The sequence below is a fragment of the Oerskovia jenensis genome, from assembly GCF_016907235.1.
In the GTDB taxonomy this organism is placed as follows: Bacteria; Actinomycetota; Actinomycetes; order Actinomycetales; family Cellulomonadaceae; genus Oerskovia; species Oerskovia jenensis.
In genome coordinates this window covers 632920-1092783 of sequence record NZ_JAFBBO010000001.1, presented here as the reverse complement: position 1 = coordinate 1092783, position 459864 = coordinate 632920, and the positions used below count along the sequence as shown (strand labels likewise).

The following is a 459864-nucleotide window of genomic DNA, read 5'->3' as shown; positions in this document are numbered from 1 at the left end:
GCGCCTTGCCCAGCAGCTCCTCGCTCAGACCGGGCTGCGCACCGTAGACGTCCGCGACGTCGAAGAACGTGATGCCCGCGTCGAGCGCGGCGTCGATCAGGGCGCGGGAACCGTCGAGGGACTCGGTCGCGGTGCGCGGGCGCCCCAGGTTGTTGCAGCCCAGGCCGATCGCGGACACCGCGAGGCCGGACGAACCCAGGCGACGGACCTCTGGGCGGACGGGGGCGGAGGGTGAAGACGTCGTCATGCGCCCGACTGTACGTCCCCGCCCGGGGTGGGCTGCGCCGTCGGGGCGGCGTCTCGCCTCGCGGGCGACGCGCCGTCCGGCGCCGCGACGCCCGAGGAGACCGACGCCGCACGCCCTGCGACCCAGCCCACGAACCGTTCGAGCGGGCCGCGCCCGAGACACCACCGCCACACGGTCGCGAACACCAGGCTCGCCACGACGAGCAGCAGCAGCTCCCCGTTGCCCGTGCCCGTCATGAGCGGGTCCTCCCAGGCCCAGATCGCGACGATCTGCAGGCAGTAGACGGTCAGCGCCATGGACCCCACGGCCGCGAGCGGGGCCAGCACCCGCAGGACGGGGCGCCGGGCTCCGAGCAGCAGGCACAGGCCCAGGACGGCGAGCGCGAAACCACCCGAGCCCAGCACCTCGAGCGTCGTGTCGGTGTGCGGGCCCGCGAGCCACAGGTAGTCCGACGTCGGCAGCGGGGCCGTCCACGGCAACGTCTCGAGCTGGTAGAGGCCCGACGCGTCCATGGCCCGCTCCTGGATCAGCGCGGCCCGACCGGACCCGGCGAGGACCTGGGTCAGCGTCGTGCCCGTGAACAGCGCGGAGAGCAGGTACGCGCCCAGGGCCAGCCCCGCGCCGAGCCCGACGAGCCGCTCCTGGAGCCGTCGGGACGTCAGGTCGAGCCGCCCCACCCCGAGCCCCACGAGCACGTACGCCATCCACACGAGCGCCGGGTAGTGCCCCGTGAGCAGGAAGTCCGTGAGCGCCCCCGAACCGTCGAAGGGGATCGAGAGCTCGGCCCGCAGCAGGATCTCGGGCAACCAGTGCACGAGGACCGGCCCCACGACCGCGACCACGAGCGCCAGCCCGAACAGCCGCCGCGGCGCCCACCGCAGGAACGGCAGCGCGAGCACGAAGTACGCCGCGTAGAAGCCCAGGATCAGCGCGACCGGGGTGCCGAGCAGGTCCAGCAGACCCGCGAGCGCGAGCAGCAGCACGGCCCGCACCAGGATGCGCGTGCGCGCCTGGAGCGCCGGGACACCCGACAGGGGGGTGCGCCGGCCCGAGACGAGCGCGAGCGAGACGCCAGCGATCACCGCGAACAGGATCGACGAGCGACCGTGGACCAGCGAGAGCCAGCCGTCGCCCGTCGAGAAGTCGTCCGACGTCACGCCCACGTGCGCCGCGAACATGCCCAGGATCGCGAGCCCCCGGGCCAGGTCGACGCCGGGCACGCGGTCTCCCGCGGGCAGCAGGAGGGCGGCATGGCGCCGCCAGAACCCGCCCGACGACGTCGCGGGGGCAGGGCGGGCAGGGGCGGCCGGGGCGGTGGTCACGCAGGTGATTGTCCCGGGTGATCGCCGCAGGCACGGCACGCCGCGCGCGAGGCGCGACGAACCGCACCCCGACCCTTTGCCGCCCATGATGTGAGAACGGGGCTGTGGGAAGGGTGGAAGCGTTCTACCGTGCAAGCATGACCCACACCCCCACGCCGGACCAGGACGTCACCGCCGACGCCACGCCCGACGCCCATGCGCCCGACGCCCCCACCGGGGCCCTGGGCAGCACGCCCAGCATGGAGTCCGAGTCGTACACCCACGGCCACCACGAGTCCGTCCTGCGCTCGCACCGCTGGCGCACCGCGGAGAACTCCGCAGGCTTCCTCCTGCCGCACCTTCGCAGCGACCACCAGGTCCTCGACGTCGGCTGCGGGCCCGCGACCCTCACGGTCGACCTGGCCCGCCACGTGCCGGGAGGCACCGTGATCGGCGTCGACGCCTCGGCCGCAGTCCTCGAGAGCGCGCGCGAGCTCGCCGCCGGCTCCGGGCTGAGCAACGTCTCGTTCCAGCAGGCCAACGCCTACGAGCTGCCCTTCGCCGACGACACGTTCGACGTCGTGTTCGCGCACCAGCTCCTCCAGCACCTGTCCGACCCGCTGGCCGCGCTGCGCGAGATGAAGCGCGTCGCCAAGCCCGGCGGCATCGTCGCGGTGCGCGACGCCGACTACGCCGCCATGACCTGGTACCCCGAGTCCGCGGGCCTCACCGAGTGGAACGAGCTCTACCACGAGGTCACGCACGCCTACGGCTACCAGGCCGACGCGGGCCGACGCCTCCTCGCCTGGGTCCAGGAGGCAGGCTTCGACCCCGCCCAGATCGTGCCGTCGGCAGGGGTCTGGTGCTACTCGACCCCCGCCGACCGCGCCTGGTGGGGCGGGCTGTGGGCCGAGCGCTGCATCGCGTCCAACTTCGCCGTCCAGGCCAAGGAGTCGGCGCTCGCGGACGACGTCGCGCTCGAACAGCTCGCGCAGGAGTGGCTGCGCTGGGCCGAGGAGCCCGCCGGATGGTTCGCCGTCCTCAACGGCGAGGTGCTCGCCCGGGCCTAGCGCCGCCGTCGGGCACCCGTGGTGCAACCGGTCACGCACCGGACGGCACGGCTCGTGAGGAGGCCGCGGACCCCAGCCCGGGGGCCGCGGCCTCTCGCGTCGGTAGGCTGGGTCCGTGCGCATCGCCAGATTCACCACCGGAGAAGACCCCCGCTACGCCCTCGTGCAGGAGGAGGCGGGCAAGACCTACCTCGCCGTCCTCAACGGCGACCCCCTCTACATGCCCGTCCTGCCGACGGGTGAGCGGATCGAGCTCGGGGACGGCGTGCGCCTCCTCGCGCCCGTCATCCCGCGCTCCAAGGTCGTCGGGGTCGGCCGCAACTACGCGGCCCACGCGGCCGAGCTGGGCAACGACGTCCCGACGACGCCGCTCATCTTCTTCAAGCCCAACACCTCGGTCGTGGGCCCGGACGACCCCATCGTGCTGCCCGACTTCACCGAGGAGGCCAGCTACGAGGCCGAGCTCGCGGTCGTGATCGGCCGCATCGCCAAGGACGTGCGCCCCGAGGACGCGGCGTCCTACATCCTCGGGTACACCGTGGCCAACGACGTGACCGCGCGCGACGCGCAGCGCACCGACGGCCAGTGGGCTCGCGCGAAGGGCTTCGACTCGGCGTGCCCGCTGGGTCCGTGGATCGACACCGACCTCGACGTCGAGGACCTCGCGGTGACCTCGCGCGTCAACGGCGAGACCCGCCAGGACGGTCGTACGCGCGACCTGATCTTCGACATCCCCTACCTCGTGTCGTACATCTCCGAGGCGTTCACCCTCCTGCCCGGCGACGTCATCCTCACGGGGACGCCCGCGGGCGTGGGCCGCATCGACGCGGGCGACCGTGTCGAGTGCGAGGTCGAGGGCCTGGGCGTGCTCGCGAACCCGGTCGTCCGCCGCTGACCTCGCTCGAGCCGTCGTGGGGGGAGCCGGCGCCGCCGTTCCTGGCGGGACGTGGCCCACGGCTCCACCCCCGCGGTCGGGGCTCCTCAGACGGCTCGGGCCGCCTCCAGGAGGCGGTCCTCGCACCAGCGCTGTGCGTGCTCGAAGGACGTGAACTCGTGGTCCACGCCCGCGAGCAGGCGACGCTCGAACGGGTCCACCACGACCACGTGCACCCCTTGGCCCTGCAGCCGGGACACGAGACCGCGCAGGAGCTGGGCCCCGAGCGTGACCACTCGCGACGTGCGGTGCAGGTCGAGGATCAGCCATCGCTCGCCGCTCGGCAACGGTGACGGCAGGTCGTCGACCGAGCGCAGGATCGTCTCCGCGGCCGCGAACTCGACCGTGCCCTGGACCGCGCGCACCGAGATCGCCGACCCCACCTCCCGCAGCCGCAGGATCTGGGCGGGCGTCCGGTGCGCGAGGTGGCGCAGGCGGTCGGCGCGCGTCGAGCGGTAGAGCGTGGGCACGTCGCGGTCGGGGCGGTGCATGAGGTGCAGGTCGAACTGCCGCGAGATCTCCTGCGCGGCCGCGACCGAGCGCACGCTGTTGCCGCGCGCGTCGAGCGGCGGGCTGAACAGACCCAGGCCGAACTGGCCCACGCCCACCGAGACGAGCCCGCCCGAGACGCCGCTCTTCGCGGGCAGCCCGGCTCGCAGGAGCCACTCGCCCGCGTAGTCGTACATGCCGCTCGTCGCCATGACCGAGAGCACCCACTCCGTCACGACCTCGTCGACCACGTGCTCGCCCGTGACCGGGTTGACGCCCCCGTTGGCGAGCGTCGCGGACATGACCGCGAGGTCGCGGGCCGTGACCAGGACCGAGCACTGGCGGAAGTACGTGTCGAGCGTGGCCTCGACGTCCGAGGCCAGTGCGCCCGTGCTGTGCATGAGGTAGGCGATCGCACGGTTGCGGTCTCCCGTCTCCGACTCGCTGACGTACACGCGGCCGTCGACCTCGAGCGGGTGCCCGGCGAACGCGCCGAGGACGTGCAGGATGCGGGCGAACCGCTCCTCCTCGGTGGCACCGTGCACGAGCGACGTCGTGACGATCGCCCCCGCGTTGACCATGGGGTTCGGTGGGCGTCCCGTGACCGGGTCGAGGCGGATCGAGCTGAAGCCCTCGCCGCTGGGCTCGGCGCCGACGTGCGCGAGCACCTCGGCCAGCCCCCGGTCCATGAGCGCCAGGGCGAACACGAAGGGCTTCGACAGGGACTGGATCGTGAACGGGACGTCGGCGTCGCCTGCGGTGTAGATGCTGCCCGTGACGCCCGCGAGGGCCACGCCGAACAGCGCGCGGTCGGCCGTGGCGAGCTCGGGGATGTACGTCGCGACCGTGCCCTCGTCGAGGTCGCGGAACGCCTCGTGCACCGCCGCGAGCGCGTCCGCGATGAGGTCGCTCGCGCCCGTGCTGCCCGGGTGGGCGGGGCGCCCCGGGGCGCCGGGGTCGCGCGGGGCTGCGGACGGGGACTGCGGAGAACCTGCCATGTACGCGATTGTGCGCCCCGCGCGCTCCCCGTGCCCGGTGGGCCGTGGGCCCGCGCACGGCCCGCCCGACCGAGCGGCGATAGGCTGTCGGACGTGATCCCTGCACCTGGTTCCTCGCCCGTCCGCGTCCGCTTCTGCCCCTCGCCCACCGGCACGCCGCACGTCGGCCTCATCCGCACGGCGCTGTTCAACTGGGCCTACGCCCGGCACGTCGGCGGCACGTTCGTCTTCCGCATCGAGGACACGGACGCCGCGCGCGACTCCGAGGAGAGCTACCAGCAGCTCCTCGAGGCGCTGCGCTGGCTCGGCATGGACTGGGACGAGGGCGTCGAGGTCGGCGGCCCGCACGAGCCCTACCGCCAGTCGCAGCGCGGTGACCTCTACCAGGACGTCATCCGCCGCCTCGTCGAGGGCGGGTACGCGTACGAGTCGTTCTCGACGCCCGAGGAGATCGAGGCGCGCAACGTCGCGGCCGGTCGCCCCAAGGCCATGGGCTACGACGGGTTCGACCGCACCCTGACGGACGAGCAGAAGGCCGCGTTCCGCGCCGAGGGCCGCGAGCCCGTGCTGCGCATGCGCATGCCCGACACCGACGTGTCGTTCACGGACCTGGTGCGCGGCGAGATCTCGTTCGGTGCGGGCTCGGTCCCGGACTACGTGATCGTGCGCGGCAACGGCCAGCCCCTGTACACGCTGGTCAACCCGGTCGACGACGCGCTCATGGGCATCACGCACGTGCTGCGCGGCGAGGACCTGCTGTCCTCGACGCCGCGCCAGGTCGTGCTGTACCGCGCGCTGCTCGAGCTGGGCGTCGCGCAGGTCATGCCCGAGTTCGGCCACCTGCCGTACGTCATGGGCGAGGGCAACAAGAAGCTGTCCAAGCGCGACCCCGAGTCCAACCTGTTCCTGCACAAGGAGCGCGGCTTCACGCCCGAGGGCCTGCTGAACTACCTCGCGCTGCTGGGCTGGAGCATCTCTGCGGACAACGACATCTTCACGGTCGAGGAGATGGTCGCGGCGTTCGACGTCGCCGACGTCAACCCGAACCCGGCCCGTTTCGACCTGAAGAAGGCCGAGGCGATCAACGCGACGCACCTGCGCATGCTGGCCCCCGAGGACTTCCGCGACCGCCTGGTCCCGTACCTGCACCAGGGTGGGTTCGTCCCGGCGGACTCGTTCGCGGACCTCTCGGCCGAGCACCAGGCGCTCGTCACGGCGGGAGCCCCGCTCGTGCAGGAGCGCATGGTCCTGCTCGGTGAGGCCAAGGGCATGCTGGGCTTCCTGTTCGTGGCCGACGACGCCGTGCCCGTCGAGGACGAGGCGCGCGCCGCGCTGCGCGAGGAGGCCCCGGCCGTGCTCGACGCCGCGATCCGTGTGCTCGACGCCCTCGACGACTTCTCGACCGACCCGATCCAGGAGGCCCTCAAGGCCGTCCTGGTCGAGGAGATGGGCATCAAGCCGCGCTTCGCGTTCACGCCGCTGCGCGTGGCCGTGACGGGCCGTCGCGTGTCGCCGCCGCTGTTCGAGTCGATGGAGATCCTCGGCAAGGAGTCGACCCTGGCACGCCTGCGCGCGCTGCGCGCGTCGCTGTGAGCGCCCCTGAGCCCACGCTGCCCGCACTGCCCGACGGCGTCGCTCCCCTCGCGGGGGACGTGGCACCCGGTGCGGTCGACGGTGTCGACGGGGTCCTGTTCGACGTCGACGACACGCTCGTCGACACCCGCGGCGCCTTCGCGCTCGCGATCGACGCGGTGTGCGCGGTGCACCTGCCGCACCTGCCGGTCGAGCGGTACGGCGAGGTCCTCGCGCTCTGGCGCAGCGACCCGCACGGCTGGTACCGGGCGTACACGCGCGGCGAGCTGACGTTCGACGGTCAGCGCATGCTGCGCGCGAACGAGCTGCAGGAGACGTTCGGCGGCGCGGTCCTCGACGAGGACGGGTACGCGGCGTGGAAGACGGTCTTCTGGGGCACGTTCGAGGAGAGCTGGCGCGCGCACGACGACGCCGCTCCCGTCCTGAAGCGGCTCGCCGCCGCAGGGGTCAAGGTGGGCGCCCTGTCGAACGCGGCCGTCGCGCTCCAGACGGACAAGCTGTCACGGTCGGGGCTGTCCGAGGTGCCGATGCTCGTGGGCGTCGACACCCTGGGGTTCGGCAAGCCGGACCCGCGGGTCTTCGTCGAGGCGTGCGCGCGCCTGGGTACCGACCCCGCCCGCACGGTCTACGTGGGCGACGAGCTCGACGTCGACGCCCGAGCGGCTGCCGCCGCAGGCCTGACGGGCGTGTGGATCGACCGGCCGGGGACCCGGCGCGGCGGCCCGGCCGAGGAGGACCCGGACGCGGCTCGCGCCGCGGGGGTGCACGTCGTGGCGACGCTCGACGAGGTCGGCGACCTGGTGCTCGCCGTCCGCTGACCGGTCGCAGGCCCGTGCCGACGTAGAGGGTTCTGGTCGAGGTAGAGGGCAACAGCCCTCTACCTCGACCAGAACCCTCTATCTCGTGGTGACCGGTGACCGGTGGCCTGCCGTCGCGACCGCCGCGATGCGGCTGGCCGCCGCCGAGAGCTCGGTGCCGTCCTTCCAGACCATGCGCAGCCGCCGCGAGAGGTCGAGGCCGGGCACCTGGATCTCGGCGAGCGTGCCGCGAGCCAGGTCGTCGGCCACCGTCAGCCGGGACAGCACCGCGACGGCCCCGCCGTACTGCACGGCCGTCTTGAGCGACGCGGTCGAGCCCAGGTAGGGCAGGTGCTCGGGGAGCCGGGTGCCTGCCGCCACCAGGGCCTTCTCGAGCGTCTCGCGCGTGCCTGAGCCGCGCTCGCGCACGACCAGGCCGCCGCCCAGCAGCTCGTCGACCGTCGCCGTGCGTCGCCTCCGGGACGCCCACGGGTGCGTCGGTGCGACGACGACGAGCAGCTCGTCGCGCGCGAGGGTGCGGCTGCGCAGGCCCCGCTGCAGGGTCGAGCTCTCGATGAAACCGAGGTCGGCCTGGTCCGCGAGCACGAGCTCCATGACGTTGCGCGAGTTGCGCACGAGCAGCTCGACGTCGGGGGCGAGGGCGTCGGCGGCGGCCGGGCCGCCCGCCGTGCCCGGCCATCCTGGTGGAGCCGCCGCGCCCGGCGCGGTTCCCGCCACCGTCGACGCTGCCGCCGATGTCGCTGCCGATGTCGATGCCGATGCCGATGCCGCCAGCGTCGCGAGCCACCGAGGAGCGAGGTACTCGGCGATCGTGAGGCTCGCCGCGAGCCGGATGCGGGCCGAGGGGGCCTCGCGCAGCGCTGCGGCCGAGGTCTCGAACCGGTCCGAGGCCTCGACGACCTCGCGGGCCCAGGTGGCGGCCGCGCGCCCGGTCTCGGTCAGGCGGGCGCCGCGCGTCGAGCGGGTCACGAGCTCGAGGTCCAGGTGCCTCTCGAGGCGCCGCATGCCGGCCGAGGCGCTGGGTTGCGAGACCCCCAGCGCACGGGCGGCGGCACTGATGGACCCGTGACGGTCGGTCGCGACGAGCAGCTCGAGCAGCGCGAGCGACGTGCGCTCGCGACGTGGGGGAGCAGGGCTCGCGGGCGTCCGCCTCTCGGGCTCGGTCATAGCCTCATCCTATGGCTCGGTCGTGAAGTGGGCCTTCTGGCGCGAGGCCGGTCGCGCGACAGTGGAAGCATGACCCCCACGAACGACCCCGCAGCCCACATCCCGGGCGCGACACGGACGCCGGACCGACCCGCCCCGAGCACGGGCCCCACGTCGTGGCTCCACCGCGCGGCCCCCGGGCTCGTGCTCTGTGCCCTCGCGACCGTCCTGGCCTACCTGCTCGCGCAGGTGGTCCCGCTCTCACCGCTCGTGCTCTCGCTCCTGGTGGGCGCCGTCGTCGGCTCGGTGCTCGGGAGCCTGCGGCGCGCGGGCGGGGCGAGCGACGCCGTCGGGCGGCGGCCAGGGGCTGCGCGGTGGGCCACCGCTCTCACGTCCCGCACCCAGGACGGCACGCGGTGGACCGCGACGCGCGTCCTGCGGGCCGGGGTCGTGCTGCTCGGGCTCCAGCTCTCGCTGCCCGAGGTCCTCGCGCTCGGGTGGCGAGGGCTCGCGGTCGTCGGGATCACCGTCGCCGTGACCTTCAGTGCGACGCTCGCCCTGGGGCGCGTCCTGCGCGTCCCACGCGTCACGTCGCTGCTCGTCGCGACCGGGTTCTCGATCTGCGGCGCGGCCGCGATCTCGGCCATGCAGGGCGTGGTCGGGGGCGGCGACGACGACGAGTCGCGCCGCGAGGCCGACGACGCCGTCGCGACCGCGCTGGCCCTCGTGACGATCTTCGGGTCGCTCGCGATCTTCGTGCTGCCGTGGCTCGCCGGTCTGCTGGGCCTCGCTGACGACCGCGCCGGGCTGTGGATCGGGGCGAGCGTCCAGGAGGTCGCGCAGGTCGTGACCGCGGGCGGCGCCGTCTCTGCCGCCGCGCTCGCGACCGCGACCGTGAGCAAGCTGGCCCGTGTCGTCCTGCTCGCGCCGCTCGTGGCGGGCGCCGGGGTGCTGACGGCGCGGCGCGCGCGGGTCGCGCGCCCCGCGGACGTCGAGACCGCCGCGGGGGCCACCGGGGCATCGGCCGCCCGCCGGACGCCGCCCGTGCCGCTCTTCGTCGTCGGGTTCCTCGTGGCCGTGCTGGTGCGGAGCACGGGGATCCTGCCCGCGTCGGTCGTCGAGGTCACGACCATGGTGACCACGCTGCTGTTCACCGCCGCGATGTTCGCGATGGGGCTCGGCGTCGATGCCGCACACCTGGTCCGCACGGGGCGTCGCGCCCTCGTGCTCGGCACCGCGTCGGCCGCGGTCGTGACCGGGACCTCGCTCGTCGCCGTGCTGCTGCTGACCTGAGGCGAGCGGAGCGGAGCCGAGCCGACCAGACCCGAGCCGACCCGGACTCGACGGCTACCGCACCGTCGCGTCCCAGCGCCACCGGGTCCGCCGCGGCAGGCCCGGCAGGTCGCAGCGACCCGTTGCCCACACGAGGGCGTCGTCGGCGGGGAGGTCGAGCGCGGCCGCCGGCAGGTCGGGGAAGAGGCGCGCGAGCACCCGGGCGCTGAGTCCCTGCGGCAGCGTCGGGACCGTGCCCGTGAGCCCCAGGAAGACGTCCCGGCCGTGCACGAGGATCTCCACGACCCCCATGGCCGCGAACCCCGCCGGGTCCGAGAGCCCGTACGGGTGGTACGCGCGGGCCGTGGGCGGTCTGGCCGACACCTGGGCGGCGAGCAGCTCGCCGCCCGCGACGATGACCTCGGCCAGACCCGCGGGCCCCGCCTCGCGCTTGACGTGCGCGATCTCGTCCTCACCCTTGGGGCCCGTCAGCGGCAGGTAGTCGAGCAGCGGGAGGCCCGCGACCTGGAGCGCGTAGGCCAGGAGGTCGTCGACGACGTGCTCGGCGGTCGCCCAGCACGACCACCGCACGGGGCCCGCCTGCGCGTCGAAGGCCGCGTCAGGGTGCCGTGCGACGCCGTCGGCGAGCCAGCGGGACGCGGTCCGCACGTCGTCGGGAGTGACGGGCCCCGGAGTCAGCGTGGTCGCGACGTCCTCCGGCTGGGCGCTCATGCGTCGACCGAGCCGTCGTCGGTGCCGCGGACGCGGTCGGCACGCCAGCACTCGGCGCGGTACGGGAGGTCGATCTCGGACCGGCCGGCGAGGGCCGGGTGCGTGGCCACGAGCTCGTCGACGTCGTCGAGCAGCTCGTCGCGCTCGTCCGCCGGCAGGGTCAGGAGATGGCTGCGTGTGGACGCGAGCGTCCGCAACGCCCCGGCCGGCAGGCGGTCCAGCCACGAGAAGGTCTCGTGCTCGAGCGGGGCGAAGGATCCGCCTGCGACGTCGGTCCCGACGACCTCGACGCTCCGACGGACAGGCTCGAGCGTGTCGCCCCGATGGATGATCTCCGTGAAGCGCTCGACCCAGTCGACCGTGTCGTCACGGACGTTCCACACGATGCCCAGGCGTCCACCCGGGCGCAGGACGCGCGCGATCTCGGGGACCGCCGCCGCGAGGTCGAACCAGTGCCACGCCTGGGCGACCAGGACCGCGTCGACGCTCCCGTCCTCGAGCGGGATGCGCTCGGCCGTCCCCGGCAGGACGTGGGCGCCTGGGACGGCGTCCTGCAGCTCGGCGCGCATGCCCTCGGAGGGCTCGACGGCGGTCACGTGGAGCCCGCGCGCCACGAGGCGTTCGGTGAGCTTGCCGGTACCCGCCGCGAGGTCGAGGACGTGCCGGGCGCCCGCAGGGAGCAGCCAGTCGATCGCCGCGTCCGGGTAGGACGGCCGGACGGCGCGGTACTCGCCCGCTCCGGCGCCGAACGAGGACGCGCGCTGGGCGTGCGAGGCGTGCGGGGAGTCGGGGGTCGAGGTGTCGTCGGTGCTCACGTCCTCGACGGTGCCACGTCCGGGCGGCGAGGTCCACAGGGTGCTCACGATGCGTCGTCGGGCGGGTGCGTGCCCAGCGGTGACGGGACGGGCCCCGCATCCGGGGCGTGGGGGACCGGGGCCTGGGGACAGGTTCGTGCACGACCGGGTCGTACGCCGCCCGGCCGTGCGCCGGGCACCTCGGTCCCCCCGATCCGGAGGGGCGATTTGGTGGGGCCGGAAGTGTCCGGTAATGTTTTCTCTCGGTGAGGCGCTCACCCGCGGCCCGGGAACGGGACGAGGGCGCGGCGCTGATACCTCCTTGGGGTATGGTGTAATTGGCAACACAACGGTTTCTGGTACCGTCATTCTAGGTTCGAGTCCTGGTACCCCAGCGCAGAGCATGCAGCGCATCGAGTCGGTCAAACCGACACGAAACGTGCAGTAGAGTTCTCAACGGCACGGCGCCCCTCGGGGTGACGAGCTTAGGCCCCCATCGTCTAGCGGCCTAGGACGCCGCCCTCTCACGGCGGTAACACGGGTTCAAATCCCGTTGGGGGTACGTACGAGGCCTGGCCATCGTCAGATGACCGGGCCTCGATGACGCTCACTCACTCCTCGGAGTGGGGGAGCGGTCCTGGCCCCCATCGTCTAGCGGCCTAGGACGCCGCCCTCTCACGGCGGTAACACGGGTTCAAATCCCGTTGGGGGTACCAACGCAGAGCTCGATCATCGGAAGATGATCGAGCTTTCGTCGTCTCTGGAGCGGGTGCTCACGTGCTGGTGCTCACGGCAGGGACGTACGTGCCGGCGCGCACGGTCCGGGAGCCGGTCGACCGCTCGCCGGGCACCGGCAAGATGCTAGGTTCCTGCGATGCTCATCGACGAGACGTGCAGGGTGTGCGGCTGGTACGACCCGGCCGCCCCCGAGGAATACTGGCACGGGGGAATCCCTCTCTACGCCATCTGCGACTGCTGCGGGTCCGAGAGCGGCGTGGAGGACGTCTCCTGGCGCACCGCCCTGCGCGCCCGCAAGGCCTGGGTCGACGCGGGCGCACGCTGGTCCGCCCCCGAGGCGCGCCCGGCGGACTGGGACCTCGTGGCGCAGCTCCAGCGCGTCAGGTCCCGCCGTGACCCGGACGCGGGCTGAGGCGGGCGCCCCGGCTGGACGTCAGGCCCGTCGTGCCGACCCCTCCTCGTCGAGGAGCCAGTCGAGCACGTCGCCGGCCGACCAGGCGCCGTCGTGCCGCTCCGCGAGGCGCGCCGCACCCGCGACGTCCGCCCCGAGCGTGACCAGCGGCAGCTCGACGTACCCGTCCGCGCGCGTCTGCCCGAGCCCGACGTCGGCCGCGAGCGAGTTGCACAAGCACTGTCGGCCGTCCGTGTCGGCCGCCTGACCGCCCTTGCGCTCGAACATGTGGGCCGGCTCGGCGGGGCAACGATAGGTGACCTTGCCGTCGTCCTTCTCGACCGGGGTGCGGAGGTAGCCCAGGTCGCACAGCCGCGGACGCGCCGCCGCGACGCCCGCGTCCGAGAGCGTCCCCGGAAGCTGGGCGACCTTGAACGGGAAGCCGGTCGGCGAGGTCAGCGCCTCGGTGCGCACGTCGAGCGTCCCGGCCCGCAGCCGCGCGAGCACGTCCTCGCGCACGGACGCCTCGAGCCCCGAGTCGGTCGAGAGGGCGAAGAGCGTCCCGACCTGGATCCCTGTCGCCCCGGCCTCGCGCGCGGCCGCCAACGCCTCCGGGGTGCCCTGGGCCCCCGCCAGCCAGAACGGCAACCCGATCGCCGCGACCTTCGTCAGGTCGGCCTGGTCGCGGGGACCGAACACCGGCTGCCCGACGTCGTCGAGGGTCAGGCGCCCGCGAGGAGGGGCGTTGTGCCCACCTGCGGGTGGTCCTTCGACCACGAACCCGTCGGGCCGGGTCCGGTCCTCGCGCACCAGGTGCTCGGCCAGGGCGTGCGCCGAGACGACGGCGAGGAACGTCGGTCGGGCCACGGGTGGCGGCGTCCGGCCGAGGAGCGTGTCGGGGTCGAGGTCGACCGTGTGCCGACCGCCACCGACGACCGTGACGGGGAACTGCACGGCTTCGTGCCCCGCGAGCTGGTCCAGGAGGTGGGGGATGTCGCGCGGGATGCCCGCGCCCGTCACGACGTAGTCGGCCCCGGCGAGCATCGAGCCGTAGGCGGCCGCGGGGGCCGCCATCTGGATCTTCTCGAGGAAGTTGATCCCCACCGGCCCGTCGTGCCCCTCCTTGGCGAGCCACACCTCGACGAAGCTGCCCAGGATCATGAGCTCCTGCGCCAGACGGGTCTGTCGCAGGGCGAGCCGCGGGACGGGCGTGTAGGGCTGACCCTCGCCGCGTCCTTCGGGACGGAAGTAGCGCGAGAGCACCCGCTGGGCGAAGCGGGGCACGGGGAAGGCGTCGAGCGCCCTGCGCACGGCACCGTCGCGGTCGCCGTTCTGCAGCCTGCGTGCGAGGACCAGGTCCAGCGCGGTGCCGGAGACCAGGCCGAGCTGACCGGTGCGCGCGACGGCCGAGGCGAGGCGCCAGGAAGAGACCGCCATGCCCATCCCGCCCTGGATGACACGAGGCAGGGGCGGGAAGGACGAGGGGACGGGCAGGGACAGCGTGGTCACAGGTGGACCCTTCTCAGGCCTGGTGGCGGGTGGTTACTGCACCGTAGGTTGGCGAGCGCACCCGCGAACAGGGTCGAAGGACCCGAACGTGGTGGAGGCGTCGTGGGCTGCGGGCCCCCGTCAGCCCGGTGGCTGCGGGACGGGTGGCCCCGTCGTCGTGGACGGACCCGTGGGGTTCTCGGGCCGGGCCCAGGGGTCCGTGGCCTGCCACCCGGTCCGCGGGTCCCACGCCGTCACGGGGACGAACGTGCCGCGGTCGTCGTCGGAGACCTCCCACGCCGGACCGTCCGACTCGCCGTCGGTCTCGCCGTCGTGCACGTCCAGCCTCGCGGGGACGGGCGTGGACGTCTCCTTTGCCGGAGGCGGCGGAGGCGCCATGACCGGCCGGTCCGCCCCCGACAGCCGGGGCGAGCTGCCGCGAGGAGCGACGAACAGGTGTCCCTGGCCCCCCTGCACCGGTCGCACGGCGATGGGCTGGGTCGCGGCGGCCGAGAGGTCGCCCTCCGGACCGTCGCTCGTCGGCGCCCAGCTCAACCGACCGGGGACGGGGGTCGGCGCCTGAGGGGGTGCCCCGAAGGAGGGGGGCGTGGGCCGCGCAGGGGGCGGGGGAGTCGGGCCTCCGTGAGGGGTGGACCCCTGCGGCTGCTGGCCCCACGGCCCGCCACGCCCGCCGGGGATGAAGATCGTGTCGCACAGCCTGCGGTACGTGACGTCCGGGTTGGCGACCCAGTTGATCCGGCTCATGGCCTGGTCCTGCCCGGCCGACTCGAGGATGAACTGGCCGTAGCCGAGGATCCGCCCGAGGATCGAGCGGCTGTAGCTCATGTCGGTGACCTTGCCGAGGGGCATCATCGCGACCTTGTGGGTCACGAGCCCGAACATCAGGAGCATGCGCTTGTCGGTCGCGACGAACCACTCGTTGCGCCAGTCGAGCACCTTCCACAGCAGGCGGAGCGCGACCAGCACCCACGCCCACCAGAGCAGCAGCGAGCCCTCGCCTACGGCCGGAGCCAGGACGCTGACGAGCCAGGCCGCGAGCAGGAAGGCGGCGAACGTCGTGGCGACGGGCTCGGCGAGCTTGCCCCAGTGGGCGCGCGTGGCCAGGACCACGCGCTCGCCGGGCAGGATGTAGCGCCGCAGGTGGCGCGCGCTCAGGCGCGGCGCGGTCTCGTACGCCTGCGAGGGGAGGTCCTGCGCCACCGTGCGCCTACTTCATGAGCGACTGGACGAACTGCCCGAAGCTCTCGAAGGCGCCCAGGATGACGTCCCAGATCGCCTGGACGATGTCCGCCGCGCGGTCGGGGCTCTGGACGACCGCGTACAGCAGGAAGACGATGACGACCCACATCAGGATGGTCTTGGCCTTGCCGGGCATCGTGTGGTCCTCACGTCGTCGATCGGGGGCGGTTGTCGGCTCTGCTCGCCATGGTGACCAGAGCGGACGGAGCACCGTCGGAGGCGCGCCGACGACGAGTCTAGCGTTTCGCCCGAATCGGTCGTGGGTCCCGTGTCATGACAAGGCGGGTGCCCGGTGGTGGGACGCAGCGAGGGGCGGGTGCCTCGCGGCACCCGCCCCTCACGGGCTCCAGGTCTCGGGGACTCAGGGTCGTCGGTGGGTGATCACTCTCCCGCGCGGCGCAGGACCTCGGTCAGCCGGTTGGCCGCGGCGACGACCGAGCCCGAGTGCAGGCGGCCGGGCTGGCGCGTGAGGCGCTCGACCGGTCCCGAGATCGAGACGGCGGCGACGATGCGCCCCGACGGGCCGCGCACGGGGGCCGACACCGAGGCGACCCCGAGCTCGCGCTCCGAGACGGACTGGGCCCAGCCGCGCCGTCGGACACCCGAGAGGATCGTGGCCGTGAAGACTGCCTCGCGCAGGCCGCGGTGCAGGCGGTCCGGCTCCTCCCACGCGAGCAGCACCTGGGCCGCGGAGCCCGCGCCCATGGTGAGCGTCGCCCCCACGGGGATCGAGTCTCGCAGGCCGACGGGACGCTCGGCCGCGGCGACGCAGATGCGATGATCACCCTGGCGTCGGTAGAGCTGGGCGCTCTCGCCCGTGTGGTCGCGCAGCGCCGTCAGAACGGGGTTCGCGGCGGCGAGCAGGCGGTCCTCGCCGGCTGCCGTCGCGAGCTCGTTCAGGCGCGGCCCGAGGACGAAACGGCCCTGCATGTCGCGGGCCACCATGCGGTGGTGCTCGAGGGCGACCGCGAGGCGATGGGCCGTCGGACGAGCGAGTCCGGTGGCGGTGACGAGCTGGGCCAAAGTGGCTGGTCCGGACTCCAGAGCGCCCAGAACGGACGCCGCCTTGTCCAGCACGCCGACTCCGCTAGAATTGTCCATAGGTCGATATTGACGTCTCGCACAGTGAGATGCAAGTCAGCGGGTGTCGTGTCGACGAAGGACCGGGAGATTCGCCCCGGCCCAGGACCGAGATGTACCCCCCGATCGTCGCCCACGGCCCCCGCGTGAGCGACCACCGCAGGACACAGGTAGGAGAGAACCAACATGGCCGGCACGCTGGCGGAGAAGGTCTGGGACGCGCACCTGGTGCGACGTGGCACCGACGGGTCGCCCGACCTCCTCTACATCGATCTGCACCTCATCCACGAGGTCACCAGTCCTCAGGCCTTCGAGGGCCTGCGGCTCGCCGGCCGACAGGTGCGCCGCACCGACCTGACGATCGCGACCGAGGACCACAACACCCCCACGCTCGACATCGACCTGCCGATCGCGGACCTCACGAGCCGCACCCAGATCGACACGCTGCGCAACAACGCCAAGGAGTTCGGCGTGCGCATCCACTCGCTCGGGGACGCGGACCAGGGCATCGTCCACCAGGTCGGCCCCCAGCTCGGGCTGACAATGCCCGGCCTCACCGTCGTGTGCGGCGACTCCCACACCTCCACGCACGGTGCGTTCGGGGCCCTCGCATTCGGTATCGGGACCTCCGAGGTCGAGCACGTGCTCGCGACCCAGACCCTCCCGCTCGCGCCCTTCAAGACCATGGCCATCACGGTCAACGGCGAGCTGCCCCCGGGAGCGACGTCCAAGGACATCATCCTCGCGATCATCGCGAAGATCGGCACGGGCGGCGGACAGGGCTACGTCCTGGAGTACCGCGGCGACGCCATCCGCAAGCTGACCATGGAAGCCCGCATGACGGTCTGCAACATGTCGATCGAGGCCGGTGCGCGCGCCGGCATGATCGCCCCCGACGAGACCACGTTCGAGTACCTCAAGGGCCGTCCGCACGCGCCCGAGGGCGCCGACTGGGACGCCGCGGTCGAGTACTGGAAGACCCTCAAGACCGACGACGACGCCACGTTCGACGAGGAGGTCGTGCTCGAGGCCGCCGACCTCGAACCGTTCATCACGTGGGGCACCAACCCCGGCCAGGGGCTGCCGCTGTCCGCGAACGTCCCGATCCCCGCCGAGATCGCCGACGAGAACGAGCGCGTGGCCGCCGAGCGCGCGATCGAGTACATGGGCCTGACCCCGGGCGCGCCGCTGCGCGAGCTCGCGATCGACACGGTCTTCATCGGCTCGTGCACCAACGGCCGCATCGAGGACCTGCGCTCGGTCGCCAAGGTCGTCCAGGGCAAGAAGAAGGCCGACTCGCTGCGCGTGCTCGTCGTGCCCGCCTCGGCTCGCGTGCGCCTCCAGGCCGAGGCCGAGGGCCTCGACCAAATCTTCCTCGACTTCGGTGCCGAGTGGCGCAACGCCGGCTGCTCCATGTGCCTCGGCATGAACCCGGACCAGCTCGCCCCGGGGGAGCGCTCGGCCTCCACGTCCAACCGCAACTTCGAGGGTCGCCAGGGCAAGGGTGGACGCACGCACCTCGTGTCGCCGCTCGTCGCGGCCGCGACCGCCATCCGCGGGACCCTGTCCTCGCTGGCGGACCTGGACCTGCCCGCCGACGTCGACATCACGTCGTTCGACGGCACCCCGCTCGCGCCGCTCGACCCGCGCGTCCCGCTGCAGGTCTGACACCGGCCCCCTGACGACACTCATCGAGGAAGCAGAAGCATCATGGAGAAGTTCACCACCCACACCGGTGTCGGTGTCCCGCTGCGCCGCAGCAACGTCGACACGGACCAGATCATCCCCGCCGTCTACCTCAAGCGCGTGACGCGCACGGGCTTCGAGGACGCGCTGTTCGCGGCGTGGCGCGGGGACCCCGCGTTCGTCCTGAACCAGCCCGCGTACACGTCCGGCTCGGTGCTGGTCGCAGGCCCCGACTTCGGCACCGGCTCGTCGCGCGAGCACGCCGTGTGGGCCCTGAAGGACTACGGCTTCAAGGTGGTCCTGGCCTCGCGCTTCGCGGACATCTTCCGCGGCAACTCGGGCAAGCAGGGCCTCGTCGCGGGCATCGTCGCGCAGGAGGACATCGAGCTGCTGTGGAAGGTCCTCGAGACCAAGCCCGGCACCGAGGTCACGGTCGACCTGGTCGAGCGCACCGCCACGGCCGACGACGTCGTGGTCCGGTTCCAGATCGACGACTACACGCGCTGGCGCCTCATGGAGGGCCTCGACGACATCGGCCTGACCCTTCAGCACGAGGCCGACATCACGGCGTTCGAGCAGACGCGTGCGTCATGGCGTCCCAGGACGCTGCCGGCCAAGCACCTGCCGACGGTCGAGATCGAGGCGGCGCGCCCGTCCGCGTGACGCGCGACTGAACCGGCCCGACGGCGCCGCTCCCCTGGGTGGGGAGCGGCGCCGTCGGCGTTCGGGGGCGTGGGGACGTGCGCGCCGGGGCCTCGGCGGGCGCGCCGCTCAGGGGCGCGGTGGGCCCTGGCGGATCCTGGCGAGCTGCGACTCCGCAGTGACCTTCGTCGGGTCCCAGCCGGCCTCGATCCACCAGGTCGCGCCCGCCGCCTCGAGAGCCCGCGCGTCCTCGGCGGCGGCGTCGAGGTCCGTCGCGAAGTCGCGCTGCACGACGAGCTCGAACGGCCCGGCGCCCGGGTCGCGGTGCTCGGCGACCCAGCTCGCGACCTCGCGTACCTCGACGGGAGTGAGCGGGTCCATGCCGCGGTCCCCGCGGAGCTGGACGGTCACGCCGTCCCAGCGCACCGCGCGGCTCATCGACCTCTCGCTCGGGAAGACCCCCACGGGCCACACCGGGATGCGTCCGTTGACGGGCTGGGGTGAGATCGTCATCTCGCCGGTTGAGATGTGCTTCCCGTCGAACGAGAACGCCTCACCCGACCAGGAACGCTCCAGGAAGGCGAGGACGTCGTCGAGCAGCTCGGCCCGCTCACGCAGCGACGTGAGCTGACCGGGGACGGCGCTGAAGGCGGCGTCGTCGAGCACCCCGACCCCTGCGGGCAGGACCAGCCGGCCGCCCGAGAGGTGGTCGATCGTCAGCGCCTGGCGCGCGAGCTCCCACGGGCGCCTGCGCGGCAGGGCGAACACGAGAGCTCCGAGCGTCACACGCTGCGTCTGGACGGCCGCCGCGGCGAGGATGCCCCACGGGTCGTACCCCTCCATGCCGGGCAGGCTGATGCCGTCCCACGTGAAGTACCCGTCCCAGCCGTGCTCCTCGGCCTCGCGGGCCATCGTGACAAGCTCTGACGCGGAACCGAAGCTCCCGACGAAACCGAACTGCAAGCCCATGACATCCTCCTGCGACTCGTTGGCGGTCCTCCCACGGTAGGGGCGGCCACCCACGCGCGCCCCGAGAACGAGGACGGGCGGGCTCCCGGAGGACCGGGAACCCGCCCGCAGCGCCCTGCGAGGGCGTGGATCAGTGCTTGGTCTTGCGCGGGATGAAGTGCACGACCGTCACGACGACCGCCCCCGCCACGACGCCGACGATCGCCGACCCCAGGGTGTCGACGAGCCACACCAGGAACCCGCCGACCGCCGGGACGCCGTGGACGGCGTCCTCGAGGACGTGCAGGAGGTCGTAGGGCGCGTGCCAGCCCAGGTCGTACGTGCCCTGCAGCAGGATGTGGCCACCGACCCACAGCATCGCGACGGTGCCCACGATCGAGATGACGGCCATGACGCGCGGCATCGCCGTGACCAGGCCGTGGCCGAACGACTTGACCCAGCCGGTCTCGCGCCCTGCGAGGTGCAGGCCGATGTCGTCCATCTTCACGATGAGCCCGACGATCCCGTAGACGACCGCCGTGATGAGCAGCGCGACGACGACCAGGATGATCGCGCGGGCCCAGAAGCCCTCCGTCGCGACCTCGTTGAGCGCGATGACCATGATCTCGGCGCTGAGGATGAAGTCGGTGCGCACCGCGCTCGACACGACGTGGTCCTCGTCGACGGCCTTCTTCGCGGCGGCCTCGTCGACGGCCTCGGCGTGCTTGCCCGAGACCATCTCCCAGAGCTTCTCGGCGCCCTCGAACGCGAGATAGGCGCCGCCGACCATGAGCAGCGGGGTGAGCAGCCACGGCAGGAACTGGCTCAGCAGCAGGGCCGCGGGGAGGATGAACAGGAGCTTGTTGCGCAGCGAGCCCATCGCGATGCGCTTGATGACGGGCAGCTCGCGCTTCGCGGCCAGCCCGGCGACGTACTGGGGAGTGACCGCGGTGTCGTCGATCACGACGCCGGTCGCCTTGACGCTCGCCCGCCCCGCAGCGGCGCCGATGTCGTCGACGGACGCGGCCGCCAGCTTGGCGAACGCTGCGATGTCGTCCAGGAGGGCTACGAGTCCAACGGCCATGAGGTCTCCACGAGGCCCGTGTCGCCGCCCACGAGCCCTGAGGTCGGGAATCGACGCGGCTGTCACGCATCGTAACGACTCGGGCGCCCCGCCGTCGCGGCCCGTCCGTGCGGGCATGCCCGCCGAGGGGCACGCTGCTTCCCGACGGCGTCGCCCGGGCCGTTCTGGACGTCACCCTCGGCGCTCCTCCGGTGACGTGTGACGCGATCGGTCGCACCGCCGTCGGGCAGACGTCCTAGGCTGGTCCCCATGGCTAACCACTACGACGTCGTCGTCCTCGGCGCGGGCCCCGGCGGCTACGTCGCCGCCATCCGCGCGGCCCAGCTCGGCCAGTCCGTCGCGATCATCGAGGAGAAGTACTGGGGCGGTGTGTGCCTCAACGTCGGGTGCATCCCCTCCAAGGCGCTCCTGCGCAACGCGGAGCTCGCCCACCTGTTCACGCACCAGGCCGACTTCTTCGGCATGTCGGGGGACGTGTCGTTCGACTTCGGCAAGGCGTTCGACCGCAGCCGCGACGTCGCCGACGGCCGCGTCAAGGGCGTGCACTTCCTCATGAAGAAGAACAAGATCACCGAGTACGACGGGCGCGGCACGTTCCGCGACGCGAACTCGATCGACGTCGCGCTGTCCTCGGGCCAGACCGAGACCGTGACGTTCGCGAACGTCATCATCGCGACCGGTTCGAAGGTCCGCCTGCTGCCGGGCGTCGAGCTGAGCGAGAACGTCGTCACGTACGAGAAGCAGATCCTGACGCGCGAGCTGCCGCGCTCGATCGCGATCGTCGGGGCCGGCGCGATCGGCATGGAGTTCGCGTACGTCCTCAAGAACTACGGCGTCGACGTGACGATCATCGAGTTCCTCGACCGTGCGCTGCCGAACGAGGACATCGAGGTCTCCAAGGAGATCGCCAAGCAGTACAAGAAGCTCGGCGTGAACATCCTGACGTCGACCGCGGTGCAGACCGTCGTTGATGGCGGCTCGTCCGTGACCGTCTCCTACAAGGGTGTCAAGGACGACAAGCCCGGCTCGATCGAGGTCGACAAGGTCCTCATGGCCGTGGGCTTCGCGCCCAACGTCGAGGGCTTCGGCCTCGAGAACACGGGTGTTGCGTTGACCGACCGCGGCGCGATCGCGATCGACGACGTCATGCGCACCAACGTCCCCCACATCTACGCGATCGGTGACGTCACCGCGAAGCTCATGCTCGCGCACGTCGCCGAGGCGCAGGGCGTCGTCGCGTCCGAGACCATCGGCGGCGCCGAGACCATGACGCTGGGCGACTACCGCATGATGCCGCGCGCGACGTTCTGCCAGCCGCAGATCGCGAGCTTCGGCCTCACCGAGCAGCAGGCCCGCGACGAGGGCTACGACGTCAAGGTCTCCAAGTTCCCCTTCACCGCCAACGGCAAGGCGCACGGCCTGGGCGAGCCCACGGGCTTCGTCAAGCTCGTCGCCGACGCCCGCTACGGCGAGCTCCTCGGTGGCCACCTGATCGGCCCCGACGCGTCCGAGCTGCTGCCCGAGCTCACGCTCGCGCAGAAGTGGGACCTCACGGCGTCCGAGCTGGGGCGCAACGTGCACACGCACCCGACGCTGTCGGAGGCCGTGCAGGAAGCGATTCACGGGCTCGCGGGGCACATGATCAACTTCTGACCTGGCTGTTTGGTCGGTCGGGCGATCGGTAGGAAGGGCCCGGGCCTGCGACGTCGTCGTGGGTCCGGGCCTCGCTCTGCTGGGCGGGGAGCCACCGCGTCTCGCGAACGCGGCCATGCGGGTCTACAGCAACCTGGCGCCGCGCAGACTCTAGCCTCCATACAGCAATGCGTATACGATAATCGCTATGGCTGAGAAGAAGGTGCACGGAGGGGCCGTCGACGACGACCAGGTCCAGGCGTGGGCCGACGAGGCCGAGGCCGGCTACGACGTCGGCGCGCTGCGGCGTCGCGGACGCCCCACTACGGGTGACGGCCCGGGGATCGTGGTGCCGGTGCGGCTGGATGCGCGAACGCTCGAGGCGCTCACCGAGCGTGCCCGGGCCGAGGGGCTGGCGAACCGTTCCGAGGCGATCCGTGCTGCGGTGCGCGCCTGGACCCACGTGGCGTGAAGCTGCATGCCTCGGCCCGAAAGCACTTTCGACGCGACAGGCTGACCGAGTCCGGCATCCTGTGCGCTGCCCAGGGCCCGGTGTTCCGAGCCCCGCTCGATGACGAGGACGACCCGCGACGCTGGCTCCTTCTGGGCTTCGACGACGGCGGGAGGATCCTGGAGATCGTGATCCTGGTGTTCGACTCCGGTGAGGAGATGGTCATTCACGCCATGAAGGCGCGTGCGCAGTACCTCGACCTGTTGTTGCGCTGATCGCGGCTCACGCTGGCCGCACAGGTGCGAGCTAGCCCGGGCCTCGCGCCATGCGCACCTCGCTCACTCGGTCATCCGCCTTCGCCACCCGGTCGGTTCGAAGCCCTGCTTCGAGTAGAAGGGCAGGGCAATGGCAGGGCCTGCGACCTCGGCGAGCGCACGGGCTTGGCCGATCTTGTAGCCTGCGCCCGCCACGGTGAGCTCCTGCCTGAGGTCTCCCTCGCGAAGAAGCCGGGAACGTTCTGCCTGTGTCAGTGCCCGCGGATACCTTGTCTCGGACGGTCACAGGGGGAGAAGGGTTGGGTTCTTGCTTAAAGGGCAATTGAACGATGGCGGGCGTGAAAATCGACTCGAAGCGGGGTCGTTCGAGCCAAGGCGCGAAGATCTCGGCGCGTATAGGCGCTTATATTCGGGCCGCTCATGGCCGGTGTGCGCTGATGCGGACGAGTTGCTGGCTGCGCAGGGGTTTGCGTGCGCGATGTGTGGAACGAATCTTCGGGAACCGAGTTCGCGAATAGTTCTCGATCACTGCCACTTCTGCGGGCTTGTTCGAGGTTGGCTTTGCAATCGATGCAACGTTCTTGAATCTAGAGCGGTGGATGATAGGTTTTCTGACTATCGAACAGAGTCCCCTGCGGTCTTGGCTCGCCTTAGCCAGCGGTATCAAGGGAGGGGGCGTTTGGAGGGCTTCAATCGATACTCTCGAAACGTCTCCTCCGGATATCCTTCCGGAGCGTTGCCGGGTGACTGTGAACCAGATCTCCTGTCAATCATTAACCTCTGTCGGGAGGAGAATGCAAGGTTGCGCAGAGAAGTGGCCGTTTTTGGTGCGCAGCGAGACGACTGGAAAGCCTATGTGAAGGCCCGAGATGACGAATGGCGAGCCCATGTGAAAGTCCTAGACGTCTCGTGGGGGAACCGGCTTGCTAACGCGGCAATGCAGTCGACCGCCGCCGAGTTCCGCTCCGCCCAGGCCGTGGACGAGGCGCGCTTCGGGCGGCGAGCTGCAAAATCTGGCATTGCCGTAGGTTTGGCACTATGGCTTGCAAATATGCTTGCATGGATGATTGTGAGCGACCCTGCAACGATCATTCCGCGAGCCGTCATGCTGTTGCTTTGCCTCATGGTGTGCCATGCGGTGACGGTCGTGTGGGCGGTGTACCGTGGAGCGTTCAATCTCCGCGCAAATCACGTACTTAGATATGTCATTCTCGGCGCGGTCCTACTGATCCTCTTTGGCTTCGGCATGGTGGGAATGCTTGTCGGCAGCGAGGTCCTCAGTAGTAGCATTTTCGGCACTGCCATGGGGTGGGTCCTGCTTTTAGGAATATTCTCTCAGATTGCATTCATGGTCGGTGCCTCTATTTCCCTCAGGCGGTCGAATCGCGAGAAGGTGGCTTAGTGCACAGTTTTGGTGCGAACTGCTCCGTCACCCGACCCCGAACTCCCGCCGCAGCATCTCCCCGACCATCGCCGGGACGTCGACCTCCCCAGGGTGGAGCGCGTCGAAGACCTGGAGCCCTTCCCAGGTGGAGATGACGAGCGCGGCGCGGGCTTCGGGCGAGGCCCCGGCGTCGTCCAGCACGCTACGTGAACGCTGCGTCCGGATCATCCCGCCGATGACCCCGACGAGGACCTGGTGCCGCTCCTGCAGCACCGGCCGAGCGGGATGGCCTGGCGTCCCGGCCTCGGCCGAGAGGGTCGAGAGGAGCTGCACCAACCCGGGCGCCTCCCGGTTGCGTTCCGCGGTGCTGACGAACCCGTCGACGAGGTCCTCGGCGGTGAACTCCGAGGGCATCGAGGGCGGTGCGTGCTGCGCGTCGTGCCACTCGATGACGGCCAGGAGGAGCGCGGTCTTGTTGCCGAAGTGGTGCAGGAGGGTCGAGTGGTCGACCCCGGCCTCGCGCGCGATGCCGCGCAGGGACGCCCCGTAGAACCCCTTCTGGGCGAACGCTTCGGCCGCGCGGGCGACGATCGACTGCTTGGTCGCCCGGCCGGTGGCGTACCCGTCGGGCCGCCCGGTCGTGGCTGCTTGCTGCGTGGTCACGGTGCATCCCCTCCGAGGTCAGAGGCTACCCCCTCCCAGAATTCCACCAACTGGTGGAGGTTGGGCTATCCTGGCGCCGTGCTCACTCCTGACGCCCGACGACGTGCCCGTAGCGAGATGACCCTCACCGAGAAGGCCTCGCTCACCTCAGGCGCGAACTTCTGGAACACCAAGCCGGTCGACCGGCTCGGCGTTCCCTCGATCATGCTCACCGACGGCCCGCACGGTCTGCGCAAGCAGGGCGGGGCGGCGGACCACCTCGGTCTCAACGCGAGCATCCCCGCCACGTGCTTCCCGACGGCCGCCACGCTCGCCAACAGCTGGGACCCGGGCCTGGTGGAGCGGGTCGGCGAGGCGCTCGGCGCCGAGGCTGCCGCCGAGAACGTGAGCGTCCTGCTGGGCCCCGGCCTCAACATCAAGCGCAACCCGCTCGCGGGCCGCAACTTCGAGTACTTCTCCGAGGACCCGCTGCTCGCGGGCCGGCTCGCCGCGGCGCAGATCCGCGGCATCCAGTCCCGCGGCGTGGCCGCGAGCGCCAAGCACTTCGCGGTGAACAGCCAGGAGACGCACCGCATGACGATGGACGAGGTCGTCGACGAGCGCGCGCTCCACGAGACCTACCTCGAGGCGTTCCGCATCGCGGTGACCGAGGGCCGGCCCTGGACCGTCATGAGCTCGTACAACAAGGTCAACGGCACCTACGCGAACGAGCACCGCGAGCTCCTCGACGAGATCCTGCGCAAGCGCTGGGGCTTCGACGGCCTGGTCGTCACCGACTGGGGCGGCAATAACGACCGCGTCGCGGGCCTGGTCGCGGGCAACGCGCTCGAGATGCCGTCGACCGACGGGGCGACCGACGCCGAGGTCGTGCGCGCGGTCGAGGAGGGGAGCCTCGACGAGGCGGTCCTCGACGCCCGTGTCGACGAGCTGCTGACGCTGATCGAGCGCACGGAGCGCGCCCGTGCCCACACGGCCGCGACCACGCCCGACGGCGCCACGCTCGCCGGGTCCGCCCGCACGCCCGACGGCGCCGCGCCGGTCGATCTCGACGCGCACCACGAGCTCGCGGTCGAGGCGGCACGCCGCTCGGTCGTCCTGCTGCGCAACGCGCGCGGGACCCTGCCGCTCGGGCCGCACTCCGGACGGGTCGCCGTGATCGGCGACTTCGCGGCCGACCCTCGGTTCCAGGGGGCGGGCAGCTCGCTCGTCAACCCGACCCGGGTGGACGTGCCGCTCGACGCGCTGCGGGCCAGCGGCCTGGACGTCGTGGGCTACGAGCAGGGCTTCGCCCGCCGGGACGCGGGCCGGGGCGCCTGGGACTCCGCGTCGTCGGCCCGCCGTCGCCGGCGCGCCGTGCACCTCGCGGAGCGCGCCGACGTCGTGCTGCTCTTCCTCGGCCTGGACGAGTCCGCCGAGGCCGAGGGCGTCGACCGGACGCACCTGCGGATCGCCCGCAACCAGCTCGCCCTCACGAGGGAGCTCACGGCGCTCGGGGTGCCGGTCGTGGTCGTGCTGGCCGGCGGCGCGCCCGTCGAGCTGCCGTTCGCCGAGCACGTCGACGCGATCGTGCACGGCTACCTCGGTGGCCAGGGCGGCGGGCAGGCGATCGCCGACGTGCTGACCGGCCGGGCGGACCCCGCAGGACGCCTCGCCGAGACGTACCCGCTGCGCTACACGGACGTGCCGTCGTCGGCGACGTTCGGGCGGACCGAGGCGACGTCCGAGCACCGCGAGAGCATCTACGTCGGCTACCGCTACGCCGACAAGGTCGGGCTGCCGGTCCGCTACCCGTTCGGGCACGGGCTGAGCTACACGACGTTCGAGCACAGCGATCTCGTGGCGGACCGCGAGAGCGTCCAGGTCACGGTCACCAACACCGGCGACCGTGCCGGGACCGAGACCGTGCAGGTCTACGTCGAGGCGCCCGGCGCGGCCGAGGGCGAGTTCCGTGCGCCCCGCGAGCTGGCCGGGTTCGCGAAGGTCACCCTGGAACCGGGGGAGAGCGCGACCGTGACGGTCGACCTGGCCGAGCACGCGTTCGCCGCCTACGACACGGGCGCACACGAGTGGCGCACCGTGCCCGGCACCTACACCGTGCAGGTCGGCGCGTCGTCGCGCGACCTGCGGCTGTCCGCGCCCGTCGTGGTCGACGGCGAGCCCTGGGCGCCCGACACCACGGGCCTCCCGCACTACGTCAGCGGCCAGGTGGACCGCGTCCCCGCCGCCGAGTTCGCCGCGCTGCTGGGGCGCACGCCCCCGCCCGCCGACTGGCCCGCCGGGAGCCCGCTCACGCGCGCCGACATCATCGCCCAGGCGCGCGGTCGTGGCGGCGTCGGGGGTCTGCTCGTCCGGCTCATCGACACGGCCGGACGGCTGCTCATGCTGCTGGGGCGCCCCCACGCGGCGAACAACACCCGTTTCGTCCTCGACCTGCCGTTCCGGTCGGTGTCGCGGATGAGCGCGGGCACGGTCGACGAGGCGATGCTCGACGGCCTGCTGCTGATGGTCAACGGCCGGTTCTGGCGCGGCGTACGCCGCCTGGTCCCGGCATGGCGTGCCCACGCGATGGCCGCGCGGGCTCGGAAGAAGGACTGAGAAGGAATGGCGACACGCACAGAGATCAAGCGGGACGCCGTCGCGCGCGCACAGGAGCTGCGCGCGACCAGGCGGGCCCGACGCGCCGAGCTGAAGGCGATGGAGCCGCAGGAGCGCAGGGCGGCCAAGGCCGCCGACAAGCGTGCGGCCCGTCAGACGCGCAAGGCCGCCACGGCGGAGCGCAAGGAGGCCCGCGCCGGGATGACCCGGGCCGAGCGTCGCGAGGACAGGCGCCGCGCGCGCATCGACCGCAAGGTCGAGCACCGCCCGCGCCGCGCGGTCGGCTGGGGGATCACGGCCGTGGCCGTGATCGCGATCGGGGGACTGGTCGCGCCGTTCGCGAGCGCGTTCGGCCGCCTCATGACGATCGAGTACGACTCGTCCTCACCGGCGGGCGTGGCCGCCCGCGAGAACGCCGCCCAGGTCTCGGAGGACATCTCCGACGAGGGGATCGTCCTGCTGAAGAACCAGGACGACCTCCTGCCGCTGGCGGAGGACGACCTCAACGTGTTCAGCTTCGCGTCCTTCAACCTCATCCTCGGGGGCGGCGGGTCGGGCGGCAGCAACCAGTCGCAGGCCGTGACCTTCTACGACGCCCTCGCCGAGCAGGGCGTCACGGTCAACCCCGAGCTCAAGGCGACCATGGAGGAGGCCGGGGCCGAGACCAGCACGGGCGGCGGCAACGGCCTCCTGCAGATCGCGAGCTCGATGCTGAGCCCGGCCGAGGGCGAGCCCGCTCCCGACTACCTCACCGACGACGTCATGGCCCAGGCCGCGGAGTTCTCCGGCACCGCCGTGGTGGTCATCGGGAACGACGGCGTCGAGGGGTCGGACATGAGCGCCGAGCAGCTGCGCCTGACCGACGAGCAGCGTGCCCTGTTCGACCGTGTCACGGCCTCGTTCGACGACGTCGTGGTGGTCGTGAACTCGGGCAACCAGATGGAGCTCGGCTTCCTCGACGAGTGCCCGCAGATCAAGTCCGCGGTGTGGATCGGCACGCCGGGTCCGCGCGGCGCGGTCTCGCTCGCGAAGGTGCTGACGGGCGACGTGAACCCGTCCGGCCGCCTGACCGACACCTACGCCTACGACGTGACGAGCGCCCCGGCGATCGCCAACGTCGGCGACTTCGACTACGCCAACACCAAGCGCGCCTACATGGACTACGAGGAGAGCATCTACGTCGGCTACCGCTACTACGAGACCCGCTACGCGGGGGACGAGGCGGGCTACGCGCAGGCCGTCCAGTTCCCGTTCGGTCACGGCCTGAGCTACACGACGTTCGCGCACGAGGCCACGGCGCCGCGCGTCGAGGGCGACACGATCAGCATCGACGTCACGGTGACCAACACGGGCGACGTCGCGGGCAAGGACGTCGTGCAGGTGTACTTCTCCGCTCCGTACACGCCGGGCGGCATCGAGAAGTCGGCGATCGAGCTCGCGGGCTACGACAAGACGGCGATGCTCCAGCCGGGGGAGTCCGAGACCGTGACCGTCACGTTCGACGTGCGCGACATGGCCTCGTGGGACACCGAGGGGCACGGCGCCTACCTGCTCGAGGCCGGGACCTACCAGGTCTCGGTGCGCACCGACGTCCACACGCCGGTCGCGCAATTCGACCACGTGGTGGCCGAGGACGTCGTCTACGCGACGGACGCCGACACAGGGGCCGAGCTCACGAACCGCTTCGACTACGTCGAGGGTGACCTGACGTACCTCTCGCGCGCCGACTGGGAGGGCACGTACCCGCAGGCACCCGAGGCAGGTGCCATGGCCTCCGACGAGCTGCTCGCACGCATGGACCCGCAGATCGAGCCCGCCGAGGGCCAGACGCCGACGTACGGCGCCGACAACGGTCTCGTCCTGGCCGACCTCGCCGGTCTCGACCACGACGACCCGCAGTGGGAGGAGTTCCTCGACCAGCTCACGCTCGACGAGCAGGTCGACCTCTTCGCCAAGGGTGCGTACCGCACGCATGCCGTCGACCGCCTGGGCATCCCCGCCATGGACCTGCTCGACGGGCCCGCCGGGCTGAACTCCCTGTTCAGCCCGCTCGAGGCGGCCGCCTACCCGACCCAGATCGTCGTGGCCTCGACCTGGAACGACGACCTGGCCCGCGCGCTGGGCGAGTCCGTGGGGACCGAGGCGAACGCCTACGGCATCGAGGGCTGGTACGCCCCCGGCATGAACCTGCACCGCACGGCCCTGGGCGGGCGTGACTTCGAGTACTTCTCGGAGGACCCGCACCTGTCGGGCAAGATGTCGGCCGCGATGGTCTCGGGGGCCGAGAGCAAGGGCGTGCTGACCTTCATGAAGCACTTCGCGCTCAACGAGCAGGAGGTCAACGCCCGCAGCGGCGTGAACGTGTTCGTCGACGAGCAGGCGCTGCGCGAGCTGTACCTCAAGCCGTTCGAGATCACGGTCAAGGAGGCCGGCCCGACCGGCGCCATGAGCTCGTTCATCAACATGGGCGGCGTGTGGGCAGGTGCCAACGAGCAGCTCCTGCAGGACGTGCTCCGCGGCGAGTGGGGCTTCGAGGGCGTCGTCTCGACCGACGCGGTGCTCGGGGCCTGGATGGACCCCGGCCTCGCGGCCCGCTACGGCAACGACCTCATGCTCGCGATGCTCCCGGGCTCCGACAAGGCCACGAAGGCTGCGGTGGACGAGGACCCGGTGGGGGTCGGGAACGCCCTGCGCGACCGCGTCCACACGGTCCTGTACACCGTGCTGCAGACGAACCTCTTCGACTGACCCGGAGAGCTCCCTCCAGGCGCCCGACGCCGGAGCGCACCTTCCCCGCGAAGGCGCGCTCTGGCGTCGGGCGCCTGTGGCGTACCGGTCGTCCCACGGACAATTCGCTCGCCGCGGCCCCCCGCGCCCGCTAGCCTCCGGCCATGACACTCACCCCTCGTCGAGGACCCCGACCGACCACGTCCGACGAGGGCCCGCACCGGCAGGTCGACCAGCTCTCGTCCGCCGCGCTGTGGGGTGAGCTGGTGCTCGCGGCGACCACGATCGACGGGGTCCAGGAGGGCCACAGCTCGGTGTCCCCGGCGACGTCCCGCGCGCTGTTCCTCGACGGCCTCGACCGCACGACGCGCCCCGAGACGTCGCTCGCGACGCCCGACCAGCGCCTCGAACCGGTCCACCTGCACGGCGTGGGGGACACGAGCCTGCACCTGTGCCTGCCGCGCGAGCGGGCCGAGGAGGTCTGCGCGGCGGGCTGGGGCGAGCCGCACCAGTACGCGGACCACGCGACCGAGATCATGGTCTACGGACCGCGCGACGCGGACGAGCTCGCTGTCGTCCTGGGCCTGGTGCGCGAGAGCCTGGACGCGGCACGGGACGCCGCGTCGAGGCCGAGGACGCCGGCCCTCTAGCTCGTCGGGCCGTCGGGAGCCAGCACCTCGACCGACACGAGCGCCACGTCGTCCTCGCGGGTCCGTGGGACGAGCCGGGCCAGCAGGGCGTCGAGGAGGTCGTCGGGGGAGGACCGCACGACCTCCTCGACGATCCCCGGCAGGTGGTCCAGCCCTGCGCGCAACGGCACGTCACGCCTCTCGACGAGGCCGTCGGTGTAGAGGAGCAACGTGTCGCCGGGGCGCAGGAGCGTCGTGTGGTCCGCTCGCACGTCCCCCGCACCGAGCCCGAGCAGCCGGTCGTTGCGTGCCCACAGCAGGTCGACCGAACCGTCGGACCGCACGAGGGCGGGCGGCGGGTGCCCTGCGGAGACCCACGTGAGGGTGCGCTCCGCGGTGGGGCCGGGCAGGCCGATCCGCGCGGCGGCGACGGTCGCGACGGCCTCGACGCCGAGCCCCCCGGCCGCGCGCTCGGTCCGGTCGAGGATCGCGGCGGGGGACTCGACCGAGTCGTAGGCGAGCCCCCGCATGACGCCGCGGAGCTGGCCCATGGCCGCGGCCGCGCGGATGTCGTGCCCCACGACGTCCCCGACGACGACGAACGTGCACCCGCACGACTGCTCGAACGCGTCGTACCAGTCGCCGCCGACGTGCATGTCGCGCGACGCGGGACGGTAGCGGACGTCGATGCGCAGGCCGGCGGGCTGAGCGGGGGGCGTGAGGATCGAGTCCTGGAGCTGGAGGGCGGCTCGCCGTTCGCGGTCGAGGCTCTCCTGGAACCTCCCGACCGACGAACCCATGTGCATCGCGTGGTCGACCACGGCGGCATCGAGCCCGATCCGCTTGTCGACCGCCGCCCGCTGCGAGGTCTGCACGATGTCGGTGACGTCCTCGGCGCGGTGCAGGAGGGCCGTGACCCGGCCGCTCGCGTCGAAGACGGGGATGTTGGTCATGAGCCAGTGGTGCTCGACCCACTCGCCGGGCCGACGCCCCGGTACGTCGATCCGCAGCGGTTCGAGCAGCTCGATGCGTCCCGTCTGCAGGACGCGGCGCAGCGAGGCGACGACGCGGTCCACACGTTCCCGGTCCTCGGGCGAGAAGTCGAAGCCGTCGTTGAGCGGGCGCCCGACCAGCGCCCGCGCGGGCACCTCCAGCATGTCGAGGTAGGCGTCGTTGACGTCGAGCACGGTGAGGTCGGTCGCGAGGAGGACCTTGGGGGCCGAGAGTGCGGCGAACACCGCGCGGTAGTCGGGTGCGGCGCCGTGCGGTCGCGTCGGGTCCGAGTCCGGCGTCGCGACCGCGCGCCGGGCCGCCGGCTCGTGCGTGACGCTCGCCGGGCCTTCCGCGTCGTCCGTCATCGGATCGCCTCTTCCCCCGCGTGTCTCCTCAGCATGGCCGAGTCGTCACGATCCCGCAGCAGGACTGCCGTCGCGCGGGAGCCGCGCGGCCCGGACGACCGACGGCGGAGCGCACCTCCGCGGGGAAGGTGCGCTCCGCCGTCGGGCGTGAGCGGGCACGGCGCTCGTGGCGCGGCGCGACCCGGAGCGTCAGGCCACGTTGTCCGTGTACTCCACGTCCTTGGTCTCCTTGCTCACGAGCAGCGCGACGAGCGTCAGGACCGACATGGCCGACAGGTAGACCCCGACGAGCACGGGCGAGCCGTCGGCCTGCTCCCACAGCGCGACCGCGATGAACGGCGCGACGGCCGCCCCGAGGATCGACGACAGGTTGTAGGCGATCGCCGAGCCCGTGTAGCGGACGTTGGCGGGGAAGAGCTCGGGCAGGATCGCGGCCATGGGGCCGAACGTCAGGCCCATGAGCGTGAAGCCCACGATCAGGAGCGTCATGACGCCCACGGTCCCGCCCGTGAACAGCGGCACGAACAGGGCGCCGAACGCGATGATCGCGACGGTCGTCCAGATCAGGTGCTTGCGCCGCCCGAACCTCTCGGCCATCGGCCCGGAGACGAGCGTGAAGATCCCGAAGAACACGACGCCGACGATGAGCATCACGAGGAAGTCGGTGCGCTCGTAGCCGAGTCCCGGCGCGCCGCCGCTCCCCGCGGGGACCTCGGCGGGCGCGGTGCCGAACGTCAGCGTGAACGTCGTCATGAGGTAGAACAGCACGTAGGTCGCGAGCATGATGAACGTGCCGAGCACGATCTGGCGCCACGAGGAGCGGAACACCTGCGCCACGGGCAGCTTGGCGACCGCGCCGGTCTCGACGACCTTCTGGAACGAGGGGCTCTCGACCAGGCGCAGCCGGACCCACAGGCCCACGATCACCAGGAGCGCACTGGCCAGGAACGGCACGCGCCAGCCCCACGAGGAGAACTGCTCGTCGGTCAGCGTCTCGGCCAGGACCAGGAACGTGGTGTTCGCGAGGATGAAGCCGATGGGCGCGCCGAGCTGGGGGAACGTGCCCCAGATCGCGCGCTTGCCCGCGGGGGCGTTCTCGGTCGCGAGCAGCGCCGCGCCGCTCCACTCGCCGCCGAGGCCCAGGCCCTGGCAGAAGCGCATGAGGACGAGCAGCGCGGGCGCGAGCACGGACCAGCCCGGGGTCGACGACGGGGGCAGCAGGCCGATGAGGAACGTCGCGACGCCCATGGTCAGGAGCGAGGCGACGAGCGTGCCCTTGCGGCCGATCCGGTCGCCGTAGTGGCCGAACACGATCGACCCGAGGGGCCGCGCGACGAACGCGACGCCGAACACCGCGAACGAGGCGAGGAGCTGGGACGTGCTGCCGTCGAGGGCCGAGAAGAACACGGCCGGGAAGACGAGGACCGCGGCGGTCGCGTAGGCGTAGAAGTCGTAGAACTCGATGGACGTGCCGATGAGGCTCGCGAAGATCACGCGCCCCTTGCTGTTGGTCGGGGCGTCGGACGCGCCGGGCGCATCCGGTGCGCCCGCGGCGTCGCCGGTCGGGTGTGCTGCCGTCGTGGTCACGGGGAGGGCTCCTGTGCAGGGGTTCGGGGAAGCGTCGGGGAGGTCCCTGGGCATCGAGGGGGACCGTACTACCCGGTAACTTCGCGCCCCACGGTAAGGACCGGGGCCACAGGGCGAGCAGACCGTCTCGCGATGTGGGCACCCGTCCCGAGGTCGGCCCGAGGTCACCCAGGACCACCACGACCCGCAGGGCATGATGGGAGGACGACCCCCACACGAAGGAGAACCATGCCCCTGCCCCTCCAGCCCACCCTGGACTTCGTCACCGGGCTGCCCAAGGCCGAGCTCCACCTGCACCTCGAGGGCACCCTCGAGCCGGACCTCAAGCTCCGCCTCGCCGGGCGCAACGGCATCGACATCGGTCAGACCACGGTCGAGGAGGTCCAGGCGACGTACAAGTTCACCGACCTCACGAGCTTCCTCGCGGTGTACTACCCGGCCATGGACGTGCTGCAGACCGAGGACGACTTCTTCGAGCTCGCCCACGCCTATCTCCTGCGCGCGGCCGCGAACGGCGTCAAGCGCGCCGAGATGTTCTTCGACCCGCAGGCGCACACCGCGCGCGGCGTCCCGTTCGAGGCCGTCGTCAAGGGCTACCACCGGGCCGCGGCCGCCGCGGCCGACTTCGGCGTCGACGCCGACCTCATCCTGTGCTTCCTGCGTGACCTCTCCGCCGAGAGCGCCGCCGAGACGCTCGAGGCCTCGGTGCCGTTCAAGGACCTGATCCTGGGCGTCGGCCTGGACTCCGACGAGCGCGGCAACCCGCCCGAGAAGTTCACCGCGGTCTTCGCCCGGGCACGTGAGCTCGGCTACCGCCTGACGATGCACTGCGACATCGACCAGGTCGGCAGCATCGACAACATCCGCACGGTGCTGGAGACCATCGAGGTCGACCGCATCGACCACGGCACCAACATCGTCGAGGACCCCGCGCTCGTGGCCGAGGTCAAGGCCCGCGGCATCGGCCTGACGAGCTGCCCCGTGTCGAACAGCTTCGTGACCGACGACATGAAGGCCGTCGAGGTCGCCCAGCTCCTGCGCGACGGCGTCAAGATCACGATCAACTCCGACGACCCGGCGTACTTCGGCGGGTACGTGGCCGACAACTACGCCGCGGTCGCGGCCAAGGCCGGCCTCACGTCCGAGGAGGTCGTGACGCTCGCGAGGAACTCGTTCGAGGCCTCCTGGATCGACGCGGAGGCTCGTGCGGCGTACCTCGAGGAGATCGACCGCTACGTCGAGCAGTACGAGCCCACCCGGCCGTAGCAGGAGCCAGGTGCCCGACGGCGGAGCGCGCCTCGCGCGTGAGGTGCGCTCCGCCGTCGGGCATGTCAGGCCCGTCCGGCATGTCCGGCAGCGAGCGCCCCGCGCGGGCCGACCACGTCTGCACCGGTCAGCGGCGTCCCGGGGCGAGCGGCGTCGTCGGGCGGTCCCCGGTGGGTGAATAATCTTCGGATGCCCTGCGTTGGGGGACGGGGGAGTGCGGCACCGCGAGCGGCGCCGCACTAGTCGACGCGGGGCGGCCCGTCAGGCCGCCGCACGGCGGCCGGACGCACAGTCCGTCGAACGTCCATCGAACCGACCACGAGAGCTAGGCGACCACGACCACATGAACGATCTGCTGTACGTCAACGGCGGCACTCCGCTCAACGGGACCATCACCGTGCGGGGGGCGAAGAACTTCGTCTCCAAGGCGATGGTGGCCTCCCTGCTCGGCGAGGGGCCGAGCGTGCTGCGGAACGTGCCGCAGATCCGCGACGTCGGCGTCGTGACGGGACTGCTCGAGCTGCACGGCGTCAAGGTCGTCGCGGACGAGGCGGGCGGCGTCCTGCACCTCGACCCGACCGACGTCGAGTCCGCGCACGTCGCGGACATCGACGCGCACGCCGGGTCGAGCCGCATCCCGATCCTGTTCTGCGGCCCGCTGCTGCACCGTCTGGGCGAGGCGTTCATCCCGGACCTGGGCGGCTGCCGCATCGGCGACCGGCCCATCAACTACCACCTGGACATCCTGCGTCAGTTCGGCGCCGTGGTGGACAAGCGTGAGCAGGGCATCCACATCCGTGCCCCGCGCCGCCTCCAGGGCACCAAGATCTCCCTGCCGTACCCGAGCGTGGGCGCGACCGAGCAGCTCCTGCTCACGGCCGTGCGCGCCGAGGGCATCACCGAGCTGTCGGGCGCCGCGATCGAGCCCGAGATCATGGACCTCATCGCCGTCCTGCAGAAGATGGGCGCGATCATCTCGGTCGACACCGACCGCGTGATCCGCATCGAGGGCGTCGACAAGCTCATGGGCTACCAGCACACGGCCCTCGGCGACCGCATCGAGGCGGCGTCCTGGGGCTCGGCGGCGCTCGCGACCGGCGGCGACATCACGGTCAAGGGTGCGACGCAGCCCGAGATGATGACGTTCCTCAACACGTTCCGCAAGGTCGGCGGCGAGTTCGAGGTCGAGGAGGACGGCATCCGGTTCTACCACCCGGGCGGCGACCTCAACGCGATCGTGCTCGAGACCGCGGTGCACCCCGGCTTCATGACGGACTGGCAGCAGCCGCTCGTCGTGGCGCTCACGCAGGCCAAGGGCCTGTCGATCGTCCACGAGACGGTCTACGAGAACCGCTTCGGCTTCACCGACGCCCTGCGGGGCATGGGCGCGACCATCCAGGTCTACAAGGAGTGCCTGGGTGGGCTGCCGTGCCGGTTCGGGCAGCGCAACTTCCACCACTCGGCCGTCATCTCCGGCCCGACGCCCCTGTCCGCGGCCGACATCGAGGTCCCGGACCTGCGCGGCGGGTTCAGCCACCTCATCGCGGCGCTCGCGGCCAAGGGCACCTCGACCGTGCGGGGGATCGGTCTGATCGACCGCGGGTACGAGTACTTCCAGGACAAGCTCGAGGCGCTGGGCGCGGACGTCAGCCGCGGCTGACCCGGCTCCTCCGGCGGCCGCAGGGCCGATCGGAGGGTCCCGACACCCGACGGGCGCGGTACGTGCGACGGCACGCACCGCGCCCGTCGTCGTCCTCCCAGGCGTTCCACAGGCTCACGTCATCCTCCGCGCAGGTCCGGGGACCACAGTGGGGGCACGGGCGAACGGCTCGCCCGGGCTGGAGGAGCGACATGTCGAGCGAGCGGCCGTCCGAGACGTCCCCCGAGAACACCCCCGAACCGCGCGCGCCCCGTCGGCGGGCGCTGACCTGGGGAGCGGGAGCGCTCACCTTCAGCGTCCTGACCCTGGGCGGGCTCGCGCTGAGCGCACCCGCGGGGACCGGCGGGAGCACGCCCGCGACGGACGCCGGCCCGGGGGCCTCGGTCGCACCGGCGGCCTCGGTCACCAGCGCGGACACCGGCGCGGACGACATGACAAACGTCACCGAGCACCGGTGACGAACCCGACGGAACGGGTGACGGGGCGCACTGCCTGACCTCTCCTGTCGGCGCCAGGCTGGAGGCATGGACAACGACACCTTCGGCAGCGGCGCCCCGGGCCGCGCTGCCTCCCGGGACGACCTCGTCATCGACGTGCGCGGCCTACGCCGCCGCTACGCGAGCAGCTCTCGCGGCGCCACGGGCTTCGAGGCCGTCGCGGGCGTGGACCTCCAGGTCCGGCGCGGCGAGCTCTTCGCACTCCTCGGGACCAACGGCGCGGGCAAGACCTCGCTCCTCGAGGTCGTCGAGGGGCTGGCTCGCCCCACGGGCGGCACGGTCCAGGTCTTCGGCAAGGACCCCTACCGCCAGCGCGCCCAGGTCCGCCCTCGCATCGGGATCATGCTGCAGGAGGCGGGCTTCCCGTCCGACCTGACGGCGATCGAGACCGCGCGCATGTGGGCCGGGACGCTCGCCGCGCCCCGCCGCGTCGAGGAGGCCCTCGACCTCGTCGCGCTGCGCGGCCGCGCCGACGTCACGGTGAGCTCGCTCTCGGGTGGTGAGCGACGCCGTCTGGACCTCGCCCTGGCGCTCCTCGGTCGCCCCGAGGTCCTGTTCCTCGACGAGCCGACCACGGGGCTCGACCCCGAGAGCCGCCGCTCGGCCTGGGACCTGGTCCGGGGACTGCTCGACGACGGCACGACCGTCGTCCTGACGACCCACTACCTGGAGGAGGCCGAGCGCCTCGCCGACCGCCTCGCGATCATGCACGGTGGCCGGATCGTGCAGGAGGGGACGGTCGCGGAGATCGTCGAGGCCGAGCCCGCGCACGTGTACGTCGACGAGGCGAGCGTGCGCCCCCACCTGGCCGACCTTCCGTTGCTGCCCGGGGAGACGCTCACGCGTGTCGAGGGCGGCACCGTGGCGATCGCGACCCGCGACCTCCAGCGCAGCCTCGCGGTGCTGCTCGCCTGGGCGACCGACCGCGACGTGACCTTCGGACGCATCGAGGCGCGCCCCGCGTCGCTCGAGCAGGCGTTCCTCGCCATCGCGGACGGGCCGGGCGCCGCCCGCACCGCGTCCGCGTCCACCACCGACCCGACGGAGCGTGCCGCATGACCACCCTCGCCCCCACCTCGACCCGCGCCCCGGGCGCCCGGTCGACGCCGCGAGCAGCGAGCGGCCTCACCGGCTCGCTGCGCCGCGTCTCCGCGCTCGTCCGCGCCGAGACCACCCTCCTCCTGCGCAACCGGACGGCCCTGTTCAACGGGGTGCTGCTCGCCCCGGCCATGGTGGCCTTCCTGCACTTCTCGGGCGCGTTCGGGGCCTTCGTGGGCGACGACGCGGGAGACTCGATCATCGGCGCGTTCGCGCTCACGAGCCTCGTCTGCTTCGCCCTCATGTTCGTCGTCTACTACAACCTGGCCAGCGCCTACGTGGCCCGGCGCGAGGAGCTCGTGCTCAAGCGGCTGCGGACCGGGCAGTGCTCCGACGCGGAGATCCTGGCGGGAGCCGCGACGCCCGCGGTCGTGACCATGCTGGGACAGCTCGTCCTGGGTGGGGTCGCGATCGCGCTCTGGATCGGGCTCGACGCCCCGGCGAACGTCCTGCTGCTGCTCGTCGCGGTCCTCGGGGGGACGTTCGTCTTCACGGCGCTCGCGGCCGCGAGCACCGCGTTCACTCGCACGCTCGAGTCCGCGCAGCTCTCGACGCTGCCGATCATGGCGCTCGCGCTGCTCCTGTCCGGGACGACGCTCCCGCTCACGTTGCTCCCCGAGCGCGTCCAGACCCTCGCCGAGCTCACGCCCCTGCACCCGGTCGCCGAGCTCCTGACGATCGGCCTCACGGGTCTCGGTCCCGACGGCGTCGCGGTGGGCTTCGGGGAGACGTTCGCCCTGGCGGCGGAGCCCCTCGCGGTCCTGGCCGCCTGGTGCGTGCTCGGCGCGTGGCTCGCGACCCGGTACATGCGGTGGGAGCCGCGTCGTTGAGTCCTGCCGGCGGCTCCCTCGAGGGGGCCGCCGAGGACGAGGTCGTGGTCGTTCCCCTGCCGAGGACGACCGCGACCTCGTCCTCGGCACCGTGGGCGCCGCCCGCGCGCATGAAAGGGTGGTGCCCGTGAGCCGGAACCCCTTCGTCGGCGCGTGGTCGCGCCGCTCCAACCCCGAACGGTTCGACACCTACACGCGCTGGTCGCTGTACGTGGTGGCGACGTTCGAGCTCTTCGTGGTGCTCTGGGTCGTCGGTGAGGTACCCACGGGGCACCCGGCCCTGCTCGCCCCCCTGATCGGGCTGTGCCTCGCGCACACCGCGTCGTGCGTCGTCGTGATCCGGTACGGGGTCACCCGGTTCCTCGGCGGCCCGGTGCCTCCCCGGTGGGCCCTGGGCGCCATGTGGGGGCTCGCGCTCGCGACCTGCGTGGTCGGCCTCGCGGCGTACCCCACGGGTGAGGGGTCCATGTTCCAGGGCAACACCCCGGTCCTGGTCGTGACCGCGGCGACCGCGTTCTCGGTCGCGGCCTGCGCGCCGCTCCTGGCCTTCCGGTGGTTGGCGCTCGGGGCGGTCGGTGTCGCGGCGGTCTCGGGGCTCGTCTCGTGGGTCGTCGCCCCGGTCCGCGACGAGACGGCGGCGGGCATCGCGGTGGGCCAGGGCATCGGCGTCGTCCTCATGTGCGTCGGCATCTTCGCGTCCTACCGCGTGTCCGTCTGGATGCTGGGGATCGTGTGGGAGCAGGAGCGCAACCGTGTCCTGCACGCGCGCCTGGCCGTCGCCGAGGAGCGGCTGCGGTTCTCGCGCGACCTGCACGACGTGTTCGGCCGCACGCTCTCGGTCGTGGCCGTCAAGAGCGAGCTGGCCGCCGAGCTCGCCGCACGCGGTCGCCCGGGAGCGGCCGAGCAGATGCTCGAGGTGCGCCAGATCGCGCAGGACTCGCTGCGCGAGGTGCGGGCCGTGGTCGCCGGGTACCGGGCCACGGACCTGCCGGCGGAGCTCAGCGGAGCCCGCTCGGTCCTGCGGTCGGCCGACATCGAGACCACGATCGAGTCCTGCGGCGACGAGCAGGAGACAGCGCTGCCCCTGGCCACGCAGGAGGCGCTCGCCTGGGTCGTGCGCGAGGCCGTGACCAACGTGGTGCGGCACTCGGACGCCGCCCGGTGCGAGATCACGCTGCGCGTCGACCGCGGCGAGGCGGTGCTGACCGTCACGAACGACGGCGTCCCCGACCTCGACCGCACCACCACCAGCCCGGGGAGCCCCAGCGGGTCCGGCCTGATCGGCCTGGGCGAACGGCTCGCCGAGACCGGTGGGCGCCTCGAGACCCATCTCCTGCCGCCCGTCTTCCGCCTCACGGCCAGCGTCCCGCTGCCGAGCCCCGGCATGGGTAGCCTCGTCCCGCGCCTGCCGCGCGGCTCCCGGGGCCGTAGCACAGGAACCCCCAGCCCCACCGAGGAAGGCCCCACCGCGTGATCCGCATCCTGCTCGCCGACGACGAGAACCTCATCCGCGACGCCCTGGCCACCCTGCTCTCGCTCGAGGACGACCTCGAGGTCGTCGTCCAGGCCGCGTCCGGGCCGGAGGCGCTCGCGGCCGCGCGCAAGCACACCCCGGACGTCGCGGTGCTCGACCTCCAGATGCCCGGCCTCGACGGCATCGAGGTCGCCCGGGCACTGGCCGTCGAGGTGCCGGGGTGCAGGGTCGTCATGGTCACGAGCCACGGTCGCCCCGGGTATCTCAAGCGCGCGCTCGAGGCGGGTGTCGGGGCCTTCCTGCCCAAGACGGTCTCCTCGCGCGTCCTCGCGGACGTGGTGCGCCAGGTCCAGGCCGGCGGACGCTACGTCGACCCCGAGCTCGCGGCCGAGGCCATCGCGGCGGGCTCGAGCCCGCTGACGCCTCGCGAGGCCGACGTCCTGGAGCTCGCGGCCGGGGGAGCCCCCGTCGAGGAGATCGCGACCCGCGCGTCGCTCGCCCCGGGCACGGTGCGCAACTACCTGTCCTCGGCCGCCGCGAAGCTCGGGGCGACCAACCGGCACGAGGCCGTGCACCTCGCGCGGCGGCACGGCTGGATCTGACCTGCCGGGCTCGCCGCGTGGGCTCGGGGTCACGGGCGTGACCGTCCGTCGAGATGCGGCCAACGGGGGTCGAGAGCCCGCCAGAACCCCAGATGGCCGCATCTCGATCCTGCGCACCCGGGGCGCGCGGCGTCGTCGGGCCCGACGACGCCACGTCGCCCGGTAGGCTCGGTGACCGTGCCGAAAGCTCATCCTGACAGCCGCGCGTACCGCATCGTCGCGCTCATCGTGCGACCCCTCATGTTCGCCATCACCCGCCGCGACTGGCAGGGTGCGGAGAACATCCCTGCCTCGGGCGGATTCATCGCTGCCGGCAACCACATGTCGAACATCGACCCGTTGACGTTCGCCCACTTCCTGTACGACCACGGCCGGGCGCCCAAGATCCTCGCCAAGGCGTCGCTCTGGAAGATCCCCGGCCTGCGTCTGCTCCTGGACCGCACCGGGATGATCCCGGTGCAGCGCAACACGGCAGGGGCTGCGTCCTCGGTGAGCGCGGCGGTCGACCAGCTCGCGCTGGGCGAGTGCGTCGCGGTCTTCCCCGAGGGCACCCTGACCCGTGACCCGGACCTGTGGCCCATGGTCGGCAAGACGGGCGCAGCACGCCTGGCCCTGGCGAGCCGCATGCCCGTGGTGCCGATCGCGCAGTGGGGCATGCAGGACATCCTGCCGCGCTACAGCAAGCGGTTCCGGCCGATCCCGCCCAAGAACGTCGCGGTGCACGCGGGCCCGCCCGTCGACCTGTCGGACCTCTACGAGCGTCCCGTCGACACCGTGACCCTGCGAGAGGCCACCAACCGCATCATGGACGCCATCACGGCGCTGCTCGAGGAGATCCGCGGCGAGAAGGCCCCGGCCGAGCGGTTCGACGTCCGCAAGAACCCCGGCTCGGAGGAACGCAAGTGAGCGCCCAGCAGATCACCGCGACCGTCCTGGGGTCCGGGGCGTGGGGCACGACCTTCGCCGCGGTCCTGGCCGACGCGGGGTGCGAGGTCCGTCTGTGGGGTCGCAACGCCGACGTCGCCGCGGACATCAACGCGACCCGGCGCAACTCCGCGTACCTGCCCGACATCGACCTGCCCGCGGGGCTCACAGCCACGACCGACGCCGCGCAGGCTCTCGCCGGTGCGCAGCTCGTCGTGGTCGCGATCCCGTCGCAGAGTGCCCGTGCGACGCTCGCGCCGCTGCGAGAGCACCTCGCCGAGGGGGTCGTCGCGGTCTCGCTCATGAAGGGCGTCGAGCTCAGCACCGACCGTCGCATGAGCGAGGTCGTCGCCGAGGTCTGGGACCTGCCGCTCGACCGGGTCGCGGTCGTGTCCGGACCGAACCTCGCCCGCGAGATCGCCGAGCACCAGCCGACCGCGACCGTCGTCTCGGCGACGAACGAGGAGACCGCGCGCTTCGTCGCGGCGGCCTGCTCGTCGTCGTACTTCCGCCCGTACACCAACTCCGACGTCGTGGGCGTGGAGCTGTGCGGAGCCGTGAAGAACGTCATCGCGCTCGCCGTGGGCATCGCCCAGGGGCGAGGGTTCGGGTACAACACGACCGCGACGGTCATCACGCGCGGCCTGGTGGAGATCACCCGGCTCGGGCTCGCGCTCGGTGCCGACGCCGAGACGTTCTCGGGCCTCGCGGGCATGGGGGACCTGGTCGCGACGTGCACGTCCCCCTTGTCGCGCAACCACACGCTGGGCAAGCACATCGGCCGTGGCATGAGCCTCGACGAGGCCGTCGCGGCCACGGGCGGCACGGCAGAGGGAGTCAAGTCCTGCCGGTCGGTGCTCGAGCTCGCGCAGAAGGTGGGCGTCGACATGCCCATCACGGCCGGTGTGGTCGCCGTCCTGCACCAGGGCATGCCGGTCGACGACATGGCCCGCGGACTGCTCGCGCGGCCGCAGAAGTCCGAGGGCGTGACGTCGGGGCGCTGAGGCGACCGCGCCGCTCCGCCGGCTCGGCGCCCTGACGGGCGCCGAGCCGGCAGCCGTCACACGTCGTCGTTGCGCACCTCGACCACGACCCGCGTCGGGTCGGTCAGGGCGTAGACCCGGAACGGGCTGACCTCGTCCGTCCCGACGAACGCCTGGGTGGACCCCTCGAAGACGCTGCCGAGCAGGACCTCCTCGACCTCGTCGGTCTCGGCGACCCGCACGGGGTTGGGCCCCGAGTACTCGGCCACGCCCGTGTCCGTGGGGTAGCCCGAGCCGGAGATCATGACCTGCAGGGTGCCGTCGCCGTCGAGGTGGACCACGTTCCCGCTCCCGTCCTCGACCGCTTCCGGCACGTACTCGACCCGCCAGCCGGGTGTGCCCGTCCCGCCGAGCTCGAAGACCACGCGGTCGAACCCGTCGTGCCGCCCGACGCGCACGTCGGTCACGGTCAGGGCCGCGCCCGCGGAGGGCTCCGACGTGTCGGGCTCGGTGTCCGCGGGGAACGGGGCAGCGGAGGTCGAGCCGTCGTCGTCCGTGGACCCGGTCGGGGTGTCCGTCGCGCCCGCCGACGCGGACGGGTCGAGGGGCGACGAGGCGGCCGGGGACGGGGTGCTCGGTCCCTCGTCGTCCCGGTCGTCCCCGCCCGAGCACGCCGTGAGCACAAGGACCGCGGTCACGCTCCCAGCGGTGAGTGCTGCGGTTCGCCGACGTCGGGTCGTGCCCTTCATGGGTTTCGCCTCCGAGAGAGTCCGTCCGGGACCTCTTCCCGGGTGACCTTCGAGCCTAGGCGTGCACAGGCGCGGCCGCACGGGCTCCCACGAGGAAGACCGGTCCCGGCCGTCGTCGCCGCCCGTCGACACTCCCTCGCACGTGGGATGACTGGGGCTCCAGCCCGCCCTACCGTGGCCTCATGGAGTGGATCAGCAGCGCGGGCGCACCCCTGTTCGTCGTCGTCGTGGTCGTGATCGTCGCCGTCGTCGCGATCGAGCGCATGGTCGGCGGACGAGCCGAGGAGCGGCGGCAGGGCGACGGGCGCGGGTCGGGCGAGAGCGCCGGAGCGGGCGCGTTCGGCGAGCTCGTCGACGTGTTCCAGCCCAGCCGGGTCCACCTCACCGAGGAGAAGGAGCGGCAGCGGCTCGACATCGCGCAGGCGCCGTCCACGGCTCCGCCGATCGACGTGGACCTCGAGTCTGGCGTCGTCGTCTTCAGCGCGGACGTCCACGAGGCACCGACCACCGGTTCGCCGGACGCCGAGCCGCAGGACGCCGCAGGCCCGGCGCCCGCGCGTCCCTGATCTCGGCAGGAGCCGACTCCCGCGCCGTGTCGTCGCGGACCTGACCAGCACGCGACCCGGTGCCGGGTGGCCGGGGCGAGTGGCGCCGTCGGGCCCCCTAGGCGCGGGCCGCCGCCCGCAGCGCCCGGTCGAGGTCCGCCCACAGGTCCTCGACGTCCTCGATGCCGACGCTCAGACGCAGCAGGTCGTCGGGGACCGTGTGCGACTCGGTCGCGAACCGACGCCGCCGCTCGAGGCTCGACTCGACCCCTCCGAGGCTCGTCGCGGGAACCCACAGCTCGACGGCCTCGACGAGCGCGTCCGCGGCCTCGCGCCCCCCACGGGGGCGCAGGCCGAGGATCGCCCCGAAGCCCGTCATGGTGCGGGCCGCGCGCTCGTGTCCTGGGTCGGTCGGCAGGCTCGGGTGCCGGACCTCCTCGACGAGCGGGTGCTCCGCGAGGCGCCGCGCGATCTCCGCGGCGTTGGCCTGCGAGCGCTCGACGCGCAGCGCGAGCGTGCGCAGCCCGCGCAGCGCGAGCCACACCTCCCACGGCCCGGCGATCGCGCCGTGCAGCGTCCGGTAGGCACGCACCTTCGCGGCCAGCTCCGCGTCGTTCGTGACGACGGCCCCGAGCACGACGTCGGAGTGTCCCGCGAGGTACTTCGTGACCGAGTGCACGACGAGGTCCGCGCCCAGGGCGAGCGGCTGCTGGCCGAGCGGCGTCGCGAACGTGTTGTCGACCGCCGTGAGCACCCCGCGCTCGCGGGCGGCGGCGAGGAGCACGGGCAGGTCCGCGACCTCGAGCATGGGGTTGGTCGGCGACTCGACGAGCAACAGGTCCGCGCCGTCGATCGCGGCGAGCACCTGGTCGGTGTCAGCGACGTCGACCCGGACGACCTCGACCCCGTGCCGGGCCGCGAGGTCGTCCGCGAAGCCCAGCGTCACCTGGTAGGCGTGCCGCGGCAGCACGACCTTGCCGCCCGCGGGGACGAACGCGAAGACCGCCGCGATCGCGGCCATGCCGCTGCTGAACACGATGCCGGGCTCGGCCGCGCCCTCCAGGGTCGCGAGCGCCTCCTCGAACGGGTGCCACGTCTCGGTGTCCATGCGTGTGTAGAGGAGCTCGCCCGGCTGCTGCACCCCGCGCGACACGTACGTCGAGGACAGGACCACGGGCGGGTTGACCGGCCCGCCCTGCTCGCGGGGCGGGCGCCCCGCCGCGACCGCGATCGTGGCGGGGGACAGCGGTGAGCGGTGGACGGTGGGCTCGGTCGGCTCGGTCGGCTCGGTCGTCATGGAGGTGAGATTACGCCTGGCGGCCGGGTGGGTGCCGCGGGCAACCGCAGGTGAAGACGGGGGCGTCGAGGATGCGGCGCGGACCGTCTGCCGCGGCAGGACGGTCCGCGCCGCACGCCCGACGCCCGCGCCGGTCAGTCCTCGCTCACTCCTCGACCGGGCCCAGGAGCGCGCTCGCGAACGTCGAGTGCGCCGACTCGTCGTCGGAGGGGTGGAAGATGCCTGCGAGCACGTCGCGGTACAGCCGCCCGAGCTCGGAGGACGCGAAGTACGACGACCCGCCGGACACCCGGATCGCCTGGTCGACGACGACGCGCGCCGTCTCGGTGGCCCGCACCTTGAGCCCCGCGACGGCCGTGAACCAGCCCGCGCCCCGGTCCACGAGGGCGTCGATCTCGCCCGCGAGCTGGTCGATCTGCGGGTAGATGCCGTCCATCGCGATGCCCGCGTCGGCGACCCGCCAACGGATGTCGGGGTCCTGGGAGAGCGGCCTGCCACCGTTCTTCATCGAGGTGCGCCGGCGAGCGTTCTCGACCGCGAGCTCCAGGGCGCGCCTGCCGATGCCCGTGTACACCGACGCCAGGAGGACCTCGAACGTCGTGAAGATCGCGAGCACGAGCGGGTCGGTCGAGGGCCCGGGGGCGAGGCGCCGGACCACCCGGTCCGCCGGGGCGTGCGCGCCCACGAGCAGGGTCGTGCGGCTCTGGCTCGCGCGCATGCCCACGGTGTCCCAGTCGTCGAGGACGTCGACGCCGCCACCCTCGCGCGTCACGAACGCGTGCACGAGGCGCGGGTCGCCCGCCGGCCCGGGGCCGTCCTCGGTGGCCGTCTCGATCCCGAGCACCCCGAGCCGGGTCCACGCGGGCGACAGCGACGTGAAGATCTTCCGGCCGTGGAAGGAGTAGCCGCCCTCACCGTCGGGGCGGGCCTGCGTCCGCGAGCCGAACAGCACCAGGTCGTTGCCCGGCTCGGAGTAGCCGAACGCGAAGACCTCGCCGCGCGCGGCCTCCTCCAGGACGAAGTCGAGCGAGTGGTCGCCCCGCTCGTACAGGTAGCGCGCGACGCCGGTCCACACGTGGTGCATGTTCACGGCGAGCGCGGTCGCCGGTGCCGCTCCCGCGAGGCGGATCTGCTCGTGCGCCACGTCGCGCAGGCCCAGGCCCGGGCCGCCCATCGCCGCGGGCACGAACGCCTGCAGGTAGCCGGCCGCGGTCAGCTCCTCGAAGTCCTCGGTGAAGAACGTGTTCTCCCGGTCGTAGGTCGCGGCGCGTGAGCGGATGCGGTCGAGCAGGTCGTCGGTCAGCAGCGGAGAGGTCATGCCTTCGTTCTATCACTGCTTCTCCACCTCCCGGGCACCTCCGCGGCCCGCTCCTGTTCACGGTGTCGAGCGCGGTTCCGGTAGGGTCGTCGGCGATGTCCAGCCAGCCAGAACCCAGTGCTCCCGCGCGCAAGACGCGCGTCCTCCTCCTCTTCGGCGGACGCTCCGGCGAGCACGTGATCTCGTGCGCCACCGCGGGTGGCGTGATGCGCGCGATCGACCGCGAGCGCTACGAGGTCATCCCCGTCGGGATCACCAAGGCGGGGCAGTGGGTCCTCGCGGCCGACGAGCCCGAGCGCTGGGAGATCACGCCCGGCAACCTGCCGGAGGTCACGGCGACGGGTGGTGAGGTGCTGCTGCCGCTCGCGGTGGGTCAGCGCGCGCTGCGCGTCCTGGAGCCGGGCCAGTTCCCGCGCGAGCTGGGCGAGGTCGACGTCGTCTTCCCGCTGCTCCACGGGCCGTTCGGCGAGGACGGCACGCTCCAGGGCCTGCTCGAGCTCGCCGACGTCCCCTACGTGGGCGCGGGCGTGCTCGCGTCGGCCGTGGGGATGGACAAGCAGTTCATGAAACTCGTGCTCGCGGGTCAGGGCCTGCCCATCGCTCCGTACACGGTCATCCGCCCGGGGGAGTGGGACCGCAACCCGGCCGCCTGGACCGAGACCGTCGCCGGCCTGGGCCTGCCCGTGTTCGTCAAGCCCGCCCGTGCCGGGTCGAGCCTCGGGATCACCAAGGTCGACGACCTCGCGGACCTGCCCGCGGCGATCGCCGAGGCGCGCCGGCACGACCCGAAGGTCGTGGTCGAGGCCGGGGTCGTGGGACGCGAGATCGAGTGCGCGGTCCTCGGCGGGCGCGAGGGCGAGCGGCCGCGCGCCTCCCTGCCCGGCGAGATCGTCGTGACCGACGCGCACCACGCCTTCTACGACTTCGAGGCCAAGTACCTCGACGAGGCGGGCGTCGAGCTGAGCTGCCCGGCCGACCTGCCCCCGCACCTCGTCGACGAGGTCCGTGACATCGCGGTCCGCACGTTCGAGGCCGTGGGCGCGGAGGGTCTCTCGCGCGTCGATGTCTTCGTGACGACGGACGGTCAGGTCATCGTCAACGAGATCAACACGATGCCGGGCTTCACGCCGTTCTCGATGTACCCGCGCATGTGGGAGAAGTCGGGGATCACGTACCCGGAGCTGATCGACGAACTCATCCAGCTCGCGTTGCAGCGCCCCACGGGCCTGCGCTGACGGTCCCGGCCGCCTGACCCGGTCGACGCGAGGAGCGCGCCACCCCTCACGGGGCGGCGCGCTCCTCGCGTCGTCGCGTCCTGGCGGCGCTTGCCCAGGTGCTGCGCCGACCTACATGCAGTAGCGCGTCTGCCCGACCTTGGACACCGCGCGGTTGAGGTCGGAGACGAAGTCCGTGGACCGGGAGTTCTTCACGGCAGGGGAGATCTGGACCTCGACCGCGGGGTCGCGTCCGTAGGTGACGAACGTCCAGGTGTCCTTGCCGTCGTCGGTCACGATCCAGTCGACGCTGCCCGCAGTGCTGGACACGCTCTGGCAGAGGTCCGTGGTGGGCTCGGGCGGCGTCACGCCGCACCGCAGCGTCACGGCCGCGCCGGGCTCGCCCCACGCGGCGGTGGCCTGGCTGTCGGTCTTGACCTTCGGCATCTCGCCGAGCTCGTCGGGCAGCGCGAGGACGACCTCGGCGCACTTCGGGTTCGCGGCGTCGTCCGCGACCGGGACGCCGATCGTGGGGGTGCAGGCACTGAGGCCCGCGGCCACGGCGACCAGCAGGATCCCGGTGAGCGTCCGGCGTCGGGCAGGGGTACGGGGGGCGTTCAGCACCCTCCAACGGTAGCCGCTCCGGCAGGTGCGCCGGTCCCGCGTAAGGTGGCGCCGTGACCGATCCGAACGTGAACCCGACCCTGGTGCGCGAGACCTCGGAGGAGGAGCTGCTCGCGGCGATCTTCCCGCTCCTGCCGACGGGGGCGGCGACCCTCGTGGGCCCGGGCGACGACTCCGCCGTGGTGAGAGCGCCGGACGGGCGTTTCGTCGTCTCGACGGACGTCCTGGTCGAGCGCCGTCACTTCCGGCCGGAGTGGTCCACGGGGTACGACGTCGGGTGGCGCGCCGCGATGCAGAACCTCGCGGACATCGCGGCCATGGGCGCGCGTCCGACGTCGCTCGTGGTCTCGCTCGTGATCCCCGGGCACCTGCCCGTCGAGTGGGTCACGGGACTGGCTCGCGGCCTCGCCGCGGCCTGTGCGCCGAGCGGTGCCGCCGTCGTCGGGGGAGACCTGTCGAGTGGCGACGACGTGGTCGTCGCCGTCACGGTCCACGGGGACCTGGGCGGGCGGGCGCCGGTCCTGCGCTCGGGTGCCCAGGTGTCCGACGTCGTCGCGCACGCCGGGCGCAGGGGGTGGTCCGCCGCGGGGCTCGCCCTGCTCGACCACGACCTGGGGGACGTGGACCGGGAGCTGGTCGACGCGTACCTGCGGCCCGAGCCGCCGCTCGAGGCCGGGCCTGCCGCCGCCGACGCCGGGGCGACCGCGATGCTCGACCTGTCCGACGGCCTGCTGCGGGACGCAGGGCGTGTGGCACGCGCGAGCGGCGTCGGCATCGACCTGGATCTCGGCGCGTTCGCGGCCGACCTGACGCGGTTGGCCGGTGCGGCGTCCGCGGTGAGCGCGTCGGCCGGCACGCGGCCGGCCGGGGAGTGGCCGTCTGCGGGACCCGGCGTCGGAGGCGCCGGGGAGGCGTCCGCGCTGGCGCGCGACTGGGTCCTGACAGGTGGCGAGGACCACGGGCTGCTCGCGACCTTCCCCGTCGGAACAGCGCTCCCCGGGCCGTTCCGTGCGGTGGGGCGTGTGGTGGCCGCGGGATCGTCCGTCACCGTCGACGGGGCCGCGCCGCGCGCGCACGGCGTGGGGTGGGACCACTTCCGAGGCTGAGCGCAGGGCTTGCGGACGACCGAGGGGGTCGCCCCTCGCGGGACGACCCCCTCGACGGGAGACCGAGTCCGGGCGATCGCGCCCTCTCAGGACCTGCGGCGGTACCGGACCTGGGTGAGGTCACGACCACCGATGTCGTCGCGGCGCTCGACCCCGTCCGGGGCGAAACCGTGGCGTCGGTAGAAGTGCTGGGCGCGGTCGTTGTCCTTGAGCACCCACAGGGAGACCGGGACCCGCGGAGGAACCTTGCCGAGCATGGTGCGCATGAGGTCGCGTGCCACGCCGCGGCCCCAGGCCTCGGGATCGAGGTAGATCGCGTAGATCTCGAGGTCCCCGTCCTCGGCGTCCTCGTCGCGCGCCGGCCCGATGCTGGCGAAGCCGAGCGCTCGCCCGTCGGCCTCGGCGAGCAGGATGTCCGCCCCGGAGTTCGTGAGGTTCGTGGTCCAGGCGGCCTCGCGCTGGTCGTGGTCGAGAGAGGCCAGGTAGTCGTCGGGGACGATCCCGGCATAGGCCCCACGCCAGGAGGCGATGTGGACCTGGGCGATCGACGCCGCGTCCTGCGGTGTCGCCGTGCGGATCGTTACCTCGTTGAGTTCCGTCACCATGACCAAATCCTGCCACTTCCGTGGAGATCCGCCAAGACTTTTGTCCGGATCTTCAGCAAATCTCCCCAACGGGACCTGTTGTCGGCGAGGAGACGGGCCGGGCGCGTTCTTCGGAGCCGGAGTCCGGCTCGCCGTCCACCGATCCTCTCAGCCTTTGGCGACCACCGCCTGCCGGGTGGGACGCCCGGCGACGGCCCGCTGGACCTCGTCGGCGATCAGGTCGCCGTTGATCGCCGCCGCGGCCTGGACCCCTGCCGCAGCGGCGGCGACGACCTGCGCCATGATGTTCGTGACGTTGCCCGCGACGCGGACGCCGGGCAGCGTGGTCGCGCCCGTCGGGTCGGAGGGCACGTACGTCCCGACCACGGTGCCGTCGACGACCTGCTCCGCGGTCTCGATGCCGAGGGACTCCAGGACCGCGGACCGGGCCGTGAAGCGGGGAGCGACCACGAGGGCCGCGCAGGGCACGGTCTCCCCGGACTCGAGCCGGACCCCGCTCAGCGTGTCGCCCGCGATCTCCAGCGCCTCGACCCGGCCCTCGACCACCCGGACGCCACGAGCGTCGAGCGCGGCCAGGGACGCCGGGTCCGGGGTGGGCGACCCGTGCAGGAAGAGCGTCACGTCCTCGGTCCACTGCCGCCACATCTGGGCCTGGTGGAGCGCCATGGGGCTCGTCGCGAGGATGCCCACTGCCTGGTCGCGCACCTCCCACCCGTGGCAGTACGGGCAGTGCAGGACGTCCTGGCCCCAGCGCTCGGCGACCCCGGGGACCTCGGGCAGCTCGTCGACCAGACCTGTCGTCACGAGCAGGTGACGGGCGTGGACGTCCCGGCCGTCGGTGAGCCGGACCACGAACCCGCCGTCCGGCAACGGGGCCGCCGCCTCGACCGTGCCCTGCGTGATCCGGCCGCCGTACGCCGCGACCTCGCCCCGGCCCCCCGCCAGCAGCGCGGACGGGTCCTCGCCGTCGCGGGACAGGTAGCCGTGCAGGTGCGCGGCGGGGGCGTTGCGGGGGCGACCCGCGTCGACGACCAGGACGGTACGGCGCGCGCGGGCGAGCGTCAGCGCTCCGCTCAGTCCGGCTGCTCCGCCTCCGACGACGACCACGTCGTAGGTGACCTGCGCCTCGTCGGTCGCGGGGTTCGCACCCGTCGTGGGTGCCGTGCTCTCTCGGGTCATGGGGACCACCTCCGTTCCGAGCATCTGCGCTGGGGAGGATCGTTGGCAATTCTGCTTGCCGGAGTGGCAAACTCGCAGGCATGGATGCACCCGTGGACGACCCCTTCGCCGCAGCACTCGAGGCCGTCGGGCCACGACTGCGCGCGCTGAGGCAGCGGCGTCACCTCACCCTCGCCGAGCTCTCGGACCGCACGGGCATCTCGGTGAGCACCCTGTCCCGCCTGGAGTCGGGCGGGCGGCGCCCCACGCTCGAGCTGCTGCTGCCGCTCGCCCGCGAGCACGAGGTACCGCTCGACGAGCTCGTCGGCGCCCCGCCCACGGGCGACCCGCGCATCCACGCACGGCCCGTGAAACGGGGCGACTCGACGATCCTGCCGCTGTCCCGCCGGCCCGGCGGGGTGCAGGCCTACAAGCAGGTCCTGCACGGGCGCGCCTCGGACGTGCTGCCGGAGACCAAGGTGCACGAGGGGTACGAGTGGTTGTACGTCCTGGGCGGGCGGTTGCGGCTCCTGCTCGGCGAGCACGACCTCGTCCTGGGCGAGGGGGAGGCCGCCGAGTTCGACACGCGCACCCCGCACGCGGTCCTCAACGCCGACGAGCACCCGGTCGAGCTGCTCGTGCTGCACGGACCCCAGGGGGAGCGGGCCCACTTCCGGGCGCGGCCCAAGCGGCGACGCGACTGAACCGGCCGGACCTCGCTCGCCGCGGCGACCCGGCCGTGCCCTGACCCGGTGCCGGGGCCGCCACCGTGGGGCGGGCCTGTGGTCGAGGAACGGGGCAGGACCGTGGTCGAGGAACGCGAAAGCCCGCCAGGACGAGTCCTGGCGGGCTTTCGGCGAACGAGCGGTGAGGCTCAGACGTGACGGACGACCTTGCCGGCCTTCAGGCACGAGGTGCACACGTAGAGACGCTTCGGGGTACCCGAGACGATCGCACGGACGCGCTGGATGTTCGGGTTCCAGCGACGCTTCGTACGGATGTGCGAGTGCGAGATGCTGTGCCCGAAGCTCGGGCCCTTGCCGCAGACTTCGCAGTTGGCAGCCACGATTTCTCCTGATCGTCGTGCACGCCTCCGCGAAAGGACAGCGGCGACGTAGTGAATGGTCTGTGGGGTGAACGTTCCGAACCGGCACAGGGCCAGGGAACGTCCGTGGTCGCCCGGATCTGTCCGGGCAACCTCCATAGGGTAGCCGATGGCCGCCCTCCACCCCAAACCGACCCGAGCGCGTGCGGTGAGCAGCGAGCGGGGCGGACTACGGTGGTCCGGTAAGTATCGCAGGCTCTGCGGGGGTTCGGCACCCTCGCGTGCCCCGACCTCGATCAAGGAGCCCCACGAGCGTGACGGACGGCACGGAACACATCGAGCCCGCGGTGGTGCGGGCATGGGTGGCGGAGACGGTCCGGACGCTGGGAGAGGCCAGGGGGCGCATCGACAGCGCGAACGTGTTCCCCGTCGCGGACGCGGACACGGGCACCAACCTGTTCCTGACCGTCACCGAGGGGGCGCGCGCTGTGCGTGAGGTGCCCGACGGCGCGCCCGTGGACACGTTGCTGCTCGCGTTCGCGCGGGGCGCCCTGATCGGGGCCCGCGGCAACTCGGGCGTGATCCTGAGCGAGTTCCTGCGGGGGTTCGCGGGGGCGACCACGGTCGCCGACGAACCCGTGGGCTCGCTACGGGTCGCGACCCGGCTCGAGGCCGCGGCCCGCTCGTCCTACGCGGCCGTCGCCGTCCCCGTCCCCGGCACGATCCTCACCGCGGCCGACGGGGCCGCCGTCGCGGCCCGCACGGCGGCGGGCGCCGGGGCGGACCTGGGCGGCGTCGTGCTCGCGGCGCGCACGGGGGCCCGCGAGGCCATGCTGCGCAGCCCCCGCGAGCTCGACGTCCTCTCGCGTGCGGGAGTGCTCGACGCCGGGGCGTGCGGGCTCGTCCTCGTCCTCGACGCGCTGTGCCGGGCGCTGGGGGTCGTCGTCGACCCGGCCGACGCCGTCGACGCCGTCGACGTGCTCGGCCCCGGCCCCGGTGACGTGTCGGTGGCGGGCGGCACCATGACCCCCATGGTGAGCAGGGTGACCGACGTCGGCGACGTGAGGTACCTCACGACAGGAGGCGCCGCTCCGGCGGGGGCGACCGTGGACGGGAGCGACGGGGTCGGGCCGGGGGCCGGTCCGACGCTCCCCGAGCACGCCCCCGTGGGGATCGACGGCGAGTTCGAGGTCATGCTCGTGGTCGACGGCACGAGCTCCCCGGGCCTCGCGACGCGGCCCCTGGCCGACGCGCTGCGCGCAGCCCTCACGCAGGTCGGGGACTCGGTCGTGGTCGTGGGCGAGGGCGTCTGGCAGGCGCACGTGCACACCGACGACCCGGCGCGTGCCGTGCACGCCGCCCGGACCGTGGCCGGTGACGCCCGGGTGCGCCAGGTGTGCGTGCGCCACCTCGCGACCCAGGTCGCGGCGCGCGGCCTGCACGAGCACGCGGTCCCGGTGCCGGGGGAGGCCCCTGAGCAGGGCGTCGTGGCCATCACGTCGGCCCCCGGCCTCGTGCCGGACCTGGCGCGCAGCGGCGCGGTCGTCCTCCTGGCGACCGACCACGCGCCGACGCCGGGGGAGGTGCTGCGTGTCTCGGTGGACACCGGAGCGCGACAGGTCGTGGTCCTGCCCGGGAGCGTGCTCGCGGCCGACGCGGCCCGTGCGGCCGGGGGGCTCGTCGGCCCGGGAGCCGGAGACCTGCGCGGCATCGAGGTGCTCGACGCCCCCACCGACCTGCACGTCGTGGCCGCGCTCGCCACGGCGACCCTGGGCGGCGACGACGTCGTCTCCCTCATGCGATCGACCCTCGAGGACGTCCGCGCGGTCCAGGTCCCTGCCGACGGGACGCTCGTCCGGCCCGCGCTCGAAGGGCTCCTGCGCAGCGACGACGAGGTGCTGACCGTCCTGCCGGGGCGGCACGTCGACCCGGTCGTGATCGAGGTCGTCGCCGGCATCGCCCGCCAGTGCGTCCCGGGCATCGAGGTCGTCGTCCTCGACTCGGGTCGCGACCACGCCGACCTGGAGCTGGGTGCCGAATGAGCAAGGACCTCACGTCCGAGAGTCCGGACCACGTGACCGCACCTGGGGTGCTGGCCGGTGACCTCGTCACGGGATCCGTGGACCGCTTCGCCGAACCCCTGACCAAGGTGCTCGGCCCGCGCTCGGCGGGTGCCCTCGCCAAGCTGGGTCTCGAGACCACGGGCGACCTGCTGGGCCACTACCCGCGCCGCTACGGCGACCCGGGCAGGCTCACCGACCTCGGCGGCCTGGTGCTGGGCGAGCACGTCACGATCATGGCGCGCGTCGTCCAGGCGACCGTGCGGGCCATGCGCTCGCGCGGCGGGGCCATGCTCCAGGCCGAGGTCACCGACGGCGTCCACCGCCTCTCGCTGACGTTCTTCGCCAAGGGCACGGGCGCGCTCCGGACCCACGAGAGCCGTCTCCAGCCCGGCCGCACGGGCCTGTTCACCGGCGTGGTGAGCGCCTACCGGGGGGCCCGCCAGCTCACGCACCCGGACTACCTGATCATCGGGGTCGACGCCGACGACGAGGAGGCCGCCCTCATCGAGGCGCGCCGCCCCATCCCGCTCTACCCGGCGAGCGCCTCGATCCCGAGCTGGCGCATCCAGAAGGCCGTCCGGCAGGTCCTCGACCCGCTGACCGAGGACGAGGTGCCGGACCCGCTGCCACCCCACGTGCGCGAGGCCCGAGGGTTCGGGTCGCGACACGGTGCGCTCAAGGACGTCCACGAGCCCTTCGACACCCGCCAGTGGCAGCACGGCCGCGACCGGCTGCGCTACGAGGAGGCGTTCGTGCTCCAGGCCGCGCTGGCCCAGCGGCGCGCACGGGCCGAGGCCGAGGAGGCGACGGCGCGGCCGCTGCGCGCACCGGGCGAGCCCAGCGCGCTCACGGACTTCGACGCGTCCCTGCCGTTCACGCTCACGGCCGGCCAGCGCGAGATCGGCGAGGAGATCTCCGGCGAGCTCGCTCGCTCGCGGCCCATGCAGCGTCTGCTCCAGGGCGAGGTGGGCTCGGGCAAGACGGTCGTCGCGCTGCGCGCGATGCTCCAGGTGGTCGACGCCGGAGGGCAGGCCGCGCTCCTGGCGCCCACCGAGGTGCTCGCCTCCCAGCACGCCCGCACGCTGCGGACCCTGCTGGGGCCGCTCGCGGAAGAAGGGATGCTGGGCGGGGCCGACCACGGCACGCGCGTCGCGCTCCTCACGGGGTCGATGAGTGCCGCGGCCAAGAAGGGCGCGCTGCTCGACGCGGCGAGCGGCCGGGCGGGGATCGTCGTCGGGACCCACGCGCTGCTGAGCGAGAACGTGCAGTTCGCGGATCTCGGCCTCGTCGTGGTCGACGAGCAGCACCGGTTCGGCGTCGAGCAGCGCGACGCGCTGCGCGCCAAGGCCCGCACCAGCCCGCACCTGCTCGTCATGACCGCGACCCCCATCCCACGCACGGTCGCGATGACGGTGTTCGGCGACCTCGAGACGTCCTCGCTCACCGAGATCCCGGCCGGACGAGCGGGCATCACGACGCACGTCGTCCCCGCGGACAACGAGGCCTGGATGAACCGGACGTGGCAGCGTGTGCGGGAGGAGGTCGACGCAGGCCACCGCGCCTATGTGGTGTGCGCGCGGATCCACCCCGACGAGCCCGCGGCGGGCCCGGGAGCCGTCGACGGACCGGGCGCCACCGCGAAGAGGAAGACCCGGACCGACGACTTCGACGAGGTGCCCGACTTCCTCGACCTCGACGAGAGCGCCACCGGCTCCGACCGCCCACCGCTGCGCGCGGTGCTCGAGGTCGCCGAGGAGCTCGCGAGCGTGCCGGCCCTGCGGGGGCTCGCCGTCGGGGTCCTGCACGGGCAGATGCCCCCCGCGGACAAGGAGAAGGTCATGGCCGACTTCGCGTCCGGGGTCGTCCAGGTGCTGGTCTCCACGACCGTGGTCGAGGTCGGCGTGGACGTCCCCGAGGCCACCGTCATGGTCGTGTTCGACGCCGACCGCTTCGGCCTCTCGCAGCTCCACCAGCTCCGCGGGCGCGTGGGCCGTGGGTCCGCGCCGGGGCTGTGCCTGCTCGTCTCGACCGTCGAGCCCGGGACGCCCGCGGCCGTGCGCGTCGAGACCATGGCCGAGACGACCGACGGCTTCCGCCTCGCGACCGTGGACCTCGAGCTGCGCAGCGAGGGCGACGTGCTCGGCGCGGCGCAGTCCGGCAGAGCGAGCTCGCTGCGGCTGCTGCGCGTCGTCAAGGACGTCGCGGTGATCGAGCAGGCGCGCGCCGACGCGGCCGAGGTCGTCGCCGCCGACCCGGACCTCGAGCAGCACCCCGAGCTGCGCGCCGCGATCGCGAGCGGGCTCGACCCCGAGCGCGAGGAGTTCCTGGAACGCGCGTGACGGTTCTGCCTGCCGAGGGTGACCGGCTCGCCCGCCGAGGGTGACCGTGCCGCCCGTCTAGGCTGTCCGCATGACGAGGATCGTGGCCGGGACGGTCGGTGGACGCAGCCTGCAGGTGCCCCCCAGGGGGACGCGACCCACGAGCGACCGGGTGCGCGAGGCGATCTTCTCGCGGCTCGAGCACTACGGGGTGCTCGACGGCGCCTACGTCCTGGACCTGTACGCGGGATCGGGCGCGCTCGGGCTCGAGGCGGCCTCGCGAGGGGCTCAGCGGGTCGTGCTCGTGGACGCGGCGCGCGTCGCGGCCGAGGTCTGCCGGGCCAACGTCAGGACGCTGGGCCTGACGAACGTGCAGGTCGTCCAGGACAAGGCCGAGAAGTTCGTCCAGTCCCGCCCGTCGACCACGTGGGACGTCGTCTTCATCGACCCGCCCTACGACGTCTCCGAGGACGTCGTCGCCGAGCTCCTGCGCCAGCTCGCGCACACCTCGGCGCTCGTCGAGGACGCGGTCGTCGTGGTCGAGCGGTCGACGCGCAGCCCCGAGCCGACCTGGCCGACCGGGTGGGAGCTGCTCGCCCGCAAGGACTACGGCGAGACCGCGGTGTACTACGCGGGCCCCGCGCCGGCCGAGGAGTCGCAGACCGACGCCTCCTGAGGCCGGTTCGCCTCCTGCCGGCGACGGACGGGTGCTGAGGTCCGAGACGGTCCTCCCGTCACGGGCCGCGGCGCCCGTCCCGGACCGGACCACCCGTCTCACGGGCGGTCGGGCTCAGCCCGCAGCAGGCGCCCGCAGCGACGACCCGTCGAGCAGCCCCACGGGCACCCGGTCGAGCTCGTCCACCCCGAGCAGCTCGACCCGGTCGCCCGACACCGCGTCGAGCAGGGCGCGCGTGGGCGCGTCGTCCGCGAGGGATCCCTCGCTGCCCTCGAAGTACTCCCGCAGGAACGTGCGCAGCGGCGCGGCGGGGACGCTCGTCGCGTCCGGGTCCTCGGTCGCGAGCGTCATGAGCAGCAGCGCGGGGACCCGCTCGGCCCCGGGCTCGTTGCCCGGCTGGAAGTACGGCACCGCGAGCACGCGCCCACCGTGGCGCGCGTAGAACCGCAGCCGCGCCTCGGGATCGCCGTGCGCCTCGCTCGCGGCGTGGAACCGCGGGTGCTCGACCTCGCCGAGCACCATGACCGGGCGCAGGTTCGTGAGCCACGCGGAGACCGCGGCCCCGAGCAGCGCGGCACCGATGCCGCCCCCGCGGCGCCCCGGGGCGATCGCCAGGTACTGCACCAGCAGGACGCGCGCCTCGGCCGACCACGACCCGACGACGCCCGCCACCACACGGGTGCTCGATCCCGGACCGGTCTCGTCCGACGCGGTGCTCGCCCCGCCGGACCCGCCCGAGCCGGTGCCTGCCCCGCCCGGCCCGGTGCCTGCCCCGCCCGGCCCCGAGCCCGCCGTGGCCGGACCGGCCGGGGGAGCGGCGCCGTCGGGCACCTCGACGACGCCCAACGACTCCAGGTGCCCCGCCGCGTGGTCCGCGAGGAACGAGTCGAGCGAGACGAGCTCGGCGGGCGGGAAGGACGGGCTGAGCACGTCCCGGTAGAGCTGCGTGAGCTGCTCGACGGAACGCAGGGGGACGACGACGGGACCGGACTCGGGAGGCATGGCCCCCATCCTGCCGCTCCCCGGACCGGCCCGCAGCGCGGCTGCCAGGGCCTCGTCCGCCCACCTCGGCCGGTCCGCACGGCGCCCGACCCCCCTGACCTGCCCGGAATCCTGCGGGGCGTGTACTACCGTGGCGAGGTGACCATCGCCGTCTGCCCGGGGTCGTTCGACCCCCTCACCCTCGGCCACCTCGACATCGTCCGCCGAGCGCGGTCCCTGTTCGACGAGGTCGTCCTGGGGGTCGCCCGCAACTCGTCCAAGTCCGCCCTGCTGACCGCCGAGCAGCGTGTCGAGATCGCCCGCGCGGCGCTCGCCGTGAGCCCGGGGCTCGAGGACGTCCGCGTCGAGATCGTGCCCGGTCTGCTCGTGGACTTCTGCCGCGAGGTCGGGGCGGCGGCCGTCGTCAAGGGGCTGCGCGGCGGCGCGGACTTCGACGCCGAGCTGCCCATGGCCCTCATGAACCGCCACCTCGTGGGCGTCGAGACCGTGTTCGTGCCCGGCGACCCCGCGCTCGCCCACGTCGCGTCCTCGCTCGTCAAGGACGTGGCCCGCTTCGGCGGTCCCGTCGACGACCTGGTGCCCGCGGGCGTCGGTGACCTCGTCCGCCAGGCGCTCGCGGACCGCGCGGCAGGCGCGTCGCCGGCCGGCGAGCAGTCGCAGCAGGGCACCCCCACCACGGAAGGAACAGGCCGATGAACGACCACCCGCTCGGGCAGACCGAGGACGAGGCGCAGACCGAGGCGGGTCTCCACGTGATCCTCGACGACCTCGCGCTGCTCGTCGAGAACGCCCGGGCCATGCCCATGTCGTCCTCGGTCCTCGTGCACAAGGCCGACGCCCTGGCGCTCGTCGACGAGATGCGTCAGGCGTTGCCCGAGCAGCTCGCGCACGCGGACGAGGTCCTGGCCGAGGCCAACACGGTCCTGGAGGACGCCAACCGGCAGGCCGAGGACATCCTCACCACGGCGCGGGCACGGGCGATCGAGCTGGTCCAGAAGGAGCAGGTCACGGTCCAGGCCGAGGCGCAGGCGCGGTCCATCGTCGCGGAGGCCGAACGCACCGCGGCCGAGCTGCGTGTCGACGCCGACGACTACTGCGACCGTCGCCTCGCGGAGTTCGAGGTGGACCTGGGCAAGATCATGGCGCAGGTCCACGCGGGGCGTGCCAAGCTCGCCCAGCGCATCGGGGACTACCAGGGGTCGGGGGAGTAGCCCGGGCCTCCCGGGGGCGGGTCGTCGCGGGGTGCGGTGCGCCGCACGTCGGGCAGTTCGCGAGGTTCGACGGTGGTTCGGGGATGCCGTAAGATAGTCCGTTGGTCCTGCCTGTCATCGGCTGGGACCGAGGACACCTGTCCATCCCCCGACTTCTCGCGGGGACGGCTCGTGTGCTGTGACCTTGAACACCGATGGCCCGCTCGGGTCGTCGAAACCCTGTGGAGGAACCCATCACTCTCGACTCGCGCTCGCCTCTTGTGCTCGACACGTACGAGCTCGGTCGGCGTCCCGGATCGATGCGTGAGGTGACTCGCTCGGTCAAGGCCCCGGCCGACCTCGGAACCGTCGTGATCGGCATCCCTGAAGGCACCGACCTCGAGCTGGACGTCCGGCTCGAATCGGTGATGGACGGTGTGCTGGTGACGGGGACTGCTCAGGCCCAGGCGGTCGGGGAATGCGTGCGGTGCTTGGAACCGGTGACGGCTGACGTCGTCGCGGACATCCAGGAGCTGTTCGTGTATCCCGAGCGTGCGAAGGCCGCGGCAGAGTCCGGTGACGACGAGGACGAGGTGTACGAGCTCGAGGGCGACCTGATCGATCTCGAGCCCGCGCTTCGGGATTCCGTCGTCACTGCACTACCATTCAGACCGTTGTGTCAGCCCGATTGCCAGGGCCTGTGCTCCGAGTGCGGAGCACGTCTGGCTGAGGATCCTGATCACTCGCACGACATTGTCGATCCCCGGTGGTCGGCACTACAGAGCATGCTCGAGGATCCGAGCGTGTCCGACGAGACGAAAGAGAGCTAGCCGTGGCTGTTCCGAAGCGCAAGATGTCGCGCAGCAACACCCGTGCGCGTCGTTCGCAGTGGAAGACCACCGCCGCGAACCTCACGACCTGCCCGCAGTGCAAGGGCGACAAGCTGTCGCACGCTGCGTGCCCGACCTGCGGCACCTACAAGAGCCGTCAGTACGTCGAGGCGCTGCGCACCGAGCACGCAGGCTGAATAGCGTGACGCCGGACGCCCCCGCGGCCGCCGGTCTTCTCGAGAGGCTCGGGATCCACCTGGATCCCGAGCTTCTCGTGCTTGCACTGACGCACCGTTCCTTCGCGCACGAGCACGGCGGGATCCCCACCAACGAGCGCCTCGAGTTCCTCGGCGACGCGGTCCTGGGCCTGGTCGTGACCGAGGCCCTGTACCGCCGACACCCGGACCTCCCCGAGGGTGAGCTCGCCAAGATGCGTGCCGCCACGGTCTCGCAGAAGTCCCTCGCCGCGATCGCGCGCACCCTGGGGCTCGGCGGGTACATCCTGCTCGGCAAGGGCGAGGTGCGCACGCGCGGGAACGACAAGGACTCGATCCTGTCGGACACCGTCGAGGCCCTCATCGGCGCGACCTACCTGAGCCACGGCCTCGAGGTCACGCGCGAGCTGGTGCACCGGCTCGTGGACCCGACGCTCGCCGTCGCCGCAGACCTGGGTGCGGGCCTCGACTGGAAGACGTCGCTCCAGGAGGCCGCGGCCGCACGGAACCTCGGTGCGCCCGCCTACACGAGCCAGGGTGACGGACCCGACCACGCCCGCACCTTCATGTCCGAGGTCTCGCTCGACGGCGTCGTCTACGGCACGGGCAACGGCTCGGCCAAGAAGTACGCCGAGCAGGACGCCGCCGAGATGGCCTACCGGGCGATCGTCGAGCTGCCGCTGCCCGCCTCGCGGGCACCCGACCAGGACCAGGACGAGCCCGACGAGCCGGGCACCACCGTTGCCTGAGCTCCCCGAGGTCGAGACCGTCCGGGACGGCCTCGCCCGGCACGTCACGGGCCGGGTCGTCACGGGCGTCGAGGTCCTGCGCGACTACTCGGTCCGTCGCCACGAGGGCGGCCCCGAGAGCTTCCGCGGCCAGCTCGTCGGCCAGCACGTGGGCGCGGCGGTGCGCCGCGGCAAGTACCTGTGGCTGCTTCTGTCGCAGGCGCCCGCCGACGCCTCGGGTCGCATCCCCCTGCCCGACGGCGCGGCGCCCGCGGGCGCGCACGTCACCGCGCTCATGGCGCACCTGGGCATGAGCGGCCAGCTGCTGGTCCGCTCGGGTACGGCTGCGGTGGACAAGGTGCCGCACCTGCGCGTCCGGCTCGAGCTGTCCGCGCTCCCCGGGGAGCCCGGGACGCCGCGAACCCTCGACTTCGTGGACCAGCGGACCTTCGGGCACCTGTCCGTGACAGACCTCGCGCCGACCGCCGACGGTGGTCCCGGAGGCTGGGGCTCCGCGCTCGCGGAGATCCCCGAGCCCGCCGCCCACATCGCGCGCGACCTGCTCGACCCCGCGCTGCGGCGTGACGACCTCGCGAGGGCGATCCGCCGTCGTCGGACCGGCATCAAGCGAGCCCTCCTCGACCAGCGCCTCGTGTCCGGGGTGGGGAACATCTACGCCGACGAAGCGCTGTGGCGCGCCGGCCTGCACTACGCGCGCCCCACCGACACCCTCCGGCTCGCCGAGGCGCACCGCGTGCTCGACGCCGCCGAGGAGGTCATGCGTGAGGCCCTCGCCCAGGGCGGGACCAGCTTCGACGAGCTCTACGTCAACGTCAACGGGCAGTCCGGGTACTTCTCGCGCTCGCTCGCGGTGTACGGGCGCGAGGGCGAGGAGTGCACGCGCTGCGGGGCGCTCGTGCGGCGGGACGAGTTCATGAACCGGTCGTCGTACACGTGCCCCGTGTGCCAGAAGGTGCCGCGGAACGCTCGCTGGTAGGCGCCCGGACGAGCCGGCCGAGCCGGACGAGCCGGTCGACCCGGGCGCGGCCGAGGTGGGTCGGGCGCGGCCGGACCGTTCTCAGCCGCGCGGGACCACGTTGCGCAGCGGTCGGCCCGCACGCAGGTTCGCCAGGTTCTCCCGGACCAGGGCCGCCGCGCCCTGCGGACGCCCGCCCGCGACGTGCGGCGTGATGATCGTGCGCGGGGCGTCCCAGAGCGGGGAGTCTGCGGGCAGAGGCTCGGTCTCCGTCACGTCCAGGGCCGCGCCGCCGAGCCGGCCCTCGCGCAGCGCGGCGACCAGGGCACCCTCGTCGACCGTGGCCCCCCGCCCGACGTTGACGAACCACGCGTGCGCGGGGAGCTGACCGATGCGCGTCGCGTCGAACGCGTGCCGCGTGGCGGGGACCGCGGGCAGCAACGAGACCAGGACGTCGGTCGTGGCGAGGACCCACGGCAGGTCCTCGTCCGTCACGACCGGGAAGCCGTGCCGGTCGCCCGCCGTGCTCGCGACCCCGGTGACGTGCGCTCCCAGTGCCGCGTAGAGGGGCGCGAGGGCCGACGCGATCGACCCGAACCCCCAGATCGTCACGCGCGCGCCGTGCAGTGTGAATCGTCCGCTCGTCGCCGGGTCTGCCTGCTCGTCGACCATCGCGGAGTCCCACCGGTGCTCGCGCTGTGCCACGCCGGTCCGGTCGAGGCGTCGGACGGCCGCGAGCGTGAGCGCCAGGGCGTGCTCGGCCACCGGGCCGTCGTGCAGCGACCGGCCGTTCGTCACGACCACCTCGTGGGCGAAGCCGGCCGCCAGGACCGCGTCCGGACCGGCCGCGAGCGTCTGGACCCAGCGGAGCCGAGGGAGGTGGGCCGCTGCGTCGGAGAGGTTCTCGGGGGTGTTGGCCCAGGCGACCAGGACGTCCGCGTCGCGGTGCTCGACGGGGAGGGGAGCGGCGGCGTCGTACTCGACGACCTCGTCCGTGGCGGCCGTCAGGTCCGGGGGAGTCGAGCCGGCCCCCGTCGGGCCGTCCTCGGGTCCCGGGACGAGATCGAGCGAGATCGTGTCGGGGACGAGGATCTTCACGGGGCTCCAGACGGGGGCAGGTGCGGCGGGCGGTCGTGGTGCGGACGTCGGGCGCCGAGCGGCTCGCGGCCCGCGGTGCGACGGACACGCCGACGCTACCAGCGCCGACGCCGTCCGATCCGACCAGGCGGACCACCGTGCGGGGCTCCTCGCGTTCCAGGGGCGCAAACCGGTCCCTGGCGATATGTTCGCAACGTCTGGCACATCCCAGCGGTTCACGGCGACCCGCCCGTCCCGGGGGTCTTGGCGGCACGGAGGAACGATGGCCTCATCCACTGCGGAGTCGGGCGAGACGGGGGCGACCTCGACGGCCGCGACAGGCACCCGCGGGACCCCGCCCACCCGTGAGGAGATGCGCGCGGCGATCACGGCGAGGACCCCCAAGAACTACATCACGTGGCTGATGCTCGCCTTCATGATCACGTCGTCGGTCGCGAGCCTGCGTGCCGCGCCGACCATGGCGGTCTACGGGCTGGCGGCGGTGTTCCTCTACATCGTGCCCGCGCTCGTGTTCCTGCTGCCGACGTCGCTCGTCTCGGCCGAGCTCGCGTCCGGCTGGTCCGGAGGTGTCTACCGCTGGGTCGCGGACGGCATCTCGAAGCCCGCGGGCTTCCTCGCGATCTGGTGCCAGTTCGCGATGACGATCTTCTACTACCCGAGCCTGCTCGGGTACGTGGCGAGCACCTTCGCGTACGTCATCAACCCGTCGCTCGCGAGCAACGGGGTCTACGTCGCGATCGTCATCGTGGTGCTGTTCTGGACGGGGGTCTGGGTCTCGTCGCAGGGCACCAAGGCCGTCGCAGGGCTGTCGAGCTTCGGGCTCGTCATCGGGACGCTGGTGCCCGGCGCACTGCTCGTCGTCCTGGGGCTCGTGTTCCTCGGGCAGGGCAACACCTCGGCCGCCCCGATGGACGCCTCCCACCTGCTGCCGCAGTGGACCGGGATCGCGTCCCTCGTGCTCATCGTCAACAACTTCCTGTCGTACGCGGGCATGGAGATGAACGCGGTGCACGTGACGAGCCTGCGCAAGCCGGCCAAGGAGTTCCCGCGCTCGATGTTCCTCGCGATCGGCCTGGTCCTGGTGATCTTCATCCTCCCGGCGCTCGCGATCAGCTGGGTCATCCCGGCCGACCAGCTCAGCCTCACGGCGGGCGTCATGCAGGCCTTCGACGCGTTCTTCGCCAACTTCGGTGTGAGCTGGCTGACCCCGATCCTGGGCCTCATGCTCATCGCGGCCTCGCTCGGTGGCATGCTCACGTGGCTCGCCGGACCGTCCAAGGGCCTGCTGACCGTGGCGCGCGAGGAGGGCTACCTGCCGCCCTTCCTGCAGAAGCTCAACAAGCACGGCGTCCAGCAGAACATCCTGGTCTCGCAGGGCCTCGTGACGACGGTGATCGCCCTGCTGTACGCGTTCATCCCCGACGTGTCGAGCTCGTACTGGATCCTGTCGGTCATCACGACGCAGGTCTACCTGATCATGTACCTGCTGCTGTTCGTCGCGGCCGTCCGGCTGCGACGCAACCAGCCCGACCACCCGCGCGGTATCGCGCACCGGCGCTCACGCTGCTGTGCACGGTCGGCTTCCTCGCGTCGGTCGCGGCCATGATCATCGGCTTCGTGCCGCCTGCGCAGTTCTCGAGCGGCAGCGGCGGGGCCTACCTGCTGATCGTGGGCGGCGGTCTCGGGGTCGTCGGGATCCTGGTGCCCGCGCTCTTCTACTTCCTGCGCAAGCCGGGGTGGAAGAACCCGGCCAACGTCGGGAGGCCGGAGGAACCGCTCGTCGACGCCCCCGCCGACGGACCGCAGGAGGGCTGACATGACCACGACGTCGACGACGGACGGCCCGGGTGGCCTGCCACAGCACGAGGACGAGCCGGGCGACTCCCGACGGTGGATCCTCTACACCGCCGCAGCGCTGCTCGCGGTCGCGGTGGGACTCCTCATGGCGGTGCTCTACACCAACTACCACGCCGCGCAGGACCGTGAGCTCGCGGAGCAGCGGGCCGCCGAGCTGCACGCCGAGTTCGAGGCGATCGGCATCACGGCCTTCGACGAGGACCAGATCGTCGCGGTCCTCGGCGCCGACGGTGGCGGGTTCTGCACCGACCCGGCCGCCCTGGTGAAGGCGACGGCCAACCTCGGGTCCACGAACGGGGCCACGGGGCCGGGCAGCAGGCCGTCGCTCGTCGACGAGCGACGACTCGCCGGGGACCGCCTCGTGATCGAGGTGTACTGCCCCGAGCAGCTCGACGACTTCGACGCCTACGTCGACTCCCTCAACCTCGACGAGAACACGACCACCCCGGAGGACTCGTGACCAGCACACCGGTAGACCTGACCCCTGTCCAGCAGCAGGTGGCGTCGCTGCTGCCTCGAGCGCTCGACGACCTGCGGACGCTCGTCGCGATCCCGTCGGTCGCCGACGAACGGCTGTTCCCGAAGGAGAACTGCGAGCGGGCGGCCCACTGGGTCGCCGACGCGTTCCGGGCCGAGGGGATCGACGACGCGCACCTCGAGGAGACCCCCGACGGGTCGCACGTGGTCCTGGGGTACCGCCCCGGGCCTCCCGGGGCGCCGACCGTCCTGCTGTACTCGCACTACGACGTGCAGCCGCCGCTCGACGACGCGGCGTGGCGCACACCCCCGTTCGAGCTGACCGAGCGGGACGGGCGCCTCTACGGCCGGGGCTCCGCGGACTGCAAGGGCAACATCGTCACGCACCTCACGGCGCTGCGGGCCCTGCGAGCGCTCGGCGGCGACGACTACCCGGTCGGCATCCGTATCGTCATCGAGGGCTCCGAGGAGCAGGGCACCGCAGGGCTCGACCAGTACGTCGAGGCCCACCCGGGCGACCTCTCCGCGGACGCGATCCTCGTCGCGGACACGGGCAACGCGACGCTGGGCCTGCCGACGCTCACCGTGTCGCTGCGCGGCGCGGCCAACGTGGTCGTGACGGTCGAGGCCCTCGAGGGGGAGATCCACTCGGGCATGTTCGGGGGCGCGGCCCCCGACGCGCTCGCGGCCCTCGTCCACCTCCTGTCCTCGTTGCGCGACGAGGTCGGCAACACCACGATCGACGGCATCCCGGCGGAGATCGCCGACGCGACGTGGCCCGGGGTCGACTACGACCCGGACCAGTTCCGCAGCGACGCCGGGATGCTTCCCGGCACGCGCCTCCTCGGGTCGGGGCGCGTCTCCGACCAGCTCTGGGCACGTCCGGCCGTGACGATCCTGGGCATCGACGCACCGAGCGTCGTGGGCTCGGCCGCCGCGATCCAGCCGCGCGCGGCCGCCCGCCTCAACCTGCGCATCCCGCCGGGCGCGGACGCGCGCGACCTCCAGGACAAGCTCGTGGCCCACCTGGAGGCGCACGCGCCTTGGGGGGTCAAGGTCACGACGGTGCGCGACGCCGTCGGACAGCCGTTCCAGGCACGGACCGACGGGCCCGTGTTCGACACGCTCTCGCGAGCCCTGGCCGACGCGTTCGGCAAGGAGACCGTGACGGCCGGGCAGGGCGGCTCGATCCCGCTGTGCAACGTGCTCGCGTCCGGGTATCCCGACGCGCAGATCGTGCTGCTCGGCGTCGAGGAGCCCGCGTGCCTCATCCACGCGCCCAACGAGTCGGTCGCACCGAGCGAGATCGAGCAGCTCGCGGTCGGCGAGGCACTGTTCCTGTCTCGCCTGGGGGCGTCCGGAGCCTGAGGCCCAGGAGCACGGCTGCCGGGGGTCAGACGGCCTCTTGCGCCAGCGCCCAGCGGTAGCCCTCGTCGTGTGCCAGCAGCTCCGCGTGGGTGCCCCGGGCCAGCACGGTCGCCGGTGCGTCGGGTGACGCGTCGGCCGCCCGCCCCAGGAGCAGCACCTCGTCGACCGCGGCGAGCGCCGACAACCGGTGCGTCGCGATCACGATCCCGCGCTCGCCGGTGCGGGTGGTCTGCACGAGGTGGGTGAGCAGCTCGTCGGCGGTCGCCGGGTCGAGGTGCTCGGCGGGCTCGTCGACGAGCAGCAGGGGAGCGGGAGCCAGCAGTGCCCGTGCGACGAGGAGCCGGCGGCGTTCCCCGCCGGAGATCGTCGTCGCGTCCGGCCCGAGGGTCGTGTCGACGCCCTCGGGCAGCCCCGCGAGCCACTCGCCGAGGCCCACGTCGACCAGCGCGGCCGACGCCTCGTCCGGGGTCACGTCGCCCCGGGCGACCCGCAGGTTCTCGAGCACCGTGGTGTCGAAGACGTGCCCGTCCTCGGCGACGAAGACGACCTGGTGCGCGACGTCGTCGGGCGGGAAGGTCGCGATCGGTGCGTCGTCGAGGGACACGCTCCCCGCGACCTGCGGGATGAGCCCCGCGGTCGTCATGAGCAGGGTCGTCTTGCCCACACCGGACGGGCCGACGACCGCGACCGCACGGCCCGGGCGCACCACGAGGTCGACCCCGGCCACGGCCGCTCGACCGTCCCAGCCGCACGCCGCGCTGCGGAGGCTGACTGCCGGCTTGTCAGAACGAGCGTGACCTCTGGCGCTCGCTGGTTCTGACACGTCTCCCGGTCCGGGGGCGGCCGCGGCGTCCAGCAGCTCCATGATGCGGCGGGCGGCCTGGCGCGAGCGGTGCATCTGTACGGCCGCGCCGGGCAGCACACCCGCAGCCTCGAACACCGCGAGCGGCGTGAGCACGACGACGGCGAGCTCGACCGGGGTCAGCGTCCCTGCCGCGACGGCGGGGATGCCGAGCAGCAGCGCGGCCAGGACCGCGAGCCCGATCGCCGCGTTGTTGATCGCGGCAGCCGTGCCCGAGGTCCGCGCGCCCGAGTTCGTGACGGCCGCCAGCTCGTGGTCGGTGCGCCGCAGCGCGTCCATCCGCTGGGCGAGGCGCCCCGAGACGGTCAGGGGACCCGCTCCTTCGAGCGTCTCGAGCACGGTCGAGGTCATCTCGGCGCGCGCCGTGGCCCCGCGCTCCTCGGTCCGGCGGGCGGCCAGCGCGGAGAGCCACGGCCCCAGGACCCCGGCGAGGAGCAGGCACGCGAGCAGGGCCAGGCCGGCCGAGGGCAGGAACGCCCCGACCAGGACCACCGACCCGACCGACACCACGAGCGCGACCCCGGCGGGGATCATGGCCTTGACGACGACGTCGCCCACGGAGTCGACGTCGGCCCCCACGCGGGCGAGCAGGTCGCCGCGTCGTACACCTGCCACGGCTGCTGTACGCCCCGAGGCCAACGAGGTGTACACGTTCGCGCGCAGCGAGGCCATGCCGCGCAGCGCCACGTCGTGCGAGGCCAGGCGTTCGAGGTAGCGGAACACGCCGCGCGAGATGCCGAACGCGCGCACGGCCACGGTCGCCATGGACAGCTGGAGCACGGGGGGCATCTGCGAGGCGCGCGCGATGAGCCAGGCGGCCACGGCCGCGAGGCCCACCGAGCTCGCCAGGGCCAGCGACCCGAGGCCGACGGCCTTGGCGGCCCGGCCCCAGCTCACGTCGAGGAGCCGGACCGCGCGCCACAGCGGGTCGGTGCCGGACGTGGTCGACGTGCCGCCGCGGTTCGCGCGGCCGGTGGCGGTGGCGCCGGGGGACTGGTCGAGGTCGCTCATGCGACGGCTCCTGACGACGGGGCGGACGACGCGGGTGCGACGGGATCGCCGTCGGGAGCCCCGTCCGGGGAGGAGGGCGGGAGCGCGGCCGAGGCCACCGTCACGACCTGGTCGGCGAGCTCGACGAGGCTCGTGCGGTGCGCGACGACGACGACCGTGCGTCCCTGGTCGCGCCAGGCACGGACCGCGTCGAGCACGGCCTGCTCCCCGCGCGCGTCGAGGTGGGCCGTGGGCTCGTCGAGCACCACGAGGGGGACGCGGGAGGGGTCCCCCAGCAGCGCGGACGTGAGGGCCACGCGCTGGCGCTGGCCCACGCTCAGGCCCACCCCGCCTTGGCCGATCCTGGTCGCCCAGCCGTCGGGCAGGGTCTCGAGCACGGCGTCGAGCCCGGACAGGCGGGCTGCGTCGGCGAGCTCGTGCTCGGAGACGTCGCGACCGTCGAGGACCACGTCGCGCACGGTGCCCGGGGTGAGCGTGGGGCGCTGCGGCACCCAGGCGACCTGCGGCCACCACGTGCTGGGGTCGACGTCCGCGAGGTCGACGGGCTCGCCGTCCGCGGGGGTCACCAGGACGCGTCCCGCGTCGGGCGCGAGCAGGCCGAGGAGCACCAGGGCCGTGGTCGTCTTGCCGGAGCCGCTGGGCCCGGTCAGCGCCACCACGGTGCCCGACGGCGCCGCGCCGGTTCCGGAGGCCCCGTCACCCCCCGGCGTCGGCGGGGTCCCGAACGACGCCGTCAGCGCGGCCGGGGCCAGCACGTCGCGGTCTCCCGCACGCACGCTCACCCCGTCGAACGTGATCCGGGCCCCGGCCAGGGCGGGGGCCGGGGTGGTCCCGACGGGCCGCAGCGGCTCGTCGAGCACCTCGAACACCTGGTTGGCCGCGGCGATCCCGTCGGTCGAGGCGTGGAAGTGCAGGCCGACCTGCCGCAGCGGCAGGTAGACCTCGGGCGCCAGGACCAGGACGGCGATCGCGGGTTCGAGCCCGACCTCGCCGTACACCAGGCGCAGCCCGATCCCGACCGCGACGAGCGCGACCGACAGCGTCGTGAGCAGCTCGAGGACCATGCCGGACAGGAAGGCGACGCGCAGGGTCCCCATGGTCGCGCGGCGGTTGGCGTCGCCGAGCGCGCGCACGCGCTTCTCGGGGCCGTGCTCGCGCCCGAACGCGCGCAGGGTCGGGAGACCGGCCAGCAGGTCCAGGACCTGGGAGCCGAGCCGCTGCATGACCTGGAGGCGTCGCTCGGAGGTCCCGGCCGTGAGCTGCCCGACGAGGATCATGAAGAGCGGGACGAGGGGGATCGTGACCGCGATGATGATCGCGGAGATCCAGTCGAGGCCCAGCACGACGGCGAGCGTCGCGGGGGTGACGGTCGCGGCCAGCAGGAGCTGGGGCAGGTACCGGACCATGTAGGGCTCGAGGTCGTCGAGCCCGCGCGTGGCGAGCGTCGCGACGGCCGGCCCGCGGCCGGTCGCCAGCCAGCGGGGCCCGAGGGCCACCGCGTGGCTGACGACCTGCTCGCGGAGCTCCGCGACGGTCGTGATCGCGGCCTTGAGCGCGAACCGTTCCTGCGCCCACGCGACCACGGCGCGCGCCACCACGACCGCGGCGAGCCACGTGAGGGGGGTGGCGACGTCGGGCAGCGAGAGGCTGCCCTGGATCGCGGGGGCGAGGACGCTCGCGATGAGCAGCGCCTGGGCCACGACGAGCCCGGCCGTGAAGAGGCCGAGCACCGCCGTGAGCACGACGTACCCGCGGGCCGCCCGCGCCTGACGCAGGAGCCGTGGATCGAGGGGCTTCACGCGGAGGTGCTGCCGGGGTCGTCGTTCGTCCGGCCCGACGCCGCCGCGTCCGTCCCCGGGTCCCGCTCACCCGTGGCGGGGGTCAGGTCCAGGTTCTTGGCGCTGCCCGAGGACGGCCCGCCGAACGCCGAGTCCTTGAGCTTCTTGAGCGAGAGCCCGATGGGCGGCGGGATGTCCTTGGTCGACAGGCGACGGCGGAACACCCAGTACGTCCACGACTGGTAGACCAGCACGAGCGGTACCAGGAACACGGCGACCCACGTCATGACGGTCAACGTGTACTGCGTCGAGGACGCGTTGTCGATGTTCAGCGAGTTCGCGGGGTCGAGCGCCGGCATCACGTCGGGGTACATCGACCCGAAGATCAGCACGGTCGCGGAGAGGATCGCGAGCGCGGAGAACAGGAACGCCCAGCCCTCGCGGGCCTTGGCGTTGGCGAGCACCACGCCGATGAGCGAGAGGGCCGCCACGGCGACCGCTGCCCAGGTCCACGGCACCGAGTAGGCGACCTGCGCCCACACGGCCCAACCACCGGCCACGACGACCGAGGCGATCGAGAAGTACCCGGCCAGGCGGCGGGCCTTGACGCGGATCTCGCCGTCGGTCTTGAGCGCGATGAACACGGCACCGTGCATGAGGAACAGGAGCGTCGTGGTCAGGCCGCCCAGCAGCGCGAACGGGTTGAGCAGGGCCCAGAAGCCGCCCACGTACTGGTGCGCGGCGTCGAGCTCGACGCCCCGGACGAGGTTGGCGAACGCGACGCCCCACAGGATCGCGGGGATCCACGACCCGAAGACGATCGCCTGGTCGCACCGGGCACGCCACCGGTCGTCGTTGATCTTGCCGCGGTACTCGAACGCGACGCCGCGCACGATGAGCGCGAGCAGGATCAGGAAGAGCGGGATGTAGAACCCGGAGAAGAGCGTGGCGTACCACTCGGGGAAGGCCGCGAACGTCGCACCACCGGCGGTGATGAGCCAGACCTCGTTGCCGTCCCAGACCGGGCCGATCGTGTTGATGACGAGCCGACGCTCGGTGTCCTTCTTCGCCTTGTCCTTGCTGCGGGACAGGATCGGCAGGAGCATGCCCACGCCGAAGTCGAAGCCTTCGAGGACCAGGTAGCCGATCCACAGGATCGCGATGAGCACGAACCAGAGAATGGTGAGTTCCATGAGTACTGGGTCTCCTTGAGCCGTCAGAGCGCGTCAGTACGCGAAGGACAGGGGGCGGTCGGACTCGTCGGCCGAGTCCGGGTCGTCGGGGTCGCCCTTGGCGCGCGCCTCGGGGGAGTCGTCGTGCACGATCTCGGGCACGCCCTCGACCGAGTAGCGGTGGATGAGCTTGAACCACACGACCGCGAGGGCTCCGTAGACCAGCGTGAAGACGATCATCGAGGTCAGCACCATGCCGGGACTGACGACCGTCGACACGCCACGCTCGGTCAGCAGGCGGATCGAGTCGATGCCCGACGGGTTGGGCGCGACGACCCACGGCTGGCGCCCTGTCTCGGTGAAGATCCAGCCGAAGGACGACGCGATGAACGGCATGGGGATGGCCCAGATGCCGACGCGGGCGAACCACTTGTTGTCCGTGACCCGGCCCTTGCGGGTCAGCCACAGCGCCATGGCGGACAGGACGATCGACCCGATCGCGAAGCCGATCATGAGCCGGAAGCTCCAGTAGGTCAGGGCCAGGTTGGGGGAGTAGTTGACGGGCTCGCCGTCCGCGGTGACGTCGCCGTACCGCTCGGTCATGGACTGCTGGACCTCGTCGACGCCCGGGAGGGGAGCGTTGAAGCTGCCCTCGGCGAGGTAGGACGTCAGGCCCGGGATCTCGAGGATGTGGTTGACGCCCTCGCACGAGTCGGACAGGTCGCCGATCGCGAGGATCGAGAAGGGGGCGCCGTCGGGCGAGCTCTCGCACAGGGCCTCGGCGGCGGCCATCTTCATGGGCTGCTGCTGGAACATGAGCTTGGCCTGGAAGTCGCCGCTGACCGCGACCCCGAGCCCGCCGACGATCATCGCGATGACGCCGAGTGTGATGGCCGGGCGGTAGACGTTGCGCGCGAGCTCGATGTTCTCGGCCTTCTTGGTGCGCACGAGGCGCACCATCCACCAGGCGGCGATGCCGGCGACGAAGGTGCCCGCGGTGAGGAACGCCGCGGTGATGGTGTGCGGGAACGCGGCCCACAGCGTGTTGTTGGACAGCACGGCCCAGATGTCGTTCATCTCGGCGCGCCCGGTCTCGGGGTTGTAGATGGTCCCGACGGGGTGCTGCATCCAGGAGTTGGCCGCGAGGATGAAGAACGCGGAGAGGTTCACGGCGATCGCCACGGCCCAGATGCACGCGAGGTGCACCTTCTTGGACAGGCGGTCCCAGCCGAAGATCCACAGGCCCAGGAACGTGGACTCGATGAAGAACGCGGCGAGCGCCTCCATGGCGAGCGGGGCACCGAAGACGTCTCCGACGAAGCGCGAGTACTCGCTCCAGTTCATGCCGAACTGGAACTCCTGCACGATCCCGGTCACGACGCCGATCGCGAAGTTGATCAGGAGGAGCTTGCCGAAGAACTTGGTGAGCTTGAGCCACCGCTCGTTCCCCGTGCGCACCCATGCGGTCTGCATGATGGCGACGAGAGGAGCGAGCCCGATCGTCAACGGCACGAAGATGAAGTGGTAGACGGTCGTGATGGCGAACTGCCACCTCGCGAGATCGAGGACGTCCACAAACGCTCCTGGGGGGTTCCTGGGGGCTACCGGGGGATCCTGAGGGGGGTCTCAGGGCAGGGTCAGCGTTCCTACTGCCGACGCTATGACCAATCTGCACCATCGGCGAGGGGAGCAGGCGCCAAAACTCTCGGGAAACGACAGTTTGTGAGAACCTTCACAAGGTCCGAGTCGGGACCTTGGTCCTCTGGACGACACGGACGACGGACCGGTAGATGCCCATCTGATCGACGTCGGCTGTGCGATACTTGACCCAGCAAGGGGGACCACATCTCCTCCGCGCCCAGTACGTGCTCGACGCAACCGCAGTCCGCGGCTCGCGGAGCGCCGCCGGACGGGATGAATGGCCCGGACGGCGAGGCGCCCCCCGCCGCCCGCCCTTGCCCGAGCCGCCACCGCCGACTTCCGTCGCGGGGACGACAGCGCTGCGATGCGCACGTCCCGAGCGACGACAACCGCCCGAACGGGCCGCACGATGTGGGACGGACCTTCGGGGTACCAGGAGCGCATCGCGTGACCCTCGACAACACCCCTGACTCGACGAGCTCGACCGCCGGCCAGGACGCAGCACCCACCAAGAAGCCGGCCCGACGACGGGTCACCCGGACCGCGGCAGCGCCCGGTTCTGCCGAGGTCGCCGCCCAGGCGCCCGCGGTCCAGCTCTCCCTCCCCGCCGCGAAGGCCCCCGCGCAGGCCGCGGCCGTCAACCCCGTCAACCCCGAGGCCCCCACGGGCTCGCTCGGGATCGAGCTCCCCTCCGCCGAGGCCGCGCCGCGCCGCTCGCGTCGTGTCGTGCGCCCGACGACGACCCCCGCCTCGGCGCCCACCGCCGACGACGCCGCGCCCGTCACGAGCGCTCGGACGAGCACGCCGGTCGACGCGCCCGCCGAGAAGGCCCCGACCGCCTCGGCGCAGGCGTCCGCCCCGTCCACGACGGCCGACGCTCCCCGCCGTGGCGGCAAGCGCGGTGCCGCGGCCCGCGCCGCCGCTGACGCGCCGGTCCTCGACGTGCTCTCCGAGCTCGGGCTCAAGCCCGCCGCCGAGCAGGAGCCGGCCGAGAAGCCCGCCCGCGCCCGTCGTACCCGCAAGCCCGCAGCGGAGCCCGCGGTCGAGGTGCCCGCAGCTGCCCCTGCCGCCGAGGCGACCCCTGCCGTGGACGAGCCGGCCGCCCCGGCGACGACGCGCCGTCGGGCCACGCGCTCCTCCGCGGCGCAGACCCTCGCACCGTCGGTCGAGGAGACCACCACGCAGGCGCCCGTCGACGCTCCCGCCGAGAAGGCGCCCGCCAAGCGTCGCCGTGCGACGTCCAAGGCCCCCGTCGAGGAGACCGCGCCCGTGGTCGAGGTTCCCGCCGAGCCCGTCGCGCCCAAGGTGCGTTCGCGCCGCGTCAACAAGGTCTCGGCAGCGGCCAAGGCCGAGGCAGAGGCCGAGGTGCCCGCCACCGACGAGACCCCGGCGCCGACGGCGTCCACCGCCTCGACCGGCGGCGGCTCGGCCACGCCGCGTCTCGCGACGACCGCGCTCCTGTTCCAGGCGCCGGACCCGGCGGCCGCGCCGCGCCGTTCGCGCCGTGTCGTGCGCCCCACGACGTCGCCCACCGACGCCATGCCGAGCTTCGCCACGCCGGGCACGCGCTCGGTCGAGGAGGCACCCGCCCGCGAGGAGACGCCGGCCCCCGAGGCTCCCGCCGCGCAGGCCACGCAGGCGCCCGCCGAGCCGGCCCAGGTCGAGCAGCGTGAGGCCCCCGCACGCACGCGCGGCGGACGTGGCCGGTCGGCCCGCCGTGGCGCGGGCGCACCGTCGACCAGCGGGTCGACGACGCCCTCCGCCCAGGGCCCCGCGGCTCCCGTCGCGGAGCCCGCAGCCGACCCGTCGCCCGCCGTGGAGGTCGAGCTCGCCGGGGCGGACCTCGCCGCGGTCGAGGAGATCGAGCTGATCGAGGCCGAGCTCGTCGCCGAGGGCGTCGAGATCCCCGCCGACGCGTTCGAGGCCGACGACCTCGAGATCGTCGTCGAGACCGACGAGCAGCCGGCGTCCGACGAGGACGACGAGCAGGGCGCGCCGCGCCGTCGCCGTCGACGCGGTGGCCGCGGCCGCCGCTCGCGCGGCGGTGACCTGCGCACGGACGGCGACGACGACGGGGACGACGAGCCCTCCGACGACAGCTCCGAGCAGCCGTCGGACACGGCCGCAGGAGGAGCAGGAGACAGGGACGAGCACGCCGACGAGCCGACCTCCGAGGAGCACGACGAGCACGACGGCGAGGAGGGCTCGGGATCGAGCCGTCGCCGCCGCCGTCGTCGTCGTGGGGGCCGTGCCGAGGGCGGCGACGGTGCGAGCGTCTCCACGACGGTCTCGACGTCCTCGTCGACCCGCACCCGCACCCGCGAGCGCAGCGGCAGCACGTCCTCGGACGAGGTGACCGCGCTCAAGGGCTCGACGCGCCTCGAGGCCAAGCGTCAGCGCCGCCGTGAGGGCCGCGACGCCGGCCGTCGCCGTCAGATCATCACCGAGGCCGAGTTCCTGGCCCGCCGCGAGTCGGTCGAGCGCTCGATGATCGTGCGCGAGAAGAACGGCCGTACCCAGATCGCGGTGCTCGAGGACGGTGTGCTCGTCGAGCACTACGTCTCGCAGCAGTCGCAGGTCTCGATGGCCGGCAACGTCTACCTGGGCCGCGTCCAGAACGTCCTGCCGTCCATGGAGGCCGCGTTCATCGACGTCGGCAAGGGCCGCAACGCGGTCCTGTACGCGGGCGAGGTCAACTGGGACGCCGTGGGCCTCGACGGGCAGCCGCGTCGTATCGAGCAGGCGCTCAAGTCGGGCGACTCCGTGCTGGTCCAGGTCACCAAGGACCCGATCGGTCACAAGGGCGCTCGCCTGACGTCGCAGATCACGCTCGCGGGCCGCTACCTCGTGTTCGTGCCGGGCGGCGGCATGACCGGCATCTCGCGCAAGCTCCCGGACACCGAGCGTGCCCGGCTCAAGAAGATCCTGCGCGAGGTCGTCCCCGAGGGCTCGGGCGTGATCGTGCGCACGGCCGCCGAGGGCGCGAGCGAGGACGAGCTGCGCGCCGACGTCGAGCGCCTGCAGAGCCAGTGGGAGGCGATCGAGAAGAAGGCCAAGTCGGTCTCCGCCCCGGCGCTGCTCCAGGGTGAGCCGGACCTCGCGATCCGCGTCGTCCGCGACATCTTCAACGACGACTTCAGCTCGCTCGTCGTCTCGGGCGACAACGCCTGGAACGAGATCTCGAGCTACGTCGCCGAGCTCGCACCGGACCTCAAGGAGCGCGTCTCGCGCTGGACGTCCGAGAAGGACGCTTTCTCGGCGCACCGCGTCGACGAGCAGCTCGCCAAGGGCATGGACCGCAAGGTCTGGCTGCCCTCGGGCGGTTCGCTCGTGATCGACCGCACCGAGGCCATGACGGTCGTCGACGTCAACACGGGCAAGTTCACCGGTTCCGGTGGCACGCTCGAGGAGACCGTGACGCGCAACAACCTCGAAGCGGCCGAGGAGATCGTCCGTCAGCTCCGCCTGCGCGACATCGGCGGCATCATCGTCATCGACTTCATCGACATGGTGCTCGAGTCCAACCGTGACCTGGTGCTGCGTCGCCTCGTCGAGTGCCTGGGCCGCGACCGCACCAAGCACCAGGTCGCCGAGGTCACCTCGCTCGGCCTGGTCCAGATGACCCGCAAGCGCGTGGGCCAGGGCCTGGTCGAGGCGTTCAGCGAGACGTGCGACCACTGCAACGGTCGCGGGTTCATCGTGCACACCGACCCGATCGAGAAGTCGGGCGGCTCGAACAACGGCGGCGGTCACCAGCACGTCGCCGCGCCCGTCGCCGAGCAGGAGGAGCCGGCCGAGTCGGAGGGCTCGCGCTCCCGGTCGCGCCGCAAGCGTGCGACCAAGGAGACGGCGCCGGCTGCCGCCCCCGTGGTCCCGGTGCTGCCCGAGGTCACCTCGGAGGCGCGCGAGGCCGTCAAGGCCACGCTCGCCACGATCGCGGCCGCGGCGGCGCACGCCCACGAGCACGACCACGAGCACGACGGCGTCGCGCCGGCCGAGCAGGTCACGGTCGCCGAGGCCTCGGTCACCGAGGTCACCGAGGTCACCGAGGTCGGGACCGAGTCGGCCGAGGCCGAGGCGGTCGGGATCGAGACCGCGCTGACGGACGCCGAGTCCACGGAGGGTGCCCCGGAGGTCGCCGACGACCAGGACTCGTTTCCGGTCGAGCAGGCCGCCGCTGACGAGACGCCTGCTGGGGAGGCTGCGTCGGCGGCTGACGTGACCGACGAGGCGCCCGACGAGGGCGCCGCGCCGCAGGGCGACGCCGACTGACGCACGCGCTGTACCACCGATGACGGCGAGGGATCCGCAGGTGCCGGTCTACGGCGTCGGGCATGCTGCCCGGCTCCGAGGCTGGCGGCCCGCGGACCTCGCCGTCTTCCGTGAGTGGCTGCGTCCCCACCACGAGTGGCACGAGTGGGACGGGCCGTACTACCCCGTGCCCGACGACGCGCAGGCCGACGCGCGCGTCGCCGCCATCGCGCAGACACCGCACGGGGTGGTGGACGGTCTGCCACCCCGCTCGGCCGTGATCGCGGACGCCGACGACCACCTCGTCGGCACCGTCTCCTGGTACTGGGAGTCGCAGGAGACCGCGTGGGCGCGCATGGGCATCGGTGTCTACGACCCGGCCGTGCGCGGGCGAGGGATCGGTCGCGAGGCGCTCGCGCTGTGGACGACCTACCTGTTCTCGGCGACCGACTGGGCGCGGCTGGACTTCGCGACGTGGTCCGGCAACGCGCCGATGCTGGGCGTCGGCCGACGCCTCGGATTCGTCGAGGAGGGCCGCTTCCGGGACGCGCGGATCGTGCGTGGGCGGCGGTACGACTCGGTCGTCATGGGTGTGCTGCGCTCCGAGTGGGACGCGCGGGGCTGAGCCTCGTGGGGCGCTGGACCGACCCGCTCCCGGGGCCGCGACATGGTCTACTGGCTGCGTGGACGACGTGCGGCGGGGACGGGTCGAGGTCATCAGCGGGCCCATGTTCGCGGGCAAGACCGAGGAGCTGCTGCGGCGCGTGCGCCGGGCGCAGATCGCTGGTCGCCGCGTCGAGGTCGTGCACCACGCGCTCGACGACCGGCGTGGCGAGGGCGTCGTGAGCTCGCACTCGGGCCTCGACCTCCCCTCGCGCGCGGCGACGTCCGCCGCGGAGATCCTCGACCTGATCGACCCCGCGGTCGAGCTCGTCGCGGTCGACGAGGCGCAGTTCTTCGGTCCCGACCTCCTCGACGTCGTCCAGCGCGCCGCGGACAGCGGCCTCGTGATGATCGTCGCGGGGCTCGACGTGACGTTCGACGGACGACCCTTCGAGCCGATCCCGGCGCTCGGCGCGCTGGCCGAGCGGTCCGACCGCCTCACGGCCGTCTGCACGGTCTGCGGCGAGGACGCCCCCTTCCACGAGCGCGTCGTGGTCGGACGTGGCGACGACGGACGTGGCGACGCCCTCACGGCGGGGGCCGAGCACGTCGGGGGCGTCGAGTCCTACCAGGCGCGGTGCCGGGTCCACTTCTCGGCCGCACGCTGGCGCGAGGGTGCGTCGACGTCCTGACCCGTGGCGACCGCATGGGGTGCCGGCCGCGTCACGACCCGACGAGCGGCACGAAGCTGTAGGTCCCGTGCCTGCTCGTGACGGTGCCCGTGAGGTGCTGCTCCACGAGGACCAGGACGTGCTGGACCGGGATGACGAGGCGCCCACCGATCGCGAGCTGGTCGACCAGGGTCTGCGGGAGCACCTGCGCCGCCGCGGAGACGAGGATGCGGTCGTAGCCGCCCATGGTCGGGCGCCCGAGCACTCCCGGCTCGGCGACCTCGATCCGCGCCCACGACAGGGGGTAGGTCGCGAGGTTCGCCGCCCCCCACTCCGCGAGGTCCGGGTCGATCTCGACCCCCACGACGCTCCCGCTCGACCCGACCAGGTGGGCGAGCAGCGCCGTCGTCCAGCCCGAGCCGGACCCCACGTCCAGGACGCGCGCGCCCCGTGGCACCTGGAGCAGGCGCAGCGTGTCGGCGACCGTCCGGGGCTGGGAGTTCGTCTGGCCGTGACCGATCGGCAGCGGCCGGTCGTCACGGGCGTACGGGCGCTGGTTGCGCGGCAGGAAGCGCCGCCGGTCGATCGCCGACATCGCCGCCGAGACCTCGTGCGCGTAGATGGCCTGGGTTCTCCGACCGTTCGGCACTGGGGATCGCCTCCTCGGGACCACTTTCCAGGGTAACCGGGGAGCCGCGTGGCCGAACGTCGGACGCGGCCACGGCAGGACGCCTCAGGCGCCGAGGGGCGCGACCTGCGCGGGCGCGGCGGGAAAGACGACCACGGAGCCGTCCTTCTCCCGGGCGATCTCGATCGCCACGTCGGTCGTCCGGCCGCCGACATCGACGCCGTCCCCCAGTGCACGTATCCGGTGCGCGGCACGCAACAGTCGATCGACCTCAGGGGCGGTGAAGACGGGAGCCCGGAGGCCGTGCGGTCGCGCCAGCTCGAGCGCCGAGAGACGAACCAGGACGCCCGCGATCCCCGATTCGAGCCGTTCGAGCCGCTGCCCGTCGCCCTTCAGAGCTCGTGCGAAGTTCTCGAACAGGTTCCCCTGGTCCAGCTGGGCGTGCTCCACGGCCTGCAGGACGATCACCCGCTGCTTCAGCGCGATGGCTAGTGCGGCGAGCTCGAGGTGGGCACGGAAGGTGCCTCCGTCCTCGGAGATGCCGGGGAACGACTTGGACAGTGTGCCGACGTCGATGCCCTTGCCTTCCGGCAGCGCGTCGAGTGCGCCCCGCCACCGGTCGAGTCGTCGGTCGGCCGCGGCGAGCGCCTTGCCGATCGCGTGCACCGCCGAGTCGAGCCCGAGCGAGACGCCGAGCGTGCCCTGGTCCAGCAGGATGGCGGTCGCCTTGTCGATGGCGTCGCGGCACCCGTCGAGCTCGTTGCGCTCGTCGTCGAGCGTCTGCTCGTGCAGGCTCTCCAGCAGCTTGGTGATGTGCTCGATGGACTCCTGGCGCTTGTGGTCGGCGTACGCGCTGAACCCCACCGCGACGGCCATGAGTACGAGCGGTGCGGCCACGGTGAGCGCGGCGCTACCACCGACCGCCACGCCGGCTGTCGCGCCGGCCCCACCCACGGCGCCCGCGGTGGCCGCACCGCCGACAGGGATGAACGACGCGTTGGCCTTGATCCCCGACGCGCCCAAGAGGGCGCTGTGGATGCCACCCGTGGCGGCCTTCATCGGGCGAACGAGACCTTGACCGAACTGGGCGGCGACCTTCGCGGGCACCACCATGCGGTACAGGGCCTCGCCGGTGGCCGGTGCCGTGGTCACCGTCGACGAGGTGCGGGCTGTCTGTGTGACGAGCTGCGACAGGTGCTGAGCCAGGGGGCTCGCCGCGTCCAGGGCGAGGCCCCGGCTCCGGTCGAGCTGGTGCGGCAGCGGGTGCTGTTCGAGGGTGGTGATCGGCTGGTCGGCCAAGGTCGCCAGAACGCCCCGCAGCTCCGCAAGTCGCTCTGCCGTCATCGCCCCTTCGAGGGGCACCGAGGGCAGACGTGCCTCGCCGGTCGTCAGGGTCCACACCGGCACGACGGACTCATGATCGTGCATCATCGTCTCCCCTTGCGTACGAAGCCCGGTCCGGGGTCGAGCGACACCAGCCCGTTTCAGGCGGCTCGCCGAGGGTTCCGCAGCACACCGACCGTGGTGCGCGAGGCGGGACTCGAACCCGCACGTCCGAAGACACCAGGACCTAAACCTGGCGCGGCTGCCAATTACGCCACTCGCGCGCCCGCACAGTCTACGGGCGCGCGAGGCGTGGGTCGGTCGTCGGCTCGCAGGCCGGGCGACCTACTTCGTGGGGTCGATCCCGAGGTCACGGCGGAGCTTGGCCACGTGACCGGTCGCCTTGACGTTGTACTGCGCGAGCGCGACCTTGCCGTCGGGGTCGACGACGACGGTCGAGCGGATCACGCCCGTCACGGTCTTGCCGTAGAGCTTCTTCTCGCCCCACGCCCCGTACGCCTCGAGCGTCTCCTTGGACTCGTCGGACGCGAGCGGGAACGTCAGCGCCTCCTCCTCGGCGAACTTCACGAGCTTGGGCAGCGCGTCGGGCGAGATCCCGACGACCTTGTAGCCCGCGCCCTGGAGCGACGCGAGAGAGTCGCGGAAGTCGCACGCCTCCTTGGTGCAGCCGGGGGTCGAGGCCGCCGGGTAGAAGTAGACGATGACCGAGCTGCCACGCAGCTCGGACAGGGTCACGGAGCCGCCGTCGGCGGTCGGGAGGGTGAAGTCGGGGGCGTCGTCTCCGACGGCAAGGCGCGTGGTCATGGGACTCCTCGTGGTGCGTTCGCGGTTCACACCGAGCCTAGAGGACACCGGTAGCGTGGGACCGTGAGCATGACGACCCCCACTCCGAACGACGCCCCCGCACCCGAGCCGGACGCACGGCCCGAGCAGGCCGCCACCCCGGCCACGACCTCCCGGAAGAAGACCTCCGCGACGCGTGCGACGTCGTCGGGCAGCGAGCCCGAGCGGCTGCCGCTGCGCATGCTGCACGACCGCCTCCTGGTCCTTCCCGAGGTCGACTCGTCCGAGCGGCAGTCGTCGGCGGGGCTCGTGATCCCCGCGACGGCCGTCGGGCCCAAGCGGCTCGCGTGGGCCCAGGTCGTGGCGACGGGCGAGAACGTGCGGCACGTGAGCCGGGGCGACCGCGTGCTGTTCGACCCCGAGGAGCGGGCCGAGGTCGAGCTGAACGGCAAGAGCTTCGTGCTGCTGCGCGAGAAGGACGTCAGCGCGGTGTCCCAGCCCGAGGAGACGAGCGGCAAGACCGGGCTGTACCTGTAGCGGGCGCGGGCACCCGGGCGGGGGCCCGCGCAGCCGGTTGTCGTGCAGGTCACAGCCTCGCGAGGCCCCCTGATTTGTCTCCAGGGGGCCGGTTCAGTAGTGTTTCTTCTCGCGCGCCATTAGCTCAATTGGCAGAGCAGCTGACTCTTAATCAGCGGGTTCATGGTTCGAGTCCATGATGGCGCACCACGATCACGGCCCCGGGGACGGGGCCGTCGTGACGTCCGCAGCGGCGGGCACGCAGCACCGCACGACCAGCACCACCACGCGCCATTAGCTCAATTGGCAGAGCAGCTGACTCTTAATCAGCGGGTTCATGGTTCGAGTCCATGATGGCGCACCACCACGAAGGCCCCTCACCTGCGGAGACGCGGGGGAGGGGCCTTCGTCGTCCCCGGTGCACGGCCTCTCCGTGAGACGCGCTTCACAACTCGGCGCCCCGCGGGCTATGGTCTGCCCGTGAACCTGCTCACCGCACACACCTGGTGGCCCGACCGCTGACGGTCGGACGCTGTGGCGTGCTGACCGAGCCCGACGACGGGCGGTCCAGCAGGTCTCCCGGAGTGGATCGCCCGGAACGTGCCCCCGCACGTGCCCATCCACGAAGGAGAGAGTTCCTTGTCGACGTCCCCCCTCCCCACCTCGGCGCCCTCGGCGCCGGCCGCCCCGACCGCTCGCTCGCTCGAGCCGCTCGGCGTCGAGGTCCCCTCCACCGTCCCGACGCACTGGTACAACCTCAACGCGGACCTGCCCGAGCCCGTGCCGCCGCACCTGCACCCGGGCACGCTCGAGCCGCTCGTGCCCGCGGACCTGGCGCCGCTGTTCCCCCTGGCGCTGATCGAGCAGGAGGTCAGCACCGAGCGCTACATCGAGATCCCGCAGACGATCCGTGAGATCTACGCGATGTGGAGGCCCGCGCCGCTCATCCGCGCGCACCGCCTCGAGCGCGCGCTCGGCACGCCCGCCCGGATCTACTACAAGTACGAGGGCGTGAGCCCGGTCGGGTCGCACAAGCCCAACACGGCGATCGCGCAGGCGTACTACAACGCGATGGAGGGCACGACGCGGCTCACGACCGAGACCGGCGCGGGGCAGTGGGGGGCCTCGCTGTCGATGGCCGCAGCCCTGCTGGGGCTCACGTGCGAGGTGTGGCAGGTGCGGGCGTCGTACGACTCGAAGCCGTACCGCCGCTTCCAGATGGAGGCCTACGGGGGCGTGTGCCACTCGTCGCCCTCGGAGCTGACGGCGTCGGGCCGTGCGATCCTCGCGAGCGACCCGGACACCACGGGCTCGCTCGGCATGGCGATCAGCGAGGCCGTCGAGGTCGCGGCGCAGGACCCGCAGGCGCACTACTCGCTGGGCAGCGTGCTCAACCACGTGATGCTGCACCAGACGGTCATCGGTCAGGAGGCACTGGTCCAGCTCGAGGAGGCGGGGGAGCCGGTCGCCGACGTCGTGTTCGGGTGCGCGGGCGGAGGGTCCAACCTCGCGGGGCTCACGTTCCCGTTCCTGGGGCGCAACCTGCGCGAGGGCACGACGACGCGGCTCGTCGCGTGCGAGCCCTCGGCGTGCCCGTCGCTCACGCGGGGCGAGTACCGCTACGACCACGGCGACGTCGCGGGGCTCACGCCGCTGCTCAAGATGCACACGCTGGGCAAGGACTTCGTGCCGCCGGCCATCCACGCGGGCGGTCTGCGCTACCACGGCATGTCGCCCATGGTCTCGCACGCCGTGAACCTGGGGCTCATGGACGCGATCGCGATCGACCAGGACGAGGCGTTCCGGGCGGGGCTCGAGTTCGCCCGCTCGGAGGGCATCCTCCCGGCGCCCGAGTCGACGCACGCGGTGGCTGCCGCCATCGCGTACGCGCGCACGCTCACCGAGCCCGAGGTCGTCGTCATCGGCCTGTCGGGCAACGGTCAGCTCGACCTGCCGGCGTACGCGCAGTACGTGTGACGGTCCGGCCGTCGGGGCGGACCCGGGACGCGGCGAGTCGCCGCGCGCCCCGGGGACACCCCGACGGCCCGCCTAGACTGGTCGCGTGCCCGAGACCCTCTCCGAGGCCCGCGAGCAGGGCTTCCGTACCGACATCGTGTCCTTCGTCCGCCGCAGCGGCCGCCTCAACACCCGCCAGCAGCGCGCGTGGGACGACCACGCCGACCGGTTCGTCCTGGACGTCCCCCGGTCGATCGCGCGCACGTCCGTCGACCCGTCCTTCGTGCTCGACGTCGCAGCGACGTTCGGGCGGACGGCTCCGGTCGTGGTGGAGGTCGGGTCGGGCCTGGGGGAGGCCGTGGTCCACGCCGCCGAGACCACCCCGGAGCGCGACTTCCTGGCCGTCGAGGTCTACACGCCGGGCCTCGCGCAGACGGTGCTGCGGGCGACGCAGCGGGGGTTGACGAATCTGCGCCTGCTGCAGGCGAACGCGGCCGAGGTGCTCACGACGACCCTGCCCGCGGGCTCGGTCGACGAGCTCTGGGTCTTCTTCCCCGACCCGTGGCACAAGGCCCGCCACCACAAGCGTCGCCTCGTGACGCCCGAGCTCGCGGGGCTCGCGGCGCGCGCGATCCGCCCCGGGGGGACGTGGCGGCTCGCGACCGACTGGGCCGAGTACGCGGACCGGATGCTGGAGGTCGTCGGCGCGAACCCGTCGTTCGAGAACGTCCACGGGGTCGGTGCGGTCGCGCCGCGCTTCGAGGGACGCGTGCTCACGAGCTTCGAGAACAAGGGCCACGCGGCCGGCCGGGTCATCACCGACCTGGAGTTCCGCCGGGTCTGAGCGGGGACGCCCGGAGCCTCCGTCGCCGACACGCCCGGATCGGGTGTTTGGCGACAAGAGTGATGTACGGCACATTGGCGGAGCGGGTGAAAAAGCCGCCCGAGGCACGCAACGCCGCGTGCCGCACGCATGAGCCAACGGAGGCATCATGACCGACATCTCGACGGACGATCCCGTCGCGGAGACCGACTACCAGCGGGTCCAACGTTCTCCCGAGTTCCAGGACCTGCGCCGCAGGTTCCGTCTGTTCGTCTTCCCCGTCACGGCCCTGTTCCTGGTCTGGTACCTGGTGTACGTCCTGCTCGCGGACTACGCGCACGACTTCATGAGCATCAGGGTGTCGGGCAACATCACGGTCGGGCTGCTGTTCGGGCTGGGCCAGTTCGTCTCGACGTTCGCGATCACCATGATCTACGCACGCTGGGCGAACAAGCGGTTCGACCCGGTCGCCGACGACATGCGCCGCCAGATCGAGGGGGAGGACCAGTGAGCGGGGCCGTGGGGGCGGAGCCGCCCGTCGCGATCCTGGCCGCGGAGGCGTCCGACGTCGGCAACCCGTGGATCAACATCGGGATCTTCGCGGCCTTCGTCGCGGTGACCTTGGTGATCGTGCTGCGGGCCTCGAAGCAGAACCGGTCCGCCGCGGACTTCTACGCGGGCGGGCGTAACTTCACGGGCCCGCAGAACGGGACGGCGATCGCGGGCGACTACCTGTCGGCCGCGAGCTTCCTGGGCATCTGCGGGGCCATCGCGATCAACGGCTACGACGGGTTCCTGTACTCGATCGGCTTCCTCGTGGCGTGGCTCGTGGCGCTGCTGCTCGTGGCCGAGCTGTTGCGCAACACGGGCAAGTTCACCATGGCCGACGTCCTGAGCTTCCGCCTGCGTCAGCGCCCGGTGCGCATGGCGGCGGCGCTCGCGACGCTCATGGTCGTGTTCTTCTACCTGCTGGCCCAGATGGCGGGGGCGGGCGGCCTGGTCGCGCTGCTGCTCGGCATCTCGTCGACCGCGGGGCAGTCCGTCGTCATCGCGATCGTGGGGATCCTGATGATCGCGTACGTGATGATCGGCGGCATGAAGGGCACCACGTGGGTGCAGATCATCAAGGCGGTCCTGCTCATCGCGGGCGCCGGGATCATGACGTTCTGGGTGCTCGCGAAGTTCGGCTTCAACCTGTCGGACCTGTTCCAGGGTGCGATCGACAAGGCAGGCCCGGGCGGGGAGGCGCTCATCGAGCCGGGCAAGCAGTACGGGGCGACGCCCATGTCGCAGCTCAACTTCCTGTCGCTCGCGCTGGCCCTGGTCCTCGGCACCGCGGGCCTGCCGCACGTCCTGACCCGCTTCTACACGGTGCCGACGGGCAAGGAGGCCCGTCGCAGCGTGGTGTGGGCGATCTGGCTCATCGGCATCTTCTACCTGTTCACGCTCGTGCTGGGCTACGGCGCGGGCGCGCTCGTGGGTCCCGAGGCGATCTCGTCGGCCCCCGGCGGCGTGAACTCCGCGGCACTCCTGCTCGCCTACGAGCTGGGCGGCGAGATCCTGCTGGGCATCATCTCGGCGGTCGCGTTCGCGACGATCCTCGCGGTCGTCGCGGGTCTGACGATCACGGCCGCGACGAGCTTCGCACACGACATCTACGCCAACGTCATCAAGAAGGGCGAGGTCAAGCCCGACGGCGAGGTCAAGGTCGCGCGCCTCACGGTGCTCGTGATCGGCGTCCTCGCGATCGTGGGAGGCATCTTCGCGCAGGGCCAGAACATCGCGTTCCTCGTGGCGCTGGCCTTCGCGGTCGCGGCGAGCGCGAACCTGCCGACCATCATCTACTCCCTGTTCTGGAAGCGGTTCAACACGTCGGGCGCGCTGTGGAGCATGTACGGGGGCCTGGTCTCGTGCCTGGTGCTCATCGCGTTCTCGCCCGTCGTCTCGGGCAAGGTGGACCCGGTCACGGGCGCGAGCCTGTCGATGATCAAGGACACGAGCATCGACTTCGCGATCATCCCGCTCGAGAACCCGGGCCTGATCTCGATCCCGCTCGCGTTCCTCCTGGGAGTCCTGGGGACGTTCCTGAGCAAGGAGACGTCGCACCCGGAGAAGTTCGCCGAGATGGAGGTTCGGTCCTTGACGGGAGCGGGCTCCGAGAAGGCGGTCGTCCACTAGATCGCGCGTGCCGAGGGTGTGGCTCGGGTCGTCGTGGGCGTCCACGACGGCCCGAGCCGCGCACCCGGCGAGTACCCACAATTCGCTCGCGTCCGGTCCGCCCTCCGTCCTAGGGTCCGGGCATGCCTCCTGAGACCTCCCTGCCCGACGGCGGCGCTCGCGTCGGCGAGCCGGCTCCCGTCCTCGTCGTCACCGGGGCCATGGCCTCCGGCAAGTCGACGGTCGCCGAGGCCCTGGCCCGGTCCTTCCCCCTCGCGGCCCACGTGCGGGGTGACATGTTCCGCCGCTTCGTCGTGAGCGGGCAGGCGTCGATGGACCCGCCGCTCTCGGTGCCGGCCCGCGCCCAGCTCGACCTGCGGCACTCGCTCGCCGCCCAGGTCGCCGACACCTACGCGGCCGCGGGGATCACGGCCGTGGTCCAGGACATCCTGCTGGGGCCCGACCTGGCCCGCTTCACGGCGAGCCTGCGCACCCGCCCACGCTACGCCGTCGTGCTGGTGCCCGACGCCGCGGCCCTCGCGGCGCGTGACGCCGCCCGGCACAAGCGGGCCTACGGCGCGTGGACCCCGGACGAGTTCGCCGCGTACGCGCGCGAGACCCCGGGCGGGCTGCACCTCGACACGACCGGGTGGACCGTCGCGGAGACGGTCGCCCAGATCCTCGACCGTCTCGACGAGGCCCGCGTCGACGACGCGACCTGAGGCGGGCGCCACCCCGCGGCGGGCGACCGCGCGAGGTCCCGCTAGGCCGACCCGACGCGCGTGACGGGTGTGGTCGAGGTCCAGATCGGGTCCGTCGTGATGTGCGTCAGTCGCCAACCGGTGCCGGTCCTGCGCGCCCTGAGCCGGTAGACCGCTCCGAGGGTGACGGGCCTGTCCGCCTGCGGCTCGCGCCGGGCGAACGTGGCGACCACGTTCGCCCGGACGTCTGCGTGGTCGTGCGCGAGATCGACCAGGACGTTGCCGACGAGGTGCTGGACGCCGTCCTCCGGCCGATGGTTGCGCGCGGCCTGGGCGACGACGGCGTCGATCCCCTGCGCGGTGCCACCGGGGGTGCTGGCTCGTCCGTCCGCGGTGAGCAGGTCGCGGAGCCGTTCGGTGTCGCCCTCGTCGAGGGCGGCCGTGAGCCGGGAGACGAGGCGGGTGATCTCCTCCCGGTCGAGCAGGTCGCGCAGGGCGTCCTGGTGCGTGGCAGGAAGGTGGGCGTGGTCGTGGTCGGGCATGACGGCCTCCGAGGGTCGGGTACCACGGCGAATCGTTGGAGACGCCCACGTTACCCATCGTTGGTCGTGCCCACAATGGGTAACGCCAACGAAGCGTAGGATCGGGGGATGCAGACCCAGACCGCCCCCGAACGCCTCCGTGCACTGCCCAGCTGGCTGCTCGCCCAGGCGGCGCTCGAGGCGTCCCGCGTCGTCTCGGAGCACCTCGCGGCCGTGGGGGCGCACCGGTCCCACTACGCCGTGCTCGCCGCCCTGGAGGAGTTCGGCCCGGCGAGCCAGGCCGCGCTCGGGCGCCGGTGCGGGATCGACCGGAGCGACCTGGTCGCCCTGCTCGACAGGCTGGTGGCCGACGGCGACGTCGAGCGCCGACCCGACCCGTCCGACCGGCGTCGCAACATCGTCACGCTGACCCCCCGGGGGGTGCGACGGCTCGACGAGCTCAGCGCCGTGCTCGGCGACGCGCAGGACGTGCTCCTCTCGGCGCTGCCGGACGAGGACCGCGACGCGCTGGTCGCTCTGCTGCGTGCGCTGGTCACCGGGAGCGACGCGCGCCGCTAGGAGGGCGCGCTCCTACCGGGGCACCCGCCCGTGCGCCCCGGCAGGCAGCCGCGCCGTCCCCGGGTCACGATGGGAGGCATGAGCGCCGACCCGCAGACCAAGACCCCGGACGAGACCTACGACGTGATCGTGATCGGTGGTGGGCCCGTCGGCGAGAACGCCGCCGACCGCGCGAGCCGCACCGGGCTGAGCGTCGCCGTGGTCGAGGCCGAGCTCGTCGGCGGCGAGTGCTCCTACTGGGCGTGCATGCCGTCCAAGGCGCTGCTGCGCCCCGGCGCGGCCCTCGCGGCCGCGCGCGCGGTCCCCGGGGTCGAGGCGAGCCCCGTGCTCGACCCCGCACCGATCCTGGCGCGGCGCGACGAGATGGTCTCGCACTGGGACGACGCGGGGCAGGTCCAGTGGCTCGACGGCGCCGGGATCTCGCTCGTGCGCGGGCTCGGCCGGCTGGTCGGGCCACGGCTCGTCGAGGTCAGCCCCGAGGACCCCGACGCCGACGTCGACGACCTCCCCGAGACCCGCCTGCTCGCCGCCCGGCACGCCGTGATCGTCGCGACGGGCAGCGTGCCCGTCCTGCCCGACACCCCGGGCCTGGCCGAGATCGACCCGTGGAGCAGCCGCGAGGCCACGAGCGTCCAGGACGTCCCGACCTCGATCGTGATCCTGGGCGGGGGAGTCGTGGGCGTCGAGATGGCGACGGCGTTCCGCGACCTGGGCTCGCAGGTCACGCTGCTCTCGCGCGGACGACTGCTCGGTCGCTCGGAGCCCTTCGCGAGCGAGGCCGTCGCGGCGGGCCTGAAGACGATCGGCGTGGACGTGCGTCTGGGCGTGAGCGTCACGGGAGCGACGTCCCTGCCCGACGGCGGCGCGCGCCTCGCGTACGACGGCCCCCAGGGCAAGGGGTCGGTCGCGGCCGCGCAGGTGCTCGTCGCGACCGGGCGGGTGCCGCGTACCGCGGACCTGGGGGTCGACGCCGTCGGGCTCGAACCCGGGAAGGCGCTCGCGGTCGACGACCAGCTCGAGGTCGAGGGTGTCGACGGCGGCTGGCTGTTCGCGTGCGGTGACGTGACGGGCCGCGTGGCGACCACGCACCAGGGCAAGTACCAGGGGCGCGTCGTGGGCGACGTGGTCGCGGCGAGGTTCGGGAGGGCGAAGCCGGGGGAGGCTGCGGCTGCCGGGGCGGACGGTGAGACCCCCGAGCCCTGGAGCCGCTACGCCGCGACCGCCGACCACGCCGCGAAGACCCAGGTCGTGTTCTCCCGCCCCGAGGTCGCCTCGGTGGGACTGACCGAGGCCGAGGCCAGGAAGGCCGGGCTCGCGGTCAAGGCGGTCTCGTACAAGCTCGGCTCGGTGTCGGGGGCCGTCCTCGTCGCCGAAGGCTACGAGGGGACCGCGCAGATCGTGGTCGACACCGACCGGCAGGTGATCGTGGGCGCGACGTTCGTCGGGCCGGACGCGGCGGAGATGCTGCACGCCGCGACCATCGCGATCGTCGGGCAGGTGCCGCTTGCACGCTTGTGGCACGCTGTGCCCGCCTACCCGACGATCAGCGAGGTCTGGCTACGGCTGCTCGAGACCTACGGCCTGTAGCCGCAGGGTCCCGAGCAGCCGCCTGCTCGGTCAGCCGAGCTGGCCGTCCGAGGAGAACACGAGCCCGAGCACGATCTCGCCCTGGAGGAGCGCCGACTTGGTCAGCGGTCCGCCCACGTCGAGGTTCACGAAGTTGGTGATGTTGAGGCCGTAGGTCTCCTCGAGCCCCGGCTGGCAGAACGCGCGCTCGGGGCACTCCGGTCCGGCGCCCAGCGTGATGCCGCCGGGGCAGGCCTCGGCCAGCTCGCTGAGGGTCGAGACGTCGTGCTCCTCGGCGAAGGCCGTGGTGACGGCGAACGCGTTCTGGTCCTGGGCCGCCGACGGTTCGCCGAAGGTCAGGCCCTTCTGGGTGCCCAGGTCACGCAGCGCGGTCACCGTGGTGTCGAGGTCCCCGCTCGCGAGGGGCTCGGCGTCGGGGCCGTTGATCTCCTTGTTGAGGAACTCGGTCAGCGTCCCCACGTACTCGGGGAACACGCTGAGCTGGCCCGACTCGAGCGCGGGCAGGTACGTCTCGCGCGCGTCGACGGTCTGCACCGTGACGTCGTAGCCGCCCGAGCGCAGGACCGCCGCGTAGATCTCGGCGAGCGTCGTGCTCTCGGAGAAGTTGGCCGCGCCCACGACGAGCGACGTGCCGGCCCCCGGGGTCGAGGTCGCCGCGAGGCCCTCGTCCTCGACGAACTTCTGCGCGGCCTGCGAGGACGTCTGCCGGTCCACGTCGACGGCCTTGTTGAGCGCGATGAGCTTGTCGGTGGTGAGAGCCGCCGACACCGTGTCGAGCAGCTCCAGGACGGCCGGCTGGTTCGCGACGGCCGCGGCATTGGCGGCCGGGATGATGTTGTCGACGGTCTGCAGGTGCTTGTCGTCCTCGAGGACGACGAGCTCCTTGCCCGCGACGGGCTCGCACACGGTCCCGCTCGCGGTCGACGTGGATCCGCCGGACGCCTCGGTGCCGGAGGAGCCGGCGTCGCCGCACGCCGCGAGAGCGACGACTAGGAGGGCGGAAACGGTCAGGGTGCGGAAGGTGGTGGATCGCCGTGACATGGGTGTCAGGTGCCTCTCGGGTCGTCGGCTCGCACGGACAACCCATTCCACCCCCCGGGGAGGGCACCGGCAACCCGAGGCCGCCTCAGCGCACGGTGCCCGCCTTCACGCGCAGCGGCGCGGGCGTCACCGCGCGCTGGACGAGGGCCAGCACCGCGTCCACCACGAGGCAGAGCACCGCGATCACGACGCCGACCGCGAGGACCTGCCCGTAACGCTGGTTCGAGAACCCGACCCGCAGGGGGACGCCGAGCCCCCCGCCGCCGACGAACGCCGCGAGCGTGAGCACCGCGATGACCTGCACGATCGCGGTCCGCAGCCCGGCGGCGATCAACGGCACCGCGAGCGGCACCTCGACGAGCCACAGCGAGCGCTGCGAGCTCATGCCCATGCCACGGGCAGCGTCCTTGACGTCGGGGTCGACCTCGGCGACGCCCGTGTAGGCGTTGGCGAGGATGAGCGGGATGGCGAAGATCACGGCCGAGATGACCGCGGCGCGATCCCCGAACAGCCCGCCTGCCGCGAGGATCAGCAGGATCCCGAACGTCGGCAGGGCGCGCGAGGTGTTCACGACCACGATCGTCGGACCCGCGCCCTTGCCCGAGTGGCCGAGCCAGATCCCCGCGGGCAGCGCGATGAGCGCCGCCAGCAGGACCGCGATCGCGGTCATCTCCAGGTGCTCGCCCGTGCGCACGAGCAGCCCGTCGGGTCCCGTCCAGTTGAGCGGGTCGTTGAGCCAGATCAGGGCTTCCTGGACGACGTTCATGCGGTCCGCTCGCTCGCCGCTTCGGCCGCGTGGGCGACGGCCGCCTCGCGCGCGCCCCGCCCCGTCGAGCGGTCCGTCGAGCCCGGCGCACGGGTCCGTGACCACGGGGTCAGGGCCCGGCCCAGCAGCAGGAGGAGCAGGTCGAGCACGACCGCCAGCAGCAGGCACAGCAGCGTCGCCGTCATGATCTGGGCGTTGTAGCTCGACCGGAAGCCGCGGAACATCAGGGTGCCCAGCCCGCCGTACCCCGCGACGAACCCGACCGTGACGAGCGCCACGGTCGAGACCGTCGCGAGCCGTACCCCGGTCATGATGCTCGGCAGCGCGTTGGGGATCTCGACCGAGGTCAGCAGCCGCGTGGGACCGTAGCCCAGACCCTTGGCCGCGTCGCGCACGTCGGGGTCGACGCCCTGCAGGCCCACCAGGATGTTGCGCACCAGGATGAGCAGGGCGTACATCACGAGACCGATGAGCACGGGCGTCCGACCGATGCCCGTGAACGGGACGAGGATCGAGAACAGTGCGAGCGAGGGGATCGTGTACATGACGCCCGTCGTGCCGAGCACGGGGACCGCGAGCCAGCGCACGCGGTGCGCGAGTGCCGCGAGCGGCAGGGCGATGACGAGCGCGATGAGCACGGCCTGGATGGTGATCGTCGTGTGCTCGACGAGCGCCTGGGAGATCTCTCCCCAGTTGTTCTGGACGTAGCTCCACGAGAACCACGGGTTGGGCGGCATGCCGTCGAACCTATCCCGAGCCACCCACCGCTCGCGCGACGGGGTGGCGCGCCAGGTAGCGTCGAGGCATGGCGAGCACCCCGACCGGCACCACCGAGGCCACCAGAGCGTTCCCGACGATCACCGACGAGACGGCCATCGTGTTCGACGGCGTCCGCAAGGAGTACCCCAACGGGACCGTCGCCGTGGGCGACCTGTCCCTGAGCGTGCGCGAGCACGAGATGCTCGCGCTCGTCGGGCCCTCCGGCTGCGGGAAGTCCACGACGCTGCGCATGACCAACCGTCTCGTCGAACCCTCTGCCGGGCGCATCCTGCTGAGCGGCGAGGACATCACGCAGGGCGATCCCGTGGCACTGCGGCGGCGGATCGGCTACGTGATCCAGAACGTGGGCCTGTTCCCGCACCGCACGGTCGCCCAGAACGTCGCGACCGTCCCCGGGCTGCTCGGCTGGGACAAGGCGCGCACGCGCTCCCGGGTCGGTGAGCTGCTCGAGCTCGTCGGCCTGGCCCCCGACACCTACGCCAAGCGCTACCCGCACGAGCTGTCGGGCGGCGAGCGCCAGCGCGTCGGCGTGGCCCGGGCGCTCGCGACCGACCCGCCGGTCCTGCTCATGGACGAGCCCTTCGGTGCCGTCGACCCCGCAGGGCGGCGCCGGCTCCAGACCGAGTTCCGGCGCATCCAGCGCGAGCTCGGGACCACCGTCCTGTTCGTGACCCACGACATCGACGAGGCCGTCCACCTCGCCGACCGCATCGCGGTCTTCAGCTTCGGCGGCCACCTCGAACAGCTCGCCGAGCCCCTGACGGTCCTGGCGCACCCCGCGAGCGACGCCGTCCGGGAGTTCATCGGGGAGGGCGCGCCGGTCCGCATGCTCGGGCTGGCCATGGTGCAGCGCGCGGACCTCGAGGGTGCGGACCTCATCTCCGCGCCCGCCCCCGACGCGATCCGCCTGGGCGCGCCGCTGTCCGTCGCCTTCGAGGCGATCGCGGCGCTGCCCGGCTCCGCGATGGGCCGGGTGCCCGTCGCGGACGAGGCGGGCGACGTCGTCGGGTCCCTGACCGCGGACGGGATCCTCGCCGCGCTGCGGCGCACCGCGGACGCCGCCGCGGTCTAGCGGGCGCGACGGAGATCTCACCGCCCGCGCGTGTACGGCGCGCGCGGGGCGTCTAGGCTCGTACGCGTGACCACCACAGCGCGCATCGCCCTCGCCACCTGCTCCGTCCTGCCCCGCCTCGATCCCGACGACGCCCCCCTCGTGGGAGCGCTCGCCGCCCGGGGGATCGAAGCCGTGCCGTCGGTCTGGGACGACGAGTCGGTCGACTGGGCCTCGTTCGACGCGGTCGTCGTGCGCTCGGCCTGGGACTACGCCCCGCGCCGCGACGAGTTCGTCGCCTGGGCCGAGCGTGCGGGCCGCGTGCTCAACCCCGCCGCGGTCATCAGCTGGAACACCGACAAGCGCTACCTCAAGGAGCTCGAGGAGCAGGGCGTCCCGGTCATCCCGACGCTCTGGCTCGACCCGAGCCAGAACCTGTCCTCGCGTGCCATCCACACGCGCCTGCCGGCCCAGGGGGACTTCGTCATCAAGCCCGTCGTGAGCGCCGGCGCCAAGGACACCGGGCGCTACCAGTCGGGCGAGGCGCACTCGCGCGGCCTCGCGATCCAGCACGCCAAGAACCTCCTCGCCTCCGGCCGTCAGGTCATGGTCCAGCCGTACGTCCGCAGCGTCGACACCGCGGGCGAGACCGGCCTGATCTTCATCGACGGCGAGTTCTCGCACGCGGTCCGCAAGAACGCGCTGCTCACGGGCCCGCACCGTCCCACCCAGGGCCTGTACAAGCAGGAGGAGATGAGCCGCTTCGAGGCGACTCCCGAGCAGCTCGCGGTCGCCCAGCAGGCGCTCGCGGTCGCGGCGCAGGCCGTCCCCGGGCAGGAGCCGAACCTCTACGCACGCGTCGACCTCGTGAACGGGGACGACGGCGCGCCCATGGTCATCGAGGCCGAGCTCACCGAGCCCTCGCTCTTCTTCTCGCTCGGCAAGGGGTCGCTCGACCGCTTCGTCGACGCGGTGGCGGGGCGGCTCGGGTCGACCCCCGAGGTCTGACCGACCGGTCCTCGACCGGTGGGCGCACGTCACGGCGTCCGACCCTGGACGTGATGAAGGCCCGGCGAGCGGTTGCTCGTCGGGCCTTCACCATGCCGGGAGATTCTTGCCGGGTGATCTGCCGAGCTGGTCGTGCTGGTGCGGTGCGTCAGGCGTTGACGACCTCAGGGGTGGGCTTCGCGGTGCCGGTGCTCAGTGCGGGGGATGCTCCGATGCGACGCAGGGCGTAGCCGAGGAGGCCGAACAGGACACCGAGACCCATGACCAGTGCGCTGACGCCGTAGGAGACGACCGAGGTGAAGAGCGAGGCGCGGAGGAACGAGCCGTTCATGACCGTCGCGCGGGTCGGGTCTTCCTTGTCGAGCTCGGCGTAGGTCTTGCCCTCGCTCATCTTGAGCGCGTGCTCGTTGATGATCTCGGCCTGGGCGTAGGCGCTGAAGGGGCCGCGGACCGGCGAGCCGGCGAGCATCGAGGCGTCCTCGGAGACCGTGATCTTCTCGGCGGCCAGCTGCGAGGTGATGGTGGCCCAGGTGGCTGCGCCGGCGAGCAGCAGCACGAGGCCTGCGATCATCGTGACGAGGCCGATGAGGCGGACGGACCGGGCGGTACCAGCGGTGCTGGTGCTCATGGTGTGACTCCCAGAAGAAGAGGTCGAGGCGACCTGAGATGAGGTGCAGAAGGGGTCTGACTTCGTTGCGATCCCTATGCTGGGAGCGCTTCGATAAGTCGACCCTACAGACCTTGTGAATGCCTTCACAAGCGAGAAACTGTGGCCTCCGTCACGCGGAGATGACAGAGTGTCAACGGCGGGAACCGTGATCGAGCGAGGCCCCGCGGAGCGTAGGGTCCAACGGTTCCGAGCCTCGGGACGAAGGTCCCGAGCAGCCCGTCAGGGCAGCTCCGTCAGCACCAGGAGGGTGGCATGGGACACGGCACCGAGGACGACCTCCGGAACGCGCTGGACGCGGTCGAGGCGGCGTGGGGACGGGCCATCGTCGCCAACGACGCCGACGCGATCGGCCGATTCATGACCGACGACTGGCAGATCGTGGGCGAGGACGGCATCACGTCCCGGGAGGACTTCCTGGCGCTCGTGCGCTCGGGCGACCTCACGCACGAGTCGATGAGCAAGATCACCGGCAGCGTGCGCGCGCTCGGGGACGCCGCGGTCCTCGTCGGACGAGGTGCCAACACCGGGCACTACCAGGGGCAGGCGTTCGCCTCCGACGAGTGGATCACCGACGTCTTCGTCCGTGGCCCCGACGGGTGGCGGTGCGTGCGCACGCACCTCACGGCGGCCCGCGACGCGTCCTGAGCCGCGACGAGTGGACCCGTAGGCTCGGGCGAGCTCCGCCGTCGGGCCGCGGCCGACGAGTCGCCCGCCGATACCCTGCTGGGCGGGGCAGGGGCCGACATGCTCGCGCCCGCACGAACGACGACCAGGAAGGCCCGATGAGCGACACGATAACCTGGCTGGAGACCGCTGTCGGTCGCATCCAGGCAGGACAGGTGCCCCACCACTTCGACACGAGGCATCTCGACGAGCTGGGCTGGGGCTGGGACGGGCTCGCGGACGTCCCCCGCGTCCTCGAGACCCTCGTGACGGCGACCCGCGGCCAGTCGGCTGCCTGTCGGGTAGCCCTGGCCATACCGCTGGTCGAGTCCGAGGACCCGCCTCGGCGCAGGCCCGAGCTCCACGACCTGGTGCTCGACGTGGACGAACCGCCGTCGATCTACGTGCTCGGCGAGAAGCATCTCCTCCTGGGACCTGACACCAGCGACCGCCTCCACCTCCCGTACCCGACCACGCCCTGGGGACCGCCGGACGACCTCCACGTCGAGCTCGTCGCCCGCCGGGACCGCGAAGCAGCCGAGCGAGGGTGGGGCTGGGCGAACACCCTGTGGTTCCACGTGCGTCCAGCGGTGCGGGCCTGACTCTCGCCCGGCGTGGGCGAGCAGGCCACTGTGCGGGACGCCGTCGGGCCTACGGGGTCCAGTCCGGGCGCAGCGGGAAGCCCGACGCCCCGCCGGGTTCGGGGCGCACCGCGAGCACCTGGTGGAGCTGGATCTCGTTGCGCTCGAACGCGAGCCGCGACCCCGCCATGTACAGGCCCCACACGCGGGCCGTACCGATCCCGACGTCGGCCACGCACTCGTCCCAGTGGCGCGTGAGGTTCGCACCCCACTCGCGCAAGGTCATCGCGTAGTGCTCGCGCAGGTTCTCCTCGTGCCGCACCTCGAGGCCCACGTCCTGCATGGTCGAGATGATCCGACCCGAGCCCGTGAGCTCGCCGTCAGGGAAGACGTACCGGTCGATGAAGCCGCCCGCGCGGGGACGGGCCGTGTTCGTCGGGCGCGTGATCGAGTGGTTGAGCAACCGGCCGCCGTCACGCAGGCGCCCCTGGAGGAACGTGAAGTACGCACGGTAGTTCGCGACCCCGATGTGCTCGGTCAGCCCGATCGAGCTCACGGCGTCGAAGCCGCCGTCGGTCACGTCGCGATAGTCGCCGTACCGGACCTCCGCGAGGTCGGACAGCCCCTCGGCCTCGATCCGGGCCTGCGCCCACCCGGCCTGCTGCCGGGACAGCGTGACCCCCAGAGCCCGGACCCCGGAGCGGGCCGCGTGCCGGACCATCCCGCCCCAGCCGCACCCGACGTCGAGCAGCCGCATGCCCGGGTGCAGCCCCAGCTTGCCCGCGACGAGTGCGTACTTGTGCTCCTGCGCCTCCTCGAGCGTCGACTGCGGCGTGGGGAAGCACGCGCACGTGTACGTCATGGACGGGCCCAGGACGTGCTCGTAGAACGTGTTCGAGACGTCGTAGTGGTGGCTGATCGCCTCGGCGTCCCGCTGCCGCGAGTGCCGCAGCCCTTCGGTCAGCCGACGCAGGCGCGACAGGTGCTCCTCGGGCGGCGGTGCGGGGGGCCGCAGGACGCCCAGACCCAGACCGCGTGCCCACCGCGCGACCTCGGCGGGAGTCGGGCGGCGCAACCGCAGCCCGTCGGCAGCAGCCTTGAGCAACGGGTACGGGTCCCCGCCCGGCACGCCGTCCACCTGCAGGTCGCCCGCGACGTACGCACGACCGAGGCCCAGCCCACCGGGCGACGTCGCGACGTACCGCAGGCCCCGCTCGTTCGCCAGGTGCACGTGGACCGGGGCGTCGGCCGGACCGGCGCTCGAACCGTCGTACGCGCTGAAGCCGAACGGCAGCGGTCCCTCCGTCAGCCGGTCGAGGATCTCGGCCACCGCGATCTGCGTCATGCTCCCAGCACCGCCTTCTCGTAGAGCGTCGGCGTGCGTCCCGCCGGGTCGTACCGCTCCTTGACCGCCGCGTAGTCGAGGCCGCCGTAGAGGGTGTCGAACGTCTCGCGGCCGTACGTCGACGTGGAGTAGAGCGACTTGTGACCGTGGCGGACCGCGACCGCCATCTCGATCTGACGGTTCACGTCGCCGTCGCGGGCCCCCGGTGCGATCGGGACGCCGCCCCAGAAACCCACGTTCACGTACACCCGCCGTGGCTCGAGCGGGTACAGCGGCCACGGCTCGGGCGAGGTGAGCCGCAGGGGGCACAACCACACGGGCGTCATGGGGACGTGGCCCGTGAACCACGCCATGAAGCTCTCGAGCTGGTCGAGCGGCACCTCGACGTCCTGGACCACGCGCTCGGCACGGGGCCGACGCCGCAGGTCCGCGAGCCGGCCCGTCAGGTCCAGGCGCTCGTCGAGGCCCACGAGCCGGCGGTAGACGTCCGAACGTCGCCACCGACGCGGCCAGAGCCTGCGCACCACCGGGTTCTGGACCCCGAGAGCGCGCGAGCACCAGAACCAGTCGGTGTCCCAGCGCCACAGGTAGTCGATCGTGCGCAGGACGTCGATCGACCGCTCGCGCACCGAGCGGTAGTAGATCCGCTGCCCCGTGTAGTCGCTCGGCGCAGGGGCGAGCCGCTGCGCCTGCTCGCGCGACGCGAAGCGGCCCAGGCACAGGTACGCCTCGCCCGGGCCGAACAGGACGCCGTCGCAGAAGTCGACCCGTTCCCCCTCCCACGACCCGTCCGCCGCGATCTTGCCCACCGCAGCGGCAACCTCCGCGACCGACCCGAAGCGCACGTTGCGGACCACGACGAACGGCTCGGCCCGGTCCAGGCGCAGCCGCACGCGCGTCGCGTACCCGAGGGTCCCGTACGAGTTGGGGAACGCGTGGAAGAGGTCGGCGTGCTCGCCCGTCGGCCCGGCCGTGACGAGCTCGCCGGACGGCGTCAGGACGTCGAGCTCCACGACCGCCTCGTGCGGCAGGCCGTTGCGCAGCGAGCTCGACTCGATGCCGAGCCCCGCGAGGGCGCCACCCACCGTGATCGTGCGGAGCTGAGGCACGACCGTCGGGACCAGGCCGTGGGGGAGGGTCGCGGCGACGAGGTCCTCGTACGTGCACATGCCCTGCACGTCGGCCGTGCCCGTCACGGGGTCGATCCAGACGACGCCCGTGAGCCCCGACGCGTCCAGACCCGGACCCGGCGACGGGCGTCGAGGGCGGAACAGGTTCGTCGTCCGCTTCGACAGGCGCAGAGGACTGCCTGGGTCGACGGCAGCGGCGGAGCGCACCAACGTGTCCACGGCTCGCGTGTGCTGGTGCTCACCACGGACGGCAGTGTTCGCGGGGGCTGACACCCCACCCACTGTAGGGAAGGCTGACGGAGCCGCCACCGGTGAGCGGGATCACAGTCGCTGCGCGGGCGTCCTGCGGGGTGGTGCGGGGGTGCTGGAAGCAGAAGAGGCCCCTCGCGCGAACGCGAGGAGCCTCTTCCCGTGGGGTGAGTAACGGGACTTGAACCCGCGACCCCCTGGACCACAACCAGGTGCTCTACCAGCTGAGCTATACCCACCACGGCCTGCTCGGGTTCCGAGGAACCGTTCTAGCAGCCGTCGAAAAGTGTACCTGGTTTCTGAGGGGTCTCAGGACAGGTTTTCGGCGTCGGCCCCGGTGGGCGCCGAACCAGGGGTCGCGGCGGCTCCTGGCAGGGGAGCGACGATCGTCCCGAGCGTCGTCCCGACGCTCGTCGCCTTGACGCGCTCGGCGATCGCCTTCGCGGTCCGCGAGTCCGTGCCGGGCTGGGGCACGAACAGCGCCTCGCGGTAGTAGCGCAGCTCGTCGATGCTGTCGAGGATGTCGCCCAGCGCGCGGTGGCCGCCCGTCTTGGCGGGGGATGCGAAGTAGACGCGCGGGTACCAGCGGCGCGCGAGCTCCTTGATCGAGGAGACGTCGACGATCCGGTAGTGCAGGTGCCCGACGAGCTCCGGCATGTCCCGCTCGAGGAACGTCTTGTCCGTGCCGACCGAGTTCCCCGCGAGCGGGGCCTTGCCGGGCTCGGGCACCCAGGTGCGGATGTACTCCAGCACGCGGGCCTGGGCGTCGGCCATGGTCGTGCCGCCCGGCAGCTCCTCGAGCAGCCCCGAGGTCGTGTGCATCTCGCGGACGAAGTCACCCATCTGCTCGATCGCCTCGTCCGGCGGGGTGATGAGGACGTCGATCCCTTCGCCCAGGACGTTCAGCTCGGAGTCGGTGACGACGGCGGCGACCTCGATGAGCGCGTCGGCGCCCAGGTCGAGGCCGGTCATCTCGCAGTCGATCCACACGATGCGGTCGTTGGTGTTCACAGGGCTCACGCCCACAGCCTAGGCCGTGGGGGCCGGGGCCGAGGCCCGGGACGCCCGTGCTGCGAGCCGGACGGGCCCGACCTACGGTCGAGGAGGACCTGGATGCGACCGCACCCGGGTGCTCCCACGACGACGAGAAGGAGACAACCATGGCTGACCCGGACCTGGCGGGCCGTCGCGTCCTGGCGATCGTGACGAACTACGGCGTCGAGCAGGACGAGCTGGTGGTGCCGCTCGAGCACCTGCGCTCGGCAGGGGCGGACGTGGACGTCGCCGCCGTGACGATCGACCCCGTCGAGACCCTCGTGGGGGACAAGGACCCGGGGACCACCGTCCCGCCGACGCTCCGGCTGCAGGACGTCGACCCCGCGGGCTACGACCTGCTGCTCGTCCCCGGCGGCACGCTCAACGCCGACTCCCTGCGGCTCGAGGACGCGGCGATCGCCGCCGTGACGTCGTTCACGACGTCCGGCCGACCGGTCGCGGCCATCTGCCACGGTCCGTGGGTGCTCGTCGAGGCGGGCGTGCTCGCGGGCAAGACCTTGACGACCTACCCGTCGTTGCGTACCGACGTGCGCAACGCGGGCGGCACCTGGGAGGACCGGTCCGTCGTCCGGGACGACGCCGGCGGGTGGACGCTCGTGACGTCCCGCACCCCGGGGGACCTCCCCGACTTCCTGCGTGAGATCGACGCCGTGCTGGCCGAGCGTGCCTGACGGGCGTCCGCGGACAGCACGAAGGCCCTGGCTCCCGTGAGGGGGTCAGGGCCTTCGGTGTGCGGGGACCCGGTCGGCGGGCTGCGCCGGTGGGTCGAGCCGCGTCATGCGGTGTGACGGGGTCGGCGGGATCGCCGGGTGTGCTCCGGGAGGCGCGTCGTCGTCCGGCGCAGGGAGCTGCGGCGACGGGTCTGCTCCTGGAGCTGTTCGCGCCGGCCGAGGTCGGCGACGTCGTACATGAGCTGCGGATGCATGGTGGTGTGTCTTTCGTGACGTCGGATTCGTGGACCTGGCCGGGTCCTCCACCGCCCGGTTCTGACCGGACGGACGCCACCGCGGTGATGGGTGCCACACTTCCACCTCCTCACCGAGCGGCGCACCCCTTTTTCTCCCTAGGCTCTCGGGATGAACCCTGACGACGAGGCGCGCGGCGCCCGAGGTGACCTGAGTGCGCGGGAGGCGGCGCCGTCGGGCGGGCGGGACGTGTGGCGCTCGCGGCTCGTCGCCGCGCTGCCCGGCCTGGTCCTGATCGTGATCGGCGTCCTGGGCTTCCTGGTCGTCTACGACTCGGTGCGCGAGCGCGACGACCTCTGGTTCACCGACGACGTCGTGCTGGAGTGGATGGTCGCGCACCGGACGGCGACCGCGACGACCGTGCTGACGTTCATCACCAACATGTTCGGGCCCGTGGTGCTCCCGATCCTCGTGGCCGTGGGCTGTCTGTGGTGGGGGCTCGCGACCAAGCGCTGGTGGGAGCCAGGTCTGCTCGTGGGGGCCATGATCACCTCGACGCTCACCTCGACGCTTCTCAAGGCGCTCGTCGCCAGGCCGCGACCCGACGAGGCCTCGATGGTCGTGGCAGGAGTCGAGCGCAGCTTCTCGTTCCCGTCGGGGCACACGATCGGTGCCGCGACCCTCGTGCTCGTCGGGGGATACCTCGTGTGGCGGCAGTGGCAGGAAGGGCGGCAGCGCCGGATCGTGTTCGCGGTGTGGGTCGTGGTGAGCGTCGTCGTGATCGTCGTGGTCGGCGGGAGCAGGCTCTACCTCGGCTACCACTTCGTGACCGACGTCCTGGCCGGTGCGAGCCTGGCCGTGGCGGTGCTCGGGGGCGTGGTCGTGATCGACCGGCTGCACGACCTGCGGGACGACCAGCCGCGTGCCCGGAGCGCCGCCTGAGGCCCCCTCGCGGGTGAATTCTGTGGGCCGCGACGCCTGTGGACCGGCTCGTTTCCTTGTGCCGCCTCGGTCCCGAGCCGAGCGGCGCTGAAGGGCCCGTGCGTCGTCCACTACCTTGAGCGCGCACCCCCCGACCCCGCGCGCCGGTTTCACCGCACCGCTCGGCACGAACAGAAGGACTGAGCGATGGCGAAGAAGACTGCCGGTGGAGCCCCGGGCATGATCGCCCTGATCGTCGGGGTCGCGGTCGCGTACCACGCGCTGGCCTGGCCCTACCTGCTGGGCACGTGGCTCGCCGTCGAGATGGGGGCCGGGCTCCCCTCGACGCAGCGGTCCGTCCTGGGGTGGGTCTTCGAGGTGCTGTACCTCGGGGTGCTCGCGGTCGTCGGGGTCCGCTGGCTCACGACGCGCCGCTCCCCGGCCGGCGCCCGGACCAGGCCGGTGCCGGGACGCGTCCTCGGGATCGGCGTCGCCGTCGTCGCCGCGACGGCCCTCGTGTCCACGGGCGCCGTCGCGGTCGGGATCAAGGTCGCGCCCTCCGCGGCGCCCGCGCTCGTGGCGGAGGAGGACGCGCCCGTCGACCTGCTCGACGCCCCTGAGACGGCACTCGTCGAGGCCGATCCCGAGGTGGTCGCCGCGGGGGACGCCGCGACGGCCGACCCGGCCGAGCTCGTCCGCTTCGACGACGCCGTGACCACCGCGGGTGCCGAGACCGCGCTCGCCGCGCTCGGGACGCTCGAGGTCAAGGGGCGTGCCCCCAAGACCGGGTACGACCGCGACCAGTTCGGCCCGGCCTGGGCGGACGTCGACCGCAACGGCTGCGACACCCGCAACGACATGCTGGCGCGGGACCTCGTCGACGAGACCTTCAAGCCCGGGACCAAGGACTGCGTCGTGCTCACCGGCACTCTCGCCGACCCGTACACGGCCACGACCATCGCCTTCCAGCGTGGCAACGCCACGTCGAGCGCCGTGCAGATCGACCACGTCGTCGCCCTGTCCGACGCCTGGCAGAAGGGCGCCCAGCAGCTCGACGCCGACACGCGCAAGAGGTTCGCGAACGACCCGCTCAACCTGCTCGCCGTCGACGGACCGTCCAACCAGGTCAAGGGTGCGGGCGATGCCGCGACCTGGCTGCCGTCGAACACTGCCTACCGGTGCGAGTACGTCGCCCGGCAGGTCGCGGTCAAGGCCGGCTACGGCCTGTGGGTCACGCAGGCCGAGCGCGACGCGATCGCCCGCGTCCTGTCGTCGTGCCCCGGGCAGCTCCTGCCGACCGGGGACAGTGCGTACGCCGCGCAGGCGACCGTCGAGACCGTGGTCGAGCCTGCACCGGTCGTGCCGGTCCCCGCTCCCGCGCCGGTGGTCCCGGCCCCGGCCCCCGCCCCGGCCCCGGCCCCCGCTCCGGCCCCAGCACCTGCTCCCGCTCCGGCGCCTGCTCCGGCCCCCGCCCCGGTGCCCGCGCCCGCACCGGCCGACGTCTTCTACCAGAACTGCGACGCCGTGCGGGCCGCGGGTGCGGCCCCGATCCGTCCCGGCGACCCGGGGTTCCAGGGCAAGTTCGACCGCGACAACGACGGGGTGGGCTGCGAGTAGCCCCGCAGGGAGATCGGCGATCCCTCCACGGCCGGTGCACCTGCGGGCGGGGATCTCGACGGGCGGGCGCTACGACGCGCCGGCCCTGCCGGATCCCGAGGCGACCTGTGTCGGGCGCCCGCTTGCCGGCAGCAACCGTGCGAGGGTCTCGAAGTAGGGGGCGGTGCTCCAGCGTCCGTGGTCGCCGATCACGTACAACCGGTCCTTGGCCCGGCTGGCGGCGACGTTGACGAGGTTCGGTGCGCTCGCGGCCCACCGGACCGCACCCGGTCGCTGCGGGTCGCCGCCCAGGACGAGGAAGACCACCGACGCCTCGCGCCCCTGAGCGGTGTGGATGGTGCCGCCCCTCAGACCCGGGAAGTCCTCGGCGACGCGCCGGAGCTGGTCGGCGACCGCACGGAACGGCGAGATCGCGATGATCGAGCTCGACGGGATGCCCAGGGCGTTCAGGTGGCCGAGCCTGCTGCGCAGCGCGTCGATCTCGGCGACCTGCAGGTGGCTGCCCGGTCGGGGGTCGGGGGTGTCGATCCACTGGCTCGGTGGCGCGTCGAGGGCCTTGCGGCCGACGACGCCGTCGATCATGAGGCCCTCGTACGCGATCTCGTTGGAGATCTCGAACATGGGCGCTCCGCACCGGCGGTGCACGCGCAGCGGCGCACTGACCCAGACGGGCTCGCGACCTGACGCGATCGTCGTCCCGAAACGTCCCACGCGGTCGGCGAGCACCTGGACGGACGTGCTGGAGGGCACCCACGTCGACGAGACCCGGAAGTGCTTGGCGAGGTCGTGCTGGGCCCGGTTCGGGATGCTCACGATCGGGGTCAGCTGGAGGGGGTCGCCCACGGCGATCACGCGCCGCGAACGCCAGATCGCGCCGACGGCGGACTGAGGCGTCGCCTGCCCTGCCTCGTCGACGAGGAGCCAGCCCAGTGCCTCCGCGTCGAGTCCCCGCAGCATCGTGCCCACCGACGCGAAGGTCGTGGAGACGAGGGGGACGACCAGGAAGAACGTCTGCCAGGCCGCTCGCCGGACGTCCGCGCCGAGCGCCCGCGGGGCGGCTCCCGTGACGACGTCGAGGGCCGCCTGGAGCCCTTGGCGCGCGCCCGAGGCATGGGCCAGGAACGCCCGGTGCAGGTCCAGCGCGGCGAGGAAGAGCCGGGACCGTGCGGCGTTCAGGTCGGGGTCGAGCCACGCACCGTGCAGCTCACGCGCGGTGTCGTCCGCGAGCCAGCTCGGACCGGGGTAGGTCGGTCCGTACCTGGCGGCGTCGGCGGTCGTCGTAGTCACGAGGCGGTCGTGCTCCGTCGTGAGGCGCGCCAGGGCGTCCGCCCGGGCGGCGAGGTCGATCGCGATCCGGGTGGCGCGCTCGTCGACCGCGCCGAGGTCTGCGGTGGCCGCGTGCTCCCGGGACTCTGCACCGCGCAGCTCGTCGTCGATCGGCCGCAGAGCGGCTCGCCACTCTCGTGACACGCGTCCCCAGGTGAAGACGATCTCCAGGAGGCTGGGCCGGGTCTCGAGGTGCCGCTGGCGTCGGGTCAGGTGGTCGGCGGTCGCCTGACGGAGCCAGACCAGCTGCCCGGACAGGACGGCCCGGTCGTTCGCTGCCTCGTCGGCCGCGGTCCGCAGGTCACCGACCTCCCGCTCGGTCCGTGCGATCTCGCTGCTGACCTCCACCCGACGGGTGATCCGACGTGCTGCGGCCGTCCGTTCGGAGACCAGCTCGTCGACCGTGGTGCGCGCTCGTTCGAACGCGGCGCGAGCGCCCGACCAGGAGGGTCGGGTGCTCGGCTCCTTCTCCCAGTTCTTGAGGCGCTGCTGCATCCCGTGGACGACGCCGACGGACGGGTCGTGCGGTTGGTCCTGCGCGCCCGTGCCGAACCAGAAGGCGGAGTTGAACGCCGACCGGTTGCGGGAGTTGCCCAGCCGAGCGGCCAGGAGGCCCCACGCCTGCGGTGGGCCCGAGTCCGACGTCGTGCTGCGCCGAGAGATCTCGGTCGCGAGGTCGCCGAAGTAGTCGGCGGTGCTGAAGCAGGAGTCGATGGCCTTCCGTTGCGGGAGCTCGTCGGAGACGTTCTCGACGGCAGCGTTGTTCGAGGAGGCGATCAGCATCTCGAAGCCCGTGAGCTCGTCCTTGAGCTGCTTGATGCGTCGCGGGTAGTCGCCGGACTTCCAGGTGTGGACCGTCGAGGTGTACGCGCTGTCGGGGTGGCTCAGCGAGGCCAGTGCCTCGGCTCGCCGGACGACGTTCCCCGCGACCAGGTCGCGCAGCATCGTGGTCTTGCCGGTTCCGGGCGGGCCGTTGACCCCGATGAGCCCGGAGGGCTCGTCGGTGGCTCCGAGCGCCAGGTTCACGGCGAACTGCTGGCTGCTGGCCAGGGGGTGCGAGGGGTCGGACGGCCAGCGTCCCAGGGGGAGGTGCTCGATCCTCGTCCCGTCGACGACGGCGCCGGGCTGTCGGCGGACGTCGACCCGGTGGTCGGTGGCGAGGTCTCGGTCGTGCGTGAGGTAGGTCGCGAGGGCGGGGGAGAAGGGGGAGCCGGCGACGGTCCCGAGGTCCTTCAGCACGAAGCTGTTGAGGAAGTCGAAGTCCGGCAGGTCCTGGGCGCGGTCGGCGCGCACCTGGACGCTGGCGACGGTGATGTCGGCGTTCCAGACCTGGTTCAGGCCCACGACCCCGGCTGCAGCGTGCGCGAGAGAGCGGAGCGCGGTCAGCATGGGCTCGTCGACGCGGGGGCTCTCGTCGGCCCCGAGCGCGGCCCGTACGTCTGCGACGTGCTCGACGACGGAGCTCGCGAAGAGCTCCTGTGCGTCGCCGAAGCCGGTCAGCGCCGAGGGATCGGCGTCAGGGACGCGCAGTCGGCCCAGCCCCCAGAGCGCGGAGGACAGCGTGGGGGAGGTGGGCACGAGAGCACCGCGGTCGTCCACGACCAGGGCGGCGCAGGCGCTGTGGCCGCCTACGCGCTCGTCGAAGGCGTCGAGGTCCTGAGGGAAGACCGTGTGCAGGTGCTCGTAGACCCCGTCGATCGGGTAGACGCCCAGGAAGACGGTGTGCTGCCACACCAGTCTGTTCCGCCCGCTCGGACGAGGGGCGGGGAGCGTGTCCCACGGAAGGGGGCGACCCGGGCTCCAGGAGACGACCTGGCGCCTCTCGTCGCCGCGTCCGGGCGACGCGACGCGTTGGGGGCTGAAGAGCTCGACGAGCCGCCAGAACGCCAGTACGTCGCGCTGCGCAGAGGTCTCGGTGGGCATCCGGTCGTCGATGGGCACGAGCAGGACCCTAGCGGGACTCGGGGCCTGGGGTGCCGCCGGTTCGAGGGGCGACGGTCGCCGGGTGCCGTCCGGGGGTTCGCCGGAGTGCCACGAGGCGGCGCGGAAGCCTCAGGAATCATTCTAAAGAAGTCTTGCGCAAGACTTCTTTAGAGTTGTACGGTGGCTGCCATGCCGCAGACCACCCCGCCCGACGACGCCGCTCACCAGCCCACGCAGCCGCCGCGTCCGGCGCAGCGCGACGAGGCCGTCACGACCTCCGACCCGGAGCGCATCCGCGCCCTGGCGCACCCGCTGCGCCTCGCGATCCTCGACCTGCTCGACGACGAGGGCCAGGCCACCGCCACGCGCTGCGCGCAGGTCACGGGGGAGTCGGTCGCGAGCTGCTCGTTCCACCTGCGCATGCTCGCCAAGTACGGGTTCGTCGAGCCCGCCGAGCGGGTCGGGCGCGAGAAGCCGTGGAAGCCCGTGGGCACGGGGCGCACCAGCCGCTACGACCCCGAGCAGCCCGAGTCGCTGCGCGCCGCGGGCGAGCTCGCACGGATCGTCGTCGACCAGGAGGCCGCGCGGATCGCGCACTGGATCGACGGCGCGCCTCGCCAGCCCCACGAGTGGTTGCTCGCGTCCGTCATGACCAAGAGCTCGTTCTGGGCGACCCCCGCCGAGCTCACCGAGCTCTCGCGCGAGCTCCAGGCGATCACCGACCGCTTCGAGGGCCGCTGGGCACACCCCGAGCTGCGCCCCGAGGGGGCACGGCCCGCCCGGCTCTTCGGCGTCGTCAACGCGGACCCCTTCGACCCGGACGCTCCCGCACCCGCGGCAGCCCCGGCCGCTCCCGGCGCGGGCACGTCCACCCCCGGCTCGGTCACGATCGAGCTGCCGACCGGCGAGGAGGCCGGCGCATGAGCACGGACACCGACACCGCGGCACTGGTCAAGCAGGCGCTGCGCACGCGCCCCTTCCGCCTCCTGACGGTCGCGTGGGGCTTCACGAACTTCGCGGACTCGGTCCTCGCGGTCATCTTCGCGGTGTGGGTCAAGGACCTCACGGGATCGAACGGCACCGCGGGCCTCGTGTTCGCGGCGCTGGGCCTCCCGGCGCTCGTCTCGCCGCTGCTCGGCCAGGTCGCGGACCGCGTCTCGCGCCGCCGCATGATGACCGTCGCCTACCTCGTCGGCGCGCTCTCGCTGCTCTCGCTCTTCGCGGTCCGCGGCCCGGACCAGGTGTGGCTCATCTTCGTCGTCACGGTGCTCTACTCCGGGATCGGGTTCGCGACGGCCGCGGCCCAGTCCGGCCTGATCCGCGACCTCGTGCCCGACGAGGCGCTCGGGTCCGCGAACGGCCGGCTCACGACGATCGACCAGACGTTCCGTCTCGTCATGCCGGTCATCGGTGCGGGCGTGTACGTCGCCGTCGGCCCGCTGCCGCTCGTCGTCTCGGCCGTCGTCGCGTTCGTGGTCGCGGCGTTCGTCGTGTCCCGGATCGTGCTCGTCGAGACCCCGCCGACGCCGCAGGACGAGCGCGAGCCGTTCCTCGCCGAGATCACCGCGGGCTTCCGGCACCTGATCCGCACGGCGCCGCTCGGGGTCCTGACCGTCGCGCTCGCGGTCGCGTTCGGGGCCGTGGGCGTCCTCAACGCGGTGAGCTTCGCGGTCATCGAGAACGGCCTGGGGCTGGGCCCGGAGATGCTCGGTCCGATCTCGAGCGTCCAGGGCGTCACAGCGATCGTCGCGGGCCTCACGGCCGCGCGCATGATCAAGCGGATCGGGTCGCAGCGCCTGGTCGCGCTCGCGCTCGGGATCGTGACTCTCGGGATCCTGCCCGCCCTGGGGACGAACCTCGTCGCGATCATCGTGGGGATGGGCGCGATCGGGCTGGGCGTCACGTGGGCGATCGTGGGCTTCGTGACCGAGCGCCAGCTCAAGACCCCGCCGACGCTCCAGGGCCGCACCTCGGCCGCCACGAACATGCTGCTCAACGTGCCGCAGCTCGCCATGACCGTCGTCGCGGCGGCCGTCGTCGGTGCGGTCGACTACCGCCTGCTCGTCGGGGTCACCGCGGCGGGGCTCGCGGTCTCGATGCTGCTCTCGCTCAAGGGCTCGCGCGCACCGGCGGCCGAGGAGGCCGCGGAGCCCGCGCAGGCCGACGGCCGGTGAGTGCGTGGTTCGGCCGCGACACGCCCGGCTGGTCGCCGCCGAACCACGCACTCAGCGGGCCGCGAGCGCCGCGTCGACCGCGGCCTCGAAGCGCACGCGTGCCCGACGGCGCAGCGCCCGCAGGCCCAGCACCGCACCCACCAGCAGGGTCGCCAGGGCGAACGCGGACCACGGGACCGCCCACAGGTGACCCTGGCCCGTGGCGAGATCGAGGGAGGGGGAGGCGGCGCCGTCGGGCAGGGTGGTGCTCGCCGTCGTGGCGACGACGGGCGCGAGGGTCACCGACGCGCTGAGCCGCCCGAGCGGCGCGACGCCGCTCACCGTCCCGGTGAGGGTGAGCGGGTCGCCCGGCAGGAGCTCGGGCAGGTCGCCCAGCGGGACCACCACGCTGCCGACTCCCGCCGGGCCCGCGACCGTCGCCGAGAGCGGACCCGCCAGGCGCACGTTGCCCGTGTTGGTCACCGTGAAGGTGAGCTCCGCGTCCCCGGTGCCCACGGGGTTCCACGACCCGGCGTAGTCGGCGTCGACCTCCGTGACGGTCGCCGACGGGGCGAGGTCTCCCGCGACCCGGACCAGGACGCGCGTGCCGAGACGTCGGTCGACCGCGACCCCGCCCTCGCCCGCGCCCGTCACGAGCGAGGTCACGATCGCGGCCGTGTGGTCGCCGGGCGTCGCGTCGGCCGGGACGGTCAGCGTGAAGGGGACCGTGCCCCGTCCGCCGGGGTCCACCACGACGCGCGGGACGTCGGCGGTGATCCAGGCGCCCAGGTCCTCGGACGGCGTGCCCGTCGGCAGGACGTCGAGCGCACCCGTGGGGGAGGTGAAGGCGTCGGCGGCGTAGACCGCGAGGTCGAGCGGCACGTCGCCGTGGTTGGTCACGACGAGCTCGTCCGTGACCGTGTCCCCGGGGTCCAGGGTGAAGTCGAAGGTCGGGGCAGCGGCGGGGGCCACGCCCCAGGTCACCGGGTGGGCATCAGGCCGGGTCGTGGTCGTCTCGACGGCGGACGACGCCGCAGACGTCGACGGCGAGGAGCCCTCGTCCTGGAGCCCGGCCCCGGCCGGGGCGGCGGACAGCAGCGCTGTCGCCGCCCCGACCAGGATCGCCGTCGCGACGCGGGAGGGGGTGGAGACGGTGCCACCGTTCACGAGGCGACGGGTCATGTCGGTCAGCCGATCGCGGTCAGCGTGAGCGTCGCGGTGTAGGTGCCCGCGGCGGCGTCGACCGGAAGACGCAGGTCGAGGTCGGCGCCGAGGACCGCGCTGCCCGGCTCGTGCCCGGCCGCGGCCGAGCCCAGGAGGGCCGAGTCGGCGAGGCCGTTGCCGCTCACGAGGCCCGAGGCCACGGGGGCGCCCGCGAGCGTCCCGCCGCCCGCCGTGACCAGGGCAGGCGTCCACCCGAGGTGCTTGCCGGGCAGCGTGCGGGCCCCGGCGGTCGTGGTGAAGTCCCCGACCTGCGCCGAGACGGACCACGCAGGGGCCGTCGCGCGGGTGTCGGTGACGGTCACCGCGCCCAGGCGCCCGGTCGCCGCGAGGTGGTCGCCCGCGAGCCCGGCCGTGCCGAGATCCACGACGCGGCTGCCGCCGTCGACCGTCCACACGAACTCGCCCGGCTCGACGGGCGCGGCCGGGATGGTGACCGTGAGGTCGATCCGCCCGTCGTCGGGCTCGGCCCCGCGGACGTCGACGCCGTAGAACGTCGTCGTGCCCGAGACCTCGTTCCCGACCACGAGCAGCGGGGCGCCCGTGGGCGAGTCGTTCGCGGGGACGAACGTGAGGCCCTCGGGACCCAGGTCGCCCGCCTCGGCGAGCTTCTCGGGCGTCGCCTCGGCGCTCACCGAGAAGTCGCGGTGGTTGACGTAGGAGACGTAGGTCGCGCGCGCGGGGTCGGTGACGTCGAAGACCGCGATCCCGCCCACGCGCTCGAAGCCGATGAACGCGTACGTACGTCCGCCGACCTCGCCCAGCGTCAGGCCCTCGGGCTCGGGGCCCTTGTCGTCGCTGCGCCCGTCGAACCCGGACGCGGTGTGGTTCGAGTTGAAGAAGTCGGGGTTGACCGAGGCCACGAGCTGCTCGAACGCGTCGCCCGAGTCGAAGATCTGCCGGCCGTCGGTCGACCAGATCGAGAACGAGCGCGACCCGTACGAGGAGAGCTCCTCGTAGCACGAGCCGTCGGCGCGCAGCCCGCTCGCGGTGCTGACGTTGAGGCGTCCCAGGTGGGCGTCCGCGGTGAGCTCGGCGAGCGTCGCGGGGTTGCCGGGCGTGCCGAGGAACGACGAGAACGCGTCGGAGCACAGGCCGGGCACGCCCTTCTTGCCGAGGTCCTTGACGCGACTGACCTCGGAGTACCCGGCCCAGTCGCGCGAGTCGCCCTCGTTGGCCGTGACGAGGTACGTCGCGCCGCCCGCCTGGTAGGAGGCGATCGTGTCGGGCTGGTAGAGGCCCTTGACGGGCCAGGAGCGGATGTCGATCTTCCCGTCCTTGTCGGACGCGTCGAGGCCCTTGCCCGCGGCGAGGTGGTCCTGCGTCCCGAGCGGCAGCAGGTCGGTCACGGTCGCGCTCGCGACGTCGACGACCGCGAGCGCGTTCGCCTCCTGGACGCTCGCGTAGGCGACCGTGCCGGTCGCGTCCCACGCGATGTACTCGGGCTCGAGGTTCTCGGACACCGGGCGCGCGGGTGTGCCGGTCCCCGCCGCCTCCCGGCCGCCGAACACGCGGACCCCCGCCGGGAGGGGCGCAGTGCCGCCCGCCTCGAACGCGTGGAACGTCGCCGTGCGGACGTCGCCCTGGGCGGCGCTCGTGAGGCCGGCGGGCGCCGTGACGATCGAGATCGAGCCCTCGGGGTCGACGCTGTGGTCGTCCGCGGGCTCGCCCTCGTTCGCGACCGCGATGCGCGTGCCGTCGGGCGAGAACGTCACCATGTCGGGCAGCGCGCCCACGCGCACGGCACCGAGGATCGCGTCCACCGGGGCCGTGCCCGGGGTGGTCACCGGAGCGGCGGCGTCGAAGAGGACGAGCCAGCCGTCGTCGGTCTTGGGGCTCGACTCGACCGCGGCCACCGCGAGCCCGTCGGGACGGATCGCGACCGAGTTCACGACGGCGTCCGCCGCGACGACCGAGCCGTCCGCGGAGGCCGTGCCGCCGACCGCGAGCTCGAACAGCCGGGTCGGGGCCGAGGGGTCCCGGGCGTCGAGGACGTCGACCCTCCCGGACTGGGCGTTGACGACGAACAGGCGCTGGGAGGCCGCGTGGAACGCGACGATCTCCGCCGCGGACTCGTCGAGCTGGCCCGTCGAGTACGTGCCGAGCGGCGAGAGCGTGACGGGCGGGGGGACGGACGGGTCGGGGGCCGCGACGGCCGTGCCGACGCCCCCGAACGTCCCGGCGGCGACCGCGACCGCGAGGCCGGCGGCCGCGACCCCGATCGCCCTCGGGTGCGGCAGGCGGGACTGGTGAACCACGCGCATTCCGTGCTCCTCGTTCCGATGGCCCCGCAGGGTGCAGGGCAGACGCTCGGAACCTAGGCCCGGGCGGTGACCGGCCGGTGAACGGCGGCCGACGGGACGAGGGCCGCCCGATGGCCGATGGGGCGTACGTGACGAATCCGACACGGCGCCGGGTGGGGGATGACCCTGGGACGCCGGTGCTCGGCGTGCGACGAGAGGTGGAGACCGGGGGCGGCGAGGTACCGCGAGGGGTGCAGATGCCCGTCCGCAGGACCCGCCCAGGACCCGACGCGACGCACGGGGCGGCGTCCGTAGCGTCGATGCCATGACCACGAACACCACGTCCCCGTCCCTCGCCCGCCGCTCCCGCACGCTCGCCGTCGTCGCCCTCGGCGGCCTCGCTGCCCTCACGCTCAGCGCGTGCGGGGGCCTCTCCGAGAGCCTCGCGGAGCGCAACGACGGCCACACCAAGACCTACGCTTTCGACACCGGCAAGGAGGGCAAGGCCGAGGAGGTCGTCCCGACCTGGGTGCCCGACGACGCCGCGAAGGTCCAGGGGATCTTCCGCACCACGGGCACGGAGCGCCTGCTCACGTTCCAGGGGAGCCTCGACGGTCTGCCGGCCGACTGCACGACCGTCTCGGCCGAGAACCCCCTCACCCCGCAGCCCGAGCGCGAAGGGTTCACGGCCGAGGACTACCGGACGGACGCCACGCTGCTGGCCACGTGGTGGCCCGACGGGCAGGAGACGTCGAGCACCGTGATGTGCGGCAAGTGGTGGATCTCCGCCGACGGTGAGGACGTGTACGCGTTCACGCCCGAGCTCACGCGGGTCGAGATCGAGAAGCAGCCGACCCCCAGGGCGCCGTAGGGCCCGGGAGCAGGCAGCGCATGCCGGGTGCGCGTCAGGTGCCCGTCGGGTGGGGGTGCGGGTGAGATGCGGTGACCAGCGAGAACAGGACAGGACTCGCTGGCGCGCGCTCTGCGGTCCCGCCCCGCGCGCCGACTACTGTCACCCGGATGGACTCGACACGACGCACCGTCTCGACGCGGCGCACGCCCTGGCAGGAGCTCGCACCGCACGTGCGCGCGGACGTCGAGAAGATCCTGGGCGGCGAGGTGGTCCTGGCCGAGAGCCAGGCCCAGGGGTACTCCCCGGGCAGCGCCGACCGCGTGCGCACGGCCGCGGGGGAGCGGGCCTTCGTCAAGGCCGTGAGCCGCACCCGCAGCGCCGACGCCTACGACCTCCACCGTCGCGAGCTCGACGTGCTGCGCCGCCTGCCCGGCGCTGCGCCGGCCCCCCGGCTCCTGGGCGCGCACGAGTCCGACGAGTGGGTCGCGCTCGTGATCGAGGACGTCGACGGGCGGCACCCCGGCCTGCCGCCCGAGCGCCGCGAGCTCATCGCGCTCCTCGGTGCGCTCCTCGAGCAGCCCGTGGTCCGGGACCCCTCGGGCTCCTCGCCGTTCCCCGACGCGACGGCCGAGCTCGCCCCGTCGTTCGACGGCTGGACGCGGCTGCGCTCCGACGGTGACCTGTCGGCGCTCCCGGCCTGGGCCGCCGGCCACCTCGACGAGCTCGAGGCGCTCGCGGCCGGGGCGGCCCGCGCCGCGCACGGCGACCGGCTCGTCCACCTCGACCTGCGGTTCGACAACCTGCTGGTCGACACCTCCGCGCGCGTGTGGGTCGTGGACTGGCCGTGGGCCGGGACGGGCGCGCGCTGGATCGACGGCGTGACCCTGCTGCTCGACGCACGGGTCAACGGCAGCACGGTCGACCTCGACCGGATCGCGGCGACCCACCCGCTGTTCCGGGAGGCCACGCGCGAGGACGTCGACGCCTTCCTCGCGGGCCTCGCCGGGTACTTCTTCGACGCGGTGCGCCACCCCGCCCCGCTGAACATGCCGACCCTGCGCGCGTTCCAGCGACGGCAGGGCGTCGTCGCGATCGAGTGGCTCGAGCAGCGGCGGTCCTGACGGTCAGTCGTCGAAGCCGCGCGCCCGCAGGGCCTCGCCGAGCGCGTCGGCCTGCCGCATCGCGCCCACGACGAGCGGCACCGCGAAGGCCCGCACGTCGCGCTCGTGTCCTCGGGCTCGTTGCGCGTCGCGAACCCGTCCCGCCAGGTCCGCGATCACGGGCACGCTGCGCAGCGCGAGGGCCAGCACGAGCGCGATGCGCTCGACGTCCACACCGACGCGACCGAGCGGCCAGAGCCCGCGCTCGATGGCCGCGAGCAGGTCGGCGACCCGCGTCGTGCAGGTCACGAGGCCCGCGAGCGCCACGAGCACCAGGAGGCGCGTGCTGAGGACGGCGGCGGACGTGAGGTCCATGAGCCACCACTGGAGCGCGAACACGACGGGCAGGAACAGGCGCAGGGGCCGCACCTGGCCCCACGCGGCGCGCCACCCGAGGCCCGCGAGCGCGTAGAGCCCCGCGACGGCGAGGGCCGCGAGGCCCACGCCCACGGCGTCGCGCACGAGCAGCAGGGCGAGCGAGCACACCATGAGCGCGGCGAGCTTGGGGCCGGCGGGTGCGCGGTGCAGCAGCGAGCGCCCGACGACGTAGGCGCCGGCCGTGGGGTGTGTCGCGCCACGTGGGGGGCTCGGGTCGGTCACGGCCGGTCGTCCAGGAGCCGCCGGTAGTACGCGACGGCCGGTACGGGCTCGTCGTCGGCCACGACCCGGCCCTCGTCGACCACGAGCACGCGGTCGTAGCCCGTCATGAGGTCGAGGTCGTGCGAGACGAGCACGACCTGCTGCGGGATCTCGGCCAGCAGCGCCGCGACGCGTCGCGTGTTGCGCAGGTCGAGCAGGGTCGTGGGCTCGTCGGCGACGACGAGGCGCGGCGAGGTCACGAGGACCGACGTGAGCGCGAGGAGCTGCTTCTGGCCGCCCGAGAGCAGGTGCGCGGGGTGGTCGGCGTGGCCGTCGAGCCCGTGGCGTGCGAGCCAGTCCGCGACGAGCCGGTCGCGGGCGGCGCGGTCGGGCTCGCTGCGTCGCAGCGAGTAGGCGACGTCCTCGGCGACGGTCGGCATGACGATCTGCGCGTCGGGGTCGGAGAACACGAAGCCGACGCGTCGCCTGACCTGGGCCCCCGAGCGTCGCGTGTCGAGGCCGTCGACCCGCACGGTGCCGCGCGTGGGCAGGACGAGCCCGTTGAGCAGCCGCGCGAGGGTGCTCTTCCCCGAGCCGTTCGCGCCGACGATCCCGATGCGCCGCTCGCGCAGCTCCGTGGTGACCCCGCGCAGGACCTCGCGCTCGCCCAGGCGCACGTGCACGTCCTCGAGCCCGACGACGCAGCCCACCTCGGGTGGGGCGGCCGCCGGATCCCGGGCCGGGTTCTCGATGGTCGACCTGTGCATGCGTGCCCCTCTCATCGGACCACCTCGAACAACCCGGCCACACCCAGGCCGCCGCCCACGGCTGCGGCCGTGAGACCGAGCGAGCCCGCCGGGGCACCCGCGCGCACGAGCCTGCTGAACAGCCGCACGACCGACACGGCTCCGCTCGCCGCCCACGGGTGCCCCAGCGCCAGGGCGCCGCCGTCCGCGCACAGGCGAGCGTCGTCGTCGGGCAGGGAGAACGCTCCCGTGAATGCCAGGACCTGCGCCGCGAAGGCCTCGACGAGCTCGATCGCGGCGAGGTCGTCGATGCTCCGGCCCGTGCGGGCCAGGAGCTCGCGCACGGCCGGGACCGGACCCCAGCCCGGCAGGCGCGGGTCGCAGCCGCGCGTCACGCCGCCCACGAGCCGCAGGCCGGGCACCCCGAGGCGCGCACGCAGGCGCTCCGGGACGATCGCGACGACCGCGGCCCCGTCGCTGATCGGGCTCGCGTTGCCCGCCGTCACCGTGCCGCCCGGCGTGAACGCCGACGGGAGGCGCGCGAGCAGCGCGCGGTCGAGCGGGCGAGCGCGCTCGTCGCGGGCGAGCCTCCCGACAGGGACGGTCTCCTCGGCGAAGCGGCCCGCCGCGTGGGCGGCGAGGGCGAGCGCGTGCGAGCGTGCGGCGTAGGCGTCCTGGCGCTCGCGGCCGATGCCCCGCTCGCGCGCCAGGGCGTCGGCGGCGGCGCCCATGTCCGGGTCGCCGAGCTCGGCCGGGGTGAAGGGGGCGCGGTCGTACGGGACCGGCTCGGCCCTCGATCCGCGGGGTGGTCGGTGGGCACGCAGCGGAGAGGTCGAGGCGCTCTCCACCCCTCCGGCGAGCACCAGGTCGCCGTCCCCGGCGCGGACGCCCTGGGCCGCGAGCAGGATCGCGGCCAGGCCGCTGCCGCACTGCCGGTCGACCGTGACGCCGGGGACGTGCTCGGTCAACGGCCCGTCCGGGTCGCGCAGCGAGGCCGCGAGCACCGCGACGCGTGCGAGGTTCCCGCCCGGCCCCGTGCAGTTCCCGAGCACGACGTCGCTCACGTCGAGGCCGTGGGCCGCGGGGAGGTCGGCGAGCGCCGCGCTCAGGACGGGGGCGGCGAGGTCGGTCACCGAGAGGTCCGCATGCCCGTGGCCCGCCGTACCGGTCCAGGTCCGCCGCGCGGCGACGATGACGGGGGAGTCGGGCGACGCGCTCACCGCAGCGCCTCGTACGCCGCCTCGCCGGACAGCAGCGCCTCGCTGATCGCACCGCGCGCGGCCTTGCCCGACGGCGTCCGCGGCAGCTCGCGCACGCCGTACCAGTGGCGCGGGCGCTGGGCCGAGGACAGCGAGGCCCGGGCCACGCGTTCGAGGTGCGCGCGCAGCCCCGGCCGGTCCGCGCACTGCACCACGGCCGTCACGACCGCGCCCAACCGGCGGTGCGGGGTCCCGACGACCACGACGTCCTCGACGCCCGGGATCGCGCGCAGCACGACCTCGACGTCCTCCGGGACGACCGTCGCACCGCCCGTGAGGATCGCGCCGTCTCCGCGGCCACGCAGGACGAGCGGGGTGCCCTCGCTCCCCGAGGTGGGGACCTGCGCGAGGTCACCGACGGTGCACCATTCGCCCTCGCGGCGGAACGGGCCGGTCGCCCGGGCGAGGTACCCCTGCGCGACCCACGGCGACCGCACCCAGACCTCGCCGAGCGTCGCTCCCGGCAGCTCGCGCACCTCGACCTCGACCCCGGGGAAGGGACGCAGGCCCGTGCCGTCGGTGTCGATCGCGACGAACGACAGCTCGACGGCCCCGTAGTACGTCACGACGCCCACCTCCGCGCGGGCCGCGCGCCCGCGCACGTCCGCGGGGAGCGAGGCGCCGCCGACCACGGCGGTCCGCAGGCGGCTCGGGGCGCCCGCCTCGATCGCGTCGAGGATCGGTTCGAGCGCCGAGGGGACGAGATGCACGACGTCGGAGGTCGCCAGGGCAGTCGTGATCGCGGCGTCGCCCTTGGCGAGCTGGACGCACGCTCCCGTCGCGAGCGCGTGCACGGCCGCGAAGCAGTACAGCGACGACGCGAGCGGACCCGGCACCAGCACGGTGTCCTCGGGCCTTGTGCCCGTGAGGCGCGCGGCAGCCGGGAACGAGCCCGTCCAGGAACCACGCGTGCGGACGACCGCGCGCGGGCGACCCGTGCTCCCCGACGAGAACCCGGCCCACGCGAGGGCCGATGCCGAGGGCTCGGGGGGAGCGACGTCGTCGGGCAGGCTGCTCGCGACCGGGCCGCTGAGCGGGGCGAGCGCGTCCCCGGCGCTGCCGCGCGGGAGCGGGACCTCGACGAAGCCCGCCGGGGCGATGGTCCGCAGGACCTCGGCGCGCTGGGCGCGCGACCACGTGTGGTCGCAGACGAGAGGCGTCGCGCCCGCGAGGTCGACCGCGAGGAGAGCGGTGAGGAGGTCGACCGGGTCGGGCAGGGAGATCGCGACGACGTCGCCCACGACCGTCCCGGTCGCCCGCAAGAACTCCGCTCCTGCCGCGACGTCCGCGGCGAGGGCTCGGTAGGTGCGAGAGCGATCGGGGGAGCGCAGCGCGCAGCGCGCCCCTGCGGAGCTGCGGGCGTGCGCGATGACGGCGTGGGCGACGGGCATGAGGGGATCGTAGGTCGATCAGGCCGCGGGGCTCGTGGCGGGCGGCGTCTTCGGCGTCTTCGCACCGTGGCGCAGCGGGGAGGCCGCGGGGTAGGCGCGGACCACGCCGACCGTGACCGAGGCCGCGATCACGGCCTTGACGAGGTCGCCCGGGAGGTACATGAGCGAGCCGGTCGCGACCGTCTGGAGCGAGAAGCCCGTGACGAGGGACTGCAACGGGATGCCCAGGGCGTACATGACGAGCATGCCGCCCACGACGCTGGCAGCCAGGACCCGCCAGAACGTCAGGGTGCGGAAGCGCTCGACGATCAGACCGATCACCGCGGCGCCCACCACGAACCCGATCAGGTAGCCGGCCGACGGGCCCACGAAGACACCGGGACCGCCGCGGCCGCCCGACAGGAGCGGGAGGCCCGTCGCGACCAGGGCCAGGAACGTGAGCATCGCGAGCGCGCCGCGCCACGCGCCGAGGAGCGCACCGGCGAGCATGACGCCGAGGGTCTGGAGCGTGATCGGGACGGCGTTGCCGAACAGGGCCAGGCTCCCCGGCATGCCGAGGACCGCGGTGAGCGCGGCGAAGGTCGCGATGCGGGCCGCGTCGGCTGCGGAGATGTGCCAGCGGGAAGGCGCGGGGGCCGGGGCCGCGGCCGACTGGTGCGGCGCGGTCGGCACGTCGGGCGCGTCAGGGGGGACGTCTGCGGGCGGGGCGGTGCGCACTGGGCGGGCCACGGGTTCTCCTCGGGAAAGGCGTGAGGTGCCGGGTGGCACGAGTCCACTCTTGTCGGAGACGGGATGCCGGCGCGTCGGCGCCACGAATCAGGGAGAGCAGGGTGCGTTGGCGGAAGTCGACAACCGGTTGGAGGAAACCTCCAGGCGCCGCCACCAGATTCGGGGGATCGGCGCATACACGATGGCATCGCGCGAGGACGGTGCAGGCGCTTCCCCTGAGGGTGGTTGTCGCATGGGCATCCCCCACGCCGCGGGGACGTTGGCGAGGATCGACGAGTACTACAGCGACCGAGCCCATGACGAGAGCCCCGTAGCGACCCAGGTCGCGATCCAGCTCGCGGCTCCGAACCCGAAGGACGTCTCGGTCACTCGACGCCTGTCGACCTACAAGGGGCTGGACTCTCGCTGGTGGCAGTGGCAGAGCGTCGTCGACGTCTGTCAGCAGGTTGCGCGCGCGATGGTCGAGGAAGGGAGCTGAGATGGCGCTGCGATTCCGGAACATCGACGCTACTCCGGAGGATCCCGTCTCCGAGTGGGGAGTGGAGGGGATCTCCACCGCGATCGAACGCGGCTACCTGCCGCACTGGCGTCGTATCACGCGAGCCGTCCAGGCCGTCCAGGCCGACCCGGACGGTCCGGTGGCCGTCGACCTGGAGGAGGCATTGAGCATCGTCGACGCCGACAGCGGGGCCGCGATGCTGCTCGCTCAGGTGCTGGCGGATGCTCGCAGAGGGCCGGAGGCCCGGGTGGCGCGCCTGGTGCGTCAGGCCCTCCTGCGATCCGGTCTGAGCGCCAAGGAGTTCGCCGCGCACGTCGGCACGTCGCCCTCGCGACTCTCGACGTACATGACGGGCAAGGTCGTCCCCTCGGCCGCGATGCTCCTGTAGATCCAGGCCGCGGGGGAGCGGATGTCGGTGAACACGCGCCTGGCCGCAGGTGCACAGGCCGTGCCCGCGTAGCACCACGTGGGGAGGACGCACCCCCGGCCTCAGCCGCTATGTGGTGTTCGTGGATCACCCACAATTGTGGGTGATCCACGAACACACCACACCCCGCCCCAGCGGAGCTGAACCACGGCGGCCTTCGTCGCCATCGTCCGTCACACCACGAGGCTCAGACCTCCCCAGGCAGCGCCTTGCGGATCACGAGCCGCGTCCAGCCGCCGAGGTAGATGCGGTCGCCGTCGGCGACCTCGCGGCGCTGACCGGCCGGGATCGGGTCGATCGGCAGCTCGCCGCCCGCGGGGCTCAGGTAGGTCCCGTTGGACGACTGGAGGTCCTCGACCCACCAGCGCTGCCCGTCGGTGTTGAGCTGGCAGTGCCGCCGCGAGACACCGGTGTCGGCGCCGCAGTCGATCTGCGGGTGGATGTTGCGCGACACCGACGGGCGTCCCACGAGCACGCTGCGCTCGCGCAGCACCACGAGACCGGGCAGCCCGGCCGACGGCAGCGGGTCCTCGGCCTTCTGCGCCTGGTACCAGTCGGGGTCGATCCACACCTCGACGACCCACTGGTCCTCGCCCGGCACGGGCGGGGTCGGCAGGTGCGTCCCCGTGCCCGACGGCGTTGCGCCCGTCCCAGACGTCGCCTCGCCCGCGGTCGGGTCGGCAGGAGCGCCCGGAGCGACGAGAGGTCCGGTTCCCGGGCCGCCACCAGCGACCGGGGCCGACGACGGGTCACCTGCCTCCGGGCCGCCGACGGGCGGCGTGAGCGCGGCAGGCGCCGACAGCGGGTCCGCCGACGGCGCGGCCGCGGGCGACCCCGCGGGAGGTGCGACCGGGTCGAGGTCGAGCGACGACGGCGGGGGATCGAGCGGCCCCGGCGACCCGGCGGGCGCACCGGCTGGCACCGGGGTCGCGGCCGACGGTGCCCCGGCGGGCTCGGGCAGCGAGCCCGTCGTGAAGTCGTAGCCGCAGTTCTCGCAGAACAGCGCACCGGCCGCAGCCGGGAACGAGCAGTGCGGGCACGTGATGGGCTCGCCACCCGCAGCCGCGCCACCACTGCCGGCAGCACCGGCCGCGGCCCCGACGGACCCGGAGGCCACGGCCGCCGACGCGCCGTTCGACGCGGCCCCCATGGGCTCGCCGCACACGTCGCAGTAGTCGGTCGACTCGGAGGCGTGCCCGTTGGGGCAGATCGCGCTCATCGCTTGACCCGCGTGGTCTTGGTCGAGGCGGTGTCGAGGGCCATCTCGTCGAGCTTGTCGGTGTTGCGCTTGAGGCGCACGGTGCCCTGCTCCTCGCTCTCGATCTCGACGACCTTGCGCAGGCGCGAGGTCGCCTCGTCGTTGCCGGTCTCGGCCGCGAGCTGGACGGCGCGCCCGAGCTTGACGGTCGCCGTGGCCTCGTCACCTGCCGCCTTGGCCGCGAGGCCCTCCTGGATCGCGGACGCGAGCTCGGCCTGACCCGTGTAGTGCGCGACTTCCGGGTTGATGCGCGTGGTGAGCGCGCCGTCGTCGGACCACTTGGCCTTGACCAGACCCGACGAGACCACCTCGCCGTTCACGGCGAGCTGGACGCGCGCCGCGAGCTGCTCGGAGCCCACGGGCTTCGAGGCCACGCGCACGGCCACGTGGTAGTCGCGCGTCTCGTCGCCCCACGACCCCGTGGGGTACGAGCCGGTCAACGGGTTGACCACGGCGCGGCGCGTCGTGAGGTCCTCGACCGTCGGGGCGACCTGGCGCACGAACAGCACCTGGGCGCCCTGCGGGGCCCACACGCGCAGGTCCGCGGAGGCGACGCCACGCGACATGGACTTCTGGACGAGCGAGGAGAAGTCGGCCGCGATCTCGCTCGGGTCGGCGATGAGGTCGACCGTCCCGAGCAGGGCCGTCGAGATCTCGCGCAGCTCGTCGACCTGCCAGCGCGAACCGACGCCGCGCGCGTCGCACTGGAACTTCCCGGTCACGGCGCGCACGACCTGCGACAGGTTCTCGCGCGGCTCGGACTCGTTCTTGCCGTCCGTCAGCAGGATCGCGTGGCGCTGGGCGGCCTGGGGCACGGTGTCGAAGAGCTGGGCCGCGAGCTGGAGCCACGTGCTCATCGCGGTGCCGCCCGAGGGGCTCATCATGGCGATGGCGCGCTTGGCCTCCTCGCGCGCCGCGGGCTCCATCTGGACCATCGCGACGCGTGCGTTGGGGTAGGGGAACGCGCGCTGCGCGACGTGGCTCCCGCCGACGATCGCGAACCAGGTCCCGTCGAGGATCTGGTCGACCGCGACCTGCGCGGCGTACTTGGCGGACTCCATGTTGCGCCCGGACATCGAACCGGACGTGTCGACCATGATGATCTCGGCGACGCCGCCGCCCGAGGTCGCGGCCCCCGCCTGACCTGCCCCTCGGGCGGTCACCGTCACGATGGCGTGCACATCCGTGGCGCCCTCGGACAGGAACTCGTTCTGGAAGACCTCGGCGGAGAACTCGGCCATGGGTTCTGGGCTCCTTCGTGGATCAGAGGGCGCGCGTCGCGGGCTCGTCGCCCGATACAGCGTCTGTGTGCAGGTTATCGGAGCTGGTCGAGGCGGGGAGCGCCTCGAAACGCGCGAGGGTCGCGGTGATGTTGTCCCGGCCGCCCTGGGCGTTGGCCCAGCGGACGAGCTCGGCGGCCAGCGCGCGGGGCTCGCGTCCCGTCGTGGCCTCGGTCGAGCGCACGAGGTCCGCGAGGTCGTCGGCCGCCGAGCAGTAGTTCCACAGCCCGTCCGAGCAGACCAGCAGCCAGCCCGAGGAGTCGGGGACGGTCGGGGCGCAGCGGGCCGCCGGGTCGGTCGAGTCGGGCCCGAGCCAGCGCGTGATCGCGTGCGCCTGGGGCGCGTTCTCGGCGACGTGGCGCGGGGTGCCCATGGCCATGAGCTCGTGGGCCCACGAGTCGTCGACGCTGAGCTGGCGGGCCGTCCCGGCGTCGGGGATCCAGTAGGCGCGCGAGTCGCCCACCCACCCGGCCACGATCAGCGGGCCGTCGGCGACGGCCGCGACGAACGTGCACGACGGCGGCTCGGCGCGCTCGGCCTTGTCGCCCACCGCGACCAGGACCGCGTCGTTCGCGGTCGTCGACGCGGCGACCATGAGGGCCTGCCACGCCCGGATGCGCTCGGTGACGTCCCCCGTGACGGGGGCGGCGCCGTCGGGCCCGCCGGACGCGAGCACGTCGCGGGCCGCACGCGCGGCCGCGAGGCTCGCGACGTCCGAGTCCGGCGCGGCCGAGACACCGTCGCACACCACGAGGGCCGCGAACCGCCCGGCCGTGGCCGGGTCACCGGACGCGGCGAGCGCCATGGCGTCCTCGTTGCGCGCGTGGCGGATGCCGCGGTCGCACACGCCCGCGACCCAGGGCGCGGGCTGCTCGGCCCAGTGGTCGCGCTCGACCTGGGCCTTCTCGCCGCACTGCTCGCAGTAGCCGTCGTCCGCGACGGTCCCGCCGCAGCTCGTGCAGGGGCGTCGGGCAGCGGGGGGCGGCGGCGGAGGAGGGGGCGGCGGCACCGCGCCCGAGTCGGGGTCCGTGGGCTTGAGGTCCGGCGGGGGTGGCGGCAGGGTCAGGGGAGGCAGCGCGGGCACGGGCGGGCGCGCCAGGATGGGCGGCCCGTCACCGGCTGCCACCGCAGGCCCGACGTCGGAGCCGCACCTCTCGCAGAACCTCGCGCCGGGCGCGGGCACCTCACCGCACGTGGCGCACGGCGCGAGCAGGCCCGGCGAGCTCTCCTGCGCGCTCACGTCGTCGTCCAGCGGCGCACGGCGTTCGCCTGGTCGACCAGGTCGATCTTCGCGACCCGGTCCTCGGTGAGCGTCGCCATCTCGCGGTACGCGCCCTCGAGGGCGTCGCGCAGCGGTGGCTCCTTGGGCTCGACCCCGCCGAGGCGCGCCGTGCCGACCTGCTTCTTGACCGTGACCTCCTCGAGCGCGGAGCGCAGCACGTCGATCGAGAGGGCCACGCGGTCGCGCTGGGGGATCGCGACCGACTCGACGCTCGCGAGGGCCTCGGCCAGGGCCGTGAGCCCGCGGTCGGAACCGGCGAGGAGACGCGCGCGCCGCATGCGCGCATCGGTGTACGAGCTGCGGGTCGGGGTCACGAGGTCCAGGGCGTGCAGCGCCCCGTCGAGGTCGCCGCGCGCCTGCCGGATGCGGGCGAGCCCGAACGCCGCGGGCGCGGTGTAGTTGGCGTCCGACCGGGCGCAGATCACGTACAGCGACTCGGCGATGTCCGGCTCGCCGCTGACCTCGCACGCGACCGCGAGGGCGAGCTTGGGCGCGAGCTCGCCGGGCACCTGGCCGTAGACCGCGTTGAACGAGGCGCGGGCGTCCGCGGCCTCGCCGCGCGCGAGCTCGGCCAGCCCGCCGATCCAGGCGGCACGCCACTCCCACGGGTCGTCCGCGAGGATCTCGACGATCGTCTTGTCGACCTCGGCGAACCGGCGGTGCTCGATCGCGGCCTTGGCGTACGCGAGCCGCACCTCGACCGTGGCCTCGGGGGCCGCCGCCAGGGCGGCCATGCGCGCGGCCGGGTCGGCGATGTTGACGCCCGCGAGCCAGCTCGCCATGGGGTCGGACTCGTCGATCTTGAGCGTCGGCAGCGCGTCCCACGTCAGCGGGTGGTCGGCGTCGTCGGACACGGGCGCCTCGAAGAGCACGGAGGCCGCCGAGTGCAGCGCGCCGCTGCCCGGGCCGCGGTCGGTCGCGACGACCTCGCGCAGCACGCCGATGAGCTGGGCGCGCATCTCGTCGACCGTCGCGAAGCGGTCCGACGGGTCGAGCGCGCACGCCTTGGCGAGCAGGCGGTAGAACGAGTCGTACTGCTGGAAGACCGGGGTCTCGGCGACCGGCGGCAGGGAGGCGACGTACGTCGTCTGGTTCCCCCGGAAGTCCAGCACGAGCGTGGCGAGCGTGCGCCCGATCGTGTAGATGTCGGACGCGACGGACGTCCCGATCTCCGCGACCTCGGGAGCCTGGTAGCCGACCGTGCCGAAGATGGCGGAGGTCAGGTCGTCCAGGCGCCGCACGCCGCCCAGGTCGATGAGCTTGACGCCGTCGCCCTGCTGGATCATGTTGTCGGGCTTGAAGTCGCAGAAGATCAGGCCCAGGTCGTGCAGGTACGCGAACGCCGGGAGGATCTCCAGGACGAACGCGAGCGCCTGGTCCACGGGCAGCGGGTTCACCACGCCGCTGTTGTCGTCGCGGCGGTCCTTGAGGATCTCCTTGAGCGACTTGCCGCCCACGTACTCCATGACGGTGTAGCCCGCGCCGTCGTGCATCACGAAGTTGTAGATCTCGACGATCAGCGGGTGCTCGACCTCGGCCAGGAACTGGCGCTCGGAGATCGCGGCCGCGAACGCGTCGGGGTCGCCCGAGTTGAGCAGACCCTTGAGCACGACCCACCGGCCCGACACGTTCTGGTCGCGGGCCAGGTAGATCCAGCCGAGGCCACCGTGCGCGAGGCAGCCCACGACCTCGTACTGGCCGCCCACGACGTCGCCCGGCGAGAGCTGCGGGTCGAACGAGAACGCGGTGCGGCACTGCGGGCAGAAGCCCGAGGTGCGGCCCGGGACGCCGTCGCGCGACCTGCCGACCTTGGCGCCGCACGTGGGGCAGAAGCGCTTGGACTCCGCGAGCTCGGGCACGGCCATGATGGCCTGGAGCGGGTCGCGGACCGGCGCGCTGGGCACGGTCGTCAGGCCTGCGCCCAGGCGGTGGCCGCGCAGGCGGGTCGAGGACGTCCCCACGCGCCGCGTGGACTTGGTGCCCGTCACGGCCGAGCGGGCCGAGCCGAGCGCGGCGCTCGCGAGCTGGGTCGAGCTCGTGCGCCCGGTGCGGGTCGAGACGGCCTCGCCCTCGGGGCCGGGGCCGGCCGCGTAGTTCGGCGCGGCCTGCGCGATGCCCGTGCCGAGCATGGCCGACGGCGACGCGGCGGCAGCGGTCGCCGTCGTCGACGACCCTGCCGGGCCGGGAGCACCGGCCGCGCCCGACGGCGCGGCGGGCGAGCCGCAGACGTTGCAGTAGCCGTCCTCGATGAAGCCGGGGCAGCCCGGCTGGGAGCAGGGCTCCTGAGCGGTCGTGGTCATCGGGACGATCCTTCCTGGCCCGGGGCGGGCGACGGTCCGGGCGACGAGAGGTGTGCGGGCAGGTCACGGGACAGGAACTGGTACTGCTCGACGAGGAAGCGCAGGAGGACCACGTCGCAGGGCACGGCCTCTCCCGCCTCGCGGGCCTCGGCCAGCCCGGAGCGGACCGTGGGGGAGGCGCTGCGGCCGTTGGCGTCGGCCTTCACGCGGTAGGCGTCGAGCCGGTAGCGGAGCTCGGCCCGTTCGCGCAGCGGCGCGGTGTACGCGGACTCGACCGTGTCGAACGCGCGCGCGACGGTCGCGAGCCGGGTCAGGAACCCGTCGAGCCCCGAACGGTCGTGCGGGACCTCACCGAGGCGTGACACGTCGGGCACCGCGAGGCGCGGGGGAGCGGCGATCTCGCGGCGGGCACGGGCCGCGAGCTCGCGCAGCGAGGGTTCGCGCGCCTCCAGGGCCGCGTAGCGCTCGACGGCCTGCTTGCGGTCGCGGGCCAGCTCGCGACGCTCGGACGCGCCCACGATGAGGTCCCGCTCGGTGCGCGCGACCTCGGCCTCGAGCTCGGTCAGGGGGCCGGTCACGTCGGCGCCGTGCGACGCCTTGTCCCGCAGGCGCGTCCAGCGCTCACGGAGCTTTTCCACCCGGCCACGCGCCGAGGTGTCGGAGCCGGCGAGCTCGTCGCACCGGGCCAGCTCGGCGCGCAGCCCGCGGAACCGGGCGACCTCGTCGGCGGCGTTCGGGTCGAACGACAGGCGCGTGCGCAGCGCGGCCACGATCGCGTCGCACAGCCGCGTCGCCTCGACCAAGGACACGAGCGACGAGCCGTCGGGCGAGCTGAGCCGACCCCAGACCAGCTGTGAGATCTTCTCGCGCGCGACCGTGTCCGCGCGCCCCGAGTCCCAGACCACGGCCATCTCGTCGGCGCGCGTGCGGGCCGCCTGCCACAGGGTCATGGCGAGCAGCAGGTCCGCGGTGTACGTCTCGGGGGACGCCGCGGCCTGGGCTGCGGCGTCGAGGCGGTCGAGCTCGGTGCGGCGAGCCCGCAGCCACTCCTCGAGCGCCGCGAGGTACGTGAAGAGCTCGGCGGCGGGGCTCGCCTCGCCCAGGCGTCCGGGCGCGGTCGGGGCCTGCTGCGTGCGCGGGGCCACGGGCGGCCCGGCAGCAGCAGGTGAGGACGAGGAGCCTGGCGTCACGGCGTGCGGCCGTACACGGCGACCGGCGGGGTCGGGGCCGGGCCGAGGACGCCGAGCCACTCGTCGTACAGCGCCGTCCAGGTGCCGTCGGTGCGCATCTGCTCCAGGACGCCGTTGACGAACTTGACCATGTCGACGTTCGCGGCCGGGATGCCCAGACCGTACGGCTCGTCGGAGATCGCCTGCCCGACGACCTTGGCGTACGGGTCCTGCGCGGCGAAGCCCGCGAGGATCGTGTCGTCGCCCGTGATCGCGTCGACCTTGCCCTGCTGGAAGAGTGCGAGGCAGCCCGTGTGGGTCGTCGCGGGCACGGCCTCGATGTCCGGGTACTCCTGGAGGCGTTCGAGCGTCGTGGTGCCGTCCGGGGCGCAGACCCGCTGGCCCGCGAGGTCCGCGATGCCCTGCGCCTCGGAGTCACGCGTCACGAGGACCTTCTGGCCCGCGTGGTAGTACTCCGAGGAGAACGCGATGGTCTCCCAGCGCTCGCAGTTGATCGTGAACGCGCGGGCGACGATGTCCACCTCGCCCTTCTCCAGGGCCTCGAGGCGCTGCCCCGACGTGATGACGCGGAACTGCAGCCGGTCCGGGTCGCCGAAGATCGCGGTCGACACCTCGTGGAGCACGTCGATGTCGAAGCCCTCGATCTGCCCCGACAAGGGGTTGCGCGCACCGAGCTGCAGGGTGTCGGCCGAGACGCCCACGATCAACGAGCCGCGGTCGCGGATCGCGGCCATGGTGCTGCCGGCCGGCAGGGCCCCCGGTCCGGGCAACGGCCCGTCGGGCGCGTAGGACGCGACGGGGTTCTCGCACGCCGCGGCCGAGGCGAGGGTCCCGGACGAGACCGGGCCGGCACTGCCCGCGGTGCCGACGACCGAGGCCACGGGCGCGCCCGCGGACGATCCGGCGTCGGGCGTGGCGCAGCCCGCCAGGACCAGGACGCCCGAGACGCCCAGCGCCACCAGGGCGCCCAGGCGCCCGCTCTTGCGGAAGGTCGTGGTGATCACCGGTACTCCTCCAGTCGGACGTTCAGGCCGCGCCAGGCGAGGACCGCCGCGACGAGGCCCGCGGCCAGCAGGAGCCAGCCCGCGAGGGCGGACTTCGTGCCCGCCGAGGCGAGGTCGGCCTGCGTGGCCCGGATGTTGTCGGTGATGTCGTTCGTGACGGACTGGGAGAAGGCCGCGAACGCGGCGTTCGGGCTGCCCTCGGCCGAGCCCGTCGCGAGCGCGACCGCCCCGTCCCAGTCGCCCGCGTCGTCGAGCGCACGGATCGCCTGGTGCTGCGTGACCCAGTCGGCCAGGTACCCGGCCGCGGTCCCGTCGAGGACCCCGGCCGCGCCCGCGTCGTCGAGGCGCTGCGTCGCGTCGGCCGTGAGCTCGACGAAGGACTCCTCGTACGCCTGGCCGGAGCCGCGCTTGATGAGCGTGAAGCTCTCCATGGCCTTGGCGTCGTTGGCCTCGGAGTACGCGGTCGAGGCCGCGAGCGTCGCCGCGTACGGGCCGTCCCGGACCGCGGCGGCCGCGCCGTTGGTCTGGCTCAGCAGGACCGCGCCCACGACCCCCACGACCAGCACGACCGCGCTCGCCGCGAGCAGGCCCACGTTGAGCAAGCGGTGCGTGCGCTTCGCGAGCCACACCTGGGTGCCGATCAGCAGAGCCAGGCACAGCACGCCCGCAGCGAGGATCCACAGCGCGTTGCGCACCATCGACAGGTCGGACGCCACACGGTCGGCGTTGTCGTCCACGAGCGTCGTGAGCGTCGGCAGGATCTCCTCGCGCAGCAGCGTCGAGGCCTGGTCCAGGTAGGCCGAGCCGACCGGGAAGCCCTGGCGGTTGTTCGCGCGTGCCTGCTCGATCAGGCCCGTGTACACCGCGACCTGCGAGGCGACCTGTCCGAGCTCGGTCGCGTCGGCGCTGTTGGAGCCCGCGAGCTCCGCGATGCGGATCGAGGCGTTCGCGATCGCGTCGTCGTAGCGGGTGCGCTGGTCCGCGGGCTCGAGGCCGCCGACGAGGAACGCGTTGGTCGCCGCGGCGTCCGCGACGACCAGGTTGTTGCGCACGTCCTGGATGCCGAGGAGCTGGCTCGTGTCCGCACGGGCGTCGTCGAGCGCGATCCCCTGGACGCGTGCGGCCTGAAAACCGAGCGCACCGAAGAGCACCGAGGCGAGCACGCACAGCGCGAGCGCGATCCGCAGCTTGCCGGGGGAGCGGCGCAGCGCGCTGCGCACCCCCGCGCGGCGGGCGGCCCGCTCCTCGGCCTGCGTGGCGGCAGGTGCGCCCTGCTGGCCCGGCTGCCCGGCGGTGGCGGGCTGGACGGCCCGACCGGTCGCCGGGGCGGACCCGGGCGGCGGTGTCAGGGTCTGGCTCATGCGGGCTCCTCCTGAGGGGAGACGGGCGGGTTCTCGGGCAGGTGATCGGGTGCGTCGCCCCGCGCGGGCGGGGCGGTCTCGTCGGCGGGCTCGTCGGTCGTCTCGTTGGTCGGCTCGTCGGGCACGGCCAGGACGCCCTCGACGTCCTCGGTGCTCTCGGGGAGCAGGTCCGCGGGCACGAGCCGGCGCAGCTCGTCGAGCGAGGGTTCCGCGGTGTCCTTGAGCCGCCAGGCGTGGCGGGCTATCGCGCCGTCCAGGACGTTGCGCGCGTGGCGCCCGTTGCCGAACCCCTCGGTGCGGGGCACGAGCGAGACCATCTCCTCGAACCGGTCGAGGGTCTCGGGCAGCGCCTCGAAGTCCGCCGAGGTCGCCATGCGCTCGAAGATGCCGCGCAGCTCGGCGTCCGAGTAGTCGTCGAACGTGATGGTCGTGGAGAAGCGGGACTCGAGGCCCGGGTTCGTCGCGATGAACCCGGCCATGGGGCCGGGATACCCGGCGACGATCACCACGAGGTCGTCGCGGTGGTCCTCCATGTCCTTGACGAGCGTGTTGATGGCCTCGGCGCCGTACTGATCTTCCGCGAGGCCGTACGCCTCGTCGATGAACAGCACGCCGCCGATCGCGGTCGCCACGACCTCGGACGTCTTGACGGCGGTCTGTCCCAGGTATCCGGCGACGAGCTCGGAGCGGTCGACCTCGACCAGGTGCCCCTTGCTGAGCAGCCCGAGCGCGCGGTAGATCCCGGCGACCAGGCGCGCGACGGTCGTCTTGCCCGTCCCGGGGTTGCCGAGGAACACGAGGTGGCGCGTGAGCGTGGGCGTGGTCAGGCCCGCGGCCGTGCGGAGCTTCTCGATGCGCAGGAGCTCGGTCTGCTGGCGGATCTCGTGCTTGACCCGGTCGAGCCCGATGAGCGCGTCGAGCTCGGCGAGCAGGACCTCGAGCGAGCGGGGCGGCTCGGCCTCGGTCTCCTCCTCGGCGGGGGAGTCGCCCGTGGTCGCGCTCTGCGCGCCGCCGGAGGCCGGGTCGACAGGGGTGCCCGACGGCGCCGCGTGCGTCGCGGAGGTCGGCCCACCACCGGGTTCGCCCGGCGTCCGGGCACCCAGCGCGTCGAGGATCGCGTCCACGGTCGGGACGACGTCCTGCGCCGGTGGACGCAGGCCCCCGGCGCCCAGGAGCGCGCCGAGGTCGAACGGGTTCGTGGTGCTCGGGAGCGTGGGGTCGAACGTGGGCGAGGGGAAGCGCGTCGCGCCGCCCGGTACGCCGGGCACGTGCCCGCCGGTGCCCGTCGCCACGGGGTCCTGCGGGACGGGTGCGCTCGGTCCGGCCGCAGGGCGCGGCGTCGCGGTGTGCGGCTGGGCCGCGGCTCGTTGGACGGCCGTCGTGGACGCCGCGTTGGCCGAGGACGAGAGCCCGGGGGAGCCCAGCGCGCCGGCCGCGGAGATCACGGCCGCGAGGGCCTCCGCATACGCGGCCGCGTGCTCCGAGCCCGCGACCACGAGGGCCGTGAGCTGGTCCGTCGGGGCCGAACGCCACCGCCGGCCCCGCTGCGCGGCCTCGAAGAACGCCGTGAAGTCGCTCGGGTCGCGCCCCACGGCCTCGAGCCACGCCGGGGCCGCACCCGTGGACGACTCGGCCACCGCGGCGGCGAGCCGCTCGCCCTCGTGCGTGACGTCGTCGGGCACCAGGCCCGCGCCACGGCCCACCGCCACGAGCGCCTCGATGCTCCGTGCGAGCGCCCCCTGGCGCGCGGCGCTCACGGCCGTTCCAACCCGCCCGGGGTACCCGGCGCCTGGGGTTGGGCCGTACCCACCCCGGCGTCCGGGGCGAGCGCGATCGAGGAGGACTGGAACTTCTCCGCGAGGAACTGCCCGTGCGCCACGAGCGCCGCGGCGTCCGCACGCGAGACCGCGTCCGAGATCTTGTCGAGCGTCACGCCCAGCAGGTCGAGCTGGTCGCACAGGATCATGAGCGACGTCTTGCCACGGTTGACCGCGCGCGTGTCCGCGAAGTCGCGCGGCAGGCGCAGGTACCCGCCCACGGCCTCCGGCAGGTAGCTCGTGGCCGTCGCGACGACCGTGTGAGCCTGCGCGCTGCCGCCGCCCAGGCGGTCCAGGCGCGGAGCCATGTCGTCGACCGTCTTCGCGATGCGGTTCACGCGCGCCGTGACCGCGGGCGGGACCCGGCCCTCGATCTGCGCCTGCACGGCGTCGACCGAGGCCAGGATGTCCGCGCTCGTGGGTGCCGGGGGCAGCACGGGGACCTCCGGCGGGCGACTGCGCCCGCCGCCGAACAGGTTCTGGAACCAGCCCATGGCGTCCGGGTCAGACCTTCCCGAGGTCGAGCGCGCCCGAGGCCGCACCCGACTGGTCGCCCTGGGCCACGCGGTCCAGGTACTCGCGGGCCTTGGTCGTCTCGGTCTCCAGGACACCGATGGTCTGCGCCATCGAGTCCAGCGCCTGGACCTTGAACGTGGAGATCGAGTCCATGGTCGCGTAGATGTTCTGGAACGCGGCCTGAAGCTGGGGCAGACCGACCGTGGCGCTCGCCGCCTGCGCCTGGATGGTCGCCGACTGGTCCGCGAGCATCTTGGACGTCGAGGCGATCATGTTCGACGTCGTCGTGTTGAGCGCCGTGATCTGGTCCAGGACGAGCTTCTGGTTCGCGAGGGCCTGCGCCACGATCACGGCCGTGCGCAGCGCCGAGACGGTCGTGGTGGTCGCGCGGTCGACGCCCTTGATGAGCTCGACGTTGTTCTTGATGACGATGTCGATCGCGAGGTAGCCCTGGATCGACACCGCGAGCTGCGTCAGGAGGTCCTGGTGCTTCTGGCGCACGTAGAACAGCACGTCCTCGCGCAGCGCCTTGGCCTTCTCCGGGTCCGTCGCGTCGAGCTCGGCGGTCTTCGCGGAGAGCTGCGCGTCGAGGCGCTCGGCCACGTAGATGTACTGGTTGAGGCGCGCCATGGTGTCCCACAGGTGCTGCTTCTCGAGGTTGAGAGCGGCGTTGTCCTTGCGGAGCTCGTCCTGGCCGTCGTAGAGCGCGCGGATGATCGCGTTGAGGTGCCCCTGTGCGCTCTCGTACCGGCGGAAGTAGTCGGTCAGCTTGTCGCCGAACGGGATGAAGCCGAGGATCTTGCGGCCCATGCTCGCCTCGGACGGGTCCAGGTTCTCGACCGTGCGGCGCAGTTCCAGGAGCGTGCTGCCGACCTTGGAGCCCTCCGACAAGCCGCCCTCCTTGAGCGCGCGCACGGGAGTGGCCAGCAGGCGGTTCGACGCGTCGGCGGCGGTACGGATGTCCTGGTCGCCCATGGTGCGCACGTCGTTGGCCTTGGCCGCGAACTCGGGGGAGCGGGCGTCGGAGGCCATGAGCGCGTCCAGGTACGACGTGACCTTCTGGTCCAGTCCCGGGATCGCGGCCTCGTCGACGCGCGGAGCCATCGCGGGAGCCTGCGTGGTCGCGACGGGCTTCACGGGCTCGGGCGCGGAGAGCACCAGGTGCTCGGTCGCGGCGGGGGGCTGGAGCGGTGCTGCCTCGGTCATCGTGATCCTTCGCTCGTCTCTGACGGAGGTCGGTGCGGGACCCACCCCTGGAACCCGGCGAACCGGGCAAGCCGGTCGACCGGCCGGTCCGGGGAGTATATCCGCGACGGGTGGCCGGTTCTTTACTCTTTCACGGCCTGGGAAGGGAGAGAACTCCCCATGTCAGGATTCTCGGCATGAGCTCCCCGATCACGGTCCACGTCCGCGGCAGCAACCAGGCGGGCCGCCCCCTCCTCCTCCTGCTCCACGGGTTCGGCTCGCACGAGCACGACCTGCCCGCGATCGCCGGTCATCTTCACCCGGTCTGGGACTGGGCGTCGCTGCGCGCGCCTCTCGACGCGGGCATCGGCGGGTTCTCGTGGTTCCCGCTGGGCGTGCCGGGACGTCCCGACCCCGCACCCGTCGCGGAGTCCACCGACGCGGTGCTCGCGTGGCTCGACGCGAACGTGACCCCCGGGACGGTCGTCGTGCCCGTGGGCTTCTCGCAGGGCGGCCTGATGGTGACCCAGCTCCTGCGCACGGCCCCCGAGCGCTTCGCGGCGGGGGTCGTGCTCTCGGGCTTCGTGCTCGACGCGGCGCTGCCCGGTGACGACGCGCTCGCGGAGCGCCGGCCGGCCGTCTTCTTCGGGCACGGCGACGCGGACCCGGTCATCTCGCGTGACGCGACCGAGCGGACCTCGGCCTGGCTCCCGCGGTTCACCGACGTGACCGACGTCGAGTACGCGGGGCTGCCGCACTCGATCAGCGCCGAGGAGCTCGCCGACGTGTCGGTGTTCCTGGACGGGGTGCTCGAAGGCGCCGGGCTCGGGGGCTGACGCCTCCTTCCGCTGGACGGCGCACCTTCTCCTGGGGCTTCACCAGTGGCTGGGGGGCGGGGTGGTGTTGCCGCAGAGCGCCAACAATTGTTGTCGCTTCGTGGGCACGACCCCCGACCCGAGCGTGCCGCGCTCAGCCGACCACGGGCACGGTGCCCGTCACCGGACCGTCACGACGGGCCGGGCGGCCGCCCACAGGGGAGCCGTCAGCACGGTCGCCCCGACGGCGGAGATCGCCTGGGCGGCGAGGCGACGACTGCTAGCGGTACCACTCCTCGTCGATCGACGAGAGCCTCGACGGCAGCACCCGGTCGCCCAGCCCGTAGAACTGCTGGAAGCTCATGATGAGCGGGCGCCACCGGTCGGGGTCGATCCGGTGGGTCGAGCCCGCGAGCCGGATCGACTCGTGCACGTGCACCCGCGTGACCGCGATCTCGACCGCGAGGATGCTCCCCGCGGCGACCGGGTCGTCGCCGCGCAACGGATGGACGTCCACCACGTGACCCTCGAGCTGCACGGGGCACTCGCCCGCCCTCGGCGCCGACACCGTGTCCGACGCGACGGGCATCAGGCCAGCGCGCCCGAACTTGTCCGGCTCGTACCGGTACCCCACGGACGACTTGCGTGCCGAGACCGGGTCGCGGCCCGTCGTGAGCGCGATCCGGTCGACCGCCGAGACCTGCTCGACCGACGGGAGGTTGAGCACGACCTCGCCCGTCTCCCGAAGGTTGATCGCCGTCTGCGACCTGGCCCCCACCCCGATCACCGCGGTGTGGCCCAACCAGAAGATCGACGACAACGGGGCGAGGTTGGGCCGTCCGTCGGCGCCGACGGTGCTGACGAGGACGACCGGGGTCCCGAAGTAGAGGATGGACGGGTCGATCGTGACGTGGGTGGAGTTCTGGACGGCCAGCATGGGAGTACCTCCGCGACGGGTGGACGGGCTCGTCCTGAAGACGCGGTGAGGGCGCGGGACGTGAGATCTCGCGTCAGGCGTAGGGGTGCCCCGAGCAGGACTCGAACCTGCAACCTACGGATTAGAAGGCCGTTGCTCTATCCATTGAGCTATCGGGGCGCGGGGACCATCGTAGTGGGATCCGGCCGTGACCTGCGCGCACGCGCGCGAGGCGGACGTGTCGCACGCCACCTCGTACCTGCCGCACGTCCCCGGCCAGCCATCTCACCCGGGTCGGCCGCACTCCGTCACCCGGTCATCGGCGCGCGCGTTTGGCATCGCCTCGGTAACCACAGAAGATGAACGGGTGACGACCCGACATGCTGCCGACCGTGCCCCGCGGGCTTTTTCCGCCTCGGGCAGGACGCCCGGCAACACGCCTGGAAACGCCCCCGAGGAGCTCGGGACGACGGTCTACGACGTGGGCCGGGACCTGCGCCGGGACGTCGCCGACGTCCGGCTCCCTCTCGACCTGGCGGGTGCCGCCGACGTCGAGGAGGCCCGCAAGCGCCTCCTGAACCAGCTCGACGAGCACCTGCTGCCGCGCCTCAAGGAGCTGTCCTCGCCCGCGGTCGTCGTGGTCGCGGGGTCCACGGGCGCGGGCAAGTCGACGTTGTACAACTCGTTGCTGGGCGAGGAGGTCTCGCAGGCCGGGGTCCTGCGCCCGACGACGCGCGAGCCCGTCTTCGCGTACAACCCGCTCGACGTGGACGTCCTGGTGCACAGCCCCACGACCGCGATGTCACGCGTCGTCGAGCACGACGGCGTGCCGCGCGGCACCGCGCTGCTCGACGCCCCGGACCTGGACTCGCTCCTCGCGGAGAACCGGTCGACCGCGGCCCAGCTGCTCGAGGCCGCGGACCTGTGGCTCTTCGTGACCACGGCCGCGCGCTACGGGGACGCCCTGCCCTGGGTCGCGCTCGGGCAGGCCATGGAGCGTGGCGCGAGCGTCGCGATGGTCCTCAACCGCGTCCCGCAGCACAACCTCACGACGATCCGTGGTGACCTCCTGGCGCGTCTGCGCGAGCACGGCATGGAGGGGGTCCCGCTCTTCGTGATCCCCGATGTCGGCCCGCACGAGGGCATGCTCGACCGCGCGACGGTCGCGCCCATCGCGCGCTGGCTGACCATGCTCGCGGGCCCGGACCGCTCGCGCGCCGTGATCGTGCGCACGCTCAAGGGCTCGCTCGCCGCGCTGCCCGCCTGGGTCACGGGGATCGCGGACGCGGTGCAGGAGCAGGTCGAGGCCGCGGAGGTCCTGCGCGAGACCGTCGAGCGCGCCCTGCCGGACGCGGAGTCCGCGGCACGTGGGGCCGTCGTCGCGGGCGTCGTGGCGGAGGGCTCGGTCGCCTCGCGCTGGGCCCAGCTCGCGGGCGCCGAGAAGATCGACCGTGTCAAGGTCCGGCACGGCCTGGCGCGCTCGACCCGGCGCAGGGGTCGTTCGCGGGAGGCCGCGCTCGAACCGCTGCTCGACGAGGTGCGCGCCGCGGCGACCCGGACGCTCGTCGCGGCGGGGGCGATCGCCGACGATGCCCTGCGCACCGCGCTGTCCGGCCCGGGAGCACCCCCCGGTGGACCGGCGTTCGCCCCCGAGCACGGCGACCCGGTCCGTGAGGCCGCGCGTGAGAAGGCTGCGGCGACGCAGGTCCACGAGTGGGTCGCCGTCGCCGACCGCGCCGTCGAGGCCCTGCGGGGCATCGACGAGCCCGGTATCGCACCGCAGGAGACCGCCGAGACGCGCCGGGCCGAGGCCGCCGTCAAGGCGTTCGGACCCACGGGCGTCGCGGCGCTCCTGCTCACGGCCGCCGCGGGGTCCGACGACGCCGCTCGCCTCGTGCGCAGCCTGCTCGGCGACGCCGGGGACGCGTCGGTCGCGACCCTGTCCTCGGACCTCGCGGACCGTGCTGCCGTCCTGGTGGCCCGAGAGGCCGTCGACCTGCACGAACGTCTCGACGTCCCCGCCCTCGCACCGGATGCCGCCGTCGGGCTGCGCCTACGCCTCGCCGAGCTCAGGAGGCTCTCATGACGTCCCACGACACCCAGCTCCGTGCCCGTGCCGACGACCTCGCGAGGGCTCTGGACCTTGCCGGGGACCGGCTCGACCCGGAGGTCGCGGCCCGCATCCGGACCGCGATCGGTGGGGTGCGCGAGCGCCTCGCGCTCGGCGTGGACCACACGGTCGTGGCGCTCGCGGGCGGCACGGGTTCCGGCAAGTCGAGCCTGTTCAACCGCGTCTCGCGCCTCAACTTCGCGGACGTCGGTGCCAAGCGGCCCACGACGGCCCGCATCACGGCGTGCTCGTGGAGCGACCGGGCGACGGCCCTGCTCGACTGGCTGGACGTCGACCCCGAGCGCCGGATCACGCGCGGCAGCGAGCTCGACGGTGACGCCGAGCAGGGCCTGGAGGGCCTGGTCCTGCTGGACCTGCCCGACCACGACTCGATCCAGCCTGCGCACCAGGAGGTCGTGAACCGCGTCCTGCCGCTCGTGGACCTGCTCGTGTGGGTCGTGGACCCGCAGAAGTACGCGGACGACGCCCTGCACTCGGGCTACCTGCAGAAGTCGGTCGGGCTCGAGGCGTCGATGGTCGTGGCGCTCAACCAGATCGACACGGTGCCCACGACGCAGCGCGGGAACCTGGTCGCGGACATGGGGCGCCTCCTGGAGGAGGACGGGCTCTCGGGCGTGTACGTGACCATGGTCTCGGCGCGCACGGGCGAGGGGCTGGGGCAGGTGCGCGAGCTCCTGGAGCAGGCCGTGGCGCGCCGGAGCGTGGCGGCGAGCCGGGTCGCGGGCGAGCTCGACCGGGCGGGCGCGCTGCTGCTCGAGCAGACGCCGGGCGAGGTGCCGTGGACCATGAGCACCGCGGTCGAGGAGGAGGTCGTCGCGATCGGCGAGGCCACGGGACTGGCGGCCGTCGCGGGACAGGTCGCGGCAGCGGTCCGCAACGGCTACGGCCGTCCCGAGTTCGCCCCGCCGCAGACCGACGCGGTCGCGCTGTCCCGCAGCCGGTGGCTTGCCCGGGCGGGCAAGGCGTTGCGTCCGGGCTGGAAGCGCGCGCTCGACGAGGCAGTGGCCCCCGCGGACCGGCTGGTCGAGGAGACGCAGCGCGCGTTGTCGAAGGTCTCGCTCGACACCCGCGGGCCGTCCTCGGCCCGCGTGACGCGCACCACGGCGCTCGTGGCGATCGGCGTCGCCGTGCTCACGGGGGCGCTCGCGATCCTCAGCTCGGCGGGGGTGCTGGACCTGGACCGGGCGCTCGTCGCGACGTCCGCGATCGTGGCGGGGGCAGCGGTCCTGGTCGCGCTGGGCTTCTTCCTGGCCGGGATCCAGATCCGCCGCACGCTGGCGCGTCGCCGGGAGGCGACGGTGCTGGCGTCGGGCCGTGGCGCCGTCGAGCGGGTGGTGCAGGAGACCATGGGCAGGCCCACGCAGAAGCTCCTCGACGAGCACCGCCGGGTCCGCGAGCTGGCGCAGTCGGCGCGTGACACGGGCAAGGCGTCACCGCTCACCGGGCCTCTGACGTTGCCCACAGCCAGGGATCTGAGCGACGTGTCCACAGCCGGGCCCTCGGCCCAGGACGCCGCGACGCGCGAACCGTCAGCCTGAGCGCGCGGTCGGCACCAGGCCGACCCCGCACCCAGGAGGAACGATGGGCAACGACGTCACGGTGACGCTCGCAGGCTTCATGGGCACGACCCCCAAGCTCTTCACGTCCCCGACCGGCAACGACTTCACGAGCTTCCGCATCGCGAGCACCACGCGCTACCTCGACCGCTCGCGCGGCGAGTGGGTCGACGGGCGGACCATCTGGTTCACCGTCAAGGCGTGGCGCGCCATGGCCCAGAACGTCGCGGCGTCGCTGCGCAAGGGCGACGCGGTCGTGGTCACGGGCCGCCTCGCGGTCGACGAGTGGACGAGCCCCGAGGGCCCGCGCACCAACCTCGTGATCGAGGCGAGCGCGCTCGGGCCGGACCTGACGCGCGGTCGCGCGCAGTTCACCAACACGGTCGTCCGCCCCGCCCAGCCCGACGGTGCCCAGGACGCCCCGGCATCCGGGTCGCTCGGGGCCGTCCCGGGCTCGGGGACCTCGGGGTCCGGCGAGCCGACGGGCAGCCTGCGACCGGGCCCTGGCGACGGCAGCATGTGGGACCTGGGCGGGGTGGGGGACGATCCCTTCCCGGAGGACGACGACGCCGAGCACGGTCTCGTGGACGACGTCGCCGCACCGTCGGGCGCCGGGGACGTCGGGGGCTCGTCGGACGACGGCGCGGACCTCACCGACGGCGTGGACGCAGACAACCCCGCGGACACCTCGACGGGCCGGCTCCTGGCGACGCGCTGAGGCCCGACCGCGTAGGCTGGGGGGTCGAAGACGCCCGCCCCGACCGGGGCACCCCCGGGTCCGGGGCGGGCGCACAGCATCCCGCGAGCGATCGAACGGTGGAACAGAGCCAGTGGCTGAGTTCATCTACTCCATGTACAAGGCGCGCAAGGCGCACGGTGACAAGGTCATCCTCGACGACGTCACCCTGAACTTCCTTCCCGGGGCCAAGATCGGTGTGGTCGGCCCCAACGGTGCCGGCAAGTCCACGATCCTGAAGATCATGGCCGGCCTCGAGCAGCCCTCGAACGGTGACGCCCGCCTCTCCCCGGGCTACTCGGTCGGCATCCTGCTGCAGGAGCCGCCGCTGAACGAGGAGAAGACGGTCCTCGGCAACGTCGAGGAGGGCGTGGCCGAGATCAAGGGCAAGCTCGACCGGTTCAACGAGATCTCGGCGCTCATGGCCGAGCCGGACGCGGACTTCGACGCCCTGCTCGCCGAGATGGGCACCCTGCAGGAGGCCATCGACGCGGCCGACGCCTGGGACCTCGACTCCCAGCTCGAGCAGGCCATGGACGCTCTGCGCTGCCCGCCGCCGGACGCCGACGTGTCGGTGCTCTCGGGTGGTGAGCGCCGCCGTGTCGCCCTGTGCAAGCTCCTCCTCGAGAAGCCCGACCTGCTGCTCCTCGACGAGCCCACCAACCACCTGGACGCCGAGTCCGTCCTGTGGCTCGAGCAGCACCTCGCGTCGTACCCCGGCGCGATCCTCGCCGTGACCCACGACCGCTACTTCCTCGACCACGTCGCGGAGTGGATCTGCGAGGTCGACCGCGGTCGCCTGTACCCCTACGAGGGCAACTACTCCACGTACCTGGAGAAGAAGCAGGAGCGCCTGGCGATCCAGGGCAAGAAGGACCAGAAGCTCGCGAAGCGTCTCAAGGACGAGCTCGAGTGGGTCCGCTCCAACGCGAAGGGCCGCCAGACCAAGTCGAAGGCGCGTCTGGCGCGCTACGAGGAGATGGCTGCCGAGGCGGACCGCACCAGGAAGCTGGACTTCGAGGAGATCCAGATCCCGCCGGGCCCGCGTCTGGGCTCGGTCGTGCTGGAGGCCGAGAACCTGCAGAAGGGCTTCGACGGCCGCCGGCTCATCGACGGGCTGAGCTTCACGCTGCCGCGCAACGGCATCGTGGGGGTCATCGGCCCCAACGGTGTCGGCAAGACGACCCTCTTCAAGACCATCGTGGGCCTCGAGCCCCTCGACGGCGGCGACCTCAAGGTCGGAGAGACCGTGTCGATCTCCTACGTCGACCAGTCGCGCGGCGGGATCGACCCCAAGAAGACGCTGTTCGAGGTCGTCTCGGACGGGCTCGACTTCATCAAGGTCGGCAACGTCGAGATGCCCTCGCGCGCGTACGTCGCGGCGTTCGGCTTCAAGGGCCCGGACCAGCAGAAGCCGGCCGGCGTGCTCTCGGGTGGTGAGCGCAACCGTCTGAACCTCGCGCTGACCCTCAAGCAGGGTGGAAACCTCCTGCTGCTCGACGAGCCCACCAACGACCTCGACGTCGAGACCCTGGGCTCGCTCGAGAACGCCCTGCTCGAGTTCCCGGGCTGCGCCGTCGTGGTCTCGCACGACCGGTGGTTCCTCGACCGCGTCGCGACGCACATCCTCGCGTACGAGGGCACCGAGGAGGACCCGGCGAACTGGTACTGGTTCGAGGGCAACTTCGCCTCGTACGAGGAGAACAAGATCAGCCGCCTCGGTGCCGACGCGGCGCGCCCGCACCGCGTCACGTACCGCAAGCTGACGCGCGACTGACCAGCGCACGACCGGTGCTCGTCCCCTGACGGGCGGCACCACGACCGAAGGGCCCCGGCGATCCGCCGGGGCCCTTCGGCGTCCCGGCGCGCTCACCGGTCGCCCGGGCGCCGCGTCGGGCAGACTGAGGCCCATGACCCACCCGACCGACGACGCCGGCCCGCCCGCAGGTGGTGCCCCCGACGGCGAAGACGGCGTCTCCCGCGCGTCCAGCACCGGCGGTGAGCGGCCCGACGACGCCGGTCACGGCCGCCACGTCGCGGCGGATCCCGGCTCGGAGCACGCGCCCGCGCGGACGGCGCAGGGCACCGACGATCTCGTCGCGGCCCTCGACGTCCTGCGCGGCGAGCTCGCCGCGCAGCGCCTGCCGCTGGTCACGCCGGGTGTCGAGGAGGACCGTCGGACCCTCGCGCTCGCGGTCGACCAGCTCGACGACTACCTGCTGCCGCGCCTGCGGTCGCGCAGCGCACCGCTGCTCGTGGTGGTGGGAGGTTCGACGGGGGCGGGCAAGTCGACGCTCGTGAACTCGGTCCTGGGGGAGAAGGTCACGGTGCCGGGGGTCCTGCGACCCACGACCCGTTCCCCGGTGCTGGTGCACCACCCGCTCGACGCGCGCTGGTTCAGCACCGACCGCATCCTGCCCGGGCTCGCGCGCGCACTGGGCCCGGTCGACCACGGGGCGGGGGACGGGGCGCACCGTTCGGTGCGGCTGGTCGCGTCCGAGGTCCTGCCGCAGGGCCTCGCGCTCCTCGACGCCCCCGACGTCGACTCGGTCGTCGTCGAGAACCGTGAGCTCGCGGCGCAGCTCCTGGGGGCCGCGGACCTGTGGCTCTTCGTGACGACGGCCGCGCGCTACGCCGACGCCGTGCCGTGGGACCTGCTCCACGAGGCCGCGACCCGGCGAGCGCAGGTCGCGCTCGTGCTGGACCGCGTCGACCCCGGCGCGGAGGCCGTCGGTGCCGACCTTCGGCGTCTGGCCTCGGAGAACGGCCTGGGCGACGCGCCGATCTTCCTCGTCCCCGAGGCGCGGCTCGTCGACGGCTTCCTTCCCGAGCCGGCGGTGAGCGAGATCTCGCGCTGGTTGACCGCGCTCGGTGGTGACGCGGGCGCGCGCTCGGCCGTGATCGACGCGACGCGCGACGGGGTGGTCGACGACCTGGTCCGTCGCGCGAGCGAGCTCGCGACGGCGGTAGACGCCCAGCACGAGGCCGACGTCCACCTCCGGGCGATCGTGGACGCGGCGTACGAGGACGCCCGGCGCACGGTCCTGGCCGCGACGAGCGACGGCGCCATGCTGCGCGGCGAGGTCCTCGCGCGCTGGCAGGACTTCGTGGGTACGGGCGAGTTCTTCCGGGCGGTCGAGCAGAAGGTCGGGTCGGTCCGCGACGCGATCAGCGGATTCTTCCGCGGCCGGGGCCGCAAGGTCCCGGAGGTCGAGGAGGCGATCACGCACGGCCTCGAGTCCGTGGTGCTCGACGCGGCCGAGGAGGCTGCCGAGCGGACCTACCGCGCGTGGCGCGCCGACCCGGCCGGAGCCGTGCTGCTCGAAGGTCTCGACCTGTCCCGCGCCTCGGCCTCGCTGCGGACGCGGGTCGCGGAGGAGATCCGGGGCTGGCAGTCCGACGTCCTGGCCCTGGTGAGCGAGCAGGCCGCCGCCAGGCGGGGCACGGCCCGCGCGCTCTCGTTCGGTCTCAACGGTCTGGGCGTCGCGCTCATGATCCTCGTGTTCGCCTCGACGGGTGGGATCACGGGGGCGGAGATCGGGATCGCGGGCGGGACCGCGGTGCTCGCGCAGAAGCTCCTCGAGGCCGTGTTCGGCGACGACGCGGTCCGTCGCCTGACCCGCACCGCGCAGGACCGGCTCGCGGACCGCGTCGGTGCGGTCCTCGGCTCCGAGGCCCAGCGCTACACCGTCCAGCTCGACGCGCTCGGCACGGGGAGCGCGACGGGAGACCCGCTGCGCGCCGCGGCGCACGAGGTGCGCAGGGCCGCGCGGAGCGAACGGAGGGCCCGCGACCGGGTGGCGGACGCGACGGGGGACGCGAGCGTCGTCGTCGGGCCGGCGGGGGCCCTGCGCGGCGCGCACGCCTCTCCGTCGCCCGCGCCCCAGGACGCGCCGGGCGAGGCCCCGGCCGCCGGGCGCCCCGGCTTCTGGCGCAGGCTCTTCGGTGCCCGCGACGACGGGCCCGGCGAGACCCTACCCACCGAGGACGAGAGCTGATGGCCCGCCTCGACCTCACGGCGCGCGTCGCCGCGCTCGAGACCGCGGTCTCGGCCGGCACGGGGCGCGTGCCCGACGACCTGCTCGACGACGCGCGCGCCGTCCTCGCGCGGACCGCGACGCGCAGCGCGCTCTCGGCCGAGCACACGGTCGTGGCGCTCGCGGGGTCCACGGGTTCGGGCAAGTCGTCGTTGTTCAACGCGGTCGCGCGCGCGCCGCTCGCCCGCGCGGGCGTCACGCGCCCGACGACGTCACGGCCCCTGGCGGTCGTCTGGGGACCGGGTGCGGACCCTCTTCTGAACTGGCTCGAGGTCGGTGAACGGCACCACGCCGCGGACCGTGCGGCCGTGGCCACCGACGGGCTCGTGCTGCTCGACCTGCCCGACCACGACTCGGTCGTGACCGAGCACCGGGCGGTCGCGGAGCGGCTGGTCGAGCGCGTCGACCTGCTGGTGTGGGTCGTCGACCCGCAGAAGTACGCGGACGCGGCGCTCCACGAGCGCTACCTGCGCCCGCTCGCGGGGCACGGGGACGTCGTCGTGGTCGTGCTCAACCAGATCGACCGCCTGACCCCCGAGGAGGCGACCGCGTGCCTCGCGGACCTGCGCCGGCTCGTGGCCGAGGACGGCCTCGCCGCGGCGCGCGTGCTGGGCGTCTCGGCGCTCACGGGGCAGGGGGTCGACGAGCTCGACGCGCTCCTGGACCAGGCCGCTGCGCGGCGTGAGGCCGCGGTCGCCCGCCTGGTCGCGGACGTGCGCGGTGTCGCGCGACGGGTCGCGGACGCGTGCGGCGACAAGGTGTCCGAGCGGTCGCAGGACGTGGCCCGGGCCCGCCTCGTGGACGCCCTCGAGGCGGCGGCCGGGGTGCCCACGGTGGTCGACGCCGTCCGGGGCTCGGCGAACCGGCGCGCCCGCGCCGCGACCGGTTGGCCTCCCACGCGCTGGATCGGGAGGCTCCGGGTCGACCCGCTGCGTCGCCTCGGGCTCACGCGCGGCTCGGACCGACCGGACCTTGCACGCACGTCGATCCCGCGGGCCTCGCCCACGGTCGCGGCCCGTGCGCAGGTCGCGGTCCGGGAGTACGTCGCGACCATGACGGCCGGTGCTCCGCAGGACTGGGCGCTCGCGGCGCGGGCGCGCGTGACGGACAGCACCGGGGGACTGGCCGACGCGCTGGACCAGGCCGTGGCGAGCACCGAGCTCGAGGCGGCTCGACGGCCGCGCTGGTGGGGCGTCGCGGGCTTCCTCCAGTGGGTCGTGCTGGCCCTCCTGCTCGCCGGGCTGGTGTGGCTGGGGGTGCTCGCGGTGCTCGCGTACCTTCAGCTCCCGGCCCCCGAGACCCCGGTGTGGCGAGGCTTCCCGTGGCCGACGGTGATGGTCGTGGGCGGGGTGGTGGTCGGCCTGGCGCTGGCGCTGGTCGCGCGCGCGGCGAGCGCGCTCGGTGCCCGACGGCGAGCCGCACGTGCCCGGCGCAGGCTGCGGGAGAGCATCGGGAAGGTCGCCGGGCGCCTCGTCTGGCTTCCCGTCGCGGAGGAGCTCTCGGCGCTCACGACGTGCCGCGTGGCCGCCCAGGTCGCGGCGACCTGAGGCGGGCGTAAGGTGACCCGGGTGCCTCGCCGCCGATCACCGGCGGACGAGAGGCGCGAGCCCACGCGAAGAAAGGACTTCCATGACCCGCCTGCACGTCCCCGTAGCCCTGCGCTGGTCCGACCTCGACGCCTACCAGCACGTCAACAACGTCGAGATGCTGCGGCTCCTGGAGGATGCCCGCATCACCGCGTTCTGGCGTCACCCCGAGGCCTCGATCGAGGAGAGCTGGCCGACGGCGGTCCTCGACACGGGGCCGCACGCGACGTCGCACACCCTGGTCGCTCGGCAGGAGATCGAGTACCTGCGGCCCCTGGGGTTCACGCGGAGCCCGGTGCGCGTCGAGATGTGGCTCGGGCACCTGGGCGGGGCGAGCCTCGAGGTCTGCTACGAGGTGCACACCGAGTGGCCCGACGGCGCGGAGCGCACGGGGCCGTCGATCGGCAGCAGGCCGTACGCCAAGGCCGCGACGACGATCGTGGTCGTGGACGCGGCGAGCGGAGCGCCCCGACGGATCACCGACGCCGAGCGCGCGGCCTGGCAGCCGTTCGTCGAGGAGCCGCTCGAGTTCCGTCGCCGGGGGCGTTGAGCACCACCGCTCGGTCGACGTCGGGGACGCTCTCGCCCCCCGAGGTGGGACGTCCGCAGGTCCGGTGACGAACACGACCGTGACGGATGCCCCCGGTAGATGTCATGATGCGCGCGTGGACACCGTAGAGGTTGTGGGCGCCGACGTGGCCGTCGACGCCGGACCCGAAGACGTTCTGCCCGTTCTGCCCCATCCTGAGCCGACCGTCTCGGACGTCGAGATCGAGCTCGGCGCCGTGGACTGGGCCGCCTACCAGGGGGCGTTCGGCGCGGCCGACGTGATCCCTGCCCTGGTGCGTGCCGTGGTGGGGCCGGCGGGTGCCGAGCAGGACGAGGCCCTGGACCTGCTGTGGCAGGTCGTGAACCACGAGGGTGCGCTCTACGAGGTGTCGGTACCCGCGCTGCGCGTGCTCGCGGCCGTCGTCCGGGACGACCGCCAGCCCGAGGACGTGCGCAGCGGGGTCGCGCTGCTCCTGCTGACCATGGGCGCGGCGCACCTCCCCGGCGAGCCTGCCGACCAGGTGGACCTCCAGCTCGAGGTGCTGCTCGCCGCGCAGGAGGTCCTGCCGGGCCTCGACGCGTCCTTCCTGCACGGTCCCGCGACGCTCCAGGTCGCGCTGCTCGCGTTCCAGGCCGTCACGGGGGAGGCCACCTCCGCCGCGGGCCGCGCGGCGATCGCGCGGCTCGTCGCGGCCGACGAGCCCCTGCTCGCCGCGATCGCGTCCCTGACGTTCGACCTCGTCTCGGGCGCGGTCCCGGCGCGCGGGGCGGTGCACCGGCCCGGCGTGCTCGACGAGGACATCCGCGAGCTCATCGAGGACTACGCGGACCTGACCGACGTCACGCTCGCCGGGATGGTCGTCAGCGAGACAGCGTTCGCCCTCGTCGACCGGATGCTCACCGCGCTCGAGGAGTAGCGGCGGTCCGCCCGGCCTGTTCCTGGGGCTGCCTCCCGGCCTGCTGCTGCGCAGCCCGCTCCGCGGCCTCGGCGATGTTCTTCTGCATGCCCCCGAACACGACCCCGTGGAACGGCTTGACCGACCACCAGTACGCCTGCCCGGCGAGCCCGTGCGGGTGGAACAGCGCCCGTTGCGCGAAGTAGGACCGGCCCGGCCCGGACGCGTCCTCGGGAGCGGGACCGACGTCGTCGGGCCCGGTGATCTCCTCGGCCGACTCGTCGACGCGCAGCTCGAGCCACGCGAGGCCCGGCAGCCGCATCTCGGCGCGCAGCAGCAGGCGCCGGCCGGGTTCGATCGCCTCGACCCGCCAGAAGTCCAGGACGTCGTCGACCACGAGCGTGCGCTCGTCGCGGCGTCCGCGTCGTAGGCCCGGCCCGCCCGAGAGCCGGTCGAGCAGTCCGCGCACCCGCCACGCGAGCGACCACGAGTACCAGCCGCGCTGCCCGCCGATCGACTCGATCACGGACCACAGGACGTCGGCCGGGGCGTCGACGACCCGACGGCGCTCGTCGACGTAGAGCGAGCCGCCCGCCCAGTCGGGGTCCGAGGGCAGGGGGTCGCTCGGCGCCCCCTCGACCGCGGCCGACGACCAGCGCGTGGTCACCTCGCCGTCGTGGACGCGCTGGAGCGCGAGCTCGACCGCGCGGCGGAAGCCGATCAGCCCGCCGGGCGGGTCGGGGACGTACTGCGCGATGTCGTGCTCGTCGCACACGACCTCGTGGACGAGCGACTCGACGAGCGGGCGAGCGATGCTCGCGGGCACGGGGGTCACGAGGCCCACCCAGTGGCTCGACAGGCGCGGCGTCAGGACCGGCACGCTCACGATGACCCGTCGCGGGAGCCCGGCGACCTGGGCGTAGCCCTGCATCATCTGTCGGTACGTCAGGACGTCGGGCCCGCCGATGTCGAACGCGCGCGAGACGTCCGGGGGCATCGTCGCGCTGCCGACCAGGTAGCGCAGCACGTCACGGATCGCGATCGGCTGGATGCGGTTGTCGACCCAGCGCGGTGTCGTCATCGCGGGCAGGCGCTCGGTGAGGTAGCGCATCATCTCGAAAGACGCCGAGCCCGAGCCGAGGATGACCGCGGCCTGCAGGACCGTCGTCGGGACGCCCGAGGCGAGCAGGATCTCGCCCACCTCCTTGCGCGAGGCCAGGTGCGGGGACAGGTCTGCGTCGTCGACGTCGGGGAAGAGCCCCCCCAGGTAGACGATCCGCCCGACCCCCGCCTCGCGGGCCGCCCGGGCGAACGTCAGGGCCGTACGCCGGTCCCGGGCCGCGAACGAGCGGCCCGTGCCGAGCGAGTGGATCAGGTAGTACGCGACGTCCGCACCCCGCAGGGCGTCGCGGATCTGGTCGAGGTCCGCCGCGTCGGCCCGGACCAGGTCCACGTGCTGCGCCCAGTCGCGCCCGGCCAGGCGTTCGGGGCGGCGGGCGATCGCGCGGACGTGGTGCCCGGCGTCCAGGAGCTCGGGGACGAGGCGGCCGCCGACGTAGCCCGTCACCCCCGTGACGGCGACGGTCAGGGGTCGGGCCCCCGCGACGGGTACGGCGGGCCCGCCGGCAGGGGTGGTGGCGGTGGACTGGGGAGCGGCGTCATCGGTGGGAGTCATGGTGCTCCCCATGGTGACCCGGGGGGCGGCCGCTCGCGACCGGCCGCCCCCTGGGGCCTGCGAGCGTCAGGCGGGCAGGGCGAGCGCCAGGACGAAGATCGCGAAGAACGGCACGCCGATGATCGCGAGCCCCCACTTCCACCACCAGTGGATCGAGAGCTCGCCCCGGGCGCTGGTCGTCTCGTCCGCGGTCAGGGGGCGCTGGGCCCAGCCCGACGGCGTGAGCGTCGCGAGGCTGTACTCCCGCGGCACCGTGATGCGGAAGAGCCAGAAGATGTGGACGTAGGTGTAGGCGAGGACCAGCGCCTGCTCTGGAGAGATGTGCTGAGACTTGGCCTTGCGGCCCCAGCCGAAGAAGATCATCGTCGATGCTCCGTGCTTGAACGTGAAGAGATGGCGGCAGAACGTAGCACGTCCAGGAGACTCTCAGGAAGGGCCGTTCGTCCCGTGAGGCACGTGCGGCCCCGAGGCGCCCGGACCGGGTGCGCGCCTAGGCCAGCAGGTCCAGCACCGCGCGCTCGGCCGCGGCCTGGCCGCGGCGCCCGCCCAGGAGCGGTGCGATGGTCTGCCCACGCTCCCAGAGGTCGACCAGGCGAGGGTCGATGTACGACGAGCGCGCGACGGCCGGGGTGTTGCCGAGCTCGTCGGCGACGTCCCGGACCACGCCCGCGACCACCGCACGCCGGGCGCGATCGGACCGGGGCGGGGGACCGGCGTCGGCCAGTGCACGCGCCGCGAGGACCGTGGCGTGCCAGGTGCGGAAGTCCTTCGCGGTCGCGTCCTCGCCCAGGCGCTCCTTGAGGTAGGCGGTCACGTCCGAGCTCGTCACGTCGTGCCAGACGACGCCGTCCGGTGTCTCCTCGCGCCACGCGAGCAGGTCGCCCGCGTCCCGACGCCGCACGAGCGTCGTGACGACCTCGCGGACCCGTTCGTCCTCGACGACGACGTCACGCACCTGCCCCGACTTCGCGGGGTAGTGGAAGTGGACGGAGCCGTCGCGCCGCACGCGCACGTGCTCGGTGCGCAGCGTCGCGAGCCCGTAGCTGCCGTTGCGCTTCGCGTACGCCTCGCTGCCGGCCCGGAAGTACGCGAGGTCCAGGAGCCGGAACGCGAGCGCAAGGACCTTGGCCCGTGGCATCCCGTCCGCCGCGAGGTCCTTGGCGACCCGGCGGCGCGCGGCCGGGAGCCGGGCACCGACCGCCAGGACGTGGTCGAACTTGCGACGGGCCCTGCGCTCGCGCCACTGGTCGTGGTACAGGTACTGGCCGCGCCCTGCGTCGTCGTACCCGAACGCCTGGATGTGACCGTCCGGGTACCGGCAGATCCACACCTGGGACCAGGCGGGCGGGACGACCAGGCGCGTGCACCGCGCGAGCTCGTCCGGGTCGGTCAGGCGCGAGCCGTCCACGTCGAGGTACGAGAACCCCTTGCCACGGCGGCGTCGGCCGTACCCGGGAGAGGAGACCGAGACACGGCGCAGGCGGACCATCCGGTCATCCTGCCCCGCGCCCCGGCGACTCGCTCGTCAGGGGTTCGATCAGACCGGCAGCCGCAGCATGCCCTCCTGCGCGATGCTCGCCACGAGGCGACCGTCGCGCGTGAAGACGCGCGCGGCGCCGAGGCCCCGCCCGCCCTGCGCGCTCGGGGAGGACTGGACGTAGAGGAGCCACTCGTCGACGCGTGCGTCGCGGTGCCACCACATGGCGTGGTCGAGGCTCGCGATCGACGCACCGGGCGTGACCCAGCTGGACCCGGTCTTGCGCAGCACGGGCTCGAGCATGATCTGGTCGCACGCGTACGCCATGAGGGCGCGGTGCAGGAGCTGGTCGCCCTCGACCGGGCCGCGGGCCTTCATCCAGACCATCTGCTGGTCGGTGCGCTCGGCACCGGGGCCCAGGTAGAGCGAGCCGCCCACGTGGCGCAGGTCGAACGCGGCCTCGTGCGAGCGCGAGCGCGCGGCGGGGTGCGGGATCTTGCCGAGCTCGTCGAACGCCGACGGCAGGGTCTCGGGATCCGGGGCCTCGGGCATGGGCGAGGTGTGCTCGACGCCGTCCTGCTCCTCCTGGAACGACGCGATCATCGACAGGATCGGCTTGCCGTGCTGGACGGCGTGCGTGCGGCGTGCGCTGAACGAGCGGCCGTCGCGCAGTTTCTCGACCGCGAACTCGATGGGGGCGTCGAGGTCGCCCGCGCGCAGGAAGTAGCCGTGCATCGAGTGGGGCCGGCGGTCGCCCTCGACCGTCAGGCCCGCGGCCATGAGCGCCTGGGCGAGCACCTGACCGCCGTAGATGCGGGCGTTGGGCTGGTCGACGCTCAGGCCGCCGAAGCGCACGTCGGCCCCGTCGGAGCGCGAGTCGTCGGCGGGCTTCTGCTCGAGCCGGAGCGCACGCAGCAGGTTGCCGAGCGGGTCGCGCGCGAGCTCGTCGGCCGTGACCTTGGTACGCAGGGGCTGAGGCTGGGTGGCCTGGGCATCGCGGGCGGTCTCGTCGGGCTGGTCGGGCTGCTGGGTCTGGGGGGCCGTCACGTCGGTCACGTCACTCCTCGAAGGTGTTGATCAGCGAGTGGGCGGCCCGCTCCAGGTAGTCCCAGAGCGTGGCCTCGTGCAGCGGGGCGAGGTCGAGCGAGTCGACCCCGGCGCGCATGTGGGCGAGCCAGCGGTCCCTCGCGTCGGGGTTGACCTTGAACGGGGCGTGGCGCATGCGCAGGCGGGGGTGGCCGCGCTGCTCCGAGTAGGTCGTGGGTCCGCCCCAGTACTGCTCGAGGAACATCGTCAGCCGGACCTTGGCGGGGCCGAGGTCCTCCTCGGGGTACATGGGCTTGAGCACGGGGTCCGCAGCCACGCCCTCGTAGAACACGTCGACGAGCCGCACGAAGGTCTCGTGCCCCCCGATCGCGTCGTAGAAGCTGTCCGAGGACGCGACGGACTCGCGCAGGCGCGGGGTCGTGGCGCTCACCGGGAGGGCAGCGGGGGAGCCGCCAGGAGCCGGCGCGGGCGAGCCACCGGGGTGGGGGACGGGATCGCTGGTCACGCGGCCATCATCCCATCCGGCCCGACGGGTCGTGGCGCCCGGGCGACGTGACGCTCGCCGCTGTCGCGCTGCTCACAGCCCCAGGTCGTCGAGCTGCGGGAGGGCCGCCCGCACCGCGGCACGCGCGTCGGCCGCGCTCTCGGCCGCGAGCGCGAGCTGTGCGACCTCGCGGCACTCGGCGATCGTGACCGCACCGAGCAGCGCGGCGACGTCGGGGATCGCGCGCGCCGTCATCGACAGCGAGGACACGCCCAGCCCGACGAGCACGGCCGCGAGCACGGGGTTCGACGCCGCCTCGCCGCACACGCCCACGGGCCGCCCCTGGAGGTCCCCGCCGCGGCAGGTCGCTGCGACGAGCTGGAGGACCGCGGGCTGCCAGGGGTCGCTGAGCTCGGCGAGCGAGCCGAGGAGGCGGTCGGCCGCCATGGTGTACTGCGTGAGGTCGTTGGTGCCGATCGAGGCGAAGTGCGCGCGGGCGAGCACGGGACCGGCGAGCAGGGCCGCGCTGGGCACCTCGATCATGACGCCCGCGGTGTCGAGCCCGTGGGCCGCGCACCGGGCGACGAACCACTCGGCCTCGGCGACGGTCGAGACCATGGGGGCCATGACCCACACCACGGCCTCCTCGGCCGCGGCCGCGAGCGAGACTGCCTCGAGCTGCTGCTCCAGGAGGTCGGGCCACTTCTCGGCCGTGCGCAGCCCGCGCACCCCCAGGGCAGGGTTCTCCTCGTCGTCGACCGACAGGAAGTGCAGGGGCTTGTCGGCGCCCGAGTCGAGCGTGCGGATCACGACCTTGCGGCCGGGGAAGGCGTGGAAGACCGTGCGGTAGGCCGCGACCTGCTCGGCGATCGTGGGCGGCTCCTCGCGGTCGAGGAACGCGAACTCGGACCGGAAGAGCCCCACACCCTCGGCCCCGGCAGCGGCGGCGGGCGCGGCCCCCGCCGGGTCGCCGATGTTGGCCAGGAGCTGGACCCGGTGACCGTCCGCGGTGCGTCCCTCGCCCGAGAAGGTCCGCACCGTCGCGGCCAGCGCGCGGGCGGCCGCGACCTGCTCGTCGGTCGGTCGGACCAGGACGGTCCCGGCCGACCCGTCCACGAGGACGGTGTCCCCGGCGCTGAGCGCCGCGCTCGCCCCGGCCGCGGCGACGACCGCGGGGATGCCCATGGCGTTGGCGACGATCGCGGTGTGCGAGGTCGGTCCGGCGCCGTCCGTGACGATCGCGAGCACGCGCGCCGGGTCGAGGCTCGCCGTGACCGACGGGGCCAGGTCGAGCGCGACGAGGACGAAGGGCTCGGAGTGGTCGGGGACGCCGGGGGCGGGGCGTCCCGAGAGCGCCGCGACGATCCGGTCGCGCACGTCCGCGATGTCGTGCGCGCGCTCGGCGAAGTACCCGCCGAGGGCCTCGAACTGCTGGGCGACCGACTCGGCGGCCTCCCACACGGCGCGCTCGGCGATGAGGTGCTCCTCGACGACCCGCCGTTCGGCGTCGGCCGCGAGCGTGGGGTCGGTGGCCATGGCGGCCGTGGCCTCCAGGACGTCTCGCGTGTCCCCGGTCGCGGAGGCCGCGGCGCGGTCGAGGTCGGCCTGCACCTGGGCGGCCGCGACCGGGATGCGGTCGGCCTCGGCGCGCAGGTCGGCCGTGGGCGCCAGCCGGAGTCCGGGGGAGGGCTCGGCGAGCGGTTCGGGCAGGAAGACGACCGGCCCGACGACCTTCCCGGGGCACACCCCGATACCGGTGATCGTCCGCTGTTCCTCGCTGGCCACGACGTCCTCCTGAGCTCGTCCGGTCCCGACGGTCGGCCGGGTTCCCCTACCTCGCAGTGTTCCCCAGCCGCGAGCGGAGCGCCAAGCGGGCCACGGGTCGTGCGGGCCGCCCGGCGGAGGACGCGATACGGCCCGACGGCGTCGCCCGGCCCGGGCGTGCGGGTCGCCCGCGGCGGCGGTGCGGCCGGGCGGGACGGGCCGCGTGTGGCGGGACCAGCCTGCACCGTGCGTGGCTCGCGCAGGGTGCGTGGCGCCGTCTGGCGACGGAAATCGCCCGCAGTTGTCCCTCGTCACCACGCTTCGTGAGACTAGGGTGAGAGAAAGAGGCCTGTTCGCAGGCTTTCGCCCCGGCAACGGCGCCCCGCAGCACAGGAGTCAGGAGTTCGTAGATGAGCAAGGCACAGCAGATCCTCGAGGCGCTCGGCGGACAGTCGAACGTGATCGACCTCGAACCCTGCATCACCAGGCTGCGCGTCGAGGTGACCAACCCGGCCCTCGTCGACGAGGTCGGGCTCAAGGCCACGGGGGCCTTCGGCGTGGTCCGCTCGGGCCGGGTCATCCAGGTGATCGTGGGCCCCGAGGCCGACAACCTCGCGGCCGAGCTCGACGCCCTGCGCTGACCCGGCTGATGCCACCGACCGATCCCTCCGCGCGGACCGGCCCGTCCACGGACAGGCCGGTCCTGGGCGTCGGTGCCCCGTTGAGCGGCACGGTCGTGGCACTGGCCGACGTCCCCGACCCGGTGTTCGCCCAGTCGTTCGCGGGGCCCGGCCTCGCGATCGAACCTGCGCTCGACGGGGACGGGATCTCGACCGTCGTGGCCCCTGCGACGGGCACGGTCGGCTCCCTCTTCCCGCACGCCTTCGCGCTCGAGGTCGACGGTGGCCGCACGGTCCTGGTCCACCTGGGCGTCGACACGGTCCGGCTCGGAGGAGAGGGGCTCCAGCTCCACGTCGAGCCGGGGGACCGTGTCGAGGCCGGTGCGACCCTGCTCTCCTGGGAGCCGCTGCGGGTGGCTGCCCTGGGGCTGGCGACCGTGTGCTCGGTCATCGCGCTCCAGGGGGACCCGTCGCTCCTGACGCTGCTCGTCGAGCCGGGCCGGAGGGTCGAGGCCGGGGAGCCCCTCCTGTCCTGGACCTGAGCGCGTAGCCGCTACCGGTCGGACTGCGACGGGTCGTCGCGCAGGGCGTCGCGGGTCTGGACGGAGTCCTTGACCTGCACCTCGTCCTTCGGCTGCACCGTGTCGCGCGCCTGCAGGGCGTCCCGGTTCTGCGCGGTGTCGCGGTTGTGCACCGCGTCCCGGGCAGGGACCGCGGCGGGCGCGGGGGCCGTGCCGTGGGCGGGCACCGGGGCCGGGCCGCCGACCTGCGCTGCTCCGTCCTCGGGAGCCTCGGCGACGGCTCCCGGACGCTCGGCCCCGGCCAGCGGCACGTCGGCGGCGGCGAGGCGCTCGCGGACCGTCGTGCGCAGTGCGCGGGAGATCTCGCCCTGCATCGACGCCTGGGTCTTGACCGAGACCTTGAGGACCATCTCCTCGGGTGTCATGGACTCGATGCCGGACACGGCCGGCGGCTCCAGGAGGTAGGTGCCCAGCACGGGGTCCGCGGCGACCGCCTCGCCCGCTTCCCGCAGGACGCGCTCCACCTGGTCGAGGTCGGCGAAGTACGCGACGTGCACCTCGGCCGAGGCCCGTCCCCACTCCTGCGACTTGTTGCCCGTGCGCAGGATCTCGCCGTTGCGGATGTACCAGAGCGTGCCGTCGGCGTCGCGGACCTTCGTCACACGCAGCGCGACCTCCTCGACCGTCCCGGCCACGACCCCGAAGTCGACCGAGTCCCCGACCCCGTACTGGTCCTCGAGCAGCATGAACGTGCCCGACAGGAAGTCCTTGACGAGGCTCTGCGCGCCGAAGCCCAGGGCGACGCCCACGATCCCGGCCGACGCGAGGAACGGGGCGATGTTCATGCCCAGCTCGGTCAGGACCATGAGGACGAGGATCGACCCGATGAGGATGTTCGCGGTCGAGCGCAGCACGGAGCCGATCGTGCGGGCCCGCTGTGCGCGCCGCGCGTTCGCGAGGGGGTTGGCGCGCAGCAGGACGGTGCCGACCGCGGACTGGCTGAGGCCCTTGAGCCCCTTCATGCCGCGGCGCTCGGTCAAGGGCGTGCCGTCGGCGATGTGCTCCGTGACGCGGTTGATGAGACGGCGCAGGACCGCGAGCAGGATCGAGCCGATGACGACGATGAGGATGATCCGCAGCGGCGTGCCGAGGAACCACTCGAGCCAGACGTTGGCCTGCCCGGCGATCTGGTCGCCGAGGTCGGTGGGGGACGGGGTCGGAGAAGCCATCTGGGCAGGTTACCTGCCTCGACCCGGCCCCCGACGGCGTCTCCCGCCGCACGTGACGAGCCTCACCGGGAGCCGGCGGGCGGGTCCTGCGGAGGGCCGGTGTGGAGGGTGGGCGGGGGGTGTGCGCGGGCGCTCGGGGGGCTGAACCTGGCGACCACGCGCGCCACACCGCGCCCAAGGTCTGCCGTGGCCCCCGCGCTCTGGCAGGATCACCCTCGTGAGCGTTCCACAACATGTCACGGCCGACGTGCCCGAACCGCTGGTCCAGCTGGCCGCGGCCCATGGTGTCGCGCCCGACTTCTGGGGCTTCGACGGCACACGGCGCCAGGTGAGCGCGCAGACGCTGGTCGCGGTGCTCGAGGCGCTGGGCGTGCCGGCGTCGTCCCCCGAGAAGGTCGCCGTGAGCCTCGAGCACTCGGTCGACGACGAGTGGCGGCAGATGCTGCCCCCGACGGTCGTGGTGCGCCAGGGCGACGAGGTGCGGTTCCCCGTGCACGTCGCGGACGGTGCGCCGGTCGAGGTGTGGGCAGAGCTCGAACCCGTCGAGGAGCCCGGCTTCCGGTCGACCGCACCGGCGGTGCGCGAACGCCGCGCGCTGGTGCAGGTCGACGCCTACGTCGAACCACGCACGGTCGACGGGCGCGCGATCGGGCGTGCGACGTTCGCCGTCCCGGCAGACTTCCCGTTGGGCTGGCACGAGCTCCACGCCACGAGCGAGGGCACGGGCGCGCGGGCGACCCTGGTCGTGACCCCGCAGCGGCTCGAGCTGCCCCCGGCCGTGCGCGAGGGGCGGGCCTGGGGGCTCATGGCCCAGCTCTACTCGGTGCGGTCCAGGGCGTCGTGGGGCGTGGGCGACCTCGCGGACCTCGCGGACCTCGCCTGGCTCGGCGCGCACCGCGCCGGGGCCGACTTCGTGCTCGTCAACCCGCTGGCCGCGGCCGAGCCACGCACGCCCATGACCCCGTCGCCGTACCTGCCCACGAGCAGGCGCTTCGTGAACCCGTTGTACATCCGCGTCGAGGACGTGCGCGAGACGGCCTACCTCTCGGCGGCGGACCGCTCGCTCGTCGAGTGGGCGTTCGACCCGGTCCGTGACCTGAGCTCCGACGCCGGGCCGATCGACCGCGACGCGGCGTGGGAGGCCAAGAAAGCCGCGCTCGAGGTCGTCTTCGCGGCTCCCCGGTCCACCGCGCGCCAGGCCGCGTTCGACGCCTTCCGTGCCGAGCAGGGCAAGGGGCTCGAGGACTTCGCGACGTGGTGCGCGCTGGCCGACCACTTCGGTGACCGCGACTGGCCACCCCTGGCCCTCGACCCGGCGTCGCCCGCGGTCGCGGCGCTGCGCGAGCAGCTCGACGACCAGGTCGAGTTCTACTGCTGGCTCCAGTGGGTCGCCGACGAGCAGCTCGAGGTCGCGCAGCGCACGGCCCTGGACGCCGGGATGTCGATCGGGATCATGCACGACCTCGCGGTGGGCGTGCACCCCCACGGCGCCGACGCCTGGGCGCACCGCGGCGTCCTCGCGGGCGGCGTGACGGTCGGTGCGCCGCCCGACATGTACAACCAGCAGGGTCAGAACTGGTCGCAGCCGCCGTGGGACCCGCGCGCGCTGGCGCGTGCCGGGTACGCCCCCTTCCGTGACCTGCTGCGCACTGTGCTGCGTCACGCGGGCGCGATCCGGGTCGACCACGTCATCGGCCTCTTCCGCCTCTGGTGGATCCCGGGCGCGGCGCGGGCCGATGCGGGAGCCTACGTCCGCTACGACCACGAGGCGCTCGTGGGCATCCTGTGCCTCGAGGCCCAGCGCGCCGGTGCGATGGTCATCGGTGAGGACCTCGGGGTGTATGAGCCCTGGGTGCGCGACTACCTTGCGGAGCGGGGCATCCTCGGGACCTCGGTGCTGTGGTTCGAGAAGGGCGAGGGCGGCGGCCCGTTGGCCCCCGAGGCGTTCCGCCGGCTCGCGCTCGCGACGGTCACGACCCACGACCTGCCGCCGACCGCGGGGTACCTCGCGGGCGAGCACGTCGACCTGCGCGAACGCCTCGGCCTGCTCACGGAGCCGGCCGCCCAGGTCCGCCAGGCGGCGCGTGCGGAACGGGACGGCATGGTCGCGTTCCTCGCCGAGCGCGGTCTGATCGGTGACGACCCGTCCGAGCGCGAGCTCGTCGAGGCGTTGCACGTCCTGATCGCCCAGACGCCCGCGGTGCTGGTCGGCGTCTCGCTCGCCGACGCGGTGGGGGAGCGTCGCACGCAGAACCAGCCCGGGACGGACCAGGAGTACCCCAACTGGAAGGTGCCGCTGGGGGACCCTTCGGGCAACGTGGTGCTGCTCGAGGACCTGTTCGACAACGCCCGCCTGCTCTCGCTCGCGAAGGTCATGCGGGAGTCGTTGTCCTGACGCGCGCCCCGAGGTAGAGGCCTGTCGTCGAGGTAGAGGGTTCCAGCCCTCTACCTCGACGTGACCCCTCTACCTCGCGCTCCGGGCTACGGCCGGGGTGGAGGGAAGCGTCCCCCCACCCCGGCCGTGGGCCGTTCGTCAGGCCGTCAGGCGTCCGCGCCCTGGGCCGTGAGCGCCCGCTCGACGCCCGCGAGGTTCTCGACGACCAGACGGCGCAGCGCCGGGGCCGCGTCGGTGTGGGCGTCGAGCCAGGCCTGCGTCGCGTCGCGCAGCGCGGCGTTCGCGAGCGGCGCGGGGTACAGGCCCACGACCAGCGTCTCGGCGATGTGGTAGCTCCGCTCGGCCCACAGCGTGGTCAGCGAGGAGAAGTACTTCTCGACCAGGGGCGCCAGGACCGCGGGGTCGTTGACGTGCTGGAAGCCCTGCGTCGTGGCGCGCACGATCGCGTTGGGGGCCTCGTCCGAGTCGACGAGCGAGGCGAACGCAGCGAGCTTGGACTCGGTCGAGGGGGCCGTCGCGGTCGCACGGGCAGCGGACTGCTGGCCCGTGGCCGTGTGGTCCTGCGCGAGCGCGGCGTCGACCTCGGCCTGGTCCGCGCGGCCCAGGAGGACGAGGCCCTCGAGGATCTCCCAGCGCAGGTCCGTGTCGATCTCGAGGCCCTCCAGGGCGACCGTGCCGTCGAGCAGGCCGCGCAGCGCGTCGGCGTGCGCGGGCGTCGAGGCCAGGTGCGCGAAGAACTTCACGAACTGGAACTGGGAGTCCGTGCCGGCCTGCGCCGACTGGGCCAGGCGCCACAGCTCGTCCCCGACGACCGCGAGCGTCGCGGCCTGCTTGCCCGGCGTCACGTAGGACTTCGCGGCCAGCGCGAGCTGGTTGAGCGTCGTGCGGATCGTCGTGGACTCGGTCTCGCGGGCGATGTTGCCCAGGACCAGGCGCACGTACTCGCTCGCCGGCGTCTCGCCGTCGCGGGTGGCGTCCCACACCGAGCCCCACACGAGCGAGCGTGCGAGCGGGTCGGTGATGTCGGCGAGGTGCTCGACCGCGACCGCGAGCGACGCCTCGTCGAGCCGGATCTTGGCGTACGCGAGGTCGTCGTCGTTGAGCAGGACGAGCTGCGGCCGGTCGAGGCCCGCGAGCTCGGGGACCTCGGTGCGCTCGCCGTCGACGTCGATCTCGACGCGGTGCTCGCGCACCAGGCTCCCGTCGACCACGTTGTAGAAGCCGATCGCGAGGCGGTGCGGGCGGATCGTCGGGTAGTCGGCCGGGGCCTCCTGCAGCACCGCGAACGACACGATGCGGCCGTGCGCGTCGAGCTCGATCTCGGGGCGCAGCGTGTTGACGCCCGCGGTCTCGAGCCACAGGCGCGCCCACGAGCCGAGCTCGCGACCGCTCGTGGCCTCGAGCTCGGTCAGGAGGTCGGTGAGCTCGGTGTTCTTGTACTCGTGCTTCTTGAAGTACTGCGCGACGCCCGCCATGAACGCGTCGATCCCGACCCAGGCCACGAGCTGCTTGAGGACCGAGCCGCCCTTGGCGTAGGTGATGCCGTCGAAGTTGACCTGCACGTCCTCGAGGTCGTTGATGGTCGCGACGATCGGGTGCGTCGAGGGGAGCTGGTCCTGGCGGTAGGCCCAGGACTTCTCCATGGCCGCGAACGTCGTCCAGGCCTCGTGCCACTCGGTGGCCTCGGCGGTCGCGAGCGTCGAGGCCCACTCCGCGAAGGACTCGTTGAGCCACAGGTCGTTCCACCACTTCATGGTGACCAGGTCGCCGAACCACATGTGCGCGAGCTCGTGCAGGACCGTCACGACACGACGCTCCTTGATCGCGTCGGTGACCTTGGACCGGAAGACGTACGTCTCGGTGAACGTCACGGCGCCCGCGTTCTCCATGGCCCCGGCGTTGAACTCGGGCACGAAGAGCTGGTCGTACTTCGCGAACGGGTACGGGTAGTCGAACTTCTCCTCGAAGAACGCGAAGCCCTGACGGGTCTTGGCGAAGATGTAGTCGGCGTCCAGGTGCGGCGCGAGGGACTTGCGCGCGAACACGCCGAGCGGGATCACGCGGCCGTCCGAGGACGTGAGCTCGCTGCGCTCGACCACGTAGGGGCCCGCGACGATCGCGGTGATGTAGGTCGAGATGACCTGCGTGGGCTCGAACGTCCAGGTCGAGGCGTCCACGGCGGAGTCGGTCGCGTGGGTCGCGGGGACGGGCTCGGGCGTGGGCGAGTTGGACACGACCTGCCAGGCGGAGGGCGCCGTGACCGTGAACTGGAACGTGGCCTTGAGGTCGGGCTGCTCGAACGCGGCGAACACGCGGCGCGAGTCGGGGACCTCGAACTGGCTGTACAGGTAGACCTCGCCGTCGACCGGGTCGACGAAGCGGTGCAGGCCCTCGCCCGAGTTGGTGTAGGCGGCGTCCGCGACGACGCGGAGCTCGTTCTGGGCGGCGAGACCGTCGAGCTGGATGCGGGAGTCGGCGAAGACGCGGGCGACGTCGAGCGTCTCGCCGTTGAGCACGACCTCACGCACCGTCGGTGCGATCAGGTCGATGAAGGTGCTCGCCCCGGCGGTCGCGGCGAACCGCACCACCGTGGTCGAGCCGAACGTCGTGGGTCCGGTCGTGAGGTCGAGGGCGACCTCGTAGGAACGGACGGTGACGACACCGGCGCGCTCGGCGGCTTCGGCGCGGGTGAGGTTCTCTCCGGGCACAAACATCTCCTCAGTACGGATCGGGCTGGCCGGGTGGGCCGCGTCGATTCTCCCACGGGGCGTCTCGCTGGTCGCCGTGTTTGGCGCATCCTCCCAGGAGCCGGAATGTCCGGGTCGGCGGGCGTGTTGAGCCTCCCGGGGCGTGGTTGCGCGACCCCGACCGCCCTGCCCACCCGCTGAGGAGACCTGCCCCGTGACTGCTGTGACGACGTCGGACACCACGCGAGACCTGCACGAGAGCGACGCCCCCGTACGCACCGCCGACTTCTGGTTCGACCCGCTGTGTCCGTGGGCCTGGATGACGAGCCGGTGGATGGACGAGGTCTCGAAGGTCCGCGACGTGAGCGTGCGCTGGCACGTCATGAGCCTGTCGGTCCTCAACGAGGGCCGCGAGCTGCCCGAGAAGTACCAGGACCTCATGGAGCGCGGCTGGGGCCCGGTCCGCGTCGTGATCGCGGCGCAGCAGGAGCACGGCGACCAGGTCGTCAAGCCGCTCTACGACGCGATCGGCACGCGCCTGCACCCGGGCGGGCGCAGCGACTTCGACGCGGTGATCGCCGAGGCGCTCGCGGAGGTCGGTCTGCCCGCCTCGCTCGCCGAGCACGCGACGAGCGACCGCTACGACGCCAAGCTGCGCGCCTCGCACGCCGAGGGCATCTCGCGCGTGGGTGAGGACGTCGGGACGCCCGTCGTCGCGTTCGGCGACGTCGCGTTCTTCGGCCCCGTCGTGACGCCCGCGCCCACGGGCGAGGACGCGGGCCGGCTGTGGGACGGGTGCATCCTGGTCGCCTCGACGCCCGGCTTCTTCGAGCTCAAGCGCACGCGCACGCAGGGCCCGGTCTTCGACTGACCTCGGCGCACGCCCGACGGCGCATCCTCGCTCCCGCGCGAGGGTGCGCCGTTCCTGCGCCACGGGTGGAGGGGGCGGTGTCGGTGACGGTCGTGCCGAGGCCGCCGAGGCCGCCGAGGCCGCCGAGGCCGCCGAGGCCGCCGAGGCCGCCGTGGCACTCGGTAGGCTCCGGGCATGGCGTCGGGACAGGGGCAGGGGGCGAGCGGTCGAGGTCGTCCGGGGGGACTCCTCGACCTGTCGGCGAGCAGCTCGGGGTCCGGTAGCCGCAGGTCCGTGGTCGCCGTCGTCGTGAGCGGGCTCGTCCTGCTGGCTTTCGTCCTGTCGGTCATGCTCGTCGTGGGACGCTTCCTGAGCGTCGCCGTGCCGGCTGCGACCCGGGGGAACGAGGAGATGAAAGGGCTCGACTCTGCCGCCACGGACCGTGCGCGGGCGTTCGCCGCAGAGCTCGGGCGACTCCCGGGAGTGACCTCGGTGCCCGCACCGGGCACCGTCTACCACGGCTTCCTCAGGAACCCAGGCCACGTGCTGCTCGAGCCGGTCCTCGACCACGACGCGACTCCTGAGGAGGTGGGGGCTCTCGTCCTGGCGGTGTGCGAGCGCGCGCAGGCCGAGGTGGACCTCGACGTCCTCTACTCGGCCGTCCTGGACGCCGGCGGGGTCACGGTCCGGATCACGTGCCACGACCCCGGCTTCGCCCCTGCGATCACCGACCTCGTCGAGATGACGCGGTCTTCCGTGCTGTTCGGGGAGGTCGCGCGGATCGGGGTGTCGGGCGGACAGGTCGAGTGGTGGGACGGCCCGTCGCGTCCCGGTGCCCGCGCGCCCTGGGAGGCCGAGTGGGCGGCGGCCGCCGCCGAGCTCGGGTTCGTCCTCCAGGAGCCGGTCGGGTGACCTGAGCGGACCGGAGGGGCCACCGGACCCGGCGGGCCGTGGAAGGATCGTCGCCATGGTCTCCTGGAAGCAGCTCGTCGACGACGCCCCCGACCTCGCCGCGCGCGTCCGTGCCCGCTTCGCGGCGGCCCCCTCGCACGTCCTCGCGACCCGGACGCTCACGGGCTCGCCGCGGGTGAGCGGCACCGAGGTCGGCTTCTGGGAGGACGACGCGTGGATCGGTTCCACCTCGCGCTCCGGCAAGTCCATGGACCTCCTCGTCGACCCACGGTGCGTGCTCCACTCGAACCCCGGCGACGGGTCGAGGGCCGACGGGGACGTCAAGATCGACGGGACCGTCCGCAGCGCCCCGCCGGGCGACCGGCGCCGGGCCGAGGTCCTCGCGGCAGGAGGGGTCGAGGAGCCGTTCCAGCTCTTCTGGCTCGACCTCGACCGGGTCGTGCTCACCACGGTCGAGGGCGACCTGATCCGGGTCGAGACCTGGCGTCCGGGGAGCGGGGTCCACGTCGTCGAGCAGCGGGGGTGAGGCAGGGGCCCGCGGCGTGGAAGGGCCGGGAGGAACGGACCTCTCGTCGACCGCATACGGGACCGATCGGACATGTGCGCAGTTCGACCAGGGCAGGACGGCCGTGCAATGCTGCGTACTTCTGCCCCGAATCTGCGGGGTCCGAGTCCTCTGAGGAGCTGTGATGTCCGGCAACGCCCCCGTGCCTCCGCCGCCCCCGCACTCCGAGCCTGCCCAGCAGCCTCCGGTCTTCCAGCCCAGGTCGCAGCAGCCCGCGACGCCTCCCGCGGCCCCGGTGCCACCGCTCTCCGCGGCGTCCGACCAGCAGGCCACGGCGTACCAGCCGGTGCAGCCCGCGTACGGACAGGACCAGGCGACGGCCTACCCACCGGCGCAGCCCGCGTACCAGCCCCCGGCCTACCAGCAGCAGCCCGCGTACCAGCAGCCCGCCTACCAGGCACCGCCGCCCACGTTCGCCCCGGGCAGCGGCCAGCAGGCCGCCTACCAGGCTCCACCGGCCACCCCGCAGCCCGCCTACGCACCGCAACCCACGGCCCCGCAGTACGCCCAGCCGGCGCCGCAGCAGTACCCGGCCCAGCAGGCGCCGCAGCAGTACGCCGCCCAGCAGGCGCCGCAGCAGTACCAGCAGGCGTACGCCGAGCAGCCCCCGGCAGCGGCCGCCCCGGGTGGCGGCTCGGGCGGGCGACCCGGCAAGCGTGGAGGGCGGCTCAGCCCGGGGTGGATCGCCTTCATCGCGCTCGACGTGATCCTGGTGGGCATCGTGGTCGCGTTCGCGATCAACCTCGCGGGAGGTGCTTCCGGCGAGGCCCCGTCCGAGGGACCGGGCACGTCGGCCGAGGCGCCGGCCGCGACCCCCGACTCCCCGGCCGAGAAGCCGGGCCCGGTCGTGGTCGCGGGGGAGTCGGTCACCACCCCGAGCAGGAACATCACCTGCACGATCGGTGAGCAGGGTGTCTCGTGCGGCATCGCCGAGCTCGCGACCCAGCCCGCACCGGTCGACGGGTGCACGGGCACCACGGGATACCTGGTGACGCTCACGTCGAGCGGCGTCGAGATCCCCTGCGTCCCGACCGCGGACCAGCCCACGAAGGCCGGGGACGACGTGGCCGTGCTCGACTACGACCAGACGAAGACCGTCGGGTCGTTCACGTGCACGAGCTCGAAGACCGGGATGCGCTGCGCCGACGCCGACACCGGCAAGGGGTTCAACGTGGCCAAGGCCGGACTCTCCTCGTTCTGAGAGGGCCGGGCCGTGAAGGCTCGCCCCCTGCCCGACGGCGTCGCGCGCCCGGGTGCGTGACGCACCGGGGCGAGCGGCGCCGTCGGACCTGGTGCGTGCCGTGAGCCGCAGCGCCCGGAACACCTCGCCCCGACCCCGCCTGCGGGGCCGGGGCGACGTGCGTCACCAGATGCGGACGCGCTCGGCCGGGGCGAGGTACAGCGCGTCGGACTCCGACACGTCGTACGCCTCGTAGAACTCGTCGAGGTTGCGCACCACGCCGTTGCAGCGGAACTCGTTGGGCGAGTGCGGGTCGGTCGCGAGACGACGCACGACCTCCTCGTCGCGTCCCTTCGACTGCCACACCTGGGCCCAGCCGAGGAAGACGCGCTCGATGCCCGTCAGCCCGTCGATCACGGGCGCCTCGGACAAGGGGCGGCCCAGCGCGATGCGGTACGCCTTGAGCGCGATCGACAGACCGCCCAGGTCGCCGATGTTCTCACCGATCGTCAGCGCTCCGTTGACGTGCGGGCCGTCGTCGGGCAGCTGGACCGGGCGGAACGCGTCGTACTGGGCGATGAGGGCCTTGGTGCGGACCTCGAACTCGGCCCGGTCCTGCGGCGTCCACCAGTCCTCGAGGCGCCCGTCGCCGTCGTACTTGGAGCCCTGGTCGTCGAACCCGTGCCCGATCTCGTGGCCGATCACGGCCCCGATCCCGCCGTAGTTGACCGCGTCCTCGGCATCCGGGTCGAAGAACGGCGGCTGGAGGATCGCCGCGGGGAAGACGATCTCGTTCATGCCCGGGTTGTAGTACGCGTTGACCGTCTGCGGGGTCATGAACCACTCGTCGCGGTCGAGCGGCTTGCCGATCTTGCCCAGCTCGCGGTCCTGGTCGAACGCGTTGGAGCGGCGCACGTTGCCCAGCAGGTCGTCGGCCTCGATCACGAGCGCCGAGTAGTCGCGCCACGTGACGGGGTACCCGATCTTGGGCGTGAACGCCTCGAGCTTGGCGAGCGCCTTGACCTTGGTCTCCTCGGTCATCCAGTCGAGGCCCTCGATGGACTCGCGGTAGGCCGCGACGAGATACGCGACGAGCTCCTCCATGCGCGCCTTGTGCGCGGGCGGGAAGTGCCGCTCGACGTACACCGCGCCCACGGCCTCGCCCAGGGCGCCCTCGACGAGCGAGACTCCGCGCTTCCAGCGCTCACGGACCTCCTGCGCCCCCGACAGCGTGCGGCCGTAGAAGTCGAAGTTCGCCTCGACCAGCTCGTCCGTGAGGTACGGCGCGCGCGCCGAGACCAGGTGGTAGACCGCCCACAGCTTCCAGTCCTCGACCGGGACCGACTGCCACAGCTCCGCGAAGCCCGTCGCGAAGCCGGGCTCGCGGACCACGAGCGAGTCGAGCGAGCCCGCCGGGGCGGCCAGGGCCAGGGCCCACGCGTGCCAGTCGAAGCCCGGGGCCGCGTCGGCCAGGGCCCGCAGCGTCATGGGGTTGTACGTGAGGTCGGCGTCGCGGTCCCGCACGACGTCCCAGTGGTGTGCCGCGAGCTGCGTCTCGAGGGCGAGCACGCGCTCGGCCGCGTCCTGCGGGGACGCTCCCCACGTGTCCGGCGTGACGCCCGCGAGCGTGAGCATGCGCGCGACGTGCGGCACGTACTTGGCGCGGATCTCGGCGTACTGGTCCTCGCGGTAGTACGCCTCGTCGGGCAGGCCCAACCCACCCTGGTACAGGTAGGCGACGTACTTCTCGGGGTCCTTGGCGTCGTTGTCGACCCAGAACCCGAACGCGCCCGCGCCCCCCGTGCGCTGCAGCGCGCCCAGGGCGCCCGTGAGCTCGGCCTGGCTCGTGGCGGCTGCGAGCAGCGCGAGGTCCGGTGCGAGCGGGCTCACGCCGCGCGCCTCGATCGTGTCGGTGTCCATGAAGCTCGCGAAGAGCGCGCCGATCTGCGCCTGGACGCCCGTGGCGTTCCCGGCCTCGACCGCGGCCGCAGCGTCCTTGATGATCTCGCGCACGTGCTCCTCGGCCTGGTCGTGCAGCGCACGGAACGCGCCGTCCATCGACCGGTCGGCGGGGATCTCGTGCGTCTCGAGCCAGCGGCCGTTGACGTGCCGGTACAGGTCGTCCTGCGGGCGGACGGCGGGATCGAGAGCGGACAGGTCGATGCCGGAGGCCACCGTGCGCGCGGTGTCCGCGGCGGTCAGGTCACCGTCTGCGACGGAGGGTGTGGTCTGTGTCATGCGTCTCAGGTTATGCGAGCAGGGGCGCGAGCGGGGAGCGCATCGGGGATGATGGTCCCATGCGCGTTCACATTGCAGCGGACCACGCGGGGTACGAGCTCAAGGCTCACCTCGTCACGCACCTCGAGAGCTCGGGCCACGACGTCGTGGACCATGGCGCCCACGAGTACGACGCCCTCGACGACTACCCGTCGTTCTGCATCGCGGCCGGCGAGGCCGTCGTCGCGGAGCCGGGCAGCCTGGGCGTCGTGATCGGCGGCTCGGGCAACGGCGAGCAGATCGCCGCCAACAAGGTCGACGGCGTGCGCGCCGCCCTGGCCTGGAACCTCGACACCGCGAGGCTGGCCCGCCAGCACAACGACGCCAACGTCATCTCGGTCGGCGGGCGTCAGCACACGGTCGAGGAGGCGACGTCGTTCGTCGACGCGTTCCTCGCCGAGCCGTTCAGCGGTGACGAGCGCCACCAGCGTCGCATCGACCAGCTCGCGGCCTACGAGGCCTCGCGCCACCAGGCGTGACGTCCGTCCTCCCCGTGCGCGCGGTGGACGGTGCGGCCCGTGCCTGAGGGCCACACCGTCCACCGGCTCGCGCACACGTTCGCCGAGCTCTTCGCGGGGCAGGTCCTGGCCGCCTCGAGCCCGCAGGGCCGGTTCGCGGCCGGGGCCGCGCTGCTCGACGGCGCTCGCCTCGTCGCGGCCCGGGCATGGGGCAAGCAGATGTTCCTGGGCTTCGCGGAACCCTCAGCGCGCCCCGAGGCGCTGAGCGACGACGATCTGCGCTGGCTGCGCGTCCACCTCGGCCTCTACGGGGCCTGGACGTTCGCGGGCGACGGGAGCGCCGCCGTCGTGCACGCGATCGGCGCACCCCGCAAGCGCATCGGCGAGCGGGACTCGGTGCCGGCCGGTCCGCTCGCGTCGCTCCCTGCCGCAGGCGACGACTGGGATCCTCCCGCACCCCGGGGCGCGGTGCGGGTGCGTCTGGTCGGCGAGCACGCGGTCGCGGACCTCACGGGTCCCACGGCCTGCGAGGTCGTCTCGGCGGACGAGGTGCGCGCGGTCGAGGCGCGCCTGGGCCCCGACCCGATCCGGGACGACCCCGCCCCGGCGGGCGGGCCCGACCGCTTCGTGACGGCCGTGCGGCGCTCGCGCACGACCGTCGGGCAGCTCCTCATGAACCAGGACGTCGTCGCGGGGGTGGGCAACATCTACCGCGCCGAGGTGCTGTTCCGCGCGGGCCTGGACCCGCTGACCCCGGGCAAGGACGTGCCCGCCGAGACGCTGCGGGGGATCTGGGACGACCTGGTCGTCCTCATGCGTGACGGCGCGACCACGGGCGCGATCGTCACGACCCGCCCCCAGGACCGCGAGCCCGACGGCGCCACCTCCCCGGGAGCGCCGTCTCGCCCCGGGACGGGGCGAGCGGGGGTGCGCCAGAACACCGACGGCACCGCGGGGGCCGTGCCTGCCGACCAGGCGTTCTACGTCTACCACCGTGACGGGCTGCCGTGCCGCGTGTGCGGGACGCCGGTCCTCATGAAGGACCTCGCGGCGCGCAAGCTCTACTGGTGCCCGACGTGCCAGCGGTGACCCGGGTCCTGGCCGACCGCTGAGTGCGTGGTTCGGCGGCGACTCGCCGGGCGTGTCGCCGCCGAACCACGCACTCGGCGCGGGACCCGTCAGAACACCCAGCTCGAGACGGGCGCCACGGGCCAGCCGAACGCGGCGCTCGCCGCGGCGAGGGCGCCCGGACGGTGCTCGGACACGAGCCCTGCCGTCGCGAGCGAGGCCAGCGAGACCCCGCCCAGGAACGCCGAGCCCAGCTCGCGCACGTCGAGCGACACGTCGGCCGGGTCCTCGGTGCGCTCGCACGTCGCCTCGCCGAACGCCGTGGCCCGCAGCCGCCAGTGGCCGGCGTTCTCCGGGATGCGCTCGTCGCTCACGCGCAGCACCACGTCGGCGTCCCCCGCGTAGCGCCGACCCGCGAGGGCCACGGGGACGTCGAGCACGCGGACCCACAGGTTGTCCGCTACCCGCCCCGCGGCGGCTCGCGGGTTCACGAGCAGGTGCGTGACGACGTCGTCCACAGGGATCATGAACGGCTCGACCTCGCTCGTCAGGTCGAGGTCCGTCAGGACGCCCCACAGGGAGCGCGCGGCCGCGGCGTCGAGCGCCACGACCTCGCCCGTGCTGACCGTGCCGCGCGGACCGGTGGTCTCCCACGACACCTTGCGGCGGAACGTCGCGTAGCCGCGCGGCTCACCGTCGCGCTCGACGACCACGATGCGCTGCGACTCGCGGCCACGACGGAACGCCGCCGGGTCGGACCACCAGGCCTCCTGGAGCTCGGGCGACTCACGCGTGACCCAGCCGGGCCGGTTGACGCCCGTGCCGTGCCCACCCGGGTCCGCGCCCGCCGCCCGGTGCAGCGAGTCGACGAGCTCGCCGTGGCGCGCCCGGTCGGCCTTCTCGATACGGACCGTGTGCTCGTCGGCTCCCTCGACGTCGCGCAGTGCCGCGCCCCGGGGGATCGTCAGGCGCAGGTCCTGCGCGGCCTGGCCGTAGCCGAACCGGCCGTAGATGGCGGCCTCGGCCGCGAAGAGCGCCGAGACGGGCTCGCCCGCGGCCCGGGCCTGCTCGAAGTGGACGTCGATCATGGCGCTCAGGATGCCGCGACGCCGGTGCTGCGGGTGCACGCCCACCCACGTCAGACCGCTCACGGGCAGCGTCGCGCCCGGCACGGGGAACTCGGCGAACGGGTACGAGGCGTGCATGGCCGCGAGCTCGCTCACGGTCGGCACGGCGCCGTCGAGCGGCACCGCGTCGGCGTCCTGGTGCTCGCTCACCACCCCGAAGGTCCGGGACCAGGTGAGGGGCAACGGGTGCTGGACCTGCTCGTCGAGGTCGATCTCCGACGGGAAGGCCCAGGTGTCGACGTCGAGGACGGCGCGCTTGTCCGCCTCGGTCAGCGGAGTCAGGCGATAGCCGGCGGGCAGGGGGTGGGGGGAGCGTTCGGTCATGCCCTCATCCTGCTGGGCTGGTGGGGCCGAGGCCAGAGGAATAGTGCCGCCGAGAAGTGAGTAGATGCCCGTGATCTGCCCGAATCGGGGGCGTCAACTCACTTCTCGGCGGAGCGGGGACGAGCGCGGGTACGCTCGCCCGGTGAACCAGGCGCGCGAGCAGGAGCGGGGGGCCGGACGGTCGGCGGGCGCGGAGGACGCCCGCCAGGAGTACGCCGACGCCGTCCTGGCCCTCGTCGAGTCGATCCCGCCCGGGCGGGCCATGACGTACGGGCTCGTCGCGGAGATCGTCGCGGAGACCCTCGGGCGGGGCGGCCCGCGGCAGGTGGGGCAGGTGCTCGCGACGTCCGACGGCGACGGGCCCAGCGGTGAGGGACTGCCGTGGTGGCGGGTCGTCAACGCGGCCGGCTCGCCCCCTGCGCACCACCTGAGCACGGCCCTGGCGAACCTGCGGGCCGAGGGCTGCCCGCTGCGCCCGGGCGGCGAGCGCGTGGACCTGCGGAGGGCGGTCTGGTTCCCGGAGCCGGCCCCGGAGCGCTGAGTGCGGAGCAGCTGTCGTGACCCGCGACCGGGCGCGACAGCTGCTCCGCACTCAACGGCTCGTCAGGCCGCGCGTCCGGCTCAGCGGCCCGGTACCGGGGTGAGCAGTCCTGCGACGGTGCGCACCGCCGTCGGGTCCCCCTGGACCAGGAGCGTCGTGACGGCCGTCGCGCGCCACGCCTCGAGGTCGCGCGCGATCTTGGCCGCGGGCCCGACGAGGGCCACGTCCTCGACCAGGGCCGTAGGAACCGCCGCGACGGCCTCGGCCTTGCGTCCCGCGAGGTAGTGCGCCTGGATCTCGTCGCACGCGTCCGAGTACCCGAGCCGGTCGAGCGCGTCGCGGTGGAAGTTCGCGCCCTTGGCGCCCATGCCGCCCACGTAGAGCGCGATGAAGGGCCGTACCTTGTCGGCGGCCTGCTCGACGTCGTCCGCCACCACGACCGGGACGGTCGCCGAGACCTCGAAGTCGGCCGCGGGGGACCGTTCGGCCGAGCGCTTCGCGAAGCCGTCGTCGAGCAGCCCGCGGAACATCGCGTCCATGCGGGGGCTGTAGAACAGGGGCAGCCAGCCGTCGGCCACCTCGGCCGCGAGCGCGACGTTCTTGGGTCCCTCGGCCGCGAGGTGGATCGGGATCTCGGTCCGCAGCGGGTGGACCGTCGAGCGCAGCGCCTTGCCGAGACCCGTGGTGCCCTCGCCCGTGAGGGGGAGCTGGTAGAACTGGCCGTCGTAGGTCACGGGGCCCTGGCGGGCGATCACCTCGCGCACGATCTCGACGTACTCGCGCGTGCGGGCCAGCGGCCGGGGGTAGGGCTGGCCGTACCAGCCCTCGACGACCTGCGGACCCGAGACGCCCAGCCCGAGGATCGCCCGGCCACCCGAGAGGTGGTCGAGCGTCAGGGCGGCCATGGCGGTCGCGGTGGGGGTGCGCGCGGACATCTGCGCGACCGCGGTGCCGAGCCGGATGCGCGAGGTGTGCGAGCCCCACCAGGCGAGGGGCGTGAACGCGTCGGACCCGTAGGCCTCCGCGGTCCAGACGGAGTCGACCCCGAGGCGGTCCGCGGCGACGACCGCCTCCTGGATCCCGGGTGGGGGACCGGCCGACCAGTAGCCGGTGTGGATGCCGATGCGCATGCGTTCTCCTCGTGTGTTCCTCGGCGCTGAGGTGCGGACGGGTCCGCGTGCCCGACGTGCGTCGAGCGGCGGTTCCCAGGACCGAGAGTCCTAGGAACCGCCGCTCAATCTACCGTGCCGATCGAGATGCCGATCGAGAGTGCCGATCCCGACGGCGCCGGGCCGCCGCCGGGTGCTTCCCGCGCGGTGCGCGGCGGGCCGCGGTGGTCAGGCGTGCCGTGCCCGGTCCGCGAGCGAGGTGAGGAGCGCCGCCCCGGCCGCGGCGTCGTCGACCGTCACGACGAGCACGCGTCCGCCCGTGCGCCGGACCTCCAGGCCCGGCCCCTTGCGGACCACGATGCCCACGCGGCCCCCGCGTCCCGCGCGCCAGCCCCAGCCGCCGAACTCGCGGAACGGGTCGACCATGACCTCGCGCGCGCCCTCGACCTCGTCGAGCGGCACGAAGGTCCGCGGCAGCCCGAGCGCCGAGCGGACCTCGAGCCCCGAGTCGTCGACCGTCACGGTCCACGACATCATCGAGGCCATGACCAGCCCTAGGACCACGGGGAGCAGGATCATCCACCACAGGCCCGTGACCACGACGAGGACGAGCGTGCCGACCACGGCGGCTCCGGCGACGGCCATGCCCGGCCCGCCGCGGGACGTGCGGATCCAGGCGGCACGCTCGCCCTCGCCCAGCGGGGCGCGGGGGTCGGCCGGAGAGACCGGTCCCACGGCGGGCAGGCGGGCGTCGCGCGGTGCGACGAGCCCGGCCAGGACACCCACCAGGAGGCCCGCGCCGAGGGCCACCGCGATGGCCGCGCCCACGTCGGCGGCCTGTGCGGCGTCGTCGAGCCCGCGCTGCACCCAGAGCGTGCCGAGCAGCGTCGCGCCCAGGAACGTCGCTGTCCCCGCGCTCACCCCCACGGCCATCCTGCGGTTCGACGCGGACTGGCCGAAGAACCAGCCGACGAGCCAGAAGCCCACCGCGAGGACCGCGCCGATCGTGAGCGGGACCGCGGCGCTCGCCGCGAGCGACCCGAACCCGTCGACGTTCCCGGCGGCGTCCCAGTGCGTCGCGACCGGGTCGGGCAGGTCGTCGCGCCACGAGAACGCGACCGCGGCGCTCGCGGCCAGGACCGCGAGGGGCAGCACGAGCCCCAGGAGCGTGGTGGACAGCCGGTGCGGTGCGGGGGTCCGGCGGCGGGTGCCGGTCGGGGTGGTGGTCATCGCAGTGCCTCCTTGAGCAGGGCGAGGGTGGTCTCGGGGGGCAGGGAGAGGGCGTGGCTCTCCCGCACGACGGCGTCGATCGCCGCTCGCAGGTTCGTGTAGTCGTGCGCGGCCTGGGCCGTGACGACGGCGCCACGACCGCGGCGCAGGTCGACGAGGCCCTCGTCGCGCAGGTCCTGGTAGGCGCGGAGCACGGTGTGGACGTTGAGGTCGAGCGAGGCCGCGAGGTCGCGGGCCGCGGGGAGCCGCTCGCCCGGGCGCACGGTGCCCGCAGCGACCGCGAGCCGCACCTGGGCCGCGAGCTGCGCGAAGAGCGGCTCGCCGGCGGTGGGGTCGATGCGGAAGATCATGGCGCCATACTACTAGTTGTTACTGTGCAACTAGAACAATGAGGGTCGACGAGAGGGGCGACGCGCACGGCGTCGCCCCTCTCGTGGAGCGACCCTCAGATCACGTACTCGATGAGCAGCGACGGGTCCTCGACGGGCTCGGCGGCCGGCGGCACGGCCGGGTGGGGGATGCGGTTGCGCGCGGGGACCCCCACGGCGACGGCGCCGGCCGGCACGTCCTTGACGACCACGGCGTTGGCCCCGACCTGGACGTCGTCCCCGACCCAGACCGGTCCGAGGATCTTGGCCCCGGCCCCCACGACGACCCGGTCGCCCAACGTCGGGTGACGCTTGCCGCGCTTCATCGACCGCCCGCCCAGGGTGGACCCGTGGAAGAGCAGCACGTCGTCGCCCACGACGGCGGTCTCCCCGATGACCACGCCCATGCCGTGGTCGATGAACAGCCGCCGTCCGATCTTGGCGCCCGGGTGGATCTCCACGCCCGTGGCCGCCCGTGCGATCTGGGCGATGACGCGCGCGGGCAGGCGCAGGGCCGGCTCGCGCCACATGCGGTGCGTGAGCCGGTAGGTCCACACCGCGTGCAGACCGGGGTAGACGAGCGCGACCTCGAGGCCGTTGCGCGCCGCGGGATCGCGGTGGCGGGCGGCCTCGAGGTCCTCCCTGAGAACCCTCAGGAAGCGTCGCAGGGGACTGGGGGGCCTCATCAGTCCAGCAGGTCGGCGTACAGCACGGAGGTCAGGTAGCGCTCGCCGAACGACGGGATGATCACGACGATCAGCTTGCCCGCGTTCTCGGGGCGCTCCGCGAGGCGCAGCGCTGCGGCGATCGCGGCACCGGACGAGATGCCCACGAGCAGGCCCTCCTCCTTGGCGGCGCGACGCGCGTACTCGACCGCGGTCTCGGCGTTGACGTCGATGACCTCGTCGTACACGGTCGTGTCGAGGATCTCCGGCACGAAGTTGGCGCCGATGCCCTGGATCTTGTGCGGGCCGGGGGCGCCGCCGTTGAGGATCGCGGACTCCTCGGGCTCGACCGCGACGATCTGCACGCCGGGCTTGCGCTCCTTGAGGACCTGACCGACGCCCGTGATGGTGCCGCCCGTGCCGATGCCGGCGACGAGGATGTCGACCTCGCCGTCCGTGTCGGCCCAGATCTCCTCGGCCGTCGTGGCGCGGTGGATCGCGGGGTTGGCCTCGTTGGCGAACTGGCGGGCGAGGATGGCGCCCTCGCGCTCGGCCACGATCTCGTCGGCCTTGTTGACGGCGCCCTTCATGCCTTCGGAGCCCGGCGTGAGGATGAGCTCGGCCCCGAACGCGCGCAGCAGGGCGCGACGCTCCTTCGACATGGTCTCGGGCATCGTCAGGACGACGTCGTAGCCGCGGGCCGCGCCGACCATGGCCAGGGCGATGCCCGTGTTGCCGGAGGTCGCCTCGACGATGGTGCCGCCCGGCTTGAGGTCGCCCGACGCCTCTGCGGCGTCGATGATGGCCACGCCGATGCGGTCCTTGACCGAGCTGGCCGGGTTGTAGAACTCGAGCTTGCCCACGACCGTGGCGCCGAGGCCCTCGGTGAGCTTGTTCAGGCGGACGAGGGGCGTGTTGCCGACGAGCTTGGTGACGTCGTCGTAGATGCGTGCCATGACTTCCTCTTCATCGTTGGTGGCCTGCGGCGGAGGACCGGGGCCGAGGGGGGATCAGCGGGAGCTGTGCGGGGGGCGGCGGGGCTGCACCAGGGCAGGGGACGCGCCACGGAGGGCCTGTCGTCGGGTGGAGCGCCGCCTGCGGGGGGAGGGGGCGCTCTAGCGACAGGTGCGACACGGACAACAGGACCGGGAGTGCGCGGGGGTGCTCACCGCGCGGGAGGAGGTGGCGTGACACGTGGTCATGATCGCCCTCCTCGCCCTGTGCTGCCATCGCTCGCAGTCGCCGTCCGCGGCCTTGTCGGCGCGGTGCCCTGCGAAGTCCTGGTGTCTGGCCCGAGGCTATCGGCCCCCGCACCGCGCTGCAATGCTGTCTCATCGGTTCGACCGGGGAGAGGGTGTGCCGCGCGGGCCCGCGGGGGAGGGGGAACGACGACGGCGGCCCGAGGATCCTCGGGCCGCCGTCGTGTCGTGCTGGAGCGGATGACGGGAATCGAACCCGCGTGATCAGTTTGGAAGACTGAGGCTCTACCATTGAGCTACATCCGCGCAGAAGAACGCCCGCCGTGGTGGCGAGGTCTGCGGCGCTACCTTAGCAAAGGTCGGGCCGGTCGCGGGACTCGGTGCTCGTGAGCGTGCTCTCGCTGGTCAGTGCGGTGACCTGCCGGGCAGGGGTGGCGCTCGCCCCTCCTCGGGACCCCGTACACTTGGCCGTTGCCGGTGCTGCGCGGCGGGTCTGCCCGACGTGACGCACCGGAGGCCGTCGTCGCACGACGGCACGTTCGGGGTGTGGCGCAGGTTGGTAGCGCGTCCGCTTTGGGAGCGGAAGGTCGCAGGTTCAAATCCTGTCACCCCGACATGTGACGAAGGCCCGGAACCTCGACGGTTCCGGGCCTTCGTCGTGGGGGCGGCCGCGGAGCCCCGTCCGTCCTGGGCGGCTCGGACCACCTGGATCGCGGTGTCGACGGTCGTCTCGAACCCGTAGCCGTCGCCGCCTCGCACCTCGACGGGGTCGGTGCCGGTCGCGAGCGGTGCGACGCCGGCCCAGACGCCCGTCCCGGCGGCCCTCGACAGCGTGACGAGAAGACGGTCCTCGCCCCCGCCTCGGCGCAGGACCGGGCGCCTCGTCACCTCCCGGTGGACGACCCGCGGCGCGGGTCCGCAGTGTCGCGGACCGAGCGTCTCTCAAACCCGACCAGGCGGCTCTGATCGCGCCTGCAACGGATGCTGTGCGCTGCAGCAATCTGACAAACCGTATCAATCTGTCTTATGGGATGAGACGGTCGGGTGGTTTTGGTCGTTTTGTCAGGCGCGGCCATGCGTAAATCGTTAGCGTTCCTCCCATATCGGCCCAGCCGATTGCCGCCGAGTCAGCGTCGCCGCGGCGAGCCATCCACGCCCTCGGGCGTCACTTGGTATCGAAGCGGAGAACACCTGTGACACTGCTGCACGGCACGAGACCCAGCCCTCACCAGGCCGGTCGTCCACCGGCTCCCCATGACCGGTCGGGTCGCCCGGTCCACGGGGACGCGACCCCCTCCCCGGAACCCGACCGGCTCCCCGCCCCGCCGACGCGCCCGCCGACCGGGGCCCACCACCTGCTGCCCTCGCCGCCCGCCGACGAGGACGTCTACCAGGACCTCGCGCGCGTCCAGCGCTGGGTCCAGCCCGTGGGGGTCGTCGCGACGCTCCCGATCCTCGTCGCGGTGTGCGTCTTCGCAGCGCGCTCGCCGTGGCTGTGGTGGCTCTACCTCACGGTCGGGCTGACGCTCGTGAGCATCACGCTGTGGCTCCTGACGGGGACCGCCAGAGGACGCGTCACGCGTGACTCGCACGAGCGGAAGATCGCCGCCTGGGCGCCCGGGACCCCTCCGAGCATCGACGTCTACCTGCCCGTGTGCGGCGAGGCCGGCGACGTCCTCGACAACACCTTCGGTCACGTCGCGCGGCTCGAGTGGCCCGGCGTGGTCGAGGTGTGGGTGCTCGACGACGGCGCCGACCCCCGGGTCGCAGCCCTGGCCGAGCGCCACGGCTTCCGCTACCGGGTCCGGCCCGACCGTGGGCACCTCAAGAAGGCCGGGAATCTGCGGTCGGCCTACGCGGTGACCGAGGGTGACGTGATCGCGATCTTCGACGCCGACTTCTGCCCGCGACCCGACTTCCTGCACCACCTGGTCCCGTACCTGGACGACCCGGCCGTCGGCATCGTCCAGAGCCCGCAGGACTTCGACACCGACGAGCGCATGGGGTGGCTCCAGCGGACGGCGGGCGCGACCCAGGAGATCTTCTACCGCTGGGTCCAGCCGTCGCGCGACCGCTACGGGGCCACGGTCTGCTGCGGCACCAACGCCCTGTACCGGCGCTCGGCGCTCGACACGATCGGCGGGTTCCCCGAGATCGACCACAGCGAGGACATGTACACCGGGATCGGGCTGCTGCGCACGGGCTTCGTGACCCGCTTCGTCCCGGTCCGTCTGGCGCGCGGGCTGTGCCCTGACGAGCTCGGTCCGTTCCTGACCCAGCAGTACCGCTGGGCCAACGGTTCGGTGGCCCTCGTCGCGGACGGGGCGAAGGCCAGGGCGGGTCTCGACCGACGCCAACGTCTCGCGGTGTGGGCAGGCTTCGTCTACTACTCCGAGACGGCGTTGTTCGCGCTCAACCTGTACGTGCCCTCGGTCGTCATGTGCTTCTGGTACCCCGAGCAGGTCAGCCCGACCAGCTTCCTGGTCTTCCTCCCGAGCCTGTGGGTGCTCCTCGTCCTGTACCCGGTGGTCCACCGGACCCGGTGGCGGCCCGAGGTCCTGCGGGTCCAGCTCGCCCAGAGCTTCAGCCACCTCGTGGTGCTGGGGCACGCCGTGACCGGACATCACGCGGGCTGGGTCCCGACAGGTGGCAAGGGGTCGTCGAGCGCCCTCGCGCGGACCATCTCGCGCGTCATGGTGGCGACGCTCCTCGTCGGGACCCTCACGTGGACCGTGGGGATCGCCCGGGGGGTCGCCGCGCACGGCGTCGACAGCTACTGGGCCATGATCGTGCTCGCGGCCTTCTACGCCTACGTCTCGGTGCCGCTCGTCGTCGCCGGACTCCAGGTGCTGGGGGCGCGTCGGGCCTCGGCCGCCCCCGTGGAGCTCGTGAGGACGACCCTCGCGGGTGCGCAGGACTCCGCCCCTGCCTCGGCCGTCGCGACGCAGGTGCAGGCATGACGGCGCCGAGCGGTCGCGCCGGGCAGGACGACGCGTCCCCCGAGAGCGACCGCGCGGTCGTCCCCGCGGCGACGACCGGGTCGCCCCGGGCGCACAGCTCCCTGCGGTGGCCCGCGGTCGTGGCCCTCACGGCGGCCCTGGCGTTCGCCGGGCTCGTCGCGGCCGGTGTCTTCGACCCCATGATCGCGGCGCTGTGAGCGCGCGGACCGGGCGGGAGCGGCCCGGCTTCCGGGGGGACGTCGAGGGCCTGCGCGCGCTCGCCGTCGTGCTCGTCCTGCTCTTCCACGCGCAGGTGCCGGGCGTGCTCGGCGGGTACGTGGGAGTCGACGTCTTCTTCGCGATCTCGGGCTTCCTCATCACGGGGATCCTGCTGCGCCAGCTCGCGTCGACGGGGCGGATCGCGCTGCCCGCGTTCTTCGCGGGCCGTGCTCGCCGCATCCTGCCCGCCGCGTCCGTGGTCCTGGCCGGGACGGCGCTCGCGGCCTGGCTCGTGCTGCCGCCGCTGCGGGCGCGCGACACCATGGTCGACGTCGTCGCGAGCGCGCTCCAGGTCGCGAACCTGCGCTTCATCGCGCAGGAGACCGACTACATGGCGGCCGCAGCGGCGCCGAGCCCCGTGCTGCACTACTGGTCGCTCGCGGTCGAGGAGCAGTTCTACGTCGTGGTGCCGTTGCTGCTCGCGCTCGTGGGAGCGGTCGCGTCGCGCACGCGTCGCAGCCCGGTGCCCGCGGCGGTCGCCGTGCTGGCGGTCGGCACGGTCGCGTCGTTCGTCGTCTCGCTCGCGCTGACGTCGAGCGACCCCGCGGTGGCGTACATGTCGCCGCTCACGCGGGCGTGGCAGTTCGGGCTGGGCGGTCTCCTGGCGGCTGCTCTGCTCCGCAGGCCCGACGGCGTCGCTCCCCTCGCGGTGGGCGACGTCGTCCCGGCGCGTGGTCGTCTCGTCCTGAGGCGCGTCGCGTGGACCCTGACCGGGTGGGCCGGGCTCGGCGTCGTGGTGTGGTCGGCTCTGGCCTACGACGAGTCGACGCCCTTCCCGGGGACGGCGGCTGCCTGGCCGACCCTCGGGACGGTCGCGGTCCTGGCGGTCCCCGCTGCGGTCCGGACGGCCCGGGGGAGCGTGGGCCACCTGCTCGCGCTGGCGCCGGTCCGGGCGGTCGGGCGGTTGTCCTTCGCCTGGTACCTCGTCCACTGGCCCGTCCTCGTCCTGGCCGACGCCGCGTGGGGGCCGCTCACGTGGCCCCAGCGTGTGGTCCTGACGATCGGTGCGGGGGGCGTGGCCTGGCTCGTCCTGCAGGGGGTCGAGTCTCCGTTGCGGCGCTCGCACGTCGTGGCGCTGCGGCCCTCTGCCAGCTACTCGGTGGGCTTCACGGGGGTCGTGCTCGCCCTGACGGCGAGCCTCGGGGCGGGCTCGGCCGTGTACGCGGACCTGGAGGGGGAGGAGGTCGCGTCCGCTCAGGTGAGGCTCGACACGATCTTCGAACCGGCCGCGCTCGCGCGGACGGGGGGCCCGGTGACGCCCGGGCTGACGCAGGCCGCGCTCGACGCCCCGCCCGCGGAGACCCCGTGCCTGGGGTCGCTGAGCCTGAGCTCGACGAACTGGCCGGCCGAGTGCGTCGTCGGGCCGGCCGACGGGCGTGCGGTCGTGCTGTTCGGCGACTCGAAGGCGTTCCAGTGGAGCGGGGCGCTGCGCGACATCGCGCTCGCGCAGGGGTGGCGCCTGTCGATCGTGACCAAGGGCGGCTGCACCCCGGCCGACCTGCCGCAGGAGATGCTCGACGAGTCGCAGCACTGCGAGACGTGGCGTGACGCGCAGATCGACCGGATCGCCGATCGCGCCGACGTCGTGATCGTGGGGTCGAGCGCCGCGTACTTCGAGGGCGCGGAGGGCGCCGACCGACGAGAGCGCGCCTGGGCGAGCACCCTCGGGCGGTTCGCCGCCGCGGGAGTGCCCGTGGTCTACCTGCGAGACACGCCCACGCCCGTGACCGACGTCCCGAGCTGTGTCTCGGGGGCGCTCGACGACTGGGACGCGTGCTCGTTCTCGCGCGCCGAGGCGCTGCCGACCGACCCGTTGCTCGTCGACGTGGCGCTCGGTGACGTGCCGGGGGTCGAGGTCGTCGACGTCTCGGGGGTCGTGTGCGCGCAGGCGGACCGGTGCCCGGCCGTCCTGGGCGGGCTCCTGCTGTACCGCGACGGCAGCCACCTCACGGCCACCGCCGTCCAGGCGCTGCGCCCCGAGCTCGAACGTCGGCTGGTCGAGACGAGCGCGCTCGGGGGCTGACCGCAGCAGGACGACCTGGGCGGGACGTCGGTGCCGGAGCGGCGCCGACGTCCCGCCCGGTCCGCCGTCCTCGCACCGGGCGCGCCTGCGCCCACGAGGTGTGGCGTACCATGGACGGGTTGTCCGTGCGCCCTTTCCGGTGGACGCCCTCCGGGGCTCCCGCCGCACCGCTCGAGGCGACGCGATCGACCAGGCGCCCGGCGCCTGCCACCGATCGATGAACGTTCGAACAGGTCCCGCTGCAACCGGCGGGACGAGCACGCACCCCGTTGCCGCACGTCGGCTCCCCGATCAGTTGGAGATCATCGAAGTGAAGAGCGCCGTCGAGACCCTGGACCCCACCAAGGTCAAGTTGACCGTCGAGGTGGAGTACGACGAGCTCAAGCCGAGCATCGACCACGCCTACAAGCACATCGCGGAGCAGGTGAACGTCCCCGGCTTCCGCAAGGGCAAGATCCCCGCGCGCATCATCGACCAGCGCGTCGGTCGTGCTGCCGTGCTCGAGCACGCCATCAACGACGGCCTCTCCGGCTTCTACCGCCAGGCCGTCAACGAGACGGGCATCCGCCCGCTCGGCCAGCCCGACGTCGAGGTGACCGAGGTCCCGCTCGACGCCGAGGGTGCGCTGCACTTCACGGCCACGGTCGAGGTCCGCCCGGAGATCGAGATCCCCGCGCTCGACACCGTGAAGCTCACGGTCGAGGCCGCCGAGGTCTCCGCCGACGACATCGCCGAGCGCCTCGACGCGCTGCGCGAGCGTTTCGGCACGCTGGTCGGCGTCGACCGCCCCGCCGCCGAGGGCGACTTCGTCGTCATCGACCTCAAGGCCGTCATCGGCGACGAGGAGATCGACTCGGTCTCGGGCATCAGCTACCAGATCGGCTCGGGCAACATGCTCGAGGGCCTCGACGAGGCGCTGACCGGCCTCTCGGCCGGCGAGACGACCACCTTCAAGGCGCCGCTCGCGGGTGGCGACCACGAGGGCAAGGAGTCTGAGGTCACCGTCACGGCCACCTCGGTCAAGCAGCGCGACCTGCCCGAGGCCGACAACGAGTTCGCCGAGCTCGCGTCCGAGTTCGACACGATCGAGGAGCTCAAGGCGGACCTGCGCGAGCAGGTCGCGAGCATCAAGACCTCGAACCAGGCCGTCGAGGCCCGCGACGCCCTCGTCAAGTACCTCGTCGAGAACACCGAGATCCCCGTGCCCGAGGGCGCTGTCGAGGCCGAGGTGCACCGTCACCTCGAGTCCGAGGGTCGTCTCGAGGACGACGCGCACCGTGCCGAGGTCGTGGTCGACGCGACCAACGCGCTCAAGAACCAGATCCTGCTCGACACCCTCGCGGAGCAGCTCGAGATCAAGGTCGCCCAGAACGAGCTCCTGGACTACCTGGTCAACGCCTCGCGCCAGTACGGTATGGACCCGAACCAGTTCATCCAGTCGCTCGACCAGGGCGGCCAGATCCCCGCCATGGTCGGCGAGGTCGCCCGCTCGAAGTCCCTCGCCGTGGCCCTGCGCCAGGTCGAGGTCAAGGACTCCGAGGGCAACGTCGTGGACCTGAGCGAGTTCATCGGCTCGGACGAGGAGGACGCTGCCGCTGACGCAGCGGCCGCCGCCGCGGGCGAGGACGTCACCGGCATCACCGACGAAGACGGTATCGAGGTCGTCTCCGAGGACGAGGCGCCCGCCGACAAGGCCTGACCTCCCGGTCACGGCACCGTCCAGCGAGCCCGACGACGGCCCCCACCTCCCTGCGGAGGTGGGGGCCGTCGCGCATGGCCGAGGGAGCGTCGCACCGCACGGAGCGCGCCCGTCGCGTCCGGCGGGGTCGACGCGACGGCCCAGCGCGACCTGCGGCCACGGGGCCCGGGAAGTGTCGGTGAGCGACGCCGTCGGGCAGCCTGGGCGCCCTTCCTGCGCCCACAGCGAAAACCCCGGATATCGGGACGGTTTCCGCTCCCCGCCCGCGTTAGGGTCACAGCAACGGTGAGTCCGTCCAGACGGAGGAACCGACCAGCCGCGACGTTCGAGCGTCGCGAGCGACAGAGGGATCGACGAAGGAGATGGACGTGAGCGATCAGTTTCCGGTGGCACGAGGCGAGGGGCCGGGGCTCGGCCTGAACGACTCCATCTACAACCGGCTGCTCAAGGAGCGCATCATCTGGTTGGGCTCGGAGGTGCGCGACGAGAACGCGAACGCCATCTGCGCCCAGATGATGCTGCTCGCGGCCGAGGACCCAGAGAAGGACATCTGGCTCTACATCAACTCGCCGGGCGGGTCGATCACGGCCGGCATGGCGATCTACGACACCATGCAGTACATCCAGCCCGACGTCGCGACCATCGCGATGGGCATGGCCGCCTCGATGGGGCAGTTCCTGCTCTCCTCGGGCACCAAGGGCAAGCGCTACGCGACGCCCCACGCCCGCGTCATGATGCACCAGCCCTCGGGCGGCATCGGTGGTACGGCGACGGACGTCCGCATCAACGCGCAGCTCATCATGCACATGAAGAAGGTGCTCTCCGAGCTCACGGCCGAGCAGACCGGTCAGCCGCTCGAGAAGATCCTCAAGGACAACGACCGTGACAGCTGGTTCACGGCGCCCGAAGCCCTCGAGTACGGCTTCATCGACCACGTCGTGACGAACGCTTCGTCGGTGACGGGTGGCGGCGGCACGGCGAGCAGCTGAGCTCACCGACGCCCCGGCCCCCCACCCACGATCCCACCCGAGGAGACACCTTGAGCTACGCAAGCCAGGAATCCCAGTACATCTCGACCGCTCAGCGCCTCGCGGGCGCGGGCGCCGGCGGCGGCATCGCCCTCCCGCACGGCGCGCCGTCCTCGCGCTACGTGCTCCCGCAGTTCGAGGAGCGCACGGCCTACGGCTTCAAGCGCCAGGACCCGTACACCAAGCTGTTCGAGGACCGCATCATCTTCCTGGGCGTCCAGGTCGACGACGCGTCCGCGGACGACGTCATGGCCCAGCTCCTCGTCCTGGAGAGCCAGGACCCGGACCGCGACATCATCCTGTACATCAACTCGCCCGGTGGCTCGTTCACGGCCATGACGGCGCTGTACGACACCATGCAGTACATCAAGCCGCAGATCCAGACCGTGTGCCTGGGACAGGCGGCCTCCGCCGCGGCCGTGCTGCTCGCGGCCGGCCAGCCCGGCAAGCGTCTCGCGCTCCCCAACGCCCGCGTGCTGATCCACCAGCCCGCGATGGAGGGTGGCGGCTACGCGCAGGCGTCGGACATCGAGATCCACGCGAACGAGCTCATCCGCATGCGTGAGTGGCTCGAGGACACCCTGGCCATGCACTCGGGGCGCGACGTCGCCCAGGTGCGCGAGGACATCGAGCGCGACAAGATCCTCACGGCCAAGCAGGCCAAGGAGTACGGCCTGGTCGACCAGGTCCTGGAGAGCCGCAAGCCGGTCATCCAGAACAAGCCCTGATCTCGACATTTCCCCCCGACCCACCGGGGTGCCCGGCTGACAACGGGCCCCCGGTGGTGTGCAATGGTGGTAGGTCGGCACGTGTCGTCCCAGATCGCGGGGGCCTCAGTCCCAGCGCAAGAGCAAGACCGAGGCTAGGAGGCTCGTAGTGGCTCGGATCGGAGATGGTGCAGACCTGCTGAAGTGTTCCTTCTGCGGTAAGTCCCAGAAGCAGGTCAAGAAGCTCATCGCGGGCCCCGGCGTGTACATCTGCGACGAGTGCATCGAGCTCTGCAACGAGATCATCGAGGAAGAGCTGTCGGAAGCGGCCGAGCTCGGGCTCGTGGAGCTCCCCAAGCCGCGGGAGATCTTCGACTTCCTCGAGCAGTACATCATCGGGCAGGACGCCGCCAAGCGGGCGCTGGCCGTCGCGGTGTACAACCACTACAAGCGGATCCAGGCCGGGGAGCACGCACGCCCCTCGGACGACTCGCAGGTGGAGATCGCCAAGTCGAACATCCTGCTGATCGGCCCCACGGGCACCGGCAAGACGTACCTGGCCCAGACGCTCGCGAAGATGCTCAACGTGCCGTTCGCGATCGCGGACGCCACGGCGCTCACGGAGGCGGGGTACGTCGGCGAGGACGTCGAGAACATCCTCCTCAAGCTCATCCAGGCCGCGGACTACGACGTCAAGAAGGCCGAGACGGGCATCATCTACATCGACGAGGTCGACAAGGTCGCCCGCAAGTCGGAGAACCCCTCGATCACGCGAGACGTGTCCGGCGAGGGAGTGCAGCAGGCCCTGCTGAAGATCATCGAGGGCACCACGGCCTCGGTGCCGCCGCAGGGCGGGCGCAAGCACCCCCACCAGGAGTTCATCCAGATCGACACGACCAACGTCCTGTTCATCGTGGCCGGGGCGTTCGCAGGGCTCGACGAGATCGTGGCGACCCGTTCGCGCAAGCGCGGCGTCGGCTTCGGCGCCCCCATGGACACGCACGAGGAGGCGGACCTCTTCGCCGAGGTGCGTCCCGAGGACCTGCAGAAGTACGGCCTCATCCCCGAGTTCATCGGCCGCCTGCCCATCATCACGTCGGTCGCGAAGCTCGACCAGGAGGCGCTGGTGCGCATCCTGACGGAGCCGCGCAACGCCCTGGTCAAGCAGTACCAGCGCATGTTCCAGATCGACGGCGTCGAGCTCGAGTTCGAGGACGACGCGATCAGCGCCATCGCCGACCAGGCGCTGCTGCGTGGCACGGGTGCTCGTGGGCTCCGCGCCATCATGGAGGAGGTCCTCCAGCAGGCCATGTTCGACGTCCCGAGCCGGGACGACGTCGAGCGCGTGGTCATCACGCGCGAGGCCGTGCTGGACAACGTCAACCCGACGCTCGTCCCGCGCACCGCGATCAAGCGGGCACCGCGCGAGAAGAGCGCGTAGGACGCACGCACGACGAAGGGCCCCGGAACCTCGGTTCCGGGGCCCTTCGTCATGTGCCCGCCCTGCTGTGCGCGGGGCAGGGCTGTTCGGCGCGGGCCGTGGCGTGCGGGGGAGAGCGTGGCCCCGTGCGGCCCGTGCGGCCCGTGCGGCCCGTGCGGCCCGAGCGTCAGGCGTCCGCGTTCGCGGGGGCTCCGTACAGGTCGTCGATGGTCGAGGTGAAGTCGCGCAGCACCAGGTTGCGCTTGACCTTGAGCGACGGGGTCAGATACCCGTTCTGCTCGGTGAAGTCGGTCGTGAGCACCTGGATCTTGCGGATCGACTCGGCGCGTGACACGGCCTCGTTGGCCCGCGTGACGGCCCGGTCGAGGGCCGCGAGGACGGTCGGGTCGGTCGCGGCCGTCGCGACGTCCATGGGCGGCAGGCCGTGCGTCGTGAGCCACCCGGGGAGCATCTCGGGGTCGATCGTGACCAGGGCACCGATGAAGGGCCGCTGGTCGCCGACCACGACGACCTGGCTCACGAGCGGGTGGGCGCGCAGACGGTCCTCGAGCTGGGCCGGTGCGACGTTCTTCCCACCCGCCGTCACGATGATCTCCTTCTTGCGCCCGGTGATCCGCAGGTAGCCGTCCTCGTCGAGCGAGGCGAGGTCTCCGGTGCGGAACCAGCCGTCCTGGAGGACCTCGGCCGTCAGGTCGGGCTGGTTGTGGTAGCCGCGGAAGACGTGGTCGCCCTTGACGAAGAGCTCGCCCTCGGCGTCGACCTTGAGCGCGGTGCCGGGGAACGCCGGGCCGACCGTGCCGATCTTGAGCCGGCTGGGCAGGTTCACGGCCGAGGGGGCCGTGGTCTCGGTCAGGCCGTAGCCCTCGAGGATGGTCAGGCCGACGCCGCGGAAGAAGTGGCCCAGCCGCTCGCCCAGGGGGGCGCCACCCGAGATCGAGTGCGTGAGGTCACCGCCGAGGGCCGCGCGCATCGAGCCGAACACGAGCCGGTCCGCGAGGGCGTGCTGGGCCTTGAGGACGATCGACGGGCCGCCCGCCGAGTCGAGCGCGCGCGAGTAGGTGATGGCGACCTTGGCCGACCAGTGGAAGATGCGCCGCTTGGCCCCTGCGCCGGCCTTCTGCTCGGCGGCGTTGTAGACCTTCTCGAACACGCGGGGGACCGCGAGGAGGAACGTCGGCTTGAACGACCCCAGGTCCGGGACGAGCTTCTTGATGTCGGAGCTGTGCGCCAGGACCGCGGTCGGGGAGGCGATGCACACGACCTGCACGAACCGGGCGAAGACGTGGGCGAGGGGCAGGAACAGGAGCGTGCGCGCGTCGGGCGTCGCGACGATCTCGGCGAGGCCCGCGACACCGTTGCGGGTCAGGTGCACGAAGTTCAGGTGCGTGAGCTCGACCCCCTTGGGACGACCGGTGGCCCCCGACGTGTAGATGATCGTCGCGAGGTCCTCGCGCCCGGTGGCGGCGCGACGAGCGTCGACCACCTCACGAGACACCTCTGCGCCGCCGGTCCGCAGGTCGTCGACCGCGCCGTCGTCGATCACCAGGACCTCGCGCAGGAGCGGGAGCCGCTCGCGGACGCTCTCGACGATCGCGGCGTGCGAGGACGTCTCGACGAGGGCCACGCTCACGCCCGCGTCCGACAGGATCCACTCGACCTGGTCGGCCGAGGAGGTCTCGTAGACGGGGATGGGCACCCCTCCGGCGGCCCAGACCGCGAAGTCGAGCAGCGTCCACTCGTAGCGGGTGCGCGACATGATGGCGACCCGGTCCCCGGCCTGCACGCCGCGCGCCACGAGTCCGCGGGCGACGGCGACCGCGTCGTCGTCGAAGGCGCGGGCGCTGACGGGCTGCCACGGGCCGCCCGGCGTCAGGCGTCGCTCGATCACCGCGTCGTCCCCGGAACGCTCGACGCGGTCGGTGAGAAGCGTGCTGATGCTGCTGGTGGCCGGTACCTCGACGAGGCTCGGCGACGCGAATTCGGTCATGTCAACTCTCCGCTGAGTGGTGGGGCAAGGACCGATTTTACTGTGTACCGGGCGTCCCACGTTCCGTCGGTCGATGCAGGGCGTCGCAGCAGATGCCTAGGATCGACGGATGAGCGAGTCCCACGCCCCCGCCGCGTCGCCACCCCCCGTCCCCGCAGAGATCCTCAGGCTGCGCGAGAGCATCGACAACATCGACGCCGCCCTCATGCACCTGCTCGCCGAGCGCTTCAAGTTCACGCGCCGGGTGGGCGAGCTCAAGGCGCAGGGCGGCCTGCCGCCCGCGGACCCGGCCAGGGACCAGCAGCAGATCGCCCGCCTGACCGCCATCGCGGAGTCCTCGGGGCTGGACCCGGCGTTCGCCGAGCAGTTCCGCGAGTTCATCGTGAACGAGGTCATCCGGCACCACCGGCAGATCGCGCGCGACCACGAGGACCAGGCTCCCGTGCTGGACACCTACTCCTGAGGGCCGCGCGCACGACGGCGGGGGCGTGCGGGGGCGGGCGGCCGTCGCACGCCTCTCGCACGCCTCGTGCTCGCCGGGACGAGGCCGGCGCGGGCTCGGTGCGAGGCCGTCGTGCGCCGGGAGCGGGCCACGCCGGGGGCACCCCTCCCCGGTGGCGATCGTCGGCCACGTGCCGCAGGCTGGGGAGGACATCGGGGCGGTCGGCCTCCGACCGTCCCTCCGACGATGGATGTCTAGAGGTGCCTGCATGAAGATCGACTGGCTCAAGCCCCTGCTCGGCCACCCCGGCCCGTTCGCGACCGTCTACCTCGACGCGACACGTGGCGACGAGGCCACCGCACGCGAGGTCGAGAACCGGTGGAAGGGAGTACGCCGGGCGCTCGCCGCAGCGGGAGCCCCGGCGAGCATCATCGACGAGCTCGAGGAGTCCGTCACCCTCCCCACGAGGATGCCCGGCCCGCACGGCCGCGTCCTCATCGCCGACGAGGAAGGTGTCCTCGTCGACCGGGTCCTGAAGGACCCGCCCGCTGTCACCAAGGGGCTCTGGGGCCCCGTCCCCGCTCTGCTCCAGGCGGCGCGCGCGGCGGACGAGTCGGTCGACTACGTCCGCGTCGTGGTCGACCGCCAGGGAGCCGACCTCACGTGGTCCGTCGCGGGTGGCCACCTGCCCTACGGCGACGCCGAGTCGGTCGAGGGCGGGCACGACGTCATCAACAAGGTCCGCACGGGCGGCCTGTCCCACAAGCGGATCGAGGCGCGCGCCGAGGACTCCTGGGAGCGCAACGCCGAGGCGGTCGCGGCCGAGCTCGACCGCCAGGTCCTCGAGCACCGTCCGGAGCTGATCCTCGTCACGGGCGACGTGCGTGCCGTGCCGCTGGTGCGGGCTGCGCTCACCAAGGCCACCGACGAGCTCGTGGTCGAGGTCGCGGGCGGCGGACGCGGCGCCGGGATCAACGAGGCGGCGTTCGAGGCGAAGGTCGCCGACGCGCTCGAGAGCTTCCGCGAGCGGCGCCGTGAGGCCGTGCTCGCCGAGTTCCGGCAGGAGCAGGGACGCGAGGCGGCCGCCGTGACGTCGCTCGAGGACGTGGTCGCGGTGCTCTCGCGCGGCCAGGTCAAGGAGCTGATCCTGGCGGACGAGTACGGGCAGGACACCGAGCTCGACGGACGCACCCTGTGGGTCGGGCCGAGCCCGCTGCACATCGGGTCCTCCCGCTCCGACATCACCGACCTGGGTGTGAGCGAGGGGATCGAGGAGCTGCCCGCGACCGTGGCCCTCGTGCGGGCCGCGATCGGCCAGGACGCGGGGCTCACGTTCTCGCCCGACGGCAGCGTCGAGCTCATCGAGGGGGTCGGTGCGACGCTGCGCTGGAACGACGACGGCACGCCCAACGAGGTGGCCGCGACCATGTCGGGCGACGACGCGAGGCTGCGGGGCGAGATGGTGTGACCGCGCTCGGCACGCTGGAGCGTGCGCACGAGGTAGGGCCCCGACCGCACGTGCGGTCGGGGCCCTACCTCGTGGAGCGGGGGAGCGTCAGCCGCGGTTGCGGACCTCGGGCTCACCGAGCTCGGAGTGCACGACGACGATGCCGCCCTGGACGGCCGGGTCGCCCTGGCCCTCGCTCGCCTCGACCAGGTCGAGCGCCCCGGTCACGCGGCCTGCCCCACGGACGTCCTCCGCCGCAGCGCGCACGCCCTCGATCGAGGTGGCGGGGACGGCCAGCGTCACGGCGAGGATCGGGGTGCGCATCGAGACCTTGGCCTCGGACTTGACCTTGCGCAGCGCGGCCAGCGCGTGACCCGCGGCGGTCAGGACCGCAGGGTCGGCGTCGCCCGCGCCCGTGCGCAGACCGGTCGACGTGGGCCACGGCGCGCGGTGCACGGAGCCCGTGCGCCACCACGACCACACCTCTTCGGTCGCGAACGGCAGGTACGGCGCGAACAGCCGCAGCATCGTGTCGAGAGCCAGGGCGAGCGCGACGCGAGCCGACTGCGTCGCGGACGGCACCGCGTCGGTCGCTCCGTTCGTCGTTCCGGCGCCGTAGGCGCGGTCCTTGACGAGCTCGAGGTAGTCGTCGCAGAACGCCCAGAAGAACGTCTCCGAGAGCTCCAGGGCGCGCGTGTGGTCGTAGCTCTCGAGCGCCTCGGTCGCGCGGTCCACGACGTCGGCGAGGCCCGCGAGCATCGCGCGGTCGATCGTCTCGGTCACCAGGGCCGGGTCGAGCGTGATCTCGCTGCCGCCGAACGACAGCGCGAACTTGGACGCGTTGAGGACCTTGATCGCGAGGCGGCGGCCGATCTTCATCTGGCCGACCTCGAACGCCGCGTCGGTGCCCAGGCGTGCCGAGGCCGCCCAGTAGCGGACCGCGTCGGAGCCGTGCTCCTCGAGCAGGCCCAGGGGCGTGACGACGTTGCCCTTGGACTTGGACATCTTCTTGCGGTCGGGGTCCAGGATCCAGCCCGAGATCGCGGCGTTGGTCCAGGGCAGCGAGCCGTGCTCGAGGTGCGAGCGGACGACCGTCGAGAAGAGCCACGTACGGATGATGTCCTGGCCCTGGGGGCGCAGGTCCATGGGGAAGACGCGCTCGAACAGGTCCGGGTCGGACTCCCAGCCGCCCGCGATCTGCGGGGTCAGGGACGACGTGGCCCAGGTGTCCATGACGTCGGGCTCGCCCACGAAGCCGCCCGGGACGCCGCGCTGGTCGGCCGTGTAGCCCGCCGGCACGTCGGAGGACGGGTCGACCGGCAGGAGCGCCTCGTCGGGGACGATCGGGTGCTCGTAGTCGGTCTCGCCCGACTCCAGGACGGGGTACCACAGCGGGATCGCGACGCCGAAGAAGCGCTGGCGCGAGACGAGCCAGTCGCCGTTGAGGCCACCGACCCAGTTCTCGTAGCGCACCTGCATGAACTCGGGGTGGAAGTTCAGCTCCTTGCCGCGCGCGAGCAGCTCCTCGCGCAGCGCCACGTCCCGACCGCCGTTGCGGATGTACCACTGGCGCGAGGTCACGATCTCGAGGGGCTTGTCGCCCTTCTCGAAGAAGTTCGCCTTGCGCTGGGTCGCGACGGGCTCGCCGTCGAGGTCGCCCGCCTCGCGCAGCGCGTCGACGACGGCCGTGCGCGCCGAGAACGTCGTCTTGCCCGCGATCTCCTCGAACAGCGCGACCGACCGCTCGGACGTGAGCCACGCGGGGGTCTCGCGCGTGATGCGCCCGTCACGGTTGATGATCGAGCGGGTCGGGAGCTGCAGCTCGCGCCACCACTGGACGTCGGTCAGGTCGCCGAACGTGCAGCACATCGCGATGCCCGCACCCTTGTCCATCTGCGCGCCGGGGTGCGCCAGGACGGGCACCTCGACGTCGAACAGGGGGGAGGTGACCGTGGTGCCGAACAGGCCCTGGTAGCGCTCGTCGTCGGGGTGCGCGATGAGCGCGACGCAGGCCGCGAGGAGCTCGGGTCGCGTGGTCTCGATGTAGACCTTCTCGCCGCCCGGTGCGTGGAACGCGACCTTGTGGAAGTGGCCCGGGTAGTCGCGCGCCTCGAGCTCGGCCTGCGCGACGGCCGTCTGGAACGTGACGTCCCACAGGCCCGGGGCCTCGGACTGGTACGCCTCGCCGCGTGAGAGGTTCCGCAGGAACGCCTTCTGTGCCACGATGCGCGCCGGGACGCCGATGGTCTGGTAGTGGTGCGACCAGTCGACCGACAGGCCCAGGCGGCGCCACAGCTCCTCGAACTGGACCTCGTCCTCGGCCGTCAGGCGCTCGCACAGCTCGACGAAGTTGCGGCGCGAGACGGGCTGCTGGTCGGCGGCCTTGACGCTCTTCCCTTCGGCCCCCTGGAGCGGGGGCTCGTAGCCCTCGACGTACGGCAGCGACGGGTCGCAGCGCACGCCGTAGTAGTTCTGCACGCGGCGCTCGGTCGGCAGGCCGTTGTCGTCCCAGCCCATGGGGTAGAAGACCTCACGGCCGCGCATGCGCTGGAAGCGGGCGACGACGTCGGTGTGCGTGTAGGAGAACACGTGGCCCACGTGCAGCGAGCCGGAGACCGTGGGCGGCGGGGTGTCGATCGAGTAGACCTGCTCGCGGGTCTTGGAGCGGTCGAACGAGTAGGTGCCCTGCTCGGTCCAGGCGGCGTCGAACTTGGTCTCGAGGCCGTCGAGGCTCACCTTGTCCGGTACCTCTCCGACCACGGCACGGACTACCTGGGTGCCCTCGGCGGGGGCGGGTGCGGCGGGGGTCTGGGAGGCGGGTGCGGGCGTGGTGCCCTCGGCGGGTGAACTCATGGACGACATTCTCCCAGAATCTCGGGGGCTCCTGTGAAACGGCCGGTCCCCGGACGCAGGGCGTGCGCCCGAGTTTTCCCGAATGAAACAAAGGTCAAAGGTCCCTGGTTGACATGGTCATCGACTCGTAACCTTCTAGCAAAGGCGAGGGCGTACGTGGACGCGCCCCATCATCTCGACGCCTTCGTTCGAGGTCCGACCCAGGAGTAGCTATGACAGTGATCGACAGCGTGGCCGTGCACGGAACTGGAAGCCTCCCCGCCGGCATGGTCCTTCCCCCCGCTGTCCAGGCCGCTCTGGATGCGTGCGGCAACGTCATCGTCCCGTCCTCCCGCGAGGAGCTCTACCAGCTCGCGCTCGGCCCCGAGGGCGGACCCCGGTTCACCGTCGAGTACGACGTGTTCGGCACGCCGGTGCCCGAGGCCGAGGTGGTGCGCTGCAAGAACGGCATCGCCGTGAACTACCCCGAGGACTACATGCGCCGGCGCGACCCCGACTGCATGCGCATCGCCGACGACCTGCCGACCGACAAGCCGCGCTACCGCGACGTGTTCGACGCCGAGTTCGACGCCGTCAAGGCCGAGACGCTCGACTGGCTCGCCGGTCAGGACCTCGTCGTCGTGCCCTTCAAGGCCGGCGGTCTCACGCACGGCTACCCGTCGCTCGCGATCTGCCCGGTCAACTCCGCGTTCTTCGCGCTGACGCTCGTGGACCTGCAGGGCTGGGTCACGTTCGACGAGATCGGCCCGTTCGAGCCGCGCTCGATCCTCTACGTCGCCCCGCCCTTCCGCCACACGCACTTCGACGGCCGCCAGGTCGTGGTCCACGACCGCTCCGAGACGCTGCACGAGGTCTTCGCCTACAACCTCTACCCGGGCCCCAGTGCCAAGAAGGGCGTCTTCTCGGTCCTGCTCGACGTCGGGGAGCAGGAGGGGTGGGTCACCGCGCACGCGTCGTCGGTGCGGGTCACGACCCCGTACGAGAACGAGACCGTGATCATGCACGAGGGGGCCTCGGGCGGTGGCAAGTCCGAGATGTGCCAGGAGATCCGCCGCCAGGAGGACGGGCGCATCCTGCTGGGCACCAACGTCGTGACCCACGAGCCCTACGTCATCAACCTCGGCGAGACGAGCGCCCTGGACCCCGTGACCGACGACATGACCCTGTGCCACGTCGACCTCCAGACGGGCGACGGACGCCTGGTGGTCGCCGACGCCGAGGACGGGTGGTTCGTGCGCGTCGACAACCTCACGGGCTACGGCCAGGACGCGCACCTCGAACGGGCCTGCATCCACCCCGACCAGCCGCTCGTCTTCTTCAACATCGACGGCGTCCCCGACGCGACCGTGCTGCCCTGGGAGCACACGCTCGACTCGACCGGCAAGCGCTGCCCCAACCCGCGCGTGGTCGTGCCCCGCCGCCTGCTGACCGACGTCACCGGGGCCGAGGAGGTCGACGTGCGCACGTTCGGCGCCCGGATGCCGGCGTGCACCCGCGACAACCCGACCTACGGGATCATGGGCATGATGCACATCGTGCCGCCGTCGCTCGCGTGGATCTGGCGGCTCATCGCCCCGCGCGGGGACAAGAACCCCTCGATCGGGGAGTCGAAGTCGGCGACCGACGCGCTGGCCCACGGCGGCATGGTCGCCGAGGGGGTCGGGTCGTACTGGCCCTTCTCGACCGGCACCAAGGTCGCAGCAGCGAACCTCCTGCTGCGCCAGCTCGTCGACATGGACCGCACGCGCTACGTGCTCACTCCCAACCAGCACATCGGCGCGTACAAGGTCGACTTCGCGGCCGAGTGGCTCACCCGTGAGTACCTTGCGCGACGCGGCGGCGGCAAGCTGCGCACCGAGGAGCTCACGCCCTCGCGGTGCCCCCTGTTCGGGTACACGCTCACCGAGATGAAGATCGACGGGCAGCTCGTGCGCCCGACGTTCCTCAAGCCCGAGATGCAGTCCCAGGTGGGCGTCGAGGCGTACGACGCGGGCGCGAAGATCATCACCGACTTCTTCAAGAGCGAGCTCCAGCAGTTCCTCACCGACGACCTGGACCCGTTGGGCCGCCAGATCATCGAGGTCTGCCTGCGCGACGGCTCGGTCGAGGAGTACGCCGCGCTGACCCCGCTGTTCACGTAGCGGACTCCTGCTGGGAAGAGGACGGCCGTCCGGTCCGCGCGACCCGGCGGCCGTCCTCGGGCAGGTACCCGGTACCGGCGCTCGGGGGCCGGGCACGCGTACTAAGGTCGGTCCATGGACTTGACGATCGGTTACGCCGCGATGCTCGAGCAGTTCCACCCGACCGAGGTGATCGCCCTCTCGGAGTACGCCGAGAGCAAGGGCTTCTCGGGCGTCATGGCCGCGGACCACTTCCAGCCCTGGGTCCCCGCGCAGGGGCACTCGGCGTTCGTGTGGAACGTCCTGTCGGCCCTGGGTGAGCGCACGCGCGGCGACCTGGGCCCCGGCGTCACGGCGCCCACGTTCCGCTGGCACCCTGCGATGGTCGCGCAGGCCTCGGCGACTCTCGCCGCGATGTACCCGGGACGCCACTGGCTGGGCCTGGGCTCGGGCGAGGCCCTCAACGAGCACGTCACCGCGCAGTACTGGCCCGAGGCGCCCGAGCGCATCAACCGCATGTTCGAGGCCATCGACATCATCAAGAAGCTCTTCGCCGCATCGCTCGCGGGCAAGGACACCAAGCACTCGGGGCAGTTCTACAAGCACGAGTCGACGCGCCTGTGGACCATGCCCGAGGTCGCCCCCGAGATTCTCGTCGCCACGGCCGGCCCGGTCACCGCGAAGCGCGCGGGCAAGCACGCCGACGGCCTCATCACGGTGGGCGCACCGCTCGAGAAGATCTCGATGCTCTTCGGCAAGTTCGACGACGGCGTCCGCGAGTCCGGCCGCGACCCGCAGACCATGCCCAAGGTTCTCCAGCTCCACATGTCGTGGGCCGAGACCGACGAGGAGGCGCTCACCAACGCCATGACCGAGTGGCCCAACGGCGGCATGAAGTTCCCCAAGGCAGATATCCGCTCGCCCTTCGACTTCGAGCAGATGGCCAAGCTCGTGCGTCCCGAGGACTTCGAGGGGCGCCTGGTCATCTCGTCCGACCCCGACGTGCACCGCGCCTACATCCAGAAGTTCGTCGACCTGGGCTTCGACCGCATCTACCTGCACAACGTGGGCCGCAACCAGCGCGAGTGGATCGACACGTTCTCGCGCGACGTCCTGCCGAAGCTCGTCCGGTGACGTCCACCCCCCTCCTCCCGCCCGACGGCGCCGCTCACCCCGGTGCGCACGGGTCGCCCGACGCGGGGCACGCGGAGGGCGACGAGACCCGCTTCTCGGTCGTGGCGCCGTCGGGCATCGGGGAGGTCTCGCCCGGTGACGACCTCGCGCGCATCGTGGGGGACGCGCTCGACCGCGAGGGCGGGCTGCGCGACGGGGACGTCGTGGTCGTGACGAGCAAGGTCGTGTCCAAGGCCGAGGGACGCGTCGTCGCGGCCGCCGACCGCGAGCAGGCCATCACCGACGAGACGGTGCGCGTCGTCGCGACGCGGCCCTACCCCGGGGGCGTGCTGCGCATCGTCGAGAACCGGCTCGGACTCGTCATGGCCGCCGCGGGCGTCGACGCGTCCAACACGCCCGAGGGCACGGTGCTGCTGCTGCCCGTCGACCCCGACGCCTCGGCGCGCGCCCTGCGTGCGGCGCTCGCGGAACGTTTCGGGGTGCGTGTCGGGGTGGTCGTGTCCGACACCTCTGGGCGCGCCTGGCGAGAGGGGCTCACGGACCTGGCGATCGGCGCGGCCGGGGTCGTCGTTCTCGACGACCTGCGTGGCGGGGTCGACTCGCACGGACGTGAGCTGTCCGTGACGGTGACGGCCGTCGCCGACCAGATCGCGGCGGCGTCCGAGCTCGTGCGCGGCAAGGCCGCAGGGCGACCGGTCGCCGTGGTGCGCGGGCTCGGACGGTTCGTGACGGACGAGGACGGGCCAGGGGCGCGCGTGCTCGTGCGGGCCTCGGAGACCGACATGTTCCGGGAAGGATCGGCGGAGGCGTACGCGCGGGGCCTGGCCGCCGGCCGAGAACGTGGTTGAGGTCGTTCTCGGGCCCTTGACGACCTCGACGTCGTGCTCGAGTGCGCGAAAGATCGTGGTCGATGGGACGCGCAACGGAGAAGGTGCCCGGGGCGGACGCCTCGGGGCTGACGGGGCTCGCTCAAGCTCTCGGGGTCTCGGGCGATCTCGGTGACGAGCACGTCCGCTGGGCCCTGGCCGGAGCCGGGGGGGCCGGTGGGCGTCGAGTGTGCAGTTGGGGCGGTCGGGGCGGGGTGTGGACGACCCGAACTGCACACTCGGTGGTCGCATCGTGATCGTGGGCCGTGTTCGGTCTCGGTGTCGTGGGGTGTCGGTGTCGAGCATGCGGTTGGCGTCGGGTCGTGGGCCGTCGTGGCCAGGGTGGTTGTCCACAGCCTGGGACGAGGGGTTCCGGTGGGGTGGTTTGACCCGTTAGGTTCCTTGAAGGTGGGGGCGGTGTGGCCCTGTGCCGGGTACCTACCGAGGGGGCAGGGATGGGTTCGCAGGGGTTGGTCGGGCGTGGTCGAGGGCGTGCCATGGGGGTCGTGGGCGGGGTTGGTCCGGGAAGCGGTCGTGCTTCCGCTGCAGGTGCACGACGGCGTCGGGGTGCGCTGGTGCTGGTGGGCGCGGTGCTCGCCGGGCTGGTGGTGGGGTGTTCGTCGCCTGATCCGGTGATCGAGTCGCCGGCACCGGTGGTGAGCGAGGAGCCGAGCCCCACCCCGAACCCGACGCCGACTCCGACTCCGACGGGGCCGGTCAAGCCCGAGCGGCCGGCGGACATGGACCGTACCGACGAGGTCGGGGCGGCTGCGGCGGCGACGTACTTCCTGGAGTTGTATCCGTACGTCATGGCGACCGGCGACCTGACGGAGTGGGATGCGATCTCCTATGTGGATCTCTGCGAGTTCTGTGTGAAGGTCGCATCCGATGTTGAGGAGTATCGGTCCGCAGGGAGTTTCTACACTGGCGGAGAGGTGTCTGTCGAGGTCACGAAGACGTATCCGATGGACACCCTTCTCGGGGCCTATCCGGTCGATGTCCGCCTCGCACAGGCGGAATCAGCGGTCACCGACGCGAATGGGAGGGCGGTCGACAGAACCGAGGCCACTGCGGGTCCGCTTCGTGTCGAGCTCATCCATAACGGTGCGGCGTGGCTCTTGCTTGAGGTTTCGACGAACATGCCGACGTCATGAAGATGTGGGCAATGGCACTTGTCACCATGATCGGGCTACCGTTCGCACTTCCAACGGGAAAAGACATCTTTGGAAACGCTGAGGGCAACGGCGTTGACGTCCGGGCCACCGATGTCTCGGCTGATGGGTCGGCGCATCGGCCGCGGAATGCGGATGGTTCGCCGGCGTCGGAGGAGTATCGGCGGATGCCGGCGTCGGTCTGTTTCACCGATGACTTCCCGACGACCAAGGGGCAGGTGGGGGCATGCAGGGCGGGGGAGCGTGAGGGGGCGTTGGCGGTCACGTGTGAGGCGGGTCAGGTCGCGTTGGACCCGATCTTCAAGCAGACCTGGGTCAACAACCCTGATGGCACGATCAGCGATCTGTCCCGGTGGGAGCTGCAGGACCCGGCTGACCCGGGTGACTGTCTGACCGCGGTCGACCTGGCGCCGTTGGTCGAGGCCGAGTTCCAGCGTCTGACGATCACCCCGTCCCCGATCACGATCCAGCCGCCGGACGGGTGGACCCTGGTCAACGTCGACACGATCACCTACACCAGCCCCGCCCCGCAGGTGTTCGCGACCACGTTGCTGGGTATCCCCGTCACGATCGAGGCCACCCCGGCGACCTACACGTGGGACTACGACGACGGCACCACCGCGCGCACCACGACCGACCCTGGTGCGCCCTACCCCGACCACACCGTCGCCCACGTCTACACCCAGGAAGCGACCGCGACCATCACGTTGGGCACGACCTGGCACGGGCGCTTCCAGATCACGGGCACCACCACCTGGACCCCCATCACCGGCACCGCCACGACCACCACCACCGCCCCACCCCTGACCATCCACGAAGCCCGCTCCCGCCTCGTCACCGAACCCCTCGACTGAACGAGAAGCTCCTCGTTGTCGCCTCGTCGCACCCACGAGCGACAACGAACAGCATCTCGGTGCAGGGCCGATATTCGCCTGGTCGTGCCGACCCGGGCGCCGCTATCGTTCCGGCATGCTTCCCGCCGACTGGATCCCGCACCGCCGACCCGACGACCGTGAGCACGTCGGCTGGATCCGTCCCGAGGGTGACGGCTGGGTGGCCGTCTCGCTCCTGGGGCACGACGTCACTGAGCAGGTCGACTGGCTCGACGCCGAAGAGGCGCTCGACAGCACCGGCCTGTCGTGGCTCGCCGACGTGTGGATGCTCGAGGACGAGGAGCACGACCCGTTGCGGGTCCGCCTCGTCGAGGTCACACCAGAGCGCGTGGTGGTCCAGACCGACGACTTCGGGGCGATCGACGCGCACGTCGTCCGGTACGAGCTCCCGTGGCCCGCGCCGGCCCGCCTGCGACGAAGGCGCGCAGAGGACCCGGACGGGCGAGTGATCTTCGGTCCGGCCTGACGAACGGCGACGAGAGCCCGCTGAGCAGGTCCCAGGGTCGGCGGTCGGGCGGGACGGAGACAGTGCCTCTCGGGACGGGCCGCTCCCCGTCGACGCCTCGACGGTCCTCGCGGCCCGGCCTCCGGCGCGGCCCGGCCGCTGCGCTCCAGGTCAGTCCGTGGTCGTGACGCCCTCGTAGAGGCCGAGCTGGTTGCCGTCGAGGTCCTCGAAGACGGCCCACCAGCTCGTCGGGCTGATCTGCGTCCTGGCCATGAGGACCTTGCCGCCGAGCGAGCCGACCTGGCCGAGCGTGTCGTCGATCGAGTCGACCTCGACGTAGCTGCGGGGGCTCGTGAACCCCTCCTCGCGCGGCGCGAGCCCGCCACCGCTGATCTGGTTGGGGGCCCGCCACATGGGGTACCCCTCGAAGCCGGGGACCTCGGCGATGTCCCAGCCGAACAGTCCGCTGTAGAACGCGCGAGCCGCCTCGGTGTCGCCGACGGGGATGTCGATGTGCGTGATGTCGCCGTGAGCCATGAGTACTCCTCCGCAGGGCGAGCGGGCGCACGGACGCACGCCCGACGTCTCCACGCTACGTCCGTCGAGCGCGCCGGGCACCTGCCGGACCGGGGGGAGCGACGCCGTCGGGCAGGGGCGGAGGTCTCAGCGGCGGGAGGATCAGCCCTTGGCCGCGCGCTCGGCCTTCGCCGCCGCCTTGGCCGACTTCTTGGTCTCGCGGACCTGATCGAGGGAGTGCTGGTCGACGACGTCGGCGATCGAGCGCCGTGCGCCGTCCTCGCCGTAGATCCCTGCCGCCTCGCGCCATCCCTCGGGCGTGACGCCCCGTTGCTTGCCGAGGAGGGCGAGGAAGATCTTCGCCTTCTGCTCCCCGAACCCGGGCAGGGCCTTGAGCCGCTTGAGGACGAGCGGGCCGTCGGGGGCAGCGCCGTCGGGCCCGGGGTCGGTCCAGATCCGCGTGACGTCGCCGTCGTACTCCTCGTCGACGACCCGCGCCACGGCCTGCACACGGCCCGCCATGGAACCCGGGTAGCGGTGGACCGCCGGGGGAGTGGCAGCCATCGCGGCGAACGCCTCGGGCTCGGCGGTCGCGATGCGGTGCACGTCGAACCCGCCCATGCGCTGGGAGATCTTGAGCGGCCCGGCGAACGCCGACTCCATGGTGACCTGCTGGTCGAGCAGCATGCCGACGAGCAGCGCGAACGGGTCGGTGGACAGCAGCGTGTCGGCTTCCGGGTCGCCGGTGAACCACAGGTCGTGTGCCATGTCCCCATCATGGCAGCCGGGTCGAGCGGACGCCGGGGCGCCGGTCGGGGGCTCAGCGCGGCGGTCCCACCCGCCCGTCGAGGAAATCGTCCACCCGCAGCCCTCGCAGGGCGACCCGGATCACGGCGGGCACGAGCCGCAGTCCGTCGTCCCCGTGCAAGCGACGCAGGTCGTCGACGACGTACCCGTGCCCACCTCGTGACAGCCCGAACAGGCCGACGGCCTGGACGTTCTTGAGCCAGTCGACGTCCGTTCCGTAGGTGAGCGCGATGATCACGCGGACCTCGCGCGGAGCGACCGCCCACCGGGGTTCGCGGAACGCCATCACCGGGGTTGCGAAAGGCTGCCCGCTGCGCCGCCCGTGGTGGTGGACGGTCGCGAACGGTGGGACCCGCGACGACACGCGCAGCACGAACGGGTTGAGGAACCGCCGGTTGGTACGGGTGATCACGTGCGGGATGGGCATGTCAGCCATGGTGCGCGCACCCGCGCGTCACGGCCACCGCATGCGTCGGCGGGCGCGTCGCCGTGCCGACCATGCGGTTGTCGTCCCACGAACATGCGGTTGTCGTCCCACGACCATGCGGTTGTCGTCGGCCTGGACCCGTATCACGACGCCAACCGCATGTTCGGCGCCGAGGAGTCGTCCGGCGTCCAGGTCAGGCCGCCCCCGCTCGTTCCCGGTGTGCCGTCGGGCTCAGGCCGCGCACGCGCGTGAACGCGGCGCTCAGCGCGAACGGCGTCCCGTAGCCCACCTGCCGGGCCACCGAGCCGACGGTCGCACCAGGCTCCAGCAGCAGGTCGGCCGCGAGGGTCAGCCGCCACCCGGTGAGGTAGCTCATGGGCGGCTCGCCCACGAGCTCGGTGAAGCGGCGCGAGAACGCGGCCCGCGACAGCCCGACGGTCCGTGCGAGCGCCTCGACGGTCCACGGCCGGGCCGGTTCGTGGTGCATGAGCCGTAGCGCGTGCCCGACCACGGGGTCGGCGTCCGCGCGGTACCACCCGGGGGCGTCGCCGCGGTCGAGCCAGGCGCGCAGGGCGCCGATGAGCAGGATGTCGAGGAGCCGGTCGAGGACGGCCTCCTGGCCCGGGCGGTCCTGGGAGACCTCGCGCGCGAGCAGCGACACGAGGTCCGCGTCGAGGTCGCCGCGCCGCAGCACGAGCAGCGGTGGCAGCACGCTCAGCAGCCGGCCGCCCACCTCGCCGTCGAGCGGGTAGGTCCCGGTCAGCAGCACGGTCGGCCCGTCGGGGTCGTTGCCCCAGGTCCGCACGCCGAGGTCCACGAGCGGGGACGGGCCGTCGCCGACGGGCCGGCAGAGCCCGACGGCGTCGCTCACCATCTGCGGGGGTGTCCCGGGGGAGTCGGCCACGGTGTAGTGGCGCGGCCCCCGCACGAGCGCGACGTCGCCCTCGTCGAGGTGCACCTCGAGCCGGGGCTCCTCGGGTCCACGGCCGGCGTCCATCCCGATCCACGCCTCCCCGCGCACGACGGGTACGAGCGTGAGCGGGGCCTCGTCCTCGATGCGCAGCGACCAGGGCGGGGCGAGGAGCGAGCGCAGCAGGAAGGCGCCCCGCGCGCGGGGGCCGTCGAGGAGTCCGGCGACAGCGTCCATGCCTCGACGGTACGCCGCTCGCCGCGGCTGCGGAAGACGAATGGACATGCAGCCAAGCCGATCGGCTATGGAACGTCTCGACGTGCGCCGGTTGACTCGAACCACGGCACCACGGCACCACGGCACCACGGCACCACCGAGACCACCGCATCCCATCGATCACTGGAGACCGACATGACCGCGCGCCAGCCCCAGCCCTCGACCGCAGCCCCCACCACCCCGCCTCTCGTCGCCGTCGTCGGCGCGACGGGCAAGACGGGCCGCCGGGTCGCGGCCCGCCTGGCCACGGCGGGCATCCCCGTCCGTCCCGTCTCGCGCAGCACCGTGGTGCGCCACGACTGGGCCGACCCGTCGACCTGGGCGCCCGCGGTCGCGGGTGCCGATGCGGTGTACGTCGCGGTCGCCCCCGACCTCGCGGCCCCCGGGATCCCGGAGACCGTGGCCGACTTCGCGCGCGTCGCCGCCCGCGAGGGGGTCCGACGTCTCGTCCTGCTCTCCGGCCGGGGCGAGCCCGAGGCGCAGCGCGCCGAGCAGCTCGTCGCCGACGTCTTCCCCGCGCGGACCGTCGTGCGGTGCGCGTGGTTCGCGCAGAACTTCAGCGAGGGCTTCCTGCTGGACCCCGTGCTCGACGGCGTCGCCCTGCTGCCCGTCTCCGACGCCGTCGAGCCGTTCGTCGACCTGGAGGACGTCGCCGAGGTCGCCGTCGCCGCGCTCACCCAGGAAGGGCACGAGGGGCGAACCTACGAGCTCACCGGGCCACGCCTGCTGACCTTCGGTGCGGCACTCGCAGAGATCGGGGCGGTGAGCGGGCGTGACGTCCGGCTGCAGACCATCACCGGTGACGAGTTCGCGGGTGGTCTGACCGCTGCGGGCCTCCCGGCCGACATCGTCGACCTCATGGGCTACCTCTTCACCGAGATCCTGGACGGGCGCAACGCCTCTCTGGCCCACGGGGTCCACGAGGTCCTGGGGCGCGAGCCGCGGGACTTCACCGAGTTCGCGCGGCGCGAGGCCGCGGCGTGGGCGCAGACCGACGCCTCGGCCCCGCTGCCCGGGGTGCACTGATGGGCACGCTCGGTGCCCTCGGGTGGGCCGTGGTCGTGGCGGCCGTCGGCTGCGCACTGGTCGGGGGAGTGCTGTTCGCGTTCTCGACCTTCGTCATGGCGGGCCTGCGGTCGGTCGCCCCGGAGGTGGGAGCGGCCGCGATGGCCTCGATCAACCGGCACGCGACCAAGGTGCCCTTCGGGTCGCTCCTTCTCGTCACGACCGGGCTCGTGGCGGTGCTGGGTGTCGTCGCCGCGACGCGGCTGGGTGAGGCAGGCATGCCCCTCGCGCTCGCCGGCGCAGCGGTCTACCTCGTCGGTGGGATCGGCGTGACCGCTGCCGTCAACGTCCCGCTCAACGACCGCCTCGAGGCCGCCGACGCAGCGGTCCCGGCCGCGGATTCACAGCCGGGCGAAGCCTCATCCTCAGGTGGAGGGTCGGGTCGGGTGGCGGTGCGTCCCGCGAGCCCGACGGCGGAGCGCGACCGGGTCTGGGCGCTCTTCCTCGGGCGCTGGGTCGCCTGGAACCACGTGCGGACCCTGGCCTGCGTAGCGGCCGCGCTGCTCCTGACCCTGGGACTGGTGACGCGCCTCGGGGGGTGAGCGGCGCCGTCGGGCCCGGTCCTGGGCCGTGAGGGCGGAGGTCCTGCGGAGGCGCCCGACGTCCCCGCAGGACCTCCCTCCGCGGTGGAATAGGGCTCCGCTCGCCGGGGTTGTCCGGGTATGAGCGCACAGAGCTGGGGCGACGACGCCACGATCCGCACGGTCCTCGCGGACACCGAGACCTGGGCCGTGGTAGGCCTGTCGAACAACTCGGCCCGCGCGGCGTACGGCGTGGCGCGACTGCTCCAGCGGCAGGGCAAGCGGATCGTGCCCGTCCACCCCTCGGCCGAGACGGTGCACGGCGAGCAGGGGTACGCCTCGCTCGCCGACATCCCGTTCCCGGTCGACGTCGTGGACGTGTTCGTGCGCTCCGACCTCGCGGGCGAGGTGGCGGACCAGGCCGTGGAGGTCGGGGCCCGGGCCGTGTGGTTCCAGCTCGGGGTGATCGACGAGGACGCGTTCGCCCGCGTGCGCGAGGCCGGCCTGGACATGGTCATGGACCGCTGCCCCGCGATCGAGTGGCCGCGCCTGGGCCCCGCCAAGCGCTAGCAGGGTGCCGAGAACGGGGTTGAGGTCGTTCTGAGTACGAGAACGACCTCAACCCCGTTCTCGGCACCCGGGGTCAGTCGCCGAAGACCAGGACCGGGCGACCCGTGCGCGGGTGGGTCAGCACGTCGCAGCGGACCCCGTAGACGGGCTCGATCACCGCCGGGACCAGCACCTCGCGCACCGGACCCGCCGCGACGACGCGTCCGTCGGCCACCATCACCACGTGGTCGCACGACGATGCCGCGAGGTTGAGGTCGTGGAGTGCCGCGAGCACCGTGACGCCGTCCGCCGCGAGCTTGCGCAGCACCGTCATGGCCGCGAGCTGGGCCGCGATGTCGAGGTGGTTGGTGGGTTCGTCGAGCAGCAGCAGCGCCGGGTCCTGGGCGAGCGCGCGGGCCATGTGCACACGCTGGCGCTCGCCGCCGGACAGCGTCGCGAGCGACCGGTCGGCGAGGTCCTCGACCCCGGCCCGGACCAGGGCCTCGCGCGCCACGGCCCGGTCGGCCTCGGAGTCCCCGGCCAGCAACGAGCGGTGGGGGATGCGGCCGAGCAGCACGGCGTCGAGCACCGAGATCGGCAGGTCGGTCGACGCGTCCTGCTCGACGAGTGCGAGGCGGCGGGCCCGGCGGCGCCGTGGCATGCCCAGCAGGTCCTCGCCGTCGAAGCGGACCTCGCCCGCGTCCGGGACCTGCGTGGCCGCGATCGCGCGCAGCAGCGTCGACTTCCCGGACCCGTTCGGCCCCAGCAGGCCGCTCACGGCTCCCGCAGGGGCGGACGCGTCGACCCCGTCGAGGATGAGCCGCGAGCCTGCCGACCACGAGACGCGCGAGGCGTCCAGTCCACGTGCGGCGTCCAGCCCACGTGCGCCGTCCGCGCCCGGAGCCGCAGCACTCACAGCGCCCGCCTCCCTCGCCACAGGATGATCGCGAAGACGGGCGCGCCGATCGCGGCGGTCAGGATGCCCACGGGCAGCTCGCGCGGGGCGAAGATCGTGCGGGCGAGCGTGTCGGCCCACACGAGGAACGAGCCGCCGAGCAGGGCCGCGAGCGGCAGCAGCACGCGGTGGCGTGCCCCGGTCAGGAGCCGGACGGCGTGCGGCAGGATCAGCCCGACGAACCCGATCGCGCCGGACACCGAGACGAGGGCTCCCGTGAGCAGGGCGACCCCCACGAGCAGCAGCCAGCGCGTCCGATTCACGGCGATGCCGAGGCCCGCGGCGGCCGTGTCGCCGAACGTGAACGCGTCGAGCACCGACCCGGTCGACGCGAGCAGCGTCCCGAGGACCAGCACGGCCCCGCCCGCGATCGCGACCGACGTCCACGTGGCGCCCGCGACCGAGCCCATGAGCCACGACAGGATCTCGCGGTAGGAGTCGCCCGTCGCGGACCAGAAGATGACGAACGACGTCGCCGCGGCCGCGAGCTGGCTCACCGCGAGCCCCGCGAGCACGGTCCGCGTCGGGGTCACAGCCCCGAGCGACCCCGCGAGAGCGAGCGCCGCGACGAGGGCCAGCACCGCGCCCCCGAACGCCGCGACGGGCAGCAGGACGCTCACGCCGAGGACCAGGACGAGGACCGCGCCGAGCGACGCGCCCGACGAGAGCCCCAGCAGGTACGGGTCGGCGAGCGGGTTGCGTGTGAGGGACTGCATGACGGCCCCGCAGATCGCGAGCCCTGCGCCCACGGCCGCTGCGGTCAGGACGCGCGGCAGGCGAAGCTGCCACACCATGCCGTCCTGGAGCAGCGGGAGCGGTTCGAGCCCCAGAGCCCCGCCCAGCCCGACGTGCGTCGCGATCGATCGCCACACGTCGCCCCACGTGAGGTCCGCGGGGCCGATCGTCACGGCGACCACGACGCTCACGACGAGCGCGACCGAGGCCCCGGCGAGCCACCACGGGGTGGCTCGCCGACGGCCCGCCGGCCGCCCGGCGGGTGCGTGGACCGCCGACGGTCCGGCGCTCCTCACGGGCACGAGGGTTCGCACGGGATGCTCCTCAGGGGACGGTGATCGCCGCGAGCTGCGCGCCGAGGTCCTTGACGGCGTCGACGTTGCGCACGCCCGCCTCGGTCGCGGGGAACGGCACGGTCAGGAAACGGTCGCCCTGCACGGCCGTGAGGTTCGCGGTTGCGGGGTTGGCCTCGAGCGCGTCGATCTTGGACTGCGCCGTGTTCCACGCCGAGTCGACGAGCACGATCACGTCGGGGTCGGCCGCGATGATCTCCTCGAACGAGAACGGCGTCCAGGTGTCCTGGACCGAGGCGGCGATGTTCTCGAGCCCGACGGCGTCCATGATCATCTGCGGGGCGCCGATCCCGGCCCCGACGTAGGGGATGTCCGAGCCCGAGGAGTACCACAGGGCCGTGAGCCCGCGGTCGTCGGGGGCCACGGCGTCGAGCTCGGCGCGCTGGGCCGCGACCACGTCGGCGGCCGTCCCGGCGACGTCGAAGATCGTGCCCGCCTCGGTGATCTCGGCGAACACGTCCTCGAACGTCAGGGGGTTCGGCTTGTACGCCTCGGCCTTGCACGCGGAGGGGGACACGTAGGTCTGGACGCCGAGCTGCTGGAGGGTCGCCCGGTCGCCCGCGCCCTCGGCCGTGAGGTTCGACTCCCAGCCGGCGTACACGAGGTCCGGCGCGAGCGTCAGCACGGCCTCTGCGCCCGGGACCTTGTCGGTGAGCGGCGTCTCGACGACCGGGAGGTCCGCCGCGGCGTCGGCCCACTGCTCGGCCACAGGACCGTCGGGGAACGCGGTGCCCACGAGCCGGTCGCCCAGGCCGAGCGCGAGCATCATCTCGGTCGTGCTCGACTTGATCGTCACGACCTTGCGCGGCGCGGCGTCGAACGTGACGTCGAACCCGCAGTTGTCGAGCGTCAGGGGGTACGTCGTGGACGCGGTCTCCGCCGCGCCGGACGGGCCCTGGCTCGGTTCGCTGGACGCGGGCTCCTGGCCGCCCGTGCACCCCGCGAGGGCGAGCGACGAGACGAGGACGAGCGCCGCCGTCGGGCCTGCGCGGCGCGCGCGCCGGGACGGAAGGGCGGACGGTCGGACAGGGCGCAGCGTGAGCACGGCACTCCAGGTCGGGAGGTCGCCTGCCGGTGCAGGGCACGGCGGCGCGGCGAGATGCGAGAGGGTAGGGCGCCACAATCCGCGACGAGGATCCGCGGTCCAAGCACGGGCCGCTGCGGCGAGCCAAGCGCGGCTCGCGATCCGTGTCCCAGCCTAGTAGGTCGGGGCGAGCGTGGTGCGACGGTTCAGCGGACGGCGAAGGCGCGCGGTCCTACAGTGGGCACATGAGCCCGACGGCGGATCCCGCCTCCCCCCGCGCGACCGGTCCCGCGTCCCCGAGGGCGGGCAGGGGCGCGGACCCGGCGCGCCTGTGGGCGCCGCTGCTGGGGATCGTCGCGGCGCTCGGGGCGTTCGCCGTGGCCGAGCTCGTCGCGCTCGTCGTGGGGGCGGGGTCGAGCCCTGTGCTCGTCGTGGGCGCAGGGGTCGTCGACCGGGTGCCGCCGTGGCTCAAGGACTTCGCGGTCGAGACGTTCGGGACCGCGGACAAGACCGTGCTGATCCTCGGGATCGTCGTCGTCCTGGCGGTCGCGGCGCTCGCGGCGGGGATCCTCGAGACGCGCCGACCGCCGTGGGGGACCGTCCTGCTCGTGGTCGTCGGCGCGGTGGGCGTCCTGGCCGCCGTCACCCGGCCCGATGCGACCCTCCTGTGGGCGCTGCCGACCGTGGTGGGAGTGGGCGTCGGGATCATGCTGCTGCGGACCGGGGCCGCCCGGCTGCGCACGTGGCGGGCCTCGGCGCTCAGCCCGGTCATGGCCCGGACGGCCGATGCCGAGACCCCGCTCAGCGCGGCCCACCGGCGCGCGGCGCTCGACCGCCGGTCCTTCCTGGTGTTCGCGGGCCTGACCGCGGCGACCGCGCTCGTGGTCGGTGGCGCCTCGCGCGTGCTGTCCGCGGGGTCACGCGCCCTGACCGCGGTGCGGGACGCGATCCGCCTCCCGGCGCCGGTCGGCCCGGCCGTCGTCGTGCCCGCGGGCGCGAGCCTCGACGTGCCCGGCCTCACGCCCTACGTGACGCCCAACGACGCGTTCTACCGCATCGACACGGCCCTGCGCGTGCCCGAGGTGAACCCCGACGACTGGCGCCTGCGCGTCGTCGGGCTCGTCGAGGAGGAGGTCGAGATCTCGTTCGACGAGCTGCTCGCGCTGCCCCTCGTCGAGCACGCGACGACCCTGACGTGCGTGTCCAACCAGGTGGGCGGGGACCTCGTCGGCAATGCGGTGTGGCTCGGGTACCCGCTGCGCGACCTGCTCGCGCGGGCCCGGCCGCACGCCGACGCCGACATGGTGCTCTCGCGCAGCGCGGACGGCTGGACGGCGAGCACCCCGCTCGACGTGCTCACGGACCCGGGCCGGGAGTCGCTGCTCGCGGTCGGCATGAACGGCGAGCCCCTGCCGCTCGCGCACGGCTTCCCCGTGCGCATGGTCGTGCCGGGCCTGTACGGGTACGTGTCGGCGACCAAGTGGGTCGTCGAGCTCAAGGTCACACGCTTCGCCGACGACGTCGCGTACTGGTCGACGCGCGGCTGGTCGCAGCGGGGTCCGATCAAGATGTCGTCGCGCATCGACGTGCCGCGCTCGGGTGCGTCGGTCTCCCCGGGGGACGACGGTGACGTGGTCGTCGCGGGCGTCGCGTGGTCCCAGCACACCGGGATCGCGGGCGTCGAGGTGCGGGTCGACGAGGGGGAGTGGGAGCAGGCGCTGCTCGCGGAGACGGTCTCGGCCGACACCTGGCGGCAGTGGTCCTGGAGATGGACGTCGCCCGAGAAGGGCCGCCACGACCTCTCGGTGCGGGCGACCGACGCGGACGGCACGGTGCAGACCTCCACCAAGGCACCTCCCGCGCCGGACGGGTCGAGCGGGATCTACTCGATCGGTATCACCGTGGCGTGAGCCGGGCGTCCAGCATGCGAGCACCTCGTGGAGTGGTGCCTGCCGTGCGCCCGCGCGTGGCAGGGTAAGGAACGTGACGACCTCTCAGACCTCGCCCCCGCCCACCCGCTCGACGGCCTCGCCCACCGGGACGTCCGCTCCAGAGCCCGAGGCCCGGCGCGCCGTGGTCACCGGCGCCTCGTCGGGCATCGGCGCCGCGACCGTGCGACGCCTGCGCGCCGCGGGGTGGGACGTCGTCGCGTTCGCGCGCCGCGCGGCCCTGCTCGACGCCCTCGCCGTCGAGACGGGCGCCCACCCCGTGGTCGGCGACGTGACGAGCGACGATGACGTCGCGCACCTCGTGCGCGAGGCCGAGGCGCGCGGCCCGGTCCACGCGGTGCTCAACATCGCGGGCTTCGCGAGCGGCACGGACCCGATCGACGCGAGCGACCTGGACCGCTGGCGGGCGATGTTCGAGACGAACGTGCTGGGCACGGTGCGCGTGACCAAGGCGTTCCTGCCCGCGATCCGTCGCGCGGGTTTCGGCACGGTCCTCGTGCTGACGTCGACCGCGGGGCACGACGCGTACAGCGGCGGGTCCGGCTACGTCGCGACCAAGCACGCCCAGGCCGCGGTCGCCGAGACCCTGCGGCTCGAGCTCAACGGCGAGCCCGTCCGGGTCCTGGAGGTCGCGCCCGGGATGGTCCGCACCGAGGGGTTCTCCCTGACCCGGTTCGACGGCGACCAGGCCCGGGCCGACGCGGTCTACGACGGCGTCGAGGCGCCGCTCACCGCGGACGACGTGGCCGACGTCGTGACGTTCGCCGTGACCCGGCCCCAGCACGTCGCGATCGACACGCTCGTGCTGCGCCCCGTCGCGCAGTCGTCCACGACGCTGCTGGCCCGCGGGCCGCTCGTGACGCGGAGCTGACGTCAGCTGCCCGGGGCTGAGCACCGGGCCGGGACCCCGGGCCGAGACGCGCTTGTCGGGCCGCCGCCCGGCTGGCATGATAACGCCCGTGATCCCCGCCGCGCACCCCCTGAGCACCTTCGTGCTCCCGGTGCGCCCGCGGGCGGTCCGCGCGTCGAGCTGTTGTTGAGGGCTCGCTGACGCTCCAGCAGCGCGCGACCTGGTGTCAGCGAGCAGTGCCACGCCCCTCCCTCCCAGAGAGGGCGTGATGGTCACCGATCAGTTCTCCGGGACTGGTCGGTCTGCCCTCGTGAGCACCCGCCTCGACACCAGGACCCCCCATGAACCTCGCTCTGATCGCTCATCCGTTCGACGCCACCGGCTCCGTCGACCCTCTCGGTCGGCTCGTGGCCCACGACCCGTGGTTCGCCGCGGCCTCCCTGGGGGGAGCGTCGCCCGCGTCCCACGTCCCGACGGCGCAGCCCACCGGGGGTGCCGCGCTCACGATCGAGTGGCTCGTCGCGCGCGACATCGACACCTACCGTGCGCGGCGCGGCGAGCGGGGTGGGTCGTCCACGGCCTGAGCCCCCCGGGGCCTCAGGCCGTGGACACGCTGTACGTGACGCGGACCAGCCCGTCCTCGGGTGTCGCGTGCGTTCCGCGGAGCGTGAGGAGCACGTCCTGGTCCAGGTCGCCGAAGAGGCGCTTTCCGCGGCCCAGGAGGACCGGCGCGATCGAGACCGTGAGCTCGTCGACGAGGCCCGCGGTGAGGAACGACTGGATGGTGCGCCCGCCGTCGACGTCGACGCGTCCTGGCCCGTTCCGGTCGAGGAGCCGGCGCGCTTGCTCGACCGAGGTCGCGACGGCGACGCGCGGGTCGTCCGTGCGAAGGGTCGTGCTCAGGACGACGACGGACTTGCCCTCGAAGGCCCACTCGTCGAACCCCAGGACCGTCTCGTAGGTGGCCCGTCCCATGACGACGGCGTCGACGGTCGGGAAGAACGTCTCCCACACGAGCGCGGGCGTGGTCGGTGCGGGCGAGACGTGGTCACGGGGCGACGGTGCGGGTCACGGCCGCGGAGGTGGTCATCCGCAGCCCTGGTAGGTTCCGTCGCGCGATCAGCCACTCGGCGACCACGATGTTCGGCAGCCAGCACAGGAACGCCACCGGGGCGTACGCGGTCTCGAACAGCACCCCTGGGTCGGCGTCGGGGCCCGCGAACGGCGTCTGGACGGCCACGAGGACCCCGACCCACAGGCGCAGCGTCACGGCCGCGTAGGTCAGGGCGAAGCAGCGGATCATCCACGCCTGGTGCTCGGCGACGCGGCCCGCACGGATCGCGCGGTACGCCTTCCAGCCCGTCCACGCCCACAGGACCGCGAGCGTCCCGAACCCGAAGAACCCGAGGAACGCGACCGAGCTCGCGGTCGAGATGACGAACCCCGTGAGCGCGCCCACCCCGACCCCGACCAGGTACACCCTGCCCAGCACGCGGTGCAGGCGCGGGGCGCGGCGGCGCCAGCGGGAGACGAACTGCAGCGGGCCGACCAGCAGCGCGAGCCCGGCGAACGCGATGTGCAGGTAGAACGCGAGCTGGATCGCGGGCGCTCGGTTCGCGAAGGTCGAGGCGAGGCCCGTGTCGTCCTGGGCGAGCTCGTCGAGCGTCGCGCCCGTGTAGGAGGTCAGCAGGACCGCGGCCATGGCGATCGAGCTGAGCGCGATCCAGACGAGGCCCGGCCGGAAGCGTCGGCTACGACCCGCGGGTCGTGCGGGACGGTCGGGACGGGTGGGGCTGGTGGCGCTCGTGCGGCCGGGCGCGGTGGTGGCACCTGGGGAGGCGGTCGCCTCGGAAGGAGTGGGCATCGTCGCCTCGTTCTCGGGTCGGGGTGCTGGGCAAGGGGACCGGCAGGCAAGCCGTCGCCCTTCGCGTCCAGCGTCCCGTCCCGCGCGAGCCCGCGACAGGGGGGAGTCCCCCCGGAAACCTGGCGGCCCGCCCCCGTCCCTCGCGTGACCGGTCCGGCACCCCGGTCCAGCAACCTGTCCGTGGCGTGGGGTGCTCAGACCAGCGCGCGGACCTCGGCGTAGCCGTCGGGCAGGACGGCGGGGGCCGACGCGTCACCGCCGAAGACTCGTGTGGCGCCCGGGGCGTCCGACCAGGCGCGCCACCCGGGAGCGCCCTCGCGGGCGAGCGCGACGGCCGCGCCGTGGAGCTCGTCCGCCAGAGCCTGGGGCGGGTGGTCGCCCGCGATGAGGTCCACCTTCTCGGCGTCGAGGCAGTCGAACCAGAACGGCACGTCGAGGCAGTGGGCGGCCCAACCGAGCCTCGGGGACGCCCACGAGAAGCGGTACACCCAGGTGGGGTGGCCGGCGCGGGCCTCGGCGACCCGGACGATCGGCGCCCGGAACATGCTGTCGGTCATGAACCGGCCGAGCACTGCCGCGGTGCCCTTGCGGCGCTGGGCCCTGTTCGCGGCGAGGTACGCCCCGCGCCGCGAGCGGTCGGCGAGGAGCTTGCCGAGGACGAGGGACGGGGGCAGGAAGCGCAGCTTCTTCTTCGCGGCGTCGGTCGCCATCGTGAACTCGTCGTCGGTCGCGCCGAGCACGAGGGGCTTGTCGCCCCCGATCCCGGCGCGCAGCGACTCGAGCGTCGGCCGCGTGATCAGGTCGCCGTCGATCATGGGTCCCCACGGCAGGCCGTCCTGGAGCATCGCCGCCACGCCCGCCATCGGGTCGAGGCCGTCGGGGTTGGAGGCCGCGTCCTGCAGCTCGAGGACGCGGGTCTCGGGCAGCGACGCGAAGCCGTCGCGCGTCGCCTCGACCCCGGCGAGGCGGGCGAGCGTGTCGGCGAAGGTCTTCGCGCGCGCCTCGGTCACGTCGCCCACGGCGCCGGACAGGCACCACACCGATCGGAACAGGTGCTGCGCCGAGGGCAGGCCCAGCAGCGTCAGCACCGCGCCGCCGCCGGCGGACTGCCCGGCGAGCGTGACGCGTGCGGGATCGCCGCCGAACGCCGCGACGTTGCGCTGGACCCAGTCCAGCGCCAGCAGCCAGTCCCGCACGCCGCGGTTGGACGGCGCGCCCTCGATGTACCCGAACCCGTCGAACCCGAGGCGGTAGGAGATCGAGACGGTCACGACGCCGTCGCGGTTGAACGAGCGTCCGTCGTACCACGGGCTCGCCGGGGAGCCGGCCGTGTAGCCGCCGCCGTGGATGTAGACGAGCACCGGCAGCCCGGCATCGGGCCTCCCGGGGGCGGGCGTGTACACGTTGACGTTCAGGGTCGAGTCGCCGGGGATCGACGGCTCCGGGATCAGCGTGATCTCGGCGAGCTGCTTGCGTTGCGGCGTCGCGCCGAGCTCGGTGGCCTCCCGCACGCCGTCCCAGGGGGCGACCGGCACGGGGGCCTCGAAGCGCAGCGCGCCGACGGGAGCCTCGGCGAACGGTATGCCGAGGAACGCTGCGGAGGACTCGCGCCAGATCCCACGGACCTGGCCCGAGTCGATCGTGACGACGGGGCCGTCCAGGGTGGGGCCGGTCGCCTCGGTGACGGTCTCGGGGGTGCTCATGCGGGGGTGCTCCGTTCGGGGGAGAGGACCCCGAGGGACACGAGCAGCCGCTCGAGCTCGGAGGCCATGTCGATGGTGGGGTCCTGGAGCCACAGGGTCTGCAGCCCGTCGGCGACGGCGGTGATGACGAGGCCCAGCGAGGCCGTGTCGACGTCGGCGGGGTACTGCCCGGCGAGCTTGCCCTCCTCGACGAGTCCCGTGAACATCGCCTGCATGCCCGCCCGGCGCTCGGCGAAGAAGGCGTGGGCCGGGTGCGCGTGCTCGCTCGCCTCGGCGTTGAGGCGCGTGTACAGCTCGACGAGTCCGGGGACCTCGGCGTTGTGCCGCATGACCTGCAGGAACACCCGGAAGGGGTCGAGCCTGGACTCCGTGCGGTAGGTCTCCAGATCGAGCTCGTCGCGCTTGCGCAGGATCGCGGTGAACAGCTCGTCCTTGCTGTCGAAGTAGTGCAGCAGACCCGCCTGGCTGAGGCCGGCCGCGTCGGCGAGCTCCTTGACCGATGCCCCCCGGTATCCCTCGCGGGCGATGACCTCGAGCGCCGTCGAGAGGATCTCCTCCCGCTTGGCGATGCCCTTCGCGTATGAACCTCGCTGTGCCATGCGTCGACCCTAGACCGGAGACCCTTGCACTTCAATACCGAGTGCCATACTGTTTTGGCGACGCTCAAGGATGAGCGCCTGTCCGACGAAGGATCCGCCATGACACAGCCGTCAGATTCCGTAGCCCCAGCACCGGCACCACCGACCGACGTCTTCGCCGACGCCGAGGACTTCATCGAGGAGGCGTCCGGCCAGGACGACCCGCCCCCGCTCGTCACCGGCACCCCCAAGCGCCTGCTCGGCTGGATCGTCCCCGCCAACTTCTCGGTCTTCATGATCTGGGGAGCCGTCGGGGGACTGCTGATGCCCCTCCAGGTGCAGACGCTCGGTGAGGCCGACAAGGTCGGCAACCTGGCCGTCGTCGGCACGTTCGGCGCCCTGGCCGCGCTGCTCGCCCAGCCGATCGCGGGCCAGATCTCGGACCGCACGCGCAGCCGGTTCGGCCGTCGCGCGCCGTGGCTCGTGCTGGGCGCCCTCGTCGGCGGGCTGGGCCTGCTGGCCATGGGCTTCGCGAACAGCCTCGTGGGCATCGTCATCGGCTGGGTGATCGTCCAGGTCGCCTACAACTTCGCGCAGGGACCGCTCAGCGCGATCATGCCGGACCGCGTCCCGCGCGCCCTGCGCGGAACGTTCGCCGCGCTGTCCGGGCTCGGGCTCATGCTCGGTGCGCTCGGTGGATCGGTCGTCGGGGCGCAGTTCGCGAGCTCGATCCAGCTCGGCTACCTCGTGTTCGGGGGCTTCACGCTCCTCGTGCTGACGCTGTTCGTCGTCTTCAACCCGGACCACTCCAGCAAGGACCTGGTCAAGGAGCCGTTCAGCGTGGGCGAGTTCCTGCGCACCTTCTGGGTCAGCCCCCGCAAGCACCCCGACTTCTTCTGGGCCTTCACCGGGCGCCTGCTGCTCTACACCGGGTACTTCGCCGTGACCGGGTACCAGCTCTTCATCCTCCAGGACTACATCGGTCTCGGTCAGGCCGGGGCGGTCGCCGCGGTGCCGCTGTTCAGCCTCATCAGCCTCGCGGGAGTACTGCTCGCGACGCTCGTCTCGGGGCCGCTCTCCGACCGGTTCCAGCGCCGGAAGGTCTTCGTGTTCCTGTCCTCGGCCCTCGTCGGGCTGGCCCTCCTGATCCCGATGGCCCTGCCGAGCTTCGCGGGCTGGGCGATCTTCACGTTCGTCTCGGGCCTCGGCTTCGGGATGTTCCAGGCCGTCGACACGGCGCTCATGAGCGAGGTGCTGCCGTCCGCGAAGTCGTTCGCGAAGGACCTCGGTGTCGTCAACATCGCCGCGACCCTGCCGCAGACGCTCGCCCCCGCGTTCGCGGGCCTGATCATCCTGAGCTTCGGGGGCTACATCGCGCTGTTCCCGGTGGGGATCGTCCTGAGCATCCTCGGTGCCTGCGCGGTCTGGCCCATCAAGGCGGTGCGGTGATGACGGCCGAGGTCGCACAGCCGCAGCAGACGGACGTCCGGGCGCCCCGACCCGAGCGCCCGAGGGCGATGCTGTGGTGGTCCGTGGGGCTCGTCTCGGTCTTCGCGCTCATGGGCCTGCTCGTCGCGCAGGACTCCGCGGCGCCCCTCACGCAGCCGCTCGACGACTGGTGGCGCGGGCTCGTCGGGGTCGGGCCCGACAGCGACCTGTACCCGTCGGCGCTCCCCATGTTCTTCCAGCACCTCGGCGAGGGGCCCGGGGCGCTCGTGGGCATGGTCCTGATTCCCGGGGTCCTCGCGTTCGTCGGCCGCTGGCGCTCGGCGCTCTTCTTCCTCACGGTGACCCTGGTCGGACCGGGGTTGCTCTCGCAGGGCATGAAGAACCTGGTCGACCGTCCGCGTCCCGCCGTGGACGAGACGCTCGGCCTGTTCGGACCGCTCTTCCGGGTCGACCACGGCTCGTTCCCCTCGGGGCACGCCGTCATGGCGGGCGCGCTCGTCGTCGGCATTGCGGCCCTGATCCCGGCAGCACGCCGCACCGCCCGGACGCTCTGGTGGTGCGTCGGTGGGCTGGTGCTGCTGGGCATGGTGTGGCAGCGCACCCTCATCAACGCGCACTGGCTCTCCGACACGGTCTTCGGGCTCGTCGCGGGAATCGCCGGGGCGCTCCTCGTGTGGTGGGCGTTCTGGCCCCTGCTCCAGCGTGACCACGGGCGGCCCGTGTGGTTCTGCCACCTCGGCGCCCGCCACCAGACCTCCCCAGCCTGAACGACGAACGAGAGAGAAGGACAGGACATGACCGACACCACCATCGAGGACGGCGCGACCACCGTCGCCGACCTGACGCTCGAGGAGAAGGCGTCGCTGACCAGCGGTGCGAGCTTCTGGTGGACCAAGGGGGTCGAGCGCGCCGGCATCCCCGCCGTGATGCTCACCGACGGCCCGCACGGTCTGCGCAAGCAGCGTGGCAGTGCCGACCACCTCGGCATCGGCGACAGCGTCCCGGCGACCTGCTTCCCCCCGGCCGTCGGACTCGGTTCGTCGTGGGACACCGACCTTGCGCGCCGCGTGGGTCAGGCCCTGGGTGTCGAGTCCTCGATCGAGGACGTCGCCGTCATCCTCGGCCCGGGCGTGAACATCAAGCGCTCGCCGCTGTGCGGCCGCAACTTCGAGTACTTCTCGGAGGACCCGATCGTGTCCGGGACCATGGCGGCCGCGCTGGTGCGTGGCACGCAGTCGACGGGCGTCGGGACGTCGCTCAAGCACTTCGCGGCCAACAACCAGGAGCACGACCGGATGCGGGCCTCGAGCGACGTCGACCCGCGCCCCCTGCGCGAGATCTACCTGCGCGGCTTCCAGCGGGTCGTCGAGGACGCCCAGCCGTACACCGTGATGTGCTCCTACAACCGGGTCAACGGCGTCTTCGCGTCCGAGGACCCGTTCCTGCTCACCCGCGTGCTGCGCGAGGAGTGGGGCTTCGAGGGGCTCGTCGTCTCGGACTGGGGCGCGGTCAACGACCGGGTCTCGGCGCTCGCGGCGGGCCTGGACCTGGAGATGCCGTCCTCGGGCGGCGTGACCGACGCGCAGATCGTGGCCGCGGTGCGCGACGGCGCGCTCGCCGAGAGCGTCGTGGACGCCTCGGCCGCGCGGGTCGCTCGCCTCGCGACGCGCTGGCAGGGCACGCCGCGCGTCGCCGGTCCCCTCGACGTCGACGCGCACCACGCCCTCGCGCGCGAGGTGGCCGGCCGGTCGATCGTGCTCCTGAAGAACGACGGCGGGCTGCTCCCGCTCCGGTCGGAGCGCTCGGTGGCCCTCATCGGGGCCTTCGTCGACCAGCCCCGGTACCAGGGGGCCGGGTCCTCGATGATCAACCCGACCCGGATCGACTCGGTCGCGCACGAGATCGTGGGCAAGGCCGGGGAGGACCTCGTCTCCCGGGCGCAGGGCTTCACGCTCGACGGCTCGGGGGACGCGGCCGCGCTGCGGGCCGAGGCCGTCGCCCTCGCGGCGGAGCACGACGTCGCCGTGGTCTTCCTCGGTCTGCCGGCCGCCGCCGAGTCCGAGGGCTACGACCGCGAGCACATCGACCTGCCTGCCGTGCAGCTCGAGCTCCTCGACGCCGTGCTCGAGGTCAACCCCGACACCGTGGTCGTCCTGTCCAACGGCAGCGTCGTCGCGCTCCCGTTCGCGGACGACGTCTCGGCGATCCTCGAGGGCTGGCTGCTCGGCCAGGCCGGCGGCGGCGCGATCGCCGACGTGCTCTACGGCGACGTGAACCCGTCGGCCAAGCTCACCGAGACGATCCCGGTACGCCTGGAGGACAGCCCGGCCTTCCTCAACTTCCCCGGCGAGGACGGTCACGTCCGCTACGGCGAGGGTCTGTTCGTCGGCTACCGGTGGTACGACGCGCGCAAGATCGACGTGACCTTCCCGTTCGGGCACGGCCTGTCCTACACGACGTTCGCGTACGGGGACGCCGCGGCGACCGTGGGCGCGGACGGTGACCTCGAGGTGCGCGTCACGGTCACGAACACGGGGGAGCGGGCGGGCCGCGAGGTCGTGCAGGTCTACACGGGGCTGGCCTCGACGGCCGTGCAGCGCCCCGAGCGAGAGCTCAAGGCGTTCGCGCTCGTCGCGCTCGAGCCGGGTGAGAGCCGCGAGGTCGTCCTCACGGTCCGTCGGGCGGACCTCGCGTACTGGCACGTCCGCGCCGACCGCTGGGTCGTCGAGGGCGGCGGGTACACGGTGGACGTGGCCGCGTCGTCGCGTGACGTGCGCTCGTCCACGACCGTCGAGGTCGAGGGCGACCCGCTCGTCATGCCGCTCACGCGCGAGTCCTCGCTCGCCGAGGTGTTCGCGCACCCGGTCGCGGGGCCGGTCGTGCAGGCGGCCATGGCGCAGATGGCCTCGGCCATGGAGGGCGCGGCGTCGATCATGCCCGAGGGCGTCGACATGGCCAAGATGATGGGGTCGTTCCCGATCGGGCGCATCGGCATGATCGCGGGGGACGCCTTCGGCCCCGAGCAGGTCGACCAGCTCCTGGCGACGGCGAACGGCACGAGCGCCTGAGCCCGGCCTGACGAGGGGTGGGTCCCGGCGCCGCGCGACGCCGGGACCCGCCCGTCCGTGGGCCGACCGGCCTCGGCGCGCACGCGGGAGCGGCGCGTTATCATGGGGCCACAGGCATCGACCCGGCCATCACCGGCGAGCCTCCGGAAGAACAGGTCCCGCAGCGCGGGGCCCCAGTAGAACCGGACGGGTAGGCCCGTCACAGCCGTGTCGAGCGGTCGCCGCTCGGGTGCCCACGGCGCCCGACGACGGCAAGCGGGGTGGTACCGCGGCTCGCCTTCTCCCTCGGGAACCAGGGAAGGGTGGTCGTCCTCGCACGAGCACGTCCCGGACCACCGCCTGCCACTCACGATGGAGCCACTGAGCCATGGCCTACCCTCTGCACCGCACCGACGACACCGCCCCTGACGGTCAGGGCCACCAGATCCCCGCCAGCCCGAACCTGCCCGCGCTCGAGCGCGGCGTGCTCTCGTACTGGTCGAAGGACGACACGTTCATCGCGTCGGTCGAGCGCCGCGAGGCGGGCCAGGACGGCGACAACGAGTTCGTCTTCTACGACGGTCCCCCGTTCGCGAACGGTCTGCCGCACTACGGCCACCTCCTGACGGGCTACGCCAAGGACGTGGTGCCGCGCTACATGACCATGCGGGGCAAGCGCGTCGAGCGCCGCTTCGGCTGGGACACGCACGGCCTGCCCGCCGAGCTCGAGGCCGAGCGCGTGCTGGGCATCACCGACAAGTCGCAGATCGAGGCCATGGGCATCGCCGCGTTCAACGAGGCGTGCCGCGAGTCCGTGCTCAAGTACACGGACGAGTGGAAGGACTACGTGACGCGCCAGGCGCGCTGGGTCGACTTCGAGAACGACTACAAGACGCTCGACATCACGTTCATGGAGTCGGTCATCTGGGCGTTCAAGCGTCTGTACGACAAGGGTCTCGCGTACGAGGGCTACCGCGTGCTGCCGTACTGCTGGCGTGACGAGACGCCGCTGTCGAACCACGAGCTGCGCATGGACGACGACGTGTACCAGTCGCGCCAGGACCCGGCCCTCACGGTCGGGTTCCGCCTCTCGGGCGACGCCGTGGACGGCGCCGCCGCTCCCGCCGCCGGCGCGCTCGTCCTCGTGTGGACCACGACCCCCTGGACGCTGCCCTCGAACCTGGCGGTCGCCGTCGGGCCGGACGTCGACTACGTCGTGGTGCGCCCGGGTGCCGACTCCGCGGTGGCGGGGGACAAGGTCGTGCTCGCGGCCGCCCGCCTGGGCGCCTACGCCAAGGAGCTCGGGGAGGACGCCGAGGTCCTGGCGACCGTCAAGGGCGCCGACCTCGCGGGCCTGCGCTACACCCCGGCCTTCGACTACTTCACGGACCGGTCGGCCGAGGGCTGGCCGAACGCGCACCAGGTGCTCGTGGCCGACTTCGTCACGACCGAGGACGGCACGGGTGTCGTCCACCTGGCTCCGGCCTTCGGTGAGGACGACATGGCCGTGTGCGACGCCGCGGGCATCGTGCCCGTCGTGCCCGTCGACGCCCGCGGACGCTTCACCAACGCGGTCCCCGACTACGCGGGCGAGCAGGTCTTCGACGCCAACCCCAAGGTCATCAAGGACCTCAAGGAGGGCACCGGCCCGCTCGCACGCGTCGACGCGGCCTCGCGTGCCGTGGTGCTGCGCCACGAGACCTACCAGCACTCCTACCCGCACTGCTGGCGCTGCCGGAACCCCCTGATCTACAAGGCGGTCTCGAGCTGGTTCGTGCGCGTGACCGAGTTCCGCGACCGCATGGTCGAGCTCAACCAGGACATCACCTGGACGCCCGAGCACATCCGCGACGGCCAGTTCGGCAAGTGGCTCGCCGGCGCACGCGACTGGTCGATCTCGCGCAACCGCTACTGGGGCACGCCCATCCCCGTGTGGGTCTCGGACGACGCGAACTACCCGCGCATCGACGTCTACGGCTCGATCGCCGAGCTCGAGGCGGACTTCGGCGTGCCCGTCACCGACCTGCACCGCCCCTTCATCGACGACCTGACGCGCCCCAACCCGGACGACCCCACCGGGAAGTCCGTCATGCGCCGCATCCCCGACGTCCTGGACGTGTGGTTCGACTCGGGCTCGATGCCGTTCGCGCAGGTGCACTACCCGTTCGAGAACGCCGACTGGTTCGAGCACCACTACCCGGGCGACTTCATCGTCGAGTACATCGGCCAGACCCGCGGCTGGTTCTACACGCTGCACGTCCTCGCGACGGCACTGTTCGACCGCCCGGCGTTCCGCTCGGCCGTCTCGCACGGGATCGTGCTCGGCTCCGACGGGCGCAAGATGAGCAAGTCGCTGCGCAACTACCCCGACGTGTCCGAGGTCCTGGACCGCGACGGCTCCGACGCGATGCGCTGGTTCCTCATGAGCTCGCCCATCCTGCGCGGCGGGAACCTCATCGTGACCGAGGAGGGCATCCGCGACTCGGTGCGCCAGGTGCTGCTGCCGCTGTGGAGCACCTACTACTTCTTCACGCTCTACTCGAACAACGCGAACGGCGGCGCGGGGTACACCGCGCAGCGGGTGGCCCCCGAGCGCGTCGCGGACCTCCCGCCCCTCGACCGCTACCTGCTGGCCCGCACGCACGACCTGGTCGAGACCGTGACGGTCCAGCTCGACGCGTACGACATCGCCGGCGCGTGCGAGACGGTCCGTGAGCACCTCGACCTGCTGACCAACTGGTACGTCCGGACGCAGCGTGACCGCTTCTGGGACGAGGACGCGGACGCGTTCGACACGTTGTGGACGGCCCTCGAGGTCCTCACGCGCGTCATGGCGCCGCTCGCGCCCCTGCTCGCCGAGGAGGTCTGGCGCGGGCTCACGGGCGGGCGCAGCGTGCACCTGACCGACTGGCCGAGCGTCGTGGTCGGGGTGCCCGACTCGCTCGCGGGCGTCCTGGTCGCGGATGCCGCGCTCGTCGAGTCGATGGACCTGGTCCGTTCGGTCGCCTCGCTCTCGCTGGGTCTGCGCAAGGCGCACTCGCTGCGCGTGCGTCAGCCGCTGAGCACGCTGACGGTCGTGACCGAGGACCCGGCCGCGCTCGAGCCCTACGCCGACCTGCTCGCCCGCGAGCTCAACGTCAAGGCCGTGCGCTTCCTCGACCTGGAGTCCGGCGCGGCCGACGAGTTCGGCGTCTCGCAGAAGCTCACGGTCAACGCGCGGGCCGCCGGGCCGCGTCTGGGCCGTGGGGTCCAGGCCGTCATCAAGGCCGCCAAGGCCGGGGCGTGGCGCGTGGGCGACGACGGGTTCGTCGTCGTGCAGACGCCCGACGGCGGCGTGCCGCTGCTCGGCTCGGAGTACGAGCTCACGACCGTGGTGCTCGCCGACCAGGGCCAGGACGTGGTCGACCCGACAGCGCCCTCGATCGCCGCTGCCGTGCTGCCCGCGGGCGGGTTCGTGGTCCTCGACCTCGAGCTCGACGACGCGCTGCTGGCCGAGGGCTACGCGCGCGACATCGTGCGCGAGGTCCAGGACGCCCGCAAGGCCGCCGGCCTCGAGGTCTCCGACCGGATCGACCTGTCGCTCTCGGTGCCCGGGCCCTGGCAGGGCGCGGTCGAGGACCACCGCGAGCTCATCGCGGGCGAGACCCTCGCCGTGAGCGTCACGGTCGACCTGTCGCCCACCGACGAGCGCAGCGTGCTCGTCGCGAAGGCCGCTGCCGGCACGACCGAGACGACGGGAGCAGCACGATGAGCGGCATCCGCGTGGGCCGGGGTGCCGGCGAGCGGCCCGGCGACAAGGACGCCAAGCGCCCCGGCGGGGCGTCCCACCAGCGCACGGCCGAGGAGGCCGCTGCCCTGGAGGACCTGGCCACGGTGTACGCACACATCATGGATCGGGCCCCCGAGCACGACATCGACCCGACGCTCGACCGCGTGCAGCGGGTCCTCGAGCTGCTGGGCGACCCGCAGAAGGCGTACCGCACGGTCCACATCACGGGGACCAACGGCAAGACGTCGACGTCGCGCATGGTCGAGCGGCTCGTGCGCGAGCACGGCCTGCGCACGGGACGCTTCACGAGCCCGCACCTGACCTCGGTCACCGAGCGCATCGCGATCGACGGGGAGCCCGTGAGCCCCGCGCGCTTCGTCGAGATCTGGGAGGACGTCGCGCCGTACATCGGCGTGGCGGACCGCGAGTCCCAGGAGGCAGGCGGACCCCGCCTGAGCTTCTTCGAGGTGCTCACCGTCATGGCCTTCGCGGCGTTCGCCGACGCCCCCGTGGACGTCGCGATCGTCGAGGTCGGCATGGGCGGCAGCTGGGACTCGACCAACGTCGTGGACGGTGACGTCGCGATCGTGACGCCCATCTCGATCGACCACACGCGCTGGCTCGGCCACACGATCGAGGAGATCGCGACCGAGAAGGCCGGCATCGTCAAGGAGGGCGCCGTCGTGGTGCTCGCCGAGCAGAGCGACGTGGCCGAGGCGATCGTGATCGAGGCCGCCGCGGCCAAGGACGCGCGCGTCCTGCGCGAGGGCCATGACATCGCGATCGCCGGCCGCACGCCCGCGGTCGGCGGTCAGGTCGTCGACCTGCGCACGCCCGCGGGCCTGTACACGCAGATCTTCCTGCCCATGATCGGCGAGCACCAGGCGCACAACGCCCTGCTCGCGCTCTCGGCGACCGAGGCGCTGCTCTCGGGCGGCCGCGCGCTGGACGGCGGCGTGGTCGAGGCCGCGTTCGGCGACGTGTCCTCTCCCGGACGTCTCGAGGTCCTGCGCTCGAGCCCGACCGTGATCGTCGACGCGGCGCACAACCCGGCGGGCGCCGAGGCGCTCGTGGCCGCCCTCGACGAGGCGTTCGAGTTCGAGCACCTCATCGGGGTCGTCGCGATCATGGGGGACAAGGACTCCGAGCAGATCCTCTCGGTGCTCGAGCCCGTGCTCGCCGAGATCGTCGTGACGCGCAACTCGGCCGAGCGCTCGGCCGACCCGGCCGAGCTCGCCGAGATCGCGGTCGAGGTCTTCGGAGAGGACCGGGTCCACACCGCGGAGCGCCTCGACGAGGCGCTCGCGATCGCGGTCGACCTGGCCGAGCGCGACGACTCGGTCGGGGTGGGGGTCGGGACCGGGGTCCTGGTCACCGGCTCCGTGATCACCGCGGCCGACGTCCGGATCCTGCTCGGGCGCGGCTGACCACCCCTCTCGCGTGACCACGGCACAGGGCGCCCCCCGATCGAGGGGCGCCCTGCGCCGTCGGGCGGGCCCCTCGCGACGGCCGGCCCACCTCCTGCCACGGGCCCGCTCCCTGCGTGCCGTGCGCCGCGCAGGGGTGTTTGATGGGGGGACGGGCACCGGGGCACGCGGCACCGGTGCGCGAGCAGTGCACGCGGCCGCCTCGCGCCGCAGCAGTCCGACGGAGGGATGCGCCATGAAGAAGCTGCTCAACGACCCGCAGGACGCGGTGACGGAGTCGCTCGACGGGTTCGAGCTGGCTCACGCGGACCTGGTCGAGGTCCACCGCGCGCCGTTGTACGTCTCGCGCGTCGGCGGTGCCGTGCCGGGCAAGGTCGGGCTCGTCAGCGGGGGCGGCGCGGGGCACGAGCCCCTGCACGCGGGCTTCGTGGGCGCGGGGATGCTCGACGCCGCCGTGCCCGGCGCGGTGTTCACCTCGCCGACGCCGGACCAGATCGTGCCCGCGATCCTCGGGGCGGACTCGGGTGCGGGGGTCCTCGCGATCGTCAAGAACTACACGGGCGACGTGCTCAACTTCGAGACCGCGCTCGAGCTCGTCGAGGCCGAGGGCACGCAGGCTGCGAGCATCCTCGTCAACGACGACGTCGCGGTCGAGGACTCGCTCTACACCGCGGGCCGCCGTGGCGTGGCGGGGACCGTCGCGGTCGAGAAGATCGCCGGGGCCGCCGCGGACCGTGGGGACGACCTGGGTAAGGTCACCGAGATCGCGGGGCGGGTCGTCGCGAACGTCCGGTCCATGGGGGTCGCGCTGAGCGCCTGCACCGTGCCGCACGTGGGCAAGCCCAGCTTCGACCTCGGCGACGACGAGATCGAGATCGGCATCGGGATCCACGGGGAGCCGGGCAGGCACCGCATCCCGCTGGCCTCCGCGGACGAGATCACGGGCATGCTCGTCGACGCCGTGGCCGAGGACCTGCGGCTCGCAGGCGGTGAGCGAGTGTTGCTGTTCGTTAACGGTATGGGTGGTACGCCCCAGTCCGAGCTCTACGTCGTCTATCGTCAGGCACGGAGGCTGCTCGAGGCGCGCGGCGTGGCGGTCACCCGCTCGCTCGTGGGCAACTACGTCACCTCGCTGGAGATGCAGGGGGCCTCGGTCACCGTGCTCCGGCTGGACGACGAGCTGACCGCGCTCTGGGACGCGCCCGTGCACACCGCCGCTCTGCGGTGGTGACTCCGGCCGACCCCGAGAGCCGGGGGACGGCGCCCCGCGGGCGGTTCTCACGAACCCCCCGGGCCAGTAGTGAAAGGGCGATTGATGACGCTGGACGTTGCGTGGGCTGTGCGCTGGATGCGAGAGGCGGCGGCGATGATCGTCGCGTCGCGGGACGAGCTCACCGAGCTGGACCGTCAGATCGGCGACGGTGACCACGGCGAGAACCTGAACCGCGGGTTCCAGGCGGTCGTCGCCAAGCTGGACGGGCTGGAGACCGAGCCCGCGCAGATCGGCGACGTGCTCAAGCTCGTGGCCACGACCCTCATGTCGTCCGTGGGCGGTGCGTCGGGGCCCCTGTACGGCACCGCGTTCCTGCGCGCGGCCAAGGTCACGGGTCTGGCCGAGCTCGACTCCCCGGCCGTCGTCGCGCTGCTCGAGGGGGCGCTCGAGGGCATCACCGCGCGCGGCAAGGCCGCGCCGGGGGAGAAGACCATGGTCGACGCCTGGCAGCCCGCGGTCGACGCCGCGGTCGCCGCGGCGGACTCCGGTGCGGATCCCGTGGGCGTCCTCGAGGCGGCCCTCGTCGCGGCCGAGGCCGGGGCCCTCGCGACGGTCCCCCTGCTCGCGACCAAGGGTCGGGCGAGCTACCTGGGCGAACGGAGCATCGGGCACCAGGACCCGGGCGCGACGTCGACCGTCGTGATCCTGCGGGCTGCGGTCGCGGCGGCCACCGCTCCCGGTGAATGATGGCCCGATGACTACCCCACAGGTCGGCGACCGCGCCCGGATCGCCCTGGTGCTCGTGTCCCACTCGGCCCGGCTCGCGCAGGGGGCCGCCGAGCTCGCCGCGCAGATGGCTCCCGGCGTGCTGCTCCTGCCTGCCGGCGGCACGGACGACGGCAGCCTGGGGACGAGCTACGACGTGGTCTCGACCGCAGTCACCGAGGGGCTCGTCGGCACCGACGGGGTCGTGGTGCTCGCCGACCTGGGGTCGGCGGTCATGACGATCGAGTCGGTCATCGAGCTCGACGACTCTCTCGAGGGACGGGTCGTCCTCGCGGACGCACCGTTCGTCGAGGGGGCGGTCGCCGCTGCCGTGACGGCGCACGGCGGAGGCAGTCTCGCCGAGGTGCTCGCCTCGGCCGAGGCCGCGGGGAGCACGTTCGCGCAGAGCGCCCGAGGGTCGGAGGGAGCCGGGGGAGAGTTCGTCCCCGCCGCCGGACCGGCCGACCAGCTCGCGGGCGCCGCGGGCATCGAGGACGACTCGCCCGGCGCCCCGCGCGCGGTCACGCTGCGCAACCCGCTCGGCCTGCACGCCCGCCCGGCGGCGATCCTCGCCCGGCTCGTCGCGGGCTACGACGCGAAGGTCACGATCAACGGGGTCAACGCGGCGAGCGTGCTCGAGATGATGAAGCTGGGCGCGACGGGCGGGCGTGAGCTCGTGATCGCGGCCGAGGGACCCCAGGCGGACGAGGCACGGGACGCGGCGATCGCCGCGGTCGAGGGGGGCTTCGGCGAGGTCTGACGCCGCCGTCCCGGTGGTCCCGGCCCGGGGCTCGTGACCGACGTCACCCGATGATTGCATTGCCTGCAAAGTTGCACGATGTGTAATGTTGCGTGCTGTGCAGAACATTGTCGAACCCTCGGTCGCGCCCAGCGGGCTGCGCGAGCGCAAGAAGCGCGAACGCCGTGAGGCGCTGATCGACGCTGCCCAGACCCTCGTGCTCGAACGCGGGCTGGACGAGGTCACGGTCGAGGACATCTGCACCTCGATCGGCGTCTCGACGCGGACGTTCTTCAACTACTTCTCGTCGAAGGACGACGCCGTGCTCGGCGTCGAGGAGTTCTCGCCCTCACCCGCGGCCGTCCAGGTCTTCGTGGCGGGCGGCCCCACGGGCGACCTGCTCGACGACCTCCAGGCCCTGGTCACCGACCTCCTGGCCCACCAGGTCATGTCCCTGGACCGCGTGCACCGGGCCATCAAGCTCGTCGAGCGCGAGCACAGGCTCCTCGCCCGCCACATGTGGTGGGTCGAGAACCTGCGCACAGGGCTCATCGAGGTCTTCGAGCGCCGCCGGGCCGACCACCCGTTCGTCCCCGAGCCCGAGCTGCTCGCGATGGTCGTGATGGCGCTGCTGCGCACCACGACGCTCGAGTGGGAGCGGCTCGGCCGCACGGGCGAGCCGGTCGACCACCTGGGCTCCGTCGTCGCCCAGCTCCGCGCGCTCGTGCGCCCCGAACCCTCTCCCGGCTGACCCTCGGCCCACCCTCACCGGCACGCCCGGCGGCTCGCGTCCGCCGGTGCCGCACGACCCGACCACCGACCTGAACGGATTCCTCATGTCCTCCTCCCGCTCCACGACGTCGGCCGCGCCGACCGGGGCCGGCGCGTCACCCGCCGAGAGCGGCAAGCCGCTCATCGTGCTGACGCAGCGCACCGTCTGGTTGATCTTCGGCGCGCTCATGGCCTCCATGTTCCTGTCCTCGCTCGACCAGTCGATCGTCGGTACCGCGATGCCCACGATCGTCGGTGAGCTGCACGGCGTCGAGCACCAGGGCTGGGTCATCACGGCCTACATCCTGGCCATCGCGATCGTCATGCCCCTGTACGGCAAGTTCGGCGACCTGTGGGGCAGGCGCTGGCCGTTCCTCGTCGCGATCGGACTGTTCACGATCGCCTCCGCGGGCGCGGGCTTCGCGCAGACGTTCCCCGAGCTCGTCGCGTGGCGCGCCGTCCAGGGCCTCGGTGGCGGTGGCCTCATGATCCTGTCGCAGGCCATCATCGCGGACATCGTCCCGGCCAAGGACCGCGGCAAGTACATGGGCCCCATGGGCGCCCTGTTCGGTGTCGCGGCCGTGATCGGCCCGCTCCTCGGCGGCTGGTTCACCGAGGGGCCGGGCTGGCGCTGGGCCTTCTGGATCAACGTCCCGATCGGCATCGCGGCGTTCCTCGTCGCGTGGTTCACGCTCAAGCTCCCGAGCCACCGCTCGGGGCGCAAGATCGACGTCGCGGGCATCTTCTTCCTCGTCGTCGGCACGTCCGGGATCGTCCTGCTCACGAGCTGGGAGTCGCTGACCTCCAGCCGGGGCTACGACTGGTCCGACCCGAAGCTCCTGGGCATGGTCGCGGCGACCCTCGCGTCGATCGCCCTGTTCATCGTGGTCGAGCGGCGTGCGGAGGAGCCCCTCCTGCCGCTGCACCTGTTCAAGAACCGCACGTTCACCATCGCGACGCTCATCGGCCTCGTGCTCGGCATGGGCATGTTCTCCGCGCTGGCGTTCCTGCCGACGTTCCTGCAGATGTCGACCGGTGCGGGCGTGACCGAGTCCGGCTTCCTCATGCTCCCCATGATGGTCGGTGTCATGATCACGGCGATCGGGTCCGGGTTCGCGATCACCAAGACGGGTCGCTACAAGATCTACCCCGTCGTGGGCCTCGCGATCACGACCGCGGGCATCATCTGGCTCACGACGATCACGGGCGACATGTCCATGGTCCTGTTCGGCGCCATGATCTTCGTGATGGGTGCCGGCATGGGGCTCGTCATGCAGACCATCGTGCTGGCCGTCCAGAACTCCGTGGACCCCCACGAGATCGGGACCGCGACGAGCGCGAACAACTTCTTCCGCGAGATCGGTGCGGCGGTGGGCACGGCGCTGTTCAGCACGATCTTCACGACGCGGCTGTCGGCCAACCTCGCCGAGGTCATCCCCGGCGGCGCGGCCACGGGTGGGGGAGAGGCCTCGAGCCTGACCCCGGCCGCGGTCCAGGCCCTCCCGGAGCCCGTCAAGACGGGCGTGATCGACGCCTTCACGAACGCGCTCGCCCCGGCGTTCTGGTACCTGGTCCCGCTCGTCGTCGTGGGCTTCGTGCTCGCGCTGTTCCTCAAGGAGGTCAAGCTCTCGGGCGAGGCCGGCATGGTCGCTCGTGGCGAGGCGATCGCCGACCCGAAGGGTGAGCTCGTCGAGGGCGCGCAGGACGCCCCGGTGCGCGACGCCGTCGGGCCGGACGGGGTGAGCATCGCGCCCGACAGCGACCCGACGGGCGGCCCCGCGCGGCAGGACGCGCCGGTAAACTGATCGGCGTGAGCTCCACCATCGAACCGGCGGACAAGCCGGCAGCGCAGGCCCCGCCCGCCGCGTCCCCCGCCCCCGCGGGCGAGGACGCGGCGGGCGCGCCCCGCATCAAGGCCAAGAAGTCCGCGAAGATCCAGTTCACGTCGACGACGCTGCTGCTGGAGGCCTTCCTCGTCCTGTTCGCGACCCTCGTCGCGTACGGCCTGCGGACCGTGCCCTACGCGTGGCCGGACCGGCTGCAGGTGCCCTCGGGCCCCGCGATCTGGATCGTGGGCGGCACGCTCATGGTCGTGCTGATCCTGCTCAGCCGCATGGTCGGCGGGCCGGGCGGCTACGTCGCGGGCTCGGTCGTGCAGCTCCCCGTGATCGCCTGCGGTTTCGCGGTGCCCCTGATGTTCCTGGTCGGAGGGATCTTCGTGGTGCTGTGGATCGTGTCGCTGCGACTCGGCGGACGGATCGACCGCGAGCGGGCGGCCTACGACGCCGAGCACCCGGAGACCGCACCGAACATGTGAGCGCGGCCGGTAGGGTCGTGCGCATGACTGATGTTGCAGCCCCCGTCGTTGCCGACGCGCTCTCCGAGACCATCGAGCGCACCCTCGTCCTGGTCAAGCCCGACGGCGTCCGTCGCGGCCTGTCGGGCGAGATCCTGCGCCGTATCGAGGCCAAGGGATACACCCTGGCCGCCGTCGCGCTCCTCGACGCGACCCCCGAGCTCCTCGCGGCGCACTACGCCGAGCACGAGGGCAAGCCGTTCTTCGCGCCCCTCGTCGACTTCATGCTCTCGGGCCCGATCCTCGCGGTCGTCGCCGAGGGTCAGGGCGTCGTCCCGGGCTTCCGCTCCCTGGCCGGCACGACCGACCCGACCGCGGCCGCCCCCGGCACCATCCGCGGCGACCTGGGTCGCGACTGGGGCCTGAAGGTCCAGCAGAACCTCGTGCACGGCTCGGACTCCCCGGAGTCGGCGGCCCGCGAGATCGCCCTCTGGTTCCCTGGCCTCTGAGCTCCACCCGCACCACCCGCAGGCGCCCCCGTCGAAGGACGGGGGCGCCTGCCCTGCGTCGGCGAGGAGAACGGGGAACACCACCGCCTCCCCGTCTCACCCGCAGATCCGCACTAGGCTCTGACCCGTGCACCTCAAGACCCTGACCCTCCGCGGGTTCAAGTCGTTCGCGTCGGCGACGACCCTGCGCTTCGAGCCCGGGGTGACGTGCGTCGTCGGGCCGAACGGTTCGGGCAAGTCGAACGTGGTCGACGCCCTGTCCTGGGTCATGGGGGAGCAGGGCGCCAAGTCGTTGCGCGGCGGCAAGATGGAGGACGTCATCTTCGCGGGCACGGCGGGGCGCCCGCCGCTGGGCCGCGCCGAGGTGTCGCTGACGATCGACAACACCGACGGCGCGCTGCCGATCGAGTACTCCGAGGTGACGATCTCCCGGACCCTGTTCCGCAACGGCGGGTCGGAGTACGCGATCAACGGGTCCTCGTGCCGGCTCCTCGACATCCAGGAGCTGTTGTCGGACTCGGGCATCGGGCGTGAGATGCACGTGATCGTGGGTCAGGGGCAGCTCGACGCGGTGCTGCGTGCGACCCCCGAGGAGCGGCGCGGCTTCATCGAGGAGGCCGCGGGCGTCCTCAAGCACCGCAAGCGCAAGGAGAAGGCGCTGCGCAAGCTCGACGCGATGCAGGCGAACCTCACGCGGCTCGGCGACCTGACGGCCGAGATCCGGCGACAGCTCGGGCCGCTCGGCCGTCAGGCGCAGATCGCGCGCAAGGCGCAGGTCGTGCAGCGTGACCTGCGTGACGCCCGGGCGCGCCTGCTCGCGGACGACCTCGCGCAGCTCACGGCGACGCTCGCGCAGGAGATCGCGGACGAGTCGGCGCTGCGGGCGCGGCAGGCCGAGGTCGAGCGGTCGCTCACCGCGGCCCGCGAGGCGCTGGGCTCGTTGGAGACGCAGGCCGCCGAGGCCGCCCCGGCCCTGTCCCGGGCGAGCGACGTCTGGTACCGGTTGTCGTCGCTCAAGGACCGCCTGGGCGGGACCCGGACGCTCGCCGCCGAGCGACTGCGTCTGCTCGGGCGCCCGGAGACGGTGCAGCGCGGGCAGGACCCGAACGACCTCGACGCGCAGGCGGCGCGCGCACGTGCCGCCGAGCAGGAGCTCGAGTCGGAGGTCGCGGTCGCCCGTGCCACGCTCGAGTCGGCCGTGGCGGAGCGGACCGCGGTCGAGGCGCAGGCGCAGACGGCGGAGCGGGCGCTCGCGACGCTGCTGCGGGGCGCGGCCGACCGCCGCGAGGGCCTCGCGCGCCTGGCCGGTCAGGTCGCGGCGCGCCGGTCCCGCGTCGAGGCGACCGAGGCCGAGATCGGGCGTCTGCGGGAGAGCCTCGCGGAGACCGAGCGGCGCGGCAACCAGGCGAACGTCGAGTTCGCGTCGCTCGAGACCCAGGTCGTGGGCGTCGAGGAGGGCGAGGAGGGCCTCGACGCCGAGCACGAGGAGGCGGCCGACGCGGTCGAGCGCACGACGGCCGTGGTGGCGCGGCTGCGCGAGGAGGAGCAGACCGCCGACCGTGAGCGCGCGACCTGGAGCGCACGCGTCGAGGCGCTCGAGATGAGCCTGGTCCGCAAGGACGGGGCGGGCGCGCTGCTGGCGGCCGACGGCGTGGCCGCGCTCGGGTCGTTGGCGGCGCTGCTGAGCATCGACGCGGGATACGAGGACGCGATCGCGGCCGCGCTGGGTCCCGCGGCGGACGCGGTCGCGGTCGAGAGCCTCGAGGCGGCCGTCGACGCGCTCCGTCACCTGCGTCAGGAGGACGCGGGGCGGGCGAGCCTCGTGGTCGGCGGGGGCACGCGTGCGCCGTCGGGAGCGGGGGAGGCCACCACGCTGCCCGACGGCGCCGCGTGGGCCGTGCGGGTGGTCGCACCGGCGCGCTCGGTCGCCTCGGCGGTCGAGTTCCTGCTCGACGGCGTGGTCGTGGTCGAGGACCTGGCGCAGGCGCGGGCGCTCGTGGCGGCGTCGCCGCAGGTCACCGCAGTGACCAAGGGAGGTGACCTGCTCGGGGCGCACGGCGCGTGGGGCGGGTCGGCGACCGCGCCGAGCGTCCTGCACCTGCAGTCGGCCCTGGACGAGGCCCAGGCGGCGCGCGACGACGCGACCGCGCGCGGCGAGCGTACGCGGTTCGCGCTCGTGGGGGCGCTCGAGGAGGCCGAGGAGGCGCAGCAGCGCTACGACGCGACCCTGGAACGGCTCAACGAGTCCGACGCCGCACTGGCCGCGGTCGCCGAGCAGCTCGGGCACCTGGGGGCCACGGCCCGCGCCGCCGCGGCCGAGTCGGCCCGTGTCCGGGCCAACCTGGAGCGGGCGCAGGCCACGCTGGTCGCGGAGCAGGCCGAGCTCGCGGCGCTCGTCGCCCGGCACGACGAGGCCGAGTCGGCCCCGGAGCAGACCGAGGAGTCCGTCGCGACGGCGACCGCTGCGCGCGACGAGGCGAACGCGCTCGCGACCGCGACGCGCGCGGCCGAGACCGAGGCCCGTCTCGCGCTGCGGACCAGCGAGGAACGGGCCCGGGCCCTGGCGGGACGCGCGCAGTCGCTCGCCCGGGCGGCGGCGACCGAGCGGGCCGCGCGCGAGCGGGCCGCGGCACGCGAGGCAGCCCGTGTGCGCCAGGCGGGCCGCGCGGAGGCCGTGCGCGCGGGAGCCGAGGTCGCGCTGGCGGCGATCGAGCGGTCGCTCGAACGGGCAGGTGACGAGCGGGCTGCGGCCGAGGCGGCGCGCGGCGAGCTGGACACCGCGGTGGCCGCCCGCCGGGCCGAGGTCGACGCGCTCGCCGGCCGGCTTCGCGAGCTGACCGACGTGGCGCACCGCGACGAGGTCGCCCGCACGCAGCAGCAGCTGCGGATCGAGCAGCTCCAGGAGCGCAGCGTGACCGAGCTCGGGCTGGACCCGGAGCTCCTGCTCGACGAGTTCGGCCCCGACCGTCCGGTCCCCGTGCTCGCCGAGGACGGCGCGGTCCGCGAGGACGAGGACGGCGAGCCCGTGACCGAGCCCTACGTCCGGGCGGCGCAGGAGAAGCGGCTGCGGTCCGCCGAGCGGGCCCTCGGGCAGCTCGGGAAGGTCAACCCCCTCGCGCTCGAGGAGTTCGCCGCGCTCGAGGAGCGGCACACGTTCCTCACGACCCAGCTCGCGGACCTCAAGAAGTCCCGGGCGGACCTGCTGGAGATCGTGCGCGAGATCGACGAGCGCGTCGAGCAGGTCTTCTCCGAGGCGTATCACGACACGGCCGAGCAGTTCGTGCACGTGTTCGAGCGGATGTTCCCCGGGGGAGAGGGGCGCCTCGTCCTGACGAACCCCGAGGACATGCTCACGACCGGCATCGAGGTCGAGGCCCGTCCGGCGGGGAAGAAGGTCAAGCGGCTCTCGCTGCTGTCGGGCGGCGAGCGCTCGCTGACCGCGGTCGCGCTCCTCGTCGCGATCTTCAAGGCGCGCCCGAGCCCGTTCTACGTCATGGACGAGGTCGAGGCCGCGCTCGACGACGTCAACCTGGGGCGCCTGCTCGAGATCTTCCGCGAGCTCCAGGAGGACTCGCAGCTCATCGTCATCACGCACCAGAAGCGGACCATGGAGATCGCGGACGCGCTGTACGGGGTGACGATGCGCGGCGACGGGGTGACCACGGTCATCAGCCAGCGGCTGCGGGACGAGGTCGGCGTGTGACCGACGTCTCGGGTGGCGTGGCGCACGGGACCCCGACCCGACGGCCCGGCGAGAGGTGCCCGGACCCGCGAGATCTCGCGGGTCGTGCGGTGTGAAGATGCTGTAGCGATCATCGGACTCGCCGCACCCGGTCGGTGCGGGACCGGGCTCCCCGGTGATACTTGACAGATGTTCTGGATGTTCGTGTTCCTCGGGATCGCGCTCGTGGCGGCCGTCGTGGTCTTCCTGTTCGCGAGCGTCGTCACGCGCACCGACGACCGCAACGAACGTCAGGGCGCGCCGGCCGGGATCAAGGGGTTCTGGCGAGACTTCCGCTCGGGACTGTCGAGCTGGCGCCGACGCGAGGACCACGCGGAGCGGGCCGCCGCCGCACCGGTCGACACCGGCATGGAGGAGTTCTTCGCGGCGACCGAGGTCGACGAACCCGCGTACATGGACGCCGACGAGATCACCGACGCCCTCCAGCGAGCCCGGGAGAGGGCCACGCACACGCTGCACGGCGCAGTGGTCCGGCGACCGCACACGGGAGCCGTGCGCTCCGTCCCGGCCACTCCGCCGCAGGGATCGGCCGCGACCCAGGACTGAGCGTCGTTCGCTGCCACGAGGGCCGTCGGCCGGGCAGCGGCCCCGCTGCCCGCACGTCACGCTCGGATTTGAGAGACTGCGACGGTGAACGATCTCCTCTGGCTCTGGATCACCCTCGCCGTCCTCGTCGTCGTCTCGGTCGGCCTCGTCGGCTTTCGCCGTCGCCCCGGTGCGCGCGCCACCCTTCCGCCCCCCACGCCGGGCAGCAGCCCCGACGAGCTCCCTGCGACCGAGGGAGAGCCCCTGCCCGGGGCCGTGGCCACGGTCGAGACCCCGGCCGACCTGGAGGCCCCGCCCGCGGTCGAGGTCCCCGAGGCCGTCGGGGGTCGGCTCGCCCGGTTGCGCGGCCGGCTGGCCAGGTCCGGGTCGCCGCTCGGCTCCAAGCTGCTCGCGGTGCTCTCGCGCGACCACCTGACCGAGGACGACTGGGACGAGCTCGAGGAGACGCTGCTCCTCGCCGACGTCGGGGCCGGTCCGGCGGGCGAGCTCATCGAGGCACTTCGGACCCGCGTGCGGGTCCTGGGCGTCCGTGACCCGGCGAGCGTGCGCGCACTGCTGCGCGAGGAGCTCGTCGCCCTGGTCGACCCGAGCCTCGACCGCTCGCTCGCCACGGACCCGCAGACGGCCGACGACGGGTCCCGGCTCCCCGCCGTCGTGCTCGTGGTCGGGGTCAACGGCACGGGCAAGACGACGACGGTGGGCAAGCTCGCCCGCGTCCTGGTCGCGCAGGACCGCACGGTCGTGCTCGGCGCGGCCGACACGTTCCGCGCTGCGGCCGCCGACCAGCTCGAGACGTGGGGCGCCCGCGTCGGCGTGCGCACCGTGCGCTCCGACCGTGACGGAGCCGACCCGGCCGCGGTCGCGTTCGACGCGGTCCGCCAGGGCCGCACCGAGGGGGTCGACGTCGTGCTCGTCGACACGGCCGGCCGCCTCCAGAACAAGGCGGGCCTCATGGACGAGCTGGGCAAGATCCGGCGCGTCATCACCAAGGAGGCCCCGCTCTCGGAGGTCCTCCTGGTCCTGGACGCCACGACGGGCCAGAACGGTCTGAACCAGGCGCGGGTCTTCGGCGAGATCGCCGGCGTCACGGGCATCGTGCTGACCAAGCTCGACGGCACGGCCAAGGGCGGGATCGTCGTCGCGGTCCAGCGCGAGCTGGGCGTGCCGGTCAAGCTCGTGGGACTGGGCGAGGGGCCCGACGACCTGGCGCCCTTCGACCCCCAGGAGTTCGTCGACGGCCTGCTCGGCGCCTGAGGCCCGCCCGGCCGGCTGCCCGCACTGCTGACGTGTCAGAACGAGCGTGACCCCGAGGTCACGCTCGTTCTGACACGTGGCCCCTGACCGAGTGGTAACGCAACGTTTACACGCACGGACCGCGCGTTACACCTCCGTCACGGTGCGAGCGTCGGCGGGAAACGCCGCTGGACGACTCTTGACCTGTCCGGCCGCCCGGCTGGCGAGGTGAGAGGCGACAGCGCATGCCCTTCGAACTTGACACTGGAAACACGGCCTGGCTCCTGACGTCGGCCGCCCTGGTGCTCCTGATGACCCCGGCCCTGGCGTTCTTCTACGGCGGCATGGTCCGCGGCAAGAGCGTCCTGAACATGATGATGATGAGCTTCGGCGCGATCGCCGTCGTGGGGATCATCTGGGTGCTGTGGGGCTACTCGATGACCTTCGGGTCCGACGTGGCGGGAGTCTTCGGCAACCCGACCGAGTTCTTCGGTCTGGCTCCCCTGACCGACGACTCGAACAGCCTCCTGGCCGGCAGCGGCGTCCCGGCCCTCGTGGCCGCGGGCTTCCAGGCCACCTTCGCGATCATCACGGTCGCCCTGATCAGCGGTGCGATCGCGGACCGTGCCCGGTTCGGCGCCTGGCTCGTCTTCGCGGGCGTCTGGGTCACCCTGGTCTACTTCCCGCTCGCCCACATGGTGTGGGGCGGCGGCCTCCTGGGGGCCGGCGAGAACGGCATCGCGGCCGCGATCTACGGCGTGACCGACGGGATCGCGAACGTGGCGCCCATCGACTTCGCCGGAGGCACGGTCGTCCACATCAACGCCGGTGTCGCGGGCCTGGTGCTCGCGCTGATCATCGGCAAGCGCAAGGGCTTCGGCAAGGAGCCCATGCGGCCGCACAACCTCCCGTTCGTGATGCTCGGGGCCGCACTCCTGTGGTTCGGCTGGTTCGGCTTCAACGCGGGATCCGCAGGGGCCGCCAACGAGGTCGCCGGCCTCGCCTGGGTCAACACCACGGTCGCGACGTGCGCCGCGATGGGGGCCTGGCTGGTCACCGAGCGTCTGCGCGACGGGCACGCCACGAGCCTGGGCGCGGCGTCAGGCGTCGTCGCCGGGCTCGTCGCCATCACGCCGGCCGCGGCAGCGGTCAACCCGATCGGCGCGATCGCCCTGGGTGCCGTCGCCGGTGTCCTGTGCGCCCTCGCGGTCGGCCTGAAGTACCGCTTCGGCTACGACGACTCGCTCGACGTCGTCGGGGTCCACCTGGTCGGCGGCCTGGTCGGCACCGTCCTGATCGGCCTGCTGGGCACCGACACCGGGCTGCTCTACGGCGGCGGGATCGACCAGCTCGTGATCCAGATCGTCATCGCGCTGGCCGCCGTGATCTTCTCCGGTGTCCTCACGTTCGTCATCGGGTTCGTCATCAAGGTGACGATGGGGTGGCGGATCAGCGAGGAGGCCGAGGTCGGCGGTATCGACCTGGCAGAGCACGGAGAGACCGCATACGAGACCATCGCGCAGGGTCGTGTCATCCAGGAGGTCAGGGCATGAAGCTCGTCACAGGAATCATCCAGCCGCACCGTCTCGACGACGTGAAGTCCGCGCTCGAGGCCGCAGGGGTCCGGGGCATGACGGTCAGCGAGGCCAGCGGCTACGGCCGGCAGAAGGGCCACACCGAGGTCTACCGCGGAGCGGAGTACACCGTGGACCTGGTCCCGAAGGTCCGTGTCGAGGTCCTCGTCGACGACGAGGACGCGCCCACGGTCACCGAGGTCATCGTCAAGGCGGCCCAGACGGGTCGGATCGGTGACGGGAAGGTGTGGACCGTCACGGTCGACGACGTCGCCCGGGTCCGGACGGGCGAGCACGGCGCGGGCGCCCTCTAGGGCGCCCGGTCGGGCCGGGCGGCACGACCAGCAGCGACGGGGTACGGCGGGGGCGACGGAAGGGTCGAGATGACCGGAACGACGAAGGCAGGAACCCCCCGCGACGCCGAGGACCCGACGCAGGCCCCGCACCCCCTCGGGGTGCGGGGCCTGCGGGCCGAGATGCTCACGGTGGCGCGGGGTCTCAGCGGGCCGGGGAGCTCGGGGGTCGCGCGCCGCTCGGCGGTCTGCACCCTGGTGACCGAACGGCTCACGGCGCTGTGGGACGAGGCGATCGCGGGGGAGAGCGGCGAGGGGATCGCGCTCGCTGCGGTCGGGAGCCTCGGCCGGGCCGACATGGGTCCGGTGAGCGACCTCGACCTCGTGCTCGTGCACGACGGCCGCAGCCGTTCCGCCGAGCAGGTCGCGGCGGTCGCGGAGCGGCTCTGGTACCCGTTGTGGGACGCCGGGGTGGACCTGGACCATGCGGTCCGCTCGCTGTCGCAGTGCCGCCAGGTGGCGTCCAAGGACGTGCCCGCGGCCGTGGGCTGGCTCGACGTGCGCGCCGTCGCGGGCGACGCGCTCGTGGTCCACCGGGCCGCGTCGGCGGTCCTCACCGACTGGCGGTCCGCGTCGCGGCGACGGTTGCCCGAGCTGTTGTCCTCCATCAAGGACCGCGCCGAGCGGTCGGGCGAGCTCGCTTACCTGATCGAGCCCGACCTCAAGGACGCGCGCGGCGGCATCCGTGACGCCGTGGTCCTGTCGGCCCTGGCCGCGACGTGGCTCACGGACCGCCCGCACGGGACGGTCGACCGCGCGTACGCGCACCTGCTCGACGTGCGCGACGCGGTCCAGGTCGTCACGGGGCGGCACACGAACAAGCTCCTGCTCGCGGACCTCGACGAGGTGGCGGCGCTGTGCGGCGACGACGACCCGGACGAGCTCCTGGCGAGCCTCGCCGAGTCGGGACGCGAGATCTCCTACGCGCTCGACACGACCGTCCGGCGCGCGCGCCAGGCGCTCCAGCGCCCGAGCGTGGCCCGGCGCCCGGTCCTCGTGCGGGGCCGCCGGGCAGCGCCGCGCCTGCGCTCGGTCGGTGACGGCCTGGTCGAGCACGACGGCGAGCTGGTCCTCGCGATCGACGCGCACCCCGAGACGGACCCCCTGCTCGCGCTGCGTGCGGCGGCGACCGCGTCGCGGACCGGCCTGACCCTCTCCCCGGTCTCGGTCAGCAGCCTCGCGCACTGCCCGCCGCTGCCCGAGCCGTGGCCCGCGCTGGCACGCTCGGCCTTCCTCTCCCTCCTGGGGAGCGGGCCGGCGCAGATCGCGGTGTGGGAGGCGCTCGACCTCGTGGGGGTCGTGACGACGTGGATCCCGGAGTGGGCCGGGGTGCGCAACCGCCCCCAGCGCGCGGCGATCCACCGGCACACGGTCGACCGTCACCTCGTCGAGACGGTCGCGCGCGCCGCGCGCGACCGCAAGACGGTCGCGCGCGGCGACCTGCTGCTGCTGTCGGCGCTCTTCCACGACATCGGCAAACGGGCGGGGGCCGCCGACCACTCGGAGGAGGGCGCGCGCCTGGTCCCGGGCATCCTGCGCCGCATGGGCTTCGGGGACGGGGTGCCCGACGACGTCGCGCGCCTCGTGCGTCACCACCTCACGTTGTCGCGGCTCGCCGTCTCGGCGGACCCGGACGACCCGGCGACCGTCGCCGAGCTCGCCGCCGCCGTCGGGCAGCGACGGGACCTCCTGGACGTGCTCCGCGCGTTGACCGAGGCAGACTCCGCGTCGCTCGGTCCGGCGGGCTGGACCGCGTGGCGCGCACGCCTCGTGGACGACCTCACGGCCGCGACCCGCGCGACCCTGCCCGAGTGAGCGTCCCCGACCGGTAGGCTGGGGACTTCCCTGATTCACGAGCGGTAAGGATGACGCGGTGTTCGCCACGCTGTCAGATCGATTGTCGTCGACCTTCAAGAACCTGCGGAGCAAGGGCCGTCTCTCCGAGGCGGACATCGACGCCACGATCCGTGAGATCCGGCGCGCGCTCCTCGATGCGGACGTCGCCGTACCCGTCGTCAAGGACTTCACCGGTGCCATCCGGGGAAGGGCCCTGTCGTCCGAGGTCTCCGGCGCGCTCAACCCTGCCCAGCAGGTCGTCAAGATCGTCAACGAGGAGCTCGTCGCGATCCTCGGCGGCGAGAGCCGTGGGCTGCGCCTGGCGAAGAACCCGCCGACCGTCATCATGCTCGCGGGCCTCCAGGGCGCCGGCAAGACGACCCTGGCCGGCAAGCTGGCGCTGCACCTGCGCGAGCAGGGGCACACGCCGCTGCTCGTCGCGGCGGACCTCCAGCGCCCCAACGCGGTCAACCAGCTCTCCGTGGTGGGCGAGCGCGCCGGCGTGCCGGTCTACGCCCCGCTGCCCGGCAACCAGGGCTCGGAGGGCGAGTCGGGCACGAGCGTCGGCGACCCGGTCCAGGTCGCCCGTGACGGTGTCGAGACCGCGCGCCAGCGCCAGCACGACGTCGTGATCGTCGACACCGCGGGCCGCCTCGGCGTCGACGCCGAGCTCATGCGCCAGGCCGCGGACATCCGCGACGCCGTGAACCCCGACGAGATCCTGTTCGTCATCGACGCCATGATCGGCCAGGACGCGGTCGCGACGGCCAAGGCCTTCGAGGAGGGCGTCGACTTCACGGGCGTCGTCCTGTCGAAGCTCGACGGCGACGCACGCGGTGGCGCGGCGCTGTCCGTCGCGCGCGTCACGGGTCGGCCCATCCTGTTCGCCTCGACCGGTGAGAAGCTCACCGACTTCGAGCCGTTCCACCCCGACCGCATGGCGTCGCGCATCCTCGACATGGGTGACGTGCTCACCCTCATCGAGCAGGCCGAGAAGGCGTTCGACGCCGACGAGGCCGCGAAGATGGCCGAGAAGGTCGCCAGCGGGCAGGACTTCACGCTCGCGGACTTCCTCGTCCAGATGCAGCAGATGAAGAACATGGGCTCCATGAAGAAGATGCTCGGCATGCTGCCGGGCATGGGGCAGATGCGCGAGGCGCTCGACAACTTCGACGAGCGCGAGGTCGACCGCGTCGAGGCGATCATCCGCTCGATGACGCCGGGCGAGCGGGAGAACCCGAAGATCATCAACGGGTCGCGCCGTGCGCGCATCGCTCGCGGTTCGGGCGTCACGACGAGCGACGTCAACCAGCTCCTCGAGCGGTTCGCGGGCGCACAGAAGATGATGCGCCAGATGAGCCGTGGCGGCGGCATGCCCGGCATGCCGGGCATGGGCAACCTGCCGGGCATGGGCGGCAAGAAGGCCCGCGGGCGTGTCGCGCCGCCCGCCAAGGGGCGCAAGGCGAAGTCCGGCAACCCGGCCAAGCGTGCGGCGGAAGAGGCGGCCCGCCAGGCCCGGGCCCTCGGCGGGCCGGTCGCGCCCCCCGCGGCGCCCGGCGCGGCGTTCGGTGCCCTGGGTGGCGCCAAGAGCGCCCAGAAGTCGACCGACCCGGCCGATCTCCAGCTCCCGCCCGACCTGGAGAAGTTCCTGGGGCGCTAGCGCGCTAGGTTATGTCCTGCAGGTCGTGGTGGCCCTCACCGCGACCTCCGTCCGTCCCGCCCGACCCCGGTCCGTCAGAGGTCGGGCGAGCCCGACCGCCCGAGAACTGGGAGTCCGATGTCCGCGCTCGAAGGCCCCTCGCTGCACCTGCGGGGGCACATCCTCCTGGGAGACGACCGTGAGGTGTCCGACCTCTGGGTCAAGGACGGTCACGTCACGCTGACGCGCCCCTCGGCGCAGGGCACCAACATGGTCGCGCTCGAAGGGTGGGTCCTGCCGGGCCTCGTGGACGTCCACTGCCACGTGGGTCTCGGCAAGGACGGCGCGGTCGACAACGCGACGGCCCAGGCGCAGGCGATCGCCGACCGCGACAGCGGTGCGCTCCTGCTTCGTGACGCCGGGTCGCCCCTGGACACCCGCTGGGTCAGGTCGCGGCGCGACCTGCCACGCCTCGTGCGCGCCGGACGTCACATCGCACGCCCCAAGCGCTACCTGCGCGGCTACGGGCTCGAGCTCGACGACGTCGCGCTGCTCCCCGACGCCGTGCGCCAGGAGGCGCGCGCGGGGGACGGCTGGGTCAAGCTCGTGGGCGACTGGATCGACCGCGACCTGGGGGCGGACGGGGACCTGCGGCCGCTGTGGCCCCAGGACGTGCTGACCGAGGCCGTCGCGGTCTCGCACGCCGAGGCCGCGCGGGTCACGGTGCACGCCTTCTCGAGCGAGGTCGTCCCGTCGCTGCTCGCGGCCGGGGTCGACTGCATCGAGCACGGCACGGGGATCCACCCCGACGACATGTACACGCTGTCCGAGCGGGGCATCGCCGTGACGCCCACGCTCCTGCAGATCAACGAGTTCGAGAACATCGCCCGCCAGGCCGACGCGAGGTACCCGCTCTTCGCGGCACGCCTGCGCGACCTGCACGAGCGCCGCTACGAGCAGGTCCGCCAGCTCCACGAGGCGGGCATCCAGCTCCTCGTCGGGACGGACGCGGGCGGCACCATCGGTCACGGCCGGATCGCCGACGAGTGCGCCGAGATGGTCGCCGCGGGCGTCCCGGTCGCCGACGTGGTCGCGGCCGCGAGCTGGCAGGGACGCGAGTTCCTGGGCTACGGCGGCCTCGTCGAGGGGTCGAGCGCGGACCTGATCGTGTACCCGGCGGACCCGCGCGAGAACATCGAGGTGCTGCGGCACCCGACCGCGGTGATCCTGCGCGGGGAGATCGTGGCGCCCGTGTAGGTCGGTCCGCCACCTCGCGATCCGGCCGCCCGGGAGGTCACCGGCGGGTCGTGGTCCCTGTGATCGTCGTCCTGTCGCGGGAGGTTGGTCGCAACGTGCGGGATCTGGCACAATAGCCGGGTACTCGGCGTGCCCGGCCCCTCTCTCCGCGCAACGCCGTGTCCCGACCTCGTGCTCGCCCGGTCCCCACCGGGAGGGACGCACGGGTCACCTCACCCAGAACCAGGAGAGACCACCACAGTGGCCACCAGAATTCGTTTGAAGCGCCTCGGCAAGATCCGTGCGCCGTACTACCGTGTCGTCGTCGCCGACTCGCGCACCAAGCGTGACGGTCGCGTCATCGAGGAGATCGGCAAGTACCACCCGACCGAGGAGCCGTCGCTCATCGACATCTCCTCCGAGCGTGCGCAGTACTGGCTGAGCGTCGGCGCGCAGCCGTCGCCGCAGGTGCTCGTGCTCCTCAAGATCACGGGTGACTGGCAGAAGTTCAAGGGCCTTCCGGGCGCCGAGGGCACCCTGCGCGTCAAGGGCGAGAAGGTCGACCCGGCCGCTGCCATCGAGGCCGCCGCCAAGGACGCCGAGAAGGTCAAGGCGAAGGCTGCCGAGAAGAAGGCTGCTGCGCCGGTCGAGACCGAGTCCGCTGACGCGGCTGAGGCAGCCGAAGAGCAGGCCTGATGCTCGGCGAGGCGCTCGAGCACCTGGTGCGCGGCATCGTGGACAACCCGGACGCCGTCCGGGTCAACGCGAAGCCGCTGCGCCGGGGCGAGCTGCTCGAGGTCCGGGTGCACCCCGAGGACCTCGGCCGCGTCATCGGCCGCGGTGGGCGTACCGCCCGTGCCCTGCGCACGGTCATCGGTGCCCTGTCGGTCGACGGTCCGGTGCGGGTCGACGTCGTCGACGTCGACCGCCGCTGACGACGGCTGAGCGCAGAGCCGATACACAGCACGACGTGACGGTCTCCGACCGCACGCTGACGAGGCCCGGTCCCCCTCAGGGTGGACCGGGCCTCGTCGTCCGTCCAGCCCTTGCCTGCCCCCGGCCGGCGCCCCGCCCGGCTCCCGCTCGCGCGGCACCCCCCGGACGTGCGCCCACACCTGTCCGGTGACACCGTGGGAGCGCCCGGTCGCCGGGCAGGTCCCCGCACGACGAGCACGTACACGACGAGAAGGAGCACACGATGCAGCTCACGGTGGCCCGTATCGGCCGCGCCCACGGACTGCGCGGCGAGGTCGCGCTCGACACGCGCACCGACAACCCCGAGGCGCGCCTCGTCGTCGGGTCCACGATCGACACCGAGCCCGCGGAGGCCGGCCCGCTGACGATCGAGCGTGCCCGGCTGCACCAGGGCAAGTGGCTCGTGACGTTCGCGGGCGTGAGCGACCGCTCCGCGGCCGAGCGCATGCGCGGGATCACGCTGGTCGTCGAGGCCGACGCCTCCGACGAGGAGGACGCCTGGTACCCCCACGAGCTCGTGGGGCTGCGCGCCGAGCTCGAGGACGGGACGGTCGTCGGCGAGGTCCTGGGCCTCGAGCACCTCCCGGCGCACGACCTGCTCGTGCTCAAGGAGACCGACGGCACGCGCACGCTCGTCCCGTTCGTGCACGCGATCGTCCCCGTGGTGGACGTGCCGGGCGGTCGTGTCGTGCTCGACCCGCCGGGCGGTCTCCTGGCACGCGACGCGGACCTGCTCGAGGTCGCCGAGCCGACACCGGGCACCGACGACGACGCTCCCGACGACGCGACCGACGGGACCGACGACTGACGTGCGCATCGACATCGTCTCGATCTTCCCCGAGTACCTCGCCGCCCTGGACCTCTCGCTCGTCGGCAAGGCACGCGTCGCCGGCCTGCTCGACCTGCGCGTCCACGACCTGCGGGACTGGACCGCCGACCGGCACCGCACGGTCGACGACACGCCCTTCGGCGGGGGAGCGGGCATGGTCATGCGCCCCGACGTCTGGGGGCAGGCCATCGACGACCTGACCGCGACCGGACCCGCGCACCTGGTGGTGCCGACGCCGTCGGGCACGACGTTCACCCAGCGCACCGCGGAAGCCCTGGCGACCGAGGACCAGCTCGTCTTCGCGTGCGGGCGCTACGAGGGCATCGACGCGCGCGTGGCCGAGCACTACCGTGCCGCCGGGCACCGCGTGAGCGAGCTCTCGATCGGCGACTACGTGCTCAACGGGGGAGAGGTCGCCTCGCTCGTCATGGTCGAGGCCGTGGCGCGGCTGCTGCCGGGCGTGATCGGGAACCCCGAGTCGCTCGTCGAGGAGTCCCACGGCGCGGCCGGGCTGCTCGAGTACCCCGTCTACACCAAGCCGCCGGTCTGGGCGGACCTCGAGGTGCCCGACGTCCTGCTCTCGGGACACCACGCGAAGATCCGTCGTTGGCGCCGGGACCGGGCGCTCGAGAAGACCTCCGCCCGCCGGCCGGACCTGATCGCGGCGCTCGACGCGAGCGGCCTCGACAAGCACGACCGGGCGTTCCTCGCGACGCTCGGCTGGGAGGTCCGCGGGGGAACGCTGCACCGTGCGCCCCGCGGTGACGAGCCCGCCCCCGGAGCCACCGCCGGTGGTGTGGCAGAATAGACCCTTGGTGTGCGCCGGTCGGGCCTCTGCCACAGGGGAAGCCCACCGCACGTCCGCGTGCGCGACCGATCACATGCGAGCACCACCCACGTACTGAACCGGACCCACCTCGCGGTGGGCCACGAGAACGCGTCTGACCTGTGGCAGGGCGGGGAGAGATCAATGCACACGCTGGACAGCGTCGACGCAGCATCGCTGCGTAGCGACATCCCGGTCTTCCGGGCCGGAGACACCGTCAAGGTCAACGTCAAGGTCGTCGAGGGCAACCGCTCTCGTATCCAGGCGTTCCAGGGCGTCGTCATCGGCCGCCAGGGTGGCGGCATCCGCGAGACCTTCACGGTCCGCAAGATCAGCTTCAGCGTCGGCGTGGAGCGTACCTTCCCGGTGCACTCCCCGTCCCTCGAGTCGATCGAGCTCGTCACGCGCGGTGACGTCCGTCGCGCCAAGCTGTACTACCTGCGCAAGCTGCGCGGCAAGAAGGCGAAGATCAAGGAGAAGCGCGACGCGCTCCCCTCGAAGTGATCCGAGCCTGACCACGCGTCAGCCTCGTCACACGTCCACGGGCGACCACCTCTCGCAGGTGGTCGCCCGTCGGCGTTCCGGGACGTCCCCGGTTTCGCCGGACGGGCGACGCAGTGGCACAGTGAGCGCGTGACAGACAGCGCCGCACAGGCAGCACCCCGCCCCGAACCAGCCTTCGGCGCGGTACCCCCGACGGAGACGGACACGAGGAGCCGGATGGACGAGGGCTCGTCCCGGGCACGACCGGCGCCCCGGCGCGGCTCGCTGCTGCGCGAGACCGTCATCATCCTGCTCAGCGCACTGGTGCTGTCGTGGTTGATCAAGACCTTCCTGGTGCAGGCGTTCTTCATCCCGAGCGCGTCGATGGAGGACACGCTGGTCGAGGGAGACCGCGTCATGGTCTCGCGCCTCGTCCCCGACGCGTTCGACGTGCATCGCGGTGACGTGGTCGTCTTCAAGGACCCGGGGAACTGGCTGCCGCCGTACGTCGCGCCCGACCGGGGGACGGTCGGCAACGCCGTCACGTCGGCCATGACGTTCGTGGGGCTGCTCCCGCAGGACACGGGGGAGCACCTCATCAAGCGCGTCATCGGCACCCCGGGCGACCGTGTCGTGTGCTGCGACGCGCAGGGACGCGTGAGCGTCAACGGGCAGCCGATCGACGAGACCTACATCAAGCCGGGGTCCGTCCCGAGCCAGGACCCTTTCGACGTGGTCGTCCCGGAGGGCATGCTGTTCGTCATGGGCGACAACCGTCAGCACTCGGCCGACTCGCGGTACAACACGGGCAAGCCCGGCGGAGGGTTCGTGCCGATCGACAACGTCGTCGGGACCGCGTTCGTCAAGGTCTGGCCCCTCAGCGACCTCACGTTGATGCGCAACCCGGGCGACGTGTTCGCGGAGGTGCCGGAGCCGTGACGACCGACCTGGGTGCGCCGCTCGTCGCCGGTGACCCGGAGGCTGCCGCCGTCCGGCGCGCGCCCCGCAAGGCGGCCGCCAAGCGATCGACCGGGCCCAAGCCGCCGACGCTGCGCCACGAGCGCGCGATCCTGGACTCGGGCGCGCAGCTCGTCGCGGGCATGGACGAGGTGGGACGAGGTGCGCTCGCAGGACCGGTGAGCGTGGGGGTCGTCGTGGTCGACCTGAGCACGGGCCCGTTCCCGAAGGGCCTGACCGACTCCAAGATGCTCACCCCCGCGGCCCGCGAGGCCATGCTTCCCGCGGTCCGCGACTGGGGGCTCGCGTGGGCCGTGGGGCACGCGGGACCGGCCGAGATCGATGCCCACGGCATCGTCGTGGCGCTGCGACTGGCGGGACGCCGTGCGCTCGCGCAGGTGCGGCGCACGCTCGGCCCGGTCGACGCGGTCCTGCTCGACGGCAAGCACGACTGGCTGACACGGCCGAGCGTGGACCTCTTCGAGGCGTTCGACCTCGACCCCGAGGACGACCCCGCCCTCCCGGACCCGGCCGTGCGCACGCTCGTCAAGGCAGACCTCCAGTGCGCGTCGGTCGCGGCCGCGAGCGTCCTGGCCAAGTGCGAGCGCGACGGCCTCATGACGGGTCTGGCCCGTCAGTACCCGGCGTACGGGTGGGACGGCAACAAGGGGTACGGCGCGGCCGTGCACGTGGAAGCCCTCAAGGCCCACGGCCCGACGCCGCAGCACCGGCGGAGCTGGCGGCTCCCCGAGCGCGACGAGGTCTGAGCGCGCGACGAGGCCCGAGCGGCCTGCCCGCAGCGGGAGCCGAGCGGGCGTGCGGTGGGGGCTGGGTGCGGCGGGACCTGGGCGCGGCGCGCGACGGGACCGACGATCCGGGGTTGTGGCACTCGATGGTCCATGATGGTGCAGTGAGCGCCGAAGACCTCGAGAACTATGAGACCGAGATGGAACTGGCCCTCTACCGCGAGTATCGCGATGTGGTGGGCCTGTTCTCCTACGTGGTCGAGACAGAGCGACGTTTCTACCTGGCGAACCAGGTGGACCTGCAGGTCAGGTCGGCCGCCGGCGAGGTGTACTTCGAGCTGCGGCTCGCCGACGCCTGGGTGTGGGACGTGTACCGCTCCGCGCGCTTCGTGAAGTCCGTGCGCGTGGTCACGTTCAAGGACGTCAACGTCGAGGAGCTGGCCAAGGCCGAGCTCCAGCTCTAGCTCTCGTTCCCCTCGCAGTCCTGCGGCCTCCTGACCGGGCGGCCGCAGGACTGCCGTGTTCTCGCGGGGCGTTCCCGCGGGGCCGAGCCGTGCACAGGACCCGGTCCCAGGCGCTTTCCCACAGCAGGCGTCCGCGCCGTTCCCCCCACCGCTCCGACCCGGCCAGGGTGTGTGCCGGAGGTGGGACATGAGAGCGAAGGACGCTGTCGGTCGGTACGGGGAGAAGGTCGCTGCGGCGTTCCTGGTCGAGGCCGGATGGGTGGTCCTCGACCGCAACTGGCGGGGCACCCGGGGCGAGCTCGACCTGGTCGCCCGGGAAGGCGACGTCCTGGTCGTGGTCGAGGTCAAGACCCGACGAGGAACCGGCTTCGGGCACCCGGCCGAGGCCGTGACCGCCGAGAAGATGGCCCGGCTGCGACGACTGACCGGGGAGTGGGTCGCGACGCACCCGATCCGTCCCGCGTCGATACGGATCGACGTGGTGGCCGTGATCCTGCCGTCCGCCGGCGCCGCGCAGGTCGAGCATCTCGTGGGAGTCGGCTGATGTCGCTCGGGACGACGTTCGCAGTCTCGCTCGTGGGGCTCTCGGGCCACCTCGTGGAGGTGCAGGCGCACCTGGCGGCCTCGGTCCCGGGCTTCACGCTCGTCGGGCTGCCCGACGCGGCGCTGTCCGAGTCGAGGGACCGCGTCCGCGCCGCGATCGCCTCGTCGGGCATCGAGTGGCCACAGCGCAAGATCACCGTCAACCTCTCGCCGGCCTCGCTGCCCAAGGCCGGGTCCGGCTTCGACGTCGCCATCGCGGTCGCGATGCTCGCCGGAGCCCGAAAGATCTCGGTCGCGGACCCCGAGCACGTCGTGCACCTCGGCGAGCTCGGGCTCGACGGGCGGCTCCAGTCCGTGCGCGGCATCCTGCCCGCGGTCGCCGCCGCGGTCGCGGCGGGTCTGCGCGACGTCGTCGTGCCGGCACAGGACGCGGACGAGGCCCGACTCGTACCCGGGGCGCGGGTGGTCGGCGTGGCGAGCCTGGCCGAGCTCGCGGCCCTGTACGGCGCGGAGGTCCCCGGCATCGTGACCCCGACCACCACGTCCCGCCCGGGACGCAGCGTGCCTCCGCGACGCGTCGAGGGGGACCTGCGCGACGTCCTCGGCCAGGAGCAGGCGCGCCGCGCGCTCGAGGTCGCCGCCGCGGGCGGGCACCACCTGCTGCTCGTGGGACCACCCGGCGCGGGCAAGACCATGCTCGCGTCCCGGATCACCGGCATCCTGCCGGACCTCGAGGAGTCCGAGGCGGTCGAGGTCACGGCCGTCCACTCGGTCGCGGGGGTCTTCGACCCGGGGCAGGGCCTGATCCACCGTCCGCCCTACGAGGACCCGCACCACACCGCGACCCCGGCCTCGATCATCGGCGGAGGCAGCGGGCTGCCGCGGCCCGGCGCCGCGTCCCGGGCGCACCGCGGTGTGCTCTTCCTCGACGAGGCGCCCGAGTTCGGGTCGCGGGTCCTGCAGACCCTGCGCCAGCCGCTCGAGCACGGGGAGCTCGTGATCCACCGCGCGGCCGGGTCCGCGCGCTACCCCGCCCGCTTCCAGCTCGTGCTGGCCGCCAACCCGTGCCCGTGCGGTCTGGGCATCGGCAAGGGGCTTCAGTGCTCGTGCAGCCCGCTGGTCCGGCGCAGGTACTTCGCCCGGCTCTCGGGTCCGCTGCTCGACCGCGTCGACGTCCAGGTCGAGGTGCGTCCCGTGTCACGGGTCGACCGGGCGGGAGGTGCCGACGTGGAGTCGACCGCGACCGTCGCGGCCCGTGTCGCCGCCGCTCGCGCAGCGGCGAGGGCCAGGCTCGCGGGGACGCCGTGGGTCACGAACGCCGAGGTCCCGGGCACCTGGCTCCGGGAGCGCCTCGGCCCTGACCCGGGCCTGCTCGCCGGCATCGACGCGGCCCTCGACCGGGGGACCCTCTCGCTGCGCGGAGCCGACCGGGTGCTGCGGCTCGCCTGGACCGTGGCCGACCTGGCCGGACGTGCCGCGCCGGACTCGGGGGACGTGGGGCAGGGGCTCGCGCTCCGGACGCGAGGGCATCATGGCTGAGCACGGGCCGGGGTTCGACCTCGGCGACCCGCTGCTGGCTCGCGCGGCGTGGAGCCGGATCGCCGAGCCGGGGGACCGGGTGGCCGGCGCGCTCGTCGCGCACCTGGGGGCGGGGGACGCCCTGGCGTGGCTCCACGAGGCGGCGGCGGGAAAGAGCCCGCTCGTGCCGGAGGTGCTCGCGCAGCGCCAGGACCGCCCGTCGGTCGACCACGTGCTGCGCGCCGTGGAACGGTGGCGCGGTCGGCTCGCGACGCTCGACCCCGCGCGCGAGCTCCGCGTGCTCGACCGGCTGGGCGGCGCGCTCCTGATACCCGGCGACCCGCGATGGCCGACGGCGGTCGACGAGCTCGGAGCTGCGGCGCCGCTCGCGTTGTGGGTGCGGGGCGAGACCGACCTCGCGGGCCTCTCGCGCCGCTCGGTCGCGCTCGTGGGCGCCCGCGCGTGCACCGACTACGGTCGGCACGTCGCGGCAGACCTCGCGTCGGGCCTGGTGGACCGGCAGTTCACGGTCGTCTCGGGTGGGGCCTACGGGATCGACGCCGCCGCGCACCGAGGAGCGATCGCCGCTCGAGGCCGGACCGTCGCGTTCCTCGCGGGGGGCGTCGACCGCCTCTATCCGGCGGGCAACACCGACCTCCTGCAGGCCGTCCTGGACGACGGGAGCCTCGTCGGGGAGGTACCACCGGGCTCCGTCCCGAGCAGGGTCCGCTTCCTGCAACGCAACCGTCTCATCGCAGCCTTCTCCCGGGCGACGGTCGTCGTCGAGGCGGCGTGGCGGTCCGGTGCGCTGAGCACCGCGACCCACGCGACCGCGCTGCTGCGCCCCGTCGGGGCGGTGCCCGGGCCCGTGACCTCGATGGCGTCCGGCGGGTGCCACCAGCTCCTGCGGGACGCGAAGGCCGTCTGCGTGACCGACGCGGACGAGGTCGCGGAGCTGGCCGGGCACGTCGGGGCGGACGCGCACGCGCCGCGACCCGGGCGCCCCGCACCTCAGGACGACCTCGACCCCCTGGGCACGAGCGTGTGGGACGCCCTGCCGTTGCGCGCGTACGCAGCGGTGGACTCGGTCGCGCGCGTGGCCGGACTGGGCCTCGAGGAGACGCTGGGTGGCCTCGGCCACCTCGAGCTCGCGGGTCTCGCCGAGCAGTCCGGAGGGAGATGGCGGCGGGCAGGAGGGTCGTCGCAAGGCGTGGGCTCCGCGGCGCGGAGGCGGTGATCGGCGAGACTGGGGCGATGAGCGACACCGAGCGGGACGGCACCGGCGCACGCGCAGAGGCCAGGACGAGCGCCGCGAACACCCGCGCCGAGCCCGAGCCGGCCGGTTCGACACGGGAGGAGGCGCCCTTCCCGCCCGCGCTCGCCTCGGCCGTCGCCGAGTTCGAGCTGTACCTCGACGTCCAGCGTGGCCTGTCGGCCCACACGGTGCGTGCCTACACGGGCGACGTCCGGTCGCTGCTGTCCCGTGCCGTCGAGACAGGGGTCCGCAGCCTCGAGGACGTCGACATCGCCGTCCTGCGCGACTGGCTCGCCGACCTCGGTGCGCGGGACCTCGCCCGCACCACGATGGCGCGGCGCGGCGCGGCCGCTCGGGCCTTCTTCGCCTGGACGACGAGCACCGGGCGCACGGCGCACGACCCGGCCCTGCGGCTCGCGAGCCCCAAGATCGCCCGTCACCTGCCGACCGTCCTCGCCGTCGATGCCGCCACCCACCTCATGGAGACAGCGCGCGCCGCCGCCGCCGACGGCGACCCCGCCCGCCTGCGCGAGTGGGTCGCGGTCGAGGTGCTCTACGCCTCCGGGCTGCGCGTGGCCGAGCTCGTGGGCACCGACGTCGACGACGTCGACCTGGGGGAGCGGACGCTGCGCGTGCTCGGCAAGGGCGCCAAGGAGCGGGTCGTGCCGTTCGGGGTCCCCGCCGGCCGCGCGCTGCGCCGCTGGCTCGACGTGGGGCGCCCCGCCCTGGTCGTCGCGGACTCGGGTCCCGCGCTCCTCCTCGGGGACCGTGGACACCGGTGGGGACAGCGGCAGGCACGGGAGACCGTGCACCGGCTCGCGGCGCTCGCTGGGGTCGACGACATCGCACCGCACGACCTGCGCCACAGCGCCGCGACCCACCTGCTCCAGGGCGGCTCCGACCTGCGCAGCGTCCAGGAGGTGCTCGGCCACGCCACGCTCTCCACGACGCAGCGGTACACCCACGTCAGTGCCGACCGGCTGAGGACCTCGTTCGAGCAGGCGTTCCCGCGGGCGTGAGGTGCGTGAGGCTGGGGGATCGCGGGCGGCGCTCGCGGCCCGTCAGGACCACGGCGGGCAGCCTGCCGCGTCCCTCGTGCGCCGTCGACGCCGGGCGGGCGCCGGGCAGCGGGACGGCGCTCAGCGCAGCGGGAGCAGCACGATCGGTTCGCGCGGCCCGAGCAGCGCGAGGGGGTCGACGTACGTGTCCCCGCGGCGCACACCCCAGTGCAGGCACGACGCGGGCCGACAGTGTCCGGCCCCCGCAGGACCGGGACCTCCGGGACCGCCGGCCCCGTCGTCGACCTGGACCGTCCCCACGACCTGTCCACGCCCGACCCTCGTGCCCGTCGGGACCGTCCCGTCGATCGGCTCGAGCGAGCTGCGCAGGCCCCCGTCGTGCAGGACCACCACGACCCCGCGGTCCACGACCGTCCCGACGAACGTCACGACCCCGGCCTCGGGAGCGACCACGGCGGATCCGGGAGGCGCCGCGAGGTCGACCCCGCGGTGTCCGGCGAGCCAGTCCTGGTCGGGGGGCAGGAACCCACGGAGCACCACGGGGTCGCCGGCGACCGGGGGCGTCCAGCCCGTGGTCGTGGGGTCCGGGCCCTCGGACCCTCGGGCGGGCAGGACGGGCAGGAGGGACGCGACGAGGACCGCCAGCGTGAGCACGGGCACGACCGGGAGCGGGCCCACGGGCAACCGGTCGCTCGCTGTCACGCGCGACAGGCGGCGCCGGCCTGCCGCCAGGTCGAGCCCCTCGGACGGGGGGCCGGGAGCCGGACGTGAGCGACGGCGTCGGGCCGGTGGGGCGAGGTCGTGGAGCGGCCCGGTGGGCCGTGCGGAGGAAGGCACCGCAGCAGCGTCGCGTACCGCGGGACCGTACGGAGCGCCGCCGACCCGCGCTGTGGACGAGGCCCCGCGCGCCCGGCCTGTGCACGGGTCCGGCTGCGGCCCGCGATCAGGTAGACTTAACGCCGCGATCGGCACGTTCACTCGGACGGGCTCACGGCACCCCCGACGGTCACCCCACAGGTCACCCGCAGGACACCCGGAACCCCCCGCTGCGCGCCGTCGACTTCGCGCGTCACGTCCCCGACTCCCGGCCTTCGCTGGCCGCCGTCAGGGGCCATCCCGACAACGGTCCGGACCCTCGTTCGCCAGGGCTCGGCGTCGGACGGTGGTGTGGCGCCAGGGGTGCAGGGCCAATCCCGGCCGGCACCGACAACCGGAATGCTCCGGCCGGACGCACTGCGACCGGCCGGACGAATGAGCGTGAGCAGCGGGAGGATCCCGCGTCACGCCTGAAAGGAAGTGCCATGGCCGTCGTGACCATGCGCCAGCTCCTCGACAGCGGAGTCCACTTCGGACACCAGACCCGCCGCTGGAACCCGAAGATGAAGCGCTTCATCTTCACGGAGCGCAACGGCATCTACATCGTCGACCTGCAGCAGTCGCTGTCGTACATCGACCGCGCGTACGAGTTCGTCAAGGAGACCGTCGCCCACGGTGGCACGATCCTCTTCGTCGGCACCAAGAAGCAGGCGCAGGAGCCCGTCGCCGAGCAGGCCGCTCGCGTCGGCATGCCCTACGTGAACCACCGCTGGCTCGGTGGCATGCTCACCAACTTCACCACGGTGCACAAGCGTCTGCAGCGCATGAAGGAGCTCGAGGAGATCGACTTCGACGACGTCGCAGGCTCCGGGCTCACCAAGAAGGAGCTGCTCGTCCTCCGTCGCGAGAAGGACAAGCTGACCCGCACCCTGGGCGGCATCCGCGACATGGCGAAGGTCCCCTCCGCCGTGTGGATCGTCGACACCAACAAGGAGCACCTGGCCGTCGACGAGGCGCGCAAGCTGCGCATCCCGATCGTCGCGATCCTGGACACCAACTGCGACCCCGACGTCGTCGACTACAAGATCCCGGGCAACGACGACGCGATCCGCGCCGTCACGCTGCTGACCCGCGTGATCGCCGACGCCGCCGCCGAGGGCCTGCTCCAGCGCCACTCGGGCAACCGCACGGGTGCCGAGGCCGGCTCTGCCGCCGAGGCAGAGCCCCTCGCCGAGTGGGAGCGCGAGCTCCTCGCCGGCGCTGAGGCCGAGGCCACCGTCGAGGCCGAGGCCGCCGTGGAGACCGCGGCTGCTGCCGAGGTCGTCGCCGAGGCCGCAGCCGAGACGGCTGTCGAGGCCGAGGCCGTCGCCGAGGCCGCTGCCGAGGTTGCCGTCGAGGCCGAGGTCGAGGCAGAGGCAGCCGTCGAGGCCGCCGCCGAGACCGAGGTCGCCGCCGAAGAGGCCGACGAGTCCAAGTGACGACGTGGTGCGCGCCCCTCCTCGGAGGGGCGCGCACCCGCCGCACCGCCCGCTCCACGTTCTCCCCGGGGAGTCCCGGGACCCCAGACAGGTAAGGACACCACCATGGCGAACTACACCGCAGCCGACATCAAGGCGCTGCGCGAGCGCACCGGCGCCGGCATGCTCGACGTCAAGAAGGCGCTCGACGAGGCCGACGGCAACTCCGAGAAGGCGCTCGAGATCATCCGCGTCAAGGGGCTGAAGGGCGTCGCCAAGCGCGAGGGCCGTTCGACCTCCGAGGGCCTCGTGGCCGTCGACGTCTCCGAGACCGAGGGTGGCCAGGTCGCCACGCTCATCGAGCTCAACTCCGAGACGGACTTCGTCGCGAAGAACGAGAACTTCCTGAACCTCGCGGCCCGCGTCCTGACGGCCGTCGCCGCCTCGGGTGCCGCTGACGTCGACGCTGCGCTCGCCGCGGACGCCGACGGTGAGTCCGTCCAGCTCGTCATCGACAACACCGCCGCGTCGCTCGGCGAGAAGATCGTGCTGCGTCGCACCACGCGCATCGCCGGCGAGCGCGTCACCGCGTACCTGCACCGCACCGCCAAGGACCTGCCGCCGTCGATCGGCGTCGTCGTCGCGACGGACGTCGCGGGCGAGGCCGTCGCCAAGGAGATCGCGCAGCACATCGCCGCGATGTCCCCGACGTACCTGACGCGTGACGACGTCCCCGCGGACGTCGTCGCGAGCGAGCGCCGCATCGCCGAGGAGACCTCGCGCAACGAGGGCAAGCCCGAGGCCGCGCTGCCGAAGATCATCGAGGGCCGCCTGAACGGCTTCTTCAAGGACGTCGTGCTGCTCGACCAGCCGCTCGCGAAGGACCCGAAGAAGACCGTCGGCCAGGTTCTCGCCGAGGTCGGTGGCACGGTCACCGAGTTCGTGCGCTACCGCGTCGGCGCCTGACGCACTCCTCCGGTGGCCCGGTCCGCGCTCGCGCGGACCGGGCCACCGCGCACCGGGACCCGGCGGGTCCCGGTGCACACGCAGCACCCGGGGACGACGAGCAGGACCGCCCCCGGTACGTCCTGGGGCAGACCCTGGGAGATCGGAACGACGAAGGACAGGTGGCTCGGCACATGGGCGACAAGATCGAGACCAAGACCCCCGCACGACGGGTGCTGCTCAAGCTCTCCGGGGAGACCTTCGGAGGCGGACAGATCGGCCTCGCGCCGGACGTCGTGCAGCGTGTGGCCGGTGAGATCGCCGACGCCGTCCGCCAGGGTGTGCAGGTCGCCATCGTCGTCGGGGGCGGGAACTTCTTCCGTGGTGCCGAGCTCTCGCAGCGGGGTCTCGACCGCGCCCGCGCCGACTACATGGGCATGCTGGGCACGGTCATGAACTGCCTCGCCCTCCAGGACTTCCTCGAGCAGGCCGGCGTCGACACGCGCGTGCAGACCGCCATCACCATGGGGCAGGTCGCCGAGCCGTACATCCCGCTGCGCGCGATCCGCCACCTGGAGAAGGGTCGCGTCGTGATCTTCGGCGCGGGAGCGGGCATGCCGTACTTCTCGACCGACACCGTCTCCGCCCAGCGCGCCCTGGAGACGCACTGCCAGGAGGTCCTCATGGGCAAGAACGGTGTCGACGGTGTCTACACCGCGGACCCGCGCACGAACCCTGACGCCGTCAAGCTCGACCACCTGACGTACACCGACGCGCTCGTCAAGGACCTGGCCGTCATGGACGCCACGGCTCTGAGCCTGTGCCGCGACAACGACGTGACGATGCGGGTCTTCGGGATGAGCGAGCCGGGCAACGTGACCCGCGCGCTGCTGGGGGACAATATCGGGACACTGGTCACGACGAACTGACCGGACGACCGACGAACGACCCGGACCGCGCCGCGACCCCGGGTGCGCCGCCCCGTGCGGCGCAGGACGGCTAGCCCAGCTACGCACGACGAAGGAGCACTGGTGATCGACGAGACCCTCCTCGAGGCCGAAGAGAAGATGGACAAGGCGATCGAGGTCGCCAAGGAGGACTTCGCGAACATTCGCACGGGACGTGCGAGCGGCGCGATGTTCAACAAGATCACGGTCGAGTACTACGGCGCTCAGACGCCGCTCCAGCAGCTCGCCTCGTTCAACACGCCCGAGGCCCGCACGATCGTGATCTCGCCCTTCGACAAGACCGCGCTCAGCGCGATCGAGAAGGCCATCCGGGACTCGGACCTCGGGGTGAACCCCAGCAACGACGGCAACATCATCCGTGTCGTGCTCCCCGTGCTCACGGAGGAGCGTCGCCGTGACTACGTGAAGCTCGCCAAGGGCAAGGCCGAGGACGCGCGCGTCTCGGTGCGCAACGTGCGCCGTCGTGCCAAGGAGCAGCTCGACCGCATCGTCAAGGACGGCGAGGCGGGCGAGGACGAGGGCACGCGCGCCGAGAAGGAGCTCGAGGCACTCACGAAGAGCCACGTCGACACGATCGACGCGCTCCTCGCCGGCAAGGAGAGCGAGCTCCTCGAGGTCTGATGCAGAAGTCCGAACGCACCGATGACAAGTGATGCGGTCGCGTCCCGGCCCCGGCGCACGCCGAAGGCCGGACGCGACCTGCCCAAGGCGATCTCCGTCGGGGTCGGGCTCCTCGTCCTGGTGGGGGCCTCGCTGGCCTTCCGCCCGGAGCCGTTCGTGCTGCTGGCGACCGCCGCGGTGGGGGCTGCGCTGTGGGAGCTGAAGCAGGCGTTCCTGCGCCGCGACATCCACCTCCCGCTCCTGCCGCTCCTGGTGGGGGCCGCGGGAATCCTGATCTCGTCGTACTACTCGGGCCCCGAGGCCCTCATGGTCTCGTTCGTGCTGACCGTGGCGGGCGTCGTGGTCTGGCGGGTCATCGACGGCTCGGGCACGGCCGCGGTGCGCGACGCGGCGGCGGGGACGTTCGCGACGGCCTACCTGCCGTTCATGGCGGGGTTCGTCATGATGATGCTCGCGAACCCGGACAACGGTCGGATCCAGGTCCTGCTGTTCATCCTGCTGGCGGTCTCCAACGACGTCGGCGGGTACGTCGCCGGGGTCCTGTTCGGGCGTCATCCGCTGGCTCCCTCGATCAGTCCCAAGAAGAGCTGGGAGGGGCTGGCGGGCTCGTTCGTCCTGGCGACGGCCATCGGTGTCGTGGGCGCGGTCTACGGGCTCGGTGCGAGCCCCGTGATCGGTGTCGCGCTCGGCATCATGGTGCCGCTCACGGCGACCGTGGGGGACCTTGCCGAGTCGATGATCAAGCGCGACCTAGAATTGAAGGACATGGGGTCCCTCCTCCCGGGGCACGGCGGCGTCCTCGACCGCCTGGACTCCATGCTCCTGACCGCTCCGTTCGTGTACCTGCTGCTCTCCGTCTCGCTCTGAGGCGCGGCCCGCGAGGGCCGGGGCAGGGCGCGGGCGCACGCGCGCGTGCCGGACCGCGTGAGAACGCACCGGCACGCTCGCACGAGCGCACCTGACGCGTCGACCCGGCGCGGTGCGCTGACCTGCTCCACCCGCTCCAACCTCTGGATCCTTCTCATGTCTGTTCGCCCGTCCGTCGAATCGAAGCCGCTGCCGCTCGTCATGTCGGCACCTCGTCGTGGGAAGCCCCCGCGCCACTTCGCCGACCTCTCCCCGGAGGAGCGCACGGCCGCGGTCGTCGAGCTGGGGGAGAAGCCCTTCCGTGCCAAGCAGCTCGCGACGCACTACTACGCGCACTTCACGAACGACGCCGAGGACATGACCGACCTCCCCCAGGCGACGCGGAACCTGCTCGTGGAGAACCTCATGCCGCCGCTGCTCACCCCGGCGCGCGTCATGCAGGCCGACGGCGGGACGACCGTCAAGACGCTCTGGAAGCTCTTCGACGCGGCCAAGGTCGAGTCGGTCCTGATGCGCTACCCGAACCGGTCGACGCTGTGCGTCTCGAGCCAGGCCGGGTGCGGCATGGCGTGCCCCTTCTGCGCGACCGGTCAGCTCGGCCTGACGCGCAACCTGTCGACCGCGGAGATCGTCGAGCAGGTGCGCTCGGCCGCGAAGTCGCTCGCCGACGGTGACATCCCCGGCGGCCCGGCCCGGCTGAACAACCTCGTCTTCATGGGCATGGGCGAGCCCATGGCCAACTACAAGGCCGTCATGGGCACGATCCGCCAGCTCATCGCCCCCGCCCCCGAGGGCCTGGGCATGTCGGCGCGCAACATCACGGTCTCGACCGTGGGGCTCGTCCCCGCCATGAACAAGCTCTCGGCCGAGGGCATCCCGGTCACGCTCGCGCTCTCGCTCCACGCCCCCGACGACGACCTGCGCAGCGAGCTGGTCCCGATCAACACCCGGTGGTCGGTCGACGAGACGCTCGACGCGGCGCGCAACTACTTCGAGGTCACGGGGCGTCGCGTGAGCATCGAGTACGCGCTCATCAAGGACATGAACGACCACGCCTGGCGTGCGGACCTGCTGGGCGAGAAGCTCACGGCTCGTGGCTCGGGCTGGGTGCACGTGAACCCCATCCCGCTGAACCCGACGCCGGGCTCGATCTGGACGGCGAGCGAACGCGACGTCGAGGACGAGTTCGTGGCTCGCTTGCGCGGGCACGGGATTCCGACCACTATTCGTGACACACGCGGCAGTGACATCGATGGTGCGTGCGGGCAGCTGGCAGCTGAGGAGGAAGAGTGAGTGCGTTGTTCAGCACCGTCTCGAAGGTGCGCAACGGGTACGACCCGGAAGAGGTGGACGAGTTCTTCGACCACGCACGTCAGGTCTACGAGGGCAAGAAGCCGGAGCGTCTGACGAGCACGGACATCCAGGTCTCGATGTTCGACCTGGTCCGTGGCGGGTACGACACCCACGAGGTCGACGCGGCCCTCGATCGGTTGGAGGGGGCCTTCATCGCCCGCCAGCGTGCCGAGTACGTCGCGGTCAACGGCCAGCAGGCGTGGATGAACGCGCTCGCCGAGCGGGCGCGCAGCCTGTACGGCCGCCTGGGCCGCCCGGACGGCGAGCGCTTCGCGCCCGCGGGCCGTGGCGAGTGGGGCTACGACATGGACGACGTGGACGACCTGTGCGACCGTCTCGTGGCGTACTTCGACCGCCAGGAGCCCATCACGGCCGCCGAGATCCGCAACTCGACGTTCGCTCGTCGCCGCGGCAAGGACGGCTACGCGGAGGGGCCCGTGGACGCGTTCTTCGCCCGGGCCATCGAGGTGCTGCTCGGCGTCGAGTGACGCCGTGCGCGCAGACTGCCCGACGGCGCCGCGCGCCTCGGGCGGTCCGCGCACCTGGGAGGATGTCCCCATGAGTCTGCGCAGCGTGACCCTTCTCGGGTCGACCGGATCCATCGGCACCCAGGCGATCGACGTGATCTCTCGTCACTCCGACCGGTTCCGCGTGGACGCGATCTCGGCGGGTGGCGCGAACGCCGAGCTCCTCGCCCAGCAGGCGGTCGCGCTCGGTGTGCGACGTGTCGGGGTCGCGGACCCTGCACGAGCCGTCGAGGTCGAGACCGCGCTGGCCGCGAGGGCCTCGCGCGCGGGCGCACCGGCCGTCGAGGTGCTCGTCGGCCCGGACGCCGCGACCGAGCTCGCGGGTGCCGGCTCCGACGTCGTGCTCAACGGCATCACGGGCTCGGTGGGCCTCGGCCCCACGCTGGCCGCCCTGGGCGCGGGCTCGACGCTCGCGCTGGCCAACAAGGAGTCGCTCGTCGTGGGTGGCGTGCTGGTCCAGGACGCGAAGCAGCGTCCGGACCAGATCGTCCCCGTCGACTCGGAGCACTCCGCGATCGCGCAGGCACTGCGCTCCGGGCGCCGCGAGGAGGTCCGTCGCCTCGTGCTGACGGCGTCGGGCGGCCCGTTCCGCGGATGGTCGCGCGACGACGTCAAGGCGGTCTCCCCGGAGCAGGCGCTCGCGCACCCGACCTGGGCCATGGGGCCGGTCGTGACGATCAACTCGGCGACGCTCATGAACAAGGGCCTCGAGCTCATCGAGGCGCACCTGCTGTTCGACGTGCCGACCGACGAGATCGCGGTCGTGGTGCACCCGCAGTCGGTCGTCCACTCGATGGTCGAGTTCGTCGACGGTTCGACCATCGCGCAGGCCTCCCCGCCGGACATGCGCCTGCCCATCGCGCTCGGCCTGAGCTGGCCGGACCGCCTCGGCGAGGTGGCAGCCGGGTGCGACTGGTCGGCCGCGACGGCCTGGACGTTCGAGCCGCTCGACGAGGCTCTCTTCCCGGCCGTCGGGCTCGCGCGCGAGGCAGCCTCGGCGTCGGCGACGCACCCTGCGGTGTACAACGCGGCCAACGAGGAGTGCGTCGCCGCGTTCCTCTCGGGCCGGATCGGCTTCCTGGACATCGTCGAGACCGTGCAGCGGGTCCTGGGTGAGCACACGGGAACCCCGCGGGCGGCGGTCACGTTGGAGGACGTGACGGGTGCCGAGGGGTGGGCCCGGGCCAGGGCTCACGAGATCCTCGCCCGTCGCTGATGCCCCGGCGGGCGAGGGGCGTCCACGGTCCAGGGCCTCCGGTCCTGACGATCCTCAGGCCGTCCGCAGGAACCGGCGGTAGGTTCGGGCCTCAGCACTGGTCCACCTCGCAGTACTCGTCTTCTCGCAGCACCCCTGAACGGAGCACTCATGGCCGCGGTGATCGGCATCCTCGTCGTGCTGGTCGGCATCCTGGTGTCGATCGCCCTGCACGAGGTCGGGCACATGGTCCCGGCGAAGAAGTTCGGTGTCCGGGTCAGCCACTACTTCGTGGGGTTCGGACCCACGTTGTGGTCGCGGACCACGGGGGAGACCGAGTACGGGCTCAAGGCGATCCCGTTGGGCGGCTACGTGCGCCTCGTGGGCATGTACCCGCCCGCGCCTCCTGGTGCCAAGAAGTCCGACGGCTTCTTCGGTCGCATGGTGCAGGACGCGCGGGAGATGAGCGCCGAGGAGATCCTGCCCGGTCAGGAGCCGCGTGCGTTCTACAACCTCTCGGTGCCCAAGAAGATCGTCGTGATGTTCGGCGGTCCGTTCATGAACCTCGTGATCGCGTTCGTGCTCATGACCGTGGTGCTGGTCGGCATCGGTTCGCCGCAGGCGACCACGACGGTCGCGACGGTGCCCGCGTGCGTGACGCCCGCCGCGGCCCCGGCGGACTACGAGTGCACGGCGAGCGACCCGGCGACCCCTGCCGCGCTGGCGGGGATCGAGCCCGGGGACACGATCGTCTCGTTCGACGGCGAGCCGGTCACGTCGTGGGACTCGCTGGTCGGCAAGATCACGGGCGCCGCGGGCCAGACCGTCCCGGTCGTGGTCGAGCGGGCGGGTGAGCAGGTCACGCTCGAGATCACCCCGACCGAGGTGGACCGTCCGGTCGTGGGTGACGACGGGCAGTACGTGACCGACGACGACGGCGAGCCCGTCCTCAAGCCCGCGGGCTACGTCGGGATCGCCCCGACCCAGGAGCGGGTCTCGGAGCCGCTCAGCGCGGTGCCGGAGGCCATCTGGGCGCAGGTCTCGGGCACTGCCGCGGTCATCGTCGAGCTGCCGGCCAAGCTGGTCGACGTGGTGCAGTCGACGTTCGGCGGCGAGGAGCGGGACCCGGCGTCGGTCATGGGTCCGGTGGGCGTGGGGCGGATCGCGGTGGACGTCGTGGGGGCGGACCAGGTCGACGTGGTCGACCGCGTGGCGATCATGCTGAGCCTCCTGGCCTCGCTCAACATCGCTCTGTTCGCGTTCAACCTCATCCCGTTGCCGCCGCTCGACGGCGGGCACATCGCGGGTGCGCTGTACGAGGGGGCCAAGAGGCAGGTCGCCAAGGTCCGCGGCCGCCCGCGCCCCGCGCACGCGGACGTCGCCAAGCTCGTCCCGCTCGGGCTCGCGATGTGGGTCGTCCTGCTCGGGATGGGCGTGCTGCTGATCTACGCGGACATCGCCAACCCGATCCGCCTCACCTGACCATCACCTGAGCCACCTCGGTGAAGATCTCGCGAAGAGTCACGGGGCGAGCGGGGCGGGGGGCGGCGTCGGGCGCGTCAGGGGTGCTGAGCGGGGGATACTAGGTCCGTGAGCGTACCCATCAGCCTCGGCATGCCAGCAGCACCTCCGCCTGTCCTCGCGCCGCGCCGCAAGACCCGCAAGATCAAGGTCGGCAAGGTCGACGTCGGCGGTGACGCCCCCGTGAGCGTCCAGTCGATGACCACGACCCCGACCACGGACATCAACGCGACCCTCCAGCAGATCGCCGAGCTGACCGCGTCGGGCTGCGACATCGTGCGCGTCGCGGTGCCGAGCCAGGACGACGCGCTCGCGCTGCCCGCGATCGCGAGGAAGTCCCAGATCCCCGTGATCGCGGACATCCACTTCCAGCCGAAGTACGTGTTCGCCGCGATCGACGCGGGCTGCGCGGCCGTGCGAGTGAACCCGGGCAACATCCGCAAGTTCGACGACCAGATCAAGGAGATCGCCCGCGCCGCCACGGACGCGGGCACCTCGATCCGTATCGGCGTGAACGCCGGGTCGCTCGACCCGCGCCTCCTCGCCAAGTACGGCAAGGCCACCCCGGAGGCGCTCGTCGAGTCGGCCGTCTGGGAGGCGTCGCTGTTCGAGGAGCACGGCTTCCACGACTTCAAGATCTCGGTCAAGCACAACGACCCGGTCGTCATGGTGCGCGCCTACGAGCTGCTGTCCGAGCGCGGCGACTGGCCGCTGCACCTGGGTGTCACCGAGGCGGGCCCGGCCTTCCAGGGCACGATCAAGTCGGCGACGGCGTTCGGCGCGCTGCTGAGCAAGGGCATCGGCGACACGATCCGCGTCTCCCTGTCGGCTCCGCCCGTCGAGGAGGTCAAGGTCGGCATCCAGATCCTGCAGTCGCTCAACCTGCGTCCCCGCAAGCTCGAGATCGTCTCGTGCCCGTCGTGCGGTCGCGCGCAGGTGGACGTGTACACGCTCGCGGAGAAGGTGACCGCCGGACTCGAGGGCATGGAGGTCCCGCTGCGCGTCGCGGTCATGGGCTGCGTCGTGAACGGACCGGGCGAGGCTCGCGAGGCGGACCTCGGCGTCGCGTCGGGCAACGGCAAGGGGCAGATCTTCGTCAAGGGCGAGGTCGTCAAGACGGTGCCCGAGTCGATGATCGTCGAGACGCTGATCGAGGAGGCCATGCGGATCGCCGAGACCATGACACCGGAGAACGACGCACAGGCCGGTCCGCCCGTCGTCACCGTCGGCTGAGTCGACGGCCATGGCGCGCTGGCACCCCCCGGGGCCGTGGTCCCGGCTCCAGGCTGCCCGGGTCCTGGGGGACGCGGACGTCCCGGACGCCTTGCGGGTGTGCGCCCTCGACCCCGTGGGGTCGGTGCTCGCGGCCTCCCGCATCGTCGAGGCCGCACGGCTCTCGCAGAGCGGGGGACAGGTGTGGGGCTTTCCCGCGCAGGGACCGCTCGTGGCGATCTGCTGGGCGGGGGCCAACCTGGTGCCCGTCGTCCCGGCGCAGGGAGCGGACCACACCGAGGCCCTCGACGCGTTCGCGGCCCTCGCCCGCAGGTTCGGGCGTCGGGCGTCGTCGATCGTGGGCGAGCGTTCGGCGGCTCTCGGTCTGTGGGATCGCCTGGCCGAGCACTGGCCGGCGGCGCGGGACGTCCGCGACGACCAGCCGTCGCTCATGATCGACCGGGCGCCCGACGTCGAGCCGGACCCGCTGGTCCGCCGCTCGGTGCCCGCGGAGCTCCCGCTCGTGCTGCCGGCGTGCGTGCGCATGTTCGTCGAGGAGGTCGGCTACTCGCCGGTCGCCGCGGGCGGCAACGCCTACACCGACCGTGTGCGCGGGCTCATCACGTCGGGTCGCTCGTTCGTGCGGGTGACCGGGGACGCCTCGTCGTCGACGCCGTCGACCGGGGTGGACGACCCGCTCGCGGCCGTCGCGCTCCACGAGCGCACGGTCGCCTTCAAGGCCGAGCTCGGTGCGGTCACGCCCGAGGTCGCGCAGGTGCAGGGCGTGTGGGTCGAGCCACGGCTGCGAGGTCGGCGCCTGTCCGAGTCGGGCATGGCCGCGGTCGTGGAGATCACGCGTCGCGAGATCGCACCGATCGTCTCGCTCTACGTCAACGCGTACAACGAGCGTGCGCTCGCGACGTACCGACGCGTGGGGTTCGAGCAGGTCGGGACGTTCGCGACCGTCCTGTTCTGAGGTCTACTTCAGGAGCTTCGACATGCGCCGGTCGGCGAGGACCTGCCCGCCGGTCTGGCACGTGGCGCAGTACTGCAGGCTGCGGTCGGCGAACGAGACCTCGCGCACGACGTCCCCGCACACCGGGCAGGTCTCGCCCGTGCGGCCGTGGACGCGCATGCCGCGCCGTTTGGCGTCCTTGAGCTCGGCGGCCGGTCTGCCCGACGACGTCGCCACGGCCTCGGTGATCACGTCGCGGATCGCCTGGTGCAGGTGGGCCACGTCGTCGGCGTCGAGGGTGCGGCTCAGGCGGAACGGGCTGGTCCTCGCGGCGTGCAGGATCTCGTCGGAGTAGGCGTTGCCGATCCCCGCGATGAGGCGCTGGTCGCGCAGGACACCCTTGAGCTGCTGGTTGCGTGCGCCCAGGAGCTCGGCCAGACGGTCGCGCGTGAAGTCGGGCCCCAGCGGTTCGACGCCCAGGGTCGCGATCGCGGGCACCTCGTCGGGGTCGTGGACCAGGTGGACCGCGAGCCGTTTGCGCGTGCCGGCCTCGGTGAGGTCGAAGCCGGACCCGTCGTCGAACCGGATCCGCAGCGCGAGCACGGCCCGGACGCCGCCTCGGCTCGAGGTGGGGCGCACGGGGGTCGTGGGCGCGTCCTCGGACCAGCGCAACCACCCCGCCCTGGCGAGATGGAAGACCAGGTGGAGCTCGCCGTCGGGCCTGCTGCCCGTGCCGTCGGTGCTGTCGGCGCCCGCGCCGCCGGGCGCCGGGCGGACCGCCAGGTCGAGCCACTTGCCGTGGCGCGCCGCCCCCGTGACCGTGCCGCCCACCAGGGCGGAGAGCGGGGGAGAGAAGGTCTTGAGGGCCACGATCGAGGCGAGGTCCGCCGCGACGACGACACGACCGGTCGTGCGCTCGTCGAGGAAGCGGACGAGCGCCTCGACCTCGGGGAGCTCGGGCACGGTTCCATGGTGCCCGCTCGCGCGCCGGCGCGCACCGGCGACGTCCCTCGCACGGCCGGTCGGACGGCGGGTGGGACCGCCGGCGGGACGCGATCCCTGCGGGACGTGGCGTTCGGCGACGGTAGGATCGGGCCCATGTCTTCAGCCTCCGGCCGGGTGGTCGGTCCCCCCGTCAAGCCCCTCAAGATGACCTCCCTGTTCCTGCGGACGCTGCGCGAGGACCCGGTCGACGCCGAGGTCGCGAGCCACAAGCTCCTCGTGCGCGCCGGCTACATCCGTCGCGCCGCCCCCGGCATCTACACCTGGCTCCCGCTGGGCCTGCGCGTGCTCGCCAAGGTCGAGGCGATCGTCCGCGAGGAGATGGAGGACGCGGGCGGCCAGGAGGTCCACTTCCCGGCGCTGCTGCCGCGCGAGCCCTACGAGGCCACGGGCCGCTGGGACGAGTACGGCGCCAACCTCTTCCGCCTCACGGACCGCAAGGACGGCGACTACCTGCTCGCCCCCACGCACGAGGAGATGTTCACGCTCCTCGTCAAGGACATGTACTCGTCCTACAAGGAGCTGCCGCTCACGCTGTTCCAGATCCAGACGAAGTACCGCGACGAGGCGCGTCCGCGTGCGGGCCTCATCCGTGGCCGCGAGTTCATCATGAAGGACGCGTACTCGTTCGACGTGACCGAGGAGGGGCTCGAGGCCTCGTACCAGAACCAGCGCGCCGCCTACCAGCGGATCTTCACGCGCCTGGGCCTCGAGTACGTGATCGTGGCCGCGACGTCCGGGGCCATGGGCGGCTCGCGCAGCGAGGAGTTCCTCAACCCGACCGCGATCGGCGAGGACACGTTCGTGCGCTCGCCCGGCGGCTACGCGGCCAACGTCGAGGCCGTCGTCACGCCCGTGCCCGAGGCCCTGCCCTTCGACGACGCGCCCGCGGCGCACGTCGAGGACACCCCTGGCACCCCGACGATCGACTCGCTCGTCGCGCTCGTCAACGCGCGCTTCCCGCGTCCTGACCGCGAGTGGACCGCGGCCGACACGCTCAAGAACGTGGTGCTCGCGCTCACGCACCCCGACGGTCGTCGTGAGGTGCTCGTCGTGGGCCTGCCCGGCGACCGCGAGGTCGACCTCAAGCGTCTCGAGGCGGCGGTCGAGCCCGCCGAGGTCGAGCCCGCGGGCGAGGCGGACTTCGCCGCGCACCCCGAGCTCGTCAAGGGCTACATCGGCCCCGAGGTCCTCGGCCCGCAGGGCCCCCAGGTGACCGTGCCCGCCGAGGGCAAGACGCCCGCGTCGTCGCACTCGGCCGTGCGCTACCTCCTGGACCCGCGCGTCGTCGAGGGGACCCGCTGGATCACGGGCGCGAACCAGCACGGCAAGCACGTGCTCGACCTGGTCGCCGGGCGCGACTTCACGGCCGACGGCACGATCGAGGCCGCCGAGGTCCGTGCTGGCGACCCCGCGCCAGACGGCTCGGGCCCGCTCGAGCTGGCGCGCGGCATCGAGATCGGCCACATCTTCGCGCTCGGACGCAAGTACGCGCAGGCCCTGGGCCTGACGGTCCTCGACGAGAACGGCAAGCAGGTCGTCGTGACGATGGGCTCGTACGGGATCGGCGTGACGCGCGCGCTCGCGGCGCTGGCCGAGGCCAACCACGACGAGGCCGGGCTCGCCTGGCCCGCGCACGTGGCCCCCATGCACGTCCAGGTGATCGCCACGGGCAAGGACCAGGCGGTCTTCGAGGCCGCCGCGTCGCTCACGGCCGAGCTCTCGGCGCGCGGCGTCGAGGTCCTGTACGACGACCGGCCCAAGGTCTCGCCCGGCGTGAAGTTCAAGGACGCCGAGCTCCTGGGCGCCCCGCTCGTCGTGGTCGTGGGCCGCGGTCTCGCGGACGGCGTCGTCGAGGTGCGCCCGCGTCAGGGCGGCGAGGCAGTGCAGGTCCCCGTCGCCGACGTGGTCGATCTCGTGACCGAGAAGGTCGCCGAGCTGCTCGCGTAGCACTCTTCCCGCACGAGACGGGCCGGGCCCGGGAGCGTTCGCTGCTCCCGGGCCCGGCCCGTCTCGTGCGCCGTCGTGCGTGCGGTCGTGCGTGCGAGGGCGTAGCGGCGGGGGCCGCTCCTTGGCCTCGTCGGCGTGGTGCTGGCGCTCGTCAGCCGGCCGCGGGCGTCTGCTCCGCCTGCTCGGGCAGGCCCGGGAACGCGCTCACGGGCGCGCCCCAGCCGATCGCGGCGATGTTCGCCTCGATCACCAGGTCGACGAGCGGGAGTCTCGTCCCCGTACCGGCGTCGCCCACGAGCGCGGCGTACGACTGTGCGAGCGAGGACTCGAGCCCGGCGGCGAGCTCCGGCGTCGGGACGTCGGACGGGACCGTGTAGGCGACCCGGCGGGGGTCCTGCGGGCCGCCCGCGGTCCCCGCGGCCTGGGCCCACGCCTCGGCCCGCGCGCGGTGCAGCACCGCGCGCCCGAGCGCGGCCTCGCGCAGCTCGCCGTCGGCGAGCGCCGCACGGACCTCGTACGCGTAGCCCGCGGCGTCCTCGGCCTCGATGATCGTGGACAGGTCGGTCGCGCTCAGGCCCGCCGGCGCGGCCTCGGGGACGAGCAGCCCCGTGGGGGTGGGGAGCGAGTCGGGCAGGGCGGTGCCCGTCGTCGCCGCGACCTGGCGTGCCGAGGCGTCCTGCGACGCCGCGATCGAGGCGACGAGGCGTGCGAACGGGCCGTCCTCGGTCTGGTCGGCGGCATCACGGAGCGCGACGGCCGAGGCCGCCAGGGCCTCGACGACCTCTGCGGGGGTCGCGGTCGTGGGAGCCGTCGGCTGGTCGGTCGCGCCGGACGCGGGCTCGTCGGCGTCCTCGTCGGGCTCGGGGAGTCCCGAGTCGTAGACGCCGCCCAGCTCGGTCACGTGCTCGTCGGCGGAGGTGCTCGTGCTCGCCAGGGCGTCGAGCGCGGCCTGGTCCAGGCCCGACGCCGTCGCGCCCGCCGCGTCGGCGAGGTCGCCCACGAGCAGCGCGCCGTCGACGGCGACCCGGCGCAGCGCCTCCTGGGCGTCCGGGACGGGCTCGGTCGGGGGCGGTGTCTCGAGCCGCAGTCCGCAACCTGCGACCGCGAGCAGCGCGAGCGACGTGACGATCACCACGACGCCGCGCCGTGCGGAAGGGCGCCCCGGGGCGCTCCGCCGCCGAAAACGTGAGGAAGCGGACGATGGAACGGTGTCCGGGGGGCTCGAGCGGTGCTGGCGCGGAGCAGGTTCGACAGTCATCGAGGGTGATGATGTCACGTTCCTGGCGGGTGAGTCGTTAGGCTGATCCCGTACAACAACACACCGGTCGAATCCTTGCCCGGTGGGCAGTGGGAGCCGACGGGAGACCGAGAGATGAACAAGGCGAAGCAGGCCGGGGCGGACAGGGTCCGCCAGGTCGTGGAACCGGTCGTACAGGACGCCGACCTGTACCTGGAGGACGTGACCGTCTCCCTGGCCGGAAGCCGCTCGGTCGTCCGTATCACGCTGGACCTCCCCGAGGACGCCCTGGGCAACCTCGACCTGGACCGCGTCGCCGAGGTCTCGCGCGACATCAACACCGCGCTCGACGCGTCGAACGCCTTCCCGGGCGCCTACACGCTCGAGATCTCGACCCCCGGCACCTCCCGCCCGCTCACCGAGCTGCGCCACTTCAAGCGCGCCCGCGGACGCATCGTGCGTCTGTCGCTGCAGGACGGCGGGGTCGTCGAGGGGCGCCTTCGCGACGTCGAGGACGGGCACCTGCTGCTCACCGACGCCCCCGTGGAGTCCGTCGCGCTCGTCGACGTGGTCCGCGGCGCGATCCAGGTCGAGCTCAAGCGCGCCCTCGAGGTGGACCTCGGCCCGGAGATGGCTGTTGACGCGAACCCCGGGGCCGACGCCCCGAACGACGAGGAGGTCTGATCGATGGACATCGACATGAGCGCGCTGCGCCTGCTGGAGCGCGAGAAGGACATCAGCCTCGACATCCTGGTGGCGGCGATCGAGCAGGCACTGCTCTCCGCCTACCACCGGACCCCTGACGCCTACGCGCGCGCACGGGTCGAGCTCGAGCGCCGCTCGGGCCACGTCACGGTCTGGGCCCGCGAGGAGCTCCCGGCCGAGGAGGACGAGGAGCCCGAGCTCGACGAGGACGGCGAGCCCGTCCGGCGTTACCGGGCCCCGGTGTTCGGGCCCGAGTTCGACCACACGCCCAAGGACTTCGGCCGCATCGCGACCGCGACCGCGCGCCAGGTCATCGTGCAGCGGCTGCGCGACGCCGAGGACGACCAGATCCTCGGCACCTTCCGCGGCAAGGAGGGGGAGGTCCTGGCGGGCATCATCCAGCAGGGCAACGACCCGCGCATGGTCCTCGTCGACGTCGGGGGCACCGAGGCGCTCCTGCCGCCGCACGAGCAGGTGCCGACCGAGGACTACGTCCACGGTGAGCGTCTGCGCGCCTACGTCCTGGACGTGGCGCGCGGCATGAAGGGTCCCCAGATCACGCTGAGCCGGACCCACCCCAACCTCGTGCGCAAGCTGTTCGAGCTCGAGGTGCCGGAGGTGGCGGACGGCTCGGTCGAGATCATGGCGATCGCCCGTGAGGCCGGCCACCGGTCGAAGGTCGCGGTGCGCTCGCGCGTCGCGGGGCTCAACGCCAAGGGCGCCTGCATCGGACCCATGGGTGCCCGTGTCCGCGCGGTCATGGCCGAGCTCCACGGCGAGAAGATCGACATCGTCGACTTCAGCGACGACCCGGCCGCTTTCGTGGCCAGCGCACTGTCACCGGCTCGTGTGACGTCGGTCACCGTCGTGGACGCCGAGGCTCGCGCCGCCCGTGTGGTCGTGCCGGACTTCCAGCTCTCCCTCGCGATCGGCAAGGAAGGGCAGAATGCCCGGCTCGCCGCGAAGCTCACGGGGTGGCGCATCGACATCCGCTCCGACGAGGGCGACCACGCCGGTCCGCACGCCACGCGTACGGCCGGGGCCCCGGGCGAGGGGGACGGACCGGGCGCTGATGGCGGAAACGGGTAACACCAGGTGAGCGGGCGCGCTAGACTGTCCCTGACTGGGCCACGAGTCCGGACACCGCCACACGACCCTTCAGGCGCTCACGCGCCCGTTCGAACGTGCGTCGGTTGCCGGGAACGTGACCTACGGTCCGTTCTTCTCCGCTTCGTGGTGGACCAGGACGACGTCCCAGAGCCTCGGCTCGTCGTCGACGTCGGCCGGTCGCTCCCGGGGCGCGGCGCCTGGCTCCACGATGCTCGGCGTTGCTTCGAGCTGGCCGAGCGTCGACGAGCCTTTCCCCGGGCCCTGCGTCTCGCAGGTCCCGTGGATCTCGCCGGAGCCCGAGCCCGTCTCGACCGAGAGGACTGACCTGTCGTCAGTCATCGCCAGTCATCGTCAGTCGGCGGTCCCGGCCGGCGGCGCACCTCGCGCCGCGCAGGTCGAACCGCGCCAGTACCGCACGAACACCGCACGAATCGTCGACAAGGAAGCGGGTTAGAAGCCGATGGGCACCCGATGAGTACCCAGCGATGAGCACCCAGCACTAAAGACGGTCCTCCCTGTTTCGGGTGGGCCGAGACAGGAGAGTTGTGGCAAAGGTCCGCGTCTACGAGCTCGCTAAGGAGCTCGGGGTGGAGAGCAAGACCATCATGACCAAGCTGACGGAACTCGGTGAGTTCGTCCGCTCGGCATCCTCGACCATCGAACCGCCGGTCGTCCGCAAGCTGCGCGACACCTTCCCGGCCGGTGGTGGTGCGGAGAGCGCAAGCGCTCCCGCCAAGCCGGCACCGGCACGTCCGGCAGCGCCCAAGCCCGCGCCCGCCGCAGAGGCCGCTCCGGCGCCTGCTGCGCCCGCACCGGCTGCCCCCGCGCCCGCCGCACCCAAGGCGCCCGCGCCGGCCCCCGCCAAGGAGGCACCGGCGAGCCCCGCGTTCGTCGAGCCCGCCGCCGAGGCCAAGAAGCCCGCAGCACCGGCCCCCGCGCCGGCAGCCGAGCGCAAGCCGTCGGGGTCGCCCAAGCCGGCAGGTGGCGGCAACGCCCCCGCGCCCGGCCCGCGCCCCGCAGCAGCCCGCCCCGGCGGTGCTGGTGGCGGCGCACGTCCCGGTGCCCCGCGCCCGGGCAACAACCCGTTCGCCTCGAGCCAGGGCATGCCGCGTTCCGGCTCCCCGCGCCCGGGCAACAACCCGTTCGCCTCGAGCCAGGGCATGCCCCGACCCGGTGCGCGTCCGGAGCGTGCCGCGGACCCCGCGGCCAACGCGAACCCCGCAGCAGGCAGCACGGAGCGTTCCGGCGGACCCCGTCCCGGTGGTCCCCGCCCCGCACCGCGCCCCGGCGGTCCCCGTCCCAACCCGGGCATGATGCCCGGTCGTACCTCGATCGGTCGCCCCGGTGACCGGCCCGCTCCCGGCGGTCGTCCGGGTGGCGGCGCAGGCGGCGCCGGTGGCGGTCGCGGCGGCTTCGCCGGTCGTCCCGGTGGCGCCGGCGGTGGCCCCGGTGGCGGTGGCGCTCCCGGTGGTGGCGGCGGTTTCGCCGGTCGCCCCGGTGGCGGCGGTCGCGGCGGTGCCGGTCGTGGCAGCACCCAGGGTGCGTTCGGTCGTGCAGGAGGGCGCCCCGTCCGCGGGCGCAAGTCCAAGCGGGCGAAGCGCCAGGAGTTCGAGCAGATGCAGGCCCCCTCGCTGGGTGGCGTGCAGGTTCCCCGCGGGAACGGCTCGACCGTCGTGCGTCTGCGTCACGGCTCCTCGCTCAACGACTTCGCCGACAAGATCGACGCGAACCCCGCGAGCCTCGTGACGGTGCTGTTCCACCTCGGTGAGATGGCGACCGCCACGCAGTCCCTCGACGAGGACACGTTCGGTTCGCTCGCCGCGGAGCTCGGGTACGTCATCGAGATGGTCTCGGCGGAGGAAGAGGACCGCGAGCTCCTCGGTGCCTTCGACATCGACCTGGACGCCGAGCTCGAGGGCGAGGGCGACGACGAGCTCCAGGCCCGTCCGCCCGTCGTCACGGTCATGGGCCACGTCGACCACGGTAAGACGCGACTGCTCGACGCGATCCGTCAGACCGACGTCATCTCCGGCGAGGCCGGCGGCATCACGCAGCACATCGGTGCTTACCAGGTCCGTCACGTGCACGAGGGTGTCGACCGTCCCATCACCTTCATCGACACCCCGGGTCACGAGGCGTTCACCGCCATGCGTGCTCGTGGTGCCCAGGTGACCGACATCGCGATCCTCGTGGTCGCGGCCGACGACGGCGTCATGCCGCAGACGGTCGAGGCGCTCAACCACGCGCAGTCGGCCGGCGTGCCGATCGTCGTCGCGGTCAACAAGGTGGACAAGGAAGGGGCCAACCCCGCCAAGATCCGCCAGCAGCTCACCGAGTACAACCTGGTGGCCGAGGAGTACGGCGGCGACACCATGTTCGTCGACGTGTCCGCCAAGCAGAACCAGGGCATCGACGCGCTCCTCGAGGCCGTCCTCCTCACGGCGGACGCCTCGCTCGACCTGCGCGCCAACCCGGACAAGGACGCACGAGGCGTCGCCATCGAGGCGAACCTCGACAAGGGCCGCGGCGCCGTCGCGACCGTCCTGGTCCAGTCCGGCACGCTCCACGTCGGGGACGCGATCGTCGCGGGCACCGCTCACGGACGTGTCCGTGCGATGTTCGACGAGCACGGCAACAACGTCACCGAGGCAGGCCCTGCCCGCCCCGTGATGGTGCTCGGGCTCGCGTCCGTGCCCAGCGCCGGTGACACGTTCCTCGTGGCGCCCGACGAGCGCACCGCCCGTCAGATCGCCGAGAAGCGCGAGGCCGCCGAGCGTGCAGCCCTCCTGGCCAAGCGTCGCAAGCGCGTCAGCCTCGAGGACTTCGCCCAGGCGCTCGAGCAGGGCAAGGTCGAGACCCTCAACCTGGTCCTCAAGGGCGACGTCTCCGGTGCTGTCGAAGCACTCGAGGACGCGCTGCTGCAGATCAACGTCGGCGACGAGGTCCAGCTGCGCATCATCCACCGCGGCGTCGGTGCGATCACCCAGAACGACGTCAACCTGGCGACCGTGGACAACGCGATCATCATCGGGTTCAACGTCAAGTACGGCGAGCGCGTCGAGGCACTGGCGGAGCGCGAAGGCGTCGACGTCCGGTTCTACTCGATCATCTACCAGGCGATCGACGACGTCGAGGCTGCACTCAAGGGCATGCTCAAGCCCGAGTACGAAGAGGCGCAGCTCGGCACCGCCGAGATCCGCGAGGTCTTCCGTTCCTCCAAGTTCGGGAACATCGCCGGTTCGATCGTCCGCTCGGGCGAGATCCGACGGAACACCAAGGCACGAGTCCTGCGCGGAGGCACCGTCGTGGGCGACAACCTCACGGTCGAGTCGCTCAAGCGCTTCAAGGACGACGCCACGGAGGTCCGTGAGGGCTTCGAGTGCGGTATCGGTCTCGGGTCGTTCAACGACCTGCAGGTCGGCGACACGATCGCGACGTTCGAGATGCGGGAGAAGCCGCGTAGCTGATCTCTCGTAACGCCTCGCCGGACGGTGGGGTGGGTCTACCAGGCGGCCTCGTTCCTCGGCCGCCAGCCAGACCCACCACGACCCACCCCACCGTCCGGCGAGGCGTTGATCGTCTTCACGGCCTGAATGGTGGCCTACCGAGAACTGTTGTCGGAGGGCCACACCTGATGAAAGGACTGGACCATGGTCGACAAGCCCAGGGCTCGGAAGCTCGCTGACCGCATCAAGGTCATCGTGGCGCAGATGCTCGACACCCGGATCAAGGACCCCCGTCTGGGGTTCGTGACCATCACCGACGTGCGCGTGACCGGTGACCTGCAGAACGCCTCGGTGTTCTACACGGTCTACGGCGACGACGAGGAGCGGGCAGGGACCGCCGCGGCGCTCGAGAGCGCCAAGGGCATCATCCGTTCCGAGGTCGGCAAGCAGACGGGGATCCGGCTCACGCCGACCCTCGAGTTCCACCTCGACTCGGTGCCCGACACCGCGGCCCACCTCGACGTCGCCCTCCACGAGGCAGCACGTCGCGATGCCGAGCTCGCCGCGCTGCGCGAGAAGGCCACGTACGCCGGCGATGCCGACCCGTACAAGAAGCCCTCCGCGGAGGACGCGACCGAGGCAGACGGGTCCACGGACTCCGACGAGGTCGCGCCCGCCTGACGGCGAGCCGCGCACCCGGCCGAGCGATCGGGTGGGTGCTGCACCACGAGCACACGAACGGCCGGTCCCCTCAGGGGACCGGCCGTTCTGCTGTCCCGGTCCCGGTTCGGGTCCCGGTCACGGACCCGGGTCCGGGGGAACCCGACCCGGGTCTGGTCCGACGGGTCCAGGACCCGGCGCCGGACCGGACCCGTGCCGGCGAGGTGGGCTACGCCGTCGGGCGGGCGGAGCGGCGCGGGAGGAACGTCGCCGCGACCGCGCCGAGTCCCACGCTCGCCGCGCCGACCCACAGCGCCGCCGGCAGGCCCTCCGTGAACAGCTCCGGGGTCAGGGCCCCACCGGCCGCTTGGAAGACGGCGACCAGCACCGCCACGCCCAGGGCCACGCCGATCTCGCGCAGCGTCGAGTTGGTCGAGCTCGCGGTCGCGTTGTCGGACTCGTCCATGTCGACCAGGACCGCGGTGGCGCTCGGTGCGAACGTCAAGCCCATGCCGATCCCGGCGAGCACGAAGGCCGGGACGAGCTCGGCGTACGTCGCGCCCGAGGACACGATCGCGAGCCACGCGAGCGCGAGCGTCTGGAGGGTGAGGCCCGTGACCAGGAGCGTCCGGATCCCCAGCCGGGGCGCGAGCATGCCCGCGAGCGGCGCGACGAGCATGGGGGCCGCGGTCCACGGCAGGGTCCGCACGCCGGCCTCGAGGGGCGAGAGCCCCTCGGCGATCTGGAAGTACTGGATGAGCAGGAAGACGGCGCCGAACATGCCGAGCGAGAACGCGAAGCCGGACACGTTCGCGACCGCGAAGCTGCGCGAGCGGAACAGGCGCAGGGGGACCAGCGGCGAGCCGCCGAGGCGAGCGAGGCGCCGCTCCCACGCGACGAACCCCACGAGGAGGAGGATCGACCCGACGAGCAGCGAGAGCACGACCGCGGACGTCCAGCCGTCCTCGTTGCCGCGGATGATGCCCCAGACCCCCGCGAAGACCCCGGTCCCGGCGAGCGCGAGGCCGAGGAGGTCGATCGGACCGCGGCGACCGAACGACTCCCGCAGCGCGACGAACACGAGCGGGACCGCGACGAGTGCGACGGGCACGTTGATCCAGAAGATGGCCTCCCAGCTCATGCCCTCGACGACCGCCCCGCCCACGAGCGGGCCGAGCGCGACGCCCAGGCCCGAGACGCCGCCCCAGATCCCGATCGCGAGCGCACGCCGCGCCCGGGGGACGGCGTCGGCGATGAGGGCGAGGGACAGCGGCATGATCGCGGCGGCGCCGGCGCCCTGGATCGCGCGGGCCACGATGAGTGCGGAGGGGGTGTCAGCGAGCGCGCACGCGACCGACGCGAGCGTGAACACCGCGATGCCGACGACGAAGACGCGTCGGCGCCCGAACCGGTCGCCGAGCGACGCGGCGACGAGCATGAGCGTCGCGAACGCGAGCGTGTAGGCGTTGACGAACCACTGGAGCTGCTCGACGCTCGGCCGCAGCGCGCGGGCGATGACGGGCAGGGCCCCCGTGACGACGAGGTTGTCGAGCGTGGCCATGAACATGGGCAGCGAGGCTGCGACAAGAACCAGGGCGAGCGGCCGACGGCGGCGCGCAGCGGGGGAGCGCACGTCGTCGATCGCGGTGGTGAGGCCCGCGGGCAGGGGCCCGCCGGTGCCCGTGCCGACGTCGGAGGACACGCCGGCAGGGGTCGTGACGGCCGGTGGCCGATCGGGTGGGGCGGTCGTGGACATGACGACTCCTCAGTTCGGTAAGCATCGGATGATTACTACGACTCCGACGCTAGTTATCAACTGATAACCTTGTCAACATGGAGAGCGCACCGAGCTTCGAGCGGTCCCCGGCCACGGGCGCAGGGGTACCGGGTCGCCGCATGTCACGCGACGAGCGGCGAGAGCAGATCCTCGACGCGGCGACCGCGGTGTTCGCCGCGGGCGGGTACGCCGGGACCAGCACCGACCAGGTCGCCCGGGCCGCAGGAGTCTCCCAGCCCTACGTCGTGCGGATGTTCGGCACCAAGCACGAGCTCTTCGCCGAGGTGTTCGACCGCATCGGCCGCCGCATCGTCGGGACCTTCTCCGAGGTGCCGCGCGGCCCTGAGGCAGCGGCCGAGCTCGGCGCGGCGTACGTCCGCCTCCTGGCCGACCGCAACCTCCTGCTCGTCCTCATGCACGGCTTCGCGGCCGGGGCGGACCCGGTCTTCGGAGCACGGTCGCGCGAGATCTTCGTCCAGATCTTCGAGCTCTACCAGGACCGCACGGGCGGCACGCTCGAACAGGCCCGGGACTTCCTCGCGCAGGGCATGCTGCTCAACACCCTGCTCGCGATCGGCGCCCCCGAGCACTTCGGCGACGACCCGCGCCTGGCCGAGCTCATGCTCTGCGCCTTCGGCGAGGCGCTGCCCGCGGTCGACCCGGCCGCGCAGGCAGCGGACGGGTCCGGCGGACCGGGCGCCGATCCGGGAGCCGCAGACCAGGCCCAGGGCCGGGCCGCGCCGCGGCCGGAGTCCGGCCGGCGCTGAGACCGGCGCTCACTCCGTCGACCCACCCCCAGACCCTCACCTTCCGACCCCGAGCACGAGGACCACGATGACGCACGACCAGAAGCCGGTGCGCGAGCGCCGCCCCACCGCCCCCGACGGCCTCGTGATCGTCGACAAGCCCCAGGGGCTCACGAGCCACGACGTGGTGGCTCGCCTGCGCCGGCTCGCGGGGACCCGCAAGGTCGGCCACGCGGGCACGCTCGACCCCATGGCGACGGGCGTCCTCGTCCTGGGGATCGGGCGCGCGACCAAGCTCCTGACGTACGTCGTGGGCGCGGACAAGGAGTACACCGCGACGATCCGGCTGGGCTCCGCCACGACCACGGACGACGCCGAGGGCGAGACCACCTCGCGCGCGGACGCCTCGGCTGTGACGCGCGAGGCGATCGACGCGGGCGTCGCGCTCCTGACCGGTCCCATCGAGCAGGTGCCGAGCTCGGTGTCCGCGATCAAGGTCGACGGGCAGCGCGCGTACGCGCTCGTGCGCTCGGGCGAGCAGGTCGAGCTCACAGCCCGCCCCGTGACGATCTCGCGCTTCGACGTCCACGAGGTGCGGCCCGTCCCGGCCGTGGCGCCGGACGACCTGCCCGCGCTCGACGTCGACGTCACGGTCGTGTGCTCCTCGGGGACCTACATCCGGGCGCTCGGCCGCGACCTGGGGGCGGACCTCGGCGTCGGGGGACACCTCACGGCCCTGCGCCGCACGCGCGTGGGCGGCTACGTGCTGTCCGGCGCCTCGACGCTCGACGAGCTCGAGGCGCAGGTCGAGCGCGACGGCGTCCTCGCGACGCTCCCGCTCGCCGACGCGGCCCGCGCGACGTTCCCGGCGCGCGACCTGACACCCGAGGAGCGCACCGCGCTCTCCTACGGCAAGTGGATCGACCCGTCCGCGCAGGACGCCACGACGGCCGCGATCGGCGACGACGGGTCGCTCGTCGCGCTGGTCGAGAACGTGGTGCGCGAGGGCAAGCACAAGGCCAAGCCGGTGATCGTGTTCGCCCCGGCGTGAGCACGAGCCTGGACCGCGGGTGACCGCAGGCCGGTTCGATGGGGAACACCCGGGCGAGTCGTGGCAATCTTGACCAGGCGCGCCGTGGGCGCGCGCCGTCGTCGGGCCTGCGAGCGGGCCCGCCTCACACCCATCTCGAGGAGTACGCGTGCACCTGTGGACGGACCTGGACCAGGTTCCGCCGGGATTCGGACCGTCGGTCGTGACGATCGGCAACTTCGACGGCGTCCACCGCGGCCATGCCGAGGTGCTCGGCCGCATCGTGTCCCTCGCCCGGGAGTCCGGCTCCCAGGCCGTGGCCGTGACGTTCCACCCGCATCCCGCGATGGTCCACCGGCCCGAGCAGGCGCCCGAGCTCCTGACCGGTATCGCCGACCGTCTGGAGCTGCTCGAGGCCACGGGCCTCGACGCGGTGCTGCTCGTCGAGTACACGCTCGACTTCGCGCGGCAGAGCCCTGAGGAGTTCGTACAGACCTACCTCGTCGAGGGCCTGGGCGCCCGGACGGTCGTCGTGGGTCACGACGTGCGCTTCGGACGCGAGAACGCGGGCAACCTGGCGACCATGATCGAGCTCGGCCGGACGCACGGCTTCGAGGTCCGGGCGATCGACGACGTCGGGACGGTCGCGTCGGTCGCCGTCGACGCCGGCGTGCCCAGCGGACGGTGGTCCTCGACCGAGATCCGCGGCCTGCTCACGGACGGCAAGGTCCGCGAGGCCGCAGCGCTGCTCGGACGCCACCACCGCCTGCGCGGTGTCGTGATCCACGGTGACGCGCGCGGACGTGAGCTCGGGTTCCCCACGGCCAACCTGGGCGCGATCAGCGGCATGGTCCCGGCCGACGGCGTGTACGCGGGCTGGCTGCGTCGTCCCCAGCTCCTCGCGGCGGACCCGGGGAACCGCGACGGCGTGCTGCCCGCGGCCATCTCGATCGGCACCAACCCCACGTTCGACGGCGTCGAGCGCCGCGTCGAGGCCTACGTCCTGGACCGCACCGACCTCGACCTGTACGACGAGGAGGTCGTCCTGGAGTTCGTCGAGCACCTGCGTCCCACGCTGCGCTTCGACGGCATCGACGCGCTCGTGGAGACCATGCACGACGACGTCGCGCGCGCCCGCGTGATCCTCGCCCCGGGCGCGGGGACGCTCGCTGCGCCTCGCGATGACGGCGCGTCCGGCGCAGGGGGAGGGGAGTAGCCGTGGCGAGCAAGAAGCAACCCGTGCTCGAGACCCGGGCGCTGCGCGTCGGGTACGCCGAGGCGCCCGTGTGCGCACCGGTCGACCTCGCCGTCCACCCGGGCGAGCTGTGGGCCATCATCGGACCCAACGGCAGCGGCAAGTCGACGCTCCTGCGCGCGCTCCTGGGAGTGCTGGCGCCGCTCTCGGGCAAGGTGCTGGCGTTCGGCCGCGACGTGGACGAGCGCGAGCGCGACTTCCGCGCCAAGGTCGTCGGGATCCTCGACGACGACGCCTACTTCCCCGGGCTCACGGCCCGTGAGCACCTCGTCCTGACCGCGCGCGGCCACGGCGTCGCCGGGGCCGGCGAGGTCGTCGACCAGCTCCTCGACCGCTTCGGCCTCGCCGACCAGTCGGGGGCCATGCCGACCGAGCTGTCCTCGGGGCAGCGTCGACGTCTCCTGCTCGCGGCCGGGTTCGCCCGCCCGCGCGAGGTCCTCGTGCTCGACGAGCCCGAGCAGCGGCTCGACCCCGGGATGCGCGCCGACCTGGCCCGGATCCTCGTCGAGGAGGCCGGGCGCGGAGCCGCCGTCGTGTTCGCGACGCACGACCCCGACCTGGTCGAGCGCACCGGCGCCCGCGGGCTGCTCGTCGGCGACGACGAGTGCCTGCGACTGGGTCACCAGGCAGCGCTCACCGCGCTCGCCCAGGTCCGTTGAGGGCCCGGCGATGAACGCGGCACAGGGCAGGGGCAAGAAGCGGTCGCACGGCGCGAAGCAGGGACCCCACGGGCCCGGGGGTGACGCGACGCACCGCGCGGCGCCCGAGCCCGTGACGCCCGAGCCCGTGGTCGAGCACGCTCCGTTGCCGCTCCTCGTCGCGGACCCCGAGGAGGAGTTCTCCGGCCGGGAGATCCGGCGGCTCACGGCCCGGGTCACGGCGTCGCGAGCCGACGCAGGGCCCGGGCAGCTCATCGGGGACATCGCGTACGTCGTGGTGTCGGTCGCGATCTCCGTGCTGTTCGTGATCGGTGCAGCGAACGTGCTGCGCGAGACGATCTTCGTCGAGCCCGTCGACGGCCGGGCCGCGGTCCTGACACCCGCCACGATCCAGGCACTGGCCTCGGTCGCGCTCCTCGCGCTCCTGACCGGCATGGCGGTGCGGCTGGGCCCGCTCGGGACGGGCAGCGCGGGCGTGCGCTGGTGGGTCCCGATGCCCGTCGACCGGCGCGGCCTGCTCACGCCGTCGTACTGGCGCGGGGTCGCGGTCGCGGTCGTCGTCGGGGCAGGAGGGCTCGCGGCCATCGCGCTCGCCTCCGGTGCCGATCCCGGTGTGGCCGGTCGCAGCGCGGCCCTCGGCGCCGCGGCGGGCCTGCTGCTCGTGGGGATCGCCGGACTCATCCAGCCGCGGACCCGGGTGGCCGCGACGGTCGCGCGGGTGAGCGACGTGCTGATCGCCGCGGTCCCGGTCGCGGGGGTCGTGCTCGTGGTGGCGGGCTGGTCCGACCTGCGCGAGCTCTCGGTCCCTCCGTGGGCGATCGTGGTCGTCGGTGCCGGCGCGCTGGCCCTCGCGGTCGTGTGGTGGCGCCGGCTCGAGGCGCTCGGGGCCCAGGTCCTGCGCACGCAGAGCGCGGTCGCCGACCAGGCGGGCGGAGCGATCCTGTCGCTCGACACGCGTGAGCTCGGTCGTGCGCTGAGCCGAGCGGGCTCGACCCGTGGCGGCAGGGCCCGCAGGCCCTCGCGCTTCTCGGTCGTGCGCGGGCCGGTCTCGGCTCTCGTCGCGGCCGACCTCACCCTCCTGCGGCGCAGCCCGTCGGCCCTCGCCCAGCTCGTGGGGCTCACGGCGCTCGTGATCGTCGCCCAGCAGGTGCCCGCGTTCGAAGGCGGGTTCGGGCTGTTCGTCCTGCTCGTCGTCGCGGGGTTCCGCGGGGCCCAGCTCGGCGCCGAGGGGGCACGCACCGCGGAGATGGTGCCCGCCCTCGACGCGATGATGCCTCTGTCCGCGCGCGACGCGCGGCTGGCCCGGACCGCCGTGCCGGCCCTGACCGCGCTCCTCGCGCTCGTGGTGGGGGTCGTGCCGCTGGTGCTGGGTACGGGGGAGTGGCTGTGGTTCGCCCTGGTGGTCGTCGTCGCGGTCGGCATGGGCGCCGCAGCGATCCGCGGCGCCTACCGCAAGCCACCGAACTGGTCCGGCCCGCTCATGGCGACCCCCGCGGGCGCGCTGCCCACCGGCGCGACCTCGATGATCGCCCAGGGGCCCGACGTCGCCGTGCTGAGCGCGATCCCGCTCGGCATCTGCCTCCTCGTGGGTGCGCCCACGCTGACCCTCATCGTGTTCCAGGGGATCGCGGTGTGGATCGCGCTGGCCGTGGCCTCGCACGTGCGGGCCACGGGGGCCAAGCCGCTGCTGGGGTGACCGGGACGGGCCGGACCGCGTCGGACCGCGCGCGACGCGTCGACCCGGGTCCAAGGACCCGGATCGTCCGGACCAAAGGTCCTGGCGGTGGGGGTGCTCCGCGAGCAGCCTGGAACTGACGACGGGAGCGGGAGCCATGGAAGCAGTCGTGATCTACGAGTCGATGTTCGGGAACACTGCCGAGATCGCGCGGGCGGTGTCCGACGGGCTGTCCGAGCAGGTGGACGTGCGCACGGTCGAGGTGTCCGCGGCAGCGCCGGGAGACGACGTCCTCGGGGCCGACCTGATCGTCATCGGCGGCCCCACGCACGCGTTCGGCATGTCTCGCCCGGGCTCCCGCGAGGAGGCTGCCGGGCGACGGCCGGCCAGCCCGGTCGTCGAACGAGGCATCCGCGAGTGGCTCGCCGCGCTCGCCGACGGCGCCTCGGGGCGGTTCGGGGCGACGTTCGACACCCGGGTGAAGACCGTCAAGCACCTCCCGGGCAGCGCCGCGCGGGCGGCCGACCGGGTGGTCCGCCGCAGCGGGCTCTCGCCCGCCGGCTCGCCGCACTCCTTCTACGTCGAGGGCATGGAGGGGCCGCTGTGCCCGGGCGAGGTCGAGCGGGCGCGCGAGTGGGGGTGTGAGCTCGGCCGGACGGCGCTGGGGACGCGGTAAACGCGCGTCCGGTGCTTCAGACGACGCTCCGAGGCGGGCGTGTCGGGCGATAGAGTCGCTCCGACCACAGCATGAGGCACCCCCGTGGAGAAGCTCTTCGACTCGCCGGGGCGAGGGGGCCTGCCGATTCGGGGGATGTGTTGCAGAGGTTTGAGCAGGATCCGTCGTGGGATGGGCGGTCGGGCGGGGACGAGATCTTCAGCGTCAGTTGCGCGCACACCTTCGGTCTCGGCGTCCTGATCGTCACGCATGGCACCTACGCTGATGTGAACCCCCACCGCTTCACGGAAGGCCGAAATGCTGCCCCCGACGCTGCGCGGCTCATTGGAGAGATGCGGGCAGGTTGATTCTCCGAGAAGGGGTGGCATGGCAGCTTGATCGGAGGATGATGAGTGAGCAGTTGAGTGCGGATGAGCAGCGACTGATCGGCTCGCTGATGGAAGGGGAGGTCATTGCGGTGTTCCGTTGGGGGATCATCCTGAACCTCGGACTTTCGCGCGTTGGACTCACCGACGCCCTATATATTGATGACGGAGATCACTACCAGGTGGGTGATCGTGTCCGCGGTTACCTGGATTGTTTCGACGAGCAGAAGAACAAATTCATCTTCAGGCCCCCTCATCAAGTCTCAGTCACGGAGCGTCTCGAGCGATCTCGGCGCCTGAGGGACGGCAGTTAGCGGTCACGTGTCACACTACCGAGTGGCACGTGCGTGGTGTTCGTTCTTGACGGGGCGGCGATGGTGGTTCTCGGTGCCAACCGTCTCCGAGGAAACCCCGGCCGGATTGGTGAGCGCGGGGAGGTGAGTTCAGTGCTCGCAGAGAAACAGTCGTGCCTCGTTCCGTGGGACAGGCTCCGCGCTGGCGGGGGAAACGCCAGCGGTGTGGGGGAAGATCTTCGAATGCTCCTGTTCGCCGAGGGAGATGCGGACGACGGTGCCTACGAACGGTTGGACAACGAGGTCGAGTCGCAGGGTGACCTGTTTCAGTGTGCCCCGGCGGTCGTCTCGGTGATCGTTGCGGCTGTCGCTGAGGGGTCGATTCCGGCGGCGAACCTGGCGTCCGTGTTGGACGTCCTCGGTCGGGTCGTCGCTGGCTACCCTGATCGGGACGAGGTTGCGGCGGGCAACGGTGATCCTCGTGAGCAGTGCCACGCCGAGGCCATGAAGGGCTACTGGTCCCTGCTGCGGGTGGCGGTCGAGCGGGATTCCTTCAATGCCTGGCGAGTGGCGCGCGACGTGGTGTCTGCGCTGGACGAGGAGCACTCGCGGCGGATCCTGAAGTAGGTCCGCTCATCTGGGACGAGGGTCCTGTGACCGTGTGGTCGTAGGGCCCTCGTCCTCGGGTCAGGCGCCCAACGACGCGACCTCGCCCGCCTCCACGAGCCGCCCGTCCGCCAGGTGCACGCGCGCGTCGACCGAGTCGAGGGTGGCTTCGTCGTGGGTCACGACGATGGTCGCGGCGCCGGTCTCTCGGGTGAGCCGGGTGACGAGCTCGATGATCTGGACGCCGCGCGTGTGGTCGAGCGCGGAGGTGGGCTCGTCGACGAGCAGGACCTCGGGGTTGTTCATGAGCGCGCGGGCGATCGCGACGCGTTGGCGCTGTCCGCCGGAGAGCTGGCCGGGGCGCTTGGCGGCCTGGTCGCGGAGCCCGACGGCGTCGAGCAGGTCGAGCGCCCGGTCGCGGTGCGCCGAGGGGCGCTCGCCGCGCAGGTGACTCATGAGCTCGAGGTTCTCGAGCGCGGTGAGCGACGTGATGAGCTGCGGCTGCTGGAACACGATCCCGATCCGGTCGCGCCGCAGCCGCGCGGCCTGCGACGACACGGCCGAGGCCGCCTTCCGCGAGCCGCTCGGACGACCGGTCGCCGAACCCGCGGCACCGGCCGGCGCGTTGACGACGTCGCCCCCGATGCGCACCTCGCCCGCGGTCGGGGTCGTGAGCGTGGCCGCCACCGCGAGGAGTGAGGACTTGCCCGAGCCCGACGGGCCGAGCACCGCAGTCGTGGTCCCGGCGGGGACGGTCAGGGAGACGTCGTCTACCGCGGTGACGGTCGACTCGCCGTCGGGGTAGACGAGGGTGATGTGGTCGAGGGTGAGGTCCATGGTGTGCCTTTCAGGAGCAGCTTTCAGGAGCAAGGAGCTGGGGTCGCCTCAGCGGGCCGCGAGCGCCGCGTGCGGGTCGATGCGCGTGATCCGCAGGATCGCCGCGACGGCGCCGACCGTGCCGAGGACCACGAGGATGAGCGCGGGCAGGAGCGTCGTGGCGGGGGAGACGACGACGGGCATGACCTGGGCCGCGAGGGCCCCGGCCCCGGCCGCGAGCGCGGTCCCGACGCCGACGCCGAGCACGAGCAGGACGAGCGCCTGGCCGATCGCGTCGCGCAGCAGGTAGGAGGTCGAGGCGCCGAGCGCCTTGAGGACGGCGATGTCGCCGGCCCGGTTGATGGTCCACACGGTGAAGAACGCGCCCACGACGAGGGCCGAGATCGCGAGGAGGAAGCCCTGCATCATGGTGAGCGACATGTTCTCGGCCGAGAACGAGCTGACGGCGGCGCGTGCGCCCATCGGGGTCAGGGTCGTGGTGCCGGTCTCGGACTCGGCCGCGGCGAGCGCGGAGTCGCTGGGGTCGCCGGTGAGGGCGACGACGGTCGCGACCTCGTCACCGGACGCGCCGCCCCCACGGGCTCCGACGGTCTGCCAGTCGGTCAGGTCCATCCAGACGACGGGCGTGTGCGAGAAGTCGGCCTGGGTGTCGAGCACGCCCGCGACGGTCAGGGTCAGCGAGCCCAGGGCGACCTCGTCGCCCTTCTGGGCGCCCAGGTCGTCGGCCGCGCCGCTCGACAGCAGCACGCTGCCGGGGGCGGCCTCGGCGCCGTCGGGCACGAGACCCGAGCCCGGCCGTGAGCCGAACGCGGTGACGGCCGCGGTGGTCCCGGCCTCGCCGTCGGCGCCCGCGGTGACCGAGGCGCGCGTCGTCGCGATCCCGAGAGGTTCGGCCGAGGAGACACCGTCCACGCCGGCGAACGCCTCCCACTGCGTGGCGTCGACCTGGGACTCGGTGAAGGACGGCTTGGCGTCCCCGGTGACGGTGAACGCGAGGCTGTCGACCGGGAGGTCGGTGATGCCTGACGTGCTCGCGCGGGCCAGGCCCGCGGTCAGCGAGGCCAGGAAGCCCACGAGGAACGTGATGAGGACGATGACGGTGGACATGAGGACGAAGCGTCCCCGGGCGAAGCGCAGGTCACGCAGCGCGACGAACATCAAGAGCCTCCGGTGGTTGGCGTGGAATCGATCTGCGTCCAGCCTCCCGCTGGAGGGGCTCGCGCGGATCGGGCCCGTGGATGCTCCTGCCCGGCCAGGAGGTGGGGCCGAGGATCAACCTTTCGATGGATCGCGCGCGGCACGTCGCGCCCGCCGCGTGGCTAGGGTGGCGATGTGAAGCCTCGCGCCGTGATCTCCGCAGCCCTCGGGCTCCAGATCGCGCTCGACGTGCTCCTCGTCGCCCTCGTCGGGCTCGCGGTCGGCTCCCGCTGGGCCGAGGCCCTGAGCGCCGGTGGCCTGGACGCCGGGGCATGGGGCGCGCTCGCGTGCGGCCTGGCGCTCCTGGCCGTCTACGGCGTGGGGCGCTCGCGGATCAACGTGCGCGACACCGCGGTCGACGCCCCGCGTGGCGCCTGGTGGCCCACGGGAGCGTGGGTCTCGGCGCTGATCGTGGGGTGGGCGCTGCTGCTGCTCCTGACCCCGGTCGCGCTGTGGATCGCGTTCCCGCTCATGTTCCTCGAGATGCACGTGCTCGGACCCCGCCGCGGGATCGTGGCCGTGGCGGCGACCACGGCGTGCGCGATCGGCGGCGCGATCTTGGGCGGCCAGCAGCTCGTGGGCTCGATCCTGGGCCCGACGTTCGGCGGCCTCGTCGCCATCGCCGTCGTCCTCGGCTTCGAGACGATCGTGCGCGAGTCGCAGGGCCGCCAGGAGCTCATCGACGACCTCGTCCGCACCCGCGCGGACCTCGCGGCCTCCGAGCGCGAGGCCGCGGTCGCGACCGAGCGCGAACGCCTCGCACGCGAGATCCACGACACGCTCGCGCAGGGCTTCTCGTCGATCGAGCTGCTGCTGCGCGCGGCGGACGCTGCGCTCGAGGAGGTCGAGGCGCCGGGAGCGTTCACGGAGGGAGCCCCCGGCCCGACGGCGGCACGCGCCGCGCGCGGCTACGTCACCCAGTCACGGCTCGCCGCGCAGCAGAACCTGGCCGAGGCCCGCCGCTTCGTGCGCGACCTGTCTCCGGCCGACCTCGAGTCCGCGACGCTCGTGGGTGCGCTCGAACGGGTTGCCGACCGCACGACGCTCGCGGCCGGGGGAGTTCTGACCGTGACGGTCGAGGCCTCGGGGCAGCCACGCCCGCTGCCGGTGACCGTCGAGACCGCGCTGCTGCGCATCGCCCAGTCCGCGCTCGCCAACGTCGTCCAGCACGCCGCCGCCACGCGAGCCGCGGTCACGCTCAGCTTCCTCGGGGACGCCGTCGCGCTCGACGTGGTCGACGACGGTCGCGGGTTCGACCCACGGCTGGTCGCGGCGACCGGGCGCGCCGTGGCGGCTGGCCGGGCCCCTGCCGACCGGACCGCTGCCGACCGGACCCACGCCGCACCGGACCCGCTCCGGGACGCCCCCTCCGCCGTCGGGCCGGAGGACGGCGGCGACAGCGCGGCAGCAGGGGCGGCGCCTCCACCCCGCTCAGGGTTCGGGCTGACCGCGATGCGTTCGCGCGTCGCCGAGCTCGGCGGGACCTTCTCCCTCGAGAGCGCGCCCGGCGAGGGCACGGCGCTCGCGGTCCACCTGCCGCTCGACCCCGCCGACCCCGCCGACGCCTCCGGCGCCGTCGAACCACGCTGACCACCCGCCACCCCAGGAGCCGCCATGACCCTCGACGGGACCATCCGCGTCGTGCTGACCGACGACCACCCCGTGGTCCGCGCGGGCCTGCGCGCCGTCGTCGATGCCGAGGCCGACATGGAGGTCGTGGACGAGCTGGCCACGGCCGAGGAGCTCGTCCGTCGGGTAGGGGCCGGGCTCGAGGCCGACGTCGTGCTGCTCGACCTGCGCTTCGGCGAGGGCCGCATGGGCGGCGCGCAGGCCGCGCGCGAGGTCACGCGCCTGGGCGGGCCGCCCGTCCTGATCCTCACGACCTACGACTCCGACCAGGAGATCCTCGCCGCGATCGAGGCCGGTGCCACGGGCTACCTGCTCAAGGACGCGCCGACCGACGAGCTGACCGCCGCGATCCGGGCGGCGGCCGACGGACAGGTCGCGCTCGGGCCCAGCGTCCAGCGCAGGCTGCTCGGGCGCATGCGGGCCCCCGGCGTCTCGCTGTCCCTGCGCGAGCTCGAGGTGCTCGGGCTCGTGGCGCAGGGCTGCTCGAACGACGAGGTCGCGCGCCGGCTGTTCCTGTCGAAGGCGACCGTGAAGTCCCACCTGGTGCACGTCTACGAGAAGCTCGGGGTCGACTCGCGCACGGCCGCGGTCGCCGAGGCGCGCCGGCGGGGGTTGCTGGGGGAGTGAGGCCCGACGGCCCGGGGAGCATCCCGGTACGCTCGTGCAGGTACCAAGCTCGCCGTCCCGCGAGGTCAGGGTCGTGCCCCGGGCAACCCTGCTAGACTATGGGCGCCGTCAGAACGGCCGCGGAGGCTGGCAAGCCTGCCGAAGAGCCCAGGGATCTAGCCCTGGCGCGCCGCGCAACGAACACCACAAGGAGAGCCGTGCCCCTCGACACTGCCACCAAGCAGCGCATCATGACCGAGTACGCCACGAGCGAGGGCGACACCGGTTCGCCCGAGGTCCAGGTCGCGATGCTGACGCAGCGCATCAAGGACCTCACCGAGCACCTCAAGGAGCACAAGCACGACCACCACAGCCGTCGTGGCCTGCTGCTCCTCGTCGGCCAGCGTCGCCGTCTCCTCGGCTACCTGCAGAAGGTCGACATCAACCGCTACCGCAGCCTCATCGAGCGCCTCGGTCTGCGTCGCTGACACCCCCTGACTCAGCCCGGCCCCGCACGGGGCCGGGCTGGTCCGGTGTGAAGTACCCGTAAGAAACCCACGCCGCCAGCCTTTCGTTCGGTCCTCGGTAGTGGCTCCCGGAACCCGCCTCGAGCGGGAAGACCGTGGGCCTCGATCGAAGACCGCCGAGCGTCGAGTGGATGCACCCTCGACAGGCACCGAAGGCGGCACTTCGAGAGTGAGGAGGGCACCCGTGGAGGGTCCCGAGATCGAATTCACCGAAGCAACGATCGACAACGGTCGCTTCGGAACCCGTACCGTCCGGTTCGAGACCGGACGCCTCGCGCGTCAGGCCGGTGGCTCCGCAGCCGCCTACCTGGACGGCGAGACCATGCTGCTGTCGACCACGACGGCCGGCAAGCACCCCAAGGAACAGTTCGACTTCTTCCCCCTGACGGTGGACGTCGAGGAGCGGCAGTACGCCGCCGGCAAGATCCCCGGTTCGTTCTTCCGTCGTGAGGGTCGCCCCTCGACCGAGGCGATCCTGGCCTGCCGTCTGATCGACCGCCCGCTGCGCCCCCTGTTCGTCAAGGGTCTGCGCAACGAGGTCCAGGTCGTCATCACCGTGCTCGCCATCCACCCGGACGACGCGTACGACACCCTGGCCATCAACGCGGCGTCGATCTCGACGCAGCTCTCCGGCCTGCCGTTCTCCGGCCCGATCGGCGCCGTCCGCGTCGCCCTGATCGACGGCCAGTGGGTCGCGTTCCCCAAGTACTCCGACAAGGAGCGCGCCGTCTTCGACATGGTCGTGGCGGGGCGTGTCGTGGGTGACGACGTCGCGATCACCATGGTCGAGGCCGAGGCCACCGAGGGTTCCTGGAACCTCATCAAGAACGAGGGCGTCGGCGCCCCGACCGAAGAGGTCGTCGCAGGCGGCCTCGAGGCCGCCAAGCCCTTCATCCGCGTGCTCGTCGAGGCGCAGCAGGAGCTCGCGGCCAAGGCCGCCAAGCCCGTGCAGGACTTCCCGACGTTCCCGGACTACCAGGACGACGTCTACGCCGCGGTCGAGGCCGCTGCGACGGCCCGCCTGGGCGAGGCCCTGAGCATCGCCGACAAGCAGGACCGCGAGAACCGTCTCGACGAGATCAAGGCCGAGATCCAGGCCGAGCTCGCCGGTGACTTCGCGGGCCGCGAGAAGGAGATCTCCGCCGCGTACCGCTCGGTGCAGAAGAAGCTCATCCGCGCGCGCATCCTCACGGACGGCTTCCGCATCGACGGCCGTGGGCTCGCGGACATCCGCACCCTGTCGGCCGAGGTCGAGGTCCTGCCCCGCGTCCACGGCTCGGCGATCTTCGAGCGCGGCGAGACCCAGATCCTGGGTGTCACCACGCTGAACATGCTCCGCATGGAGCAGCAGCTCGACACGCTCTCCCCGGAGACGCGCAAGCGCTACATGCACAACTACAACTTCCCGCCCTACTCGACCGGTGAGACCGGCCGCGTGGGTAGCCCGAAGCGTCGCGAGATCGGGCACGGCGCCCTCGCCGAGCGCGCGATCGTGCCGGTGCTGCCGAGTCGCGAGGAGTTCCCCTACGCGATCCGTCAGGTCTCCGAGGCCCTCGGGTCCAACGGCTCGACCTCGATGGGCTCCGTGTGCGCCTCGACCCTCTCGCTCCTCAACGCCGGTGTGCCGCTGCGCGCAGCGGTCGCGGGCATCGCGATGGGCCTCGTCTCCGACACTGTGAGCACGGCCGACGGCGAGGAGGTTCGTTATGCAGCGCTGACCGACATCCTCGGTGCCGAGGACGCCTTCGGCGACATGGACTTCAAGGTCGCCGGTACGCGTGAGTTCATCACGGCCATCCAGCTCGACACCAAGCTCGACGGCATCCCCGCCTCGGTCCTGGCCGGCGCGCTGACCCAGGCCCGCGACGCGCGCCTGACCATCCTGGACGTCCTCAACGAGGCCATCGACGTGCCCGACGAGATGAGCCCCAACGCTCCTCGCGTCATCGCGGTCAAGGTCCCCGTGGACAAGATCGGCGAGGTCATCGGCCCGAAGGGCAAGATGATCAACCAGATCCAGGAGGAGACGGGCGCGGACATCTCCATCGAGGACGACGGCACCGTGTACATCGGTGCCACCGACGGCCCCTCCGCAGAGGCCGCCCGCGCGGCGATCAACGCGATCGCCAACCCGCACGTCCCCGAGATCGGCGAGCGCTTCGTCGGCACGGTCGTCAAGACCACGTCGTTCGGCGCCTTCGTCTCGCTGTCCCCGGGCAAGGACGGTCTGCTGCACATCAGCCAGATCCGCAAGCTCGTCGGTGGCAAGCGCGTCGAGAACGTCGAGGACGTCCTGTCGATCGGCCAGAAGGTCCAGGTCGAGATCGGCGAGATCGACCCGCGCGGCAAGCTGTCGCTGCACGCGGTCGTCGAGGGCTCGGACGACGCTCCGGCCGACGCCGAGGCACCTGCCGGGGACGACGCCTGACGTGCCCTGGAACCTTCCGCTCGTCCCCTCGGGTTCGCCCGAGGGTGAGCTGACCGCCGGGCAGGACGGGGCGACGATTCGTCGCTCGGTCCTGCCCGGCGGGGTTCGGGTCCTCACCGAGTCGATGCCGGGCCTGCGCTCGGCGACCGTCGGAGCATGGGTCGGCGTCGGCTCGCGCGACGAGACAGACGGTCACTTCGGCTCCACGCACTTCCTGGAGCACCTGCTCTTCAAGGGAACTGCCCGCCGGTCCGCGATGGACATCGCCGAGGCGTTCGACGCCGTCGGCGGTGAGGCCAACGCCGCGACCGGCAAGGAGCACACCTGCTACTACGCTCGCGTGCTCGACTCCGACCTGCCCATGGCGGTCGACGTCATCACCGACATGGTCACCTCGGCCCGTCTCGACGAGGACGAGCTCGAGACCGAGCGGGGCGTGATCCTCGAAGAGCTCGCCATGAACGACGACGACCCGTCGGACGTCGTGCACGAGGAGTTCGCGCAGGCCGTGCTGGCCGGGCACCCCCTGGGACGCCCGATCGGCGGGACGCCGGACACCATCAACGCCGTGCCGCGCAGCGCCGTCTGGGAGCACTACCAGTGGCACTACCGCCCGGAGACGCTCGTCGTCGCCGCGGCCGGTGGGGTCGACCACGACACGCTGTGCGAGCAGGTCGCGACCGCGCTCACGACCGGTGGCTGGGACCTCGACCCTGCGGGCACGCCCCGCGCGCGCCGCGACAACGCGGACGTGCAGGGCGTGGGGATCGAGGGCGTCGAGCTCACGATCCGCCGCACCGTCGAGCAGGCCAACGTCATCATCGGTGGCACGGGCCTGTCCGCGACGGACGAGCGCCGCTTCACGCTCTCGGTGCTCAGCGCCGTCCTCGGCGGCGGCATGAGCTCGCGGCTCTTCCAGGAGATCCGTGAGAAGCGGGGCCTGGCGTACTCGACGTACTCGTTCGCGTCGGGCCACGGCGGCATCGGGACGTTCGGCCTGTACGCAGGGTGTGCGCCCTCGAAGGTCGACCAGGTGACCGAGCTCATGACGAGCGAGCTCGAGAAGCTCGCCGAGTCGGGCATCACGCAGGCCGAGCTGGACCGGAGCATCGGTCAGCTCTCGGGCGGGCTGGTGCTGGGCCTGGAGGACTCGGGTTCGCGCATGAGCCGCCTGGGCAAGTCGGAGCTCGTGTTCGGTGAGCTGCTGAGCGTCGCGGAGTCGCTCGAACGGATCCGTTCGGTGACCTCCGACGACGTGCGCAAGCTCGCGGAGGAGCTCGCCTCCCGTCCGCGCTCGACCGTGCGCGTGGGGCCTTTCGGGGACTGAGTCTCACAGCGTGAACGAGGAGGGCCGGTGCGCATCACGCGCACCGGCCCTCCTCGCGTTGCGGCTAGGGTTGGCGGGTGACTTCGAACGACGTGAACCCCGGCCAGAGCGCTGACCAGTCCTCCCTGCAGAACGGAGCCCCGACGCCGATCAAGGTCGCCGTCCTCGGCGCGGCAGGGCGCATGGGCGCCACGGTGTGCGCAGCGGTCGAGGCCGCGCCGGACCTGGAGCTCGTCGCGCGGGTCGACGCGGGGGACGACCTGTCCCTGGTCGCCGCCGCGGGGGCTCAGGTCGCGGTCGACTTCACGATCCCCTCTGTCACCGAGGACAACGTCCACGCACTGATCGACCTCGGGGTCCACGCGGTCGTGGGCACCACGGGATGGACCGACGAGAGCCGTGGCCGTCTCATCGCGCACCTGGGCCGCAAGGCCGCCGAGGGCACGAGCGTGGGCGTCCTGATCGCCCCCAACTTCGGCCTGTCCGCGGTGCTCGCCATGACGTTCGCGGCCAAGGCCGCACGCTACTTCGAGTCGGCCGAGGTCATCGAGCTGCACCACCCGAACAAGGTCGACGCGCCCAGCGGCACCGCGACGCACACCGCACGAGCGATCGCGAAGGCACGCGAGGAGGCGGGCCTCGGGGCGAGCCCCGACGCGACCGAGTCCGGCTGGGAGGCGCGCGGCGCCGACGTCGACGGCGTCCGGGTCCACGCCGTGCGGCTGCGGGGCCTGGTCGCGCACGAGGAGATCCTGTTCGGCAACGAGGGCGAGCAGCTGATCATCCGCCAGGACTCGTTCGACCGGGTGTCGTTCATGCCCGGCGTGCTGCTCGGCATCCGGGAGATCGTCTCCCGCCCCGGACTGACGGTCGGTCTCGAGAACGTCATGGACCTCTCGTGAGGAACCGCAAGGGCCTGATCGGGGCCGTGGTCGTCACAGCCCTGCTCGCGATCTACGTCTGGGCGATCCTGGGCCGGGCGCAGGCGCTCATGGGGACCGGTGAGCCTGCGGGGATCGCGATCGGGGTCGGCGTCCTGCTCATCCCGCTCGTCGTGATCGGGCTCATCGGCTGGGAGTTCTGGCTCGCCGTCACGGTGCAGAAGATGGCCGACGAGCTGGCCGCAGCGGGCGAGCTGCCGGTCGACGACCTGCCGCGCTCGCCCGGGGGGCGTATCGACCGCGCCGCGGCGGACGCCGCGTTCGAGGAGCACCGGGCCCGCGCGGAGGAGCACCCGGACGACTGGCGCTCCTGGTACCACGTGGCGTTCGCGTACGACGCGTCGGGGGACCGCAAGCGGGCCCGGGCCATGCTGCGCAAGGCCGCCGGGATGTACCGGGCCGAGCGCAGGGCGTCCCGCTAGGACGGGACGAGCACGCGTCAGATCGACGCGCTCCACCGGTGCTCGACGACGTCGCGCACCCCGGTCGCCAGCGTCCGGGTGCGCTGGTCGGGGCCCAGCCCGGCGCCACCGAGGAACTGCTCACGCGCGGTGTCGCCGTCCAGGATCCAGGCCACGACCTCCTCGGACCCGTCCTGGCGCAGCCGGTCGACGGCCGCGGACAGCAGCCGGGAGCCGTGCCCCCCGCGCTGGTGGGTCGGGAGCACCTCGAGCGCGACGAGCTGGCCCGGGGCCACGGCCGCGAAGCCCACGACACGGTCCGCCGCCAGGGCCACGAGCACCGCGAAGCCTGGTCCTGGCGGGGACGACACGGCCCCGGCCCACTGCTCCTGCATGCGGGGCACGTCGAGCGCGTCGAGCACGGCCTCTCCCAGGACCTCGGCGTGCGCCGAGCGCCAGGACTCGACCTGGATCGCGGTGACCGCGACCTCGTCGCCGGGGATCGCCGGGCGGACCGAGACGTCCGCGGACTCGCTGAAGAGGGCCATCCGCCGACCCTACCCGAGCCTGGACGCCGCTCCGTGCGGTCAGGGAAGCCCGAGCGCGCGCAGCCCCGCGGCCGTCGCGGCGGCCAGGACCACGACGACGAGGAAGGGCGCCCGGAGGACGAGCGCGACCGCGGCGACGGCGAGGGCCGGCAGCCTCGCGTCGATCGCGATGCCCTGCCCGTCGCCCACGGTCTGGACCGCGACGAGGGCCGCGAGCAGCGAGGCCGTGACGAGGGCCGCGGTGCGCGCGACGCGGTCGGACGCGAGCCAGTGCTCGGGGATCAGGTGCCCCGCGAGCTTGAGCCCGAGGCACACGAGCGAGGCCGCGACCACGGTGGCCCACAGGGCGGTGTCGGACATCAGGACTCCTCGGTGCGGTCGGTCGTCGTGGTCGGGTCGGGCGGGGCAGCCGGGTCGGGTGGGTTGGCCGGGTCCACCGGAGCGGCCGGGTCGGTCGGGCCCGCCGTGGCGGGCGGCGCCTCGGGGGAGGCCGTGGGCGAGGGGTGCGCGGCGCCGTCGGGCACGTACTGCGTGACGGTGATCGGCTGGCGGGGCTGCCGGGCGACCTGGCCGATGACGATGGCCGCGGCCGCGGCCGCGAGGACCGGGACCCCGGGCGGCACGAAGGGGAGCAGGACGACCGCGACCACGACCGCGAGCGCCGCGGTGAGCTGCATGACCCGGCTCGCGAGGCGCGGCCACAGGAGCGCGAGGAAGGCCGCGCCCGCGGCGGCGTCGAGGCCCCACGCCTTGGGGTCGCCCATGGCGTCGCCGGCGAGCGCGCCGACGAGCGTGAGCAGGTTCCACACGACGAAGATCCCGATCCCGGTCCACCAGAAGCCGGCCCGGAAGGCCGCCTTGCTGCGCTGCGCGGTCGCGACGGCCGTCGACTCGTCGATCGTGACATGGGCCGCGAGCACGCGCCGCCACCCGTGCAGGGCGAGCAGCGGCGAGAGCTGGGCGCCGTACAGGGTGTTGCGCAGGCCGAGCAGGCCGGCGGTCGTGACCGCGGCGGCCGACGTCCCGCCCGAGGCCACGACGCCCAGCAGCGCGAACTGCGACCCGCCCGAGAACATGAGCAGGCTCAGGACCATGGTCTGCGGCAGGGTCAGCCCGGCGACCACGGACAGCGCACCGAACGAGATGCCGTACAGGCCCGTCGCGATCGAGACGGACACGGCCTGCCGGACGGCGGCACGCACCTCGGTGCGCTCGTCGGGGTCGGCCGGGGACTCGGCGGGCAGGGGCGAGTCGGCCCCGGGGGAGGTCGTCACGGGTGGGGTCAGAGCGCGACGTACACGGTCTCGAGGTATTCCTCGAGCCCCGCCTCGCCACCCTCGCGCCCGAGCCCGGACTGCTTCATGCCGCCGAAGGGGGCGCTCGCGTCGGACACCAGGCCACGGTTGATCCCGATCATCCCGGCGTCGACCTCCTCGCCCACGCGCACCGCGCGCGCGAGGTCCCGGGTGTAGGCGTAGGCCGCGAGGCCGTACTCGGTGTCGTTGGCCAGGGCGATGCCCTCGTCGTCGTCGGCGAACGCGACGATCGGGGCGACCGGGCCGAAGATCTCCTCGGTCACCACGCGCGAGCCCGCGTCGACCCCGGTCAGGACCGTGGGGGAGTAGAAGTGGCCGGGGGACCGCGGCCGGTCGCCGCCCGTGAGGACCTGCGCGCCCTCGTCGGACGCGACCGCGACGAGCTCGTCGACCTTGTCCACGGCCTTGGCCTCGATGAGCGGGCCCACCTGCACGCCCTCCTCGCTGCCCGGCCCGACGCGCAGCTCCGAGAACGCCCGCGCGAGGCGCTGGCCGAAGTCGCGCGCGACGGCGTCGTGCACCAGGAAGCGGTTGGCCGCGACGCAGCTCTGACCCGTGTTGCGGAGCTTGGCCACGAGCGCACCCTCGACCGCGGCGTCGAGGTCGGCGTCCGCGAAGACGAGGAACGGCGCGTTGCCGCCGAGCTCCATCGAGGTCCGCAGGACCTGGTCCGCTGCCCCCTTGAGGAGCGTGCGGCCCACGCCCGTGGACCCCGTGAAGGAGAGCTTGCGCAGACGCGGGTCCGCGAGCAGGGGCGTCGTCACCTCTCCTGCCGACGACGTCGGCACGACGTTGACCACGCCCGTCGGCAGGCCGCGGTCCTCGAGGTGCCCACGGATGATCTCGGCGACCAGCGAGGTCGTGAGGGGGGTCAGGTGCGCGGGCTTGATCACGACCGTGCAGCCCGCCGCGAGAGCCGGGCCGATCTTGCGCGTCGCCATCGCGATCGGGAAGTTCCAGGGCGTGATGAGCAGCGCCGGACCCACCGGGCGGCGCGATACGAGCTGCCGGTTCGCGCCGCCCGGGGCCGTGCGGACCAGGCCGTCGGTGCGCACTGCCTGCTCGGCGTACCAGCGCAGGAACTCCGCGCCGTACACGACCTCGGCACGCGCCTCGGCAAGCGGCTTGCCGCACTCGGCCGTGATGAGCGCGGAGATGTCGTCGGCGCGGGCCGTCAGCGTCGCGAAGACCGCGCGCAAGAGCTCGGAGCGTTCGCGCGGCGCGACGGCACGCCAGGCCGGGGCTGCGGCGTGCGCGGCCTCGAGCGCGCGCAGGCCGTCTGCGGGGCTCGCGTCCGAGACGTCGAACAGGACCTCCTCGGTCGCCGGGTCGGCGACCTCGAACGTCCGACCGTCCTCGGCCGGGCCCCACTGGCCACCGATCAGCAGCCCGGTCGGCAGGTGCGAGACCAGGGCGGGGGACAGGGCGTTCGTGGCGGGCGACATGGTTCGAGTATCACGCGACCGGCGGGAGATTGCACCGACTGGTCCGCGTCCGCGCCGACTCGCCGAGGCGACCCAGGCCACGGACGCCCCCGTCGTCGCCGCCCGGGACCCGCACGCCCCGTGGACCGACACGCCGTTTCGGTCGCGCGCGCGGTAGTTTGTGCACATGGCACTTCCCCCCACCACGTCCCGACCGTTCGGCGCCGTCCTGACCGCGATGGTCACCCCGATGACCCTCGCCGGAGAGATCGACCTCGACGCAGCGGCCAAGGTCGCGAAGCACCTCGTGGACAACGGGAACGACGGGATCGTCCTGAGCGGGACCACGGGGGAGTCGCCCACGACGCACGCACCCGAGAAGGCCGAGCTCATCCGCGCGGTCGTCGACGCGGTCGGGGACCGCGCGCACGTCCTGGCCGGGGCCGGCTCGAACGACACCCAGCACGCCGTCCGCATGGCCGAGCAGGCCGCGGAGGCCGGTGCGCACGGGCTCCTCGTCGTGAGCCCCTACTACTCCCGCCCCTCCCAGGAAGGGCTGTACCGCCACATCACGGCTGTCGCGGACGCGACGCCGCTGCCCGTGATGATCTACGACGTCCCGGGCCGCTCGGGCGTCCGCATCGCCCCGGCCACGATCGAGCGCCTCGCGGCGCACGAGCGCATCGTCGCGAACAAGGACGCGACGGGCGACGTCTACACCGCGGCCAAGCTCATCGAGTCGACCGGCCTCGCCTGGTACTCCGGGGACGACGCCGTGCTGCTGCCGTTCCTCGCGCACGGCGCGTCCGGCATCGTGTCCGTGTCCGCGCACGTGGTCGGCGCGCGCTTCGCCCAGGTCGTCGCGGCGTTCGACGCCGGTGACAACGCGGCGGCCCTCGCGGCCTTCCGCTCCGTCACCCCCACGATCGACGCCATCAACGGAGCGGGCTTCCAGGCCGTCATGGCCAAGGCCGCGCTCCAGCTCCTCGGAGTCACCGAGAACCGATACCTCAGGCTGCCGTACGTCGCAGCCACGGACGACGAGGTCGCCGTCGTCCGCGCCGGTCTGGAGGCCTCCGGCCTGCTGGATCCGGTGACCCCGCGGCCACGCTGAACAAGCTGAACTACAGGCCAGGAGGCCCCGTGAGCCACCCTCACCCCGAACTGTCCCTGCCCCCCGCGCTGCCGGCCGGTGCCCTGCGCATCGTCGCCCTCGGCGGACTGGGCGAGGTCGGACGCAACATGGCCGTCCTCGAGTACGACGGGCGTCTGCTCGTCATCGACTGCGGCGTCCTCTTCCCCGAGGACAACCAGCCCGGCGTGGACCTGATCCTGCCGGACTTCGACTACATCAAGGACCGTCTCGACGACATCGAGGCGATCATCCTGACGCACGGCCACGAGGACCACATCGGTGCCGTGCCGTACCTGCTGCGCCTGCGCCGCGACATCCCCCTCGTGGGCTCGCAGCTCACGCTCGCGTTCATCTCGGCCAAGCTCAAGGAGCACCGCATCGCCCCCGTGACCCGCGTGGTCAAGGAGGACGAGACGGTCGAGTTCGGCCCCTTCAGCTGCGAGTTCGTCGCGGTCAACCACTCGATCCCGGACGCGCTCGCGGTCGCGGTCACCACGGGGGCCGGCACGGTCCTGCACACGGGCGACTTCAAGATGGACCAGCTGCCGCTCGACGGACGCGTCACGGACCTGCGCGCGTTCGCGCGCCTGGGCGAGAAGGGCGTCGACCTGTTCATGGTCGACTCGACCAACGCCGAGGTCCCGGGCTTCGTGACCCCCGAGGTCGAGATCGGCCCGGTCCTGGACAGCGTCTTCGGCGCCTCGGACAAGCGGATCATCGTCGCGTCGTTCTCCTCGCACGTGCACCGTGTCCAGCAGGTCCTCAACGCCGCGCACAACCACGGGCGCCGTGTCGCTCTCGTGGGGCGGTCGATGGTCCGCAACATGGGCATCGCGGCCGAGCTCGGCTACCTCAAGGTGCCGGACGGCGTCCTGATCGACCTCAAGAAGGTCGACTCGCTGCGTGACGACGAGATCGTCCTCATGTGCACGGGCTCGCAGGGCGAGCCCATGGCCGCGCTGTCGCGCATGGCCAACGGCGACCACAAGGTCTCGGTCAGCCACGGCGACACCGTGATCCTCGCGTCCTCGCTCATCCCGGGCAACGAGAACGCGGTCTTCCGCATCATCAACGGCCTCACGCGCCTCGGCGCACGCGTCGTGCACGGCGGCAACGCCAAGGTGCACGTCTCGGGTCACGCGAGCGCGGGCGAGCTCATCTACTGCTACAACATCCTGCGGCCCAAGAACGTCATGCCGGTGCACGGCGAGGTCCGTCACCTCGTGGCCAACGGTGCGCTCGCGGTCAAGACGGGTGTGCCCGCGGACCGCGTGATCCTCGCCGAGGACGGCGTGGTCGTCGACCTCGTCGACGGCAAGGCCTCGGTCGTCGGCGCCGTCCCGTGCGGCTACGTCTACGTGGACGGGTCGAGCGTCGGCGAGCTCACGGACGCCGAGCTCAAGGACCGCCAGATCCTCGGCGAGGAGGGCTTCATCTCCCTGTTCGCCGTGGTCGACTCCGCGACGGGCAAGGTCATCGCGGGCCCGCACATCCTCGCGCGTGGTTTCGCCGAGGACGACGCCGTGTTCGAGGACGTCCGCCCGCAGGTCGTGCAGGCCCTCGAGGACGCCATCTCGGGCGGCGCGACGGACGTGCACCAGCTCCAGCAGGTCATGCGCCGCGTGGTCGGGCGCTGGGTGTCGAACCGCCTGCGTCGTCGCCCGATGATCGTCCCGGTCGTCGTCGAGGCGTAGTCGACGGATCGTCCGAAGGGCCCTTCTTCCCGCTCTGCGGGAGGAAGGGCCCTTCGTCGTCAGGGGGCGGCGAGAGAAGGGGCCGCCCGCAGCAGCGGCGGCCCGACGGCGAGGATCGCCTGCTCGTAGCGTCTCGCCGACGTCTCTGGGCCCCCGGGCAGGAGCCCACCGAGCTCGAGGCTCACGAGTCCGTGGACGAGGCCCCACAGGACCAACGAGGCCTCCTCGGCGGCAGCCTGCAGGGCACGCCGGGGCAGCGGGGTGCTGCTGCCCTCTCGTGAGGCGGCCTCGAGCACCCGCGCCACCGCCTGCCGCAGGACGTCGAACGTCGGCTCGGCGACGGCCGGGATCGCGCTGCCGGCGGGTGCGGGACCCTCGAACATCACGCGGTAGAAGTGGGGGTCGGCCAGCGCGCTGGTCCGGTAGGCGAGGCCCAGGTGCAGGAGGTCCTCGGTGGGCGAGCCGGTCGTCGGTGCGGAACCCAGGTGCACCGCGAAGCGCCGGAAGCCCTCGACGCTCACCGCGGCGACCAGCTCCTCGCGGCTGCCGAAGAGCGCGTAGACCGCGGAGGCGCTGGTCCCCGCAGCCTGCGCGACCCCACGGACCGTGACCGCCGACTCGCCGTGCTCGGAGATCTGCCGGGAGGCGACGTCGAGCAGGGACGCGCGCAGGGAGTCGTCGTGCAGTCGGGGTCTGGCCACGGACAGGAGTCTAGATCTCTTGACGCAGGTTTGCGAACGGTGTTCTATAACGGTGTTCGTAAATTCTGCCGAGACCGCTCGGCCGACCAGGGGAGGCCCTCGTGCTCGAGCTCACCGACGCCGTCCGCATCACCGCCGGGATCGTGCTCCTGACGATCGTCGGGATCGAGTCCGGCGGGTTCTTCCTCGTCAGGGTCGTGACCGGCAAGGTCCCGGCCACGTCGTTCCAGACGTCCTTCTTCCGGGCCGGGCACGCGCACGCCGGGGTGCTCGTGATCCTGGGGCTGCTGTGCCTCGTGCTGAGCCAGGCGACCGGGCTCACGGGCTTCTGGGGCTGGCTCGCGGGGGTGGGTGTCCTCGTCGGGGCGATCCTGCTGCCCGGCGGGTTCTTCCTGTCCGCGACCGGTGTGGGGCGTGAGGCGCCCAACCGGTGGGTCGTGCTGCTGCCGGTCGGCGCCGGGTGCGTCGCCGCAGGGGTCGTGACGCTCGGGGTGGGTCTGCTGGTCGCGTAGGTCCTCGGGTCCGTGCTCGTGTGGGTGCGTGTCGCTAGCATCGCGGCCATGGCAACCTCAGCAGACTTCTCCGGCCTCGCGCCCGTCCTCCTGGTGACCCACGACGCGAGCTCGAGCATCATCTACTCGCCGGGCGGGCCCGAGTACCTCGTGCACAAGGGAGCGCTCGAGCGTCACGGCGTCGAGGGGTCGGGCTACGACTTCGCGGGAGCCCTCCGAGCGGTGCTGACCGACGAGTCGCCCGCGACGCTCGACACCGTCGGGTTCGACCCCGAGGGCGGGATGCTGAGCGTCTACGGCACGGACCTCGACGCGCTCCTGGTCGCAGCCCGGCACCTGTCGCGGATCATCGCCGACGACGCGGCCCTGGACGCAGCCCTCGCGCGGTCGGTCGAGCTCGGTCTCGACGACTGACGCCTCGAATGACCGACGCGCTCACGCTCACCGGCACCCCCGCGCTCGGGGCCGTCGCGACCGAGCTGCTGGAGGGCTTCCGGTTCGACGACGGAGAGGGCTTCCCGTCGTCGTACCGGCGGCTCGTCGGACGGGCCGGGTTCTGCCGCCTGTTCGGGCTCTGGCTCGTGTACCCGCCGGCCCGAGACGGGTTCGCGGACGGTTGGCAGCACCGGGCCGCCCACCTCACCGACCGCTTCCGCGCGACCTACGAGGACGGCCAGGCCGAAGGGTTCGACTGGATGGTCGAGCCCGACGGGGACTGGTCGACCGCCCGGCGGCTCGTCGTCTTCGCGTTCAGCGAGAACGGCGACGCGCTGCTCTGGGACCCCTCGACCCGGAGGGACGGCGAGCTCGCGGTCTGGTGCAGCACCGGTCTGGACGGGCTCACCCTTCTGGGGGCGTCGTTGTCGCTCGCGCTGCCTCGGTTGCGCGCGCTGAGCGAGCCGTTCGCGGCGCGGGCGGTCGCCGACGTCGAGTGCCTGGTGCCCGCCCGCGCCGGGTAGCGGGGAGGGCGCGGCGTCGAGCTGGTACCCGCCCGGACCGGGCCGAGGGGCTACGCGCCGCGCAGGTGGTCGAGCTGCTTGCGGTGCTCGCCCACGACCCACTCGCCCGTGACGCGGGGGTCGTCCGAGCCGTCGGCGCCGTCCGCGTCGCCGCTCGCCGCCGTCTCCAGTGCGTCGAGGTAGGCACGGTCTGCGCCGAAGCGCTCCCAGATCGCGTCGCTGCCCGTGGCGACGTGCCCGTGTCCCGGGACGAGGGTGTGCACACCGTGCTCGGAGACCGCGCGTTCGAGCACGTCGAGGCCCGCGCGGTACGCGCCCACGGGGTCGGGGGACTCGAGGTCCAGGAGCGGCACCTCGATGTCCGAGAGCATGTCCCCCACCACGATCACCCCGGCTCCCGGCAGGACGAGCGCGCCGTGGCCCGGCGCGTGCGCCTGGTGCTCGACCACGAGCACGACGGGCTCGGCTGCGCCGGGAGTCACGCCGGGAACCGCCACGGTGCCCGACGGCGTGGCGTGCCCGGGTCCGTCGGGCCACGGCAGGTGCGGCCCGTCCGGTCGTCCGGCCCCTGGGGAGGTACCCGTCTGCGTCGGGGGAACGGGGGTGAGGAGACCGAACAGCGTGAGGTCGTGCCCCGGGGCCTCGCGCTCGACCTTCACGAGGTCCTCGGCGAGGCTCCGCTCCTGGGCGCGCACCGCCGTCGGGCAGGCCCAGCGCGGGACGTCGCCCAGCGACCGCGACCACAGGACGTGGTCCCAGTGCGGGTGCGTCGAGAACCCGGCCGTGACGTGCCAGCCACGGTGGGCGATCGCGGCCGCGAGGGACTCGACCTCGGCGACCGTGATGCCGGGGTCCACGACCAGGGCTCGTCCGTCCGCGGCCACGACGATGGTCGTGAGGCTCGTCCAGATCTCGGCCGTCGCGACGTGCACGCCGTCGGCGATCTCGTGCAGCTCGCGCAGCGGGGGAGTGGTGTCCATGTCCCGATCCTGCCCCGGTCAGGCCACCCGTCGCGACCGCTCCCGCCGGACGTGCCCGGGCGTCGCGGCACGGCGCGGGCCGGGAACGTTGCCGGATTCGTCACAGGACACGCACCCTCGAGGTGCGGGTCCGGCCTGGCGTGCACAGGTACGGTGGTGCGTACTATGGCGACCCGGACGTCCACCTCGACGAAACGGCCCGCGACCTCCCGCAAGACCACCTCGCGTGGTACGACGGGCAGATCGGGGGGATCTTCGAGCGCGTCCCGCGCTCCGCGGGGCTCGTCGGCACGCAGACCGGTCGCTCGGCCTGCACCGTGGCCCGTCCGCGCGGTGCGCGGTCTGTGGCTGGGGTGCGCGCACGCGATCGGCGCGGTCACCCGCAGCATCGGCAAGGGAGCAAGAGAGCTGGACCCCTCACATCGGCGCGACGGCGTCGCGTTCCTCCTCCTGGCACTCGCCGTGATCGTCGCGGCGCGCGAGTGGTGGGGGATCGCGGGCGCGTTCGGCACCGCCGTCCATGCGGTCTCGGCGGGCGTCTTCGGCGTCGCCGCGGTCGCCCTGCCCGTCCTGCTCATCTGGCTCGCGGTCCGGATCATGCGACACCCCGAGCGCACCCAGGCGAACTCGCGCGTCACGATCGGGCTCTCGTTCATCGTCGTCTCGGTCTGCTCCCTGGTGCACATCGCCGAGGACCTGCCGGCCCCGCGGGACGGCTTCGAGGCCGTCCAGGACGCGGGCGGGGTGATCGGGTACCTGTTCGCGACCCCGGTCCACACGGGGCTCACCGAGTGGTTCGCCGTGCCCCTCTTCCTGCTGCTGGGCTTCTTCGGGATCCTCGTGGTCACCGCGACGCCCGTGCACGCGATCCCGAGCCGCCTGCGCGGCATCTACGACCGCCTCACGGGCAACCACCGCGAGGGCGAGGACGGCCGCGGGCCCCAGGACGACGACGGCCTGCAGCTCGCCGACGGTGTCTCGCGCCACGACGGCACCGACGAGGCGCCGCGCAAGCGCCGCGTCGGGCGGACCCGCAAGACCAAGGCGGAGCGCGAGGCCGACGCAGCCGAGCGCGAGCGCCTCGACGGCGGCTACGTGGGCGACGAGGCGTTCGAGCGGGCCGCGATGCTCGAGGCCGAGGAGGAGGCTGCCCGCAAGAGCGCCCGCAGCCGCCGCGCCTCGGCAGCCGTCCCGCCCCCGCCGCCCGAGGCGCACGACGACGCCGCCGACCTGCCCACCCAGGTGATCCCGTCGGCCGGTCGCACGTCCCCCTCGCCCGGCGCGCCCCCGCCGCCGCCCAACAACCCCGTACCGCGTGGCGTCCAACCCATGCTCGAGGGCGACACGGTCTACGTGCTGCCCTCCGAGGACGACCTCGTCAAGGGCGCACCCCACAAGGTGCGTTCCGCGGCGAACGACCGCGTGGTCGAGTCGCTCACCCGTGTCTTCGAGCAGTTCGAGATCGACGCCAAGGTCACGGGCTTCACGCGCGGACCGACCGTGACCCGCTACGAGGTCGAGGTCGGCCCGGCCGTCAAGGTCGAGCGCATCACGAACCTGTCCAAGAACATCGCCTACGCCGTGGCGTCGGCCGACGTGCGCATCCTCTCGCCCATCCCGGGCAAGTCCGCGATCGGCATCGAGATCCCCAACACCGACCGCGAGACCGTGGTCCTGGGCGACGTGCTGCGCTCGTCCGTGGCCCGACGCACCGAGCACCCCATGGTCATGGGGGTCGGCAAGGACGTCGAGGGCGGGTACGTCGTCGCCAACCTCGCGAAGATGCCTCACATCCTCGTCGCAGGAGCCACGGGCGCCGGCAAGTCGAGCTTCATCAACTCGATGATCGTCTCGATCCTCATGCGGGCCACGCCCGAAGAGGTGCGCATGGTGCTCGTGGACCCCAAGCGCGTCGAGCTCACGATCTACGAGGGCATCCCGCACCTCATCACCCCCATCATCACGAGCCCCAAGAAGGCCGCCGAGGCCCTCGAGTGGGTCGTGCGGGAGATGGACGCGCGCTACGACGACCTCGCGATGTTCGGGTACAAGCACGTCGACGACTTCAACGCCGCGGTCCGGGCGGGCAAGGTCAAGCCGCTGCCGGGCTCGGAGCGCAAGATCGCGACCTACCCGTACCTGCTCGTGGTCGTCGACGAGCTCGCCGACCTCATGATGGTCGCCCCGCGCGACGTCGAGGCCTCGATCCAGCGCATCACGCAGCTCGCGCGAGCCGCGGGCATCCACCTGGTGCTCGCGACGCAGCGTCCGTCGGTCGACGTCGTCACGGGACTCATCAAGGCCAACGTGCCCTCACGGCTCGCGTTCGCGACGTCGTCGCTCGCCGACTCGCGCGTCGTGCTCGACCAGCCCGGCGCGGAGAAGCTCATCGGTCAGGGCGACGCGCTCTTCCTGCCCATGGGCGCCGCCAAGCCCATGCGAGTGCAGGGGGCGTGGGTCGGCGAGAGCGAGGTCCACGCGGTCGTCGAGCACGTCAAGGCCCAGCTCAAGCCGTCGTACCGGACCGACGTCGCGGCCTCGGCCGCGACCAAGAAGCAGGTCGACGAGGACATCGGGGACGACCTCGACCTGCTCCTGCAGGCTGCGGAGCTCGTCATCACGACGCAGTTCGGCTCGACCTCGATGCTCCAGCGCAAGCTGCGCGTCGGTTTCGCCAAGGCCGGGCGTCTCATGGACCTCCTCGAGTCGCGGGAGATCGTCGGCCCCTCCGAGGGCTCCAAGGCGCGCGAGGTCATGCTCACGGCCGAGGACCTCCCTGCGACCCTCGCGATGCTGCGCGGCGAACCCGGGCCCGACGTCTACGACGGCGAGTCCGCGGGCGGCGAGCCTGCGTCCGGGAACGGCCGCGACTACTCCGACGGCGCGGACGGGCACATGCCCCCGGTCGCGCAGGAGTACCACGACGACGCGGGCGACGAGGCGGACTGGCGCGAGCGCTGAGTCCGGTCCGCGTCGCGGCCGGCGGCATCTCGTGCGGCTCGCCGGGATCGGTCGACCGGCCCCGGGGAGGCAGTCGCGCGCGACGACCCGTCCGACCCGGTCAGCTCTGGTCCACGCTCCCGCTCGCCGACCCGGAGCCCGGGAAGGACGCGGACGGAGCGGCGTCGATCACCCGCGGCGCGACCGTCGGGGGACCACCGGTGGGGACAGGGGGCGACAGTCGTTCGGGTGCTGCGGCGCCCACCGCTGTCCGGACGCGGTCGTAGCGGTCGGCGACGGCCGCCGGTGTCAGGCTCCCGGTTCCCGTCGTGATGTCGGGCAGTGCCCGCACCGCATGCTTGCCGAGCCGGTCGACCGTGATCGCGGTCCACTCGAACCCGGTCACTCGGGCCGGGGCCCCCGCGGGCTGGGTGATCGTCGCGGTGACGAGCAGCCCCGAGTCGGTCCGCGCGTCGCAGCAGTCGGCGTCCTGGTTGGACACGTAGTTGCCGAGACCGTAGGCCACCCACATTCCCTGACCGTCGGGGCCGCCGGGGAGCAGCGCCGTCGGTTGCGGGACGTGGGCGTGGTGCCCGATCAGCAGGTCGACCTGGCCCGAGGTCGCAAGCAGGGACGCGAGCTCGACCTGTTGATCGGTCGGCGGGGTCGAGTACTCGACGCCGGCGTGCATGCTCACGATCACCAGGTCGGCTCCCGCTGCGCGGGCCGCCTGCGCGCGACCGACCAGGTCGGCGCCGTCGAGCAGCGTGACCGACCACGGGGCGGACGCCGGGATCGGCATGCCGTTGGTGCCGTAGGTGCCCGCGATGTGAGCCACGACGATCGTCCGCCCGGCCCGTTCGAGCGTGTACAGGGCGGGGGCTGCGGCCTCCGCGGCGCTGCGTGCGGTGCCGACGTGCCCCAGGCCTGCGGAGTCCAGGGCGTCGAGCGTCGCGACCACGCCTCCCTCGCCCTGGTCGACGGAGTGGTTGGAGGCGGTCGAGCAGCCGTCCCAGCCCTGTTCGCGCAGGTCGGTCGCGAGGTGGGCGTCGGCCGCGAACACGGGGTAGCCGCGCGGCCGCTCACCGGCCGCGGTGAGGGGGACCTCGAGGTGGCACAGGGCGAGATCGGCTCCACCGACCCACGCATCGGTCCCTGCGAGCACGGCGCTGAAGTCGTAGCCGCCGTCCGTGCGGGCGGACGTGTGGACCGGGAGATGGGGTAGGACGTCGCCGCCCGCGACCACGGTGAAGACCGCGTCCGGCTCGGGCTCGGGGGTGACCTCCACCGGCGCGGACGCCGAGGGGGCCGGGGGCGCGGACGGGCCGGCCGTCGGCGAGGTGCCGTCGTCGAACGCGAGGGCTCCGATCACCGCGAGCGCGGAGGCGGCGACGCCGACCGCGAGCAGAGGGACGAGTTGGCGGTGGCTGCCGGAGCCCCGCGCATGGCGTGTCACGGCGCAGAGACTATCGTCTCGGATCACGGCGCAGGACATCGCTCGCGCCCCGACGACCGTTGTGCCCCGGCTTGTCCGTTCGGTCGCGATCTGGACGTGGTCGGGCGAGCGCCCGTGCAGCGCCTACGCTTGTCGTGTGGTCACAGCCGTCCCGTCCCCCTGGAACTCCGCGAACGCGGTCACTATCGCCCGGATCGCCGTGGTCCCCTTCTTCGCGTGGGCCCTGCTCGCCGACGGCGGGCACACGGTGACCTGGCGACTGGTCGCGACGGCGCTGTTCGTCCTCGCGGCCGCCACGGATCGCGTGGACGGTTACCTGGCCCGGAAGTACGACCTGGTCACGGACCTCGGCAAGCTCCTCGACCCCATTGCGGACAAGCTGCTGATCGGCGCCGCGCTGGTCCTGCTCTCGGCGCTCGGAGACCTGCCCTGGTGGGTCACGATCGTCATCCTCGCGCGCGAGCTGGGCATCACGCTCATGCGCTTCGCGGTGCTCAAGTACACCGTCATGCCGGCGTCGCGCGGCGGCAAGCTCAAGACCGTGCTGCAGTCGGTCGCGATCTCGATCTTCCTGCTGCCGCTCGACCAGATGCCCGGGTGGATCTCGGTCGTCGGCTGGGTGGTGCTCCTGGTCGCCCTGGTCGTCACCGTGGTCACCGGCGTCGAGTACGCCTACCAGGGCTGGCGTCTGAGGCGCGACGCGCTGCGCGCGGCCAGGACGGCGGGTCAGGACCGACCCGGTGAGCATGGCGAGCGCTGACGCGCCGCCCGCCGACGCCGCCGACCTCCTGGCGTTGCTCGCGTCGCGGGACTGGACCCTCGCGGTCGCCGAGTCGTTGACCGGAGGGCTCGTCGCGGCCCGCCTGGTCGCCGTCCCGGGGGCTTCCGCCGTGGTGCGAGGTGGCGTCACGGCGTACGCGACCGACCTCAAGGCGAGCCTCCTGGGAGTCGAGGCCGACCTGCTCGCCGAACGCGGCGCCGTCGACCCGGAGGTCGCGCAGCAGATGGCCCGCGGCGTACGGCGCCTCCTGGGCGCCGACGTCGGCCTCGCGACCACCGGCGTCGCCGGGCCCGACTCCCAGGACGGCAAGGAGCCGGGGCTGGTGTACGTGGCCGTGTCGTCGCCCGAGCGCACCGAGGTGGGAGAGCTGCACCTCGCGGGTGACCGGGCCGAGGTCCGCGAGGCCGCGGTCAGCCGGGTTCTCGAGCTGGCCCGGCGCGTCGTCGCCGGGTGATCTCTGCGCGTACCAGCGCGCGGCGGGCCTGCCCGCGGGTGGCCGGGACGAGGGCAAGCGCTGGGGAGTGCGTGGAGAGTTCGTGAACTCCCGGCACGGTCGTGGACGACTCCGTGGTGCGGGAACAACCCTGGCAGGAAGCGCGTTGAACAGCACGTGATCGCCAAGAGGCCATTCAACAGATCAGCGCATGAGACAACCCCGGGTGCGGGGTACGGTAGGACGATCCCCGCGCGAGGGGCGCGGGGAACGACAGGACAGCGAACCACCACCGGGGCCAGGCAGGCTCCGACGGTCGCACAGGACACGGAAGGGGGCCGCCAGATGATTGTTCTTCGACGAGAGATCGGGGACGTGCTGCGAGACGCTCGCCAGCGACAGGGCCGCACCCTGCGAGAGGTGTCCTCGGCCGCACGCGTCTCCCTGGGGTACCTCAGTGAGGTCGAGCGCGGCCAGAAGGAAGCGTCGTCCGAGCTCCTGGGTTCGATCTGCGAGGCGCTCGACATCCCCATGTCGATCGTGCTCCGCGAGGTCAGCGACCGGGTCGCCGTGGCCGAGGGTCTGATGATCCCCGACACGATCCCCGCGGACTTCGCCACGAGCCTCATGGGCCGCGGTGCTGCGGCGGAGAGCGCACGACGCATGCGGGAAGACCTCCAGCCGGTCGGCTGACAGTGCCTCAGGGCTTCTGACAGCTCGGACACCAGAAGATCGGTCGCTCGAAGGGCGCCTCGTTCGCCCGAGCGACAGCGACGGGCGTGCCACAGCGGTGGCACGCCCGTCGTGCTCTGCCGTGGACGTGCCGACGCACCGTGCCCACGCCCTCCGCGACGCTGCGGAGCATCAGACCGCGGGTCGTGCGCAGCAGGGCCTCCAGGTCGTGGTCGGAGACGTCGTCGACCGGGGTCCATGGCCAGAGCCCTTGCGCGAACAGGCCCTCGGCGGTGTAGATGGTGCCGAGGCCGGAGACTCCGCGCTGGTCGAGCAGGGCGTCGGCGAGCGGCCACGGTCGCGGGGTCCGCGACGTGCCGCCACCCACCGTGGCCTGCGCTGGGAAGCCGCCCTCGGCGGCGGCCGCGCGCAGCCTGCACAGCGCGAGCCGGACGCCGTCCTCGGGGTTCGTGAGGAAGTCGTCCGCGAGGATGTCGGGGCCCAGATGCCCCAGGAGCACGTGCTCGTCCCGCGTGCGGAGCACGTCGAGCATCCCGAGCCGCTCGCCCACGCACGTCCAGATCTCGTTCGCGAGCACCGCCCGCACGTCGCTCCCCCGAGCGGACGCCGCAGGGGAGCCCGTGCGGGCGACCCGCCACTGCCCTTCCATCCGCAGGTGCGTGTGCAGGGTCGTGCCGTCGTCGAGGCGCGTCAGGAGGTGCTTGGCGTATGCCAGCACCTGGGTCACGGTCCGGCCGGTCAGGTCGGTCCCGCCCGCGTCGGCCCAGCGCAGCTCGGCGCGTTCCAGGACGCGCCCGCTCAGTGCGGCGTCGAGACGCTGCGCGGTGACCCGGACGACGTCGCCCTCAGGCACGACGGACCCCCGTCACGTGCGTACCCGAGACGCTCATCATGCGCGCAGCCCTCGCGGCGTGGGCCGGAAGCCGGCCTCCAGGAGCGCGGCCGTGACCCCGAACGCGCGCGACGCGGTGCTGCCCGCTCCCGCCAGGGCGTCGATCCCGTCGATCCGCCCGATCACCATCTTGCCGAGCAGCCCGGCCCGGGAGGCGCGTGCGAGCTCGGCGCACGCGAGCGCGAGACGTCGGGCGGAGGACTCGGAGTCGTCGCCGAACGAGAGGAGCGAACGACCGCCGCGTTCGACGTACAGGACCAGGTCTCCGCCCACGAGCACGACGACGGAGCCCACCTTGCGTCCGGGGCGGTGCGTCGCCCGCGACGCGGGGCGAGCGGCGCCTGTGGACGGCAGGACGGCGGTCGACGTCGTCGTACCCGCACTTCCCGGCGCGGGGTCGACCGCTGCGGACGGCTTCCGTGCGGCGCTCACCGCGCCCGGTGTCACGATCCCGGCGGGCGACCCGCCACCGGGCTCGTGCGGCACGTGCGGCTCGGGCCACGGCAGGGCGGCACCGTAGGGGTTGGCCGGGTCCGTCGCCGCGAGCAGCAGCGCGGCGAGCTCGCGACGCCCCGGCGACTCCTCGGCGTGCTCACGGTCCTGCGCGTCCGTGCGGAGCTGGTCGACCGCACCCGGGAGCGCGAACTGCGAACCGCCGAGGTGCTCGACGAAGTACCCGCGTCGGACCGTGCCCGTGGTCTCGAGCTCCGACAGCACGCGGTAGACCCCCCGGAAGTAGTTGGTGACGCCCTCCGACGGGGCCGCGCCTCGGGTCAGGACGCCGTGGCGGTCCAGCAGCACGCGCGTCAGGGCGTGCGTGCGGCGCGTCGGGTCGAGCTCGCGGGCAGGCAGCGCGGACCAGCGCCCGGAGCCCCCGCGCAGGTCGCTCTCACCACGGGCCGTGCCGGACGTCCCCGCGCCCAGCGAGGCGAAACGTCCCCGAGCGAGCGGGCGCGCACGGACGGGCGCGCGGGGAGCACGGTGGGCGCCACCACCCGGTCCGAGCCTGCTGCGCAGGGCGCCCAGGCCGTCGTTCGTGACCCACCCCGCCCACACCAGGTCCCACAGGGCCTCGAGCGTCGCCGCCTGGGACGCGCCCGCGAGCTCCGCGATACGCGGCAGGAAGAAGCCGCCCGAGCCGGTCAGCAGGTCCACGACGGCCCGGTGCAGGTCGCTGTCGAGCGGGCCGTCCTCCTCGAGCGGGCTCGCGTCGGGGAGCGTGAGGGGAGCGGCGTCGGCGAGGTGCAGGCTCACGAGCCCGTCCTTGCCGCCGGGCAACGACGAGTGCCCGCACCACAGGACCTCGCCCGTGGTGGTCAGCTCGTCGAGCAGCGCGGGCGAGTAGTCGGTCACGCGCGAGGGAAGCACGAGGGTCTCGAGGGCCGAGGCGGGGACCGCGGCACCCGAGAGCTGCTCGACGACGCGCAGCAGCCCGTCGGTGCCCCGCAGCGTGCCGATGCCGTGCCAGCGCGGCAGGAACACCCCGAGGGCCTCGGGGGCGACGGGCTCGACCTCGGCCCGCAGCGCGGCGAGCGACCGACGCCGCAGGGTCCGCAGGACCTCGGCGTCGCACCACTCCTCGCCCGTCCCGCCGAGCGACTCGGGGCGCAGGCGCCCGCACACGAGCACGCGCGCGGCCTCGAGCCGGCGCAGCACCCCGGTGGCCACGGCCACCCCGATCCCGAACCGGGCCGCGACCTCGTGCGCCGAGAACGGCCCGTGCGTGCGGGCGTGGCGTCGCACGAGGTCGCCCAGCGGGTCGGGGACGGGCTCGGTGAACACCTCGGGAATCCCCGTGGGCAGGGCGACGCCGAGCGCGTCCCGGAGCCGCCCGGCGTCCTCGACCACGGCCCACTGCTGCGCGGCGTCGTCGGGCACCCCGGCCAGACGCACCTGGACGACCCGGCGCGCCCCCTCCAGGGCGGCGAGCCACGCGGGCGCCTCGTCGCGCACGTCCTCGCGCGTGCGCCGGGCCACCTCCGCGACGGGCAGCGGCCCCAGACGGCGCAGCAGGTCCCAGACGTCCTCGGCGTGGCGGGCCTGGCGGTTCGGGACCAGGGCGCCGAGCTCGGCCTCGGTGCGCTCGACCGACTCGGGGTCCAGCAGGTCGGCGAGCTGGGAGGCTCCACCGTCGGTGCCGAGCAGCTCGGCCAGGAGCGTCGGGTCGAGCGAGAGGGCGGCCGCGCGGCGCTCGGCGAGGGGAGCGTCGCCGTCGTACAGGAACTGGGCCGTGTACCCGAACAGGAGCGACTGGGCGAAGGGGGAGGGGGTCGGGGTCGTGACGTCGACCAACCGGACCCGGCCCGCGGCCAGGTCCCGCATGAGCTCGGTCAGCGCCGCGACGTCGAAGTCGTCCTGGAGGCACTCGCGCGCGGCCTCCAGCACGATCGGGAACTCGGGGTACTCGCTCGCGACCGACAGGAGCTGGGCCGAGCGCTGGCGCTGCTGCCACAGGGGCTGACGCTTGTCGGGGCGCCGCCGCGGGAGCAGCAGGGCTCGGGCGGCGGCCTCGCGGAAGCGCGCCGCGAACATGATCGACCCGCCCAGCTCGGAGCGGACCTCGTCGAGGACCTCCTCCGGGACGAGCAGCAGGTCCTCGGCCGTCACGACGGGCGACCCGGTGGCGCCCGGTCCAGCGGCACCCGGTCCGCCGGCGCCACCGCGCTCGTCGCCCCAGCCGCCGTCGCCCAGGTCCGGCAGGCGCAGCACGATCCCGTCGTCCGAGTGCATGGCCGCGGCGTCCAGGCCGTAGCGGTCGCGCAGCCGCGCGCCCAGGACCAGCGCCCACGGCGCGTGGACCTTGGCCCCGTAGGGCGAGTGGATGACGACGCGCCAGTCGCCCAGCTCGTCGCGGAAGCGCTCGACGACGACCGTCCTGTCGTCGGGCACGCGCCCCGTGGCCTCGCGCTGGCCGGCGAGGTAGGCCATGAGGTTGTCGGTCGCCCAGGCGTCGAGCCCCGCACCCCGCAGCCGTTCCGTGAGCGGACCGTCGGTCGCGGCCAGCGTCTCGAGCTCGCGGACCCAGGCGCCGACCGCCCGCCCGAGCTCGGCGGGGCGGCCCGGCGAGTCGCCCTTCCAGAACGGCAGGCGCCCGGGCGCGCCGGGGGCGGGGGTCACGAGCACCCGGTCCGGGGTGATGTCCTCGATGCGCCACGTGCTCGACCCGAGCGTGAACGTGTCGCCCACGCGCGACTCGTAGACCATCTCCTCGTCGAGCTCGCCCACGCGCCGCCCGCCCCGCGCCCGGGAGCCCGTCGCGGCACCCCCGGGGGCGTCGCCGACCACGCCGGCCGTGTCCTCGGGGCCTGCGGTCGTGGAGGAGTCCGTCGCGAGGAAGACCCCGTACAGGCCCCGGTCCGGGATCGTCCCGCCGCTCGTGACCGCCAGCCGCAAGGCGCCGGGACGTCCGCTGAGGACCCCCGACGTCCGGTCCCACACGATGCGGGCACGCAGCTCGCCGAAGTCCTCGCTCGGGTAGCGGCCCGCGAGCATGTCCAGGACGGCGTGCAGCGTCGCGTCACCCAGTGCGCCGTAGGGCGCGCTGCGGCGCACGAGCGCCGCGAGGTCCGCGACGGTCCAGTCGTCGAGGGCGACCATGGCCACGACCTGCTGCGCGAGGACGTCGAGCGGGTTGGACAGCACGTGCAGGTGCTCGATCTGCCCGGTCCGCATGCGGTCCGCGATGACGGCCGAGGGCACCAGGTCACCGCGGAAGGTCGGGAAGATCACGCCGTGGGACACCGCGCCCACCTGGTGCCCCGCGCGACCGATGCGCTGGAGCCCGCTCGCGACCGAGGGGGGCGCCCCGACCTGGACCACGAGGTCCACGGCGCCCATGTCGATGCCGAGCTCGAGCGAGGACGTCGCGACCACGGCGGGCAGGCGACCGTCCTTGAGCTCGGTCTCGGTGCGCGTGCGCTCGGCCCGGCTCATCGAGCCGTGGTGCGCGCGCGCGATCACGGGGTCCGTACCCGCGCTCGCCCCCGACTGGGCCAGCACCTGCGCGGGCTGGAGGGTCCCGACGTCGGGCACGTCCTCACCCTGCCGCTCGGCCCAGACCTCGTTCATGCGGGCCGTGAGGCGCTCGGCCCCGCGCCGGGAGTTGGTGAAGACCAGCGTCGAGCGGTGCTCGGCCACGAGGTCCACGACCCGCTCGTCGACGTGCGGCCACACCGACGGACGCTGCGGGCGACCGGTGGCCGGTCCCGAGAGGTCGGGCTCGCCGTCGGGCAGGGGCGGCAGGCCGTCCTGGCCCGGGCTCCCGCCCGGGCCCGCAGCGCCGCGCAGGTCGGAGAGGTCCGGGACGGGGACGACGATGTCGACCTCGATCCTCTTCGTGGACGGCGGTTGCACGACGACGACCTCCCGCCCCTGGTCCTGCGGGCTGCGGTGCCCCGCGAGGAAGGTCGCGACGGCCTCGACCGGCCGGACGGTCGCGGACAGGCCCACGCGCTGCGCGGGCACGGGGAGCAGCGCGTCGAGGCGTTCGAGCGAGACCGCGAGGTGCGCACCGCGCTTGGTCCCGGCCACGGCGTGGATCTCGTCGATGATGACGGTCTGCACCCCCGCCAGACCCGCGCGCGCCTGGGACGTCAGGACGAGGAACAGCGACTCGGGCGTCGTGATGAGGATGTCCGGGGGAGCGATCCCGAACCGGCGGCGCTCGCTCGCGGGCGTGTCACCGGTACGCGTGCCCACCACGACGTCCGGGACCGTGGTGCCGAGCCGCACCGCAGCCTGCCGGATGCCCGCGAGCGGGGAGCGCAGGTTGCGCTCGACGTCGGCGGCCAGCGCCTTGAGCGGGGACACGTACAGGATCTTGCAGCGGTGCGCGGGGTCGTCGGGCGAGTCCGTCTGCCCGGGGCCGCTCCCGGGGCTCAACAACCTGTCGAGCGACCACAGGAAGGCGGCGAGGGTCTTGCCCGAACCCGTCGGGGCGACGACCAGGGCGTGCCGGCCGCTCCCGATCGCCTCCCACGCACCCGCCTGCGCGGCCGTCGGGCGCTCGAACGCGCCCTCGAACCAGGCACGGGTCGGAGCGCTGAAACCGGCGAGCGGAGCGGGGGACGTCACCCCGCCATTGTGGTCTCTACCACCCACAGCTGCGCTCCACCGGTCGCTCAGGGCACGGATCCGAGGTCGAGGCCGGTCTCTCAGGTCGACGAACGCCGCCCGACCGGCCACGCAGACGGCACGCTCGGCCGGGCGGTCGTCAGTCGACGCTCCGCTGCCGCGTGGTCTTGAGCACCGGTTCACGGATCAGGTCGCGGTCCTCCGGCACGCGGCGCGGGACGTAGAAGAACCCTGCCTCCGTGTCCGGGGCGTAGTGCACGACGAGGTCGCCGTCCTCGAGCTTGGTGAGCCAGGCGTCGAGCACGGGAAGCCCGCGCACGTCCAGGTGAGGAGCTCCGACGTGGCAGGCTGTCCCCGTGCGCTTACGAGAGTTCTGGCAGCTGGTGGACGAGGTCTTCGGATCGGCATACGGTCGCGCCCTGACCCGGGACCAGGTGCTGAACGCCCTCGGCGACCGCACCGCGGTCCAGGCTCTCGAGGACGGCGTGGAGCCACGCTACGTGTGGCACGCGCTCTGCGATGCGCTGGAGGTGCCGGACTCACAGCGGTGGGGTACCGACAAGCACCGGCAGGCGCCGCCCGCGCGGTAGGTCTCCACCGCTGTGGTGGGGTGGTGGGCTGTCGAGCACCGGCAGGCGCCGCCCGCGCGGTAGGTCTTCACCGCTGTGGTGGGGTGGTGGGCTGTCGAGCACCGGCGGGCGCCGCCCGCACCGTAGGTGCGCGCGGGCGTGGCCCGGCCCCCCGCCGTCCGTGGAGAGGTGGTCGACGGGGGGCCGGGCTCCTCGGGTGGGGTCAGGTGCTCGCGGCGGCCCCGTCGCGGGCCGCGACGTACTCGCGCCAACCGCCGTGATCGGTGATCTCGGGGTGCGCCTGGGCCATCTCGCGGTCGTAGCGGATGCCTGGCACGACGCGACCGTCGGCGAGCCGGACCGGGCCGCGGAACAGGCCCGCCGGCTCTCCTTCGATGACCTTGAGCAGGACGTCGAGCGGGATGGCGTACAGCTCGCCGGAGATCGAGGCGCCCTTCTCGCCGGTCTCCTCGTCGACGGGGTACATGCCGGGGTGGACGTCCCCGATGGTGTGGACGCGGTAGATCGGGGCGGTGGAGGTCTCTTCGAGGAGCTCGGCACCGGACAGGTTGCCGTGCAGCTCGAGTCCGCGCATGAGGGTCCCGTTGACGAACAGGAGGCCGTCGTCGAGCTCGTCGTCCTTCACGTCGCGGGCGTGCCAGCCGAAGCCCGCGAGGATCGCCGCGAGGATCACGTAGCCGATCGTGACGCCGGGGGAGGCGTTCCACCCGATCTCGTAGGCGTTGACGAGACCCACGAACGACAGGCCCGCGGCGATCAGCGCCGTGGTCGCGGCGGCGTACATGCGCCGGTCGATGACGAAGCACGCGATGGCCCCGAGGAGCACGCCGACGAGCACCGCGCCCTGGCCGAGCAGCTTCATGCCGTCGTAGATCACGCCGTTGCTCACGAGCGCGTCGAGCCCGACCTCGCCCGCGCTGGTCCCGGCCGCGCCGAGCGCGGAGTCGACCTGGCCGGTGGCCCACTCGGCGATGCTGGGCAGGAACGCCAGGACGATCGCGGGCGCGTAGCGAAGGGCCGAGACACTCGTGGCCTGCGCTCCCATGACGAGCCCGATGAACAGCAGGACCGGGACGAGGGCCTGCATGGGGAAGATCACGAGGAAGGTGCCGACGAGTCCGGTGAAGCACACGATCGCGACGACGATGCCGGTGACGAGCGAGTATCCGATGCGGCCTCCGACCTTCTTCCAGCCCGGGTGGCCGATGTACACGGCCGGCGGGAAGGGTGAGCCGAGGAAGGAGCCGACGACGGCGCCGAGACCGTCGGCCATGAGCACCTGGCGCATCGAGTAGCGGTCACCCGCGGCGGCGGCGGACTCGACGTTCGTCATGCCCTCGGTGAAGTTGTAGATGCCGAGCGGGATCGCGGACGCGAGCAGCGGGGCGATGTCGGTGAGTCCTTCGAGGACCTCGCCGCCGGGCATCGGGAGGCTGAGCGAGAGGTTCGACAGCGACTCGGAGACTGCGGTGGGCTGCAGGATGTCGGACCATCCGAGTGCGACGGCGAACCAGGCGAGCGCGGTCGAGACGAGGACGGCGACGAGGCCGACCGGTGCGTTGAACGGCATCTTCCGGTTGGCCATCCACCCGACGAGGATGAACGCGAACGCGCAGAGCCCGATCCACGGCGCCTGCCACATCTGGGCGGCAGGACGCATCGCGATGAAGGTGATCGAGATGCCGGCGAGGGCGCCGAGGAGGGCCGCACGCGGCGTCCACCTGCGGATCCAGGGCCCCACGAGGGCACCGAGGCAGACGATGAGGCCGATGATCAGGGCCCAGGCGAGCCCGGCTCGCCAGGCCTTGAGGGGGTCGCCCGACTGCAGGTACACGGGCAGCATGACGACGAGGACCACGATGAACGTGTGCGGCACGGACGGTCCGTAGGGCAGCGCTGTGACGTCGGTGCGGTTCTCACGGCGTGCGAGCTGGCGGGCCAGGAACGCGTACCAGATGTTGCCGAGCGGCAGGGCGATGCCGAGGGCGGGCAGCAGGCGCCCGAACACGATGTCCTCGGGGATGTGCACGACGGTCAGGGACAGCCCCGTGAGGACGATGACGTTCAGCAGGACGTTGGTGCCGAGCCCGAACAGGCCGTTCCAGTCCCCGGGCACCCACCAGCGGACCTTGACGGGGGCGGCACCGGGCGCGGTGCGCGGCGCGAGGTGGACGCTCACCGGGAGACCTCCGCGAGGACGGGTTCGGCCACGCCGGCCAGCAGGTCGGCCGAGGCCGTGACCCAGCCGACGATGCCGCCCTGGGCCGAGAACATCTTCAGCGAGACCTCGTGGAACTCGGGGAAGTAGGAGCCCGTGCAGTCCGACAGGACGAGGCAGTCGAAGCCGCGGTCGTTGGCCTCCCGTGCGGTGGACTGCACGCACACCTCGGTCGTGACGCCCGTGAGCACGAGGTGGGTGATGCCCTGGGCGCGCAGGACGACCTCGAGGTCGGTGCCGTAGAACGCTCCCTTGCCCGGCTTGTCGAGGACGACCTCGCCGTCGATCGGGGCGAGCTCGGGGACGATGTCGTGCCCGGCGGAGCCGCGGGTGAGGATGCGCCCCATGGGGCCCTCGTCGCCGATGCGCAGCGTCGGGTTGCCGCGGTCGCGCTTGGAGGCGAAGAGGTCCGTGAGGTCGGCCCGGTGTCCCTCGCGGGTGTGGATGACGGGCCAGCCCTTGGCGCGGAAGGCGTCGAGGACGGTGCGCGTGGGGGCGATCGTGCCGCGCAGCGTCGAGACGTCGTTGCCCAGGGACTCGCCGAATCCGCCGGCCTCGACGAAGTCGCGCTGGAAGTCGATGCACAGCAGTGCCGTCCGGGTCGGTGGCAGGTCGAACGGGTACGGCTCGGCCTCGATCGTGAACATCAGATCTCCTTCGATGATGTGGGAACGATGTGTGTTCCCGAGAACTCGGTGAGCGCCTCCCGGACTCCGGGCAGCGACGTGATGACGGCTCGGCCGCCGGTGCGATCGACGAACTCGACCGACGACTCGACCTTGGGGCCCATGGATCCCGCCGGGAACTGCCCCGCGGCCGCGTGCTCGCGCATCTCGTGCGACGTGACGGTCCCGAGCGCGCGCTGGCCGGGAGTCCCGTAGTCCACGTAGACCTGGTCCACGCCGGTGACGAGGACCAGGGTCTCTATGCCGATCTGCTCGGCGAGAAGCGCCGAGGCACGGTCCTTGTCGATGACGGCGTCGACGGCTTCGTAGCCACCGTCGGCCTGGACCACGGGGATACCGCCGCCACCGGCGGCGACGACGATCGCGCCGTCGTGGATCAGGGTCCGCAGGCTGTCGGCCTCGAGGATCTCTCGCGGGACGGGGCTCGGGACGACACGGCGGAAGACGCCGGCGCTGATCTCCGTGACGGTCCACCCTTCCTGTGCGGCGCGGACCCTGGCCACGTCGGGCGTGAGCTGTCCGCCGATGGGCTTGGTGGGGCGCGCGAACGCCGGGTCGTCGCGTTCGACGACGGCGTGCGTGAGGACGGCCGCCGCCCGGGTGGTGGCGCCTCGCGCCGCGAGCGCGGAGTCGATCGCGAGCGTGAGCATGTGCCCGATCCCGCCCTGGGAGTCGGCGACCGCGAGCCACAGGGGCAGCTCGGGCAGACCTTCGATCGCGGCGTCGGGGGCGACGAGCTCTCCGCGGCGCACGATGTAGCCGACCTGCGGGCCGTTGCCGTGGGTCACGACGACGGTCCAGCCGTCCAGGGCGAGGTCGGCGACGAGCGCGGCGAGGTCGCGCGCCCGTTCCTGCTGGCGAGGCACGGAGCCGGCTTCACCGTCGATCACGAGCGCGTTGCCGCCGATCGCCACGAGGACCGAGCGCGGGATCGGGTGCCGGGGCGCCCGCTCCTGGGTGGCGGTCATGAGGGCACCGTGGCATCGACGGCATCGACCGGCGCGAGCCCGCGCGCCTGCGCGAGGCCCCGCACGGCGGCGAGGAACACCCCGGGCGGCGCGGTGACGATGCCCGCACCGATCTGGCCCACTCCCGCCTCGCGGTGCGCGATGCCGGTGTTGATGAGGGGGAGCTCGCCGGTGTCGAGCACCTTGAGCACGTCGATGCCGGACGGGCTGCCCGCGAAGTTCAGCGGTGGCAGCGGGAAGGCGGGATGCGGTGCGAGGGTGATGCGGCGCATCGAGCGGGTCGCGTCGAGCGCGTCCTCGGGCGTCCCGCCGACGAACCGGGTGATGGCGGGTGAGGCTGCCATCGCGAAGCCGCCGATGCCGAGGGTCTCGGTGATCGCGGAGTCGCCCAGGTCCGGGTTGGCGTCCTCGGGGCCGTAGCCGGGGAAGAAGAGCCCGTCCGCGGGGCCGACGGGCGTGGTGAACCACCGATCACCGGTGCCCGCGACGCGCAGCCCGAACTCGACGCCGTTGCGGGCCATGGCGGTCACGAGGGTCGAGTTCTCGATGCCGCTCGCGGCGTCCATCGAGAGCTTCGCCCCGGCCATCGAGAGGTTGAGCGCGAAGTGGTCGTTGCCCGCGAGGAACGCGAGCACCTCCACTCCGCCGTCGATGGTCGCGAGGGTCGGCGCGAAGCGCCGAGCCAGGAGACTGGTCGCGGCGACGTTGCGGTTGTGGCCCTCGTCGCCCATCGACAGTGCTTGTCCGAGGAGTGCGGTGACGTCGACGGGGCCGGCGAGGCGCACGGCCTGGTCCAGCACGGGGCCGAGGACGTCGCGCATCCAGGCGAGGCGGGTCAGGACCTCGTCGTCGTAGGCGCCGAACCGCAGGACCTTGCCGAGCCCCTCGTTGAGCGACGCGAAGGCGGCTCGCGGCACCGCTCCGGGGTCGGTGCCGGTGGCCGAGTCCGTGACGACCAGGACGGGCATCGAGGGGGACAGCACGCCTGCCATCGGACCGACCGCGCCGTGGTGGTGGCAGGGTTCGACGCGGACGGTCCCGTCGTCGAGCAGGCGGGCCGCCTCCTCGGGGTCGGTCGCCCATCCTTCGAACAGGGTCGCGCCGACGAGCGCGCCTCGTACGGGTCCGCTCATGCGGGCCATCTCGAGGGGCGGGCCGGCGTGCAGCAGGAGGTGGCCCGCGGCGAGCGCCGGGACCGCCTCGCGTGCGGGGCGCACGCCGACGAGCTGGGGGCGCACGGCGTGCACGGCCGCGATGGCGCGCTCGTTGGCCTCGCGCGTGGCGCCGTCGGACAGCAGAACCATGAGCTGGCCGGCCTCGACGTCGCCGAAGGCGGGCGGACGCCAGTCGAGCTGGGTGACCCGGTCCGGGGCGACGCCCTCGGTGATCAGGGGCAGGCCGACGTTGAGTACTGAGAGGGCGTGGGGGGTCACGCGGTCACCTCCGTGGTCGAGGGGTCGGTGGTCGTGAGGGCGATGGCCGCCCGGGCCGCGGCCGCGTTGGAGTCAGCGACGACGATGCCCGCCGCGCGCAGGATGCTCCGTTGGGCGTCGAGTCCTTGGTGGTCGCCGACGACGCCGCACACGGACGCGATGACGACGAGCTCGCGCCCGTCGGCCCGGGCGGCCTCGCGCGCCGTGCGCACGGCCTCGGCCACGGGCGTGGCGGGGTCGGCGGCGGACCCGAAGCCGAGGACGACGTCGCACAGCACGATCGCGACCGTGGGGTCGGAGCCTGCGGCGGCGATCCGTTCGGCCCGGGCCTGGGGGTCGATCATGGGGTGCGGGCGACCTGCGGTGAACTGGTCGTCGCCCAGGTCGAGCACCTCGGCGACGACCCCCGCCCGGCCGAGGAGGATCGTGGCCTCGGAGGCGAGCGTCCCGCCCGCGTAGAGCCCGAGCACACGACCCGCGCCGGCGCGGGGGGCCGGAAGGAGCGGGTCGTCGATCACGAGCGGGTGCCCGGCGAGCTCGGCGGCCGCGAGGGCGCCGCCTTCGAGCGTGCCCCGCACGACGAGGGCGTCGGAGCCCGGCTCGCCGCGGTCGTCGAGACCCAGGAGGCACGCGACGACGGGGGTCCCGCCCGCGGCGACGCGCTCGAGGCGCGCGAGCAGGGCGGCGGCGACGGCGGGCGCCGGCGGCTTGGACACGACGACGACGGCGCGCGTCGCCTCGTCGGCCTCGAGCCGGTCGAGCGCGAGGTGGGTCATGAGCCCGCCGATCTCCTCGGTCAGGTCGCGACCTCCCACGCCGATGAGCTGGGACACCCCGGCCCCGGCCCGGTCGACGAGGCACGAGACCTCCTGCGCGCCCGTGCCCGACGCGGCGACGATGCCGATCGTGCCCGGGCGGACCGCGTTCGCGAAGCCGAGGGGCGTCCCGTCGAGGACGGCCGTCCCGCAGTCGGGGCCCATGAGGAGCAGGCCGGCGGCCACGGCCTTCTCCTTGAGGCGGCGCTCGTCGGCGACCGAGACGTTGTCGGAGAAGCAGAACACGTGCAGGCCCGCGTCGAGCGCCTGCTCGACGACGATCGGGGCGTACGTCCCGGGCACCGAGACCGTCGCCAGGGTGGCCGGGCGGTCGGCCGCGGTCGCGGCCGCGATCCCTTCCGCGATCGTCTGCGGGGCTCGCTCGACGCGTGCACCGCCCGTGGTCTCGACGGTGACGAGGCCCTCCTCCGCGGCGTCGAGCGCGGCCTGCGCGGTCGGCTCGTCGATCCCGCGTGCGACGACGACCAGGTCGTCGGCGGCTGCGGTGAGGTCGGCGGGGAGCATCTGCGAGGCCTCGAGGATCGTGAGGTTGGCCGGGGTCGCCATGACCGCGCCGACCCGGACGATGCCCTCGCGCTTCTCGAGCGCGGAGGCCAGCGCCATGAGCGCGACCGAGTCGCGGTAGAACCGCGGGAAGACTCTCGTGGCGAGCACCTCCGTGCCTGCGGGGGTTGCTGTCTGCGTCATCTGTGGTTCCTGTTCCTCGTGCTTCACGTGGTGGTCTGCGGGGGGTGGTCGGCGAGCCTCGAGGGACCGCTCGTCGCGAGGAGCGCGCTCACGGCGAGCGCCGCACCGTGCGCCTGGTCCCGGCCCGAGGAGGCACCCCAGGTCGCGAGGCGTGCGGCGGGGCGAAGCACGGCGTCGGGGGTGGCGCCCGGCTCGGTGAGGGTGGTCACGACGTCGCGGAGCGCCTCGCCGAACCGCCCGTCGACGGCTGCCGCGAGCTCGTGCCGGGAGGCCCGCGTGGTGCGGTGCAGGAGGCCCAGGACAGTCGCGCCGAGGCGGTGCGCGCGTGACCGGTCCGCGCCGGCGAGGAGGCCGGCGAGCATTCCCACGAGGAGGTCGTCGCCCGTCGGCGTCGTGCCGGGGCCCGCCCCGACGAGCCGGCGGACGGCGTCGGGCTCGTACGGGTCGGCGACGGCTGCTGCGGCGAGCGCGAGCACGGGACGGCGGGCCCGGTCGAGCGACGCGGGGGCGTGCGGGGGCGACGACGCGGACCAGGCGGCGAGCGCGTCCGCGCGCGCGCCCGCCGAGGCGGCCTCGGCGGCAGCGGGGGACGGCAGGGACGGGCGAGCGGGGAGCGTCAGGTCGCAGCGGGTCGCGGCGTCGAGCCACGTGTCGCACGAGACGGTCGAGCAGGTCGCGCCGGTGCGCCGGGCCAGGGCCAGCAGGCCGACCCACTCGCGCTCGGAGGTGACGTGCAGCCCGCCGGGGACGAGCCACCGGTCCGGACCGGTGACGGGTACCAGCCGACCCGGTGCGCCCAGGACGATCGCGGAGTGTCCGACATGGACGACCTGCAACGCGGACAGGTGCTCGGCGCGCGACAACGTGGCGTCGCGTCGCAGCCCGAGGGGAGCTGGGAGCGCGACATCATCGGACATGTCACCGACCTTAGGTACGCGGGTGGCGACGGTGCAGCGTGCGGAAAGGACATCGTTCTCGTGGGATGGTGTCCACTATGGACAACCAGGCGATGTCGCCCCCATGCTGACCGTCCGAGACCTCCGGACCCTGCCGGTCCTGGCCGCCGCGCGCACGGTCGCGGGCGAGGCCGGCCTCGACCGCGCGATCCGCGCCGTGAACGTCATGGAGGTGCCGGACATCGAGGAGTTCGTGCGCCCCGACGAGCTGCTCCTGACCACGACCTATCCGCTGCGCGACCGGATCGAGGACCTGCCCGACCTCGTCACCGCGCTGCACCGCAGGGGGCTGGCGGCGCTCGCCGTCAAGACGGGCCGATACCTCGCGGAGCTCCCGCCGGGCGTCCTCGCACGAGCCGACGAGCTCGGGTTCCCGATCCTGGTCCTGCCGGAGTCGACCGCGTTCAACGAGGTCATCGGTGCGGTCCTGGCCGTCGTGCTCGCCGAGTACGGCGCCGACCCGGCCCGCGCGGAGGCCATCCGGGAGCGTCTGACGGGCGTCGCGCTCGCGGGCGGCGGCCTCGACGAGATCGCTCGCACGCTCGCGGGCGCCCTGGCCCGGCCCGTGGCCGTCTCCGACACGGAACATCGGATCCTGGGTGCGTCCGGGCTCGCTGCGAGCACGCACCCCGCCCTCGACGACTCCGAGGCCGACGCCTGGTGGCGCTTCCCCGTCACCATCGCGGGCCGCCGCCGTGGGCAGGTGCTCGTCGGCGGCGCGGAGGAGCCGACGCTCGGGCAGCGCCGCCTCATCCGGCAGGCGTGCTTCGCCGCGGGCATGCACATGGCGCAGGCCGTCGCCTCGGCCGAGCTCGACCGTCGCATGCGCGCCCTGTTCCTCGAGGAGCTCGTGTCCGGCACGGCCGCGAACCAGTCGCTGCTGCGCGACCGGGGGCGCCTGTTCGGGTGGGACGCCGCGCGGTCGTACGTCGTCGCGATCGCCGACGCCGGGACGGACCCCGGCGAGTCGGGGGACCTGGCCGCGACCTGCTCGACGCCGCCGCTGCCTGCCGGGTCGATCGTCTGGAGCCGGGGTCGCGAGCTCGTCGCGCTCGTGGCCTGGTCCGACGGGCTCGACCTGGAGTCGACGGCGGAGGGCTGGCAGAGCGCGCTCGCGGCCGCCTGGAAGTCCGAGACGGCCGTGGCGTGCGGCACCGTCGCACGCTCCGCGCACGAGCTCGCGTCGAGCCACGGTGCCGCCCGGGAGTCCTTGTCCATCGCCCGCGCGACCGGCAGGACCGTCGTCACGCAGCACATGGTCCGGCTCGAGCGACTGCTTCTCGCTGCCCCGGGCGACCGGCTGGACTCCTTCGTGGTGTCCGAGCTCGGTCCGCTCGTCGAGGCGGACCGCGCGGGCGGCGCGCGACTGTGCGAGACGCTCGAGGCGTACCTCGCGACCGGCAACGCCGCCGAGGCCGCCCGGGGGCTCTTCATCCACTACAACACCATGAAGCACCGCATCGCCCGCATCGAGGAGATCCTCTCGGTGGACCTGCGGGACCCTCGGTACCGGTTGAGCCTGGCGGTCGCGCTGAGGATCCGGCAGCTGCGCTGAGTCGTCCGGGCGAGCCTGCCCGACGCCCACGCGCCAGGTGCCCGCGCAGCACGAGCCTCCTCGCGGCATCATGGCCGCATGAGCTCCCGTCTCCCGTTCTCCGTGCACGACCTGACGGGAGCCCTCTGGTCCTTGGTGTCGACGACCGCGGGCCTGGGCCTCGCGATCTGGTTCGTGCCCGGGGTGCGGATCACGTCGTGGTGGTCGGTGTTCCTCGCCGCGCTCGTCGTCGGCGTCGGTGACGTGCTCCTGCGGCCGCTGTGGCGCGTCGTCGCGGGTCGGGCGGGGGTACTGGGGGCGCTGGTCTCGGGGCTCGCGGGACAGGTCCTGGTGGCGTGGCTCGCCCTGACGTACCTGCCGGGCTTCGAGACCGACGACTGGGGCAGCGTCGTGGCGGTGCTGGTCCTGGCGGCGTTCTTCATGGCGATCGGCCGGTGGGCGATCGGCGCGAGCGACAACGAGTACGTGATCGACCATCTGCTGCGGCGCGCACGCCGGGCACAGCGCGCCGCAGCCCGGCACGCCCGGCCGCGGCCGGACGGATCGCCCGACGGACCGGGGGCCACCGAGCACGGCGCCGTGCGCGCAGAGGAGGGCGCGCCGCCTGCCGGCCTCCTGGTCGTCCAGCTCGACGGCGTCGCGCGCGAGACCTTCGACCACGCGGTCCAGGCGGGGCTGGCTCCGAACCTCGCGCGCTGGCTCGGCTCGGGCTCGCACCAGCTCGAGTCGTGGTGGGCACGCGTCCCGTCGACCACCCCGGCGAGCCAGGCGGGGCTCCTGCACGGGACGAGCGAGCACGTGCCGGCGTTCCGGTGGTGGGACCGAGCGCAGGGGCGCCTGGTCGTGACGAACCGGCCGGCCGACGCGGCCCAGGTCGAGGCCCTCTCGAGCGACGGGCGGGGCCTGCTCGCGGACGACGGGGTCGCGGTCTCGACCATGTTCTCGGGCGACGCCACGACGAACCTCCTCGTCATGAGCCGGGCGGGGGCGGGCCTGGGGCCGGGGCAGCTCTTCGTGCACTTCTTCTCGAGCCCGTTCGTCCTGGTCCGGGCGCTCGTGGCGACCGTGGGGGAGTTCTTCAAGGAGCTCTACCAGGGGTGGCAGCAGGCCGTGCGGGACGTCGTGCCGCGGGTCTCGCGCCTGGGCGCCTACCCCGTCCTGCGTGCCGTCTCGAACGTCGTCCTGCGAGACCTCAACACGTCGCTCGTCGCGGAGCAGCTCGTGCGGGGGGCGCCCGTGGTGTTCGTGGACCTCGTCGACTACGACGAGATCGCGCACCATGCGGGCCCCTTGCGCCCCGAGGCGATGCGCGCGCTCGAGGGACTCGACCGGGTCGTGGGCCTGTGGGAGCAGGTGGCGCACGCCGCACCGCGCCGCTACGAGATCGTCGTGCTGTCGGACCACGGTCAGTCGCTCGGCGCGACGTTCGAGCAGGTCGTGGGGCGCTCGTTCCTCGACGAGGTGCGCCGGCTCATGGCGACCCGGCCCACCGCGGGTGAGCGGCGCCGTCGGGCGTCCGGGGTGCGGTCGCCCGCGTCGGCGGACTCCGAGACGTGGGGCGCGGTCAACACCGCGCTCAACGCGCTCGGGCGCGGTGGCACCGAGGAGGGCAGGGGCGGTCGCGTGATGGTCGGCCCCGACCGTGAGCCCGAGCCCGCCGGTCCCCACGACCTGCCCGAGGTCGTGGTCGTCGGCTCGGGGAACCTGGGCCTCGTGTGGTTCCCGCGCTCCCCGGTCCGGCTCGTGGGCGACGAGATCCGGGCACGCTGGCCCGCGCTCGTGCCGGGACTGGTCGCGAACCCGGCCGTGGGGGTCGTCGTCGTGCAGGAGAGCGGTCCCGTCCAAGGCCAGGTGCCCGACGTCGTCGCGTACGGCCCGGAGGGCAGCCGCCACCTGGTCACGGGTGAGGTCCTCGGGCAGGACCCGCTCGCCCGGTACGGGCCACGGGCCGCGCCCGACCTGTTGCGCGCTGCCTCGCTCGAGCACACGGGTGACCTGCTGCTGGTCTCGAGCGTCGACGACGCGGGGCTGGTGCACGCGTTCGAGGGTCTCGTCGGGTCGCACGGCGGCCTGGGCGGGGCGCAGAACGAGGCCATGCTGCTGTATCCGGCGAGCCTGCGCGTCACGGACGGCGCGCGCGAGGACGTGGGCGGGGTCCGCATGCTCGTGGGGGCAGAGGCCGTGCACCGCGAGCTCGTGGGGTGGCTGCGCGAGCTGGGGGTGCGGACGTGACGGACGAGCAGGTGGCGCCCGGGTGGCGGGTGACGTGGCTCGGGCACTCGAGCGTCGTGCTCGACGTCCGGACCCCGGGCGGGCACGTGCGGATCGTGACCGACCCCCTGCTCAGGCGCCACGCCGGGCTGCTGCGCCGGCGCGGCGTCCGGCCCGCCGAGGTGTGGCGCGGCGCCGACGCCGTCCTGCTCTCCCACCTGCACCACGACCACGCCGAGCTCGGCTCGCTGCGCCTCCTGGGCGACGTCCCCATCCTCACGGCCCCCGCGAACGCGCGCTGGCTGCGGTCCAAGGGGCTCGCCGGGGTGGGGCTGGGCGCAGGGCCCGAGCACGACGACCGGCCGCTCGCCGGCCCCGTGCCGGGTCGCCCGCGTGTCCCGCCGCCTGGTCCCGTGCGCGAGGAGCACGGTGCCTGGCACGACGTCGGAGCGCACGTGCGCGTCCACCTCACCCCCGCGGTGCACGGTCACCGGCCCATGCCGCACCGACCCAACGCGGCCGTGGGGCATCTGGTGCAGTCGGACGGTCGGACCGTGTGGGCCGTGGGGGACACCGAGGCGTACCCGGGCATGGCGCACCTGCCGGCGCTCGCGGGCGGGCCGATCGACGTGGTGCTGGTGCCCGTGGCGGGCTGGGGGCCCCGTCTGTCGGGCGGGCACCTGGGGCCGGTCGAGGCCGCGCGCGTGTGCGCGAGCGTCGGGGCGCGGGTCGCGATCCCGGTCCACTGGGGGACGCTGCACACGCCGGGCGGACAGAACCTGCCGCGCGGCTGGATGGACCACGCGGGCCTCGCGTTCGCCGCGGCGGTGCGTCGGTGGTCGCCCGGGACACGGCCGGTCGTGCTGGCGCCGGGGGAGTCGTGGGAGGGGTAGCGGCGGCGGCGCGGTGCGAGACGAGGGGGCGCAGAGGCGGCCGGGGAGAGGCGACCGACACGCCGCACGGCGGAGGTTCTCTCGAACAGGTGTTCGGGTAGAGTTGTGCACAGCACGAGCTGACCGTCCGTCGTCCACAGGCAGGACCAGGGGGACGGCGAGTGTCAGTGGCGGCACGTACCGTCGAGACACCACACAGGCTTCCTGAACATCCTCTCGGCACGGTTCCGTGCCCCGCACGCAAAGGTGAGCGACATGCCCGCACCCGCAGACCGCGAGAAGGCGCTCGAAGCCGCCCTCGCCCAGATCGACCGCAACTTCGGCAAGGGCTCGGTGATGCGCCTCGGCGAGGAGGGGCGTGCGCCCGTCGAGGTGATCCCCACGGGGTCGATCGCCCTGGACATCGCGCTCGGCATCGGTGGCCTCCCGCGCGGTCGCGTCGTGGAGATCTACGGCCCCGAGTCCAGCGGCAAGACGACCGTCGCCCTGCACGCCGTCGCGAGCGCCCAGCGCGCGGGCGGTATCGCGGCGTTCATCGACGCCGAGCACGCCCTGGACCCCGAGTACGCGAAGAAGCTGGGCGTCGACACCGACGCGCTGCTCGTCTCGCAGCCGGACACGGGGGAGCAGGCACTCGAGATCACCGACATGCTGATCCGCTCGGGAGCCATCGACATCATCGTCATCGACTCGGTCGCGGCCCTCGTGCCCAAGGCCGAGATCGAGGGCGAGATGGGCGACAGCCACGTGGGCCTCCAGGCCCGTCTCATGTCGCAGGCGCTGCGCAAGCTCACGGGTGCCCTCAGCCAGTCCGGCACCACGGCGATCTTCATCAACCAGCTCCGCGAGAAGATCGGCGTCTTCTTCGGGACGCCCGAGACCACGACCGGTGGCAAGGCGCTCAAGTTCTACGCGTCGATCCGCCTCGACATCCGTCGCATCGAGACGCTCAAGGAAGGCACCGACGCGGTCGGCAACCGCACGCGCGTCAAGGTCGTCAAGAACAAGATGGCCCCGCCCTTCAAGCAGGCCGAGTTCGACATCCTGTACGGCGTGGGCATCTCCCGCGAGGGCGGTCTCATCGACATGGGTGTCGAGCACGGCTTCGTGCGCAAGTCCGGGTCCTGGTTCACCTACGGTGGCGACCAGCTCGGCCAGGGCAAGGAGAACGCGCGCTCGTTCCTGCGCGACAACCCGGACCTCGCCAACGAGCTCGAGAAGCGCATCAAGGAGAAGCTCGGCGTCGGCGCCAAGCTCGACGCTCCCGCGGACCCGGCTGCGGCCGGTGCGCCGGTCGTGCCCGCAGCCCCCGCGGCGGCCCCGGCCGGTAAGGGCAAGAAGGCCGTCCTCTGATCGTCGACGACCCGCTGGACCGCATGCCCGAGTGGGCGCGTCCCCTTCCCGGTGAGGAGGGGGACGCGCCCGTCGGCGCTTCCGGGCGGTCTCCGGGCGCAGCGAAGCCGGCGCGCGCCTCCCGCCCCGCGACGGACGGGCCGGAAGACGGCCCGCAGGGCGGGGCCACCGGGGGGCGCTCGGCGACGGGTCCCCGGACCGCCGGTCGGGGGAGCGGAGCCGGGTTCGGTTCCGGCGGGTTCGGCTCCGGCCGGCGCGGTGCCGGCGGGTCGGCGCGCTCACGCGAGGGCGGCAGCGGCGCGTCCGGCCGTGGCGGGTTCGGCGAGCGCAGCTCCTCGGGGTTCGGCAGCAGCGGGCTGGGCGGCGGCTTCGGCTCCACGTCCTCGCAACGGGGCGCCGGTGGGTCGCGCCGCAAGGAGTACTCGGGGGAGCGCAAGGAGCGCAAGCCCCGCCCCACGGTCGCCGACCGCGTCGAGTCGGGAGCGCTCGCCGGGCCCGAGCTCACCGAGCACGCCCGCGAGGCGATCCTGCGGACGCTCACGGCAGCCCCCAAGAGCAGGCGTCAGCTCATGGACGCCATGACCCGCAAGGGCTACCCGCCCGAGGTCCTCGAACCGATCCTCGAGCGCTTCGAGGAGGTCGGCCTCGTCGACGACGCCGAGTACGCGGGGATGATCGTCCGCACCCGCCACGGCGAGCGCGGGCTCTCGCGCCGCGCCATCGCGCAGGAGCTGCGGCGCAAGGGTATCGACGACGACACCGCGACCGGGGCCCTCGACCAGGTCGACGACGACGACGAGGCAGCGGCGGCCCGCGACCTGGTCCAGCGGCGCCTCGCCCGCACGACCGGGCTCGACCGCGAGGTCCGTACCCGACGCATCGTCGGGATGCTCGCCCGCAAGGGGTACAGCCCCTCGCTCGCGCTCGGCCTGGTCCGCGAGGAGCTGGCCCGCGAGGGGGAGCCGGCGGACGACGACGAGCCCTTCGGCGGGTTCGACGACCTCTGAGGGCGAGCGACGCCGTCGGGCCGCGCCCCGAGCGCTCCGGCCGTGCGGGCATGCTCGGGCACGAGACGGCCGTCCCGGTCCGTGGTGGACCGGGACGGCCGTGCCGTGCTCGCACCGCGGTGGGCGCCTACTTCGGCGCGGGCGGTGCGACAGGAGCCGTGCCCACCGGAGCCGCACCACGAGCCCCGACCGCGAGGCCCGGCGTCGCAGCCCGGACGGGCCCCGCAGTCCGTCCCTTGAGGCGCCGGGCGAGGATCTCGGCGACCTTCGACAGCACGTAGTTGATCGTGATGAACAGGATCGCCGCGACGAGCAGCGACTGGAGGATGTTGCCGTAGGCCGACCCGAGGCGCCGCGACTCCTGCAGGAGCTCGGTGTACGTGATGATGTAGCCGAGCGCCGTGTCCTTGAGGACCACGACGAGCTGGGAGACCAGGGCCGGGAGCATCGCGATCAGGGCCTGCGGCACCTCGACCGACCGGAGCGACTGTGCCGGTGTCAGACCGACCGCGAGAGCGGCCTCGTGCTGGCCCGTGGGCAGCCCGTAGACCCCCGAGCGGACCAGCTCCGCGACGACCGACCCGTTGTAGAGGATCAGGGCGATCACGACGGCCCAGAACGGGGCGTCGGGCACCTTGAGCTGGGCCAGGAAGAGCCAGAAGAAGATCATCATGAGCAGCACCGGGACCGCCCGGAAGAACTCGACGACCAGCCCCGCGAGCCAGCGGACGAGCCGGATCTGCGAGAGCCGCCCGATGCCGAAGAGCAGCCCGAAGACGAGCGCCCCGACGATCGCCACGCCCGCGGCCCGCAGGGTGTCGAGCAGCCCGGGCAGGTAGAAGTTCTCCCAGGCGTCGGCCGTGAAGATCGGTTGCCACTTCTCCGCGGTGAGCTGCCCCTCGCGGCCCAGCAGGACCAGGGCGTACGCCGCGACCCCCGCGACCACGATCGCGCCCACGACGTTGCCGACCACGATGGTGCGGCGCCCTCGGGGTCCCGGTGCGTCGAACAGGACCGTCTGCTGCTGCGCGGTCATCGCTTCACCGCCAGGCGGCGGGACAGTGCCGTCGTCGCGAGGCCCACCGGGATCACGAGGATCACGTAGCCGATCGCGAAGGTCAGGAAGATCGCGATGATGACGTCGGAGTCGAACTCGATCATGGTCTTCATGAGGCTTGAGGTCTCCGTCGCGACACCGGCCGCGGCGGCCACGGTCGAGTTCTTGATGAGGGCGATGAGCACGTTGCCGAGCGGGGCGACCGACCCGCGGAACGCCTGCGGCAGGATGATGATGCGCGCAGCGGGCAGGAACGACAGGCCGATCGCGCGCGCGGCCTCGGCCTGACCGATCGGGACCGTGTTGACCCCCGAGCGGATCGCCTCGCACACGAACGCCGCGTGGTAGACCGCGAGCCCGAGGACCGCGAACCGGAAGAAGTTCGACGGGAAGTCGTCGGCGAGCTGGATCTTGAGCTGGCCCCAGACCCCGAGGGTCAGGAAGACCATGATGATCGTCAGGGGCGTGTTGCGGAACAGCGTGACGTACGTGGCGCCCGCCCACTGCAGGCTCGGGATCGGGGAGATCCTCATGAGCGCGAGCGCCGTGCCGAGGACGAGCGCGAGGATCGCGGCCCAGAACGTGAGCTGGATGTTGACCCAGAACGCGCCCAGCACGTCGTAGGACTCGAAGAGTCGCAGGAACTGAGAGAGGTAGTCACCCACTACGGGTCACCCTTCGCGAGGTGCGGCGCGGACGCCGCACGGGACCGGACAGGGACGGGTGCCGGGCCGGACCCGCGTCCGTGAGGACACGAGCCCGGCCCGGCAGCGGACCTGTCAGGCGCAGGCGTCCGGCGTCGGCGGGTTCTCCGAGGCGTTGGGCGTGTAGCCCGTGCCCTCGGTGTTGGCCGTGATGGCCTCCTCCCAGGAGCCGTCCTCGATCATCTCGGTGATCGCGGCGTTGATGTCCTCGCACTTGTCGCTGCTCTGCGGGATCCCGACGCCGTAGAGCTCGGTCGAGAACGGTGCACCGACGACCTTGACCTTGCCCTTGTTCGCGGGCTGGGCCGCGAGGCCGGCCAGGATGATGTCGTCGGTGGTGACCGCGTCGACCTGGCCCGAGAGCAGGGCCGTGACACACTCTGCGTAGCCCGGCTGCTCGAGGAGCTGGACGCCCGCGGCGTACTCGTCCTTGATGCGCTGGGCCGAGGTCGAGCCCGTGACCGAGCACAGGTTCTTGCCCTCGAGGTCCTCGGGTCCCTTGATGTCGGTGTTGTCCTCGGCGACGAGCAGGTCCTGCCCGGCGACGAAGTACGGACCGGCGAACGCGACGGTCTCCTTGCGCTTGTCGGTGATCGAGTAGGTCGCGAAGATCATGTCGACCTGGTCGGTGCTCAGGAGCGTCTCGCGCTGGGCCGACGGCGCTTCCTTCCACTCGATCTGGTCCTCGGAGTAGCCGAGCTTCTCGGCGACGTAGCGGGCGACGTCGGTGTCGAACCCCGTGTAGGTGTCGCCCTCCTTGAAGCCGAGGCCGGGCTGGTCGAACTTGATGCCGATCGTGATCTTCTCTCCGCCGGCGCTCGCGGACGAGCCGTCGGTCGATCCGCCGCCGTCGTCGCTGCCCCCGCACGCGCTCAGGGCGAGTGCGGCGGTCGCGGCGAGCGCGACGAGTCCTCCGGTACGGGTGCGTGTGCGCATGGTGTCTTCCCCTTCGTCGGTGCCGAGCCGTCACGGGAGTCCTGGTGGTCACCCGCTGCGCCCGGCGGTCGTTGCCGGTCGAGCTGTTCGGTTGCTACAGGTGGGTCCGGGCTCGTCGGTGAGCCCGAGGACCGTGGGGCGTGCCTTGTGCTGTGGGGACTGCTGGTCGCGAGACTGGGTCGTGGGGGTGGTCGCCGCGGACGCGTCGGTGCGTCGGCGGGTCGAGTGGGTCAGTGGGTCAGTGGGTCAGTGGGTCAGGATCTTGGACAGGAAGTCCTGGGCGCGGTGGCTCTTCGGGTTCGTGAAGAACTCCTCGGGCGGGGCCTCCTCGACGATCTGGCCGTCGGCCATGAAGACCACGCGGTGGGCCGCCTTGCGGGCGAAGCCCATCTCGTGCGTCACGACGATCATGGTCATGCCCTCCTTGGCGAGGGCGACCATGACGTCGAGGACCTCGTTGATCATCTCCGGGTCGAGCGCCGAGGTCGGTTCGTCGAAGAGCATGACCTTGGGGTGCATGGCCAGCGCCCGGGCGATGGCGACGCGTTGCTGCTGCCCGCCCGAGAGCTGGGCCGGCATCTTGTCGGCCTGGTTCCCGATCCCGACGCGGTCGAGCAGGGCCAGAGCCTCCTTCTTGGCCTCCGCGGGCTTCGTCCTGCGGACCTTGAGGGGGCCGAGCGTGACGTTGTCGAGGATGGTCTTGTGGGCGAAGAGGTTGAAGGACTGGAACACCATGCCGACGTCCGCGCGCAGCCGGGCGAGCTCCTTGCCCTCCTCCGGCAACGGCTCGCCGTCGATCACGATCGTGCCGGAGTCGATGGTCTCGAGCCGGTTGATGGCACGGCACAGCGTGGACTTCCCCGAGCCCGAGGGGCCGATCACGACGAGCACCTCGCCGCGCCGGACCGTGAGGTCGATGTCCTGCAGGACGTGGAGGTCCCCGAAGTGCTTGTTGACCCCGTGGAGCTCGACGAGCGGAGGTCCGAGCTCGTCGTCACGCGAGGGCGCGTCGGGTGGTGGCGAGGGTGCGGTGGGCGACGCGTCGTGAGCGTCGCTCGGGGTGGTGGGTTGCGCGTCCATTTCATGAACCTAGGGGGGTTTTGTTGCGCACGCCACCGTTTCCGGCAACAGTTCGGCAACGGACGGGCAACAGATGCCCGGCTGGCGGCGAAAGAGCGTTTCGGTCCGGCGCCCGGCGCGCCGTACCCTTGACGGTGATGTTCTCCACCGCCCTCCGCCCCGAAGACAGCCCCACCGCGGGTCCCGCCGACGTGCTCGCGGTCGACCCGCCGGGGGACGTCGAGCCCGCAGCCGCGGTTCCCGGCGGCGAGGTGCCCGCTGCGGCGCGGCGGACCTACATGGTGCGCACGCTCGGCTGCCAGATGAACGTCCACGACTCCGAGCACATGGCGGGCATGCTCGAGCAGGCCGGGTACACGCGGGCCGAGGCGGCGGACGAGGCCGCGCACCGTGCCGACGTCGTGGTCATCAACACGTGCGCCGTCCGGGAGAACGCTGCCACGCGCCTGTACGGGAACCTCGGCCAGCTCGCGTCGATCAAGGCCAAGCGCCCGGGCATGCAGATCGCGGTCGGTGGCTGCCTCGCGCAGAAGGACCGCTCGGGCATCGTCGAGAAGGCACCGTGGGTCGACGTCGTGTTCGGCACGCACAACCTGGACGCGCTGCCCGTGCTCCTCGAGCGCGCCCGGCACAACGAGGCCGCACAGGTCGAGATCGCCGAGTCGCTCCAGGTCTTCCCGTCGACCCTGCCGACCAAGCGCGAGTCCGTGTACGCGGGCTGGGTGTCGATCAGCGTGGGCTGCAACAACACGTGCACGTTCTGCATCGTGCCGCACCTGCGCGGCAAGGAGCGCGACCGGCGACCGGGCCAGGTCCTCGCCGAGGTCCAGGCGCTCGTCGACCAGGGCGCGATCGAGGTGACCCTGCTCGGGCAGAACGTCAACAGCTACGGCGTCGAGTTCGGTGACCGCGGCGCGTTCGCCAAGCTCCTGCGCGCGTGCGGTGAGATCGAGGGGCTCGAGCGTGTGCGCTTCACGTCCCCGCACCCGGCCGCCTTCACCGACGACGTGATCGCCGCCATGGCCGAGACGCCCAACGTCATGCCCCAGCTCCACATGCCGCTCCAGGCCGGGTCGGACCGCGTCCTGCGGGCCATGCGACGCTCCTACCGCTCGGAGAAGTTCCTCGGGATCCTCGACCGGGTGCGGGCGGCCATGCCCGACGCGTCGATCACCACGGACCTCATCGTGGGCTTCCCCGGGGAGACCGAGGAGGACTTCGCGGAGACGCTGCGGGTCGTCGAGGCCTCGCGCTTCTCCTCGGCCTTCACGTTCCAGTACTCGCAGCGCCCGGGGACCCCCGCGGCCTCGCTTCCCGACCAGCTGTCCAAGGAGGTCGTCCAGGAGCGCTACGAGCGTCTCCAGGCGCTCCAGGACCGCGTGAGCGCGGAGGAGTCGGCTCGGCAGGTCGGCCGCACGGTCGAGGTCCTCGTGACCGAGGGCTCGGGCCGCAAGGACGGCGCGACGCACCGCCTGACGGGCCGCGCCGCGGACAACCGCCTGGTCCACCTCGCGGTGCCGGACGAGGTCGTCGCGCTCATGGCCGGGCGCTCCGACGCCGACGTCACGGCCGACGACCCGCGCCTCGCCGACGACCTGGACCCGCGGCTGCCCCGCCCCGGCGACATGGTCACGGTCGAGGTCACCCGCTCCGCGCCGTACCACCTCGTCGCGGACTCGGTGCTCGACGGCGGCGCCTACGCGGTGCGCCGCACGCGCTCGGGCGACGCCTGGGTCGCGCGCGAGAAGACGCGTCTGGACGGCGGCGACGACCACGGCCACTCGCACGGTGCACCCGCGACGGGTGGACCCGTGAGCCTCGGGCTGCCGAGCCTGCGCCGCCCCTGACGGCCGGCCTCGAGGCCGCCTGACCGTCGGGGGTGCCGCCGGGCAGGCGGACTCGGCCACGGCATGCCACGGCATGCCACTGCGTGCCTCGGTGACGCTCGGCCGCGACCGGGGCCAGGCGGGGGACCGACCGGGGTCAGGTGGGCGGGAGCTGCCCACCGATCGTGCTGAAGAGCTGCACGGCCGTGCCCAGCCCGCACGACACGATCTGGCCGAGCTGGTCGTCGGTCACGCCCTGCTCGAGGTCGACCGACACCTCGGCGTACACGGCGAGCCCCTGGCTCTCCTCGCGGACGTAGACCTTGGGCCAGATGCGTTCACGGTTCCAGTCGTTGACCGCCTGCAGGAGCGCGAGCCGGCCCGCGACGGGCACGGTCGTCGACCAGCGCCCGCGGACCTGCACGATCTCCTGGTGGTCGCCCAGGAGCAGGAACCAGAACCGGTTCCCGTCCCAGGTGCCCGTGACGTCGCCGTCGTCGTCGATGCGGAAGTGGTAGCCCCGCCGCGAGAGGTAGTCGCCGATGCGCCGGGTCGAGAGCGGCGACGGGAGCTCGACGTCGACGGGGACGTCCTCGACGGGCTTGGGCCGGTGGTTGCCGAACAGGCGCGCGAGCCAGCTCGTCCGGGGGGCGGGGCTCACGGTGCCGACCTCGCGGGGTCCGGGTAGAACTCGTCGAGGGCGTCGAAGAACATCGATCCGGTGGACAGCCCGCACTGCAGGAGCTGGTCGAGCTGGTCGTCGTTCACGCCGTGCTCGAGGTCGACCGTGACCTCCGTGAACACGTGGACCATGCCGTTGTCGCGCACACGCGTGTAGGCCTTGGGCCAGATGCGGTCGGCGTTCCACTCGTTGCAGAACTCGAGGATCTCCTCGAGCCGCTCGATCGTGATGTCCCGGTTCCACTGGCCCCGGACCTGCAGGATCTCGTGCCGGGAGCCGAACAGCAGGAAGTAGAAGAGCCGCCCGTGCCACAGCCCGCCGGCATCACCCTCGGCGTCGACGAAGTAGCTGTACCCGGCGTCGGCGATCCACTCCAGGACGCGTGCGCGGTGCAACGGGGTGGGGATCTTGTCGTGCTCGATGTCGGCGATCATGGTGCCGCCGAGCTCGCGGAGCAGCAGGCTCTCGACCGAGGCGTGCAGCGCGGCGTCGTCGAGCGAGGAGTCCGAGCGACCGTCCGCCTCGCTCCAGGCGCTCTCGTCCGGAGCGTCCTGCCTGCTCTGGTCGCCCGACTCGTCTCCTGCCTGGTGTCCCCGTCTGCCGCCGAAGAACCTCATGGGTCCACCCTACCTGCGCCCGCTGGGGATCGCCCTGCTCGCGGGGTAGCGTGGCGCGCGTGATCGTTCGCGCCGTCGCCCTGCCCGGTACCCCGCTGCTCGTCCCGGGCGTCGCGGGCCGCTCCACGGTTCTCGTGGAGTCCCGCGCCCAGGCTCTCGACGCGCTCGGTGAGCTCGTCCGGGATGCCCGGCGCGTCGTCGTCGTGGACTGCGGGGCACCCCGGGCGGGGGACCGGCGGGGCGAGATGCGTCCGGGCCTGGAGGCGGCAGGCGTGGACCCGCGCTGGTGGGGCTGGGTTCCGCGGGCGGCGGCCACGGGGCTGCCCGTCGCAGGTGTCCCCGCGTCGGTCGCGCTCCTCGCCCTCGACGCGGCGGGCTGGGAGGGTCCCGTCGAGGTCGTCGAGCTCGGGACCGCGACGGTCCCGGAAGCGGGGGTCGGGATCGTGCGAGAGGTCCTGGCCGAGCCGGGCGCGGGACTCGTCGTGGTCACCGGCGGAAGCGCCCCGCGGCCCGACGGCGCCGCTCGCGCTGCGGTCACGGGTGCGGAAGGCGGCAGGGCGGGCGGCGAGGGTGTGGCGGCCCGCACAGCCGAGGACGCGGTGCTCCACGCGCTCGGCGAAGCCTGGGACCGCGACGCTCGGCAGGCGACGGGGGAGTACGAGGAACGCCCCTACGAGGTCGTGAGATTCCGGGTCCCGGCGCACGGGCGGGTTGCTACCGTGCCCCGGTGAGCCCACCTCTGCGCGTCGTCGCCCTGCTCTTCCCCGGCTGCACCCAGCTCGACCTGACGGGTCCCGCCCAGGTCTTCGCGCGCTTCCCCGGCGCGCAGGTGGACCTGGCGTGGCGCGACACCGAGCCGGTCGCCACGGACTGCGGATGGTCGATCGTCCCGACCACGACGCTCGCCGACGCACCCCCGGCCGACGTGCTCTTCGTGCCCGGTGGGGACGGGACGTTCGAGCTGCTCGGGGACGAGGACGTGCTCGCGTTCCTGCGCCGGCAGGCGGCCGGTGCCCGGTGGGTGACCTCGGTGTGCACCGGGTCGTTCCTGCTGGCCGCCGCCGGTCTGCTCGACGGCTACCGGGCCACGACCCACTGGGCGTCCTTGCCGCTGCTCGCAGAGCTCGGAGCGCTCCCGGTCGCCGAACGGGTCGTCGTCGACCGGGACCGCATGACGGGGGCCGGGATCACGTCCGGGATCGACTTCGCCCTGGTCCTCGCGGCCGAGGAGCTCGGTGAGGACGTCGCCCGCCGACTGCAGCTCATGCTGGAGTACGACCCGCAGCCGCCGTTCGACGCGGGGTCGCCCGCCACGGCCGATCCCGCCGAGGTGGCCGCGATCCGTGCCGCGATGCGGGACGCACGGCTGGGACGTGTGCAGCGTGCGGCAGCGCGCCGGGTGACCTGACCGGATCCGTGGGGCCGGGATCCACGCGGGGCGCACGCGGGGCGCACGCGGGGCGCACCGGTGCGCCGACCGGGCCAGGTCGCCCGGACCGGTCGGCGCACCGAGCACGCGCGGTCAGCGGTGGCTGACCGCTTCCGCCACCTGTCCGGCCTCGTCGTGCCGGCCCAGACGGCGCAGGACGGAGACGAGCTCGTTGCCCACGAGCGCCCGGGAGGCATGGTCCTGCGCGAGCCCGAAACCGTCGAGAGCCGACTCGAGCGCGAGGACCCCGCTCTCGAGGTCGCCCGCGTCGGAGCGCGTGGTCCCGGCGAGCCAGAACGCGTGCGCCGCGCCGCCCAGGTCGCCCGCGCGGGCGTACTCCTCGGCGACGGCCTCGGCGGCCGAGGACGCTCGCTCGTGCTCGCCGAGCGTGGCCAGGAGCCGGGCGCGCGTGTCGAGGAGCTCGCGGCGCTCGCGGGCAGCGCGCTCCTCCTGCGCCGCGGCGATCCCCGTACCCGCAGTGCCGACGGTGCCCGCTGTGCCCGCTGTGCCCGCTGTACCCGCTGTACCCGCTGAACCCGAGGTGCCCGAGGTCCCGTCGACGACCGTGTCGCCGGCCTCCGCCAGAGCCTTGTCGACGGCCACGAGCCCTGCGCCCGCGTCACCTGCTCTCGCGGTGAGCCGGGCGTAGGCCCGCACGACCGGCCCCCGGTACGCGGGGGCGACGCCACCCGCGCGCAGGAGCGCCAGGGCCCGGGGGAAGGCCGCGAGGGCGCCCTCGACGTCCTGCTCGTCCACCGCGAGCTGTGCAGCCTCTGCCAGCGCGAAGCCCGCCTCGTCGAGGGCGCCCTCGGCCTCGAGCAGTGCGGCGGCCCGCTGGTACAGGCCCGCGGACCCCGCGGGGTCGTCGGACCGGACGTCCTCGGCCCTGGCCACGAGAGACGGCGCGTCCCCGGCTCGCGCGACGCGGTCCTCGGACGTGACCGCGCTGCCCGCGGTGAACGCCGAGATGTCGGCGGGTCCGCCCGTCGCCGGGGCGGTCTCGGTGGTTCCGGCCGCGGCCGTGGCGGACCGGCTCGTCGCCGGGACGGGCGCGTCGGCCCTCACGGTCCCGAGCACGCTCAGGCTCACGGGCAGGAGCGTCGGGACGCTCGCCCACACCTCTTCGGTGCGCCGGGCCGTCGCGTCGGTGCCGTTGCGCGCGTCGAACGCGGCGGCGATCTCCCTGGCCTCACGGCGCACCCAGGCGTCGAGCTCGGCGACCGTGGACGCCGGGACCTCGCGCAGAGCGACAGGACGCTCACCGTGCTCCGCCACGAGCAGCGACGTCGCCGTCCCGACGCTGAGGAGGAACGCCCAACGGTCGCGAGGGGAGTCCGCGGTCACGAGGTGGTCCTGGTGCTCCACGATCCGGGTCAGCGCACGCTCGACGTTGCCCGTCCGCGCGAGGAACTCGATGTGGCGGCCCTGCGGCCCCTCCATCGAGACCCCGTTGTCGAGGTGCCGCAGGCCCCTGCGGTGGGTCGCCGCCGCCTTGTCCGCGTCCCCCGTCTCGAGGTAGGCGAGCTGGAGCCGGGAGAGCATGTCGCCCGGCTCGGTCGCGCACTCGGGGGAGCCCGCGAGGACCTGCTCCAGGAGACGGATGCCCTCGTCCAGGCGCCCGGCGTCGAACAGGTAGGCGGCACGGTCGCCCGGTTCGCACGCCTCGCACTGCGAGAAGTCGTCCCGGGGCGTCGCGACCCAGGACTCGTACGCCGTCGCCGTGTCCTGTGTCCCCCGGGCACGAGCCCACTGGAACCGGGACATGGTCACGGCGTTCATCCCGTTGCCGGCGACCGCGTACCGACGTTCCATGTCGTCGAGTGTCCGCTCGATCTGCGCGGCCGGGACCGCGGGGAAGTCCATGAGGTTGCCGACCATCCACTTGAACGACCAGAACAGCGAGTGCGTGTCCTGCTCGTCGAAGTGCTCGGGGTGCTCGTCCCACCACCGCAGGAGCTGGGTGAAGGGCAGGTAGGCCTTGGTGACCTCGTTGCCCCAGACGTACGACTCGACGAGCACGAACAGCGCGTACGCCCGTGCCTCGACCGGGCCGTCGGCCGTGATCCGTGCGAGCTCCGCCTCGGCGGCGGTGCTCCGGGCCACGCCGTACGGCATCTCGCGGACGTGGGACAGCGCTTCGTTGGCCTCGTGGACCGTGCGGGTCATCGGTTCTCCTCCAGGGGGGTCGTGCCGGGGCGCAGCGCGCGGTCGAGCAGGACCCCGAGCGAGCCGTTCATGAGGGTGGCCTCCGAGGCCCGCAGGGGCCGGCCGGAGAGCAGCAGCGCGGTGACGTACAGGGACTGGGCGCCGGCCTCGAGCACCTGCGGGTCGGTCGTCGCGAGGAGCGACCGGACGGTCTCGTTGGTGTCGTTGAGCACGAGCTGCCGGGAACGGGCAGGACCCGCGAGTCCCGCGAGCACCTGACCCCAGACGTCGTCGGCGGCCTCCGCGGTGACCTGCGCCTCGCGCTGGTGGTCCCCGTCGCGGTCGTGCAGGAGCATCGCGGGCAGCGCCGAGGGCTCGAACGCGCGCACGATCGCCTCGCAGTCCTGCGGCGCGAGCGCGCCGTCGACGGCCCGGACGGCGTCGGCGACCTCGAGCTCGCGCAGCGGGTCCACCTCCAGGAGCGCCTGCGAGACGTCGTGCGCCGTCACGGGGGACAACCGCCACTGCGGGAAGCGTCGTGAGACGCGTTCGAGCAGGTCCGCGTCGTAGACGTACCCGCCGTTGACGAGCCCGAGCCCCTGGGCCGCGGCGACGGGCGCGACGCGGCGGAACTCCTCGACGCTGGGGGTCCACAGGAGGCGGGCCCCCTCCGGCAGGGTGGCGGCCAGGTCAGTGAGCGTGCCCGTCCCCTCGGTGGTCTCGAACGGCAGGACCCGGGCCGCGAGGTCGAGCATGTCGTCGTCCTGGAGGGCGAGAGCCCGCACGGCGAGGTGGTGCACGCGCAGGAACGCGCGGCTCGCGGGGGAGTTCTCGGCCAGCGTGGCCAGCGCCCACTCCCGGACCTGGGCGCCGAGGGCCTCGCGCGTCGCGAGCAGGACCTCGTCCTCGTAGAGCCCCTCGCGCGACGCGGTGGGGCGCAGCGCGGAGGCGTCCAGGACGCAGCGGACGAAGAACGCCCACGGCGGCAGGAGGTCGTCGACCCGGGTCCCCAGGAGCATGCGCTTGAGGTACACGCGGTGGCTCGACGGCGTCGTGGGGGAGACCGCCGCGGGCAGCACGTACGCGACGCCCGTCAGGCCCGCGAGCGGGAGGTCGAGGTCGATGCGGGCCAGCGGCGTGAAGCCGAGCGTCTGCTCGGCGTACCGCGTCAGTGCCGCGTCGCGCTCGGCGGGCGTCGCGTGCTGCTCCCTCCACGGAAGCTCCTTGCCGCTCAGCCGACGCCAGACCGTGGGCGACGTCTCGCCGACGGCGGCCGCGAGGGACCCGTCGACGGCGTGGTCGGCCGTGCCGCCCCCGCCGGCCCCGTGAACCTCGTCGGTCGTGCCCAGGTCGAGGCGGACCTCGACCTGGAGGTCGACCGGCAGCAGCGACCCGAAGTCCTGCGCGAGAGCCGTGACGGTCTCGGGAGCGAGCCAGTGCTCCATGTCGCGGCGCGGGCGCAGGCGGACGACGCTGCCCGGCTCGGCGGGCACCGTGGGGTCGTCGCCCGCGACCTCGGTCAGCTCGTAGCTGCCGTCCGCGAACCCGCGCCAGCGCACCGGGGCGGGAGCTGCGCCGTCGGGCAGGAGGCGTGCCGAGCGGGACGTGAGCTCGATCTCGTCGGCGACCATGAACGCGGACAGCAGACCGATGCCGAACTGGCCCAGGAACTCCTCGCGGCCCGTGCCGAGCTCGACGTCGCGCTTGGAGCTGCGCCCGATCGTGGCCAGCAGGTCGCCCGCCTCGGCGAGCGTCAGCCCGATGCCCGTGTCGGTGACCTCGAGCGAACCGTCGGGCAGGGGCCGCAGCCGGATCGCGGCAGGGGCGTCCTCACCGGCGACGTCCCGGCGCGCGGTGATGGCGTCCACGCCGTTCTGCAGGAGCTCGCGCAGGTAGACGCGCGGGCTCGAGTACAGGTGACGGGCGAGCAGGTCGACGACGCCGTGCAGGTCGACCTGGAACGTGCTCGTCACAGCGGCAGGTCCTCGACGAAGACGTTCGTGCCGGCCGCGCCGGCGTCCGGGTCGGGGAAGCGTGCGCCGAGCTGCTCGAAGAACTGCAGCCCCGAGTACAGCCCGCACTCGATCAGCTGGCCGAGCTGGTCGTCCGCCACCCCGTGCTCCAGGTCCGTCGACACCTCGGTGTAGACGGCCACGTGCTCGCCCTCGACGCGCGTGTACACCTTGGGCCAGATCCTGCTCTGGTTGAACTCGTTGGCGACCCGGGTCACCTGGGCCTCGTCGGAGGTGCTCAGCGTGCGGTGCCACCGTCCGCGGACCTGCAGGATCTCGTCCTTGCTCCCCATCACGAAGAAGTAGAAGACGTTCCCGTCCCACCCGCCGCCGAGGTCGCCGTCGTCGTCGATCCCGTAGGTCCACCCCTTGCCCGCCAGGAAGGCCTCGATCCGGTCACGCGTCAGCGGGGCGTTGGGGGCCTGGAGGGTGTCGCCGGGCTTGGTGAAGTAGCTCATGTCTCGTTCCTCGTCGTCGGTCGTCGCTGCGGTGCGGCGGCGGAGGCCGTCCGGGCGCGCTCTCGCCCGTCAGCCCCCCGGTGAGCCTACGCACGTCCACCCACACCAGGACAGGGTGGACTTGTCCGACGGGACTCCGGCCCGCCGGCGACGCCCGACCGGCGTTCGGGGACCGGGCCCGAACGCCGGGTACGGTTCTCGGATGCTCATCGTCGCCGTCGTCGGCCCCACCGCGACCGGGAAGTCGGACCTCGCCCTCGACCTCGCACAGGCCCTCGCCCCTGCCGAGATCGTCAACGCCGACGCCTACCAGCTCTACCGCGGCATGGACGTGGGGACCGCCAAGGTGCCGGTCGCCGAGCGCCGAGGCATCGTCCACCACGAGCTCGACGTGCTCGACCCCGCCGACGACGCGTCGGTCGCCGACTACCAGACCGCGGCGCGCGCCGACCTCGACGCGATCTCGTCCCGTGGCGGGCGGCCGGTCGTGGTGGGGGGCTCGGGGCTCTACGTGCGTGCGCTGCTCGACGAGATGAACTTCCCCGGCACGGACCCGGACGTCCGCGCCCGCCTCGAGGAGCGCGCCGAGCGCGAGGGGACCAGGGCGCTGCACGCCGAGCTCGCCCGGCGCGACCCCGCGGCGGCCACGTCGATCGGTCCCGCGAACACCCGGCGCGTCGTCCGGGCGCTCGAGGTCATCGCGATCACGGGCGAACCCTTCACCGCGAACCTGCCGCGCCAGGAGTACGTGCGCCCGGCCGTGCAGATCGGCCTCGACTGCGACCGGGAGACGCTCGACGCGCGCGTCGCGGGCCGCGTCGAGCGGATGTGGGAGCACGGGCTCCTCGACGAGGTCCGCGCGCTCGCGCCGAGCCTCGGACGGACCGCGGCGCGAGCGGTCGGGTACGCCGAGGTCCTGGCGCACCTGCGCGGGGAGATCACGGCCGACGAGGCACGCGAGCAGATCACCGCCAACACGCGCCGCCTGGCCCGCAAGCAGATGGGCTGGTTCGGCCGCGACCCGCGCGTCCACTGGCTCGACGCACAGTCGCCGACGCTCCTGACCGACGCGCTCGAGATCGTCCGGGCGGCGGACGAGGGCACCCTGGACGCGCGCACCGACGACCGTCCGACGCGCCGTAGTCTGGGCTCATGAGCCAGCCGCCGCCCCGTCCCACGACCCGTTTCGCCAAGGGCCACGGGACCCGCAACGACTTCGTCCTCATCGCGGACCTCGAGGGAAGCCGTGACCTCGACGCCGAGCAGGTCCGGGCGCTCGCGGACCGCCGGTCCGGGATCGGCGGCGACGGCGTCATCCGGCTCGTGCCCACCGCCTACGTGCCCGAGTCCGCGCAGGTCCTCGCCGAGGACCCCGACGCGATCTGGTTCATGGACTACCGCAACGCGGACGGTTCGATCGCCGAGATGTGCGGCAACGGGGTGCGCGTCTTCGCGGCCTTCGCCGAGCGGCTCGGCCTCGTGGACCTCGACGCGACCGACGCCGCCCCCGGCGACGACGCGACGGAGGCCGCCGCTCCCCGCGTGCTCGCGGTGGGCACGCGCGCGGGCGTCAAGTACGTGCGCAAGGAGGCGAACGGCTGGTACGCCGTGGACATGGGCCCGTGGTTCCTGCCGGGCGGTCGCACGGCCCTCGACGAGGGCTTCGACGCCGCGGTCGCGATCTCGGGCTGGGAGGTCCCGCGCCCCGCGCTGAGCGTCGACCTGGGCAACCCCCACACGGTCCTCGCGCTGCCGCAGGAGGACGAGCTCGCGGCGGCCGACCTCACGCAGGCACCGGTCGTCTCGCCGCTGCCCCCGCACGGCACCAACGTCGAGCTGGTCGTCCCGCTCGGCGAGGAGGTCTCGGTCGACGGGACCGTCGTCGGACGCCTGCGGATGCGCGTGCACGAGCGCGGCGTGGGCGAGACCGAGTCCTGCGGCACGGGGGCCTGCGCCGCGGCGCTCGCGGTCCGTGCCTGGGGCGGCCCGGCCTCGCCCGACGTGTGGCTCGTCGACGTGCCGGGCGGCACGGTGCGCGTGACCGCCCTGGAGGGCGGCCGCGTCGAGCTCGCCGGACCCGCGGAGATCGTGTTCGGGGCGGAGATCGACCTGGCTGCCCTCACGCGCTGACCACGGCACCTCGGGCACCGTCACGTGGCCCGACGGTGTCGCGCACCGGCGCGCTCGGCGCGCGACGTCCGTGGTCGCCTCGCGCGAGGCGACGGGTCGGCGCGGCGGGCGCTCAGCCCGCGCGCGCGACCTCGAGCACGCGGAACCCCTTGGCGCTCGCGAGCTTGCTGACCGTCAGGTCGTCGTCGAGGTGCTCGTTCAGCCAGGCCATGAGCGAGTCCGCGCCCAGGTTGCGCTGCACCACGAGGTGGGCCTCGGTGCCGGGCTCCAGGCGCGGCAACCAGTGCAGCAGCATGTCGTGCAGCACGTCCTTGCCGACCCGGATGGGCGGGTTGGACCAGATCGCGGCGAACCGGACGTCGTCCGGGACGTCCTCGGGGCGCGCCGCGCGGACGTTCTCCAGCTCCAGTCGTGCGGCGTTGCGCCGCACCAGGTCGAGCGCGCGCTCGTTGACGTCCACGGCCCACACGGTCGCGCCGGGCGACCCGAGCGCCATGGTCAGGGCGACCGGACCCCAGCCGCAGCCGAGGTCCAGGAGGTGCGCGGCGCCGTCGGGCCCGGACGTCACGGGCGGGAGGGGCGGGACCGAGCGCAGGAGGACCTGCGTGCCGAGGTCCAGGCGACCGGGGGAGAAGATGCCCGACGCGACCTCGACCGTGACCTCGCGGCCCGCGAGCCGGACCGTGAGCTCCCGGCGCTCCTCGGCGGAGGCGGGCCGTGCCGTGAAGTAGTGGTCGGGGGAGGAGTCGGGCGTCGCGTCGGGGGTCAGGTCCGGAGGCAGATCGGGTGGCGTCACGAGGACCGATCCTATCGGCCGGTACCCCGCCCGCCGCGGTGGCCCGGGAGCGTGCGGACGGCCGGTCCACGCTGCGCCCTGGGATGAACCACGGCCCCGCGGGGCGAATTGGTTCGCGTCGGGACGATCCGGCATGCCACGCTTGTTGTACGACATGCCGACCGGAACCCCTCCGGCCCGGCACGACCGGCCAGGGTCGCACCGACCCGGCGCCCGGACCCTCTGCTGAAAGGCGGCCCATGACCCAGACCCCCGCGAACCCCACCCCTGAGACCGAACCGGAGACCGTGCGCCCCGAGCGCGACATCGCCGGTGACGTCGTGGCACGGGTGCTCGCACGGGCGGGTACCGCGCGCGCCGAGGGAGGCACCCAGCACTCGGTCCACGACGGCGACCAGCTCGAGCTGGCCGAGCGCACCGCGCTGCGACGGGTCGCGAACCTGTCGACCGAGCTCGAGGACGTCACCGAGGTCGAGTACCGGCAGCTGCGGCTCGAGAAGGTCGTGCTCGTCGGGCTGTACAGCGGCAGCGGTGACGCCGCGGCGGCCGAGGCCGAGGTCTCGCTGCGCGAGCTCGCGGCCCTCGCCGAGACGGCCGGCTCCCAGGTGCTCGACGGCGTGCTCCAGCGCCGCCAGAAGCCGGACCCCGGCACCTACCTCGGCTCGGGCAAGGCCGAGGAGCTCGCGTCCGTCGTGGCCGTGAGCGGTGCGGACACGGTCGTGATCGACGGCGAGCTCGCGCCCTCGCAGCGCCGCGCGCTCGAGGACATCGTCAAGGTCAAGGTCGTCGACCGGACCGCGCTGATCCTCGACATCTTCGCCCAGCACGCCAAGTCACGGGAGGGCAAGGCCCAGGTCGAGCTCGCCCAGCTCGAGTACCTCCTGCCGCGCCTGCGCGGCTGGGGCGAGTCGATGTCCCGGCAGGCCGGTGGACAGGTGGGTGGCGCAGGTGCCGGCATGGGCTCGCGCGGACCCGGTGAGACCAAGATCGAGCTCGACCGTCGCCGCATCCGCGACCGCATGACCAAGCTGCGCCGAGAGATCGCCGCGATGGCCCCGGGCCGCGAGACCAAGCGGTCCTCGCGCAAGCGGCACGCGATCCCGTCGGTCGCGATCGCGGGCTACACCAACGCGGGCAAGTCGAGCCTGCTCAACGCCCTCACGGGCGCGGGCGTGCTCGTCGAGAACGCGCTGTTCGCGACCCTGGACCCCACGGTCCGTCGCGCCCAGACCGAGGACGGGCGCGTCTACACGCTCGCCGACACGGTCGGGTTCGTGCGGTCCCTGCCGCACCAGCTCGTCGAGGCGTTCCGCTCGACGCTCGAGGAGGTCGGTCAGGCCGACCTGCTGCTCCACGTCGTCGACGCGTCGCACCCCGACCCCGAGGGGCAGATCGCGGCAGTGCGCCACGTGCTGGCCGACATCCCGGGCATCGACCAGGTGCTCGAGGTCGTCGTGCTCAACAAGGTCGACGTCGCCGACCCCGACGTCGTCGCACGCATCCGCGGGCGCGAGCGCCGCACGATCCTCGTCTCGGCGCACACCGGGCAGGGGATCGACGACCTGCTCCAGCTCATCGCCGACGAGCTGCCGCGCCCCGACGTCTCGATCGACGTCGTGGTGCCCTACCACCGTGGCGACCTGGTCAACCGGGTGCACCTCACGGGCGAGATCGACCTCGAGGAGCACGTCGAGACCGGCACGCGCCTGCTCGGGCGCGTCGACGAAGGTCTGGCGCTCGAGCTCAACGCGGTGGCGGTCCGGGCCTGAGGTCGCGTCCGGCGGACCGGGCACGCGCCCGGCCCGGCGGGACCACGGGGGCGCACCCGGCCGTGTCGGTGGCCCCACGTAGACTCTCGGGGTGCCCGAGGAGACCACCACCACCCTGACCACGGGCCCCGCGACCCCTGACGTCGAGGAGCTGCTCGACCTCGCCGTCGGCGCCCTGGGCGGCGGTCGTCGCGCCGGGCAGCACCAGATGGCCGTGAACGTCGCGCGGACGATCGACGGCTCGGGCGGACCCGACCACCTGCTCGTCCAGGCCGGGACGGGCACCGGCAAGTCGCTGGGATATCTCGTGCCCGCCGTGCGCCACGCGGTCTGCGAGGACGAACGCGTCATCGTCTCGACCGCGACCCTCGCCCTCCAGCGCCAGATCATCACGCGCGACCTGCCGCTCGTCGCGCAGGCCGTCGCGGACCGGTTGCCGCGCGAGCCGCGGATCGCGCTCCTCAAGGGCTGGCACAACTACCTGTGCCAGCACAAGATCGAGGGCGGCTACCCGGCCGACGAGCCCACGCTGTTCGACCTGCCCACGGGCGGCGAGCGCGCGGGCGTCGCGGAGCACCCCGCGCCGGGCGCGGCCTCCGGGGCGGCGGCGCTGGGCGAGCAGGTCGTGCGGTTGCGCGAGTGGGCCCAGGAGACCACGACCGGGGACCGGGACGACCTCGTGCCCGGCGTCTCGGACAAGGCGTGGCGCCAGGTCTCGGTCACGGCCCTCGAGTGCCTGGGTTCCAAGTGCCCGCTGATCGACGACTGCTTCCCCGACCAGGCGCGCACGAGCGCCCGCGAGGCCGACGTCGTCGTGACCAACCACGCGATGCTGGGCATCGCCGCGTCGGGGTCGCCCGGCGTGCTGCCCGAGCACGGTGTCGTGGTCGTCGACGAGGCGCACGAGCTCAGCGACCGCGTCACGGCCGCCGCGACCGCGGACCTCTCCGTGCCGATCATCGAGCACGCCGCGCGCCTCGCGCGCCGCCACGGAGGAGTCCAGACGACGGACCTCGACCTGGCGACCGGGGCGTTCGGGACCGTCGTCGCGTCGCTCCCCGCGGAGCGCTTCCCCGACGGCCTGCCCGACGACGCGCGCTCGACCGTCGCGGCCGTCCGTGACGCGGCCCGCACCGTGCTGAGCGCCCTCAAGCCCGACACCTCGGGCGGGCCGCAGGCGCAGCCCGACACCGGCATGAAGATGGCCCAGGCGACCATGCTGCAGGTCTTCGAGATCGCCGAGCGCATGGCCCAGGACCCGACCGGCCACGACGTCCTGTGGTGCTCGCGCGCGGGCGACGACGGTCGGTGGAGCGGGGACGGGGTGAGCAAGCTGCACGCCGCGCCCCTCGCGGTCGCCGGTCTCATCCGGACCCACCTCCTGACCGAGCGCACGGGCGTCTTCACGTCGGCCACGCTCGCGCTCGGCGGCACGTTCGACCCCGTGGCCCGGTCCCTCGGTCTCGACGACGACGGCGCCACCTGGACCGGCGTGGACGTCGGCAGCCCGTTCGACTACCCCCAGCAGGGCATCCTCTACATCGCCAAGCACCTGCCGCAGCCCGGCCGGGAGGCCGCCACGGACGGCCAGCTCGACGAGATCGCCGACCTCATCACCGCTGCCGGGGGCCGGACCCTCGGGCTCTTCTCCTCACGGCGGGCTGCGCTCGCCGTCGCCGAGGCCATGCGTGAGCGCCTCGACGTCCCGATCCTGTGCCAGGGGGAGGACCAGCTCCCGACGCTCGTCAAGGAGTTCGCCGCAGACCCGGCGACGTGCCTGTTCGGGACGCTCTCGCTCTGGCAGGGCGTCGACGTGCCCGGTCCGAGCTGCCAGCTCGTGCTCATCGACCGGATCCCCTTCCCGCGCCCGGACGACCCCGTGAAGTCGGCGCGCGCGCGGGCGGTCGAGGCCGCCGGGGGCAACGGCTTCATGCAGGTCTCGGCCAACCACGCCGCGCTCCTGCTCGCGCAGGGCGCAGGGCGGCTCATCCGGTCGACCGCGGACCGCGGGGTCGTCGCGGTCCTCGACCCGCGCCTGGCGACCGCGCGGTACGGTTCGTACCTCACGAAGTCGATGCCGGACTTCTGGACCACGACGGACCGACGTGTCGTCCTCTCTGCGCTCGAGCGCCTCTCCGCCCTAGGCTGAGACCTGGCAGTCCACACGACGGACGTCACGGTGCTCGTGCAGCACCCGGCGTCCGACGCACCACGTCCAGGAGGCACAGTGCCCGCCCGTACCACCAAGCTCGCGATCGTCGGCGCAGGTTCCGTCGGATCGACTCTCGCCTATGCGGCGCTCATGCGCGGAGCGGCTCACACCGTGAGCCTCCTCGACATCAACAGGACCAAGGTCGAGGCCGAGGTCCTCGACCTCCAGCACGGCATCCAGTTCATGCCCATGGCCAAGGTCGAAGGATCGGACGACGTCGCGGTGTGTGCCGACGCCGACGTCGTGGTGTTCACGGCCGGAGCCAAGCAGAAGCCCGGGCAGACGCGCCTGGACCTCGCCGAGGCCACGATCTCCCTCGTGCGCAAGATCCTGCCCGGGCTCGTCGAGGTGGCACCCAACGCCGTCTACATCATGGTGACCAACCCGGTCGACGTGGTGACGTACGCCGCGCTCAAGTACTCGGGACTGCCGCCGAACCAGCTCTTCGGCAGCGGCACGGTCCTGGACTCCTCGAGGCTGCGGTTCCTCGTGGCGCAGCACTGCGGGGTCGCGGTCCAGAACGTGCACGCCTACATCGCGGGCGAGCACGGGGACAGCGAGATCCCGCTCTGGAGCTCGGCGACCATCAGCGGGGTGCCGCTGCTCGAGTGGCAGGGGCTCAAGGGTCGAGGACCGCTCACGGCCGAGGTGCGCGCGGACATCGCGCACGAGGTCGTGCAGTCGGCCTACCGCATCATCGAGGGCAAGGGCGCGACGAACTACGCCGTCGCGCTCGCCGCGACCCGCATCATCGAGGCCGTCCTCGACGACGAGCACCGGGTCCTGCCGGTGTCCTCGCTCCTCGAGGACTTCCACGGGATCAGCGACGTCTGCCTCTCCGTCCCCTCGCTGCTCGAGCGGCGTGGCTGCGGCGAGCGGATCGAGGTCCCGCTGTCGGACCACGAGCTCGCGGGTCTGCGGGCGTCCGCGGACTCGGTGCGCGCCGTGGCCAAGAGCTTCGGCCTGTAGTCGTCGCCTCGGGGCCCGCGACGGGCGCCGGGCACGACGAAGGGGACGGCCCGCCGGGCCGTCCCCTTCGTCGTACTGAGCGCCGGTCCCCGAGGGGCGGGCGGGACGCTGTGCTCAGAGGCTGCGCAGCACCGAGACGACCCGGCCGAGGATCTGGGCGTCGTCCCCGGAGATGGGCTGGTACGCCGCGTTGTGCGGCATGAGCCACACGTGCTTGTCGATCCGCTTGAACGTCTTGACGGTGGCCTCGCCGTCGATCATCGCCGCGACGATCTCACCGTTCTCGGCGACGGGCTGGCGACGGACCACGACCCAGTCGCCGTCGCAGATCGCGGCGTCGATCATGGAGTCTCCGGCCACACGGAGCAGGAAGAGCTCGCCGTCACCGACGAGCTGGCGGGGGAGGGGGAACACGTCCTCGACCACCTGCTCGGCCAGGATGGGGCCACCGGCCGCGATGCGTCCCACGACGGGGACGTACGACGGGGTGGGACGCTCGGGTGAGTCCTCGGACGCATCGATGCCCTCGGCACGGCCGAACGCGCTGCCGGGGAGCGCCGAGATGGCCCGTGCGTCGTCGTTGTGGACGACCTCGATCGCCCGGGGGCGGTTGGGGTCCCTGCGCAGGTAGCCCTTGCGCTCGAGGGTCGTGAGCTGGTGCTTGACGCTCGAGGGGCTCGTCAGGCCGACGGCCTCGCCGATCTCGCGCATGCTCGGCGGGTAGCCCCGCTGGTCCACCGATGCACGGATCGTCTCGAGCACGAGGCGCTGGCGCGGCGTGAGGCCGTCGCCGCCCGTCGTGCCGTCGGGCAGCTCGTGCACCTTCGCGAGCCTGCCCGTGGTGTCGGCCACCCGTCCCGCCATCGTCGTCTCCGCCCTGCTCGGCCGTCTCGGTCCTGTCCCTGCGGAGCGGTGCCGCGAGGGGCACGGGCTCCTGAGCGTGGCCGGCTCTACCTCGTCGGCTCGTGGACGGCTTCACCCGGTCCTCGAGCGTCCGACATATCGGACGACCAGTACTCGAACAGCGTAGGTCACACGGCGACACGAATCAAACACATGTTCGAGCATGTCTCGACATCGCTGCCAGGTGGTGATAGAAATCGTACAGGTGTTCGACGAACAGGTGTTCGAACCGACCGGGGAAGGCGGTTCGAGCACCACGGGCGAAGGAGTGGGCATGAGTGCAGTCACTGCGATGGGCGCTGGCGACGGTGTGCGGTTCGAGCGGCGCACCGGTGCGCACGGCGAGGCGCCGCTGAGGCTCACGACGCGGGGCCGCGTCGTCCTCTCGCTGCTCGTCGCGGCGTTCCTCGCCCTCGGGGCGCTGTGGGGCGCTCGGGCGGTCGCCTCGGGCCCGGGCGAGCCGGTCGAGGTGCGTGTCCATGTCGTCGAGGCGGGCGAGACCCTCTGGCAGCACGCGTCGGCCCTGGCCTCGGGCGGTCGGGACGTCCGTGACGTGGTGGCGGACCTCGCCGAGCTGAACAACCTCTCCTCGACCGCGCTGCAGGCCGGCCAGCAGCTCCTGCTCCCGGTCGACCCGGACTTCGGGCGCTGACCGCGGGCGCGGGCCGGCGGCGGGTGGGTGTCGCGTGGTCCTGGTCGGGGCTCGCTCCGACGCGGCTCTCGCCCCCCAGGCAGGACTCCCGCTCACCGGGCTTGCGCGATCGCATTAGGTTCCCCTAAGTTAGTACTGCCTCACCAACCCGGCTGGGGGGTCGGTCGGTGAGGGGGAGGCGCGCCACGCGCGCCTCCGCAGTTGCGTCGACGTTCGCGAGGCGAGTCGCGGGCGTGAGATGGGGACGGGGGCGTCCCGACGGAGGTGGCCGATCATCGGCCACCTCCGTTCTCATGTGCACTGGTCTCTCCTGTGTGCTGATCGCGTGCAGAGGCGTGTCGTGACCTGCTCCTGTGGCGGGGCGCCTTGCGTCCCGTCGACGTCGAGACATAGGTTCGGGACGCACCGTCCGCGGCGATCGCCCCGGAGCACCCGCGCAGACCCCAGGAGTACCGCCTCATGCACTGTCCGTTCTGCCGGCACGCGGACTCCCGGGTCGTCGACTCGAGGACCTCCGACGACGGGGCCTCCATCCGCCGTCGTCGACAGTGCCCGGCGTGCAACCGCCGCTTCACCACCATCGAGACCGCGAGCCTGTCGGTCGTCAAGCGCTCGGGCGTGACCGAGCCGTTCAGCCGGGAGAAGATCGTGACCGGGGTGCGCAAGGCGTGCCAGGGACGTCCCGTCAACGAGGACGACCTCGCCGTGCTCGCGCAGAAGGTCGAGGAGTCGCTCCGGGCCGGTGGCAGCGCAGAGCTGGACGCGTACGAGATCGGGTTGGCGATCCTCGGGCCCCTGCGCGAGCTCGACGAGGTCGCCTACCTGCGCTTCGCGAGCGTCTACCAGGCGTTCGACTCGCTCGAGGACTTCGAGTCGGCGATCAACTCGCTCCGTGCCGAGCGCGAGGAGCGCGAGGCCGCGTTCGGCGAGGGCGCGGCCGCTGCTGGCACGGCGGACACCGACCCCACCACCGAGGTGGTGCCGGACCGCGCCTGAGCCGAGGGAACCGGGCGGACGCAGAGCCCCCGGTACCGGGGGCGGCCGACGGGGCTAGAGATCGCTCGAACGGGCCGCCCAGATGTTGATGCCCGCGTCCAGCGGACGACGGGTCCCGTCGGGCGCGACCTCGGTCGTCACGGCGTCGATCGCCGCGAGCTCGTCGGTCGTGAACGGCGGTGCCTCGAGGGCCGTGAGACTCTCGTCGACCTGGGCCGTGGTCCGCGCGCCCGTGAGCACGGACGTCACACGCCGGTCGCGCAGCGTCCACGCGATCGCCGTGCGCGCGAGGGGCTCGCCGCGACCCGTCGCCACGTCACGCAGCGCCCTGATCCTGGCCAGGTTCGCGGGGGCGAGGTGCTCGGGCCGCAGCGAGACCGCTCGTGCCGCACGGGAGTCGGACGGCACGCCGTCGAGGTACTTGTCGGAGAGCATCCCTTGGGCCAGGGGCGAGAACACGATGAGGCCGGTCCCCGAGTCGCCGGCGACGTCGAGCAGGCTGCGCCCGTCGGTCCCCGGGGCCTCGATCCACCGGTTCAGCATCGAGTACGACGGCTGGTGCAGGACCAGGGGCAGGCCGAGGTCGGCGGCGATCGCGAGCGCCTCGGTCGTCCGCCCGGCCGAGTAGGACGAGATCGCGGCGTAGGTGGCGCGGCCCGAGGAGACGGCCGTGGCGAGCGCACCGATCGTCTCCTCGAGCGGGGTCGTCGGGTCGAACCGGTGGGAGTAGAAGACGTCGACGTGGTCGGTGCCGAGGCGGCGCAACGACGCGTCGAGGGACGAGAGCAGGTACTTGCGCGAGCCGCCCTCGCCGTAGGGCCCCGGGCCCATGCGGTAGCCCGCCTTGGTCGAGATCAGGAGCTCGTCGCGGCGGCCTCGGAGGTCACCGGCCAGGAGACGGCCGAAGGCGGCCTCGGCCGACCCGGGTGGCGGACCGTAGTTGTTCGCGAGGTCGAAGTGCACGATCCCACGGTCGAACGCGTGCAGGACGAGCTCGCGCTGAGCCGCGAACGGCGTCGACTCCCCGAAGTTCTGCCAGAGGCCGAGCGAGAGGCGGGGCAGCGAGAGGCCGGCGCGCCCGACGCGGGCGAAGGGCATCCCGGTGCCCGCCTCCGGTGTTTTGTGCGACATGTCTCGACCGTACCGGGTCGTATTCACTGGCGTTACCTCGCCGGGTGCGACAGGCTGGGGCACGGGAGCGCCCGACGGCGCACCTGATCCACCGAGAGAAGGAGGCTCGCCGATGACGACGTCGAAGGACGAGACACCCGCGACCACGCCGGCCGAGGACGCCAAGGCGAAGTTCCGCGAGGCGCTTGACCGCAAGAACGCCGCCAGCCACCGCACCGCGGACGGCGGCTCGAACACGGGCTCCGTCCACGGGTCGGAGACCGTCGGACCTGTGCAGCGGACGTTCCGCCGCAAGTCCGGCTGATCGTCGGCAGGGCCACGGCCCCGCACCGCAGAGCACGAGGAAGGGGACCGGCCCGACGGGCTGGTCCCCTTCCTCGTGCTCCGACGGGAGCCGTCAGGACAGGACGCGCAGCTTGACGGTCGCGTCCATCGCCAGGAGCTCCTCGATGGCTGCGGGCAGGAGCTCGGCACCGACGTCGGTCACCACGTAGCCGAGCTCGCCACGCGTCGCGAGCATCTGGCCCTCGATGTTCGTGCCGTGCTCGGCGAGGACCGCGTTCACGGCCGCGAGCACGCCCGGGGTGTTGCGGTGCAGGTGGGCGATCCGGCTCACGCCCGTGCTCTGCTCGAGCGCGAGGTTCGGCATGTTGACGCTCAGGGTCGTCGAACCGGTGGCGAGGTAGTCCCGGAGCTTGCCCGCGACGAACTGGCCGATCGACTCCTGGGCCTCCTCGGTGGAGCCGCCGATGTGCGGGGTGAGGATGACGTTCGGCAGGCCGCGCAGCTCCGAGTCGAAGTGGTCACCGCGCTTCTTGGGCTCCTCGGGGAACACGTCGATGGCCGCACCCGACAGGTGCCCGGAGAGGATCGCCTCGCGCAGGGCGCCGGTGTCCACGACGAAGCCGCGCGACAGGTTGAGCAGGATCGCCCCCTGGCGCATGCGCGAGATCTGCTTCTCGCCGAACAGGCCGGCGTTGCCGCCGCGACCGTCCACGTGGAGCGTGACGACGTCCGCCGTCTCGAGGAGCTCGTCGAGGCTGTCCATGCGTCGCGCGTTGCCCAGGGCGAGCTTCTCGGCGGTGTCGTAGAAGACGACCGACATGCCCAGGGCCTCGGCGACGACCGAGAGCTGCGTGCCGATGTTGCCGTAGCCGATGATGCCGAGCGTGCGACCGCGGACCTCGTGGGCACCCTCGGCGGACTTGTCCCAGACACCCTCGTGCAGTGCACGGTCGCGCTCGGTCAGGCGGCGCGTCAGCGCGATGATCTCGGCGAGCGCGATCTCGACGACCGAGCGCGTGTTGGAGAACGGGGCGTTGAAGGTCGCGACACCGTGGGACGCCGCGGCCTTGAGGTCGATCTGGTTGGTCCCGATGCAGAACGCGCCGATCGCGATCAGGTCCGGGGCGGACTCGAGCACGCGGGCGGTCACGTTGGTCTTGGAGCGGATGCCGAGGATGTTCACACCCTCGAGCGCCTCGATCAGCTCGGACTCGTCCATGGCCCCGGTGCGCACGGTCACGTCGATACCGGCGGACTCGAGGATCGAGGTGGCGAGGGGGTGCAGGTTTTCAAGGAGGAGGGCACGTAGCACGTGTCTATGGTGCGCCGAGTTGCTGCGAGCACCAAACGAGTCTTGTCCCTCGGACGACGCGATCTCCTCCGGTCAGTCGGTGAAGCCTCGGGGGAGGGGGCGGGCGTGCACGACGACGAGCCGTTGCGTCGGGCGGGTCATGGCGACGTAGAGCTCGGAGGCTCCCGACGTGCCGGCAAGGATCTCCGCGGGCTCCAGGAGGACGACCGCGTCGAACTCGAGGCCCTTGGCCTGCGTCGGGCTCAGGACCGTGAGCGCGGCACCCAGGGCACCCTCGACCTCTGCCGCGGGCCCCGTCAGCAACGGGGCGACGGCGTGGTCGCGGGTCAGGCGGTCGCGCACGCCCACGACGTGGTCGGCAGGTGCGACGACCGCCACCCGGCCCGCGCCGTCGGGTCCCACGAACTCCGCGAGGGCCGACCGGACGCGGACCGACACCTCGTCCAGAAGGTCCTCGCCCGTCGCGACCGGTGCCAGGACGAGTGCTCCCGGGATGTCGCGCGCCGAGGTGAGCGACGACGTCGGGAGCCGATGGGCCGCAGCGAACCGCTGGGCGGTGTCCGCGATCTGCGTGGGCGTGCGGTAGTTGACCGTGAGGGTCGCGAGGCGCCACGAGCCGCGCAGCAGCGGATCGAGCATGCTCGCCCACGACCGGGCTCCCGCGAGCGAGGACGTCTGGGCGACGTCGCCGACGATAGTCATGGACCGCGTGGGGCAGCGTCGCACCAGGGCCCGCCATGCCATCGCGGACAGCTCCTGCGCCTCGTCGACCACGACGTGCGCGTAGGTCCACGTACGATCCTGGGCCGCGCGCTCGGCCGTGGTCAGCCGGGACCCGCCGCCGGCGAACCGGTCGGCGAGGATCTCCGCGCCGACGATCCCGCCGCCGGCACCGGACGACTCGAGGACCTGGCGTGCGTAGTCGAGGCTGGCCGCCCGCTCGGCAACCTCGGCCTTGGCCTGGGCGCGGGCGGCCTGGTCGTCCTCGCCCAGGAGCTCGGCGGCCTCGTCGAGGAGGGGAACGTCCGCGGGGGTCCACGGGGCGCCCTTGGGGCGCACCAGCGCCGCACGGTCCGCACGCGACATGTCGGGCGCGGCCTCGGCGAGGCGGTGCGGCTTGACGAACAGGTCCTCGATGAGGCGCTCGGGGGTCAGGGGCATCCACGCCAGGTTGAGCGCGATCCTGATCTCGCGCTGTCGCCGCAGGTCGTCGACCACCTCGGCCCGCTCCTCGGGCGCGACCGGCCCGCCGAGCTCGGCCAGGTACTGGTCCGCGAGCCGACCCAGCATCTCGCGCACGAACGGGACGCGCGCGAGGTTGTGCGGCTTGTGCGTGCGGTGCGCCTTGGCGATCGCGTCGCGCACGTCGGAGCGGCGGATCACGAGGTCGTGCCCGTCGATGCGCAGGTGCTGGTCCGCGGCAGGCACGCGCTGGCGCGCGCGGACCGCGCGCTGCACGACCTTGGCCCACGACGCGCGCCCCTTGATCCGGGCGACCTCGGGGGCCTCCTCGCCGTCGGCGACGAGGCCCGGGAGGAGCTCGGAGATGGTCGTGCTCACGACACCGGTCTCACCGAGCGAGGGCAGGACCTGGTCGATGTAGTGCAGGAAGGACAGGCTCGGTCCGACGAGCAGCACGCCCGAGCGTTCGAGCAGTCGCCGGTGCGCGTACAGCAGGTAGGCGGCGCGGTGCAGCGCCACGGCCGTCTTGCCCGTCCCGGGCCCACCCTGGACCACGAGCGCCCCGGCGAGCTCGGAGCGGATGATCGCGTCCTGCTCGGCCTGGATCGTGGCGACGATGTCGCCCATGCGGCTCGTGCGCCCGGCGGCCATCGCCGCGAGCAGCGCACCCTCTCCCGAGAGGTTCGAGTCGGCCGCGGCGCCCGAGGAGAGGTCGAGGACCTCGTCCTCGACGCCCGTGACCGCGCGGCCCCTGGTCACGAGGTGGCGACGGCGACGGACCCCGTCGGGGTGTGCCGCGGTCGCGCGGTAGAACGACTGCGCGGCGGGTGCGCGCCAGTCGGTGAGGATCGACGTGTGCTCCTCGTCGGACAGACCGATGCGCCCGACGTACCGGGTCGCGCCGTCGTCCAGGTCGAGCCGACCGAACGCGAGCCGGTCCTCGACCGCCTCGAGCTGGGCGAGCCGGTCCTCGTAGAGGGTCGCGAAGGCGTCGCGCTCGCTGCGGTTCTGCGGAGACCCCGAGGGTCCCGACCTGCGCACGCCCGCGAGCCGCGAACGGGTCGAGGCGCGCAGCTCGTCGAGACGGGCGTAGAGCGAGTCGACGACGACCTGTTCCCTGCCGATCTCGTGCCGGCGGTCCGTCGTCGGGGCGTCCCGCTCCGGCCGGACCTGCTCACCGGTGGTCGGTGCCCCGCTCGTCCGGTCGCTCGTCTCGCGCACGCTGTTCCGTCCTGTCGTCTGGTCCTTCGCGGTCCGCTCGCACACCCCCGCGACGCAGCCGTCCATTATTGCTGATCCCGCACGGACCGAGCGCCATCGGCCTCGTGGGTGGACACGCTCCCTCCGCGTCGCCCGGACCGGGGCGGCGCGGACGGCGCTCCCCAGCACGAGGCGCCCGCGTCCTCTACGATCGGGAACCATGGCGACTGTCGGAGGCGCGCGTCGTGGTGACTGATCCCTTGTCGCCCCGGCCGGAAGATGGGGCTCCGGGGGTGCTGTCCCCGGAGGACCTCCTGCGTGTCCTGCTCGTCGAGGACGACGACGGGGACGCGATCCTCGTCGAGGAGCTCCTCGACGACGCGCGGGTCAAGGTCGAGCTGCACCGGGCGAGGAGCCTCGACGTGGCCCTCGAGATGCTGCGGCTGCACGACGTGCACTGCGTCCTGCTCGACCTCGGTCTCCCGGACGCGGTGGGACTGTCCGCCGTCGAGCGGCTCCAGTCCCGCCCGGACCCGCCCGCGCTCGTCGTGCTCACCGGACACACCGGGATCGACCTCGGGGTCCAGGCCGTCGCGGCGGGCGCCGACGACTACCTGGTCAAGGGGGCGCCGACGACTACCTGGTCAAGGGCGAGGTCGACGGCGATCTGCTGGGGCGTTCTGTCCGCTACTCCGTCCAGCGCCGTCGCTCCAAGGAGCAGCAGCGAGCCCTCTACCGCAGCGAGGTGCGCGCCGCCGAGACCGCCCGCCTCGAGCGCGCCCTGCTGCCCAAGCCGCTCGTGACCGACGAGACGATCGCCGTGATGGTGGGCTACATCCCTGGGGGCAACGGGCTCCTGGGCGGAGACTTCTACGACGCCGTCGAGCGTCCCGACGGGAGCGTCCTGTGCCTGATCGGTGACGTCGCGGGTCACGGGCCGGACGAGGCCGCCCTCGGCGCGACCCTGCGCACCGCGTGGCGCACCCTCGTCCTGTCGGACGTCGACCCCGCCGAGATCCTCCCTCTCGTCGAACGCGTCCTGGTCCCCGAGCGTGCCCGGCCCGAGGTCTTCGTGACCCTCTGCCAGGTCGTGATCTCGCCGGACCGGGCGGCCGTGGACCTCTTCCTCGCGGGACACATGTCGCCGCTGCTCCTGCAGGACTCGTGCACCGAGCTCCCGACGACCTCGCGCGGCCGGGCGCTGGGCATCCCCGTCACGGGCGGGTGGCGTGCCGAACGCGTGGCGCTCGACGCCCCCTGGGCGCTCATGCTCTACACCGACGGTCTGATCGAGGCGACGCTCGCCGAGGACACCCGGTCCGCCGCGGGCACCGACGCACCCGTCCCCGCGGGGACGCCCGGTCGGCGAGAACGCCTCGGCGTCCGAGGACTCGTCGCGGCCGTCGACACCGAGCTCGCGCACGGCGGGGAGGGGCTCGTCGAGCGGCTCTTCCGTCGGGTGCGCGCCCTGCACGGCGGGCCTCTGGCGGACGACGCGGCGGTGCTCGTGATCGGGTGGGGCGGCCCGGACCAGGACGCCCGCGGCGAACGCACCGCGACGCTCGCGGACTCCGACGAGTGGTCGCAGTGACGGGGCTCTCCTCGGCCGCTCCGGGTGGCGTGCCCGAGCCCGCGCCCGACGACGATCCCTCGGCGGGCGGCGACCCGGTCCCCGACGAGCCCTCGGGGGGCGGCGACCCCGGGGCGGGCGACGGGGCACCTTCCACCGAACCTCCCTCGGGTCCTTCGCTGCGGCGCCGGCTCGGCGGGCTCCTGGTGCTCGCCGCCGCGATCCTCCTCGTCGTGGTCTGCGTCTCCGTCGTGGCGCTCGTGAACGTGGTGCGCTTCCAGGACGAGGTCACCAACCCGTACTTCACCGCCGTCACGCAGGCCGACAGCGCGTACGTGACCCTGGTCGACGCCGAGTCCTCGGTCCGTGGCTATCTGGCGACGGGCAGCGCCCTGAGCCTCGAGGCGTTCGAGCGTTCGCTCGCGACCGAGGAGGGCGGTGCGATCCACGACGAACCCACGTCCGAGCGCATCGTCCGGTCGCCGCAGGTGGCGACGGCGCTCGACCACGCGACGCGGGCCGTCCAGAAGTGGTCGACCGAGTTCGCGCGCCCCGCGGTCGAGAAGGTGCGCCAGGACGGTCCGGACGCCGTGACGACCGACGAACGGCTCGAGGGCGCCCGACTCTTCGAGGACGCCCGCACCGCGACGGGGGACTACATCGCGGTGCTGCGCGAGGTCCGGGAGGAGAAGGTCCGTTCGCTCGAGCTCTGGACACAGGTGCTGTTCGGGTCGGTCGTGGTGCTCGTCGTCGCCGCGATCCTCGTCGGAGGGTTCCTCTGGAGCGTGCTCAAGCGCTGGATCACGGACCCCGTGACCACGCTCGCCCACCAGGTCCGGGTCGTCAGCGACGGGAACCTCCGTCAGCCCGTGGCCGTCCAGGCGCCGGGAGAGATCGGGGCGCTCGCGGTCGACGTCGAGCACATGCGCCGAGAGCTCGTGAGCCAGGTCGCCGAGATCCGCACGTCGCACGAGGAGGTCGAGCACTCGCACGAGCTCCTCGCTGCCCAGGCGCAGGAGCTGGCCCGTTCGAACCGTGACCTCGAGCAGTTCGCCTACGTGGCCTCGCACGACCTGCAGGAGCCGTTGCGCAAGGTCGCGTCGTTCACCCAGCTCCTGCAGAAGCGCTACGGGGGCCAGCTCGACGACCGTGCCGACCAGTACATCGAGTTCGCCGTCGACGGCGCCAAGCGCATGCAGCGGCTCATCCAGGACCTGCTGGGCTTCTCGCGGGTGGGGCGGACGGGGACCGAGAGGGTGCCCGTGGACCTCGAGAAGTCCTTCGCGGTGGTGCTCTCCGACCTCGAGGAGAAGATCACGTCGACGGGCGCACGGGTGACCCATGACCCGTTGCCCACGGTGCGCGGGGAGAAGGCGCTGCTCGAACAGCTCTTCGTCAACCTCGTGGGGAACGCGATCAAGTTCCGCGACCCGGAGCGGACGCCCGAGGTGCGGGTCACGGTCCGGGCGCTGAGCACCGAGTGGGAGTTCGCGGTCTGCGACAACGGGATCGGCATCGACGCGCAGTACGCGGAACGGGTCTTCGTGATCTTCCAGCGGCTGCACCCCAAGGACGTCTACGAGGGGACCGGGATCGGGCTCGCGCTGTGCAAGCGGATCGTCGAGTACCACGGGGGCAGGATCTGGATCGAGCAGACCCCGGGGGGTGGCACGACGGTCCGGTTCACGATCGCGCACCGGTACGACCCGGTCGGGAGCGCGCCGTCCGCCCCGTCGGCAGCATGAGGCCCGGCGCGGCGCGGGAGGTCGCGCCCGGACGCCCCTCGTCGACTAGGCTCACGGCGTGGCTCCGGAGGACCGGGGCCGGACCACGAGGAACGGCACGGTGGACGAGATGAGCAACGGGCACAAGGTGATCGACGTCCTGCTGGTCGAGGACGACCCCGGTGACGTGCTGATGACGCGTGAGGCCTTCGAGGACCACAAGGTCACCAACCGCCTCTCGGTGGTCAGCGACGGCGTGAGCGCGATGGCCTTCCTGCGCAAGGAGGGCGAGTACGCCGACGCCCCGACGCCCGACCTGATCCTGCTCGACCTGAACCTGCCGCGCATGGACGGTCGCGAGGTGCTCGGTGAGCTCAAGTCCGACCCGGCCCTGCGCCAGATCCCCGTGGTCGTGCTGACGACGTCGGAGGCCGAGGAGGACGTCGTGCGGTCGTACTCCCTGCACGCCAACGCCTACGTGACCAAGCCGGTCGACTTCGACCGGTTCATCGACGTCGTGCGTCAGATCGACGACTTCTTCGTCACGGTGGTCCGCCTGCCCGCTCGCTGAGCGCGTCCCGCGACCGCGCGGCGGTCGGCTCGACCCGTCCGGCGGGAAGCATCGGGCACCGGTCGGTGTTGTCGTGAGCGAACTGCCCGAGAACCGTGCCGGCACCGCCCGGCCGACGACCTGGGCGGGCGAGGACGACGACGGAGGAGCATCTGGTGTTGGACCCACGAGAGATCTACGAGGTGGACGAGGCCGCGGTGGCGCGCGTCCTGCCCGCGGCGACGGGGACGCAGGAAGAGGCCGCGGTCCGTGCGACGGGCCCGGTCATGCTGCACTCGGTGCGCGGTTTCGTGGACGCGGGGACGGCCGGCGAGCTCGCGGTCGAGCACCTGCTCGAGGAGTTCGAGGTCACGCGGCTGGTCACGTTCGACGTGGACCAGCTCCTGGACTACCGCTCGAAGCGGGTCACCATGGTGTTCGACGCGGACCGGTGGGCGTCGTACGACGAGCCGTTCCTCGCGATCGACCACCTGCGCGACGCGGAGGGCACGGGGTTCCTGCTCCTGCACGGGATGGAGCCGGACCTGCAGTGGGAGCGCGTGGTCGCGGCGCTGCGCGAGCTCGTGAGCCGTTTCGACGTGTCGCTCGTCGTCGGGTTCCACGGCATCCCCATGGGCATCCCGCACACGCGCCCGCTGTCGGTGACGGCGCACGCGACACGGCGCGAGCTGATCGAGGACCACACGTCGTGGTTCGGCACGGTCAAGGTCCCGGGCTCGCTGGCCTCGTTGCTCGAGCTGCGCCTGGGCGAGTCGGGGCACGACGCGATGGGCTTCACGGTGCACGTACCGCACTACCTGGCGCAGTCGCCGTTCCCGCCCGCGGCCGTGGTGGCGCTCGAGAACGTCCAACGTTCGACGGGCCTGGACCTGCGGGTCGGCGCGCTCACCGCGGGGGCTCAGGAGGCCGTGGCCGAGGTCGAGCGTCAGATGGCCGAGTCGGAGGAGGTCACGGCGGTCGTGCGCGCGCTCGAGGAGCAGTACGACGCGTTCGCGCGCTCGGTGGGTCGCACGAGCCTGCTCGCGGAGTCGGCCCCCATACCGACTGCTGACGAGCTCGGGGCCGAGTTCGAACGCTTCCTTGCCCAGCAGACGGGGGAGTGACGGCCGCTCGCGGAGGTTGTGCGGAGGTTGTGCGGACGAATCACGGTATTTCCTCGGCGCTTGACGTGGCGAACTTCACCTTCACCGTGCAAAACTAAGTCTCGTTGCAGTGACGTGCTCGAGACATGCCTTCGCGTGAACCGGTATCGACACAGCAGGGTCCCGGTCCGCCGGGGTCGTGCCAGTCCAGCCGGCGGTCGCCACGACCGGACCTCGCGGAGCGTGTCGCGGGTCCGCGTGGCTGCGGCTCGATGAACGGGCGAAGGGCCCGTTCGCGGATGTCCCCGCATGGACAGAAGGTACGAGGAACAGCATGGCGCAGGGTTCTGTGAAGTGGTTCAACGCTGAGAAGGGCTACGGGTTCATCGCCCAGGACGGCGGCGGCGCCGACGTCTTCGTCCACTACTCCGCGATCGAGGCCCAGGGCTACCGGTCGCTCGAAGAGGCTCAGCGGGTCGAGTTCGAGATCACCCAGGGGCCCAAGGGCCCGCAGGCGGAGAACGTCCACCCGATCTGATCTCCCTGATCGTGTGCCGGCCCTCGCGGGTCGGCGTCGGAGGCCGCACCCCGTCCGGGGTGCGGCCTCCGTGCTGCTCAGCCCTCGGGCTGCCCGACGGCGCGGCGTCCGTCCGCCGCGGACGCGCCCGGGTGCGTGGCGCCGTCGGGAGGGAGCGGGGCCGCCGGGTCCCCGGGCGAGGCAGGAGCGGGCGGGTCCTCGAGCGGCACCGCGGTGCCGGCGAACCGGCGGGCCTCCTCGCCCGTGAGCAGCGTGGCCGGGACGGGCAGGCTGCGCAGCGTGCGAGCGAGCGTCGCGTCACGCAGGTCGAGCCCTGCGTGGGTGGAGCCCCCGCCCGGGCCGTGCGAGGTGGAGGGCGAGCTGCGGACCGCGACCAGGACCAGGTTCCCGTAGCGGCGCCCCTTGAGCTGCCCGGGTTCGGCGATCAGGCCCACGTCGTCCCAGACGCCCCGCTCGGCGCGGCCGTCCGAGGTGAGGGCCGAGACGGCGGTGGCGAGCTCGGCGCGCACGAGGGCGAGCGGCGGGCGGTCCGCGCAGTTCGCGAGATAGACGCCGCCGGGGCGCAGCACGCGCAGGACGTCGCGCACGAAGCCTGCCGTGGTGACGTGCTCGGGCGTGGTGTCGCCCGCGAAGACGTCCCGCACGACGACGTCGGCGCTCGCGTCGGGCAGGGTGGCCAGCTCGGTCCGTGCGTCCCCCGCGCGAAGGCGCAGTCGCGGGGCCCGGGGGAGCGCGAACCACTCGCGGACCCGCGCGACGAGGTCGGCGTCCAGGTCGACCGCGATCTGCCGGGAGTCCGGTCGCTCGTGCTCGACGTACCGGGCGAGCGTGCACCCCGCGGCGCCCAGGTGCACGACCCGCAGCGGCCCCGTGGGGAGCACGGCCAGGACGGCCGCCATCTGCTGCATGTACTCGAACGTGAGCAGGCCGGGGTCCGCGAGGTCCAGGTGCGAGCTCGGCACGCCGTTGACGAGGAGGGTGACCCCGGTGCTGCCGTCGGGGTCCGGCACCAACCGGGCCGTGCCCGTCGAGGTGCGGACCTCCTCGGTGGGCAGGTCACGGGCGGACTCCGCGCCCTGGTGCCGGGCACCGGCACGGCTGCGCCGCGACGGCGGGGCGGTCTCTGTGGGTGGGGAGGTGGATGCTGAGGAACGACGGGACGAACGCCCGGTGGTCTTGCGGCCCATGAGGCAACCGTAGGGGGTGTGCGGGCGCGAGGGGACTTCCCTCGTCGCTCGACCGTCCGGACGGCCGCCCCGGCGGATTGACAGATTCGAACAGGTGTTCGATAGTTGGCATGGAGGTGTTCCGATGACCACACAGCACAGGGCGCTCCCGGGCGCGAGGGGCGTCACGCCGCCCGAGGTCGCGCGCCTCCTGGCCCGTGCCGACGCAGAGCTCGTCGCCGCCGGGCTCACCGCCGACCCGGCCGAGCGGTTCGTCCACTCGCACCTCGGCGCGCTGCGCTCCGCAGCCGCCGTCGTCGCCCTCCGGGGCAGGCCGTCCTCCCGTTCGCGCGCCCGGTCGGTCTGGGACATGCTCGCGCTCGTCGAGCCCGGGCTGTCGGCCTGGTCGGTCTACTTCGCGGGCGGGGCGCGCATCCGGGCGGCCGTCGACGCGGGGCGTTTCGACGCGGTCGAGGCGCGGCAGGCCGACGAGATCATGGCCTGCGCCGAGGACTTCCGCGACGAGGTCGCGATGCTCGTCGACCCGGACGTGGGGTTCGTCCGCCATCCGTCCCTGCGGGTCGTGGCCTCGTGACCTCGTTCCTGGTCGGTGGGCGATGAGCCGCGGCCCGCGGGCCCCCCAGGCTCGTCGGGACTGGGGCGACGACGAGACGGGCTGCTCCATCCTGCACGTCGACATGGACGCCTTCTTCGCCTCGGTCGAGCTGACGCGCAGACCGGAGCTCGTCGGTCGTCCGGTGATCGTCGGCGGGGCAGAGCGCAGCGTCGTCCTGGCGGCCACCTACGAGGCGCGTGCCTTCGGGGTCCACTCGGCCATGCCCATGGCGCTCGCCCGCAGGCTCTGCCCCCAGGCCGTCGTCGTGCCACCCGACCACCGTGCGTACCAGGACGCCTCGCGAGCGGTCATGGAGATCGTCCACGAGATCACGGCGCTCGTCGAGCAGATCAGCATCGACGAGGCGTTCCTCGACGTGAGCGGTGCCAGGCGCCGGCTCGGGGCGCCCACTCGTATCGGCCGGGAGCTGCGGGAACGGGTACGGCGAGAGGTCGGCATCACGTGCTCGGTGGGGATCGCCACGACCAAGTTCGTCGCCAAGCTCGCGTCGACGCACGCCAAGCCGGACGGCCTGCTCCTGGTCCCGGCCGGCTCGACCGTCCGCTTCTTGCGCACGCTGCCCGTGGGTGCGCTGTGGGGGGTCGGGGAGCGCACCGAGAAGACGCTCGCCGGGTGGGGCATCACGACCGTCGCGGAGCTCGCCGACACCGACGTCGCGACGCTGCAGGCCGCGGTGGGGAAGGCGGCCGGGGCTCATCTGCACGACCTCGCCTGGGGCAGGGACCCCCGCCCCGTCGATCCCGGGCGTGCCGAGCAGAGCATCGGCGCCGAGACGACCTTCGCGCAGGACCTCTACGACTTCGCGGTCATCGGGTCAGCCCTGCTGGGGCTCGCGGACCGGTGCGCGACGCGTCTGCGCAGCCAGGGGTTCGTCGCGCGGACGGTCTCGGTGAAGGTCAGGACCGCGGACTTCCGGACCCTGACCCGTTCGCGGACGCTCTCCTCGCCGACCGACGTGGCCCAGGAGATCCATGCCGTGGCACTCGAGCTCGCCCGAGGCGTGGACCGGCGCGGTCTGCCCGTGCGTCTGGTGGGGGTGCGTGCGGAGAACCTGGAACGCCGAGGAGCCTCGGTCGAGCAGCCGACGCTCGAGGAGTCGGTGCAGGAAGGGTCCGGTGCCCAGCGTGAGGCCGAGCGGGCGCTCGACCTGATCCGGGACCGTTTTGGGGTGAATTCGATCGGCCCGGCGTCCACCCGTCGGCGCTCGACTACCACCCGGGCGGATGTAGAACTATCCTGAGGGAGACACATATCAACCGCTGAGAACCGGGGGTGCCCATGCCTCTGTCAGAGTACGAGCAGCGCGTACTGGAACAGATGGAAAGAGCGCTGACCTCGGATGATCCGCGGTTGGCGACGACGCTTCAGTCGAGCCCCCGCAAGTCGGGTCTGCGCTACGTTGCCGCAGGCATCGGCGTGGTCGGGGGGCTGTTGCTCCTGGTCTTCGGCGCGGCGTCCGCCTCGCCCGTGCTGGGAGTCGTCGGCTTCGTCGTGATGTTCGCCGGCGTGGCGTTCGCCTTCTCCGCGCCCCGCAAGTCGACGACCGGACCGGTCGGGGTCGTGGACGAGCACGGCAAGGTCACGCCCCCCAAGGCCTCGGCGAAGCGAGGCTCGTCCGGTCAGGGATTCCTCAACCGACTGGAAGAGCGTTGGGACCGTCGACGTGAGCAGGGCGGTCGCTGAGCCCGTCGCGGACTCCGGCAACCACCTTGTCGCGCATCGCGGCCAGGTCGCTCGGCGGCGGAGGGGACCAGGTGCGTGCATAGCGCTCCGACTCCACCTCCGCGGCCAGGGCCACGAGGGTGTCGATCGTCGCGTCCGGTAGGTGGCGACCGGTCTTCTGTGCGAACTGACTCGCCACGACCGACGGGACCTTGCGGAGCGTCACCGACTCCTGCCAGCTGATGCCCAGGTCCTCGAGCTGCCGGACGAGGTCGGCCCACGTGGACTCGACGTCGGGCTCGGGGGTCAGCGTTCCCCGGCGGCGCACCGCCACCCACCCCACCACGGCCAGGACGAGCACGACGACCAGGGTGATGACGCCCGCGCCCCACCCGCGACCGGTGGCTGCCTCGTCGGCAGCCCCGCCGCCGCCCGCCCCCGGCGCCGGAGCCGTGGTCTGGTCGGTCCCTGCCGTGGCGTTCGGACCGACCTGGCTCGTCGGCACGTCGTCGGGTGCGGAGGCGGCCTCGTCGTCCGACGGGCCGAGCAACGGGTCGGCCCAGGACGGGACGGGACCCGCCTGCACCGCAGGTGTCGGCTCGAACCTGACCCATCCCTGACCGGGGAAGTACAGCTCCGGCCACGCGTGCGAGTCCTTGCCCGTGACCTGGTAGACGTTGTCGCCCGTGCGCTCTCCCGGCAGGAAGCCCACGGCCAGGCGCGCCGGTATCCCGACCGAGCGGGCCATCAGCGTCATGGAGGTCGCGAACTGGACGCAGTACCCCTCGCGGTCCTGGAGGAAGTTCCACACCGTGTCGTCGGTCGCGCCGTCGGGGACCTGCGTGGAGTAGGTGAAGTTGCTCCCGTCGCGAAAGTAGGACTGCAGAGCGACCGCGGCGTCGTAGCGCGTCGTGGTACCCGCGACGATCTCCTCGGCGAGAGTGCGGATCTCGTCGCGGTGCGCGCTCTCGGGGACCTCGACCACGTTCGGGTCGTCCAGGTCGTCGCCCGAGCTGGTCCGGAGGGCGTCGGCGGTCAGCGGGCGGGCGAAGACGTCGATCGAGTAGGTCATCCCGGGCGTCGTCGCGGAGTTCCCCGTGACCTCGTCGCGGGAGTCGTCGTAGAACCACTCGCCCTCGACGTCGACCGATCTCGGCTCGGTCGGCAGGACCAGCTTCTCGTCGCGCAGTGTCCGGAGCGTGATGTCGACCGTCCTGGTCTCGCCGGAACCGATCCCCGAGTCGTCGGGCCACAGGACCTGCCCGGCGTCGACCGGCGGTCCTTGCCGCGAGTCGCCGCGGCGCCAGCTCTTGCCGTCGAAGCCCGTCAGTGTGAACATGCGCAAGGGGCCGATGCTCGTGCTGGCGCCCCCCTCGTCCGCCTCCTGCGGGAACTCGTACGTCAGGGCGACCTCCTGGGACCGTGCGCCGAGGTCGTCCTCCATGTCGAGGTCGCTGGCGAGGCGTTCGGTCGGGCCGGCGCTCGTGAAGAAGGACGACCACGGCGAGCTCAGGATCTGGGGGACCGCGCCGGCCGCGGTGCCCGCGACGAGGGCCACCACGGCGATCGCCGCGGTGGCGCCCACGACGCCGCCGACCCGCGCGGCCCGCACGGCCGGCCCGACGGAGGCAGCCGTGGCGCCGCGGCGTCGTGGGGCGAGGTGCGGGTTGTCGACCACCACGAGGAGGAGGAGCGCGACGACCGTGACGACGAAGACGGACGGTGGGATCGCGCCTTCGATGACCAACGGTGGGATCCACAGGGCGAGGAGCGGGAGCGCTGCCGCCGCGGGCAGACGCAGGCCGCCCACGACCAGGTCGGTGGCGAGGAGGACGAGGGCGACCCCGGCCACGGCGATCAGCGCGAGGGGGAACGAGGGGTCGATCGGTGCGACCTCCCCGGCGATCAGCGCGCGTCCGGCAGCGAGACGAGCCAGGAGCCGGTCGATGCTCGCACCGCTGATCGCCAGGTCGATGCCGCGTGAGGTGGGCCCGCCGAACACGGCGAGCAGCGCCCATGCCCCGACGGTCAGGCCCACCAGCGTGGGGACGATGCTCCGCAGGCCGAGGCCGTGGCGTCCGGGACGAGCAGCGGGACCGCGCTCGAGCAGGAGCCGTGCGCCCCCGGTCACGAGGGCGAGAGTCAGCACCAGGACCGACCCGGTGAGGGTCCACTGTCCTGGTCCGATGAGCACCGTGAGGGCTCGGAACGAGGCGAGCGTCGCGACGGTGACGAGAGCGGAGGTCGCGACGACCCGCACGACGAGCTCGCGCGGGACGTGCGGGGCTGGCTGGGGGGACGTGCCGGTCACCGGTGCTCCTCCATGAGTCGGTTCCATGCGTCGCTGATCGCGGTCGAGCGCGGGTCCACGGCGACGGCGTGCCACCCGATGGTGCGGAGCATGGACAGCGTGTCCCGGACCGCTGGGTCCTGGTCGTCGTGAGCGGGTGCGACGACGAACGCCCAGTGGTTGCCGTCGCCCGCCAGGGGCGCGAGGGAGGGTCCGGAGATCGGCCCGAGGGGGCCGATCACGGCGAACGTGAGCTCGCCGGGACGCCGAGAGGCCCGCAGCGCGTCGGCGGTGGCGGCGAGAGCGTGCTCCGCGTCGCGCGGGCTCGCGTGGCCCTCGAGATCGATCGTGTCGTCGAGGATCTGCGCGGCACCGTCGCTCCCGCGCCCGGTCGAGTAGGGATACGCCTCGAGCGCCGGTGCCGCGGTCGACGCGACGAGCCGGGTCGGGTGGCCCGTCCCCAGGAGCGCGACCGCGACCGAGGCCGCCGCTTCGACCGCCCACTCCCCGTCCTGTGCCGCGGGCCACGCCCTGTCGGTGTCCGGCGGAGGGAGGATCCCCCGGTCGAAGAGCACCGTGACGGGCGGCATGCCGGCGTTCTCGTCGGTGCGCACCATGAGCTGTCCTCGGCGGGCGGCCGTGGCCCAGTGCACCCGGCGGGGGTCGTCGCCCGCGACGTACTCTCGCAGGATGCTGTCGTCGCTCGACGAGGTGCGCGCCCCGTTCGCGGACCGGGCGAGGTCGCCGAACGCGCGCGAGCCACGCGTCGCCAGCTCGGTCGTGCGGGGGCGGACGGAGACCGTGCTGCGCTCCCCGAGCGGCTGCGCGGCGCGGACGAGGCCGAAGACGTCCACCCTGCTGGTGAGCACGGGGCCGAGCGGCCAGCGACCGCGGTGCTCTGGCCGCAGCCGGTAGCGGACGGCGATCCGGTCGGGATGCGAGACGACCTGCGCGCGCAGTGCGTCGTGCTCGCACAGCTGGGCGGCGGCCTGCTCGCTGATCTGCAGCCGCCCCAGGCGTCCGAGCGCCGTCGCGGTCGGGGAGACGGGGGAGACGAGGAGCCGGGTCGTGACCTGGTTGCCGCGCACCGCGGGATCGGGCTCGATGCGACGTGCGACCTGGAGCGCTCCCCGGCCCCGGTCGATCCGGCGCAGGACCATCCAGGCCCATGCGCCGCCGACGACGAGCAGCCCTGCGGCGCCGAGCCCGACGAGGTCCGGGAGGCCGACCGCGGTGCCGGTGGCGACGAGCGCGACGCTGGCCGCCAGGACAGCGGTCCCGCGGGCGGTGGGACGGACCCGCAGGAGCCGGCCCGGGCTCCGCGGTGCGGGACGGGGACCGGGCACGTCAGCGAGGTTCCGTCGCCGAACGGGCCGGGATCGGGGTGGCTTCGACGATCGAGCGCACGACGTGCTCGGTCGTGCGACCCGCGAGCCGGGACTCGGTCGAGAGGATCAACCGGTGCGCCAGCACGGGCTGCGCCAGGAGCTGGACGTCGTCGGGAAGGACGTGGTCGCGGCCGGCCATCGCGGCGACCGACTTCGCGGCGCGCAGCAGCTGGAGCGAGGTGCGGGGGGAGGCGCCGAGCTTCAGGCCGGGGTGCTCCCTGGTCTGGGTCACCAGGGCCAGCACGTAGCGCTTGACGGCGGGCGAGGCGTAGACGGACCGGACGACCTGGGCGAAGCGCAGGACCGTCGCGCCGTCGACCACGGGCTCGATGTGCTCGAGGGGGGTGTCCGACTCCTGGCGGTCGAGCATCTCCAGCTCGGCGTCGAGGTCCGGGTAGCCGACGGTGAGCCGGGCCATGAAGCGGTCACGCTGTGCCTCGGGAAGGGGATAGGTGCCCTCCATCTCGACGGGGTTCTGCGTGGCGACGACGAGGAACGGACGGGGGAGCCGGTGCGTCGTCCCGTCGACCGTCGTCTGTCCCTCCTCCATGCACTCGAGCAGCGCGGACTGCGTCTTGGGGGATGCCCGGTTGATCTCGTCACCGATGACGATGTTGGAGAAGACCGGACCGGGACGGAACTCGAAGTCGTGGGTCTCGGTGCGGAAGATGTTGACCCCGGTGAGGTCGCTGGGCAGCAGGTCCGGTGTGAACTGGATGCGCCCGACATGACAGTCGATCGTCCTCGCGAGCGCCTTGGCGAGGGTCGTCTTGCCGACTCCGGGGACGTCCTCCAGGAGGAGGTGGCCCTCGGCGAGGAGGACCGCGACCGTCAGGTGGACCAGCTCCGGTCGTCCGGAGATCACCGACTCGATCCGGGTCCGGATCCGTCCCGTCGCCTCGACGAGCTCGCCGAGCGGATCGATCCCGTCGCGCCGAGGCGCGGTGGAGTAGTCGGTGAGCACGAGAACCTCCGTTGGTCACGCCTGGCGTCTGGAAGGTCGAGCCTAGTTGACCTTTCTCCCCACTTCCCTCCCCGTCCGGATCACGGGACCGCGTCCGGGCAGGCCAGGACCCGGGACGAGCCGGGCTTATCACGCGAAGCCCCCGCGGGGGCCCGGAAGGACGCGCGCCGCGCTCCACACCGATCTGTGTGTCCTGACCTGCGGAGATTCTGCGAAGAGGGGTGAAATGAGATCCATATCCCGGGCTCGGTGGAGGCTTGTGGAGTACTGTGGAGGACGAGGGAGCGGGAGGGGAGGTGGAGGCTGATGAACGAGTCGTTCGGCGGTTCTCCGAGCCTGCTCCTCGGGACGTACACCCCTCGGCTCGACGACAAGGGACGGCTCATCCTGCCTGCGAAGTTCCGTGGACAGCTCGCTCCGGGGCTGGTCATGACCAGGGGGCAGGAGCGGTGCCTCTTCCTCCTGCCGATGGACGAGTTCCGTCGGATGTACGACCAGATCCGTCAGGCCCCCGTCACGAGCAAGCAGGCGCGGGACTACCTGCGCGTGTTCCTCTCGGGAGCGAGCGACGAGATCCCGGACAAGCAGGGCAGGATCTCGATCCCGGCCCCGCTGCGGACGTATGCGGGACTCGACCGGGACGTCGCCGTGATCGGTGCCGGCACCCGCGTCGAGATCTGGGACGCAGCCGCGTGGGAGACGTACCTCGCCGACCAGGAGGCCGAGTACGCGGCCACGTCCGAGGAGGTGCTTCCCGCGTTGCGCTTCTGACCGACGGACCTCCGGGTCCGGCCCGTCCGAGCGACCCAGCACGATCAGCACGATCAGCACGAGCAGCAGGTGGGCAGGCTCCGCACGATGAGGCCTCCTCCCGCCCGGTCTGGCGCACTTCCCCGGTGCCAGAAAGGACGCGGAGGGAGACCTGATCGGGCGGCCCGGCACCGGGACCGCAGCGACCGGCGGTCTGCACGACGGACAGGCAGGCACGCACCACATGCACCATCCCTCTTCAGCCCGACGAGGAACGACCAGGAAGGAGGCGTCATGACCACACCTCGCAGCACGTCAGGATCAGGAGCGGAGGACCGTCACGTCCCGGTCCTCCTGCAGCGGTGCGTGGACCTCCTCGCCCCGGCCCTCGCCGAGCCCGGTTCCGTGCTCGTCGACTGCACCCTCGGTATGGGAGGGCACACGGAGGCCGTGCTCGAGCAGGTGCCCACCGCGCGCGTCGTCGGGATCGACCGGGACCCGCAGGCCATCGCGCTCGCCTCGCAGCGGCTCGCCCGCTTCGGCGACCGCTTCCAGGCGGTGCATGCCGTGTACGACGAGATCGGCGAGGTGATCGGGGACCTGGGCCTGCCTGCCGTCCAGGGGGTCCTGATGGATCTCGGGGTCTCGTCGCTGCAGATCGACGAGTCGGAGCGCGGCTTCTCGTACGCGCACGACGCGCCGCTCGACATGCGGATGGACACCACGACGGGTCTCACCGCCGCAGACGTCCTCAACACCTACGACGAGCGCGAGCTCACGAGGATCCTGCGGGAGTACGGCGAGGAGCGGTTCGCCCAGCGCATCGCGCGGGCCGTCGTCCGCCGGCGTGAGACCGAGCCGTGGACCCGCAGCGCCGCGCTCGTTGACCTCGTGCGTGCCAACATCCCGGCCGCTACCCGCAAGACCGGCGGCAACCCGGCCAAGCGCACCTTCCAGGCGCTGCGGATCGAGGTCAACGGCGAGCTCGAGGTCCTCGAGCGCGCTGTCCCGGCGGCGGTCGAGGCGCTTGCCGTCGGTGGCCGGATCGTCGTCGAGTCCTATCAGTCCCTCGAGGACCGCATCGTCAAGCGCGAGCTCGCCCGCGGGGCGACGTCGAGCGCGCCGGCGGGCCTGCCGGTCGAGCCCGAGACGCACAAGCCCTATCTCAAGCTGCTCGTCCGGGGTGCCGAGGAGGCGTCCCCGGAGGAGCTCGAGCGCAACCCGCGTTCCGCCTCGGTGCGGTTGCGGGCCGCCGAGCGGCTGCGCCCCACGCCCGAACACCTCCGTCACCGCCCGCGAGGGGAGAACAAGCCATGAGCCCACGACAGGCCGCTGCCCGGCCTCTGACGTCGACGAGCCCGGCACCTGCCCGCAGGCCGTCGCTCACCGCCCTGCCGGGAGGCGCCGCGGGGCGTTCCCAGCGCCCTCGGCTCGAAGCCGTGCGTGCCCCGCTGCAGGTACGCTCACGGGTCCCGTTCCTGGTCCTGTGCATGTCGATCCTCGGGGCCGCGCTCCTGGGAGCGCTGCTGCTCAACACGACCATGGCCAAGGGGTCCTACCAGCTCTCGGCCCTGCGGACCACGGCGGGGGTGCTCGAGCAGGACACGCAGTCCTTGCACTCGCAGCTGCAGGCCGCGGCGACCTCGCTCCACAGCCGAGCCCTCGCGCTGGGCATGGTCGAGTCCGACGCGCCGACGATGCTGCGCCTGTCGGACGGTGCGATCGTGGGTGCGCCGGAGGCCGGGAGCGTCCCGTGACCCGTGGGGCGGACCGGCAGGGGCGTGGCGCGCAGCCGCGCCGTGCCGGCTCGTCCCGCGGGAGCACCTCGGCGCGGCCGTCGGGCGCGGCGCCGAGCCGAGGAACCGCCGCGCGAAAGCCGGCGTCGGGTCAGGAGCCCCGCACCACCACCGACCGCCCCGTGCGCACGGCGACGGCCCCACGCGCCACGGCCGGCGCCCAGCGGTCCGCCGGGCAGGGATCGGCCGTGGCGCGCGGTGGAGCAGGCGGACGGGGCACGGGCCTCGGGCGGCCGGCCGCCGTCGCCCTGCCCGCCCCCGGGCGTCCGGAACGTCGCCAGCGCTGGATCATGGGGATCGCGCTGGCCGTCCTGCTGGTCTTCACGGTCCGCCTCGTCTACGTCCAGGTCGTGATCGGCCCGAGCCTGGCCCAGGCCGCCGAGAGCCAGCGCACGCAGTCGCACGTGACGATGGCGCACCGGGGGGACATCACGGACGCCGACGGCGTCGTGCTCGCCACGTCGATCGACCGCTACACGGTCTCGGCGGACCAGAAGACCATCCCCGACTTCGTGCCGACCGCACGGCACACGGTCGACGGGAAGCAGGTCGAGGGGACGGGCGCGGTCGCGCTCGCGAGACTGCTCGCGCCCATCCTCGACCGCTCGGCCCCCGAGCTCGCGGCCCAGCTCAGTGGGACGAACGGGCGCGTCAACCGCAACGTGCTGCTCAAGAAGGACGTCGTCCCGGAGGTGCAGCGCCAGATCGTCGAGCTCGGCGTCTCGGCCTACATCAGCACGAAGCTGACGACGGAGCGCACCTACCCCGCGGGCACCACGGCCGGGAACATCGTCGGCTACGTCGGCGCCGAGCCGTCCGAGGACGGCGCCCCCGAACAGGTCGTGGGCCTCGGAGGGATCGAGGCGACCTACGACGACCTGCTCACCGGGACCCCGGGCAGCGAGAGCTTCCAGCGTGCGGGTGGCGCGGGCGGGGTGAGGATCCCCGGGAGCACCCGGGAGAGCGTCGAGGCCGTGCCCGGTGACGCCGTGGCGCTGACCCTCGTGCGCGACATCGGCTGGAAGGCCCAGGACTCGATCGACAAGGCAGTGCTGGAGACGGGGGCCGACTACGGGATCGCGGTGGTCCAGGACGTCCGGACCCAGGAGATCCTGGCTCTCGCCGACTCGGGCGCGATCGACCCGAACGACCGTTCGAGCTCGAGGGTCGCGGACGGCAGCCGCGCGGTCAAGGACGTGTTCGCGCCGGGGTCGACGGGCAAGGTCGTCACCATGGCCGCCGTGATCGAGGAGGGGCTCGCGACGCCGGCGAGCCAGTACGAGGTCGACTACACGTACACGACGGCGAACGGTGAGACCTTCCGGGACTCGCACGTCCACGGGCTGGAGAAGCTGACCCTCGCGGGCATCCTCGCGGAGTCCTCCAACACCGGCACGGTCATGGTCGGCCAGGACCTGCCCAAGCAGGCTCGGGAGGACTACCTGCGGGCCTTCGGGTTCGGCGCCAAGACAGGGCTCGGGCTCCCGGGCGAGTCCGCGGGGATCCTGGCTCCGGCCGAGAAGTGGGACGGGCGGACCGAGTACGCGGTCCTCTTCGGCCAGGGCCTGGCGGTCAACGCGGTCCAGGCGACGAGCGTCTTCTCGACGATCGCCAACGGCGGCAAGCGGGTGGCGCCGACGCTCCTCAAGGGCACGACCGGGCCCGACGGGGTCTTCGTCCCTGCGCCGGCGCGCGAGACGACCCAGGTGGTCTCGGAGTCGACGGCGGACCAGGTGCTGCACATGATGGAGGCCGTGGTCGAGGAGGGGTCGGGCGCCGCGGCGGCGATCGACGGCTACCGCGTGGCCGGCAAGACGGGCACCGCGGAGGAGGTCGGTGCGGACGGGCGGCTCACGGACATCATGGCCTCGTTCATCGGTGTGGCACCGGCCGACGACCCGCGGTACACCGTGTCCGTGTTCCTCAAGAACCCTCGGACGAACATCTTCGGCGGGCTCGTCGCGGCCCCGGTGTTCAAGGACGTGATGGGTTTCACGCTCCAGCACATGAACGTGCCCCCGAGCTCGAAGGTCGAGGAGCCCTACGCGACCGAGTGGTGAGGGCGCCCCGTCGGGGGACGGTCGCGCCGTCGTCGGGCAGGACGGCCGAACGGGCTCGGTGGGCGCGGTCCCGTCCTCCCGCGTGGCCCGGCGGTGCCCTCGCCGGGACGCTCGGCGGAGGCGGCCCCGTGGGGACCCGCGCAGGGTGCTTCCCGTCACGCACGGAGGGCGCCGGGGCGTGCGTGAAGGTCCCGTGAAGTACCCGGTCGTGGCATCCCCGCCGACCGGTCGAGACCCTGACACACGGTAGGTTCTACTCGTGACATCCCCGATCGACCGCCTTCGTCCAGCCACGTCCGTGCACCGCACAGCCCAGGACCTCGCGACCGCCTTCGGCCTCGTCGCCGACGTCGGGGGGACGGCGTCGGCCCAGGGGTCCCACGCCCTCGTGGAGACCGAGATCTGGTCCGTGGCCTCGGACAACCGCGTGGTCGCCGACGGCGACCTCTTCGTCGCGCTGCCCGGTGCGGGCACGCACGGTGCGAGGTTCGCGAGCGACGCGATCTCCCGGGGCGCGCGGGCCGTGCTGACGGATCCGGAGGGGGCCCGCCTGCTCGCGGACGCCCGGGAGGTGCGCGTGCCGGTCCTCGTGACGCAGGACCCGCGTGCCGTCCTGGGGCACGTCGCGGCCTGGGTGTACGGGGAGCCCGCGACGCAGCTGACGACGTTCGCCGTGACGGGCACCAACGGCAAGACGACGACGACCTACCTGCTGGACCACGTGCTGCGCACGCTCGGCTGGAAGGGCGGGCTGATCGGGACGGTCGAGATGCGCTCGGGCGACCGCGTCCTGCCGAGCCGCCTGACGACCCCCGAGGCCGCGGACCTGCAGGCGCTGCTCGCCACGATGCGCGAGGACGGGGTCGGGACCCTGGCGATGGAGGTCTCCTCGCACGCGCTGTCGTTGCACCGGGTGGACGGCATCGTGTTCGACGTGGCGGGCTTCACCAACCTGAGCCAGGACCACCTCGACTTCCACGGGGACCTGCAGGAGTACTTCGAGGCCAAGGCCGCGCTCTTCACCCCGGCGCACGCTCGTCGAGGCGTGGTCGTGGTGGACGACGCCTGGGGCAGACGCCTGGCCGAGGTCGCGACGATCCCGGTCGCGACGCTCTCCGTCGCCGGCAGCGCCGACGGCACGGGGGCAGGGGCGGACTGGACCGTGTCCGACCTGCACGACGTCGACGCGGCCACGGGCACGGGCAGCGCGTTCGTCCTGCGCCACCGTGACGGACGCGAGCTGCGGACCTCGACGACGCTGCCCGGCGGGTTCAACGTCGCCAACGCCGCCCTGGCGTTGGTCATGGTCCTGGAGGCAGGAGCGGACCTGCGCGACGTGGCCGCGGCGCTCGAGGGTGCGGGTGGCGTGAGCGCCCAGGTCCCCGGGCGCATGGAGGTCGTGGGGGCCGCGCCACGCGTCGTCGTCGACTTCGCGCACAACACGGACGCGCTCTCGCTCGCCCTGGCAGCGCTGCGCCCGACGACGGCGGGCCGCCTCGTCGTGGTGTTCGGCGCGACCGGCGACCGTGACAAGGGCAAGCGACCCAGCATGGGGGCGGTCGCCGTCGAGGGCGCCGACGTGGTCGTCGTCACGGACGACGACCCGCACGGGGAGGACCCGGCTGCGATCCGCGCCGAGGTGCTCGCCGGTGCCAGGGCGGCACAGCAGACCGCCGCGGCGGTCGACCCGTCGGGGGCGCGCGACGCCGTCGGCGAGGCCGGGAGGCCACGGGCGCGCACCGTGGTCGAGGTCGCACCGCGGGCCACCGCGATCCGTGACACGATCCGGGAGGCCGACGCGCAGGACACCGTCCTGATCGCGGGCCGTGGCCACGAGGTCTGGCAGGAGATCGCCGGAGTGGACCATGCCCTGGACGACAGGGTGGAGGCGCGCGCCGCACTGGCCGCGCGCCACGAGACGACGAAGGAGCACGGAGAATGATCGAGCTGACTGCGGCGGAGGTCGCCGCAGCGACCGGTGGGCGGCTGGCGGCCGACCCGGACGTGAGGGTGACCGGCTCGGTCGTCATCGACTCCCGACGGGTGCAGGAGGGCTCGCTCTTCGTGGCGCTCCCGGGGGAGCACGTCGACGGGCACGACTTCGTGCCGGTCGCGGTCGGCAACGGCGCGGCGCTCGTCCTGGCGGCGCGCGACGTCGACGCGCCCGCGGTCGTCGTGGAGGACGTGCAGGTCGCGCTGGGTGCGCTGGCCCGTGAGGTCCTGCGGCGCCTGCGCGTCGCCGGCGACCTCAAGGTGGTCGGGATCACGGGATCGGTGGGCAAGACGACCACCAAGGACCTTCTGGGGCAGCTGCTCGCTCCCCATGGCCGGACCGTCGTGCCCCGAGGCTCGTTCAACAACGAGATCGGGCTGCCGCTGACCGTGCTCGAGGCCGACGCCTCGACCCGCTACCTGGTCCTGGAGATGGGGGCGAGCGGCCTCGGTCACCTGACGTACCTGACGCGGATCGCGCCCCCGGACGTCTCCGTCGTCCTCGCGGTGGGCAGCGCCCACCTGGGGGAGTTCGGCGGGATCGAGGCCGTGGCCACGGCCAAGGCCGAGATCGTCACGGGGCTCGCCCCGGGCGGCACGGCCGTCCTGAACGCCGACGACCTGCGGGTCGCGGCGATGGCTTCGCTCGCGCCCGGTCCCGTGTGGACGTTCGGCACCATCCCCGTGGCCGACGTGCGCGCCGAGAACATCGGGATGGACCGCGCCGGGTGCGCGTCGTTCGACCTGCGGGTGCGCGGGGCCGAGGAAGAGACCTTCCCGGTCCAGCTCCGCCTCGTGGGCGAGCACCACGTCGCCAACGCGCTCGCGTCGGCCGCAGCGGCGATCCGGGTGGGGCTGGACCCCCGGGCCGTCGCGGCCGGTCTGAACGAGGCGACCGCGATCAGCCCGCACCGCATGGCGGTCACGCAGCGCGCTGACGGCATCACGGTGATCGACGACTCCTACAACGCCAACCCCGACTCGATGAGGGCCGCGCTCAAGGCTCTCGCGGTCATGGCGGGACGCGAGCGCAGGTCGGTCGCGGTCCTGGGGGAGATGCGAGAACTCGGACCCGACTCGCGCGCGGCTCACGACGAGATCGGTCGTCTCGTGGTCCGATTGAACATCAAGCTGCTCGTCGTGGTCGGTGACGGTGCCGGTGGCATCCACGACGGCGCCACCCAAGAGGGGTCCTGGGGTGATGAGACTCGGTTCGTGCCTGACGTCGAGGCGGCGTCCGTGCTGCTGCGCGACGAGCTCCTGCCGGGCGACGTGGTCCTGGTGAAGTCCTCGAACGGCTCGGGCCTGTGGCGCCTGGGCGACGAGCTCGCGGGCGAGGTGCGCGCATGATCGCGATCCTCGTCTCCGCGTGCGTCTCGCTGCTCGTGGCCCTGCTGGGCACCCCGCTGTTCATCAAGTTCCTGGTCCACCGCAACTACGGTCAGTTCGTCCGGCAGGACGGCCCGACGGCGCACTTCACCAAGCGCGGTACGCCCACCATGGGCGGGGTCGTCATCATCGGGGCGACCCTGATCGGCTGGGCGATGTCCTACGTCGTGTCGTCGATCGTCTCGGACACGCCGAGGACGCCGAGCGTGTCCTCGCTCCTCGTGCTGTTCCTCATGACCGGCCTGGGGCTGGTCGGTTTCTTCGACGACTTCACGAAGATCCGCAAGCAGCGCAGCCTGGGGCTCTCGCCGCGGGCCAAGATCGTCGGCCAGGGGATCGTGGGCGTCACGTTCGCGGTCCTCGCGCTCCAGTTCCCCAACGAGAACTTCCGGACACCGGCCTCGACGCACATCTCCTTCCTGCGCGACACCAACCTGGACCTCGCGTTCGCGGGGGCCACGGTCGGCCTGATCCTCTTCGTCCTGTGGGCGAACTTCCTCATCACGGCGTGGTCGAACGCGGTGAACCTGACGGACGGCCTCGACGGCCTGGCCACGGGCGTGTCCGTGATCGTGTTCGGCAGCTACATCCTGGTCAGCATCTGGCAGCTCAACCAGAGCTGCCAGATCCTCGACGCCGCCGGGCCGCGCTGCTACGAGGTCCGTGACCCGCAGGACCTGGCGATCGTCGCCGCGGCCATCATGGGTGCCTGCGTCGGGTTCCTGTGGTGGAACGCGAGCCCCGCGAAGATCTTCATGGGCGACACGGGCTCGCTCGCGCTCGGCGGGGCGCTGGCCGGTCTGACGATCCTGTCCCGCACCGAGGTCCTCGCGGTCATCATCGGCGGCCTGTTCGTCATCATCGTGCTCTCCGACGTGATCCAGATCGGGTACTTCAAGATGACGGGCAAGCGCGTCTTCAAGATGGCGCCGCTGCACCACCACTTCGAGCTGTCCGGATGGGGAGAGGTGACGATCGTCATCCGGTTCTGGCTGATCGCCGGGCTCTTCGCGGGTCTCGGACTGGGGATCTTCTACGCCGAATGGGTGGTCAGCTAGTGGCCGACGCGCCCGTGGCCGGGACCCCGGGCGACGCCGCCGCTCACGTGCTCCGCGTCCCGTGGGCTCAGGCCCGTGTCCTGGTCGCCGGGCTCGGGGTCTCCGGTCGTGCCGTGGTGGCCGCGCTGACGCCTCGAGCGGCCTCGGTCGTCACGGTGGACCGCGCGGCGCCCGACGCCGACGTGGCGGACGCCGCCGGGGTCGACCTGTCGACGATCGACCTCGTGGTCGCCTCGCCGGGGTGGGCGCCGTCGTCGGACCTGCTGGTCGCCGCCCGGGAGGCGGGCGTGCCCGTCTGGAGCGAGGTCGAGCTCGCCTGGCAGCTGCGCACCCCGCGCGCCGACGGCTCGTCCGCCCCCTGGCTCGCGATCACGGGGACCAACGGCAAGACGACCACGGTCGAGATGCTCACGTCGATCCTGTCCGCCGCGGGGCTGCACGCCGCCGCCGTCGGCAACGTCGGGACCCCGGTGGTGACGGCCGCGCTCGACCCGGACCTCGACGTGCTCGCGGTCGAGCTCTCGAGCTTCCAGCTCCACTTCACGCACAGCATGTCGGCCCAGGCCGCGGCGGTGCTCAACGTCGCGCCCGACCACCTCGACTGGCACGGCTCGCTCGATGCCTACGCGGGCGACAAGGGACGCATCTACGAGCGTGCCCAGGTCGCCTGCGTGTACAACGTGGCGGACGCCCGGACCGAGCACCTCGTCCGGGAGGCCGACGTCGAGGAGGGGGCCCGGGCGATCGGGTTCACGGTGGGAGCGCCCGCGCGGGCCCAGCTGGGCGTGATCGAGGACGTCCTGGTGGACCGTGCGTTCCATGCGGCCCCCGACGACCCCGCGCGGCACCGCAGCGCCCAGGAGCTCGCGACGTTCGCGGACCTGGCGCACCTCGCCGGCTCGGACGGCGTCGTGCCGGTCCACGTGGTCGCCGACGCCCTCGCGGCCGCGGCCCTCGCGCGGGCGCACGGGGTCGACGCGCGCGCCGTCCGGGAGGGGCTGCGCTCGTTCCGCCCCGGTGCCCACCGGATCGCGCACGTGGCGACGGTCGACGGCGTCGCGTACGTCGACGACTCGAAGGCGACGAACGCGCACGCCGCGGCCGCGGCGCTCGGGTCGTTCTCGTCGGGGTCCGTGGTCTGGGTCGCAGGGGGCCTGGCCAAGGGAGCGACGTTCGACGAGCTGGTGCGCTCGCGCCTGTCGAGGCTGCGCGCCGTCGTGCTGATCGGGGTGGACCCCGAGCCGCTCGCGGGTGCACTGGCCCGACACGCACCCGATGTCCCGGTGGTCCGCGTCGATCCCGGTGACACTGGGACGGTGATGCAGCGCGCGGTCTCCAGCGCCCGTGGACTGGCCGTCCCCGGGGACACGGTCCTGCTCGCGCCCGCGTGCGCGTCGATGGACCAGTTCGTGTCCTACGCGGCCCGTGGCGACGCCTTCGTGGCCGCCGTCCACGACCTGGCCGGTCCCGCGTCCGAGCTGGAGGGGTAGCCCGGTGGCCCAGACGACGAGTGGGCGCGGGCCCGCGTCCCGCTCGGCCGCGGGCCGCACCACGCCGACGCCCCCGACCTCGGGCGGCGCAAGGTCCACGACCGGCGGGCGGGCAGCGCCCTCGAACCCCGTCCGGACGAAGGGGAGCGAGGCGGGGGAAGGCGTCCGGCCGCGCACGCAGACGGGCGCCGGCAGCTCCGGGACGCCGCGGACGACGGGCGCCGGGAAGCCGGCGCGGACCGCGGGCGCGGCGAAGCCGGCGCGGACCACCAGGTCCACCGCCAGGGCCGGGTCCGCGGCGCGCGCGACCGGCACGGCCGCGACGGGGCTGCTCGGCCGACGCAAGGCCGCCTCGACGGCGAAGGCGGGCACGTCCCGCAGGCGGTCGCGGGCGAGCAAGGGGACCAGGGCCTCGGTCGCCGACGAGCGTGCCTGGCTCGGTCAGTGGGACAGTGCGGTGACGAGCTACTACCTGCTGGTCGGTGCCACGACCCTGCTCGCGATCATCGGTCTGGTCATGGTGCTGTCGAGCTCGGCGGTCACGGAGATCGCCGCAGGCCGCTCGCCGTACGAGGCGTTCTTCACCCAGGCCCGGTTCGCCCTCATGGGCCTGCCGGTGCTGCTGCTCGCGACGCGGCTGCCCACGAGCTTCTACCGGCACGCCGCGTGGCCGCTCCTGGGCGTCAGCCTGCTGCTCCAGCTCCTGATCTTCAGCCCGCTCGGCAAGGAGGTCAACGGCAACCTCAACTGGCTGAACTTCGGCTCGTTCTACGTCCAGCCCTCGGAGCCGGCCAAGCTCGCGCTCGCGGTCTGGCTCGGGGTGGTCCTCGGTCGCAAGCAGCGGCTGCTGGGTTCGTGGAAGCACGCGATCGTGCCGGCCGTCCCGGGCGCGCTCCTGGTCATGGGGCTCGTCCTGGCGGGGCACGACCTGGGCACCATGCTCGTGATCCTGCTGCTCGTGGCGGGGGCGTTCTTCGTCGCCGGGGTCGACTGGAAGCTCCTGGCGGCGGCGGGCGGGATCTCCGCGGTCGTGGTCGGTGTCGGGTTCGTGGCCATGCAGGAGAGCTCCAACCGCATGAGCCGGTTCCTGGCGACGTACACGGGCGTGTGCGACACGACCGACGCGAACGTCGGCACGGGGTGCTACCAGTCGGTCCACGGCCTGTGGGCGCTCGGGACGGGCGGGCTCGGCGGCGTGGGCCTGGGCGCGAGCCGCGAGAAGTGGAGCTACCTTCCCGAGGCGCACAACGACTTCATCTTCGGTGTGATCGGGGAGGAGCTCGGCCTGCTCGGCACGCTCCTCGTCCTCGCTCTGTTCGCGGTGCTCGGACTGGCGATGAGCCGGGTGATCCGTCGGCACCCGGACCCGTTCGTGAAGATCACGACCGCGGGCATCGCGTGCTGGATCGTCGGGCAGGCGTTCATCAACATCGGTGTCGTGATCGGCATCATCCCCGTCATCGGCGTACCGCTGCCCCTGGTCTCCTCGGGGGGGTCGGCACTGATCACGACCATGGCCGCGCTGGGTGTGGTCATCTCGTTCGCGCGCGACGAGCCGGGGGCGCGCGAGGCGCTCAGCGCCCGGGGGAGCGTGGTGCGCAGGTCGCTCGCCGTCGTCGGGCACGCCGGGCGCCGGGCGGTCCCGCGCAGACGCTCCCAGACGCGATGACGGCGGGCGGGCGGTCCGTGGCGGCGGTGCCGCACCGGGGCGTCCGGCCGACGCGCACGGCTACTCTCAGGGGCCCGGACGTTTCCGGGACGGACATCAGCAGCGACAGCAAGGACAGGTGACAGGTACGTGGTGAGCTCTTCAGTCGGCTCGGTGGTGCTCGCAGGCGGCGGGACGGCGGGGCACGTCAACCCGCTGCTCGCGGTCGCGGACGAGCTGCGTGCACGCAACCCCGAGACGGTCGTCACGGTGCTCGGGACGCAGAGCGGCCTCGAGGCGGACCTCGTGCCCGCTCGCGGGTACCCGCTGCGCTTCGTGCCCAAGGTGCCGCTGCCGCGACGCCCCAGCGGTGAGTGGGTCGCGCTGCCGGGCAAGCTCAAGGCCGCGGTCGACGCCGCCGGCGCCGTGATCGACGAGACGCGGGCCGAGGTCGTGGTGGGCTTCGGCGGCTACGTCTCGACGCCCGCGTACATCGCGGCCCACCGTCGCGGCGTGCCGATCGTGATCCACGAGCAGAACGCTCGGCCGGGCCTGGCGAACCGGGCCGGGGCTCGGTGGGCGACCTCGGTCGCGCTCACGTTCGAGGGGACCCCGCTCAAGGGGGGTGTCGTGACGGGCCTGCCGCTGCGCTGGGAGATCGCCGACCTGATCCGCGACCGGGGGGTCGACGCCCCGACGGTCCGGGCGAACGCCGCGGCGTCGCTCGGCCTGGACCCGGCCCGCCCCACGGTCGTGGTCACGGGCGGCTCGCTCGGTGCGCAGAGCCTCAACGAGGCGGTCTCGGGTGCGGCGCGCGAGCTCCTGGCGACGGGAGCGCAGGTCCTGCACCTGACCGGCAGGGGCAAGGCCGAGGCGGTGCGCACCGTCGTGGACGGTCTGCCGGGCTACGACGTGCGCGAGTACCTGTCGGAGATGCACCTCGCGTACGCGGTCGCGGACCTCGTGGTCTGCCGGTCGGGTGCGGGGACGGTCAGCGAGCTCGCGGCGCTCGGGATCCCGGCGGTCTACGTGCCGCTGCCCATCGGGAACGGCGAGCAGCGGCTCAACGCCGGGCCGGTCGTGCGGGCGGGCGGCGGCATCCTCGTCGAGGACGAGGCGTTCACGGCCGCGTGGGTCGCGGCGAACGTGCCGCCCCTGGTCGCCGACGGCGACCGGCTGCGCACCATGGCCTCGCTCGCGTCGCGCGCGGGCATCCAGGACGCGACGGCACGGGTCGCGGACCTGGTCGCGAGGGCGGCCGGGGGCGCGCGATGACGGGCGACGAGGGCCTCGCGGGGCCCGCTGACCTCGGCACGGTCCACCTGGTCGGCATCGGCGGCGCGGGCATGTCCGTCGTGGCGCGCCTGCTGGCCGCGCGCGGGGTGCGGGTCCAGGGCTCTGACGCGAAGGACAGCGCGGTGGTCGAGGCCCTGCGCGCGGACGGGATCGTGGTGCACGTGGGTCATGCCGCGGGCAACGTCGAGGGGGCCGACACGCTCGTGCTCTCGAGCGCCGTGCGCCCCGACAATCCCGAGCTGGTGGCCGCCCGGGCGGCGGGCCTGCGCGTGCTGCACCGGTCCGAGGCGCTCGCCGTGCTCATGGCCCAGGGGCGGTCCGTGGCCGTCGCGGGGGCGCACGGCAAGACCACGACGTCGGCCATGGTCGCGACGACCCTGCGCGCGGCGGGTCTCGACCCGTCCTTCGCGATCGGGGGTTCGGTCATCACGAGCGACGGCGCGATCCCCGGGGGACACCTCGGGGCGGGTGACGTCGTGGTCGCCGAGGCCGACGAGTCCGACGGCTCGTTCCTCAACTACGCCCCCACGATCGCGGTCGTGCTGAACGTCGAGCCCGACCACCTGGACCACTACGGCTCGCGCGAGGCGTTCGAGCAGGCGTTCGTCGCGTTCGCGGAGCGCATCGTGCCGGGCGGTTTCCTCGTCGCGTGCGCGGACGACCCGGGGGCGTCCGCCCTGGCGCAGGCGCACCGCGCAGCGGGCGGGCGAGTCGTCACGTACGGCACGACCCCGGGCAGCGACGTGCTGCTGGAGGACGTCCGGCCCGACGGCGCCGCGGGAGCAGCCGCTCGGCTCACCGTCGTCGACGGCCGGGTGGGCGGGAGCGCCGGCGCGCTCTCGGGCGGGGGGCAGGGGGCGACGACGCGGGGGCTCGACCTGCGCCTGCAGGTGCCCGGCGCGCACAACGTCCTCAATGCCGCCGCTGCGGTGGCGACCGCGATCCTGCTGGGCGTGAGCACCGAGCAGGCCGTGGCGGGGGTCGGCGAGTTCCTGGGGACCGGCCGACGCTTCGAGGCGCGGGGCGAGGCGGGCGGGGTGCGGGTGGTCGACGACTACGCGCACCACCCGACCGAGGTCGCGGCGCTCCTGACCGCGGCGCGTCCCGTGGCGGCGGGGGGCCGGGTGCTCGTGCTCTTCCAGCCGCACCTGTTCTCCCGTACGCGCACCTTCGCACGGGAGTTCGCCGACGCGCTGTCCCTCGCCGACGAGGTCGTCGTGACGGGTGTCTACGCGGCCCGTGAGGACCCCGACCCGACCACGGGCTCGTGGACCATCACGGACCTGATGCCGGGAGCCCGCGCCCGAGGGGTCGAGGACCGTCTCGAGGCTGCTCGCGTGCTCGCTGCCGACGCGCGTCCTGGCGACCTGCTGCTCACGGTGGGGGCCGGGGACGTCACCGAGCTCGGTGCGGTCGTCCTCGACGCGCTCGCCGGGCGGGACGCGGCGGCACCTCCGGGGGAGGTCGAGGACTGATGCGGCCGCCGTCCCGCCCTCGTCCCGCGGCTCCTCGTCCCGCGTCCCCTCCGGCGCCGTCTCGCCAGGCCCCGCCCGTGCGTTCTCGTCCGGCCACCTCCGGCCGGGGCGACGCCGCGGAGCCCGGGGAGGACGTCGTGGCGTCGGGGCGCGGGGTGGACGAGCGCGCTCGAGCGACGCGCGGCTCGACGGTGCGGGGCTCCGCGACGTCAGGTCGAGCCGACGACGACATCGCGACCCAGCCGCTCGTGCTCCGGGGGAGCGAGGTCGCTCGGACGGACTCGCCGGGCCCGTCGGCAGGCCCGGCGCTCGAGCGGCCCCTGTCGGGCCCGCTACCTCTCGTCCGGGGACCGGTGGGTGGCCGGGGTCGCCCCGTCGACCGCGTGGTCTCGACCGGGATGGCGGACCGGCTTGCCGAGAAGGCCGCGATGCGTCGGCACCGTCTCCGGAACCGGGTCCTCGGCTGGGCCGGTGGGGTGCTCGTGCTCGCGACCGCGGTCTGGGTCGCGCTCTTCTCGCCGCTGCTCGGGACGGACCCGGCCAAGGTCGAGATCTCGGGCGAGGGGACGGTGATCGACATCGCCCAGGTCCAGCAGGTCGTCGGCGGCGTCTCGGGGGTCCCGTTGCCCCGGGTGGACACGATCGGCCTGCGCGACGCGATCCTCGACCTCAACGGCGTGCGCGACGTGCGGATCCTGAGGGTGTGGCCGGACGGGCTCAGCGTGACCCTGGAGTCCAGGGAGCCGGTGGCCGCCGTGCCGCACGAGGGGGCCTTCGCGCTGCTGGACCGTGACGGGGTCCAGGTCGCGACGGTCGACGCGGTGCCCGAGGGCTTGCCGGCCATCGGTGTGACGCTCGACGAGAAGGGCGCGCGGTCGTTGCGGGCAGCGCGGATCGTGCTCAACGCGCTGCCGCCCGAGCTGCGGGCCGAGGTCGCCGAGGTCACGGCACCGACGCAGGACGCGGTCACGATGACGCTGCGCGACGGCGCGGTCGTCGAGTGGGGCAACGAGGAGGACGCGGCGCTCAAGGTCAGGGTCCTCCAGGCGCTCCGGGGGTTGCCGGAGAACCAGGGAGCCCGGCTCTTCGACGTGTCGGCCCCCACGATGCCCATCACCCGGTGAAGGGTCGGGACGATGTGACACGAACCATGGCAGAGGTTTTCGCCGACACGCGCGGTCGGGTCGTTGATACGGCAGAGGCGGACACCTACCGTCGACACAGCACAACCTGACATAACTATAACCCTCTAGTTGAGGGTGAAGGTTGAGGGCTACAGGATCGAGAGGCATTGACGTGGCAACTCCGCAGAACTACCTAGCAGTGATCAAGGTGGTCGGCATCGGCGGTGGTGGCGTGAACGCCGTCAACCGGATGATCGAGGTCGGTCTCAAGGGCGTCGAGTTCATCGCCATCAACACCGACGCGCAGGCGCTGCTGATGTCCGACGCGGACGTCAAGCTCGACGTCGGGCGCGAGCTCACGCGTGGCCTCGGAGCGGGCGCCGACCCCGAGGTGGGCAAGAAGGCGGCCGAGGACCACGCCGAGGAGATCGAGGACGTCCTGCGCGGCGCCGACATGGTCTTCGTCACGGCGGGCGAAGGAGGTGGCACCGGGACCGGTGGTGCTCCCGTGGTCGCGCGCATCGCGCGTTCGCTGGGCGCCCTGACCGTCGGTGTCGTCACGCGTCCCTTCACGTTCGAGGGGCGTCGTCGGTCCGTCCAGGCCGACCAGGGGATCGAGGCCCTGCGCAACGAGGTCGACACCCTCATCGTCATCCCCAACGACCGGCTCCTGTCGATGTCGGACCGCAACGTCTCGGCGCTCGACGCGTTCCACTCGGCCGACCAGGTCCTGCTCTCGGGCGTCCAGGGCATCACGGACCTCATCACGACCCCGGGGTTGATCAACCTCGACTTCGCCGACGTGAAGTCCGTCATGCAGGGCGCGGGCAGCGCCCTCATGGGGATCGGCTCGGCACGAGGCGAGGATCGTGCGGTCCAGGCCGCAGAGCTCGCGATCTCCTCGCCGCTGCTCGAGGCCAGCATCGACGGGGCGCACGGCGTGCTGCTCTCGATCCAGGGCGGCTCCGACCTCGGACTCTTCGAGATCAACGAGGCGGCACGCCTGGTGCACGAGGCGGCACACACCGAGGCGAACATCATCTTCGGTGCCGTGATCGACGACGCCCTGGGCGACGAGGTCCGGGTCACCGTCATCGCGGCCGGGTTCGACGGGGGCACGCCCCAGATCCGCAAGGACGCACGAGCCCTGGGGCAGGTCGCCGGCGTGGCAGCGGCACCGCCGGCACCGGCGCCGCTGCCCGCGGCGGTCCCCACGGCCACGGGCAGCCACACGCTCCCGCGTCCGGTGGTCCCGATCGCCTCGGAGCCCGACGACGTGCCCGTCACCTTCGGCGGGGGGGCGGCCACGGTCTCGGCCGGCTACGCGCCGATCCCGACGTTCAGCGTCGTGCCGACCGACGAGAACGTGAACGCCGAGCAGCTCGCGGCCGAGCGGTCCGCCCAGGTCGAGGTTCCTCGCCTGTACGACGAGGAGCCCGTCCGGCGCAAGGTCGAGGACCTCGACGTGCCCGACTTCCTGAAGTAGCACGTGCTCGATCCTGCACTCCCCGCACCCCCGGTTCTCGAGGTCGACCTCGGGCCGGGGGTGCGTGCTGCGTTCACGGGCCGCACGGGGGGAACCTCGCCCGCGCCCTGGTCGGGTCTCAACCTCGGCCTGGGGGTCGGTGACGACGCCGGGCGCGTCCTCGCTCACCGGGAGTCGGTCGGTCGGTGGCTCGCTGCGCCCCTCGTGTTCGGCACGCAGGTCCACGGTGCCGGGGTCCGCGTGCTCTCGCGGGACGATCGGGCCGCACGCCTCGAGCACGGCGAGGGAGCCGCGACCTGCGGCGAGCACGACGCCCTCGTGACGGCCCAGGCAGGCCTCGGGCTCGGCGTCCTGGTCGCGGACTGCGTCCCGGTCCTGCTCGCGGACCCGGGTGCTCGGGTCGTCGGCGTCGTCCACGCGGGTCGGGCAGGTCTGCTCGCAGGGGTCGTGGGTGCCGCGCTCGGGGCGCTGCTCGCCCAGGGGGCGCGAGCGGACCGGGTGCGCGCCGTCGTCGGGCCGTCGGCGTGCGGGCGCTGCTACGAGGTCCCCGCGCGGATGCGCGAGGAGGTCGCCGCGGTGCGTCCCGGCACGCGGTCGACCACGAGCTGGGGCACGCCCGCGCTCGACCTGCCGGCGGGAGTCGTCGCCGAGCTGCGCGCCGCCGGGGTGCAGGAGATCACCACGACCGACGTCTGCACCCTCGAGGACGAGCGGTTCTACTCCCACCGTCTCGCGTCGCGCGACGGCCGCACCACGGGCCGGTTCGCAGGGGTCGTCGCCCTGGAGCGGGCCGGTGCGAGACCGTAGCGTGCCGTTTCTCACCCCCGTACCCGTTGTCGCCTCCTGGGCGTGTCGCATCCGGCGCCCGTCCAGGGCTGGGCTAGCGTGCAAAGCACGGAACCAGCAGTCGACATGAGGACGGAGAGAGGGCGATGGCCGGAGCACTTCGCAAGACCATGCTTTACCTGGGCCTCGCTGATGATCGAGGCGAGGGCGACCAGGAAGAGTTCATCGACGAGTACGACGACTTGGGGGCCGACGTGCCGACCGACTACCAGGCTCAGGTGACCCCCCTGCACCGGACGGTCGCCCCACGAGAGGTACCCCAGACGAGCATGTCAGCAGCAGAGCTCCGCAGGATCACGACCGTGCACCCGCGCTCCTACAACGACGCCCGCGTCATCGGGGAAGCGTTCCGAGGCGGCACGCCGGTCATCATGAACCTCTCCGACATGGACGACGCGGACGCCAAGCGGCTCGTCGACTTCTCCGCGGGTCTCATCTTCGGGCTGCACGGGGCCATCGAGCGCGTGACCAACAAGGTCTTCCTGCTCTCGCCCGAGCACGTGGAGATCACCGGTGAGGAGCAGGCTCCCGAGCCTCCGGTGAACCGGGCCGGCTTCTTCAACCAGAGCTGACCGCGGACTCTGGCACAGTTGACCTCGTGAATTTCGTCTTCGATCTGCTGGCATTCGTCCTCGGCCTCTACCTCGTGGTGCTCATCGGACGGGTGGTGTTCGACTGGGTGCAGGTCTTCGCGCGCGACTGGCGTCCGCGTGGCGTCATGCTCGTGCTGGCCGAGGCCATCTACACCCTGACCGACCCGCCGCTGCGAGCGCTGCGCAAGGTCATCCCGCCCCTGACCATCGGTCAGGTGCGCATCGACCTCGGTTTCATCGTGCTCTTCCTCGCAGTGTCGTTCGCGGCACAGATCCTGAGGGGCGTGTAACACGTAGAAATCTGACATCACGGCGATCTCGCGCCCGACGACCCTGGTGGGTCTCCGGTCGGAGGCCGCCTCCGCTGACAATCTCCGCTACTTTGGACTGTGGCGATCTCGAGATCGCCCGGACTGACGGCGCAAACGCATTGAGGTGAGACGATGGCACTGCTGACAGCAGAGGACATCCTGAACAAGAAGTTCTCCGCGACGAAGTTCCGCGAGGGATACGACGTCGAAGAGGTCGATGACTTCCTGGACGAGGTGGTGAGGACGCTCAACTCCGTGCAGGAGGAGAACGACGACCTCAAGACCAAGCTGGCCGCAGCGGAGCGACGCGTCGCCGAGCTCAGCCGGGCCGACGCCTCGGCGCCGTCCAAGCCGGCCGTGGTCGAGGCGGTGTCCTCTCCGGAGCCCGCCCCCGTCGTCGCGAGCTCGGCCCCTGTCCTGGGCAAGTCGACCGCCGAGCCGGAGTCGGCCACGGGCATGCTCCAGCTCGCCCAGAAGCTGCACGACGACTACGTGCGCTCGGGCCAGCAGGAGGGTGACCGCCTCATCGCGGAAGCGAAGGAGGAGGGGACCCGGATCGTGCAGGAGGCCGAGGAGACCTCGCACCGCACGCTCTCGCAGCTCGAGCAGGAGCGCTCGCTCCTGGAGCGCAAGATCGACGAGCTCCGTCTCTTCGAGCGGGACTACCGCACGCGTCTCAAGAGCTACCTGCAGAACCTCATGGGCGACCTCGACAACCGCGGCAGCGCACTCCCGCCGCGCAGCGGTTCCGGCGCGGGTCGCTCGAGCGACCTCAGCGCGGGCATCTAGTCCACCTGCCACCTGGCAGACGATCACACCAGGCGTGCGGACCACAGGGTTCGCCGTCGGTCGGTCCGTGACGACGCACCACGCCGGTCCATCCGGCGTGGTGCGTTGTGCGTACCGGCAGGCGGCGTCTACTCTCACCGCAACTCGAACCGGAGGGGCGACATGACCAAGCTCAGCACCGCGACGCGCGCGGTCGTACGACAGCAGTTCCCGAACCTAGCTCGCGACGTCAAGTCCTTCCCAGTGCGTGACGGCGAGGAGCCGTGGACGGTGAAGGAGGCGGAGGAGCAGGCAGCGACTCTGCTGGAGGAGCGCGAGCGCCTCGAACGAGAGCTGACCGAGGCCGACCAGGAGCTCTCGGAGCTCCTGCGCAACTCGGGGGACGGCGCGGGCGACGACCAGGCGGACTCCGGGTCGAGCGCGCTCGAACGTGAGCAGGAGCTCACCCTCGTCAACAACATGAGGGACCTGCTCGAACAGACCAAGCACGCGATCGACCGCATCGCGGCCGGGACCTACGCGACGTGCGAGGCCACGGGGCTGCCGATCGGCAAGGCACGCCTGCAGGCCTACCCGCGGGCGAACCTGTCCGTCGAGGCCAAGCAGCGCGAGGAACGTCGCTGACGCGACCCCTGCGCCGTACGGACCACGGCCGCCGTCCCCCGGGACGGCGGCCGTCGTCGTCCCGGATCGTTGACCCGGGACCGGGCATGGCAGACTTGCCGCCGATGCCATCGACTCCCTCACCCCAGCAGCCCGTGCCCGCCGACCCGTCCGAGGGCAGCGCCGAGACCGTCGGCGCGACCCCGGCCGCCGACCTCGCGCCGCGCACGACCGTCGCCCCTCGGCGTCTCGTCCTGTGGGTCGTGGTGCTCGCGGCCCTCGTCGTCCTGGTCGACCAGGTCACCAAGATCTGGGCCGTCGCGGAGCTCGAGGGCCGCGAGACCATCGAGCTCCTCGGCGAGTGGCTCCACCTGACGTTCATCCGCAACGAGGGGGCGGCGCTGGGGATCGGCTCGGGCTACACCTGGATCCTGACGATCGTCGTCACGGTCGTGATCGTGTTCATCCTGCGCAGCATGCGCAAGATCGGCTCGCGCGGCTGGGCGGTCGCCCTCGGGCTGCTGCTCGGAGGGGCGCTGGGCAACCTCATCGACCGGATCTTCCGTGAGCCCGGCTTCGCCCAGGGGCACGTGGTCGACTTCATCGGGTACGGCGACCTGTTCATCGGGAACGTCGCGGACATCGCGGTCGTGGCGGCCGCGGTGATGATCGCGATCCTCTCGGTCCAGGGCATCGGCATCGACGGGCAGCGCCATGTCGAGCAGGAGCAGGCGCACGCGAAGGGCGACGTCGACGAGGAGGGGAGCGGCGTCCCCGAGCGGACCACCGACGCTCCCGGGCCGGGTGCTCCCACCACGACCTCCCCGAGCGCCGGACCCCAGGGTTCGGGCGCTCCGGGCACGACGTCCACGTCCGGCCCGACGGCCGGGACGGAGTCCTGATGGGCCAGGTGCGCGCGCTCCCGGTCCCCGACGGGCTGGCCGGCGAACGGGTCGACGCGGCACTGGCGCGCCTGCTCGGCCTGTCACGCACGCGTGCGGCCGAGGTCGCGGCGCTCGGCGGCGTGCGGGTCGACGGTCGCGAGGTCGGCAAGTCCGACCGGTTGGTCGCCGGTGCCTGGCTCGAGGTCGAGATCCCCGACGAGCCCGAGGCCCGGGAGCCGCAGATCGTCGCGGAGCCCGTGCCGGGCATGAAGATCGTCTACGACGACGACGACGTCGTGGTCATCGACAAGCCGGTCGGTGTCGCGGCGCACCCCTCGCCGGGCTGGACCGGTCCGACGGTCGTGGGCGCGTTGATCGCCGCGGGGTACCGGATCTCGACCTCGGGGGCCGCGGAGCGCCAGGGGATCGTGCACCGGCTCGACGTCGGGACGTCGGGACTCATGGTGGTGGCCAAGAGCGAGCTCGCGTACTCGGTGCTCAAGCGCGCCTTCAAGGAGCGCACGGTCGAGAAGGTCTACCACGCGCTCGTCCAGGGGCACCCCGAGCCGACGACGGGCACGATCGACGCGCCCATCGGACGTCACCCGTCGGCCGACTACAAGTTCGCCGTCACGGCCGAGGGCAAGCCCTCGGTGACGCACTACGAGGTCCTCGAGATGCTGCCCGCGGCCTCGCTCGTCGAGGTGCACCTCGAGACCGGGCGGACGCACCAGATCCGGGTGCACTTCTCCGCGCTGCGGCACCCGTGCGTCGGCGACCTGACGTACGGTGCGGACCCCGTGCTGGCCAAGAAGGTCGGACTGACGAGACAGTGGCTGCACGCCGTGCAGCTCGGGTTCGAGCACCCCGCGACGGGGCAGTGGACCCAGGTCACGAGCGAGTACCCCGACGACCTGGCGCGCGCGCTCGAGGTCGTGCGCGGGGCGTACTCCTGAGCACCGGTCGAGGGTCCGCAGGGGCCCGTCGACGGAAGGACGCCGGATGCTGACGACGGAACGGGTCCGCACGCCCGAGCAGCTCGCCGAGGCGCACGGCCTGCGGCTGACGGTCTTCGTCGACGAGCAGCGCGTGCCGCTGGCCGAGGAGATCGACGACGCCGACTTCGCACCGACCACGACGCACGTCCTCGCGCGCGACGGCGCGGGTCGGGTCGTCGGGACGGGGCGTCTGCTGACCGACCCGGCCCACCCGGGCGACGTGCACGTCGGACGGGTCGCGGTCGCACGCACCGCCCGCGGGACGGGCGCGGGAGCCGCGGTCATGCGAGCGCTCGAGGAGATCGCGCTCGCTGAGCACGCGTCGGACGGCAGCGTCCGGATCGAGCTCAGCGCGCAGACCCAGGCGGTCGGCTTCTACGAGCGTCTCGGGTACCAGGCGTACGGTCCCGTGTACCTCGACGCCGGGATCGATCACCGGGACGCCGCCAAGACGCTCACGGCTCAGGACTGACCGCAGGAGGACGCCCTCCACCGCGCTGCGGGCCGACGGCGCCGCCGGTTCGCCCTTGGCGTGCGCGACAGGCCGTACGGGCCGTACGGGCCGTGCGGGACGAGCGAGCGCGAGAGGCTTCGAGGGGCCGCGAGGGGGCGTGGCGCCGTCGGGCGGGGACGGAGCCTGCGTCCCGACGGCATGAGACGAGGCACACGCCCGTGCCCGGAGGCGACACGCCGAGAGGCGTCGGTGGCTCGATCTAGACTCGTCGCATGCCGTCTGCCGTCGCCCCCGGAAGCACCCAGAAGTCCGACGACTTCGTCCACCTCCACGTCCACACCGAGTACTCGATGCTGGACGGCGCCGCGCGGCTCGGAGACCTCTTCGAGGAGACCGCGCGCCTGGGGCAGAAGGCCATCGCGACCACGGACCACGGCTACATCTTCGGGGCGTTCGACTTCTGGTCCAAGGCGACCCAGGCGGGCATCAAGCCCATCATCGGGGTCGAGGCGTACGTCACGCCCGGCACGAGCCGCTTCGACCAGACGCGCGTGCGCTTCGGCGAGAAGGGCCAGGAGTCCGACGACGTCTCGGCCCGCGGCGCGTACACGCACCTGACGATGTGGGCCCGCAACAACGAGGGCCTGCACAACCTCTTCCGGGCGAGCTCGCTCGCCTCGCTCGACGGCCAGATGGGCAAGTGGCCGCGCATGGACCGTGACCTGCTCGAGCGCTACGGCAAGGGCATGATCGCGTCGTCGGGCTGCCCGTCGGGCGAGATCCAGACCAAGTTGCGGCTCGGCCAGTGGGACGCGGCCGTGCAGGCCGCGGGCGAGCTCCAGGACGTGTTCGGCAAGGAGAACTTCTACGTCGAGCTCATGGACCACGGGCTCGACATCGAACGTCGCGTCATCAAGGACCTGCTGCGGCTCTCCGAGACCATCGGGGCACCGCTCGTCGCGACCAACGACCTGCACTACGTGAAGAAGGAGGACAGCCACTCCCAGGAGGCGCTGCTGTGCATCAACTCCGGCTCCACGCTCGCGGACCCGGACCGCTTCAAGTTCGACGGCGACGGCTACTACGTGAAGTCCGCCGCCGAGATGCGGCACATCTGGAAAGAGCTGCCCGAGGCCTGCGACAACACGCTGCTCATCGCCGAGCAGTGCGAGGTCAGCTTCGACACCTCGGCCAACTACATGCCGAACTACCCCTGCCCCCCGGGCGAGGACGAGACCTCCTGGTTCATCAAGGAGGTCGAGAAGGGCCTGCACTACCGCTACCCGGACGGCATCTCGGACGCCGTGCGCAAGCAGGCCGAGTACGAGACCCAGGTCATCGTGCAGATGGGCTTCCCGGGCTACTTCCTCGTCGTCGCCGACTTCATCAACTGGGCCAAGGACAACGGCATCCGCGTGGGGCCGGGGCGTGGCTCGGGTGCGGGCTCGATGGCCGCGTACGCGATGCGCATCACGGACCTCGACCCGCTGCAGCACGGGCTGATCTTCGAGCGCTTCCTCAACCCGGACCGTGTGTCCATGCCCGACTTCGACGTCGACTTCGACGAGCGTCGTCGTGGTGAGGTCATCCGCTACGTGACCGAGAAGTACGGCGAGGACCGCGTCGCCCAGATCGTCACGTACGGCACCATCAAGGCCAAGCAGGCCCTCAAGGACTCCTCGCGTCTCCTGGGCTTCCCCTTCGCGATGGGGGAGAAGCTCACCAAGGCCATGCCGCCCGCGATCATGGGCAAGGACATCTCGCTCACGGGCATCTTCAACCCCGACGACAAGCGGTACAACGAGGCCGACGAGTTCCGTCAGATCCACGCCGCGGACCCCGACGCCCAGCGTGTCGTCGAGCTCGCCAAGGGCATCGAGGGCCTGAAGCGCCAGTGGGGCGTGCACGCGGCCGGCGTCATCATGTCGAGCGAGCCGCTCATCGACATCATCCCGATCATGCGCCGCCTGCAGGACGGCGCGGTCATCACGCAGTTCGACTACCCCACGTGCGAGGGCCTCGGCCTGATCAAGATGGACTTCCTGGGGCTGCGCAACCTCACGATCCTCGACGACGCGCTCGAGAACATCGTGATGAACGGCAAGGACCCGGTCGAGCTCGAGGCCCTGACGCTCGACGACCCCAAGACCTACGAGCTCCTGGGGCGCGGCGACACCCTGGGCGTGTTCCAGCTCGACGGCGGCGGCATGCGGACCCTGCTCAAGCTCATGCGCCCCGACAACTTCGAGGACATCTCGGCCGTGGGCGCGCTCTACCGCCCCGGCCCCATGGGAGCCAACTCGCACACCAACTACGCGCTGCGCAAGAACGGGATGCAGGAGGTCACTCCCATCCACCCCGAGCTCGAGGAAGCCCTCGAGGACATCCTGGGGACCACGTACGGCCTGATCGTGTACCAGGAGCAGGTCATGGCCATCGCGCAGAAGGTCGCGGGGTACTCGCTCGGCCAGGCCGACATCCTGCGCCGCGCGATGGGCAAGAAGAAGAAGTCGGAGCTGGACAAGCAGTTCGAGGGCTTCTCGAACGGCATGAAGGACCGCGGCTACTCCATGGCGGCGGTCAAGACGCTGTGGGACATCCTGCTGCCGTTCTCCGACTACGCGTTCAACAAGGCCCACTCCGCGGCCTACGGCGTCGTCTCGTACTGGACCGCGTACCTCAAGGCCAACTACCCGACCGAGTACATGGCCGCGCTGCTCACGAGCGTGCGCGACGACAAGGACAAGTCGGCCCTGTACCTCAACGAGTGCCGCCGCATGGGGATCACGGTCCTGCCGCCGGACGTGAACTCGTCGTCGGCCAACTTCACCGCCGTCGACAAGGACATCCGCTTCGGCCTGACCGCGGTCCGCAACGTCGGCGCCAACGTGGTGGACGCGATCGTCGCGACGCGCGAGGACAAGGGGACGTTCGGGTCCTTCACCGACTTCCTCGACAAGGTCCCGGCCGTGGTCTGCAACAAGCGGACCATCGAGTCGCTCATCAAGGCGGGGGCGTTCGACTCGCTCGACCACGCGCGGCGCGCGCTGCTCGTGGTGCACGAGCAGGCCGTGGACTCGGTCATCAGCGTCAAGCGCGAGGAGGCCAAGGGACAGTTCGACCTCTTCGCCGACCTGGGTGGCGAGGACCCCGCCATGTCCTTCAGCGTCGACGTGCCCGACATCCCGGACTGGGACAAGAAGCAGCGCCTCGCGTTCGAGCGCGAGATGCTCGGCCTGTACGTGTCGGACCACCCGCTGTCGGGGCTCGAGCACGTGCTGACGCGCGCGGCCGACACGTCGATCGCCGCGCTCATGGCCGACGAGGCCCGCCCCGACGGCTCGACCGTCGTGATCGCGGGACTCATCACCTCGCTCCAGCGCAAGATGAGCAAGAACGGCAACCCGTGGGCCGCGGTCACGATCGAGGACCTCGAGGGCGGCGTCGAGGTCATGTTCTTCGGCGAGACCTATCTCGCGTACTCGACGATCCTCGCCGAGGACCAGGTCGTGGTCCTGCGCGGGCGCGTACGGCGCCGCGACGAGACCATGCAGCTCCAGGCCATGGAGGTCTCGCTGCCCGACATCTCGACGGTCGCCGAGACCCCGGTCCTGGTGAGCCTGCCCGAGTCGCGCTGCACCCAGCCCGTGGTCGAGAGGCTGCGCGAGATCCTCTCGACCCACCCGGGGGTGACCGAGGTGCACCTCAAGCTCACGAGCCCCGGCCGGACCAAGGTCATGCGCCTCGAGGACACCCTGCGGGTCACCAAGAGCCCTGCGCTCTACGGAGACCTCAAGGCGCTGCTGGGACCCTCGTGCCTCACGGTGTGACCGGGGACTCGGGTCGAGGGGCCGGTGGCGGGTACGTCCCGGTGTCCGACGGCTCTCCGGGACGGTTCCAGGTGATCCCGGCCGCGTACGTGCTGCTGCGCCGCGACGACCAGGTCCTGCTCCAGCTCCGGCAGAACACCGGGTACATGGACGGTCACTGGGCCGCTGCCGCGGCGGGGCACGTCGAGGAGGGCGAGAGCGTGCTGGACGCCGCGCGGCGAGAGGCACGCGAGGAGCTCGGCATCGACGTCGGGACGACGGATCTCGAGGCACTCACGGTGATGCACCGCACACGCCCGGACGGGGGACCGATCGAGCAGCGGGTCGACTTCTTCTTCGCGTGCCGCACATGGACGGGTGACCCGGTGATCGCGGAGCGGGAGAAGGCCGCCGACCTGCGGTGGTTCGCGCTGTCCGCGCTGCCCGCACCCGTCGTGCCGCACGAGGCCGCGGTGCTCGGGGCGCTCGCCGCCGGCACCGTGCCGCCGGTCATGACGTTCGGCTTCTCGGACCCGGGCGGGACGTAGACTCGCGGGCGTGATCCACCTGACCCCCGAGCAACGCGTCTTCGTGACCGAGCGCCACCTGGCGACCCTGACCACCCTGCGGGCGGACGGCAGCCCGCACGTCGTGCCCGTGGGCTTCACGTGGGACTCCGAGACCGGGGTCGTGCGCATCACCACGAACGACTCGTCGGTCAAGGCGCTCAACGCCGAGCGCCTCACGGCCGACGGTGCCCACCCCCGCGCGGCCGTCTGCCAGGTCGAGGGCGGACGCTGGATCACGCTCGAAGGCACCATCTCGGTCTCGCGCGACCCCGACGAGGTCGCCGAGGCCGTGCGCCGCTACACGCGGCGCTACAAGGAGCCGCGCGTCAACCCGCGCCGGGTCGTCCTGCGGATCGTCGCGGACAAGGTCATGAGCTCGAGCTACATGGCCTTCTGAGCGCCTCGTGGGCGGCCGGCGCCGCCGGCCGAACCGTCTCGGGGCCGGGCGAGCCGGTTCCGGCGAGGGCGGGTCTCCCGGCACCCGCGAGGGTTCGGCCCTGCGTGAGGTCCTCCTCCGTACCAGCGTCGATCACGGCCGTCGTCAGAACCTGGGACCGACTCCCGCCGGGAGTCTGCCGCCCGCCTCGCACCAGAGGCGGGCGGGACGCCCTAGCCGACGATCGCGCCGATCTGACCGGTCGGGACGTCGACCGTCACGACGTCGCCCTTGCGGAGCTGGCGGCCGCGACGCGTGTCGACCTCGCCGTTGACCTGGACCTCTCCCTCGGAGATGAGGTCGCGGGCGTGGGCGCCGGACTCGACGAGGCTCGCGAGCTTGAGGAACTGGCCGAGGCGGATGACGTCGTCGGTGATCTCCACCGTGGGTGTCGTGGTCATGCACCCATTCTCTCGCGTCCGGGACGTCCCGGGGAACTGCCCACCTGCTGAATGGCCTGGAGGTCGGCTCTCGGCCCGGCCTACGATGGAGCGGTGATCAATCGCATCGACCTGCGTGGTCGTTCCCTGTCTCCCCGTGAGCTCACGGAGATCCTGCCCCGTCCGGAGATCGGCGTCGAGGACGCCGCGGAGAAGGTCGCCCCGATCCTGCATGACGTCCGCCTGCACGGCGCCTCCGCGCTCCGGGACCTCTCGGAGCGGTTCGACGGCGTGCGCCCGGTCCACCTGCGGGTCCCGGTCGAGCGACTGTCGGCCGCGCTCGAGACGCTCGACCCGCTCGTGCGCGAGGGTCTCGAGGAGGCCATCCGGCGCGTCCGCACGGTGCACGCCGCCCAGCGTCCCCAGCCGTTCTCGGTCGACCTGGCCCCCGGGGCGCAGGTCCGCCAGCGCTGGATCCCGGTGCGTCGCGTGGGGCTCTACGTGCCCGGCGGCATCGCGGTCTACCCGTCGTCGGTCATCATGAGCGTGGTCGCGGCGCAGGAGGCCGGCGTGCGCGAGCTCGCGGTGGCCTCCCCGCCGCAGCGTGAGAACGACGGCCTGCCGCACCCCACGATCCTCGCGGCGTGCGCGCTGCTGGGGGTCGAGGAGGTCTACGCGGTCGGCGGGGCGCAGGCGATCGGCATGTTCGCGTACGGGGCCGCGGGCAGCGAGCCGCAGGACGGCGACTACCTGTGCGAGCCCGTCGACGTCATCACGGGTCCGGGGAACATCTACGTCGCGGCCGCCAAGCGGCTCGTGCGGGGTGTCGTCGGGATCGACTCCGAGGCCGGTCCCACCGAGATCGCGATCCTCGCGGACGGCGGGGCGAACCCGACGCACGTCGCGCTCGACCTCATCAGCCAGGGAGAGCACACGCCCGACGCCGCGGCCGTCCTCGTGACGCCGTCGGTCGAGCTGGCCGCGGCGGTCGACGCCCGCCTGGTGGACCTGGTGCCCGAGACCAAGCACGCTGCGCGTGTGGCGCAGGCGCTGTCCGGGCCGCAGTCGGCCATCATCGTGGTCGACGACCTGGAGCAGGGCCTCGACGTCGTCGACTCCTACGGTGCCGAGCACCTCGAGATCCAGACGGCCGACGCCGCGGCGGTCGCCGAGCGCGTGCAGAGCGCGGGCGCGATCTTCGTCGGTCCGTACTCGCCCGTCCCGCTGGGCGACTACATGGCGGGCTCCAACCACGTCCTGCCGACCGGCGGGTGCGCGCACTACTCGAGCGGGCTCGGGGTGCACAGCTTCCTGCGTGCGGTCCAGGTCGTCGAGTACTCGGCGGATGCGCTCCAGGAGCTGGCCGACCGCATCGTGGCCGTCGCGAACGACGAGGACCTGCCCGCGCACGGTGAGGCGATCAAGGCGCGCTTCCAGTAGGCGCGGCACCTCCCGAAGGAGCGGGGCGCGGACCGGAGAGCTGTTCTCCGGTCCGCGCCCCGCTCTCGTCGCGCGCAGGGCGTCAGCGCACCCCGAGCACGAACGGGTGGACCGCCGCGGCGCCCGCCTGTCGCAGCAGACGGGCGGCGACCGTGAGGGTCCAGCCCGAGTCGGTGTAGTCGTCGACCAGGAGGATCCGGCGTCCCGCGAGCCCGGCGAGCGCCGGCCCGGACAGCTCGAGCTGCAGCCGTTCGACGACGCCCGCCAGTCGCATGGCCGAGTTCACGTCGTGGCGACCGGGCTGCTCGCGGCCCGGCACGGGACCGACCGACCCGACGAGCGGGCGGTCGAGGTAGCGCGCGAGCCCGCCCGCGAGGTGCTGGACGAGGTGCGGGCGGGTGGCCGACCGGACCGACACGACGCCGTCGAGCAGGAGCCTGCGTGCGGGGGCCTCGTCGTCGGCCGCGCGGGTGCCGGTCGGGTCGGGTGCGGCGTCGCCGTCGGCGGCGGGCGCGGCGGCGTACAGCGCGTCCCACTCGTCGAGCACGCGCGCTGCCGCGCGGCGCAGCGCGACGGGGGTCTCGCCGTCGGGCACACCGGGCGCGAAGAGCTCACGCAGCGGACCCGACCAACCCAGCCCGTCGAGGCGCGCGACGGCACGTCCCGGGGACGCGAGCTCCTCGGGGGACAGGCGGCCCTTGAGGTCGAGCCCCAGGCGGTCGAGGCCCGTGGGCCACTGGCGACGGGCCACGACCTCGACGCCCGGTCGGTCCATGTCGGCACGCGCGGCGGACACGGCCTCGGCGTCGGGGGCCGCGGGCAGGTCGACGCCACCGCAGCGGTCGCACCGTCCGCACCTCCAGCCGGGCTCGAGCTCCGGGTCGTCGAGCGTGGCGCGCAGGAACGCCATGCGGCACTCGGTCGTGGCCTCGTAGTCGATCATGGACCGCTGCTCGGCGAGCCGGGTCTGCTCGACGCGCGCGTAGCGGTCGGCGTCGTAGACCCACGGCTGCCCGGTCGAGACCCAGCCGCCCTTGACCCGGCGCACCGCGCCGTCGACGTCGAGCACCTTGAGCATGGTCTCGAGACGTGAACGCTTGAGGTCGACCTGCGTCTCGAGGGCCGCGACCGACTGGGTGCCGCCCCCGGCCTCGAGGGCCGCGAGGGTCTCGCGGACCTGACGCTCGGCGGGGAACGCGAGCGAGCCGAAGTACTCCCAGATGCGCCGGTCCTCCTCACCGGGCAGCAGCACCACGACCGCGCTGTCGACGCCGCGCCCCGCACGGCCGACCTGCTGGTAGTACGCGATGGGGGACGAGGGCGCGCCGAGGTGCACGACGAACGCGAGGTCCGGCTTGTCGAAGCCCATGCCGAGCGCCGAGGTCGCGATGAGCGCCTTGACCCGGTTCTCCTTGAGGTCCGCCTCGAGCTGCTCGCGCTCGGTCGTGTCGGTCTGACCCGTGTACGCGGCCACGGCGAGGCCCGTCGCGCGGAGCTGGCTCGCGACCTGCTCGGCGGCCGAGACCGTGAGGCAGTAGACGATCCCCGAGCCGTCGACGTCCTGGAGGGTCTCCGCGAGCCACGCGATGCGGCTCGGCTGGTCCGGCAGGTTCAGCACGGCCAGGTGCAGCGACTCGCGGTCGAGGCCGCCGCGCAGCACGAGCACGTCCTCACGAGGGGTGCCGGGTGCCCCGGCGGGCCCGGCGGTGCCCGGGGCTCCCGTGCCGACCGACGCCCCCGTGACGCCGAGCTGCTCGGCGACGTCCGCGGTGACGCGCTCGTTCGCGGTCGCGGTCGTCGCGAGCACCGGGATGCCCGGGGGCAGGTCCGCGAGCAGGGTGCGGATGCGCCGGTAGTCGGGCCGGAAGTCGTGGCCCCAGTCGGAGATGCAGTGCGCCTCGTCGATCACGACCAGGCCCGCGTCGGCCGCGAGCCGGGGGAGCACCTCGTCGCGGAAGCCGGGGTTGTTGAGGCGTTCGGGCGAGCAGAGGAGCACGTCGACCTCGCCCGCGGCGATCGCGGCGTGCACCTCGTCCCACTCGGTCATGTTCGAGGAGTTGATGGTCACGGCGCGGATCCCGGCGCGGGCCGCGGCCGAGATCTGGTCGCGCATCAGGGCCAGCAGCGGCGAGACGATGACCGTGGGGCCCGCGCCGCGCGAGCGCAGCAGCGAGGTCGCGACGAAGTAGACCGCGGACTTGCCCCAGCCGGTGCGCTGGACCACCAGGGCCCGACGGCGGAACGCGACCAGGGCCTCGATCGCGAGCCACTGGTCGTCGCGCAGCACGGCGTCCTCGCGGCCCACGAGCCTGCGGAGCGCGGCCTCGGCCTCCTCGCGCAGGTCCTTGCCCTCGAGGAGACCACGCAGCATGGCGACCTTGGCGAGTCGCGCGGCGTCGGCCGCGTCGGCGGCAGAGCCGGCGGGCGTGGCATCCGCAGGCGTACCGGCCGGTGCGGTGGCCTGGACGGCGGAGGGCGCCGGGGCCCCACCGGGAGAGGCGGCGCGGCGCGCCGGAGCCGCCCCCGCGTCGTCGGGGACCGGTGGCTCGTCGTAGAGGTCGGCGGGAGGCTCCGACGCGAAGTCGGGCGGGAGGTCGGCGTACGGGTCACGCTGGTCACGGGGGAACGAGGTCACCCAGCGATCGTAGGCGCTGGGTGGGACATCGCGCGGTCGTGCACAGGCGAGGCCCGGTGCGTCCGGACGGGAGGTCCGTCGGGCCGCACCGGGCCTCGCGAGGGGCGGGGAGCCGTCAGGAGTGCATGTCCATGACGACGCGTCCGTCGATCTTGCCCTGCTCCATCTCGCTGAAGATGTCGTTGATGTCGCTCAGCGGCCGGACGGTGTAGGTCGGGGTGATCTTGCCGCGGGCGAAGAAGTCGAGCGCCTCGGCCATGTCCTTGCGGGTCCCGACGATCGAGCCGCGGACGGTGAGGCCGAACAGCACGGTCGTGAAGATGTCGAGCGGGAACTTCTCCGGGGGCAGGCCCACGAGCGAGACCGTGCCGCCGCGGCGCAGCGCTCCGACGGCCTGGGGGAACGCGTGGGCGTTGACGGCCGTCACGAGCGCGCCGTGCACGCCGCCACCGGTCTTGTCCTGGATCTCGGCCGCGGCGTCGGCCGACGTGGCGGCGTTGACCGTGACCTCGGCGCCGTGCTTGCGGGCCAGGGCGAGCTTGTCGTCGTCGACGTCGACCGCGGCGACACGGCGGCCCATGGCCACGGCGTACTGCACGGCGATGTGCCCCAGACCGCCGATGCCGGAGATCAGGACCCACTCGCCGGGCTGGGTGTCCGTCTGCTTGAGGCCCTTGTAGACCGTGACGCCCGCGCACAGGATGGGCCCCACGGCCGCGTCCTCGACGCCCTCGGGGATGATCGGGGCGTAGCGGGAGTCGACGAGCATGTACTGACCGAACGAGCCGTCGACCGAGTAGCCGCCGTTCTTCTGGTGCGGGCAGAGGGTCTCCCACCCGGTCTCGCAGTACTCGCACTCGCCGCACGCGCTCCAGAGCCACGCGTTGCCGACCTTGTCGCCGACGGCCACGCGCGTGACCTGGTCGCCGACCGCGACGACGGTGCCGACTCCCTCGTGGCCCGGGACGAAGGGCGGCGACGGCTTGACGGGCCAGTCGCCGTGGGCGGCGTGCAGGTCGGTGTGACAGACGCCGGTGTAGTCGACCTTGACGAGTGCTTCGAGGGGGCCGGGGGTGGGGACCTCGACGTCGTCGATCGTGAGCGGTGCGGCGAACGTGTGGACGACGGCTGCCTTCATGGTGCTCATGACTCTCCTCCAGGAGCGGACACCGGGGTGGGTCGAGCCATTCGTCGACTGGCGCGTCAGGCGCGACGGGACGCGCTGCGCGTCCGATGATGTCCGGCTCCTCGACCGTATCCGAGCGTGGGGCCGGGTGCCCGGTGAGGGCAGGGCAGAACGGGCGAAAGTCTTGTGAAGATCATCACAAGCGCCATCTGCGCAGGTCACCCGGCCTTTTGAGGCCGATCTGAGGACCTGCGCCGCTCGACCACGAGCGCGAGCAGCGCCCCGACGAGCGCGACCCACTCGCTCACGGCTGCCGTGACCTGCTGGACACCGCCCACCGTCTCGTTGACCGCGAAGAAGCCGACCGTCGTGGACAGGTAGAACGCGCCCAGCGTCGCGACCGAGAACCCGACCGCCCCCAGCAGAGGAAGCCAGTGACGCCACACCAGGACCAGGAGCCCGAGCACGAACCCGGCGACCGCGTTGAGCAGGAACAGCGGACCCACGACCTCGATGTCCCGATACCCCTGCACGTACAGGAACAGGTGCACGTCGGCCGACAGCAGCAGCCCCGCGGCCGTCACTCCCCGCAGCAGCCACGCGCCGCGGGGCAGCGGCGGAGGGGTGGGAGGGGTGCCCGACGCCTGTGAGCGCCCGGGCGTCGAACCGGTCGAGCCGGTCGAGCCGTCGGTGGGAGGAGGGCCGGACGCGTCCATGAGGTGCTCCGAGTGCTCTGGTGCAGGTGCGCTGCACACTCCGGTACGGGCGGGTCGCACGTGCCGGACCGGCAGCGCCGCGCTCGCGCGCGGCGCAGGGCCCGATGCTTCAATTGAAGGACCGATCGACCCGGAACGCACGGCGGAGGGTGACCATGAGGACCTCGACCACGCAGGCGACCCCTATCCCGGCACCGACGGTGCAGGGGGCGCAGGAGGCGCTCCTCGCGACGCCCGCCCGTGACCTCTCGCGCCGCTCGCTCCTCGTGTCCGCGGGCACGGGCGCGGGCGCGCTGGTCCTCGCCGCGTGCTCGGGCGGCGGCGGAGGCAGCGGTACCGCCGGGACCACGGGTCAGGGCGGGGGGACGAGCGGGACCGCCGGGGCGCCGTCGGGCACGGTGGTCACCGCCACGGGCGACGTGCCCGTGGGCGGCGCGGTCTCCGTCCAGGTCGACGGCGCGCCCTACCTCGTGACCCAGCCCGAGGAAGGCACGTTCGAGGCCTTCAGCGCGATCTGCACCCACCAGGGCTGCACCGTCGCGCCGGGCGACGGCGAGCTCGACTGCCCGTGCCACGGGTCACGCTTCGACCTGAGCACGGGCGACGTGCTCGCCGGCCCGGCACCCTCACCGCTGCCGCGGCTCGCCGTCACGGTGAGCGGGACCGACGTGGTCACGGCCTGACGTGCCCGACGTGCCGACAGGGCAGGGCACGGCCCGCGGCACGCAGGCTCACCGCCCGCCTGCCGGACGTCCACCGCTCCCGCACGAACGGCTTCGTAGACTGTCCTGGTGACCACTCCACTCCTCGAGTCCCCGGACGGCGCACCCCAGGCGGGTGCCTCCCTCTCGCAGCCCCGCGCGCACGCCGCCTCCGAGGTGCACCTGCCGGTGCGGGCCGAGCACGCGGGGATCGAGCCGTACGGGGCGCCGCAGCTCGACGTCCCCGTCCTGCTCAACGTCAACGAGAACCCCTACGCGCCCTCGGCCGAGGTCGTCGCGACCGTCGCCGCCGACGTCGCCGCTGCTGCCGCGACCCTCAACCGCTACCCGGACCGCGACTTCCTGGGGCTTCGCCAGGACCTCGCCGACTATCTCGCGGGGGAGTCGGGCGTGCGCGTGGCGCCCGAGCAGGTCTGGGCCGCGAACGGCTCGAACGAGATCATGCTCCACCTGCTCCAGGCCTTCGGCGGACCGGGCCGCACCGCGCTGTCCTTCGCGCCCACCTACTCGATGTACCCCGAGTACGCGCGCGACACCTCGACGGCCTGGGTCACCGGGCGCCGCGAGGAGGACTTCACGCTCGACGCCGACGCCGCCCGCGCCGCGATCGTCGAGCACGCGCCGTCCGTGATCCTCCTGGCCAGCCCCAACAACCCGACCGGCACGGCCCTGACGCGCGAGGTCGTCGAGGCCGTGTGCGAGGCGGCGCTCGCGGTCACCCCGCGCGGCGCCGAGCCGGGTACGTCCGCGGTCGTCGTGGTCGACGAGGCGTACGGAGAGTTCCGGCGCGCGGGGGTCCCTTCGGCCCTCGAGCTCCTCGAGCGCTACCCGAACCTCGCGGTGACGCGCACCATGTCCAAGGCGTTCGCGCTGGCCGGGGCCCGCGTGGGATACCTCGCCGCGGCGCGCCCGCTCGTCGACGCGCTGCGCGTGGTCCGCCTGCCGTACCACCTGTCGGCCGTGACGCAGGCCGTCGCGCGCGCCGCGCTCAAGCACTCGGCGTCGCTGCTGGCCCAGGTCGACGCACTGCGTACCGAGCGCGACGCCACGGTCACCTGGCTGCGGGCCCAGCGCCCGGCGGCCCTGGGTGGCGCGGCGCTGCAGGTCGCCGACTCCGACGCGAACTTCGTGCTGTTCGGCACCTTCCCGGACCGCCACGCGATCTGGCAGGGCCTGTTGGATCGAGGCGTCCTCATCCGGGAGACTGGTCCCGACGGATGGCTGCGGGTGTCGATCGGCACGCCGCAGGAGATGACGGCGTTCAAGGACGCCCTGGTGGAGGTGGCAGGACTGTGAAGCGCACCGCGCGCATCGAGCGCGCGACGTCGGAGTCGAGCGTGCTCGTCGAGCTGGACCTCGACGGGACCGGCAAGACGGACATCTCGACGACCGTCCCGTTCTACGACCACATGCTGACGGCCCTCGGCAAGCACTCGCTCATCGACCTCACGGTCAGGGCCACGGGTGACACGCACATCGACGCGCACCACACGGTCGAGGACGTCGCGATCACGATCGGCGAGGCGCTGCGGATCGCGCTGGGCGACAAGGCCGGGATCTCCCGCTTCGGCGACGCGATGGTCCCGCTCGACGAGGCGCTCGCGCTCGCGGTCGTGGACGTGTCGGGCCGCCCGTACCTCGTGCACGAGGGCGAGCCCGCGGGGCAGGAGTACCACCTGATCGGCGGCCACTTCACGGGGTCTCTCACGCGCCACGTGCTCGAGTCGATCGCCCACCACGCGGCCATCTGCATCCACGTGCGCGTGCTCTCGGGCCGCGACCCCCACCACATCGTGGAGGCGCAGTTCAAGGCGCTCGCCCGTGCGCTGCGCTTCGCCGTGGCGCCCGACGCCCGGGTCGACGGCATCCCGTCGACCAAGGGCGCCCTGTGACCTCCGAGCCGACCACCCCCGCTCAGCCCGACGGGCCCGAGCACGGCGATCACCCCCGCGACCCGCGGACGACCGAGACGGACGACATGACCACCCCGCAGAACCCCGCCGACGAGCCCGAGCTGGACCTGGAGATCCCGGACGACATCTCGAGCCTGCTCACCCCGTCCTCCGACCCCGAGGTCGCGGTCCTCGTGACCCAGATCGCGGGCGCCGAGCCGCTCGCGGCAGCGTGCTCGATCGCGCAGATCGAGGTCGACGCCGTGCCCACGGGCATCGGTGCGCTCGCCGTCCTGCGCGACCTGTCGGGCGAGGCCCCGCAGCGGGCAGCGGCCGCGATCTCGACGCTCGTCAAGGGCGTGCCCCTGATCCTGCTCACACGTCGCGGCGAGCAGCTCACCGCGACGCGCTGGGAGGACGGGGTCGAGGGCGACACCCTTGCGCCCGGCCTGGTCCTCGGGGGCGCCCCCGAGGAGCTCGAGGACCTCGTCACGGGCCACACGACCGTCGCGGACCTCCAGGGCGTGGTCCCCAGCTCGGGGATCTCGCGCTGGAAGGCCATGCGCCTGCTCACGGCCACCGCACGCAAGGCGCGCAAGAAGTGAGCGAGGGGCCCTCGGTCGTCGTCCTCGACTACGGGTTCGGCAACGTCCGTTCGGCGGTCCGCGCTCTTGAGCGCGTCGGTGCGCGGGTCGAGCTCACGGCGGACCGTGCGCGCGCGTCGGAGGCCGACGGCCTGGTCGTGCCCGGCGTCGGCGCGTTCGCCGCGGTCATGGCGGGGCTCAAGGCCGTGCGCGGCGACCAGATCGTCGAGCGGCGTCTTGCGGGCGGTCGCCCCGTGCTCGGGATCTGCGTCGGCATGCAGGTCATGTTCGACGAGGGGGACGAGCACGGCACCCTCACCGAGGGGCTCGGCGAGTGGCCCGGCATCGTCGACCGCCTCGAGGCTCCGGTGGTCCCGCACATGGGCTGGGACACGGTCGAGGTCCCCGGCGGGTCGGTGCTGTTCGACGGGATCGCCGACGAGCGGTTCTACTTCGTCCACTCCTACGCGGCCCGCCGCTTCTCGCTCGGCGTCGACGAGCCCGTGGGCCCGGCGTTCCGCGCGCCGCTCGTCACGTGGTCGGACCACGGCGGCCCGTTCGTCGCGGCCGTCGAGAACGGCCCGCTCTCCGCGACGCAGTTCCACCCGGAGAAGTCCGGCGACGCCGGCGCGCGTCTCCTGGAGAACTGGGTCCGTTCGCTCTGACCCCCGTGCGGGCAGGGTGCCCGCCCCGACCCGCTGCTCGACCGTTCGACCGCGTCACCCGGCGCCCGCGCACCGCGCCCGTGCCCACCCACCTCGTGCATCCCTCGGAAGGACCTCCTCATGACCGATCGTCTCGTCCTGCTGCCCGCCGTCGACGTCGCCGCCGGGCAGGCGGTCCGCCTCGTCCAGGGCGAGGCCGGCTCGGAGACCTCGTACGGCGACCCGCTGTCGGCGGCCCTCGACTGGCAGGCCGGTGGCGCCGAGTGGGTGCACCTCGTGGACCTCGACGCGGCCTTCGGTCGCGGCTCGAACGCCGAGCTCCTGGCCGACGTCGTCGCGCGCCTCGACGTCAAGGTCGAGCTCTCCGGTGGTATCCGGGACGACGAGTCCCTGGCCCGTGCGCTCGCGACGGGCTGCTCGCGCGTCAACCTCGGCACCGCGGCGCTCGAGAACCCCGAGTGGACGGCCAAGGTCATCGCCGAGCACGGCGACGCGATCGCGGTCGGGCTCGACGTGCGCGGCACGACCCTCGCGGCCCGCGGCTGGACGCAGGAGGGCGGGGACCTGTGGGAGGTCCTCGCGCGACTCGACGCGGCCGGCTGCTCGCGCTACGTCGTGACCGACGTGACCAAGGACGGCACGCTGCGCGGCCCGAACATCGACCTGCTGCGTGAGGTCGCTGCCCGCACCGACGCCCCCGTCGTCGCGTCGGGCGGCATCTCGAGCCTCGCGGACCTCGAGGCGCTGCGGGCGCTCGTGGGCGAGGGGGTCGAGGGAGCCATCGTCGGCAAGGCGCTGTACGCGGGTGCCTTCACGCTGCCGCAGGCGCTCGACGTGGCAGGTCGTCCGTGACCTCGCCGACCTCGTCCACCTCGCCCTCGGCGGACGCCTCGGCCTCGGCGGACTCGGGGGACCCGCACGCGGGGCACGCGCACGGCGCGTCGCCGTTCTCGAAGGGCCCGGCGGGCGCGGGGACGGGCAAGGCGCTGCCCCCGTCCTCGGGCTTCTCGGACGACGACGGCTCGGCGGACCCTGCCCTCACGAGCGTCCTCGCGGACTTCTCGGAGGGGACGGCCGGCCTCACGGAGGTCGTCGCGCAGCTCGGCCGCACACGCCTGCTGATCCCCATCCTGGCCGAGCTCGAGAAGTCGGGCGTCGGGGAGCACGGGCAGAAGGTCGACAAGGAGGCCTCGGCCGGCGTCGTCGCGCTCGAGGCGCCCGACGGACGGCGGGCGCTCCCCGTGTTCTCGAGCGTCGCGAGCATGGCCGCCTGGCGTCCCGACGCGCGCCCGGTCCCGGTCGACGCCCCCCGCGCCGCGTTGTCCGCGGTGAGCGAGGACTGGTCGCTGCTGGTGCTCGACCCGTCGGGACCGGTCACGGTCCTGGTCCCGCGCCCTGCGGTCTGGGCGCTCGCGCAGGGCAAGCAGTGGGCGCCCGCGGTCACGGACGGAACGGTCGCGGCGGACGTCGCGGCGGAGATCGCGGGAGCGGTCTCGGGGATCGAGCACGTCGCTGCCGTCCGCGCCGAGACCGGTCGCAGCGCCGAGGTCGCGGTCGTGCTCTCGATCGACTCGGGGCTCGACCGGCGCGGCCTGGACGCCGTCCTGGCCCAGGTCAACGCTGCCCTCGCGGGCAGCGAGCTGGTCTCGGAGCGCGTCGACTCGCTCGAGCTGCGCATCGGTCGCGCGGACTGACCGGCTCGCGTGACGTCGTCGGGCACCGCCGCGAGGCCCGACGACGCCGCGCACCTCGCAGTGCGCACGTCCCGTGCGCGGCGGTTCAGCGGCGACGGCGTCCCAGGACCCAGCCGCCCACGAGCGCGACCACCATGGCGACGGCCTGGCCGCCCAGGATGACCCGGTTGAGGTCGAGGGCCGGGTGCCAGCGCGTGCCGTCGGGGCCCACGGAGTAGACGCCGACCGGGCGCACGTGCACGCCGTAGCCGCCGCCGCCCCCGGCACCCTCGCCCGAGCCCTCACCGGTGCCCTGTCCGGCGTCGCCCGTCGAGGAGCCCGCCGAACCGTCGAGCGCACCGACACCGTATCCGTAGCCCGTCCCGGTGCCGCCCCACACCTTGGCCACGGGGATCACGAGGGTCCCGTCGCGCTCGTAGGCCTCGCCGAAGACCTTGCGCACCGAGAAGACGTCGCTCGCCGCGCGGGTGACGAAGGTGGGGTCCGGCCGACCGGCCGCGTCCTTGCTGCTGTCGCTGCTCATGCCTCGCAGCCTACGAGCAGGGCGGCAGGGTCGCGAAGGCTGACGAGTCGTCGAGCATCGAACGCAGCGTCGAGACGGGCACGAGGAGCGACGCGTCGGTCGACTTCGCGTAGACCACGCCGATCACCTCGCCGGCCTCGTTGAGCGCGGCCGAGCCCGAGCTGCCGGGCTCGACCTGCGCGTCGGTCACGAGGACCTGGCCCAGGTTCTCGTGCAGGGGGTCGGTGGCGGTCCCCACGACCTTGCCCTGCGTCACGGTGAGCTGGCCGCCCTCGGGGTAGCCGACGACCGTCACGGTGTCCCCCTGGGCGGGGTCCGCGGCGGCGAGCGTCGGCGCCGAGGGGAGGTCGTCGCTCGTGCGGACGATCGCGAGGTCGGCGAGCCCGGCAGCGCTCGCCGTCTCGACCTGGATGTCGCGGCCGTCGTACGTGAGGACCTGGAGGGACTTCGACCCCTCGACCACGTGCTTGTTGGTGATGAGCGTGCGGTCGTCGAGCGCGAAGCCCGATCCGGTCGAGAGCGACGAGCACCCGACGTTGCGGATGCGGACCGCCATGCGCTTGACCGCGTCGAAGCCGTCGGGGGAGAGGTTCTCCGACCCGACGGGGTCGACCTGTGGTGCCACGCTGGGGACGACCGAGGTCGGCATGGGCTCGGGGAGCCCGGGCAGGACCCCGCACCCCGCTGCGAGGGCCGCGACGAGCACCGCGGTGAGGGCCACGGTCGCCGGGCGGGCGGACGACCGGCGACCGGGGTGTGGTGCGCGCCTCACTTCTCGAGCTCCTTCTGCAGCTCGGTGTTGGCCGCCGTCGCGGCGTTGCACAGGTCGTCGACCTGGGTCGCGAAGCGCGCGAGGTCGTCGGGGTTGTACGCGTCCCGGTTGTTGAGGTAGCCGATGAGCTCGTCCTGGGCCGTGGTGCACTGGCCGAGGGCCGCGGCGACCGTGCCGGCGGCCTCGGAGATGCGGGCCTGGTAGTCGAGGTACTGCTGCGAGGCCACGTTCTCGTCGCCCAGCTGGGCCTTCTCGTTCGCGAGCGCGGTGATGCGCTCCTGGGCCGTCGTGAGCTGGGAGCGCGCGGACTCGAGCTCGGCGTTCGCACCGTCGAGGTCGGCGTCGAGCTGGGCGACCTGCCGGCCGAGCTCGCGGGACTCCTCCTCCCACTGCGCGCTGCGGTCCTGCCAGCTCAGGGTCGTGACCAGGAGGTACGCCGCGAGCCCCAGCGCGACGACCAGCGCCGCGGCGAGCACGAGGATCGCGACCGTCCTGCCCCGCCCGGTCCGGGTTCGTGCGGGTCCGGTCTCCGGTCCGGTCCTGTCCGCGGCGGCGAGGTAGGCCTGGGTCTGCGGGGCAGGGCTGGGCGGGAGCGAGGGAGCAGGGCTGGGCGGGAGCGTAGGAGCAGGGCTCGGCGGGAACGCCGGGGGAGCGGCCGGCAGCGGGTCGGGAGCTCCGCCGGGCGGGGGCACGACGCCGTCGCCCCGGTGCGCGCTCGACGGCGGGGGAGGGGGCGTGGGCTGCCCGCCCGGCGGGATGCTCAACTGACCGCGCCCGTGTACTTCTCGCCCGGGCCCTCGCCCAGGGCGTCGGGGTAGATCGAGGCCTCGCGGAACGCGAGCTGGAGCGAGCGCAGACCGTCGCGGAGCGACCGGGCGTGCTGGTTGCCGATGTCGGGGGCCGAGGCCGTCACGAGGGCGGCCAGGGCGTTGATGAGCTTGCGTGCCTCGTCGAGGTCCAGGTGCCCCTTCTCGGCCGCGTCGTCGGCGAGGCCGCACTTGACGGCGGCGGCGCTCATGAGGTGGACGGCGGCGGAGGTGATGACCTCGACGGCCGCGACGTCGGCGATGTCCCGGGTGGCGTCCTGGGCGATGGGGTCGTTCTCGGTAGTCATGTGCTCATCCTTCCAGAGGGAACGCGCGATCGGGACCCGTGCGGGGGCGCCCGGGCGGCCGGACGCGGGGTGCGACGGGGGGTGACGGCGCGCTCCGGCGTCGGGCAGGACGCGGAGGGCAAAGAGTGTGCCAAGCGGCCAGGTCGGACGCCGCGCGGTGTGGTGGCCGGGCGGCGGTCACGACAGCCCGGAGGCCGGGCCCGCTGAGCGGACCCGGCCTCCGGGCGTGACGACGCCTCGCCTCTGCCCGACGACCGTTGGCCGGGCGGAGGGCGGGTGTCAGGAGTGCGCGGGCTCCGACGTGACGCCGGGCTCGTCGGCCGCGAGCGGGGCGACCTCGAGGGCGCTGCGCAGGGCGGCACCGAGGTTCGCGTCGACGTTGGTCCAGTACTGGATCGCGCGCTCACGGATCGCCAGGCTCTGGACGCCGCCGACGGCCCCCGTGATGGTCTCGAGGAAGCGCGCCTTGGCCGCGTCGTCGAAGACCTCGCGGTAGAGCGTGCCGGCCTGACCGAAGTCGTCGTCCTGCGCGTGCAGCGTCGCCGCGGCGCGCGTCAGCTCACCGTCCGACTCCCAGGACCCGACGCCCGCGCGCGCCTCGTCGGCCACGGGGCCGCCCAGGCTGTTGGGCGCGTAGACGGGCGTCGTGGGCGCGTTGAACCCGTGACGCTGGGCGCCGTCCTGCGAGTAGTTGTGGACCGGTGCGGCGTGCGGCGCGTTGACCGGGATCTGGTTGTAGTTGGTGCCCACGCGGTAGCGCTGCGCGTCCGGGTAGGAGAAGACGCGGGCCATCAGCATCTTGTCGGGGCTGATGTCGATGCCCGGAACCGTGTTCGCGGGCGAGAACGCCGCCTGCTCGATCTCCGCGAAGAAGTTCTGCGGGTTGCGGTTGAGCGTGTGCGTCCCGACCTTGATGAGCGGGTAGTCGGCGTGCGGCCAGACCTTCGTCAGGTCGAACGGGTTGAAGCGGTACGTCTTGGCGTCCTCGTACGGCATGACCTGGACGTGCACGTCCCAGGACGGGAAGCTGCCGGCCTCGATCGCCTCGTAGAGGTCGCGGCGGTAGTAGTCGGCGTCGGCGCCCGCGATGAGCTCGGCCTCCGAGCCCTCCATCTCGACGTTGCCCTGGTTCGACGTGAAGTGGTACTTGACCCAGAAGCGCTCGCCCGCGGCGTTGATCCACTGGTAGGTGTGCGAGCCGAAGCCCGGCATCTCGCGCCACGACCGCGGCAGGCCGCGGTCGCCCATGAGGTAGGTGACCTGGTGCGCCGACTCGGGGGACAGGGTCCAGAAGTCCCACTGCATGTCGGCGTCGCGCAGGCCCGAGCCCGGCAGGCGCTTCTGCGAGTGGATGAAGTCGGGGAACTTGATGCCGTCGCGGATGAAGAAGACCGGGGTGTTGTTGCCGACGATGTCGTAGTTGCCCTCGGTCGTGTAGAACTTCACCGAGAAGCCGCGCACGTCGCGCCAGGTGTCGGGGGAGCCCTGCTCGCCCGCGACGCTCGAGAAGCGCTGCAGCGTCTCGGTGCGCGCGCCCGGCTGGAACACGGCCGCGCGGGTGTACGCCGAGACGTCCTCCGTGACGACGAACTCGCCGAACGCGCCGCCGCCCTTGGCGTGCACGATGCGCTCCGGGATGCGCTCGCGGTTGAACTGCGCGAGCTTCTCGACCAGGTAGCGGTCGTGCAGCGCGGTCGCGCCGTCGGCGCCCGCGGTCAGCGAATGGGCGTCGCTCGGGACGGGCGTACCCGTCTGGGACGTGGTGAAGGGGGTGTTCGTCATCGTCTTCTCCTTCAGGTGGGCTCGGCGGCCCGTGACCTGTTCGTGGGTAGAGGGCGGTAGGGACAGGTGCTCCGAGGAGCGGTGAGGGGGTCCGGGGGCGCCCCGAAGGTACGGGGCTGGTCAGGGGACGCTGCGGCGACGGCGGCCGACGGTCAGGTCGCGCAGCTCGGGCACAGGCCCCAGTAGGTGACCTCGGCGGTGTCGATCGTGAAGCCGTTGTTCCCGCTGGGGGTCAGGCACGGTGCGTGACCGACGGCGCAGTCGATGTCGGCGACCGCGCCGCACGACCGACAGACGACGTGGTGGTGGTTGTCGCCCAGGCGTCGCTCGTAGCGCGCCGGGTGGCCCGCTGGTTCGATCCGGCGCAGCAGGCCGTGCTCCGTGAGAGCGTTCAGCACGTCGTAGACGGCCTGCACCGAGACCGACCCGAGCACCTCGCGAGTCGCGCGCAGGACGTCGTCCGCGTCCGCGTGCTGCTGACGGGTGACGACGTCGAGGACCGCGAGCCGGGCTGCGGTCACCCGAAGCCCGCTGTCGCGGAGCTCGGTCTCGTGATCCGCGGGGCGGACCGTCTTCTCGGTGGGCACGCCCTCACTCTCCCACACATTCTGGAAGAGCTCCATTGATGGAGGGTGTCCAGTAGGTGGCGTGTCGGGGTGGGTCGATGGTCTCGCGGCCGTGTTCGCCCTGCCGTTGTTGTTGTTGTTGTCATCGTCGCCGACGGGTCGGCAGGTCGATGCGACCGGCGGAACGGGAGGGGCCCCGGAGATCCGATAGCGTGCGGCCAGCGGCCAGCGGCCAGCGGCCAGCGGCCAGCGGCCAGCGGCCAGCGGCCAGCGGCCAGCGGACCGCCGGCCGCCAGGCGAGTGCGTGGCGGGCGGAGCCCCGTCGGGTGCGTGCTATTCTTGGTGGCTGACCGACCCGTAGGTTCTGGTCGAGGCGCCGACAGGCACTTGGACCGGTGAACTACGGGTGCGCAAAGTGGATTCCATCCCACCTGAGCTTCAACCGCTGACGAACGTCACGACAGAGGCCGGGTCTCGGTCCGGAGCGTCGCCGTTCTTCACGGTGGCGCGACGGTGTGTTCGTCGCACCCGCGACGATCCGATCGATGGCCTCCTCCCTGCGCTCTGGGACGGGGGCCTTTCCCGTTCCTGGTGGTCTACCGACGACTTCCTAGGAGCATCACATCAGCGAGCCTCGCATCAACGATCGGATCCGTGTCCCCGAGGTCCGACTTGTCGGCCCAGGTGGGGAGCAGGTCGGCGTCGTCCGCATTGAGGTCGCCCTGAGCCTTGCCCAGGACGCTGACCTCGACCTGGTGGAGGTCGCCCCCGACGCACGCCCGCCGGTGTGCAAGCTCATGGACTACGGCAAGTTCAAGTACGAGTCGGACATGAAGGCCCGTGAGGCGCGCCGCAACCAGGCGAACACGGTCCTCAAGGAGATCCGTTTCCGTCTGAAGATCGACCCGCACGACTACGGCACCAAGAAGGGCCACGTCGAGCGCTTCCTCGCCGCCGGCGACAAGGTCAAGGTCATGATCATGTTCCGTGGCCGTGAGCAGTCGCGCCCCGAGATGGGTGTGCGCCTCCTCCAGCGTCTGGCGGACGACGTCTCCGAGCTCGGCTTCATCGAGAGCATGCCGAAGCAGGACGGGCGCAACATGATCATGGTGCTCGGCCCGGTCAAGAAGAAGGCCGAAGCCAAGAGCGAGCAGCGTCGTCGTGCCCAGGAGGCCGACCCGCAGTCGGCGAAGTCCGAGCGACCCGCTCCGGTCGAGGTCTCCGAGGCGCCGGCAGACGGCGATGACGTGCCCTTCGAGGTGCAGGTCGCGGAAGCAGCGGAGATGGTCGCGTCCGCCGAGGCCGCTGCCGCCGTCAAGGCTGCCGCCGCCCCGGAGCCCGCCCCGGCCCCCGCTGCTGCTCCGGCCGCCGCACCGAAGGCCGCTCCCGCCCGTGCGGCAGCGCCCAAGGCAGCTGCTCCGCGCACGTCGGCCCCCAAGGCTCCCGCGCCCCAGGCCGCTGCTCCGGCAGCGCCGGCCGCCACGCCCAAGCCCGCGGTGGCTCCCAAGCCCGTCGCGGTGCCCAAGCCGGCTGCCATGCCGAAGCCCCCGGCTCCGCGTCCCCCGGCGCCCAAGCCGAGCTCGGCCTCCAAGCCGAAGCCCAGCGGCAAGCCCAGCTGACCAACTGACACCGAGCCAGGCCCACCGGCCACGGCCCGAACACGTCGGGTCCCTCCCGGGATCTCGACCAGACAAAGGAGAAACGGCAGCCATGCCGAAGAACAAGACGCACTCCGGCGCCAAGAAGCGGTTCCGCATCACTGGCAGCGGCAAGGTCATGCGCGAGCAGGCCAACAAGCGCCACCTGCTCGAGCACAAGTCGAGCACTCGCACGCGTCGCCTGTCTGCTGACCAGGTCGTCGCCCCCGCTGACGTCAAGAAGATCAAGAAGCTGCTCGGTAAGTGATCTGCCTGGTGATCGCGCCTCTGGCGCTGATCACCGCTGAGTCCCTACCTGAGCCCCGAACTGCAAGGAGCATCACGTGGCACGCGTGAAGCGGGCGGTCAACGCCCAGAAGAAGCGTCGTACAACTCTCGAGCGCGCTGCGGGTTACCGCGGCCAGCGTTCGCGTCTCTACCGGAAGGCGAAGGAGCAGGTCACCCACTCCCTCGTCTACTCCTACCGCGACCGCAAGGCGCGTAAGGGCGACTTCCGTCGTCTGTGGATCCAGCGCATCAACGCTGCGTCCCGCGCGCAGGGCCTGACGTACAACCGCCTCATCCAGGGCCTCAAGGCCGCTGGCATCGAGGTCGACCGTCGCGTCCTCGCTGACCTCGCGGTCAACGACGTCACGGTCTTCAACGCGCTCGTCCAGGCTGCGAAGGACGCTCTGCCTGCCGACGTGAACGCCCCGAAGGCTGCTGCCTGATCATCGAGCAGCGACTCTTCCCACCGGACGCCCGCACAGTGAACGATCTGTCCTCAGGTCGCCCCGTACCGTTCTCCCATCGTGTCCCCGAGGTCTCGAACCCTCGGAGCGACCGGGTCAAGGCGGTGCGGGCACTGTCCGGGCGTCCGGCGCGTCTGCGCCACCAGCAGTTCCTCGTCGAGGGCCCGCAGGGGGTGCGCGAGGCTGTCAGGCATGCCGCACACCTGGTGCGCGACGTCTACGTGACGTCGTCCGCGGCCGAGCGGCACGCGGAGATCGTCGACGACGCCCTCGGTCGAAACCTGCGCGTCCACCTCACGACGCCCGACGCGTTCGAGGCCATGAGCACCGACGCGCAGGGCATCCTCGCGGTCGTCCGGGCCCAGGAGCTCACGCTCGACGACGCGGTCTCGGGTTCGCCGCGGCTCGTCGCGGTCCTCGCGACCGTCCGCGACCCCGGCAACGCGGGCACCGTGATCCGTGCTGCGGACGCCGCCGGCGCCGACCTGGTCGTGCTCGCGGGCGAGAGCGTCGACGTGCACAACCCGAAGGTCGTGCGCTCCACGGCGGGCTCGCTCTTCCACGTCCCGGTCGTGACGGGCGTGACCCTCGCCGAGACGGTCCACGCGCTGCGTGCGGCCGGTCTGGTGACCCTGGCCGCTGACGGGACCGGTGACCACGACCTCGACGACCTGCTCGACGTCGCGGGTGCCGCGCCGGCCGGCACGCCCGATCTCGCCCGCCCCACGGCGTGGGTCTTCGGGAACGAGGCGTGGGGGCTGCCGTCGGAGGACCGCGAGCTCGCCGACGCGGTCGTGAGCGTCCCGATCCGCGGGCAGGCCGAGTCGCTCAACCTCGCGACGGCCGCCACGGTCTGCCTGTACGCGTCGAGCCGGGCGCACCGCCCGCGTCGCGCCGGTGCGTCCGCCCCGACCGGTGGCGCGGACGGGACCCTGTGAGGGGACGGTCGGCGCGACTCTTCGCGGCCCTGTACCCCTCGGACGAGGCTCTCGACCACCTGGGCCTCGCGCTCTCCGCGCTCGGCGCGGTCGCTCTCGACGACGGACGGCCCTCGCTGCGCTGGACCCCCCGCGACCTCATGCACCTCACGGTCGCGTTCTTCGGCGAGGTCGCCGAGGGGGCGGCGGACGACCTGGCCGGGGTCCTCGACGAGGTCGCCCGGTCGACGGAACCGTTGTCGCTGCACCTTCGTGGTGCCGGGACGTTCGAGGACCGCATCCTGTTCGCGGGCGTGGGCGGCGACGCGGAAGCCCTGCGACGTCTGAGCGCCGGGACCGCGGAGGCGGCCTCCGACGTCGGGCTGCGGCTCGACCGCAGGCCCCGCCAGCGCGCCCACCTGACCGTGGCGCGTGCCTCCGGTCCGCGCAGGACGGGCCGTCGCCGGACCGACCCGCAGCCAACCGGCCCAGGACTGGCCGAGCTCGCGCACGCCCTCGCCGTGTACGAGGGTCCACGGTTCACTGCGACCGAGCTCTGTCTCGTCGAGTCGACCCCCGGGGCGGGGCGCAGCGGCGGTCCGCTGTACGAGGTCCTCCGGACGTTCGGTCTCGGCGAGCACCGCTGAGGCGACCGCTCGACCCGCCGAGCCGCCGGGTGGTCCGCCCGGGACGCCGGGCCATCACCCACGCCCGCGATACGACGGTGTGGGACCATGAGGGCATGCAGCGCGATGATCGCCGATTTACGTGGCCCGCTCGAGGGCCGCGCGGCTGACGCTGCGCACGTCGACCACAGGACGCCGCTCGGTGGCCTCGGATCGACCGGTCGTGCCCCGGCGGGCGCTCTAGAATCTTCAGTTGGACGCGCGAGGTGACCTCTGCGCGTCCGGTCCCGATCCCGCCAGGAAGGCACGCATGTCCACCCCTGATCCGGTCCAGCCCGCCGCGCCCTCGCCGCTCGACGGCCCCGCGCTCGAGGCCGTCCTCTCCGCGGCCCTCGCCGCCGTCGAGGCCGCCCGCGACCTCGACGAGCTCAAGACCGTACGCCTCGAGCACACCGGCGACCGCAGCGCCCTCGCGCTCGCCAACCGCCAGATCGGCCAGCTTGCGCCCGCCGACAAGGCAGCGGCCGGAAAGCTGCTCGGTCCGATCCGCGGCCGCCTCAACCAGGCGCTCGCCGCACGCACCCAGGTCCTCGAGGCCGAGCGCGACGAGCGTGTCCTGGTCGAGGAGTCCGTCGACGTGACGCTCCCCGTGGACCGCGCACCCGCCGGTGCCCGTCACCCGCTCGAGACGCTCCAGGAGCGCGCCGCCGACTTCTTCACGGCCATGGGCTGGGAGATCGCGGAGGGCCCGGAGATCGAGGCCGAGTGGTTCAACTTCGACGCGCTCAACTTCGGCCCCGACCACCCGGCCCGTCAGATGCAGGACACGTTCTTCCTCCAGGCCCCCACGGGACCCGACGGCGAGCCCGGCGAGCCGTCGAACCTCGTGCTGCGCACGCACACGTCGCCCGTGCAGGCCCGTACGCTCCTCGAGCGCGAGCTGCCCGTGTACATCGCGTGCCCCGGCAAGGTCTTCCGCACCGACGAGCTCGACGCGACGCACACGCCCGTCTTCCACCAGGTCGAGGGCCTCGCGGTCGACAAGGGCCTGACGATGGCGCACCTGCTCGGCACGCTCGACCACTTCGCCAAGGCGATGTTCGGTCCCGAGGCCCGCACGCGCCTGCGCCCGTCGTTCTTCCCCTTCACCGAGCCCAGCGCCGAGATGGACCTGTGGTTCCCCCAGAAGAAGGGCGGGGCCGGCTGGATCGAGTGGGGTGGCTGCGGCATGGTCAACCCGAACGTCCTGCGCTCCGCCGGGATCGACCCCGAGGTCTACTCGGGCTTCGCGTTCGGCATGGGCATCGAGCGCACGCTCATGCTGCGCCACGGAATTGCTGACATGCACGACATGGTGGAGGGCGACGTCCGCTTCTCGACCCAGTTCGGAATGGGGATCTGATGCCGAACATCGTCATCGACTGGCTCGGCGAGCACGTCGAGCTGCCGGCCGACCTGACGGCCGAGACGCTGGCCGCCGCGCTCGTGAAGGTGGGCCTGGAGGAGGAGGCGATCCACGGGTCGTCCGTCACGGGCCCGCTCGTCGTGGGCCAGGTCGTCTCGGTCCAGCCCGAGGAGCAGAAGAACGGCAAGGTCATCAACTGGTGCCAGGTCGACGTCGGGGCGCACAACGTCGACGGCGTCCCCGTCGCCGAGGGCGGGACCCCGCGCGGCATCATCTGCGGCGCGCACAACTTCGGCCCGGGGGACCGCGTCGTGGTCGCGCTGCCCGGCGCCGTGCTGCCCGGACCCTTCCCCATCGCGAGCCGCAAGACCTACGGCCACGTCTCGGACGGCATGATCTGCTCGGCCAAGGAGCTGGGGCTGGGGCAGGACCACGACGGCATCATCGTGCTCGACCGCTACGGGTACTCCCCGGAGACCGGCTACGACACGACTCCCGGCACCGACGCGCTCGAGCTCCTGGGGCTGGGTGACGAGGTCCTCGAGATCAACGTCACCCCGGACCGCGGGTACTGCTTCTCCTACCGCGGCGTGGCCCGCGAGTTCTCGCACTCGACGGGCGCGGCCTTCACGGACCGCGGGCTCCCCACGGGCGACCTGCCCGGCGTGACCCCCGACGGCTTCCCGGTCGAGGTCGAGGACGACGCCCCGATCCACGGCGTGACCGGTTGCGACCGCTTCGTCACGCGGATCGTGCGCGGCATCGACCCGCAGGCGCCGACCCCGGCGTGGATGCAGCGCCGCCTGACCCAGGCGGGCATGCGCCCCATCTCGCTCGCGGTCGACATCACGAACTACGTCATGCTCGACCTCGGTCAGCCCCTGCACGCCTACGACCTCGCCAAGGTCGCGGGGCCGATCGTCGTGCGCCGCGCGGCGCCGGGGGAGCGGCTCACGACGCTCGACGCGGTCGAGCGCCGCCTCGACGTCGAGGACCTGCTCATCACCGACTCGCCCGAGGGGGCGCGCGGCTCGCGCGTGCTCGGGATCGCGGGCGTCATGGGCGGGGCGTCGAGCGAGGTCGGCGAGACCACGACCGACGTCCTGGTCGAGGCCGCGCACTTCGACCCGATCACCGTGGCCCGTTCGGCACGCCGTCACAAGCTGCCCTCCGAGGCGGCCAAGCGGTTCGAGCGCGGCGCCGACCCGGCGTTGCCGCCCGTCGCGGCCCAGCGCGTGGTCGACCTGCTCGTCGAGCTCGGTGGCGGCACGGTGGACGACGCGGTGAGCGACCTCAACACGGTCGCCCCCGCCACCCCGATCGTCTTCCCGATCCACGAGGCCGAGCGCCTCGTGGGGGTCGCGTACACCTCGGAGCAGGTGCGTGGCGTGCTCGCCGAGATCGGCTGCACGGTCCGCGACCTCGACGGCGGTACGACCCTCGAGGTCACGCCGCCGACGTGGCGTCCCGACCTGACCGGTGCCGCAGAGCTCGTCGAGGAGATCGCCCGACTCGTCGGCTACGACAAGATCCCGTCGATCCTGCCGCCCGCCCCGGCGGGTCGGGGGCTCACGACCTCGCAGCAGCTGCGTCGTTCGGTCGCGCGCGCCCTCGCAGAGGCCGGGTTCGTCGAGACGCTCAGCTACCCGTTCGTGAACCCGCAGTCGCACGACGACCTGCGCCTGCCCGCGGACGACGACCGTCGCCGAGCGCTGCGGCTCGTCAACCCGCTCGCGGACGACCACCCCGAGATGCGCACGAACCTGCTGACGACGCTGCTCGGCACGCTCAAGCGCAACGTAGGGCGCGGCAACGCGGACCTCGCGATCTTCGAGATCGGTCTCGTGACGCGCCCCGTGCCCGGCGCACCGGCAGCCCCGCAGCTCCCGGGCGGCGTCCGCCCGAGCGAGCAGGACCTCGAGACGCTGCAGGCCGCGGTGCCGCCGCAGCCTCGCCGGGTCGCGGGCGTCCTGACCGGTCAGCGCGTGGCCTCGGGCTGGTGGGGTGCGGGTCGAGCGGCCGACTGGACCGACGCCCTGGCCGCCGCCCGGCTCGTGGCCGAGCGCGTCGGGGCTCGCGTGAGCGTGGTCGCCGACCACGACCACGCGCCCTGGCACCCGGGCCGGACCGCGAGGCTCGAGCTGTCGGACGGGACCGTCGTCGGGCACGCGGGCGAGCTGCACCCCAAGGTGCTCGAGACGCTCGGCCTGCCCGCGCGGACCGTGGCGTTCGAGGTCGACCTCGACGCGCTGATCGCCGCCGCCCCGGGGCAGCCCGTCCAGGCGGAGCCCGTCTCGTCGTTCCCGCTCGCCAAGGAGGACCTGGCGCTCGTCGTCGACGCCTCCGTGCCGGCCGCGGCCGTGCGCGCCGCGATCGAGGAAGGCGCGGGGGACCTGCTCGAGGAGCTCGCGCTGTTCGACGTCTACACCGGCCCCCAGGTCGGTGAGGGCAAGAAGTCGCTCGCGTTCTCGCTGCGCCTGCGTGGCACCGACCGCACGCTCACCGCGGAGGACTCCGCGGCCGTGCGGGCTGCTGCGGTCGCCGCGGCGCACGAGAAGGTCGGGGCCGAGCTTCGTGGCTGACGTCACCACCGTGGCCCCCGCGCGCACCGCCCTCGTCACGGGTGGTGCGCGCGGGATCGGCCGCGCGGTCGTGCTGGGTCTCGCCCGTGCGGGCCTCGACGTCGCGGTCCTGGGCCGGGACGCGTCCCGCGTGGACGACGTCGTCGCGCAGGTCCGCGCCCTGGGTCGCCGCTCCGTGGGCCTGGTCGCGGACGTGGGTGACCCCGCCGCCGTGGATGCGGCCGTCGCGCGGGCCGAGGCCGAGCTGGGCGGGATCGACCTCCTGGTCAACAACGCCGGGCGTATCGACGCCGAGGTGCCGCTGTGGGAGGCCGACCCGGACGAGTGGTGGTCCGTCATGGAGACCAACGTGCGCGGGCCGTTCCTGCTCGCGCGGGCGCTGGTCCCCGGGATGCTCGCGCGGGGTGGGGGACGGGTCGTCGACCTCAACTCTGGTGCCGGCTCGCACGACATGAACGGCGCGACCGCCTACAACGCGAGCAAGACGGCGCTGCTGCGCCTCGGGTCGAACCTGCACCTGTCGGGCCATGCCCGTGGCCTGCGGACGTTCGAGGTCTCGCCAGGCGTGGTGCAGACCGACCTGACCGCGTCGATGGACATGCACGTGGGGCGCACCGAGTGGACGCCCGTGGAGCGCACGGTCGAGATGATCGTCGCGATCGCGGCCGGCGAGCTCGACGCGTGGTCGGGGACGTTCGTGCGGGTCACGCACGACTCGCCGGCGTCGCTGCGGGCCGCAGCCACGGTCGGCTCCCAGGGCGCGGAGGGCGTGCCGGGCCCCGAGGCGCGCCGGTTGCGCGTGACGCGCTTCGGCGACGACGACCCCATGCCGGGAGCGCTTCCGGCGCGCTGATCTCGCGCCGTCCGACGATCAGTGGTGGTGACCGCGGCGGCCGAGGGTCTCCACGGCGGTGGCCCCCGGCCGGGTCCACTGCGGCACGGGACGGGTGGTCTCGCTCCAGCCGGCGACGCCGTCCGCGTCCGAGCGCCAGAACCAGCCCGGGTCACGCCCCTCGGGCCACCCCTCCGGCCGTGTCTCCCAGGTCTCGCCACGGCCGTAGGGCGTCATGTCGAGCAGGGCGAAGGCCGGGTTGGTCGGCTCGGTGCCGCGGCCCGTCGTGCGGTAGGTGAGGAACACGTCGTCGCCGTCGCGCAGGAAGCACGAGAGGTACCCCATCTCGCCGCCCACGGGCGCGTCGAGGTCGCGCACCGAGTACCAGGGCTGGGTGTAGCCCATGAACTCGACGTACGGGGCGACCTCGTCCCACGCCCCGGTCGTCACGAGGGCGAACGAGACGCCGCGTGCGTTGAGGTAGACGGCGTCCTTGAGGTTCCAGGCAGTCCAGGTGCAGCCCTCGCACTGCCCTTGGTGCGGCGCGCCGTCGTGCCACATGTGCTGGTAGATCACGAGCTCGTCGCGCCCCTGGAACAGGTCCACGAACGGGACCGGCCCGTCGGGGCCGACGACCTCCACGGTGCCGTCGATCCTCACCATGGGCAGCCTGCGACGGGCTGCCGCGATGGCGTCCCCCTCGTGGGTGTGCGCCTTCTCGCGGACCAGGAGCTCGTCCCGGGTGGCCTCCCAGGTGGCCAGGTCGACGACGGGCGGGCGGCCGGTCGGGGGCGTGGTCACGTCCTCGGGCAGTGTCGTCATGATGTCCTCCGTGCGGGCTCGGGCAGGGACGCGCGGCGCGCTCCTGCGGTCACGAGGGCAGACTCGGGACCGGGCCGGAACTCATCGTCAGTGGTTGCGGCGCCCCCGCGAGGCACCGAACGGACCGCCCACGAACAGCCCCAGCCCGAGCACGAAGCCGAAGTCGTACCAGTTCCCGTTGTTGTGGACCTCGTAGATGTTCACGGTGTCCGTGAACAGCGAGACCACGAAGGTCACGGGCACGATGATGCCCTGCCACAGGCCGAGCCAGAACCCGGCCGGGCTGCCGTCCGCGGTGGGCGTACCGACGTCGGGATTGGGACCCGGGGCGCAGGCCGCGAGCGCGAGCGCCCCGACGACCAGGGCTGCGGCGAGGGCGATGCGCCGGGCTCGTGGTGACGTGAGCGCGGGACGGGCGGTACGTGCGCTCTCGTGGGGCGAGACGTCGTGCGTCGGGTGCATGGCCGACCTCCTCGTGGCTGGACCGGACGGTCGCCCCCAGCATCCGCCCCCACGCGCTCCGGCTCAACCGGAGGCTCGCGTCGACCCCTCGGTCACTCGGACGCGGGCAGCCGCCGCGTCCCGCCGATGACGAGCGTGACGTCGACGTCGACGTCCGCGAGCCCGGCCTCGTCGAGGGCCGTGCGCAGGGTGCCGGGGTCCGCCTCGGGGGCCGGGCCGATCGCCTCGATCCTCAGGACGGACCCGCTGAAGGAGATCCCGGTGACCGTCCACTGCTCCTGCTCGGCCCACGCCGCGGCGACGGGGGCCGCGGCGATCTTGTCGGCGTTCTGCCGCAGGACGTGCTGGCTGATCGCGCTGAGCGGTACCGCCACGACGAGCAGCGCCGCCGCGACCGTGACGAGGCTCGCGCCGCGCAGCGGCCCCACGAACCTCTCGGCCTCGCCCGCGGCCGTGCGGACCTGGAACAGCAGGAAGACGAGCGTCCCGGTCGCGATGATCGCGGCGACGTTGGTCGCGAACAGCAGCAGAGCTCCCAGGGCCTGGTCCGGGGCGCCCGACTCGAGCGTGAGGCCGACGACCGCGAGCGGCGGGACGAGCGAGATCGCGATCGCGACGCCGGGCAGCGCGTCCGACACGTCGGCCCGCACCAGGGCGAACGCCCCGACGGCCCCGGTCGCGAGCGCCGCGAGCAGGTCGATGAGCTGCGGCGTGACACGGCCTGCGACCTGGCTGTTGGTCGCCGCGACGATCTCGATCGGGACGAACAGGCCCACGAGGTAGCCGGTCGCGACCACCCCGGCGGCGCCCGCGACGACCAGGAGCGCCGACGAGGTCAGGTTCCGATGGTCGTTGAGGACGATCGCGAGCGCCGTCCCGACGATGGGCGTCATGAGGGGCGCGACGATCATGGCGCCGATCACGGTGGCCGTGCTGTCGGCCGCGACGCCCGCCGACGCGATGACGGCCGCGAGGATCAGCAGGGTCCAGAACGTGGCCTGGCGGGACCTCGCCGTCGGCCCCTCGGAGATGAACAACGCCGTGGTCATCCGCTGGATGTCGGCCGTCGTGACGCGCATGCTGCCTCCCACGGGTGCTGATCGTGCCCTCAGCATCACAGGGGGTCGTCGTGCGCGCTCGGTGTACCTGCGCGGACGCGGCGCACGCGCTGCCAGGTCGTGAGGGCCTTGCGGGCCGCGCTCGCGACCGTGCTGCGGTTCGCGATGGCCGCGGTCTCCTCCGTCGGGTCTGCGGCAACCTGGAGCAGCCGCTCGTGGGCGAGGTCGCTCGCGGCGCAGCGCGTCGACGGCGTCCGTGCCCCCGATGCCGACCAGCGCGAGGGCCGCGGCCTCCCGCACGACGTGCTCGGGGTCGCCGAGCCGCGCGACGAGGTCCGGTACGGCCTCGTGAGCGTCGAGGGCGCCGAGCGTCTCGCACGCGACGACCCGCTCGGAGGTGACAGGCGAGCCCAGGAGCGCGACGGCGCTGGGTACGGCTCCCCGGAACCCAGCGCGCCCGCAGGCCGCCACGAGGTACCAGGTGGCTGACACGCCTGCATCGACGGCCCGCATCATCGACGGTTCGAGCGAGGCGTCGGCGAAGGCGTAGAGGCGGTTGAGAGTCCGCTCGAACGTGCCGATCGGGAACTGCTCGAAGTGCAGCACGACGTCACGCAGGGCGTCGACGGCGCCCTGATCGTCGTCCATGGCCCGCGCGGCGGCGTCGTCGACTGCGTCCTCGTGGACCTCGGGGTCCGGGTCGAGAAGCCGGGAGACCAGGTCGGCGGTCATCGCGCGGCGGAGCCGTGCGACCGACGCGCGGGGGAGTGGGAGCAGCGGACCATGCGGCGAGCATAGGGTGCTCGCCGCACGGCCTCTTCTCGGCAGGTCCGCTACGGTGGTGGCCCGACCTGCCCCACCTGCTCCCCCCGTCGACGACGACCACCGAGGTGACCGCCATGTCCCGCCGTACGGCACTGCTCGTCGGAGTCCTGGCCGTGTCGTGCGGCTCGCTCGCGCTCGGGGCCGCGCTCGGCGGGGTCGGCCCTGCGGCCGCACCCGCCGAGGGGCCGTGGGTCGTCCAAGTCGAGGGGCCGTCGGAGGGCGACGGGGAGTGCGCGGCGGATCCGGCCGTCGACTACGCCCTGACCCCGGCGATCATGCCGCCGGTCGGGACGTCGTTCGGACTGGTTCCCGATGCCACCCGTGCCGACCTGGAGCGGGTCGTGACGTGTCTCGAGAGGTACGTGTCGACGTCGCGGATCAGTGTCGTGTCGACCGGGACCCCGACGTCCCCCTGACCGCGTCGACGGACGAGGCGACCGTGCCGGTGCCACGTGGCGACCTCCTGCCCGCGGGCCGGCCGTCCGCCCGCTAGAGTTCCCTGCGAAGACACGGGGTGCCCGCTCCCACGAGCCGGGCTGAGATCACACCCGTCGAACCTGATCTAGCTAGCACTAGCGAAGGGATGTCGGCAATGTCGCTTGCTGCCACCACACCTGTCCTGCCCGCACCTGCCCGCACGCCTGCGGCGGACGCCGTGGTCGCGGACGAGCACGGCGCGTCGCGGAGGGCCGAGCCCTCCCGTCCCCGCGTCCTGTCGATCGCGGGCACCGACCCGACCGGTGGCGCCGGGATCCAGGCCGACCTCAAGGCGTTCGCGGCGCACGGCGCGTACGGCATGGCGGTCACGACCGCCCTGGTCGCGCAGAACACGCACGGCGTCCGGACCGTGCACGTCCCCGGCGCGGACTTCCTCGCCGAGCAGCTCGACGCGGTCTCGGACGACGTGGTGATCGACGCCGTGAAGATCGGCATGGTCGCCGACGAGCCCAACGCGCGCGCGATCGCCGCGTGGCTCGGGCGCGCGAAGCCGCCGTTCGTGGTGCTCGACCCCGTCATGGTCGCCACGAGCGGGCACCGCCTGCTCGACGAGGGGGCCGAGCAGGCCGTGCGCGAGCTGGTCGCGCTCGCCGACCTCGTGACGCCCAACCTCCCCGAGCTCGCCGTCCTCGTGGGCGAGCAGGCCGCGACCACCTGGCCCGACGCCCTCGCCCAGGCGAGGCGCCTGCACGTGGCGAGCGGCGCCGTCGTGCTCCTGAAGGGCGGTCACCTCACCGGGGAGGAGTCACCCGACGCCCTGGTGGGCGCTCGCGGGCCCGACGACGTCACGACCTTCTCGGCGCCCCGCGTCGACACCGTGCACACCCACGGCACCGGGTGCTCGCTGTCGGCAGCGGTCGCCGCGCTGCGACCCCGGCGGGACGGCTGGGAGAGCGCGACGCGCGACGCGAAGACCTGGCTGACCGGCGCGCTGCGGGCCGGGGGAGCGCTCGCGGTGGGCACGGGCCGCGGCCCTGTCGACCACCTGGCGCACCTGCCCACGCTCGGGCTGCGGACGTTCTCCGAGGAGGCCTGGGACCGGATCGAGGGGTGGCGCGAGGCCGTCGAGAGCATGGGGTTCGTGCGGGCGCTCGCGGACGGGAGCCTCGCCGCCGAGGACTTCGGGTTCTACCTCGCGCAGGACGCCGCGTACCTCGCCGAGTACTCGCGCGTGCTGTCGCGGGCGAGCCGGTTCGCGCCCACGCCCGAGGCGCGTCAGTTCTTCGCGGGGGCTGCGGTCACCTCGCTCGAGGTCGAGCAGGCGCTGCACCGCGACTGGCTGGGCGAGCACGCGGGGATGGACCGGGGTGCGGTCGAGGGCGTCGACCCGTCCCCCGTGACGGCCGCCTACACCAACCACCTGCACGCGGCGTCGAACGGGTCCTACGCGGAGACGGTCGCGGCCCTGCTGCCGTGCTACTGGCTCTACTCGCACATCGGCGACGTCCTGGTGCGCCGGGCAGGAGACCTCGACGGCCATCCCTACGCACGGTGGATCTCGCTCTACGGCGACCCGGCCTTCGCCGAGGCGACGCGCACCGCGTGCTCGTTCGCCGACGAGGCCGCGCGCTGGGCCTCGCCCGCGGAGCGCGAGCGCATGCTGCGCGCGTTCGAGCTGTCCTCGATGCACGAGTACCTGTTCTTCGAGCAGGGGCTGACCCGGCCGACCTGGCCGGCGCCGCCCCTCGCTGCGCACCGAGCTCCCGCCGAGAAGTGAGCAGACGCCCCGGACCGGGCTCGAACCGGGGCGAGAACTCACTTCTCGGCGCGGGGATCGCTACGCGCTCTGCGCGCCGTCCGCCGGGTACCCGCAGTCGTACCCCGGCGGCCACCAGCGCCACGTCGTGGTGACCTCGCTGGTCGAGACGCCCGCGGGACGGTCGGCCAGGCACTGCGTGCGCATCTGGTCGAGCCCGACGGTCAGGTAGTACACCGCGAGCACGCCCGTGAAGAGGACCAGGAGGACCGTCAGCGCCAGGCGCAGGCGGCGGTCGGATCGCCGGGCGGGTTCGTCCTCGCCGGGTCGTGGCGGGACCCAGTCCCAGCTCACGGGGCGGGATCCGTGGCCGGCCCGGTGGCTGCGTCGGCGGCTGCGTCGGTGCCGGCGCCGGTGCCCGGGACGAGCAGCACCTTGCCGGTCGTCGCGCGCCCCTCCAGGGCGCGGTGCGCGTCGGCGGCGCGCGCGAGCGGGAACGTCGCGCCCACGCGCACGTCGAGGTCCCCCGAGGCGACGAGCGCGTACACCTCGCTCGCCCGGTCGAGGAGCTCGGCGCGCGTCGCGGTGTAGTCGCCGAGCGTGGGGCGCGTCGCGAACAGCGAACCGCCCGTGTTGAGGCGCTGCAGGTCGAACGGCGGCACCTGGCCCGAGGACCCGCCGAACAGCACGAGCATGCCGCGGCGGCGCAACGACGCGAGCGACGCCTCGAACGTGTCCTTGCCGACCGAGTCGTAGACGACGGCGACGCCGCGACCGCCCGTGAGGTCGCGCACGATCGCGGGCAGCTCGGTCGTGAGGTCGTCGAGCTCGGCGTAGTTCACGACGTCGGAGGCTCCGGCCGCGCGCGACAGCTCGGCCTTGGCCTCGGTCGAGACGGTCGTGATGACCCGCGCGCCGCGGCGCACCGCGAGCTGGGTCGCGAGCAGCCCGACGCCGCCGGCCCCCGCGTGCAGCAGGACGTCGTCGCCGGGCTGGACCGGGTACGTCGAGGTCACGAGGTAGTGGGCCGTGAGCCCCTGCAGGCCGACGGCCGCCGCGACGCGCAGGTCGACCGACTCCGGGACCGGGATCGCGACGTCCGCGGGGACGACCACCTGCTCGGCGTACGACCCGTGCGCGTCGGTCCACGCGACGTGGTCGCCGGGCTCGAAGTCCACGACGCCCGGGCCGACCGCCGCGACGACGCCGGCGCCCTCGGTCCCGACCACGTGCGGGTACTCCATCGCGTAGACCCCTGCCCGACGGTAGGTGTCGATGAAGTTGACGCCGGCCGCCGCGACGTCGACGAGGAGCTCGCCGGGCCCGGGGACGGGGGTCGGGAGCTCGACGAGCTCGAGGACGTCGGGGCCACCTGCCTGGAGTGCCTGGATCGCGCGCATGGGGTCAGCCTAGGTGGCGGCGGCCGTCAGGGGCGTCCCGGGGGAGCCGGGGACGAGGAGCCGGGGAGCGGGGGTCGTGGGCGAGGGGACGGGAGAGGCGGGGTCAGCGCGCACGGGTGACCTTCGCGTGGACGGCGTCGAGGTGCCGGCGGCTCGTCGCGGCGGCTCCGTCGGCGTCGCGGTCCCGGACGGCGTCGAGGATCGCCTCGTGGGCGTCCTGGTCGTGCCGGTGGCGCTCGCCCGCGCCGTCGAGCTCGATCATGTCGACCATCGCCCGACGCAGCCGGGGGACGAACGTGGCGAACAGGTCGGTCAGCACCGCGTTGTGCGCGGCGTCGACGACCGCACGGTGGAAGACCAGGTCGGCGTCGACGTACTCCTGGGCGCTCGCGGTCGCGGGCACCGTGCCTCGACCCGCGAGCGCCGCGGCCATGGCGCGGAGGTCGGCAGGGGTGCGGCGGGTCGCGGCGAGCCGGGCGGCCTCGGTCTCCAGGGCGCCGCGGACCTCGAGCACGTCGACGACCTCGCCGCGCCGCAGGACCTCCTCCCAGTCCTCGCTCGCCTCGGCCCGGACGACGTAGACGCCCGAGCCCTGCCGGCTCTCGAGCACGCCCTTGCCCGCGAGCTGACGGATGGCCTCGCGCACGGTCGAGCGTCCGACGCCGAGCTCGGCCGCGAGGGTCTGCTCGCCCGGGAGCCGGTGGTCGAGCGGCCACCTGCCGGTGCGGACGCGGTCGAGCATGAGCTCGGCCGCCTGGTCGGCGAGGGGGAGCCGGCGGAGCGTGGGCATGGGAGCCAACCTCTCAGGTTGTCTGAGGACTTGATCGCGGATAGCGTACCGCTCATGTCGTGGAGCGCACTCCTTCTTGGTCGCCGCGGCGGGGCCTGAGCCGACCGGCTCCCCGCCGTGGGGGTCTGCCGTGCGCCGGTCGGACGACGCCTGCCGTGCACCGCGCGGCCCGCCCCCCGGAGCCAGACGACCATGACCACCAGCCCCTTCCCCACGCTGCGCACCCCTGACGGCGCGCGAGCCCCCGGCCAGCCCGCCTGGAACCGCCAGCGCGCCTCGCGCATGCCCTCGCACCGCTACCAGGACGTGTTCTCGCGCGTCGACGTCCCGCTCACGGACCGCCGGTGGCCCGGCAACCGCCTCACCGCGGCACCGCTGTGGGTGCCCGTCGACCTGCGCGACGGCAACCAGGCCCTGACCGAGCCCATGGACCCCGCCCGCAAGCGGCGCTCCTTCGAGCTGCTCGTCGCGATGGGGTACACCGAGATCGAGGTCGGCTACCCGTCCGCCTCGCAGACCGACTTCGACTTCGTCCGCCTGCTCGCCGAGACGGACCTGGCGCCCGAGCACGTGACGATCGTGGTCTTCACCGCGGCGCGGGCGGACCTGATCGCCCGGACGTTCGAGTCGGTCCGCGGCCTGCGTAACCCCGTCGTGGTGCACCTGTACACCGCGACCGCGCCGACCTGGCGCGATGTCGTGCTGGGCAAGGACCGGGCCGAGCTCTCGGACCTGGTCGCCGCCGCCGGCACCGAGGTCCTGCGGCACGCGGGGGACGACCCTCGCGTCCGCTTCGAGTTCTCGCCCGAGGTCTTCAACCTCACCGAGCCCGACTACGTGCTCGAGGTCTGCGCGCGCATGACGACCCTGTGGGACGCCACCGCGGAGCGGCCCGTGATCCTCAACCTCCCGGCGACGGTCGAGGTCGCGACCCCCAACGTGTACGCCGACCAGATCGAGTACATGCACCGGCACCTCGACCGGCGCGACGCGGTGATCCTGTCGGTCCACCCCCACAACGACCGTGGGACGGGAGTCGCGTGCGCCGAGCTCGCGGTCCTCGCGGGTGCGCAGCGCGTCGAGGGGTGCCTGTTCGGCAACGGCGAGCGCACCGGGAACGTCGACCTGGTGACCCTGGGCCTCAACCTGCACGCGCAGGGCGTGGACCCCATGATCGACTTCGCCGACATCGACGAGATCCGCCGCACGGTCGTGGACTGCAACGGCATCGGTGTGCACGAGCGCCACCCCTATGCGGGCGACCTCGTGCACACGGCCTACTCCGGGACGCACCAGGACGCGATCCGCAAGGGGTTCGCGCGTCACCGCGCGGACGCGCGCGCCGCGGGCGTCGACCCCGCGGACGCTCCCTGGAAGGTGCCGTACCTGCCCGTGGACCCTGCCGACGTCGGGCGCTCGTACGACGCGGTGGTGCGCGTCAACAGCCAGTCCGGCAAGGGCGGCATCGCGTACCTGCTCGAGTCCGCGTACGGCCTGGAGCTGCCGCGGCGGCTCCAGATCGACTTCGCCCGCCGGGTCCAGGCGCACGCGGACCACAGCGGGGGAGAGGTCACGGCCGAGCAGCTGTGGCGCCTCTTCGAGGCGGCGTACGTCCTGCCCGACGGCGGAGCGCGCCAGGTCGTGCCGCTCGCCTGGTCCGTGGCGCAGCCCGGGGCAGGCAGCGACCGCGAGCGACTGGACGTCGTGCTGACCCTGGACGGTGAACGGGTCGAGAGGTCCGCCACCGGGGCCGGGCCGGTCGACGCGCTCACCCGGGTCCTTGCCGGGCTGGGCATGCCGGTCGAGGTGCTGGGGCTGACGCAGCAGTCGGTCACCTCGGGTGCCGACGCGGGGGCCGTGACCTACCTGGAGCACCGCGCCGCCGACGGCTCGGTCGGGTGGGCGGTGGGCCGGGACGAGTCGGTGCTGGGGGCGAGCGTGCGCGCTGTGCTCCGGGCGGCGGCGAGCCGGCCCCGCGCGACGGCCGCGGCGCGGCGCGCCCCGGAGGGAGCTGCGCCCCGCTCCTGATCGATCCGCACGACCCGGTGGCGGCGGTGGGGACGAAGGGTCCCACCGCCGCCACCTCACCCCCAGCGGGAGAGCGAGCCCTCGCCGACTCGCAGCAGCGCCCCGCCGAACGCGACCAGCGTCTCGGACACCGGCACGTCGTCCAGGACCCACAGCCTCTCGCCCGTCGCGAGGTCGTAGGCGGTGAGCCGGGCGTCCGTGGGCTGGTCGCCGACCACGGTGGCCTCGAAGAACCGCCGACCGTCCGTGAAGGCGCCGACAGAGTAGCGGTCGCGATCCGTCACCTCGGTCTCCCAGAGGGTCTGCCCGGTCTCGGGGTCGAGCGCCCGGCGATACAGGAAGCTCGTGACGACGACCCGTTCGTCCGTCTGCACGAGCACCTGCTCCGCAGGGATGTCCGCGGCCCACCGACGGCTGCCGTCGTGGGCGTCGACCGCGACCAGCCGGCCGGCGTTCGCGAGGTACCACGTGTCCTGCTCCGAGCCGTCCCCGGCCTGCGGGAAGAGGTAGCGCCCACCGGTCTCCCAGCGCACCGCGCCGCCGTCGTCGAGCGCGTGCGTGGTCTCGGGGGTGTCGGAGACCGAGACGAACCCGCCCGACCCGGCGGGGAACAGACGCCAGTCATCGGCACCAGGTGCCCGGAGCCGGGTTCCGGCGGACGAGAGCAGCGAGTCCACGCCGCAGCCGAGGACGCGCACCATACCGTCGACCACGAGGACCGACAGGGAGTCCGCGTCGACCGAGAAGGACTCCTCGTCGAGCCCGTCGGTGATCGTGGACGTCATGCAGCTGCCGGGACGACCCTCGGGGGCGACGAAGTCGACGACCCGTTCCCAGCGCATCTCGCCGGTGGCGACGTCGACCGCGACGACGCGCGCCGCCCGTCCCGCAGGCACGACGACGTCCTCCATCGTGCCCTGGATCGTCAGGAGCCGGTAGGGCGTCGCGGTCGCGCCCGGAGCGGGCTCGGCGGCCCGCTCCGCCAGCACCACCGTTCCTGAAGGACCGGGCACGGCAAAGGCCTCCGCGCCGACGACGCCGTCGAGCGACAGCGAGCCCAGGACGGTGCCGTCGTCGTCCAGCACGGTCACCAGCCGTTCGGAACCACTGGACACGCACACGAGCGGGTCGTCCCGCCGCTGGGTGCTGCCGTTCCAGGCGAGGTCCGTCCCGCACGTCGCCCCCGGGCCGACGTCGCGCGACCAGGCGATCTCGCCCGTACCGAGGTCCACGCCCGAGACCGTCCCGCCCTCGATCAGGACCACCCCGTCGGCACCGGCCTGGGCGAACCGGCCGCCCGGTGCGTCCACCGACCACAGCTCGCCGGGTGGTGCGTCGCCCCAGGGCACGACGCCGCCGAAAGCCCCGACGAGCCGGGCGGTCTCCCGGCGGTCCTCGATCGTCCCGTCCACGACCAGGCCGGCTGCGACCACGACGACCGCGATCCCCGCGGCGATCCACGGGAGGCCGGGGCGGCGTGGCGTCCTGGACCTGGGCCCGTCGAGCCCGTCGTGCTCGACGCAGTCACCGCTGCCGTCGGGACGCTCGGGCGGACCGGCCACCGGCCCGTCGTGCTCCTCCTCGAACTCCATCGTCCGCATGCCTGACCCACCCCTGCGACTCCGCGACATGCCGAGACCCTAGCGGTACCGGACACGTCCGGCTCGACCGGCCCGGAGGCCGTCCGCGACCCGGGGAGCGGAGCACTACGCTGTCGCCGTGGTGACGCCGACCGTGACACGTACCCAGGTGTTCGCCGTCGCCCTCCTCGGTGGCCTGGCGCTGCTCGCCCTGGCCTATGCGACCAGCGCGACGTGGGCGTGGGCGCTCGCGGTCCGTGGCGCCCTGCCCGCGCCGCTGCACGGACTCGTCGCCGCAGGACCAGGTCTCGGGACGTGGCTGGTCCGCCTGGTCGCGGGGCTCGTGGGAATCGTGCTCGTGGGAGTCGTGGTGCACCTGGTCCGGCGCCGGTCCGCGCTGACGCTCGTGACGTCCCTGGTATTGCTCGCGGTGGCGGCGTCCTGGCCTCGCGCAGACGTGGGGACCGCCGAGAGATTCGCGGCCTACCGGGTGGCACTGGCGCAGATCGCCGAGCCGGACGGTGACGGTGCCGGTGACCGGGGGGAGGACGGTCTCCTGCCGGACGCGCTCCGGTACGTCTCGGCGAACGGGCGCGTCGACCGGTACGAGGACGGCCGGGTCTTCGTGCCTCAGTGGCTCGGGATGCCCGACGACGCGGGCGGGTTCTGGTTCAGTCCGGGGGAGTCGCCTGCGGGACTCGACATGCACGGCATGGTCTGCGCCGACCCCGTGCGGCTCGCGGGGGAGTGGTGGGCGTGCGGGATGGCCTGACCGTGGAGGTCGGACCCGGGCACCCCCAGAGGGATCTCGTGCGTCTGCGAGGCGCGTTCCTGAGCGGGTTCTTCGCCCTCGTGGTCGGCGTGCCGTCGACGAGTCGTCGAGCGAGAGCGTCGGGGGTGCGCCGACCTCGTGTCGGTGCCGCGTGGCACGCTGCCCGCATGGCTACCCATGCGCACGGCATCCACCACTCGATCGACTACCTCGAGCTCTCCGTCACGGACATGGCGGCCGCACAGTCGTTCTACGCGGAGGCCTTCGGGTGGGAGTTCGTCCCCTACGGGCCGGGCTACGCGGGCTTCCGGACCTCCGCGGAGGAGGGCGAGGCGGAGGCCGGTGGGCTGGCGCTCGCGGACTCGGTGACGCGCGGCGGCCCGCTGGTCCTCCTCTTCTCGGCCGACCTCGACGAGTCGCTGCTGCTGGTCCAGGACGCGGGTGGGGAGATCGTCGAGGGGCCCTACGACTTCCCGGGCGGCCGACGCTTCCACTTCCTCGACCCGAGCGGCAACGAGCTGGGCGTCTGGGGCGCATGAGGCCGCAGCGGGACGCACCGGGACGAAGAGGTTCCGCATCGACTGCATAACTATGTATAGTTCTGCATATGACGATCACAGTGGCAGTCGCCGGTGCATCCGGCTACGCGGGCGGGGAGATGCTCCGGCTGCTCGTCGGGCACCCCGAGGTCGAGATCGGCGCGCTCACGGCGCACTCCAACGCGGGGTCGCTGCTCGGGCTGCACCAGCCGCACCTGCGCTCGCTCGCGGACCGCGTGCTGCTGCCCACGAGCGTCGAGCACCTGGTGGGCCACGACGTCGTCGTGCTCGCGCTGCCGCACGGCGCGTCGGGTGAGATCGCCGCGCAGCTGCCCGCCGACGTCCTGGTCCTCGACCTCGGCGCGGACCACCGGCTCGCGTCGGCCGCGGACTGGACCGCGTTCTACGGCTCCGAGCACGCGGGCACCTGGCCCTACGGCCTGCCCGAGCTCCTGATCACCGAGCAGACCGGCGCGGGCGTCGAGTACACCAAGCAGCGCGAGGTCCTCGCGGGCGCACGCCGCATCGCCGTCCCCGGCTGCAACGTCACGGCCGTGACCCTGGGCCTGCAGCCCGGCATCGCCGCGGGGCTCCTCAGCCCGGTCGACGTCGTCGCGGTCCTCGCGAACGGGTACTCGGGCGCGGGCAAGTCGCTCAAGACGCACCTGCTCGCCTCCGAGGCGCTCGGCTCCGCCCAGCCCTACGCCGTGGGCGGCTCGCACCGCCACATCCCGGAGATCGCGCAGAACCTGCGCTCTGCCGGTGCCGACGAGGTCACGATCTCCTTCACGCCCACCCTCGTGCCCATGGCGCGCGGGATCCTCGCGACCGCGACGGCTCGCCTGGCCCCGGGCCACGAGGACCTGAGCGTCGACGCCCTGCGCCAGGCCTACGAGCAGGCGTACGTCGGCGAGCCCTTCGTCGAGCTCCTGCCCGAGGGGCAGTGGCCCACCACGGCCATGACGCTGGGAGCCAACACGGCCCTGGTCCAGGTCGCGATCGACCGCGCCGCGGGCCGCGTCGTGACCGTGACCGCGATCGACAACCTCGTCAAGGGGACCGCCGGCGGCGCCGTGCAGTCCATGAACATCGCCCTGGGACTGCCGCAGACCCTGGGCCTGACCACCGAAGGGGTCGCACCGTGACCGTCACCGGACCGCTCGGCTTCCGGGCCGCAGGAGTCGCCGCCGGGCTCAAGTCCACCGGGAAGAAGGACGTCGCGCTCGTCGTCAACGAGGGTCCGCTCGACGTCGCCGCGGCCGTCTTCACGTCGAACCGCGTGTTCGCGGCCCCCGTCGCGTGGTCGCGCCAGGCTGTCGCCGACGGCATCGCGCGCGCCGTCGTCCTCAACTCGGGCGGCGCGAACGCCTGCACCGGACCCGAGGGCTTCGCCGACACCCACCACACGGCCGAGTACGTCGCGGACCTCCTCGAGGTCTCGGCGGGCGACGTCCTGGTCTGCTCGACGGGCCTCATCGGCGAGCGCCTGCCCATGAGCAACCTTCTCGCGGGCTGCGACGCCGCGGCCGGCGCGGCCGACGCCGAGGGCGGCCCCGACGCGGCCCTCGCGATCATGACGACCGACACGGTCCCCAAGACCGTCCTCGTCACGCGCGACGTGGCCGACGAGCACAGCGTCGACGGCGCCACGAGCTGGTCCGTGGGCGGCATGGCCAAGGGAGCCGGGATGCTCGCGCCCGGCCTCGCGACCATGCTCTGCGTGCTGACCACCGACGCCGTCGTCGACGCCGCGACCGCCGACGCCGCGCTGCGCGCCGCGACCGCGACCACGTTCGACCGGGTCGACTCCGACGGCTGCATGTCGACGAACGACACGGTGATCCTCCTGGCCTCCGGTGCGTCCCAGGTGCCGGTGACCCTCGAGGAGCTCACAGCGGCCGTGACCGAGGCGTGCGCGGACCTCGCGCGGGCCCTGGTCGCGGACGCCGAGGGCGCGAGCCACGACATCGCGGTGACCGTCACCCACGCGAGCGACGAGAGCGCGGCGCTCGCGGTCGCCCGCGCCGTGACGCGTTCGAACCTCTTCAAGGCCGCGGTGTTCGGCAACGACCCCAACTGGGGCCGCGTCCTGTCGGCCGTGGGGACCGTCCCCGCGGACGTCGCGCCCTTCGACGCGCTCGCGCTCGACGTGTCGATCAACGGCGTCCAGGTCTGCCGTGCCGGGGGAGTGGGCGAGCCCCGCGAGCTCGTCGACCTCGCCTCGGCCCGCGAGGTGCACGTCGAGGTCGACCTGCACGCGGGTGATGCCCAGGTCACGGTCTGGACCAACGACCTCACGCACGACTACGTCCACGAGAACAGCGCGTACTCGTCGTGAGCGCCCAGACGTCCGAGGGCGCCGCCCAGTCGACGATGTTCGACACCCGCACGGACCTGACCCCCGGCCAGAAGGCCGAGGTCCTGCTCGAGGCCATGCCCTGGCTGCAGGAGTTCCGCGACGCCCTCGTGGTCGTCAAGTACGGCGGCAACGCCATGATCGACGACGAGCTCAAGGCCGCGTTCGCGCGCGACATGGTGTTCCTGCGCCAGGTCGGTCTGCACCCCGTCGTGGTGCACGGCGGCGGCCCCCAGATCTCCGCGATGCTCGCGCGCCTCGGCATCGAGAGCGAGTTCCGCGGCGGTCTGCGCGTGACGACGCCCGAGGCCATGGACGTCGTGCGCATGGTCCTCACGGGCCAGGTCTCGCGCGAGCTCGTCGGGCTCATCAACGCGCACGGCCCCTACGCGGTCGGGCTGTCGGGCGAGGACGGGGGCCTGCTCCAGGCCCGGCGTCGCCACGCCGTGGTCGACGGCGAGCCCGTGGACGTCGGGCTCGTGGGCGACGTCGTCGAGGTCCACCCCTCCGCGGTCCAGGACCTGCTCGACGCCGGACGCATCCCGGTCGTCTCGACCATCGCGCCCGACATCGACGACCCGACCCAGGTCCTCAACGTCAATGCGGACACCGCGGCGGCGGCGCTCGCGGTCGCGCTCGGTGCCAAGAAGCTCATCGTCCTGACCGACGTCGAGGGCCTGTACACGTCCTGGCCGGACAAGAGCTCGCTCGTCGCCGAGATCACGCGCTCCGAGCTCGCGGACCTGCTGCCCTCGCTCGAGGCCGGCATGGTGCCCAAGATGGAGGCGTGCCTGCGGGCCGTGTCCGGGGGCGTCCCGCGCGCGACCGTGATCGACGGCCGCGTCGCGCACTCGGTCCTCCTGGAGGTCTTCACGACGCGCGGCAACGGGACCATGGTCGTCCCGGACGCGCTCGCCTCCACCCCGCACGCAACGAGCCCGCAGGAGCAGTCATGAACGGCACGACCGGCGAGATCTCGTCGACGCACCCCGCCGAGGTCGCCACGGCGACCACCGATACCCCGGCCACCGACGCCGCCCGGAGCCTCGAGGGAGCCGCGGACACGACCCTGGCCGGACCGGGGAGCGTCGCGCAGTGGACCGAGCGCTACACGCACGCTGTCATGGACACGTTCGGGGCACCGCAGAAGGTGCTGGTCCGCGGCGAGGGCGCGTACGTGTGGGACGCCGACGGCAAGCGTTACCTCGACCTGCTCGCGGGCATCGCGGTCAACGCGCTGGGCCATGCGCACCCCACGCTCACCGCAGCGGTCAGCGCGCAGCTCGGGACGCTCGGGCACGTGTCGAACTTCTTCGGGTCGCCCACGCAGATCGCGCTCGCCGAGCGGCTCCTGGACCTCGCGCAGGCTCCCGAGGGCTCGCGCGTCTTCTTCACCAACTCGGGCACCGAGGCCAACGAGGCCGCGTTCAAGATGGCCCGCCGCAACCGTGACGGGGCAGCCGGCCCGGGCACGCGGACCCGGGTCCTCGCGCTCGAGGGGGGCTTCCACGGTCGCAGCATGGGCGCGCTCGCGCTCACGTCGAAGGCCGCGTACCGCGAGCCCTTCGAGCCCCTGCCGGGCGGCGTCGAGTTCGTCCCGTTCGGTGACGTCGCCGCGCTCGAGGAGGCCTTCTCGGCCGAGTCGGTCGCCGAGCGCGGCGAGGTCGCGGCGCTGGTCGTCGAGCCGGTCCAGGGCGAGGCGGGTGTGCGCCCGCTGCCGCCCGGCTACCTCGTGGCCGCGCGCGAGCTGACCGCGGCATCGGGCGCCCTGCTGGTCCTCGACGAGGTCCAGACGGGCGTGGGACGCACGGGCTCGTGGTTCGCGTTCCAGCAGCAGGAGATCGGCGGGGGCATCACGCCCGACGTCGTCACGCTCGCCAAGGGGCTCGGCGGCGGCTTCCCCGTGGGGGCCGTCGTGGCGTTCGGCGAGCGCGCAGCGACGCTCCTGGGACGCGGCCAGCACGGCACGACGTTCGGCGGCAACCCCGTCGCGGCGGCCGCCTCGCTCGCGACGCTCGGCGTGATCGAGCGCGACGGCCTGCTCGCCAACGTGCGCACGGTCGGCGAGGCGCTGCGCGACGGGATCGCCGCGTGCGGCAACCCCGTGGTCGCAGGAACCCGCGGCCTGGGCCTGCTGATCGCGGTCCAGCTCTCGGCGCCCGTCTCGGCCGAGGTCGCACGCCTGGCGCTCGACGCCGGGTTCATCGTCAACGCGGTCCAGCCCGACGCGATCCGCCTGGCCCCGCCGCTGATCCTGACGCGCGACCAGGCGAGCGAGGTCGTCGCGTTCTTCGCGGGGCTCCCCGCCGACCTCGTCGGCCCGGGCAGCGCACAGACCGCCCCCACCACCCCAGCCACCCCACAGAAGGGCTGACCGTGACCTCGACCGCCACCGTCCGACACTTCCTGCGCGACGACGACCTGACCCCCGCCGAGCAGCGCGAGGTCCTCGAGCTCGGCCTCGGGTTCCGCGAGGACCGGTTCATCCGCACGCCGCTGCGCGGTCCCCAGGCCGTCGCGGTGATCTTCGACAAGCCCTCGACCCGCACGCGCGTGTCGTTCTCGGTCGGTATCGCCGAGCTCGGCGGCTACCCGCTCGTGATCGACGCCGCGTCGAGCCAGCTCGGGCGCGGCGAGCCCATCGCGGACACGGCCCGCGTCCTGGACCGTCAGACGTCGGCGATCGTGTGGCGGACGTTCGGCCAGGAGCGCGTCGAGGAGATGGCCCGGGTCGCGACCGTCCCGGTCGTCAACGCCCTGACCGACGAGTTCCACCCCTGCCAGATCCTCGCGGACCTGCTGACGGTCGCCCAGCTGCGCGGCGGCGTCGACTCGCTCGCCGGGACGTCGCTCGTCTACCTGGGCGACGGCGCCAACAACATGGCGCACTCCTACCTCCTGGGCGGCGTGACCGCGGGCATGCACGTGCGCATCGGGGCCCCGGCCGGCTTCCTGCCGGACCCGGCGGTCGTCGCCGACGCCGAGCGCATCGCCCGGGACACGGGCGGTTCCGTGCTCGTGACCACGGACGCGGCCGAGGCCACGCGTGGCGCGGACGTCGTCGCGACCGACACCTGGGTCTCGATGGGCGACGAGGCGAGCGCGGCCGAGCGCGAGCTGCCGTTCGTCCCGTACCAGGTGAACGCCGAGCTCCTGGCGGTCGCCGCCGACGACGCGCTCGTGCTGCACTGCCTGCCCGCCTACCGCGGCAAGGAGATCACGGCCGACGTCATCGACGGCCCGCAGTCGGCCGTCTGGGACGAGGCCGAGAACCGCCTGCACGCCCAGAAGGCGCTGCTGACCTGGTTGCTGGAACGCTCGTGACGACCGCCCTCGGCCCGGGGAGCGTGCCCACCACCAAGGCGGCACGCCACGCGCGCATCGCGCAGCTCGTCGCCCGGCACGAGATCCACTCCCAGGCCGAGCTCGCCAAGGCGCTCGCCGAGGACGGGGTGAGCGTCACCCAGGCGACGCTCTCGCGCGACCTCATCGAGCTGCGGGCCGAGAAGGTCCGCAGCGCGTCGGGCGCGCTGGTCTACGCGGTGCCCGGCGAGGGCGGCGACCGCTCGGTCCAGGTCGCGAACGACGCCGAGTACGTCGCGGCCCGGCTCGCGCGGCTGTGCGCCGAGCTCCTGGTCTCGGCCGAGGCGTCGGGCAACCTCGTCGTGCTGCGCACGCCGCCCGGCGCCGCGCAGTACCTGGCGTCGGCGATCGACCACTCGGTGTTCGTCGGCGTCCTGGGCACGATCGCGGGCGACGACACCGTCCTGGTGATCTCGCGCGACGTCGACGGCGGCGAGGACCTGGCCGCGCGCTTCCTGGCCCTGACCAACCCCGTGGCCCCCGCCACCCCCACGATCTCAGCACCTCCTGGCTAGCGACGGCCCTTCCGGGCCGCGCAGCGACCACGGCGACCGCCGAGCCTCGGCGGCTGCCACACTTGGACCCATCACCCCACGCAAGGAAGAGAACAAGTCATGACTGAACGCGTCGTGCTCGCCTACTCGGGCGGCCTGGACACCTCCGTTGCCATCGGCTGGATCGGCGAGGCCACCGGGGCCGAGGTCGTCGCCGTGGCCGTCGACGTCGGCCAGGGCGGCGAGGACCTCGAGGTCATCCGCCAGCGCGCCCTCGACTGCGGCGCCGTCGAGGCCTACGTCGCGGACGCCCGCGACGAGTTCGCCGAGGAGTACTGCATGCCCGCGCTGCGCGCGAACGGCCTGTACCTCGACCGCTACCCGCTGGTCTCCGCGATCTCGCGCCCCGTGATCGTCAAGCACCTGGTGCGCGCGGCCCGCCAGTTCGGCGCGACGACCGTCGCGCACGGCTGCACGGGCAAGGGCAACGACCAGGTCCGCTTCGAGGTCGCGACGACGTCGCTCGCGCCCGAGCTCAAGACGATCGCGCCGGTCCGCGACCTCGCGCTGACGCGCGAGAAGGCCATCGCGTACGCCGAGAAGCACTCGCTGCCGATCGCGACGACCAAGCACAACCCGTTCTCTGTCGACCAGAACGTGTGGGGACGCGCCGTCGAGACGGGCTTCCTCGAGGACATCTGGAACGCCCCGACGAAGGACGTCTACAACTACACCGACGACCCCACGTTCCCGCCCGTCGCGGACGAGGTCGTCATCACGTTCGAGCAGGGCGTGCCGGTCGCGCTCGACGGCGTCGCGGTGACCCCGCTGCAGGCCATCCAGGAGATGAACCGTCGTGCCGGCGCCCAGGGTGTGGGCCGCATCGACATCGTCGAGGACCGCCTGGTCGGCATCAAGTCCCGCGAGATCTACGAGGCACCGGGCGCGATCGCTCTCATCGCGGCGCACCAGGAGCTCGAGAACGTGACCCTCGAGCGCGAGCAGGCCCGCTTCAAGCGTGGCGTCGAGCAGCGCTGGACCGAGCTGGTCTACGACGGCATGTGGTTCAGCCCGCTCAAGAAGTCGCTCGACGTCTTCATCGACGACACCCAGCGTTACGTCTCGGGCGACATCCGCCTCGTCCTGCACGGCGGGCGCGCGACCGTCACGGGCCGCCGCAGCGAGTCGAGCCTGTACGACTTCAACCTCGCGACCTACGACGAGGGCGACTCGTTCGACCAGTCGCAGGCCAAGGGCTTCATCGAGATCTTCGGCCTCACGGCCAAGCTCTCCGCGGCCCGCGACGAGAAGTTCGGCAACGGCGTGGACTTCGGCACCGGGAGCCTGTGAACCATGGGTGACGAGATCACGTCCGGCGCCGCTGCGGGCGCAGCGGCCGAGGTGCAGGGTGCGTCGCAGGCTCCGGTGAGCCTGTGGGGCGGCCGGTTCGCCGGCGGCCCCGCGGAGGCACTGGCCGCCCTCTCGCAGTCGACGCACTTCGACTGGCGCCTCGCGCAGCACGACATCGCGGGCTCGCGGGCCCACGCCAAGGTGCTCGCGGCGGCGGGTCTGCTCGACGACGACGAGCTGACCGCGATGCTCGAGGCGCTGGACGTGCTCTCGGCCGACGTCGGGTCGGGGGCGTTCCTCCCGGTCCTGGCCGACGAGGACGTGCACACGGCCCTCGAGCGCGGGCTCATCGAGCGCGCGGGTCCGGAGCTCGGCGGCAAGCTGCGCGCGGGGCGTTCGCGCAACGACCAGATCGCGACGCTCGTGCGGTCGTACCTGCGCGAGGAGGCCCGGGCGATCGGGCTCCTGGTGCTGGACGTCGTCGACGCCCTGATCGAGCAGGCCGAGGCGCACCCCGGCGCCCCGATGCCTGGCCGCACGCACCTGCAGCACGCGCAGCCCGTGCTGCTCGCGCACCACCTGCTGGCGCACGCGTGGCCCCTGCTGCGCGACGTCGACCGCTTCATCGACTGGGACGTGCGGGCCGGGCGCTCGCCGTACGGCTCGGGAGCGCTCGCGGGCTCGTCGCTGGGTCTGGACCCGGCGGCCGTCGCGGCGGACCTGGGCTTCGACGGCCCGGTCGAGAACTCGATCGACGGCACGGCCTCGCGCGACGTCGTCGCGGAGTTCGCGTTCGTCTCGGCCATGCTGGGGGTCGACCTCTCGCGCTTCGCGGAGGAGATCATCATCTGGAACACCAAGGAGTTCGGCTTCGTCCGCCTGGACGACGCCTACTCCACGGGGTCGAGCATCATGCCGCAGAAGAAGAACCCGGACATCGCCGAGCTCGCGCGCGGCAAGGCCGGGCGTCTGATCGGGGACCTGACGGGGCTGCTGGCCACGCTCAAGGGCCTGCCGCTCGCGTACAACCGCGACCTGCAGGAGGACAAGGAGCCGGTGTTCGACCAGGTCGACACCCTCAAGGTCCTGCTCCCGGCGTACGCGGGCATGGTCCGCACCCTGACGTTCGACACCGAACGCATGGCCTCGCTCGCTCCGCAGGGCTTCTCGCTCGCGACCGACATCGCGGAGTGGCTCGTCCGTCAGGGCGTGCCGTTCCGGGTGGCCCACGAGGTCGCCGGGGCGTGCGTGCGCGTGTGCGAGGAGCGCGGCATCGAGCTGTGGGACCTGACGGACGCGGACCTCGCGGACATCTCGGAGCACCTCACCCCGGGGGTGCGGGACGTGCTCACGGTCGAGGGTTCGCTCGCCTCGCGCGACGCCGTCGGCGGCACCGCGCCCGCGCGCGTCGCGGAGCAGCTCGAGGAGGCCAAGGTGCGTTCGGCCGAGTACCGCTTCTGGGTGCAGGGCTGAGGTCGTCGTGAGCGTGAGCGCTGCGGTCCTCGAGGACCTCGTGGCCCGCGTGCACGACGGCGCGCCGCGCCTCGGCCAGGGACGTCCGGCAGGTCCGGGCGTCCCTGGCCGGGCAGGGTGCCGCCTGGTGGTCGTCGACGGCCCGGCGGGCTCGGGCAAGACGACGCTGGCCGCGCAGCTCGGGGTCGCGCTCCCTGCGCAGGTGGTCCACATGGACGACCTGTACGAGGGCTGGACGGGCATGACGGCAGGGGTGGGCCGGCTCGTCGAGCAGGTCCTCGACCCGCTGGCGGCCGGCCGACCGGGGCGCTACCAGCGCTACGACTGGACGCTCGAGGACTTCGCCGAGTGGCACGACGTCCCGCTCGCCCCGTTCCTCGTGGTCGAGGGCTGCGGCGCGGGTGCCCGGCGGATCGCCGATCTCACGACGCTGCTCGTCTGGGTCGAGGCGGACGACGACCTCCGCCTGGCCCGCGGTCTGGCGCGCGACGGCGAGGAGGCTCGCGGGCCGTGGGTCGAGTGGATGGTCTCGGAGCGAGAGGTCTACGCGGCCGAGGGGACGGCCGAGCGGGCCGACGTGGTGCTCGACGGCTTCGGTGAGCCGGTCACGATCACCGATCCGTCGCCCGAGCGCACCGGCGACGTCTGACTCGCCGGACGCGGGCGGAAGTCGAAACATGCGAGGCGTAGATTGCGGGGGAGACGCCCGCCCAGCCAGGAGGCCCACGTGACCGAGTCCCTTCGTTCCCGGACCGCCGATCCCGACGGCTCCGTCCTGGACGTCCCGGCCCGGGGGTGGTTCGCCCGCCCGAGCCTCGAGGTCGCGCGCGACCTCCTGGGGGCCTCGATCACGCACCGCACCCCCGAGGGGGCCGTCACGGTGCGGTTGACCGAGGTCGAGGCGTACGACGGTGAGCAGGACCCGGGGTCGCACGCCTTCCGAGGCCGGACCGAGCGCAACCGCGCCATGTACGGCGAGCCGGGACACCTGTACGTCTACCGCCACCTTGGCCTGCACCACTGCGTCAACGTGGTCTGCGGCCCGGTGGGCTCCGCGTCGGCGGTCCTCCTGCGGGCGGGCGAGGTGACCGACGGCGTCGAGCTGGCGCGGGCACGCAGGCTCGACAGCGGCGTCTGCGACTCGGACCGCCAGATCGCGCGCGGTCCGGCGCGGCTCGCGGTGGCGCTCGGCCTCGACCTGGCCCACTACGGGCTGGACGTGACGGACGAGGCGGGTGACGTCGTCGTGCACCGGGACGTGCGGACCCTGCGGCCCGCGATCGCGACCGGACCACGTGTGGGCGTGAGCGGCGACGGAGGCGACGCGGGACTCTTCCCCTGGCGCCTGTGGCTCACGGGAGACCCGACCGTCTCGGCGTACCGGCCCGCGACCCGCCGCACCCGCTGAGGGCGCCGCTCCGGGACGGAGTCGGTGCTGGAGGGTGGGACACGGCAGACTAGGACCTCGGGCGCGCGGGACGACGGCGCGCCCGTCCCACGCCCTGCGCCGCATCGCGCGCGGGCACGACGAAGGAGATGCAGTGAACGACGTTCTCGACGAGTTGCAATGGCGAGGCCTGGTGGCGCAGTCCACCGACGAGGCCGCGCTGCGTGCTGCGCTGGCCGAGGGACCCGTCACCTATTACTGCGGCTTCGACCCGACCGCGCCGAGCCTGCACCACGGTCACCTGGTCCAGCTCATCCTGCTGCGCCACCTGCAGCTCGCGGGGCACCGCGCGATCGCGCTCGTCGGTGGCGCGACGGGCATGATCGGTGACCCGCGCCAGTCGGGCGAGCGGATCCTCAACACCAAGGACACGGTCGCCGAGTGGACCGAGCGGCTCAAGGCACAGGTGTCGCGCTTCCTCGACTTCGAGGGTGACAACCCGGCACGCATCGTCAACAACCTCGACTGGACGGCGGGCCTCACGGCGATCGACTTCCTGCGGGAGATCGGCAAGCACTACCGCCTGGGCACCATGCTGGCCAAGGACACCGTGGCGCGCCGCCTGAAGTCGGACGAGGGCATCAGCTTCACCGAGTTCAGCTACCAGATCCTCCAGGGGAACGACTACCTCGAGCTCTTCCGCCGCGAGGGCGTCACGCTCCAGACGGGCGGCAACGACCAGTGGGGCAACCTGCTCTCGGGCGTCGAGCTGATCCGCAAGGCCGAGGGTGCGTCGGTGCACGTCCTGACGACGCCGCTCATCACCAAGGCCGACGGGACCAAGTTCGGCAAGACCGAGGGCGGGGCCGTGTGGCTCGACCCGGACATGATGAGCCCCTACGCCTTCTACCAGTACTGGGTCAACGCGGACGACGCGGACGTGGTGGGCTGGCTCAAGATCTTCACCTTCCGTACCGCGGAGGAGATCGCCGAGCTCGAGCGTGCGGTCGCCGAGCGCCCTGCGGCGCGCGAGGCGCAGAAGGCGCTCGCGGCCGACGTCACCACGCTGGTCCACGGCGCCGCGGCGACCGAGGCGGTCATCGTGGCGAGCCAGGCGCTCTTCGGCCGGGGGGACCTGGTGGTGCTCGACGCGGGCACGCTCGCGGCGGCCGTGGCCGAGCTGCCGCGTACGACGGCGGCTGCCGGCGACCTGATCGTCGACCTTCTCGTGGGGGCGGGCCTCGTGGGTTCGAAGGGCGCGGCGCGACGCGCGATCGCCGAGGGCGGCGCCTACGTCAACAACGTGAAGGTGACGACCGAGGACGCCGTGCTCGGGGCGGAGGATCTCCTGCACGGACGTTTCGCCGTCCTGCGCCGGGGCAAGCGGACGCTCGCCGTGGCCGAGGTCGCGTGACGGACCCGCGTGCATGACGGCGGGGCCGGGGGACTCGTCCCTCGGCCCCGCCGTCGTCACCGGGGCCGCTGACGGCCGGCAGAGCTGGTGCGAGCCGTGCGCGGTGACCGGGGTCACCGCGCACGGGTTTGACCTTGCCGGTCACCTCGACGTAATCTTCTGGATGTCAGCCCGACAGGGAGGAACAGACACCACTGCGAAGCTCTTCGGAGCCGCCGCGAAGTGGCTGGTCCCGCGAGCAGACAGCCCCCACGAAGTGCAGGTCCTGGATCTGCCGACTCGTGAGGGAACCAGTGAAGAGTTGTCCCCGCCTCGGCGGTAGACACACTGACTCAGACCTGGTAAGGTAGAGAAGTTGCCCCGAGTGAAGGCCCCTGAGGGGTTGGAGTCGGTGCGTGTCGGTTGCTTGAGAACTCAACAGTGTGCTTGATAGTTAATGCCAATTGTCCTGCATGGGCGTGTGGCGCGCACCTTCGGTGTGTGTTGTGTGTTCGTGTTGAGACTTCTTTTGGTATGAATTGAAAACGTCATGTTTTCGGTTTGTAGCCATGATTATGGACCTTCGGGTCCGCTTCGTATGGTTGTTAATCCTTCGGGGTTGATAGCAAACATTTACGGAGAGTTTGATCCTGGCTCAGGACGAACGCTGGCGGCGTGCTTAACACATGCAAGTCGAACGGTGATGCCCAGCTTGCTGGGCGGATCAGTGGCGAACGGGTGAGTAACACGTGAGTAACCTGCCCCAGACTCCGGGATAAGCCTTGGAAACGAGGTCTAATACTGGATACGAGACGCCCCTGCATGGGGAGTGTCTGGAAAGATTTATCGGTCTGGGATGGACTCGCGGCCTATCAGCTTGTTGGTGGGGTAATGGCCTACCAAGGCGACGACGGGTAGCCGGCCTGAGAGGGCGACCGGCCACACTGGGACTGAGACACGGCCCAGACTCCTACGGGAGGCAGCAGTGGGGAATATTGCACAATGGGCGAAAGCCTGATGCAGCGACGCCGCGTGAGGGATGAAGGCCTTCGGGTTGTAAACCTCTTTCAGCAGGGAAGAAGCGCAAGTGACGGTACCTGCAGAAGAAGCGCCGGCTAACTACGTGCCAGCAGCCGCGGTAATACGTAGGGCGCAAGCGTTGTCCGGAATTATTGGGCGTAAAGAGCTCGTAGGCGGTTTGTCGCGTCTGGTGTGAAAACTCAAGGCTCAACCTTGAGCTTGCATCGGGTACGGGCAGACTAGAGTGCGGTAGGGGTGACTGGAATTCCTGGTGTAGCGGTGGAATGCGCAGATATCAGGAGGAACACCGATGGCGAAGGCAGGTCACTGGGCCGCAACTGACGCTGAGGAGCGAAAGCATGGGGAGCGAACAGGATTAGATACCCTGGTAGTCCATGCCGTAAACGTTGGGCACTAGGTGTGGGGCTCATTCCACGAGTTCCGTGCCGCAGCAAACGCATTAAGTGCCCCGCCTGGGGAGTACGGCCGCAAGGCTAAAACTCAAAGGAATTGACGGGGGCCCGCACAAGCGGCGGAGCATGCGGATTAATTCGATGCAACGCGAAGAACCTTACCAAGGCTTGACATACACCGGAAACTTCCAGAGATGGTTGCCCCGCAAGGTCGGTGTACAGGTGGTGCATGGTTGTCGTCAGCTCGTGTCGTGAGATGTTGGGTTAAGTCCCGCAACGAGCGCAACCCTCGTCTTATGTTGCCAGCACGTCATGGTGGGGACTCATAAGAGACTGCCGGGGTCAACTCGGAGGAAGGTGGGGATGACGTCAAATCATCATGCCCCTTATGTCTTGGGCTTCACGCATGCTACAATGGCCGGTACAAAGGGCTGCGATACCGCGAGGTGGAGCGAATCCCAAAAAGCCGGTCTCAGTTCGGATTGGGGTCTGCAACTCGACCCCATGAAGTCGGAGTCGCTAGTAATCGCAGATCAGCAACGCTGCGGTGAATACGTTCCCGGGCCTTGTACACACCGCCCGTCAAGTCACGAAAGTCGGTAACACCCGAAGCCGGTGGCCCAACCCTTGTGGAGGGAGCTGTCGAAGGTGGGACTGGCGATTGGGACTAAGTCGTAACAAGGTAGCCGTACCGGAAGGTGCGGCTGGATCACCTCCTTTCTAAGGAGCATCACTCACAGCCGGCGCCCTCGGGGGCTGGTTGTGCAGAGGCCATGGCACCCGCCGAACGCGTGGGTGGATGGTTGCTCAAGGGTGGAACATTAACGAAGAGCTCGTCCATGACGGTTCGTGTCAGTACCTGCCCACCTTGTGTGGGTGGTGGAACATCACGGGTACGGGGGATGGGTTTGCCAAGCACACTGTTGGGTCCTGAGGGAACCGCCCGCATGGGTGGGGTCGCTCTGAACGGGCCATCGCGTCTCCTGGGTGAACCGCCAACCGTTGTGTTGGTAGGCCGTGGGAGCGGGTGGGATCGTCCGTAGCTTGAGAACTGCACAGTGGACGCGAGCATCTTTGTAAGATCAAAGATTTATCTTTGTTCTCTGCAATTTTTTGTTGTCAAGTTTTTAAGGGCACAGGGTGGATGCCTTGGCACTAGGAGCCGATGAAGGACGTTGTAGCCTGCGATAAGCCTCGGGGAGTTGGCAAACGAACCGTGATCCGAGGATCTCCGAATGGGGAAACCCCGCTGGAGTCATGTCCAGTGACCCGCACCTGAATATATAGGGTGTGTGGAGGGAACGTCGGGAAGTGAAACATCTCAGTACCGACAGGAAGAGATATTCCGTGAGTAGTGGCGAGCGAAAGCGGAACAGGCCAAACCGTTCATGTGTGATAGCTACCAGGCGTTGCATGGGCGGGGTTGTGGGACCTTTCAGACCGGGCTGGTACCTGGTCAGGGAGTCAGAAAGCCGCGTTATAGTCGAAGGGCATTGAAAGGCCCGGCACAGAGGGTGCGACCCCCGTAGACGAAATGACGCGGCCTCCCGAAGGGGATCCCAAGTAGCACGGGGCCCGAGAAATCCCGTGTGAATCCGGCAAGACCACTTGCTAAGCCTAAATACTACCTAGTGACCGATAGCGGACCAGTACCGTGAGGGAAAGGTGAAAAGTACCCCGGGAGGGGAGTGAAATAGTACCTGAAACCGTGTGCCTACAATCCGTTGGAGCCTCCCTAGCAGGGGTGACAGCGTGCCTTTTGAAGAATGAGCCTGCGAGTTAGTGCTCAGTGGCAAGGTTAACCCGTGTGGGGAAGCCGTAGCGAAAGCGAGTCTGAATAGGGCGAATGAGTCGCTGGGTCTAGACCCGAAGCGAAGTGATCTAGCCATGGGCAGGTTGAAGCGTGGGTAAGACTACGTGGAGGACCGAACCCACCAGGGTTGAAAACCTGGGGGATGACCTGTGGTTAGGGGTGAAAGGCCAATCAAACTTCGTGATAGCTGGTTCTCCCCGAAATGCATTTAGGTGCAGCCTCGCGTGTTTCTTGCCGGAGGTAGAGCTACTGGATGGCCGATGGGCCCTACAAGGTTACTGACGTCAGCCAAACTCCGAATGCCGGTAAGTGAGAGCGCGGGAGTGAGACTGCGGGGGATAAGCTCCGTAGTCGAGAGGGAAACAGCCCAGACCACCAGCTAAGGCCCCTAAGCGTGTGCTAAGTGGGAAAGGATGTGGAGTTGCACAGACAACCAGGAGGTTGGCTTAGAAGCAGCCACCCTTGAAAGAGTGCGTAATAGCTCACTGGTCAAGTGATTCCGCGCCGACAATGTAGCGGGGCTCAAGTACACCGCCGAAGCTGTGGCATTCACACAAACGCTAGGCCTTCGTGGTCCAGGCGTGTGGATGGGTAGGGGAGCGTCGTGTGGGCAGTGAAGTCGCGGGGTAACCCAGCGGTGGAGCCTACACGAGTGAGAATGCAGGCATGAGTAGCGAAAGACGGGTGAGAAACCCGTCCGCCGAATGACCAAGGGTTCCAGGGCCAGGCTAATCCGCCCTGGGTAAGTCGGGACCTAAGGCGAGGCCGACAGGCGTAGTCGATGGACAAGGAGTTGATATTCTCCTACCGGCGAAGAACCGCCCATACCGAACCCGGTGATGCTAAGCGCCCTTAACCAGCACCGTCTCCTTCGGGAGACATCGCTGGAGCGGCGCGCGACCCGAACCGGTACTAGGTAAGCGTATTAACAGGGGTGACGCAGGAAGGTAGCCCAGCACGGCGATGGTTGACCGTGTCCAAGGTTGTAGGGCGAACAGTAGGCAAATCCGCTGTTCACATAGCCTGAGAACTGATAGATAGCGCGTATGCGCGAATTGGGTGATCCTATGCTGCCAAGAAAAGCCTCGGCGCGAGGTTCTAGCCGCCCGTACCCTAAACCGACTCAGGTGGTCAGGTAGAGAATACTAAGGCGATCGAGAGAATCGTGGTTAAGGAACTCGGCAAAATGCCCCCGTAACTTCGGGAGAAGGGGGGCCCGATGCGTGACGGAACTAGCTTCCCGAGCGTTGACGGCCGCAGAGACCAGGGAGAAGCGACTGTTTACTAAAAACACAGGTCCGTGCGAAGTCGCAAGACGATGTATACGGACTGACGCCTGCCCGGTGCTGGAAGGTTAAGAGGACGGGTCAGCCTTCGGGCGAAGCTCAGAATTTAAGCCCCAGTAAACGGCGGTGGTAACTATAACCATCCTAAGGTAGCGAAATTCCTTGTCGGGTAAGTTCCGACCTGCACGAATGGCGTAACGACTTCTCCGCTGTCTCAACCGCGAACTCGGCGAAATTGCACTACGAGTAAAGATGCTCGTTACGCGCAGCAGGACGGAAAGACCCCGGGACCTTTACTATAGCTTGGTATTGGTGTTCGGTGCGGCTTGTGTAGGATAGGTGGGAGACTGTGAAGCATGCACGCCAGTGTGTGTGGAGTCAACGTTGAAATACCACTCTGGTCGCTCTGGATATCTAACCTCGGTCCGTAATCCGGATCAGGGACAGTGCCTGGTGGGTAGTTTAACTGGGGCGGTTGCCTCCTAAAATGTAACGGAGGCGCTCAAAGGTTCCCTCAGCCTGGTTGGCAATCAGGTGTCGAGTGCAAGTGCACAAGGGAGCTTGACTGTGAGACTGACAGGTCGAGCAGGGACGAAAGTCGGAACTAGTGATCCGGCGGTGGCTTGTGGAAGCGCCGTCGCTCAACGGATAAAAGGTACCCCGGGGATAACAGGCTGATCTTGCCCAAGAGTCCATATCGACGGCATGGTTTGGCACCTCGATGTCGGCTCGTCGCATCCTGGGGCTGGAGTAGGTCCCAAGGGTTGGGCTGTTCGCCCATTAAAGCGGTACGCGAGCTGGGTTTAGAACGTCGTGAGACAGTTCGGTCCCTATCCGCTGCGCGCGCAGGAAACTTGAGAAGGGCTGTCCCTAGTACGAGAGGACCGGGACGGACGAACCTCTGGTGTGCCAGTTGTTCCGCCAGGAGCACGGCTGGTTAGCTACGTTCGGAAGGGATAACCGCTGAAAGCATCTAAGCGGGAAGCCTGCTTCAAGATGAGGTTTCCATCCCCGCAAGGGGGAGAGGCTCCCAGCTAGACCACTGGGTAGATAGGCCGGATGTGTAAGGCAGGACTAAAGACTGCTGAAGCTGACCGGTACTAATAAGCCGACAACTTGATAACACTCAAACTTTTTGCTACGCGTCCACTGTGCGGTTCCCGAGATACGGGCACACCCTTCGTAACCAGGGTCCCGACATCTCCATAGAGTTACGGCGGTCATAGCGAGAGGGAAACGCCCGGTCCCATTCCGAACCCGGAAGCTAAGCCTCTCAGCGCCGATGGTACTGCCCTGGAGACGGGGTGGGAGAGTAGGTCGCCGCCGGACAACCATTCACCAAAGGCCCACCCCTCACGGGGTGGGCCTTTGGCGTGCCTGTGACCTACCGGGCAAGCCCCCACGACCCTGCTCGTGGGATGATGAACGTCAGTGCATATCGAAGGGACACCGCTGTGAACGACAGCCCAGAACGTCACGCCGACGACCGCGACCGTAGGTCTTCCGGGGCAGGGCGGTCCGGCGACACCGGTCGTTCCTCCGGCTCCCATGGCCGTGGCCAGGGAGCACCGCGTCGAGACGGAAGCTCGAACAGGCCTGAGCGAGCCGGCGGGGACCGCCGCCAGGACTCTGGAGACCGTCGTTCCTACGGCGACCGCCCGCAGTCGGGAGGCGGCTCTTACGGTGGCGGTGAGCGTCGCTCGTACGGTGACCGTCCGCAGTCGGGTGGCAGCTCGTACGGCGGCGGTGAGCGTCGCTCGTACGGCGACCGTCCGCAGTCCTCGGGCTCTGGCGAGCGCCGTTCCTACGGTGACCGCCCCCAGTCGGGTGGCAGCTCCTACGGCGGCGGTGAGCGTCGTTCCTACGGCGACCGTCCCCAGTCCGGCGGCGGCGAGCGCAAGAGCTACGGTGACCGTCCGCAGTCCGGTGGCGGTGAGCGTCGCTCGTACGGCGACCGTCCCCAGTCCGGCGGCGGCGAGCGTCGCTCCTACGGCGACCGTCCGCAGTCCTCGGGCTCTGGCGAGCGTCGTTCCTACGGTGACCGCCCCCAGTCGGGTGGCAGCTCCTACGGCGGCGGTGAGCGTCGTTCCTACGGCGACCGTCCCCAGTCCGGTGGCGGTGAGCGTCGCTCGTACGGCGACCGTCCGCAGTCCTCGGGCTCTGGCGAGCGCCGCTCGTACGGCGACCGTCCCCAGTCCTCGGGCTCTGGCGAGCGCCGTTCCTACGGTGACCGTCCCCAGTCGGGTGGCGGCTCCTACGGCGGAGGCGAGCGCAAGAGCTACGGTGACCGTCCCCAGTCCGGCGGCGGCGAGCGTCGTTCCTACGGCGACCGTCCGCAGTCCGGTGGCGGTGAGCGTCGCTCGTACGGCGACCGTCCGCAGTCCTCGGGCTCTGGTGAGCGCAAGAGCTACGGTGACCGTCCCCAGTCCGGCGGCGGCGAGCGCCGCTCCTACGGTGACCGTCCCCAGTCGGGTGGCGGCTCCTACGGCGGAGGCGAGCGCAAGAGCTACGGCGACCGCCCGCAGTCGGGTGGCGGCGAGCGCAAGAGCTACGGCGACCGCCCCCAGTCCGGTGGCGGCGAGCGCAAGAGCTACGGCGACCGTCCCCAGTCCGGCGGCGGTGAGCGCCGTTCCTACGGCGACCGTCCGCAGTCCTCGGGCTCTGGTGAGCGCAAGAGCTTCGGCGACCGCCCGCAGCGCTCTGCTGACCAGGGTGAGCGCCAGTCGCGTCCGCCGCAGGACCTGCGCCACGCGGGTCCCGAGATCGACGAGGCCGTGCAGTTCTCGGACCTCGACCGTGACGTGCGTGGTCGTCTGCGGACGCTGAGCAAGGAGAACGCGACGGTCGTCGGCCGTCACCTGGTGATGGCAGGCAAGCTGATCGACACCGACCCCGAGCTGGCCTACGAGCACGCTCAGGCCGCGGTGCGACGCGCCGGCCGCGTCGACGTGGTCCGTGAGGCTGCGGGCCTGACGGCGTACCAGACGGGTCGGTATGCCGAGGCGCTGCGCGAGCTGCGCACGGTACGTCGGCTCAACGGTTCGTCGGAGCACCTGCCGATCATGGCGGACTGCGAGCGTGGTCTGGAGCGTCCTGAGCGTGCGATCGCCTTGGCTGCCTCGGAGGAGGCGAGCACTCTCGACGCCACGGGTCGTACCGAGCTCGCACTCGTCGTGAGCGGTGCGCGCGTCGATCTCGGTGAGTTCGAGGCCGCGCTGGCGGTGCTCGACCAGATCCCCGCGGCTGACGCCACGGGTGACCTTGCGCTTCGTGTGCTGCAGGCCAAGGCCAGCGTCCTCGAGGCCGCAGGCCGGACCGAGGAGGCGGCCGCGATCCTCGCGGACGTCGACCCGCGAGCGCTGGCGGCTGCCCTCGGCACGTCCCTCGACGAGGACGTCGTCGTCTACGACCTGACCGAGGACGCCGTCGAGATCGACGGCGACGACGAGGCAGACTCCGACGACGAGGCAGACTCCGACGACGAGTCCGACGGCACGGACACCACGACGGCGGACGAGCCTGCGGTCGAGACGGACGCCACGGCGTCGGGCGTGGAGAACGACGAGGAGACCAAGTGAGCCTGGGGCTGATCTCGAGCGACACCCCGCTCGCGGAACGCTACGACCTGGCTCTCGTCGACCTCGACGGCGTCGCCTACCGGGGGCACGAGCCCATCCCGAACGCCGCGACCGGCCTCGGGGGGGCCCGCGCCGCGGGCATGCGCCTGGTGTTCGTCACGAACAACGCGTCGCGCGAACCGCAGTCGGTGGCCTCGCAGCTCACCGAGCTCGACATCCCGACGTCGCCCGAGGAGGTCATGACCGCCGCGCAGGCGGCGGCCGCTCTGCTGCGGACGCGTCTGGAGCCGGGCGCCCGCGTGCTCGTCGTCGGTGGTGCGGGCCTCTTCACGGCCGTGCACGACGCGGGCTTCGTGATCGTCGAGAGTGCCGACGAGGAGCCGGTCGCGGTCGCGCAGGGCTTCGCCCCGGAGCTCGGCTGGGCCCAGCTCGCCGAGGCCGCGTACGCGATCCAGCGTGGTGCCTGGCACGTCGCGAGCAACCTCGACCTGTCGCTGCCCACGGCCCGGGGCTTCGCGCCGGGCAACGGCTCGCTCGTGCGGGCCGTCCAGGCCGCGACGGGGATCGAGCCGTCGAGCGCGGGCAAGCCCTCGCCGACGATGTACCGGCTCGCGATTGAGCGGGCCGGGGCGTCCTCGCCGCTCGTCGTCGGTGACCGCCTCGACACCGACCTCGCCGGTGCGCGCTCAGGCGGCTACCCGGGGCTGCACGTCCTGACGGGCGTCAACGGGGGCCGCGACGCGGTCCTCGCCGAGCCCGGCCTGCGCCCGCACTACATCGGCGCGGACCTCCTGAGCCTGCTCGAGCCGCACGCGGCTCCGCAGGAGGCGCCCGAGGGGTGGTGGACGTGCGGGGACTCTGCCGCGCGCGTCACGGACGGCACGCTCGAGCTGACCGGCCCCGAAGGGGTCGACCTGATCCGTGCCGCGTGCGGCGCGGCCTGGGCGACGGTCGACGCTGGCGGTTCGGTGGAGGCCGACACCGTCCCCGAGCTTGCTGTCGGCAACCCCTGAGATCGCGTCCCGACCGGTAGCGTTGCACCGGTGCGGTGAAGCACGGCGGTGAGCCGGGCCTCGCCCACCGGTGCGCAGCACCGCACCCTGGAACGGACTGGAGGTCCACACATGGCGCAGGACACCGTCGACGACGGCGCCCCCACCCCGACCCCCGTCCCCACTCCCGGGGACGTACGGACCGGCGCGACGCCGTCGGACGACGAGACCGCCGACGACTCGGTCGCCCAGGCGCTCACTCGGCTCGACGAGCTGGCCGACGCTCCGCTCACCCATCACGTCGCGGTGTTCGACGCGATCCACGAGGCCCTCCAGGAGCGCCTCGCGGACGCGGAGGACTGAGCGTGGGCGTACGCGTCGACGCCGAGCTCGTCCGCCGTGGCCTCGCCCGTTCTCGGCGTCAGGCCGCCGAGCTCGTCGCCGCCGGACGCGTGACCATCGACGGCCGGATCGTCGCCAAGCCGTCCCTCCCGGTGACGGACGGGCAGAGCGTCGCGGTCGAGCAGGACCCCACCGACCCCGGCTA

General features: G+C 72.7%; 407 protein-coding genes, 10 tRNA genes, 3 rRNA genes, 1 pseudogene and 1 riboswitch (2 of these 422 cut by a window edge). Of the genes and pseudogenes, 274 read left to right on the top strand and 147 right to left on the bottom strand.

Annotated features, from left to right (window positions below):
• Together JOD49_RS04965 and JOD49_RS04960 are read right to left on the bottom strand one after the other, a co-directional pair.
• A protein-coding gene (locus tag JOD49_RS04965) for an aldo/keto reductase (protein WP_205306216.1) crosses the window boundary here: on the bottom strand, positions 1-247 show its start. It extends 761 nt beyond the left edge of the window; the window shows 247 of its 1008 coding nt (coding positions 1-247); its start codon is at positions 245-247; its stop codon lies off the left edge, out of view.
• Positions 244-1569, bottom strand: a complete 1326-nt coding sequence (locus JOD49_RS04960; RefSeq protein WP_307822396.1) for a heparan-alpha-glucosaminide N-acetyltransferase domain-containing protein — start codon at positions 1567-1569, stop codon at positions 244-246. The genes JOD49_RS04965 and JOD49_RS04960 overlap by 4 nt, the downstream gene beginning before the upstream one ends.
• Positions 1570-1808: 239 nt before the next feature.
• Between JOD49_RS04960 and JOD49_RS04955 the strand changes: the two genes are divergently transcribed.
• Positions 1809-2618: a methyltransferase domain-containing protein gene (locus JOD49_RS04955; protein WP_225228420.1), complete on the top strand. Its 810-nt coding sequence runs from the start codon at positions 1809-1811 to the stop codon at positions 2616-2618.
• 115 nt (positions 2619-2733) lie between these two features.
• Positions 2734-3513 (top strand): fumarylacetoacetate hydrolase family protein, encoded by a 780-nt coding sequence (locus JOD49_RS04950; RefSeq protein WP_205306214.1) that lies wholly within the window; start codon positions 2734-2736, stop codon positions 3511-3513.
• Between the two features lie 86 nt (positions 3514-3599).
• Here the strand turns inward: JOD49_RS04950 and glsA are convergent, their stop codons facing one another.
• Positions 3600-5039 (bottom strand): glutaminase A, encoded by a 1440-nt coding sequence (gene glsA / locus JOD49_RS04945; protein ID WP_205306213.1) that lies wholly within the window; start codon positions 5037-5039, stop codon positions 3600-3602.
• Positions 5040-5132: 93 nt separating this feature from the next.
• On the opposite strand from glsA, the gene gltX reads away from it, so the two are divergent.
• A complete protein-coding gene (gene gltX / locus JOD49_RS04940; RefSeq protein WP_205306212.1) occupies positions 5133-6632 on the top strand; it encodes a glutamate--tRNA ligase in 1500 nt (499 codons plus the stop codon).
• Complete coding sequence (locus tag JOD49_RS04935; RefSeq protein ID WP_307822395.1) at positions 6629-7450, top strand: HAD family hydrolase; 822 nt, start codon at positions 6629-6631, stop codon at positions 7448-7450. The genes gltX and JOD49_RS04935 overlap by 4 nt, the downstream gene beginning before the upstream one ends.
• A 78-nt stretch (positions 7451-7528) precedes the next feature.
• Here the strand turns inward: JOD49_RS04935 and JOD49_RS04930 are convergent, their stop codons facing one another.
• Positions 7529-8617 carry a LysR family transcriptional regulator gene (locus JOD49_RS04930; protein WP_205306211.1) on the bottom strand — a complete coding sequence of 363 codons (1089 nt, stop codon included), beginning with the start codon at positions 8615-8617 and terminating at the stop codon, positions 7529-7531.
• Between the two features lie 69 nt (positions 8618-8686).
• Here JOD49_RS04930 and JOD49_RS04925 point away from each other — a divergent pair, with 69 nt between their 5' ends.
• On the top strand, positions 8687-9889 hold the full coding sequence (locus JOD49_RS04925; RefSeq protein ID WP_205306210.1) for a YeiH family protein: 1203 nt from the start codon (positions 8687-8689) through the stop codon (positions 9887-9889).
• 54 nt (positions 9890-9943) lie between these two features.
• On the opposite strand, the gene JOD49_RS04920 is transcribed toward JOD49_RS04925, so the two are convergent.
• Together JOD49_RS04920 and JOD49_RS04915 are read right to left on the bottom strand one after the other, a co-directional pair.
• Positions 9944-10600, bottom strand: a complete 657-nt coding sequence (locus tag JOD49_RS04920; RefSeq protein ID WP_205306209.1) for a hypothetical protein — start codon at positions 10598-10600, stop codon at positions 9944-9946.
• On the bottom strand, positions 10597-11463 hold the full coding sequence (locus JOD49_RS04915) for a class I SAM-dependent methyltransferase (protein ID WP_307822394.1): 867 nt from the start codon (positions 11461-11463) through the stop codon (positions 10597-10599). Before JOD49_RS04915 ends, JOD49_RS04920 begins: the two co-directional genes overlap by 4 nt.
• 254 nt (positions 11464-11717) lie before the next feature.
• Between JOD49_RS04915 and JOD49_RS04910 the strand changes: the two genes are divergently transcribed.
• The 4 genes from JOD49_RS04910 to JOD49_RS04895 all read left to right on the top strand — a co-directional run bounded on the left by JOD49_RS04910 (position 11718) and on the right by JOD49_RS04895 (position 12544).
• Positions 11718-11789, top strand: a tRNA-Gln gene (locus tag JOD49_RS04910).
• Positions 11790-11883: 94 nt separating this feature from the next.
• Positions 11884-11956: transfer RNA gene (locus tag JOD49_RS04905), tRNA-Glu, on the top strand.
• 78 nt (positions 11957-12034) lie between these two features.
• Positions 12035-12110, top strand: a tRNA-Glu gene (locus JOD49_RS04900).
• 158 nt (positions 12111-12268) lie between these two features.
• A complete protein-coding gene (locus tag JOD49_RS04895) occupies positions 12269-12544 on the top strand; it encodes a hypothetical protein (RefSeq protein ID WP_205306208.1) in 276 nt (91 codons plus the stop codon).
• 21 nt (positions 12545-12565) lie between these two features.
• On the opposite strand, the gene JOD49_RS04890 is transcribed toward JOD49_RS04895, so the two are convergent.
• The 4 genes from JOD49_RS04890 to JOD49_RS04875 all read right to left on the bottom strand — a co-directional run bounded on the left by JOD49_RS04890 (position 12566) and on the right by JOD49_RS04875 (position 16372).
• A complete protein-coding gene (locus tag JOD49_RS04890) occupies positions 12566-14032 on the bottom strand; it encodes a beta/alpha barrel domain-containing protein (RefSeq protein WP_307822393.1) in 1467 nt (488 codons plus the stop codon).
• A 120-nt stretch (positions 14033-14152) separates the two neighbouring features.
• On the bottom strand, positions 14153-15232 hold the full coding sequence (locus JOD49_RS04885; RefSeq protein WP_205306207.1) for a PH domain-containing protein: 1080 nt from the start codon (positions 15230-15232) through the stop codon (positions 14153-14155).
• 7 nt (positions 15233-15239) lie between these two features.
• Entirely contained in the window at positions 15240-15407 is a 168-nt protein-coding gene (locus JOD49_RS04880) for a hypothetical protein (RefSeq protein ID WP_205306206.1), read from the bottom strand.
• 245 nt (positions 15408-15652) lie between these two features.
• Positions 15653-16372 carry an IclR family transcriptional regulator gene (locus JOD49_RS04875; RefSeq protein ID WP_030150819.1) on the bottom strand — a complete coding sequence of 240 codons (720 nt, stop codon included), beginning with the start codon at positions 16370-16372 and terminating at the stop codon, positions 15653-15655.
• A 165-nt stretch (positions 16373-16537) separates the two neighbouring features.
• Here JOD49_RS04875 and leuC point away from each other — a divergent pair, with 165 nt between their 5' ends.
• The gene (gene leuC / locus JOD49_RS04870) at positions 16538-18019 is read left to right on the top strand and encodes a 3-isopropylmalate dehydratase large subunit (RefSeq protein WP_205306205.1); all 1482 of its coding nucleotides are present in this window, start codon (positions 16538-16540) and stop codon (positions 18017-18019) included.
• A 42-nt stretch (positions 18020-18061) separates the two neighbouring features.
• Positions 18062-18700 carry a 3-isopropylmalate dehydratase small subunit gene (gene leuD / locus JOD49_RS04865; RefSeq protein WP_205306204.1) on the top strand — a complete coding sequence of 213 codons (639 nt, stop codon included), beginning with the start codon at positions 18062-18064 and terminating at the stop codon, positions 18698-18700.
• A 108-nt stretch (positions 18701-18808) separates the two neighbouring features.
• Here the strand turns inward: leuD and JOD49_RS04860 are convergent, their stop codons facing one another.
• Positions 18809-19648 carry an LLM class flavin-dependent oxidoreductase gene (locus JOD49_RS04860; RefSeq protein ID WP_307822392.1) on the bottom strand — a complete coding sequence of 280 codons (840 nt, stop codon included), beginning with the start codon at positions 19646-19648 and terminating at the stop codon, positions 18809-18811.
• Positions 19649-19778: 130 nt separating this feature from the next.
• Positions 19779-20711 carry a DUF808 domain-containing protein gene (locus tag JOD49_RS04855; RefSeq protein ID WP_205306203.1) on the bottom strand — a complete coding sequence of 311 codons (933 nt, stop codon included), beginning with the start codon at positions 20709-20711 and terminating at the stop codon, positions 19779-19781.
• Positions 20712-20960: 249 nt separating this feature from the next.
• On the opposite strand from JOD49_RS04855, the gene lpdA reads away from it, so the two are divergent.
• The 5 genes and pseudogenes from lpdA (at position 20961) to JOD49_RS19995 (ending at position 24471) form a co-directional block, all read left to right on the top strand.
• The gene (gene lpdA, locus JOD49_RS04850) at positions 20961-22364 is read left to right on the top strand and encodes a dihydrolipoyl dehydrogenase (protein WP_205306202.1); all 1404 of its coding nucleotides are present in this window, start codon (positions 20961-20963) and stop codon (positions 22362-22364) included.
• A 187-nt stretch (positions 22365-22551) separates the two neighbouring features.
• Positions 22552-22815 (top strand): ribbon-helix-helix domain-containing protein, encoded by a 264-nt coding sequence (locus tag JOD49_RS04845; protein ID WP_205306201.1) that lies wholly within the window; start codon positions 22552-22554, stop codon positions 22813-22815.
• On the top strand, positions 22812-23069 hold the full coding sequence (locus tag JOD49_RS04840; protein WP_372441221.1) for a toxin: 258 nt from the start codon (positions 22812-22814) through the stop codon (positions 23067-23069). The genes JOD49_RS04845 and JOD49_RS04840 overlap by 4 nt, the downstream gene beginning before the upstream one ends.
• A 196-nt stretch (positions 23070-23265) precedes the next feature.
• Positions 23266-23664 (top strand): annotated as a pseudogene (locus tag JOD49_RS20885) (endonuclease domain-containing protein); the annotation flags it as partial.
• 219 nt (positions 23665-23883) lie between these two features.
• Entirely contained in the window at positions 23884-24471 is a 588-nt protein-coding gene (locus JOD49_RS19995) for a hypothetical protein (protein ID WP_239525144.1), read from the top strand.
• 27 nt (positions 24472-24498) lie between these two features.
• Here the strand turns inward: JOD49_RS19995 and JOD49_RS04830 are convergent, their stop codons facing one another.
• Positions 24499-25116, bottom strand: coding sequence for a TetR/AcrR family transcriptional regulator (locus tag JOD49_RS04830; RefSeq protein ID WP_205306199.1), 618 nt, complete (start codon positions 25114-25116; stop codon positions 24499-24501).
• Positions 25117-25194: 78 nt separating this feature from the next.
• Here JOD49_RS04830 and JOD49_RS04825 point away from each other — a divergent pair, with 78 nt between their 5' ends.
• The 3 genes from JOD49_RS04825 to JOD49_RS04815 all read left to right on the top strand — a co-directional run bounded on the left by JOD49_RS04825 (position 25195) and on the right by JOD49_RS04815 (position 31088).
• On the top strand, positions 25195-27711 hold the full coding sequence (locus JOD49_RS04825) for a glycoside hydrolase family 3 C-terminal domain-containing protein (RefSeq protein ID WP_307822391.1): 2517 nt from the start codon (positions 25195-25197) through the stop codon (positions 27709-27711).
• Between the two features lie 6 nt (positions 27712-27717).
• Positions 27718-30459: a beta-glucosidase gene (locus tag JOD49_RS04820; protein WP_205306198.1), complete on the top strand. Its 2742-nt coding sequence runs from the start codon at positions 27718-27720 to the stop codon at positions 30457-30459.
• A gap of 143 nt (positions 30460-30602) precedes the next feature.
• Entirely contained in the window at positions 30603-31088 is a 486-nt protein-coding gene (locus JOD49_RS04815; protein WP_239525143.1) for a luciferase domain-containing protein, read from the top strand.
• On the opposite strand, the gene JOD49_RS04810 is transcribed toward JOD49_RS04815, so the two are convergent.
• Positions 31085-32425 carry a PP2C family protein-serine/threonine phosphatase gene (locus JOD49_RS04810; RefSeq protein WP_205306197.1) on the bottom strand — a complete coding sequence of 447 codons (1341 nt, stop codon included), beginning with the start codon at positions 32423-32425 and terminating at the stop codon, positions 31085-31087. The genes JOD49_RS04815 and JOD49_RS04810 overlap by 4 nt on opposite strands.
• Before the next feature lie 189 nt (positions 32426-32614).
• Positions 32615-34012, bottom strand: a complete 1398-nt coding sequence (locus tag JOD49_RS04805; RefSeq protein WP_307822390.1) for an MFS transporter — start codon at positions 34010-34012, stop codon at positions 32615-32617.
• A 228-nt stretch (positions 34013-34240) separates the two neighbouring features.
• Between JOD49_RS04805 and add the strand changes: the two genes are divergently transcribed.
• From add to JOD49_RS04760, 9 genes are all read left to right on the top strand, one after another.
• A complete protein-coding gene (add, locus tag JOD49_RS04800; protein WP_205306195.1) occupies positions 34241-35278 on the top strand; it encodes an adenosine deaminase in 1038 nt (345 codons plus the stop codon).
• Positions 35279-35621: 343 nt separating this feature from the next.
• A complete protein-coding gene (gene murA, locus JOD49_RS04795; RefSeq protein ID WP_205306194.1) occupies positions 35622-36938 on the top strand; it encodes a UDP-N-acetylglucosamine 1-carboxyvinyltransferase in 1317 nt (438 codons plus the stop codon).
• 191 nt (positions 36939-37129) lie between these two features.
• Positions 37130-37396, top strand: a complete 267-nt coding sequence (locus tag JOD49_RS04790; RefSeq protein WP_205306193.1) for a hypothetical protein — start codon at positions 37130-37132, stop codon at positions 37394-37396.
• Between the two features lie 66 nt (positions 37397-37462).
• A complete protein-coding gene (locus JOD49_RS04785) occupies positions 37463-38494 on the top strand; it encodes an ABC transporter ATP-binding protein (RefSeq protein ID WP_205306192.1) in 1032 nt (343 codons plus the stop codon).
• Entirely contained in the window at positions 38491-39363 is an 873-nt protein-coding gene (locus tag JOD49_RS04780) for an ABC transporter permease (protein ID WP_205306191.1), read from the top strand. Before JOD49_RS04785 ends, JOD49_RS04780 begins: the two co-directional genes overlap by 4 nt.
• Positions 39364-39490: 127 nt before the next feature.
• Positions 39491-40837 carry a sensor histidine kinase gene (locus JOD49_RS20665; RefSeq protein ID WP_205306190.1) on the top strand — a complete coding sequence of 449 codons (1347 nt, stop codon included), beginning with the start codon at positions 39491-39493 and terminating at the stop codon, positions 40835-40837.
• A complete protein-coding gene (locus tag JOD49_RS04770; RefSeq protein WP_205306189.1) occupies positions 40834-41439 on the top strand; it encodes a response regulator transcription factor in 606 nt (201 codons plus the stop codon). Before JOD49_RS20665 ends, JOD49_RS04770 begins: the two co-directional genes overlap by 4 nt.
• 240 nt (positions 41440-41679) lie before the next feature.
• Entirely contained in the window at positions 41680-42345 is a 666-nt protein-coding gene (locus JOD49_RS04765) for a lysophospholipid acyltransferase family protein (RefSeq protein WP_205306188.1), read from the top strand.
• The gene (locus tag JOD49_RS04760; protein ID WP_307822389.1) at positions 42342-43367 is read left to right on the top strand and encodes an NAD(P)H-dependent glycerol-3-phosphate dehydrogenase; all 1026 of its coding nucleotides are present in this window, start codon (positions 42342-42344) and stop codon (positions 43365-43367) included. The genes JOD49_RS04765 and JOD49_RS04760 overlap by 4 nt, the downstream gene beginning before the upstream one ends.
• 56 nt (positions 43368-43423) lie before the next feature.
• Here the strand turns inward: JOD49_RS04760 and JOD49_RS04755 are convergent, their stop codons facing one another.
• Positions 43424-44044 (bottom strand): AMIN-like domain-containing (lipo)protein, encoded by a 621-nt coding sequence (locus JOD49_RS04755; RefSeq protein ID WP_307822388.1) that lies wholly within the window; start codon positions 44042-44044, stop codon positions 43424-43426.
• A gap of 233 nt (positions 44045-44277) precedes the next feature.
• On the opposite strand from JOD49_RS04755, the gene JOD49_RS04750 reads away from it, so the two are divergent.
• Positions 44278-44661: a DUF6191 domain-containing protein gene (locus JOD49_RS04750; RefSeq protein WP_205306186.1), complete on the top strand. Its 384-nt coding sequence runs from the start codon at positions 44278-44280 to the stop codon at positions 44659-44661.
• Between the two features lie 97 nt (positions 44662-44758).
• On the opposite strand, the gene JOD49_RS04745 is transcribed toward JOD49_RS04750, so the two are convergent.
• Positions 44759-45937 (bottom strand): trans-sulfuration enzyme family protein, encoded by a 1179-nt coding sequence (locus tag JOD49_RS04745; RefSeq protein ID WP_205306185.1) that lies wholly within the window; start codon positions 45935-45937, stop codon positions 44759-44761.
• 145 nt (positions 45938-46082) lie between these two features.
• Entirely contained in the window at positions 46083-47255 is a 1173-nt protein-coding gene (locus tag JOD49_RS04740) for an acyl-CoA dehydrogenase family protein (protein WP_205306184.1), read from the bottom strand.
• 95 nt (positions 47256-47350) lie between these two features.
• Here JOD49_RS04740 and JOD49_RS04735 point away from each other — a divergent pair, with 95 nt between their 5' ends.
• The gene (locus JOD49_RS04735; RefSeq protein WP_205306183.1) at positions 47351-48490 is read left to right on the top strand and encodes a D-alanine--D-alanine ligase family protein; all 1140 of its coding nucleotides are present in this window, start codon (positions 47351-47353) and stop codon (positions 48488-48490) included.
• Between the two features lie 111 nt (positions 48491-48601).
• Here JOD49_RS04735 and JOD49_RS04730 read toward each other — a convergent pair whose 3' ends face one another.
• The gene (locus JOD49_RS04730; protein ID WP_307822387.1) at positions 48602-49093 is read right to left on the bottom strand and encodes a DUF3515 domain-containing protein; all 492 of its coding nucleotides are present in this window, start codon (positions 49091-49093) and stop codon (positions 48602-48604) included.
• 53 nt (positions 49094-49146) lie between these two features.
• On the opposite strand from JOD49_RS04730, the gene JOD49_RS04725 reads away from it, so the two are divergent.
• A complete protein-coding gene (locus JOD49_RS04725) occupies positions 49147-50199 on the top strand; it encodes a thiamine-phosphate kinase (RefSeq protein WP_205306182.1) in 1053 nt (350 codons plus the stop codon).
• Between the two features lie 86 nt (positions 50200-50285).
• Here JOD49_RS04725 and JOD49_RS04720 read toward each other — a convergent pair whose 3' ends face one another.
• Both JOD49_RS04720 and JOD49_RS04715 read right to left on the bottom strand, forming a co-directional pair.
• Entirely contained in the window at positions 50286-50804 is a 519-nt protein-coding gene (locus tag JOD49_RS04720) for a GNAT family N-acetyltransferase (protein WP_205306181.1), read from the bottom strand.
• Between the two features lie 147 nt (positions 50805-50951).
• A complete protein-coding gene (locus JOD49_RS04715; RefSeq protein WP_205306180.1) occupies positions 50952-51983 on the bottom strand; it encodes an NAD(P)/FAD-dependent oxidoreductase in 1032 nt (343 codons plus the stop codon).
• A gap of 80 nt (positions 51984-52063) precedes the next feature.
• Here JOD49_RS04715 and JOD49_RS04710 point away from each other — a divergent pair, with 80 nt between their 5' ends.
• Entirely contained in the window at positions 52064-52666 is a 603-nt protein-coding gene (locus JOD49_RS04710) for a helix-turn-helix domain-containing protein (protein ID WP_205306179.1), read from the top strand.
• Between the two features lie 170 nt (positions 52667-52836).
• On the opposite strand, the gene rpmB is transcribed toward JOD49_RS04710, so the two are convergent.
• Complete coding sequence (gene rpmB / locus JOD49_RS04705; RefSeq protein WP_205306178.1) at positions 52837-53028, bottom strand: 50S ribosomal protein L28; 192 nt, start codon at positions 53026-53028, stop codon at positions 52837-52839.
• 293 nt (positions 53029-53321) lie between these two features.
• On the opposite strand from rpmB, the gene JOD49_RS04700 reads away from it, so the two are divergent.
• The 3 genes from JOD49_RS04700 to rsmD all read left to right on the top strand — a co-directional run bounded on the left by JOD49_RS04700 (position 53322) and on the right by rsmD (position 58064).
• Positions 53322-55049: a DAK2 domain-containing protein gene (locus JOD49_RS04700; RefSeq protein WP_205306177.1), complete on the top strand. Its 1728-nt coding sequence runs from the start codon at positions 53322-53324 to the stop codon at positions 55047-55049.
• Positions 55046-57409 carry an ATP-dependent DNA helicase RecG gene (locus tag JOD49_RS04695; protein ID WP_205306176.1) on the top strand — a complete coding sequence of 788 codons (2364 nt, stop codon included), beginning with the start codon at positions 55046-55048 and terminating at the stop codon, positions 57407-57409. Before JOD49_RS04700 ends, JOD49_RS04695 begins: the two co-directional genes overlap by 4 nt.
• Positions 57410-57479: 70 nt before the next feature.
• On the top strand, positions 57480-58064 hold the full coding sequence (rsmD, locus tag JOD49_RS04690; protein WP_205306175.1) for a 16S rRNA (guanine(966)-N(2))-methyltransferase RsmD: 585 nt from the start codon (positions 57480-57482) through the stop codon (positions 58062-58064).
• Positions 58065-58178: 114 nt separating this feature from the next.
• Here rsmD and JOD49_RS04685 read toward each other — a convergent pair whose 3' ends face one another.
• Positions 58179-59066, bottom strand: coding sequence for a hypothetical protein (locus tag JOD49_RS04685; RefSeq protein ID WP_205306174.1), 888 nt, complete (start codon positions 59064-59066; stop codon positions 58179-58181).
• A 138-nt stretch (positions 59067-59204) separates the two neighbouring features.
• Here JOD49_RS04685 and coaD point away from each other — a divergent pair, with 138 nt between their 5' ends.
• From coaD to mutM, 6 genes are all read left to right on the top strand, one after another.
• Entirely contained in the window at positions 59205-59762 is a 558-nt protein-coding gene (coaD, locus tag JOD49_RS04680; protein WP_205306173.1) for a pantetheine-phosphate adenylyltransferase, read from the top strand.
• Positions 59759-60277, top strand: coding sequence for an ATP synthase subunit B family protein (locus JOD49_RS04675; protein ID WP_205306172.1), 519 nt, complete (start codon positions 59759-59761; stop codon positions 60275-60277). The genes coaD and JOD49_RS04675 overlap by 4 nt, the downstream gene beginning before the upstream one ends.
• A gap of 221 nt (positions 60278-60498) precedes the next feature.
• Positions 60499-61086 (top strand): YceD family protein, encoded by a 588-nt coding sequence (locus JOD49_RS04670; RefSeq protein ID WP_056648462.1) that lies wholly within the window; start codon positions 60499-60501, stop codon positions 61084-61086.
• A 2-nt stretch (positions 61087-61088) separates the two neighbouring features.
• Complete coding sequence (rpmF, locus tag JOD49_RS04665; RefSeq protein WP_030150858.1) at positions 61089-61283, top strand: 50S ribosomal protein L32; 195 nt, start codon at positions 61089-61091, stop codon at positions 61281-61283.
• A 5-nt stretch (positions 61284-61288) separates the two neighbouring features.
• A complete protein-coding gene (gene rnc, locus JOD49_RS04660; protein WP_307822386.1) occupies positions 61289-62050 on the top strand; it encodes a ribonuclease III in 762 nt (253 codons plus the stop codon).
• Positions 62043-63026 carry a bifunctional DNA-formamidopyrimidine glycosylase/DNA-(apurinic or apyrimidinic site) lyase gene (gene mutM / locus JOD49_RS04655; protein ID WP_205306170.1) on the top strand — a complete coding sequence of 328 codons (984 nt, stop codon included), beginning with the start codon at positions 62043-62045 and terminating at the stop codon, positions 63024-63026. Before rnc ends, mutM begins: the two co-directional genes overlap by 8 nt.
• 81 nt (positions 63027-63107) lie before the next feature.
• On the opposite strand, the gene JOD49_RS04650 is transcribed toward mutM, so the two are convergent.
• On the bottom strand, positions 63108-64103 hold the full coding sequence (locus JOD49_RS04650) for a phosphoglycerate dehydrogenase (protein ID WP_372441217.1): 996 nt from the start codon (positions 64101-64103) through the stop codon (positions 63108-63110).
• A 262-nt stretch (positions 64104-64365) separates the two neighbouring features.
• On the opposite strand from JOD49_RS04650, the gene JOD49_RS04645 reads away from it, so the two are divergent.
• The 4 genes from JOD49_RS04645 to JOD49_RS04635 are packed head-to-tail and all read left to right on the top strand — an operon-like array spanning position 64366 to position 67805.
• Entirely contained in the window at positions 64366-65709 is a 1344-nt protein-coding gene (locus JOD49_RS04645; protein ID WP_239525142.1) for an APC family permease, read from the top strand.
• Positions 65706-65918, top strand: coding sequence for a hypothetical protein (locus JOD49_RS19985; RefSeq protein ID WP_239525141.1), 213 nt, complete (start codon positions 65706-65708; stop codon positions 65916-65918). The genes JOD49_RS04645 and JOD49_RS19985 overlap by 4 nt, the downstream gene beginning before the upstream one ends.
• Position 65919: 1 nt before the next feature.
• Positions 65920-66420, top strand: a complete 501-nt coding sequence (locus JOD49_RS04640; RefSeq protein WP_205306169.1) for a hypothetical protein — start codon at positions 65920-65922, stop codon at positions 66418-66420.
• Entirely contained in the window at positions 66417-67805 is a 1389-nt protein-coding gene (locus JOD49_RS04635; protein ID WP_307822385.1) for a dipeptidase, read from the top strand. Before JOD49_RS04640 ends, JOD49_RS04635 begins: the two co-directional genes overlap by 4 nt.
• 25 nt (positions 67806-67830) lie before the next feature.
• On the opposite strand, the gene cydC is transcribed toward JOD49_RS04635, so the two are convergent.
• The 4 genes from cydC to JOD49_RS04615 are packed head-to-tail and all read right to left on the bottom strand — an operon-like array spanning position 67831 to position 74203.
• Complete coding sequence (gene cydC / locus JOD49_RS04630; protein ID WP_205306168.1) at positions 67831-69678, bottom strand: thiol reductant ABC exporter subunit CydC; 1848 nt, start codon at positions 69676-69678, stop codon at positions 67831-67833.
• Entirely contained in the window at positions 69675-71477 is a 1803-nt protein-coding gene (cydD, locus tag JOD49_RS04625; protein ID WP_205306167.1) for a thiol reductant ABC exporter subunit CydD, read from the bottom strand. Before cydD ends, cydC begins: the two co-directional genes overlap by 4 nt.
• Positions 71474-72649 carry a cytochrome d ubiquinol oxidase subunit II gene (cydB, locus tag JOD49_RS04620; protein ID WP_205306166.1) on the bottom strand — a complete coding sequence of 392 codons (1176 nt, stop codon included), beginning with the start codon at positions 72647-72649 and terminating at the stop codon, positions 71474-71476. The genes cydD and cydB overlap by 4 nt, the downstream gene beginning before the upstream one ends.
• Before the next feature lie 33 nt (positions 72650-72682).
• Positions 72683-74203 carry a cytochrome ubiquinol oxidase subunit I gene (locus tag JOD49_RS04615; RefSeq protein WP_205306165.1) on the bottom strand — a complete coding sequence of 507 codons (1521 nt, stop codon included), beginning with the start codon at positions 74201-74203 and terminating at the stop codon, positions 72683-72685.
• A 513-nt stretch (positions 74204-74716) separates the two neighbouring features.
• Between JOD49_RS04615 and JOD49_RS04610 the strand changes: the two genes are divergently transcribed.
• Genes JOD49_RS04610 through JOD49_RS04600 form a run of 3 tightly spaced genes read left to right on the top strand, consistent with a single transcriptional unit; the run spans position 74717 to position 79815 of the window.
• A complete protein-coding gene (locus JOD49_RS04610) occupies positions 74717-78541 on the top strand; it encodes an Rne/Rng family ribonuclease (protein ID WP_307822383.1) in 3825 nt (1274 codons plus the stop codon).
• A 40-nt stretch (positions 78542-78581) separates the two neighbouring features.
• Positions 78582-79145, top strand: a complete 564-nt coding sequence (locus JOD49_RS04605; RefSeq protein ID WP_307822382.1) for a GNAT family N-acetyltransferase — start codon at positions 78582-78584, stop codon at positions 79143-79145.
• Between the two features lie 58 nt (positions 79146-79203).
• On the top strand, positions 79204-79815 hold the full coding sequence (locus JOD49_RS04600) for a thymidine kinase (protein WP_307822381.1): 612 nt from the start codon (positions 79204-79206) through the stop codon (positions 79813-79815).
• A 31-nt stretch (positions 79816-79846) separates the two neighbouring features.
• On the opposite strand, the gene JOD49_RS04595 is transcribed toward JOD49_RS04600, so the two are convergent.
• From JOD49_RS04595 to bcp, 4 genes are all read right to left on the bottom strand, one after another.
• Positions 79847-80443, bottom strand: coding sequence for a protein-L-isoaspartate O-methyltransferase family protein (locus tag JOD49_RS04595; RefSeq protein ID WP_307822380.1), 597 nt, complete (start codon positions 80441-80443; stop codon positions 79847-79849).
• A gap of 84 nt (positions 80444-80527) precedes the next feature.
• Positions 80528-81853 carry a hypothetical protein gene (locus tag JOD49_RS04590; RefSeq protein ID WP_205306161.1) on the bottom strand — a complete coding sequence of 442 codons (1326 nt, stop codon included), beginning with the start codon at positions 81851-81853 and terminating at the stop codon, positions 80528-80530.
• 91 nt (positions 81854-81944) lie between these two features.
• A tRNA-Leu gene (locus JOD49_RS04585) sits at positions 81945-82029 on the bottom strand.
• Between the two features lie 61 nt (positions 82030-82090).
• A complete protein-coding gene (gene bcp / locus JOD49_RS04580; RefSeq protein WP_205306160.1) occupies positions 82091-82570 on the bottom strand; it encodes a thioredoxin-dependent thiol peroxidase in 480 nt (159 codons plus the stop codon).
• A 219-nt stretch (positions 82571-82789) separates the two neighbouring features.
• Here bcp and JOD49_RS04575 point away from each other — a divergent pair, with 219 nt between their 5' ends.
• From JOD49_RS04575 to JOD49_RS04540, 8 genes are all read left to right on the top strand, one after another.
• Positions 82790-83086 carry a GroES family chaperonin gene (locus JOD49_RS04575; protein ID WP_030150876.1) on the top strand — a complete coding sequence of 99 codons (297 nt, stop codon included), beginning with the start codon at positions 82790-82792 and terminating at the stop codon, positions 83084-83086.
• 113 nt (positions 83087-83199) lie between these two features.
• Positions 83200-83275: transfer RNA gene (locus tag JOD49_RS04570), tRNA-Lys, on the top strand.
• 78 nt (positions 83276-83353) lie between these two features.
• Positions 83354-83429 (top strand) — tRNA-Lys (locus JOD49_RS04565).
• A gap of 275 nt (positions 83430-83704) precedes the next feature.
• Positions 83705-85042 carry a TrpB-like pyridoxal phosphate-dependent enzyme gene (locus tag JOD49_RS04560; protein ID WP_205306159.1) on the top strand — a complete coding sequence of 446 codons (1338 nt, stop codon included), beginning with the start codon at positions 83705-83707 and terminating at the stop codon, positions 85040-85042.
• Positions 85043-85127: 85 nt separating this feature from the next.
• On the top strand, positions 85128-85865 hold the full coding sequence (trmB, locus tag JOD49_RS04555) for a tRNA (guanosine(46)-N7)-methyltransferase TrmB (protein WP_205306158.1): 738 nt from the start codon (positions 85128-85130) through the stop codon (positions 85863-85865).
• Positions 85866-86013: 148 nt separating this feature from the next.
• A complete protein-coding gene (locus JOD49_RS04550) occupies positions 86014-86355 on the top strand; it encodes a DUF485 domain-containing protein (protein ID WP_138825027.1) in 342 nt (113 codons plus the stop codon).
• A gap of 35 nt (positions 86356-86390) precedes the next feature.
• Complete coding sequence (locus JOD49_RS04545) at positions 86391-88022, top strand: monocarboxylic acid transporter (protein ID WP_205308803.1); 1632 nt, start codon at positions 86391-86393, stop codon at positions 88020-88022.
• A 122-nt stretch (positions 88023-88144) separates the two neighbouring features.
• Positions 88145-88723 (top strand): AAA family ATPase, encoded by a 579-nt coding sequence (locus JOD49_RS04540; protein WP_205306157.1) that lies wholly within the window; start codon positions 88145-88147, stop codon positions 88721-88723.
• A gap of 41 nt (positions 88724-88764) precedes the next feature.
• On the opposite strand, the gene JOD49_RS04535 is transcribed toward JOD49_RS04540, so the two are convergent.
• Positions 88765-89244, bottom strand: coding sequence for a nuclear transport factor 2 family protein (locus tag JOD49_RS04535; protein ID WP_205306156.1), 480 nt, complete (start codon positions 89242-89244; stop codon positions 88765-88767).
• A 108-nt stretch (positions 89245-89352) separates the two neighbouring features.
• Here JOD49_RS04535 and JOD49_RS04530 point away from each other — a divergent pair, with 108 nt between their 5' ends.
• Together JOD49_RS04530 and JOD49_RS04525 are read left to right on the top strand one after the other, a co-directional pair.
• Entirely contained in the window at positions 89353-89802 is a 450-nt protein-coding gene (locus tag JOD49_RS04530; protein WP_205306155.1) for a MarR family winged helix-turn-helix transcriptional regulator, read from the top strand.
• 78 nt (positions 89803-89880) lie between these two features.
• Positions 89881-91389 carry a dihydrolipoyl dehydrogenase family protein gene (locus tag JOD49_RS04525; protein ID WP_205306154.1) on the top strand — a complete coding sequence of 503 codons (1509 nt, stop codon included), beginning with the start codon at positions 89881-89883 and terminating at the stop codon, positions 91387-91389.
• Between the two features lie 30 nt (positions 91390-91419).
• Here JOD49_RS04525 and JOD49_RS04520 read toward each other — a convergent pair whose 3' ends face one another.
• The 3 genes from JOD49_RS04520 to JOD49_RS04510 form a co-directional block, all read right to left on the bottom strand.
• Entirely contained in the window at positions 91420-92430 is a 1011-nt protein-coding gene (locus JOD49_RS04520) for a glycine betaine ABC transporter substrate-binding protein (protein WP_205306153.1), read from the bottom strand.
• 85 nt (positions 92431-92515) lie between these two features.
• A complete protein-coding gene (locus JOD49_RS04515) occupies positions 92516-93196 on the bottom strand; it encodes an ABC transporter permease (RefSeq protein ID WP_205306152.1) in 681 nt (226 codons plus the stop codon).
• Positions 93193-93933 carry an ABC transporter permease gene (locus JOD49_RS04510; protein WP_205306151.1) on the bottom strand — a complete coding sequence of 247 codons (741 nt, stop codon included), beginning with the start codon at positions 93931-93933 and terminating at the stop codon, positions 93193-93195. Before JOD49_RS04510 ends, JOD49_RS04515 begins: the two co-directional genes overlap by 4 nt.
• Before the next feature lie 68 nt (positions 93934-94001).
• Between JOD49_RS04510 and JOD49_RS04505 the strand changes: the two genes are divergently transcribed.
• Positions 94002-95048 carry an ABC transporter ATP-binding protein gene (locus JOD49_RS04505; protein WP_205306150.1) on the top strand — a complete coding sequence of 349 codons (1047 nt, stop codon included), beginning with the start codon at positions 94002-94004 and terminating at the stop codon, positions 95046-95048.
• 66 nt (positions 95049-95114) lie between these two features.
• Entirely contained in the window at positions 95115-96035 is a 921-nt protein-coding gene (locus JOD49_RS04500) for an ATP-grasp domain-containing protein (protein ID WP_205306149.1), read from the top strand.
• A gap of 148 nt (positions 96036-96183) precedes the next feature.
• Here JOD49_RS04500 and JOD49_RS04495 read toward each other — a convergent pair whose 3' ends face one another.
• Positions 96184-96663, bottom strand: a complete 480-nt coding sequence (locus JOD49_RS04495) for an aromatic ring-opening dioxygenase LigA (RefSeq protein ID WP_205306148.1) — start codon at positions 96661-96663, stop codon at positions 96184-96186.
• 294 nt (positions 96664-96957) lie between these two features.
• On the opposite strand from JOD49_RS04495, the gene JOD49_RS04490 reads away from it, so the two are divergent.
• Positions 96958-97350, top strand: coding sequence for a nuclear transport factor 2 family protein (locus tag JOD49_RS04490; RefSeq protein WP_205306147.1), 393 nt, complete (start codon positions 96958-96960; stop codon positions 97348-97350).
• A gap of 137 nt (positions 97351-97487) precedes the next feature.
• Positions 97488-97970, top strand: a complete 483-nt coding sequence (locus tag JOD49_RS04485; protein ID WP_205306146.1) for a hypothetical protein — start codon at positions 97488-97490, stop codon at positions 97968-97970.
• Between the two features lie 49 nt (positions 97971-98019).
• On the opposite strand, the gene JOD49_RS04480 is transcribed toward JOD49_RS04485, so the two are convergent.
• The 4 genes from JOD49_RS04480 to orn form a co-directional block, all read right to left on the bottom strand.
• Positions 98020-99294 carry a class I SAM-dependent methyltransferase gene (locus JOD49_RS04480; protein WP_205306145.1) on the bottom strand — a complete coding sequence of 425 codons (1275 nt, stop codon included), beginning with the start codon at positions 99292-99294 and terminating at the stop codon, positions 98020-98022.
• Positions 99291-100697, bottom strand: a complete 1407-nt coding sequence (locus tag JOD49_RS04475; protein WP_307822378.1) for an FAD-binding oxidoreductase — start codon at positions 100695-100697, stop codon at positions 99291-99293. Before JOD49_RS04475 ends, JOD49_RS04480 begins: the two co-directional genes overlap by 4 nt.
• Positions 100698-100836: 139 nt before the next feature.
• A tRNA-His gene (locus tag JOD49_RS04470) sits at positions 100837-100912 on the bottom strand.
• Between the two features lie 70 nt (positions 100913-100982).
• The gene (orn, locus tag JOD49_RS04465) at positions 100983-101693 is read right to left on the bottom strand and encodes an oligoribonuclease (RefSeq protein WP_205306144.1); all 711 of its coding nucleotides are present in this window, start codon (positions 101691-101693) and stop codon (positions 100983-100985) included.
• 140 nt (positions 101694-101833) lie between these two features.
• Between orn and JOD49_RS04460 the strand changes: the two genes are divergently transcribed.
• From JOD49_RS04460 to JOD49_RS04450, 3 genes are all read left to right on the top strand, one after another.
• Positions 101834-102400, top strand: a complete 567-nt coding sequence (locus JOD49_RS04460; RefSeq protein WP_205306143.1) for a type 1 glutamine amidotransferase domain-containing protein — start codon at positions 101834-101836, stop codon at positions 102398-102400.
• 405 nt (positions 102401-102805) lie between these two features.
• Positions 102806-103576, top strand: a complete 771-nt coding sequence (locus JOD49_RS04455) for a phosphatase PAP2 family protein (RefSeq protein WP_205306142.1) — start codon at positions 102806-102808, stop codon at positions 103574-103576.
• A gap of 186 nt (positions 103577-103762) precedes the next feature.
• Entirely contained in the window at positions 103763-105172 is a 1410-nt protein-coding gene (locus JOD49_RS04450; RefSeq protein WP_239525140.1) for a GmrSD restriction endonuclease domain-containing protein, read from the top strand.
• Positions 105173-105241: 69 nt separating this feature from the next.
• Here JOD49_RS04450 and JOD49_RS20660 read toward each other — a convergent pair whose 3' ends face one another.
• Positions 105242-108439, bottom strand: a complete 3198-nt coding sequence (locus JOD49_RS20660; RefSeq protein ID WP_205306141.1) for a DEAD/DEAH box helicase — start codon at positions 108437-108439, stop codon at positions 105242-105244.
• Positions 108440-108610: 171 nt separating this feature from the next.
• Here JOD49_RS20660 and JOD49_RS04440 point away from each other — a divergent pair, with 171 nt between their 5' ends.
• Together JOD49_RS04440 and JOD49_RS04435 are read left to right on the top strand one after the other, a co-directional pair.
• A complete protein-coding gene (locus JOD49_RS04440) occupies positions 108611-109345 on the top strand; it encodes an ArsR/SmtB family transcription factor (RefSeq protein WP_205306140.1) in 735 nt (244 codons plus the stop codon).
• Positions 109342-110595: an MFS transporter gene (locus tag JOD49_RS04435; RefSeq protein ID WP_205306139.1), complete on the top strand. Its 1254-nt coding sequence runs from the start codon at positions 109342-109344 to the stop codon at positions 110593-110595. The genes JOD49_RS04440 and JOD49_RS04435 overlap by 4 nt, the downstream gene beginning before the upstream one ends.
• 51 nt (positions 110596-110646) lie before the next feature.
• On the opposite strand, the gene JOD49_RS04430 is transcribed toward JOD49_RS04435, so the two are convergent.
• Entirely contained in the window at positions 110647-111756 is a 1110-nt protein-coding gene (locus JOD49_RS04430) for a WxL protein peptidoglycan domain-containing protein (protein ID WP_205306138.1), read from the bottom strand.
• A gap of 5 nt (positions 111757-111761) precedes the next feature.
• Entirely contained in the window at positions 111762-114059 is a 2298-nt protein-coding gene (locus tag JOD49_RS04425) for a choice-of-anchor I family protein (protein ID WP_239525139.1), read from the bottom strand.
• 304 nt (positions 114060-114363) lie between these two features.
• Between JOD49_RS04425 and JOD49_RS04420 the strand changes: the two genes are divergently transcribed.
• Both JOD49_RS04420 and JOD49_RS04415 read left to right on the top strand, forming a co-directional pair.
• A complete protein-coding gene (locus tag JOD49_RS04420) occupies positions 114364-114909 on the top strand; it encodes a hypothetical protein (protein ID WP_205306137.1) in 546 nt (181 codons plus the stop codon).
• Positions 114910-115058: 149 nt separating this feature from the next.
• Positions 115059-116012: a phosphotransferase gene (locus tag JOD49_RS04415; RefSeq protein ID WP_205306136.1), complete on the top strand. Its 954-nt coding sequence runs from the start codon at positions 115059-115061 to the stop codon at positions 116010-116012.
• A 3-nt stretch (positions 116013-116015) separates the two neighbouring features.
• Here JOD49_RS04415 and JOD49_RS04410 read toward each other — a convergent pair whose 3' ends face one another.
• Genes JOD49_RS04410 through JOD49_RS04390 form a run of 5 tightly spaced genes read right to left on the bottom strand, consistent with a single transcriptional unit; the run spans position 116016 to position 120755 of the window.
• Positions 116016-116651, bottom strand: a complete 636-nt coding sequence (locus tag JOD49_RS04410; RefSeq protein WP_205306135.1) for an energy-coupling factor transporter transmembrane component T family protein — start codon at positions 116649-116651, stop codon at positions 116016-116018.
• Complete coding sequence (locus JOD49_RS04405; RefSeq protein WP_205306134.1) at positions 116648-117397, bottom strand: energy-coupling factor ABC transporter ATP-binding protein; 750 nt, start codon at positions 117395-117397, stop codon at positions 116648-116650. The genes JOD49_RS04410 and JOD49_RS04405 overlap by 4 nt, the downstream gene beginning before the upstream one ends.
• 11 nt (positions 117398-117408) lie before the next feature.
• The gene (locus tag JOD49_RS04400; protein WP_307822377.1) at positions 117409-118596 is read right to left on the bottom strand and encodes a thiolase family protein; all 1188 of its coding nucleotides are present in this window, start codon (positions 118594-118596) and stop codon (positions 117409-117411) included.
• Entirely contained in the window at positions 118593-120026 is a 1434-nt protein-coding gene (locus JOD49_RS04395) for an AMP-binding protein (protein ID WP_205306133.1), read from the bottom strand. The genes JOD49_RS04400 and JOD49_RS04395 overlap by 4 nt, the downstream gene beginning before the upstream one ends.
• Before the next feature lie 18 nt (positions 120027-120044).
• Positions 120045-120755, bottom strand: coding sequence for a biotin transporter BioY (locus JOD49_RS04390; RefSeq protein ID WP_307822376.1), 711 nt, complete (start codon positions 120753-120755; stop codon positions 120045-120047).
• 232 nt (positions 120756-120987) lie between these two features.
• Here JOD49_RS04390 and JOD49_RS04385 point away from each other — a divergent pair, with 232 nt between their 5' ends.
• A complete protein-coding gene (locus tag JOD49_RS04385; protein WP_205306132.1) occupies positions 120988-121233 on the top strand; it encodes a hypothetical protein in 246 nt (81 codons plus the stop codon).
• 1 nt (position 121234) lies between these two features.
• Positions 121235-121642 carry a helix-turn-helix domain-containing protein gene (locus JOD49_RS04380; RefSeq protein ID WP_205306131.1) on the top strand — a complete coding sequence of 136 codons (408 nt, stop codon included), beginning with the start codon at positions 121235-121237 and terminating at the stop codon, positions 121640-121642.
• A gap of 226 nt (positions 121643-121868) precedes the next feature.
• On the opposite strand, the gene JOD49_RS04375 is transcribed toward JOD49_RS04380, so the two are convergent.
• The 10 genes from JOD49_RS04375 to JOD49_RS04330 are packed head-to-tail and all read right to left on the bottom strand — an operon-like array spanning position 121869 to position 134895.
• Positions 121869-122900, bottom strand: coding sequence for an FHA domain-containing protein (locus JOD49_RS04375; RefSeq protein WP_205306130.1), 1032 nt, complete (start codon positions 122898-122900; stop codon positions 121869-121871).
• Positions 122897-124180 carry a vWA domain-containing protein gene (locus tag JOD49_RS04370; RefSeq protein ID WP_191789209.1) on the bottom strand — a complete coding sequence of 428 codons (1284 nt, stop codon included), beginning with the start codon at positions 124178-124180 and terminating at the stop codon, positions 122897-122899. The genes JOD49_RS04375 and JOD49_RS04370 overlap by 4 nt, the downstream gene beginning before the upstream one ends.
• Before the next feature lie 22 nt (positions 124181-124202).
• Positions 124203-125459, bottom strand: coding sequence for a PP2C family protein-serine/threonine phosphatase (locus tag JOD49_RS04365; protein ID WP_205306129.1), 1257 nt, complete (start codon positions 125457-125459; stop codon positions 124203-124205).
• On the bottom strand, positions 125456-127801 hold the full coding sequence (locus JOD49_RS04360) for a serine/threonine-protein kinase (RefSeq protein WP_205306128.1): 2346 nt from the start codon (positions 127799-127801) through the stop codon (positions 125456-125458). The genes JOD49_RS04365 and JOD49_RS04360 overlap by 4 nt, the downstream gene beginning before the upstream one ends.
• Complete coding sequence (locus tag JOD49_RS04355; protein WP_307822375.1) at positions 127798-128991, bottom strand: hypothetical protein; 1194 nt, start codon at positions 128989-128991, stop codon at positions 127798-127800. The genes JOD49_RS04360 and JOD49_RS04355 overlap by 4 nt, the downstream gene beginning before the upstream one ends.
• The gene (locus tag JOD49_RS04350; RefSeq protein ID WP_205306127.1) at positions 128988-129995 is read right to left on the bottom strand and encodes a glutamate ABC transporter substrate-binding protein; all 1008 of its coding nucleotides are present in this window, start codon (positions 129993-129995) and stop codon (positions 128988-128990) included. The genes JOD49_RS04355 and JOD49_RS04350 overlap by 4 nt, the downstream gene beginning before the upstream one ends.
• Complete coding sequence (locus JOD49_RS04345) at positions 129992-131356, bottom strand: GlnX family signal transduction membrane protein (protein ID WP_205306126.1); 1365 nt, start codon at positions 131354-131356, stop codon at positions 129992-129994. The genes JOD49_RS04350 and JOD49_RS04345 overlap by 4 nt, the downstream gene beginning before the upstream one ends.
• A complete protein-coding gene (locus tag JOD49_RS04340) occupies positions 131353-133113 on the bottom strand; it encodes an AAA family ATPase (protein ID WP_205306125.1) in 1761 nt (586 codons plus the stop codon). Before JOD49_RS04340 ends, JOD49_RS04345 begins: the two co-directional genes overlap by 4 nt.
• A complete protein-coding gene (locus tag JOD49_RS04335) occupies positions 133110-133667 on the bottom strand; it encodes a hypothetical protein (RefSeq protein ID WP_239525138.1) in 558 nt (185 codons plus the stop codon). The genes JOD49_RS04340 and JOD49_RS04335 overlap by 4 nt, the downstream gene beginning before the upstream one ends.
• A gap of 10 nt (positions 133668-133677) precedes the next feature.
• Positions 133678-134895, bottom strand: a complete 1218-nt coding sequence (locus JOD49_RS04330) for a toxic anion resistance protein (protein ID WP_205306124.1) — start codon at positions 134893-134895, stop codon at positions 133678-133680.
• A 176-nt stretch (positions 134896-135071) separates the two neighbouring features.
• On the opposite strand from JOD49_RS04330, the gene JOD49_RS04325 reads away from it, so the two are divergent.
• A complete protein-coding gene (locus tag JOD49_RS04325; RefSeq protein WP_205306123.1) occupies positions 135072-135710 on the top strand; it encodes an alpha/beta hydrolase in 639 nt (212 codons plus the stop codon).
• A 259-nt stretch (positions 135711-135969) separates the two neighbouring features.
• Here JOD49_RS04325 and JOD49_RS04320 read toward each other — a convergent pair whose 3' ends face one another.
• On the bottom strand, positions 135970-136626 hold the full coding sequence (locus tag JOD49_RS04320; RefSeq protein ID WP_205306122.1) for a flavin reductase family protein: 657 nt from the start codon (positions 136624-136626) through the stop codon (positions 135970-135972).
• 86 nt (positions 136627-136712) lie between these two features.
• Positions 136713-136785: transfer RNA gene (locus tag JOD49_RS04315), tRNA-Arg, on the bottom strand.
• Positions 136786-136972: 187 nt separating this feature from the next.
• Here JOD49_RS04315 and JOD49_RS04310 point away from each other — a divergent pair.
• The 8 genes from JOD49_RS04310 to JOD49_RS04275 all read left to right on the top strand — a co-directional run bounded on the left by JOD49_RS04310 (position 136973) and on the right by JOD49_RS04275 (position 148117).
• A complete protein-coding gene (locus tag JOD49_RS04310) occupies positions 136973-138691 on the top strand; it encodes a GTPase (protein WP_205306121.1) in 1719 nt (572 codons plus the stop codon).
• On the top strand, positions 138688-140274 hold the full coding sequence (locus JOD49_RS04305) for a GTPase (RefSeq protein ID WP_205306120.1): 1587 nt from the start codon (positions 138688-138690) through the stop codon (positions 140272-140274). Before JOD49_RS04310 ends, JOD49_RS04305 begins: the two co-directional genes overlap by 4 nt.
• 43 nt (positions 140275-140317) lie before the next feature.
• Complete coding sequence (locus JOD49_RS04300; RefSeq protein ID WP_205306119.1) at positions 140318-141010, top strand: single-stranded DNA-binding protein; 693 nt, start codon at positions 140318-140320, stop codon at positions 141008-141010.
• 112 nt (positions 141011-141122) lie between these two features.
• Positions 141123-142805, top strand: coding sequence for an energy-dependent translational throttle protein EttA (gene ettA / locus JOD49_RS04295; RefSeq protein ID WP_205306118.1), 1683 nt, complete (start codon positions 141123-141125; stop codon positions 142803-142805).
• A gap of 133 nt (positions 142806-142938) precedes the next feature.
• Positions 142939-145026, top strand: a complete 2088-nt coding sequence (locus JOD49_RS04290; RefSeq protein WP_205306117.1) for a dynamin family protein — start codon at positions 142939-142941, stop codon at positions 145024-145026.
• Complete coding sequence (locus JOD49_RS20470) at positions 145026-146612, top strand: GTPase family protein (RefSeq protein ID WP_205306116.1); 1587 nt, start codon at positions 145026-145028, stop codon at positions 146610-146612. Before JOD49_RS04290 ends, JOD49_RS20470 begins: the two co-directional genes overlap by 1 nt.
• 82 nt (positions 146613-146694) lie before the next feature.
• A complete protein-coding gene (locus JOD49_RS04280) occupies positions 146695-147201 on the top strand; it encodes an acyl-CoA thioesterase (RefSeq protein WP_205306115.1) in 507 nt (168 codons plus the stop codon).
• A 115-nt stretch (positions 147202-147316) separates the two neighbouring features.
• The gene (locus tag JOD49_RS04275; protein ID WP_205306114.1) at positions 147317-148117 is read left to right on the top strand and encodes a hypothetical protein; all 801 of its coding nucleotides are present in this window, start codon (positions 147317-147319) and stop codon (positions 148115-148117) included.
• Here JOD49_RS04275 and JOD49_RS04270 read toward each other — a convergent pair.
• The 6 genes from JOD49_RS04270 to ptsP all read right to left on the bottom strand — a co-directional run bounded on the left by JOD49_RS04270 (position 148098) and on the right by ptsP (position 154564).
• Positions 148098-149771, bottom strand: coding sequence for an SDR family oxidoreductase (locus JOD49_RS04270; protein ID WP_205306113.1), 1674 nt, complete (start codon positions 149769-149771; stop codon positions 148098-148100). The two genes, JOD49_RS04275 and JOD49_RS04270, sit on opposite strands and share 20 nt — an antisense overlap.
• Positions 149772-149837: 66 nt before the next feature.
• Complete coding sequence (locus JOD49_RS04265) at positions 149838-150134, bottom strand: hypothetical protein (RefSeq protein ID WP_205306112.1); 297 nt, start codon at positions 150132-150134, stop codon at positions 149838-149840.
• Between the two features lie 127 nt (positions 150135-150261).
• Entirely contained in the window at positions 150262-151260 is a 999-nt protein-coding gene (locus JOD49_RS04260) for a DNA topoisomerase IB (protein WP_205306111.1), read from the bottom strand.
• 48 nt (positions 151261-151308) lie between these two features.
• Positions 151309-152217, bottom strand: a complete 909-nt coding sequence (locus tag JOD49_RS04255) for an acyl-CoA thioesterase (RefSeq protein WP_205308797.1) — start codon at positions 152215-152217, stop codon at positions 151309-151311.
• An 88-nt stretch (positions 152218-152305) separates the two neighbouring features.
• Positions 152306-152725 (bottom strand): globin, encoded by a 420-nt coding sequence (locus tag JOD49_RS04250; protein WP_372441350.1) that lies wholly within the window; start codon positions 152723-152725, stop codon positions 152306-152308.
• Positions 152726-152872: 147 nt separating this feature from the next.
• Positions 152873-154564: a phosphoenolpyruvate--protein phosphotransferase gene (gene ptsP, locus JOD49_RS04245; RefSeq protein ID WP_205306110.1), complete on the bottom strand. Its 1692-nt coding sequence runs from the start codon at positions 154562-154564 to the stop codon at positions 152873-152875.
• 389 nt (positions 154565-154953) lie between these two features.
• Between ptsP and JOD49_RS04240 the strand changes: the two genes are divergently transcribed.
• Together JOD49_RS04240 and JOD49_RS04235 are read left to right on the top strand one after the other, a co-directional pair.
• The gene (locus JOD49_RS04240; RefSeq protein ID WP_205306109.1) at positions 154954-155184 is read left to right on the top strand and encodes a PTS sugar transporter subunit IIB; all 231 of its coding nucleotides are present in this window, start codon (positions 154954-154956) and stop codon (positions 155182-155184) included.
• Between the two features lie 8 nt (positions 155185-155192).
• Complete coding sequence (locus tag JOD49_RS04235) at positions 155193-155705, top strand: PTS sugar transporter subunit IIA (RefSeq protein WP_205306108.1); 513 nt, start codon at positions 155193-155195, stop codon at positions 155703-155705.
• Positions 155706-155716: 11 nt separating this feature from the next.
• Here JOD49_RS04235 and JOD49_RS04230 read toward each other — a convergent pair whose 3' ends face one another.
• On the bottom strand, positions 155717-156913 hold the full coding sequence (locus JOD49_RS04230; protein WP_205306107.1) for a mechanosensitive ion channel family protein: 1197 nt from the start codon (positions 156911-156913) through the stop codon (positions 155717-155719).
• A gap of 217 nt (positions 156914-157130) precedes the next feature.
• On the opposite strand from JOD49_RS04230, the gene malQ reads away from it, so the two are divergent.
• The gene (gene malQ, locus JOD49_RS04225) at positions 157131-159308 is read left to right on the top strand and encodes a 4-alpha-glucanotransferase (RefSeq protein ID WP_205306106.1); all 2178 of its coding nucleotides are present in this window, start codon (positions 157131-157133) and stop codon (positions 159306-159308) included.
• Between the two features lie 146 nt (positions 159309-159454).
• On the opposite strand, the gene pepN is transcribed toward malQ, so the two are convergent.
• Positions 159455-162016 (bottom strand): aminopeptidase N, encoded by a 2562-nt coding sequence (gene pepN / locus JOD49_RS04220; RefSeq protein WP_205306105.1) that lies wholly within the window; start codon positions 162014-162016, stop codon positions 159455-159457.
• Positions 162017-162218: 202 nt separating this feature from the next.
• Between pepN and JOD49_RS04215 the strand changes: the two genes are divergently transcribed.
• From JOD49_RS04215 to JOD49_RS04200, 4 genes are all read left to right on the top strand, one after another.
• On the top strand, positions 162219-162866 hold the full coding sequence (locus JOD49_RS04215) for a mycothiol-dependent nitroreductase Rv2466c family protein (RefSeq protein WP_307822675.1): 648 nt from the start codon (positions 162219-162221) through the stop codon (positions 162864-162866).
• Positions 162867-163040: 174 nt separating this feature from the next.
• Positions 163041-163757: a hypothetical protein gene (locus tag JOD49_RS04210; RefSeq protein WP_205306103.1), complete on the top strand. Its 717-nt coding sequence runs from the start codon at positions 163041-163043 to the stop codon at positions 163755-163757.
• A 55-nt stretch (positions 163758-163812) separates the two neighbouring features.
• Entirely contained in the window at positions 163813-164283 is a 471-nt protein-coding gene (locus tag JOD49_RS04205) for a pyridoxamine 5'-phosphate oxidase family protein (protein ID WP_205306102.1), read from the top strand.
• Positions 164284-164446: 163 nt separating this feature from the next.
• Positions 164447-165523 (top strand): hypothetical protein, encoded by a 1077-nt coding sequence (locus JOD49_RS04200; RefSeq protein WP_205306101.1) that lies wholly within the window; start codon positions 164447-164449, stop codon positions 165521-165523.
• A gap of 162 nt (positions 165524-165685) precedes the next feature.
• Here the strand turns inward: JOD49_RS04200 and JOD49_RS04195 are convergent, their stop codons facing one another.
• Positions 165686-167740 (bottom strand): M13 family metallopeptidase, encoded by a 2055-nt coding sequence (locus JOD49_RS04195; protein ID WP_205306100.1) that lies wholly within the window; start codon positions 167738-167740, stop codon positions 165686-165688.
• A gap of 59 nt (positions 167741-167799) precedes the next feature.
• On the opposite strand from JOD49_RS04195, the gene JOD49_RS04190 reads away from it, so the two are divergent.
• Positions 167800-168258 carry a ribose-5-phosphate isomerase gene (locus JOD49_RS04190; protein WP_193720690.1) on the top strand — a complete coding sequence of 153 codons (459 nt, stop codon included), beginning with the start codon at positions 167800-167802 and terminating at the stop codon, positions 168256-168258.
• Between the two features lie 39 nt (positions 168259-168297).
• Entirely contained in the window at positions 168298-169326 is a 1029-nt protein-coding gene (locus JOD49_RS04185; protein WP_205306099.1) for an Fpg/Nei family DNA glycosylase, read from the top strand.
• Between the two features lie 89 nt (positions 169327-169415).
• Here JOD49_RS04185 and JOD49_RS04180 read toward each other — a convergent pair whose 3' ends face one another.
• Positions 169416-170756, bottom strand: coding sequence for a GNAT family N-acetyltransferase (locus JOD49_RS04180; RefSeq protein WP_205306098.1), 1341 nt, complete (start codon positions 170754-170756; stop codon positions 169416-169418).
• A 142-nt stretch (positions 170757-170898) separates the two neighbouring features.
• Here JOD49_RS04180 and JOD49_RS19965 point away from each other — a divergent pair, with 142 nt between their 5' ends.
• Positions 170899-171297, top strand: a complete 399-nt coding sequence (locus JOD49_RS19965; RefSeq protein WP_307822373.1) for an MGMT family protein — start codon at positions 170899-170901, stop codon at positions 171295-171297.
• 80 nt (positions 171298-171377) lie between these two features.
• Here JOD49_RS19965 and JOD49_RS04170 read toward each other — a convergent pair whose 3' ends face one another.
• From JOD49_RS04170 to JOD49_RS04145, 6 genes are all read right to left on the bottom strand, one after another.
• Positions 171378-172427, bottom strand: coding sequence for an LLM class F420-dependent oxidoreductase (locus JOD49_RS04170; protein ID WP_205306096.1), 1050 nt, complete (start codon positions 172425-172427; stop codon positions 171378-171380).
• Positions 172428-172634: 207 nt separating this feature from the next.
• On the bottom strand, positions 172635-173636 hold the full coding sequence (locus JOD49_RS04165; RefSeq protein ID WP_205306095.1) for a DUF1648 domain-containing protein: 1002 nt from the start codon (positions 173634-173636) through the stop codon (positions 172635-172637).
• Complete coding sequence (locus tag JOD49_RS04160) at positions 173633-173986, bottom strand: GntR family transcriptional regulator (RefSeq protein ID WP_205306094.1); 354 nt, start codon at positions 173984-173986, stop codon at positions 173633-173635. Before JOD49_RS04160 ends, JOD49_RS04165 begins: the two co-directional genes overlap by 4 nt.
• Before the next feature lie 95 nt (positions 173987-174081).
• Positions 174082-174690, bottom strand: a complete 609-nt coding sequence (gene epsC / locus JOD49_RS04155; protein ID WP_205306093.1) for a serine O-acetyltransferase EpsC — start codon at positions 174688-174690, stop codon at positions 174082-174084.
• Entirely contained in the window at positions 174690-175625 is a 936-nt protein-coding gene (gene cysK / locus JOD49_RS04150) for a cysteine synthase A (protein WP_205306092.1), read from the bottom strand. Before cysK ends, epsC begins: the two co-directional genes overlap by 1 nt.
• 475 nt (positions 175626-176100) lie before the next feature.
• Positions 176101-176174: transfer RNA gene (locus JOD49_RS04145), tRNA-Gly, on the bottom strand.
• 234 nt (positions 176175-176408) lie between these two features.
• On the opposite strand from JOD49_RS04145, the gene JOD49_RS04140 reads away from it, so the two are divergent.
• The 8 genes from JOD49_RS04140 to clpX all read left to right on the top strand — a co-directional run bounded on the left by JOD49_RS04140 (position 176409) and on the right by clpX (position 185984).
• Positions 176409-176482 (top strand) — tRNA-Pro (locus JOD49_RS04140).
• Positions 176483-177061: 579 nt separating this feature from the next.
• The gene (locus JOD49_RS04135; RefSeq protein ID WP_205306091.1) at positions 177062-178828 is read left to right on the top strand and encodes a glycosyltransferase family 2 protein; all 1767 of its coding nucleotides are present in this window, start codon (positions 177062-177064) and stop codon (positions 178826-178828) included.
• Positions 178825-179025: a hypothetical protein gene (locus tag JOD49_RS04130; RefSeq protein ID WP_205306090.1), complete on the top strand. Its 201-nt coding sequence runs from the start codon at positions 178825-178827 to the stop codon at positions 179023-179025. The genes JOD49_RS04135 and JOD49_RS04130 overlap by 4 nt, the downstream gene beginning before the upstream one ends.
• Entirely contained in the window at positions 179022-181109 is a 2088-nt protein-coding gene (locus tag JOD49_RS04125; protein ID WP_205306089.1) for an acyltransferase family protein, read from the top strand. Before JOD49_RS04130 ends, JOD49_RS04125 begins: the two co-directional genes overlap by 4 nt.
• Positions 181110-181419: 310 nt before the next feature.
• On the top strand, positions 181420-182808 hold the full coding sequence (gene tig, locus JOD49_RS04120) for a trigger factor (RefSeq protein ID WP_205306088.1): 1389 nt from the start codon (positions 181420-181422) through the stop codon (positions 182806-182808).
• Between the two features lie 368 nt (positions 182809-183176).
• Positions 183177-183797, top strand: coding sequence for an ATP-dependent Clp protease proteolytic subunit (locus JOD49_RS04115; RefSeq protein WP_372441213.1), 621 nt, complete (start codon positions 183177-183179; stop codon positions 183795-183797).
• 50 nt (positions 183798-183847) lie between these two features.
• Entirely contained in the window at positions 183848-184564 is a 717-nt protein-coding gene (locus JOD49_RS04110; protein ID WP_239525135.1) for an ATP-dependent Clp protease proteolytic subunit, read from the top strand.
• A 148-nt stretch (positions 184565-184712) separates the two neighbouring features.
• Complete coding sequence (gene clpX, locus JOD49_RS04105) at positions 184713-185984, top strand: ATP-dependent Clp protease ATP-binding subunit ClpX (protein WP_205306086.1); 1272 nt, start codon at positions 184713-184715, stop codon at positions 185982-185984.
• Between the two features lie 166 nt (positions 185985-186150).
• Here the strand turns inward: clpX and JOD49_RS04100 are convergent, their stop codons facing one another.
• Positions 186151-187971, bottom strand: coding sequence for an AMP-dependent synthetase/ligase (locus JOD49_RS04100; RefSeq protein ID WP_205306085.1), 1821 nt, complete (start codon positions 187969-187971; stop codon positions 186151-186153).
• A 109-nt stretch (positions 187972-188080) separates the two neighbouring features.
• Between JOD49_RS04100 and JOD49_RS04095 the strand changes: the two genes are divergently transcribed.
• A complete protein-coding gene (locus tag JOD49_RS04095) occupies positions 188081-188434 on the top strand; it encodes a chorismate mutase (RefSeq protein ID WP_205306084.1) in 354 nt (117 codons plus the stop codon).
• A 247-nt stretch (positions 188435-188681) separates the two neighbouring features.
• A complete protein-coding gene (locus tag JOD49_RS04090) occupies positions 188682-189881 on the top strand; it encodes a baeRF2 domain-containing protein (RefSeq protein ID WP_138824866.1) in 1200 nt (399 codons plus the stop codon).
• Between the two features lie 87 nt (positions 189882-189968).
• On the opposite strand, the gene valS is transcribed toward JOD49_RS04090, so the two are convergent.
• Positions 189969-192713: a valine--tRNA ligase gene (gene valS, locus JOD49_RS04085; RefSeq protein ID WP_205306083.1), complete on the bottom strand. Its 2745-nt coding sequence runs from the start codon at positions 192711-192713 to the stop codon at positions 189969-189971.
• A gap of 212 nt (positions 192714-192925) precedes the next feature.
• Between valS and JOD49_RS04080 the strand changes: the two genes are divergently transcribed.
• From JOD49_RS04080 to JOD49_RS04055, 6 genes are all read left to right on the top strand, one after another.
• On the top strand, positions 192926-194854 hold the full coding sequence (locus JOD49_RS04080; RefSeq protein ID WP_205306082.1) for a DUF4914 family protein: 1929 nt from the start codon (positions 192926-192928) through the stop codon (positions 194852-194854).
• Between the two features lie 114 nt (positions 194855-194968).
• Positions 194969-195967, top strand: a complete 999-nt coding sequence (locus tag JOD49_RS04075) for a TIGR03557 family F420-dependent LLM class oxidoreductase (protein WP_138824860.1) — start codon at positions 194969-194971, stop codon at positions 195965-195967.
• Positions 195964-196815 (top strand): coenzyme F420-0:L-glutamate ligase, encoded by an 852-nt coding sequence (locus JOD49_RS04070; RefSeq protein WP_205306081.1) that lies wholly within the window; start codon positions 195964-195966, stop codon positions 196813-196815. Before JOD49_RS04075 ends, JOD49_RS04070 begins: the two co-directional genes overlap by 4 nt.
• 599 nt (positions 196816-197414) lie before the next feature.
• Entirely contained in the window at positions 197415-197987 is a 573-nt protein-coding gene (locus JOD49_RS20465) for a DUF6318 family protein (protein ID WP_205306080.1), read from the top strand.
• Between the two features lie 11 nt (positions 197988-197998).
• Positions 197999-198859 (top strand): hypothetical protein, encoded by an 861-nt coding sequence (locus tag JOD49_RS04060; protein WP_205306079.1) that lies wholly within the window; start codon positions 197999-198001, stop codon positions 198857-198859.
• Positions 198860-198974: 115 nt separating this feature from the next.
• Positions 198975-199364, top strand: a complete 390-nt coding sequence (locus JOD49_RS04055; RefSeq protein WP_205306078.1) for a hypothetical protein — start codon at positions 198975-198977, stop codon at positions 199362-199364.
• A gap of 150 nt (positions 199365-199514) precedes the next feature.
• On the opposite strand, the gene JOD49_RS04050 is transcribed toward JOD49_RS04055, so the two are convergent.
• The 4 genes from JOD49_RS04050 to JOD49_RS04035 all read right to left on the bottom strand — a co-directional run bounded on the left by JOD49_RS04050 (position 199515) and on the right by JOD49_RS04035 (position 202240).
• Positions 199515-199880, bottom strand: a complete 366-nt coding sequence (locus tag JOD49_RS04050; RefSeq protein WP_205306077.1) for a VOC family protein — start codon at positions 199878-199880, stop codon at positions 199515-199517.
• A 141-nt stretch (positions 199881-200021) separates the two neighbouring features.
• Positions 200022-200627, bottom strand: coding sequence for an HhH-GPD-type base excision DNA repair protein (locus JOD49_RS04045; protein ID WP_205306076.1), 606 nt, complete (start codon positions 200625-200627; stop codon positions 200022-200024).
• Positions 200628-200679: 52 nt separating this feature from the next.
• Positions 200680-201093, bottom strand: coding sequence for a nitroreductase family deazaflavin-dependent oxidoreductase (locus tag JOD49_RS04040; RefSeq protein ID WP_205306075.1), 414 nt, complete (start codon positions 201091-201093; stop codon positions 200680-200682).
• A 193-nt stretch (positions 201094-201286) separates the two neighbouring features.
• Complete coding sequence (locus JOD49_RS04035) at positions 201287-202240, bottom strand: AraC family transcriptional regulator (RefSeq protein WP_205306074.1); 954 nt, start codon at positions 202238-202240, stop codon at positions 201287-201289.
• Positions 202241-202414: 174 nt separating this feature from the next.
• Here JOD49_RS04035 and JOD49_RS04030 point away from each other — a divergent pair, with 174 nt between their 5' ends.
• The 3 genes from JOD49_RS04030 (at position 202415) to JOD49_RS04020 (ending at position 204435) form a co-directional block, all read left to right on the top strand.
• Positions 202415-203305, top strand: coding sequence for an NAD(P)H-binding protein (locus tag JOD49_RS04030; RefSeq protein ID WP_205306073.1), 891 nt, complete (start codon positions 202415-202417; stop codon positions 203303-203305).
• Positions 203305-203886: an anthrone oxygenase family protein gene (locus JOD49_RS04025; protein WP_205306072.1), complete on the top strand. Its 582-nt coding sequence runs from the start codon at positions 203305-203307 to the stop codon at positions 203884-203886. The genes JOD49_RS04030 and JOD49_RS04025 overlap by 1 nt, the downstream gene beginning before the upstream one ends.
• A 120-nt stretch (positions 203887-204006) precedes the next feature.
• Positions 204007-204435: a CoA-binding protein gene (locus tag JOD49_RS04020; protein ID WP_205306071.1), complete on the top strand. Its 429-nt coding sequence runs from the start codon at positions 204007-204009 to the stop codon at positions 204433-204435.
• Between the two features lie 73 nt (positions 204436-204508).
• Here JOD49_RS04020 and JOD49_RS04015 read toward each other — a convergent pair whose 3' ends face one another.
• Genes JOD49_RS04015 through JOD49_RS04005 form a run of 3 tightly spaced genes read right to left on the bottom strand, consistent with a single transcriptional unit; the run spans position 204509 to position 207493 of the window.
• On the bottom strand, positions 204509-205330 hold the full coding sequence (locus JOD49_RS04015) for a putative F420-0 ABC transporter ATP-binding protein (RefSeq protein WP_307822372.1): 822 nt from the start codon (positions 205328-205330) through the stop codon (positions 204509-204511).
• Complete coding sequence (locus JOD49_RS04010) at positions 205327-206418, bottom strand: putative F420-0 ABC transporter permease subunit (protein ID WP_372441209.1); 1092 nt, start codon at positions 206416-206418, stop codon at positions 205327-205329. Before JOD49_RS04010 ends, JOD49_RS04015 begins: the two co-directional genes overlap by 4 nt.
• Positions 206419-206428: 10 nt before the next feature.
• Positions 206429-207493 carry a putative F420-0 ABC transporter substrate-binding protein gene (locus JOD49_RS04005; protein ID WP_205308793.1) on the bottom strand — a complete coding sequence of 355 codons (1065 nt, stop codon included), beginning with the start codon at positions 207491-207493 and terminating at the stop codon, positions 206429-206431.
• Between the two features lie 233 nt (positions 207494-207726).
• On the opposite strand from JOD49_RS04005, the gene JOD49_RS04000 reads away from it, so the two are divergent.
• The 3 genes from JOD49_RS04000 to JOD49_RS03990 all read left to right on the top strand — a co-directional run bounded on the left by JOD49_RS04000 (position 207727) and on the right by JOD49_RS03990 (position 210864).
• Positions 207727-209391: a molybdopterin-dependent oxidoreductase gene (locus JOD49_RS04000; protein ID WP_205306070.1), complete on the top strand. Its 1665-nt coding sequence runs from the start codon at positions 207727-207729 to the stop codon at positions 209389-209391.
• Between the two features lie 73 nt (positions 209392-209464).
• Positions 209465-210301: an SDR family oxidoreductase gene (locus JOD49_RS03995; protein WP_205306069.1), complete on the top strand. Its 837-nt coding sequence runs from the start codon at positions 209465-209467 to the stop codon at positions 210299-210301.
• Between the two features lie 320 nt (positions 210302-210621).
• Positions 210622-210864, top strand: coding sequence for a hypothetical protein (locus JOD49_RS03990; protein ID WP_205306068.1), 243 nt, complete (start codon positions 210622-210624; stop codon positions 210862-210864).
• A 13-nt stretch (positions 210865-210877) separates the two neighbouring features.
• Here JOD49_RS03990 and JOD49_RS03985 read toward each other — a convergent pair whose 3' ends face one another.
• The 4 genes from JOD49_RS03985 to JOD49_RS03970 form a co-directional block, all read right to left on the bottom strand.
• Positions 210878-211294, bottom strand: coding sequence for a dihydrofolate reductase family protein (locus tag JOD49_RS03985; RefSeq protein ID WP_307822371.1), 417 nt, complete (start codon positions 211292-211294; stop codon positions 210878-210880).
• Positions 211295-211328: 34 nt separating this feature from the next.
• Entirely contained in the window at positions 211329-212144 is an 816-nt protein-coding gene (locus tag JOD49_RS03980; protein WP_205306067.1) for a DUF2306 domain-containing protein, read from the bottom strand.
• Positions 212145-212338: 194 nt separating this feature from the next.
• Complete coding sequence (locus JOD49_RS03975; protein WP_205306066.1) at positions 212339-213847, bottom strand: carboxylesterase/lipase family protein; 1509 nt, start codon at positions 213845-213847, stop codon at positions 212339-212341.
• The gene (locus JOD49_RS03970) at positions 213844-214446 is read right to left on the bottom strand and encodes a TetR/AcrR family transcriptional regulator (protein WP_205306065.1); all 603 of its coding nucleotides are present in this window, start codon (positions 214444-214446) and stop codon (positions 213844-213846) included. Before JOD49_RS03970 ends, JOD49_RS03975 begins: the two co-directional genes overlap by 4 nt.
• A 99-nt stretch (positions 214447-214545) precedes the next feature.
• On the opposite strand from JOD49_RS03970, the gene JOD49_RS03965 reads away from it, so the two are divergent.
• The 32 genes from JOD49_RS03965 (at position 214546) to JOD49_RS03810 (ending at position 252184) form a co-directional block, all read left to right on the top strand.
• Positions 214546-215874 carry an MFS transporter gene (locus tag JOD49_RS03965; RefSeq protein WP_205306064.1) on the top strand — a complete coding sequence of 443 codons (1329 nt, stop codon included), beginning with the start codon at positions 214546-214548 and terminating at the stop codon, positions 215872-215874.
• Positions 215874-216641 (top strand): phosphatase PAP2 family protein, encoded by a 768-nt coding sequence (locus JOD49_RS03960; RefSeq protein WP_205306063.1) that lies wholly within the window; start codon positions 215874-215876, stop codon positions 216639-216641. Before JOD49_RS03965 ends, JOD49_RS03960 begins: the two co-directional genes overlap by 1 nt.
• A gap of 27 nt (positions 216642-216668) precedes the next feature.
• The gene (locus JOD49_RS03955) at positions 216669-218942 is read left to right on the top strand and encodes a glycoside hydrolase family 3 C-terminal domain-containing protein (RefSeq protein ID WP_205306062.1); all 2274 of its coding nucleotides are present in this window, start codon (positions 216669-216671) and stop codon (positions 218940-218942) included.
• A 367-nt stretch (positions 218943-219309) separates the two neighbouring features.
• Positions 219310-222672: an isoleucine--tRNA ligase gene (ileS, locus tag JOD49_RS03950; protein WP_205306061.1), complete on the top strand. Its 3363-nt coding sequence runs from the start codon at positions 219310-219312 to the stop codon at positions 222670-222672.
• A complete protein-coding gene (locus tag JOD49_RS03945) occupies positions 222669-224117 on the top strand; it encodes a bifunctional folylpolyglutamate synthase/dihydrofolate synthase (RefSeq protein WP_205306060.1) in 1449 nt (482 codons plus the stop codon). Before ileS ends, JOD49_RS03945 begins: the two co-directional genes overlap by 4 nt.
• Before the next feature lie 235 nt (positions 224118-224352).
• Positions 224353-225348 (top strand): dihydroxyacetone kinase subunit DhaK, encoded by a 996-nt coding sequence (dhaK, locus tag JOD49_RS03940; RefSeq protein WP_205306059.1) that lies wholly within the window; start codon positions 224353-224355, stop codon positions 225346-225348.
• 84 nt (positions 225349-225432) lie between these two features.
• Positions 225433-226077 carry a dihydroxyacetone kinase subunit DhaL gene (gene dhaL / locus JOD49_RS03935; protein ID WP_205306058.1) on the top strand — a complete coding sequence of 215 codons (645 nt, stop codon included), beginning with the start codon at positions 225433-225435 and terminating at the stop codon, positions 226075-226077.
• Positions 226078-226084: 7 nt separating this feature from the next.
• On the top strand, positions 226085-226855 hold the full coding sequence (dhaM, locus tag JOD49_RS03930; protein ID WP_205306057.1) for a dihydroxyacetone kinase phosphoryl donor subunit DhaM: 771 nt from the start codon (positions 226085-226087) through the stop codon (positions 226853-226855).
• A 97-nt stretch (positions 226856-226952) separates the two neighbouring features.
• Positions 226953-227585, top strand: a complete 633-nt coding sequence (locus JOD49_RS03925; protein ID WP_307822370.1) for a TetR/AcrR family transcriptional regulator — start codon at positions 226953-226955, stop codon at positions 227583-227585.
• Between the two features lie 85 nt (positions 227586-227670).
• A complete protein-coding gene (locus JOD49_RS03920; protein WP_205306055.1) occupies positions 227671-229410 on the top strand; it encodes an MDR family MFS transporter in 1740 nt (579 codons plus the stop codon).
• A gap of 5 nt (positions 229411-229415) precedes the next feature.
• Positions 229416-229922 (top strand): DUF4233 domain-containing protein, encoded by a 507-nt coding sequence (locus JOD49_RS03915; protein WP_307822369.1) that lies wholly within the window; start codon positions 229416-229418, stop codon positions 229920-229922.
• A 23-nt stretch (positions 229923-229945) separates the two neighbouring features.
• Positions 229946-230410, top strand: coding sequence for a nucleoside-diphosphate kinase (gene ndk, locus JOD49_RS03910; protein ID WP_205306054.1), 465 nt, complete (start codon positions 229946-229948; stop codon positions 230408-230410).
• Positions 230411-230537: 127 nt separating this feature from the next.
• The gene (gene smc / locus JOD49_RS03905; protein WP_205306053.1) at positions 230538-234113 is read left to right on the top strand and encodes a chromosome segregation protein SMC; all 3576 of its coding nucleotides are present in this window, start codon (positions 230538-230540) and stop codon (positions 234111-234113) included.
• Positions 234114-234281: 168 nt separating this feature from the next.
• On the top strand, positions 234282-234698 hold the full coding sequence (locus JOD49_RS03900) for a hypothetical protein (RefSeq protein ID WP_205306052.1): 417 nt from the start codon (positions 234282-234284) through the stop codon (positions 234696-234698).
• Positions 234699-234782: 84 nt separating this feature from the next.
• Entirely contained in the window at positions 234783-235952 is a 1170-nt protein-coding gene (ftsY, locus tag JOD49_RS03895; protein WP_205306051.1) for a signal recognition particle-docking protein FtsY, read from the top strand.
• A 224-nt stretch (positions 235953-236176) separates the two neighbouring features.
• On the top strand, positions 236177-237484 hold the full coding sequence (locus tag JOD49_RS03890) for an ammonium transporter (RefSeq protein ID WP_205306050.1): 1308 nt from the start codon (positions 236177-236179) through the stop codon (positions 237482-237484).
• Positions 237481-237819, top strand: coding sequence for a P-II family nitrogen regulator (locus JOD49_RS03885; protein ID WP_205306049.1), 339 nt, complete (start codon positions 237481-237483; stop codon positions 237817-237819). Before JOD49_RS03890 ends, JOD49_RS03885 begins: the two co-directional genes overlap by 4 nt.
• 69 nt (positions 237820-237888) lie before the next feature.
• A complete protein-coding gene (locus tag JOD49_RS03880; RefSeq protein WP_205306048.1) occupies positions 237889-239673 on the top strand; it encodes a [protein-PII] uridylyltransferase in 1785 nt (594 codons plus the stop codon).
• Positions 239674-239731: 58 nt separating this feature from the next.
• Positions 239732-241354 (top strand): signal recognition particle protein, encoded by a 1623-nt coding sequence (ffh, locus tag JOD49_RS03875; RefSeq protein ID WP_205306047.1) that lies wholly within the window; start codon positions 239732-239734, stop codon positions 241352-241354.
• A 117-nt stretch (positions 241355-241471) separates the two neighbouring features.
• Positions 241472-242590 carry an amidohydrolase family protein gene (locus JOD49_RS03870; RefSeq protein ID WP_205306046.1) on the top strand — a complete coding sequence of 373 codons (1119 nt, stop codon included), beginning with the start codon at positions 241472-241474 and terminating at the stop codon, positions 242588-242590.
• Between the two features lie 240 nt (positions 242591-242830).
• Positions 242831-243265: a 30S ribosomal protein S16 gene (gene rpsP / locus JOD49_RS03865; RefSeq protein ID WP_205306045.1), complete on the top strand. Its 435-nt coding sequence runs from the start codon at positions 242831-242833 to the stop codon at positions 243263-243265.
• On the top strand, positions 243265-243504 hold the full coding sequence (locus JOD49_RS03860) for an RNA-binding protein (protein ID WP_030150613.1): 240 nt from the start codon (positions 243265-243267) through the stop codon (positions 243502-243504). Before rpsP ends, JOD49_RS03860 begins: the two co-directional genes overlap by 1 nt.
• Positions 243505-243767: 263 nt before the next feature.
• Positions 243768-244352 carry a ribosome maturation factor RimM gene (gene rimM, locus JOD49_RS03855; protein WP_205306044.1) on the top strand — a complete coding sequence of 195 codons (585 nt, stop codon included), beginning with the start codon at positions 243768-243770 and terminating at the stop codon, positions 244350-244352.
• Between the two features lies 1 nt (position 244353).
• Positions 244354-245181 (top strand): tRNA (guanosine(37)-N1)-methyltransferase TrmD, encoded by an 828-nt coding sequence (gene trmD, locus JOD49_RS03850; protein ID WP_205306043.1) that lies wholly within the window; start codon positions 244354-244356, stop codon positions 245179-245181.
• A gap of 162 nt (positions 245182-245343) precedes the next feature.
• The gene (gene rplS, locus JOD49_RS03845) at positions 245344-245703 is read left to right on the top strand and encodes a 50S ribosomal protein L19 (protein WP_205306042.1); all 360 of its coding nucleotides are present in this window, start codon (positions 245344-245346) and stop codon (positions 245701-245703) included.
• Between the two features lie 216 nt (positions 245704-245919).
• Positions 245920-246621, top strand: coding sequence for a signal peptidase I (gene lepB / locus JOD49_RS03840; protein ID WP_205306041.1), 702 nt, complete (start codon positions 245920-245922; stop codon positions 246619-246621).
• Entirely contained in the window at positions 246618-247406 is a 789-nt protein-coding gene (rnhB, locus tag JOD49_RS03835; RefSeq protein WP_372441202.1) for a ribonuclease HII, read from the top strand. The genes lepB and rnhB overlap by 4 nt, the downstream gene beginning before the upstream one ends.
• A 143-nt stretch (positions 247407-247549) precedes the next feature.
• Positions 247550-247849, top strand: coding sequence for a DUF2469 domain-containing protein (locus JOD49_RS03830; RefSeq protein WP_024840525.1), 300 nt, complete (start codon positions 247550-247552; stop codon positions 247847-247849).
• Positions 247850-248036: 187 nt separating this feature from the next.
• Positions 248037-248393: a YraN family protein gene (locus tag JOD49_RS03825; protein WP_205306040.1), complete on the top strand. Its 357-nt coding sequence runs from the start codon at positions 248037-248039 to the stop codon at positions 248391-248393.
• A complete protein-coding gene (locus JOD49_RS03820; protein WP_205306039.1) occupies positions 248393-249931 on the top strand; it encodes a YifB family Mg chelatase-like AAA ATPase in 1539 nt (512 codons plus the stop codon). The genes JOD49_RS03825 and JOD49_RS03820 overlap by 1 nt, the downstream gene beginning before the upstream one ends.
• Positions 249924-251147 carry a DNA-processing protein DprA gene (gene dprA, locus JOD49_RS03815; RefSeq protein WP_205306038.1) on the top strand — a complete coding sequence of 408 codons (1224 nt, stop codon included), beginning with the start codon at positions 249924-249926 and terminating at the stop codon, positions 251145-251147. Before JOD49_RS03820 ends, dprA begins: the two co-directional genes overlap by 8 nt.
• Positions 251148-251164: 17 nt before the next feature.
• Positions 251165-252184, top strand: a complete 1020-nt coding sequence (locus JOD49_RS03810; RefSeq protein WP_205306037.1) for a tyrosine recombinase XerC — start codon at positions 251165-251167, stop codon at positions 252182-252184.
• 120 nt (positions 252185-252304) lie between these two features.
• On the opposite strand, the gene JOD49_RS03805 is transcribed toward JOD49_RS03810, so the two are convergent.
• Entirely contained in the window at positions 252305-253021 is a 717-nt protein-coding gene (locus JOD49_RS03805) for a peptidoglycan DD-metalloendopeptidase family protein (protein ID WP_307822366.1), read from the bottom strand.
• Between the two features lie 464 nt (positions 253022-253485).
• On the opposite strand from JOD49_RS03805, the gene rpsB reads away from it, so the two are divergent.
• The 11 genes from rpsB (at position 253486) to JOD49_RS03750 (ending at position 264642) form a co-directional block, all read left to right on the top strand.
• The gene (rpsB, locus tag JOD49_RS03800; RefSeq protein ID WP_205306036.1) at positions 253486-254478 is read left to right on the top strand and encodes a 30S ribosomal protein S2; all 993 of its coding nucleotides are present in this window, start codon (positions 253486-253488) and stop codon (positions 254476-254478) included.
• A gap of 105 nt (positions 254479-254583) precedes the next feature.
• Positions 254584-255423: a translation elongation factor Ts gene (gene tsf, locus JOD49_RS03795; RefSeq protein ID WP_205306035.1), complete on the top strand. Its 840-nt coding sequence runs from the start codon at positions 254584-254586 to the stop codon at positions 255421-255423.
• 173 nt (positions 255424-255596) lie between these two features.
• The gene (gene pyrH, locus JOD49_RS03790; protein ID WP_205306034.1) at positions 255597-256331 is read left to right on the top strand and encodes a UMP kinase; all 735 of its coding nucleotides are present in this window, start codon (positions 255597-255599) and stop codon (positions 256329-256331) included.
• Between the two features lie 102 nt (positions 256332-256433).
• Positions 256434-256991, top strand: coding sequence for a ribosome recycling factor (frr, locus tag JOD49_RS03785; RefSeq protein ID WP_205306033.1), 558 nt, complete (start codon positions 256434-256436; stop codon positions 256989-256991).
• Positions 256992-257012: 21 nt separating this feature from the next.
• Positions 257013-257858, top strand: a complete 846-nt coding sequence (locus JOD49_RS03780) for a phosphatidate cytidylyltransferase (protein WP_191790594.1) — start codon at positions 257013-257015, stop codon at positions 257856-257858.
• Positions 257859-258014: 156 nt separating this feature from the next.
• A complete protein-coding gene (rlmN, locus tag JOD49_RS03775; protein WP_205306032.1) occupies positions 258015-259151 on the top strand; it encodes a dual-specificity RNA methyltransferase RlmN in 1137 nt (378 codons plus the stop codon).
• Entirely contained in the window at positions 259148-259699 is a 552-nt protein-coding gene (locus JOD49_RS03770) for a DivIVA domain-containing protein (protein ID WP_205306031.1), read from the top strand. The genes rlmN and JOD49_RS03770 overlap by 4 nt, the downstream gene beginning before the upstream one ends.
• A 70-nt stretch (positions 259700-259769) precedes the next feature.
• Positions 259770-260954: a 1-deoxy-D-xylulose-5-phosphate reductoisomerase gene (gene dxr / locus JOD49_RS03765; protein ID WP_205306030.1), complete on the top strand. Its 1185-nt coding sequence runs from the start codon at positions 259770-259772 to the stop codon at positions 260952-260954.
• Between the two features lie 150 nt (positions 260955-261104).
• Positions 261105-262415, top strand: coding sequence for a M50 family metallopeptidase (locus JOD49_RS03760; protein ID WP_205306029.1), 1311 nt, complete (start codon positions 261105-261107; stop codon positions 262413-262415).
• Between the two features lie 132 nt (positions 262416-262547).
• A complete protein-coding gene (ispG, locus tag JOD49_RS03755) occupies positions 262548-263687 on the top strand; it encodes a flavodoxin-dependent (E)-4-hydroxy-3-methylbut-2-enyl-diphosphate synthase (protein ID WP_205308788.1) in 1140 nt (379 codons plus the stop codon).
• Between the two features lie 10 nt (positions 263688-263697).
• On the top strand, positions 263698-264642 hold the full coding sequence (locus JOD49_RS03750) for a GNAT family N-acetyltransferase (protein WP_205306028.1): 945 nt from the start codon (positions 263698-263700) through the stop codon (positions 264640-264642).
• Positions 264643-264645: 3 nt separating this feature from the next.
• On the opposite strand, the gene JOD49_RS03745 is transcribed toward JOD49_RS03750, so the two are convergent.
• Complete coding sequence (locus JOD49_RS03745) at positions 264646-265584, bottom strand: Fpg/Nei family DNA glycosylase (RefSeq protein WP_205306027.1); 939 nt, start codon at positions 265582-265584, stop codon at positions 264646-264648.
• A 135-nt stretch (positions 265585-265719) separates the two neighbouring features.
• Here JOD49_RS03745 and JOD49_RS03740 point away from each other — a divergent pair, with 135 nt between their 5' ends.
• On the top strand, positions 265720-267573 hold the full coding sequence (locus tag JOD49_RS03740; RefSeq protein ID WP_239525134.1) for a proline--tRNA ligase: 1854 nt from the start codon (positions 265720-265722) through the stop codon (positions 267571-267573).
• A 151-nt stretch (positions 267574-267724) separates the two neighbouring features.
• Here JOD49_RS03740 and JOD49_RS03735 read toward each other — a convergent pair whose 3' ends face one another.
• A complete protein-coding gene (locus JOD49_RS03735) occupies positions 267725-268708 on the bottom strand; it encodes a DUF4439 domain-containing protein (RefSeq protein WP_205306026.1) in 984 nt (327 codons plus the stop codon).
• A 237-nt stretch (positions 268709-268945) separates the two neighbouring features.
• On the opposite strand from JOD49_RS03735, the gene rimP reads away from it, so the two are divergent.
• From rimP to rbfA, 5 genes are all read left to right on the top strand, one after another.
• Entirely contained in the window at positions 268946-269494 is a 549-nt protein-coding gene (gene rimP / locus JOD49_RS03730; RefSeq protein ID WP_205306025.1) for a ribosome maturation factor RimP, read from the top strand.
• 3 nt (positions 269495-269497) lie between these two features.
• Positions 269498-270604 carry a transcription termination factor NusA gene (nusA, locus tag JOD49_RS03725; RefSeq protein ID WP_205306024.1) on the top strand — a complete coding sequence of 369 codons (1107 nt, stop codon included), beginning with the start codon at positions 269498-269500 and terminating at the stop codon, positions 270602-270604.
• Between the two features lie 6 nt (positions 270605-270610).
• Complete coding sequence (locus JOD49_RS03720) at positions 270611-270949, top strand: YlxR family protein (protein WP_205306023.1); 339 nt, start codon at positions 270611-270613, stop codon at positions 270947-270949.
• A 221-nt stretch (positions 270950-271170) separates the two neighbouring features.
• Entirely contained in the window at positions 271171-274092 is a 2922-nt protein-coding gene (infB, locus tag JOD49_RS03715; protein WP_205306022.1) for a translation initiation factor IF-2, read from the top strand.
• A 183-nt stretch (positions 274093-274275) separates the two neighbouring features.
• On the top strand, positions 274276-274752 hold the full coding sequence (gene rbfA, locus JOD49_RS03710; RefSeq protein ID WP_205306021.1) for a 30S ribosome-binding factor RbfA: 477 nt from the start codon (positions 274276-274278) through the stop codon (positions 274750-274752).
• Between the two features lie 208 nt (positions 274753-274960).
• Here rbfA and JOD49_RS03705 read toward each other — a convergent pair whose 3' ends face one another.
• Positions 274961-276487 (bottom strand): MFS transporter, encoded by a 1527-nt coding sequence (locus JOD49_RS03705; RefSeq protein ID WP_205306020.1) that lies wholly within the window; start codon positions 276485-276487, stop codon positions 274961-274963.
• A 77-nt stretch (positions 276488-276564) separates the two neighbouring features.
• Between JOD49_RS03705 and JOD49_RS03700 the strand changes: the two genes are divergently transcribed.
• The 8 genes from JOD49_RS03700 (at position 276565) to JOD49_RS03665 (ending at position 283834) form a co-directional block, all read left to right on the top strand.
• Positions 276565-277275 carry a TetR/AcrR family transcriptional regulator gene (locus JOD49_RS03700; protein WP_239525132.1) on the top strand — a complete coding sequence of 237 codons (711 nt, stop codon included), beginning with the start codon at positions 276565-276567 and terminating at the stop codon, positions 277273-277275.
• 67 nt (positions 277276-277342) lie between these two features.
• A complete protein-coding gene (gene truB, locus JOD49_RS03695; protein ID WP_205306019.1) occupies positions 277343-278305 on the top strand; it encodes a tRNA pseudouridine(55) synthase TruB in 963 nt (320 codons plus the stop codon).
• Positions 278306-278453: 148 nt separating this feature from the next.
• Positions 278454-279500: a bifunctional riboflavin kinase/FAD synthetase gene (locus tag JOD49_RS03690; RefSeq protein WP_205306018.1), complete on the top strand. Its 1047-nt coding sequence runs from the start codon at positions 278454-278456 to the stop codon at positions 279498-279500.
• A 2-nt stretch (positions 279501-279502) separates the two neighbouring features.
• On the top strand, positions 279503-280198 hold the full coding sequence (locus tag JOD49_RS03685) for an ABC transporter ATP-binding protein (RefSeq protein ID WP_205306017.1): 696 nt from the start codon (positions 279503-279505) through the stop codon (positions 280196-280198).
• Positions 280199-280208: 10 nt separating this feature from the next.
• A complete protein-coding gene (locus JOD49_RS03680; protein ID WP_205306016.1) occupies positions 280209-281894 on the top strand; it encodes a DUF6297 family protein in 1686 nt (561 codons plus the stop codon).
• 136 nt (positions 281895-282030) lie between these two features.
• On the top strand, positions 282031-282549 hold the full coding sequence (locus JOD49_RS03675) for a flavodoxin family protein (RefSeq protein ID WP_205306015.1): 519 nt from the start codon (positions 282031-282033) through the stop codon (positions 282547-282549).
• A 388-nt stretch (positions 282550-282937) separates the two neighbouring features.
• Entirely contained in the window at positions 282938-283228 is a 291-nt protein-coding gene (locus tag JOD49_RS03670) for a S1 domain-containing protein (RefSeq protein ID WP_162259224.1), read from the top strand.
• Positions 283229-283261: 33 nt separating this feature from the next.
• On the top strand, positions 283262-283834 hold the full coding sequence (locus tag JOD49_RS03665) for a hypothetical protein (protein ID WP_205306014.1): 573 nt from the start codon (positions 283262-283264) through the stop codon (positions 283832-283834).
• Positions 283835-283894: 60 nt separating this feature from the next.
• Here JOD49_RS03665 and JOD49_RS03660 read toward each other — a convergent pair whose 3' ends face one another.
• Together JOD49_RS03660 and JOD49_RS03655 are read right to left on the bottom strand one after the other, a co-directional pair.
• Entirely contained in the window at positions 283895-284650 is a 756-nt protein-coding gene (locus tag JOD49_RS03660) for an ABC transporter ATP-binding protein (protein ID WP_205306013.1), read from the bottom strand.
• A gap of 48 nt (positions 284651-284698) precedes the next feature.
• Positions 284699-285808, bottom strand: a complete 1110-nt coding sequence (locus JOD49_RS03655) for an ABC transporter permease (protein WP_205306012.1) — start codon at positions 285806-285808, stop codon at positions 284699-284701.
• Between the two features lie 174 nt (positions 285809-285982).
• Between JOD49_RS03655 and JOD49_RS03650 the strand changes: the two genes are divergently transcribed.
• From JOD49_RS03650 to JOD49_RS03620, 7 genes are all read left to right on the top strand, one after another.
• Entirely contained in the window at positions 285983-287437 is a 1455-nt protein-coding gene (locus JOD49_RS03650; RefSeq protein ID WP_307822365.1) for a sensor histidine kinase, read from the top strand.
• A 24-nt stretch (positions 287438-287461) separates the two neighbouring features.
• Complete coding sequence (locus JOD49_RS03645; RefSeq protein WP_205306011.1) at positions 287462-288103, top strand: response regulator transcription factor; 642 nt, start codon at positions 287462-287464, stop codon at positions 288101-288103.
• A gap of 197 nt (positions 288104-288300) precedes the next feature.
• The gene (gene rpsO, locus JOD49_RS03640; protein ID WP_205306010.1) at positions 288301-288570 is read left to right on the top strand and encodes a 30S ribosomal protein S15; all 270 of its coding nucleotides are present in this window, start codon (positions 288301-288303) and stop codon (positions 288568-288570) included.
• Between the two features lie 223 nt (positions 288571-288793).
• On the top strand, positions 288794-291037 hold the full coding sequence (locus tag JOD49_RS03635) for a polyribonucleotide nucleotidyltransferase (RefSeq protein ID WP_205306009.1): 2244 nt from the start codon (positions 288794-288796) through the stop codon (positions 291035-291037).
• Position 291038: 1 nt separating this feature from the next.
• On the top strand, positions 291039-292364 hold the full coding sequence (locus tag JOD49_RS03630) for a M16 family metallopeptidase (protein WP_205306008.1): 1326 nt from the start codon (positions 291039-291041) through the stop codon (positions 292362-292364).
• Positions 292365-292489: 125 nt separating this feature from the next.
• Positions 292490-293266: a 4-hydroxy-tetrahydrodipicolinate reductase gene (gene dapB, locus JOD49_RS03625; RefSeq protein WP_275589008.1), complete on the top strand. Its 777-nt coding sequence runs from the start codon at positions 292490-292492 to the stop codon at positions 293264-293266.
• Positions 293263-293727: a hypothetical protein gene (locus tag JOD49_RS03620; protein ID WP_205306007.1), complete on the top strand. Its 465-nt coding sequence runs from the start codon at positions 293263-293265 to the stop codon at positions 293725-293727. The genes dapB and JOD49_RS03620 overlap by 4 nt, the downstream gene beginning before the upstream one ends.
• A 17-nt stretch (positions 293728-293744) precedes the next feature.
• Here the strand turns inward: JOD49_RS03620 and JOD49_RS03615 are convergent, their stop codons facing one another.
• From JOD49_RS03615 to JOD49_RS03600, 4 genes are read right to left on the bottom strand one after another with little or no spacing between them, the layout of a single operon-like run.
• Complete coding sequence (locus JOD49_RS03615) at positions 293745-294254, bottom strand: GNAT family N-acetyltransferase (protein WP_205306006.1); 510 nt, start codon at positions 294252-294254, stop codon at positions 293745-293747.
• A gap of 39 nt (positions 294255-294293) precedes the next feature.
• A complete protein-coding gene (locus tag JOD49_RS03610; RefSeq protein WP_205306005.1) occupies positions 294294-294614 on the bottom strand; it encodes an AzlD domain-containing protein in 321 nt (106 codons plus the stop codon).
• Positions 294614-295528 carry an AzlC family ABC transporter permease gene (locus JOD49_RS03605; RefSeq protein WP_307822364.1) on the bottom strand — a complete coding sequence of 305 codons (915 nt, stop codon included), beginning with the start codon at positions 295526-295528 and terminating at the stop codon, positions 294614-294616. The genes JOD49_RS03610 and JOD49_RS03605 overlap by 1 nt, the downstream gene beginning before the upstream one ends.
• An 8-nt stretch (positions 295529-295536) precedes the next feature.
• A complete protein-coding gene (locus JOD49_RS03600) occupies positions 295537-297015 on the bottom strand; it encodes an NAD-dependent succinate-semialdehyde dehydrogenase (protein ID WP_205306004.1) in 1479 nt (492 codons plus the stop codon).
• A 166-nt stretch (positions 297016-297181) separates the two neighbouring features.
• Here JOD49_RS03600 and dapA point away from each other — a divergent pair, with 166 nt between their 5' ends.
• Positions 297182-298108: a 4-hydroxy-tetrahydrodipicolinate synthase gene (gene dapA / locus JOD49_RS03595; protein ID WP_205306003.1), complete on the top strand. Its 927-nt coding sequence runs from the start codon at positions 297182-297184 to the stop codon at positions 298106-298108.
• 29 nt (positions 298109-298137) lie between these two features.
• On the top strand, positions 298138-299823 hold the full coding sequence (locus JOD49_RS03590; protein ID WP_205306002.1) for a ribonuclease J: 1686 nt from the start codon (positions 298138-298140) through the stop codon (positions 299821-299823).
• 59 nt (positions 299824-299882) lie between these two features.
• On the opposite strand, the gene JOD49_RS03585 is transcribed toward JOD49_RS03590, so the two are convergent.
• Complete coding sequence (locus tag JOD49_RS03585; RefSeq protein ID WP_205306001.1) at positions 299883-300524, bottom strand: TetR/AcrR family transcriptional regulator; 642 nt, start codon at positions 300522-300524, stop codon at positions 299883-299885.
• Positions 300525-300625: 101 nt separating this feature from the next.
• Here JOD49_RS03585 and JOD49_RS03580 point away from each other — a divergent pair, with 101 nt between their 5' ends.
• The 3 genes from JOD49_RS03580 to JOD49_RS03570 are packed head-to-tail and all read left to right on the top strand — an operon-like array spanning position 300626 to position 301995.
• Complete coding sequence (locus JOD49_RS03580; protein ID WP_205306000.1) at positions 300626-301036, top strand: hypothetical protein; 411 nt, start codon at positions 300626-300628, stop codon at positions 301034-301036.
• Positions 301037-301084: 48 nt separating this feature from the next.
• A complete protein-coding gene (locus JOD49_RS03575; protein ID WP_205305999.1) occupies positions 301085-301450 on the top strand; it encodes an Imm51 family immunity protein in 366 nt (121 codons plus the stop codon).
• A gap of 8 nt (positions 301451-301458) precedes the next feature.
• Positions 301459-301995, top strand: coding sequence for a hypothetical protein (locus JOD49_RS03570; protein ID WP_205305998.1), 537 nt, complete (start codon positions 301459-301461; stop codon positions 301993-301995).
• A gap of 50 nt (positions 301996-302045) precedes the next feature.
• Here JOD49_RS03570 and JOD49_RS03565 read toward each other — a convergent pair whose 3' ends face one another.
• Positions 302046-302975, bottom strand: coding sequence for an MBL fold metallo-hydrolase (locus JOD49_RS03565; protein ID WP_205305997.1), 930 nt, complete (start codon positions 302973-302975; stop codon positions 302046-302048).
• 165 nt (positions 302976-303140) lie between these two features.
• Between JOD49_RS03565 and JOD49_RS03560 the strand changes: the two genes are divergently transcribed.
• Positions 303141-305936, top strand: coding sequence for an FtsK/SpoIIIE family DNA translocase (locus JOD49_RS03560; RefSeq protein ID WP_205305996.1), 2796 nt, complete (start codon positions 303141-303143; stop codon positions 305934-305936).
• Between the two features lie 100 nt (positions 305937-306036).
• Here JOD49_RS03560 and JOD49_RS03555 read toward each other — a convergent pair whose 3' ends face one another.
• Positions 306037-307371 (bottom strand): CapA family protein, encoded by a 1335-nt coding sequence (locus JOD49_RS03555; RefSeq protein ID WP_307822362.1) that lies wholly within the window; start codon positions 307369-307371, stop codon positions 306037-306039.
• A 136-nt stretch (positions 307372-307507) separates the two neighbouring features.
• Between JOD49_RS03555 and pgsA the strand changes: the two genes are divergently transcribed.
• The 3 genes from pgsA to JOD49_RS03540 all read left to right on the top strand — a co-directional run bounded on the left by pgsA (position 307508) and on the right by JOD49_RS03540 (position 309278).
• Positions 307508-308131 carry a CDP-diacylglycerol--glycerol-3-phosphate 3-phosphatidyltransferase gene (gene pgsA / locus JOD49_RS03550; RefSeq protein ID WP_205305994.1) on the top strand — a complete coding sequence of 208 codons (624 nt, stop codon included), beginning with the start codon at positions 307508-307510 and terminating at the stop codon, positions 308129-308131.
• Positions 308118-308606, top strand: a complete 489-nt coding sequence (locus tag JOD49_RS03545; RefSeq protein WP_205305993.1) for a CinA family protein — start codon at positions 308118-308120, stop codon at positions 308604-308606. Before pgsA ends, JOD49_RS03545 begins: the two co-directional genes overlap by 14 nt.
• 324 nt (positions 308607-308930) lie before the next feature.
• Positions 308931-309278, top strand: a complete 348-nt coding sequence (locus JOD49_RS03540) for a helix-turn-helix domain-containing protein (RefSeq protein WP_191790629.1) — start codon at positions 308931-308933, stop codon at positions 309276-309278.
• Positions 309279-309285: 7 nt separating this feature from the next.
• On the opposite strand, the gene JOD49_RS03535 is transcribed toward JOD49_RS03540, so the two are convergent.
• The 3 genes from JOD49_RS03535 to JOD49_RS03525 form a co-directional block, all read right to left on the bottom strand.
• Positions 309286-310131, bottom strand: coding sequence for a DNA-formamidopyrimidine glycosylase family protein (locus JOD49_RS03535; RefSeq protein WP_205305992.1), 846 nt, complete (start codon positions 310129-310131; stop codon positions 309286-309288).
• Between the two features lie 36 nt (positions 310132-310167).
• Positions 310168-315243, bottom strand: coding sequence for an Lhr family helicase (locus tag JOD49_RS03530; protein ID WP_205305991.1), 5076 nt, complete (start codon positions 315241-315243; stop codon positions 310168-310170).
• Between the two features lie 139 nt (positions 315244-315382).
• Positions 315383-315562: a hypothetical protein gene (locus tag JOD49_RS03525; RefSeq protein ID WP_205305990.1), complete on the bottom strand. Its 180-nt coding sequence runs from the start codon at positions 315560-315562 to the stop codon at positions 315383-315385.
• Between the two features lie 37 nt (positions 315563-315599).
• Here JOD49_RS03525 and JOD49_RS03520 point away from each other — a divergent pair, with 37 nt between their 5' ends.
• Complete coding sequence (locus JOD49_RS03520; protein ID WP_205305989.1) at positions 315600-315833, top strand: DUF3046 domain-containing protein; 234 nt, start codon at positions 315600-315602, stop codon at positions 315831-315833.
• A gap of 202 nt (positions 315834-316035) precedes the next feature.
• On the opposite strand, the gene JOD49_RS03515 is transcribed toward JOD49_RS03520, so the two are convergent.
• From JOD49_RS03515 to JOD49_RS03490, 6 genes are read right to left on the bottom strand one after another with little or no spacing between them, the layout of a single operon-like run.
• On the bottom strand, positions 316036-318012 hold the full coding sequence (locus tag JOD49_RS03515; RefSeq protein WP_205305988.1) for an allophanate hydrolase-related protein: 1977 nt from the start codon (positions 318010-318012) through the stop codon (positions 316036-316038).
• Entirely contained in the window at positions 318009-318698 is a 690-nt protein-coding gene (locus tag JOD49_RS03510) for a cysteine hydrolase family protein (protein WP_205305987.1), read from the bottom strand. Before JOD49_RS03510 ends, JOD49_RS03515 begins: the two co-directional genes overlap by 4 nt.
• Complete coding sequence (locus tag JOD49_RS03505) at positions 318698-319705, bottom strand: carbamate kinase (protein WP_205305986.1); 1008 nt, start codon at positions 319703-319705, stop codon at positions 318698-318700. The genes JOD49_RS03510 and JOD49_RS03505 overlap by 1 nt, the downstream gene beginning before the upstream one ends.
• The gene (locus JOD49_RS03500) at positions 319702-321138 is read right to left on the bottom strand and encodes a YlbE family protein (RefSeq protein ID WP_205305985.1); all 1437 of its coding nucleotides are present in this window, start codon (positions 321136-321138) and stop codon (positions 319702-319704) included. Before JOD49_RS03500 ends, JOD49_RS03505 begins: the two co-directional genes overlap by 4 nt.
• On the bottom strand, positions 321135-322661 hold the full coding sequence (locus JOD49_RS03495; protein ID WP_205305984.1) for an AllF/FdrA family protein: 1527 nt from the start codon (positions 322659-322661) through the stop codon (positions 321135-321137). The genes JOD49_RS03500 and JOD49_RS03495 overlap by 4 nt, the downstream gene beginning before the upstream one ends.
• 23 nt (positions 322662-322684) lie before the next feature.
• Positions 322685-323578 (bottom strand): oxamate carbamoyltransferase subunit AllH family protein, encoded by an 894-nt coding sequence (locus JOD49_RS03490; protein WP_205305983.1) that lies wholly within the window; start codon positions 323576-323578, stop codon positions 322685-322687.
• A gap of 103 nt (positions 323579-323681) precedes the next feature.
• On the opposite strand from JOD49_RS03490, the gene JOD49_RS03485 reads away from it, so the two are divergent.
• The 5 genes from JOD49_RS03485 (at position 323682) to JOD49_RS03465 (ending at position 330636) form a co-directional block, all read left to right on the top strand.
• On the top strand, positions 323682-325172 hold the full coding sequence (locus JOD49_RS03485) for a PucR family transcriptional regulator (protein WP_205305982.1): 1491 nt from the start codon (positions 323682-323684) through the stop codon (positions 325170-325172).
• Between the two features lie 78 nt (positions 325173-325250).
• Positions 325251-327404 (top strand): phage holin family protein, encoded by a 2154-nt coding sequence (locus JOD49_RS03480; protein ID WP_205305981.1) that lies wholly within the window; start codon positions 325251-325253, stop codon positions 327402-327404.
• Positions 327401-328276 (top strand): MBL fold metallo-hydrolase, encoded by an 876-nt coding sequence (locus tag JOD49_RS03475; RefSeq protein ID WP_307822360.1) that lies wholly within the window; start codon positions 327401-327403, stop codon positions 328274-328276. The genes JOD49_RS03480 and JOD49_RS03475 overlap by 4 nt, the downstream gene beginning before the upstream one ends.
• A gap of 255 nt (positions 328277-328531) precedes the next feature.
• A complete protein-coding gene (gene recA, locus JOD49_RS03470) occupies positions 328532-329629 on the top strand; it encodes a recombinase RecA (protein ID WP_205305980.1) in 1098 nt (365 codons plus the stop codon).
• Between the two features lie 23 nt (positions 329630-329652).
• A complete protein-coding gene (locus JOD49_RS03465) occupies positions 329653-330636 on the top strand; it encodes a regulatory protein RecX (RefSeq protein ID WP_205305979.1) in 984 nt (327 codons plus the stop codon).
• Positions 330637-330763: 127 nt separating this feature from the next.
• Here the strand turns inward: JOD49_RS03465 and JOD49_RS03460 are convergent, their stop codons facing one another.
• The 4 genes from JOD49_RS03460 to JOD49_RS03445 all read right to left on the bottom strand — a co-directional run bounded on the left by JOD49_RS03460 (position 330764) and on the right by JOD49_RS03445 (position 334413).
• Positions 330764-331672 carry an amino acid ABC transporter permease gene (locus JOD49_RS03460; protein ID WP_205305978.1) on the bottom strand — a complete coding sequence of 303 codons (909 nt, stop codon included), beginning with the start codon at positions 331670-331672 and terminating at the stop codon, positions 330764-330766.
• Positions 331669-332358, bottom strand: coding sequence for an amino acid ABC transporter permease (locus tag JOD49_RS03455; RefSeq protein ID WP_205305977.1), 690 nt, complete (start codon positions 332356-332358; stop codon positions 331669-331671). The genes JOD49_RS03460 and JOD49_RS03455 overlap by 4 nt, the downstream gene beginning before the upstream one ends.
• A 114-nt stretch (positions 332359-332472) precedes the next feature.
• A complete protein-coding gene (locus JOD49_RS03450; RefSeq protein ID WP_205305976.1) occupies positions 332473-333333 on the bottom strand; it encodes a glutamate ABC transporter substrate-binding protein in 861 nt (286 codons plus the stop codon).
• A gap of 246 nt (positions 333334-333579) precedes the next feature.
• Positions 333580-334413 (bottom strand): amino acid ABC transporter ATP-binding protein, encoded by an 834-nt coding sequence (locus JOD49_RS03445; RefSeq protein WP_205305975.1) that lies wholly within the window; start codon positions 334411-334413, stop codon positions 333580-333582.
• 278 nt (positions 334414-334691) lie between these two features.
• Between JOD49_RS03445 and miaB the strand changes: the two genes are divergently transcribed.
• A complete protein-coding gene (gene miaB, locus JOD49_RS03440) occupies positions 334692-336260 on the top strand; it encodes a tRNA (N6-isopentenyl adenosine(37)-C2)-methylthiotransferase MiaB (RefSeq protein WP_239525675.1) in 1569 nt (522 codons plus the stop codon).
• A 136-nt stretch (positions 336261-336396) separates the two neighbouring features.
• Here the strand turns inward: miaB and JOD49_RS03435 are convergent, their stop codons facing one another.
• Together JOD49_RS03435 and JOD49_RS03430 are read right to left on the bottom strand one after the other, a co-directional pair.
• Positions 336397-336900 carry a type III secretion system chaperone family protein gene (locus JOD49_RS03435; protein WP_205305973.1) on the bottom strand — a complete coding sequence of 168 codons (504 nt, stop codon included), beginning with the start codon at positions 336898-336900 and terminating at the stop codon, positions 336397-336399.
• A complete protein-coding gene (locus JOD49_RS03430; RefSeq protein ID WP_205305972.1) occupies positions 336897-337538 on the bottom strand; it encodes a type III secretion system chaperone family protein in 642 nt (213 codons plus the stop codon). Before JOD49_RS03430 ends, JOD49_RS03435 begins: the two co-directional genes overlap by 4 nt.
• Before the next feature lie 59 nt (positions 337539-337597).
• On the opposite strand from JOD49_RS03430, the gene JOD49_RS03425 reads away from it, so the two are divergent.
• Positions 337598-338269 (top strand): hypothetical protein, encoded by a 672-nt coding sequence (locus tag JOD49_RS03425; RefSeq protein ID WP_205305971.1) that lies wholly within the window; start codon positions 337598-337600, stop codon positions 338267-338269.
• On the top strand, positions 338266-338946 hold the full coding sequence (locus tag JOD49_RS03420) for a DJ-1/PfpI family protein (protein ID WP_205305970.1): 681 nt from the start codon (positions 338266-338268) through the stop codon (positions 338944-338946). The genes JOD49_RS03425 and JOD49_RS03420 overlap by 4 nt, the downstream gene beginning before the upstream one ends.
• 114 nt (positions 338947-339060) lie before the next feature.
• On the opposite strand, the gene JOD49_RS03415 is transcribed toward JOD49_RS03420, so the two are convergent.
• The 3 genes from JOD49_RS03415 to JOD49_RS03405 are packed head-to-tail and all read right to left on the bottom strand — an operon-like array spanning position 339061 to position 343582.
• Entirely contained in the window at positions 339061-341133 is a 2073-nt protein-coding gene (locus tag JOD49_RS03415) for a serine/threonine-protein kinase (RefSeq protein WP_205305969.1), read from the bottom strand.
• The gene (locus tag JOD49_RS03410) at positions 341130-343085 is read right to left on the bottom strand and encodes an HSP90 family protein (protein ID WP_205305968.1); all 1956 of its coding nucleotides are present in this window, start codon (positions 343083-343085) and stop codon (positions 341130-341132) included. Before JOD49_RS03410 ends, JOD49_RS03415 begins: the two co-directional genes overlap by 4 nt.
• On the bottom strand, positions 343082-343582 hold the full coding sequence (locus JOD49_RS03405; RefSeq protein WP_205305967.1) for a type III secretion system chaperone family protein: 501 nt from the start codon (positions 343580-343582) through the stop codon (positions 343082-343084). The genes JOD49_RS03410 and JOD49_RS03405 overlap by 4 nt, the downstream gene beginning before the upstream one ends.
• A 202-nt stretch (positions 343583-343784) precedes the next feature.
• Here JOD49_RS03405 and miaA point away from each other — a divergent pair, with 202 nt between their 5' ends.
• Positions 343785-344738 carry a tRNA (adenosine(37)-N6)-dimethylallyltransferase MiaA gene (gene miaA / locus JOD49_RS03400; protein WP_205305966.1) on the top strand — a complete coding sequence of 318 codons (954 nt, stop codon included), beginning with the start codon at positions 343785-343787 and terminating at the stop codon, positions 344736-344738.
• Positions 344735-345712 (top strand): diaminopimelate epimerase, encoded by a 978-nt coding sequence (locus JOD49_RS03395; RefSeq protein WP_205305965.1) that lies wholly within the window; start codon positions 344735-344737, stop codon positions 345710-345712. The genes miaA and JOD49_RS03395 overlap by 4 nt, the downstream gene beginning before the upstream one ends.
• A 112-nt stretch (positions 345713-345824) precedes the next feature.
• Here the strand turns inward: JOD49_RS03395 and JOD49_RS03390 are convergent, their stop codons facing one another.
• The gene (locus tag JOD49_RS03390) at positions 345825-346508 is read right to left on the bottom strand and encodes a class I SAM-dependent methyltransferase (RefSeq protein WP_307822359.1); all 684 of its coding nucleotides are present in this window, start codon (positions 346506-346508) and stop codon (positions 345825-345827) included.
• A 239-nt stretch (positions 346509-346747) separates the two neighbouring features.
• Between JOD49_RS03390 and hflX the strand changes: the two genes are divergently transcribed.
• From hflX to JOD49_RS03375, 3 genes are all read left to right on the top strand, one after another.
• A complete protein-coding gene (gene hflX, locus JOD49_RS03385) occupies positions 346748-348277 on the top strand; it encodes a GTPase HflX (protein WP_205305963.1) in 1530 nt (509 codons plus the stop codon).
• A 91-nt stretch (positions 348278-348368) separates the two neighbouring features.
• Positions 348369-350426 carry an ATP-dependent DNA helicase gene (locus tag JOD49_RS03380; protein ID WP_307822358.1) on the top strand — a complete coding sequence of 686 codons (2058 nt, stop codon included), beginning with the start codon at positions 348369-348371 and terminating at the stop codon, positions 350424-350426.
• A gap of 78 nt (positions 350427-350504) precedes the next feature.
• A complete protein-coding gene (locus JOD49_RS03375; RefSeq protein ID WP_307822357.1) occupies positions 350505-351458 on the top strand; it encodes an L-lactate dehydrogenase in 954 nt (317 codons plus the stop codon).
• Positions 351459-351572: 114 nt separating this feature from the next.
• Here the strand turns inward: JOD49_RS03375 and lexA are convergent, their stop codons facing one another.
• Complete coding sequence (gene lexA, locus JOD49_RS03370) at positions 351573-352322, bottom strand: transcriptional repressor LexA (protein ID WP_205305962.1); 750 nt, start codon at positions 352320-352322, stop codon at positions 351573-351575.
• Between the two features lie 313 nt (positions 352323-352635).
• On the opposite strand from lexA, the gene JOD49_RS03365 reads away from it, so the two are divergent.
• The gene (locus JOD49_RS03365; protein WP_205305961.1) at positions 352636-353013 is read left to right on the top strand and encodes a LysM peptidoglycan-binding domain-containing protein; all 378 of its coding nucleotides are present in this window, start codon (positions 352636-352638) and stop codon (positions 353011-353013) included.
• 459 nt (positions 353014-353472) lie between these two features.
• Entirely contained in the window at positions 353473-354009 is a 537-nt protein-coding gene (gene nrdR, locus JOD49_RS03360; protein ID WP_205305960.1) for a transcriptional regulator NrdR, read from the top strand.
• 54 nt (positions 354010-354063) lie between these two features.
• Here nrdR and JOD49_RS03355 read toward each other — a convergent pair whose 3' ends face one another.
• Complete coding sequence (locus JOD49_RS03355) at positions 354064-355140, bottom strand: aldo/keto reductase (RefSeq protein ID WP_205305959.1); 1077 nt, start codon at positions 355138-355140, stop codon at positions 354064-354066.
• Positions 355141-355252: 112 nt separating this feature from the next.
• Here JOD49_RS03355 and JOD49_RS03350 point away from each other — a divergent pair, with 112 nt between their 5' ends.
• Entirely contained in the window at positions 355253-355444 is a 192-nt protein-coding gene (locus tag JOD49_RS03350; protein WP_205305958.1) for a DUF5302 domain-containing protein, read from the top strand.
• A 93-nt stretch (positions 355445-355537) separates the two neighbouring features.
• Here the strand turns inward: JOD49_RS03350 and serA are convergent, their stop codons facing one another.
• Together serA and JOD49_RS03340 are read right to left on the bottom strand one after the other, a co-directional pair.
• A complete protein-coding gene (gene serA / locus JOD49_RS03345; RefSeq protein WP_205305957.1) occupies positions 355538-356737 on the bottom strand; it encodes a phosphoglycerate dehydrogenase in 1200 nt (399 codons plus the stop codon).
• 72 nt (positions 356738-356809) lie between these two features.
• On the bottom strand, positions 356810-359044 hold the full coding sequence (locus JOD49_RS03340; protein WP_205308780.1) for a HelD family protein: 2235 nt from the start codon (positions 359042-359044) through the stop codon (positions 356810-356812).
• A gap of 368 nt (positions 359045-359412) precedes the next feature.
• Here JOD49_RS03340 and JOD49_RS19955 point away from each other — a divergent pair, with 368 nt between their 5' ends.
• From JOD49_RS19955 to JOD49_RS03315, 6 genes are all read left to right on the top strand, one after another.
• On the top strand, positions 359413-359922 hold the full coding sequence (locus JOD49_RS19955; RefSeq protein WP_307822354.1) for a response regulator: 510 nt from the start codon (positions 359413-359415) through the stop codon (positions 359920-359922).
• A complete protein-coding gene (locus JOD49_RS19950; RefSeq protein WP_307822353.1) occupies positions 359865-360710 on the top strand; it encodes a PP2C family protein-serine/threonine phosphatase in 846 nt (281 codons plus the stop codon). The genes JOD49_RS19955 and JOD49_RS19950 overlap by 58 nt, the downstream gene beginning before the upstream one ends.
• Positions 360707-362434: a sensor histidine kinase gene (locus JOD49_RS03330; protein WP_307822352.1), complete on the top strand. Its 1728-nt coding sequence runs from the start codon at positions 360707-360709 to the stop codon at positions 362432-362434. The genes JOD49_RS19950 and JOD49_RS03330 overlap by 4 nt, the downstream gene beginning before the upstream one ends.
• Before the next feature lie 109 nt (positions 362435-362543).
• Positions 362544-362984 (top strand): response regulator, encoded by a 441-nt coding sequence (locus tag JOD49_RS03325; protein WP_030150524.1) that lies wholly within the window; start codon positions 362544-362546, stop codon positions 362982-362984.
• Positions 362985-363139: 155 nt separating this feature from the next.
• Positions 363140-364087, top strand: a complete 948-nt coding sequence (locus JOD49_RS03320; protein WP_205305956.1) for a proteasome assembly chaperone family protein — start codon at positions 363140-363142, stop codon at positions 364085-364087.
• Between the two features lie 313 nt (positions 364088-364400).
• Positions 364401-364604 (top strand): cold-shock protein, encoded by a 204-nt coding sequence (locus JOD49_RS03315; protein WP_205305955.1) that lies wholly within the window; start codon positions 364401-364403, stop codon positions 364602-364604.
• Between the two features lie 77 nt (positions 364605-364681).
• On the opposite strand, the gene JOD49_RS03310 is transcribed toward JOD49_RS03315, so the two are convergent.
• On the bottom strand, positions 364682-365791 hold the full coding sequence (locus tag JOD49_RS03310; protein ID WP_205305954.1) for a spermidine synthase: 1110 nt from the start codon (positions 365789-365791) through the stop codon (positions 364682-364684).
• A gap of 124 nt (positions 365792-365915) precedes the next feature.
• On the opposite strand from JOD49_RS03310, the gene JOD49_RS03305 reads away from it, so the two are divergent.
• From JOD49_RS03305 to JOD49_RS03295, 3 genes are read left to right on the top strand one after another with little or no spacing between them, the layout of a single operon-like run.
• Positions 365916-366365 (top strand): SAV_6107 family HEPN domain-containing protein, encoded by a 450-nt coding sequence (locus JOD49_RS03305; RefSeq protein WP_205305953.1) that lies wholly within the window; start codon positions 365916-365918, stop codon positions 366363-366365.
• 22 nt (positions 366366-366387) lie between these two features.
• Entirely contained in the window at positions 366388-367647 is a 1260-nt protein-coding gene (gene dinB, locus JOD49_RS03300) for a DNA polymerase IV (protein WP_205305952.1), read from the top strand.
• 38 nt (positions 367648-367685) lie between these two features.
• The gene (locus tag JOD49_RS03295) at positions 367686-368090 is read left to right on the top strand and encodes an SCO2097 family morphological protein (protein ID WP_205308778.1); all 405 of its coding nucleotides are present in this window, start codon (positions 367686-367688) and stop codon (positions 368088-368090) included.
• Here the strand turns inward: JOD49_RS03295 and JOD49_RS03290 are convergent.
• The 3 genes from JOD49_RS03290 to JOD49_RS03280 are packed head-to-tail and all read right to left on the bottom strand — an operon-like array spanning position 368038 to position 372711.
• Complete coding sequence (locus JOD49_RS03290) at positions 368038-370380, bottom strand: transglutaminase TgpA family protein (protein WP_205305951.1); 2343 nt, start codon at positions 370378-370380, stop codon at positions 368038-368040. The two genes, JOD49_RS03295 and JOD49_RS03290, sit on opposite strands and share 53 nt — an antisense overlap.
• The gene (locus JOD49_RS03285; protein WP_205305950.1) at positions 370377-371705 is read right to left on the bottom strand and encodes a DUF58 domain-containing protein; all 1329 of its coding nucleotides are present in this window, start codon (positions 371703-371705) and stop codon (positions 370377-370379) included. Before JOD49_RS03285 ends, JOD49_RS03290 begins: the two co-directional genes overlap by 4 nt.
• A gap of 1 nt (position 371706) precedes the next feature.
• A complete protein-coding gene (locus JOD49_RS03280) occupies positions 371707-372711 on the bottom strand; it encodes an AAA family ATPase (protein ID WP_307822350.1) in 1005 nt (334 codons plus the stop codon).
• 336 nt (positions 372712-373047) lie between these two features.
• Here JOD49_RS03280 and mraZ point away from each other — a divergent pair, with 336 nt between their 5' ends.
• The 24 genes from mraZ (at position 373048) to JOD49_RS03160 (ending at position 400528) form a co-directional block, all read left to right on the top strand.
• Positions 373048-373482, top strand: coding sequence for a division/cell wall cluster transcriptional repressor MraZ (gene mraZ / locus JOD49_RS03275; RefSeq protein ID WP_205308776.1), 435 nt, complete (start codon positions 373048-373050; stop codon positions 373480-373482).
• A 273-nt stretch (positions 373483-373755) separates the two neighbouring features.
• Complete coding sequence (gene rsmH, locus JOD49_RS03270) at positions 373756-374778, top strand: 16S rRNA (cytosine(1402)-N(4))-methyltransferase RsmH (protein WP_205305949.1); 1023 nt, start codon at positions 373756-373758, stop codon at positions 374776-374778.
• Positions 374775-375218, top strand: a complete 444-nt coding sequence (gene ftsL / locus JOD49_RS03265) for a cell division protein FtsL (protein ID WP_205305948.1) — start codon at positions 374775-374777, stop codon at positions 375216-375218. The genes rsmH and ftsL overlap by 4 nt, the downstream gene beginning before the upstream one ends.
• Positions 375219-375379: 161 nt before the next feature.
• Positions 375380-377317: a peptidoglycan D,D-transpeptidase FtsI family protein gene (locus JOD49_RS03260; RefSeq protein WP_307822348.1), complete on the top strand. Its 1938-nt coding sequence runs from the start codon at positions 375380-375382 to the stop codon at positions 377315-377317.
• Positions 377318-377576: 259 nt separating this feature from the next.
• A complete protein-coding gene (locus tag JOD49_RS03255; protein ID WP_205305947.1) occupies positions 377577-379259 on the top strand; it encodes a UDP-N-acetylmuramoyl-L-alanyl-D-glutamate--2,6-diaminopimelate ligase in 1683 nt (560 codons plus the stop codon).
• Complete coding sequence (locus JOD49_RS03250; RefSeq protein WP_205305946.1) at positions 379256-380659, top strand: UDP-N-acetylmuramoyl-tripeptide--D-alanyl-D-alanine ligase; 1404 nt, start codon at positions 379256-379258, stop codon at positions 380657-380659. Before JOD49_RS03255 ends, JOD49_RS03250 begins: the two co-directional genes overlap by 4 nt.
• The gene (mraY, locus tag JOD49_RS03245) at positions 380656-381756 is read left to right on the top strand and encodes a phospho-N-acetylmuramoyl-pentapeptide-transferase (RefSeq protein WP_205305945.1); all 1101 of its coding nucleotides are present in this window, start codon (positions 380656-380658) and stop codon (positions 381754-381756) included. Before JOD49_RS03250 ends, mraY begins: the two co-directional genes overlap by 4 nt.
• Entirely contained in the window at positions 381741-383246 is a 1506-nt protein-coding gene (gene murD, locus JOD49_RS03240) for a UDP-N-acetylmuramoyl-L-alanine--D-glutamate ligase (RefSeq protein WP_205305944.1), read from the top strand. The genes mraY and murD overlap by 16 nt, the downstream gene beginning before the upstream one ends.
• Before the next feature lie 4 nt (positions 383247-383250).
• Entirely contained in the window at positions 383251-384915 is a 1665-nt protein-coding gene (locus JOD49_RS03235; protein ID WP_307822347.1) for an FtsW/RodA/SpoVE family cell cycle protein, read from the top strand.
• Between the two features lie 129 nt (positions 384916-385044).
• A complete protein-coding gene (murG, locus tag JOD49_RS03230; RefSeq protein WP_205305943.1) occupies positions 385045-386169 on the top strand; it encodes an undecaprenyldiphospho-muramoylpentapeptide beta-N-acetylglucosaminyltransferase in 1125 nt (374 codons plus the stop codon).
• Positions 386166-387665, top strand: coding sequence for a UDP-N-acetylmuramate--L-alanine ligase (murC, locus tag JOD49_RS03225; protein WP_205305942.1), 1500 nt, complete (start codon positions 386166-386168; stop codon positions 387663-387665). Before murG ends, murC begins: the two co-directional genes overlap by 4 nt.
• Positions 387666-387742: 77 nt before the next feature.
• Positions 387743-388789, top strand: a complete 1047-nt coding sequence (locus tag JOD49_RS03220; protein WP_205305941.1) for a cell division protein FtsQ/DivIB — start codon at positions 387743-387745, stop codon at positions 388787-388789.
• Positions 388790-388961: 172 nt separating this feature from the next.
• Entirely contained in the window at positions 388962-390275 is a 1314-nt protein-coding gene (ftsZ, locus tag JOD49_RS03215) for a cell division protein FtsZ (protein WP_205305940.1), read from the top strand.
• A gap of 3 nt (positions 390276-390278) precedes the next feature.
• Entirely contained in the window at positions 390279-391082 is an 804-nt protein-coding gene (locus tag JOD49_RS03210; protein WP_205305939.1) for a purine nucleoside phosphorylase YfiH/LACC1 family protein, read from the top strand.
• Positions 391083-391207: 125 nt separating this feature from the next.
• Positions 391208-391693 carry a cell division protein SepF gene (locus JOD49_RS03205; RefSeq protein ID WP_205305938.1) on the top strand — a complete coding sequence of 162 codons (486 nt, stop codon included), beginning with the start codon at positions 391208-391210 and terminating at the stop codon, positions 391691-391693.
• Between the two features lie 26 nt (positions 391694-391719).
• Complete coding sequence (locus tag JOD49_RS03200; RefSeq protein ID WP_205305937.1) at positions 391720-392004, top strand: YggT family protein; 285 nt, start codon at positions 391720-391722, stop codon at positions 392002-392004.
• Positions 392005-392157: 153 nt separating this feature from the next.
• Positions 392158-392814 carry a DivIVA domain-containing protein gene (locus JOD49_RS03195; protein ID WP_205305936.1) on the top strand — a complete coding sequence of 219 codons (657 nt, stop codon included), beginning with the start codon at positions 392158-392160 and terminating at the stop codon, positions 392812-392814.
• A gap of 162 nt (positions 392815-392976) precedes the next feature.
• A complete protein-coding gene (locus JOD49_RS03190; RefSeq protein ID WP_205305935.1) occupies positions 392977-393438 on the top strand; it encodes a TraR/DksA family transcriptional regulator in 462 nt (153 codons plus the stop codon).
• A 104-nt stretch (positions 393439-393542) separates the two neighbouring features.
• Positions 393543-394319 carry a signal peptidase II gene (locus tag JOD49_RS03185; protein WP_239525130.1) on the top strand — a complete coding sequence of 259 codons (777 nt, stop codon included), beginning with the start codon at positions 393543-393545 and terminating at the stop codon, positions 394317-394319.
• A complete protein-coding gene (locus JOD49_RS03180) occupies positions 394319-395257 on the top strand; it encodes an RluA family pseudouridine synthase (protein ID WP_205305933.1) in 939 nt (312 codons plus the stop codon). Before JOD49_RS03185 ends, JOD49_RS03180 begins: the two co-directional genes overlap by 1 nt.
• Before the next feature lie 46 nt (positions 395258-395303).
• On the top strand, positions 395304-395771 hold the full coding sequence (locus tag JOD49_RS03175) for a GNAT family N-acetyltransferase (protein WP_205305932.1): 468 nt from the start codon (positions 395304-395306) through the stop codon (positions 395769-395771).
• A 254-nt stretch (positions 395772-396025) separates the two neighbouring features.
• Entirely contained in the window at positions 396026-399583 is a 3558-nt protein-coding gene (gene dnaE, locus JOD49_RS03170; RefSeq protein WP_205305931.1) for a DNA polymerase III subunit alpha, read from the top strand.
• Positions 399580-400110, top strand: coding sequence for an NUDIX hydrolase (locus JOD49_RS03165; protein ID WP_307822346.1), 531 nt, complete (start codon positions 399580-399582; stop codon positions 400108-400110). Before dnaE ends, JOD49_RS03165 begins: the two co-directional genes overlap by 4 nt.
• A gap of 10 nt (positions 400111-400120) precedes the next feature.
• Positions 400121-400528: a pyridoxamine 5'-phosphate oxidase family protein gene (locus JOD49_RS03160; RefSeq protein ID WP_205305930.1), complete on the top strand. Its 408-nt coding sequence runs from the start codon at positions 400121-400123 to the stop codon at positions 400526-400528.
• 212 nt (positions 400529-400740) lie between these two features.
• Here the strand turns inward: JOD49_RS03160 and JOD49_RS03155 are convergent, their stop codons facing one another.
• The gene (locus JOD49_RS03155) at positions 400741-400968 is read right to left on the bottom strand and encodes an RNA-binding S4 domain-containing protein (RefSeq protein ID WP_205305929.1); all 228 of its coding nucleotides are present in this window, start codon (positions 400966-400968) and stop codon (positions 400741-400743) included.
• 93 nt (positions 400969-401061) lie between these two features.
• Here JOD49_RS03155 and hisD point away from each other — a divergent pair, with 93 nt between their 5' ends.
• Positions 401062-402387: a histidinol dehydrogenase gene (gene hisD, locus JOD49_RS03150; RefSeq protein ID WP_205305928.1), complete on the top strand. Its 1326-nt coding sequence runs from the start codon at positions 401062-401064 to the stop codon at positions 402385-402387.
• An 82-nt stretch (positions 402388-402469) separates the two neighbouring features.
• Here hisD and JOD49_RS03145 read toward each other — a convergent pair whose 3' ends face one another.
• The 3 genes from JOD49_RS03145 to JOD49_RS03135 form a co-directional block, all read right to left on the bottom strand.
• Positions 402470-404758: a DEAD/DEAH box helicase gene (locus tag JOD49_RS03145; RefSeq protein WP_205308772.1), complete on the bottom strand. Its 2289-nt coding sequence runs from the start codon at positions 404756-404758 to the stop codon at positions 402470-402472.
• 379 nt (positions 404759-405137) lie between these two features.
• A complete protein-coding gene (adhP, locus tag JOD49_RS03140) occupies positions 405138-406169 on the bottom strand; it encodes an alcohol dehydrogenase AdhP (protein WP_205305927.1) in 1032 nt (343 codons plus the stop codon).
• 197 nt (positions 406170-406366) lie between these two features.
• Entirely contained in the window at positions 406367-406864 is a 498-nt protein-coding gene (locus JOD49_RS03135; protein ID WP_239525129.1) for a hypothetical protein, read from the bottom strand.
• 155 nt (positions 406865-407019) lie between these two features.
• Here JOD49_RS03135 and JOD49_RS03130 point away from each other — a divergent pair, with 155 nt between their 5' ends.
• The 7 genes from JOD49_RS03130 (at position 407020) to JOD49_RS03100 (ending at position 412421) form a co-directional block, all read left to right on the top strand.
• Positions 407020-407547: a Rieske (2Fe-2S) protein gene (locus JOD49_RS03130; protein WP_205305926.1), complete on the top strand. Its 528-nt coding sequence runs from the start codon at positions 407020-407022 to the stop codon at positions 407545-407547.
• Between the two features lie 195 nt (positions 407548-407742).
• Complete coding sequence (locus JOD49_RS03125) at positions 407743-408882, top strand: histidinol-phosphate transaminase (RefSeq protein WP_205308770.1); 1140 nt, start codon at positions 407743-407745, stop codon at positions 408880-408882.
• The gene (hisB, locus tag JOD49_RS03120) at positions 408879-409478 is read left to right on the top strand and encodes an imidazoleglycerol-phosphate dehydratase HisB (RefSeq protein WP_193718284.1); all 600 of its coding nucleotides are present in this window, start codon (positions 408879-408881) and stop codon (positions 409476-409478) included. Before JOD49_RS03125 ends, hisB begins: the two co-directional genes overlap by 4 nt.
• An 86-nt stretch (positions 409479-409564) precedes the next feature.
• A complete protein-coding gene (locus JOD49_RS03115; protein ID WP_205305925.1) occupies positions 409565-410083 on the top strand; it encodes a hypothetical protein in 519 nt (172 codons plus the stop codon).
• Positions 410080-410727: an imidazole glycerol phosphate synthase subunit HisH gene (gene hisH, locus JOD49_RS03110; protein WP_205305924.1), complete on the top strand. Its 648-nt coding sequence runs from the start codon at positions 410080-410082 to the stop codon at positions 410725-410727. Before JOD49_RS03115 ends, hisH begins: the two co-directional genes overlap by 4 nt.
• Positions 410728-410847: 120 nt before the next feature.
• A complete protein-coding gene (priA, locus tag JOD49_RS03105; RefSeq protein WP_205305923.1) occupies positions 410848-411579 on the top strand; it encodes a bifunctional 1-(5-phosphoribosyl)-5-((5-phosphoribosylamino)methylideneamino)imidazole-4-carboxamide isomerase/phosphoribosylanthranilate isomerase PriA in 732 nt (243 codons plus the stop codon).
• Complete coding sequence (locus tag JOD49_RS03100) at positions 411576-412421, top strand: SseB family protein (protein WP_372441194.1); 846 nt, start codon at positions 411576-411578, stop codon at positions 412419-412421. Before priA ends, JOD49_RS03100 begins: the two co-directional genes overlap by 4 nt.
• Before the next feature lie 85 nt (positions 412422-412506).
• Here the strand turns inward: JOD49_RS03100 and JOD49_RS03095 are convergent, their stop codons facing one another.
• From JOD49_RS03095 to JOD49_RS03070, 6 genes are all read right to left on the bottom strand, one after another.
• Positions 412507-412944, bottom strand: coding sequence for a hypothetical protein (locus tag JOD49_RS03095; RefSeq protein ID WP_205305922.1), 438 nt, complete (start codon positions 412942-412944; stop codon positions 412507-412509).
• 10 nt (positions 412945-412954) lie between these two features.
• A complete protein-coding gene (locus JOD49_RS03090; protein ID WP_307822344.1) occupies positions 412955-413716 on the bottom strand; it encodes a S1C family serine protease in 762 nt (253 codons plus the stop codon).
• Complete coding sequence (locus tag JOD49_RS19945; protein WP_239525128.1) at positions 413713-414480, bottom strand: efflux RND transporter periplasmic adaptor subunit; 768 nt, start codon at positions 414478-414480, stop codon at positions 413713-413715. The genes JOD49_RS03090 and JOD49_RS19945 overlap by 4 nt, the downstream gene beginning before the upstream one ends.
• Positions 414477-414830, bottom strand: a complete 354-nt coding sequence (locus tag JOD49_RS03080) for a DUF1844 domain-containing protein (RefSeq protein ID WP_205305921.1) — start codon at positions 414828-414830, stop codon at positions 414477-414479. Before JOD49_RS03080 ends, JOD49_RS19945 begins: the two co-directional genes overlap by 4 nt.
• 279 nt (positions 414831-415109) lie before the next feature.
• Complete coding sequence (locus JOD49_RS03075) at positions 415110-416612, bottom strand: catalase (RefSeq protein ID WP_205305920.1); 1503 nt, start codon at positions 416610-416612, stop codon at positions 415110-415112.
• A 152-nt stretch (positions 416613-416764) separates the two neighbouring features.
• On the bottom strand, positions 416765-417199 hold the full coding sequence (locus tag JOD49_RS03070) for a Fur family transcriptional regulator (RefSeq protein ID WP_307822343.1): 435 nt from the start codon (positions 417197-417199) through the stop codon (positions 416765-416767).
• Positions 417200-417801: 602 nt separating this feature from the next.
• Between JOD49_RS03070 and infC the strand changes: the two genes are divergently transcribed.
• The 8 genes from infC (at position 417802) to JOD49_RS03030 (ending at position 425950) form a co-directional block, all read left to right on the top strand.
• Positions 417802-418797: a translation initiation factor IF-3 gene (infC, locus tag JOD49_RS20655; protein WP_205308766.1), complete on the top strand. Its 996-nt coding sequence runs from the start codon at positions 417802-417804 to the stop codon at positions 418795-418797.
• 91 nt (positions 418798-418888) lie between these two features.
• The gene (gene rpmI / locus JOD49_RS03060; protein WP_030150472.1) at positions 418889-419083 is read left to right on the top strand and encodes a 50S ribosomal protein L35; all 195 of its coding nucleotides are present in this window, start codon (positions 418889-418891) and stop codon (positions 419081-419083) included.
• A 76-nt stretch (positions 419084-419159) separates the two neighbouring features.
• Positions 419160-419546, top strand: a complete 387-nt coding sequence (gene rplT, locus JOD49_RS03055) for a 50S ribosomal protein L20 (protein ID WP_030150471.1) — start codon at positions 419160-419162, stop codon at positions 419544-419546.
• Between the two features lie 38 nt (positions 419547-419584).
• A complete protein-coding gene (locus JOD49_RS03050; RefSeq protein ID WP_307822342.1) occupies positions 419585-420505 on the top strand; it encodes a TrmH family RNA methyltransferase in 921 nt (306 codons plus the stop codon).
• Positions 420502-421131 carry an RNA 2',3'-cyclic phosphodiesterase gene (thpR, locus tag JOD49_RS03045; protein ID WP_205305918.1) on the top strand — a complete coding sequence of 210 codons (630 nt, stop codon included), beginning with the start codon at positions 420502-420504 and terminating at the stop codon, positions 421129-421131. Before JOD49_RS03050 ends, thpR begins: the two co-directional genes overlap by 4 nt.
• Positions 421132-421420: 289 nt before the next feature.
• Positions 421421-422512 carry a phenylalanine--tRNA ligase subunit alpha gene (gene pheS, locus JOD49_RS03040; protein WP_205305917.1) on the top strand — a complete coding sequence of 364 codons (1092 nt, stop codon included), beginning with the start codon at positions 421421-421423 and terminating at the stop codon, positions 422510-422512.
• Positions 422512-425097 (top strand): phenylalanine--tRNA ligase subunit beta, encoded by a 2586-nt coding sequence (gene pheT, locus JOD49_RS03035; protein ID WP_205305916.1) that lies wholly within the window; start codon positions 422512-422514, stop codon positions 425095-425097. Before pheS ends, pheT begins: the two co-directional genes overlap by 1 nt.
• Positions 425090-425950: an SDR family NAD(P)-dependent oxidoreductase gene (locus JOD49_RS03030; RefSeq protein WP_205305915.1), complete on the top strand. Its 861-nt coding sequence runs from the start codon at positions 425090-425092 to the stop codon at positions 425948-425950. The genes pheT and JOD49_RS03030 overlap by 8 nt, the downstream gene beginning before the upstream one ends.
• A gap of 18 nt (positions 425951-425968) precedes the next feature.
• Here JOD49_RS03030 and JOD49_RS03025 read toward each other — a convergent pair whose 3' ends face one another.
• From JOD49_RS03025 to JOD49_RS03015, 3 genes are all read right to left on the bottom strand, one after another.
• The gene (locus JOD49_RS03025; protein WP_205305914.1) at positions 425969-426751 is read right to left on the bottom strand and encodes a DUF899 family protein; all 783 of its coding nucleotides are present in this window, start codon (positions 426749-426751) and stop codon (positions 425969-425971) included.
• 87 nt (positions 426752-426838) lie between these two features.
• A complete protein-coding gene (locus JOD49_RS03020; RefSeq protein ID WP_239525127.1) occupies positions 426839-427213 on the bottom strand; it encodes a hypothetical protein in 375 nt (124 codons plus the stop codon).
• Between the two features lie 92 nt (positions 427214-427305).
• The gene (locus JOD49_RS03015) at positions 427306-429003 is read right to left on the bottom strand and encodes a DUF389 domain-containing protein (protein WP_205305913.1); all 1698 of its coding nucleotides are present in this window, start codon (positions 429001-429003) and stop codon (positions 427306-427308) included.
• A 167-nt stretch (positions 429004-429170) separates the two neighbouring features.
• On the opposite strand from JOD49_RS03015, the gene JOD49_RS03010 reads away from it, so the two are divergent.
• Complete coding sequence (locus tag JOD49_RS03010; RefSeq protein WP_205305912.1) at positions 429171-429512, top strand: hypothetical protein; 342 nt, start codon at positions 429171-429173, stop codon at positions 429510-429512.
• A gap of 84 nt (positions 429513-429596) precedes the next feature.
• A riboswitch (TPP riboswitch) is annotated at positions 429597-429697 on the top strand.
• The gene (gene thiD, locus JOD49_RS03005) at positions 429689-431311 is read left to right on the top strand and encodes a bifunctional hydroxymethylpyrimidine kinase/phosphomethylpyrimidine kinase (RefSeq protein WP_205305911.1); all 1623 of its coding nucleotides are present in this window, start codon (positions 429689-429691) and stop codon (positions 431309-431311) included. It overlaps the preceding riboswitch by 9 nt.
• Before the next feature lie 60 nt (positions 431312-431371).
• Here thiD and JOD49_RS03000 read toward each other — a convergent pair whose 3' ends face one another.
• The 3 genes from JOD49_RS03000 to JOD49_RS02990 all read right to left on the bottom strand — a co-directional run bounded on the left by JOD49_RS03000 (position 431372) and on the right by JOD49_RS02990 (position 433480).
• Positions 431372-431644 (bottom strand): hypothetical protein, encoded by a 273-nt coding sequence (locus tag JOD49_RS03000; RefSeq protein WP_205305910.1) that lies wholly within the window; start codon positions 431642-431644, stop codon positions 431372-431374.
• The gene (locus JOD49_RS02995) at positions 431641-432690 is read right to left on the bottom strand and encodes a quinone oxidoreductase family protein (protein WP_205305909.1); all 1050 of its coding nucleotides are present in this window, start codon (positions 432688-432690) and stop codon (positions 431641-431643) included. Before JOD49_RS02995 ends, JOD49_RS03000 begins: the two co-directional genes overlap by 4 nt.
• A 103-nt stretch (positions 432691-432793) precedes the next feature.
• Positions 432794-433480, bottom strand: coding sequence for a FadR/GntR family transcriptional regulator (locus tag JOD49_RS02990; protein ID WP_205305908.1), 687 nt, complete (start codon positions 433478-433480; stop codon positions 432794-432796).
• Between the two features lie 192 nt (positions 433481-433672).
• On the opposite strand from JOD49_RS02990, the gene JOD49_RS02985 reads away from it, so the two are divergent.
• Positions 433673-435508 carry a 2-isopropylmalate synthase gene (locus JOD49_RS02985; RefSeq protein WP_205305907.1) on the top strand — a complete coding sequence of 612 codons (1836 nt, stop codon included), beginning with the start codon at positions 433673-433675 and terminating at the stop codon, positions 435506-435508.
• Between the two features lie 56 nt (positions 435509-435564).
• Here the strand turns inward: JOD49_RS02985 and JOD49_RS02980 are convergent, their stop codons facing one another.
• Positions 435565-437109 (bottom strand): outer membrane protein assembly factor BamB family protein, encoded by a 1545-nt coding sequence (locus tag JOD49_RS02980; protein ID WP_205305906.1) that lies wholly within the window; start codon positions 437107-437109, stop codon positions 435565-435567.
• Between the two features lie 118 nt (positions 437110-437227).
• On the opposite strand from JOD49_RS02980, the gene JOD49_RS02975 reads away from it, so the two are divergent.
• The 20 genes from JOD49_RS02975 to JOD49_RS02880 form a co-directional block, all read left to right on the top strand.
• Entirely contained in the window at positions 437228-437860 is a 633-nt protein-coding gene (locus JOD49_RS02975) for a hypothetical protein (protein WP_205305905.1), read from the top strand.
• 167 nt (positions 437861-438027) lie between these two features.
• On the top strand, positions 438028-438399 hold the full coding sequence (locus tag JOD49_RS02970) for a VOC family protein (RefSeq protein WP_138824685.1): 372 nt from the start codon (positions 438028-438030) through the stop codon (positions 438397-438399).
• A gap of 68 nt (positions 438400-438467) precedes the next feature.
• Positions 438468-439544 (top strand): N-acetyl-gamma-glutamyl-phosphate reductase, encoded by a 1077-nt coding sequence (gene argC / locus JOD49_RS02965; protein ID WP_205305904.1) that lies wholly within the window; start codon positions 438468-438470, stop codon positions 439542-439544.
• Complete coding sequence (argJ, locus tag JOD49_RS02960; protein ID WP_205305903.1) at positions 439541-440737, top strand: bifunctional glutamate N-acetyltransferase/amino-acid acetyltransferase ArgJ; 1197 nt, start codon at positions 439541-439543, stop codon at positions 440735-440737. The genes argC and argJ overlap by 4 nt, the downstream gene beginning before the upstream one ends.
• Before the next feature lie 35 nt (positions 440738-440772).
• A complete protein-coding gene (argB, locus tag JOD49_RS02955; RefSeq protein WP_205308763.1) occupies positions 440773-441711 on the top strand; it encodes an acetylglutamate kinase in 939 nt (312 codons plus the stop codon).
• Entirely contained in the window at positions 441708-443129 is a 1422-nt protein-coding gene (locus JOD49_RS02950; protein ID WP_205305902.1) for an acetylornithine transaminase, read from the top strand. Before argB ends, JOD49_RS02950 begins: the two co-directional genes overlap by 4 nt.
• Before the next feature lie 2 nt (positions 443130-443131).
• Entirely contained in the window at positions 443132-444079 is a 948-nt protein-coding gene (argF, locus tag JOD49_RS02945; protein WP_205305901.1) for an ornithine carbamoyltransferase, read from the top strand.
• Positions 444076-444633 carry an arginine repressor gene (locus JOD49_RS02940; protein WP_205305900.1) on the top strand — a complete coding sequence of 186 codons (558 nt, stop codon included), beginning with the start codon at positions 444076-444078 and terminating at the stop codon, positions 444631-444633. The genes argF and JOD49_RS02940 overlap by 4 nt, the downstream gene beginning before the upstream one ends.
• Before the next feature lie 99 nt (positions 444634-444732).
• Positions 444733-445962: an argininosuccinate synthase gene (locus JOD49_RS02935; protein WP_138824679.1), complete on the top strand. Its 1230-nt coding sequence runs from the start codon at positions 444733-444735 to the stop codon at positions 445960-445962.
• A gap of 3 nt (positions 445963-445965) precedes the next feature.
• Positions 445966-447435: an argininosuccinate lyase gene (argH, locus tag JOD49_RS02930; RefSeq protein ID WP_205305899.1), complete on the top strand. Its 1470-nt coding sequence runs from the start codon at positions 445966-445968 to the stop codon at positions 447433-447435.
• A gap of 13 nt (positions 447436-447448) precedes the next feature.
• A complete protein-coding gene (locus JOD49_RS02925; protein ID WP_307822341.1) occupies positions 447449-448084 on the top strand; it encodes a uridine kinase family protein in 636 nt (211 codons plus the stop codon).
• Between the two features lie 78 nt (positions 448085-448162).
• A complete protein-coding gene (locus JOD49_RS02920; protein ID WP_307822339.1) occupies positions 448163-448843 on the top strand; it encodes a DNA-3-methyladenine glycosylase in 681 nt (226 codons plus the stop codon).
• Positions 448844-448976: 133 nt separating this feature from the next.
• Positions 448977-450236, top strand: coding sequence for a tyrosine--tRNA ligase (gene tyrS / locus JOD49_RS02915; protein WP_205305898.1), 1260 nt, complete (start codon positions 448977-448979; stop codon positions 450234-450236).
• Between the two features lie 611 nt (positions 450237-450847).
• Positions 450848-452368: ribosomal RNA gene (locus JOD49_RS02910) — 16S ribosomal RNA — on the top strand.
• A gap of 397 nt (positions 452369-452765) precedes the next feature.
• A 23S ribosomal RNA gene (locus JOD49_RS02905) occupies positions 452766-455871 on the top strand.
• A gap of 88 nt (positions 455872-455959) precedes the next feature.
• A 5S ribosomal RNA gene (rrf, locus tag JOD49_RS02900) occupies positions 455960-456076 on the top strand.
• Together the 16S, 23S and 5S rRNA genes form the textbook arrangement of a ribosomal RNA operon.
• 125 nt (positions 456077-456201) lie before the next feature.
• On the top strand, positions 456202-458325 hold the full coding sequence (locus tag JOD49_RS02895; protein ID WP_205305897.1) for a hypothetical protein: 2124 nt from the start codon (positions 456202-456204) through the stop codon (positions 458323-458325).
• Positions 458322-459338 (top strand): HAD-IIA family hydrolase, encoded by a 1017-nt coding sequence (locus JOD49_RS02890; RefSeq protein ID WP_205305896.1) that lies wholly within the window; start codon positions 458322-458324, stop codon positions 459336-459338. The genes JOD49_RS02895 and JOD49_RS02890 overlap by 4 nt, the downstream gene beginning before the upstream one ends.
• A gap of 111 nt (positions 459339-459449) precedes the next feature.
• Positions 459450-459680 (top strand): hypothetical protein, encoded by a 231-nt coding sequence (locus JOD49_RS02885; RefSeq protein ID WP_205305895.1) that lies wholly within the window; start codon positions 459450-459452, stop codon positions 459678-459680.
• Between the two features lie 2 nt (positions 459681-459682).
• Positions 459683-459864 carry the beginning of a TlyA family RNA methyltransferase gene (locus JOD49_RS02880; protein WP_205305894.1) on the top strand. The gene runs 847 nt beyond the window's last position, so 182 of the gene's 1029 nt are visible here — the first part of the coding sequence; the start codon lies at positions 459683-459685; the stop codon falls past the right edge of the window.

What these genes read in the sequence shown, in the direction of transcription:
- JOD49_RS04955 (WP_225228420.1), top strand. Translation starts at nt 1,809, where the DNA reads ATGGAGTCCGAGTCGTACACCCACGGCCACCACGAGTCCGTCCTGCGC.
- glsA (WP_205306213.1), bottom strand. Translation starts at nt 5,039, where the DNA reads ATGGCAGGTTCTCCGCAGTCCCCGTCCGCAGCCCCGCGCGACCCCGGC.
- JOD49_RS04930 (WP_205306211.1), bottom strand. Translation starts at nt 8,617, where the DNA reads ATGACCGAGCCCGAGAGGCGGACGCCCGCGAGCCCTGCTCCCCCACGT.
- JOD49_RS04925 (WP_205306210.1), top strand. Translation starts at nt 8,687, where the DNA reads ATGACCCCCACGAACGACCCCGCAGCCCACATCCCGGGCGCGACACGG.
- JOD49_RS04920 (WP_205306209.1), bottom strand. Translation starts at nt 10,600, where the DNA reads ATGAGCGCCCAGCCGGAGGACGTCGCGACCACGCTGACTCCGGGGCCC.
- JOD49_RS04895 (WP_205306208.1), top strand. Translation starts at nt 12,269, where the DNA reads ATGCTCATCGACGAGACGTGCAGGGTGTGCGGCTGGTACGACCCGGCC.
- JOD49_RS04880 (WP_205306206.1), bottom strand. Translation starts at nt 15,407, where the DNA reads ATGCCCGGCAAGGCCAAGACCATCCTGATGTGGGTCGTCATCGTCTTC.
- JOD49_RS04875 (WP_030150819.1), bottom strand. Translation starts at nt 16,372, where the DNA reads ATGGACAATTCTAGCGGAGTCGGCGTGCTGGACAAGGCGGCGTCCGTT.
- leuC (WP_205306205.1), top strand. Translation starts at nt 16,538, where the DNA reads ATGGCCGGCACGCTGGCGGAGAAGGTCTGGGACGCGCACCTGGTGCGA.
- leuD (WP_205306204.1), top strand. Translation starts at nt 18,062, where the DNA reads ATGGAGAAGTTCACCACCCACACCGGTGTCGGTGTCCCGCTGCGCCGC.
- JOD49_RS04860 (WP_307822392.1), bottom strand. Translation starts at nt 19,648, where the DNA reads ATGGGCTTGCAGTTCGGTTTCGTCGGGAGCTTCGGTTCCGCGTCAGAG.
- JOD49_RS04855 (WP_205306203.1), bottom strand. Translation starts at nt 20,711, where the DNA reads ATGGCCGTTGGACTCGTAGCCCTCCTGGACGACATCGCAGCGTTCGCC.
- lpdA (WP_205306202.1), top strand. Translation starts at nt 20,961, where the DNA reads ATGGCTAACCACTACGACGTCGTCGTCCTCGGCGCGGGCCCCGGCGGC.
- JOD49_RS04845 (WP_205306201.1), top strand. Translation starts at nt 22,552, where the DNA reads ATGGCTGAGAAGAAGGTGCACGGAGGGGCCGTCGACGACGACCAGGTC.
- JOD49_RS04820 (WP_205306198.1), top strand. Translation starts at nt 27,718, where the DNA reads ATGGCGACACGCACAGAGATCAAGCGGGACGCCGTCGCGCGCGCACAG.
- JOD49_RS04815 (WP_239525143.1), top strand. Translation starts at nt 30,603, where the DNA reads ATGACACTCACCCCTCGTCGAGGACCCCGACCGACCACGTCCGACGAG.
- JOD49_RS04810 (WP_205306197.1), bottom strand. Translation starts at nt 32,425, where the DNA reads ATGACGGACGACGCGGAAGGCCCGGCGAGCGTCACGCACGAGCCGGCG.
- add (WP_205306195.1), top strand. Translation starts at nt 34,241, where the DNA reads ATGCCCCTGCCCCTCCAGCCCACCCTGGACTTCGTCACCGGGCTGCCC.
- murA (WP_205306194.1), top strand. Translation starts at nt 35,622, where the DNA reads ATGAACGATCTGCTGTACGTCAACGGCGGCACTCCGCTCAACGGGACC.
- JOD49_RS04790 (WP_205306193.1), top strand. Translation starts at nt 37,130, where the DNA reads ATGTCGAGCGAGCGGCCGTCCGAGACGTCCCCCGAGAACACCCCCGAA.
- JOD49_RS04785 (WP_205306192.1), top strand. Translation starts at nt 37,463, where the DNA reads ATGGACAACGACACCTTCGGCAGCGGCGCCCCGGGCCGCGCTGCCTCC.
- JOD49_RS04780 (WP_205306191.1), top strand. Translation starts at nt 38,491, where the DNA reads ATGACCACCCTCGCCCCCACCTCGACCCGCGCCCCGGGCGCCCGGTCG.
- JOD49_RS04765 (WP_205306188.1), top strand. Translation starts at nt 41,680, where the DNA reads ATGTTCGCCATCACCCGCCGCGACTGGCAGGGTGCGGAGAACATCCCT.
- JOD49_RS04750 (WP_205306186.1), top strand. Translation starts at nt 44,278, where the DNA reads ATGGAGTGGATCAGCAGCGCGGGCGCACCCCTGTTCGTCGTCGTCGTG.
- JOD49_RS04745 (WP_205306185.1), bottom strand. Translation starts at nt 45,937, where the DNA reads ATGACGACCGAGCCGACCGAGCCGACCGAGCCCACCGTCCACCGCTCA.
- JOD49_RS04740 (WP_205306184.1), bottom strand. Translation starts at nt 47,255, where the DNA reads ATGACCTCTCCGCTGCTGACCGACGACCTGCTCGACCGCATCCGCTCA.
- JOD49_RS04735 (WP_205306183.1), top strand. Translation starts at nt 47,351, where the DNA reads ATGTCCAGCCAGCCAGAACCCAGTGCTCCCGCGCGCAAGACGCGCGTC.
- JOD49_RS04720 (WP_205306181.1), bottom strand. Translation starts at nt 50,804, where the DNA reads ATGGTGACGGAACTCAACGAGGTAACGATCCGCACGGCGACACCGCAG.
- JOD49_RS04715 (WP_205306180.1), bottom strand. Translation starts at nt 51,983, where the DNA reads ATGACCCGAGAGAGCACGGCACCCACGACGGGTGCGAACCCCGCGACC.
- JOD49_RS04710 (WP_205306179.1), top strand. Translation starts at nt 52,064, where the DNA reads ATGGATGCACCCGTGGACGACCCCTTCGCCGCAGCACTCGAGGCCGTC.
- JOD49_RS04695 (WP_205306176.1), top strand. Translation starts at nt 55,046, where the DNA reads ATGAGCAAGGACCTCACGTCCGAGAGTCCGGACCACGTGACCGCACCT.
- rsmD (WP_205306175.1), top strand. Translation starts at nt 57,480, where the DNA reads ATGACGAGGATCGTGGCCGGGACGGTCGGTGGACGCAGCCTGCAGGTG.
- JOD49_RS04685 (WP_205306174.1), bottom strand. Translation starts at nt 59,066, where the DNA reads ATGCCTCCCGAGTCCGGTCCCGTCGTCGTCCCCCTGCGTTCCGTCGAG.
- JOD49_RS04675 (WP_205306172.1), top strand. Translation starts at nt 59,759, where the DNA reads ATGAACGACCACCCGCTCGGGCAGACCGAGGACGAGGCGCAGACCGAG.
- JOD49_RS04645 (WP_239525142.1), top strand. Translation starts at nt 64,366, where the DNA reads ATGGCCTCATCCACTGCGGAGTCGGGCGAGACGGGGGCGACCTCGACG.
- JOD49_RS19985 (WP_239525141.1), top strand. Translation starts at nt 65,706, where the DNA reads ATGATCATCGGCTTCGTGCCGCCTGCGCAGTTCTCGAGCGGCAGCGGC.
- JOD49_RS04640 (WP_205306169.1), top strand. Translation starts at nt 65,920, where the DNA reads ATGACCACGACGTCGACGACGGACGGCCCGGGTGGCCTGCCACAGCAC.
- cydC (WP_205306168.1), bottom strand. Translation starts at nt 69,678, where the DNA reads ATGAGCGACCTCGACCAGTCCCCCGGCGCCACCGCCACCGGCCGCGCG.
- cydB (WP_205306166.1), bottom strand. Translation starts at nt 72,649, where the DNA reads ATGGAACTCACCATTCTCTGGTTCGTGCTCATCGCGATCCTGTGGATC.
- JOD49_RS04590 (WP_205306161.1), bottom strand. Translation starts at nt 81,853, where the DNA reads ATGATGCACGATCATGAGTCCGTCGTGCCGGTGTGGACCCTGACGACC.
- bcp (WP_205306160.1), bottom strand. Translation starts at nt 82,570, where the DNA reads ATGACCACGCGCCTTGCCGTCGGAGACGACGCCCCCGACTTCACCCTC.
- JOD49_RS04575 (WP_030150876.1), top strand. Translation starts at nt 82,790, where the DNA reads ATGCTGCACGACCGCCTCCTGGTCCTTCCCGAGGTCGACTCGTCCGAG.
- JOD49_RS04550 (WP_138825027.1), top strand. Translation starts at nt 86,014, where the DNA reads ATGACCGACATCTCGACGGACGATCCCGTCGCGGAGACCGACTACCAG.
- JOD49_RS04540 (WP_205306157.1), top strand. Translation starts at nt 88,145, where the DNA reads ATGCCTCCTGAGACCTCCCTGCCCGACGGCGGCGCTCGCGTCGGCGAG.
- JOD49_RS04535 (WP_205306156.1), bottom strand. Translation starts at nt 89,244, where the DNA reads ATGCCCGACCACGACCACGCCCACCTTCCTGCCACGCACCAGGACGCC.
- JOD49_RS04530 (WP_205306155.1), top strand. Translation starts at nt 89,353, where the DNA reads ATGCAGACCCAGACCGCCCCCGAACGCCTCCGTGCACTGCCCAGCTGG.
- JOD49_RS04525 (WP_205306154.1), top strand. Translation starts at nt 89,881, where the DNA reads ATGAGCGCCGACCCGCAGACCAAGACCCCGGACGAGACCTACGACGTG.
- JOD49_RS04520 (WP_205306153.1), bottom strand. Translation starts at nt 92,430, where the DNA reads ATGTCACGGCGATCCACCACCTTCCGCACCCTGACCGTTTCCGCCCTC.
- JOD49_RS04515 (WP_205306152.1), bottom strand. Translation starts at nt 93,196, where the DNA reads ATGAACGTCGTCCAGGAAGCCCTGATCTGGCTCAACGACCCGCTCAAC.
- JOD49_RS04510 (WP_205306151.1), bottom strand. Translation starts at nt 93,933, where the DNA reads ATGCCGCCCAACCCGTGGTTCTCGTGGAGCTACGTCCAGAACAACTGG.
- JOD49_RS04505 (WP_205306150.1), top strand. Translation starts at nt 94,002, where the DNA reads ATGGCGAGCACCCCGACCGGCACCACCGAGGCCACCAGAGCGTTCCCG.
- JOD49_RS04495 (WP_205306148.1), bottom strand. Translation starts at nt 96,663, where the DNA reads ATGAGCACCAGCACCGCTGGTACCGCCCGGTCCGTCCGCCTCATCGGC.
- JOD49_RS04490 (WP_205306147.1), top strand. Translation starts at nt 96,958, where the DNA reads ATGGGACACGGCACCGAGGACGACCTCCGGAACGCGCTGGACGCGGTC.
- JOD49_RS04485 (WP_205306146.1), top strand. Translation starts at nt 97,488, where the DNA reads ATGAGCGACACGATAACCTGGCTGGAGACCGCTGTCGGTCGCATCCAG.
- JOD49_RS04480 (WP_205306145.1), bottom strand. Translation starts at nt 99,294, where the DNA reads ATGACGCAGATCGCGGTGGCCGAGATCCTCGACCGGCTGACGGAGGGA.
- JOD49_RS04460 (WP_205306143.1), top strand. Translation starts at nt 101,834, where the DNA reads ATGGCTGACCCGGACCTGGCGGGCCGTCGCGTCCTGGCGATCGTGACG.
- JOD49_RS04455 (WP_205306142.1), top strand. Translation starts at nt 102,806, where the DNA reads ATGAACCCTGACGACGAGGCGCGCGGCGCCCGAGGTGACCTGAGTGCG.
- JOD49_RS04450 (WP_239525140.1), top strand. Translation starts at nt 103,763, where the DNA reads ATGGCGAAGAAGACTGCCGGTGGAGCCCCGGGCATGATCGCCCTGATC.
- JOD49_RS04440 (WP_205306140.1), top strand. Translation starts at nt 108,611, where the DNA reads ATGCCGCAGACCACCCCGCCCGACGACGCCGCTCACCAGCCCACGCAG.
- JOD49_RS04435 (WP_205306139.1), top strand. Translation starts at nt 109,342, where the DNA reads ATGAGCACGGACACCGACACCGCGGCACTGGTCAAGCAGGCGCTGCGC.
- JOD49_RS04430 (WP_205306138.1), bottom strand. Translation starts at nt 111,756, where the DNA reads ATGACCCGTCGCCTCGTGAACGGTGGCACCGTCTCCACCCCCTCCCGC.
- JOD49_RS04425 (WP_239525139.1), bottom strand. Translation starts at nt 114,059, where the DNA reads ATGCGCGTGGTTCACCAGTCCCGCCTGCCGCACCCGAGGGCGATCGGG.
- JOD49_RS04420 (WP_205306137.1), top strand. Translation starts at nt 114,364, where the DNA reads ATGACCACGAACACCACGTCCCCGTCCCTCGCCCGCCGCTCCCGCACG.
- JOD49_RS04415 (WP_205306136.1), top strand. Translation starts at nt 115,059, where the DNA reads ATGGACTCGACACGACGCACCGTCTCGACGCGGCGCACGCCCTGGCAG.
- JOD49_RS04405 (WP_205306134.1), bottom strand. Translation starts at nt 117,397, where the DNA reads ATGCACAGGTCGACCATCGAGAACCCGGCCCGGGATCCGGCGGCCGCC.
- JOD49_RS04395 (WP_205306133.1), bottom strand. Translation starts at nt 120,026, where the DNA reads ATGCCCGTCGCCCACGCCGTCATCGCGCACGCCCGCAGCTCCGCAGGG.
- JOD49_RS04385 (WP_205306132.1), top strand. Translation starts at nt 120,988, where the DNA reads ATGGGCATCCCCCACGCCGCGGGGACGTTGGCGAGGATCGACGAGTAC.
- JOD49_RS04380 (WP_205306131.1), top strand. Translation starts at nt 121,235, where the DNA reads ATGGCGCTGCGATTCCGGAACATCGACGCTACTCCGGAGGATCCCGTC.
- JOD49_RS04375 (WP_205306130.1), bottom strand. Translation starts at nt 122,900, where the DNA reads ATGAGCGCGATCTGCCCCAACGGGCACGCCTCCGAGTCGACCGACTAC.
- JOD49_RS04370 (WP_191789209.1), bottom strand. Translation starts at nt 124,180, where the DNA reads ATGGCCGAGTTCTCCGCCGAGGTCTTCCAGAACGAGTTCCTGTCCGAG.
- JOD49_RS04360 (WP_205306128.1), bottom strand. Translation starts at nt 127,801, where the DNA reads ATGACCACGACCGCTCAGGAGCCCTGCTCCCAGCCGGGCTGCCCCGGC.
- JOD49_RS04345 (WP_205306126.1), bottom strand. Translation starts at nt 131,356, where the DNA reads ATGAGCCAGACCCTGACACCGCCGCCCGGGTCCGCCCCGGCGACCGGT.
- JOD49_RS04335 (WP_239525138.1), bottom strand. Translation starts at nt 133,667, where the DNA reads ATGGGCTGGTTCCAGAACCTGTTCGGCGGCGGGCGCAGTCGCCCGCCG.
- JOD49_RS04330 (WP_205306124.1), bottom strand. Translation starts at nt 134,895, where the DNA reads ATGACCGAGGCAGCACCGCTCCAGCCCCCCGCCGCGACCGAGCACCTG.
- JOD49_RS04325 (WP_205306123.1), top strand. Translation starts at nt 135,072, where the DNA reads ATGAGCTCCCCGATCACGGTCCACGTCCGCGGCAGCAACCAGGCGGGC.
- JOD49_RS04320 (WP_205306122.1), bottom strand. Translation starts at nt 136,626, where the DNA reads ATGCTGGCCGTCCAGAACTCCACCCACGTCACGATCGACCCGTCCATC.
- JOD49_RS04305 (WP_205306120.1), top strand. Translation starts at nt 138,688, where the DNA reads ATGACGTCCCACGACACCCAGCTCCGTGCCCGTGCCGACGACCTCGCG.
- JOD49_RS04300 (WP_205306119.1), top strand. Translation starts at nt 140,318, where the DNA reads ATGGGCAACGACGTCACGGTGACGCTCGCAGGCTTCATGGGCACGACC.
- JOD49_RS04290 (WP_205306117.1), top strand. Translation starts at nt 142,939, where the DNA reads ATGACCCACCCGACCGACGACGCCGGCCCGCCCGCAGGTGGTGCCCCC.
- JOD49_RS20470 (WP_205306116.1), top strand. Translation starts at nt 145,026, where the DNA reads ATGGCCCGCCTCGACCTCACGGCGCGCGTCGCCGCGCTCGAGACCGCG.
- JOD49_RS04280 (WP_205306115.1), top strand. Translation starts at nt 146,695, where the DNA reads ATGACCCGCCTGCACGTCCCCGTAGCCCTGCGCTGGTCCGACCTCGAC.
- JOD49_RS04270 (WP_205306113.1), bottom strand. Translation starts at nt 149,771, where the DNA reads ATGACTCCCACCGATGACGCCGCTCCCCAGTCCACCGCCACCACCCCT.
- JOD49_RS04265 (WP_205306112.1), bottom strand. Translation starts at nt 150,134, where the DNA reads ATGATCTTCTTCGGCTGGGGCCGCAAGGCCAAGTCTCAGCACATCTCT.
- JOD49_RS04260 (WP_205306111.1), bottom strand. Translation starts at nt 151,260, where the DNA reads ATGGTCCGCCTGCGCCGTGTCTCGGTCTCCTCTCCCGGGTACGGCCGA.
- JOD49_RS04240 (WP_205306109.1), top strand. Translation starts at nt 154,954, where the DNA reads ATGAGCAAGGCACAGCAGATCCTCGAGGCGCTCGGCGGACAGTCGAAC.
- JOD49_RS04235 (WP_205306108.1), top strand. Translation starts at nt 155,193, where the DNA reads ATGCCACCGACCGATCCCTCCGCGCGGACCGGCCCGTCCACGGACAGG.
- JOD49_RS04230 (WP_205306107.1), bottom strand. Translation starts at nt 156,913, where the DNA reads ATGGCTTCTCCGACCCCGTCCCCCACCGACCTCGGCGACCAGATCGCC.
- JOD49_RS04210 (WP_205306103.1), top strand. Translation starts at nt 163,041, where the DNA reads ATGGCGTCGGGACAGGGGCAGGGGGCGAGCGGTCGAGGTCGTCCGGGG.
- JOD49_RS04205 (WP_205306102.1), top strand. Translation starts at nt 163,813, where the DNA reads ATGGTCTCCTGGAAGCAGCTCGTCGACGACGCCCCCGACCTCGCCGCG.
- JOD49_RS04200 (WP_205306101.1), top strand. Translation starts at nt 164,447, where the DNA reads ATGTCCGGCAACGCCCCCGTGCCTCCGCCGCCCCCGCACTCCGAGCCT.
- JOD49_RS04195 (WP_205306100.1), bottom strand. Translation starts at nt 167,740, where the DNA reads ATGACACAGACCACACCCTCCGTCGCAGACGGTGACCTGACCGCCGCG.
- JOD49_RS04190 (WP_193720690.1), top strand. Translation starts at nt 167,800, where the DNA reads ATGCGCGTTCACATTGCAGCGGACCACGCGGGGTACGAGCTCAAGGCT.
- JOD49_RS04180 (WP_205306098.1), bottom strand. Translation starts at nt 170,756, where the DNA reads ATGACCGAACGCTCCCCCCACCCCCTGCCCGCCGGCTATCGCCTGACT.
- JOD49_RS04170 (WP_205306096.1), bottom strand. Translation starts at nt 172,427, where the DNA reads ATGCGCATCGGCATCCACACCGGCTACTGGTCGGCCGGTCCCCCACCC.
- JOD49_RS04165 (WP_205306095.1), bottom strand. Translation starts at nt 173,636, where the DNA reads ATGACCACCACCCCGACCGGCACCCGCCGCCGGACCCCCGCACCGCAC.
- JOD49_RS04160 (WP_205306094.1), bottom strand. Translation starts at nt 173,986, where the DNA reads ATGATCTTCCGCATCGACCCCACCGCCGGCGAGCCGCTCTTCGCGCAG.
- epsC (WP_205306093.1), bottom strand. Translation starts at nt 174,690, where the DNA reads ATGAGGCCCCCCAGTCCCCTGCGACGCTTCCTGAGGGTTCTCAGGGAG.
- cysK (WP_205306092.1), bottom strand. Translation starts at nt 175,625, where the DNA reads ATGGCACGCATCTACGACGACGTCACCAAGCTCGTCGGCAACACGCCC.
- JOD49_RS04130 (WP_205306090.1), top strand. Translation starts at nt 178,825, where the DNA reads ATGACGGCGCCGAGCGGTCGCGCCGGGCAGGACGACGCGTCCCCCGAG.
- JOD49_RS04100 (WP_205306085.1), bottom strand. Translation starts at nt 187,971, where the DNA reads ATGACCGAATTCGCGTCGCCGAGCCTCGTCGAGGTACCGGCCACCAGC.
- JOD49_RS04095 (WP_205306084.1), top strand. Translation starts at nt 188,081, where the DNA reads ATGAGCGAGTCCCACGCCCCCGCCGCGTCGCCACCCCCCGTCCCCGCA.
- JOD49_RS04090 (WP_138824866.1), top strand. Translation starts at nt 188,682, where the DNA reads ATGAAGATCGACTGGCTCAAGCCCCTGCTCGGCCACCCCGGCCCGTTC.
- valS (WP_205306083.1), bottom strand. Translation starts at nt 192,713, where the DNA reads ATGAGTTCACCCGCCGAGGGCACCACGCCCGCACCCGCCTCCCAGACC.
- JOD49_RS04080 (WP_205306082.1), top strand. Translation starts at nt 192,926, where the DNA reads ATGACAGTGATCGACAGCGTGGCCGTGCACGGAACTGGAAGCCTCCCC.
- JOD49_RS04075 (WP_138824860.1), top strand. Translation starts at nt 194,969, where the DNA reads ATGGACTTGACGATCGGTTACGCCGCGATGCTCGAGCAGTTCCACCCG.
- JOD49_RS04060 (WP_205306079.1), top strand. Translation starts at nt 197,999, where the DNA reads ATGGCACTTGTCACCATGATCGGGCTACCGTTCGCACTTCCAACGGGA.
- JOD49_RS04055 (WP_205306078.1), top strand. Translation starts at nt 198,975, where the DNA reads ATGCTTCCCGCCGACTGGATCCCGCACCGCCGACCCGACGACCGTGAG.
- JOD49_RS04050 (WP_205306077.1), bottom strand. Translation starts at nt 199,880, where the DNA reads ATGGCTCACGGCGACATCACGCACATCGACATCCCCGTCGGCGACACC.
- JOD49_RS04045 (WP_205306076.1), bottom strand. Translation starts at nt 200,627, where the DNA reads ATGGCACACGACCTGTGGTTCACCGGCGACCCGGAAGCCGACACGCTG.
- JOD49_RS04040 (WP_205306075.1), bottom strand. Translation starts at nt 201,093, where the DNA reads ATGCCCATCCCGCACGTGATCACCCGTACCAACCGGCGGTTCCTCAAC.
- JOD49_RS04035 (WP_205306074.1), bottom strand. Translation starts at nt 202,240, where the DNA reads ATGGACGCTGTCGCCGGACTCCTCGACGGCCCCCGCGCGCGGGGCGCC.
- JOD49_RS04030 (WP_205306073.1), top strand. Translation starts at nt 202,415, where the DNA reads ATGACCGCGCGCCAGCCCCAGCCCTCGACCGCAGCCCCCACCACCCCG.
- JOD49_RS04025 (WP_205306072.1), top strand. Translation starts at nt 203,305, where the DNA reads ATGGGCACGCTCGGTGCCCTCGGGTGGGCCGTGGTCGTGGCGGCCGTC.
- JOD49_RS04020 (WP_205306071.1), top strand. Translation starts at nt 204,007, where the DNA reads ATGAGCGCACAGAGCTGGGGCGACGACGCCACGATCCGCACGGTCCTC.
- JOD49_RS04000 (WP_205306070.1), top strand. Translation starts at nt 207,727, where the DNA reads ATGAGCCCGACGGCGGATCCCGCCTCCCCCCGCGCGACCGGTCCCGCG.
- JOD49_RS03990 (WP_205306068.1), top strand. Translation starts at nt 210,622, where the DNA reads ATGAACCTCGCTCTGATCGCTCATCCGTTCGACGCCACCGGCTCCGTC.
- JOD49_RS03980 (WP_205306067.1), bottom strand. Translation starts at nt 212,144, where the DNA reads ATGCCCACTCCTTCCGAGGCGACCGCCTCCCCAGGTGCCACCACCGCG.
- JOD49_RS03975 (WP_205306066.1), bottom strand. Translation starts at nt 213,847, where the DNA reads ATGAGCACCCCCGAGACCGTCACCGAGGCGACCGGCCCCACCCTGGAC.
- JOD49_RS03970 (WP_205306065.1), bottom strand. Translation starts at nt 214,446, where the DNA reads ATGGCACAGCGAGGTTCATACGCGAAGGGCATCGCCAAGCGGGAGGAG.
- JOD49_RS03965 (WP_205306064.1), top strand. Translation starts at nt 214,546, where the DNA reads ATGACACAGCCGTCAGATTCCGTAGCCCCAGCACCGGCACCACCGACC.
- JOD49_RS03960 (WP_205306063.1), top strand. Translation starts at nt 215,874, where the DNA reads ATGACGGCCGAGGTCGCACAGCCGCAGCAGACGGACGTCCGGGCGCCC.
- JOD49_RS03955 (WP_205306062.1), top strand. Translation starts at nt 216,669, where the DNA reads ATGACCGACACCACCATCGAGGACGGCGCGACCACCGTCGCCGACCTG.
- ileS (WP_205306061.1), top strand. Translation starts at nt 219,310, where the DNA reads ATGGCCTACCCTCTGCACCGCACCGACGACACCGCCCCTGACGGTCAG.
- JOD49_RS03945 (WP_205306060.1), top strand. Translation starts at nt 222,669, where the DNA reads ATGAGCGGCATCCGCGTGGGCCGGGGTGCCGGCGAGCGGCCCGGCGAC.
- dhaK (WP_205306059.1), top strand. Translation starts at nt 224,353, where the DNA reads ATGAAGAAGCTGCTCAACGACCCGCAGGACGCGGTGACGGAGTCGCTC.
- dhaL (WP_205306058.1), top strand. Translation starts at nt 225,433, where the DNA reads ATGACGCTGGACGTTGCGTGGGCTGTGCGCTGGATGCGAGAGGCGGCG.
- dhaM (WP_205306057.1), top strand. Translation starts at nt 226,085, where the DNA reads ATGACTACCCCACAGGTCGGCGACCGCGCCCGGATCGCCCTGGTGCTC.
- JOD49_RS03920 (WP_205306055.1), top strand. Translation starts at nt 227,671, where the DNA reads ATGTCCTCCTCCCGCTCCACGACGTCGGCCGCGCCGACCGGGGCCGGC.
- ndk (WP_205306054.1), top strand. Translation starts at nt 229,946, where the DNA reads ATGACTGATGTTGCAGCCCCCGTCGTTGCCGACGCGCTCTCCGAGACC.
- JOD49_RS03900 (WP_205306052.1), top strand. Translation starts at nt 234,282, where the DNA reads ATGTTCTGGATGTTCGTGTTCCTCGGGATCGCGCTCGTGGCGGCCGTC.
- JOD49_RS03890 (WP_205306050.1), top strand. Translation starts at nt 236,177, where the DNA reads ATGCCCTTCGAACTTGACACTGGAAACACGGCCTGGCTCCTGACGTCG.
- JOD49_RS03885 (WP_205306049.1), top strand. Translation starts at nt 237,481, where the DNA reads ATGAAGCTCGTCACAGGAATCATCCAGCCGCACCGTCTCGACGACGTG.
- JOD49_RS03880 (WP_205306048.1), top strand. Translation starts at nt 237,889, where the DNA reads ATGACCGGAACGACGAAGGCAGGAACCCCCCGCGACGCCGAGGACCCG.
- JOD49_RS03870 (WP_205306046.1), top strand. Translation starts at nt 241,472, where the DNA reads ATGTCCGCGCTCGAAGGCCCCTCGCTGCACCTGCGGGGGCACATCCTC.
- JOD49_RS03860 (WP_030150613.1), top strand. Translation starts at nt 243,265, where the DNA reads ATGCTCGGCGAGGCGCTCGAGCACCTGGTGCGCGGCATCGTGGACAAC.
- rimM (WP_205306044.1), top strand. Translation starts at nt 243,768, where the DNA reads ATGCAGCTCACGGTGGCCCGTATCGGCCGCGCCCACGGACTGCGCGGC.
- rplS (WP_205306042.1), top strand. Translation starts at nt 245,344, where the DNA reads ATGCACACGCTGGACAGCGTCGACGCAGCATCGCTGCGTAGCGACATC.
- lepB (WP_205306041.1), top strand. Translation starts at nt 245,920, where the DNA reads ATGGACGAGGGCTCGTCCCGGGCACGACCGGCGCCCCGGCGCGGCTCG.
- JOD49_RS03825 (WP_205306040.1), top strand. Translation starts at nt 248,037, where the DNA reads ATGAGAGCGAAGGACGCTGTCGGTCGGTACGGGGAGAAGGTCGCTGCG.
- JOD49_RS03820 (WP_205306039.1), top strand. Translation starts at nt 248,393, where the DNA reads ATGTCGCTCGGGACGACGTTCGCAGTCTCGCTCGTGGGGCTCTCGGGC.
- dprA (WP_205306038.1), top strand. Translation starts at nt 249,924, where the DNA reads ATGGCTGAGCACGGGCCGGGGTTCGACCTCGGCGACCCGCTGCTGGCT.
- JOD49_RS03810 (WP_205306037.1), top strand. Translation starts at nt 251,165, where the DNA reads ATGAGCGACACCGAGCGGGACGGCACCGGCGCACGCGCAGAGGCCAGG.
- rpsB (WP_205306036.1), top strand. Translation starts at nt 253,486, where the DNA reads ATGGCCGTCGTGACCATGCGCCAGCTCCTCGACAGCGGAGTCCACTTC.
- tsf (WP_205306035.1), top strand. Translation starts at nt 254,584, where the DNA reads ATGGCGAACTACACCGCAGCCGACATCAAGGCGCTGCGCGAGCGCACC.
- pyrH (WP_205306034.1), top strand. Translation starts at nt 255,597, where the DNA reads ATGGGCGACAAGATCGAGACCAAGACCCCCGCACGACGGGTGCTGCTC.
- JOD49_RS03780 (WP_191790594.1), top strand. Translation starts at nt 257,013, where the DNA reads ATGACAAGTGATGCGGTCGCGTCCCGGCCCCGGCGCACGCCGAAGGCC.
- rlmN (WP_205306032.1), top strand. Translation starts at nt 258,015, where the DNA reads ATGTCTGTTCGCCCGTCCGTCGAATCGAAGCCGCTGCCGCTCGTCATG.
- dxr (WP_205306030.1), top strand. Translation starts at nt 259,770, where the DNA reads ATGAGTCTGCGCAGCGTGACCCTTCTCGGGTCGACCGGATCCATCGGC.
- JOD49_RS03760 (WP_205306029.1), top strand. Translation starts at nt 261,105, where the DNA reads ATGGCCGCGGTGATCGGCATCCTCGTCGTGCTGGTCGGCATCCTGGTG.
- ispG (WP_205308788.1), top strand. Translation starts at nt 262,548, where the DNA reads ATGCCAGCAGCACCTCCGCCTGTCCTCGCGCCGCGCCGCAAGACCCGC.
- JOD49_RS03750 (WP_205306028.1), top strand. Translation starts at nt 263,698, where the DNA reads ATGGCGCGCTGGCACCCCCCGGGGCCGTGGTCCCGGCTCCAGGCTGCC.
- JOD49_RS03740 (WP_239525134.1), top strand. Translation starts at nt 265,720, where the DNA reads ATGTCTTCAGCCTCCGGCCGGGTGGTCGGTCCCCCCGTCAAGCCCCTC.
- rimP (WP_205306025.1), top strand. Translation starts at nt 268,946, where the DNA reads ATGAACAAGGCGAAGCAGGCCGGGGCGGACAGGGTCCGCCAGGTCGTG.
- nusA (WP_205306024.1), top strand. Translation starts at nt 269,498, where the DNA reads ATGGACATCGACATGAGCGCGCTGCGCCTGCTGGAGCGCGAGAAGGAC.
- rbfA (WP_205306021.1), top strand. Translation starts at nt 274,276, where the DNA reads ATGGTCGACAAGCCCAGGGCTCGGAAGCTCGCTGACCGCATCAAGGTC.
- JOD49_RS03705 (WP_205306020.1), bottom strand. Translation starts at nt 276,487, where the DNA reads ATGTCCACGACCGCCCCACCCGATCGGCCACCGGCCGTCACGACCCCT.
- JOD49_RS03700 (WP_239525132.1), top strand. Translation starts at nt 276,565, where the DNA reads ATGGAGAGCGCACCGAGCTTCGAGCGGTCCCCGGCCACGGGCGCAGGG.
- truB (WP_205306019.1), top strand. Translation starts at nt 277,343, where the DNA reads ATGACGCACGACCAGAAGCCGGTGCGCGAGCGCCGCCCCACCGCCCCC.
- JOD49_RS03680 (WP_205306016.1), top strand. Translation starts at nt 280,209, where the DNA reads ATGAACGCGGCACAGGGCAGGGGCAAGAAGCGGTCGCACGGCGCGAAG.
- JOD49_RS03675 (WP_205306015.1), top strand. Translation starts at nt 282,031, where the DNA reads ATGGAAGCAGTCGTGATCTACGAGTCGATGTTCGGGAACACTGCCGAG.
- JOD49_RS03670 (WP_162259224.1), top strand. Translation starts at nt 282,938, where the DNA reads ATGAGTGAGCAGTTGAGTGCGGATGAGCAGCGACTGATCGGCTCGCTG.
- JOD49_RS03660 (WP_205306013.1), bottom strand. Translation starts at nt 284,650, where the DNA reads ATGGACCTCACCCTCGACCACATCACCCTCGTCTACCCCGACGGCGAG.
- JOD49_RS03655 (WP_205306012.1), bottom strand. Translation starts at nt 285,808, where the DNA reads ATGTTCGTCGCGCTGCGTGACCTGCGCTTCGCCCGGGGACGCTTCGTC.
- JOD49_RS03645 (WP_205306011.1), top strand. Translation starts at nt 287,462, where the DNA reads ATGACCCTCGACGGGACCATCCGCGTCGTGCTGACCGACGACCACCCC.
- JOD49_RS03615 (WP_205306006.1), bottom strand. Translation starts at nt 294,254, where the DNA reads ATGGCCCTCTTCAGCGAGTCCGCGGACGTCTCGGTCCGCCCGGCGATC.
- JOD49_RS03610 (WP_205306005.1), bottom strand. Translation starts at nt 294,614, where the DNA reads ATGTCCGACACCGCCCTGTGGGCCACCGTGGTCGCGGCCTCGCTCGTG.
- JOD49_RS03600 (WP_205306004.1), bottom strand. Translation starts at nt 297,015, where the DNA reads ATGTCGCCCGCCACGAACGCCCTGTCCCCCGCCCTGGTCTCGCACCTG.
- dapA (WP_205306003.1), top strand. Translation starts at nt 297,182, where the DNA reads ATGGCACTTCCCCCCACCACGTCCCGACCGTTCGGCGCCGTCCTGACC.
- JOD49_RS03575 (WP_205305999.1), top strand. Translation starts at nt 301,085, where the DNA reads ATGGCAACCTCAGCAGACTTCTCCGGCCTCGCGCCCGTCCTCCTGGTG.
- JOD49_RS03570 (WP_205305998.1), top strand. Translation starts at nt 301,459, where the DNA reads ATGACCGACGCGCTCACGCTCACCGGCACCCCCGCGCTCGGGGCCGTC.
- JOD49_RS03565 (WP_205305997.1), bottom strand. Translation starts at nt 302,975, where the DNA reads ATGGACACCACTCCCCCGCTGCGCGAGCTGCACGAGATCGCCGACGGC.
- JOD49_RS03560 (WP_205305996.1), top strand. Translation starts at nt 303,141, where the DNA reads ATGGCGACCCGGACGTCCACCTCGACGAAACGGCCCGCGACCTCCCGC.
- JOD49_RS03545 (WP_205305993.1), top strand. Translation starts at nt 308,118, where the DNA reads ATGGCGAGCGCTGACGCGCCGCCCGCCGACGCCGCCGACCTCCTGGCG.
- JOD49_RS03540 (WP_191790629.1), top strand. Translation starts at nt 308,931, where the DNA reads ATGATTGTTCTTCGACGAGAGATCGGGGACGTGCTGCGAGACGCTCGC.
- JOD49_RS03510 (WP_205305987.1), bottom strand. Translation starts at nt 318,698, where the DNA reads ATGTTCACGATCGAGGCCGAGCCGTACCCGTTCGACCTGCCACCGACC.
- JOD49_RS03505 (WP_205305986.1), bottom strand. Translation starts at nt 319,705, where the DNA reads ATGACCGCCACCCAGGAGCGGGCGCCCCGGCACCCGATCCCGCGCTCG.
- JOD49_RS03495 (WP_205305984.1), bottom strand. Translation starts at nt 322,661, where the DNA reads ATGACGCAGACAGCAACCCCCGCAGGCACGGAGGTGCTCGCCACGAGA.
- JOD49_RS03490 (WP_205305983.1), bottom strand. Translation starts at nt 323,578, where the DNA reads ATGTCCGATGATGTCGCGCTCCCAGCTCCCCTCGGGCTGCGACGCGAC.
- JOD49_RS03485 (WP_205305982.1), top strand. Translation starts at nt 323,682, where the DNA reads ATGCTGACCGTCCGAGACCTCCGGACCCTGCCGGTCCTGGCCGCCGCG.
- JOD49_RS03480 (WP_205305981.1), top strand. Translation starts at nt 325,251, where the DNA reads ATGAGCTCCCGTCTCCCGTTCTCCGTGCACGACCTGACGGGAGCCCTC.
- recA (WP_205305980.1), top strand. Translation starts at nt 328,532, where the DNA reads ATGCCCGCACCCGCAGACCGCGAGAAGGCGCTCGAAGCCGCCCTCGCC.
- JOD49_RS03465 (WP_205305979.1), top strand. Translation starts at nt 329,653, where the DNA reads ATGCCCGAGTGGGCGCGTCCCCTTCCCGGTGAGGAGGGGGACGCGCCC.
- JOD49_RS03460 (WP_205305978.1), bottom strand. Translation starts at nt 331,672, where the DNA reads ATGACCGCGCAGCAGCAGACGGTCCTGTTCGACGCACCGGGACCCCGA.
- JOD49_RS03450 (WP_205305976.1), bottom strand. Translation starts at nt 333,333, where the DNA reads ATGCGCACACGCACCCGTACCGGAGGACTCGTCGCGCTCGCCGCGACC.
- JOD49_RS03445 (WP_205305975.1), bottom strand. Translation starts at nt 334,413, where the DNA reads ATGGACGCGCAACCCACCACCCCGAGCGACGCTCACGACGCGTCGCCC.
- miaB (WP_239525675.1), top strand. Translation starts at nt 334,692, where the DNA reads ATGGTGCGCACGCTCGGCTGCCAGATGAACGTCCACGACTCCGAGCAC.
- JOD49_RS03430 (WP_205305972.1), bottom strand. Translation starts at nt 337,538, where the DNA reads ATGAGGTTCTTCGGCGGCAGACGGGGACACCAGGCAGGAGACGAGTCG.
- JOD49_RS03415 (WP_205305969.1), bottom strand. Translation starts at nt 341,133, where the DNA reads ATGACCCGCACGGTCCACGAGGCCAACGAAGCGCTGTCCCACGTCCGC.
- JOD49_RS03405 (WP_205305967.1), bottom strand. Translation starts at nt 343,582, where the DNA reads ATGAGCTACTTCACCAAGCCCGGCGACACCCTCCAGGCCCCCAACGCC.
- miaA (WP_205305966.1), top strand. Translation starts at nt 343,785, where the DNA reads ATGCTCATCGTCGCCGTCGTCGGCCCCACCGCGACCGGGAAGTCGGAC.
- JOD49_RS03395 (WP_205305965.1), top strand. Translation starts at nt 344,735, where the DNA reads ATGAGCCAGCCGCCGCCCCGTCCCACGACCCGTTTCGCCAAGGGCCAC.
- hflX (WP_205305963.1), top strand. Translation starts at nt 346,748, where the DNA reads ATGACCCAGACCCCCGCGAACCCCACCCCTGAGACCGAACCGGAGACC.
- lexA (WP_205305962.1), bottom strand. Translation starts at nt 352,322, where the DNA reads ATGGCGGGACGGGTGGCCGACACCACGGGCAGGCTCGCGAAGGTGCAC.
- JOD49_RS03365 (WP_205305961.1), top strand. Translation starts at nt 352,636, where the DNA reads ATGAGTGCAGTCACTGCGATGGGCGCTGGCGACGGTGTGCGGTTCGAG.
- nrdR (WP_205305960.1), top strand. Translation starts at nt 353,473, where the DNA reads ATGCACTGTCCGTTCTGCCGGCACGCGGACTCCCGGGTCGTCGACTCG.
- JOD49_RS03355 (WP_205305959.1), bottom strand. Translation starts at nt 355,140, where the DNA reads ATGTCGCACAAAACACCGGAGGCGGGCACCGGGATGCCCTTCGCCCGC.
- JOD49_RS03350 (WP_205305958.1), top strand. Translation starts at nt 355,253, where the DNA reads ATGACGACGTCGAAGGACGAGACACCCGCGACCACGCCGGCCGAGGAC.
- JOD49_RS03325 (WP_030150524.1), top strand. Translation starts at nt 362,544, where the DNA reads ATGAGCAACGGGCACAAGGTGATCGACGTCCTGCTGGTCGAGGACGAC.
- JOD49_RS03315 (WP_205305955.1), top strand. Translation starts at nt 364,401, where the DNA reads ATGGCGCAGGGTTCTGTGAAGTGGTTCAACGCTGAGAAGGGCTACGGG.
- JOD49_RS03310 (WP_205305954.1), bottom strand. Translation starts at nt 365,791, where the DNA reads ATGGGCCGCAAGACCACCGGGCGTTCGTCCCGTCGTTCCTCAGCATCC.
- JOD49_RS03305 (WP_205305953.1), top strand. Translation starts at nt 365,916, where the DNA reads ATGACCACACAGCACAGGGCGCTCCCGGGCGCGAGGGGCGTCACGCCG.
- dinB (WP_205305952.1), top strand. Translation starts at nt 366,388, where the DNA reads ATGAGCCGCGGCCCGCGGGCCCCCCAGGCTCGTCGGGACTGGGGCGAC.
- JOD49_RS03295 (WP_205308778.1), top strand. Translation starts at nt 367,686, where the DNA reads ATGCCTCTGTCAGAGTACGAGCAGCGCGTACTGGAACAGATGGAAAGA.
- rsmH (WP_205305949.1), top strand. Translation starts at nt 373,756, where the DNA reads ATGACCACACCTCGCAGCACGTCAGGATCAGGAGCGGAGGACCGTCAC.
- ftsL (WP_205305948.1), top strand. Translation starts at nt 374,775, where the DNA reads ATGAGCCCACGACAGGCCGCTGCCCGGCCTCTGACGTCGACGAGCCCG.
- JOD49_RS03250 (WP_205305946.1), top strand. Translation starts at nt 379,256, where the DNA reads ATGATCGAGCTGACTGCGGCGGAGGTCGCCGCAGCGACCGGTGGGCGG.
- mraY (WP_205305945.1), top strand. Translation starts at nt 380,656, where the DNA reads ATGATCGCGATCCTCGTCTCCGCGTGCGTCTCGCTGCTCGTGGCCCTG.
- murD (WP_205305944.1), top strand. Translation starts at nt 381,741, where the DNA reads ATGGGTGGTCAGCTAGTGGCCGACGCGCCCGTGGCCGGGACCCCGGGC.
- murC (WP_205305942.1), top strand. Translation starts at nt 386,166, where the DNA reads ATGACGGGCGACGAGGGCCTCGCGGGGCCCGCTGACCTCGGCACGGTC.
- JOD49_RS03205 (WP_205305938.1), top strand. Translation starts at nt 391,208, where the DNA reads ATGGCCGGAGCACTTCGCAAGACCATGCTTTACCTGGGCCTCGCTGAT.
- JOD49_RS03195 (WP_205305936.1), top strand. Translation starts at nt 392,158, where the DNA reads ATGGCACTGCTGACAGCAGAGGACATCCTGAACAAGAAGTTCTCCGCG.
- JOD49_RS03190 (WP_205305935.1), top strand. Translation starts at nt 392,977, where the DNA reads ATGACCAAGCTCAGCACCGCGACGCGCGCGGTCGTACGACAGCAGTTC.
- JOD49_RS03185 (WP_239525130.1), top strand. Translation starts at nt 393,543, where the DNA reads ATGCCATCGACTCCCTCACCCCAGCAGCCCGTGCCCGCCGACCCGTCC.
- JOD49_RS03180 (WP_205305933.1), top strand. Translation starts at nt 394,319, where the DNA reads ATGGGCCAGGTGCGCGCGCTCCCGGTCCCCGACGGGCTGGCCGGCGAA.
- JOD49_RS03175 (WP_205305932.1), top strand. Translation starts at nt 395,304, where the DNA reads ATGCTGACGACGGAACGGGTCCGCACGCCCGAGCAGCTCGCCGAGGCG.
- dnaE (WP_205305931.1), top strand. Translation starts at nt 396,026, where the DNA reads ATGCCGTCTGCCGTCGCCCCCGGAAGCACCCAGAAGTCCGACGACTTC.
- JOD49_RS03155 (WP_205305929.1), bottom strand. Translation starts at nt 400,968, where the DNA reads ATGACCACGACACCCACGGTGGAGATCACCGACGACGTCATCCGCCTC.
- JOD49_RS03145 (WP_205308772.1), bottom strand. Translation starts at nt 404,758, where the DNA reads ATGCTGCGTGGTCTCCTCGAGGGCAAGGACCTGCGCGAGGAGGCCGAG.
- adhP (WP_205305927.1), bottom strand. Translation starts at nt 406,169, where the DNA reads ATGAGCACCATGAAGGCAGCCGTCGTCCACACGTTCGCCGCACCGCTC.
- JOD49_RS03135 (WP_239525129.1), bottom strand. Translation starts at nt 406,864, where the DNA reads ATGGACGCGTCCGGCCCTCCTCCCACCGACGGCTCGACCGGCTCGACC.
- JOD49_RS03130 (WP_205305926.1), top strand. Translation starts at nt 407,020, where the DNA reads ATGAGGACCTCGACCACGCAGGCGACCCCTATCCCGGCACCGACGGTG.
- JOD49_RS03115 (WP_205305925.1), top strand. Translation starts at nt 409,565, where the DNA reads ATGACCACCCCGCAGAACCCCGCCGACGAGCCCGAGCTGGACCTGGAG.
- priA (WP_205305923.1), top strand. Translation starts at nt 410,848, where the DNA reads ATGACCGATCGTCTCGTCCTGCTGCCCGCCGTCGACGTCGCCGCCGGG.
- JOD49_RS03095 (WP_205305922.1), bottom strand. Translation starts at nt 412,944, where the DNA reads ATGAGCAGCGACAGCAGCAAGGACGCGGCCGGTCGGCCGGACCCCACC.
- JOD49_RS03080 (WP_205305921.1), bottom strand. Translation starts at nt 414,830, where the DNA reads ATGACTACCGAGAACGACCCCATCGCCCAGGACGCCACCCGGGACATC.
- JOD49_RS03075 (WP_205305920.1), bottom strand. Translation starts at nt 416,612, where the DNA reads ATGACGAACACCCCCTTCACCACGTCCCAGACGGGTACGCCCGTCCCG.
- rpmI (WP_030150472.1), top strand. Translation starts at nt 418,889, where the DNA reads ATGCCGAAGAACAAGACGCACTCCGGCGCCAAGAAGCGGTTCCGCATC.
- pheS (WP_205305917.1), top strand. Translation starts at nt 421,421, where the DNA reads ATGTCCACCCCTGATCCGGTCCAGCCCGCCGCGCCCTCGCCGCTCGAC.
- pheT (WP_205305916.1), top strand. Translation starts at nt 422,512, where the DNA reads ATGCCGAACATCGTCATCGACTGGCTCGGCGAGCACGTCGAGCTGCCG.
- JOD49_RS03025 (WP_205305914.1), bottom strand. Translation starts at nt 426,751, where the DNA reads ATGACGACACTGCCCGAGGACGTGACCACGCCCCCGACCGGCCGCCCG.
- JOD49_RS03020 (WP_239525127.1), bottom strand. Translation starts at nt 427,213, where the DNA reads ATGCACCCGACGCACGACGTCTCGCCCCACGAGAGCGCACGTACCGCC.
- JOD49_RS03015 (WP_205305913.1), bottom strand. Translation starts at nt 429,003, where the DNA reads ATGACCGCCGACCTGGTCTCCCGGCTTCTCGACCCGGACCCCGAGGTC.
- JOD49_RS03010 (WP_205305912.1), top strand. Translation starts at nt 429,171, where the DNA reads ATGTCCCGCCGTACGGCACTGCTCGTCGGAGTCCTGGCCGTGTCGTGC.
- thiD (WP_205305911.1), top strand. Translation starts at nt 429,689, where the DNA reads ATGTCGCTTGCTGCCACCACACCTGTCCTGCCCGCACCTGCCCGCACG.
- JOD49_RS02995 (WP_205305909.1), bottom strand. Translation starts at nt 432,690, where the DNA reads ATGCGCGCGATCCAGGCACTCCAGGCAGGTGGCCCCGACGTCCTCGAG.
- JOD49_RS02990 (WP_205305908.1), bottom strand. Translation starts at nt 433,480, where the DNA reads ATGCCCACGCTCCGCCGGCTCCCCCTCGCCGACCAGGCGGCCGAGCTC.
- JOD49_RS02985 (WP_205305907.1), top strand. Translation starts at nt 433,673, where the DNA reads ATGACCACCAGCCCCTTCCCCACGCTGCGCACCCCTGACGGCGCGCGA.
- JOD49_RS02980 (WP_205305906.1), bottom strand. Translation starts at nt 437,109, where the DNA reads ATGCGGACGATGGAGTTCGAGGAGGAGCACGACGGGCCGGTGGCCGGT.
- JOD49_RS02970 (WP_138824685.1), top strand. Translation starts at nt 438,028, where the DNA reads ATGGCTACCCATGCGCACGGCATCCACCACTCGATCGACTACCTCGAG.
- argC (WP_205305904.1), top strand. Translation starts at nt 438,468, where the DNA reads ATGACGATCACAGTGGCAGTCGCCGGTGCATCCGGCTACGCGGGCGGG.
- argB (WP_205308763.1), top strand. Translation starts at nt 440,773, where the DNA reads ATGTTCGACACCCGCACGGACCTGACCCCCGGCCAGAAGGCCGAGGTC.
- JOD49_RS02950 (WP_205305902.1), top strand. Translation starts at nt 441,708, where the DNA reads ATGAACGGCACGACCGGCGAGATCTCGTCGACGCACCCCGCCGAGGTC.
- JOD49_RS02935 (WP_138824679.1), top strand. Translation starts at nt 444,733, where the DNA reads ATGACTGAACGCGTCGTGCTCGCCTACTCGGGCGGCCTGGACACCTCC.
- argH (WP_205305899.1), top strand. Translation starts at nt 445,966, where the DNA reads ATGGGTGACGAGATCACGTCCGGCGCCGCTGCGGGCGCAGCGGCCGAG.
- JOD49_RS02885 (WP_205305895.1), top strand. Translation starts at nt 459,450, where the DNA reads ATGGCGCAGGACACCGTCGACGACGGCGCCCCCACCCCGACCCCCGTC.